317 protein-coding genes, 2 tRNA genes and 2 pseudogenes (1 of these 321 running past the window's edge) are annotated in these 343,583 nt (G+C 62.9%); 174 read left to right on the top strand and 147 right to left on the bottom strand.

The window, feature by feature from the left end; genetic code table 11:
- Window positions 1-165: 165 nt before the first annotated feature.
- The gene (locus CH283_RS26615) at window positions 166-1,308 is read right to left on the bottom strand and encodes an acyl-CoA dehydrogenase family protein (RefSeq protein ID WP_068046915.1); all 1,143 of its coding nucleotides are present in this window, start codon (window positions 1,306-1,308) and stop codon (window positions 166-168) included.
- A gap of 95 nt (window positions 1,309-1,403) precedes the next feature.
- On the opposite strand from CH283_RS26615, the gene CH283_RS26610 reads away from it, so the two are divergent.
- The 6 genes from CH283_RS26610 (at window position 1,404) to CH283_RS26585 (ending at window position 4,843) form a co-directional block, all read left to right on the top strand.
- A complete protein-coding gene (locus CH283_RS26610) occupies window positions 1,404-1,985 on the top strand; it encodes a TetR/AcrR family transcriptional regulator (RefSeq protein ID WP_230074079.1) in 582 nt (193 codons plus the stop codon).
- A 79-nt stretch (window positions 1,986-2,064) separates the two neighbouring features.
- Window positions 2,065-3,084: an LLM class flavin-dependent oxidoreductase gene (locus CH283_RS26605; RefSeq protein ID WP_068046912.1), complete on the top strand. Its 1,020-nt coding sequence runs from the start codon at window positions 2,065-2,067 to the stop codon at window positions 3,082-3,084.
- Between the two features lie 83 nt (window positions 3,085-3,167).
- A complete protein-coding gene (locus CH283_RS26600) occupies window positions 3,168-3,974 on the top strand; it encodes a transglutaminase-like domain-containing protein (RefSeq protein ID WP_068283468.1) in 807 nt (268 codons plus the stop codon).
- Window positions 3,975-4,091: 117 nt separating this feature from the next.
- Window positions 4,092-4,262, top strand: a complete 171-nt coding sequence (locus CH283_RS26595) for a CsbD family protein (protein WP_008718579.1) — start codon at window positions 4,092-4,094, stop codon at window positions 4,260-4,262.
- A gap of 96 nt (window positions 4,263-4,358) precedes the next feature.
- Complete coding sequence (locus CH283_RS26590; protein ID WP_068046905.1) at window positions 4,359-4,619, top strand: lipopolysaccharide assembly protein LapA domain-containing protein; 261 nt, start codon at window positions 4,359-4,361, stop codon at window positions 4,617-4,619.
- Entirely contained in the window at window positions 4,616-4,843 is a 228-nt protein-coding gene (locus CH283_RS26585; protein WP_094639779.1) for a hypothetical protein, read from the top strand. Before CH283_RS26590 ends, CH283_RS26585 begins: the two co-directional genes overlap by 4 nt.
- A gap of 50 nt (window positions 4,844-4,893) precedes the next feature.
- Here the strand turns inward: CH283_RS26585 and CH283_RS26580 are convergent, their stop codons facing one another.
- Entirely contained in the window at window positions 4,894-5,199 is a 306-nt protein-coding gene (locus CH283_RS26580) for a hypothetical protein (RefSeq protein ID WP_094639778.1), read from the bottom strand.
- Between the two features lie 103 nt (window positions 5,200-5,302).
- Window positions 5,303-6,094, bottom strand: coding sequence for a bifunctional hydroxymethylpyrimidine kinase/phosphomethylpyrimidine kinase (thiD, locus tag CH283_RS26575; protein ID WP_094639777.1), 792 nt, complete (start codon window positions 6,092-6,094; stop codon window positions 5,303-5,305).
- A gap of 210 nt (window positions 6,095-6,304) precedes the next feature.
- On the opposite strand from thiD, the gene CH283_RS26570 reads away from it, so the two are divergent.
- From CH283_RS26570 to CH283_RS26535, 8 genes are all read left to right on the top strand, one after another.
- Window positions 6,305-6,742, top strand: a complete 438-nt coding sequence (locus tag CH283_RS26570; RefSeq protein WP_094639776.1) for an SRPBCC family protein — start codon at window positions 6,305-6,307, stop codon at window positions 6,740-6,742.
- The gene (locus CH283_RS26565; protein WP_255183355.1) at window positions 6,739-8,058 is read left to right on the top strand and encodes an APC family permease; all 1,320 of its coding nucleotides are present in this window, start codon (window positions 6,739-6,741) and stop codon (window positions 8,056-8,058) included. The genes CH283_RS26570 and CH283_RS26565 overlap by 4 nt, the downstream gene beginning before the upstream one ends.
- Window positions 8,055-9,647 (top strand): phytoene desaturase family protein, encoded by a 1,593-nt coding sequence (locus tag CH283_RS26560; protein WP_094639774.1) that lies wholly within the window; start codon window positions 8,055-8,057, stop codon window positions 9,645-9,647. Before CH283_RS26565 ends, CH283_RS26560 begins: the two co-directional genes overlap by 4 nt.
- A 156-nt stretch (window positions 9,648-9,803) precedes the next feature.
- Window positions 9,804-10,160 carry an STAS domain-containing protein gene (locus tag CH283_RS26555; RefSeq protein WP_094639773.1) on the top strand — a complete coding sequence of 119 codons (357 nt, stop codon included), beginning with the start codon at window positions 9,804-9,806 and terminating at the stop codon, window positions 10,158-10,160.
- Window positions 10,161-10,191: 31 nt separating this feature from the next.
- On the top strand, window positions 10,192-10,581 hold the full coding sequence (locus tag CH283_RS26550; RefSeq protein ID WP_094639772.1) for an STAS domain-containing protein: 390 nt from the start codon (window positions 10,192-10,194) through the stop codon (window positions 10,579-10,581).
- A gap of 28 nt (window positions 10,582-10,609) precedes the next feature.
- Window positions 10,610-11,053, top strand: a complete 444-nt coding sequence (locus tag CH283_RS26545) for an ATP-binding protein (RefSeq protein WP_094639771.1) — start codon at window positions 10,610-10,612, stop codon at window positions 11,051-11,053.
- Window positions 11,054-11,068: 15 nt separating this feature from the next.
- Window positions 11,069-12,328, top strand: a complete 1,260-nt coding sequence (locus CH283_RS26540) for a PP2C family protein-serine/threonine phosphatase (protein WP_082898875.1) — start codon at window positions 11,069-11,071, stop codon at window positions 12,326-12,328.
- Between the two features lie 135 nt (window positions 12,329-12,463).
- The gene (locus tag CH283_RS26535; RefSeq protein WP_068046879.1) at window positions 12,464-12,865 is read left to right on the top strand and encodes a LuxR C-terminal-related transcriptional regulator; all 402 of its coding nucleotides are present in this window, start codon (window positions 12,464-12,466) and stop codon (window positions 12,863-12,865) included.
- Between the two features lie 26 nt (window positions 12,866-12,891).
- Here the strand turns inward: CH283_RS26535 and CH283_RS26530 are convergent, their stop codons facing one another.
- Window positions 12,892-13,827 carry an MBL fold metallo-hydrolase gene (locus CH283_RS26530; protein ID WP_094639770.1) on the bottom strand — a complete coding sequence of 312 codons (936 nt, stop codon included), beginning with the start codon at window positions 13,825-13,827 and terminating at the stop codon, window positions 12,892-12,894.
- A 2-nt stretch (window positions 13,828-13,829) separates the two neighbouring features.
- Window positions 13,830-15,494, bottom strand: a complete 1,665-nt coding sequence (locus tag CH283_RS26525; protein WP_094639769.1) for an FAD-binding dehydrogenase — start codon at window positions 15,492-15,494, stop codon at window positions 13,830-13,832.
- Window positions 15,495-15,592: 98 nt separating this feature from the next.
- Between CH283_RS26525 and CH283_RS26520 the strand changes: the two genes are divergently transcribed.
- Window positions 15,593-16,795, top strand: coding sequence for a helix-turn-helix domain-containing protein (locus tag CH283_RS26520; protein WP_094639768.1), 1,203 nt, complete (start codon window positions 15,593-15,595; stop codon window positions 16,793-16,795).
- Between the two features lie 98 nt (window positions 16,796-16,893).
- Here the strand turns inward: CH283_RS26520 and CH283_RS26515 are convergent, their stop codons facing one another.
- On the bottom strand, window positions 16,894-17,793 hold the full coding sequence (locus tag CH283_RS26515) for a 3-hydroxyacyl-CoA dehydrogenase (RefSeq protein ID WP_082898876.1): 900 nt from the start codon (window positions 17,791-17,793) through the stop codon (window positions 16,894-16,896).
- A 159-nt stretch (window positions 17,794-17,952) separates the two neighbouring features.
- Here CH283_RS26515 and CH283_RS26510 point away from each other — a divergent pair, with 159 nt between their 5' ends.
- A complete protein-coding gene (locus tag CH283_RS26510; protein WP_068046864.1) occupies window positions 17,953-18,318 on the top strand; it encodes a DUF1330 domain-containing protein in 366 nt (121 codons plus the stop codon).
- 42 nt (window positions 18,319-18,360) lie between these two features.
- On the opposite strand, the gene CH283_RS26505 is transcribed toward CH283_RS26510, so the two are convergent.
- Entirely contained in the window at window positions 18,361-19,185 is an 825-nt protein-coding gene (locus CH283_RS26505) for a dienelactone hydrolase family protein (protein ID WP_094639767.1), read from the bottom strand.
- A gap of 110 nt (window positions 19,186-19,295) precedes the next feature.
- Complete coding sequence (locus tag CH283_RS26500; RefSeq protein WP_094639766.1) at window positions 19,296-19,673, bottom strand: hypothetical protein; 378 nt, start codon at window positions 19,671-19,673, stop codon at window positions 19,296-19,298.
- Window positions 19,674-19,742: 69 nt separating this feature from the next.
- On the opposite strand from CH283_RS26500, the gene CH283_RS26495 reads away from it, so the two are divergent.
- Window positions 19,743-20,309: a TetR/AcrR family transcriptional regulator gene (locus CH283_RS26495; protein WP_094639765.1), complete on the top strand. Its 567-nt coding sequence runs from the start codon at window positions 19,743-19,745 to the stop codon at window positions 20,307-20,309.
- Here CH283_RS26495 and CH283_RS26490 read toward each other — a convergent pair.
- The 3 genes and pseudogenes from CH283_RS26490 to CH283_RS26480 all read right to left on the bottom strand — a co-directional run bounded on the left by CH283_RS26490 (window position 20,304) and on the right by CH283_RS26480 (window position 24,079).
- Window positions 20,304-21,098: a MerR family transcriptional regulator gene (locus CH283_RS26490; protein ID WP_094639764.1), complete on the bottom strand. Its 795-nt coding sequence runs from the start codon at window positions 21,096-21,098 to the stop codon at window positions 20,304-20,306. The genes CH283_RS26495 and CH283_RS26490 overlap by 6 nt on opposite strands.
- Before the next feature lie 53 nt (window positions 21,099-21,151).
- Complete coding sequence (locus CH283_RS26485; RefSeq protein ID WP_068046850.1) at window positions 21,152-22,444, bottom strand: MFS transporter; 1,293 nt, start codon at window positions 22,442-22,444, stop codon at window positions 21,152-21,154.
- A pseudogene (locus tag CH283_RS26480) lies at window positions 22,441-24,079 on the bottom strand (class I adenylate-forming enzyme family protein). Before CH283_RS26480 ends, CH283_RS26485 begins: the two are co-directional and overlap by 4 nt.
- A gap of 153 nt (window positions 24,080-24,232) precedes the next feature.
- On the opposite strand from CH283_RS26480, the gene CH283_RS26475 reads away from it, so the two are divergent.
- From CH283_RS26475 to CH283_RS26465, 3 genes are all read left to right on the top strand, one after another.
- Window positions 24,233-24,850, top strand: a complete 618-nt coding sequence (locus CH283_RS26475) for a TetR/AcrR family transcriptional regulator (protein ID WP_068046844.1) — start codon at window positions 24,233-24,235, stop codon at window positions 24,848-24,850.
- 91 nt (window positions 24,851-24,941) lie between these two features.
- The gene (locus tag CH283_RS26470; protein WP_094639763.1) at window positions 24,942-26,153 is read left to right on the top strand and encodes an acyl-CoA dehydrogenase family protein; all 1,212 of its coding nucleotides are present in this window, start codon (window positions 24,942-24,944) and stop codon (window positions 26,151-26,153) included.
- Window positions 26,150-27,175 (top strand): phosphotransferase family protein, encoded by a 1,026-nt coding sequence (locus CH283_RS26465; RefSeq protein WP_094639762.1) that lies wholly within the window; start codon window positions 26,150-26,152, stop codon window positions 27,173-27,175. The genes CH283_RS26470 and CH283_RS26465 overlap by 4 nt, the downstream gene beginning before the upstream one ends.
- Window positions 27,176-27,189: 14 nt before the next feature.
- On the opposite strand, the gene CH283_RS26460 is transcribed toward CH283_RS26465, so the two are convergent.
- Both CH283_RS26460 and CH283_RS26455 read right to left on the bottom strand, forming a co-directional pair.
- The gene (locus CH283_RS26460) at window positions 27,190-28,122 is read right to left on the bottom strand and encodes an arabinofuranosidase (protein ID WP_094639837.1); all 933 of its coding nucleotides are present in this window, start codon (window positions 28,120-28,122) and stop codon (window positions 27,190-27,192) included.
- 113 nt (window positions 28,123-28,235) lie between these two features.
- On the bottom strand, window positions 28,236-29,843 hold the full coding sequence (locus CH283_RS26455; RefSeq protein ID WP_176460576.1) for a sensor domain-containing protein: 1,608 nt from the start codon (window positions 29,841-29,843) through the stop codon (window positions 28,236-28,238).
- A gap of 191 nt (window positions 29,844-30,034) precedes the next feature.
- On the opposite strand from CH283_RS26455, the gene CH283_RS26450 reads away from it, so the two are divergent.
- Window positions 30,035-31,192 (top strand): beta-ketoacyl synthase N-terminal-like domain-containing protein, encoded by a 1,158-nt coding sequence (locus CH283_RS26450; protein ID WP_094639760.1) that lies wholly within the window; start codon window positions 30,035-30,037, stop codon window positions 31,190-31,192.
- A 60-nt stretch (window positions 31,193-31,252) separates the two neighbouring features.
- On the opposite strand, the gene CH283_RS26445 is transcribed toward CH283_RS26450, so the two are convergent.
- Together CH283_RS26445 and fdhA are read right to left on the bottom strand one after the other, a co-directional pair.
- Complete coding sequence (locus tag CH283_RS26445; RefSeq protein WP_068046830.1) at window positions 31,253-31,456, bottom strand: zinc-ribbon domain-containing protein; 204 nt, start codon at window positions 31,454-31,456, stop codon at window positions 31,253-31,255.
- A gap of 26 nt (window positions 31,457-31,482) precedes the next feature.
- Window positions 31,483-32,700 (bottom strand): formaldehyde dehydrogenase, glutathione-independent, encoded by a 1,218-nt coding sequence (gene fdhA, locus CH283_RS26440; protein WP_068046827.1) that lies wholly within the window; start codon window positions 32,698-32,700, stop codon window positions 31,483-31,485.
- A gap of 255 nt (window positions 32,701-32,955) precedes the next feature.
- Here fdhA and araB point away from each other — a divergent pair, with 255 nt between their 5' ends.
- The 3 genes from araB to araA are packed head-to-tail and all read left to right on the top strand — an operon-like array spanning window position 32,956 to window position 36,825.
- On the top strand, window positions 32,956-34,629 hold the full coding sequence (gene araB / locus CH283_RS26435) for a ribulokinase (protein WP_094639759.1): 1,674 nt from the start codon (window positions 32,956-32,958) through the stop codon (window positions 34,627-34,629).
- Window positions 34,626-35,303, top strand: coding sequence for an L-ribulose-5-phosphate 4-epimerase (locus CH283_RS26430; protein ID WP_094639758.1), 678 nt, complete (start codon window positions 34,626-34,628; stop codon window positions 35,301-35,303). Before araB ends, CH283_RS26430 begins: the two co-directional genes overlap by 4 nt.
- A gap of 37 nt (window positions 35,304-35,340) precedes the next feature.
- Window positions 35,341-36,825 (top strand): L-arabinose isomerase, encoded by a 1,485-nt coding sequence (araA, locus tag CH283_RS26425; RefSeq protein ID WP_094639757.1) that lies wholly within the window; start codon window positions 35,341-35,343, stop codon window positions 36,823-36,825.
- A gap of 22 nt (window positions 36,826-36,847) precedes the next feature.
- On the opposite strand, the gene CH283_RS26420 is transcribed toward araA, so the two are convergent.
- From CH283_RS26420 to CH283_RS26405, 4 genes are all read right to left on the bottom strand, one after another.
- Window positions 36,848-37,786: a TAXI family TRAP transporter solute-binding subunit gene (locus CH283_RS26420; protein WP_094639836.1), complete on the bottom strand. Its 939-nt coding sequence runs from the start codon at window positions 37,784-37,786 to the stop codon at window positions 36,848-36,850.
- Window positions 37,787-37,811: 25 nt separating this feature from the next.
- Entirely contained in the window at window positions 37,812-39,176 is a 1,365-nt protein-coding gene (locus CH283_RS26415; protein WP_094639835.1) for an MFS transporter, read from the bottom strand.
- 124 nt (window positions 39,177-39,300) lie between these two features.
- Complete coding sequence (locus CH283_RS26410; protein WP_255183354.1) at window positions 39,301-40,701, bottom strand: sensor histidine kinase; 1,401 nt, start codon at window positions 40,699-40,701, stop codon at window positions 39,301-39,303.
- A gap of 1 nt (window position 40,702) precedes the next feature.
- Entirely contained in the window at window positions 40,703-41,362 is a 660-nt protein-coding gene (locus CH283_RS26405) for a response regulator transcription factor (protein ID WP_094639756.1), read from the bottom strand.
- Window positions 41,363-41,646: 284 nt separating this feature from the next.
- Here CH283_RS26405 and CH283_RS28535 point away from each other — a divergent pair, with 284 nt between their 5' ends.
- Complete coding sequence (locus CH283_RS28535; protein ID WP_176460575.1) at window positions 41,647-41,802, top strand: hypothetical protein; 156 nt, start codon at window positions 41,647-41,649, stop codon at window positions 41,800-41,802.
- A gap of 27 nt (window positions 41,803-41,829) precedes the next feature.
- Window positions 41,830-42,573: a hypothetical protein gene (locus tag CH283_RS26400; protein ID WP_068046808.1), complete on the top strand. Its 744-nt coding sequence runs from the start codon at window positions 41,830-41,832 to the stop codon at window positions 42,571-42,573.
- 55 nt (window positions 42,574-42,628) lie between these two features.
- Here the strand turns inward: CH283_RS26400 and CH283_RS26395 are convergent, their stop codons facing one another.
- Window positions 42,629-43,843 (bottom strand): hypothetical protein, encoded by a 1,215-nt coding sequence (locus CH283_RS26395; RefSeq protein WP_094639755.1) that lies wholly within the window; start codon window positions 43,841-43,843, stop codon window positions 42,629-42,631.
- Window positions 43,844-43,945: 102 nt separating this feature from the next.
- Here CH283_RS26395 and CH283_RS26390 point away from each other — a divergent pair, with 102 nt between their 5' ends.
- Window positions 43,946-44,623: a hypothetical protein gene (locus tag CH283_RS26390; protein WP_094639754.1), complete on the top strand. Its 678-nt coding sequence runs from the start codon at window positions 43,946-43,948 to the stop codon at window positions 44,621-44,623.
- A 199-nt stretch (window positions 44,624-44,822) separates the two neighbouring features.
- Here CH283_RS26390 and CH283_RS26385 read toward each other — a convergent pair whose 3' ends face one another.
- Complete coding sequence (locus tag CH283_RS26385; protein WP_094639753.1) at window positions 44,823-45,230, bottom strand: DoxX family protein; 408 nt, start codon at window positions 45,228-45,230, stop codon at window positions 44,823-44,825.
- Between the two features lie 91 nt (window positions 45,231-45,321).
- Between CH283_RS26385 and CH283_RS26380 the strand changes: the two genes are divergently transcribed.
- The 6 genes from CH283_RS26380 (at window position 45,322) to CH283_RS26355 (ending at window position 49,865) form a co-directional block, all read left to right on the top strand.
- Window positions 45,322-46,608, top strand: coding sequence for a competence/damage-inducible protein A (locus tag CH283_RS26380; protein WP_094639752.1), 1,287 nt, complete (start codon window positions 45,322-45,324; stop codon window positions 46,606-46,608).
- Window positions 46,605-47,165: a TetR/AcrR family transcriptional regulator gene (locus CH283_RS26375; RefSeq protein WP_068046794.1), complete on the top strand. Its 561-nt coding sequence runs from the start codon at window positions 46,605-46,607 to the stop codon at window positions 47,163-47,165. Before CH283_RS26380 ends, CH283_RS26375 begins: the two co-directional genes overlap by 4 nt.
- Window positions 47,166-47,312: 147 nt before the next feature.
- On the top strand, window positions 47,313-47,750 hold the full coding sequence (locus CH283_RS26370; RefSeq protein WP_068046791.1) for a hypothetical protein: 438 nt from the start codon (window positions 47,313-47,315) through the stop codon (window positions 47,748-47,750).
- 26 nt (window positions 47,751-47,776) lie between these two features.
- Complete coding sequence (locus CH283_RS26365) at window positions 47,777-48,448, top strand: DUF4232 domain-containing protein (protein WP_068046788.1); 672 nt, start codon at window positions 47,777-47,779, stop codon at window positions 48,446-48,448.
- 63 nt (window positions 48,449-48,511) lie between these two features.
- Window positions 48,512-49,111: a sulfite oxidase-like oxidoreductase gene (locus CH283_RS26360; protein WP_094639751.1), complete on the top strand. Its 600-nt coding sequence runs from the start codon at window positions 48,512-48,514 to the stop codon at window positions 49,109-49,111.
- A gap of 1 nt (window position 49,112) precedes the next feature.
- Window positions 49,113-49,865 carry a ferredoxin reductase gene (locus CH283_RS26355; protein ID WP_094639750.1) on the top strand — a complete coding sequence of 251 codons (753 nt, stop codon included), beginning with the start codon at window positions 49,113-49,115 and terminating at the stop codon, window positions 49,863-49,865.
- A gap of 11 nt (window positions 49,866-49,876) precedes the next feature.
- Here the strand turns inward: CH283_RS26355 and CH283_RS26350 are convergent, their stop codons facing one another.
- Together CH283_RS26350 and CH283_RS26345 are read right to left on the bottom strand one after the other, a co-directional pair.
- Window positions 49,877-51,211: an alpha/beta hydrolase gene (locus CH283_RS26350; RefSeq protein ID WP_176460574.1), complete on the bottom strand. Its 1,335-nt coding sequence runs from the start codon at window positions 51,209-51,211 to the stop codon at window positions 49,877-49,879.
- Window positions 51,212-51,269: 58 nt separating this feature from the next.
- The gene (locus CH283_RS26345; RefSeq protein ID WP_094639748.1) at window positions 51,270-51,758 is read right to left on the bottom strand and encodes a nucleoside deaminase; all 489 of its coding nucleotides are present in this window, start codon (window positions 51,756-51,758) and stop codon (window positions 51,270-51,272) included.
- Between the two features lie 107 nt (window positions 51,759-51,865).
- On the opposite strand from CH283_RS26345, the gene CH283_RS26340 reads away from it, so the two are divergent.
- Window positions 51,866-52,441: a GNAT family N-acetyltransferase gene (locus CH283_RS26340; RefSeq protein WP_094639747.1), complete on the top strand. Its 576-nt coding sequence runs from the start codon at window positions 51,866-51,868 to the stop codon at window positions 52,439-52,441.
- A gap of 73 nt (window positions 52,442-52,514) precedes the next feature.
- Here CH283_RS26340 and CH283_RS26335 read toward each other — a convergent pair whose 3' ends face one another.
- From CH283_RS26335 to CH283_RS26315, 6 genes are all read right to left on the bottom strand, one after another.
- Window positions 52,515-53,438 (bottom strand): vWA domain-containing protein, encoded by a 924-nt coding sequence (locus tag CH283_RS26335; RefSeq protein ID WP_094639746.1) that lies wholly within the window; start codon window positions 53,436-53,438, stop codon window positions 52,515-52,517.
- A gap of 69 nt (window positions 53,439-53,507) precedes the next feature.
- A complete protein-coding gene (locus CH283_RS26330; protein WP_068046766.1) occupies window positions 53,508-54,443 on the bottom strand; it encodes an AAA family ATPase in 936 nt (311 codons plus the stop codon).
- The gene (locus CH283_RS26325) at window positions 54,440-55,273 is read right to left on the bottom strand and encodes a mycofactocin-coupled SDR family oxidoreductase (protein ID WP_094639745.1); all 834 of its coding nucleotides are present in this window, start codon (window positions 55,271-55,273) and stop codon (window positions 54,440-54,442) included. Before CH283_RS26325 ends, CH283_RS26330 begins: the two co-directional genes overlap by 4 nt.
- 9 nt (window positions 55,274-55,282) lie before the next feature.
- Complete coding sequence (locus CH283_RS26320) at window positions 55,283-56,104, bottom strand: mycofactocin-coupled SDR family oxidoreductase (RefSeq protein ID WP_094639744.1); 822 nt, start codon at window positions 56,102-56,104, stop codon at window positions 55,283-55,285.
- Window positions 56,080-56,205, bottom strand: coding sequence for a hypothetical protein (locus CH283_RS28940; RefSeq protein ID WP_255183353.1), 126 nt, complete (start codon window positions 56,203-56,205; stop codon window positions 56,080-56,082). Before CH283_RS28940 ends, CH283_RS26320 begins: the two co-directional genes overlap by 25 nt.
- A 145-nt stretch (window positions 56,206-56,350) precedes the next feature.
- On the bottom strand, window positions 56,351-56,842 hold the full coding sequence (locus CH283_RS26315; protein ID WP_094639743.1) for a MarR family winged helix-turn-helix transcriptional regulator: 492 nt from the start codon (window positions 56,840-56,842) through the stop codon (window positions 56,351-56,353).
- 65 nt (window positions 56,843-56,907) lie between these two features.
- Here CH283_RS26315 and CH283_RS26310 point away from each other — a divergent pair, with 65 nt between their 5' ends.
- Window positions 56,908-57,435 (top strand): phenolic acid decarboxylase, encoded by a 528-nt coding sequence (locus CH283_RS26310; protein WP_094639742.1) that lies wholly within the window; start codon window positions 56,908-56,910, stop codon window positions 57,433-57,435.
- A 1-nt stretch (window position 57,436) separates the two neighbouring features.
- Window positions 57,437-58,225 (top strand): alpha/beta hydrolase, encoded by a 789-nt coding sequence (locus CH283_RS26305; RefSeq protein ID WP_094639741.1) that lies wholly within the window; start codon window positions 57,437-57,439, stop codon window positions 58,223-58,225.
- Window positions 58,226-58,251: 26 nt separating this feature from the next.
- Here the strand turns inward: CH283_RS26305 and CH283_RS26300 are convergent, their stop codons facing one another.
- From CH283_RS26300 to CH283_RS26280, 5 genes are read right to left on the bottom strand one after another with little or no spacing between them, the layout of a single operon-like run.
- Window positions 58,252-58,974, bottom strand: a complete 723-nt coding sequence (locus tag CH283_RS26300) for a TetR/AcrR family transcriptional regulator (protein ID WP_255183352.1) — start codon at window positions 58,972-58,974, stop codon at window positions 58,252-58,254.
- A 16-nt stretch (window positions 58,975-58,990) separates the two neighbouring features.
- Window positions 58,991-60,529 carry an FAD-dependent monooxygenase gene (locus CH283_RS26295; protein WP_094639739.1) on the bottom strand — a complete coding sequence of 513 codons (1,539 nt, stop codon included), beginning with the start codon at window positions 60,527-60,529 and terminating at the stop codon, window positions 58,991-58,993.
- Window positions 60,526-62,205, bottom strand: coding sequence for a (2,3-dihydroxybenzoyl)adenylate synthase (locus tag CH283_RS26290; protein WP_068046748.1), 1,680 nt, complete (start codon window positions 62,203-62,205; stop codon window positions 60,526-60,528). Before CH283_RS26290 ends, CH283_RS26295 begins: the two co-directional genes overlap by 4 nt.
- Window positions 62,202-64,523 carry a hydantoinase B/oxoprolinase family protein gene (locus tag CH283_RS26285; protein WP_068283571.1) on the bottom strand — a complete coding sequence of 774 codons (2,322 nt, stop codon included), beginning with the start codon at window positions 64,521-64,523 and terminating at the stop codon, window positions 62,202-62,204. The genes CH283_RS26290 and CH283_RS26285 overlap by 4 nt, the downstream gene beginning before the upstream one ends.
- A 19-nt stretch (window positions 64,524-64,542) precedes the next feature.
- Entirely contained in the window at window positions 64,543-66,645 is a 2,103-nt protein-coding gene (locus tag CH283_RS26280) for a hydantoinase/oxoprolinase family protein (RefSeq protein WP_094639738.1), read from the bottom strand.
- Between the two features lie 252 nt (window positions 66,646-66,897).
- Here CH283_RS26280 and CH283_RS26275 point away from each other — a divergent pair, with 252 nt between their 5' ends.
- Genes CH283_RS26275 through CH283_RS26255 form a run of 5 tightly spaced genes read left to right on the top strand, consistent with a single transcriptional unit; the run spans window position 66,898 to window position 71,118 of the window.
- Window positions 66,898-67,650 carry a maleate cis-trans isomerase family protein gene (locus CH283_RS26275; protein ID WP_068046738.1) on the top strand — a complete coding sequence of 251 codons (753 nt, stop codon included), beginning with the start codon at window positions 66,898-66,900 and terminating at the stop codon, window positions 67,648-67,650.
- Window positions 67,651-67,679: 29 nt separating this feature from the next.
- Window positions 67,680-68,315 carry a VOC family protein gene (locus CH283_RS26270; protein ID WP_068046735.1) on the top strand — a complete coding sequence of 212 codons (636 nt, stop codon included), beginning with the start codon at window positions 67,680-67,682 and terminating at the stop codon, window positions 68,313-68,315.
- Entirely contained in the window at window positions 68,312-68,557 is a 246-nt protein-coding gene (locus CH283_RS26265) for a hypothetical protein (protein WP_094639737.1), read from the top strand. Before CH283_RS26270 ends, CH283_RS26265 begins: the two co-directional genes overlap by 4 nt.
- Window positions 68,554-69,783 carry an alpha/beta hydrolase gene (locus CH283_RS26260; protein WP_068046728.1) on the top strand — a complete coding sequence of 410 codons (1,230 nt, stop codon included), beginning with the start codon at window positions 68,554-68,556 and terminating at the stop codon, window positions 69,781-69,783. The genes CH283_RS26265 and CH283_RS26260 overlap by 4 nt, the downstream gene beginning before the upstream one ends.
- Before the next feature lie 21 nt (window positions 69,784-69,804).
- The gene (locus CH283_RS26255; protein WP_094639736.1) at window positions 69,805-71,118 is read left to right on the top strand and encodes an MFS transporter; all 1,314 of its coding nucleotides are present in this window, start codon (window positions 69,805-69,807) and stop codon (window positions 71,116-71,118) included.
- 18 nt (window positions 71,119-71,136) lie between these two features.
- Here the strand turns inward: CH283_RS26255 and CH283_RS26250 are convergent, their stop codons facing one another.
- The 3 genes from CH283_RS26250 to CH283_RS26240 form a co-directional block, all read right to left on the bottom strand.
- Window positions 71,137-71,928 carry an enoyl-CoA hydratase-related protein gene (locus tag CH283_RS26250; RefSeq protein ID WP_094639833.1) on the bottom strand — a complete coding sequence of 264 codons (792 nt, stop codon included), beginning with the start codon at window positions 71,926-71,928 and terminating at the stop codon, window positions 71,137-71,139.
- Window positions 71,929-72,024: 96 nt separating this feature from the next.
- On the bottom strand, window positions 72,025-72,624 hold the full coding sequence (locus tag CH283_RS26245; RefSeq protein ID WP_094639735.1) for a TetR/AcrR family transcriptional regulator: 600 nt from the start codon (window positions 72,622-72,624) through the stop codon (window positions 72,025-72,027).
- 40 nt (window positions 72,625-72,664) lie between these two features.
- A complete protein-coding gene (locus CH283_RS26240; protein ID WP_255183351.1) occupies window positions 72,665-74,173 on the bottom strand; it encodes an acetyl-CoA acetyltransferase in 1,509 nt (502 codons plus the stop codon).
- A 309-nt stretch (window positions 74,174-74,482) separates the two neighbouring features.
- Here CH283_RS26240 and CH283_RS26235 point away from each other — a divergent pair, with 309 nt between their 5' ends.
- The 4 genes from CH283_RS26235 (at window position 74,483) to CH283_RS26220 (ending at window position 79,260) form a co-directional block, all read left to right on the top strand.
- Entirely contained in the window at window positions 74,483-75,523 is a 1,041-nt protein-coding gene (locus CH283_RS26235) for an ABC transporter substrate-binding protein (protein ID WP_094639734.1), read from the top strand.
- 91 nt (window positions 75,524-75,614) lie between these two features.
- Window positions 75,615-76,775 (top strand): ABC transporter ATP-binding protein, encoded by a 1,161-nt coding sequence (locus CH283_RS26230; RefSeq protein WP_068046715.1) that lies wholly within the window; start codon window positions 75,615-75,617, stop codon window positions 76,773-76,775.
- The gene (locus CH283_RS26225; RefSeq protein WP_082898894.1) at window positions 76,775-78,499 is read left to right on the top strand and encodes an ABC transporter permease; all 1,725 of its coding nucleotides are present in this window, start codon (window positions 76,775-76,777) and stop codon (window positions 78,497-78,499) included. The genes CH283_RS26230 and CH283_RS26225 overlap by 1 nt, the downstream gene beginning before the upstream one ends.
- On the top strand, window positions 78,499-79,260 hold the full coding sequence (locus tag CH283_RS26220) for an SDR family NAD(P)-dependent oxidoreductase (protein ID WP_068046713.1): 762 nt from the start codon (window positions 78,499-78,501) through the stop codon (window positions 79,258-79,260). The genes CH283_RS26225 and CH283_RS26220 overlap by 1 nt, the downstream gene beginning before the upstream one ends.
- 29 nt (window positions 79,261-79,289) lie before the next feature.
- On the opposite strand, the gene CH283_RS26215 is transcribed toward CH283_RS26220, so the two are convergent.
- From CH283_RS26215 to CH283_RS26150, 14 genes are all read right to left on the bottom strand, one after another.
- Complete coding sequence (locus tag CH283_RS26215; RefSeq protein ID WP_094639733.1) at window positions 79,290-80,306, bottom strand: MBL fold metallo-hydrolase; 1,017 nt, start codon at window positions 80,304-80,306, stop codon at window positions 79,290-79,292.
- Window positions 80,303-80,638, bottom strand: coding sequence for an EthD family reductase (locus tag CH283_RS26210; RefSeq protein WP_032386456.1), 336 nt, complete (start codon window positions 80,636-80,638; stop codon window positions 80,303-80,305). Before CH283_RS26210 ends, CH283_RS26215 begins: the two co-directional genes overlap by 4 nt.
- Window positions 80,639-80,707: 69 nt before the next feature.
- Window positions 80,708-81,331, bottom strand: coding sequence for a TetR/AcrR family transcriptional regulator (locus CH283_RS26205; RefSeq protein WP_068046703.1), 624 nt, complete (start codon window positions 81,329-81,331; stop codon window positions 80,708-80,710).
- A gap of 42 nt (window positions 81,332-81,373) precedes the next feature.
- Window positions 81,374-82,891, bottom strand: a complete 1,518-nt coding sequence (locus tag CH283_RS26200; protein WP_094639732.1) for a class I adenylate-forming enzyme family protein — start codon at window positions 82,889-82,891, stop codon at window positions 81,374-81,376.
- Window positions 82,888-83,964 (bottom strand): NAD(P)-dependent alcohol dehydrogenase, encoded by a 1,077-nt coding sequence (locus tag CH283_RS26195; RefSeq protein ID WP_094639831.1) that lies wholly within the window; start codon window positions 83,962-83,964, stop codon window positions 82,888-82,890. The genes CH283_RS26200 and CH283_RS26195 overlap by 4 nt, the downstream gene beginning before the upstream one ends.
- Window positions 83,964-84,722, bottom strand: coding sequence for an SDR family NAD(P)-dependent oxidoreductase (locus CH283_RS26190; protein ID WP_068046695.1), 759 nt, complete (start codon window positions 84,720-84,722; stop codon window positions 83,964-83,966). The genes CH283_RS26195 and CH283_RS26190 overlap by 1 nt, the downstream gene beginning before the upstream one ends.
- A 43-nt stretch (window positions 84,723-84,765) precedes the next feature.
- Window positions 84,766-85,524, bottom strand: a complete 759-nt coding sequence (locus CH283_RS26185) for an SDR family NAD(P)-dependent oxidoreductase (RefSeq protein WP_094639731.1) — start codon at window positions 85,522-85,524, stop codon at window positions 84,766-84,768.
- Entirely contained in the window at window positions 85,521-86,723 is a 1,203-nt protein-coding gene (locus tag CH283_RS26180; RefSeq protein WP_068046689.1) for an acyl-CoA dehydrogenase family protein, read from the bottom strand. Before CH283_RS26180 ends, CH283_RS26185 begins: the two co-directional genes overlap by 4 nt.
- A 30-nt stretch (window positions 86,724-86,753) precedes the next feature.
- A complete protein-coding gene (locus CH283_RS26175) occupies window positions 86,754-87,713 on the bottom strand; it encodes a phosphotransferase family protein (protein WP_068046686.1) in 960 nt (319 codons plus the stop codon).
- Window positions 87,710-88,918, bottom strand: a complete 1,209-nt coding sequence (locus CH283_RS26170; RefSeq protein ID WP_255183350.1) for an acyl-CoA dehydrogenase family protein — start codon at window positions 88,916-88,918, stop codon at window positions 87,710-87,712. The genes CH283_RS26175 and CH283_RS26170 overlap by 4 nt, the downstream gene beginning before the upstream one ends.
- 25 nt (window positions 88,919-88,943) lie before the next feature.
- Complete coding sequence (locus tag CH283_RS26165; RefSeq protein WP_094639730.1) at window positions 88,944-90,095, bottom strand: thiolase family protein; 1,152 nt, start codon at window positions 90,093-90,095, stop codon at window positions 88,944-88,946.
- Window positions 90,092-90,481, bottom strand: coding sequence for a Zn-ribbon domain-containing OB-fold protein (locus CH283_RS26160; RefSeq protein WP_094639729.1), 390 nt, complete (start codon window positions 90,479-90,481; stop codon window positions 90,092-90,094). Before CH283_RS26160 ends, CH283_RS26165 begins: the two co-directional genes overlap by 4 nt.
- Window positions 90,482-90,529: 48 nt before the next feature.
- Window positions 90,530-91,318: an enoyl-CoA hydratase/isomerase family protein gene (locus tag CH283_RS26155; protein WP_032366859.1), complete on the bottom strand. Its 789-nt coding sequence runs from the start codon at window positions 91,316-91,318 to the stop codon at window positions 90,530-90,532.
- Window positions 91,319-91,422: 104 nt separating this feature from the next.
- Window positions 91,423-92,556: an acyl-CoA dehydrogenase family protein gene (locus tag CH283_RS26150; RefSeq protein WP_068046675.1), complete on the bottom strand. Its 1,134-nt coding sequence runs from the start codon at window positions 92,554-92,556 to the stop codon at window positions 91,423-91,425.
- Between the two features lie 91 nt (window positions 92,557-92,647).
- Between CH283_RS26150 and CH283_RS26145 the strand changes: the two are divergent.
- From CH283_RS26145 to CH283_RS26120, 6 genes and pseudogenes are all read left to right on the top strand, one after another.
- Window positions 92,648-92,944 (top strand): annotated as a pseudogene (locus CH283_RS26145) (nuclear transport factor 2 family protein); the annotation flags it as partial.
- 69 nt (window positions 92,945-93,013) lie between these two features.
- Window positions 93,014-93,391, top strand: coding sequence for a hypothetical protein (locus tag CH283_RS26140; RefSeq protein WP_068046924.1), 378 nt, complete (start codon window positions 93,014-93,016; stop codon window positions 93,389-93,391).
- A 39-nt stretch (window positions 93,392-93,430) separates the two neighbouring features.
- Window positions 93,431-94,642, top strand: coding sequence for an acetyl-CoA C-acetyltransferase (locus CH283_RS26135; protein WP_068046672.1), 1,212 nt, complete (start codon window positions 93,431-93,433; stop codon window positions 94,640-94,642).
- A gap of 36 nt (window positions 94,643-94,678) precedes the next feature.
- Window positions 94,679-96,871 (top strand): 3-hydroxyacyl-CoA dehydrogenase NAD-binding domain-containing protein, encoded by a 2,193-nt coding sequence (locus CH283_RS26130; protein WP_094639728.1) that lies wholly within the window; start codon window positions 94,679-94,681, stop codon window positions 96,869-96,871.
- 40 nt (window positions 96,872-96,911) lie between these two features.
- Window positions 96,912-97,931: an ABC transporter substrate-binding protein gene (locus CH283_RS26125; RefSeq protein WP_094639829.1), complete on the top strand. Its 1,020-nt coding sequence runs from the start codon at window positions 96,912-96,914 to the stop codon at window positions 97,929-97,931.
- Window positions 97,932-97,963: 32 nt separating this feature from the next.
- A complete protein-coding gene (locus CH283_RS26120; protein WP_094639727.1) occupies window positions 97,964-98,983 on the top strand; it encodes an NADP-dependent oxidoreductase in 1,020 nt (339 codons plus the stop codon).
- A gap of 17 nt (window positions 98,984-99,000) precedes the next feature.
- On the opposite strand, the gene CH283_RS26115 is transcribed toward CH283_RS26120, so the two are convergent.
- Window positions 99,001-100,365, bottom strand: a complete 1,365-nt coding sequence (locus tag CH283_RS26115; RefSeq protein ID WP_176460572.1) for a DUF1254 domain-containing protein — start codon at window positions 100,363-100,365, stop codon at window positions 99,001-99,003.
- 107 nt (window positions 100,366-100,472) lie between these two features.
- Between CH283_RS26115 and CH283_RS26110 the strand changes: the two genes are divergently transcribed.
- On the top strand, window positions 100,473-101,519 hold the full coding sequence (locus CH283_RS26110; protein ID WP_373557642.1) for an ABC transporter substrate-binding protein: 1,047 nt from the start codon (window positions 100,473-100,475) through the stop codon (window positions 101,517-101,519).
- A gap of 69 nt (window positions 101,520-101,588) precedes the next feature.
- On the opposite strand, the gene CH283_RS26105 is transcribed toward CH283_RS26110, so the two are convergent.
- Together CH283_RS26105 and CH283_RS26100 are read right to left on the bottom strand one after the other, a co-directional pair.
- On the bottom strand, window positions 101,589-101,903 hold the full coding sequence (locus tag CH283_RS26105; RefSeq protein ID WP_141215370.1) for a DUF202 domain-containing protein: 315 nt from the start codon (window positions 101,901-101,903) through the stop codon (window positions 101,589-101,591).
- Between the two features lie 65 nt (window positions 101,904-101,968).
- Complete coding sequence (locus tag CH283_RS26100) at window positions 101,969-102,298, bottom strand: YidH family protein (protein ID WP_255183349.1); 330 nt, start codon at window positions 102,296-102,298, stop codon at window positions 101,969-101,971.
- Between the two features lie 161 nt (window positions 102,299-102,459).
- Here CH283_RS26100 and CH283_RS26095 point away from each other — a divergent pair, with 161 nt between their 5' ends.
- Window positions 102,460-103,752: a DUF1214 domain-containing protein gene (locus tag CH283_RS26095; RefSeq protein ID WP_094639723.1), complete on the top strand. Its 1,293-nt coding sequence runs from the start codon at window positions 102,460-102,462 to the stop codon at window positions 103,750-103,752.
- Window positions 103,753-103,848: 96 nt separating this feature from the next.
- Here CH283_RS26095 and CH283_RS26090 read toward each other — a convergent pair whose 3' ends face one another.
- Together CH283_RS26090 and CH283_RS26085 are read right to left on the bottom strand one after the other, a co-directional pair.
- A complete protein-coding gene (locus tag CH283_RS26090) occupies window positions 103,849-105,111 on the bottom strand; it encodes a sensor domain-containing phosphodiesterase (RefSeq protein ID WP_176460571.1) in 1,263 nt (420 codons plus the stop codon).
- A gap of 22 nt (window positions 105,112-105,133) precedes the next feature.
- Window positions 105,134-105,889 carry a GGDEF domain-containing protein gene (locus CH283_RS26085; protein WP_176460570.1) on the bottom strand — a complete coding sequence of 252 codons (756 nt, stop codon included), beginning with the start codon at window positions 105,887-105,889 and terminating at the stop codon, window positions 105,134-105,136.
- A gap of 413 nt (window positions 105,890-106,302) precedes the next feature.
- Here CH283_RS26085 and CH283_RS26080 point away from each other — a divergent pair, with 413 nt between their 5' ends.
- Window positions 106,303-106,581: a hypothetical protein gene (locus CH283_RS26080; protein WP_068046628.1), complete on the top strand. Its 279-nt coding sequence runs from the start codon at window positions 106,303-106,305 to the stop codon at window positions 106,579-106,581.
- Between the two features lie 90 nt (window positions 106,582-106,671).
- On the opposite strand, the gene CH283_RS26075 is transcribed toward CH283_RS26080, so the two are convergent.
- Window positions 106,672-107,901 (bottom strand): hypothetical protein, encoded by a 1,230-nt coding sequence (locus tag CH283_RS26075; RefSeq protein ID WP_094639827.1) that lies wholly within the window; start codon window positions 107,899-107,901, stop codon window positions 106,672-106,674.
- A gap of 106 nt (window positions 107,902-108,007) precedes the next feature.
- Here CH283_RS26075 and CH283_RS26070 point away from each other — a divergent pair, with 106 nt between their 5' ends.
- The 4 genes from CH283_RS26070 (at window position 108,008) to CH283_RS26055 (ending at window position 113,106) form a co-directional block, all read left to right on the top strand.
- Window positions 108,008-108,310: a hypothetical protein gene (locus CH283_RS26070; protein WP_094639720.1), complete on the top strand. Its 303-nt coding sequence runs from the start codon at window positions 108,008-108,010 to the stop codon at window positions 108,308-108,310.
- 103 nt (window positions 108,311-108,413) lie between these two features.
- The gene (locus tag CH283_RS26065; protein ID WP_094639719.1) at window positions 108,414-109,793 is read left to right on the top strand and encodes a hypothetical protein; all 1,380 of its coding nucleotides are present in this window, start codon (window positions 108,414-108,416) and stop codon (window positions 109,791-109,793) included.
- Entirely contained in the window at window positions 109,790-111,106 is a 1,317-nt protein-coding gene (locus CH283_RS26060; RefSeq protein WP_255183348.1) for a PQQ-binding-like beta-propeller repeat protein, read from the top strand. The genes CH283_RS26065 and CH283_RS26060 overlap by 4 nt, the downstream gene beginning before the upstream one ends.
- A gap of 818 nt (window positions 111,107-111,924) precedes the next feature.
- Entirely contained in the window at window positions 111,925-113,106 is a 1,182-nt protein-coding gene (locus CH283_RS26055; RefSeq protein WP_094639717.1) for a lipase family protein, read from the top strand.
- Window positions 113,107-113,647: 541 nt separating this feature from the next.
- Here CH283_RS26055 and CH283_RS26050 read toward each other — a convergent pair.
- Window positions 113,648-114,139 carry a hypothetical protein gene (locus CH283_RS26050; RefSeq protein WP_094639716.1) on the bottom strand — a complete coding sequence of 164 codons (492 nt, stop codon included), beginning with the start codon at window positions 114,137-114,139 and terminating at the stop codon, window positions 113,648-113,650.
- A 405-nt stretch (window positions 114,140-114,544) separates the two neighbouring features.
- Here CH283_RS26050 and CH283_RS26045 point away from each other — a divergent pair, with 405 nt between their 5' ends.
- The 4 genes from CH283_RS26045 (at window position 114,545) to CH283_RS26030 (ending at window position 118,511) form a co-directional block, all read left to right on the top strand.
- Window positions 114,545-115,117 (top strand): hypothetical protein, encoded by a 573-nt coding sequence (locus tag CH283_RS26045; protein ID WP_094639715.1) that lies wholly within the window; start codon window positions 114,545-114,547, stop codon window positions 115,115-115,117.
- On the top strand, window positions 115,114-116,313 hold the full coding sequence (locus CH283_RS26040) for a PrsW family intramembrane metalloprotease (protein WP_094639714.1): 1,200 nt from the start codon (window positions 115,114-115,116) through the stop codon (window positions 116,311-116,313). Before CH283_RS26045 ends, CH283_RS26040 begins: the two co-directional genes overlap by 4 nt.
- An 880-nt stretch (window positions 116,314-117,193) precedes the next feature.
- A complete protein-coding gene (locus CH283_RS26035; RefSeq protein WP_141215369.1) occupies window positions 117,194-117,814 on the top strand; it encodes a hypothetical protein in 621 nt (206 codons plus the stop codon).
- Between the two features lie 154 nt (window positions 117,815-117,968).
- The gene (locus tag CH283_RS26030) at window positions 117,969-118,511 is read left to right on the top strand and encodes a hypothetical protein (protein WP_068046569.1); all 543 of its coding nucleotides are present in this window, start codon (window positions 117,969-117,971) and stop codon (window positions 118,509-118,511) included.
- 33 nt (window positions 118,512-118,544) lie between these two features.
- Here the strand turns inward: CH283_RS26030 and CH283_RS26025 are convergent, their stop codons facing one another.
- The 3 genes from CH283_RS26025 to CH283_RS26015 are packed head-to-tail and all read right to left on the bottom strand — an operon-like array spanning window position 118,545 to window position 121,164.
- Window positions 118,545-120,149 (bottom strand): carboxylesterase/lipase family protein, encoded by a 1,605-nt coding sequence (locus tag CH283_RS26025; protein ID WP_094639712.1) that lies wholly within the window; start codon window positions 120,147-120,149, stop codon window positions 118,545-118,547.
- Complete coding sequence (locus tag CH283_RS26020; RefSeq protein WP_068046563.1) at window positions 120,146-120,736, bottom strand: TetR/AcrR family transcriptional regulator; 591 nt, start codon at window positions 120,734-120,736, stop codon at window positions 120,146-120,148. Before CH283_RS26020 ends, CH283_RS26025 begins: the two co-directional genes overlap by 4 nt.
- Window positions 120,737-120,777: 41 nt before the next feature.
- Window positions 120,778-121,164, bottom strand: a complete 387-nt coding sequence (locus CH283_RS26015; protein WP_094639711.1) for a hypothetical protein — start codon at window positions 121,162-121,164, stop codon at window positions 120,778-120,780.
- Window positions 121,165-121,223: 59 nt separating this feature from the next.
- Between CH283_RS26015 and CH283_RS26010 the strand changes: the two genes are divergently transcribed.
- Window positions 121,224-121,805: a dihydrofolate reductase family protein gene (locus CH283_RS26010; RefSeq protein WP_306437450.1), complete on the top strand. Its 582-nt coding sequence runs from the start codon at window positions 121,224-121,226 to the stop codon at window positions 121,803-121,805.
- A gap of 43 nt (window positions 121,806-121,848) precedes the next feature.
- On the opposite strand, the gene CH283_RS26005 is transcribed toward CH283_RS26010, so the two are convergent.
- Window positions 121,849-122,397 (bottom strand): dihydrofolate reductase family protein, encoded by a 549-nt coding sequence (locus CH283_RS26005; RefSeq protein WP_094639826.1) that lies wholly within the window; start codon window positions 122,395-122,397, stop codon window positions 121,849-121,851.
- A 119-nt stretch (window positions 122,398-122,516) separates the two neighbouring features.
- On the opposite strand from CH283_RS26005, the gene CH283_RS29100 reads away from it, so the two are divergent.
- Both CH283_RS29100 and CH283_RS25995 read left to right on the top strand, forming a co-directional pair.
- Entirely contained in the window at window positions 122,517-123,344 is an 828-nt protein-coding gene (locus tag CH283_RS29100) for a VOC family protein (RefSeq protein ID WP_369597674.1), read from the top strand.
- Entirely contained in the window at window positions 123,341-123,769 is a 429-nt protein-coding gene (locus CH283_RS25995; protein WP_094639709.1) for a hypothetical protein, read from the top strand. The genes CH283_RS29100 and CH283_RS25995 overlap by 4 nt, the downstream gene beginning before the upstream one ends.
- A 34-nt stretch (window positions 123,770-123,803) precedes the next feature.
- Here the strand turns inward: CH283_RS25995 and CH283_RS25990 are convergent, their stop codons facing one another.
- Entirely contained in the window at window positions 123,804-124,445 is a 642-nt protein-coding gene (locus CH283_RS25990) for a TetR/AcrR family transcriptional regulator (protein ID WP_217901141.1), read from the bottom strand.
- A 75-nt stretch (window positions 124,446-124,520) separates the two neighbouring features.
- On the opposite strand from CH283_RS25990, the gene CH283_RS25985 reads away from it, so the two are divergent.
- On the top strand, window positions 124,521-125,162 hold the full coding sequence (locus CH283_RS25985) for a hypothetical protein (protein ID WP_094639708.1): 642 nt from the start codon (window positions 124,521-124,523) through the stop codon (window positions 125,160-125,162).
- 22 nt (window positions 125,163-125,184) lie between these two features.
- The gene (locus CH283_RS25980; protein ID WP_255183347.1) at window positions 125,185-126,774 is read left to right on the top strand and encodes an alpha/beta hydrolase; all 1,590 of its coding nucleotides are present in this window, start codon (window positions 125,185-125,187) and stop codon (window positions 126,772-126,774) included.
- A gap of 922 nt (window positions 126,775-127,696) precedes the next feature.
- Here CH283_RS25980 and CH283_RS25975 read toward each other — a convergent pair.
- From CH283_RS25975 to CH283_RS25960, 4 genes are read right to left on the bottom strand one after another with little or no spacing between them, the layout of a single operon-like run.
- Window positions 127,697-128,074: a PaaI family thioesterase gene (locus CH283_RS25975; RefSeq protein ID WP_255183346.1), complete on the bottom strand. Its 378-nt coding sequence runs from the start codon at window positions 128,072-128,074 to the stop codon at window positions 127,697-127,699.
- Window positions 128,075-128,123: 49 nt separating this feature from the next.
- Complete coding sequence (locus CH283_RS25970; RefSeq protein WP_094639707.1) at window positions 128,124-128,906, bottom strand: citryl-CoA lyase; 783 nt, start codon at window positions 128,904-128,906, stop codon at window positions 128,124-128,126.
- Between the two features lie 16 nt (window positions 128,907-128,922).
- On the bottom strand, window positions 128,923-130,557 hold the full coding sequence (locus tag CH283_RS25965) for an AMP-binding protein (RefSeq protein WP_094639706.1): 1,635 nt from the start codon (window positions 130,555-130,557) through the stop codon (window positions 128,923-128,925).
- A 42-nt stretch (window positions 130,558-130,599) separates the two neighbouring features.
- Entirely contained in the window at window positions 130,600-131,211 is a 612-nt protein-coding gene (locus CH283_RS25960) for a TetR family transcriptional regulator (RefSeq protein ID WP_176460569.1), read from the bottom strand.
- A 239-nt stretch (window positions 131,212-131,450) separates the two neighbouring features.
- Between CH283_RS25960 and CH283_RS25955 the strand changes: the two genes are divergently transcribed.
- From CH283_RS25955 to tcuA, 6 genes are read left to right on the top strand one after another with little or no spacing between them, the layout of a single operon-like run.
- Window positions 131,451-132,332, top strand: coding sequence for a MaoC family dehydratase (locus CH283_RS25955; RefSeq protein WP_094639704.1), 882 nt, complete (start codon window positions 131,451-131,453; stop codon window positions 132,330-132,332).
- The gene (locus CH283_RS25950; protein ID WP_094639703.1) at window positions 132,329-133,204 is read left to right on the top strand and encodes an alpha/beta fold hydrolase; all 876 of its coding nucleotides are present in this window, start codon (window positions 132,329-132,331) and stop codon (window positions 133,202-133,204) included. The genes CH283_RS25955 and CH283_RS25950 overlap by 4 nt, the downstream gene beginning before the upstream one ends.
- Window positions 133,205-133,206: 2 nt before the next feature.
- Window positions 133,207-134,586 carry an MFS transporter gene (locus CH283_RS25945; protein ID WP_094639702.1) on the top strand — a complete coding sequence of 460 codons (1,380 nt, stop codon included), beginning with the start codon at window positions 133,207-133,209 and terminating at the stop codon, window positions 134,584-134,586.
- Window positions 134,583-136,073: an aldehyde dehydrogenase gene (locus CH283_RS25940; RefSeq protein WP_094639701.1), complete on the top strand. Its 1,491-nt coding sequence runs from the start codon at window positions 134,583-134,585 to the stop codon at window positions 136,071-136,073. The genes CH283_RS25945 and CH283_RS25940 overlap by 4 nt, the downstream gene beginning before the upstream one ends.
- A 22-nt stretch (window positions 136,074-136,095) precedes the next feature.
- On the top strand, window positions 136,096-137,265 hold the full coding sequence (locus tag CH283_RS25935) for a zinc-binding dehydrogenase (protein WP_094639700.1): 1,170 nt from the start codon (window positions 136,096-136,098) through the stop codon (window positions 137,263-137,265).
- 28 nt (window positions 137,266-137,293) lie between these two features.
- Window positions 137,294-138,784, top strand: coding sequence for an FAD-dependent tricarballylate dehydrogenase TcuA (gene tcuA / locus CH283_RS25930; RefSeq protein WP_255183345.1), 1,491 nt, complete (start codon window positions 137,294-137,296; stop codon window positions 138,782-138,784).
- Between the two features lie 179 nt (window positions 138,785-138,963).
- Here the strand turns inward: tcuA and CH283_RS25925 are convergent, their stop codons facing one another.
- From CH283_RS25925 to CH283_RS25910, 4 genes are all read right to left on the bottom strand, one after another.
- Window positions 138,964-139,815 carry a cupin domain-containing protein gene (locus CH283_RS25925; protein ID WP_094639698.1) on the bottom strand — a complete coding sequence of 284 codons (852 nt, stop codon included), beginning with the start codon at window positions 139,813-139,815 and terminating at the stop codon, window positions 138,964-138,966.
- A gap of 90 nt (window positions 139,816-139,905) precedes the next feature.
- The gene (locus CH283_RS25920; RefSeq protein WP_094639697.1) at window positions 139,906-141,192 is read right to left on the bottom strand and encodes an SLC13 family permease; all 1,287 of its coding nucleotides are present in this window, start codon (window positions 141,190-141,192) and stop codon (window positions 139,906-139,908) included.
- 30 nt (window positions 141,193-141,222) lie between these two features.
- Complete coding sequence (locus tag CH283_RS25915) at window positions 141,223-142,329, bottom strand: mandelate racemase/muconate lactonizing enzyme family protein (protein ID WP_176460568.1); 1,107 nt, start codon at window positions 142,327-142,329, stop codon at window positions 141,223-141,225.
- Window positions 142,330-142,419: 90 nt separating this feature from the next.
- A complete protein-coding gene (locus CH283_RS25910) occupies window positions 142,420-143,331 on the bottom strand; it encodes a LysR family transcriptional regulator (protein WP_094639695.1) in 912 nt (303 codons plus the stop codon).
- Between the two features lie 100 nt (window positions 143,332-143,431).
- Here CH283_RS25910 and CH283_RS25905 point away from each other — a divergent pair, with 100 nt between their 5' ends.
- The 3 genes from CH283_RS25905 to CH283_RS25895 all read left to right on the top strand — a co-directional run bounded on the left by CH283_RS25905 (window position 143,432) and on the right by CH283_RS25895 (window position 145,874).
- A complete protein-coding gene (locus tag CH283_RS25905; protein ID WP_255183344.1) occupies window positions 143,432-144,115 on the top strand; it encodes an alpha/beta fold hydrolase in 684 nt (227 codons plus the stop codon).
- Between the two features lie 263 nt (window positions 144,116-144,378).
- Window positions 144,379-144,618, top strand: a complete 240-nt coding sequence (locus CH283_RS25900) for a thioesterase family protein (RefSeq protein WP_141215367.1) — start codon at window positions 144,379-144,381, stop codon at window positions 144,616-144,618.
- 149 nt (window positions 144,619-144,767) lie between these two features.
- A complete protein-coding gene (locus CH283_RS25895) occupies window positions 144,768-145,874 on the top strand; it encodes a hypothetical protein (RefSeq protein ID WP_094639693.1) in 1,107 nt (368 codons plus the stop codon).
- Between the two features lie 905 nt (window positions 145,875-146,779).
- Here CH283_RS25895 and CH283_RS25890 read toward each other — a convergent pair.
- The 4 genes from CH283_RS25890 to CH283_RS25875 all read right to left on the bottom strand — a co-directional run bounded on the left by CH283_RS25890 (window position 146,780) and on the right by CH283_RS25875 (window position 152,108).
- The gene (locus CH283_RS25890) at window positions 146,780-147,910 is read right to left on the bottom strand and encodes a DUF4041 domain-containing protein (RefSeq protein ID WP_255183343.1); all 1,131 of its coding nucleotides are present in this window, start codon (window positions 147,908-147,910) and stop codon (window positions 146,780-146,782) included.
- A gap of 136 nt (window positions 147,911-148,046) precedes the next feature.
- Window positions 148,047-149,285, bottom strand: a complete 1,239-nt coding sequence (locus CH283_RS28935; protein ID WP_255183342.1) for a hypothetical protein — start codon at window positions 149,283-149,285, stop codon at window positions 148,047-148,049.
- A gap of 1,517 nt (window positions 149,286-150,802) precedes the next feature.
- A complete protein-coding gene (locus CH283_RS28120; protein WP_141216256.1) occupies window positions 150,803-151,213 on the bottom strand; it encodes a hypothetical protein in 411 nt (136 codons plus the stop codon).
- Between the two features lie 247 nt (window positions 151,214-151,460).
- Entirely contained in the window at window positions 151,461-152,108 is a 648-nt protein-coding gene (locus CH283_RS25875) for a Panacea domain-containing protein (protein ID WP_094639690.1), read from the bottom strand.
- Window positions 152,109-153,666: 1,558 nt separating this feature from the next.
- On the opposite strand from CH283_RS25875, the gene CH283_RS25860 reads away from it, so the two are divergent.
- Complete coding sequence (locus CH283_RS25860) at window positions 153,667-153,936, top strand: hypothetical protein (RefSeq protein WP_094639687.1); 270 nt, start codon at window positions 153,667-153,669, stop codon at window positions 153,934-153,936.
- Window positions 153,937-154,015: 79 nt separating this feature from the next.
- The gene (locus CH283_RS25855; protein ID WP_141215365.1) at window positions 154,016-154,933 is read left to right on the top strand and encodes a hypothetical protein; all 918 of its coding nucleotides are present in this window, start codon (window positions 154,016-154,018) and stop codon (window positions 154,931-154,933) included.
- Between the two features lie 59 nt (window positions 154,934-154,992).
- On the opposite strand, the gene CH283_RS25850 is transcribed toward CH283_RS25855, so the two are convergent.
- Together CH283_RS25850 and CH283_RS25845 are read right to left on the bottom strand one after the other, a co-directional pair.
- Window positions 154,993-155,727, bottom strand: coding sequence for a hypothetical protein (locus CH283_RS25850; protein WP_141215364.1), 735 nt, complete (start codon window positions 155,725-155,727; stop codon window positions 154,993-154,995).
- Between the two features lie 938 nt (window positions 155,728-156,665).
- Complete coding sequence (locus tag CH283_RS25845) at window positions 156,666-157,619, bottom strand: DUF2971 domain-containing protein (protein WP_094639684.1); 954 nt, start codon at window positions 157,617-157,619, stop codon at window positions 156,666-156,668.
- Between the two features lie 1,864 nt (window positions 157,620-159,483).
- On the opposite strand from CH283_RS25845, the gene CH283_RS28115 reads away from it, so the two are divergent.
- A complete protein-coding gene (locus CH283_RS28115; protein WP_141215363.1) occupies window positions 159,484-159,942 on the top strand; it encodes a cupin domain-containing protein in 459 nt (152 codons plus the stop codon).
- A gap of 373 nt (window positions 159,943-160,315) precedes the next feature.
- On the opposite strand, the gene CH283_RS25840 is transcribed toward CH283_RS28115, so the two are convergent.
- Together CH283_RS25840 and CH283_RS25835 are read right to left on the bottom strand one after the other, a co-directional pair.
- Complete coding sequence (locus CH283_RS25840; protein ID WP_094639683.1) at window positions 160,316-161,659, bottom strand: MFS transporter; 1,344 nt, start codon at window positions 161,657-161,659, stop codon at window positions 160,316-160,318.
- Window positions 161,659-162,753: a zinc-dependent alcohol dehydrogenase family protein gene (locus tag CH283_RS25835; protein WP_094639682.1), complete on the bottom strand. Its 1,095-nt coding sequence runs from the start codon at window positions 162,751-162,753 to the stop codon at window positions 161,659-161,661. The genes CH283_RS25840 and CH283_RS25835 overlap by 1 nt, the downstream gene beginning before the upstream one ends.
- Before the next feature lie 774 nt (window positions 162,754-163,527).
- Here CH283_RS25835 and CH283_RS25830 point away from each other — a divergent pair.
- Together CH283_RS25830 and CH283_RS25825 are read left to right on the top strand one after the other, a co-directional pair.
- Complete coding sequence (locus CH283_RS25830) at window positions 163,528-164,352, top strand: ROK family protein (protein ID WP_176460566.1); 825 nt, start codon at window positions 163,528-163,530, stop codon at window positions 164,350-164,352.
- Window positions 164,353-165,485: 1,133 nt separating this feature from the next.
- Window positions 165,486-166,277: a carboxymuconolactone decarboxylase family protein gene (locus CH283_RS25825; protein ID WP_094639680.1), complete on the top strand. Its 792-nt coding sequence runs from the start codon at window positions 165,486-165,488 to the stop codon at window positions 166,275-166,277.
- 153 nt (window positions 166,278-166,430) lie between these two features.
- Here the strand turns inward: CH283_RS25825 and CH283_RS25820 are convergent, their stop codons facing one another.
- Window positions 166,431-167,828: an MFS transporter gene (locus CH283_RS25820; protein ID WP_094639679.1), complete on the bottom strand. Its 1,398-nt coding sequence runs from the start codon at window positions 167,826-167,828 to the stop codon at window positions 166,431-166,433.
- A 119-nt stretch (window positions 167,829-167,947) separates the two neighbouring features.
- Window positions 167,948-169,594, bottom strand: a complete 1,647-nt coding sequence (locus tag CH283_RS25815) for a class I adenylate-forming enzyme family protein (protein WP_094639678.1) — start codon at window positions 169,592-169,594, stop codon at window positions 167,948-167,950.
- Between the two features lie 212 nt (window positions 169,595-169,806).
- On the opposite strand from CH283_RS25815, the gene CH283_RS25810 reads away from it, so the two are divergent.
- From CH283_RS25810 to CH283_RS25790, 5 genes are all read left to right on the top strand, one after another.
- Window positions 169,807-171,783: a flavin-containing monooxygenase gene (locus CH283_RS25810; RefSeq protein ID WP_094639677.1), complete on the top strand. Its 1,977-nt coding sequence runs from the start codon at window positions 169,807-169,809 to the stop codon at window positions 171,781-171,783.
- A 61-nt stretch (window positions 171,784-171,844) separates the two neighbouring features.
- Window positions 171,845-173,173, top strand: coding sequence for a histidinol dehydrogenase (hisD, locus tag CH283_RS25805; protein ID WP_094639676.1), 1,329 nt, complete (start codon window positions 171,845-171,847; stop codon window positions 173,171-173,173).
- Window positions 173,137-173,931 carry an SDR family NAD(P)-dependent oxidoreductase gene (locus CH283_RS25800; RefSeq protein ID WP_255183341.1) on the top strand — a complete coding sequence of 265 codons (795 nt, stop codon included), beginning with the start codon at window positions 173,137-173,139 and terminating at the stop codon, window positions 173,929-173,931. Before hisD ends, CH283_RS25800 begins: the two co-directional genes overlap by 37 nt.
- Before the next feature lie 14 nt (window positions 173,932-173,945).
- A complete protein-coding gene (locus CH283_RS25795; protein ID WP_141215362.1) occupies window positions 173,946-174,836 on the top strand; it encodes an SDR family NAD(P)-dependent oxidoreductase in 891 nt (296 codons plus the stop codon).
- On the top strand, window positions 174,833-175,813 hold the full coding sequence (locus CH283_RS25790; RefSeq protein WP_094639675.1) for an NAD(P)H-dependent flavin oxidoreductase: 981 nt from the start codon (window positions 174,833-174,835) through the stop codon (window positions 175,811-175,813). Before CH283_RS25795 ends, CH283_RS25790 begins: the two co-directional genes overlap by 4 nt.
- A gap of 23 nt (window positions 175,814-175,836) precedes the next feature.
- On the opposite strand, the gene CH283_RS25785 is transcribed toward CH283_RS25790, so the two are convergent.
- On the bottom strand, window positions 175,837-176,484 hold the full coding sequence (locus CH283_RS25785) for a carboxymuconolactone decarboxylase family protein (protein ID WP_094639674.1): 648 nt from the start codon (window positions 176,482-176,484) through the stop codon (window positions 175,837-175,839).
- 157 nt (window positions 176,485-176,641) lie between these two features.
- Between CH283_RS25785 and CH283_RS25780 the strand changes: the two genes are divergently transcribed.
- The 4 genes from CH283_RS25780 to CH283_RS25765 all read left to right on the top strand — a co-directional run bounded on the left by CH283_RS25780 (window position 176,642) and on the right by CH283_RS25765 (window position 179,675).
- Window positions 176,642-177,532 (top strand): enoyl-CoA hydratase-related protein, encoded by an 891-nt coding sequence (locus tag CH283_RS25780; protein ID WP_255183340.1) that lies wholly within the window; start codon window positions 176,642-176,644, stop codon window positions 177,530-177,532.
- A 12-nt stretch (window positions 177,533-177,544) separates the two neighbouring features.
- Entirely contained in the window at window positions 177,545-178,096 is a 552-nt protein-coding gene (locus CH283_RS25775) for a nuclear transport factor 2 family protein (RefSeq protein WP_255183339.1), read from the top strand.
- A gap of 2 nt (window positions 178,097-178,098) precedes the next feature.
- Window positions 178,099-178,875 (top strand): enoyl-CoA hydratase-related protein, encoded by a 777-nt coding sequence (locus CH283_RS25770; protein ID WP_094639672.1) that lies wholly within the window; start codon window positions 178,099-178,101, stop codon window positions 178,873-178,875.
- Window positions 178,876-179,003: 128 nt separating this feature from the next.
- On the top strand, window positions 179,004-179,675 hold the full coding sequence (locus tag CH283_RS25765; RefSeq protein WP_176460565.1) for a TetR/AcrR family transcriptional regulator: 672 nt from the start codon (window positions 179,004-179,006) through the stop codon (window positions 179,673-179,675).
- A gap of 27 nt (window positions 179,676-179,702) precedes the next feature.
- Here CH283_RS25765 and CH283_RS25760 read toward each other — a convergent pair whose 3' ends face one another.
- Window positions 179,703-180,569: a crotonase/enoyl-CoA hydratase family protein gene (locus tag CH283_RS25760; RefSeq protein WP_037189134.1), complete on the bottom strand. Its 867-nt coding sequence runs from the start codon at window positions 180,567-180,569 to the stop codon at window positions 179,703-179,705.
- 659 nt (window positions 180,570-181,228) lie between these two features.
- Between CH283_RS25760 and CH283_RS25755 the strand changes: the two genes are divergently transcribed.
- The 9 genes from CH283_RS25755 (at window position 181,229) to CH283_RS25715 (ending at window position 192,335) form a co-directional block, all read left to right on the top strand.
- Entirely contained in the window at window positions 181,229-182,362 is a 1,134-nt protein-coding gene (locus CH283_RS25755) for a sugar ABC transporter substrate-binding protein (RefSeq protein WP_037189132.1), read from the top strand.
- Window positions 182,359-183,861, top strand: a complete 1,503-nt coding sequence (locus CH283_RS25750) for an ATP-binding cassette domain-containing protein (RefSeq protein ID WP_141215361.1) — start codon at window positions 182,359-182,361, stop codon at window positions 183,859-183,861. The genes CH283_RS25755 and CH283_RS25750 overlap by 4 nt, the downstream gene beginning before the upstream one ends.
- On the top strand, window positions 183,845-184,900 hold the full coding sequence (locus tag CH283_RS25745) for an ABC transporter permease (RefSeq protein ID WP_176460564.1): 1,056 nt from the start codon (window positions 183,845-183,847) through the stop codon (window positions 184,898-184,900). Before CH283_RS25750 ends, CH283_RS25745 begins: the two co-directional genes overlap by 17 nt.
- A 116-nt stretch (window positions 184,901-185,016) precedes the next feature.
- On the top strand, window positions 185,017-185,811 hold the full coding sequence (locus CH283_RS25740) for an MBL fold metallo-hydrolase (protein WP_037189128.1): 795 nt from the start codon (window positions 185,017-185,019) through the stop codon (window positions 185,809-185,811).
- Window positions 185,812-186,204: 393 nt separating this feature from the next.
- On the top strand, window positions 186,205-187,155 hold the full coding sequence (locus CH283_RS25735; protein ID WP_094639668.1) for an aldo/keto reductase: 951 nt from the start codon (window positions 186,205-186,207) through the stop codon (window positions 187,153-187,155).
- A gap of 108 nt (window positions 187,156-187,263) precedes the next feature.
- Window positions 187,264-188,034, top strand: a complete 771-nt coding sequence (locus CH283_RS25730) for an SDR family NAD(P)-dependent oxidoreductase (RefSeq protein ID WP_094639667.1) — start codon at window positions 187,264-187,266, stop codon at window positions 188,032-188,034.
- Between the two features lie 95 nt (window positions 188,035-188,129).
- Complete coding sequence (locus CH283_RS25725; RefSeq protein WP_094639666.1) at window positions 188,130-188,771, top strand: NAD(P)H-binding protein; 642 nt, start codon at window positions 188,130-188,132, stop codon at window positions 188,769-188,771.
- 468 nt (window positions 188,772-189,239) lie between these two features.
- On the top strand, window positions 189,240-190,331 hold the full coding sequence (locus tag CH283_RS25720; protein ID WP_094639665.1) for a PQQ-dependent sugar dehydrogenase: 1,092 nt from the start codon (window positions 189,240-189,242) through the stop codon (window positions 190,329-190,331).
- Between the two features lie 768 nt (window positions 190,332-191,099).
- The gene (locus CH283_RS25715; RefSeq protein ID WP_255183338.1) at window positions 191,100-192,335 is read left to right on the top strand and encodes an MFS transporter; all 1,236 of its coding nucleotides are present in this window, start codon (window positions 191,100-191,102) and stop codon (window positions 192,333-192,335) included.
- 609 nt (window positions 192,336-192,944) lie between these two features.
- On the opposite strand, the gene CH283_RS25705 is transcribed toward CH283_RS25715, so the two are convergent.
- Window positions 192,945-193,649 (bottom strand): serine hydrolase, encoded by a 705-nt coding sequence (locus CH283_RS25705; RefSeq protein WP_176460563.1) that lies wholly within the window; start codon window positions 193,647-193,649, stop codon window positions 192,945-192,947.
- A gap of 498 nt (window positions 193,650-194,147) precedes the next feature.
- On the opposite strand from CH283_RS25705, the gene CH283_RS25700 reads away from it, so the two are divergent.
- Window positions 194,148-194,810 carry an SDR family NAD(P)-dependent oxidoreductase gene (locus CH283_RS25700; protein ID WP_037189116.1) on the top strand — a complete coding sequence of 221 codons (663 nt, stop codon included), beginning with the start codon at window positions 194,148-194,150 and terminating at the stop codon, window positions 194,808-194,810.
- 98 nt (window positions 194,811-194,908) lie between these two features.
- Complete coding sequence (locus tag CH283_RS25695; protein WP_094639818.1) at window positions 194,909-195,955, top strand: NAD(P)-dependent alcohol dehydrogenase; 1,047 nt, start codon at window positions 194,909-194,911, stop codon at window positions 195,953-195,955.
- 126 nt (window positions 195,956-196,081) lie between these two features.
- On the opposite strand, the gene CH283_RS25690 is transcribed toward CH283_RS25695, so the two are convergent.
- A complete protein-coding gene (locus tag CH283_RS25690) occupies window positions 196,082-197,572 on the bottom strand; it encodes an NAD-dependent succinate-semialdehyde dehydrogenase (protein WP_094639661.1) in 1,491 nt (496 codons plus the stop codon).
- 82 nt (window positions 197,573-197,654) lie between these two features.
- Window positions 197,655-198,494, bottom strand: a complete 840-nt coding sequence (locus CH283_RS25685; RefSeq protein WP_037189180.1) for a hypothetical protein — start codon at window positions 198,492-198,494, stop codon at window positions 197,655-197,657.
- Window positions 198,495-198,641: 147 nt separating this feature from the next.
- On the opposite strand from CH283_RS25685, the gene CH283_RS25680 reads away from it, so the two are divergent.
- The 8 genes from CH283_RS25680 (at window position 198,642) to CH283_RS25645 (ending at window position 206,502) form a co-directional block, all read left to right on the top strand.
- The gene (locus tag CH283_RS25680; RefSeq protein ID WP_094639660.1) at window positions 198,642-199,463 is read left to right on the top strand and encodes an SDR family NAD(P)-dependent oxidoreductase; all 822 of its coding nucleotides are present in this window, start codon (window positions 198,642-198,644) and stop codon (window positions 199,461-199,463) included.
- 39 nt (window positions 199,464-199,502) lie between these two features.
- Window positions 199,503-200,957, top strand: coding sequence for an aldehyde dehydrogenase family protein (locus CH283_RS25675; RefSeq protein ID WP_094639659.1), 1,455 nt, complete (start codon window positions 199,503-199,505; stop codon window positions 200,955-200,957).
- Between the two features lie 30 nt (window positions 200,958-200,987).
- Window positions 200,988-201,779, top strand: a complete 792-nt coding sequence (locus CH283_RS25670; protein ID WP_094639658.1) for an HpcH/HpaI aldolase family protein — start codon at window positions 200,988-200,990, stop codon at window positions 201,777-201,779.
- Between the two features lie 23 nt (window positions 201,780-201,802).
- A complete protein-coding gene (locus CH283_RS25665) occupies window positions 201,803-202,792 on the top strand; it encodes a ketopantoate reductase family protein (RefSeq protein ID WP_176460562.1) in 990 nt (329 codons plus the stop codon).
- Between the two features lie 45 nt (window positions 202,793-202,837).
- Window positions 202,838-203,260 (top strand): nuclear transport factor 2 family protein, encoded by a 423-nt coding sequence (locus CH283_RS25660; protein WP_094639656.1) that lies wholly within the window; start codon window positions 202,838-202,840, stop codon window positions 203,258-203,260.
- A 194-nt stretch (window positions 203,261-203,454) separates the two neighbouring features.
- Window positions 203,455-203,787: a cupin domain-containing protein gene (locus CH283_RS28930; protein ID WP_141216753.1), complete on the top strand. Its 333-nt coding sequence runs from the start codon at window positions 203,455-203,457 to the stop codon at window positions 203,785-203,787.
- A gap of 456 nt (window positions 203,788-204,243) precedes the next feature.
- Complete coding sequence (locus tag CH283_RS25650) at window positions 204,244-205,680, top strand: sugar porter family MFS transporter (protein WP_230596198.1); 1,437 nt, start codon at window positions 204,244-204,246, stop codon at window positions 205,678-205,680.
- A 54-nt stretch (window positions 205,681-205,734) separates the two neighbouring features.
- Window positions 205,735-206,502 (top strand): glucose 1-dehydrogenase, encoded by a 768-nt coding sequence (locus tag CH283_RS25645; protein WP_037189109.1) that lies wholly within the window; start codon window positions 205,735-205,737, stop codon window positions 206,500-206,502.
- A gap of 89 nt (window positions 206,503-206,591) precedes the next feature.
- Here the strand turns inward: CH283_RS25645 and CH283_RS25640 are convergent, their stop codons facing one another.
- Complete coding sequence (locus CH283_RS25640; protein WP_176460561.1) at window positions 206,592-207,443, bottom strand: IclR family transcriptional regulator; 852 nt, start codon at window positions 207,441-207,443, stop codon at window positions 206,592-206,594.
- Window positions 207,444-207,651: 208 nt separating this feature from the next.
- Here CH283_RS25640 and CH283_RS25635 point away from each other — a divergent pair, with 208 nt between their 5' ends.
- Window positions 207,652-208,110: a MarR family winged helix-turn-helix transcriptional regulator gene (locus tag CH283_RS25635; RefSeq protein ID WP_052047456.1), complete on the top strand. Its 459-nt coding sequence runs from the start codon at window positions 207,652-207,654 to the stop codon at window positions 208,108-208,110.
- Window positions 208,107-209,501, top strand: a complete 1,395-nt coding sequence (locus CH283_RS25630) for an MFS transporter (protein WP_094639654.1) — start codon at window positions 208,107-208,109, stop codon at window positions 209,499-209,501. The genes CH283_RS25635 and CH283_RS25630 overlap by 4 nt, the downstream gene beginning before the upstream one ends.
- 85 nt (window positions 209,502-209,586) lie before the next feature.
- Here the strand turns inward: CH283_RS25630 and CH283_RS25625 are convergent, their stop codons facing one another.
- Together CH283_RS25625 and CH283_RS25620 are read right to left on the bottom strand one after the other, a co-directional pair.
- On the bottom strand, window positions 209,587-211,086 hold the full coding sequence (locus CH283_RS25625) for an aldehyde dehydrogenase family protein (RefSeq protein WP_094639817.1): 1,500 nt from the start codon (window positions 211,084-211,086) through the stop codon (window positions 209,587-209,589).
- Between the two features lie 239 nt (window positions 211,087-211,325).
- A complete protein-coding gene (locus CH283_RS25620; RefSeq protein WP_373453932.1) occupies window positions 211,326-212,444 on the bottom strand; it encodes a tartrate dehydrogenase in 1,119 nt (372 codons plus the stop codon).
- A 158-nt stretch (window positions 212,445-212,602) separates the two neighbouring features.
- Here CH283_RS25620 and CH283_RS25615 point away from each other — a divergent pair, with 158 nt between their 5' ends.
- The 4 genes from CH283_RS25615 (at window position 212,603) to CH283_RS25600 (ending at window position 216,764) form a co-directional block, all read left to right on the top strand.
- Window positions 212,603-213,496, top strand: a complete 894-nt coding sequence (locus tag CH283_RS25615; RefSeq protein ID WP_094639652.1) for a LysR family transcriptional regulator — start codon at window positions 212,603-212,605, stop codon at window positions 213,494-213,496.
- Window positions 213,497-213,678: 182 nt separating this feature from the next.
- Complete coding sequence (locus tag CH283_RS25610) at window positions 213,679-215,142, top strand: MmgE/PrpD family protein (RefSeq protein ID WP_094639651.1); 1,464 nt, start codon at window positions 213,679-213,681, stop codon at window positions 215,140-215,142.
- Window positions 215,139-216,476 (top strand): TRAP transporter large permease subunit, encoded by a 1,338-nt coding sequence (locus tag CH283_RS25605; protein WP_094639650.1) that lies wholly within the window; start codon window positions 215,139-215,141, stop codon window positions 216,474-216,476. Before CH283_RS25610 ends, CH283_RS25605 begins: the two co-directional genes overlap by 4 nt.
- 18 nt (window positions 216,477-216,494) lie before the next feature.
- Window positions 216,495-216,764 carry a hypothetical protein gene (locus tag CH283_RS25600; protein WP_141215359.1) on the top strand — a complete coding sequence of 90 codons (270 nt, stop codon included), beginning with the start codon at window positions 216,495-216,497 and terminating at the stop codon, window positions 216,762-216,764.
- Between the two features lie 58 nt (window positions 216,765-216,822).
- Here the strand turns inward: CH283_RS25600 and CH283_RS25595 are convergent, their stop codons facing one another.
- Window positions 216,823-217,944, bottom strand: coding sequence for an XdhC family protein (locus CH283_RS25595; protein WP_094639648.1), 1,122 nt, complete (start codon window positions 217,942-217,944; stop codon window positions 216,823-216,825).
- 345 nt (window positions 217,945-218,289) lie between these two features.
- Here CH283_RS25595 and CH283_RS25590 point away from each other — a divergent pair, with 345 nt between their 5' ends.
- From CH283_RS25590 to CH283_RS25580, 3 genes are read left to right on the top strand one after another with little or no spacing between them, the layout of a single operon-like run.
- On the top strand, window positions 218,290-218,871 hold the full coding sequence (locus tag CH283_RS25590) for a (2Fe-2S)-binding protein (RefSeq protein WP_094639647.1): 582 nt from the start codon (window positions 218,290-218,292) through the stop codon (window positions 218,869-218,871).
- Between the two features lie 3 nt (window positions 218,872-218,874).
- Entirely contained in the window at window positions 218,875-219,852 is a 978-nt protein-coding gene (locus CH283_RS25585; protein WP_094639646.1) for an FAD binding domain-containing protein, read from the top strand.
- On the top strand, window positions 219,849-222,014 hold the full coding sequence (locus tag CH283_RS25580) for a xanthine dehydrogenase family protein molybdopterin-binding subunit (protein ID WP_094639645.1): 2,166 nt from the start codon (window positions 219,849-219,851) through the stop codon (window positions 222,012-222,014). The genes CH283_RS25585 and CH283_RS25580 overlap by 4 nt, the downstream gene beginning before the upstream one ends.
- Before the next feature lie 481 nt (window positions 222,015-222,495).
- Here CH283_RS25580 and CH283_RS25570 read toward each other — a convergent pair whose 3' ends face one another.
- Window positions 222,496-223,155: a DedA family protein gene (locus CH283_RS25570; protein ID WP_094639643.1), complete on the bottom strand. Its 660-nt coding sequence runs from the start codon at window positions 223,153-223,155 to the stop codon at window positions 222,496-222,498.
- 286 nt (window positions 223,156-223,441) lie between these two features.
- On the opposite strand from CH283_RS25570, the gene CH283_RS25565 reads away from it, so the two are divergent.
- Complete coding sequence (locus CH283_RS25565) at window positions 223,442-224,311, top strand: helix-turn-helix transcriptional regulator (protein ID WP_094639642.1); 870 nt, start codon at window positions 223,442-223,444, stop codon at window positions 224,309-224,311.
- A gap of 141 nt (window positions 224,312-224,452) precedes the next feature.
- Here the strand turns inward: CH283_RS25565 and CH283_RS25560 are convergent, their stop codons facing one another.
- The 9 genes from CH283_RS25560 to CH283_RS25515 form a co-directional block, all read right to left on the bottom strand.
- Window positions 224,453-225,022 (bottom strand): cyclophilin-like fold protein, encoded by a 570-nt coding sequence (locus CH283_RS25560; protein ID WP_255183337.1) that lies wholly within the window; start codon window positions 225,020-225,022, stop codon window positions 224,453-224,455.
- Window positions 225,019-225,477, bottom strand: a complete 459-nt coding sequence (locus tag CH283_RS25555) for a lipocalin-like domain-containing protein (protein WP_094639641.1) — start codon at window positions 225,475-225,477, stop codon at window positions 225,019-225,021. The genes CH283_RS25560 and CH283_RS25555 overlap by 4 nt, the downstream gene beginning before the upstream one ends.
- Before the next feature lie 399 nt (window positions 225,478-225,876).
- A complete protein-coding gene (locus tag CH283_RS25550) occupies window positions 225,877-226,278 on the bottom strand; it encodes a cupin domain-containing protein (protein ID WP_094639640.1) in 402 nt (133 codons plus the stop codon).
- Window positions 226,279-226,322: 44 nt separating this feature from the next.
- Window positions 226,323-226,670, bottom strand: coding sequence for a carboxymuconolactone decarboxylase family protein (locus tag CH283_RS25545; RefSeq protein ID WP_094639639.1), 348 nt, complete (start codon window positions 226,668-226,670; stop codon window positions 226,323-226,325).
- A 174-nt stretch (window positions 226,671-226,844) separates the two neighbouring features.
- Entirely contained in the window at window positions 226,845-227,873 is a 1,029-nt protein-coding gene (locus tag CH283_RS25540; RefSeq protein WP_094639638.1) for a zinc-dependent alcohol dehydrogenase family protein, read from the bottom strand.
- Window positions 227,874-227,901: 28 nt separating this feature from the next.
- Window positions 227,902-229,341: an MFS transporter gene (locus CH283_RS25535; protein ID WP_094639637.1), complete on the bottom strand. Its 1,440-nt coding sequence runs from the start codon at window positions 229,339-229,341 to the stop codon at window positions 227,902-227,904.
- A 997-nt stretch (window positions 229,342-230,338) separates the two neighbouring features.
- Window positions 230,339-231,190 (bottom strand): class II fructose-bisphosphate aldolase, encoded by an 852-nt coding sequence (locus CH283_RS25525; RefSeq protein WP_094639635.1) that lies wholly within the window; start codon window positions 231,188-231,190, stop codon window positions 230,339-230,341.
- 76 nt (window positions 231,191-231,266) lie between these two features.
- On the bottom strand, window positions 231,267-232,808 hold the full coding sequence (locus CH283_RS25520) for a four-carbon acid sugar kinase family protein (protein ID WP_217901139.1): 1,542 nt from the start codon (window positions 232,806-232,808) through the stop codon (window positions 231,267-231,269).
- Between the two features lie 43 nt (window positions 232,809-232,851).
- Window positions 232,852-233,529: an aspartate/glutamate racemase family protein gene (locus CH283_RS25515; protein WP_094639633.1), complete on the bottom strand. Its 678-nt coding sequence runs from the start codon at window positions 233,527-233,529 to the stop codon at window positions 232,852-232,854.
- A gap of 525 nt (window positions 233,530-234,054) precedes the next feature.
- On the opposite strand from CH283_RS25515, the gene CH283_RS25510 reads away from it, so the two are divergent.
- Window positions 234,055-235,299, top strand: coding sequence for an MFS transporter (locus CH283_RS25510; protein WP_094639632.1), 1,245 nt, complete (start codon window positions 234,055-234,057; stop codon window positions 235,297-235,299).
- Window positions 235,300-235,326: 27 nt separating this feature from the next.
- Here the strand turns inward: CH283_RS25510 and CH283_RS25505 are convergent, their stop codons facing one another.
- Genes CH283_RS25505 through CH283_RS25495 form a run of 3 tightly spaced genes read right to left on the bottom strand, consistent with a single transcriptional unit; the run spans window position 235,327 to window position 238,974 of the window.
- Complete coding sequence (locus CH283_RS25505) at window positions 235,327-236,085, bottom strand: SDR family NAD(P)-dependent oxidoreductase (RefSeq protein WP_217901138.1); 759 nt, start codon at window positions 236,083-236,085, stop codon at window positions 235,327-235,329.
- A 52-nt stretch (window positions 236,086-236,137) separates the two neighbouring features.
- Window positions 236,138-237,619 carry an aldehyde dehydrogenase gene (locus CH283_RS25500; protein ID WP_094639630.1) on the bottom strand — a complete coding sequence of 494 codons (1,482 nt, stop codon included), beginning with the start codon at window positions 237,617-237,619 and terminating at the stop codon, window positions 236,138-236,140.
- A 53-nt stretch (window positions 237,620-237,672) separates the two neighbouring features.
- The gene (locus CH283_RS25495; RefSeq protein WP_176460559.1) at window positions 237,673-238,974 is read right to left on the bottom strand and encodes an MFS transporter; all 1,302 of its coding nucleotides are present in this window, start codon (window positions 238,972-238,974) and stop codon (window positions 237,673-237,675) included.
- A gap of 327 nt (window positions 238,975-239,301) precedes the next feature.
- Between CH283_RS25495 and CH283_RS25490 the strand changes: the two genes are divergently transcribed.
- A complete protein-coding gene (locus CH283_RS25490) occupies window positions 239,302-240,135 on the top strand; it encodes an IclR family transcriptional regulator (RefSeq protein WP_094639628.1) in 834 nt (277 codons plus the stop codon).
- A 33-nt stretch (window positions 240,136-240,168) separates the two neighbouring features.
- Here the strand turns inward: CH283_RS25490 and CH283_RS25485 are convergent, their stop codons facing one another.
- From CH283_RS25485 to CH283_RS25475, 3 genes are all read right to left on the bottom strand, one after another.
- Window positions 240,169-241,515: an MFS transporter gene (locus tag CH283_RS25485; RefSeq protein ID WP_255183335.1), complete on the bottom strand. Its 1,347-nt coding sequence runs from the start codon at window positions 241,513-241,515 to the stop codon at window positions 240,169-240,171.
- Between the two features lie 79 nt (window positions 241,516-241,594).
- Window positions 241,595-242,974, bottom strand: coding sequence for an MmgE/PrpD family protein (locus CH283_RS25480; protein WP_037189052.1), 1,380 nt, complete (start codon window positions 242,972-242,974; stop codon window positions 241,595-241,597).
- 136 nt (window positions 242,975-243,110) lie between these two features.
- Entirely contained in the window at window positions 243,111-243,866 is a 756-nt protein-coding gene (locus CH283_RS25475) for an SDR family NAD(P)-dependent oxidoreductase (protein ID WP_037189051.1), read from the bottom strand.
- Window positions 243,867-244,553: 687 nt separating this feature from the next.
- On the opposite strand from CH283_RS25475, the gene CH283_RS25470 reads away from it, so the two are divergent.
- Both CH283_RS25470 and CH283_RS25465 read left to right on the top strand, forming a co-directional pair.
- On the top strand, window positions 244,554-245,075 hold the full coding sequence (locus CH283_RS25470) for a hypothetical protein (protein ID WP_094639626.1): 522 nt from the start codon (window positions 244,554-244,556) through the stop codon (window positions 245,073-245,075).
- Window positions 245,076-245,257: 182 nt separating this feature from the next.
- Window positions 245,258-245,440 (top strand): hypothetical protein, encoded by a 183-nt coding sequence (locus CH283_RS25465; protein ID WP_141215357.1) that lies wholly within the window; start codon window positions 245,258-245,260, stop codon window positions 245,438-245,440.
- Between the two features lie 127 nt (window positions 245,441-245,567).
- Here the strand turns inward: CH283_RS25465 and CH283_RS25460 are convergent, their stop codons facing one another.
- On the bottom strand, window positions 245,568-246,527 hold the full coding sequence (locus CH283_RS25460; RefSeq protein ID WP_094639624.1) for an alpha/beta hydrolase: 960 nt from the start codon (window positions 246,525-246,527) through the stop codon (window positions 245,568-245,570).
- 898 nt (window positions 246,528-247,425) lie between these two features.
- Complete coding sequence (locus tag CH283_RS25450; protein WP_306437448.1) at window positions 247,426-248,229, bottom strand: exodeoxyribonuclease III; 804 nt, start codon at window positions 248,227-248,229, stop codon at window positions 247,426-247,428.
- 739 nt (window positions 248,230-248,968) lie between these two features.
- On the opposite strand from CH283_RS25450, the gene CH283_RS25445 reads away from it, so the two are divergent.
- The 9 genes from CH283_RS25445 to CH283_RS25410 all read left to right on the top strand — a co-directional run bounded on the left by CH283_RS25445 (window position 248,969) and on the right by CH283_RS25410 (window position 256,966).
- Window positions 248,969-250,420 carry an NAD(P)/FAD-dependent oxidoreductase gene (locus CH283_RS25445; RefSeq protein WP_094639621.1) on the top strand — a complete coding sequence of 484 codons (1,452 nt, stop codon included), beginning with the start codon at window positions 248,969-248,971 and terminating at the stop codon, window positions 250,418-250,420.
- A gap of 133 nt (window positions 250,421-250,553) precedes the next feature.
- A complete protein-coding gene (locus CH283_RS29095; RefSeq protein WP_094639620.1) occupies window positions 250,554-250,793 on the top strand; it encodes a DUF3263 domain-containing protein in 240 nt (79 codons plus the stop codon).
- Between the two features lie 450 nt (window positions 250,794-251,243).
- The gene (locus tag CH283_RS25435; protein WP_094639619.1) at window positions 251,244-252,380 is read left to right on the top strand and encodes a Re/Si-specific NAD(P)(+) transhydrogenase subunit alpha; all 1,137 of its coding nucleotides are present in this window, start codon (window positions 251,244-251,246) and stop codon (window positions 252,378-252,380) included.
- A 1-nt stretch (window position 252,381) separates the two neighbouring features.
- On the top strand, window positions 252,382-252,540 hold the full coding sequence (locus CH283_RS28525; RefSeq protein WP_176460558.1) for a hypothetical protein: 159 nt from the start codon (window positions 252,382-252,384) through the stop codon (window positions 252,538-252,540).
- Complete coding sequence (locus CH283_RS25430; protein WP_094639618.1) at window positions 252,540-252,866, top strand: NAD(P) transhydrogenase subunit alpha; 327 nt, start codon at window positions 252,540-252,542, stop codon at window positions 252,864-252,866. Before CH283_RS28525 ends, CH283_RS25430 begins: the two co-directional genes overlap by 1 nt.
- Window positions 252,866-254,308: an NAD(P)(+) transhydrogenase (Re/Si-specific) subunit beta gene (locus CH283_RS25425; protein ID WP_094639617.1), complete on the top strand. Its 1,443-nt coding sequence runs from the start codon at window positions 252,866-252,868 to the stop codon at window positions 254,306-254,308. The genes CH283_RS25430 and CH283_RS25425 overlap by 1 nt, the downstream gene beginning before the upstream one ends.
- Before the next feature lie 112 nt (window positions 254,309-254,420).
- Complete coding sequence (locus CH283_RS25420; protein WP_037192129.1) at window positions 254,421-254,624, top strand: cold-shock protein; 204 nt, start codon at window positions 254,421-254,423, stop codon at window positions 254,622-254,624.
- Between the two features lie 467 nt (window positions 254,625-255,091).
- Entirely contained in the window at window positions 255,092-255,907 is an 816-nt protein-coding gene (locus CH283_RS25415; protein ID WP_094639616.1) for an SDR family NAD(P)-dependent oxidoreductase, read from the top strand.
- A gap of 54 nt (window positions 255,908-255,961) precedes the next feature.
- Entirely contained in the window at window positions 255,962-256,966 is a 1,005-nt protein-coding gene (locus tag CH283_RS25410; protein WP_094639615.1) for a GAF domain-containing protein, read from the top strand.
- Window positions 256,967-257,061: 95 nt separating this feature from the next.
- Here CH283_RS25410 and CH283_RS25405 read toward each other — a convergent pair whose 3' ends face one another.
- Complete coding sequence (locus CH283_RS25405) at window positions 257,062-257,538, bottom strand: helix-turn-helix transcriptional regulator (RefSeq protein WP_255183334.1); 477 nt, start codon at window positions 257,536-257,538, stop codon at window positions 257,062-257,064.
- A 1,101-nt stretch (window positions 257,539-258,639) separates the two neighbouring features.
- Here CH283_RS25405 and CH283_RS25400 point away from each other — a divergent pair.
- The 16 genes from CH283_RS25400 to CH283_RS25325 all read left to right on the top strand — a co-directional run bounded on the left by CH283_RS25400 (window position 258,640) and on the right by CH283_RS25325 (window position 278,765).
- The gene (locus CH283_RS25400) at window positions 258,640-259,974 is read left to right on the top strand and encodes a hypothetical protein (RefSeq protein WP_255183333.1); all 1,335 of its coding nucleotides are present in this window, start codon (window positions 258,640-258,642) and stop codon (window positions 259,972-259,974) included.
- Between the two features lie 156 nt (window positions 259,975-260,130).
- The gene (locus CH283_RS25395) at window positions 260,131-260,589 is read left to right on the top strand and encodes a hypothetical protein (protein WP_255183332.1); all 459 of its coding nucleotides are present in this window, start codon (window positions 260,131-260,133) and stop codon (window positions 260,587-260,589) included.
- A gap of 74 nt (window positions 260,590-260,663) precedes the next feature.
- Entirely contained in the window at window positions 260,664-261,320 is a 657-nt protein-coding gene (locus tag CH283_RS25390; RefSeq protein ID WP_094639814.1) for a hypothetical protein, read from the top strand.
- Entirely contained in the window at window positions 261,320-262,609 is a 1,290-nt protein-coding gene (locus CH283_RS25385) for a MinD/ParA family ATP-binding protein (RefSeq protein ID WP_094639613.1), read from the top strand. Before CH283_RS25390 ends, CH283_RS25385 begins: the two co-directional genes overlap by 1 nt.
- A gap of 40 nt (window positions 262,610-262,649) precedes the next feature.
- Window positions 262,650-264,788: a cutinase family protein gene (locus tag CH283_RS25380; protein ID WP_094639612.1), complete on the top strand. Its 2,139-nt coding sequence runs from the start codon at window positions 262,650-262,652 to the stop codon at window positions 264,786-264,788.
- A gap of 142 nt (window positions 264,789-264,930) precedes the next feature.
- A complete protein-coding gene (locus CH283_RS25375) occupies window positions 264,931-266,628 on the top strand; it encodes a peptidoglycan DD-metalloendopeptidase family protein (RefSeq protein ID WP_094639611.1) in 1,698 nt (565 codons plus the stop codon).
- Window positions 266,625-267,218 (top strand): hypothetical protein, encoded by a 594-nt coding sequence (locus CH283_RS25370; protein ID WP_094639610.1) that lies wholly within the window; start codon window positions 266,625-266,627, stop codon window positions 267,216-267,218. The genes CH283_RS25375 and CH283_RS25370 overlap by 4 nt, the downstream gene beginning before the upstream one ends.
- Window positions 267,219-267,276: 58 nt before the next feature.
- Window positions 267,277-267,690, top strand: coding sequence for a hypothetical protein (locus CH283_RS25365; protein ID WP_094639609.1), 414 nt, complete (start codon window positions 267,277-267,279; stop codon window positions 267,688-267,690).
- A 70-nt stretch (window positions 267,691-267,760) separates the two neighbouring features.
- On the top strand, window positions 267,761-268,498 hold the full coding sequence (locus CH283_RS25360; RefSeq protein WP_094639608.1) for a hypothetical protein: 738 nt from the start codon (window positions 267,761-267,763) through the stop codon (window positions 268,496-268,498).
- An 8-nt stretch (window positions 268,499-268,506) separates the two neighbouring features.
- Window positions 268,507-270,684, top strand: coding sequence for a hypothetical protein (locus tag CH283_RS25355; protein ID WP_094639607.1), 2,178 nt, complete (start codon window positions 268,507-268,509; stop codon window positions 270,682-270,684).
- Window positions 270,685-270,687: 3 nt separating this feature from the next.
- Window positions 270,688-272,274: an SCO6880 family protein gene (locus tag CH283_RS25350; protein ID WP_094639606.1), complete on the top strand. Its 1,587-nt coding sequence runs from the start codon at window positions 270,688-270,690 to the stop codon at window positions 272,272-272,274.
- A gap of 14 nt (window positions 272,275-272,288) precedes the next feature.
- Complete coding sequence (locus CH283_RS25345) at window positions 272,289-273,773, top strand: ATP-binding protein (protein ID WP_094639605.1); 1,485 nt, start codon at window positions 272,289-272,291, stop codon at window positions 273,771-273,773.
- Window positions 273,770-274,564, top strand: coding sequence for a hypothetical protein (locus tag CH283_RS25340; protein ID WP_094639604.1), 795 nt, complete (start codon window positions 273,770-273,772; stop codon window positions 274,562-274,564). The genes CH283_RS25345 and CH283_RS25340 overlap by 4 nt, the downstream gene beginning before the upstream one ends.
- Window positions 274,561-276,408, top strand: a complete 1,848-nt coding sequence (locus CH283_RS25335) for a type IV secretory system conjugative DNA transfer family protein (protein ID WP_094639603.1) — start codon at window positions 274,561-274,563, stop codon at window positions 276,406-276,408. The genes CH283_RS25340 and CH283_RS25335 overlap by 4 nt, the downstream gene beginning before the upstream one ends.
- Window positions 276,405-277,028, top strand: a complete 624-nt coding sequence (locus tag CH283_RS25330) for a DUF4913 domain-containing protein (RefSeq protein ID WP_094639602.1) — start codon at window positions 276,405-276,407, stop codon at window positions 277,026-277,028. The genes CH283_RS25335 and CH283_RS25330 overlap by 4 nt, the downstream gene beginning before the upstream one ends.
- Window positions 277,029-277,391: 363 nt before the next feature.
- On the top strand, window positions 277,392-278,765 hold the full coding sequence (locus tag CH283_RS25325; protein WP_141215356.1) for an ATP-binding protein: 1,374 nt from the start codon (window positions 277,392-277,394) through the stop codon (window positions 278,763-278,765).
- A 76-nt stretch (window positions 278,766-278,841) separates the two neighbouring features.
- Here the strand turns inward: CH283_RS25325 and mobF are convergent, their stop codons facing one another.
- Window positions 278,842-282,885: a MobF family relaxase gene (gene mobF, locus CH283_RS25320; protein ID WP_094639600.1), complete on the bottom strand. Its 4,044-nt coding sequence runs from the start codon at window positions 282,883-282,885 to the stop codon at window positions 278,842-278,844.
- A gap of 328 nt (window positions 282,886-283,213) precedes the next feature.
- Between mobF and CH283_RS25315 the strand changes: the two genes are divergently transcribed.
- Window positions 283,214-283,741: a hypothetical protein gene (locus CH283_RS25315; protein ID WP_094639813.1), complete on the top strand. Its 528-nt coding sequence runs from the start codon at window positions 283,214-283,216 to the stop codon at window positions 283,739-283,741.
- Between the two features lie 169 nt (window positions 283,742-283,910).
- On the top strand, window positions 283,911-284,126 hold the full coding sequence (locus CH283_RS25310) for a hypothetical protein (RefSeq protein WP_037192103.1): 216 nt from the start codon (window positions 283,911-283,913) through the stop codon (window positions 284,124-284,126).
- A gap of 437 nt (window positions 284,127-284,563) precedes the next feature.
- Here CH283_RS25310 and CH283_RS25305 read toward each other — a convergent pair whose 3' ends face one another.
- From CH283_RS25305 to CH283_RS25285, 5 genes are read right to left on the bottom strand one after another with little or no spacing between them, the layout of a single operon-like run.
- On the bottom strand, window positions 284,564-285,328 hold the full coding sequence (locus CH283_RS25305) for an IclR family transcriptional regulator (RefSeq protein ID WP_037192101.1): 765 nt from the start codon (window positions 285,326-285,328) through the stop codon (window positions 284,564-284,566).
- Between the two features lie 56 nt (window positions 285,329-285,384).
- Entirely contained in the window at window positions 285,385-286,386 is a 1,002-nt protein-coding gene (locus CH283_RS25300) for a cyclase family protein (protein WP_230596314.1), read from the bottom strand.
- Window positions 286,383-286,679 (bottom strand): hypothetical protein, encoded by a 297-nt coding sequence (locus CH283_RS25295; RefSeq protein ID WP_230596313.1) that lies wholly within the window; start codon window positions 286,677-286,679, stop codon window positions 286,383-286,385. The genes CH283_RS25300 and CH283_RS25295 overlap by 4 nt, the downstream gene beginning before the upstream one ends.
- Window positions 286,679-288,019, bottom strand: a complete 1,341-nt coding sequence (locus CH283_RS25290) for a TRAP transporter large permease subunit (protein ID WP_037192097.1) — start codon at window positions 288,017-288,019, stop codon at window positions 286,679-286,681. The genes CH283_RS25295 and CH283_RS25290 overlap by 1 nt, the downstream gene beginning before the upstream one ends.
- Window positions 288,016-289,377, bottom strand: a complete 1,362-nt coding sequence (locus tag CH283_RS25285) for a DUF1932 domain-containing protein (protein WP_094639599.1) — start codon at window positions 289,375-289,377, stop codon at window positions 288,016-288,018. The genes CH283_RS25290 and CH283_RS25285 overlap by 4 nt, the downstream gene beginning before the upstream one ends.
- Before the next feature lie 1,130 nt (window positions 289,378-290,507).
- Between CH283_RS25285 and CH283_RS25275 the strand changes: the two genes are divergently transcribed.
- Entirely contained in the window at window positions 290,508-290,876 is a 369-nt protein-coding gene (locus CH283_RS25275) for a histone-like nucleoid-structuring protein Lsr2 (RefSeq protein ID WP_037192094.1), read from the top strand.
- 213 nt (window positions 290,877-291,089) lie between these two features.
- Here CH283_RS25275 and CH283_RS28520 read toward each other — a convergent pair whose 3' ends face one another.
- From CH283_RS28520 to CH283_RS25225, 11 genes are all read right to left on the bottom strand, one after another.
- Window positions 291,090-291,257 (bottom strand): hypothetical protein, encoded by a 168-nt coding sequence (locus tag CH283_RS28520; protein WP_176460557.1) that lies wholly within the window; start codon window positions 291,255-291,257, stop codon window positions 291,090-291,092.
- Window positions 291,254-291,592 (bottom strand): hypothetical protein, encoded by a 339-nt coding sequence (locus tag CH283_RS25270; protein WP_052047774.1) that lies wholly within the window; start codon window positions 291,590-291,592, stop codon window positions 291,254-291,256. The genes CH283_RS28520 and CH283_RS25270 overlap by 4 nt, the downstream gene beginning before the upstream one ends.
- A 199-nt stretch (window positions 291,593-291,791) precedes the next feature.
- A complete protein-coding gene (locus CH283_RS25265; protein ID WP_037192093.1) occupies window positions 291,792-292,127 on the bottom strand; it encodes a hypothetical protein in 336 nt (111 codons plus the stop codon).
- Between the two features lie 54 nt (window positions 292,128-292,181).
- Complete coding sequence (locus tag CH283_RS25260) at window positions 292,182-292,427, bottom strand: urea amidohydrolase (protein WP_255183331.1); 246 nt, start codon at window positions 292,425-292,427, stop codon at window positions 292,182-292,184.
- A 29-nt stretch (window positions 292,428-292,456) separates the two neighbouring features.
- Window positions 292,457-292,990 (bottom strand): DnaB-like helicase N-terminal domain-containing protein, encoded by a 534-nt coding sequence (locus CH283_RS25255; protein ID WP_094639597.1) that lies wholly within the window; start codon window positions 292,988-292,990, stop codon window positions 292,457-292,459.
- A gap of 109 nt (window positions 292,991-293,099) precedes the next feature.
- Entirely contained in the window at window positions 293,100-293,405 is a 306-nt protein-coding gene (locus CH283_RS25250) for a hypothetical protein (RefSeq protein ID WP_068373134.1), read from the bottom strand.
- Between the two features lie 175 nt (window positions 293,406-293,580).
- Window positions 293,581-294,147 carry a hypothetical protein gene (locus CH283_RS25245; RefSeq protein WP_037192089.1) on the bottom strand — a complete coding sequence of 189 codons (567 nt, stop codon included), beginning with the start codon at window positions 294,145-294,147 and terminating at the stop codon, window positions 293,581-293,583.
- 442 nt (window positions 294,148-294,589) lie between these two features.
- Entirely contained in the window at window positions 294,590-295,465 is an 876-nt protein-coding gene (locus tag CH283_RS25240) for a DUF2637 domain-containing protein (protein WP_094639596.1), read from the bottom strand.
- Window positions 295,462-295,812: a hypothetical protein gene (locus CH283_RS25235; RefSeq protein ID WP_094639595.1), complete on the bottom strand. Its 351-nt coding sequence runs from the start codon at window positions 295,810-295,812 to the stop codon at window positions 295,462-295,464. The genes CH283_RS25240 and CH283_RS25235 overlap by 4 nt, the downstream gene beginning before the upstream one ends.
- Window positions 295,812-296,600 (bottom strand): ParA family protein, encoded by a 789-nt coding sequence (locus CH283_RS25230; protein WP_094639594.1) that lies wholly within the window; start codon window positions 296,598-296,600, stop codon window positions 295,812-295,814. The genes CH283_RS25235 and CH283_RS25230 overlap by 1 nt, the downstream gene beginning before the upstream one ends.
- 1,169 nt (window positions 296,601-297,769) lie before the next feature.
- Entirely contained in the window at window positions 297,770-297,967 is a 198-nt protein-coding gene (locus tag CH283_RS25225; RefSeq protein ID WP_032368532.1) for an excisionase family DNA-binding protein, read from the bottom strand.
- A 139-nt stretch (window positions 297,968-298,106) separates the two neighbouring features.
- On the opposite strand from CH283_RS25225, the gene CH283_RS25220 reads away from it, so the two are divergent.
- Both CH283_RS25220 and CH283_RS25215 read left to right on the top strand, forming a co-directional pair.
- Window positions 298,107-298,742, top strand: coding sequence for a helix-turn-helix domain-containing protein (locus CH283_RS25220; protein WP_094639593.1), 636 nt, complete (start codon window positions 298,107-298,109; stop codon window positions 298,740-298,742).
- A complete protein-coding gene (locus CH283_RS25215; protein WP_094639592.1) occupies window positions 298,735-299,961 on the top strand; it encodes a tyrosine-type recombinase/integrase in 1,227 nt (408 codons plus the stop codon). Before CH283_RS25220 ends, CH283_RS25215 begins: the two co-directional genes overlap by 8 nt.
- Before the next feature lie 75 nt (window positions 299,962-300,036).
- On the opposite strand, the gene CH283_RS25210 is transcribed toward CH283_RS25215, so the two are convergent.
- The 8 genes from CH283_RS25210 to CH283_RS25175 form a co-directional block, all read right to left on the bottom strand.
- Entirely contained in the window at window positions 300,037-301,230 is a 1,194-nt protein-coding gene (locus tag CH283_RS25210; protein ID WP_094639591.1) for a pentapeptide repeat-containing protein, read from the bottom strand.
- A gap of 807 nt (window positions 301,231-302,037) precedes the next feature.
- Window positions 302,038-302,111 (bottom strand) — tRNA-Leu (locus CH283_RS25205).
- Window positions 302,112-302,155: 44 nt separating this feature from the next.
- Window positions 302,156-303,607 (bottom strand): short-chain fatty acid transporter, encoded by a 1,452-nt coding sequence (locus CH283_RS25200; RefSeq protein ID WP_094639590.1) that lies wholly within the window; start codon window positions 303,605-303,607, stop codon window positions 302,156-302,158.
- 116 nt (window positions 303,608-303,723) lie between these two features.
- Entirely contained in the window at window positions 303,724-304,668 is a 945-nt protein-coding gene (locus tag CH283_RS25195; protein WP_094639589.1) for a Ppx/GppA phosphatase family protein, read from the bottom strand.
- Complete coding sequence (locus CH283_RS25190) at window positions 304,665-305,195, bottom strand: DUF501 domain-containing protein (RefSeq protein WP_094639588.1); 531 nt, start codon at window positions 305,193-305,195, stop codon at window positions 304,665-304,667. The genes CH283_RS25195 and CH283_RS25190 overlap by 4 nt, the downstream gene beginning before the upstream one ends.
- Window positions 305,192-305,905 (bottom strand): FtsB family cell division protein, encoded by a 714-nt coding sequence (locus CH283_RS25185; RefSeq protein WP_255183330.1) that lies wholly within the window; start codon window positions 305,903-305,905, stop codon window positions 305,192-305,194. The genes CH283_RS25190 and CH283_RS25185 overlap by 4 nt, the downstream gene beginning before the upstream one ends.
- Before the next feature lie 34 nt (window positions 305,906-305,939).
- Complete coding sequence (eno, locus tag CH283_RS25180; protein WP_094639587.1) at window positions 305,940-307,226, bottom strand: phosphopyruvate hydratase; 1,287 nt, start codon at window positions 307,224-307,226, stop codon at window positions 305,940-305,942.
- An 88-nt stretch (window positions 307,227-307,314) separates the two neighbouring features.
- On the bottom strand, window positions 307,315-308,037 hold the full coding sequence (locus tag CH283_RS25175) for a lytic transglycosylase domain-containing protein (protein ID WP_094639811.1): 723 nt from the start codon (window positions 308,035-308,037) through the stop codon (window positions 307,315-307,317).
- Between the two features lie 177 nt (window positions 308,038-308,214).
- On the opposite strand from CH283_RS25175, the gene efeU reads away from it, so the two are divergent.
- The 4 genes from efeU (at window position 308,215) to CH283_RS25155 (ending at window position 312,333) form a co-directional block, all read left to right on the top strand.
- Window positions 308,215-309,096: an iron uptake transporter permease EfeU gene (gene efeU / locus CH283_RS25170; protein WP_094639586.1), complete on the top strand. Its 882-nt coding sequence runs from the start codon at window positions 308,215-308,217 to the stop codon at window positions 309,094-309,096.
- 14 nt (window positions 309,097-309,110) lie between these two features.
- A complete protein-coding gene (gene efeO / locus CH283_RS25165) occupies window positions 309,111-310,250 on the top strand; it encodes an iron uptake system protein EfeO (protein WP_068046530.1) in 1,140 nt (379 codons plus the stop codon).
- On the top strand, window positions 310,231-311,481 hold the full coding sequence (efeB, locus tag CH283_RS25160) for an iron uptake transporter deferrochelatase/peroxidase subunit (protein ID WP_094639585.1): 1,251 nt from the start codon (window positions 310,231-310,233) through the stop codon (window positions 311,479-311,481). The genes efeO and efeB overlap by 20 nt, the downstream gene beginning before the upstream one ends.
- Window positions 311,482-311,691: 210 nt before the next feature.
- Window positions 311,692-312,333, top strand: a complete 642-nt coding sequence (locus CH283_RS25155) for a dihydrofolate reductase family protein (protein WP_094639584.1) — start codon at window positions 311,692-311,694, stop codon at window positions 312,331-312,333.
- 106 nt (window positions 312,334-312,439) lie between these two features.
- Here CH283_RS25155 and CH283_RS25150 read toward each other — a convergent pair whose 3' ends face one another.
- Together CH283_RS25150 and mfd are read right to left on the bottom strand one after the other, a co-directional pair.
- The gene (locus tag CH283_RS25150) at window positions 312,440-313,354 is read right to left on the bottom strand and encodes a MazG family protein (RefSeq protein WP_094639583.1); all 915 of its coding nucleotides are present in this window, start codon (window positions 313,352-313,354) and stop codon (window positions 312,440-312,442) included.
- Between the two features lie 2 nt (window positions 313,355-313,356).
- On the bottom strand, window positions 313,357-316,935 hold the full coding sequence (gene mfd, locus CH283_RS25145) for a transcription-repair coupling factor (RefSeq protein WP_255183360.1): 3,579 nt from the start codon (window positions 316,933-316,935) through the stop codon (window positions 313,357-313,359).
- Window positions 316,936-317,096: 161 nt separating this feature from the next.
- Between mfd and CH283_RS28515 the strand changes: the two genes are divergently transcribed.
- The gene (locus tag CH283_RS28515) at window positions 317,097-317,261 is read left to right on the top strand and encodes a hypothetical protein (protein WP_176460590.1); all 165 of its coding nucleotides are present in this window, start codon (window positions 317,097-317,099) and stop codon (window positions 317,259-317,261) included.
- Between the two features lies 1 nt (window position 317,262).
- Here CH283_RS28515 and CH283_RS25135 read toward each other — a convergent pair whose 3' ends face one another.
- Together CH283_RS25135 and CH283_RS25130 are read right to left on the bottom strand one after the other, a co-directional pair.
- Window positions 317,263-317,907: a ScbR family autoregulator-binding transcription factor gene (locus tag CH283_RS25135; RefSeq protein WP_068049844.1), complete on the bottom strand. Its 645-nt coding sequence runs from the start codon at window positions 317,905-317,907 to the stop codon at window positions 317,263-317,265.
- A 189-nt stretch (window positions 317,908-318,096) separates the two neighbouring features.
- Window positions 318,097-318,735 (bottom strand): TetR/AcrR family transcriptional regulator, encoded by a 639-nt coding sequence (locus tag CH283_RS25130; RefSeq protein ID WP_068049842.1) that lies wholly within the window; start codon window positions 318,733-318,735, stop codon window positions 318,097-318,099.
- Between the two features lie 287 nt (window positions 318,736-319,022).
- Between CH283_RS25130 and CH283_RS25125 the strand changes: the two genes are divergently transcribed.
- From CH283_RS25125 to CH283_RS25085, 9 genes are all read left to right on the top strand, one after another.
- Window positions 319,023-319,093, top strand: a tRNA-Gln gene (locus CH283_RS25125).
- Window positions 319,094-319,145: 52 nt separating this feature from the next.
- On the top strand, window positions 319,146-320,618 hold the full coding sequence (gene glmU, locus CH283_RS25120) for a bifunctional UDP-N-acetylglucosamine diphosphorylase/glucosamine-1-phosphate N-acetyltransferase GlmU (protein WP_094639581.1): 1,473 nt from the start codon (window positions 319,146-319,148) through the stop codon (window positions 320,616-320,618).
- Window positions 320,615-321,598 carry a ribose-phosphate diphosphokinase gene (locus CH283_RS25115; RefSeq protein WP_082898903.1) on the top strand — a complete coding sequence of 328 codons (984 nt, stop codon included), beginning with the start codon at window positions 320,615-320,617 and terminating at the stop codon, window positions 321,596-321,598. Before glmU ends, CH283_RS25115 begins: the two co-directional genes overlap by 4 nt.
- Before the next feature lie 172 nt (window positions 321,599-321,770).
- The gene (locus CH283_RS25110; protein WP_231893907.1) at window positions 321,771-322,400 is read left to right on the top strand and encodes a hypothetical protein; all 630 of its coding nucleotides are present in this window, start codon (window positions 321,771-321,773) and stop codon (window positions 322,398-322,400) included.
- 18 nt (window positions 322,401-322,418) lie between these two features.
- Entirely contained in the window at window positions 322,419-323,615 is a 1,197-nt protein-coding gene (locus tag CH283_RS25105) for a sensor histidine kinase (protein WP_094639580.1), read from the top strand.
- Window positions 323,615-324,274 (top strand): response regulator, encoded by a 660-nt coding sequence (locus CH283_RS25100; protein ID WP_068049838.1) that lies wholly within the window; start codon window positions 323,615-323,617, stop codon window positions 324,272-324,274. Before CH283_RS25105 ends, CH283_RS25100 begins: the two co-directional genes overlap by 1 nt.
- A 96-nt stretch (window positions 324,275-324,370) precedes the next feature.
- The gene (locus tag CH283_RS25095; protein ID WP_094639579.1) at window positions 324,371-325,123 is read left to right on the top strand and encodes an ABC transporter ATP-binding protein; all 753 of its coding nucleotides are present in this window, start codon (window positions 324,371-324,373) and stop codon (window positions 325,121-325,123) included.
- The gene (locus CH283_RS25090; protein ID WP_094639578.1) at window positions 325,120-326,499 is read left to right on the top strand and encodes an ABC transporter permease; all 1,380 of its coding nucleotides are present in this window, start codon (window positions 325,120-325,122) and stop codon (window positions 326,497-326,499) included. Before CH283_RS25095 ends, CH283_RS25090 begins: the two co-directional genes overlap by 4 nt.
- A gap of 204 nt (window positions 326,500-326,703) precedes the next feature.
- Entirely contained in the window at window positions 326,704-327,561 is an 858-nt protein-coding gene (locus CH283_RS25085) for a DUF559 domain-containing protein (RefSeq protein ID WP_094639577.1), read from the top strand.
- A gap of 104 nt (window positions 327,562-327,665) precedes the next feature.
- On the opposite strand, the gene egtD is transcribed toward CH283_RS25085, so the two are convergent.
- Genes egtD through egtA form a run of 4 tightly spaced genes read right to left on the bottom strand, consistent with a single transcriptional unit; the run spans window position 327,666 to window position 331,942 of the window.
- The gene (gene egtD / locus CH283_RS25080; protein ID WP_094639576.1) at window positions 327,666-328,634 is read right to left on the bottom strand and encodes an L-histidine N(alpha)-methyltransferase; all 969 of its coding nucleotides are present in this window, start codon (window positions 328,632-328,634) and stop codon (window positions 327,666-327,668) included.
- Between the two features lie 9 nt (window positions 328,635-328,643).
- Window positions 328,644-329,384: an ergothioneine biosynthesis protein EgtC gene (gene egtC, locus CH283_RS25075; protein WP_094639575.1), complete on the bottom strand. Its 741-nt coding sequence runs from the start codon at window positions 329,382-329,384 to the stop codon at window positions 328,644-328,646.
- Window positions 329,385-330,689 carry an ergothioneine biosynthesis protein EgtB gene (gene egtB, locus CH283_RS25070; protein WP_176460555.1) on the bottom strand — a complete coding sequence of 435 codons (1,305 nt, stop codon included), beginning with the start codon at window positions 330,687-330,689 and terminating at the stop codon, window positions 329,385-329,387.
- Complete coding sequence (gene egtA, locus CH283_RS25065) at window positions 330,686-331,942, bottom strand: ergothioneine biosynthesis glutamate--cysteine ligase EgtA (RefSeq protein WP_094639573.1); 1,257 nt, start codon at window positions 331,940-331,942, stop codon at window positions 330,686-330,688. Before egtA ends, egtB begins: the two co-directional genes overlap by 4 nt.
- Window positions 331,943-332,089: 147 nt before the next feature.
- Between egtA and CH283_RS25060 the strand changes: the two genes are divergently transcribed.
- Entirely contained in the window at window positions 332,090-333,259 is a 1,170-nt protein-coding gene (locus CH283_RS25060; RefSeq protein WP_094639572.1) for an aminotransferase class V-fold PLP-dependent enzyme, read from the top strand.
- Here the strand turns inward: CH283_RS25060 and CH283_RS25055 are convergent.
- A complete protein-coding gene (locus CH283_RS25055) occupies window positions 333,237-334,169 on the bottom strand; it encodes a DMT family transporter (RefSeq protein ID WP_094639571.1) in 933 nt (310 codons plus the stop codon). The genes CH283_RS25060 and CH283_RS25055 overlap by 23 nt on opposite strands.
- A 73-nt stretch (window positions 334,170-334,242) precedes the next feature.
- Here CH283_RS25055 and CH283_RS25050 point away from each other — a divergent pair, with 73 nt between their 5' ends.
- The 3 genes from CH283_RS25050 to pth all read left to right on the top strand — a co-directional run bounded on the left by CH283_RS25050 (window position 334,243) and on the right by pth (window position 336,434).
- Entirely contained in the window at window positions 334,243-334,821 is a 579-nt protein-coding gene (locus tag CH283_RS25050; RefSeq protein WP_068049811.1) for a TetR/AcrR family transcriptional regulator, read from the top strand.
- Between the two features lie 242 nt (window positions 334,822-335,063).
- The gene (locus CH283_RS25045; RefSeq protein WP_068049809.1) at window positions 335,064-335,741 is read left to right on the top strand and encodes a 50S ribosomal protein L25/general stress protein Ctc; all 678 of its coding nucleotides are present in this window, start codon (window positions 335,064-335,066) and stop codon (window positions 335,739-335,741) included.
- 90 nt (window positions 335,742-335,831) lie between these two features.
- On the top strand, window positions 335,832-336,434 hold the full coding sequence (pth, locus tag CH283_RS25040; protein ID WP_255183329.1) for an aminoacyl-tRNA hydrolase: 603 nt from the start codon (window positions 335,832-335,834) through the stop codon (window positions 336,432-336,434).
- Between the two features lie 94 nt (window positions 336,435-336,528).
- Here the strand turns inward: pth and CH283_RS25035 are convergent, their stop codons facing one another.
- Window positions 336,529-338,163, bottom strand: a complete 1,635-nt coding sequence (locus CH283_RS25035; RefSeq protein WP_094639569.1) for a fatty acyl-AMP ligase — start codon at window positions 338,161-338,163, stop codon at window positions 336,529-336,531.
- A 146-nt stretch (window positions 338,164-338,309) separates the two neighbouring features.
- On the opposite strand from CH283_RS25035, the gene CH283_RS25030 reads away from it, so the two are divergent.
- The 3 genes from CH283_RS25030 to CH283_RS25020 all read left to right on the top strand — a co-directional run bounded on the left by CH283_RS25030 (window position 338,310) and on the right by CH283_RS25020 (window position 341,471).
- Window positions 338,310-340,004 (top strand): peptide chain release factor 3, encoded by a 1,695-nt coding sequence (locus tag CH283_RS25030; RefSeq protein WP_037192020.1) that lies wholly within the window; start codon window positions 338,310-338,312, stop codon window positions 340,002-340,004.
- Window positions 340,005-340,010: 6 nt separating this feature from the next.
- Complete coding sequence (gene pnuC, locus CH283_RS25025; RefSeq protein WP_094639568.1) at window positions 340,011-340,664, top strand: nicotinamide riboside transporter PnuC; 654 nt, start codon at window positions 340,011-340,013, stop codon at window positions 340,662-340,664.
- A gap of 147 nt (window positions 340,665-340,811) precedes the next feature.
- Window positions 340,812-341,471: a hypothetical protein gene (locus tag CH283_RS25020; RefSeq protein WP_068049833.1), complete on the top strand. Its 660-nt coding sequence runs from the start codon at window positions 340,812-340,814 to the stop codon at window positions 341,469-341,471.
- A gap of 10 nt (window positions 341,472-341,481) precedes the next feature.
- On the opposite strand, the gene CH283_RS25015 is transcribed toward CH283_RS25020, so the two are convergent.
- The 3 genes from CH283_RS25015 to CH283_RS25005 all read right to left on the bottom strand — a co-directional run.
- Complete coding sequence (locus CH283_RS25015; RefSeq protein WP_094639567.1) at window positions 341,482-342,480, bottom strand: enoyl-CoA hydratase/isomerase family protein; 999 nt, start codon at window positions 342,478-342,480, stop codon at window positions 341,482-341,484.
- Window positions 342,481-342,525: 45 nt separating this feature from the next.
- Window positions 342,526-343,209 carry a DUF4166 domain-containing protein gene (locus CH283_RS25010; protein ID WP_094639566.1) on the bottom strand — a complete coding sequence of 228 codons (684 nt, stop codon included), beginning with the start codon at window positions 343,207-343,209 and terminating at the stop codon, window positions 342,526-342,528.
- A 113-nt stretch (window positions 343,210-343,322) separates the two neighbouring features.
- Window positions 343,323-343,583: the end of an ABC-F family ATP-binding cassette domain-containing protein gene (locus CH283_RS25005; protein WP_094639565.1), read on the bottom strand. It continues 1,536 nt past the right edge of the window; only the last 261 of its 1,797 coding nucleotides appear in the window; its start codon lies off the right edge, out of view; it ends in the stop codon at window positions 343,323-343,325.

Below are 343,583 nucleotides of genomic sequence, written 5' to 3'. Positions count from 1 at the left end.
GTGGACCTTGTCCACCGCTGCCTCACCGGACGGAATCTCCGCAACCGCGAGACGTTTACGAAGATCGGCCAATTTACCCGCAGTGGTATGGATATCGGGTTCGGTCGTGGTCATGAAGGTGTCCCCTACGGTTGCTTGTTCGGGCGTGTCGAGTGGGTTCTGATGTCAGCTGGTTGCGAGCGATCGGGCGATCACCAGACGCTGAATCTGGTTGGTGCCCTCGAAGATCTGGGTGATCTTGGCGTCGCGCATGTATCGCTCGACGCGGAAGTCGCGGGTGTAGCCGTAGCCGCCGAAGACCTGCACCGCGTCGGTGGTCACCTTCATGGCCGCATCGGTGGCGATCAGCTTTGCCACGGAAGCGTTGCGCGAGTAAGGAAGTCCGGCGTCACGCCGACGGGCGGCGTCGAGGTAGGTGGCGCGAGCGGAGTCCACTGCGGCCGCCATGTCCGCCAATACGAAACCGAGGCCCTGGTGGTCGATGATCTTCTTGCCGAACGCCGTACGCTCCTGGGCGTACTTCACCGCGTCGTCGAGTGCCGCCTGGGCGATTCCCACTGCTACAGCGGCGATTCCGAGCCGTCCGGCGTCGAGCGCGCTGAAGGCGATCTGCAGCCCCTGCCCCTCCGCACCGATTCGCCACTCGGTGGGGACGTGCACGTTGTCGTAGTGCGCCGAGGTCGTCGGGACGGCGTGCAGCCCCATCTTCTCCTCGGGCCTACCGAAGCTCAGGCCGTCGGTTCCGTCCGGAACGAGGAAGCACGAGATTCCCTTGGATCCTTCACCTGTTCGGGCGAACAGGTTGTAGAAGTCCGCCACTCCACCGTGCGTGATCCACGCCTTCGAACCGTTCACCGTGTAGCCGCCCTCGGTCGGGGTGGCCTTGCAACTGAGTGCGGCAGCGTCCGAACCGGCCTGCGCCTCGGACAACGAGTAGGCGCCGATCTGTGCCCCACCGAGCATGTCGGGAAGCTTGTCGGCTTTCTGTCGGTCGGTACCGAAGGCCATCACGGGATAGCAGGCCAGACCGTGCACGCTCACTGCAACGGCCACTGCCGCCCAGCGCGACGCCAGTTCTTCGAGGACCTGGAGGTAGACCTCGTACGGTTGGCCACCACCGCCCCATTCCTCCGCGTACGGCAGGCTCAGCAGTCCTGCCTCCCCCAGGGTGGCGAACACATGGTCCGGGTACGCCTCACGCCGCTCGTGATCGTCGACGATCGGGTCGAGCACCTTGTCTGCCACGTCGCGGGTCAGCGCGATGAGGTCGCGCGCTTCGGCAGTGGGCAACAGACGATCGACGGGCACGTGAAAAACCTCCGGGAAGTTCGGATCAGTACTGCCGGATGATCCGCAGTACTGATGCACAGTACTGCACAAGGCGATGCAGTACCATCCCTGATGTGAACGCACCCGTGACCTCGCATGCCACGGCACGCCGTTCCGAGCTCTTCGACCAGCTCGTGAGCCTGTTTCTGGCAGAGGGCTTCGCCCACCTGACGCTCGACACCATCGCTGCCCGCCTCCGATGCTCCAAGTCCACGCTGTACACACTGGCGTCGAGCAAGGATCAACTCGTCGGCGGCGCCACAGTGCACTACTTCAAGTCCATGACCACCCAGGTCGAGAACGCGGTCGCCGAGGTGGACGGCACCCGCAATCGCATCACCACATATCTCACCGCCGTCGGCGCAGCCCTGGAATCGGCGTCCGAGCAGTTCATGACCGATTTGGCATCTCTCGAATCCGCTCGTTCGGTGTACGAGCGCAATACCGCGATCGCCGCTCGGCGTGTTCAGGAGTTGATCAGCGAGGGCGTGGCCAGCGGTGAAGTACGAGACGTGCACGCCGCATTCGTCGGCGATGTCGCCTCCTCGGTCATGGTGCGCATCCAGACGCGTGAGGTGTTTCGCCTGACGGGGTTGAGCGACGGCGACGCCTATCTCGAATTGGCGAAGCTCTTGACCGCCGGAATCGGTGCCTAGCCGGAGCCGGGAATGAATCCACCTCGACACACGCTGCAGTACAGTGAACTTAGTTGATCCTTCAACGAAAGAGCGCGTGATGAAGAAGATCGGATTCTTGTCCTTCGGACATTGGTCGGCATCCCCACAGTCGCAGACGAGGTCCGCGTCGGACGTGCTGCTGCAGTCCATCGACCTCGCGGTCGCAGCCGAAGAACTCGGTGCCGACGGCGCGTACTACCGCGTCCATCACTTCGCCAACCAACTAGCGTCGCCGTTCCCTCTGCTCGCTGCCGTCGGTGCCAAGACGAGCACCATCGAGATCGGCACCGGCGTCATCGACATGCGCTACGAGAACCCGTTCTACATGGCCGAGGACTCGGGCTCTGCCGACCTCATCTCCGGCGGACGGCTGCAACTCGGCATCAGTCGAGGATCGCCCGAGCAGGTCATCGAGGGTTACCGCTACTTCGGCTACGCACCCACCGATGGCTCGGATCATGCCGATATGGCGCGTGAGCACACCCGCGTCTACCTCGATCTTCTCGAGGGCAGGGGCTTCGCGGAGCCGAATCCACGGCCGATGTTCCCCAACCCACCCGGCCTGCTGCGCCTCGAACCGCACTCTCCCGGTTTGCGTCAGCGCATCTGGTGGGGTGCCGGAACTCGCGAGACCGCCGAGTGGACCGCGCGCCAGGGTATGAACCTGATGAGCTCGACACTGCTGAGCGAAGACACCGGCGTGCCGTTCCATCAACTGCAGGCCGAGCAGATCGAACGTTTCCACAAGACGTGGAGCGATGCCGGCCACGATTTCGCGCCGCGAACGTCCGTGAGCCGCAGCATCTTTCCGATCGTCAGCGATCTCGATCGGGCCTACTTCGGCCGAGAGGGCACCGGCGACGACCAAGTCGGCTACCTCGACGGCGGCAAAGCACGGTTCGGCAAGACCTACGCGGGCGAGCCCGACCGGCTGATCGAGGAACTGGCCACCGACGAAGCGATCGCTGCCGCAGACACTCTGCTGCTCACCGTCCCCAACCAACTGGGCGTCGATTACTGCGCTCACGTGCTCGAGACACTGCTGCGCGACGTCGCTCCCGCCCTTGGGTGGCGTTGATCACCTGCTGAGCAGCGGCGTTTGGCTTCGGTGAACGTGGGTACTGGCAGCAGGTTCACCCACCCCACCTGCCAGGAGTTCCCATGCTCAAACGCGACGTATCCGCGCGCCTCGATGTAGACATCACCGCAGCCACCACGCTCGAATTCCAGATCGCAGTCGCACCGCACCCAGGTACGACGGTCACCGAGTCACTGTCCTTCGTCCTCGACGGTAACCCCATCGAGGCCAAGGAAGTGAGCGGACCGCACGGCAACCGGATCCACGTCATGCCTGCCGACGTCGGCAATCTGCAGGTCTCGTACGACGCCACCATTCTGGGCAACACCACCCCGGCTCCGGTCACCGACTACGACATGTCGCTCTACCTCCGGCCGAGCCGGTACGCCGAAGCAGACAAGTTCTACGGGTTCGCCGCGACCGAATTCGGCGACTACGCGGACTCCGAGGAACTGCTGGCGAAGATCTCCGCATGGGTGGGCGCACGTCTGAATTACGTTCCGGGAAGCAGCGATCCGATCGACGGAGCCGTCGACACACTGCTCGCCGGACAGGGTGTCTGCCGGGACTACTCGCACCTCGTGGTCGCCATGCTGCGTGCGGTCAACGTTCCGGCTCGACTGGTGGCGGTGTACGCACCCGGCTGCGATCCGATGGACTTCCATGCCGTCGCCGAGGCGTTCGTGGGCGGCCAGTGGCGTGTTGTCGATGCCACCTGCCTCGCCCCGCGCTCGACGCTGGTACGAATCTCGGTCGGCCGCGATGCTGCCGACACCGCATTCCTGGACAACCACAAGGGTGCGATCACCCTGAACAGTTCGGTCGTGACCGCCGTGGTCGACGGCGAGCTGCCTCAGGACGACATCACCGAGCTGGTCTCCCTCACCTGATGTTCCGAGCGAACACCGCAGTGATATGAGCTACATCACAGCGGCGTTTGTTTTCGGAGGCGGAAACCGACTAAGTATCCGTTACCAACAATCACAGCCACCTGAAAGGGCAACACCATGAGCTTCATCGACAAGGCCAAGAACGCTGCAGAAGACGCCATCGGCAAGGCCAAGGAGGTTGTGGGCGACGCCACCGACAACAAGGACCTCGAGGCCGAGGGCAAGAAGGACCAGGGTTCGGCAGGCGTGAAGAAGGTCGGCGAGAACATCAAGGACACCTTCAAGTAACCACCCTCCATCACATCGAGTGCCGCCGATCTCGATGATCGGCGGCACTTGCTTTTCACTCCCACTTTTCCTCACACCAGAGAACGGATTCCCCTCATGACCACATCGACAGACACGACCAAGGCCCCCAAGCGACGCGGCGGATTCGCCTCGAAGTTCGCCCTCCTGATCACGCTCGTCCTGGTCGCAGCGCTGGTGATCTTCGTGCTCCAGAACACCGTGCACACCACGATCAACTTCCTGGGTTGGAACTTCGACCTCGGCCAGGGTGTCTCTCTGCTCGGTGCAGCCGTCGTCGGTGCCGTCATCACGCTGACCGCGACCGCAGCGCTCAAGGTTCGACGCGCAGTCCGATGATCCCCCTGCTTGCCCGTAAGTACCTGTACCGCTACCTCGTCGTCGCGATCGGTCTACCCATCCTGGCCCGACTGCTGGCCTTCGCCGGTCAGAGCCTCGAAAAGCGAACAGGAAAGGACAACTTCGTGTCCAGAGGCCTGAAATCGGCCGGCAGATTCGCGCAGAGGCGAGCCGACAAGTCGCAGGGCAAGAAGGCCAGGAACTCCGAGCACGCCCTCCGTTAGGCCGGTCCACGGGTGCGTCGACCAGCTGCGCCGGCCGGCATGGCAAACGGTCAATGACCCGCCGGGTCGGTGAGGGATTTGCCTTCCTTGGCCTTGACACGCTTGCGCTCCAGAAGGACCAGGGCAATCCCGGAGACGAGTAGCACCGGCGCGGCAATGGCCCCGATCCACACCCACCCGGTGAATCCGTAACCTGCCGCGGTGAGAGTGAGACCGAGACTCACCAACGCCACTCCTATACAGATGTACCCGGGCCAGTTGCGCGTGTCGACGATTGCCTCACCCGCATGCCCGCGCGTCGTCCGATCGTCGTCGGTTGCCCCGGCGTCGGATTCGCTCGTGTTCTCGTCTGCCATGTGGATCCTCTCCGGATACGGACCGCTCGTCCCATTCGAGACAAGCGGTTCGTATCGGCTGCCCGCTTGTCACCGGCGGTAAACCTGAGGTCGGATCGGACGATCAGTCGTGCCAACTCACTGCCGCGAACGGAGCGTGGCTGGCGAGTCGGCCGACAATGCCGGCGTGCGCGAAATCCTTGGCCGTCGCGACGGCGTCGAGCACGTCTGCGCCTTTCGCGAGCTCCGCGGTGATGGCTGCGGCGAACACGCAGCCGGCACCCGACACGCGCTCTTCGCCCACCTTGGGGGCGCGCAGCACGGTCAGTTCGGACCCGTCGTAGACGACGTCGACGGCCTCGTCGCCGGGCAGACCTGTGCCACCCTTGACCACCACCAAACGAGGCCCGAGATCGGCGATTCTCTTGGCGGCCTCACCCAGGTCGTGGACGGTGTCGATGGCGTCCATTCCGGACAAGGTCTGCGCCTCGAACAGATTGGGGGTGATCACGGTGGCCAACGGAAGTATCTCGCGCCGCAGGGCATTGTCGGTGTCGAGTGCGGCACCCGGCTCCTGGCCCTTGCAGATCAGGACCGGATCGACGATTACGTGCCGCCACGGCTGCAGGCGCAGCGACGCCGCTACCGTGTCGACGGTGACGGGGGTGCCGAGCATGCCGATCTTGACGACATCGAGATCGTGTGCGGCAGTGGCTACTTCGATCTGATCGGCGATGACCGTGCTGTCGATGGGCACGAATCGGTGCCCCCAGCCCGCCTTCGGATCGAACGAGACGATGCACGTGATCGTGCCGACTCCGTAGACCCCGAGCCGCTCGAATGTCTTGAGATCTGCTTGCAGACCGGCTCCGCCGGTGGCTTCCGAACCAGCGATGACATAGGCGATTGTCGACATGGCCTCAGTATGACAATCGCAGATCGGCACCGACGCGAGTGGTCGCCACGGGATTGGGTCCGGAGGTTTCGGGGCATACGTCGAAGTCGGTGCGTCTCATCGAGCAACCGACGACACCGCGCAGTACATCGACTTCGAGCCCAGGAGTAGCGGAGCACGATCGGAGATCGTGCAATCACGCACAATGACGAGAGTTTCGGAGGCCGAATCGTGCCCACCAGCAGAAATACGTCAGCCACCTGCGAGGACGTCTGGGACGTCCTGGCGAACGGATGGAGTTATGCGACCTGGGTCGTCGGCGCGTCCCGCATCCGCGCTGTCGACGGCAACTGGCCCGCAGTCGGCAGCTCCATTCATCACTCGGTGGGTGCGTGGCCTGCGGTACTCAGTGACGTCACGCGGTCGGTGGGACTCCATGCCGGTCGAGAACTTGTGCTCGAAGCCCGTGCACTGCCGTTCGGAAAGGCCTCGATAACAGTGCGACTGCATCCTCTCGCCTCGGGCTGCCGCATCGAAATCATCGAGCACGCAATCACGGCACCCTTCGATCTGGTCCCGGACCGGGTCCAACATCTTCTGGCGCATCCACGCAACGCCGAGGCGCTGCGCAGGCTTGCACTCTTGGCCGAGCGGTCCACTGCACCGTGAGCAATACCCCACTGCGACAAGCAGTTTCGGGAAAGATGCTGTTCGTTTTCATTCTCGGCGATGTGCTCGGTGCCGGAATCTATGCTCTCGTCGGTGAGATCGCAGGTGAGGTCGGCGGAGCGATCTGGCTCCCCATGCTCGTCGCGCTGCTGATGGCGCTGCTGACCGCGGCGTCGTACGCGGAGTTGGTCACCAAATATCCGAGAGCGGGCGGCGCAGCGGTCTTCGCGCAACAGGCGTACGGCAAACCGATGGTGTCGTTCCTCGTCGGATTCTCCATGCTCGCCGCGGGTGTCACCAGTGCGGCCGGGCTGGCACTCGCCTTTTCGGGCGACTATCTGGGCGTGTTCCTGGACGTGCCTGCCGTACCCGCTGCAGTGGTCTTCCTGCTGTTGATCGGGTTGCTCAACGCGCGCGGCATCACCGAGTCACTCCGCGCCAATCTCGTGATGACGGTGGTCGAGGTGTCCGGGCTGGTCGTCGTCATCGCCCTTGCCGGACTGGTGTTGAGCCGCGGCGACGGTGTGCCCTCTCGCGTCCTCGAATTCACCGACGAGACGACACCGACCTTGGCGGTTCTCGGCGCGGCTCTGCTGGCCTTCTATTCGTTCGTGGGTTTCGAGACGTCCGCGAACATCGCCGAGGAAGTCGAGGACGTGCGCCGGGTCTACCCACGAGCCCTCCTCGGTGCCGTCACCGTGGCCGGTGTGGTGTACGTGCTCGTCGGGCTTGCTGTGTCGACGGTCGTACCTGCCGACACACTGTCGCAGTCCACCGGTCCACTGCTCGAGGTCGTCGCTGCAGCGGATGCCGGCATTCCGCCGTCGGTTTTCGGTCTGATCGCACTCGTCGCTGTCGCCAACGGCGCGTTGCTGACGATGATCATGGCATCGCGGCTGACGTTCGGGATGGCGCGCGACGGTCTGCTCCCCGGAGTGCTCGCCGAGGTTCTGCCGGGTCGCAAGACACCGTGGACTGCCATCGTCGCCACCACAGCTGTCGCGATGGTCCTGGCCACCACCGGTTCTGTTGCGGCACTGGCCGAAACCGTGGTGCTCCTGCTGCTGTTCGTCTTCGTCAGCACCAACGTCGCCGTGCTCGTACTACGCCGAGATCGGGCAGAGACCGACCATTTCCGAACGCCCGCAGCACTTCCCGTCCTGGCGCTGATCACCTGTGCCGTACTGCTGACCCAGCAGTCGGGAGCAACGTGGCTCCGCGCCGGACTGCTTCTTGCGGTAGGCGTAGCGCTGTACTTCGTCGGTACCGTGCTGACCGGCAGGACCAAGACCGAGCAGAGGAGTACATCCCGATGACCACGACCGAAGTAGACGCGATCGTGATCGGCAGTGGCCACAACGGCTTGGTCGCGGCGGCAGCGATGGCAGACGCCGGCTGGGACGTCGTGGTCCTCGAGGCCGCCGAACATCCCGGCGGCGCTGTGCGCAGCGCCGAGCTCGTTCCCGGTTTCACCAGCGACCTCTTCAGCGCGTTCTACCCGCTGGCGCTCGCCTCGCCTGCCATGAAGGCACTCGAGTTGGAAAGCCACGGGCTGCAGTGGTCGCACTCCCCCGCGGTGTACGGCCATGCGCGGTCGCCGCACGACACCGACGCTCCGGTCGTCCACCACGATGTCGAGACCACCGCCGCGCGGCTGTCGGAACACGACGCGCGAGACGGCCGCACCTGGTTGCGACTCTTCGAGCAGTGGGAGCGCATTCGCGAGCCCTTCATGAACTCGCTGTTCGGACCGTTTCCACCAGTAGTCCCCGCGGCCCGCCTCGTCCACGCCTTGGGCGTTCCCGAGACGCTGCGCTTCGCACGATTCGCCGCTCTCCCCGCCCGTGTGATGGCGCACGAACTCTTCCACAGTGAGGCCGCTCGCTGCCTCCTGCTGGGCAACGCCATGCACGGTGACGTCCCGACCGACGCCCCCGTGAGCGGGATGATGGGCTGGCTGCTCACGATGCTGGCCCAGGACGTCGGGTTTCCTACCCCCGTCGGCGGATCCTCTGCGTTGACGTCCGCGTTGATTCGGCGTGGCGCCGCATCGGGTGCGGTGCTGGAGTGCGGTCAGGCGGTCGAGCACATCGAGGTGCGCGGCGGTCGAGCTCGGGCGGTGCACACCGCCGCCGGAGACACGTTTCGGGCGCGCCGAGCGATCGTGGCCGACGTGTCCGCACCGGCGCTCTACGGTTCGCTGCTTCCGTACGACGCCGTGCCGCGCCGTGTGCACGACGACCTGCGCACCTTCGAGTGGGACACCCCTGTGGTCAAGGTCAACTACGCGCTCGATCGTAGAATCCCTTGGAATTCACCGTCTCTGGCCGATGCCGGCACCGTTCATCTCGGTGCGGACGACAACGGTCTCGTGCATTGGGCAGCCGATCTCACGACCGGAGTCCTTCCCGCGAGTCCGTTCATGCTGTTCGGTCAGATGACCACTGCCGATCGGAGCAGATCACCGGAAGGCACCGAAAGCGCTTGGGCCTACACGCATCTGCCGAGAGGCGTCGTCGACGACGCGGCCGCCGACGCCGTGGCTGATCGGGTGGACGAAGTCCTCGACGCCCACGCACCGGGGTTCCTCGATTCGGTCGTCGGGCGGGTCGTACAGCGACCGAGCGATCTGTACGGTGCCGACGCGAATCTGCACGGCGGTGCGGTGAACGGCGGAACCGCACAGCTGCAGCAGCAGTTGATATTTCGACCGACACCGGGTCTGGGTCGATCGGAGACGCCGGTGGAGGGCCTGTTCCTGGGCTCGGCATCGGCGCACCCCGGTGGCGGAGTGCACGGAGCAGCCGGGCTCAATGCCGCCCGGTCAGCGCTCGGCCAGCGAGGTGTCACCGGCTGGGTGAAGAAGAAAGTCACCGGTTCACTCATCGACATGTTGACCCGGTGAACGCCGTTATCGAAGAGAGATCTTTCGTTACCGGTTCGAGACCTTCGCCGGAGTCTTCCGAAATCGGACGCTGACATTGTTGAACCCACAACAACTCAGCGTTTCGTGACCGGAGGGGCACCCGCCGGGAACAATCGCTTCGGGGAAGAGGTAAGCATGTTGACAAGCACCGCAACCATGGAACGCTCCATTCGCGATGACGAGGGCGTATTCCGACTCGAAACTGTCATGGGCTCGAACGGCCACAACACTCTGCGCGCCTTCGGCGAACTGGACATGTCGACTCGAGCCGAATTCGTCCACAGTCTCGACCGGTTGGCCTACGCGTCCGATCAGGTCTCGGTCGATCTGTCGGAGGTGTCGTTCATGTACTCCGGCGTGGCCAACGCGATCATCGACGCCACCTACGTTCATCCCGGCAAGATCGACGTACTCGCACCCGCACGGTCGGTGCGCATGGTCCTGGAGGTACTGGGTGCAGGCGGCCTGTTCGCCGACACGTTTCGATCGTGAATCGGACCGGATAACAGGTAACGTCGAGAACATGCCAGACGAGCCGACCGGAGCAGCCTTCGAGATCGCGGCGGCAGCACACGACGCGACGACCGTCCTCACCGTTCGAGGCGAACTCGATCTCGACACCATCCCGGAACTGTCGGCCGTCGCATTCCCCGCGGCCGACACCGCACGAGGTGGTCTCGTGGTGGACCTAACGGACGTCAGCTTCCTCTCTTCCAGCGCAATCACAGTGCTGGTACGAGTGTGCGATCGACTACCCGATGCCTCGCGCATGGCGCTGGTAGCGGTCGACGGAGTCGTGGTTCGGCCGGTCCAGCTCAGTGGAATCGATCGGGTGATGGCGACCTTCACGACCGTGCCCGACGCGGTTGCCCACGTTCGGTCGGATGCGCTCGATGCAGAGGTCGACCGATGACCGGCCGACACCGAGTCGGGCTTCCGCGATGACCGAAAGCAGTCTCGCTCCCAGTCGTTGGACCCACACCGCGTCGGCCGAACCGGCCGTGGCGACAGCCCTCCGGCGTCGGTTGCACCAGTGGGTCGTCGAACTCGGAGTGAGGAACGATCTGGTGGACGACATCGTCCTCGGGGTCTACGAGGCCCTCGCGAACGTGGTCGAACACGCGTACCACTCGGCGCCCGAGGCCGGGACGATGACGATCACCGCCGCCTACGAACACCGGGCGCTGACGGTGACGATCTCCGACACCGGGACGTGGCGTCCACCGAATCCGACGACCAATCGCAGTCACGGGCTGCAACTCGCAGCCGCGGTGGCCGACGATCTCATGGTCGACCACCGACCCGGTTTCGGCACAATGGTCACTGCTGTATGGACCGACCCGATGACAACCGACCGATCGAGATCCGCCACCCGCTCGTCATGACCGAAGGGAGTCCCCATGTCCGCCACGGCTGCTGATCTACTCGACACTGCACCGTGCGGCGTGTTCTCGGTCGACGTCGCCACCTCGCAAATCCTCTACGCCAACGCGGCCGCCGCGCGGATCACCGCGCGCAGCCGCGAGACGCTCGTCGGAATGTCGGTCACCGATCTGTTCACGGTCGAGTTCGAGCCGATCCTGGCGGCTCTGATGGATGTCGTGTCGACGTCGGAATCGGACTCGCCGGTCGGAGCGGACGCGAAATTGACCGTCGCATCCGATCGACGTGCCGCGATAGCCGTGTCGATCCTGGCCAACAGTCTGCGCACGCCCGAGGGGGCCGTGACGGTGACGATGACGCTGCACAACGAAACCGAACGCCATGTGCGCGAGAAGGATCTGGTCGACGCCCGCCACAACGCGGAGGCCGCCCAGGACGATGCCGAGGCCGCTCTGGACAGATCGCAGGACGCACTGGGGGCCTCGGAAGAAGCACGCAAGCAGGCCGAGGCGGAGAAAACCCAGGTACAGATTCTGGCGTCGACGCTGCAACGCACTCTGCTGCCGCCGATCCTGTCGGCTCCGACGGGCATGAACGTGGCAGCGCACTATCACCCCGCATCCATCGACGAGGTCGGCGGCGACTTCTACGACGTGTTTCCGCTCGACAAACAGACGTGGGGTTTCTTCCTCGGTGACGTGAGCGGTAAGGGCGCGGGCGCCGCCGCCGTGACCTCACTGACCCGGTACACCCTCCGCGCCGCCGCGGTGTTCGACCGCAACCCGATCGCGGTGCTCGACAACCTCAATACCGTTCTGCACCACGAGTTCCACGGAGACGACCCACGTTTCTGCACGGTGGTTTTCGGCACCATCACTCCGGGACCGGACGGCGCAGTGGTGGACCTCGCCAGCGGCGGACATCCGCCGGCACTGCGTATCACGCACGACGCCGTCGTCGACTTCGTCGACACCACAGGTGGCCAGTTGGTCGGAGCGTTGGCCGAGCCGCACTTCGCATCGGCATCGGTGACCCTGCGCCCCGGCGACGTCATGGCGTTCTACACCGACGGATTGACCGAAGCGATCGTCGGACCCGGGCGGACGCGCTTCGACGACGACGGTGGCCTCGAATCCTTCGCTGCGAGAAAGGGTGCTACCACTGCACCGAAGATCGTCGACGATCTCACGTCACTGTTGGCGTCCTTCGGGGACGGCCTGCAGGACGACGTCGCACTGCTCGCCTTCGAGGTACCCCGGCCCGAGGCCGACTCGTAGCAGTTTTACAAGCAAGTAAAGCTTTGTCGACAGCACTCTCCAATACGGTCTTCCACCTCGAACCGCTTGGTGTTGTTTCATGTTTTTCCGCGTGGTCGGATACTCGAAACACCCAAGTCGGACAGTGGGGGATGCATGCGAGAGACGAGTACAGGTCCGTCGACCACGACGAATCAGGCAGCGACCGGTACTGCGATCCACCCGGCGCAGCGATTCGCGCCGCGCCGCACTGCATCGGCCGTACGAGCCAGGACCGCTGCGAACTCGGGCACCGATACGCCTCGGCCACTGCAGGAAGCGCCGAGGTTTGCTGATTCCGGGCTCACCGCGCGTGAAATCGCAGTCCTCGGTGCATGGTTGCGCTGCGACTCCAAACAGGAAGTGTGCGCGGTTCTGCACATCGCGCTCGGCACGGTCAACACCCACCTGTCTCGAATTCGGGCGAAGTATGCCACCGTCGGTCGGGCGGCACCCACCAAGGCCTCACTCGTGGCCCGGGCGCTGCAGGACGGTCTGATCACCCTCGAGGATCTCTGACCGATCTGCACTGAGACGGTCCCGAATCACACTCGGCCTCGGTCGGACCATGGGTCCGCGCGTCGCCACAGGGTCGGCAGTTCGAGGACGATCCCGTCTCGTCGCGCGCAGGCGTCCAGCACATCGATGGAGGCAGACACGTTGTCGAAGGCGTACGCGAGCGCCTGCAGTGGTTCGTCCAGAGACCGAAAGAAGTTGTCCCAGTGCGTCAGTACCACGCGTCGGGCACCGACCGCTGCGACCGTCTCCTGCCAGTACTGCTCGACGAACGCGCGCGGTCGGCGGCCGAGTTGTCCTATCGAGAGGTAGACCACCTCGGCATGGCGACCGTCGAGCATGCCGGACCGGAAACCGGCGCTGCTGTGCACGAGTGCGGTGCGGCCACTCGGAACATGTTCGACGTGCATCGACCATGCCTCCCCGCACCGGTACTCACGCACCCGAGCCGGTTGGGTCAGTGGCCGGTCTATCGTTCCGTGCGCTCGATCCGGATACGAGTGAACCGATTCGACGAACGTGACGGCAAAGCTGCCGTGCGACGTTGTCCCACCGTTCTCGACGACGACGATCCGGTCGTTCGGGAGATCCGAACCCTGCCCGATGAAACCGGTCGAGGAACCGCCGACCAGAACGGCACCGGTGCGCAGCGCTACCGCCGCCGAGTCGAGTGCGTGATCGTAGTGCGAGTGTGCGCACAGCACAGCGTCGAGCGTGGTGATCCCTGCTCTGCGCAGGGCCGCATCGATGCGCCGTATGTCCGACCGCAGCGGTAGGGCAAGGGTTTTCGGAAGCGACGGTCGCGAGAAGAAGCCGTCGGTGAGGATCGCCGATTCGCCGTCGTCGAAGAGCACCGTGCTCACACCGAGGAACGACACCGTCACCGGCGACCGCGGACTCGCCGACGCAGTGGTGGCGATCTCCGTCGGACCCGGCAGCGCGGGACGACCGATTCTCCGGGCCACTCTCACGCTTGCGCAGCGAGCGCTCGTCCGGCCTGCCGACCGCCGAAGATGCACCCACCCAGAAACGTTCCCTCCAACGAGCGGTACCCGTGCACACCGCCGCCACCGAAACCGGCGATCTCACCTGCCGCCCACAAGCCGTCTATCGCCTGTCCGTCGCCGTCGAGGACACGGCCCTGCAGGTCGGTTTGAATGCCGCCCAATGTTTTTCGCGTGATGATGTTCAACCGCACGGCGATCAACGGACCCGATTTGGGATCGAGAATCTTGTGCGGTGAGGCGGTACGCGCGATGCGCTCTCCGCGCGATCGACGCGAATTGTGGATCGCGGAGATCTGCAGGTCCTTGGTGAACGGGTTGTCGACCTCGCGGTCGCGGGCCTCGATCTGCCGCTTCAGATCGGCGAGGTCGATCAGATCGTCGCCGGAGACCCTGTTCATTCCCTGGACGAGTTCGGCGAGTGTGTCGGCGACGACGAAATCCTCTCCGTTCTTCTTGAACGCCTCCACCGGTTCACTGGCACCGGGCAACACCCGGCCGAGAACGAGCTTGAGGTTCTTTCCGGTGATGTCCGGGTTCTGCTCCGATCCCGAGAGTGCGAACTCCTTCTCGATGATCTTCTGCGTCAGGACGAACCAGGAGTACTCGAATCCACTGTCCTGGATGGCTTTCAACGTTCCGAGGGTATCGAATCCCGGAAAGTTCGGAACCGGGAACCGTTGCCCACGCGCGTCGAACCACATGGACGACGGGCCGGGAATGATTCTGATTCCGTGGTTCTTCCAGATCGGATTCCAGTTCTTGATGCCCTCGGTGTAATGCCACATGCGGTCTTTGTTGACCAGACGGCCACCGACTTTCTCGGTGATGCCGAGCATGCGGCCGTCGACGTGTTCGGGGACTCCCGAGATCAGGGACTGCGGAGCTGTTCCCAACCGCGCCGGCCAGTTCTCCCGTACCAGGTCGTGGTTGGCTCCGATGCCGCCCGCCGTGACGAGCACGGCTCCGGCACGCAACTCGAACTCGCCGACCTCGACGCGGCTACTTCCCGAACCTCGCTCCGCGGCACTGGGTTCGAGAAGTGCGCCGCGGACTCCCTCGACTGTGCCGGCACTGACGATGAACTCGTCGACGCGGTGACGAAAACCGAAGCGCACCAACCCTTTGTCGGCGGCCTCACGTACGCGTCGCTCGAACGGCGCAACGACCCCTGGACCGGTACCCCAGGTCAGATGGAACCGCGGAACCGAATTGCCGTGCCCCTCGGCGAGGTAGCCACCACGTTCGGCCCACCCGACGATGGGTACCCACCGCACACCCTGCGCGTGCAGCCAGGACCGTTTCTCCCCCGCCGCGAAATCGAGGTACGCGCGCGCCCACTGGTGCCCCCAGTAATCCTCGCCCGCGGGATCGTCGATGCCGCGGTCGAAGGTCGCGGTTCCGAGCCAGTCCTGCCACGCAAGCTCTGCGGAATCCTTGATGCCCATGCGTCGCTGCTCCGGGGTGTCCACCATGAACAGACCGCCCAACGACCAGAACGCTTGACCGCCCAAGTTCTGCTCGGGCTCCTGGTCGAGGAGCAGCACCCGCTTTCCGGCGTCGGCCAGTTCGGCGGTCGCCACCAGTCCGGCCAAGCCTGCACCCACCACGATCACGTCTGCGTCCATTGCCCCACTGTGCTGTCGTCGGTGCCGGATCTCAAGGAAACTGCCTCAAATGACTATAGGATTTGTCAGATACTGACAAAGAGTGGGGAGGTAGGTCGATGTACCCAGCGCGGGTCGCCGTAGTCGCGAAGATCGAATCTGAGCTGGGCCCCGTCGTCGCATCCGCAGTACACGCGATTCGCGACGCGATCCCGGTCTACCGATCACTGCAGGGTGCGCAGTTGGCCGATGTCGAGGCCATCGCATATTGGTCGCTGAGGCGGTTGATGGCCCTGTGGGCGCATGGCGATCGGACGATCGACGACCGTGACCACAGTAGATTCCGCGCGATAGGTGCCGCGCGCGCAGCGGACGGGCGCCCGCTGGCCGATGTGCTGCGTGCGTATCGAGTCGCGTCGAGCGTGTTCGTTCGGCACGTGACAACCGAGTATCTCGATGTACTCGAACCACCGGACATTGCCGAACTCGGCCTCGGCGTACTCGACGCCATCGACGCAATCTCCGAGGAAATCATCGGCGCGTACGTCATTGCGCGCGAACAGCTCACATCCAACCGTGCGCAGGCGCATGCCGCGCTGCTCGACGACCTGCTTGCTGCCAGACACAACTCACCCGGGACGGTGTCGGATCGTTCGCGCGAACTCGACCTGAAGCTGCCCACGCACCCGAATCTGCTTGTGGTGCAATCGACAGATCCGGGCCGACCCATGTCCGACGACACCGTCGAATCGCTGGTCCTCGCAGTAGGACTCGTTCCGCCGGACCGCACCGCGCCGTCGGGTCAGCGGAGCCACTTGTGCACTCGGCGCGAGCAACGCGCGATCGTGTTGTTGCCACCATCGATCCACCGCGCCGAGGCGGACCTCGCGTGTCGAGATCTGATGCTGCGCGGATGCCTCGTGGAGAGATCCACCATTGCCGGTATCAGCAGTTCGTGGCGACTCGCATCGGAAGCGCTGGACACCGCACCGGATCACGCGTTCGACGACCGGGCACTGCTCGATCAGGGTGACGGTCAGCTGCTGGCACTGCTGACCGCGCGCCCCACCGCGGACACGAGCGAGGTGGTACGTGGCGTGCTCGGTCCGCTGACCGAGGCGGCGAACGAACATATTCTGCAAGGCCTTTCGGCCTTCATCGCCACCGGTACGGCAACGGCTGCCGCCACCCGACTACAGGTACACCCGCAGACTCTGCGCTACCGACTGCGCCGAGCCCAGGAACTGACCGGCCGAGATCCCCGATCTGCGTGGCATCGACTCGCGTTGGACACTGCGATTCAACTCCGGCAACTCGGTTGATCCGGCCTTCGGCAATGCCGGGCACATCGAGAACCCGGACACCCATGCATGGATCCAAACGAGGACTCGTCACCTTCTTGGGACGGTGATCGAGCGATTCAGTTGATGTTCCACGACTCGACAGCATCGAGTCGCCGGCCGTCGGAGTCGTACGTGTAGAAGCCTTCACCGTCCCCGAGACCGGTCTTTCCCGCGTCGATACCCTTTTGCAGTATGTCGGCAAATTTGACCTGATCCTCGCCACCGTGTGCGCGCGCGATGTGTGCAGCGACGTTGAAGCCGACAGTGTCGTATATCTGGAACGGACCGGCGGGTGCCCCGGTGGCTATGCGCCACACGTTGTCGATGTCCGCCGGATTGGCAACCCCGCCGACGTAAAGGTTGGCTCCTGCTTGCAGCAGCGGGATCAGAAGGCTGTTCAGCACGTATCCCGGAATTTCCTTACGGACCGGAACGGGAACGAGACCGATCTCCGACGCAAAGCTCAGTACGATATCGAAGTAGACAGGATCTGTTGCAGCAGTTGCCATCACCTCACCGGTGTTGTACCGCCACACGAGATTGGCGAAGTGCAATGCAAGAAACTTTTCCGGCCGCCCGGTGGCCTCGGCGAAACTGCTGGGCAGTAGTGACGACGAGTTGGTCACGAAGATAGTTTTCGGCGGAGCGGACGCGCCGATATCCGACCAGACCTTCTTCTTCAGGTCGAGATCCTCCGGAACTGCTTCGATCACCAGGTCGGCGTCCGAAACGGCCTCGGCGACGCTGGTGGTGGTCGTGATGGATTCGATGGCCTCGTCGAATCGCTCCTCGTCGAAAGTCTTCAGGTCACGCTTGTAGTATCCGCGCATCCATTCCCAGCGGTCCGGCAGCTTGGCAAGTAATTCGTCGGAAATGTCGTATCCCACAACGGTTTTTCCGTGGTAAGCAGCCTGCATCATGATCTGCGAACCGAGCACTCCGGTTCCGAGTACGGTCACGTTATCGACATCGGTCATGGACGACACACTTCCCTTTATGGAGTCACTGGTTTCCCGCTCTCCAAGTTCTACCGCTGAGCGCGAAGCCATCGTCTCGTGGGGTCCAACAGCGGACGGACTCGACCGACGACGGCGCTTTACACTCCACAGGATCGACGGTTCACGCATACTCGAACGATGGCTGTCGATCCCCGCGGAAGAGACCTGAAGCGCTACCTCGAAGAAGACCCCGGTGGGCCGGTGGTGATGCTCAACCTGCTTCGGTTCGCCGAAGGTGGCCGCGATTCCTACGCGGAATATGCGAAAGCACTGGACGAGACGTTTCTCCCGCGCTACGGCGCGACGGTGCTGTACGCGGGCGACGGTTCGACCGCACTTGCCGCCGAGGACGGACAGGCCTGGGATGCAGTGCTCCTGGTCCAGTACCCGTCACGTAAGGCGTTCAGCGAGATGGTGGCCGATCCCGAGTATCAGACGGTGACGGCGTTACGGACCGCCGCGTTGACAGAGGCGGTCCTGCAGGCCACCATTCCGTGGTCGTGAAGGCGACCCTCGGCTTCGCATCCGTGTTCGCAAAGAGGGACTTCACGGCGTTGCGAGCAACTTACTGCGGAACAGGTCGAGTACCTGGTCCAAAGCCTGCCGTGTCGGCTGCCCTGGTTCGTCGATGAGTCCCTCCGTGACAACGGAATGCGGCGGTCCGAAGGCTTCCGGGTTGAACGAGGAGTCGGGTAGTTCCACCGAGACGAATGCGTCGCCGAGCTGCTCTCGCAGCCATTGGAATCGCACAGGCGGGCACATCTTGTCGCCCTCGAAGCGCATCCCCAGGACCGTGAGCTCCCCTGCTGCACAACGACTTTTCACTTTATCCAGATCGCCCGGGGTGATATCGATGGATCGAGCGCGAGACTTCGATGCCGCGAACGGAAGCGACGGCTGCGAGAGCACCGGTGCGATCAGTCGATCGTCCGCCGCCATAGCGAGAGCGAATCCGCCGGTGAAGCACATTCCGATGGCACCGACGCCCGGTCCGCCGCAGCGCTCGTGCTCCTGCGCCGCCAGAGCCCTCAACCACACCACGATGCGCGACGACTTGCCGGTGGCGAGGATGGTGAATTCGCGACTGATGCACGCCGGCACCATGGCGCGGGACATGGTGGCAACGGTGCCGAGCGCTCCCAGCGGCCCGGTCAGCGGATCCTTGCCGTCGACTCCGAACAGGTGCGGAACGACGGCCGTACAACCGATTCCGGCGACGGTTCTCGCGAAGTCCGCCACCCTGGGAGTGATGCCCGGCATTTCCGACATCACGATCACAGCAGGTCCGGTTCCGATGCGATAGACGGGCGCTGTCCGCCCGTCCGCGGTGAACTCGGTTCGCTCGAAGTCGGCCAGAGTGTCATCGGTCATGGGAGTGCGTCCTTCTGCCAGAGGTCCACCGCGCCGAGCCGACGCTTGCGATCAAAGCTAGATCATCGTGGGTCGACACGACGTCGATAGAACACGTGTCGCTTACGCACTCACCACGAGTTCGTGTCGGCCAGAACGGTCACACCCAGCGCGACGAAAAGCGTGGCACCGGCCGCAACTCCGAACAGACTCGCGGCGGGCGCTCCCGCGCGTCGGCCGAGCACGCTCGCCGCGACATCGAGGGCATCGATCCCGACCCCGGCCGCCACCGCCGCCTTTCGAACGTCCGAGGACGGGTGATGCAAGGCCATTCCGAGTGCCAGATCGCGTACTCCGAAGAGGCGAGTCGCCACCCCGGCGCTTCCGGGTTCACGCATGGGTCCGAGACCGAAGGCGCGCCACGAGTGCGCAGGACTGACCCACGACACCAAACCGGCAGTCGATCGCAGAACCGACAGTGCGAGCAACGGGGTCGACTGTGAACGCATAGCGTCTCCTTCAGATTTTGTAGTGGTTACTACAGAAACGCTACCTGTAGTGCCCACTACAATCAAGGCGTGGCCACCAAACATTCGCGCGAAGAGATGCTGTCCGGCGCGTTGGACGCTGCCCTGGAAGGCGGCCTGAGCCGCTTGACTTTCGGCCGACTCGCGTCGCGTCTGCAGATCAGCGATCGCATGGTCGTCTACTACTTCCCCACGAAGGACAACCTTCTGACGTCCGTTCTGTCGGTGGTGGGAGACCGATTGCAGCACGTGCTGTCCGCGGCGTTCCCGACGCCGATGAACGACCACCGCTCCCTCGTCGCGGCGGCGTGGCCGGTCGTGGCAAAACCTGAATACGATCCGTTGTTCGGTCTGTATTTCGAGGCGATAGGACAAGCCACTGCAGGACTGGAGCCCTACCGGTCGGTGGCCTCACTACTGGTGGAGGGCTGGATCGAGTGGCTCAGCGGCTTTGTCGTCGGTAGTCCGGACCACCGACGGACGGAGGCCACAGCTGCAGTGGCACTGCTCGACGGCCTACTGCTCATGCGTCTGTTGGGAGGCAGCGATCTCGCCGCCACCGCATCGACGTCACTGCTGCACACCGGTGGATCCACGAAGGAACGACCGAGTTCATGACGACGTCGGTTCTTCGATCGGCGTCTGGAACGACCACAGATGTCCCTCGGGATCGCGCACGCTGTATTCACGAACGCCGTAGGGCATGTCGGTGGGCGGGTAGTCGATCGATGCCCCGGTTGCCGCCACGCGAGCGTGGTGGGCATCGACGTCGTCGACGAGGATCGCAAGCGATGCGGTGACCGCGCCGGTGGTCAGTGGCGACACCATCCGGTGTTCGGGGGCTTCGCGGTGCAACCAGACCACACCGTCACCGGCGTAAACCTCGCCGTGGACTGCTCGGTCGCCGTCGTATTCGATCTGTCCGGGAGCCAGCCCCAGTACGTCGACGAGGTAGGAATGGGCTGCTGCGATGTCGCGGTAGACCAGCAACGTGGTGCGGCGAGTGACCGCGGGCTCGTCGGTCGACAGGCCGGAGAGCAGGTCCAGCAAAGCGTCGTCGCCCGGGCGAGCACCGTGAAGAAGTCGGTCCTCCACGGCCCGAACGCGCTCACGCACACGAGCGAGCTCGGCCATCCGTTGGTCCAGGTCGGCCAGATGCTGCCGACTCAGGTGGTGCAGATCCCCTGCCTCCGGATCGACGTCCGCAAGCGGAGTGCCCAATTCTCGGAGCAGGCGAATCCGGTACAGCCGAGCGAGATCCCCGCCGTCGTACCTGCGTCTGCCTCCCCCGTCCCGGTCCGGCGCGAGCAGACCCAGCTCTTCGTAGTAACGCAGGGTCCGCTCGGTGACGCCGGTTCTACGGGCCACGTCACCGATGCCCCATGTGCTGGAATCGCTGCTGTTCATGCAGCAACGGTAGAACCTCACGCCACGTCAGGAGCAAACTCGGCCGGTTCGGATCACACGTCTTCGAGTCGAATTCCCTTGGTTTCCTTCATGAAGAAGCAGGCGACACCGGTCAGAGCGGCCAGGAACATGATGTACACACCGAACACCCAGCCCAAGTCGAGGCCGAGGAAGAGCTGGTTGAGATACGGCGCAGTTCCGCCGAACACCGCTACCGAGAACGAATAGGCGAATCCAATTGCCTGCGTGCGGAGTCGGGTGGGAAAGCTTTCCGAGAGAGTCGAGGAAAGGATGGATGCCGGGACGGCGATGACGAGCAACGCCACCGTCGACGGGAGCAGCAGAGACCACCATTGCGTCGAGATCATCATCGTCAGCGGGATCTGCAGCACGAACATCAGCACGGCGAACGCGGCCAGCATCGGCCGTCGACCGATCGAATCCGAGAGACGACCGAAGAACGGCAGGGACACCAGCGCTATCAACTGAGCGACGACGAGCATCCAGTACGCGGTGTCCGGGTTCATCCCCCGCTGCGTGATGGCGAACGTCGAGACGTAGGAGGTCCAGGTGTAGTGCGCCGCAGTGATTCCCGACGTCATTCCGATCATCAACACGATCGCCTTGACGACGGTCTTGCGTGCGATCGGTGCCTGTTCCACCTTGTTCTGCTCCGAATCGAAGACCTCGCTCTCGTCCATGTTCTTGCGCAGGTAGAGCGCGAACAACGCCAGGAGTGCTCCCAGCAGGAACGGGATACGCCAACCCCACTGGCCGACAGCCGATTCCGACAGCGTCGAGGTGATGACGCCACCGACCGTGTACGCCAGAGCCGACCCGCCGAAGATCGCGACGAACGCGACGCTTCCCCACATGCCCCGACGGTTCGGCGGTGCGATCTCGCCGACGTAGGAGTACGCCGTCGCCGACTCACCGCCGTGCGCGAATCCCTGCATGACGCGTGCGAGCAACAGCAGTACCGAGGCCCAGGCACCGATCGCACCGTAGGTGGGCATGATGCCGATCAGCAGGCTGCCGGTCGCCATCATGAGCATCGTGGTGACGAGAACGAACTTGCGGCCCTTCTTGTCCGCGATCCGGCCGAACACGATGCCGCCGAGGGGCCGCATCAGGAATCCGACGGCGAACACTGCCAACGTCGACAGCAGTGCCGAGACCGGATCTGCCTGACTGAACATCGCCGCCGCGATGAACGGTGCGAACACCGCGTAGGCGCTCCACTCGTACCATTCGAGAACGTTGCCGACGGTGCTGGCGAACAGCGATTTCTTCCGCGAGGAGATATCGGGTGCCGAGCGGGTATCGCGTGATGATCCGACGGTCATGGAGTGTCGCTTTCGGTCGAATGGTTCTGCACTGGAACAGGTTTGAGTGCTGCACGCCGAATCTTCCCGGTCTGGGTCTTGGGAAGTTCGTCGATGATGTGAATGGCCTTCGGGCGTTTGTAGGCCGCCAGTCGGTCGCGTGCGAAATCCACCAGCGCATCCGGCGTCACCGTCTTGCCGTTGCGCAGGGATACGTAGGCCACCACCGATTCGCCCTGGTAGTCGTCGGGCCTGCCCACCACAGCGGCCTCGAACACCGCGGGATGTTCGTAGAGGGTGTCCTCGACCTCTCGGGGCCAGACCTTGTACCCCGACACGTTGATCTGATCCTTGAGCCGGTCGACGAGATACACCCATCCGCCTTCGTCGATGATCGCCACGTCTCCAGTACGAAGACGACCTCCGGGCATCGTCGACGCGGTCGCATCGGGATTGCGCCAGTAGCCCGAGACCACCTGCGGACCCGAGATCTCCAGTTCCCCCGCGATTCCCGCGGCCGTCGGCTCCCCGGAGGAGTCCAACCGTACGCAACGTCACTCGCGGCAACGGCAGCCCGACGGACAGCGACCCACTGGCGGAGTCCACCGGCGCTCGGGTGCCGGGCGGCACCGCGATGACGCCCGCTGTCGTTTCGGTCATGCCGTAAGCGTTGTGGATGTAGCACCCGAATGCGGACTCGAAAGCGGTGACCGTTGCGGGCGGGATGGGTGCGCCGCCGGAGTACAAGGCCTTCACCGACTCGAAGTGGGCACGCGTCGCACCTGCAGTCTCGGAGATCGCGTTGAACACCGTGATCGACCCGATGGTGTACGTGACGCGGTGCTCGACGAAGGCGTCGAGAGTGACTGCCGCATGGAAACGGTGAGCGAAGACGAGCACACAGTCGCGCATCAGAGCAACCGCCGCGTCGAGCATCGCGCCGGTGATGTGAAACAGCGGCGCGACGGCGAACACGACGTCCCCGTCGGCGAGACCGGCCCGTTCCCCGAAATCCAGGGCCGTCGCGAATGCGTTCGCATGCGAGATCTGCGCACCCTTCGGCGGTCCCGTGGTTCCGGACGTGTAGGCCAGGAGTGCGAGATCGTCCGGGTGCGGGGCAAATTCGGGAACGGACCGGCCACGGTACAGATCGATCAGGCCCATGAGATCGTCGTCGGGCCGGGGGGTCACGCGAGACGTCGAAGAGAAGACGCGCGGGTCGTTGCGGGTCTGCAGGTCCAGTCCACTGGTGCTCACGAGCAGCCGAACCGTACTACCCCGCAGCGTCGAACCGAGGGCTTCGAGATCGTGTTCGTCGCAGACGAGCGCGATCGGTTCTGCGTCGTCGATCAGCGTTCGCAGTTCGCGGTTGCGGTACATCGGGTTGAGGATCAACGCGACCGCCCCGATCTTCCACAGCGCGAGAAAGGTCAGGGGGTACTGCGGAATGTTCTGCAGATAGATGCCGACACGGTCGCCGCGCGTCACTCCACGGTCGATCATGGCGGCCGCAAGGGCGTCGGATGCCTCGTCCGCCTCGCGGGCGGTGAGCACGGAGTCGAAGTACGCCAGCGCCGGCCGGTCCGGGGCGTCGGACACTCTCCTGCGCCATCCGTCGAGGACGGTCGCACGCCCGATCGCTCTGTCGAGGGTCATGGACGGCCCTTTCGGTTGACCGGAATCTCGGCCCAGGAGGACCGACCGAACACTCGCTCGGCGATGGTGTTCACAGTGTTACGGATCACAACTTCGGTGTCAACCCGGTGCGTAGCGGCCGGTGACAACCCGGTCGACCTCTACGGTAAGCGCATGACCGCGACCCACATCTGGCGCACGTACGAGGGATCGAACCTCTCCCCAGCATTGGCGTCGGCGTTGAACACGTTCGTCGAGCAGGGGTACCACGGCACATCGGTGCGGCAGATCGCTGCAGGTGCCGGCCTGTCCGTTCCCGGCCTGTACCACCACTTTCCATCGAAGCAGGCGCTGCTGGTCGGCATCATGGACGCGTCGATGGACGAACTGCTGGATCGGACTCGATCGGCCGAGAACGAAGCAGGTCCGTTGCCGAGCGATCGGTTCGACGCGGTCGTGGAGTCCCTGCTGCTGTTCCACATTCACCGACGCGACGCCGCCTTCGTGTGTTCGACGGAGATCCGCAGCCTCGAATCCGCGAATCGCGCCGCGTACATCGCGAAGCGGGACGAGGAACAACGACTGCTCGACGCCATCGTCGTCGACGGTGTCGAGTCCGGCGTCTTCGACACTCCGCACCCGGCGGATGCCAGCCGAGCCGTCACGACGATGTGCGTCGGTGTCGCAACGTGGTATCGACCCGACGGGCCGCTGTCTCCGAGCGAGCTGGTGGCGGTGTATCTCGACATTGCCCGTCGTACGGTCGGAGCCGCGACCGGCGGGCGGGAGTAGCTGCCCCGGAATCCTTGACCCGATCGAGTGATTGTGCCAACCTTCCAGTGACCGAGCGAGTGTTCGGTCGGCACCGGAATGGGAGCGCATCGTGGCCATCGATCTGACATTCGACCCCGACATCGAGAAGTTGATCGAGAGGACGCGCACGTTCACTCGCGAACACGTGCTTCCCATCGAGGACCGATTTCTGGGGAACGTCGCCGATGCCGGCGGCGACCGACTTCGCGTCGAAATGCAGGCAGCCGCCAAGGATGCCGGCGTGTTCGCCCCACATGCCCCCGTCGAATACGGCGGCCACGGTCTGTCCATGAGTGACCGCGCTCCGGTGTTCGAGGAAGCCGGTTACTCACTGTTCGGACCGATCGCTCTCAACCTCGGCGCACCCGACGAGGGCAACGTGCACATGCTCGCCCACATCGCATCGACGACGCAGAAGGAGCAGTTTCTCGCTCCCTTGGCGCGCGGTGACATGCGCTCGGCGTTCGCCATGACCGAACCTGCCCCGGGTGCCGGGTCCGATCCCTCGGCCCTCACCACCGAGGCCGAGCGGGTCGACGGTGGCTGGAAGATCAACGGACACAAGTGGTTCATCACCGGTGCCGATGGTGCAGGTTTCTTCATCATCATGGCCCGTACCTCCGGTAAGCCAGGAGATCGCGGCGGCGCGACGATGTTCCTGGCCCCTGCGGACACCGCGGGGATCACGGTCGGCCGTCACATCGGCACCCTGGACAAAGCCATGATCGGCGGGCACTGCGAGGTGTTCTTCGAGAACGTGTTCGTGCCCGACGACAACGTTCTCGGGGCCGTCGACGAGGGATTCGCCTACGCCCAGGTGCGTTTAGGACCCGCCCGCATGACTCACGTGATGCGGTGGCTCGGAGCTTCCAGGCGGGCCCACGACATCGCCGTGGCGCAGGTCGCTCAGCGCGAGGGATTCGGCGGCAAGCTCGGCGATCTGGGCATGGTGCAGAAGATGGTCGCGGACAACGAGATCGACATCGCGGCCACCCGCGCGCTGCTGATCAAGGCCTGCTTCGAGCTGGATCGGGGTGGGCACGCGAGCAACGAGACCTCCATTGCCAAGACGTTCGCCGCCGAGGCGATCTTCCGCATCGTCGACCGCAGCATTCAGATGTGCGGGGGGCTCGGCGTATCGGACGATCTTCCGCTGGCGAGGCTCTCACGCGAGGTGCGTCCGTTCCGTGTGTACGACGGCCCGTCCGAGGTACACCGCTGGGCCATCGCCAAGCGGACGATCGGTGCAGCCAAGCGCGCAGCACGGGAGGCACAGTCGTGAGCGAACTTCCGGGCATGAATCGCGATGCGCTCGAGCAGTTCCTGCGCGGGAACGGCATCGAGGTCGACGGTGAACTGTCGGTCGAGATGATCAGCGGGGGTCGCTCCAATCTCACCTACAAGGCATTCGACGACTCCTCGACATGGGTTGTTCGCCGCCCTCCCACCAGTGGGCTCACCCCCTCGGCGCACGATATGGCCCGCGAGTGGGCCGTCACGGAAGCCCTTGCATCCACAGACGTTCCGGTCGCCGGGACCATTGCGTTCGATCGGGAGGGTTCGGTGCTCGGTGCACCCATGACCGTCGTCGACTTCGTACCCGGCCGAGTCGTTCGTAGCCGCGAGGATCTTCGCGATCTGACGGACGCTCAGGTCACCGAGAACGCCGCCGAGTTGGTCCGAGTGCTCGCCAGGCTGCATGCCGTCGACCCCGACGCCGTGGGCCTCGGCAGCTTCGGCCGTCCCGACGGGTTCGTCTCGCGACAGGTCGCGACGTGGGCTCGGCAGTGGGGACGAGTCAAGACTCGTGATCTACCCGATGTCGAACGATTGCATCGCGCGCTGGAAGCAGCAATACCGGCGGGATCTGCGTCGTCCATCGTGCACGGTGATTATCGCGTCGACAACACCATTCTCGACGCCCATGACGTCGGTTCCGTTGCCGCGGTGGTGGACTGGGAGATGTCCACGCTCGGCGATCCGCTGACCGACGTGGCTCTGATGTGCATCTACCGCCAACCGGTCTTCGATGCGGTCCTCGGCGCGGACGCTGCCTGGACGAGCGATCGGTACCCCTCCGCGGCAGACCTCGCGCAACACTACGCAGTGGAATCCGGTCGGGAGCTTCATGATTGGGGCTTCTACCTCGCCCTCGCCAATTTCAAACTCGGAGTGATCGGCGAGGGAATCACCTACCGTGCGCTGTCGGGCTCCGACACCGGGGCCGGTGCAGGCAAGGCCGCCGAGGCCACCGGGGAGTTCATCGCGGCCGGGCTGCGAGCACTCGCAGGAACCACCGACTGACGCGAAAACCGCTGTCAGGCAGGTTCTCTCATCACACCGATGTGGCGGACGGTGCCGGACACGCCCGGAAGCTCCTGGGGTTCGGACCAGGTGTTCAGCCCGTCCGTACTGTCGGAGTAGAAGTACTTTCGGTTGGTGTAGTCGTCGTAGTACAAACGCCAGGTGCCGTCGGGCAACTCGATGACTGCCGGGCCCTCTTTCAGTGGTCCGAAATCGCGGGTGGGAACGACGGTGTACGGCCCGATCAACGACGGTGCCGTCCAGTGCTCGATGACCTTGTGGGTCTCGTTCTTGGTGAACGTGTGGTAGGTCGGCCCTACCTTGACCACCGTGGTGTCGATGTGGTCCGCTCCGATGCCCACGAACGGAACCGGGAAGCTCCACATCCTCAGGCCTGGATCCATGGCCGTCATCAGGTACGGCACGAACCCGCCGCCGGTCGACAGCGAGACGATGATGCTGACGCGGTCCCCCTCGACGAACCACTCGGGTGCCCATGCCTTCGTGGTGAACGGAGACAACGACGGTCCGTCCGAGAAGCCGGCCGATCCGCTGAATCCGGAAGGGCTGGCAGATCCGGTACCGGCCCCGGTGCCCGGTAGGAAAGCGCAGCAGAACGGGATCGGGAAGTTCTGCAGGAACGTCCAGTTCACGCGGTCACTGCTGCGCGCGAAGCCGATGTTCGCACCGCCGCCGGTCGTGTACGTCACGTAGTACATCCCGTCGGTGTGCCGGAAGATGCTCGCGTCGCGCACCACTCCGGACGGAGGTCGGTACGCCGATGTCTGCAGTGCTGTGAAATCGGTGCCGTCGCTGGACTGGTAGACATCCATGTCTCGATCGCTGTCGTTGCTGAACGCCACCATCGTGTATCGCCACGAGGAGGGTGCAGCGGCACCTGTTCCTGCGGCGGAGAACAGCAGTCCGGCGACAGTCAGGATCACCATCGGGACGACGAACAAGAACCTGCGTGCGGTGGATGTCACCGAGGAAGTATGTCCGACCCGTACGCATCATGCGTCACTTTGGTAACAGCTCCAACAGATCGTTACCGATGTTGTTATGAATGCGAAATGTACTGAGTCGTGGGCTTGGCCTGGTACATCTCGTGATCGGCATCGTCGAGTATGTCCAGTGCACTTCGAGTGTCGTCGCGGTCGACGGTGACGACACCGATGCTCGCCGTCACCGTCAACACCCGCCCCGCGGCGGTGATGGGAGTGGCCAGTTCGGCGCGAACGTCGTCGGCCTCGGTGCCGATGCACCGCGAAACGACCGCCACGAACTCGTCACCCCCGATGCGACCCACGAAGGCATCGGCCGGGAGAGCGCGTGTCAGTCGGTCTGCCACCACCCCCAGAACGGCGTCGCCGACAGTATGACCGTGTAGATCGTTGATGGTCTTGAAGTTGTCGAGGTCGATGAACAGTACGGCCATGGAGTCCTCGCGATCGGGCATCGCCAGTTGCTCGTCCAGGCGAGCCAGAATCAAGGGCCTGTTCGGCAGGCCGGTCAGGTCGTCGTGCGTCGCCGCATGCTCGAGCTTCATGCTCATCCGGTAGGTGTCGGTGATGTCGACGAACGTCGCCACCACGGAGGGGGTCGGATCGACCGGGGTGAGCATCGTCGCCGTCAAGGACAACCAGAAGTTCCGACCGTCTCGGCGACGTTCGACCCCGATCACCGCCTGGCAGGGCTCACCGGTTTTCCTGGTGACGGCGACCGGATGCTCGAACGGGTGAATCGGCTCTTCGTCGGTGCCGTACACCCGAAACGGAAGAACGGATGCCTGTCCTGCGGTCGCCAACCCGACCTGGATGTCGAGAATGGTCTTCGCAGCCAGGTTTGCCGATTCGATACGGCCGGTGTGATCGAGAACGACGACACCGGCCTCCAGCGATTCCACGACCGCGGTGAAATGATCCTCGACTCTGCGTACTGCGCTCTGGTCGGCGCAGACCAACACATAGCCGTCGGGCATCTGAGCAGCCGACACGATCACCGCAAGCGCCGTCCCGTCGGCATGTCGATGCGAATCGGTCAGTCGGCCGCCGACAGCGAGAATCGCGGCCGGATCGCAGGGCACCCCGACGGCCGCCGAAACGTCACGTCCGAGCACGTCCGCTGCCGGTCGACCGTAGACCGACTCCGCAGCGGGATTCCAGCTCGACACCAGACCGTCGGCGGACACACCGATGATGGCATCGCTGACGTGCTCGACCAGAGCGGCCTGCTTCTTCAGCGCCTTCTGCGCAGCCTTGTGTTCGGTGAGATCGCGAAGAATGACCTGAAACGCCGGCTCACCGTTCCACACCGTGCGCACCGATACCGCTTCCATCGCCAGTGTCGTCCCGTCGAGGGCCAGCACCGTCGCTTCCGACGCGGCGCTGGCGGTGCCGTGTGTGTCGAGGGCGGCGATCCGCGCGAGCATGGGGCCCACCGATTCGGCGGCGATGAACTTCGTGATCGGATGCCCGATGACGTCCGCTGCTGCCTCGGCACGCAGATATCGCATTCCGGCGGGGTTGAGGTAGACGAGGATGCCTCGTCGATGGACACCGATGGCGTCCGGCGAGTGCTCGACGAGAACCCGGTAGCGATCGGCGAGTCCGGGCGACGCGGGACTCGATCGAGGGTCGCCGACGCCATCACGCTCCCCTGGAGCCATGCTCGGTCCTCGCGATCGTAGACGGACGGTCAACACCCGATTGAACCACTTACGAACGTACCGTTGGCGACTCATGTCCGTTTTCGACCTTATGTCCGGTTTCTCGGCTGGACCTGACGCCTGTTTGCGGGGCTAAATCGAGGAGCGAGCCGAATCCGGTTCGCGTAACTCGAAAAGAAACGGATTTCGACGTGAACTCTCTCGGCATCGACATCACCGGTATCGGCGCACTGTCCGGCTACGGCTGGGGCGCAGCCGCCCTCTGGGACGGCCTGTCCACGGGCAAGGCGGCAGCCACGCTGCACCACGACCACACCCGACCGGGGCAAAACCCGGTGTGGCTGGCGAAAGTCCCCGACGGCGGGGACCAGAGCGATGGCACCAGCCGATTCGGGCGGGCACTTCGCGGGGCAGCGCGGGAGGCCATCGACGACGCGATGGCGCGGGGCTGGCAACCCGGTCGGCGAGTGGGTCTCATCCACGCCGTCGTCCTGGGTGAAGTGGACGAGTGGCGTAATTTCTATCTGCACGACGGCGGCCAACGCCGTGTTCGTGACTATCTCACGCTGATGCCGTCCACCCCGGTGTCCCTGTTGATGCAGGAATACGGCTTTCACGGTCCGGCCATGAATGTCTCGGCGATGTGTGCGTCGGGCAATGCAGGTCTGCTGACCGCCAAGATGTGGCTCGATACCGGGTTCGTCGACGACGTGGTGTTCGTGGCCACCGACCTGTCCTTGACTCCGGAGAACATCGACCACTTCGTCGCGCTCGGCGTCGGTGTCGTGGACGTGGAGCCACAGGAAGGCTGCCGCCCCTTCCAGGAAGGCAGCCGCGGGTTCGGAATGGGTGAGGCTGCAACGGCATTCGTACTGTCGACGCGCAGCTCGGCTTCGTACGCGCGGGTGCTGGGCGGTTCGATGACACACGACGCGTTTCATGCCACCTCGATCGACCCTGCGCTCACCCAGGTGCGGGCCTGCTTCGAGCAGGCGTTGGTCGACGCCGACGTCACTGCCCGGCAGGTGCGGTATCTCAACGCTCATGGTCCCGGCACCGCACAGTGCGATGCGGCCGAAACTGCGATGTTGGAGACGGTGCTTCGATCCCACGCACAGGTGTACTCAGTGAAGCCGCTCACGGGCCACTGCCAGGGGGCGGCCTCGGCAATCGAAACCGTATCGGCAGTCATGGGATTCGAGCGCGGACTCGTTCCGGCGGCCCCGCAGGTCTCTGATGCTCATCCCCTGCTGCTCGACGGATTCACCACCGCCGAGGCAGGATTGACCGTGAAATCGTCATTGGGAATGGGCGGTCACAACTCGGTGGTGGTGTTGGCTCCGGCGTGAGCTGCACTCGTCGGTCCGGCAGCCCGCGTGGTCGCGGGCTGCCGGCTCGGCGTGCGGACTTCAGACCTGAGCTGCGTTACCGCAGATTCCGCATTCCTCGAATTCGACGCGCTTCCAGCGTGCGACCGGAACGAAGAACAGCGTGAATTGCTGATACTGCTTCATCCGCGCCCACTGGGTGGTGTTGTGGCACCGCGGACAGTTTCGGGTTGCCCCTGGGCCGATGTGTTTGCGCTTGCTGCCGAAACCGAAGAGAAGAAACATGACACCAGCCTAGGGTTCGGACGGCGTCAGCTCGCGATCATGCCGTGTGGATCGATGACGAACTTCTGCGCGACTCCGCTGTCGAATTCGCGGTAGCCGCGTGGTGCGTCGTCGAGCGAGATGACGGTGGCATTCACTGCCTTGGCGATCGAGACACGTTCCTTCAGAATCGCATTCATCAATTCACGGTGGTAGCTCATCACCGGGCACTGACCGGTGGCGAACGACAGCGATTTCGCCCAACCGGTGCCGAGACTCAACGACAACGCGCCGCGCTGGGCCGCCTCGTCCACGCCACCGGGGTCTCCAGTGACGTACAGCCCGGGGATGCCGATTCCGCCGCCGGCCGTGGTGATGTCCATCAACGAGTTGAGAACCGTCGCAGGCGCTTCACGAGACGAATCGCCGCCGTGGCCACGGGCTTCGAATCCCACCGCATCGACGGCCGCGTCGACCTCGGGGACTCCGAGGATCTGCTCGATCTGGTCCTGCGGAGCTCCCTTGCCCACGTCCACGGTCTCGCAACCGAACGTTCGCGCTTGGGCGAGCCTGTCGGCGTTCATGTCGCCGACGATCACCACCGATGCTCCCAGTAGTTGTGCGCCGACAGCGGCGGCGAGGCCGACCGGGCCCGCACCCGCGATGTACACCGTCGCACCGGGTTTCACCCCTGCGGTCACCGCCCCGTGGAACCCGGTGGGAAAGATGTCCGACAGCATGGTCAGGTCCAGAATCTTCTCCAGAGCCTGGTCACGATCGGGAAACTTGAGCAGATTGAAATCTGCGTACGGTGCCATGACGTATTCGGCTTGGCCGCCGACCCAACCGCCCATGTCCACGTAGCCGAATGCCGAGCCCGGTCGATCGGGGTTGACGTTCAGACAGATTCCGGTCTTGCGCTCCTTGCAGTTTCGACACCGGCCGCAGGCGATGTTGAACGGTACGGAGCAGATGTCACCGACCTTCAGAAACTCGACGTCTCTACCGACCTCGACGATCTCACCGGTGATCTCGTGACCGAGCACCAGCCCCTCGGGTGCAGTGGTTCGCCCGCGAACCATGTGCTGATCACTGCCGCAGATGTTGGTCGAGACAACCTTGAGGATCACTCCGTGCTCGCACTTGCGGCCGATGTTCGCCGGGTTCACTCCAGGGCCGTCGGTCAACTCCAGGCCCGGAAAAGCAATGTCCTGGACCTCCACTTTGCCCGGTCCTGCGTACGTCACTGCGCGGTTGTCTGCCATGAGTTCTCCTCTTCGTCGAGTGAGTTGTGTGCTCATCGAGCCGAGATCATCGACCCGATCGCACCTGTGGCCTGCCTCACACCAGTATGCACAGTTGCGAATAGGTGCGTTGACGAGAAACTCGAATCGGCGCGAGTGAACACTCTCGCCTCGCACTCGATGAACCGATGCATCCCACGCACTTGACTCGACCGATGTTAGCGCTCACACTGTGTTGCACACGTCACAGCGAGTGGCACCGCGAAGGAGTTCTGCATGCCGGTTGACCAGTACACGGTAGGTGTCGATTTCGGCACCCTGTCCGGACGCGCCGTCGTCGTTCGCGTGTCCGACGGTGCCGAAATTGCCTCGGCAGTCCACGATTACCGACACGCGGTGCTCGAGGAGACGCTGCCCGGAGGCACGGTTCGGTTGCCCGACGCGTGGGCACTGCAGGTGCCCGACGACTATCGCGACGTCCTGCGCCGCGCGGTGCCTGCCGCTCTGGCGGCCGCGGGCATCGAACCCGACCAGGTCGTCGGCATCGGTACCGACTTCACCGCGTGCACCATGGTGCCCACCTACGCCGACGGCACTCCGCTGTGTGAGGACCCGCGCTTCGCCGATCGGCCGCACTCGTACGTGAAATTGTGGAAACACCATGCAGCACAGGGGCAGGCGGACCGCATCAACGAACTGGCAGAACAGCGCGGCGAGAGTTGGCTCCCCCGCTACGGCGGACTGATCTCCTCGGAATGGGAGTTCGCCAAGGCGCTGCAGATCCACGAGGAAGACACCGAGATCTACGACGCGATGGACCGATGGGTCGAAGCGGCCGATTGGATCGTCTGGCAGCTCTGCGGACACTACGTGCGCAATGCGTGCACGGCCGGATACAAGGGCATCTATCAGGACGGGCACTACCCGTCCGCAGACTTCCTCGCCGAGCTGGCACCGGGCTTCGGTTCCTTCGTCGCCGACAAACTCGATCAGCCGTTGGGCGAGTTGGGTTCTCGCGCAGGTATGTTGACCGCCGAAGCCGCGCACTGGACCGGGCTGCCCGAGGGCATCGCCGTCGCGGTCGGCAACGTCGACGCGCACGTGACCGCCCCCGCGGCCGGAGCGGTGGAACCGGGCCGGATGGTCGCCATCATGGGGACCTCGACCTGCCACGTGATGAGCTCGACCGTCCTGAAGGAAGTTCCCGGCATGTGCGGGGTGGTGGACGGTGGAATCGTCGCCGGATCCTTCGGCTACGAGGCCGGACAGAGCGGCGTCGGCGACATCTTCGGATGGTTCACCCGGACCTCGGTTCCCGCGTCGTACAGCGAGGCGGCTGAAGCGGCAGGTGAGTCGGTACACGAACACCTGACTCGCCTCGCGCAGACGCAGGACGTGGGTGAGCACGGGCTCGTCGCGCTCGACTGGCACAGCGGAAACCGATCGGTCCTGGTCGATCACGAACTGTCCGGTCTGGTCATCGGAACCACGCTGGCGACGCGACCCGAGGACACCTACCGCGCACTGCTCGAAGCAACGGCGTTCGGAACCCGCGTCATCGTGGAGACGTTCCGCGACAGCGGCGTTCCGGTCGAGGAGTTCGTGGTGGCAGGAGGGTTGGCACGCAACCCGCTCCTGATGCAGATATACGCCGATGTGCTACGAATGCCGTTGTCGGTCATCGCTTCTGCACAGGGACCGGCGCTGGGATCGGCCATCCATGCTGCGGTTGCGGCCGGGTGCTACCCCGATGTACCCGTCGCGGCGAAATCGATGGGCAAGGTACGTCGCGGCGCATTCGTGCCCGACGAATCACGCTCGGCGGCCTACGATTCCCTGTTCGAGATCTACCTGGAGTTACACGATCGATTCGGCCGAGACGTGCCGACCATGCGCCGACTGCGGGCGCTTCGACGTGACGCACTGACTCGAAAGGTGGACGCGTCATGACGGTCGTCGACGATGTGCGCGAGGTCATCGAGGAAGTGCGCCGTGACGTGTGCACGTTGCACTCCGAGTTGGTGCGCTACGGACTGGTGGTCTGGACGGCAGGCAACGTCTCGGCGAGGGTCCCCGGCCGGGACCTCATGGTCATCAAGCCCAGCGGAGTCTCCTACGACGACCTCACGCCCGACAACATGGTGGTGTGCGATCTGCACGGCAGGGTGGTCGAGGGTGACCATGCACCCTCCTCGGACACCGAGGCGCAGGCCTATGTCTACCGGCATCTCGACCACATCGGCGGTGTGGTGCACACACATTCGCCGTACGCGGTGGCGTGGGCGGCCCGAGGAGAACCCATCCCTGTGGTCACCACCATGTGCGCGGACGAGTTCGGCGGAGACATTCCCGTCGGCCCCTTCGCCGTCATAGGCGACGACTCGATCGGACGCGGCATCGTCGATACCCTCGCCGACAGTCGATCTCCGGCGATCCTCATGCAGAACCACGGTGTCTTCGCGGTCGGCCCATCCGCCCGATCTGCAGTGAAAGCCGCGGTCATGTGCGAGGACGTCGCGAGGTCGGTGCACCTGGCATATCAACTGGGACAACCTCTTTCCATTCCGAGCTCGAAGGTCGACGCACTGTACGACCGCTATCAGAACGTCTACGGCCAGCGCTGACCGGCGCGTCCGATCTTCTCTCCACGGAGGTACCCCCATGTCCGAAATATGGTTTCTCACCGGCAGCCAAAGCCTCTACGGCCCCGAGACCCTCGAGCAGGTAGCAGTTCAGTCTCGCGAGATCGCAGACAAACTCGATGCGGCACTGCCCGTCTCGGTGATCTGGAAGCCGGTGCTGCTCGACGCGTCGTCGATCCTGCGCCGTATGCGCGAGGCGAACGCCGCCGACGAATGTGTGGGCGTCGTGACCTGGATGCACACCTTCTCCCCCGCCAAGATGTGGATTGCCGGCCTCGACGCGTTGGACGTCCCGCTGCTGCACCTGCACACACAGGCCGGAATGTCGTTGCCGTGGTCGACCATCGACATGGAGTTCATGAATCTCAACCAGGCCGCCCACGGGGACCGCGAGTTCGGACACGTCGAATCTCGGGTGGGTGTTCTGCGCACGATCGTGGCAGGCCACGTCGACAACCCCGCGGTGATCGAGCGTGCGGAACAGTGGGTACGAGCAGCTCTCGGCCGCGCAGAGTTGAGGTCACTGTGCCTGGCACGTTTCGGCGACAACATGCGCGACGTCGCAGTGACGGAGGGCGACAAGGTCGAAGCCCAACTGCGATTCGGAGTCTCCGTCAACACGTACGGCGTCAACGATCTGGTCGAGGTCGTGGACGGCGTGAGCGATTCGGCCGTGTCCGACCTGATCGACGAATACCGGTCGTCGTACGACATCGCACCGAGTCTCGACAAGGGCGGTGACCGCCACGAATCGCTCCGCTACGGCGCCCGGGTCGAGGCCGGGCTGCGGAAGTTCCTCACCGACGGTGGATTCACGGCCTTCACCACGAACTTCGAGGATCTCGGTGGGCTTCGCCAGTTGCCAGGACTCGCGGTGCAGCGCCTGATGGCCGACGGGTACGGGTTCGGCGGTGAGGGCGACTGGAAGACCTCGATGTTGTTGCGCGCCATGAAGGTGATGGCCGAGGGACTCGACGGTGGAACGTCGTTCATGGAGGACTACACCTACAACCTCGTCCCGGGGGCCGAGAAGATCCTGGGCGCGCACATGCTCGAAGTGTGCCCGTCGATCACGACCTCGCGGCCTACGCTCGAGATCCACCCGCTCTCCATCGGCGGCCGCGAAGACCCGGTGCGCCTGCGGTTCACCGCCGATCCCGGCCACGGCGTTGTCGTCGGACTCTCGGATGTCGGTGAACGATTCCGATTGACGGCCAACGTGATCGACGTCGTCGAGCCCGACGAGGCGCTACCGAATCTGCCGGTGGCCTGCGCTGTGTGGGAACCGCAGCCCTCACTGTCGGTATCGGCCGAGTCGTGGCTGACCGCAGGGGCACCCCACCACACGGTTCTCAGTACCGCGATCGGCTTGCCCGTGCTGGAGGCATTCTCGGACATGATCGGCGTCGAGCTGCTCACCATCGACTCCGAAACCACCACACGAGGATTCCAACAGACACTGCGATGGAACGCGGCATACCACCGACTCGCGGCGAAGCTGTGAGGTCGTTGCTCCGACCGCCGGCTCATCCGTGACGTCTTCGGTATTCCTGTTCGGCTCCGGGGTGGAGGGGAATGCTTCCGGTCATCACCAATGACCGCGCGTCGAGAAATTGACTACCGATCGCCTGACCGGGCACCAGCGCGGACGACTGATCGAGAAGCACACTCACCAGTGCAGCGACCACGCGGTTCGGCACGTCCGGATGTGCCAGCAGAAGATTCGGAATACCGACGGTGGTGACCTCCGGATGCTCGCCGTACACGTTCGGCGGCACCGGCACCGCCTCGTATGCGGTACCGAATTCGCGTCGGAGATCAGTGACGACGGTTCCGAGATCCAGTAGACGAATCGCGGCTCGGGGCTGGGCAAATGCCGGAGTCGGCAACCCGCCCGCCCACATTACGGCGTCGATTTCGTTGCCCGTCAGTGCATCTGCCGCCGAGCTCATCGACAGCTGAACCTGATCGACAGCACCGCCCTCCGCCACACCCGCTGCGCGGAGGACTCGCTGCGACACTTCGGTGGCACCGGATCCCGGGGCACCGATGCTCACCTTTCTCCCTCGCAGACCGTCCATGGACTCGATATCGGAGTCCGCTCGTACAGCCACTTGGAAGTAGTTCTCGTAGACGCACCCGACCGCCGCCATCTCTCCGCTCGGATGGCTGTAGGCAGCGTCCATGAGCGTCAGGGCCAGCTCGGCCTGCCGAGAACCCAAGGCCTCGAGATTGTCGACGGAGCCGGACGACGTGAGCGGAACGATCTGCGCTACATCGGTTTTCGCGGCAGCGTCGGACAGCATTCCGGCGAACTCCCAGAAGAATCCGCCGACCTCGCCTGCTGCGAGCCGCAATTGCGTCGGCGGGTCCGACGCGCATGCACCCACGACGGCAGTGCTCAGGGCCAACAGACCGGCCTGCAGCGCCGTTCTACGCGAGAACGACGCTGCGGGCACGGCCATGTCAGTCACTGTAAGGCGTCGCAGGTCACAGGAACGCTCGACCCTGCTCTCGGTCGAGCACGGTCTCGGACTTGTTGCGCAGTACGAAGATGTACACCAGCAGCGAGATGGCGATCACGACGGTCACGTAGAGGATGAACCAACCCACGTGCCCGCCGTTCTTCGCGGCTTGGTAAATCAGCGGTGCTGTGCCGCCGAAGGCCGAGTTGGCGAGTGCGTACCCCAAGCCCACGCCGAGTGCGCGGACGTGCGAGGGGAACAGCTCCGCTTTGACGATCGCATTGATCGAGGTGTAGCCGGTGAGGATGACGTAACCGACGCACACCAGTGCGAGCGACTGCACCACCGACGTCGCCGTCGGCAGGTACGTGATGAGCACGTAGGTGTACAGCACGCCTCCGATACCGAAGAAGACGAGCAGTGGCTTGCGGCCCACCTTGTCGCTGATCATTCCGCCGATGGGCTGCAGCAGCATGAGGAAGACCAGGCCGGCGAGGTTGATCCAGGTACCGGTCATCCCCCGGTCCTCGTACGCGGTCTTGACCATCGAGGGTGCGTTGACGCTGTAGGTGTAGAACGCAATGGTGCCACCGGCCGTCACCATGAAGCAGATCAGCAACGCCCGCCAGTGGTTGGCGACCAGCTCCTTCAGGGAGCCGGAGGCTTTGTCCGCACCGCTGCGAACGGCGTCGAGTTGATCCTCGGTCAAGGATTCGTCCATGCTGCGGCGCAGCCAGAAGACCACCACTGCCGCGACTCCGCCGATGAAGAAGGCTATGCGCCAACCGAAGTCCTCGATCTGTTCGCGCTCGAGGAACACCTGCATCAGCAGCAGAGTCACCTGTGCGAGTACATGCCCACCGACGAGGGTGACGTATTGGAACGACGAGAAGAATCCCCGACGCTCACGGGTGGCGGCCTCGGACATGTACGTCGCCGACGCACCGTACTCACCGCCGGTGGCGAAGCCCTGAACGAGACGGCACAGGATCAGGATCACGGCGGCCCATACGCCAATGCTCTCCCGTCCCGGAGTGAGCGCGATGACCAGCGAGCACGCCGCCATCATCGAGACGCTGAACGTCAGCGCAGCCCTGCGCCCGTTGCGGTCCGCGTAGCGGCCGAAGAACCACGACCCGACCGGTCGCATCAAGAACGTGACCGCAAAGATCCCGTACACATAGATGGTGGAATTCTTGTCGGCGGAGTCGAAGAACTGATTCTCGAAATACGTCGCGAAGACGGTGTAGACGTACACGTCGTACCACTCGACCAGGTTGCCGGACGAACCCCGCAACGTGTTGAAGACGGCACGGCGGGTGGCAGCGCGCGAGGAGACGGGTGGACTCGGGAGCGTCGAACCGGTGATCGAAGTGGCCTCGTTGGCCATGGTTTGGTCCTTCCACATTCAGCGGGCAAGTGGGCTGCCGGGAAACGATCGGCAACCGAAGCCTCCCTACTGTGACGGCAAGCACAGCCTGGAACCAAGCCGTTTCGGATTTCCTAACACTCCCTTAGGAAACGGCCCTCGGAAGCCGCAGCTCGATCCGAAGCCCCACTGGTCGACCCGCCATGACTCGAAGTGATCCACCGGCTCGCTCGGTCAGGGCGTGGACGATCGACAGACCGAGACCGGTACCGTCTCCGTGCGCACCCGACGCTCGATAGAACCGGTCGACGACCTTGGCGAGCTCGTCTGCGGGCACACCGGGTCCGTTGTCGGACAACCACATCGTGACGTCCGCGTCACCGGTTCGGTAGCCGACCTCGATGCCGGTGCCGGAGCCGGCGTACTTGGTTGCGTTGCTCAGCAGAGCGTCGAGAATTCGAGTCAGGTCGTCCTCGGACATCGCAACGCGACACTGCGTGTCGGCTTTCGGCTCCGAGACGTGCACGGTCATGTCGGCCACGGCTATCGAGGTCGACCAGAATCCGACTCGATCTGCGACAACCGCATCGAGGTCACACCCTGGGAATCGAGTGGTCGTCGGGGTTTCGGCAGCTGCGAGAACGAGCAGGTCTTCCACAACGGAGCTCAGACGATCGACTTCGAGCGTGGTCCTCAGGTGCGCATCGGTTGCCGAATCCGGAACGCGCATTCCCAGAACGTCCATACGAATTCGCAACGCTGCCAGTGGGTTCCGGAGAGCATGGGCGGTATCGGCCACCAATCGGCGTTGCGCAGCGGTGGCGGCCTCGACGTCGTCGGCCATGGCCTCGAAGGCACTGGAGAGCTCACGCACCTCCGGTGGCCCGACGTAGGGTACCGGCTCGAGGCGTTGCGATCCTTCGATCGACGCCTGATCGTGGAACTTGTCGCCGAACGTGTGGACACGCGAGGACAGTGCGGTGAGCGGTCGAACGACCCAGCGCGACAACGCAACAGCGATCACCGCGACCGTCGCGAGAATCAGCATGGCACCGAGGGCGATGACCACCCAGGTGATCGCGACGTCCCTGCGTGCGGAATCGGTGGACGCCTCGAGAACCACTGCTCCGTCCACTTGGGTGCCCCCACCGACCGGTGCAGCAATCAACACCGAGGAATCCGACCACGGCGTCAGACTCGACGGTAGGTCACCGCGCTGATTGCGCAACGCGCCTGCCACTGCCTGCCGGACGTCATCGCGCTGCAGGTCGAGGCCGGACACCGCGCGTGCCTCTCCGGTGCGGTCGACGACCGCAACGCCCTCGTCGTACAGACTGTTGTAGCGCTGCACCGATTCTCGGATACGGGCCACGCCGGATTCGTCTTCTCGTGAGCTGAGTTCGGCAAAGAACGATGCTGCCGCGGCCCTGTTCTCGCCGAACCGTTGGGCCCGTTCGCGACCGACCAGGAGCGCAAGAGGAACCGACAGCGCAAGCACTACGACGGTGGAGTAGATCATCAACACCAACAGGACACGCCGTCGCACGTCAGGTGTCCCAGCGGTAGCCGAAGCCGCGGATGGTGACGATTGCGCCCGGGCGATCGAGCTTGGAACGCAACGCCGTCATGTGGACGTCGAGAGTTCGTGAGATCGCGACATAGGCGTCGCCCCAGATGGCGTCCATCAACTGTTCCCGGCTCACCGCTTCGCCGCGACGCGTCACGAGATGCGCCAACAGGTCGAACTCCTTGGTGGTCAGTGCAACAGCGCGTCCACCGACTTCCACGGCACGCCCGGAGAGATCGACGACGACGTCCCCGAGCGTCAGCCTGTCCGCCGCGGGTCCCGACGCCGAACTCCGACGATGTGCGGCCACCTCGAGTCGGGCGTGTAGTTCACCCAATCGCGCCGGCTTGACGACGTAGTCGTCTGCGCCACCGCGCAGAGCACGTACCACCGAGCGCTCGTCGTCCCGCGCCGTCAGCACCACCACCGGAACCGAACTCAGCGTCCTGAGCTTCCGGAGAACTTCCAGTCCATCCATGTCGGGCAGTCCGAGATCGAGCAGCACGACGTCCATGTCGTGGTAGCCGAGCAGGGCGTCGGCGCCGCGGCGCATACGGACAGGCGTGTGCCCCACCTCGGTCAACGCGTCCACCAACGCGTCGCCGAGTCCGTCGTCGTCTTCCACCACAGCTATTCGCATCGAACTCAAGATAGGCCACCATCGGGGGTGAACGCGGGCATGAGTGTTCACGATCGGGTGTCATGCGCGGAATGCCGCCGATGGGCGACGGTAGTGAACGCTCAGGTGCAGCCCGCGTGAGCACCGAAACCCGTCAGGCAGGGATGCTCGCGCGAAGGCCGGGTGCCCCCAAGCTGGGGCGTGTCGTCCTTCTGGTTTCTCCGGGGTGTAGTCCTGCGCACAGCGGGGCACACCCATGACGTACATCCATCGGCGACCTGTCGCCCCGACTCCGTGGAGATTTCATGACGATGCCGACCGACGCAAGCGATGCAGTCCCCTCGCAGGGCAGCAACGACGGCCCCCGAGAGCACACCCCCGAGACGGACGCGGTCGAGGGTGCCCACGTGGATGAGGACAACGTGCCACACCCTCCTGAGAACGGAAACGTGCAGAACTGAATCGCGGCTCGACGGCATGATCGGTGCATGATCACGAACCCGTCCGTCGAACAGTTCCGTCGGTTGGCGCAATCGTCACCGTGGCTGTGGGAGTCCGTCGAGTTCGAACTCCTACCTACTCGCCACACACTCTCGGTGCACGCATGGATCCGTCGTCCTGGCAACATGCGCGTGGAGGACGCCAACGGCAAGCTCGTCGAAAGAGTCGGCGCTGGAATCCCATTCGCGGGCATGGGGGTGCAGTACTCGAACGGCGCACCTCGCCAGTTGGAGGGGAGGTGGCCGTCGGACACGACACCGACATTCGATTCCGACGGCCTCGTCTCAGCGCTACCGTCCATCGCCGACTCATGGCTCGTGGACTATGACGACCCGTTCTACGAGAACTACCAGTGGATCGCGATGCTCAACCCCATCGAAGTCACCCGCTCCGGGCATGATCATTCATCCACCGAGACAGTCACGGAATTATGCGAGGTGAGGGCCGTCGAGCATCACGGCCGACCGGCGTGGCAGGCGACTGTAGTCACGACGGACCGATACGACGCCCGCTGCGAATGCTGTGCACTGTTGAGCGGGCACTACGACTCCGAGACACGCCACTGGGTCCCGGGACCACCGGTCACCGTCCGACTGGACGTCCAGACCGGCATCTGTGTCTACGTCGGCCCGCCTGTCGACCAACCGACCGCAGAACCGGACCTCGACCTGACGATCATCGCCGTAGACGCTCGGATGAGCGACAGCCTGTTCGTGCATGCTGGCCGTTGACGAGATCTGAACTGACCGTGTCCGCGATAGCGAGTCACCCTTCGATCGCCGGGAGTTACAGGTCCAGTCCTGGAGCCGACGCGAGCTCGACGAGTGAATCGGCGTCGATTTCGTTTCCAAAACTGAACTGCACGAGCGTGTTCGACGGCCTGAGCACGCTGAGCCACTCGCGCGGCTGCCCTTCTCGCGGTGCTTCGACGGATCGGCGCGTCACAACGGTGCCGTCGGGCAGAGTCGATCGGTTCACACCAGAGCTGTCTTGCGCGTCGACGCTTCCCCTCGCAGTGGTGTCACCGATCGATATTTCGACACTCAGTTCCGCGGAACCGGTCGGTGTCGATACGTTCACGATGGTGCACGCACTTCCGTTTCCGGACGACCCGAGCACCAGATCTCCGATGGGGCGATCGGATTGCGCATCAGGGAAGACTACTGCCCACTGCTCGGCCAATGACGCGCCGATGCTTTCGACCCTGTCCTTGGACAGAGGGAGCGTCGGATTCTCGCGGTACGAACCACATTCACGAGGCGGTGTCGGTGTTCCGTCGGGAACCTCTGCGGTGACGCGCAATTGAGGGTTCGCGACAATACCGCGAAGCTCGTCCACCTCCAGCGGGAGCATCGCGTCTCTCCCTTCGTTCGAGGTTCTCGCGTGTACGAGAGTGTCCGCGAAATACGCTACCGCAGTATGGCGATGCGTCGCCCCTCCGTTGAAGTCGGACACCGCATCCAATGTGTCGACAACAGTGCCGTCGGGCATGCGAGTTCGTTCGTCGACCCGCTCTTCGACGCATGGCGGTAGCTCACCGTCCCACTCTTTGACCGATACTCGAAGGGGCGCGCGCGCCTCACCGCGACCGACGACGCCTGAGGCCGTACTGTCACCGCTGATGTCCTCGACCGTGACACCCTCCGCGATCTCCACGCCTTCGGGATAGATATCGATCGGTTGGAATATCAAAGAATTGGAGGGCGCCGCGAACTCCAATTGCACATCGGTGGGCAGAGATTCGACCAGCGCAGTCGACATTGCCGACGCCTTCGTTGCCGTCAGCCACGGATGGTCGGGGTCGTCGTACCGACCCCCGTAAAAACCGATCGAGAAAGAAAAGCCCTCCTCGGCAGGAAGAACGACGTCGCAGCCGGGTATGGCCTCGACGGAGGGCTGCTGATCTTCGAGGACTCCGGCAACCACGGTCCCGACGGTCACAATCGCTACGACCACCACGACGTCCGCCCACACCCCACCGCGTCGCAGATCGGTTCGCATTTGCAGAGCCTAGCTTTCGACTCGGAACGTCTCGGTCATCCGAGGCACCAGCACCGAATCCTTGCCTTGCGCACCTGCGAGCGTTGGTGCAGGGTGGCTTGCGTGAGCAATGAATCCGGCTCGACCCCAGCACCAGTCCGCTTTCAGGGCGTACCGGTCAACGAGATTCCGGCCCTGGTGCCCTTGAGACTCGTACTCGCGCACACCGACACCATCGCGGTATGGCTCACCGGAGCACACATTTACAGTCGCTGCGTGACGTTGTCGGTCGAAGCCGCGGTCCCGACCACGGATCGATTCCTCGGTATGTACGGCTTCGGAAAGCCCGAATCCGGCCATACCCCGCCCATGCTGATCGGCTTCGAGGATGCTCAGGGCAATGTCTCCACCAATCTTCCCGGCCGACCCAGAGGCCTGCAGGCGAACGGTGGCAACGGAAGCGGCATACACGGGCGGATCGGACTCGTGCTCACGGCTGTGCCTGCACCAGGCCCGATGAGCGTCTACTTCGCTTGGCCGTATTTCGGAATAGACGAAACGCAGTACATCATCGATGGCAGCGAATTCGCCGCTGCAGCGGCAGATGTGACGACTTTGTGGGTCGATCCCGATCCCGAAACCGCAACGCAGATCGACATGAACAGACGCGAAATTCCCGAGATCGACATTCCCGACGGTGGTTGGTTCGCCGCTGCTGCCGAACGGCAGAAACCACCGCCGCGCGACCCCAACGCACCGAGGCGAATCAACTTCGCGCATGTCGACAATCGGCCGCTCTGAAGCAGAGCCATCGACCGAAGCGTTGGAAGATGGCACTGACCATCTATCGCAATCCGCATGGCCAGCGTGGCCCGAGTTACATTCGCGGACAGAGAAATCGCGGCAAACGCGCGCGGATTCGTCAGCCGCGAAGAATTCAGGGAGAACTTCGGCTATCCGAACAGTCGAGTAGCGGCTCGAGTTGATCGAACGTCGCCCTCTACGGTCGGCGCAACGGAATGATGCTGCGCACCCGCTCGTCCCGTAGGTACAGCGCTCCCCACGCCGCGATACCCACGTAGATCGCGAAGAACACGGTGCTCAGCAGCGGCTTCTCGACACGCCAGTTGGTCAGCACCGCACCGCCGAGATAGCCGGTCAGCACGATGGCACCCAAGATCGACGTCGCGGGAATCGTGTACAGAATCAAGATGACGACCATGACGGTGCCGGTGATCGGAGCCATGTCGTCGCGCAGGCCGAGGTCGACCGATGCGTCCTTCACCACCTGCAGATTCAGAATGTGACTGATCGCGTCGAACAGGAGGAAAACGATCACGAGGATCTGTAGAACGAGGCCGATCCGCGGGGCGGTCTTCCTCGGCGCGCTGGTGTGGGTGGTGGTCATGGATGTCTCCTCGGTAGCGGTCGATGTCACTTATTGGACCCGAGCCAACCGCAAAAGTCACCGCCCGTGCCCCGGTCAGTAAGGTCTAAGGATGACTGTGCGAGCAGGTGTGGTGGTCACGGGAACCGAGGTTCTGGCCGGTCGGGTCACCGACCGGAACGGCCCGTGGGTGGCTCGACGACTTCTGGAGATGGGCGTCGACGTAGCCCACATCACCGTCTGCGGTGATCGGCCGGACGATCTGACCGCGCAGGTGCGGTTTCTGGCCGATCAACGTGTCGACCTGATCGTCACGACCGGTGGTTTGGGTCCGACCGCCGACGACCTCACCGTTCCGACCGTCGCCGCACTGTACGGCCGCGAATTGACGCTGGACGCCGAGCTCGAAGATCGCATCCACGCGATCGTGCAACGGTGGCGAAGCAGAATGAGTTCCGCAGCCGACTCCGAGCCGCTACGGGCCGGTATCCGAAAGCAGGCGATGGTTCCCCAAGGTGCGCAGTCCATTTCACCGACCGGAACCGCACCCGGGGTCGCGATACCGGCCGACGACTCCAGATCACTGCCCGCCGTCCTCATTCTGCCCGGCCCACCTCGCGAGCTGCAGGCGATGTGGCCGGAGGCTCTCGACAGCGCACCCGTCGCCGAGGTCCTCGCCCGCCGCACGCAGATGCGCCAGGACACCATTCGCGGCTACCGACTGTCCGAGGCCGACCTCGCCGAAACGCTGCGAACGGCAGAGCGCGAGATCACGGGATTCGACGATCTCGAGATCACCACCTGTCTGAGTCTCGGCGAGCTCGAAATGGTGACCCGCTACGCCGAATCGGCGAGACCTGCGTACATGGATCTCGAACGTCTCGTCGGGAAAATCCATGGTGCACGAGTCTTTTCGACCGACGGGTCCACCATCGACGACATCGTCGCAAACCGTCTGTCCGGGCATCGCATCGCCACGGCAGAATCGTGCACCGGAGGGATGATCGCCGCACGCCTGACCGACCGCGCAGGATCGTCGGCGTACGTCATCGGCGCGGTGGTGTCCTACGCCAACGAGGCGAAAACGGGCCTGCTCGACGTCCCCGCCGAGGTCATCGACCAACACGGAGCGGTCAGCGAGCCGGTCGCGGCGCTGATGGCCGAAGGCGCACTGAATCGACTGAACGTCGACATCGCGGTATCGACGAGTGGCGTCGCGGGCCCGGGTGGTGGCACCGAGGCCAAACCGGTCGGGACCGTCTGCTTCGCTATAGCCGTCACGGGCCGACCTCCCGTCACCCACACCCTTCATCTCCCCGGAGACCGGGCAAGTGTCCGTGCACTGTCGACCACCGCGGCAATGCATATGCTCGCCGACGCATTGAAGCCCGACCGATGACCGAAGGCTCCGACAGGGTCACTCCTCGCCGACGATCGCCCAAGGGAGCCGCGCGCAGATCGGCGATCCTCGAAGCCGCCCTGAACGCTTATGCAACCAGCGACAGACTCGGTCCACGCCTACGCGACATCGCCGAAGCGGCCGGAGTAACCGAAGCAGGCGTGCTCCACCATTTCGGCTCGAAGGACGAATTGTTCGTCGCGATACTCCGCCGCCGCGACGAGGACGCCGCGGCGCTGCACGATCTCAGCACAGCAGAGGGGCAGAACGCCTATCTGGCCGAGACGACCATGACTCCGGGGCTGACGAAGCTCTTTGTCGACATGTCCGCTGCAGCAGCCGATCCCGCCCATCCCGCGCACACCTTCATGGCCGAGCATCGCGCCGCTGTGGTGGGCGTGATCGCTCGACTCGCTCCCGATGCCGACATCGCCGCCGTGGAAGCCGTCGCCGCACTCGCCGAAGGCCTGCAACTGCAGTGGATCTCCGATCCCAGCATCGACGTCGCGGGTCTCATGCTGCGGTTCACTGCCGTCTTGCTCGAACTGGATCTTTAGCGCCTCCGCTCTTGTGAACTCGGCTTACGTTCACTAAACCTTGCATGATTCAGTTTTGATCTTATCGTTAGACGAAGTAAGGGTTTGCGTACTCGGTACGCCCAACACACCTCGATCGACCGGGGTACAACTCATCCAGGAGTACATATGGTGCACAAGACCGTTCGACGAGTTTCGACCATTCTCGCGCTGACAGCTGCAGCGGTAACCTCGGTTGCCGTCGGTACCGCATCGGCCGATACAGTTTCCTCACCGTTGACACTCGAGACCTACAGCCTGCCTCAGTCGGGGTTCTGCGCAGCCAAGATCGACGTATCGATTCGACCCGGCGCGGAATCGAACTCATACGTGATCGTCGGACCGGACGTTCAGTACCTCGGCATCGGCCCGTGCAACCTCACCGCCACACTCAGCTGGAAGGAACTGGCCACCGGTAGAACGGGTTCGGACGACATCCCGGTCACCAGCGGACTGGTGAACTACGGGCTGAAAACCTTCTCCGGACACGGTGCCGTCGAATACACGCTGACCACCAACGGGCCCCACACCACCGACCGAGCCACGGGCACAGTCCAGATTCCCTGAGCAGTGCGGACGAGCAGGAGACAACAGTGAACAGAATCGGAACGTTTTCGGCGTTCGGAATAGTCGGTCTGATCGCACTGACTGGATGTACCACGGCGGAAACGGCACCAGCCGACACCGCAACCACCGCGTCGACATCGGCTGCGCCACAGCCTGTTCCAGGAGAAGTCTCCGGTACGGACCCGGCGGGTGGCGCTGACTCCGACGGAGCGCAATCGGATGGGACCGCAACCGGCGGCGGTGACGGTGCAGGCGGCGCCGCCGTCCCGGCGTGCACCGCTGCAGACATCACCCCCGCCCTCGGAGACATCACGCCGAGCGATGTCCAGACAACGGTTCCGTTGCGCTACACCAACTCCGGATCCGTACCGTGCAACGTCACAGGATTTCCCGGAGCAACGCTGCAAGGACCCGACGTCGACGGGTTGGGACCGGACTACGACCTGGCGCGTAGCGAGATCACGCCGTCGACCACCATCACCCTCGAACCCGGGGCGGCCGCAGTTGCCGAACTGACTCTCGGCACGGTGAACAAGAACGACGAGAGAGCGTGGATCCCGTCTGCATTTCTCACCACCGCGCCCGGTGACACGACAGTGATGACACTTCCCTTCCCCGCATCGGTCGGTGTACAGCGTCAAGACGGTGCGACGCGTCCCGCCAGCTACATCGGTGCCTTCAGCGGGCCTGTCTACTGACATCGACATCGTCGCCTCCTCCGACTTGTCAGACTCCCGACCGCGGGAGGACAATTTGCCACCATGGCATTGATCTCGAAGGGCTTCGTGGGTCGGCGACGCGGCGACGACGGGCGTACTCCCCCCGGTCAGTATCTGACCAAGGATTTTCCCGTCCTCGCGATCGGTCCCGCGCCCGTCATCGCGACCGACCAATGGTCGTTCTCGGTCACCACCGAACGCGGCGAGACTCGCAGCTGGACCTGGGACGAATTCGCGGCTCTCCCGCACGAGACTCCGACCGTCGACATCCACTGCGTCACCAAGTGGTCCAAGCTCGACACCACGTGGAGGGGCGTGAGCCTGGACGTTCTGCTGGACGGTCTCGATACCGATGCCGGCTACGTCGTGGTGCACGGCTTCGACGGCTACACGACCAATCTTCCCCTCGAAGATCTCAGGGATGGGAAGGCCTGGCTGGTCACCGAGTTCGACGGCGCTCCCCTGACTCGCGAACACGGTGGTCCCGCACGGCTTCTCGTTCCACATCTGTACTTCTGGAAATCGGCGAAGTGGATCTCGAGCATCGAGCTCACCGTGGAGAACGAGCAAGGCTTCTGGGAACGCGGTGGGTACCACGACTACGGAGATCCGTGGCGCGAGCAGCGATACCAGGGCGACTGACGTGACATCGGCAGCCGGGGCGAAACCCTGGCTCGTTGCCACGGCGGCGACCGTGCGGCGCGAGACACCCACCGCGTCCACCCTCGTTCTCGACGTCGACGGGTGGCCCGGCCATCTCGCCGGACAGCATGTGGACGTCAAGCTCACCGCCGAGGACGGCTACAGCGCACAGCGAAGCTACTCCTTGGCGTCGGCACCCGACGGCACGTCGCGCATCGAGATCACGGTGCAGAACGTCGCCGACGGTGAGGTGTCTCCTTACCTGGTCGAGGCCGTCGAGGTCGGCGATCGCATCGAAATCCGCGGGCCGGTGGGTCGATGGTTCGTCTGGCGGCCGTCCCGGCCCTCCGAGACGCCGTCTCCGCCGATCCTGTTGGTGGGCGGCGGTTCCGGCATCGTCCCGCTCCGCGCGATGGTTCGTGCGCAGGCGTCTGCGGACGGCGGTCGGGTGCCGTTCCGGGTGTTGTACTCCGTGCGCGAACCCACGGAGGTCTACTTCGCGGACGAATGGGCTCGTCCACCGGCCGGTGTGGACGTCACCATGATCCACACGCGGCGTGCTCCTGCCGGCAACGCACGGCCCCTCGGCCGCATCACGGTCGAGGACCTCGACGCACACGGATGGCCGGCGGAGTTCGAGCCGCGTTGCTACATCTGTGGCCCCACGAGTTTCGTGGACACAGTGGCCGACATGCTGGTGCAGCGGGGCCACTCGGCAGCGAACATCCGAACGGAGCGTTTCGGACCGAGCTGAGGAGCAGCAGCTCAGACGGTATCGCCGAGGAACTCGATCTTGAGTCGGGTGTAGTCGTCGGTCCATTCCGAATCCACCGACATGAACGAATGGTCCAGTCTCGCTTCGTTCTTGCTGTACAGGTTCAGGCGGTTGGCGACGCCCGCTCGATCCAGCGCAGCGCTCAGTTCGGCTGCCTGGTCGGGGAAGGTACCGGTGTTGCCGTCGGAGATGAAACTCGGAGGAAAGTCGGCCGTGACATTGTCGATGACGTTCGCCTGCTCCAGCAACGCTCGGTCGGTGGTGTCGAGGTAGCTTCGGGCGGCGATATCGAAGAAGAATCCGTTCGACGGGCTCGGTGATTGCGGTGCGCCCGCTCTAGCGACATCGAGGGCAGCACTCTCGAAAACCAGTGCCTTCAGCGCATTTCGGTCGATGGTGGGCTCGATACCCAGCGCCCGCGCGTAATCGGAATTGGTCTGCACAGCAGCGTAGCTGCCAGCGATGTGCCCACCCGCACTGGTTCCGGCGAGGACGACGCGACTCATGTCGAGTCCGTACCCGTCCGCGTTCGTTTTCAGAAACTGCACGGCCTGGCCCAGTTGGATTGTCTGCGTGGGAAATCGGTAGCTCGGCGCGAACGCGTAGTTCACCGACACCACGTTGTAGCCGGCGTCGAGCATGGGGCCGGCCCACGACGCGCCACCGGAATTGCCGCTGGGCGCACCGTCCGTTTTGTCTCCGACAATCCAGCCACCACCGTGAATCACGATGTATGTGGGCCGGCTGACCGACGGATCGTCGTCGGCGATGTAGATGTCGAGAAACGAATTCGGAAGCGTCGAACCGTATTCGATGTCGTTGGTGAGGCGTGCACCGTCGACCACCGCCGTGGCCGTCTGCGCGTCGGGCTCGAAGGAATTGCTCTGCCCCAACGCATGCAGCGATCGAATCAGTGGTGCCGGACTGGCCGCCGTGCCGACAACCACGACGGAAATCACCAATGCAATCGCTGCAGCGAAGCCCGCCGGGACGGCGGTGGCCACCCCACGAGCGGAGGCCTTCGAACGGCCTGCCCATGCCGACGCGAGCAGATAGAAGCCGAGCGCCATCGACGCAGCCAAGGCCGTGACCCACAGTGCGTGGATATCCGTCACCAGCCATGCCACCTGAGTCACGACGGTGACGGACGCGAGCGAAGTCCCCACGCTTACATGCTTTCCGGCATCGGACGAGACGAGACATGTCGCGACGACTGCCACGGCGATGACCCACAACCCCACCGCGAGCTGCTGACGGATGAGGACGAACTCGAGCCACGCGAGTACGACGCCGGCGATGCCGGTCACCGCGAGCGCAGTCGTCATCGCTCTCGTACGGTGCCCTGCTCCCACTTCGATGTCCGCCTGCACCATCACTGCCCCACTACTGCGCAGAAGTGTGGCGTTGCCTGTGCAGTTCGCGAACGGCCTCGCTGAACTCGGCGACCGGTCCGTCCACCGCGATGCCGGGCACGATCTGCTGGATGGGCGACGGCGTGATCGCGAGGGGTGCAGCACCGAATTCTTCGAGCCACGTGAGCAATTGAGCAGTCGACGTGGCGTAGACGATGCGGCCGAGTCCGACTATGCCGTGGCTCGCAGAGCACATCACACAGTGCTCACCGGAGGTGTAGACCGTAGAGGATCGACGCTGATCGGCGTCCAGGTTGGTCGCAGCCCACCGAGACAGTGCGATCTCGGGATGCTGGGTGGGATCGTCTCGGTCGCCGACCCGGTTCCTGTCCTCGGCCAGCAACTGGCCACTGTCCGACACCAGAATAGAGCCGAACGGATCGTTGCCCGTTCGCGCCGCCTCTGCAGCAAGATCCACAGCACGGGCCAGAAATGCACGGTCGCTCGAAGAGATGCTCACAGTGCACCGGCAGCGACGGTCGAAGTGTTCACGTCTCGACCGTACCGCCTCGAAATCACCGCCTGCCGGACCGGTAATTGGACACCGATCCTCGGTATGGTCGGCGGGTGAGCTTCTCGGTACGGCCTGCCACGTCGTTCGCAGATCTGCGGACGATTCTCGGCCCGAAGAACCCGACGTCCTCGGTCTGTTGGTGTCTGAGTCATCGAATCGATTCCGCGACCAACAGAGCACTCGTCGGCCCGGAACGCGCCGCATACGTCGAGAAGCTGACCCGTCGAGAAGTCGCACCGGGTGTGCTGGCCTACGACGGGGACGAGGTGGTCGGTTGGGCTGCGGTGGCACCACGCGCGGAGCTGCCGTTCGCGCGCTCGAACAAGATTCCGCACGTCGACGACTTACCGGTCTGGACGGCCTGGTGCTTCCGCGTCAAGGCCGGACACCGCAAGCGCGGGATAGCGCACGTGCTCTTGGACGGTGCCGTTCGTTTCGCGGCCGATCACGGTGCTCCGGCCATCGAGGGCTATCCGGTGGACAACAAGGGTGCGAAGGTCGATCTGACGATGGCCTACGTCGGCACCCGCGGACTGTTCGATTCGGCAGGCTTCGAGTTCGCCGCCGAGACGACATCGGTATCGGGCGGAATCCCGCGAGTCATCATGCGAAAAGACCTGCTTACGTGACGTCCGACTCCTGACCCGAGAGGTGCCTGATGCCGATGTCGCAGACGAACACGTGAATCACGACTTTCACACGTCAGTCTCCGAACAGTGAACTCAGTGCCGGTGCGACGTCGCGGTAGGTCTTGATGGTCCGTATACGACCGTGCCCTGTTCGCGCGAGATCCCGTCCGAGGTCGACGTCATGTTCACCCGACGTGTCCAGCAGTACGTCCAGGCGCGCGATCCTGGCTGCGGTCGAGCGTGGATCGGGACCGGCGTTGTGGACGCAGTCCGAGAGCAGAAGAACCCGTGGGTCGGGAGCCGACGCCGTACTCAGTAGCCCGGCCGCGGTCTGGAGCGCGAACTGCACGTTGGTCAATCCCCGCGCCGGAATGCGGAGAACGGTGTCGAGAATATTCAATGGGGTCCGCGAGTCGCCGAATCGAGTGAGTACGGCCGCGTCGGACCAGAACGCGACGACCGCGAGGTTGTCTCGGTTCATCTCACCGGCCAGAGCGCCGACGGTCGCGGCCGCAGTGCGCACCCGTTCGCCCTTCATCGACCCGGAGATGTCGACCACCAGGACGATGGATCGCTTGGTGTGCAAGCGTTCTCGGACGACGATGTCATCGTCTTCCGGTATCGGATTGGCCGCAAACACATCGAGCATGCGGTCCAGGTCGATCTCGTCACTGCCGCCTCGATAGCGCAGAGACGTCAACTCCCCGACGCCACGCCGTGCGCGTGTGTCGATGCGTGGCCGCCGAACTGCAAGACGAGCCGCGATCTTTCGGGCGCGGGCCCGAGTCGCGGCGTCGGCAGTCGACTCGCTTTCGGTCGCGTCGGTCAGGGGAATCACTTCGGCCGACTCCTCGGTGAATCCGGGTGCCGACGGATTGTTCTCGCCGGCAGCCTTACCCGGCTTGCTGCGGCCCTGAGCGATCAGTACCGCACCGCTTCCGCCGCCGGGACGAAACAGCGACGGTGACTCCGTCAGCTGTTTCGGTTTGCGGCGCAACGGCTTCAGAGTTCCTGCCGGCTTACGGGTCCCCGGCCGTGTGATCGGAGATTCGGCCTCGACGGCTCTTCAACCAGGTGCCGCCGCAGCGGGACGCAGCACGAAATGGTCCTGCCATATCGTGTGCAAGACCATTTCTGCTGGTGCGTCGGATGTCTCGTCGATGTGAATGCGCCCGGACAGGGCAACGTACATCGCGTCGAGCATCACCTGCTGGTAGTCCTCGGGCAGGCCTCTCGGTGGATCGATGTCGGTGGCGAGCGGAATCGCCACCTCCCGCAGATCTGCCAATTGTTGAGCGACGAGGGTCAGATCGATTGCCCCGCGCACACTACTGCCCTGGGTGATGTCCTCGTGCTCACGCGTCATCCGGGTGACGGCTACGGCGTCGGCGATCAGTCGAGCGGAGTCGGATTCGCTACGGAGACCCACGATGCCGCGTTCCGCTTCGGCATCCTGGTAACCGATGGCCAGACGACACAGACGGTCGTGGACGCTCGTCGACAGGCGCGTCGTACCGACGTTGTCGTAAGGGTTCATAGATGCCACGAGGCGGAACGTCGGTAACGCGTGCACAGTGCCGACGCGCGGGACCACGATGCGTCGTTCTGCCATCGCGGTGAGAAGCGTGTTCAGGGTGTCCTCGGGTGCGCGATTGAACTCTTCGATGTAGAGGAAACCGCCGGTGCGCATCGCGTCGATCAGCGGTCCCGCTACGAAGTTGTCCTCGCTGTAGTCCTCGCGAAGAACCCGAGCCGGGTTGTGGTGACCGACAATTCGGGCCGGTGTCAGATCGGCGTTGCCCTCGACGAAGAACAGCGGAATGGACCACTCGGATGTGATCGCGCCGAGCAGCGTGCTCTTGCTGGTGCCGGGCGGGCCCTCGAGGAGCAGGTCCCGCCCGGCCGCGACCGCTGCCAACAGGAGGTCGAGTTCACGGTCTCGACCCACGAGGTGCGCAGCAATCCGCCGGCGCACCTCACCGATCGACGCGGTAGCAGTCATTTGACCGTGTACCCCGCATCGACAGGAAGCGTTGCACCCGTGATGTATCGCGCATCGTCGGAGACCAGGAACGCTATCGCGTTGGAGATGTCGATTGCCTCGATCCACGGCACCGGCAGCGTGTTCGTGGTCTGGAAGATCGGTGCCGACTTCTCTCGCGACGGGTTCGGATCGTCGGGAGCGAACAACCCCCACGTCTTGGGATTCTGAATCATGACGGTGTCCACACCGGTCGGATGAACGGTGTTGACGCGAATACTGTGCTGTCCGAATTCGTTTGCGAGAGTGCGCATGATGCCGACGACGCCGTGCTTGGTCGCGGTGTAGTGCACCGTGTTCGGTGTGCCCTTGAGGCCCGCCGTCGAACTCGTCAGCACGATGGAACCACCGCGACCGCCGGCGATCAGATGCGGCAGAGCAACTTTGCACGTGTTCCAGACGCCCGTGAGGTTGACGTCGATCATGTTCTGCCATGCGTCGTCGGTGATATCGAGGGCAGGCGCAATCTCGAACACTCCCGCATTGCCCAGCACGATGTCGAGGCGTCCGAGTTCGGCGACGCCGTCGTCGACGGCCTTTCTCAGCGCGGCAGAATCACGCACGTCGGCCTTGGTGGCGACGATTCGCCTGTCGAGCGCTTCGACCTGCTTCACCGTTTCGGCGAGGTCCGCTTCGGTCGACGGCGGATACATTTCGATGGTGTCGACCGGTCCGCACAGGTCGACTGCGATGATGTCCGCGCCCTCCTGCGCGAGACGTATGGCGTGACTCCGCCCCTGACTGCGAGCGGCCCCGGTGATGAATGCGACTTTGCCTTCCAGCTTGCCCATGTCCGTCTCCTACTTGGCCAGGAAGCCGGCGTCGACGGGCAAGGTGACGCCGGTGACGTACCGCGCATCGTCGGACACCAGCCACGCGATGGCGTTGCTTATATCGATCGCTTCGAGCATCGGCACCGGAAGCAAATTGCCGAGCATGGCTGTGGCGTCGGGGTTTTCGGTGAGGAACTTCTGCATGACGTCGTTGACGACCATCGGCGTGTTCACCCCGGTCGGGTGCACGGTGTTGACGCGTATGGAGTACTGCGCAAGCCAATTGGTGAACGTGCGCATCAACCCCACGACCGCGTGCTTACTGGCCGCGTAGCCGTCTCCGGCACCGGACCCGTTACCGCCCGCACCGGACAGGCCCTGAGTCGAGCTGGTCAACACGATCGACCCGCCCTGGCCCTTGGCGATCATGCTCGGAACCCCGGCCTGAACGGTGTTCCACACACCGAAGAGATTGACCTCCACCACATCGCGGAAGGTCTTCACTTCGTCGGGGTTTTCGGCACCCTGGGGTGCTATTCCGGCATTCGCCAGAATGATGTCGATGGGTCCGAGTTCGGCTGCCGCCGAGTCCACTGCCGCTTTCATCGCGTCGTAATCGCGGACATCGGCTTCCTTGGCGACGATGCGCCGATCGAGCGCCTCGACTTCTTTCACGGTCTGTGCGAGATCTTCCGATGTGGCCATCGGATAGGCGACCGTATCGATCTGTGCGCAGATGTCGACCGCGATGATGTCGGCACCTTCTTGCGCGAGACGAAGCGCATGGCTACGCCCTTGTCCACGTGCTGCACCGGTGATGAAGGCTACTTTCCCGTCGAGCTTTCCCATGATCGAACTTCCTTGATCGTCGGATGAAAACGGTACGAGCGCAGAACGCTTCGACGATTGGCCGGATACGTCCGCGGCAGGATGTCCGATGTGAAGGACATGATTCGACGCTATATGACACCCAGTGCACATGTGGCCGAATTACTTGAATCGTTGTTGATTTACGTTCCGTGGACGCGAGAACCGGACGACCGATTCAGGTGTGCACACGCAGTGAAGTATCGAAGTGAATTGCGCGCCGAGCCGTCACGAACTCTGTCGCCGCTGCAGGCCGTCGCCGTGTTCGAGCGCCTCACGGATTCGGCCGAGCAACGCAGTGGCGTCACGAAGGGTGCGTTGCTCGGCCGGCGTCAGGTCGTCGAGGATATTCACGAGAAGCCCCTCTGCCGCAATGTCGTAGATGCGCAATTGCTCTCGGGCAAGATCGGTGAGGCCGACGCGCATGCTTCGAGCATCCGAGTCGTCGGGTCGGCGAGCGACGAGCCCGTCCGATTCCATCGTTCGGACGAGGTTGCTGATCGTTGGGCGAGCCAACCCCAGCTGACGTCCGATCGCTGTGGGGCCCTCCCACTTGTCCGGAAAGAGTCGCCGCAGGATCTCGATCTGTGCGTCGGGCAGGGCTTTGAGCCCCGCGCGCGAGCGGGAGGCGTTGAGCAGCACGCGCCGGAAGGGGCCAATCTCCTCGCTGAGATGGCGGGCAATATCGGCGAGACCGGGTGCGCTGTCGGAATCGTCCACCGCGCCAGACTACTCAGTCTGAATTTAGGTTTGCAACAAACGCATTTCTGGGTGATCATGGAATCATGAGCATTCACACCAGCGTTGCCGACCCCACTCCCGAACAAGCCCTGGACTCAATCCTCGGCCATCGGTTCATCTATACCTACGCCAACGGGTGGCAGTACGAGATGTACGTCAAGAACGCCACCACCATCGACTACCGGATCCACACCGGAATGGTCGGCGGCCGGTGGGTCAAGGGACAGCAAGTCGATCTCGTCGGACTCGGCCGCGGCGTGTACAAGATCTCGTGGAACGAGCCCACCGGCACGAGCGTCGTCGTCAACGTCGTTCCCGAGGACCGCGTACTGCACGGCACCATCTTCTTCCCTCACTGGGTGGAACTCGACGGGTCCAAAACCGTCCTGTTTCAGAACGACCACCTCGACGAGATGCGTCAGTTCCGCGATCAGGGCCCCACCTATCCGATCTACGTCGTGCCGGAGTTCGCGCACATCACCTTGTTCGAGTACGTCGGTGTCGACGACGACACCGTCATCGACACAGCACCCGCTGACTTACCGGCAGGCTTCGCCGACCGGAGCAACTGAGATGAACATCCATAACCCCGGCGTGGCCACGCTCACGCTCCCCCACCGTGGGCAGGTGATCCGCGGCCACGAGTATCGACCCACGAACTCCGACAGAACAGCGCCGTCCGTTCTGATCGTGCACGGCTTCAGCGACTCGAGCATCGGACCACAGCGTCTCTTCGTGCAGATCGCTCGACGCCTCGTCGAAGCGGGAGCAGTCGTCCGCGCGTACGACCGACTCGGCCACGGCGTCAGCGACGGAGAGTTCGAGGACATCACCCTGCGCGACGAGGTCGAGCAGGTGTCGACCATGATCCGGGAGTTCGCTGCCGATCGATCTGCACCGGTGCACGTTCTCGCCCACAGCCTCGGCGCAGTGGAAGCGGCAATGGCGGCCACGCTCTTGTCCGACCGTGTCGCCAGTCTCACCTTGTGGTCACCTGCAGGCGTTGTCGTCGACGACATCACCGTCAAGCACGAGATCCAGGGCCAGCCCATCGATTCCGTCGCACAGAACGGCGGCTTCGACTTCGGCGGCATGTGGCTCGGACTGGCATTTTTCGACGACATCCGCAATGGCCTCGATGTGTACGAGGCTGCGGCCGGATACGACGGTCCCGTCGACATCGTCCACGGCACGGCAGACCGGATCGTGCCGCTCGAGTACGGACGCCGTTACGCAGAGTTGTTGCCACACGCGACATTCACCGAGGTCACCGGTGCCGACCACACCTGGTCATCGCGTGCGTGGCGAGGCGAACTTCTCACGCGTCTGCTGTCGTTCCTGGGGTTACCGGGCGCTGGGTGAGCAAGGCTCCGGCGCGAGTCCGTCGATCACGATTCCGATCGATCCCGAGCCAGGATGCGTTCGAGGTAATCGAGATCCTCGCGGAGCATCGAGATCGCACGTTCGGGCCCCTCTGGTACGAGAGGCGTTCCGCTGTCCTGGACGACGGTCCGCAATGCCATGTCGGCGAGTTGAGTGGCCACACTCCGATCGGCGTCCGGGTCACCGCTCTGATGCCACCAGGCGACCCAGTTGAGCATGCCGATGATGCCGAGTGCTGCTGTGCGCGGGTCGACAGGCCTGAATTCCCCTGCCCTGACGCCATTTTCGACGACCGTCACGAACTCCTTGAGCACGTGCCTGCGACTCTGCTGGTACGTCCGCGAAATCTCCTCGGGCAGATCGGCTTCCGACCTGATGATGAGCTTGAAGCGGTCGGCGGTTTCGGCCTGGTTCAGGGCGATCGCGGTGGCCATCTTGCGTAGCTTCTCGGTAGGGCCGAGATCGGATCGCGCATTGATCTCGTGCAGAACTGCGGCCGGGGTCTCGGTGCTCTCGCTGATCAGGCGCGAGAGTAGCTCGTCCTTGTTCGCGACATAGTGATACAGCGCCGGGCGGGTCAGACCGGTCGCGTCCGCGATGTCCTGCAGTGTGGTGCTGGCAAAACCCTTCTCGGCGAACAATCGCGTGGCCTGGTCGAGAATTTGCTTCTCGACCAGCTCCCGACGCGGATTGCGCGCCGATCCTCGTGGTGAGTCCTCGCGTGTCATGACCGAAGAATAACCGTCACCGTCGTCGAGAACCGACAAACACGAGGTGGGTACGCGCACTGACCAGACCTGCCACCGCATCGGACAAACACTCCTCCGGCACGTCGACGACGACGAGCGCACCGGTGCTGCGCATCATTCGCTCCGCGACATCGAGTCGGGTCAGGACGTGATCACGCTCGCCGGACCCCGTCAACCACACCGTGGAACTTGCCCTGGACTCGTCGACGATGGCCGTCGCCTTCTCGTTCCACGCAGATTCGACGTCGACGGAGACCACCGTCGTCGTCGGGTCTTCGCGCAGATCGGGCGGGGCGAATCGATCGGAAAACGACCGCCCACCGTGTTCGATGCGCCGCGAGAGGATCCAGCGGGACACATCGGCAGGAACCTCCGAGTCCGCGGGAACCCGCGCGTAGCTCGCGATTCCCTTCCACGCCACCTCGGGAGCAGATTCGAGGAATCGCTCGAGACCGACCTTTCCGGCGCGCGTCATGTACGCCACCATCAGTTGGTCCACGGGCAGATCCATGCGCTGCGGAAAGGACTCCCACCACTGTTCACTTCGCACGGCAATCTGCTGAAGGTGTTCGACCGCGGGGCGACGCACCCGTTCGTACTCGGTGAGGGCATCGCCGACGGTCGCAGCCGACGCCAGTGCCGCATCGAGGGCGATGGCGTCCTCCATCGCCAGCTTCGTTCCCGATCCGATCGAATAGTGCGCAGTGTGCGCGGCGTCTCCGAGAAGAACTATGTTGTCCACCGACCACTTTCGACACTTGACCGTTCGGAACTGCATCCACCGGGTCCGGTTTCCGATGAGGCTGTGATCCTGAAGAGTGAAGGAGAACGCTTTCTCGAGATAGCGCAACGATGCCTCGTCGCTGTGGGCTGCGCCCGTGGCAGTAGTTGTGACGTCGAAGCCCGCCCGGTGCCAGGTATCGAGATCCGTCTCGATCAGGAACGTACTGCGATCCGGCGCATAGGGATACGCGTGGGCAACGAACGTGCCGTGCTCGGTGGTGACGGGTACGAATATGGCGCTCTCTAGTGCGAAATCCGTTCCACACCAAAGGTAGAGGCCTGTTCCGGTGGTGATGTCGGCACCGAATCGACCGTCGGCCGTACGGGTCGCGCTGTTGATTCCGTCCGAGGCGATCACGAGGTCCACATCGAGGTCGGCGGGTTCGCGGCGTTCGCCGAACTCCAGCCGAACTCCTGCATCGCGCGCTTGTTCCTGCAACACGGACAGCAGAGACGTCCGCGCTATCGCGAGAAGATCACCGTGAGCCAAGCGGGCCGTTCTGTTCCCTACCTGCATCGACATCTCGTGTGAGTACGCTTGAGCGACAATCGCATCGAGTGACGCAGCGTCGGCCTGACGGAGATTCCGCTGTGTCCGTGAGGCGAGGCCGACTCCGAACCCGAACGTGGTGTCCGGTGAACTCTGTTCGTAGACGGTGATCTCCGCCTTGGGATTGGACAGTTTCAGCAGCCGTGCGGCGTAGAGGCCGCCGGGGCCCCCGCCGATGACTGCGACGCGGTCGAGTTTCATGGTTGCCTCTCGAGCTTCGCGGCGATGTCCAGCCGCAAACGCTTCTTGTCGATCTTGTTGACGTTGGTTCGAGGAAGCGCGTCGAGCCATTCGAGGCGCTCCGGCCATTTGAACTTGGCCACACCGAGACCCGCGAGATGCTCCTGCACGTCGGCCATCGTCAACGGGTCCCCGTCGGTGACGAGATACGCGCACGTCTTCTCGCCGAGTCGAGGGTCGGGCATCGCGACGACGGCCGCGCCCACGATGGCCGGATGGTCGAGGAGGAGCAGTTCGACCTCCTCGGCATTGATCTTCTCGCCGCCGCGGTTGATGAGGTCCTTGATGCGCCCCTCGATCGTGATGTACCGCTCGCCTTCTACGACGGAGATCGACGCCAGATCGCCGGTCCGGTAGAAGCCGTCCGAGGTGAAGGCAGTCCGATTGTGCTCGGGGGCCCCGAAATACCCGGTGATCGTGTACGGGCCACGGCAACACAATTCGCCGACTTCCCCGTCGGACAGCTCGATCTCCGTGCCGGGATCGAGGATGCGCACCTCGTCCTCGGCGCAGACAGGAGTGCCGACGGTGGTGATTCGAGCGTGGCGAGGGGCGGCTACCGGGGTGACGGTGAGCAGCCCCTCGGACATCCCGAACAGCTGACCCGCCCAATGGTCTCCGCCGTCGTCGACGCGGTCCATCAGCGCCGGTGACACTTTGGCCCCGGACAGGATCACGTGCCGCAGACGCCCACGCACCCGATCGAACTCGGGACTCAGTACGGCCTGGTAATGACCGTGGCCGATCAACACCTCGGTGGCCTCCGCACGCTCCATGAGGTCCAACGCCGATCCGACATCGGCGGTGGAGAGCACGAGACACGCGCCCACCGAATGCGAGGCGTGCAGACCGCAGGCAATGCCTGCGTTGTGCACGATGGGTATCAGATGGGCGACGCGGCTGTCCGACGTCCACTGCAGCCGCTGCGCATACATGAGTGCGTTGTTCCAGTATTCGGCATGGATCCGCGGAATGACCTTGGGTACTCCCGTTGTGCCGCCGGACAATTGGAACGCAACCACATCCTCGGGAGCCGTCTCGGCCTCGATGGCTTCGACGAGAGCTCGGGCCTCGTCGGGGTCGATGTCGCGGCCGATGTCCTCCAACCGCAGTCCGTCACCTTCGTTCGCCCCGACCGTCACCACGTGGCGAACGGTCTCGCTCCCTGCGGCGTGTTCGTGGGCGAACGAGACCAGGTCGAACGACGGCAGACCGGCTTCGACCACGTGCGCGACCGCGCCCACCGCGGCACCGATGTGCGCGATCTCGTGCATTCGGTGCGCGGCCAGTGTGGCGACCGGAACCAGTCCGGCCTTGATGCAGCCGTACCAGGCCAGCACCGTCTCGAGCCGGTTCGTCATCTGGAACAGCACAGGGTCCAGGCGCACCAGTCCCTGTCGAATCAATCCGGCGGCGATGGCATCGGTACGACGATCGAGTTCGGCGAACGTCATCGAGCCCTCGGCGCTGATGATCGCGAGCCTGTCGGGATACCGAAGTGCGATGTCGTGGAACCGGCGACTCGTGGGAAGTGAGCTCCACGAACCACTCCGGCGGTAGCCCTGCGCGCGATCCTCCGGGTATCCCACCAGCCTGCCGTCCCAGTCCGAGTGGGTCGTCTCCGTGGTCACCGTCATCGTTCGGCCACCGCAGGAAGTAGTCGAGAGATCTCCAACGAATGATCGGGATGATCGGCAGGAACGATTCCCGAGTACACGGCAGTCCAGCATCCCGGGCAGCACAGCTGACGGAACACGATGGGTGTGTCGACGTAGATGGAGGGATCCGATGTCACCTGCGGCCCCGCCGCCGAGGACGGCCCCTCGTAGCGAGCCAGATCCAGTACACCACTCGACTTCTCGTCACCGAGGAGCCGGCCGCACTGTGCGCAGGCGATGACCCGAACGTCCCCGACGGTCACCTCGGACAGGTTGTCGTCGAGACGTCTTGCCAGCGAGAGATCCATGGTGGGAGCGTCGGAGTGCTGGGTGGAACGCGTGCGCCGTTCGTCGATCATGTCTCGACGTCGTCGCGCAGTTGCTGCCTCGTCCACCTTTCCCGCGTCGATGACCACGCCGTAAACGACGTTCGCCCCCTCTGCGGTGACCTTGCCCTCGCGTAGGTCCACGACCACAGCCGCCGGATCGCGATGCAACGGATCTCCGTAGCCGCCGCCTCCCTGCCAATGCATGTACAGCACCTCACCGGGAGCGACATAGCTTTCGGCGTAGCACGCGCCGAATTCCTTTCCGCCGCCAAGATCTTCGAGGGCTCCGGGAATCTTTCCCGCTGCGAACTGCTCGATGACGTCGGTACTGCGCGCCAGAATTTCGAGTCCGGTGTTGCCGGGGTACCCGCCGGCCAGGCCGTTGTTCTGCGCCACGGCTTTACCCGCCGAGGCGAGGACGAGGCCCATCGGGAGCGAGGTGCCGTACGGCGTCACAGCGAGCGATGCACTGACGCCACCGCGTTGACGACCGGGTCCACCCGAGTCGGGCTCCTCACGACGCCACAGTGTGAGCAGCGGGTAGAGGAACTCGGTCATTTCCGTATCGGGGATGCGCCCCATCGGAATACAGAAGAGTCCGCCGGTGTCCATGCCGTCGGCGGTCGGTCGTGCGCCGTAACCGCCTGCCATCGGTTCCATCATGATGTTCAGGAACGGAACGGGTTGGTCCCCGCGTTCGTCGAGGCCTGCGATCACCGCGGTGTCCCAGGTACCGCAGCACGCGGCCTGCACGCTCTTGCCGAGGTCGACCGATCGGTCGAGCATCTGCGACAGGCATTCCGCGATGAGGGTTCCGGTCAGCCAAGCGGGTCCGATGGGACCACGGCTGACCGCTGCCGGGAAGCTCGCGTTGTTGATGGTGCCCTCCTCGGACACCAGGTCGAAGCAACGCATCAATCCGCCTGCGGACCAGGGAATGTCACCCGCGAGGATCGGAAGCAACGCGAGCATGACGCCGCCGCGCATCCCAGCGTAGGTGCAGTTGATGACGCCCGTCTGCTTGTCGGTGCCGGTGAAGTCGAACGTGAGATGGTCGTCGGTCTTGCTCATCGCGACGGTGATCTTGTGAACCTCGCGGTCACCGGTGTGCGACTGGTCCTGGTAGCCGGTGGCCTTCCAGGTCCCGTCGGGGAGCGAGGAGAGCTTGCTGCGCAGTCGCCCTTCGGCGTCGGTCATCATGCGCTTCATGACGGCTTTGACGGTGTCGGCACCGTACTGCTCGATGACGGCCAGCATGCGGTTGCGTCCGACGGTGTTCGCCCCGATCTTGGCACGCAGGTCGAGTCCGACCAGCATGGGAACGCGGGAGCGTCGAACCCAGAGGTCTGCGACGTCGCGTTGTAGCTCGTAGTCGCGGACCACCTTGACCGGTGGAGTCGGAAGCGATTCGGAGAAAACATCTTTCGCCGACGGATCGAACGATCCGAGACCGGAACCACCGAGATCGGGTTCGTGGCAGATCGCGCTGGTCCAGGCGAACAGCTTGCCCTCGTGGAAGATGGGTTGGTAGACGATGACATCACTCTGATGTAGTCCCCCGCCGACCCATGGATCGTTGCAGAGGAACATGTCGCCCTCCACGATTCCGGGGTTGGTGGCGCGGTGCTGCAAGGTCCAGTAGATCGCCAGGTCAACGGCTCCGACCAGCATGGTGTTGTAGAGGCCGACCTGAACCTCTTGTCCCAGTTCGTCACTGATCGCGAAGTCGAAATCGTTCGCGTCGGTGACGATGGGTGAGCCGGACATTCGTTTGAGTGCCTCGCCCATCTCGTCGGTGACCGACCAGAGTCGGTGCCGGATGACCTCGTAGGTCAGCGGGTCGAGTTCGTCGATCTGCTGCTGGGTGACGGTGTGCACCGGCAGCGTCGGCGGGAGCGCGCGGGCGAGGGCGTCGGGGTCGACGGGGCGGGACGAGAAGATCTCGGACCCGGGAATCGCTGATGTCATGTTCGGTTCTCCTGTGGTCTCAGCCGGCGACGATGTTGAGGTTGCCGAGGCGGTCGACAGTTCCGGTGGTGCCGTGCGGGACGACGACAGTGGTCGTCGGGACTTCGACGATGGCGGGGCCGGCGAGCACATGCCCGGCGGCGAGCTTGCTGTAGTCGTAGATGTCGGTGTCGACATAGCCGATTCGGCCGTCCAGGTTGACCTTTCGAGTGCCGATGCGAGCGATCGAGGCGTCGGCGGAGTCGGCGGACTTCAGTTCGGGGAGGGTAGGCGAGAACGGCAGGACGCCGGTTGCACGCACGCGATAGGTGATTGCTTGGATACCTGCTTCACGGAATCCGCTGTCCTTGCCGTACAGATCTGCGTAACGCTGCTCGAAGAGATCGGAGGCGTGTGCGACGCTCGCCGAGTCCAGCGAGCCCTCGGGAATGGTTGTTGCAACCTCTGCCAACTGCATCGTGTACCGCATGTCGATATCACGTTCGACCTGGACAGACGTGAAATTGAGCCCTTGTCGACCGAGGGCTTCGCGGACGCGCTTCTCGAGACTGTCGAAATTCGCTTCTGCGCGAGCAGGATCGAGCGGCATCGCTGCCGGGTCGGACAGCTCGGCCGCGAGCACGATGTTCGACGACGCAAGACCGTAGGCCGAGAACGCCGATGCCACCTGCCCGAGCGGAACGATGACCTCCTTGACGCCGACTTCGGCTGCATAGGCGGCGCAATGTGATGGGCCGGCTCCGCCGAACGCGTAGAGAACGAAGTTGCGCGGATCGTGCCCGGCTTCGACGACGGTCTTGCGCAGAAGGTCGCCGGTCTGTGCGTTCTGGACGGCATAGATCGCGGCGGCTGCGTCCTCGACCGACAGACCGAGCGGTTCCGCGATGCGGCGTCGAATGGCCTCGCGCGCACGCTCTTTGTCGAGTGGTTTGCGTCCTCCCAGCAGGCCGCGCTCGGGGAGTATCCCGAGGACGAGATTGGCGTCGGCGTTGGTGGGTTCGGTGCCGCCCTGCCCGTAACAGGCAGGTCCGGGTACCGCCTGGGCGCTGTGCGGACCGATCTGGAGGTTGCCACCCGCATCCACCCACGCTATGGCACCGCCGCCCGAGCCGATGGCGTGCACCTGCAGGGTGGGGACATTGATCGGGTGGTGGTTGATGATGGTGCTCGACGCACGCACCGGCTCACCGTCCACGACGAGGCCGACGAGGAATGTGGTTCCGCCGACGTCGGTGGCGATGATGTTCTTGTGACCGAGCTGCTTTCCGAGTGATACCGCTCCGACCACGCCGCCGGTCAACACGGACCCGACTGTGCTGATGGCGTTCTTCGGGGCCTCGGCTGCGGCAACGGCACCGCCGTTGCTCTGCATCACCAGCAGTGGTCCCGCGAGATCGAGGGCACGTAGCTTCTTTTCCAACGAGCCGAGGTAATCGCGCAACCCTGGGCCGATCTGGGTACTCATGATCGTGGTTGCGTTACGGGCGAACTCGCGGATGCGCGGGCTCACCTCGGAGGACAGCGAGACGAACATGTCGGGGTCGATCTCGTGCACGAGTTCACGAATGCGTTGCTCGTGCACGGGGTTACGGAACGACCAGAGCAGCGAGACCGCGATGCCGGAGACACCGTCGTCGACGAGGCTTCGGATGGCGATACGTGCGGACTCTTCGTCGAGGGCTACGACGACGTTGCCGTCTCGATCGAGGCGTTCGGTGACCTCCAGCGCATGCCGCTTGGGAACGAGACCGTGGGACTTGCTCTGCCCCAACACGTTCTGCAGTTGCTCGGGCGAGCCACCGAGGTACCGGCCCTCGACGTTCATGATGTAGATCGAATCGCGATGCCCCTTGGTGGTCAGGAACCCGACCGGCGGGACGTTACCCATCACCAGAGCGTTGAGCGAGGACGTGGTGCCGTGCGCGATGTGGTGGGTGTTCGCCAGCATTTCCTGCACCGGGCATCCGAGTTGCTCGGCCAACGCTTCGAGAACGTCGATGACGCCCTGTGAATAGTCGGGCGGAGTCGAGGGCGCTTTTGCAGCGACCACGGTCCCGGAACTGTCGTCGAGTACTGCGTCCGTGAACGTTCCGCCGACGTCCACTCCGATCACATAGGTCATGCCGGTGTGCTCCTTAGGTCCGAGTCGAAGACGTCCTGGCGTGTGAGAGCGAAACACCCTCGAACAGTGCTTACGTCTGCGTCGAGTATTCGACGTAGACGACAACATGTCAAGCACGAATGTGAGTGCCGTCACCCTCCTCGATACTGCCCGAACGGACGCATCGATTCGATTTCCCTGGTCCAAGCCGCTTGACGAATCGTCGCAGACGTCGAATACTCGTCATCAGCGTCAATTACCGAAAGGCAGTTCATGAGTATTCATCGTGTGGGCTTGGTCGTACCGAGCTCCAACGTCACCGTGGAAACGGAGATGCCCGCATTGTTGGCGCGACATCGACATGCCCGGTTTTCGTTCCACTCCTCGCGCATGCGCATGCAGGCCGTGTCGCCGGAACAATTGCGGGCCATGAATGCCCAGCGCGAACGGTGCATCCTCGAATTGGGCGATGCCGGAATCGACGCTGTTCTCTATGCGTGCCTCGTCGCCCTCATGGTCGCCGGGCCCGGGGAACACCAACGGGTGGAGGGGCTCGTCGCGGAACAACTCGCCACGGGCGGGTCCGATGCAGCCGTCAGGTCGAGCGCGGGCGCTCTTGTGGAAGGCCTTCGTGCCCTGGACGCCAAGAACATAGTTCTCGTGACGCCGTACATGCGACCACTCGCGGAGAAGGTCGTCGACTACATCGAGGCCGAGGGCATTCGCGTACTCGATTGGCGTGCGCTGGAGGTGTCAGACAACGCCGAAGTCGGCTGCATCCCAGGCGAACGAGTCATGGACGCGGCACGGTCGTTGGATCTCACCGGTGCCGACGCCCTGGTGATTTCCGCGTGCGTACAGATGCCGTCCCTACCGCTCGTCCAGGCTGCCGAGGACGAATTCGGCATCCCCGTTCTGTCGGCCGCGACGGCAGGTGCCTACAGCCTGCTCCGTGCGCTGGACCTACCCGTCGATCTTCCGGACGCCGGCTCACTTCTTCGGGCAGACGCCGTCGTCACGTCCTAGATCGTCACTTTCGTAGAGAGGAAATCTTCATGTCCGACTTGCCACACAAGGTCCGGGGCGTCGACCACGTCGCCTACCCCACGTTCGATCCGGCAGCAACGGTCGAGTTCTACCGTGACGTTCTCGGGTTCCCCGTCGTCCACTCCATCTGCGCAGCAGGATGGGGCCCGGAGAAGCATCCGGACTTCATCCACTTCTTCTTCGACATCGGCAACGACGACCGACTCGCGTTCTTCTACTACTTCGGTCTCGAACCGTTCGACGGAGGACCACAGGGTGATTCGTACTCGCGTTTCGCCGAGGACGTACCGATCTTCTTCATCCGCTCGCGTCATCTCGCGATTCACGTCGACAGCGAAGCGGACCTGATGGAATATCGGCGACGGTTGGACGGCAGTGATTGGCCCGTGGAGATGCAGATCCAACACGAGACGATCGAGTCGATCTACACACACGATCCCAACGGCTACATGATCGAGCTCACCCGCGCGATGCGTCCGGTCACGCCGCAGGAAGATCTCGACGCGAACCTGACGATCGACGCCCTGATCGACATCGTGCGCGGACCCGACCCGAGCATGGCGAACCTGTTGACCCGCAAGGCCGAACTGATCGTCGAACGTGCGGCCGACTGGTCGGCCGAGAACGAGGTGGGAGTGTCGTGACCACGTTGTATGTGCTCGACATACCCGAGAACACCAGTATCGCCTCGGTGGCCGACGTCGACCCAGCCGTACGCGTCGACCACGTCGGCCCGTACTTCCGCATAGTCTCGGACAAGGACATCGTCATCGATCGTCGAGCCACCGGATGCAGGCACGCCGTCTGGTACAGCAGCGTCTCCGGCCTGTCGGAGTCTCGAATCACGCAGTGGGACAGAGACGCCCTGCGCGTCGAGCAGTCATGAATCGGACCCGACTCGGTGCTGGACGCTACCTCGATGCGGCCGAGGCACCGACGAACACCGTCACGTCGACGCACGAGCTGACCACTGCCGATGGCGCCAAGGTCAGTGGAGTGTTGCGAACGGTTCCCGGCGCGGACCTCGTCGTTGCGTTGATGCACCCGCGCCAGGATCTGACGCATCACGTTCTCGTGCCAGAGCTGCTTGCACGCGGATACGCAGTGTGGACCCAGGGCACGCGATCGGTGAACAACGACATCTCGCTGGTGCACGAGCAGGCTTTGCTCGACGCCGCGGCCGGGCAGGTGTTCCTTCGCTCCCGCTCTTTCGATCACGTTGTCACACTCGGACACTCGGGCGGTGGAACGCTGTTCGCGTTCTACTGCGAGCAGGCCGGGCTCACGCCCGAGGAGCGGCTGGCAGCAACGCCGGCCGGCCGGCCGATCGACCTCGCATCCGCGGAGATGCCCGTACCGGACGGTGCGATTTTCATGGCTCCACACCCGGGACAGGGCGCGCTGCTGCTGCGACTGATCGATCCGTCCGTGGTCGACGAATCGGACCCCATGTCCGTCGACCCGGCACTCGATCCTTTCGACAGTGCGAACGGATTCGTCGAGGCACCGGAAAGCTCTCACTATTCCGCCGATTTCGTTCAGAAGTACCGCGCCGCTCAGCTCGAGCGCGTCACTCGCCTCGACGTGATCGCGCGGTCACGGGTCGCCGAAGCATCCGAGGCCCGACGGCGTTTCAAGACAAACGGCAACGCCCACGACCGTCGAGAGGCGTTGGCACCGCGGATATTGACCGTCTATCGCACCGATGCGGACCTGAGATTCACCGACCTGTCGCTCAGTTCCAACGCCCGCCCCTACGGTTCACTGTTCGGCCGGCGGCCCGATCTGACGAACTACGGACTCGTCGGCTTTGCGCGCTTGTCCACGCCGGATGCCTGGCTGTCGACGTGGTCCGGTCTGAGCTCCAATGCCGACTTCGTTCGGTGCGCACCGTCGGTCACGGTCCCGTCGTTGTTCGTCGAATTGACCGGCGATCAGGCGTGTTTCCCGGAGGACGCGTCGAGAATGGTCGAGGCTCTGGGCTCAGTGGACAAGTCTCACGTGGCGATCGAGGGCACCCACTTCGGTGGCCCCATTCACGATGGCGCGCCCACCGGCGCGTCTCTGGCCGCCGCCGATATCGGTGACTGGTTGTCCCAACACTTCATCTGACCCTCTCGCGAGCGGAATATCATGTCACGTAACACTTTTTCTCCCGTCGTTGCGCTGTGCCTGGCGGCCTTGACGTTGGAGGGGTACGACCTTCTGATGTACGGAACGGTGGTGCCGTCGCTCCTGGCGTACGAGCCGTGGGACCTGGATCCGGCGACCGTCGGTGTACTCGGATCCGTGGTGGGAGTCGGCATGCTGGTCGGGGCACTCGCCGCGGGCAGCATCGCGGATCGTTGGGGCAGACGACGCGCCTTGATCGCCGCGGTCGCCCTGTTCTCGGCCGCAATGGGATGCTGCGCAATTGCACCCTCGCCCGAATTGTTCGGAGCAGCGCGATTTGTCGTCGGCGTCGGTGCTGGGGTTCTGATGCCGACCGCGGCGTCGATGCTGATCGAATTTTCCCGCCTCGACACCAGAGCGAGAACGGTCGCACTGGGGTTCGTGGGCACCAGCGTCGGCGGTATCGCAGCGGGGATCCTGTCGCTGTGGCTCGTCCCGGCATTCGGCTTCCGAGCGATGTTCGCAGCTGGGATGATCCCGGCGTTGTTGATTCTGCCGATGATGATCGGATACCTCCCCGAGTCGCCCGCCTTCCTCAACGCGCGGGGTAGGACGGATGCAGCACAAAGGATCTCGACTCGTTACGGACTCGAGGACACAGTCGAGGTTTCCGGTGGTGAGCCGACATCGACAGATCGCGGAATCGCTGCGCTGTTCACCGCGAACCGTGCGCGAGTGACGTTGTCCTTCTGGGTGATGACCCTGCTGTGTCTGCTCGTGTTGTTCGGCGTCGCGACCTGGTTGCCTGCAGTGATGCGATCGGCCGGATACCCGCTCGGTGCCGCACTGTCATTCCTGCTGGTGCTCAACGTCGGCGGTGCAGTGGGCGCGCTCGGCGGCGCTTACCTGGCGGACCGGTTCGGCATCAAGACGGTGACGACCCTCGGATTCCTTTGTGCAGCAGTGTCGTTGGCATTGATCGCGACCACTCCCCCGATCGGGATCGTGTACGTTCTGGTGCTGATCGCAGGAATGGGAACGACCGGGACGCAGATCCTGCTGAACACCTTCATCGGTGGCTACTACCCCGTGTCCTGCCGGACCACAGGACTGGGCGTCGCGCTCGCGGTGGGGCGACTGGGCGCGATCGTGGGTCCTACCTACGGTGGACTGTTCGTCGCCGCGGGTGCGGGAACCAGCACTCAGCTTCTGGCTTTCGCCTTGCCGGCGATCATCGGAGCCGGGGTGACGATTCTGATTCCGGCGGGACGACAGCTGCGTAGCAGCCGAGCCTCTACGTCGGAAGGTCTACACCAGGTACCCGAGGCAAAATGAGTGCATTCACGATCGGATTCACTTTCCGGTCCATATCGGGTCCCGTTTCTGCATGAAGGCCATGATTCCCTCGACAGTGTCCGCCGATCGGCTCAGTGACTCCAGGGCCTGTTCGCTGAGTTCCCAGCTGCGGGCTTCCGTCTCGATCTCGCCGTCATCGATCCCGCGAGCGACGCGCTTGCTCGCCTGAACAGCGAGAGGTGCGTTCGCGGAGATGACGTCTGCGAGGGCAAGAGCAGTGCTCATCACTTCGGCCTGAGGAACGACGCGGTTGACCAATCCCCACCGGAGCGCGTCCTGGGCGCTCATGGCGTTCCCGGTCAGCAGTAGCTCCAGCGCGACAGCACGCGGCAGGGCTGTGGTCAATCTGAAGACCCCTCCCGCTCCGGCGATGAGACCGCGCTTCACTTCGGGAAGTCCGAAGGTCGAATTCTCCGCGGCTACAACAAGATCACCGGTCAATGCGAGTTCCGTGCCACCGCCCAGGGCGCTGCCGTTCACTGCGGAAATCACCGGTTTCGCAATGTGGTGTTTGACGATTCCGGCGAAACCCCAGTGCGCGGTCTCGGGTGGAGTCACTCCCGCGGGCCCGGATGTGCCGAGAGCTTTCAAATCTGCTCCGGCGCAGAAGATTTTGTTGCCTGCGCCCGTCAACACCACAACTCGAATGTCGTCTGTCTCCTGCGCAAGCTCCCATGCAGCGCCCAAACCGCGGTGCACATCGGCGTTGATGCTGTTGGCTGCCTCCGGCCGGTCGATGGTGACGACGAGGGTGTGTCCCCGCACTTCGGTGAGTACCACTTCGGACACGTCGATCCTCATTCCTTCGGGCCGTGAGACCCCACAACACTAATTCAGACAGTCACTGTCTGCAATGGTTCGGCCTGTAGCCCGGTCGTTCAACGGCTAACTCAACGCTCGCAGAACGGTGTCGACGACCACTGTCGAGTGGTCAACGGCAGCAGTGGTTCTCGATCCTGAGTGCGCCTGCGAGAAGAGCGCACGCGCCAACACCGCTCCCGTCACGAGTTCGAGCAGTAACGTCGTCGACGTGCCCTCGGGCAGCTCTCCACGCGCGACAGCCCGGCGGACGATGCGTCGAGCAGTGACGAGGCGGCTCTGGTTGAGAGTGTCGGTGAGATGGGACAACAGGTCCGGATTCACCCTCGCGTCGAGAGTCACCCGTAGCGAGACCAAGCCGGAGAGCTCCCCGTAGCCGACGGCCAATTGTTCCGCGAGTTCGACGAGGTCCCCACGGACCGATCCGGTGTCGATCGGCGTCGACAGCGGCGACCGAGCTTCGAGCGCCTGGACCAGAAGTTCTTCCTTGTCGGCCCAGCGGCGGTAGAGCGCTGCCCGGCCGACCTTGGCCCGCCGCGCGACTGCGTCGAATGTGAATCCGCGCCAACTGGTTTCCCAGTACACCTCGAGCACGGCGGTGTACACGCGGTCCTCCATGTCCGCGTCACGGGGCCTGCCCGGTCCTCGGGGAGAATCTTCAGACATGACTGCATCCTCTCACCGGTCTGCCGGCCGAACGCGACGATCACATGCAGAAATCGACGGCAAGGTTCCCTTCGCTGTCCACCAGGTCTATTCGGCGTCCGACGGCCGACTCGTTCTGCACGGACACGAGGTCGTGAAGCGTCGTTGCGAATTCATGTCCAGCTCGGCCCGCTACCCGCGCCCCATCGTCGGTGGCAGCCACGACAAACGCTTGCTCCGGCAGGCCGCTACGGTCGTACGTGACCGTAGCCGTCTCGATGGTCGCCGTTCCCGAGTAGCCGTGCACGACGCGTGCCGGCGTACCCGACACAGTCACCTGCTCCGGGTCGCCGATGTATCCGTCGCGATGAGCTCTCGTGGACAGCAGCACCACGTGCTGGTACGTCAGATAACCGCCGTTTGCATGAACCAATGCGACTCCGGAATTCTTGCGCAGCAGTCGCGTCGATTCCGCAATGGCATGGAGCGAGTAGCTGCTCAACGGCCCACCGAAGAACGAATGTCCTCCCAGGACAGTGGGAGTCGCCCCCTCGGCCAGGCCGAGCTCGTCGGCCAACAGGTTCGGCACGATCGGAAAGCAGCTGTATGCATCGACGAATGCCAGGTCCTCGCTGGCCACCTCGGCCCTCGACAGTGCCCGCCGCACGGCCGCGCGAAGAGCTGGTGCGTCGTCGAACACCGGGCGCGCCAACACATCCGGATTGTCGACTGCACCCGCACCACCCCACAGGTACACGATTCGATCCTCCGCCACACCGGCCTCACGGGCGGTCGCCAAGGAACAGACCATGGCCGCAGCTGCTTGATCGACGAACGGCATGGCGTTCATCGATAGCGGATAGCAATCGGACACAGACCGATTCGATGAACTGACGGTGCCGATGTCTTCCGGCGTGCGTGCAACAGGGCTCCATGCAACGGGATGTTCGGCCGCAATTGCCGAGAAGCGGGAGTACATGTCGGCCGATTCGCGCATCCCCTGGTCTGGGTTCAGGCCACGGCTGTGGGCACGCGCGTTCTCGAAGAGCGGGTAGATCTGTACCGGTGCCAGGATTCCTGCTCGCTGCATTTCGGCGCTGCCGAGGTCCTCGGGCGAGAACGACGGAGGGCCTCCCGGTACGGTCGTCCAACCCGATTCACCGGGGTCCACACCCGCTTTCGTCATGGCACGGACGGAGGCCTGCGCCTCGCCGCCCACCACCAGTGCTGCAGTAGTGCGTCCTTCGGCGATATCTCGACCGACCTGGTCGAGTAGGCGCGCGGGGTGATGCCCACCGATCGTGCTCGAGGAGCTGGATGTGAGGGTGACGCCCAACCTCTCGGCGACCAGAGCCGGAAGATCGGCGTAGTTCCAGCTCGTGGTGCGAACTGCATGTATCGCATCGAGCTGCGCGCTCAGACCCGGTGCTCCTGTGTCCTCGATCGCCGCATTCACAGCGCGCAGAACGAGATCGAGCGGCTCGATGGCGCTCTGCGCAGTGCCGTCGCCTGTGAACTTCAGGTCACCCACACCCACGATGACCGGGACTCGTTCCGCATTGATGGACATGCACACAGGCTATACGGACACAATTTGTCTGCAATCGATAACCGTCCTGTCAAGAACAGCGACTCACCGAGTGACCGCCGGCCGAATTCGGAGCGTCCGTGCACCCACTCCCCCACCACCCCGACCTGGTGATTGACATCACAGGGACCGGCCGCTATCTTTCAAACTGACATCAGTTCAGTTTGACGAACGTTGCGGCTGGTTCGAGCGCGTACGTGAAGTCTGCGATCGATGTCGCCCGACTCCACGTCAAACGATGGCTCGCCGAGTTCTTGGGAAGTCATCGACGTGCCCGAAAGGAACGCAGGCATGAACAAGTTCAGGACGACGCTCGTTGCCGTGATTGCAACGGCCACGATGGTAGGCCTCACCGCATGCGGAGGCTCGTCTTCCACCGCGTCCGCTCCGGTGGAGGGCGACTGGGATGCCGTGATCGCTGCCGCGAAGGAGGAGGGCAGTGTGATGCTCTACTCCAGCCAGAAGCCGGCCAACCTCGATGCGCTGACAGCGGCTTTCGAGGCGCAGTACCCGGAGATCGACATGGAGTACGTGCGCGGAACCGACTCCGAGATCAATCCCAGGGTAGAAACCGAGAACCGAACGGGGGCAGGGATCGCTGACGTCCACATGACCACCGACGCCTCCTGGATCGAGAATGCCGCCGAATCCGGCCGATTCTCCACCGACCTCATCGGCCCCGACCTGGATGCGCCCGCTTTCGATCCTGCGGACAGCGTCATCAACGATCGGTTCTTCCTCTCCAGCGCAGCGGTGTTCGGACTCGGGTGGAATACCGCAGCGGTGCCGGACGGCGTCGACGCTCCCGAGGACCTGATCGATCCGAAGTTCCAGGGCAAGATCGGCATCGTCAACCCCACCGGGTTCGCGTCGTACGTCGATCTGTACAAGTACTACTCCAAGACCTTCGGAGAGGACTACTGGAACCAGATCGCCGAACTCGCGCCCCGGGTGTACCCCAGCGCACTCGCAGTAGCGCAAGCTCTGACCTCGGGTGAAGTGACTGTCAGTCCCATGGTTCAGCCTCTCGTCACCGAGGTTGCCGCAGGCGCGCCGGTCGACTGGGCATTGCCGGACAGTCCGTGGGGAACACCTTGGTACTCAGAGGTTCTCGGTGCTTCCCAGCATCCCAACGCAGCGCAGGTGCTCGCGAACTTCATGGTGACAGCCGGAGGACAGCAAGCACTGAACGGCGGCTACGCGGCCGTTCTGCCGGATATCGAGGGTGCAGTCGCGCGAGCCCAGGACATCGCATCGCCCGACCTCGCCGAACTGACGCCGGAAAAGGTCGAGCAATACTCACAGGAATGGCAGACCCTGTTCCAAGGCTGACCCTCCACTGTTACCGAGTTCGCCTGGGCGCTCGACCCACGACATGCACTGTGACAGCCACGCACACCGATACTCCGAAAGTGAGTACGCAATGACCTCTCGATTCGCGGTCTCCGGACTGACGAAGAAGTACGGTACGAACGTCGTCGTAGACAGCCTCGACCTCGAGATCGAGCAGGGCGAATTTCTGGTCCTGCTCGGGCCGAGTGGTTGCGGCAAGACCACGACGTTGCGGTGCCTCGCCGGACTGGAGACACCCCAGGGCGGCTCCATATCTTTCGCGGGCCGGACAGTGTTCGATGCGTCGTCGAAACTCCATGTGCCTGCGCACAAGCGGAACATCGGCATGGTGTTCCAGTCGTATGCGCTGTGGCCCCACATGACGGTCGCAGAGAACATTCGGTACCCGTTGACGGTGCGCAAGCTGAAGAAGGCGATTGCCGACGGCGCGGTCGAGACGGCCGCGAACATGGTCGATTGCGGTGCGTTGCTCGACCGGTACCCCTCGCAGCTCAGCGGCGGCCAGCAGCAACGTGTCGCGGTCGCTCGCGGGCTCGTGGCGCAACCGGATCTGGTGTTGTTCGACGAGCCTCTGAGCAATCTCGATGCGCGCCTGCGAGATCAGGTTCGATCGCAGATTCACCAGTTGCACCAACAGCTCGGTTTCACCGCCGTGTTCGTCACTCACGACCAGTCCGAGGCGTTCGCTCTCGGCGACCGTCTCGCGATCATGAAGGCCGGAAAGATCGAGCAGTACGACGAGCCCGAGCACGTCTTCGAGAATCCGGCGTCGGAATACGTCGCCGCGTTCATCGGGATGGGTAATCGGCTCGAACTGATGCGCGGCCACGACGGATGGGTCACGAGCGGCTCGGACGTCATCGACCTTCAGACGGCCACCGTTCGTGAGCGTGCCGACGAGGGCACTCGTGCCGTAGCGCGGTTCCGACCGGACGACGTGCTGTTGCACGACACTGCCGACCAGGTGCCGCCCGGAAACATTGCCCTGCACGCAGAACTCGTGACGTACGAATACGGCGGTCGGTACTTCGACGTGGCAGTCAAGACCGGCGACGAGCAGTTGACGCTGCGAGCCACGGCTACCGAACACAGTGCGGCGCTGCGGCGTAGCAGGCCCGGACAGCCGGTACTCGTCAGCTTCGCGCCGTCGTGTCTGCGGGTGTACGCGCTGCCCGACGCGTCGTCGGCCGCGAGCTCCGAGCTCGTCGGTTCCGCAGGAAAGACCTCGTGATGGCCACGCTCGTCGACGTCGAACGTCCCGAGTCCACCGAGACGACCGGTAAGCGCTCACTGGCGATCTCGCCGAATTGGCGCGCGCGAATCGGGTACGCCGCCGTCCTCGCCGTGTTGGCCTACCTGGTGGTACTCCCCATGGTGCGTCTGCAGATGCTCGCGTTCGAGGACGGAGCTGCCGGATACCGAAGTCAGTACGGCCGCTTCGACATCGGCGTCACCCTTCGAACCACGGTGGCGTTGGCGCTGGGTTCGTTGGTCATCGCGATGGTGCTGGGAACGCTGCTCGCCTTCGCCGCGAGCAGGCTTCCCGCCAAGCTCGGTTGGCTGCGTGTCATTCCCATCCTGCCGATCGTGATGCCGGCGGTGGCAAGCGTGGTGGGGTGGGCATTCCTGCTCTCCCCCGGGCCCGGTTACCTCAATGTGGTGTTGCGCCTGCTGCCGTGGTGGAGCGGATCGGACAGTGGGCCGATCGACGTGTACACCGTCCCGTGGATCATCGTTCTCACCGGCTTCGGTCTGACGTCGTTCGTCTATCTGTTCGTCAGTTCCGGCATGCAGAACATCAGCTCCGAGCACCTCGAAGCAGCTCAGGTCAGCGGATCGTCCACGGTCGGAATCTTTTTCAAGATCGTCCTCCCGCTGCTTCGACCGTCCCTCATCTACGGCGGCGGTATCGCGCTGCTCCTCGGACTCGGCCAGTTCACCGGCCCCCTGCTACTGGGTGCGAACACCGGAGTCAAAGTGCTGACCACCGAGATGTACCGCCGGGTGTCGGAGTCCCCGTCGGACTTCGCCGCGGCAGCGGCCGCCGGGTCTCCGCTGGTGATCTTCGGACTGGTACTCGTGCTGGCGCAGAAGGCGTTGCTGGGCAACCAGACTCGTTTCGTCACGCACGGCGGCAAGGCATTCGCGCCGTCCACCGGTAAAGCCACGTGGGCGACGGTCACCATCGTGGTGTTCGCACTCTTCGCCCTGGTCATCCCGCTGGTCGGTCTGATCATCGTCTCGTTGACGCCGTACTGGTCGGGATCGTTGTCGCTGAGTCTGTTGACGCTGGACAACTTTCGGGCACTGATGGATACGACGGCGGTGGTGGAGTCGGTCCTGACCAGTGTGCTGACCTCACTGGGCGCGGTCGCGATCTGCATTCCGCTCGGATACCTGATGGCAAACCTTCTCGTCCGCGGTCGTCGGTTCAGAATTCTCGCGCTGATCGCAGACCTCATGACCGCACTGCCACTGGGCATCCCGGCCGTGATCTTCGGCGTCGGATTCCTGCTCACGTACACCGAACCGCCGCTGATCCTCTACGGAACCAGAACGGTGATCATCCTCGTGTACATCGTGCTGATGCTGCCGTTCTCGACGAGGATGCAGATGACGGCCATGCTCTCGCTCGGCAACACGTACACCGAGGCGTCGGCCACCAGTGGCGCGTCGCCTTTCGTGACGAATCTACGAATCATGTTGCCGCTGATGCGTCCGACGATCCTCAGTGCCGTCGCGCTCATGTTCATTCTGCTGACCCATGAATTCGCCGCGTCACTTCTCGTGCGAGCGTCCACCACTCAGGTGATGGGCACGCTGCTGTTCGACATGTGGCAGAACGGCTCCTACCCACTCGTGGCTGCAATGGCACTACTGATGACTGCTGTGACCACGATCGGTGTCGCCGCGGCGATGCTCGTCGGTGGGCGCAACGTACTGAGCAAGCTGTGATGGGCGCGCAGTCCCGCCTCCAGGACAAGGTCGTTCTGGTCACCGGGGCAACCGGAGGAATCGGCACCGCGATCGTCGAGCGTCTGGCCTCGGAAGGGGCCGTGATCGTGGTAACCGACGTCGACGGTAACGCGTGCGCAGCCCTCGTGGCGGACCAGGCCGACAGTGAACGCCATCTCCCGATCGCACTCGACATCACCCGGGAAGATCAGTGGCACAGCGCTGTCGAGGCAGTGGCCGCGCAGTACGGTCGGCTCGACGCCGTGGTCAACAACGGTGCCATCGGTAGCCTCGGAACCGTCGTCGACGAGGATCTCGACCGCTACAACCGAGTTGTCGAAGTCAGTCAGACCGGGACGTGGCTCGGAATGAAGCATGCCGGCGCGTATGTCGAGCGCTCCGGCGGAGGATCCATCGTCAACATCTGTTCCATCCTCGGCAGCGTCGGCGGCCTCGGCAACAGCTTCGCCTACGCCGCGGCCAAAGGCGCTGTGCGCACGATGACCAAGAATGCAGCCCTGCACTGGGCCACCAAGGGTGTTCGAGTCAACTCCATCCACCCTGGCTTCATCGGCACAACGCAGTTGCTCGAACGCTACGAGGGCTCCGAACGTCACAGCGCCATGATTGCGCACACTCCGATGGGTCGACTGGGGACCGGGGCCGAAGTGGCTGCCGCCGTCGCCTTTCTGGCCGGGGACGACTCGACGTTCGTCACCGGGACCGAGCTGTACGTCGACGGCGGTTGGACCTGCGACTGACCGCTCGGGTAGGGCTCTCGGAGGATGCTTCAGCAGGTGGTGAAGAAGTCCACCCCGTTGGAGGTCCGCGCCGACAGTCTGCCGCGCTGGACCAGAACGTCCAGGTGCGCCAGCGTCTCGCAGGTCGCCACCATCTGGTTGAAGCTGTCCAGGCTGGCGAACGAGCGATCGTGCCGAGTCCACGTCAGGCCGGACGCCACGTCCAACCCGGTTGCCCGAGCAGCAGATTCGACGACGCTCTCGGTAGCGGCGAGACGGCGATCGTGGTGTTCGAGCAACTGCCGGCAGCGCTCGTGCACGCCGGCACCCGGATGGCCGTGCGACGGCAACATCGCCCGGTCCGGTTCGTCGAGCATCGCGGTCAGCGACGTCAGGTACTTGCCCAATGGAAGGTCCCACTCACCGAGCTCGAACCCGATCGACGGCGTGATCGTGGGCAGAACGTGGTCTCCCGTGTAGCACACGTTCCGGTCGGTGTCGTGAAAAACCATGTGGCCCTTGGTGTGCCCGGGGGTGTGTACAGCGACAACCGCATGGCCGGGAATGTCGACGGGACCGGGTTGCAACCACGCGTCCGGTAGCTCCCAGTCCGAGGCGTCGAAGGGTTCGGCCTTCCCGCTCTCGGAGGCGGTGCGAGCGATCTCGAACGCGCCCGCTCGCTCGAGTTCCCGGATCGAGCTGACCGGCACGTTGCTGCGCAACCGACCGATCGCTTCGATGCCCGGTGCCTCTGCGGCACCGAGATGCACCCGGGTTCCGTATCGACGACGCAGCTCGACGGCGAACGTGTAGTGATCACGATGCACGTGGGTGACGTACACGTCGTGAATTTCGGACGGCCGACGTCCGATGCGACGCAAGGCGTCGACGAGCTCGTCGTGGGTGGAGGCTCGGTGCCAACCGCCGTCGATCAGGACCAGCCCCGTATGAGTCTCCAGCACGTAGACATTGATCGCGCGCAGACCGTCCTGAGGCATCTGCAGAGGAACGCGATGGACGCCGTCTGCCACTGCAAAACAGCCTGGATCGGCCCACGACGAGGTCATCCCGCGTCGCTCGCGAGAGGCACCATCGTCTTCTCGTCGCCATACCACATCATCCGTCGACCACCCATGGTCCCGACGTGGTCGACAGCGGCTTTCCACTCGTCACTGGCCAAGGCGGCCTCGAGCGCGTCGCGCGACTCGAAGCTGAGCACCGACAGCCCGTCCCACCCTTGGGACTTGCTCCCGAATGCTTCGAGTAGTTCGGTGTGCTGCCAACGGAGCAAGCCGGGCAGGGGGTACGTGACATCGGCGTGCTCCCCGCGCCACCACGTGATGAACTGCTCGTGCGTCCACTCTTCCGGACGGGCGGCTACGAGTACCAAATTGTACATTTCTCTCCTAAGTGAATTCTGTTCAGTTTTAAAGAGGGTCAAGGTCCGCTGCAGATACAGCTCGCGCTGTTACTTGCGGACCACTCGGATGGCGGCGTCCGTCACCAGTGCAGTGATGTCGTCGATGGTCAGTCGGCCGTCGGGCCGGTACCACCGCCATACGCTGACCACCAGAGCGAGCACCAAACGCGCAGACATCGTCGGATTCGACTCCGCGAACTGGCCCGCCTCGATCCCCCGCACGATCAATGCGGTCCAGTTCTTTTCGATCCGTTGCACGAGTTCACGGCACTCGACCCGTTCGGCCTCTTCCTTCGCGGACTGGCGTTCGGTCGCCAAGAGGTCCATGTGGTTGTGCAGAATGCGACGGGCCAATGCGTCCTGAGGAGATGCCGCCAACGACGCGGCAATCGCCGCGCGCAGTGCATCCTCGGCATGCGTCACGCCGTCGGTGGCCGCCACGAAACGGGCGGCGGAGTCGGCGAGTTCGATGCGCATGATCGTCAGCAAGCAGTGCGCTTTGGATTCGAAGTAGTGATAGAGCGCGGTCTGACCGATACCGACCTCGTCGGCGATGGACGCCCACTTGGTGTGCTCGTATCCCACTTTGCCGAAGTGGTCTATTGCCGCCGTCAGAATGCGCGTTCGCTTGGACCGCGGGCTCTCGCGCCGAACATCGGTTCCTACGGTCATGACTGCCCCTACTGATAGAACGTACAACCCTCCGGTGGGAGTTTACATTTTTCGATGTGAATTCGAGTCAGTTGCGGCCGCAAGCTGTCGAGCCAGCGCCGTCGCATCGGGCCGGGACAGCTTGCCGACACGATTCTGCGGTAAGTCGGCGACGGTGAAGACGTACTCCGGCCACTTCGACTTGGGGAAGTCGTCGTGTGCCAGCTGCGCCGTGACGTCGTCGAGTCCGAGGTCCTCACCACCGGTGACCACGAGAGCTGCTGCGCGCTCCCCCAGCAGATCGTCGGGCACCGGAACGACACACACCTGCACCACGGACTGCAGCGATGCGATGGCCGACTCGACCTCGTTGATGTCGATGTTGCGTCCGCCGCGGATGATGATCTGCTTCTGCCGACCCATCACACGAATCGAACCGTCCGACGCGACCTCCACGAGATCACCGGTCGGAAGGAATCCGTCGGGCGTCAACTCGGGCGGGACCGGAGTCCCGGCTCGGGCGTACCCGACGAACAGCGACGGGCCCTTGACCTGGGCGGCACCGATATCGTCCGCGGGGAGCGGACGGCTGTCCGAGCCGACGGCCCGCACGGTGGTACCGGGAAACGGCCGACCGTCGCGTCCGAGGCGGATCGACGTCGGGTCGTCGAGAGCAGGTGTGGTGTGCCCCAGGCACTCGGACATTCCGAACACCCGTAGGAACGTGGTCTGCAGCCACTGTTCGGCCTTGGCGAGCGCGCGCTCGTTCATCGGTCCGCCGCCGACCGTCATGGCGCGCATCGTGTCCAGCGCGCCTTCGGAGTTCGGTGCGACCGAGAGCTGCAGCGCCATGGTCGGTACCAGCATCGTCCAGGCAATCCGGTGTTCCTTCGCTGCCCGCAGAGCCGCCTCCGGGGACCACTTCCCGATGGCGACCATCGGACCTCCCAGTAGCGCAGGCAGATACATTCCGAAGCAGAATGCGGCAACCGACGACAGCGGAACGAAGGCACCGATCGCCTCACCCGGGCGGAGGCCGACGGCATCGATTGTGGATCGAGCCGCATACCTGATGGCGTCCTCGGATTGCACCACGCACTTCGGCCGGCCGGTCGAACCCGAAGTCATCGCGATCGCATCACCTCCGTTCCATCGGGCGACGGAGGCGAACGGTGCATTCGATGCCCGCACGCGATAAGGGCCGAAGACGGGCTTCTCCACGGGAAATCGGTCGTCGGGCACACCCCAACGACGCAGGGTCTCGGACGTTCCCACGACGACGTCCGGTCGAATGTCCTCGAGTGCCAGCGCGAACTCCGACTCCGTTGCATGCGGGCTGACCACCGCAACCACACCGCCGGCGAGACCGACTGCGAGCGCAGCCGCGACGGTGCCCCAGGTGTTGTCCGCCTGAATCACCACGGTCGGCGGGCTGGGGTCGATACCGCCGAACACGTCGGCGAGGGATGTCGCCGCCTCGACCACGGTCCGGATCGTGTGACTGCCGTCCTCGTCGACGACTGCGACGGCATCGGGGGTCTGTTCGGCGCGGATGACCATCTCGCGAGCAAGCCGTTTCACTGGTGTGACTCTTTCCTGGTACGTGATGCGCTCATGTCGAGAACTGCACGGCCGGTGACGGATCCATCCCGCAACCGGTCGTATGCCGAGATCGCATCGGTGAAGGGGAAGGTGGTGATTTCAGCGCGCAGCAGGCCGTCCTGCGCAAGTGCAACAACGGCTTCCAAATCGGCACGCGTACCCCAGAACGGCGCATCCACTGTCCATCCCGCGGCCAGACCGACGTCCTTCCCGGCTGTCAGTCGACCGCCGGCACTTCCTACCACCACGAGTGACCCACCTGAACGAAGCAAGTCGGCCGCAGGCGCGGTCGTGGTCGGCGCGCCGACGAAGTCGAGGACGAGATCCGCACCGTTCAGTGATTCGACCCGTTGCGCCGCAGCGGAAACGGAATCGTAGAACTTGTGCGCTCCTGAGGACTCGGCCAGGGCACCGGCCTCGGCCTTGGAATCGATCGCGATGATGTGCGGCACGCGCATGGTGCGCAGGATCTGCAGGGCAAGGTGGCCGAGACCGCCGACTCCGATCACGACCACGTTGCTTCGGTCGTCGATCACGGCGGAGTTGGTGCGAATGGCGTGATACGCGGTCAGTGCCGCGTCCGCCAAAGGCGCGGCACCGAGAGGATCGAGATCACCGATCGGAACCAGTACGCGCTCGGACGGCACCAGCATCAGCTCCGCGATGCCGCCCGGGTACCCCAGACCGTTTCCGATGGGGGCCAGCCGACCGTCGGGACGCCGAGCGAGGCTGCGACAGTAGTTCTCTCTGCCCCGCAGGCAGTTCGGGCACGTTCCGCAGCTCCAGATTCCGTGTACGACAACGGCGCGACCGATCCACGAAGGGTCTGCCGACGGTCCCGCCGAGACGACCGTTCCGGCCACTTCGTGCCCCAGAGTCAGCGGCAGGTCGTAGTCGAAAGTCTCTGCGCTCGAGCTCATCACGTGCAGATCGGATCCGCACAATCCGGCGGCATCCACCCGAAGCAGAAGTTCGTGGCCGGTCGGCACCGGGTTCGGCACCTCCCGGAACTCCGGTGCGCTCCCCCACTCGCGGACCTGCACGGCCAACATCAGCGAGCAGTCCATCCGCCGTCGACCACCAAGGTCTGACCGGTCATGTAGGAGCTGGCGTCCGAGGCCAGAAACAGCACGGCACCGTCGATCTCGCCGTCGACGCCGCCGCGTCCGAGCATGGTGTTTCGCCGCACCCACCCTGCGGACTTGTCGTTGGTGAACAGGCCATCGGTCATCTCGGTATCGAACCACCCCGGCACCACGGCGTTGACGCGAACGCCTCGACGACCCCACTGACCGGCGAGTTCACGGGTGAGGCCGAGCGTGCCGGCTTTCGACGCCGCATAACTTGCACCCCCGATGGGAGCCGTCGACACCAGGCCGATCACCGAGGAGATGTTGATGATCGAGGTCGCGGTACCGCTCGGAATCTTGCTCACCGCGTACGTGGCCAGATGGAAACCGGCGACGAGGTTGACGTCGAGGATGGACTGGAAACCGTCCAATGTCTCGTCCTCGGCGTTGGGAGGGCCGGGCTTTCCGGCATTGTTGATCAAGACATCGAGCCGGCCGGATTCTTCGAAGCAACGGTCGACGAGAGCCTTTCGGTCTCCGTCGTCGGTGACGTCGCACCGAACGGGCACGATGGCCGGGATCTCGGCCGACAACGCTTCGAGGCGGTCGAGCCGTCGCGCGGCGGCGTACACCGTGGCTCCTGCCGCGGCTAGAGCCCGGGCGAAACCGAGGCCGAGCCCCGACGAGGCACCGGTGACCACAGCGACGCGACCGGTCAGCGAGAACATGTCCTGGGTCATGTGTCCACTTCCAAACTGATTGTCGGACAATACGAGTGATCGGTCAGTAGACGGAGGTTCGGCCGCCGTCGACCGGGATGATCGCGCCCGTCGTGTACCCGGCGTCGTCCGAGGCGAGATGGGTGATCAATCCGGCGAGCTCGTCGGGCCGCCCCAGCCGCCCGGCCGGGAGCCGATCGACAATCTTGCCGATGAACTCCTCGTCCCAGTTCTCCGACATGTCGGTGGCGAAACCGCCGGGCATCACACAGTTGACGCGCACGGTGGGCGCGTATTCCTGGGCGAACGCGCGGGTCAGCGCATTGAGCCCGTTCTTGGCTGCTGCATACATCGCCTCGGGTGGGCTTGGTCGCTCGGCACCGATGCTCGAAATATTGATGATGGATCCACCTCCCGCAGCCGCCATCCGGTTCCCGGCCACGGCCATCAACCGGAACGGACCCTTGAGATTGACCTCGATCGTCTTGTCCCACAGTCCTTCGGTAACCGACACGAGGTTCTCGGCCAGCGGCGCGATCCCGGCGTTGTTGACGACGATGTCCAGGCCACCGAATCGCGTGATGATGTCGTCGACGGCCGGTTCGATGCTGTCCCAGTGCCCCACGTGCAGCGCGTACGGATGTGCGCTGCCCGGGCCCGAGTCGCTCAGGCTCGCGACTGCACTCTCGCAGGCGTCTAGCTTGCGGCTCGACACGATGACCGTCGCGCCTGCGTCCTTCAGTCCGCGCGCGATCGCCAGACCGAGGCCACGGCTCGCTCCTGTCACCAAGGCGACCTTGCCGCTCAATTTCGGTGTGCTCATGAGTACCTCTTCACCTCGAGTCGGGCGATGGTCCGCAAATGGACTTCGTTGGGGCCGTCGGCAATCTGCAGAGCTCGGGTGATGGCATACAGCCGAGCGAGAATGGTGTCGTTGCTGACTCCGGCCGCGCCGTAGGTCTGCACCGCTCGGTCGACGACCTTGTGGGCCACCTCCATCGCTGCCACTTTGATGGCAGCCACTTCCGAACGGGCCGAGGCATTTCCGGCGGTATCCATCAACCAGGCCGACTTCAACACCAACAACCGGATCTGGTCGATCTCCATGCGGCTGCGGGCAATCCACTCACGCACCACACCTTGATCGGACAACGGTCCGCCGAATGCCTGCCGAACGAGCGAGCGCCGACACATCATCTCCAGAGCGCGCTCGGCCATGCCGATCGCCCGCATGGCGTAGTGCATGCGGCCGGGGCCGAGTCGCCCCTGTGCGATGGCGAATCCGTCACCCTCCTCGCCCAGCATGTTGGCAGCGGGCACGCGCACGTCGGTGAACTGAACTTCGCCGTGCCCAAGACGATCCTGGAACCCGAACATGGGTAGGTCGCGCACTACCTCTACGCCGGGGGCGTCGGCCGGAACCAGAATCATGCTCTGCCGGCGGTAGGTGGAACTGTCCGGATCCGACTTCCCCATGAAGATCATGAGCTTGCAGTCGGGATCGAGAACGCCGGAGGTGTACCACTTTCGGCCGTTGACGACGTACTCGTCCCCGTCGCGAGTGATGGTCGAGGTGATGTTGGTGGCGTCCGAGCTGGCGACATCGGGTTCGGTCATGGCGAACGCAGAGCGAATGGAGCAGTCCAACAGCGGCTTCAGCCACTGCTCCTTCTGCGCCTCCGTGCCGTACATGGCCAGAATTTCCATGTTGCCGGTATCGGGTGCGGAGCAGTTGATCGCCTCGTTCCCGATGATGGAACGGCCCACGATCTCGGCGAGCGGCGCATATTCGAGATTGGTCAGCCCGGCACCGAGGTCGTCGTGGGTCATGAACAGGTTCCACAGCCCCAGATCGCGAGCGCGTGCCTGCAGATCCCGCATGATCTGCGGTTGCTCGTGCGGATTGTCGTTCGCGGCGATCTGAGCGTCGTAGACACTCTCGGCCGGGTAGACGTGATCGTTCATGAATGTCTCGAGCGTGGCCGACAATTCGGCCGTCCGCTGTGAGTAGGAAAAGTCCACTTCCGTGTGCTCCTGTCGAGTGATGGTGCGTCAGCGCGCGAGCAATGCGGTGCCGGTGTCGATCAACCTGCGGATGGTCGCGGGCAGCTTTTCCTGATCCGGGTCGATGTGCCGCCCCTCGCGGTGCCGACGCAGGTTGTGGCCCATGATCGCCGCCATCTTCAGCCGTCCCAGGGCGTCGAACCAGGTCATGTCCGGCAGCGCCGGACCGCTTCCGGTATAGCAGGCGATCAGTTCGTCGGTACTGGGCAGACCGGGCACGTCGCGGCCGACACCGGGAAAATTGGTGCCGTCGGCGAAGACGAGAAACCATCCCAATTCGACGCGTGGATCACCTGCGCTCCAGATCTCCCAGTCGATCAGAGCCGCCGGCTCGAGACCGTCGGAAATGATGTTTCCCAACCGATAGTCCCCGTGGACGAGTGTGGGTGTGATCGCGGTCGGAATGTCTCGGCGGAGCAGTCGAACCAGCTCGTCGGCACCCTCGACGAGTTCCACCGGAACCGCAGCGAGCGTTTTGGACCATCGGTCCAATTCGTCTGCCGGCGAGAGAGTGTCGCCCGTATCGGGAATGCGCTCGAGCGGCACGGCATGCAATGCCGGCAGCACCTCTGCGGCTCGCCGCATGCGAGCGGCAGCGATGCTCGATTCCACCTCGGGGTCGTCCAGGACCGGTTCGAGTGATTCACCGACGACGAGTTCCATCGCGAACCACGCCGGCTCCTGCTCGTCGACCGCCACGATTGCCGGTACCGGCACGTCTGTGTCGGCGAGCGCACGCAGAATGGATGCCTGCCGGAGCATGTCGTGCCGCCCGACCGAACGCTGACCCTCCGGGACGGCCTTGACGACGAAGTCGCCGTCGGACGTTCCCACTCGATACGTCAATCCGGAATGGCCGCCGAGGAGCGGTTCGAATGTACTGACGGTGACGCCCAATTCGGCATGCAGCGCGGCGGTCACACGAGTGCGCAGTGAGGATTCGGTCACGGTCGTGGCTCTCTCGGCAGACCGAGCACACGCTCGGCGATGATGTTGTGCTGAATCTCGTCGGTACCGCCGGCAATTCGATATCCCGGGGCCCCGAGTAGGTGCTCGGACCACGCGAACGTGCCCCACCCTCCCGAGTCGGACGTCAGTTCACGCCCGAGCAGCAAGCGCGCGACTTCGGAGGTCCTGGCCATCGTGTCGGTGGCCAGCAGCTTTCCCAACGATGCTTCCGGACCTGGATCGTTGCCGGCGATGACGGCACCGGCCACTCTCATGTTGCCGATTCGCTGCACGAAACTACGTGTCACCAGATCGGCCACGGCGTCGCGCTCGATCTCGGTCAGCTCGCGGCCGAGGTTCTGGGCAAGGGCCACAGCGCGATCCGCGTTCGCCAGGCCGAGGTTTCCGCCGTCGAGACGTTCGGCCGCGAGCACTGTCAGTGCGACCTGCCAGCCCTTGCCGACCGGACCCAGCCGGTAGTCGTCGCTCAGGTGCACGCCGTCGAGATACACCTCGTTGAACGAGCTTCCCCCTGTCATCTGACGAATGGGGCGTACGTCCACCCCCGGCGCGTCCATCGGGATCAGGAACATGGTCAGACCGGCGTGCTTGGCGACGGTGGAGTCGCTGCGGCACAGAGCGACTCCGTAGTCCGCGACCCGCGCCCCCGACGTCCACACCTTGTGCCCGTCGATCGTCCATGAGCCGTCGTCGGCCTGCGCCGCTCGTGTCCGTACCGCCGCGAGGTCGGAACCGGCCTCGGTTTCGGAGAACAACTGACATGCAATGACGTCGGCACGAAGCATCGCGCGGACGAACCTCGTCCGCTGCGGTTCGGTGCCCCACTGCGCGATGGTGGGTGCCACCAACTGCTGAGTGACAGAGAACATCTCGGTCCTCTTCGGCACGTCGAACATGTCCTCGACGCGTTTGAATGCCAGTACGTACGACAGTGGCAGATCGCGACCGCCGTACTCGATCGGTGAGTTCAACGCGCCCCACCCGGCATCGAACTTCGACTGCTCGTACGCAGCGATTTCGTCGGTGTGCGCCTGCTCTTCCTCCGCGGTCCAGTTCTCGAACACGGCTACCGTGTCGGGACCGACGCCCCAGATGGAGTCTGTTCGCGGTGCTGCAACGGTTTTCAACCACTCCGTTGCCTGGTCGGTGAATTCACCGATGTCCGAAATCGTTCCTTGTGTCACTGTATTGCCTCGGGTTCGTGTCGTGTCAGACTGTCAGCACGGTGCAGGCGCTGATGCCCGGTGCGCCGTACACGTGGGTGAAGCCCACTCGCGGATTGCCGGGCACCTGGCGTTCGCCGGCCTCGCCACGTAACTGAGTGACGATCTCGTGCACCTGGCGGAGACCGGAGGCCCCGATGGGTTCTCCGTTCGCGATGCATCCACCGTCGGTGTTGATCGGCAGTCGCCCACCGATGTCGGTTTCCCCCGCCGCGATCAGGGCTTCCTGCTCGCCGGGCTCACAGAACCCACATTCGGCCATGTGCATGATTTCGGCACCGCTCTCGGTGTCCTGAAGCTGCGCGACGTCTACGTCCTGCGGGGTGATACCGGCCTGCTCGAAGGCTGCGCGTGCAGCGTCGGCGCTCACACTCGTCGGCTCGCCCTCACCTTGGATGGACGGACTGAACACCTCGAAGGATCCGAACCGGCGGGTCCGGTGGGTGATGGCGGCGAGCTTGATCGGACGACCACCCGCACGCTCGACGTATTCCTCGCTGGCAACGACGATCGCTGCTGCCCCCTCACCCGGCGAGCAGAACATGTAACGGGTGAGCGGATCGTTGACCATGTCGGCTTCGGCGATGGTCGTGGCATCCATTGCTTCCCGACGCCAGGCATTGGGGTTCAGAACTCCGTTGCGGTAGGCCTTTTCGGCGACCAGGGCCAGCGTCCGACTCGAGATGTCGTGTCGCCGCATGTACCTGGAGATCTTGGCACCGAAGAACTGAGTGGTCACCATCAAGCCGGCCTCGCCGTAGCCGTCGGGTAGTCCCCATTCGGCCGGTCGTGGATCGAAAGCGCCGCGCGGATGTTTGTCGAAACCCACCGCCAAGGCGACGTCCGCGGAGCCCGAACGCACCGCGTTGACGGCCGAGAACAACGCGCTTCCGCCTGTTGCGCAACCGTTCTTGACGTTGGTGAACGGGATACCGGTGAACCCGAGTTCGGCGACGAGAGTATCGGCGAGACCCGAGCCGTCGCTACCACCGAACGCGACCTGCACATCCGGCCAGGCCAGACCGGCATCGCGCAACGCGCTGCCGATCGCGGTGACGGCCATCTGACGACCGGACACTCCTGGCTGGCGTCCGAATTTGGACAGACCGGCACCGATGATCGAGACATTCTGTGTCACTGCGTCATTCCTGTCGATTCCGGTCGCGGACCGAGTGTGTCGACCGCGAATCGGGGCACCGGCACGGTGGACGTCAGACGCACCGGTGCCCCATCCAGTTCGTCGAAGCTCTCGCAGTCGATGATCGCTTCGATCTTGATGCCCTCGGGCAGTTCCACGTAGCCGACTGCGAAGGGCACGAACCCTCCGACCGGTGGCACGTAGGGAGGAGACTTGGGCGCGAAACGCTGAATCGTGTAGGCCCACAGTTTGCCTCGCGTACTCAACGTGATGTTCTCCGCAGTGGGTGTGGCGCACCTGCTGCACATCGCACTCGCGGGGAAAGCCACGGTACAGCACACAGTGCACCTGCTGCCCTCGAGTGCGACGGCCGTTGCCTGCTCCATTGATGCTGCCTTTCGGGCTGTTCGGTCAGAACGCGGACGTGGTGCGGATCAGCGCCCGACCCACTTGGGCTCACGCTTCTCGAGGAATGCGGTGACGCCCTCCTTGCCGTCCTCGGACTGCAGAGCATTGCCGACTGCGAGATGCTCCATGACCATGAGCGACTGGATGTCTGCATCCAGACCGCGGTCGATGCACATCTTGGTCAGCTTCATCATGAACGGGCTCTTGTCAGTGAGGTTCCCGATGAACTCGTCGACGGTCTTGTCGAGGTCTTCGGCCGGCGCGGACGCATTGATCAGGTCGAAGTCGACGGCCTCGGTGCCCGAGAGCAGCTTGCCGGTCAGCATGAGTTCCTTGGTCTTCCGGATGCCGATCATGCGGGGCAGGCGGTAGATCGGGCCGGCACCACCGAACAATGCACGGCGGATGTGGAAGTCGCCGATTCTTGCGTCGTCCGCCGCGATAGCGAAGTCGCACGAGATCATCAGTTCGAATCCACCGGCGGTGACGTAACCCTCGAGCACCGCAACGGAGGGAGTGTTCATGGAGTACAGACGATCGCACACCTTCGCCGACAGGACGGCGACGTCCATTGCGGTAGTAGTGCCGATGAAGTCCGACAGCAATTCGTCGAGGTCGAAGCCCGAGCAGAAGGTGTTGTTGACTCCGCGGAGCACGAGAACCTTGAGGTTCGGATCGTTGTCCACCTCGACGATGATCTCGTCCAGACGATGCAGCAGCTCTACTGTGACAGCGTTCTTCTTGTGCGGGCGGTTGAGCCAGACGCGAGCGACGTCGCCGTCCTTCTCCAACAGAATGTGGTCGGTGTCGATCATGTGACAGCCTTTCGAGAGTGTGCAATTTGAACTGGATTCACTTCAGTATTGATCATCGAGGCGATGGCGTCAATAGCCGATCCCCGGCGACCCCAGCAATCGGTCTACACGGCAAGAAAATCGGCGATCCGCGCCCGATGTGCCCGCGAATCCCCCTGCAGCGCTTCGTTTCCCAGAACTCGGCGGAAGTAACTGTGTGCAGCGTGCTCCCACGTGAACCCCACTCCCCCGTGCAGTTGCACAGCCTCGTAGGCCACGTGCACCGCGGCGTCGCCACACACAGCACCCGCGACGGCAATCGCCAGACGGGCCTCGTCGGGATCCTCGTCGTGCACCGCAGCGGCATACCGGGCGGCCGATCTGGCCCGCTCGAGTTCGATCAACATGTCTGCCAACCGGTGTTTGATCGCCTGGAACGAACCGATGGGACGGCCGAACTGATGACGCGTCTCGACGTGATCGAGAGTCATCTGCAGTAGGGCGTCGGCGATACCGGTGTTCTCGCACGCGAGCGCCAGAGTCGCCACGTCCTGTATCCGCGCGATTGCGTCGCCGGCCTTCTCGGCCGGCACCAGAAGCGTCGCCGGGGCGCGGTCGAACGAAACGTCCGCTTGTCGCCTTGTGGAGTCGACGACGCGTCGATCATGCAGCGCGGAAAAGCTTTTCGCAGACACGCCGAAGAGTGCGACGCCGTCCGGGCATCGGGCACTGACGACCACGAGATCGGCTGCTCCACCTCCGACGACGAACCGCACCTGTCCGCTCAGGACCCACCCGTCGTCGGTCCGGTCGGCATCGACGTCGTCGGACTCGGCGGTCAGTGCGCTCACTGCGGCAACCGTGGTGCCGCCGAGAACTCCCTCGAGCAGGTTTGAGTTACCCGCCTCCATCATGGCGCGAACGCCGACGGCCGCATGCTGATAGACGGGTTCGACAACCAGAGCGCGACCACATTCCTCCAGAACGATGCCGAGCTCGACCATGCCGTAGCCGAGTCCACCCGACTCCTCCGGAACAGCCATGGCGGTTACGGACATGTCGTCGACCAGGCGTTTCCACAGTTCGACCGAGTAGCCAGGGGCAGAGTCCGCAGCGGCGCGCACCTGCTCGATCGTCGAGTACTTGGCGAGCACGCCACGGATGGTCTCGCGTATCTCGGCCTGCTCGCTGCCGGGCGTCAGCGCCGGCGGCTCCGAACGAGGCCAGGGGACTTGTGCGTCGCGGTGAGATGAGGTCATGTCGCTCCACTCGAGTTGAATTCAATTCTTGTACGAACTCTAACGGGTGAAACGCTCGACAAACAGGGTTTGCCTGAACTAAGTTCAATTCATGCCATTGGAGATTGTGGAGTATTACGCCACCCTGGACGCCGGGCACCTGGACGAGGCGGTTGCGATGCTCGCCGAGGACGTCGCCTTCTCGATGATCCTGCCGGGCGGGGCCAATCGAAAGACCGGACGGGCCGCCATGCTCGAATACCTGGCGGGTCGGCCTCCCGTCGACCGAAAGCACCGAGTTCTCCGATCGTCCGTCGACCACGACCTGCAATTCGTACACGGCGCGGTGACCGAGGGCGATCGGACCACGGGCTATTTCGTCGGGGTCATGCACATGCGCTCGGACGGCCTGATCGACCGGTACCAGGTCTCGTTCGATGCCGAATTCGCCCTCCTCGATACCGATGAAGGATCGTCGATGAACTCGAACATGCAACCGACGCCGACTCTCCAGCGCTGGTTCGAGTACATGGATTCCGACGACCCGGATCGGGTCCTGACCATGATCTCGGCGGACTTCCGTATGTCCGTGCAGTTTTCCAAGGGACACGGCGAGGCAGCCGAGTTCGTGGGCGACCGCGACGGGCTCGTCGCCTACCTCCAGCAACGCGAGAAGAGCACCCTGATTCATCATCTCGATCGCGGCGCGTCGGTCGACGGCACCGAGATGGTGCTGGGACGGACCACCCGCGACGGAGCCTTCGAGGCGTCGTTCAACGCCTCGGCCCAACTCGACGACAACGGGCACGTCCGACGGTTGCTCATCGCCCGCACGCCGGAATTGGCGTTCGACTAGGAGCCGATCGGCTCGCGAAACAGAGAAGAAAAGAGCGAGATGCCTGAGCAAGCACTGATTTTCGAGGCCATTCGTACCCCGAGAGGCAAGGGGCGCAACGGATCGCTGCACGGCACCAAGCCGGTGGACCTCGTCGCGGGGTTGATCACCGAGCTCCGGGCTCGATTCCCCGATATGGATCCATCCGACATCGACGACGTCATCCTCGGCGTCGTCTCTCCTGTCGGAGAACAGGGCGCGGTCATCTCGCGCGCAGCCGCATTGGTGGCGGGCCTCCCGGAATCGGTCCCCGGCACCCAGATCAATCGTTTTTGCGCGTCCGGGCTCGAAGCGACCAACCTGGCCGCCCAGAAGATCGCGTCCGGCTGGGACGATCTGGTGATCGCCGGCGGCGTCGAGTCGATGTCTCGGGTACCGATGGGCAGCGACGGCGGTGCCCTGTTCACCGACCCGGCCACCGCATACGACCTCTACATCGTTCCGCAGGGAATCGGTGCCGACCTGATCGCTACGGTCGAGGGTTTCTCTCGTCACGACGTCGACACCTACGCGGCGGAGTCCCAACGACGCGCCGAGGCCGCCTGGAGTGCAGGCTATTTCAAGAAGTCCGTCGTTCCGGTCGAGGACTTCAACGGCGTCACCCTGCTCGACCACGACGAGCACCGGCGCCCGGGAACCACCACCGGCAGCCTGGGCACATTGAAGCCGGCCTTCGCCGCGCTGGGCAAAGCCGCGGGTTTCGACGACGTAGCGCTGCAGAAGTACGTCGATGTCGAACGCATCGATCATGTTCACACCGGCGGTAATTCGTCGGGGATCGTCGATGGTGCCGCCCTGGTTCTCATCGGTAGCGACGCGGCCGGAGCACGCGCAGGCCTGGTTCCCCGTGGCCGCATCGTGGCCACCGCTCAGGTCGGCAGCGAACCGACGATCATGCTCACCGGTCCGACCCCGGCCACGGTGGCCGTGTTGAAGCGAGCGGGCCTGACCGTGGACGACATCGACGTGTTCGAGCTGAACGAGGCATTCGCCTCCGTGGTGCTCAAGTGGATGAAGGACCTCGACATCCCGCACGAGAAGACCAACGTCAACGGCGGAGCGATTGCGATGGGCCACCCGCTCGGGGCCACCGGCGCAATTCTGGTGGGCACCGTGCTTGACGAACTGGAACGAACCGGTGGCCGCTACGGCCTGATCACCCTGTGCATCGGCGGCGGCATGGGTGTTGCCACCGTCATCGAACGCCTCTGAACTGCCCATCGTCGACACAGAGAAATACGAGAAACCATGAGCGAGAACATGATCGGATGGGAACGCGGTTCCGACGGCATCGTCGTACTCACGATGGACGACGCAGGCAAGAGCGCGAACACGATGAACGATACGTACATCGCGTCGATGGCCGCCACTGTCGAGCGGCTCGAAGCCGAGAAGGACGACATCACCGGCGTCGTGATCACCTCGGCCAAGAAGTCGTTCTTCGCGGGCGGCGATCTGGGCGACATGACGGCCGACCCCGGCGATGCAGACAAGCGCGACGTCGCACGTGCCTTGACCGAACGGATCGACGGGATCAAGGGCGTTCTGCGACGGCTCGAGACTCTCGGTCGCCCCGTGGTGGCCGCGATCAACGGCGCAGCTCTCGGCGGCGGCTTCGAGATTGCGTTGCACACCCATCACCGCATCGCAGCGGACCTGCCGGGCACCCGAATCGGTCTCCCCGAGGCCACGCTCGGATTGTTGCCCGGGGGCGGCGGGATCGTCAGAACGATCCGGCTGATGGGAATCGATGCCGCCCTGGCGAAGGTATTGACGAAAGGCCAGCAGCACTCGGTGGCCGACGCGACGAAGCTCGGGCTGATCGACGCCACCGTTGCCGGTGTGGACGAGTTGATTCCGGCGGCGAAGGCGTGGATCGCCGAGAACCCGTCGGCTGTGCAGCCGTGGGACGTCAAGGGTTTCGAGATTCCCGGTGGTGGACCGACCGATCCTGCCGTTGCTCAGAATCTGCTGGCCGCAACGGCATTGCTGCGTAAGCAGCTCAAGGGCGCACCCGCCCCGGCACCGAGGGCGATACTCGCCGCCGCAGCGGAGTGCGCGTCGGTCGACGTAGACACCGCGGATCGCATCGAGACCCGCTACTTCGTCTCTCTGATGACCGATCGAGTCGCACAGAACATGATTCGTGCGTTCTTCTTCGACATGCAGACCATCCGACGCGGCACGTCACGCCCGGCCGGCCACGACACGTTCACCGCCCGTACCGTAGCGGTCGTCGGGGCAGGAATGATGGGTGCCGCCATCGCCTACGTGTGCGCCAGGGCCGGTATCGAGGTCGTACTGAAAGACCTCGACCAGGCCGCTGCTGACCGCGGAAAACTCTACGCCGAGAAGCTCGAAGCGAAAGCCCTCGAGCGGGGGTCGACGACGGCCGAGAGGTCGGCGGCACTGCTCGACCGGATCCGGCCGACCGCGGACGCGGCCGACTGCGCCGCAGCCGATCTCGTGATCGAAGCGGCATTCGAATCCGTGGACGTCAAAAATCGGGTGTTCGGGGAGCTCGACGGTATCGTTCCCGCCGATATCGTCCTCGGCTCCAACACCTCCCAGCTTCCCATTTCGATCTTGGCCGACGGCGTCGTCCGACCCGAGAATTTCATCGGAATCCACTTCTTCTCCCCTGCCGACAAGATGCCCCTGGTCGAAATCATCCGTGGCCGAGAGACTTCGGACTCGACAGTGGCCAAGGTCGTCGATTTCGTGTTCCGGATCGGCAAGACCCCCATCGTCGTCAACGACAGTCGTGGGTTCTTCACCTCACGGGTGATCGGCGCGTTCCTCGACGAAGCGATGGCCGCGGTCGGCGAGGGCGTCAACCCGGTATTCATCGAGCAAGCGGGTGCGCAGGCCGGCTACCCCGCCCCACCTCTGCAGTTGATGGACCAAGTGACTTTGTCTCTGTCGCAGAGGATCCGCAAGGAGAACGAACGCGCGCTGGCGAGCGAAGGCAAGCCGCCTCGCCGACACGGCTCGGATGCGGTGATGGACAAGATGGTCGGAGAACTCGATCGTCCCGGGCGTGCCGGCGGCGGCGGTTTCTACAGCTACGACGAATCGGGCACGAGAACCGGGATCTGGCCGGGCGTACGCACGTCTTTCGATTCGGGTTCGACTCGAATTCCTTTCGTGGACATGCAGGAACGGATGCTGTTCGCCGAGGCGATCGAGGCGGTCAAATGCCTCGACGAAGGTGTGTTGACGAGCGTGGCCGATGCGAACATCGGGTCGCTGCTGGGTATCGGATTCCCGTCGTGGACCGGGGGCGTCATCCAGTACATCGATCAATACGACGGCGGGCTGCCCGGCTTCGTCGACCGAGCACGAGAATTGGCCTCGAAGTACGGGGCTCACTTCGAGCCACCCCAGTCTCTGGTGAACAGAGCAACGCGCGGAGAGCGTGTCCATACACTCGCGTCCTGAACGAAGAGAGAATGCTGTGAACGCACTACGTCGATCGGTGATGTCCGTCGGAATTGCCGCAGTGACTCTCGTTGCTGCGGCGTGCGGGCAATCCTCGCAGGAAGCCGAATCCGGACCGGTACAGGGCACATGGGACGACGTTGTGGCCGCGGCCGGTGCCGAAGGGACCGTGCACCTGTACTCCAGTCAGCATCCCGAGAACCTCGCGACACTGGAGACCGCTTTCGAGTCGAAGTATCCCGACATCGATCTCGAGTTCACGCGCGGCAGTGACGTCGAGCTCAACCCGCGGGTGGAGACCGAAGCCCGGACCGGTCGTGGAACGGCCGACGTACACATGTCGACCGATCCCGCGTGGATCGCGACTGCGTCCGAATCGGGCACCTACTCGACAACGATAGTCGGGCCGGCCTTCGACGACTCGGCGTACGCTCGGTCGACCAGCGTGCTGAACGATACGTTCTTCCTCACCAGCGCAGCAATATTTGCGCTCGGGTGGAACACCGATGCAGTTCCTGCCGGGCTTTCCTCCCCGCAGGACCTGTTGGATCCGGCGTTGAAAGGCCGGATCGGCGTCGTGAATCCTGCCGGGTTCGCCGCCGTTGTCGACGAGTACCGATTCTTCGACGAGAACTGGACCGGTGGCGGTTTCCTGGACAAGCTCGCTGCGCAGGAACCTCGGGTCTACCCGGGCGCGCTGGCCGTCGCTCAGGCATTGAGCTCCGGTGAGATCGCCGCATCGCCGATGGTGCCGCCACTGGTCCGGGAGAAGGACGCAGGCGCACCCGTCGAGTGGACACTTCCCGATCCGGCGTGGGGTGCGCCGTACTACTCCCACGTGTTGTCCTCGGCTCCGCATCCCAATGCCGCACAAGTGCTGGCCGACTTCATGGTGTCGGCCGACGGGCAGCGCGCTCTGTCGAAAGGCTACGGCAGCGCCTTGCCCGACATCGAGAACTCGGTCGCGTCGGCCCAGAACATCCCGCAGCCCGATACGGATTCACTGACGCCCGAGAAGGTCTCGCAGTTCCAACAGGAGTGGGAAAGCAAGTTCAACTGAAATCTCGGACTCGAAGGAAGCCCAGCGCGACCATGAACAGCCGAACCCTCTGCCTCACCTCATATCCGAGCGGAAAACTCACGACCGAACAGCTGGAGCTGACGGACATCCCGCTCGCCCCACTGCTCGATGGCGAAGTGCTGGTACGAAATACGTGGCTCTCGATAGATCCGTCGATTCGTCTGCGATTGGGTGAATCGGCACCGTCCGGATATCTCCCACCGCTCCGGATCGGAGACGCGCTGGTGGGGTTGGCACTCGGCATCGTCGTCGAGTCACGGCACGACAATTTTCGGCCCGGAGATTTGGTGTCACACATGCACGGCTACCGCGACTTCGCAGTGGTCTCCGCCGCGGCCGGCGGGCTGGGCGGCGCGGGCACGCTCACCAGAATCGACGCCCTCGACTGGCCACAACAGTGGTTTCTCGGCCCGCTGGGCAGTTCCGGCCTCACGGCCTATGTCGGCCTCTTCGAGGTCATGGACCTTCGACCGTCCGACACCGTCTGGATCTCCGCCGCGGCAGGAGCAGTCGGCAGTATCGCTACCCAACTCGCCGCCCATCACGGGTGCACGGTGATCGCGTCCGCAGGCAGCCGACGCAAGGCCGATCACCTGGTCGATACCCTCGGAGCCTCCCGCTCGTTCGATTACCACGACGGTGACATGGACAGCCTGCTCGCGCGGGCTGCCCCGGACGGGATCGACGCATACTTCGACAACGTAGGCGGTTCTCACTTCACCGCCGCCCTCGACGCGCTCCGACCCCAAGGACGGGTCGCGATGTGCGGCGCAATTTCCACCTACGAGTCATCGAACACGTTGCCGTCGAACCTGTTTCAGATCACCGCCAAGAGCTTGTCGGTACGAGGGTTTCGAGCCGGCTCGTTCGGCCATCTCTACGAGACGATGCGATCCACTGTCGGAAGCCGACTGACCGACGGAACCATGATCTACGAGGAATCGATCTACGACGGCCTCGAGCACGCCTCCGCCGCACTGGTCGATCTACTCAACGGACGAACCAGCGGAAAGACGCTGTGCCGACTGTGAACCTCTGACGCACCGGTTCAGAGCGGTCCGGCGTTCGACTGCACGACGCGCGGCGGCGTCCATCGCTCGCTCAGGGCATCCTCGGCCGGTTGATAGATCCTCAGGACCAGGAAGAACGGATGCTGGGGCGCCGGAAGCCAGGCGTGGTCGGGACGGTCGGTCGTGAGCGGCGATGCGCTCACTGTGATCGTCGACGGTCCCGATGCTCCGTCGCCTCCATTGACCGCTGATCCCACCGAATGCTTCTTCCCGGGTGCGTCGTACAACCAGCCGGTCTTTGCGTCGTAGAGTGTGATGCTCCAAAAGGCCTGTGCCGGAGGTAAAGCGAAAAATTCGATGCGGTATTCATCTCCGCCTTCGCACGACAGTCGTTGTCCATCGTGGTCGACGTAGGTGTTGTACGAGCAGTTCTCCTCGACAACGTTCGCGCCGAGACCGACGTAGTTCATGACCGCACGTGCAAAGAAGTTGTGCCCGTGTGCACCCTTGCCGAGCACCCGCGTCCAGCCGGTTTCGGTACGACGCCCCAGCAGCGATCGAGAGCGGGACAACATCGTCATCGCTGAATCGAAACCCTGTTCCAGGCCTTTCTGTGTGTCCTCATCGAGGTCGTGCACGGAAAAGGTGCCCGTACCCACCCCGAGCTGAAGAAATTGGTGCACGTGGGCTATGTCGGTGAACGGCACTCCGTTCACCGACAGCGACACATCGAGGGCCGTGAAGAACGCCTCCGAGGAGACTTCGACCGCACGAGGATCGACCGCCGGCCACGCGTGTGCCGACGCGGTCGGTGCGTCGATCGTGACCGCATCCTGCAGACCGTGCACGGTCGGCAGGTCCGAATCTCCGAACGCCTGTATCCGCATCAACAACCACATGATCGGTGTGGCGACTCTGAACACCTCCATACCGTCGGGAACCGAACCGGTCCAGTCCGAACACGCCACGAGCAACGCACGCGGCTGTTCGGGGTGCGTACGCCGACTGACATTGCTGGCGTTGCTGTAGGCGTCCAAAAAATTCAGCGTGTAGTACCGACTACCGAAATCGGGAAGTACGACGACGATCGGTCCATCCGAAAGGTCCAGCCAGGCATTGGAATACAGCGTATCGACATTGGGGACCCGGAAGGCCTGGAAATCTGCACCGGCAATCGTACGCTCGTGAACCAGAGCGTTGAGCGCCCAAGGCCCGTCGCTGACGGCCGGGGCACACGCGTCGCACATCCCGGCGTACTGATACACCGATGGCAAGCCGTAGACCACGGCGTGCATCGCCAGTGATTGCGCCCAGTGCTGCCGGTCGATGGCCTCCGACGGGTGTACGTCCGCCGCATCGATCGCAGCGATCTGATCGGCCGAACTCGGGTCGTAAGTGCGCATCGGTGAAAAGCCTCGTCTCGTCGAACGATCACACCGCCCTTGGGAAGTGATTGACATCACGTACCTTACCTGGTGAACTGATCTCAGTTCAAACAGGAGGACAACACATGCGACATTCGGTCCGGACGAAACAGATCGTCATCGCGATGCTCCTCGCCACATCGACCGTCGCGCTCAGCGCGTGCGGATCGTCGGGCGGCGACACTGCATCGGTGGAGGGAAACTGGGAAGACGTCGTGTCGGCGGCCGAAGAGGAAGGCTCGGTGACGCTCTACTCGAGCCAGAACACCACCATCCTCGACAGCGTCAAAGCCGCGTGGAATGCTAAGTACCCGAACATCACTCTCGAGTACGTCCGCGGCACGGACGCAGACCTGAACCCTCGCGTCGAGGTGGAGAACAAGACGAAGAAGGGTATCGCCGACGTCCACGTCGTCACCGATACCGCGTGGATCGCGTCCGCCGCGGATTCCGGGAGTTACTCACAGGAGCTACGCGGCCCGAGTTTCGACAACCCCGAGTACGACCGGGACTCCAGCATCAAGAACAACCGCTTGTTCCTGAACGTCGCGGCCACCTTCGGCATGGGCTGGAACACCGATGCGGTTGCGAACGGCCTGGCCGATCCCCGAGATGTTCTGGCCCCCGAATACAAAGGGCGAGTAGGCGTTGTCAGCCCCGTGGGCATCGCATCGTACGTCGATCTCTACGACTTCTACCGCAAGAATTTCGGCGACGACTACCAGGAACGGCTCGCCGCGCAGGAGCCGAGGATCTATCCCAGCGCCCTCGGAATCGCGCAGGCGTTGACGTCGGGAGAAATAGTCGTAGCACCGATGGTGCAGCCACTGGTTCAAGAGGTGGCGGCCGGTGCGCCGGTGAATTGGGCTCTGCCGAACCCATCGTGGGGAACTCCCTTCTACGGGCATGTCACCGCGGTTGCTCCTCATCCCAATGCGGCTCAGGTCCTCGCGGACTTTCTCGTCAGCACGGAGGGACAAACCGCGCAGGCCATCGGAGTAGCGACGGCACTGCCCGGCATTGCGGGGGCCACCGCCGACGCGCACGAGGTCCAGGCTCCCGACCCCGCGAAATTGACCAAGCAGTACGTCGACCAACAGTCCGCAGAGTGGGAACAGCAGTTCCTGGGGTAGCGCAACCCTTTCGGGATCGAACGCGGGCCGTGACGGGATCACATCGTCACGGCCCGCGCTTCGTCCATTTCACCGTGATAAAGCGGACCAGACGACGAAGGTCAGGGCAATCAGCCCGAGGGTCGGAATCAACGCTGCAATGGCATGGGCACGCAACGGAAACGCCAGGGGCACCGCTGATTCGGACCCGGCCGTCCGTGCGCTCCTCGTTCGCGAGATCCACCCCGAGACCAGCAGCCCCGCCGCGCAGAAGCTGACGAGGACGGCCAGCGCAACCAACGCCGGCTGGCGGGTGTGCGCGCTCAGGCGGATGCCGATCACCGCGCACACTGCAACCGCCGACTCCGTTCGCGCCCAGGCCAACTCGGTTCGCTCGACTTGCAAGCCCCCGTCTCCCAACTGGCCGCCAGGCCGCCTGGCCGGTCGGTCCTGACGGCGTCGCCGGATCGTCACAGGACGGACCACAGCACCAGAACGCCGACCGTTGCGAGAACCGAAGCCAACGGCAGAGCGATACGAGGAGACGGCAGCGCCTCGGAGTTGCGCATGCTCTTCTCGGTTCGTGCCCAACCCCACCACGCATGTAGCGGAACCCCGATCGATGACACGATCAGCATCACCGAAGCGACCACACTCGGCGTGGACCCGCCACCGATGTCGAAGACCTGCAGAGCCACCCCGGCAGCCATCAACGCCAGCGACGTTCGAATCCACGCCAGATAGGTTCGCTCGTTCGCGAGACTGAAGCGTGGATCGGGCTCGACACCAACGGAATACACCGACCGGGGAAATCTGCGACGCGCGCCGTCTTTCACATCGACCTCTCGAACTCCACTGCAATCGCAGCATCGCCGTGTCCAAGTTTTCACGTATTACGACCTTCGATACGTGCTCCAGACTACAGTGGAGGTGAATTCAGTTCATCTCAAGGGGGCCTCCGTTGCTCGACACCGAATCAGAACGTACCGATCTGCGCGACGATGCGTGCGCACTCCAGGTCTGGGGATTCCCCGTGATCTTTGCCCAACGCCTCCGGCTGCGGTTCACCGATCCGTCGAGTCCACACTCCCAGCGGCCTTCCACGTCCGCCGGTGCCCCACTGAATTGTCTGGGCCACCAACGTGAACTCTCGAATCCCACGCTGACGGCCGGTGTCGCCCCGAATGTCGACACGCTCTACTCGTTGGCGTTCGTCGACCTGGCCTCCGGCACCTTCGAGCTACGCCTACCGGACTTCGGAACCCGTTACTACAGCGTGCAGATCGGCGAGGCGGACTCGTCCACCAATATGGTTGTTGGACAGAGGACTCACGGGTCTCGAATCCCTCAGATCACCTTGTTTCGACCGACATCCGCGCCGACCGAGGTTGCGGACGGATGGATCGCCTGTCGGTCGAGATTCGTGATGATCGCCATCCGAATTCTCGTCGATCCATCCCGGGGCGGAGACATGAACACGGTGAACGAGCTACAGAACCACATCGTTCTGTCCGGCCCGCCTACACCGCCGGCTGCGCGTGCCGACCTCGCCCTGAGCAACGTCGACCGTTCCGACGAACTGCGGCGTCCCGTCGAATTCCTCGCTGCCCTCGATCAAGCGATCGGCAACCTTGCCGATTCGGACGTACCGAGCTGGGTAGGCAAGGCGTACCGCCGTCTCGTCGATGCACTCGACCGCGATGCACCGGAGCACGACATCGCCAGCGGCCTACAGACCGGTCTCGGAGACATTGCTGCGCAGGTGAAATCGATGGGCCGCATTGTCAACGGCTGGGCAATCAACGACGCGGGGGCGGACTTCGGCGCAGACGATCTCCTACGGGCCGCCGTTGCTTACTCCCAGATCTACATCAACCCGGCAGCCGAGGCTTCTTACCCTGTATGCGAGCAAGACGAGGAGGGCCGTCAGCTCGACGGCTCGAACAACTACACCATCACTTTCGGGGCCGACCAGTTTCCACCCGCGGACTATTTCTGGTCTCTGACCGTCTACCACGCGCAGGGACTGCTCTACGCCAACGAACTCGACCGGTACGCCATCACCGACCGCACACCGGGCCTGAAACACGACAAGGACGGGTCACTGACCATCGCGGTTCGAACGACCCGTCCGTCCGATGAAACCACGCCCAATTGGCTACCTTGCCCGCCTGGCGAATTCAGACTCATGCTCAGAATTTACGGACCCCGGCCGGGCAGCTGGTCTCCCCCACCAGTGAACCGAGAAGAGTGAGCTGGTTCAGCGTGTTCAGCAAACCATCGATGCCGCTGGCGTATGGCTGGTCCAATTCCGTCTTCGCCGAGCAAGATCCGCATGCGCCCTGCCAAATTATTTCGGCAGGACTCGGCGCATGATGGAACGTGCCGCAGCGACGACGGTCAACCGGTCGTGGGTCAGTAGGAACTCGAACCGACGGTCGTGGTCGGCCCCGTCGTCGCCTAGGTCGCGGGCTATGAGCGCAGCGCAGTAGTGAGATCCGACGATCGTGATAGTCCATTCGCCGACGAACCGTTCATCGGGGTGAAGTTCCGCACCACGCACACCTGCTGCGGGTTCGGTGTCCATCCCGACTCCCAAGGCCGCCACGAACGGGTTGACAGCGGCAAGCCTCGCATAGCGGTCGGCCACCGACTGCGTGAACCACGCCGAGTCTTGAAATGCAGCCTGAATGGTGAGCGGATCGGGCATGTGGCGCGCGTGATCTTCGAGTTGCCGGGTCAACGCCAGCAGCAACGATTTACTACCCACCTGCGCCGACGAAGTTGTCAGAAGGTCCGACGGAACCGAGGGCACCGCTGTGTCCGCTCGCGCGTGCGCACCTGATTTCACGGACAGGATGGGTCGGGCAGAGATGGCACCCGAGTGCTGCCGGTCTCCGAGGGTCGGAAGCGGCGCGGGACGGCCGAGCATCCAGCCTTGTCCGAAAGCGGCTCCGAGCGCGGTCGCACGACGAAGGTGAGCATCTGTTTCGATGCCTTCCGCTACTATTCGTGCCCCACTCGACTCCACGTACGCAGCGACGGCGAGGACGACGGCAGCCTGCTGCGGCGATGGATCCGACTGCGAGAGAGTGTAATCGAGCTTGATGATGTCCGGGGCGACGAATTCCAGCAGAGCGAGCGAGTCGGGATGCGATCCGACATCGTCCAGGGCTATCAGACAACCGCTCTTTCGAGCACGCCGCACCGTTTCGAGTAGCTCGGCGGGGTCGGCCAACAGTGAGCGCTCGGTGAGCTCGACTACGACATTCAACCGGGTCGCAGCCATACCGATGATCTCACGCGCGTACGCGGGAACGATGCGCGAGGAGAGCGGCTCGATATTGATGAACAGCGAAACATCCTCTGACATACCGGCATCGAGTGCGCCGGTCATAGCAGCGCACCGGCAAGCCCAATCGACCTCGTCGATCACTCCGCATTCGGCAGCACTCGAGAACACAACACCGGGGTCCACCGACGGGTGGCCCGGCCACCGTGCAAGAGCTTCGTAGCCGACTACCTTGCCACTGTCGAGTTCGACGATCGGTTGGTAATGCGGGCGAACGGACCGAGGATCCGCGAGGATGCTGCGAACGGCGCTGGAGTTCAAGGTTTCCTCGTGCTCCTCTTCATCATGGTCGGGCCGGTCGGTGACCAGGAATCGCGTCTGCGGCCGTAGGTGCAGCAACTGTGGCCCGGGAGGCACGGCGCTGGCGGTACAGGTCCCTGTCTGCATTTTCGATCACATCGGCGACTGTGTCCCTCTCGCGCGCGAACGCGATGCCGCATGTGATCGCTATGTCATCGCTTGCGCGAAGTCTGGCTTCGATTACATCGGTGGTGTCGTCGATGACGAGAGCAGCCGGACCGAGCACGGAGAAGATGAACTCGTCGCCGCCGTACCGCAACAGGGTGTCGTCGCAGTCCAAACGATCGTCGATGACCTCGGCGACCCGTCGGAGTATGCGATCACCGGCCGGATGTCCGTCGGTGTCGTTGACGGCCTTGAGGCCGTCCACATCGACAAAACAAACGACCATGGCGGTACCCGAGTCGCGGGCGATACTGAGGCTGCGTTCGAGTTGACCGATCCCCGCGTCCCGGCGGTATGCAGAGGTCAGCTCATCGGTGGCCGAAGTACGGCGATCATGCGCTGCTGCGATTCGATCCTGGCGGGACGCGGACCTATCCGCGCCGGCCCGGGCACGGTCACCGGCCGCCGTGAGCCGATGCGCTCGGCCCCGCCTGTGGCACTGATCGTGGGATCGGTCGTCACAATCCAAGCTCAGGGCCACCGCGTCACGGGCATCAGCAGCACGGTCGGCTCGATCGGCTACGGCGTCGCGAGCCGCTGCCGCGACGTCACGATCGTCACCGGCATCCGGCACGGGCCGAACACACGGGGGCGAATGGCTGCATATCCGAGGCACAAGCAACTCCTGACAATTCGAGACCTCACACGCAGTGAACGACTGTCGCGGAAGTAGGCGCGCACGGGCCCCCCGAGCCGGTTACTGAAGCCTACGGCGAGAAACTACGCCGCGCTGACCGACAGCCCAGTTCACGGTCGAAGCCGTCGGGCCGAATCGGTCCCGTGCGCTGTGCGGGCACCGACCTCGCCGACAAGATCCAGACCGGCGAGAGATGTCCCCTCGATGGCACGTGGGCGCGAGATGCAGTGCATCGGTGCCGTCGCCCCTGGGAGCATCGCGAGGGTATGTTTTGGTGTATGAGCTCGCCGTGTCGCGTGAGACCAACGGGCATCGAGTCGCTGCATCAGGACCGCGAAGAGGGAGGCGGCATGGCCGAGGAACATTCCACACGGCCGCTTTTTCGCAACGGCGCCGGCAGCGCCGCACTGATCCTGGGCATCATCGCTCTGGTCTGCGCGTTCGTACCCTTCATCGGGGATTTCGTCGCTATCCCCACAGGTGTCGCCGCGGTGGTGTGCGGGTGGGTCGGCGTCGGTCGGGACGAACAGGGCCACGCGACCAATGGCCGCGAGGCCATGATCGGCGCAGCTCTCGGCGGCGCGGCCATGTTCGTGGTGTTCGTGGCGTACGCGGCCACCGTCGTGTGAGCGATGAGCAGTAATACGAAAACCTCTGTTATCGATTGCTGTGCAATACCTCTCGCACGATTGAGCAGAAGCGACACCTCTTTGGGGGAACTATCCCCGCCGCCTCAACACGACCAGAGCCGCACCTGCCACCAGAACCGACACCACAGAGATGCCTGTCGACATCCACACCCACGTGCTCGGCGAGAACGTGGGGTCGAGCTCGACCAGCGGAGAGTAAGCGGTCCAACCGAATTCGGCAACGACGGGAACCGACATCACGATAGGCGTCGTCACCGACATCACCGCAACAGGGGCGGTTGTCGGCAACAACGATGCATAAACCACGCCCACCCCGAGCGGCAGAACAACGAGAGTCGCAACGATATTGACGGTGTCCAAGGGTGGGCCGGTGAATACTCCCGTAGCTGCGACGACGGCCAGTACTACGAACCCCACCATCGGAGACGGCCGGCGATGGCCGACCACCCCGCCCAGCACCAACATCGCGACGAACACCAGAGCTGTCCCCCACGTCAGGGATCCCACTGTCGGGGCCGATAGGAAGGCGAGTGCCGCGAGCAGGATCGCTCCTGTCACCGCGGGCAGCACGAACGCCGCACCGACAAGTAGCGGTATCACCGCGAGACCCAAGAACCACCGGTTCTGCATTGCACCGCCCGGACCGAGCGAGTTCACCGACCGCTCGAACAGCCAGTACAAGACCAGACCCACGAGAGGAATGACGATCCCCACCGCGAGCACTCGGCCGCGCGACTGCACCGGCGATACTTCCTCGAACACTTTCGCCCACGACGACACCGCCAGCAGCGCCGCGAAGACGACCAGGGCGAGCAGCACTGGCGTCTGCGGTGCCTGCTGGAAGGCGGAACCGGCGTAGTCCACATACTGGCTGGGAACGTTCTGCAACACACTCGATGCCGCAACACCGGCGATAGCGCCGAACAGCAACGCGTGCTGCAGGATTCGACTGAGGGCGGTCACCGCTGCGGCACCACCCAGGATCAAACCAGCTGCCATCGCCCGAAGCTGCAGTTCTGCAGGAATCGGCACCGACAGTAGAACCGACAGGGCCGCGACGCCAACGGCCGCCACAATGAGAGCTGACTGCTTCCGCGTCGCAAATACCGCGGTGACGACGGCAACGATCGCGCCGAGTGACCAGGCGGACGCGCTACTGTCGAGCAGGATATCGAGCCTGTCGCCGCCAGCAACGAACGCAAAATTACGCGGTACCGGCGTCGTCAAAGCCAGGATCGCCGCGAACGCACCGACGAGAACGGTGACGGTCGGAAGTAGTCGTCGTGCAGCGGTATTCATCGCGTCACCCGAGTGGGGACCGCTGGCGTCGACACCCACAGGTTTCTCACGCGTCCACCCTGTCACATCGTCAGCATTCTCAGCGTGTGTAACGGAGCGCTGGGCGATGGCGACCTACCGAGCATCGCCGCCGAAGGTTGCGTTCGCAGTGTCCGAACGCTCGCTCAGCACCGCAGCGGGCCACTGCGTGCAATTGTTCGAAGGCACCACCCTCGGTGTCTACCGGGTGTATCGGACCCAGCCCGTCGAGGGCGGTTGCCTGTTCTTCAAAGAAGGCGGACTGTTGAACTCCATCGGCCTTGCACACTTCCCCGACGGCGCACCGTATATCGGTGAGCCCCAGCACGAGGGCGACATCGGGTACGAGGAGTTCGACGGCGACTGGTTCCAGTTCGAGCAACTGTTCTGATGATTCAGTTGCCCTGGCCCGCAGAGAGACCGGGGATCATTGCGGTTTTGGTCAGCTTTGAACCGTGCGCGGATCGGATGCACATGACAGGTATCTTGACGCGGTGAGCAGACTTGGTCCTCAGCGTGCCGGGATGTGGGCCGATGCGCTCACGATCGTGTCCATCGTCGCCATCGGGGTGTGCGTTGCAGCCCTCGTCGAGCGAGGCGCACCACCAGAGCAGCCCGATAACCGCGCCGAGTCAGTAGCCACGACCACAACGCACTCCATCACTCCCGGCCCTTCCGAACCCGTCGACACCACCTACAGAACGCCCGAGGTGATATTCCCGACGGCTATCTCCGGATGCGAGGTCGTCGAACCTCCGGACGGGACGTCATCGGTGTGGGGACGGATCACCACCAGCGAGGATGCATACGACAACCCTCAGGCCTCGTGGTACTCGGGACCCAGGTCGGTGATGATGACCGACGCCGTCGCCGAAGCCCTTCCGGATGGTGTCGAGGTTCTGTTCGCAAGCCTGCGCGAGTCATTGGTGTTTCAGCCGATCCCCCAAACCTCCAGCGAACCAGGCCAGCCTCAGGAACCCGGTTGGGCAACGGCATCGGCCGAGCTCGGACGCGGCAACACACTCGGCCTGCTGGCAGTATCCGTGGCGCAGGACAACACGGGTGTGCCACCGTGCAGGGCCGGGTCAGTACAGGATCGCACGACATCGGCGGACGGCACCGTGGTCGACACCAACGAATCGTGGTCCGAATTCGGCGGTACGAGAACCAATTACCGCACGGTCACCGCGTATGCACCCGACGGCACGCACGTCACCGCAACCGCATCGGACGCTCAGGGATTTCAGTCGACCAACACCGGGGACCGCGACATCGTTCTCACCATAGATGAGCTGAAAGTTCTTGTGACACTGCCGGAGCTGCGGATATCGGCACCTGTCCCCGCCGACACACCCGAACCCCGCGAAGGATGCGACGACTCCTTCGGCCTCTTCTCCGGCGACACAGCGATCGACGCCGAACTTGCCACCACCATGAACACCACGTTGGAGCACGTCGATGCAGGTGAGCGGTTCGATCCCGGATTGAACACGCTCAGGCTCGCCGACTTCGAGACCGGCGTGGTGTGTACGCACGTCGATGCCGTCGGCACCGGCGCCGACCTGTCCATATCCATACGAGGCGGACAGGAACTCCCCGTGATGCCGGACATCTACGACCCCGCCTACCAGAATCGGCCGACCGACTTCGAGACGCTCGACGGCGGCGCGGTGCTGCGGATCGAAGAGGCACCCTACTCGTACTCGCCTGCACTGCCCGAGGGACCGAACGGCGGGATGCGCCGTACCGTGACCGTCACCTACCCGTCGGGAACCGAGGTCGAAGTCCGATCGCACGCCGAGCGTCCGGACGAACCACTGAGCGCAAACACATTGCGCACCATTGCCACCGCCGACGGATTGGATGTGCTGTGAACCCGTACCGAAGGCTTGCCGTCACTGCTGCGGTGGCTTTCGCAAGCGTCGGCGCGGCCGTCGCGCTGGTGGCAACGGCCCCACATGACGCCGAACCCTTTGCAGCACAGACTCCGACGTCGCCCGGCGCTGTGTGGACGCTCGATGCCACCGACGTGCTCGGCAATCCGTTCGCCACCTTCGATGATCCCGTGGGTGGACGATTCGGCGAGGTCGAGGGCGGCGTCATCGACGCCGACGACATTCTTGTCGCCAAGGCAGGGTTGGTCAATCAGGAGACGGACGAGTTCGAGCAGTCCCAACTGATCGGCTTCGATGCGGCAACCGGTCAGGTGCGGTGGAAGACACCCGCCGACGGGATCGAAAGTTGCTCGTCCCACGTACTCGACACCCTGTTGCTGTGCCGGAGCACCGATCAGATCGTGACGATCGACAGTGCGACCGGAACCGCTACCCGACACGACACCGACTGGAACATATTCTCAATCGGCACCGACGGCGAAGACCTTTACGTGGTCGAGGGCGAGAAAGACGGGTACACCGTCCGGATCCATCGAGGAACGATCGACGACCCCGACGCGTCGTGGTCCCTCACTCTCGACGACACCTGGGTCGACCCGTACAACTCACGAGAAGTCCTCGCGTTCGCAGGCAATGCGGGAGTGGCCCGGTTCTCCTCGGGCACAGCACTGTTCGACCCCAGATCCGGTGACATCACCGACAACATCTCGTCCCCCGACTGCGCGCGCGACCAGTTCGATCGAGGCGATCAGATCTACGTTCTTGCCGGCCGCCGATGCTCTGACCTGTTCGAGTTTCGCACCGACCTGGTCGATTCCACCGGACGAGTTGTCGCGACCACCGACGAAGAGGTCTACCAGCGCACGACGGTCGACGCAGCGAACGACCCCGACGATCCGGTTGTGTTGGGCAGCAGCGCCTTCGACCCTACGACGGGGCAGAAACTATGGACCTCGGACGACGCCGGCACCGGGGGTGACATCGCGATCGTCGGTGAGGTCGTCTTGGGCGTCGGTCCACTCGCACGCAACCTGTTCACCGGGGAGCCGGCGTGGGGTCCCGACGTCGAATCTCTACCTTTCATGCCTACCGCTGTGCGCGAGGGCCTGGCCTACGTCGCCGATTCTCGGGAGATCCTCGTGATCGAGCCCGAAACCGGCGCTCGCCTCGAAACAATCGCGATCGAGGATTTGCTCGGCAATACCGGTGGACGGTCCGAGAGGGTTGCACTGCTTGCCACTGACGGCGGCGTTGTGGCCGTCAACGAGAAGCGCATGAACTTGCTTGGTTGAGCCCCGACTCGAGTCGATCTGCTTCGGCCGAACCGCGACCGTTGCGACATCCGATCCGGCGCTTGGGAAACCAGTCGATCTACGAACGACGTCTCCTTGCTGCAAAACTGGGATTGCTTCGAACGACGCCCACAGGCTGTGAAAATTGTTGCTGTAGAACAATATTTGCATGCTCGTCGTGGCATTGGTCCCGCGGTCGATACTGAACGCAATCACCGATCGTCCGCGCCAACTGGGGTTGGCCCATGAACGGTAGCGTGTACCTACGCACCGTGTTTCCTTGAGCACTCGATACACGGGCTCCCTTTGGAATGCGAGGAGTTGACGATGAATTTTCCGAGCGGGAAGAGGTGGGTCTTCTTCTGGTCGGCGCTGGCGTTGCTGTGGTCCGTTGTTTCGGTGGTTCGAACTCAGGACGGTGAGTCTTCGGTCTGGTCATGGGTGGCTACTTGTTTGCTTGCTGCCGCCGCAATCCTGACCGGACTTCGTACATTTCGCCGCAGGCAATGACGACGGGCACGGACCGATGACCAGGTAGGGAGTTCATTGCTGCATCGCGGGGCGGTCAATTCGACACCCTCGTCGACAGGAGTCCCGGCACAGTCGTTCCTCGGATGGCCTGAGCTGCCCGTTCTCGGTGTGACGCGTCGAGTGGTAGACGTTGTAGGGCGGGAATGACGAATTTTTCGAAAAGCTCTTCGGTTGAACCACAGTGGGGGTGGCCCGCGGGGAGGTCTCTATTTTTGCGTTCACCACCCGCCTCGCGCTGTATGGTGACCGCGGGGATCGGTACGGTTCGGGAAGAATGTCGGGGGATCATGACTCTGTTCGGTGTGCTCGATCGCGTATTGACTCGACAACTACCGCTAGAGCCTCCGGACGATCCCCATGCCGCGATCCTTCCGACCCCGATCGACAACGATGCCTTCTTCCTCACCCCTCCCGGCATCGAGGACCTCGCACCCGGCGCGGTGATCCGGCAGCGCACGACCCGCGGTCTGGTGCCCCGGCCGCGAACCGCCCTGCATCAGTTCATGGTGCGATCGACCGACGCGCGGGGTCTCCCCGCCGGCGTCACCGCCTCGCTGCTGATCCCGAAGCGGCCGTGGACCGGGCGCGGACCGCGGCCCGTCGTCGCCCACAACGTGGCCATCGATTCGCTCGGAGCCAAGAGCACGCCGTCGTACCGGCTCGTACACGGCGTCGGGGCCGACCTCCCGCCGGTGATGCCGCTCTGGCTCGCCCGGGGATACGCCGTCCTCGTCGCCGATCACCAAGGCCCGCGAATGTCGTACTCCGAAGGCACGATGGCCGGCCATGCCGTCCTGGACTCGCTGCGCGGGATGACGGTCGCCGCCCCGGAGCTCGCCGACAGCCCAGTGGTGGCCTACGGCTACAGCGGCGGCGCGATCGCCACCACGTGGACGGCGCAACTGCAGCCGAGGTACGCGCCGTACGTGAGGTTGGTGGGCGCCGTCGCCGGTGGAACGCCCACCGACTTCTCGATGCTGCTGGACACCATGAACGGCACCGTCGCGGCCGGCCTGCTGGGTGCGGCGAGTATGGGTCTCGCGCGTGAGCACCCCGAGATGGTGGAGTTGTTCGGCCCGAAGGCGCTGCTGTTGGCGTCCTGGGTGAAGGACATGTCCGTCCTCCCCCTGGCCCTGGGCGGGTTGGTACGCATGCGAATCGAGGACTTGGCGTCCGAGCCCGACCCGTTCGAGTCCGACATCGCGCGGCGGGTGATCGCCGCGAACCGTCCTGGGGCCGACGCGCCGTCGGCACCGGTCGCGTTCTTCCACGGTTCCGCGAGCAAGTGGATAGGCGATCGCTTCATCCCCGAGGCCGGCGTGACTGCCCTGATCGAGCAGTGGCGCAGCAAGGGTGCCGACGTGCACTACGAGCCCGTTGCAGGCGACCACTTCATCGGTGCCATGACTGGGCTTCCGTTCGTGTTGCGTTGGACCGCAGCGCAATTCGCGGTCAACGGTTCGGGTTGACTCGCCGCCCCTTAAGAAATATGGTGCCACCAGTCGGACCAGAACCGACACTGTGCGGATTTCAAGTCCCTGGAAATGGATCCACATGAACGTCAACGGACCTGATATTTGTTTAATTGCAACGGTTTTCGTGCATCGGCGTCCGAACGAGTCCATGCTCGATCGCACTGACTGTCACACTCTCGTGACACCGAATTGCCGCCAGCATGGGCGCGTGCGGGACAGCCGTTTCTGCTGCGTACAGAGTGTCACTGCGTGCCGGAGATCGACCTCACCCTGACGTTCCTTCGCGCCACACTGTACGACGCGGAACGCACTGCGTCACCACGGTCGAATACGGCCTTTCACACCCGGGACGACATTGATTGAACCCGATCGTGAACGTGTGTGTGCGCGTTCGGAGGTGGCGGTCGGCACCTCCGATGCTCCCGGTTCGCCCACGAAGGTTGCGAGGCCAAGACCCGACTCTGTGCGGCTTGCAATCACGAAAGCGCGCGCTCCCGGCGGTGACACATCAGCGATGTTCGCCCGGGTATGACGGTCAGTCCCCCGGGACGCTCTCGATCGTGTCGAGGAACTTGCGAATACCGAGGTTGCCAACGAGAGCGGCCTCGACGTCGAGGGCGATACCACTGGTTTTATCGGCAAGAGTGATGTGCAGGACGGTTCCGCGCTGTCGATGGGTGATCTCGAGGTGAGTACGCGCGATTTTCACCAATAGCTGTTGGTGACGCCACGATCCGAACAACCCCGATCGCCGCCGACCAAGCGCATACAGAGTCGTCTCCGATACAGCGAGCACCACCGACGGCGGCATCTTCTGCCTGCGGGCAGCACTTCCCCGGCCTACCATCAGACCGCCGACCTCCCACGCCGTGGTCGAAGATCCGCCACCGCCGATCGCTGCACCCAGGCCCATGCCCACAGCGCCAGCGAACGTCGACCCGCGAGGGACCGTCAAAGCGACATCGAGGACTCGATCGTCTCCGACGGCGGCCTGCGCACCTGCACGGGCTTTTGTTTCACGTGACATAGCTCGTTCCTCCGAAAATCGCGTCGAGCAGCGTCGGCCTGAGGGTTCTGTCGCAACAATTGAATACGAGCGATAGGTGAATTCTTTTTTCGTCTTGCGAACGCTACCAAATCGACCTAAACCGGCAGGTGGTTCGAACCGCGGCGAAGTTCTGGCGTCAGAGACTTTTGCACCGCCGAAAGGAAGGGAATTACGCAAGTAAACCGCATTGAGTGCGGAATCGAATACCCAATAAACAGCACCGGAATAGGTCGCACGAATGTCATCCAAGACGCTGAAATGTACTGGCTTCTGTGGAAAAGTTTTCCAGAGCAGAGATGAAGGGGAGACCCCGTGACCTCAACTCGGACCGAACCATATTTAGTCGCAGAAACACATCGCCATCGAATACCAGCCGAGCACCGCGTGCTCGGCCTCGACCGACGAACAATCCCACCCGCCTTGTTCGTCCTCGCGGTGTTCCTCGTCCTGACCGTCATCGTGCCCCGAGTGAATGCCTCCATAGGTTGGGACGACCCGGTGCGCGCCGGTGAACAGCTGGCCCTCACCGACACCGTCGTCTTCACCCCGGCCACTGGATGGAACGTCGAATCCGGCTTCCGCGTCGTCGACGAGCAAGTTCGTTTCGGCGGTGCGACCATCGCCGGTGACGGCGTCACCGTCGAGGTTTACCCCGATTCGTTCGACGGCACCGCCGATCAGTTGCTGGATCAAGTCGAGAAAGTCACCTCCCGCACTGCCGACCCATCGTTCCGGGTCGACGGGAGCCGCAGCACCCTCACCACGACGACGGGCCAGACCGGCATCGTTCAGCCCTACAGCAGCCTGAGCAACGATGGACTGGTCGCTGCCTTCGTCCTCGACGGCACCGGCATCGAGATCACGGCGTACGGTCCGCCCACCCAAATGACCGCAGCGGCGCAGACCATCCGAGACATGATCGCCAGCATCCAGACCATCGACGGGAACAACGCATGAGCACCACCGACACATCGGCAGTGTCCTCCGACGCGCTGCGCCGTCAAAAGGAAGCGATCGAGATCTCCGGCTGGGGAGAGCGCTTTCATTTCGTTCAACCCCATAACCTCTCCTTCTGGTTGTATTTGGCGCTCACAGCAATCGGAGCGTTTCAGGCCTGGGCCTACTACGCACCAGGGGCCGGTTTCTACGCCGGAGGTCTTGCAATAGCGGCAGTGCTGTGCGGCTTGGGTGGTCTCGCCTGGTTCGCCTGGTTCCGGCACATCGACCGGTGGGAGCGTCAACCCGGCCTACTCATCGCGGCCGCACTCTTGTGGGGTGCCATCCCGGCGACGTTCGCATTCGCGATGACCGTCAACACCGCGATGCTCGGCATCTACTCCAAACTCTTCGGTCAGGAATGGAGCGCCAGCTGGGCCGCCGGTGCCACAGCGCCGTTCACCGAAGAAGCCGCCAAACTGTGCGGATTCATCCTGCTGATGAGCCTGGCCCCACGCCTGATCCGCACCGCCAACGACGGCCTCATCGTCGGAGCATTCATCGGACTCGGGTTCGCGGTCTTCGAAGACTTCCTCTACGCCGCCAACTCCGCAGCCGCGACCTTCGGAACCGACCCGGTCGGCAACGCGTCGCAGACGGCCATCGGACGTATTGCCGCCAGTTTCGTCTCCCACCCACTGTTCAGTGCATTGGTGTGTGCCGGTGCCCTCTACCTCATCGGAACTGCCGCGCAGCCCCGCAGAATCGGGCGCGGGCTGGCCTTCATCGTGGCAGGAATGCTCCTGCACTTCACGTGGGACGACGCGACCGGGCTCGGATTCGGCAACCCGTTCGTCATGATCGCAGTCATGTTCGCCTCCGTCGTCATCGGCTTCACGATCCTGAGGATCGCCTTCCGGAAAGCCGCGCCGCGCGAACACCAATTCGTCCGCGACATCCTCGCACCCGAAGTAGAAGCAGGAACCCTCACCGACGCAGAGGTCGACGGAGTGCTGGACCGTAAGGCGCGCAAAGAGTTCCAGAAGTCCGCGCCCAACAGACAAGCACGACGGGCACGTAAACACCTGCGCCGAGCAATCCTCGATCTCGCACACGATATCGCCGACGCAAAGGGCAACGACACCGAGGCCGTCCATCACTCCCGGGCAGAGGTCGAGCGCCTGCGCGCCAGAGACGGAATCAGCCGTCGAGTCTGAAGCGCCCCAGGCAACGTCACTCTCACGCTCGCCATCGAACAATTTGGCGGCGAACGCTTCCCTGGCGCACACCGTGAGAAGGTCCGCGCCGAAGTCTCCAGTTAGAGATCCGGGTCGACTTGGACTCTGGTGCCCCCAGTCGGACTCGAACCGACACTGTGCGGATTTCAAGTCCCTGGAAATAGATTCAACTGAACGTCTCTGGACTCGATTTCTGTTTCTTTACAATATTTTTCGTACGTTACGGTCCGGCTCGGTCCACGTCCGAACGTACCGACTTGTGACACTCTCGTGACACCGAACTACCGCCGGCGCTCCGGCACCGGACAGCCCTGATCGGTGTCGGACAGCCACGGTGCCGGGTGGACGGAGGGTGTCCTGTAACACCGACGTGCTGTGCGGACTCGTGACGACGAGGCTCGTTCGACCGAAGCCACATGCCCCCGGAGTCAGTAGGAAAGTGCGACCACGTGACGAACCAGGCGTCCGCGATCCGCAGACGAATTGTTCCGTACCAAGGGGGTGGGATGATGGGCCGTCCATTACGGCGGTCGGGGTCGACGGACGAATAAACGAAATTGTTGGGCACCGATCGCGTGAGAACCACCGGGTGGGCGAACCTGGTGCGCAGGTAGACGCGACGCGCAGGACCTGAAGACCCGATTGGAGAATTGAAGCTGGACGGCAGCTGAGGGCAGTGAAACCGGAAGTCCCCACGCCGTCGAATCAACAGTGTGGCACCACCTGTCAGGTGCACTGTCACCCTGTGGACGCCACCCTCGCACATGATATTTGTCATGCGCGACCCGTGACGCTGTCATCGCAGACCGTGTCCATGCGCACTGGTGTCGACCCCCACGCGAAGAGCACCCTCGAATACATGACCACGCCACCCGCCCCGCCGAAACGCATGAAACCGTTCCGACAGTGGCAGGTACTGCATCGACACCTGTACACCGTCGATCACACCGGCCCGGAAGGGAACTCGATTCCATACACCCTCGAAATCGATACAGCCAACGGCGACAACGAAGTACAGGTGTACGCCGATGGATGGTTCCAGTCGAAGCACGAACTGCCGGCCTCGATCCCCGTAGTCGGCGGACACATCGAAGCAAACGCCTCGTTGTACGGCGTCACTCGAATGCACCTCGTGACGGCAGACGGTGCCGCGCGGCGGTTGACTCCCGTCGCCGGAACGATCGAGGACCGTCGCCGCGCACTCGATCGTCGCCACCCTACGATCAGCAGAGCCATGAGGTGGGCAGCAATTGCAATCCTCATCGCCAATCTCGTGCTCGCCATACCCTTTGCGATCGAACTGGCGACAGAACTACCCGCAATTCAGCGAAACCTCGGCACGTTCGTCTCACCGATTCAACTACCCGCATGGGCCAACACGTCGCTGATGGTCGCCGGAATACTTGCAGCGACCGAGCGCGTCCTGACTTTGCGTCGCAACAGGATCCTCGATATGGAGACGATCTGGACAGGTCTTTAGGCTTTCCTCGGCAAACAACGAGATTTCGATTCCTGAACGGTCTGGCCCCGAATTGCTGTCGATGGGGTGGTGGAGCAGCCGACGAACTGGCCGCTACCTGCCCGAGTCACGATGGCTGCGATGAGTTCGGCGCCCACCCGAGGTCTCACCGAGTATGGACAACATCGAAACGAAGATCATTGCCCGCACCGGCCGCGGCACCGCCAGCGAAAAGGAAAGCGACGGAGCCGCAGTCTGGTCGGACATTGCAGCGACACTGCGATCCGGAGAGATGACGAGTTGGCTCAACGTCCGTGGTCGTCGAGGCGGTGTCCACACTCGGCCGGTATTCGCGGCGTGGGGCGAGACGTCGTTCTTCTTCGCCACCAAAGCATCAGCGTCGAAAACTGCCCACCTGCAGAACGACAACGAGGTTTCGTTGGCCATCGACCTCGGCGAGGTGCATCTCGTCGTCGACGGTGTTGCCGAACGCCTCACAACGGCGGACGACATGCACCGAGCCTCCGCAGCCATGTTCGACGTCTTCGATTGGCCCACCGAGGTTCGAGGCGACGAACTCGACGCACCGTACGCGGCACCGACGTCCGGTGGGCCACCCTTCCAAGCCTGGGAGCTGCGTCCCACCCGCGCTTACGCATTTCCGACCCGAGACCAGGTCGAGCCGACGAGGTTCGTGTTTCGGGCGGCTGATCGTTGATTCGATGACGCCGAACGATGTACGGCTCGTGCGTCACTCTGGGGTGATCGCGTCCCAGAGTCCGCAGTGGTGCTCCGCGCGATGATCGACGAGGTGCACGCCTGACCCGGTGACCGGATTGTCGAACTGCATGACCGGGGTTTCGATACCGGTGGTGACAGGCCATTCGGCATCGTCGGCCCCACCGGGATTACCGGTGTGGGCGAACGCGGCCCACGCGACCACCATGTCGTCACCGAGCTCGCGTTGTCCGGGTTCGGTGAGCAGACCTTCGCTGCCGAGATCGAACAGGTACGGCAGGTCGGTGGCGTGCGCCGCCCCCTGGGGCACACCCGATGACCCCACGCCGCTCACGTCGTGCGCGCTGCGATCTGCGAATTCGTAGCTGTACACCGGTGTTCCGGCCGCAGCGAGATCGCGTGCACCGCGAGATGTCGTGCAGGCCCACGCCACATCGGTCACCACCGTGGCCCACGCAACGGGAGCCGACTCGTAGTCATCAAGCGGATACGTCGCGCTCACCGCTCCCACGTCGGCCGGGAAGGAGCTTCGAATCAACGACTCGTAATTCTCCGCGGTCACCGCGGTCGGGTCGGTGAGCAAGAGTCCGCCGATGAACGAGCGATGTTCGTCGCGATTGCCGCCGGACAGGACAGGAACCTTCAGCCAATTCCCCTGCTGGACTGCTGTCGACGGTTGCTGCGGAAGCAGTTCGGTCCCGTACGCGATCGGGTTACCGAACAACACGGCTTGCCCCAGTAGGGCATCGACGGGTCGTGCGCGTAAGCACCCCAGCGGGTCGGGGTCGGTACACCCCAGCGCAGCAGCAGCCACCGAACCCTGAGCTTCGCTGTCGGACAACGAAATCAGAGACGACGACGCAGGCAGACCGGGGAACAGCGTGCCGGCGGGCCACGCGAGGCTGCACGAGCCGGAGGAGAAAATGGCCCTGTCGACGAGGCCTACCGCAGCCGGTGATGTCAGCGCGGCGCAGACGGACGTTCCACCGGCCGATTCACCGAACACAGTAATCGAGTCGGGGTCGCCGCCGAACACCTCGGCGTTGTCGTTGGCCCAACGCAGAGCAGCCAATTGGTCTGCGAGACCGAAGTTTCCGGACCCGTCGAGTCCGGGCAGTCCCAGGTAACCGAGCATCCCGAGCCGGTAGTTCGCGGTCACCACGACGACGTCACCCTGATCGGCGAGCCGCTGAGCGTCGTACTGCGAGCCGGCTCCACTGGTGAAACCGCCGCCGTGCCACCACACCATCACCGGGCGCGCTGTCTCGCTCGCTCGGGCGGGCACGGTGACGTTCAGGAACAGGCAATCCTCGTCTGTCGACGAGACGGCCTGCGCAGTCTCTCCCGTTTGTGGACACGGTGACCCCGCGCGGGTGGCATCGAGGACGTCATCGGTATCGGGAACCGGTTCGGGACGGGTCCACCGGCGGTCACCGGTCGGCGGCTGCGCGTACCGAACGCCGAGGAACTGGTGTGTCTCGCCCACGGCGACCCCCTGCAGAGTTCCCGTCGTGGTGTCCACCACCAGATCCGATCCGGTCGCCGCGTCATTGTCCACCGACGAACAGCCAGTGGCGACCAGAACCGTCGCCGCGACGATCGCCAGTACACGCCTCATGACATCACCCGCGTGGCTGCGTCGATGGTGCTGACCAGCTCGTCGGCAAGCACAACCGGGTCGGCTCCCGCTGCGGTCAACCCGACCGCGGTGTCCAGGATGGCGCGGATGGTCAGCGCCATGAGTGTCACGTCGAACTCGCGCATCTGGCCGGCGACCTGACCGTCCCGGAGCAGGCCGGCGGTCGCCATCATTTCGGCTGCATGCTCAGGACGCTCCTCCCGCCGCAGGCTGTCCCCGGTGCGGCTGGTGTAGATCGCGGTGAGGGCCCGGAGGTGACGCGGGTAGTGGGCGTAAAACGCAATGCTCCCCCGAACGAACGACGCCACGCTGTCGCGGGGCGACTGCGCCGACAGCGTGTCCGGCTGCACTTCCCGGCGGCCGAGGTCGTAAACGGCGTCCACAGCTGCCTCGAACAACTCGCGACGTCCCCCGGGAAAGTGGTAGTTCACCACCCCTCGGCTGACACCCGCGCATTCGGCTATCCGGACCAGGGATGCCTGTTCGGCACCCAGGTCGGCCAGAACATCGATCGCAGCATCGACGAGTTGAGCCCGTCGTGCCGATTGGAGGAACGTGTGGTCCATGACGCTAATTTAGCATGCCCTTTCAAATTCTGACACCTATGTCAGATGTTAGATGCAGACTCCGGAATGCGACGCCATGGAGCATCGGGTGTGACCACGAGGGAGTCACCGATGACGAACGAATCGGTCGAGGTGACGATTCGGGCGATCTCGTGGTCGCGATCGTTCGCCGTGTCGTCTGCGGCCACAGCGCTCCAGCTGTGCCAGTTCTCGCTGAACCACCGACTGCCGTAGACGAGGGTGCCGGCCCGGCGCAACAGCTCGAGATTGTGGTCGTTGAACGCGTCCTCGAACGGCATGCTGGACAAATCTTGATCGACGCCTTGGCATTTGCCATCGATAGACGTCAGGACGGACACGACGAGTGTGCGCAGGTTCGGATGCCACCAGCGTTGTGTCGTCGGTGGAATCTTTCTGTGCGATGACATTCTCCTGCCGATGTGGTCGGTACATCGAAAGAAGGTTCGCTACGACGAAGAGGTGCGTGATGGTCGGTTACACGGCAGATATTTTCTCGACGCTCGACGGATTCGCTTCTCCACGACCAGGCACGTGGGGTGGCTACTGGGGTAAGGAGAGCGACGCTTGGCTCACTCATCGCCGCACGCAATTCGCCGAGCCCCAGCGAATGGTGTTGGGAGCCAACACCTACCGGCTGTTTCTCGATTTTCGCCGGTCACTCGGGTCGGATCCAGAGATCGACAAGGCCGGAGATGTCTGGGTAGATCGCATGATGGCGATGCCGACGTCCGTCATATCGTCCACTCTGCAGACCGACCGCACGTCCACCGTCATCGCTACCGGGTCCGCGACCGACGTCGTCTCTCGGTTGAAGACCGAGTCGACGTTGCCGCTGCGATCGCGCGGCAGCATTTCGCTGAATCGAGCACTGATGGCAGCAGGCCTGGTCGATCGTCTGCAGCTGACGATCTTCCCCGTCATCACCGGCACCAACGGAACCCATCCGATCTATCGCGACGGCCCGGACTTCGACTTGGACATGATCGACAGTCGAACCTTCGACGGTGGCATTCAGGAGTTGGTGTACCGCCCTGTCCCGCACACCTAGCCCGAGCAACAGGCTCGTCGACGGAGTCGCGTTCGACCACCCGTCACCGGTCGACCGCGTAACGCATCAAGGACGATCCGGACCGAAACGCTCGGCACTCCAGCAGGCGCAGTTTCTGCGACGGGGTGCCGTCGAAGAGTCGTTCGCCGTGTCCGCGCGCGTACGGATACTGGAAGAACCTGTACTCGTCGACGAGGTCGGCCGCGATCAGATCCCGACACAATCCGATGCTCCCCGTGCAGACGATGTCGCCGCCGTCCAACGCCTTGACCCGCGTGACCTCCTCGATCAGATCTCCCGACAGCACAGTCGAATTCGCCCACCCAGGGTCCTTCATGGTCGAGGACACGACGTACTTCGCGACGCGATTCAAATGCTGAGTCACTCCCGTCGTGTCATCGGTTTTCGGCCCCCAGAAGTCACGCATGCCCTCGAATGTCACCCGCCCCACCAAGAAGCCGTCCGACGCATCGCGTTGCGCGGCCAGCGCCGCGTCGAGTTCGGGGTCGAGCCCTGCTCGGTTGAACCAGTCGTCGGTCGCCTCGATCACGCCGTCGACCGTGATGTTCTGCGTGACAACCAAAGTGCGCATCATCGGAAAATACCACCGCGTCCATCCACTTCTCGTTCGACCTGCGCGATGAGTTTTCGGACTTCGTTCGGTCAGAACCCGTAGCAAGGTTCTCCATCCACCGATGCGAAGGATTCGGTATGCAGATAATTCATACTCTGCCAGTGTTATTCGTCGACGATCACGACACCGCGATCGACTGGTACACCAAGCTGTTCGGCCGCACCTTCGACCGACGGCCGATGGACCCCGACGCCGAATGGGACCTCGGCGACGGGCGCGGAGTACAGATCTACCACGACCCCACACGGTCAGGCGGGCACGATGTCGTCCTCGGAGTCCGGGACCTCGACGACACGCTGTCCGACATCGGCTCTCGCGGCATCGACGCCGAGGCAATCACAGTGCCCTCGGGGCAGTTCAAGCTCGCGGTACTCACCGACCCTGCCGGCAACAACGTGATCCTGTCCCAATCACTGACCGACACAAAGCCCCCGATCGAGCGATTCATCAGTACCCGCACCATCGACGCGGCGGCGTCGGACATCTTCTCGTTCCTGGCCAACCCCGACAATCACCAACACACCGAACCGACCGACTGGGTCCGCGACGCTGTCGACACGTCCCCGATCAGCGGCCCGGGCCACACGTTCGCGGTCAACATGTTCCTCGAGGCGGCCGGTGGACACTACGTGATGCACAACCTCGTCACAGCGTTCGAACGCGACCGCATCATCGCGTGGCTGCCATGTTCGCAGAGCAGCGAAGGGGAACTCCACGCAGGCGGATGGTGGTGGCGATACGACGTGGAATCTCACGACAACGGAACTCGGGTGACCCTTACCTACGATTGGAGCGACACATCCGCAGCAGTGCGAGAGGAGATCGGCGGGATGCCGGCAGTTCCGATGAGCTTCCTCGACGACTCGCTGGCATCACTGGACACCGCGATCCGCACCGGAAAATGAGCGTTTCACTGGCCACCTTGGATCCCGTTCTGGGCCGGTGGCGAACATCGGGCACCGTCGTGGACAGACACGGGAATGTCGAAAGTGAGATCGAGGGAACGGATTCCTACACCGCGCTGCCGGGCGGACAGTGGATTACACACGACGTCGACGTCACGATCGGTGGCCACCGCACCCTTGCCCACGAACTGATCGGCGGTGCACACCCCGACGGGGGCTGGCGCATGTACGCATTCGACGACGCCTACGAGCCCGGGCTCATGCGACTGTCGTTGCACGACAACGACCTTCTCCTCCTGGAGGGCAACGGTATTCGCAGCTGGTTCCACTTCCGAGCCGGGACCCGCCACATGACAACTCGATGGGAACAATTCGACGGCGACGGCTGGACGACGTGGATGTCGATGCGATTCGACAGGATGTGACACCGGGCAATCGAACTCGAGCTCATTGTCGACGTCAGTCCGAGCCGCCCGCCGGCATTGGTGCAGCGGTGTGGAAAAGCAGCGAAATGGTGTGTTGCAGAACGTCCGTTTCCGAGCGGATTCGAGCAGCGTCGGCCGGGAGGGCTCGTGCTACGGACAGGCCGTCGAGTACCACGTTGAGATAGGCGGCTCGCTGGGCGTTGTCGCCCGGCGGCAGGGCACCTTCTTCTTCGAGAACGTCCAGCCAGTGTTCGATGTGCCGGAGTCCGGCCGCACTGAGAGCGTTGTACGTGTCGATGGCATCAGCGTTGAGCTCCGAGCTGAGGTAGGTGCCGAACGTCCGCCGCCATGTATCTCGGGCTTGCTCACCGGTGCCGGTGGCCGACAACACCTGCTGCATACACGCCAACAGTCGCCCCTCGGCAGGCACAGTGGTGTCTTCGATGTCATTTTTGTTCGCCACTAGCCCGGTGATTCCCGCGGCGACTTCGTCCATCAACGCTCGCTGTGTGGGGAAGAAATGACGCAGTGATCCGGTGCTGACACCTGCTCGTGCGGCGACCGCTCGGACGCTGAGCCGGGTTCCCGGATCCTCGGACACCATTGTCGCGGCTGCGATCAGAATCCGATCTCTGGTGCTGGGTTCGCTTTCGCGAGTCTCCACATTGTCCGACACCCCCCAACCCTAATACAGCGTGATACCTTCAAGTCTACTATCACGCTGTACTAATTGAGATCGAGGATCGCGCAGATGGGAATCAAACAGTGGTGCTACCGCCGCATTCGCGCCGGAGCCGGTGAGCCGCTCCGCCGCTACCGCTGGTGGCAGATGTTCGGCAGATCGCTGCGGTCGATCACGCTCACCGCACCCGACGGCACGACGTCGGTCTACGCAGTCGATGTGCGGCACATGGGCGACGCGAAGGACGGTGAGGTGCGCGCCCGCCTCTACGTCGACGGCGCACAGCAGTCGTACGCAAAAATGCCGACCCGCTTCCCCGTCCCCGGTGGGCACATCGAGGTCGCGGCTACCGGATTCGGGCTCAAGCGCTGCCATTACGTGCGTGAGGACGGCACCGAACAGCAGCTGTCTCCCGATCCCGCTTCCGCAGAGGGACGCCGAGCTCGGCTGCACCACCGGCACCCCGGTCCCAGTCGCGTCATCGGTCTCATCTCGATCCTGCTCGTCATCGGCGGCCTCTGCGTGGAGGTGCCGCAGATCATCGCATCCCTCTCTCTCATCCCCCCCATCGCCGACTCGATCGGAACATTCACCTCACCCATCCGACTGCCGCTCCACGTCAACCTGCTCATCGGATTCGCCGCCGTCATCGGGAGCACTGAACGAGCTCTACGAATGCGATCGAGCTGGATAGACGAACTCGCCAGCTGAACCCCACGAAGGGAAAACCACCATGCCTCAGACGATTCCGACCGCTATCCGACGGAAGGACGAGCAACGACGATGGCCGAAGCCGGTGATGGCGGCGGCGGCCGCTGCCTCAGTGCTGCTGCTCGCCGGATGCTCCGGTGCACCACCGAGTGATGACGACAGCGCGAACGGGGTTGGCCTCGAACGGTTCATGGAGCAGGAGCTCGCGTTCGGGGCGTGCGATGCCAGCGTCGTGGACTCCCAGCCGCCCGTTCCCCAAGTGGTCGAGGCGGCAGAGAATGCAGAGTGCGCGATGCTCACTGTCCCGATGGATTACGAGGATCTCGACGGTGAAACCGTCGAGATAGCCGTGTCCCGCATCTCCGCCACCGGCGACAACCCGATCGGCTCTGTCCTGCTGAACCCAGGCGGTCCCGGAGCGGCGGGGACGACGCTCGCCCCGCTGGTGAATGCCCTGTGGACGGGAGGCCCCATCCCCGAACGCTTCGATATCGTCGGCTTCGATCCGCGTGGAGTCGGTCTGAGCAATCCGGCAATCGACTGCTACTCCGATGAGGAGCGCGATGCCGACGCACCCCTGTCGGCTCTCGGCACGTGGACCGAAGAATCCGCGCGCGCCATTGTCGACAAATGCGCCGACGGCTCCGGAAACGAAGAGGTACTCGCCCACCTCGGGACACGGGATGTCGCTCGCGACATGGATGTACTCCGCTCCGCGCTCGGCGATGACAAGCTCACCTATGCAGGAGTCAGCTACGGCACTCGACTCGGTTCGGTGTACGCCGAGATGTTCCCCGAGAACGTTCGTGCGCTCGTTCTCGACGGCGCGGTGGATCCGCTCATGGACACCGCGGATCGCAGGATCCAGCTCAGTGAAGGAGTTCAGGCTTCGTTCCAGCGATTCGCCGACTTCTGCATGACGCAGGCCGCGTGCCCGCTCGGAACCGACCCGGCGCAGGCGACCGCCGCAGCGCAAGAGCTCCTCCAACCTCTCGAGGAGGAGCCGCTGGTGGCCGCCGACGGACGAGAGGTCGGCTTCCTCTCCGCTGGTGAAGGCATTGTCTCCGGCCTGTACTCCGAAGCCAGCTGGCCCGCCATCATCGCGGGGCTGACGGAGCTCGAAGCCGGACGACCCGACGCTCTCCTCGCGATTCGCGACGGGTACTACGGCCGGTCCGACAGTGGGGAGTACACCAATTCGTTCGAGGCGCTCTTCGCCATAAACTGCCTCGACGAGCAACGGTTCACCGAAGAAGAGATGACCCAGCTCGGCCACGATCTCAACGAGGCAGTGCCGTTCCTCGACCCCGGATCCACTCCCCCTGCGCAGGACGGGTGCGAGTTCTGGCCGGTCGAGCCAACACTCGGATACCCCTATGCCACCGACATCGATGGGCTTCCCGAAGTGCTCGTGATCTCGGCCACCGGGGACCCCGTGACGCCTCATGAGGGCGGCATCAGCCTGGCCGACACCCTCGGTGCGCGGTTGCTCACGGTCGACGGCAACCAACACGGGACGATCATCTCCGCCAACGCCTGTGTCGACGGAGCGATCGCCGACTACCTGATAGATCTCGAACTACCGGATGAAGGTGCACGCTGCACCATCTGACCCTGCTGAGCCATCGAGCGGGCTCCGATCCGCTCGATGGCTCAGCCGTCCCGGCAATCAATCGCGAACTGCCGCAATCGCATCGGCGTGGAATACCGCACGCCTCGGCTGCGCGTCATGGATCATTCTCGCTGGGTTCGTGCTTACCGTGGCGGGAACAGTTGCAAATTCTTCGATGAGTGGAGATGAGAGGCCGCGGGTGTCGAGCAGGTTGAACAGGTCAGCCAGGTCCAGTTGTGACAGCCTCGTGACACCGAGCCACACGCGAAGAAAACGGTCCGCCAGGAAACTAGGCCCGAGCTTTACGAATACTAAGTTTTTACGATGGAAAGTGTCAAGAATACGCGGATCTGAAATCCGCTGTCTCGGTTGTCCACTCAGATCCGTGGGAAGCCACCGAAGTCCACGCAACCACCCGAAAGCACTGTCCTGGTCCAGAAATCTGGATCCATATGGAGCCTGGTGCCCCCAGTCGGACTCGAACTGACACTTGACGGATTCCAAGTCCCTGGAAATGGATTCACCCGAACTGAACTGAACGCGATATCTGTTTATTTCCAAGCTTTTTCGTGCACAGACGTCCAGAAAAGTCCATGTCCGAACGTACCGACATGCGACACTCTCGCGACACCGAGCTACCGCCCGCACTCCGGTACCGGACAGTCGTGATCAGCCCCGGACGGCTACGGTTCCTCCATCGTCGATGAGGCAGTAGTCCATGACGTGGAGCGGATCGACGATGTAGCGAGAATTGTGATCGGCCTCGCGAGTGAGACGCGTTCGCATAACGACATTTTCATTGAGCGAAGCGTGATTCCGAAATGTCATTGCAATCGTTTCGAGCAAGGCCGGGAGCCGACTCACTTCTGCAGCGCCGTGCGCTTGGTAGATCGATATAACGAGCAAAATATTTCGCTCGTGGTCAAGGCTGCTGACGTGCCAGTGTGAAGATGCCCGAGGCGCGGGCAACGACAGTCGAGCCGACGGTGAGATCGGTACGCAAGAATTGCAGTGATCTGGTGCCCGGTGCCAGTGCTGGTCGGGCAACGACGACGTCTCCGACCCTGGCGGTCGCGATGAACTGCATGTCCAATTGGACTGTGACACCGACGACCACGCCGCCCAAGCTCTGGGCACCGACCACGAGAGCTCTGTCGGCGAATGTCATCAGCAGTCCTCCGTGTACCACTCCGATGCGGTTGCGGTGCTTGTCCTGGCAGTGCACGGCAATCTCCGCGCCGTCCGCGGTCACCCTGGAGTAGAACGGGCCGATCAGTCCGACGAAGCCGACATCGTCCACCGTCCATGCCGGGTCCGTGAGTGGCGGGACGACTCCTCGTTGCGGGTGCTCACTGTCGGTGATCGGTCGACCTCGCTTCGGCCCAGTTCCACACGGGTTTGGCGAGGGGTTGTTCTCGATCCTCGAGGATGTGCCCCACCAATCCGATGGCACGCGCCATGACACCGAGACCGCGTGCGATGTTCCACGGGACGCCGAGCGTGCTCGAGATCGAGCCGATCGCTCCGGTTGCGTTGATGGGCAACACCTTTCCTGTGGCGTCCTCGGCCCGCGCCCGAATGGCTCGGTAGAGTCGCTCGTTCGCATTGTCGAATCCCTGTTCGCGGGCGATCTCGAACAGGCGCTCTGCACGCGGATCGTTGGGCTTGTGAACGGGGTGGCCGAGACCGGGGATGCTGATCCGGTTTTCTCTCGCATCGTCCACGATGGTCTGTGCGTGCCGTTGCAGAAGATTCTCGTCGTGCTGCCAGCCGTCGTCCGGCAGGGATTGACAAATCTTTGCCGAACCTTCGATCGTGCCGACGAACGTATCGCCCAGCCCGAGTAGCCCGGCAGCGACCGCTCCTTGTAACGACTCCGGCGCACCGAGGGCGGTCAACCGCGAGACGAGAGCGCTCGGCGTGAGACCGTGCTCCACCAGTGCGACGACCAACGCGTTGAACACAATCGATTCTCGTGCATCGGGGAGAGTTTTGAACAGGGAGAGATACGCGATGTCGCCGAGATTGACGGTCCCCAGAATGTCGTTCGGGAGATCGTAGCCGTGAACTACCACCTTGTCCGGTGTTGCCCAGGCAATGTCGGAACGGATCGGATGAGGAGTCGTGCTCATGAGATGTGGGTCCTAGTCAGTTGACGGGTGCAGGAATATCCAGAAGCCACGCAGCTTGCGCGCGTAGCTTGTCCTTACGAATCTTGTCGCCATTGGCGCTTGCAGTCGTCGGGAAGTTGTCGATGATGCGAATCTTGTTCGGTATCTTGAAACTTGCGAGGTTGGCCTTGCAATGCGCCAGCAGCTCACTCTCGGTTGCCTCCATACCTTCGTGGAGCCGGACGAACGCGACGGCGAGATCGTCACCCGACCGATGATCGCGGACACCGACGACCTGAGCTATGGCGGTGGCGGGATACCGCGTGAGGGTCGATTCGATGTCGGCCGGATTGACCAGGTAGCCCTTGAGCCGCATGGAATCACCCAAGCGCGAACGGTATTCGAATGACTTTCCGTCGGGACGAACCGATCCGAGGTCGCCGGTTCTGAACCAGCCGTCGGATGTCCAGGCTTTCGCGGTTGCGTCCGGGTTGGCCAGGTACTCCACGAACAGTGTGTCGCCGGTGAACTGCAGTTCGCCCCATTCTCCCGCTCCGAGCACCACCGACGGATCCTCCACAGATACCGTGCGAACCTGCATGGACCTGTCCACCAGTGTGCCACCGGGTCTCGTACGGGATGTCTCGTCGTCAGCGGGCGAACACTTTCCCGCGAAGGCAAACAGTTCGGAGGAGCCGTAGACGTTGGACGCGGTGATCCCGAGCGTCGCGGACGCTTCGACGATATCCGAAATCGCCGTTCCGGCAGTGACGATGCAGGTGAGAGTTCTCGGTTCGAGGGCACGGAAGGTCTGTTCTGCCAGCAGATCTCGCAGCGGCCCTTCTGCACTGACGAGATAGGAAACGCCGTGTTCGGCGATCGCGCTGACTATTCGCTTCTGGTCGAACGCGGGAAGCAGTACGGCAGTGCTCCCGGCGGCGATGCCTGCCATGAACGGAACGAATCCGAACGTCCCGTTGAGAGCCAGCACGTTGAGCTGGACCGTATCGGGGCTCAGCTTCTCGCGCTCGGCGACCGCTGGTGCGTGCAATGCGACAGTCGAGTGGGTGTGTACCGCGAGTTTCGGTGCGGAGGTGGTGCCGGACGTGCCGAACACGATCAACGGATCGGAGGAACGAGCCGCGGATTCCACCGAATCCTTAGGGGCCGGCAAGGATTCGATCCCGACAGATCGGACGTTACTCGGCAACGGACCGACGACGCCTCCGCCGATCGTGACGAACCATTGGAGTGCGAGCTCGCCGGGGCTTGCCGAGTGGAGAGTCCACACTTCGTCGAGCCGGGTCCCGAAGTCGATTCCCTCGAAAGTCGGAGCCGTGATCAGAACACGGGACTTGCTGGTGCGAAGCAAATGATAGATCTCGTTCGCGCGGTAGCGGGTGTTCAACGGCACGATCAATGCGCCGAGCTTGGCTGCCGCGAAGAAGATGGTCGGCCAGTGGTGACAGTTCGGGAGAAACAGCGCAACGGCATCACCGCGACCGATTCCCAGGCCGGCAAGTCCGCCTGCCATGGTGTCTGCGGCATCGAGCAGGCCCGAGTACGTGATCACCAGCCCTCCGCCGAGTTCCGAATCATCGATCACAGCAGGCGAATCCGGCCACTGTTCTGCGGATCGGACCAACAGGTCGTAGACGGTGAAGTCGGTCATCGTGACACTCCTCAATGTGTGCGCAGTAGCCTGCGCGCTTCTTCAGTCCTGTTCGACCAGTCGGGCTGCGTACCGGGCGAATTGTTCGGATATCTGGTCGCGTGACATCGGCCCGTCCGGGCGGTACCACTCCGCGATTCCTGCGCACATCGTGAGCAGGTTCCGCGACACGTCGTCGGGATACGGGGTTTTGAACTCCCCGAGTCGAATTCCCTCATGGACGATGTTCTCGAATATCGACTGGAGCCGGTCACGAGCGATGACGAGTCGCTTGCGATCGTCCTCGTCGAGATATCGCAGTTCCGTGTGTGCCACAAGAGCTTCCAACGGATGGTCGACGATGTAGTTGACGTATGCGCGGGTTGCCATCTCCAACTTGTCCGTCGGCGAGTCACCTGCTGCGGAGACCGCCCACTCCGTTTCGGTCAGATGGTTGTAGTTCGCTGTCTTGAGCAGCTCGACCAGCAGATGCGACTTCGACGCGGAGTGGTTGTAGAGATTGGACAAGCTCATCCCCGATCTCGTGGCGATGTCCCGCATGGACGCACCGTGGAAGCCGAGTTCGGCGAACGCTTGCAACGCGCTGGCGAACACGATCTCTCGTGAGGCCAGCGCTTGCTTCTGACGCTTGGGATGTGAAGAACGTTCGTTCATGTCGAAATGATGCCGTGCAGCGATACCCATGTCAAGCATGGGCGGGATTCTGGCTTCAACTGGCGATTCTCCTTTGCAAGTTTTGCGTCTTGACGGAAACGACGTGACCCAGCTAACGTTCTCAACGAACGAACGTTCACCACAGTGTCTCGGCACGAGATGGACGACTGGATGTTCGGTTCGACCTTCCCGACGGGCCCCGTTCACTCCCGGGCCATCGACGAAACGGAAACAATGACGTGACTACCTCGACATCCGGTCGACCTCCCGGTACCGGATCGATGCATCTGGAGGACTTCCACCTCGGCATGAGCTTCCGCAGCGACGCCTGGACCGCAGGCGTGGACGACCTCCGCGCCTTCGGTGAGGTCTCCGGCGACATGCATCCCATGCACCACGACCCCGAGTACGCGGCATCTACCGAATACGGCACCCTCGTCGCCCAGGGCCCGTACGGCCTGGCCAGGTACTTTGGGACCCTCCACGACAGCGGCATGTTCGCCGACACGATCATCGGACTCCTCGACACGAAATGGCGATACTCCCTCGCCGTCGTGCCCGATGTGAAGATGCACTACTGCACGACCGTCACCTCGGTCCGGCGAACCAGTGCCGGCGACCGCGGCGTGATCAACCGTCACATCGAGCTACTGGACGAGAACAATCGAGTCCTGCAGTGGGGTACGAGCGCCGCACTGGTGCGGGCGCGCGGCACCGAACCTGCGAGCTCCGAACTCGTCTCGCACCCCATCGGCATCGACTGGGGACGCGAACTGGCCGAGGGCCTGGCATCGGACGACCGATTCGCCGCCAGCACAGCGCTGTTCGATGGATCCATCGGACTGGCGAACGAGAACACCGAGCTCCAGCTGCGGATCTATCGCGGACGAATTCTGGAAGTGACGCGGAGAACGCCCACCGGGCCGACCTTCACGTTGCACGGTTCCGAGTACGCGTGGAGCAATCTGCTGACCGGTGCACGCAACGACTTCGTCGTCCGGACCCATCGTGGCGAATTCTCCACCAGTGGAAACGGTTTCGCCTACCTTCAGATGACGAAGACAGTGCAACTCATCGTCGAGGCGGCCCGTGAGATGACCTCGAAAGGACTCCGCCCATGACGACCCTGTCCACGTCCGAGCCCGGCACCCCGACCGACTCCGCGTCGATCGTCGGCACCGCACGGTATCTGACACTGCACGGCCGACTCGCCTTCGTCGAAACCTACGGTGACGGTCATCCGGTTCTGTGCATCCATTCCGCAGGACAGAGTGGTGTCCAATGGCGCACGGTCGTCGGTGAACTCGCGGAGCTGGGGTACAAGGCCGTGGTGGTCGACCTTCCCGGTCACGGACGATCGGAAATGCTCGACACGGGGCCCGTTACCGAGCTCGAGACCTACTCGCAGTGGTGCATCGAGATCATCGATCGCCTGTCCCTCGACATGCCCTTCGTGGTCGGCTGTTCGATCGGCGGAAAGATCACCCTCGACATCGCAAGCCGTATCCCGTCACGGCTGTCGGGCGTCGTCGCGATGGCCGCCGACGCGAAGAACGACGGTCAGAATGCCGCCGGACTGACCCGCGCCCTCGAAGATTCCGTGTCTCCCAGTCGATCCGACCGCACCTACTACGGAACGATCGCCGCATGTGGGGTGGCCGTGCCCGCGGACCGCACGGAGATCATCGCACGCATGCATCGGCGCGAGGATCCGCTCGTGTCCAACAGTGACCTCATCGGTTGGGCTCGACACGATCTCCGCAGTCGACTCACCGACATCACCTGTCCCTGTCGCGTCGTCGTCGGTGCCGACGACTTCTGGATGGACCCCGAATCGGCACGGTGGACCGCCGAGAACATCCCCGGCGGCACCTTCACACTTCTCGACGGCATCGGCCATTACCCGATGGAAGAAATCCACAACTTCGCCTCTCTGCTCGACGGGTGGCTTCGTAGCCCCGATCGAGCACCACATTCACCTCGGAAGGCTTGACCATGAACCCTGCAATTGACGACCGGGCCGACTCGGCGGAAGTCCGCGGCCGGCGCGCGACGCGTGGTGCCGCAATCGGCTTCGCGATCGACTGCTACGATATCTATCTGCCCGTCATCGCGCTGGCACCAGCACTCCACTTCTTCATGGCCCAGGATGTGTCCGCGGGCACGATCGCATTGATCAACGGCCTGGTGTTCGCCGCCACGCTTCTCGGACGGCCGCTGGGTGCCTTCATCTTCGGCAACATCGCCGATACCGCCGGCCGACGCAAAGCGACTCTGATCGCGATGTACGGCAGCGCCGTGGGTACCTTGCTGCTCGCGTTCGTTCCCGGATACGCGACGATAGGACTCGCCTCGATAGGCACGCTGATCGTGCTGAGATTCGTCACCGGCATCTTCCTCGGAGGTCAGTACACCGGGGCCGTACCACTGGCGATGGAGAGCAGCCCGATCGCCAAGCGTGGCCTGTACGGCGGGTTGATCACGATGGGATTCCCGATCGCGTTCTGCATCGTCTCCCTGTTCACCTACGTGTTGCTGACCGCGACCGGTGGCGCAGGCAACGGTGACGGCACGTCCGTCTACGAGGTGTGGGCATGGCGTATCCCCGTTGTCATCGGTGCGGTCGTGACATTCGCGTTCGCTGTCTACTACGGACGTACGGTCCAGGAATCCCCGGCATTCCTCACCGCGGATGCTCGGACCCCGGCAGTGAAGAAGGAAAACCCCGCCAAGCAACTGTTGCGCGGATCGTCGGCGAAAAGCCTGCGTCAGGTCCTCGTGCTGATGTCCGGAGTCTGGATTCTGTCCAACGCCACGTCCGCGTCGTTCCCGATCACCCTGCGCAGCCTCGACGGCATATCACCGCAACGCGGTACCGCGATCATCGTCGTCGCCCAGCTGTTCCTCATCGCCGCGTACCCCTTGGCAGGTGCCTTGAGCCAGCGCATCGGACGCCGAATCTTCCTCGCGTGGTGCGGTGGCGTCGGAGCCGTCGTCGCGCCGATGTTCTATCTCGCCATCGTCTCGGGTGTCGCAACCTCGTTCATCGGACTCGCAGCCCTGACCACCGGGCTCGTTCTGACCTCGATCTGCTGCTTCGGATGCACGGCCGCGTACATCTCGGAGCGATTCCGCACCGAACTGCGAGCGACCGGATACGGCATCGGCTACAGCTTCGCCATCATCATTCCTGCCTTCTACGCTTTCTACGAGCGTGGTCTCGCAACGTTCATGGATCCCGACCACACGACAGTCGTGCTGTACGTGATCGGTGGACTGCTGCTTCTGGTCGGAGCTCTGTGGGGCCCGGAGACGAAGAACGTCGACCTCTCCCCGGATGCGGCCACGAACAAAGTCGCGGAGGACGTGAAATGACCTCGACCACAACGATTGCCGATTACCCACACCTGTTCGTCGGAGGGCAATGGACAGCCCCCAGCGCAGGCCTGAGCATCGATTCGGTCGATCCTGCCACCGAGGACGTCTGGGCACGGGTACCGCGAGCGACGGAGCCCGATGTCGACCGCGCGGTCGATGCCGCCCGAGCCGCGCTGCACGGCCCGTGGTCCAGGCTCACCGCAACCCAACGGGGACGCCTGATCTACATCCTGGCCGATCTGCTCGAACGGGACGCCGAGCGCCTCGGGCGAATCGAGACCATGGACAACGGAAAACCACTGCGCGACACGGTCGGTGAAGTCAAGCGGTCGGTCGAGTGGCTCCGCTACTACGCCGGTGCAGCGGACAAGGTCGAGGGCACGGTGGTGCCGTACAAGCACGACGCCCATGCGTACACGCGCGTCGAGCCCGTCGGTGTCGTCGCCGCAATCACGCCGTGGAATTCCCCGATCAGTCTGTACTCGTGGAAGCTCGGGCCTGCGCTCGCGATGGGTAACACCGTGGTGCTCAAGCCATCCGAACTGACATCGGTGTCGGCACTGGAGTTCGCACAGCTGTTCTCCGAGGCAGGCTTTCCCGACGGCGTCCTCAACATCGTCCCGGGTTACGGGCACGATGCGGGTGCCCACCTCGTCGCCCATCCGGGCGTGGACAAGGTGTCGTTCACCGGCAGCTACCCCACCGCGCAGGCCATCATGCGCGCGGCCTCGAACGGACTCAAACGCGTCTCCTTCGAGTGCGGTGGAAAATCGCCGCACATCGTGTTTCCCGATTCCGATATCGACCGAGCGGTGTCGGTGGCCACGCACAGCGCATTTCGGTCCACCGGTCAATCGTGTTCGCTGGGCTCGAGACTGTTCCTGCACCGCGACATCTATGCGGACTTCCTCGACGCCCTGGTCCGGCGCACCGAGCGTATTCGCGTGGGCATGCCGCTGGATCCGAGCACGCATATCGGTCCGCACACATCGGCCGAGCAGCTGGCGAAGACCGAGCACTACCTGGATGCGGGCCGCCGAGAGGGAGGACGGGTCGTCACCGGCGGAGGCCGGCCGAGCGGCTTCGACCGGGGATACTTCGTGCAACCCACCATCTTCGACGGTCTGGACAACAGCTCCACTCTGGCCAGCGAGGAAGTGTTCGGGCCGGTGTTGACGGTCATCCCGTTCGAGACCGAGGACGAGGTGATCTCGTTGGCCAACGACACCAGCTACGGGCTCGTGGCCGGGTTGTGGACCAAGGACATCTCGAGGGCGCACCGCGTCGCAGCTCAGCTGCAAGCGGGGTTGGTGTCGGTCAACACCTTTCGCCCCGTGCACTGGACCCTGCCGTACGGCGGATACAAATCGAGCGGCCTCGGTCGCGAGAACGGTCTGGCGGTTCTGCGGGAGTACTGCGAGATCAAGAGTGTCGTGATCGATTTCTCGGCGGACGAGCCCGCCGACCCATTCGCCGACGCGTGATCGACCACCGGAAAGGACGAACATGACCACCACTGCACAACCGGTCCCGGGCTCGCCGAGCCTCGACAGCATGCGAGTGAGCAAGGCGGCCGTCTTCCGCGGCGTGGACGACGGACTGAGCTTCGAGGACGTCTACGTCACCGAACCCACCTCACGAGAAGTGCTGATAGACGTTGCCGCATGCGGAGCGTGTCACAGCGACGTACACAAGCTCGAGGGCCACGGCACCGTCCCGGCACCGAACATCTTCGGTCACGAACTGGCCGGCACGGTCGTTGCCGTCGGATCGGACGTCACGCACGTTCGCCCCGGTGACCGCGTCGCCTGCACTTTTCTCGTGCCGTGCGGTCGGTGCGGCGCGTGCTTGTCCGGCGCCGAGGACAATTGTGGGCCGTTCCGATCGATGATGCAGGCCCGCGGGTTGCGATACGACGGAACGCACCGCTACTACGACCACGACGGACACCCCCTGCGTGCCTCCGGGGTCGGCGGACTCGTCGGGCTGGTCGCGTTGCCGGAGGGCGCGGTGTTCCCTCTGCCGTCCGGTTGGCCGGACGGCATCCCGCTGACCGATGTCGCGGTCCTCGGCTGCGCTGCACTGACCGCGTACGGTGCGGTCAACCGGGCGGCGCGACTGCACACGGGTGCCAACGTCGTCGTACTGGCCGCGGGCGGCGTCGGGCTGTGCACGATCGCGCTGGCGAAACATGCTGGAGCACAAACCATCACCGCCACCGACATGCGCGACGACGCCCTCGTGGCTGCAGAACGGTTCGGTGCCACCGCAACAGTCCGCGCAGACGATCCCGAATTCGCCGCTCGAGTCGCCGCCGCCGCGGGTGACGCGCCGATCGACATCGTCTTCGACACGATCGGCACACCCCGCACGATCTCGCAAGCCCTCGATATCGTCGGCATCGGCGGCAAGGTCGTCGTATCGGGCCTTGCAGGCACATCGGGACCGGGACAGATCGAGAATCTGAATCGGTTCGTACGCAACAAGATCACCCTCGTCGGCTCGTACGCGGCACTGCCCGGTGAGGACATGCCCGCGCTCCTCGAGGCCGTGCGAGACGGGGCACTCGTCCCCTCCGAGCTCATTTCGGCGCGCTTCCCGTTCGAGGATGCCGCGGCGGCGTACTCCGCCGTCGCGTCCGGGCAGGTCATCGGACGAGCTCTCATCGAGTACTGATCGCATCATCGACATATCAGGAGTTCCATTGAGTACCAGCACGTCCACAGGTCAGATCCTGCGTGCCGACGTCATCGTCGTCGGTGGCGGAAACGCAGGATTCACCGCAGCCCACGCAGCACGCGAACGCGGCCGAAGCGTCGTGCTTCTGGAGAAAGCGAACGAACACGAAGCGGGCGGCAACAGCTATTACACCGCGGGTGCCACGCGCATCGCTCACGCCGGCCTGGCCGACATCGCGGACATCGTCGATGCCGACGAGCGCCACGCCGCCACCGAGGTGCCGCCCTACTCGGCCGAGGAATATGCAGCAGATCTGGTCAAGGTCACCGGCGGCAGAAACGACCCCGAGTTGACGCGAGTGTTGGTGCAGGAGAGCCAGAACACGCTCCGGTGGCTCAAACAACGCGGACTCAAGTACCGGTTGATGTACGAGCGGCAGGCATACGAGCGTCCCGACGGCAGCTACCTGTTCTGGGGCGGGCTGCACGTGGGGAACACCGGCGGCGGTGAAGGATTGATCGCCGACCACACCAGGGTCGCGCTCGAAGAAGGAGTCGACATTCGTTACGGGTACGGCGTCGAGTCGTTGATAGTCGAGTCCGATGTCGTTGTCGGCGTGCGGTTCTCCACCGACGACGGGCAGACGGGTGAAGCGCGCGGCGAGACGGTCGTGCTCGCAGCGGGCGGTTTCGAGTCCAGCCCGGAACTGCGTGAGAAGTACTTGGGCACCGGCTGGGGCAATGCCAAGGTTCGCGGCACCCCGTTCAACACCGGACTCGCCCTGGAGGCGGCGCTCGCCATCGGTGCAGGCAAGGGCGGGGACTGGAACACCTGCCACAGTGTTGCGTGGGACGCCCTGACGGCGAACAACGAGAGCAACCGCGAGCTGACCAACCGGCTGACGCGGCAGTCGTATCCACTGGGAATCGTCGTGAACAATCGGGGAACACGTTTTCTCGACGAGGGTGCTGATTTCCGCAACTACACCTACGCCAAGTACGGCCGCGAAATTCTCGCTCAACCGGATTCGATTGCGTACCAGGTCTTCGACACCGAACTCCGGCCGCTGCTACGCACCGAGGAATACGACATGCCTGGCATCTCGGTGTTCGAGGCTCCCACCATCGAGGAACTGGCCGACCGGATGGGCGTGGACCGCGAGACTTTCGCGAAGACGATCGCCGAGTTCAACGCATCGATCGACCGTTCGATCACGCTCGATCCGACCATCAAGGACGGCAGGAAGGCCGACGTCCAACCGCCCAAGAGCAATTGGGCGTCCCCCATCGAGACCGGCCCCTTCTATGCCTACCCGGTGACCTGTGGCATCACGTTCACGTTCGGTGGACTGTCCGCCGACACGGAGGGCCGCGTCCGTACCGAAGACGGAACGGTGATTCCCGGTCTGCTCGTGTGCGGCGAAATGCTCGGAGGACTGTTCAGTGGCAACTATCCCGGTGGATCCGGACTCGCCGCCGGATCTGTGTTCGGGCGGAGGGCCGGAAGCATCGCCTGATCCGTCACGTCGAGGGATCCCCTCGGACGTCTGCCCCATCGACTCCACATCTCGAGTCGACGGGGCACATCCGTCTTCACACCACTCCCAGTGCCACACAGGCATCGATCCGTTGCCTCGCTGATACTGCTCTCGATAACACTGTGCCCGTGAAGTTTTCTTCACGGGCGCAATGTTCTCTAATCGAGATAGACGGTTTTCGAGGAATCGTAGGCGGGGGCGTCGAAACTGACGAACATCGCCGGTTCGCTTCCGTCCACGAAGTACTTGTGGGCCAGACCTGCCGGAATCGACACGTAGCTGCCGACACTCAGTGTCCGCTCCTCGTTCGGCGTCACTACGCGCGCTTTGCCGGACAACAGAACGAGCGAGTGGTCCGCGTCCGGATGCAAGTGACTTCTCAGCTCCGAGCGCATTTCCACCAGGTTGACCCGAAGTTCGTCGCTCTTGGCCAGTGTCCACCCTCGGTCGCTCGGATCGTCCCAACCTGGGACATCGAACACGATGTCGGCCAATGCCCGCACACGCGGCGATGAGTCTGCACCATCCCGTCCCATCGACGGTGCCGCCGAGAAGTCGATTCGAGGAACCTCGAACCCGACCAGGATTGGAGCGTCGACACCGATCGGAGCCAGCGAGTATTCGATTCCGGTCGGGATCTGGATGAAGCCACCGTGTCCGATCGTGGAGCTCCCGTCGGCCAGAGTCACCTCGACTGCGCCCTCGAGAACCACGTGCATTCGCGTCGCAGCGTGCACGGATTTCGTTGTTGCCGAATCGATACGCACCAAGGAGCTTCGTGAGGTCGCCGTCTCGTGCATTGCCCAGATGGACTGTCCAGCCACTTTTTCGGTCGGCTCTTGCCCGACGAGTACGTCCTTCTCGACCAGGAGCAGAGAGGGGTTGGATTTCGCCGACTCGGCATCACTCGCCGATGTGGCGGCGGTGTCCTGGGCTGAACACCCGAACAGCGCCAGGGCAACGACGGGAAGACTGGCAGAGATGAGGAACTCGCGTCGAGAAACTGTCATGGCATGCTCATTTCGGGGTGTGAAGGCTGTTCGCGGTACACGGTTCGGTCCATCGCGCAAGGGTCGAGGTAGCGGCGCGCCGATTCCCGATCAAGCCCAGCCGGGAAGGATGACGAGTCCCCACAACGCGACCGGTGCGACAACCACCACGATGCCCCCGTGAACGAGCAATCGGCGCAGCACGCGACTCCTCACTTCGGACGTCGAATTGGCGACTACAACAGCACCGTTGGCCGAGAACGGGCTGACGTCGACGATGGTGCTCGCGACGACTATCGACCCGATCAGACCGATCGGCCCCAGGCTGGAGCCGGCGAGCAACGGCAGCGAGAGCGGTACGAGTGCTGCGATGACGCCACTCGACGTTGCGAAAGCCGAGACGATCGCGCCGATGAAGCACAGCAGCAGGGTTGCCAATGCGACATTGTCGAGAGCCCCGACCGACTCGCCGATCGAATCGACCGTTCCGATGGTGCCGAGTAGGCCGACGTAGGTGAGGACACCGCTCACCAACAGGACTACCGACCACGGGATCGCCTTGATGGCGACCTCCTGACGCTCCGGCCATCGCAGTCCAAGGACCACGGCGAGGGTAATTCCGAGAAGACCGACGTCGAGGCTCAAAGCGATTGCGCCCGAGACCATCACGGTGATCGCCAGGAGCGTGCATCTGATTTCCGGATCTGCGCGGATCGCAGCAGTGGCCGTGATGACGTCTCCATGCGCCCGGGTGCCGGATCCATCGACTCCAGGCTCATCCGTCTCGGTGAATGACGGCTTCTCCAACATCGATCGTCGCCCGAGAACCGCCGTGACACCGACAGCGGCGATGGCGTTCGCGACGAATCCGAGAGCAAAGATCAACAGCGGTTCGGACGGCAGACCGTTCTGCTCGAGAATGCCGTCGACGAGCACACCGTATACGCTGATCGGCGAGAGTGAGCCGGCCATGCATCCGTGAATCACCATGAGCCCCATATAAGTTTGGGAAATTCGATGCTTCGCCGCGAACGCCAGGGCCACCGGTGCCACGATCGGCACGGCCACTACCGCTCCGATGCCGGAGACGAACGCGGTGACCAAGAACATCACCGTCGGAATGAGCACGACCTTTCCTCGGACGGCTCTCACTGCGACGGCGATCATGTATTCCACTGTCCCGTTCGCGCTGGCGACATTGAACAGGTACGTCACCCCTATCAGGGTGACGACGAGGCTGACCGGAAATCCGGAAAGGATGTCGGCGGTCGGCAGGCCGACGATGAGCGCGCCGACAACGAATGTGCCTGCGAAAGCCAGCGCGCCCAGATTCAGCGGGCGAGTCATCGTGAGAACGAATGCGATGACCAGCACAACGATCGAAATGATATGCAGCATTGGTGTTCCTGTTCGTGGATGGAAACGAAGTCAGCGGCCGTCGATGCGGAATCGACCGAGGAGGTCGTGGTCGATGCGCACCCCGATACCGGACGCCGAGGGCGGAGTCATACAACCGTCGACAACCTCGACGGCCGAATCGATGACGTCACCGTCGAGCCGCAGGGCGTACGCGAGTTCAGCCGGCAACGTGGAGAGTGCGGGATGGGCGGCCGCTATCGCGAGAGCTGCGTAGGCACCGATACCCGAGTCACCTTGACTGCCGAGCACCAATTTCACGCCGCTCGCGGTACCGAGGCCTGCGACGTCCAAGGACCCGAGCACGCCGGAGCGAGCAGGCTTGACGCAGAGCATGTGTGCGTGTCGAGCGGCGAGGGTGCGCGCGCAATCGACTGCTGTCATCGCCGACTCGTCGGCGAGAACAGGTACCGGCGACTCTGCGGCCACGCGGGCCCGTCCGGTGGGGTCGTCGAGGCGCACCGGCTCTTCGGCCCATGCGATATCGGCTGCGTCGTACATCCGTCGGATTGCCTTCAACCCTTCGTGAGCGTAGTAGGCGCAGTTCGCGTCCACGAAGACCGTCGCACCGTCACCCGCGGCCTCGCGGACCGCAACGATGGCCGCAACATCGGCGTCGATCGACCCCGCCGCCTTGACCTTGAAGCAGTCGATCCCGCATTTCTCGCGCATCATGGCTGTCTCGTCCGCGAGCGCGGAGGGATCTCCGAGGCCGAGAGCGTGGCTGACTCGTACCGGGGTGGAGTCACCGCCGAGCAAGCGATGCAACGGAACCTCGAAGATTCGAGCCGCCAGATCATGCAACGCGAGATCGATTGCCGCGCGGGCAGTTGCGTTGGCTGCGGGCCGCGGAAGCGTCGCCATTACCCGGCGAACGGCAACAGGATCGGCACCGGTGATCGATGGACCGAACCATTCCTCGATCGCATGCACTATCGATACGGGCGATTCGCCGTAGAACATGGGGCGGGCCGGTGCCTCGGAAATTCCGACATGGCCAGAGTCGTCGTGTATCTGCACGATGACGTGCTCGGCAGACGTGAGATCACCCGCCGCCATGCGCATCGGCGTGCGATACGGCAGGCGAACGGGGACAGCGTGCACAGCGACGATCGTCATGCGGATCCTCCAAGGCATGGTTGTTCGCACCCGCGGCGGCGGATGATTGCAGGTGAAATATGTTGTACGAGAATCGGTTGCGAAACGATGTCAGCCGGGACGAGCAGTTGCTGCGCTCGTCGAAATGTGATCGCGCAACACGGCGAGAAATTCGTCGACGAGCGGAGAACGCCCCTCGGAACGCCACGCGGCTGCGAGACCGATGGTGGGAACGTCGTCGGCGATGGGCACGAATACGACTCCGTTGACCCGCACGGCCGCAGTGCTTTTCGGCACGACCGCGACGCCGAACCCGGCAGCGACCAGACACAACAGACTGTAGGTGTGCGGAGATTCGTGCACGATGCGCGGCGAGAATCCAGCGCGCGCACATGCCTGGTGCACGTGCGCAACAATCCCTGCTGCCATTCCACCGGGGTAAGCAACGAAATCGCTGTCGTTGAGCTCCACGAGGCCGACCGATTCACGGCCTGACAGCGGGTGATCGTCAGGCAGCACAACAACGAACTCTTCGTGCCACACGACGAAGGTATCGATATCGGGCGCGGTCACCGGTGGTCGGAGTAATCCGACGTCGATGATGTCGTCGTGCAGCGCCGCAACCTGCTCCGCCGACCCCAGTTCTCCGTGCAATTCGAGAGCGACCAGGGGCCGCAATCGGCGGTACGCACGCGCAACCGACGGTAGAAGGTCATGTGTGGCGGAGCCGGTGAAGCCGATGGCAAGGCGACCGCTGAGCCCGACTTGGGCATTGTGCGCGACGCTTCGAGCCCTGGCCGCGGTAGCGAGCAACCTACGGGCCTCGACCAAGAACGCGGCCCCCGCAGGCGTCAACTCGACGTGACGGGTCGATCGGTCGAACAGTCGAGCGCCCAGGTCGCGCTCGAGATGTCGGATCTGCTGGCTGAGCCGCGACGGCGTGATCGTCAGGCGGTCTGCAGCTCTGGCGAAGTTCAGCTCCTCTGCCACGCCGACGAATGCGACGACCGCCCGCAGTTCCATGACCACTTTCCACCTCCGCCGGCGTTCGACATCACGTTCGCGACGTCGACTTCGCACGCTACGGCCCGTTTCGCGTCAGCGGAATGTCGAAATCCGGCACATGAATGTTGCAATCGAGTGTGATGCAGGTCATGGCCCGCGAGCAGTACAGAACAAACTCGAAGGAAATCCCGAAGCCGGCAGTCGACGTCACGGAATCGCGCCTGATCCGTCCATCGGAGACGACGCCTCCGGCCGTTTTGCGGACCGACACGACATCACAGGAGTGATCGCTGCGATCGCGCGCGATGCCGATCGCCGCAGGCGGGCCCTGTCAGGCGCGGTCGGTGGTGTCGCCGACGGTGATGACGCAGATCAAATCTCCGCCCTCGACGTCACTTACTGGGACATCCTGCGTGCAACGCTGACCCGATCGGATCCGAAGGAGTTCTTGTTCTTCAACCGCAATGCCACCGGTAAGCGTGCGGGAAAGGATTTCGTCGAACGGTTGAAGGAGCGAACCACCGACCGCGACAAAGACATCAGCGTCTCCGCGTTCCGCACACAGCTCTCGGCCATCAAGAAGTACGGTCGGTCCCGTCCGTCGGATCTGTCGAAGATCACCCAGCCGACATTGATTGCCAACGGAGACAACGACCGTATGGTGCCCAGCGTCCTGTCCGAAGACATGCACCGACGCATCGCCGGCAGCGAACTCGTCATCTACCCCGACTCCGGACACGGCGGCATCTTTCAGTTCCACGAGCAGTTCGCACCCCGTGTGGTCGAATTCCTCAATCACTGATCGTTTCTCACGGACCGAAGTCTTGCCGCGTCACCATCCCGTCCCTACGCACTGCAAAGAAAGTCCTGGAAGGTGTCTGCGTTCGACCCGCTCGCAGAGCCCAACGCGGCATGCCCTGACTCGCCAGTGCACTTGCGCGCCGTGCAGACCGGTCGCACCTCTCACGCGCCTTGTTGACCCTGTCGCCGTCTGTCCATGTCCTCCACGATGAACACGACATCGAAAGTTTGGGTGAGCGAAGACGACGGGAGATCGAGGTGCTGATGGCGCTGCGATGGGTGCGGGCGATGATCCCGGTGTCGCGCTCCCGCGAGCCGGCGCTCGTCTTGGATTCGATCGACGCGACATTTCGGGTTCTGCCGGGCGACCTCGACATGCTGATGCACACGACGAATGCGCGGTACCTGTCGATTCTCGACGCCGCCCGCATCTCGTACCTGACGCGGACGGGTCTGTGGCGGTGGTGTGGCATCAAGATGACCTGTAAACCGCGCTGCGCGTAGATATCCAGTCGATACCGGATGCGCCGATACCGTCTCCAATCCCACTAAGCAACAATCGAATTCATGGACACGGCAGTGTCCCGCGAGCTCTGTGTACCGCCTGCTGCAGTTCCGCACCCTCAGCCGGTAGACGCGCGTACGCTCACACGATGTCGGCGAACGAACACGATCAAGGGCCACGAGCAGGACCACCTGAAATTGCCGAGGCGGTCTCGGTCCTGCTGATCGCCGACCCCGGCAAACCAACAGCTCTCGCTCACAAGCTCGCAAAAAAGCTGCCGGAACGCCTGCGACACCGAGACCGCAACGAGCGCCGATGGACTGTGTCCGTGCGCAGCGAGCCGTACCTCTCCGATGAGCAGGCCGACTTCGCAGACGCCATCGACGCGGTCGAACCGTCCTCGGAGAACGACGATGTCGTCGTCTACCTCACTGATCTACCGCGGCGCGACGACACCGTGCCGGTGGTCGCCGACGTCAGCGCCGCACATCTGTTCGCGCTCGTCTCCATCGCCGCCGTCGGCGGGATTCGCATCGAGGACCGGGTGCGTGCCGTCGCCGAACTCGCGATCGCGTTCGTCCTCGGTGAACCGACACTCGCGCCGGCCGGTGCGCAGCGGCGATTTCCCTCCCAGCAGATCGACAGCGGTACGCGATATTTCGCTCCCCGGGGTCTGCGACGGCTGCGGTTGCTGTCGGGGATGGTGCGTGCGAACCGGCCGTGGCGACTGGTCACCGGGCTGTCGAAAGTTCTTGTCGGCGCATTCGCCACCGGTGCGTTCGCCTTGGCGACGAACACGATCTGGCAGTTCGCCGACACGATGGGCCCGTGGCGCATGAGCGCAGCAACGTTGCTGTCGATCACGGCCATGGTTCTGTGGCTGGTCCTCGATCACCAGTTGTGGGAGCGGCCCACGTCGCCGGACGCGCGCGAGCGGTCCGTGCTGTACAACACCGCCACCGTCGTCACCCTGGTCATCGGTGTCCTCGTTCTCCACGTCGCCTTGTTCGGGTTGCTTCTGCTCACCGCATCGATCGCGTTACCCCCTCCGCTGCTGTCCAGCACGCTCGGACATGCGGTCAGCTTCTCCGACTACCTCACGCTCGCCTGGCTGCTGGCATCGATCGCCACCATCGGCGGTGCACTCGGTTCAGGACTCGAGGACGACACCGCCGTCACCGACGCCGCCTACGGGATCCGGCAACGACAACGCCTCGACGAGCAGACACAGAAACGCTCGACCAAGGCGCAATGACCGTCCATCGGCGACCATGGCTGTACTGCAGGTAACGCCCCACGCGATACACAAGCATCACCTAGCCCGGGCCGTCTTCACGCCGCGAACGGCACTACCGCACCGTCTTGCTGAATTGACAGAACTGCCGCAAAATGCAATTCGAGCGGGCAACTTTCGAGAATGCTTCGTCAGGGCGTAGCTCTTGGGCACTTGGGCCGACATACATGCGAAACCTGTTTCGCCACAACCGTTTCTATGACCGGCCCGAGATGTCGCAGGTGTCGACGAGGTCTGTCAGATCAAGTTGTGACAGCCTCGTGACATCGAGCCTCACGCGAAGACGACGATTGAACACATAAACCAGCCCTGAACTGCACGTATGCCAAGATTCGGTGCCGAACGAAGAAGGCTTCCGCGCGGATCTGAATCCGCTGCCTCCGTTGTCCACTCAGATCCATGGTCGGCCACTGAGGTCCACGGAACCACCCAAAAACCGCTGTCCCGGGCCAAGATTCTGGATCCATATGGACTCTGGTGCCCCCAGTCGGACTCGAACCGACACTGTGCGGATTTTAAGTCCGGAAAGATGGACTTACCCGGGCCCAGGTGGATCCTCTTTTTATTGTGCAACAGAGCTTTTCGTACATTCGCGTCCAGACCGATCCACCCCCGTATGTACCCAGTTGTGTCACTCTCGTGTCAACGAGACCCTCGGCAAAGACCACGCTGAATCCACCTACATCCTGACGTACCGCGGTGGACAGAACCCCGCCAACTGCGCTAATGCCGTGATGCACATTACCTCCGTAACCCGGCATCCTGTGTCACCGAACGGTCGTCCGCGCGCCCACCGCGAACCCACCTGCGAGCCGAGCCGGCGACCGACTGATTTCGACCGGCCCTTTACCAAGTTCAGTCAAACTTCAGGGTCGAGATGTCACGCTCACCGGCCAACTCCCCCGGCTCTGAAAATACTGTGTCGCTTCGGGTTCCTCTGTGTACTCCAGAAGGTTCCCAACATGCCGGGCCAACACCTTCCGCACCTGACTGGGCTCGGCGAAAAAGAACTCACGCCTGAGGTTCGCGTGATTGAGTCGACGGGTCGCGAAAGCCGCGTGCAGTGCCCCCTCCAACGCAACAGCGTCGTCCGAGAAGTACAACGCGTGCACATCGAATGGGAACGGTACCGATGCGCTCCCCAATTCGCGGACCCGATCCATCGGTTCGAGCCGCCGCGTCATACCGATCTTGACCACATCCGGTCCGAATGCACCGCGGTTGCTGATCACGTACACATAACCGGCGCGAATATTGGCACGCCGATAGTCGTTCTGCGCGATGGCCTGGTCGAGTTCGCCCAACTTGTCTCGAATATGCTGAGATTCCGCATCGGTGCGGCCGGCCAGGGAGTCGAGCACGTTCTGATAATGCGCTCGTTCCTTGTCGAGCTTCTCCCTTTGCGCGGCCAATTCCAGCTCGACCTTGCGTTCCTCTCGGAGACGCTCGCGCTCTTCACGTTGAGCGAGTTTCTCTTCCTGCACCTTCATCATGTAGTCGGCTGTGAGCTGAAGTTCTTCGACCCGAAGCCTGTGATAGGTCTCGGCGACATGCATCTGCATCATGTCTCCGAGCTTGGCGATCGTAGCGGCGGCCTTCTCCAGACGGCTCACGGCAGTCGCTAGGTTTCCCGCCCGGATGGTACGAACACAGATGTCGGCCTCGGCGTTGTAGGCGCGCAGCATGAGCTTCGACAGATCCGACGTCATCTTGCGGCCTTTGGCAAGAGAATTGTTGAAGCTGAACATGTCCGACGCGACTATGGCCTCTCCCCCGATGACCGCAGCCTTGATCTCGTCACGCACCGCGGCCAATCGTTCACGGAATTGCTCGGCGTTCTCCAACGGGTGCTGGTAGGTGTAGATGCCCACCTCCTGCAACACGATCCGGTCGTCGGTCTCCACCACTCCGGCAGGCACCGACCCCGACGTCGGGGGCGCAACCGCGCCCCGTCGCGCAGCTTGCGACAGTGCCTCGTCGCGTTCTTGCTCTACCACTTTGAGCCGATCCAACAAATCGTTCAGCTCACGCTCTTTGGCTACCAGGGTGGTTCGAAGAGCCCGGATAGTGTCTTCTGGGCCTGTCATCGTGTCCTAGACGCTTGAACGCAGACAGGGTTTTTCTTATAGCTGCTCACCCGCGCACTCCCCGTGTGTTGCCCACGGGTACCAGGTCATGGGGATTCTTCGATACACCGGCACTCAAGTGCTCGAGTGTCGCGGCCGCCTGAACGCCGGATAGATTGAGCCGCTCGAAGACGGTCCGGTCCGTCGCCAGTTCAACCAGTGTGATCCGAGTGGGATGACCAGTGGCCGGGTCCACGGTGTCGACCCCGACTGTCATCGACAACGTGCTGACCACACCGTCACGGTCTGCCTCGAAAATTTCGTGGGCAGTGCGGACCGCGACCTCGGCCACTGCGGTTGCATATCGATCCCTACGCGCTTTCAGCGGTAGTGGCGTGCTGGTGATCGTGTCACTTGCCTTGGTGTACTTGAACGACTTCTCGGTCGGCAAGTCCGAGGGCAAGGGGACCGAGACGGTCAGTTCGAGTTCCCGGTCCTGGCCGTGAAAAGAGAAGTCGTATTCGACCTCGAAACACTCCGGGTACACCGAATTCCCGAGCACGATGGAGACATACTCTTCGAGCGCATTCGGCTCACCCTCCTGCAGCCCTACCATCAGCCGTTCCAACGTGACATTCGCCTGCATCACCTGCTTGCGGCGTTCAGCACACTCCGCCTCATATTCGGACTGAGCGACGGAGAGGGCCCGGAGCCGGCTCGCTTCGGCGACACCGTGCGCGCGCTCGTTGGCCTCCTGGGCGTGATTGCGTTGAGCGACAGCCTGTTCCCACCCCTGTCGCTGCTGCCAGTACATTGCCTGCGCTTGCTCCACAGCTGCGATATGGCGTTTACGTCCCCCCAGTAGGGAGCCGAGACCCTCAGGTGCCATTGGTTCGACGTAGACCGGCTCCGGTGGGAGCGGGAGGGGTAGAGGCGGGGTTGTCGGTGTAGTGAGATCCGTTCGGTCGAACGGCGGATGCTCGATCTTCTGCCGTAAAGCATCCAGGTCGACGTAATCGTCCACGTCCAGTGTGGCCGCCAGGATGCCGTCGATCGCCTCGTACTTCTCCGCCAAGGTGGCGTTGCGCGCCTCGACCTCTGCCAGTTTCGCCTCCATGTGCAAGCGGGCGCGTTCTTTGACCGCGGCCGCTGAGGCTTGATTCGCCGCGCGTTCAGCGGACGCGCAAGCGCGCTCCCAATCGCGCCTCGCCTTCTCCGACAACCGGACCGCCCGGGCAGTCGCCTGCGCGTTGGCTCGTGCTTGCTGGCGCTCGCGTTGTTCGCGTAGCCGGTTCTGGTGCTGCATTTCCGCGAAAAATCCTCGACGCTTCGCCACCGGTGACACCTCTGCTCTCATCATTCCGAGTGCCTGCACTGTATCGGCCGACCAAGACAGTTCCGGTATTACGCTCTCACGGGCGGATGCCCATTCATCCGATCGAATGACGAACTTTCGATCGACTTCTCACTCGGCCACTCACGGTGACTGCATCACCGGTGCCAAGTTCATTCCGAACGCCGTAGACGCTGGGGAAACTAACGACTGCGCGCTCACCAGACAGCTCTCAAAGAGAAGGAATGGAGGTGTCGTCATTTCAGGCCGGTTTGTCCTGCGTTCAAATTAACTCTCGGCTTCTGAGGCGGCTGTTCAGTTCTTTTGTGCCAATCTAACTCTCGACAGTTCCACAGTCAGAAATGAATCGTGAGGTACGAACATGAACCGTCGGTTGATACGCCCAGCGCTTGGCGCAACCGCATCAATTTTTGTCGCGGCGCTCGGCTTCGCGATTGGTAGCGGAACGGCCGGGGCCTCGATCGTTGATCCCGGAACAATCACGACAAGTTCAACCTCCAGCACCGTGACCGTAACGTTGAACGAAGTTCGGGCATCAGCCCTGCCGATCGGTTGCGATATCACTACCGTTTCCGCTTTGGGCACGACGGACTTCGGCCGAATTTGGCTCGATGATCAGGGAAATGGGACATACACATCCCCGCCGATCAAAGGTCTAGCGAAGACCACCACTTACTGTTACGACCAAGACATCATTGGTTACGAGTACCCTTACTACGAGGCTGCCTACCCCGGGGGGGAAGTCGTGGAGCCGCAGCCATGCTCAACTGAGCTCGCGAGGTTGCTTCGATTCGCAGGCTCCTCAGAATGCGCCAACGCGAATCCATAAAACCAAGCGGATCAGCCAACCCAGGTGCAGTCCAGGCGCGTCAGTTTTCGCAACGCGGGGGGCGCGCGGGCAAGGAAGGCAGGCGTTTGACGGTATGGGACCGATTGACAATAGCCGTCCGTTGAAACGTGGGCATCCGACCTTGAGGGATGACTAGCCGCGAACGCGCAGATCTGACGGCTAATTAGAAGCTGTGTAAAAACCCGCACCGCATATTATGCATAGTCCCTCGCTGATCCCTTAAGCGATGCGTCCTGTAGTGCGCCGACGGCGATTCCACAATCCCGCACCGATTTAGATCAAGCGGTCCCCGCCGTTCGAATACAGGATTATGGAGGTCGCAACTGATGAGACGTGGTGGAGTGATCGGCGACTGTCACCGGCCGGTCTCCTTTCTCCGTCCGGCTCAGCACAGCCTCGCTGATTCTGCCCCCTTCCGCCGGTTGATCCGAGGGTCAGGCCGGCGCGTCCACGTGCGCGGAGTAGCACTGGGCCGGCCGCAACGTCAGCTCTCGTCACTCGTTTCGCTGTCCATTGCGGCTACTCGTCACCCACGTGATCATGCTGCGGGGAGAGGTGTACACGTGGTTGGCGGCACGCCGACCATCAGAATCGGCAGCGGCTTGCCGTACACCCGAGGTCATTGTGACGCCGGCCCGCCGGGGCGCATACGCCTGACTCCAAGATTTGCTCGCGCCGCGCGCACCAACCCGACGAACTGCGCAGGATGAAGAACCCTCGTGTGGCCGCTGAGCTTGCCCAGCTCGGCCGCTTCCAGGAAAGCGCGGTCACGGGTGACGCAGTACACAGTCGCCAGCGGGTCCTCGCCTGCTAGATATTTACATGCCCCGTAGACCATCCCGTCCTCGTGATCGAGCGGAGGGTTGCCATCGGGTACATCGGTCGGTACGCAACCGCCCGACGAGCGATTACCGACCTCCCACACGAATCCCTCCAAGAGCGCATCCGCATCGCTACGGTTCCACCCCAAACCCTTGAGGTCGCTCCCTGGAGCGGGTACGAGAGGGTGCTGCGCCTTCGAGTGGACCATGTCCTCGATGTGGTCATTGGTGAAAACCTCAACGGTTTCCAAGCCCGCGAAGGTTCCGGACTGGCAAGTCGCTATCGCCCGAAGCGAGTCGTAGTCGCCGCGCGGGTGCGGCACAGGTGCCTGCGCACTTGAAGCGGCAATCGCGTCAAATGACTCCCAAGAGAATGGCGCACCTGTGAGGAACGCAGCGTCAAGGTACACATTCACGTCGAATACAACGAGATGCCGATGGCCCTCCATCATTGGATCAGCAGCGGACCCGATGGGGCCTGCGGGGACGATCACCGCTGCGGGAAGCTACGAGGTTCGCGCCGCCCCACGGGGAGTCGTCCGTCGCGGTGTCATGGTCGTCGAGGACACCGAGCAGCGAGCCAACGTCGATCGCATCGCTGACATTCGGGTCGCGGACGTACACGCCACCCGCGGCGAGATCGGCGGCGGTTCGACCCGCCAGCGATCGATGAGCCCGATAGAAGCGGGCCATCGACTCAGTCGAGAGCGGCGCGTTGCCAGGTGCGCCAGCAGGCAGATCGCCGCGTGCCTCCAGCCATGGCCGCTCCGCGTGGGTGAGTGCGCTGAGTTCCTCAGCGGACATCGACCCGTAGCTCGCGATCACCAGATCCAGCAGATTCGAGCTCAGCTCGTCGAGCTCGATGCCGGTGAGGTCTTGCCCGATGCGCTTGCGGCTGGACTGCTCCAACCGAGTGTGACGCACCTGCGGGACAACCGGTCCGTCCTTGTACGCCTTGAACTGCTCGTCAAATATTGGCTCACCCGTGACGGCCAGATGCCATGCCTGGGCGTAGTAGAGCAGCTTCTGCAGTGACATGGCGTCGGTCCAAGGCTTCACGTTACGAGCGATGATCACGCTCGCGACTTGGTCAGCGGTCAACATGATCCTCCCTTCGCAAGAGCTCGTGTAAGCGCACCAAGTGTTGTAAATGCACCAAGTGTGTCACATCAACACACCTGGCCCGGGTTGCATTCCGGTTACATGTCCTCGCCGCCCGTCGGCGACCTCTCTGGAGACAGTATCGGTGGGTACCGACAGACTGCGCCGACGTGGTCAGGTTATTCGTGTGCCAACACCTTCGGCCAAACGCTCCGCCATCTCCTCGCATCGCGCTCGAAGCGCCTGTTCGCGCGAACCGCGCCCGCCAAATGCTCACCTGGGACACCCGCCTCCAGCAACACGCACTCAGTGAGGACCCACCACACGGACCGGATGATGTACGGCATTCGGGTGAGGTCGGAGCCTCGTCCTCCTGGCGCAGCCCATGCGTCAGCGTGTTTGCTGATCCGTCACCGCGCGCATCCAACTATTGATCCGACCGACACACTCTGGGACCGCCTCCGCCGCCCGGCGCGCCAATGCTTCGATGTGGCTGGGGAGCGACGGCTCGTAAAGGGACTGCCCGACCGCCTGCGTCAGCGCCTTTTCGCACCTCATCGGGAATGTCGGCGGCCGTCAGCCCGGCAGTGACCTCGTCGACGGCGTCCAGTGTCCATCGGCGATCGCCCGGATACAGCAGCTGTTCCGGTTCGCCGACCGTGTCGCGGAGCGCGACGGTGAGGTAGGCGTCGCACACTGTGCGAGTTGATGGTGGTGCGGTCTTCCAGATGCGTACAAGCGTGGGCAACCAGCACTCCGTGCACGGTAAACACTCGGCAGATCGACTCGACCCGGTAGTTCCGCGCACGCATCCGGTCGATGTACTGAATCTGAGGCGGCGAAGGTCTAGCTCCCTCGCGAAGAAAATCGAGGCCGACTTCAGAATCTCGTATGCTTCCTCGACATCTCGGTTCTCGCGTCCGAATCCTCTGATGTGTTGTTGCTCGGCGGTTGTCGCGCTAGGAGCCTTTTCGGAATGGATTTGCGCTCGCATAGTCCACAAGCGGAGCGACTCCGCGCCGACACCGACGCCGACGTTCGGTGCGATTGCCTTACAGGCGCCTTAGACGACGTTGTACTCGCGGAGGTGACCGCGGACCATCTTCACTGCTCGGCCGGGTAATGCTTGGACGTGTGCTTCATCCTTCACGAAGAACGAAGCGGCATCAAACCCGGCACGGCTCACAGTGAAGGTATTTCGGGGCAAATGCACCAAGCCGTCCTTGACCGCCGCAGTGCGCATCGACGGGCTGACCGTCCGCGTCGCCGCGGCCGCCGGTCAACGACGCTGCCCCAAGGCCCTGTGGCGCCACCGACTAACCGCAAGCTCACAACGACGGATCGACCTGCGGCGATAAAATTTCCCCCTACGGGGACAGAGGGGTCGCGTCGCAGGGATGCCCCGGCCTGCCAGAACCCAGGCCAACCCACCATTTATCGAACACAGGAGAAACTACCGGGTGCACGACGTTCAAATTCACCGACAGAGGCGCATAGCCGAGGTGGATGATGTTCGAAGGTGCTCCAGCGCCGACACCACACCAATGGAGGGACGTCTCAGATGAGCAATACAGACGCGGCTACCGAGCTGGCCGAACTCGCACGAGCAGCCACATGGGGCCTGATGAAGGGTGGTGACCTTGACACCTTCGAGGATGGCAGAGCAGCACTGCTCCTCAGGTGGGACATCATCGACGCCGCCGCTCGGGTCGGCATCATCATCGACCGCGAGGGTGCCGGAATTGGGGAAATCTACACACGCACCGAGCTAGAAGGTCTCGTCAGAGATTTCAGGCCACGAGACCCTGACACCGGCCGCATCGTCCACTGAATGGTGAGAGTTCAAGGTATGTGAACGACGATCTGGTCTTTCAGCCATCACGGGTGAGGCCATGGCACCGGGAGGACGTATGGCCGAATGTTTCTACTGCGGTTCCGACAAGAAGATGACGCGGGCACATCTGTTCCAGCAGTTCATACGCGATGCGCTGCAGAACGAGTCGCAAGACATCACGATGGCGCATTCGGGCATCCAGGGACAAGGTCTTGATCTCGATGTGATCTATCGCGGCGACATCCGTGCGAAGCATGTGAAGATTCTGTGTCAAGACTGCAACGGAAAGTGGATGGAACCGATCGAGCAGGCTGCCGCGCCCGTTCTAGCGTCGATCATGCGAGATCGAGGGTTGCCGCCACGATCGGATCTCTTCCAAGTCGCGCATTGGGCGGTGATAGTGAACGCTTTGGCGACACAGACGACGGGTCGCTTCGACATCCCCGTGGAGCACCGCCGCGCAATCAGATATTCCAGAACCGGGCAACCCAAAAATTTTGGGACACACTTTGTGTGGACGTTGGACAACCACCCAAGCGTGACGTTCGACTCCATGCGTTTCGTAGTAGGCGCAGATGCAGAGGGGGATGAGCAATCGGTGACGTGGTTCAGCGCGTTGCACGCTGGTCCGCTCGTCATGATTACCTCAGAGTTCACTCTTAACACGATGATCGCGCGCGAATTGCACCTCTCAGGTATCGAGAGCTACCTCGGAACGGTGGAGAGCAATCTCCTCTGTGTTCCTGATGCGATCAGACGAGGGACGGCGAGCCCCGAAGGCCTCGTCACACCCAGCCACCACGCGGTTCAAGAGCTATATCGGAAGGTTGTCGGGCCCAACGCCGACTACAACACCAGCAGCGCCGGGAACGAGATGGTGTCCATAGACAGGTTGCAGTGCAACCCCACCTACGGATTTGATTACGGCGACACCCTCGTCGACGTGCGCGCGTCGCTGGACCTCAGCTATCTGGACCGCGTGTTCGAGACGTAGCGTGCACCCTCACCACGACCTATCTCCTTACGAACGGCAGAACCCCAACCGCGGACGACTTAGATACGTCTGGGCAGTTCCCTGCACTCGACAATTTCGGTGATCCCGGCCTCGGCTTCCGGGTGCATCTCGATCCAGTAATTTCTCGTCAGATCGTTGTGGCTCGGGTGCGAGACGTAGGGCAGCGTGGGCACGGTGGAGTGCAGGTCTTCACGCTGTCCAGGTCTGGAATGCAGCCACTGCGTGGCATCACCCCAGCCCATCCGATCGAGCAGCGGTTGCCGATCGTCGGTGAGCATCCATGCCAGGGGAGGGAAGAAGACCTCGGCGAACGGCATCACGCTCTCCGGAGTGCCGTCTGGACCATGGTTCGACCACGGACCCTCGAAGAAGAAGCCCCCAGTCATTCCTCCGATTCGAGCTGCCGTACCGCGAGCGAGGCCCAGGCGGAGCCGCAACTCATCCGGCACTACGAGAACGTCGCGTTGCTCAACGAGGCTGGCCGCCAGGTCTGGGAACCTATCGCGCAGCGTCGGTGCTATCCCGAAAGCGCCGACGACGATTGCCCGCGCGACAGAGCCAGGGTCGAAGGTAGCTGCCGGGAGGTCCTCCTGCTTTGCGGTGTAGTCGACCCACAGCAGTCGCCGACGAGTGGGTTTGAGGATCTCGACGAGCTCTTTGTACGCGTCCTCGTATCGAGACCCAAGGTTGTTGCACGACTCGCACAGGCCGTAGACATACAGCCCGCCTTCTGTAGCTCGACCCATCCGCGCTTTGCCGTCGTGAGTCCGCATGTACGAACGAGCGACGAGGTGGTCATTTCCCACGCATTGAGGTGGCACGTGAGTACGCGTCATCTTGCGGTGCAGGCCGCACAGTCCGCAGTCCCGAAGGTCCCCCTTGTGGCGTTGCATCGTCAGATTGCGGGGGGCGCGTTCTGTCTTGGCCGGCTGTGTATTCTCATGCTTCTTTTTCATGACGCCCGGCCTAAGTTGCCGGGGCGTATTCGACCGAGGGGACCACAGTCGATTACACCGTGGGGAGCAAATCGTACGACGCACAACTCGCCGTCGATGTGCATTGCGGTGGATGGATTGCGGTCGCATTCCGTGGCCACATGTCGGGCGAGCCGCATCAAGCCGCCGTCCGAGTCGTCGATTTCAGCAAGGACAGATGGCGGCGGAGTCTGTGTAAGCGGAACCCAAGAAATTCCCTGCCGCTGGTAGCGCTTGGCCGCAAAGTTGGTTCGCGAGGAGAAGGAGGTTCGCAGTGGTGTGTGATCGATGAAAGAGAAGACGTAACCCGTTGTGTGAAGACCAAAAACGGATGCTTTCTGCTCTTGATCGAGGCTGGAAGTGATTGTATGCCAACGCTCCTTCAGAGTCGTGCATGCGGTCGCGAGAATGCTACTAGCGGAAGCGGGTGGAGATTCGGCTACCGAACGCAGCCACGGCTCAACCACTTCGGCGAGTCCAGTGCCGGCAAGGACGTATGCCCCTGATGGGTGAACCCAGAACTTCGAGTGGGGTTCGTCGGTCGACCCGCCCCCCATTGCGTGAGTGTCCATCGCGACAGCGATCTCGCCGTCGCGCATGCTCGAAATCATCAGTGTCATTGGCGCGGTTTAGAACTTTCTCGTAATTGAACGGGTGCGGTCCTACTATGGTGGAATCAGTGGCCGTAAGATTGGCACGCCTTGAGCGCGATTCTCAAATTTCTTCTGGCGCAGTAATCAGCTCTGGTAAGGAAGTTTCGACAGCTCGACATCAGTCTCCAGGTAGCCACGTCGTCGCAGCAGTCGGCGGACAGTAGCCGGAGCGAGCGGGTCGGTCACCGAAGGTCCGAGTACCACTGTCACCAATGCATCCCGCGGCAACGCCAGCTCGATGTAGGGAGTGAACAGCGTGGCGCCGGACGGCCGGAACTTCACATCGAGTGTCGTCATGGGCATGTTCGTGAACGGGCGGAATGACGCTCCAAGGCTGCCGACCGCATGCCGGTGTAGCGGCGTCATTCCACCGAAATGCTCCGACGCGGTAATGCGATGTTCGCGCTCGTCTTCGAAAGCTTCGTGTTTGACCAGCGGTACATGCGGTAGGAGCCCACCTAGCTGATGGATGTAGTTGAAGGCATCGGTGGCGGGATCATCTGTTGCGCCGATCGCGCGCACCATCTCGACGAGACTCGTCACGAGGACGTCGCGTGCCGAGTCGCCGTATTCGACCGGCTGCAGGGAGCATGGCCAGGTGAGCGGCATCTGATTCTGGTCAAGGACAGGCGAGAGCTTCCCGTCTGGATGATGGTGATGGTATTCGGCGCGCAACCCTACGATCTTGTCCGCATCGAAGCCGAGCGCCACACCTTGGCCGTTCGCTCCGTACCGGCTCCACTGACTGACAGCGTCCTTCAGCTCGGTGAAGCACGCGACAAAGATCGACTGGTCGTAATTTCTGAGGTCCTCTGCGTGCAGTCGACGTATTGCGTCAAGCATCGTGTTGTACGCGTGCCGATGACCGTCATCCGGCTCCTTCGAGAGAGCGTAGAGCCGTGACACCAATGCATCCCAAACGTAGGACAGTTCGAGCGAATCGTTGAGGTAGCGGAAGTCGGTTGCGCGGATAGCGCAACTCTCGACAATCCCGGCCAACGCCTGAGTGTCGGTGTACTGAAACAGCATTCTGCGCATCGACTAACGCTACCGCGGACAACCTCGGCCTCAGTGACCCCATGATCAAACACCGCCTCAACCGTGCGGATGTGCGACCTGACGTGCCGGAACCGGAGCCGTCTCCACACTCAGTAACCGTCTTGCAAGCGAGGCTCCAATTCATCTCGCCGACGCCCGCAGAGCTGTCAGGCAAGTTCGGCACACTGACCGCCATGCACCCCTAATTGCCGGCGCCCCCTCTCGATGTGGTCGGCACTATCAGCGCGCTCAATGCGCCCACCTGCGAGTGAAACTGTGCTGAACTGGCGTTTTGATAGAGATAGTGCGGCAAATGCAATTTGCGGGGCCACCGTCATCGGGGTGCGGAAAGACGTCGCCGCCGGCTAAGACCGCGCGTACGCGCATTCAAGGATCGTCGACATCCGTTGTGTCGCAGCTGCTTTGTCAAATTGGCCGCGCTAGTCGAACAAGCTTTGTACCGAGTTGTGTCAGCCTCGTGTCAACGAGCCATCGAGATCTGCCGAATCCGGGCCGAAAACAAGCGCTGACCTGCGCAAACGCGCAAATTGACAAAATCCAGGTTCGACCAATCAGCGTATTTCAGATCCGCTGCCTCACAGGTCCATTGAGAACCGCCACAGATCACTAAAGTCCACGGCACCCGCCGAAGCTTGCTACTCGGGCTAAGTTTTCAATTCCATATGGACTTATGTGCCCCCAATCGGACTCGAACCGACACTTGACGGATTTTAAGTCGCTCCAACTGGATCCACCTGAACGTCGCTGGACTCGATATATTTGTCTATTTGCAAAACCTTTCGTGCACCGTCGCCCGGTCGCGTCCATGTTCGATCGTACCGACTTGTGACACTCTCGCGACACCGAACTGCCGCCGATTCTCCGACGCCGGACAGTCCTGATCGGTGTCGGACAGCCATGGTAACGACTGGACGGAGAGCGTCCTGGCGCACCGCCGCTCTATGCGAACTCGTGACAACGAGACTCGTTCGTCGCGAACCCCTATCGCCTTCGAGTCAGTAAAAAGTGCAACAGCTGACCCCACTATTGGTCCAGCGACTCGTTGGATAAGCGCTACTCCAGGCGACGCGCTAACCATCCGGCGACGACTTTGCGTCAGCGCACTTCCGCACCGTCAGTCGAACGCGCAGGTTTCGTCATCGCCTATGTGCGGCCGACATTTCGCTACCCCTCCGTGATGTCAGCAAAATGGAGAGGCCGGCCGTTTGCTGCGGCGATGATGCTGGGTCCAGAACGAACGAGGAGGCCCTGCGAGTACGTCCACCAGTTTTTGCGTCCGATCCGCGCGGAAAGTCGTGATGTCGCTGCGCAACGGCCGGTTGACCACGACCACGACCACGACCACGACCACGAGAACAATGGCGGCTACCGGAGAAGTGAAGATCTTTGGCACGGCCAAGTCGTCAGGCCGAGCTGACGGAGTTACCGTGCTTTCCAGCGCCGCGAGTCTACGGGCGTCCGGACGGTTCGAGCACCTCGAAAACCCTCTGCTGCTCGGGTCCGGCTCCGCCATTCCTCTAACAGCCCATTCTGAACTTCTCCTGCCTACAACACTCTCAATCAAGACAAGCAATAAGTGTTTTAGGCGTTCCCTATCGAGCTGCCAGACTGCCCGGAATGGTGGCATGTAAATTAGCGACCAACGGCACCATTGAGCCGGAGCCGGACAGAGGGTACGTCTGTCTGTTCTGTCCCCAGCGATGGTGCCGTGCCCTTGGAGACCTTTCGGATTGTTGGTCGGTCGCGCCATTTCCAGGCCTCGGGGGCGGGAGACCGAGCGGCCAAGAAGCCATCGTTACGGTGACTTCGCCCCCAATCAGGAAGTAGAAAAGAGATGACGGACATGAGCAGATCGAAGCGTCGCCGGATCGTCGTAGGCACAGATCCCCAGGGTCGGTCGGTTGTCCTGTCGGACGCGCGGGACATGGCCGAATCCCATCCGGGGAAGGTGTCAATCGAAGAGGTCTGGTGGCAGCCACAGAGTCCATTTCGACCAGAACACGGCCTAGCGAGCCGGGTAGGCGAAGTGGGAATCGAACCACCTTCGAGCGGAGCAGTAGTTCGCTTGCTGTCTGTTCCACCCGTGTCCGTCGGCCATGAGTGGGTACTCGATCTTCACTTCGACGACGCGCTCCATGTCATCACGCTGACCTCTGGGGCGCTCGACATAATCCTCGAAACCGAAGAAGTCAGCCTTGAAGTGGGTGACAGTATCGTTCTACCTGGCAGTGTGCACGATCTACGCAACCTCGGACACGTCCCAGCAACCTTCGTCTACACCTCTTTCCCACTCTCGCGCTGAGAGTTCTTCCGGGAGTCGGAGACCGCGCACCAGCGGAGACAAGATGCAAGGACAGACCCGGACTGACCCACAATCACGCGCAATCATCACGTCATCGCTTACGTCCGTGACGTATAAATCACTCGGCTCAGACCGACGCACATCCGAACGCTTACATCCGTCGACGCAGAAGTGAAAATTGCAAAAATGCTGTTAGGTGCACTGATTACCGGGCAGCTCGCCCTGCAGCTCATCAGCCCGCCCTCACCAGACAGTCCCCTAGGAGCCGTCCAGCGAGGGCGGGATTGGGGCTCAAAGATGCGCCTTCTTCTCTTACGCAGCGATGCGCTGTTCTTCGTTCAACACCTAGCCGTGGGCCTCGTGGCGTTGCGGTCTAGTTGCTGCTTGTGTCGACTGTGGATCGGTCGGACGAATAGATCCTCCCGGTTGGTCCAGTCGACTGCACAGAGGTTCGCAGGTCCGTGTCCTTGGTTTCCGGCGTCATGGCAATGCCGGCCGCACCGAGGGTGAGGATCAACAACATCGCGTAAAACGCAGGGGCAACCGGGCTGTCGAAAGAGCCGACAAGGGCGGTGGCGACGAGCGGCGTGGTCCCTCCGAAGATCGCCGCGGATAGGTTGAACGAGAACCCATGACCGGTGCCGCGCACTGCAGTCGGGAATAGTTCTACAGCGGTGACAAAGTAACCGGCGGCAAAGATGGCGACTCCGATCGCTAGAAGGCTCTGTCCGGCGATTGCACCCAACAGCGTTCCGGATGCGGCGAGCGAGAACGCCGGGTACGCGGTCACCGCTAACCACGACGCGCCCCCGATGAGCAGCGGCTTTCGACCGACACGGTCACCAAGCGAGCCGAAGAACACTGCAACCACCGCGAGGACCAGGATTGCCGCGGCGTTGGAGAACAGAGCCGGCTTTTCATCGAGACCGCCAGTCTTCACGACAAAAGTAAACATGTAGCCGACGAGAAGATACGCTCCTACGGCCTGTGGAACTTGCAGAAGTATCACTCGCAGCATCGATTTCCTCGAAGCAGCTACTTCCCGAATTGTGCTCCGCGCGTCACCTTGATTGGCAACTGCGGCAGTGTATTCCTCCGGATCGTCAAGCGTGCGGCGTATCCAGAACCCTGCCACTGCGATGAGACCGCCGAAAATGAACGGCACTCTCCAACCCCAATCCATATAAGCCTCACTTCCCAGGGCGGCTTGGACGCCGAGGACAAACACTGCGGCGAGCGAAGTCGGGACGTAGATAAAGCACACTGCAAAACCGATCCAACGTCCGCGTTTGCCATCCGGTGCGGATTCCACGATGAAACTGTAGCCGCCCGACGATTCGCCTCCCATCGAAAGTCCTTGCAGGAGCCTGCACAAAACGAGGAGCGCGGGCGCAGCGATACCAATTGTTTCGTACGTGGGAAGCAGCCCTGTGACGACCGTTCCTCCGCCCATCAGCAGAATGGTCAACGACAATATCTTGAGGCGACCGACCCTGTCCGCCATAAAACCGAACAGAACGCCGCCCACGGGTCGCGCGAAGAAGGCCAGCGCGTAGATTGCAAAGGTTCCGAGCAAGGCAGCGGTAGGATTCTCCCGCGAGAAGAAGTGCAGCGCGAGCGCCGGTGCGGCGAGAGCGTAGATCGAGTAGTCGAAGACCTCGCAGACATTGCCAATACAACCTCCGATGAGGCGGCGACGAGGATTTACTGCGTTCATTATCGAACCTCTCCGACAATGGCGAATTCGGCACCGACTCGTTCGACATCCGAATCCACTGCGTCGAAGACAAACACACCTTTACCTGCATTCTGCTTGTCGAACTCTTCGTAAGCTTCGGCAGCCTCGCTCAGATGCCAACGATGACTGAATAATTCGTCGATCGGCAACTTCTCGCGCGCAATGAATTCGGCGCACTGTCGCTGTTGGACGATGGACATCGTCCACGACGTCATGACTGTCACCTGGGTTCGATAGAAATCCGTCACGCGGAATCGTGCCTCACCCGCACCCAAACCGATCAAACAGATTTTTCCCCACGGTCGCAGGGAGTCCATTCCAGCGGAGATCGCAGAAGAGTTTCCGGAGGTTTCCAGTACGAGCGGCACTCCCGCGCCGTCGGTCAAGTTCCGAATCATGTCCGAGGCGTTGCTTTTTACCGGATCGACGGTAGCTACAGCACCGAACCGCTCGGCATGAACCCGGCGGGCCGGTTCTGGATCGACGGCGATGACACGTGCGCCCCTCGCTGTCGCGAGCATCGTCGCCGACAACCCCACCGGACCTTGTCCGAAGACCACCAACGTCGATCCCCCCACGTCGCCGAGACGTTCCAGGCCACCCCATGCCGTGCCGGTGCCACATCCGATGGCCGCGCCCGCCTCGAAGCTCAGCAAGTCGTCGAGAGGCACCAAGGTCGCTGCCGGGACCACAATGTACGGAGCGTGTCCCCCGTGCTCCTGAGTCCCGAACGCACGAAACGGGGTTTTCGTGCACATCTGCGGCCACCCGGACCTGCAACTGTCGCACGTCGTACAACCAATGTAATGGTGGACCATAACGCGGTCGCCCGGCACCGCGAGCTGCTCTCCTACTCCGGGCCCGACACTATGGACTACACCGGCAGGCTCATGGCCTGCAATCGCTTGTCCGACCGTGTCGTCTCCGTCCCGTGCGGCACGGTATACGTGAAGATCGCTTCCGCACATGCCGGACGCTCGTACGGCGACGACTACTTCGCCCGGCCCGGGCTCTCGAACCGGAAAGTTGCGGATTTCCACCCTGCGGTTGCCTGTAAAGACGATGCCTTTCATGGCTTACTTCCTTCTGTCGTTTTCGGCAGCACCGGCATTCTGAGACTCGGATTGATTTCCAACACAGATGGTTTCGATATCTCCTGGTTGGCGGCGGGTCGATGGCGACCGGAGCTTCAATATCGAGGGTGTGCTCTTCGACACTAAGACGGTTCAGGCTTATAAGTCAACGATTGACTAAAAGATTTCTCGGCGTCGATCCGAAGTCCATTCCCGATTTGTCGGAGGCTATTACCGTTATTGGTTTCTGCGTCTTCGACTCATCCGGTCGCGGTGTGAGCCGTGAGCTAACAGCAAGAGAACGCATCGCCAGTACGCTTGGGCACGTGCCCTCGGATTGTGGAATTCAGAACCGCGTGGGCCTCTCTTCCGCCCGGCAGCAGACGTAGCGGACAATACGAATCCATGACAGGTTCTCCCGCACTTTCCTCTGACGTCGGCCGCCACAACTTGTCTCTGGTGATGGCCGCCGCCGCAGAGAACGCGCCATGCGCGCGTATGGAGCTGCGTGAGCGGACCGGCTTGGTCAGCGGGACTGTAACGACCATGGTGGAGGACTTGATTGCGCGGGGATTACTGGTCGAGTCCGGCAACGTCCAAGGACGACGGGGGCGACCACGGAGGCTGTTGATGCCTGCGCCGGATCGTGTCCGCACAGTGGCAGTTCAGCTATTTCCTAGATCGGTTTTCGGCGAAGTCCGAGACATGGCGGGTCAAGTTCTGTGGTCCGCGCACAGAGCCCACACCATCGAGCCAGGCGATGGATCAGGTTTCGTGACGGCGCTGACGGACATTTTCGATTCCGCCATCGAGCACGCAAACCACGCCAGCAACGCGTGGATCGCGAACCCCGTGGCTGTTCTGCCTGCGATCGTTGCACATGACTCGAACATCGTGGCCGCCCTGCCATTGGGCTTACGCGCGTTCGACGTTCGAACACCGCTCCAAGAGGCTCTAGCGCAACCCCGGAGCATCGAAGTGATAAACGAGGGGCGACTGAGCGCCCTAGCCGAATACACAACTTACTCGAGCGATACTCGGCCTCGCGCCATGGCATATATCAGCGCACAACGCGAGGGAGTGGGCGGTGCCTTGGTGATCGAAGGCAATATCTACGGCGGGTCGCATGGACTGGCTGGACTCGTCGGACATGTAGGCGTCGACATGGCGGGTCCGCAGTGCAGCTGTGGGGCCCGAGGATGCCTAGGGTTATATCTCAGCCTCCACGCGCTCTTGGAATGCGCAGGCCTCGACAGTTCGCTCTCTGTTACGGAGCTGATCGATTTGTTGGAGGCCAACAACGCCAACGCGCATGCTGCGTTGGATCGTGGAGGCGAGGCGCTCGCGTCTGCAGTCGGAACAATGAGCAATTACACCGATGTCGACGTCGTCGTACTCGGCGGCATCCTCCCTGCGTTGTTTCCATGGTTGGAGCCGTACCTCAACGGCCTCATCCGCTCACGATCCGAAAGGGTGCCACACTTCAATCCCCAGATCACTCTAGCCACCTACGGACTGGAATCGCCACTGACTGGCGCCTGGCATCACGCGCGCAGAAGCGTGCTGGACAACCCGACAATCGTTCCATACCTATCATGAGACCGGTATCGAGAATCCAGGGGTAGAGCAAGCTCGCCCGCCGTCCTAGGGTGGCCCCATCCATCGCGGCAGCCCATACGCGACAAAATATGAGACGGGCGCTGACCGGTCCCAGTCCAATCGACATGGAATCGCAGAGTCGGACCATTTGCTGTTCTGATGACAGCCTGAGCGCCTCGTCACGGAAATACACATCTCCAATCCGTTGTACGACTTCCGTCGCACCTGAGGCACACTGCGGGCTTGTCGGTGAACAAAAGGAAGGTTCACCGGCTCTGGAACGATGAGAATCCGCAGGTTCAGATCTGCCATCCACGCAGACGCACGGCGTCAACTCCTGCCTGCAGATCGAAGCCGATAGACCGAAACCGGTGTGCGCTATGAAATTCCAGTTCGATTCGACTGTTGATGGTAAGGCGATCAAGATCGCGTCGATGATCGCCACGCACTTCCGCAATCCGTGTTGACCCTCGTGGGGCGGTCGACGCGAAACGACTGACCGGCGAGCTCGACAAGCCATCCGCGCTGTGGGGCGGTCCGCCGCTGATGCGTGGAGCGCACAACGGTACGGAGTCTATTTCGCATGTGCTGCAACAGTTCTGCCGAGATCGTGTCGACATCTCCTACATCCTTCCCTGGACGCGTCGGAAAAACTACCCACCGAGCCTGGAGGCACCTGCCTCTGAGGGATTGACAACCAACTACGGAAGGAGTGCCTGAACCGCAATCACATGACGAATCTGCTCAGCGCGAGGGTGGTGATCGAGGACCTCGGAGTCGGCCGCCACCGTCGCTACGGACGCTCAGATACATCCGACGGCGGAATACGCTGCCCAATGCACCCACCGTCACCAACCGATCGAGGGTTTGGGAGATGGACTGAAATCAACCAGCCCGGGGTTCAAGAACGCGGTGGTCCGACTATCCGGGATCTGCCAAGCCTCAATCCTGGTAGCCAGGATTCCAGCAGTTCAGGTGCCCCGGCAGTACACCCCTCGCCAGTGACTCCCAGCCGGGTGAATTGTCTGGTTTCGTGAAGGACGAGCCCGAAAAATTCGAGCCTTCCAACACCCTGGAAACTTCGTCGCTGGAAACAACCACCAGCTCAAGTAGTACGGAAGAGGTTAATCACCATGAACAGGTTCAAACTGCCGGTCATCGCCGCAGTAATCACCACAATGTCACTTCTGACTGCATGCAGCCAGACAAGCGGCGAATCACAAAACAATTCCGAGGGAACCTCCTCCGGGGGGACGATCGATACAGCTGCGCCTGCCCTTGCCGACTACAACACGGACATAATTGAGAATAACCTTTGGCAACGCACGGAGCTCGCGGCGCGCGACCGTAGTCTGATAACGGTAGCGGCGATGGTCACGAAAAATCAAAGTGGTGAGTTGCCTGACGAGATCGCGAGGGCAATGGACAACGGCTTGGAACCGGCTGCCATATCAGAGACAATTACCCATCTTGCGTTCTACAGCTCCTGGCCGAATGGTCTTGCAGCAGCTCGCGTGGCCGGACCCGTGTTCGAGCAACGCGGCGTCGAAGCCGCAGATCTGCCTAGCGGCGATGTGACCTCACTTGAACAGGATCAGGTGGCAGAAGCGCAACGAGCCGCGGGCGTCCAGCGTGATTATGGTCAAACAGCCCCCGGCGTGGTCGAATTCACGACGGACACTCTCTTCGGGGACCTATGGCTCCGACCGGATCTCACGCCACGAGACCGTAGCGTGGTGACTGTCGCGGCACTCGTAGCGGCCGGCCAGACAGGTCAGATACCGTTTCACCTAGGCCGCGCCTTGGACAACGGCCTCACACCAGCTCAAGCGTCGGAAACACTCACCCACCTAGCGTTCTACGCCGGGTGGCCGAATGTGTTCTCTGCGATGCCCATCTTTCGAGATGTACTGGCTGCCCGCTAAAGACGACGCGGGACCCTATTCGTCAGCGGTACATCTCCATGCAATCCATCGCCGTGGGCGGATAGAGTGTCCCCTGTCGAATGCTCGGCCAAGCAATGGAACGATCCGAGAGGTCCAGGCGTCGCATCGTTTGGGACGGGTACGTGAACCGACTCAATGTCGATACTGAGCAGATCCAGCATTGAAGTCGGGCTTTGTTGTGTTCCCTTCACCGTCGGACACAGAATCTGCGACGGACCGGGACATGGCGGTCGTGAGAACGACGTCCCTGGTCTCCGGCGTGTACCGCAGGACAATCATGCCAACGACTCCCGCGACGACGACCATTGCAGCAGGAGCAGACGGACTAACCGCGTCTATCAGGCTGCCAGCAATTATCGGCGTGAAACCCCCGAACACTACTGTTCCCATTCCGTAGGACAACCCATGCCCTGAGTACCTGCTCGACGTCCGGAAGAGTTCGAGCATCGTCACGATCGACCCGGAAACGAACAGGGACGTAGCAGAGGCGAGCAGCAAGCTGCCGCCGAACGCACCCCAGAACGTGGCGGTATTGACCAAGAACATCGCAGGGAACGCAATAACCGTCATGTAAGCCGCACCTGCCCACATCAACGGCTTTCGGCCGACACGATCTGCCACCCGCCCCAAGACTGGAACCAGAATCGCAATGGACGCACCTGCGAGCGTGTTGGCCAGCAAGGCCGTGTTCGGATTCATGCCAAGGTTCGAGACCATATGGGTGTAGAGGTACGTGATCCCGAGGTAGTACGCGATCAGCGTGGGCGCAAGGAGCACGAACACCCGAAGCAGGGCAGGCCATTCCTCGACAACTGCTGTCTTGAGCGGGTTCTTGCTCGCAGCTACGCGTTCCCTCTTAGCCTTGACGAACTCCTGGGGATCACTGAGTTTCAAGCGGATCCAGAGACCACCACACGCCAGAAGTGCACCGAGGAAGAAAGGTAGACGCCAACCCCAGTCGGTGTACGCGTCGTCACCGATCGCTCCACGCAAGCCGATGATCCCGAAGCCGAGCACCAGGCTCGGCAGAATGGTCACGGCATAGATGATGGCAATCCATGATGCTCGCTTGTCCGACGGTGCCGATTCCAGTACGAAACTCAGTGCCCCGGAATGCTCTCCGCCAGTGGAGAATCCCTGGATCAACCGGAAAATCAAGAGAAGGATGGGGGCGGCAATTCCGATACTGGCATATGTCGGCAACAATCCAATTGCCCCAGTTGCCACGCCCATCAACAAGATCACCGATGCCATGACGCGAATACGACCGTATTTATCGCCGAGATACCCGAACACGACTCCTCCCAATGGGCGGGCAATGAAGCCGACAGCGAAGATCGCGAGCGTCCCCAGCACTGCCGCAGAGGGATTGGACTTTGGAAAGAACAGCAGTGCGAGCGTCGGTGCTGTCACCGCGTAAGTCACGAAGTCGAACCATTCCACGAAAGTTCCGACTGCTCCGCCAAAGAGACGACGTCGGGCCGTGGGTTCTTCGATCAAAGCGACTGCGGGCGTTGATTCCTGAATCATGCAAATTCCTCGGTTCAGAGAAGCGCCGGGCAACTGCCGCAGCGGGGGAATCGATTCGTGGGACCTTCGATGCGATCAACACTAGCGTTGCCGACCGTGACAGGCAACACATTCGTTGATCACGAACTGGTTGCGGCCACCTCGCGGAGGGCCCTCTTGTTCATCTTCGTGGCCGACCTCGGCCACTCTTCGGCGCTCAGAAAGAACACCTGACGTGGGACTTTGAAGCTCGCAATCTGTCCCCTGCAGAACGCAATGATGTCGTCGGCACTTACAGTGGCACCTTCGCGCAATTCGACGAACGCGACGGGCACCTCATCGAGTCGGCGGTCGCGCTTCGCGACGACCTGCGCAAGTACAACATCGGGGTGCGTACACAGATATGACTCGACCTCGATGGCGGGGACGTTCTCACCACCCACCTTGATCATGTCCTTCAGCCGGCCCTCGTAGCGAAGATGCCCACTACTCAACGTGCGGAACAGATCTCCGGTGTGCAGCCAACCTTCCTCGTCGATTGCGGCGGCGGTCTGCTCCGGGTCTCGGTAGTAGCGGGTCATCATTGCGTAGCCCTTCACGTAAAGCTCACCCAGCTCGCCGAGCGGCACAATACCCAACGTCACCGGGTCTACGATCTTGACCTCTACCCCATGTACAGGCATCCCGGAGGTGACCGCCCTCAATTCGACGTCGTCTGTAGGCTTGGACAAGGAAAAGTGACCTGCCATCTCGGACATTCCAGATCCGTTGATGAGCAATGCTTTCGGGAATCGTAATTGGACGAAGCGCATCTCGTCGGCACTGCCAACCGTGATCAACGACGTCGCATCCTCCAAGTCGATTTCCCGGAAGCCCTGTGCGTCCATCAAAGTATCGAAGGCCGACTGGAACATCGGCCACAGCGAGGTCGGACGCCACTTGCGCACCATGTCCAGCGCCCGCCCACCGTCGAGATACACGTCGGTCAGATACGTTGATCCCATTGCTACACAGGCAATCAGGCCCTGCAGTGCCGCGATGTGGAACAGCGGTGCCGGTGACCAGAACACCCTGTTCTCACGCGGCTCAGGGAATGGGACGGCCTGCGCCGTGCGTCCGATGGGCCCTCGTGTCACGGCCTCATGCGACAACACGCAACCCTTGGGTGAAGCAGTGGTTCCCGAGGTGTAAATGATCACGGCGTCGTCGCGCAGTCGCACCCGTTGTCTTCGCACCTCGATGTCGGCCTTCGTCACCGAGTGAGCAAGTTCGTCCACCGCCGATGCACCGACGATCCCGGGTCCCCCTTCACCCTTCAACATGACGATTTCTCGAAGGTGTGGTGCTTCGTGGAGCGCCAGGCCCAGCGAGTCGCTCGTCGCCACTCCTGGAAAAGCTGCAGTCAGTTCCGTTCGGAAGTCCGTGCGGGGTGCGAGTGCGTCCGTGGTAAGCACGACCGAAATCTCGGAATGGGCAATGATGTAACTCAGTTCGCGACTGCGAAGACGTGGGTTGAGCGGCACGAGTACTGCGCCTGCGAGCGCCGTACCGAACGCGGCCTCGACGAATTCGCGTGAGTTGGGCGCAAGCACGCCGACCTTGTCACCGGCCCGCAGCCCGAGGGCGATGAGCAGGCGGCCGATACGGACCGCGCCGGCCGTCATCTCCCGGTACGACAGAGTCTCGTTCGGCAATACGAACGCGGGATGATCGGGAAAACGTTCGCCGGAACGGATGAGCACATCGCCGAGGGGCATGCATTCGCTGAACACGGACTGGTTGTACATGGACCTGATCCTTGCATTCGTAGATCGTCCCAAGTCGATTCTTTTTGGAGACGGGGCTTTACGGGCCGAATCCGAATACTAGGCCGGTCCCGCACGGTCGTCAACGCTCCCGTTAACGGTCACCCGTTTTAACGAAATTGGTTTCAACGCATGTGTTGACGAGTCGTTAACGATCATGTTGACTGAGCGAGAAATCTCGATACGGAGGAACGATGACCAATACGACGACCAAGGTGCATCACAAGACCGAGTCGCACGGCGCACCTGCCTTGACAGAAGACGAGGTTCGCGAGGCGGTCGAAGGAGCCTCGGTACCGGTGTTGCTGATGGTCCTCTACCAGGTGACCGGAGACGAGTCCTGGATAGGACCGCGATTCGCTCCCAGTCATTTCCGCGGAGTCTCACCTCGCCCGACCGGCGATATTGCCGAGGCCGATCAACGCGTCGTCCGCGACGCAGCCGTCGACGCGATCGCGTCTTTGCTAGTGCACCGGCGCCCGGTGCTGGATCTGCACGACGTTCGCGACATGGAGAAGGCCGCAAGCTTTTTCCTCGGTGAACCGATCGACCGGCGATACGCAGCGATTCTGACCGAGGAACTCCGTCGACGCTCCGCCGACAGCGGCGACCTGGACGAATTACCGGACGTCACCCCTCCTGCGGGGACGCGCGCCATCGTCATCGGAATGGGGATCTCCGGGCTTGCCGCCATCCACCTACTGCAGCAACTCGGTATCGAGTTCACCGTGTTCGAGCGGGGTACCGATGCCGGCGGCGTGTGGCATCAGAACCGCTACCCCGGCGCGGGTGTCGACACACCGAGCCACCTCTACTCGTTCTCGTTCGATTACCGAGACTGGGATAGACATTTCGAGCTCCGGGACGAGCTCTACGAATACTTCAACGGCGTGCTCGACTCGTTGGATGCCCGTACCGAGGTCTCGTTCGAGACCGAGGTCGTGAGCGCGGTATACGACGACAACACCGCACTATGGACCGTCACCACCCGAAACCGGGACGGTGATCTGGACACCCATGTCGCGAACATGGTCATCAGTGGGGTGGGTTCGCTGAACCAGCCGAAACTACCGTCGATCGCGTGGCGCGAGAAGTTCGAGGGACTTCAATTCCACTCGAACAGATGGCCGGATGGCCTTGATCTCACCGGCAAACGTGTAGCGATCGTCGGGGCAGGCGCGAGCAGCCAACAGATCTCACCATCGATCGCTCCGATCGTCGAACACCTGGCCATCGTGCAACGGTCACCGCAGTGGGTTGCACCCTTCGACCAGTTCCGCGAGGAAGTGCCTGCTGCTGAACGCACACTCCTGCAACATCTTCCGCTCTACAGGGCGTGGAACTGGATCGGGCTCTTCTATCAGCACGGTGACAAGATCATCGACGCACTCAGGGTGGATCCGTCGTGGCCGCACCCCGAACGATCGGTGAACCGGAGAAACGACCGACAGCGCGAATTCCTGACGGGATACATCGAGTCCGCCTTGGAAGGACGACCCGATCTGATCGAAAAAGCCGTCCCCGATTATCCGCCCTTCGGCAAGCGAATGCTCCTCGACAACGGGTGGTATCGAACTCTCAAGCGCGAGAACGTCGATCTGTTCACGAGCGGTGTCTCGGATGTGACACGGACCGGACTCACATTGTCCACGGGTGAACAACTCGACGTCGATGTCATCATCTGGGCGACAGGATTCGAGGCTGCACGGTTCTTGAGTTCACTCGAGGTACGCGGCGAGGGAGGGCTCGACCTCAGCAAGGCCTGGGACGACGACGACCCCCGCGCCTACCTCGGCGTTTCCATTCCGCATTTCCCCAATTTCTTCATGCTCGGTGGACCGCATTCGCTACCGGGTAGCGGAAGCTTCATGTACTTCATGGAGCTTCAAGCTCGGTACCTCCGTGACCTTCTGGCCGAAATGTTCCGCAAGAACATCACTGCTATCAGCGCTACCGAAGACTCTACGAACCGATACAACGAACTCGTCGATACGATGCACTCCAAGACGGTGTGGACCCATCCAGGATTCGCGACTTACTACCGCAATTCCAAGGGCCGAGTCATTTTCGTCATGCCCTTCCTGAACGTCGAATACTGGGAGATGGTTAGACGCCCCGACCTCGGGGACTTCGACATCCTCGAAGACGCAGCGGTTCAGCAGGCACGGTAGTGCGGTCACCGTCGCATCGGATATTTCCCGACCCCACCAGCACCACAGAAAGGCGGCAATCATGCCCGACACACTTCAGCTGAAGACACCCGCAAAGGTCGACACCGCGACCACCGGTGACCCCTCGGTCGCGGACACCGTATCCACGGTCATCGCCGACATCCGCGACCGCGGTGACGCTGCGGTCCGCGCATATTCCGAGAAATTCGACAGGTGGAGCCCGGAAAGCTTCAGACTGAGCGCAGAGAGGATCGACGAGATCATCTCGACAGTTCCTGCCGAGGTCATCGCCGACATCGAGACCGTTCAGCGTAACGTCCGAGTTTTCGCTCAACATCAGCGCGATTCCTTGCACGACTTCGAGGTCGAGACCTCGCCGGGTGTCCATCTGGGACAACGCAATCTGCCGGTGTCCGCGGCCGGAGCATATGCACCGGGCGGTAGATACCCGTTGGTCGCTTCTGCGCACATGACTACCGTGACGGCGAAGGTCGCAGGCGTTCCACACGTCACGGCGTGCACCCCACCGATCCGAGGCGAAGTCCCTGCAGCAACCGTTGCCGCGTTCCATCTCGCAGGTGCCGATGACATCTACCTACTCGGTGGTGTGCAGGCGGTTGCTGCAATGGCACTCGGCACCGAAAGCATTCGGAAAGTCGACATGCTCGCCGGCCCCGGCAACGCCTTCGTTGCCGAGGCCAAACGCCAACTGTTCGGCCAGGTGGGAATCGACTTGTTCGCCGGGCCAACCGAGGTCTTGATCGTCGCCGACTCGAATGCGGACCCGTTCATTGTCGCAGTGGACCTTCTCAGCCAGGCCGAGCACGGCCCGGATTCGCCTGCCGTTTTGATCACAGATTCCGAAGCCCTCGCTCGCAGCGTTATCGAGCACATCGACGCGATCCTGCCCAACATGCCTACCCGCGACTTCGCAGGTGTCGCATGGCGAGACCACGGACAGGTGATCGTCACCGCCGACATCGAAGCCGCTTACGCCCTCGCCGACACATTTGCGTCCGAGCATGTGCAGATCTTGACCGACACGCCGCGTCGAGCACTAGAAGCTATGAGCAATTACGGTGCACTCTTCCTCGGCGAGAGGACATGTGTTTCGTACGGAGACAAAGTGATCGGCACCAATCACACCTTGCCCACGCGCGGTGCAGCGCGTTACACGGGAGGGCTGTGGGTAGGAAAGTACCTGAAGACCGTGACCTATCAGGAGATCACCTCGGAGTCAGCGAGCGCCGAACTCGGAACCCTCTGCGGAAGAGCTGCGCGGGTGGAGTACTTCGAGGGCCACGCCCGCTCGGGTGATGTGCGTGCAGCGAAGTACGGCGGCGCACCGCTGCCATGGGCTCCAGCCACGCTCTCGGTCCGGCCGCGGTAGACACTGTGCTCACGTTCTCGCTTTCAGGAAAGACTGCTCTGGTCACCGGAGCGAACAGGGGTCTGGGGAAGGCCATCGCAGGAGCGCTCACCGAACTCGGTGCGACAGTCTACGGGACATCGAGAACCGATGCCGGTGTTCGGCAAATCGAATCCGAGCTCGGCACAACGGGTTTCGTTCTCGACCTGGAGGACGTGAGCTCGATTGCGCCCTTCGTCGAGCGTTTCAGTGCACGTCTGCGCGGCACCTCCCTCGACATTCTGGTCAACAACGCGGGGGTCAATCACCCCGCACGGGCACTTGATGTGACGATCGAGCAGTGGAATTCCATTGTCGACACCAATCTGCGAGGTACGTTCTTCCTCACCCGAGCCGTTGCACAGCAATGGGTATCGGCCGGTACCTCTGGTGCTATCGTCAATATCGGGTCTCAAGCAGGCGCGGTGGGGATCGAGGAACGCGCGGTGTACTGCGCGACCAAGGGTGGCCTCGACCAACTCACCAAAGTTCTCGCAATCGAGTGGGCCCCACACAGCATCCGAGTCAACACCGTTGCCCCCACTTTCGTACGGACCGAGTTCACCGCTGACACCCTGTCGCGACCCGGGTGGGGCGAAACTCTGCGCGCTCGGATCCCGTTGGGCCGCTTCGGGGAACCCGAGGATATCGTCGGTGCCGTCGCCTTTCTGGCCGGGGAAGCAGCCGGTCTGATAACCGGCCACACTCTGCTGGTCGACGGCGGTTACACCGCGTGGTGAAAGGTGAGGAACGCATGAACATGACCGGGGCATCGTTGAACAGCGAGTCCGTCGTCGTCATCACCGGTGCCGCGACCGGGATCGGGCGAGCGATGACGCTATCGTTCGTCGCTCGTGGAGCTCGAGTAATCGTCGCCGACATCGACGAAGCGGCTGCCGACGGACTCGTCACCGAGGTGTCCGAGCTCGGCGGAACAGCCTTCGCCGCAAGAGTCGACGTCAGCAATGCAGATTCGGTCGACCTTCTCGCCGATTCGGTCTTCTCTCGGCACGGTCGTGTCGATGTTCTGTGCAACAACGCCGGAGTGTCGATGCGGCCCCACCGCGCATCCTGGAACGCGTCGATCAGAGACTTTGCGTGGGCGATGGAGGTGAACTATTTCGGCGTGGTGCACGGGATCGTGAGCTTCGTGCCCAGAATGCGCGAGCAGCCCGGCCACAAACACCTGGTCAACACATCGTCTGTGACTGCGCTCGACATCGCTCCTGGGCACGCGCCCTACGCGGCCTCCAAAGCCGCAGTCACCGCACTGTCCGACGCATTGCGATACGAACTCGAGGACCATGGCGACGACTTCGGCGTCACCGTGTTGTACCCAGGCCTCGTCCCTACTTCGATCGCGACCAGTGAACGCCTCCGGCCCGGCTCCGATAGATCAGCGGTTCGCAATATTGTGGCCTATGAGCCCGAACGAGCCGCGACGCTCACGTACAACCTTCCCGTAGCAGCAGAGACACTCGGCGAACTCGCCGTCGAGGCCGTGTTGTCAGGCCAGAACGCAGTGCTCACCCACGGCTACCCCGATGCCGAGATCGAGGCGCGCTTGAAAGACCTCCGAGACGGAGCGTCGGACCGGACGCTTCAGCAACTCACTCGCCACCTCAGCAAGGAAGAACCCCGATGATCTCCACCCGATTCACGCAAGAGTTCGATATCGAACATCCGATAGTGTGCGGCGGGATGACCGGAGCCGGGCGAGCTGTCTTGATCGCCGCCGTCGCCAATGCCGGTGCGCTGGGATTTCTTTCGGCCCTGACGCAGCCGACGCCCGCTGCCCTGGACGAAGAAATTCGAAAAACGAAGGCCTTGACGGATAGGCCGTTCGGCGTAAATCTGACAATACTCCCCACGATCGCGCCCGTTCCTTACGACGAGTATCGCCAGGTCATCATCGACAACGGAATCTCGATTGTCGAAACAGCCGGCTCGAGCCCGAAGGACCACCTACCGTCACTCAAGTCCGCCGGTATCAAGGTAATTCACAAGACCGTCGCCGTGCGGCACTCGATCTCCGCGCAGAAACTCGGCGTCGACGCGTTATCCGTGGACGGGTTCGAGTGTGCAGGTCACCCCGGCGAGGATGACGTATCCAGTCTTGTACTCATTCCGGCCGTCGCGGCACGCACAGACCTACCGATCATCGCTTCGGGCGGATTCGCCACCGGCGCAGGCCTCGTCGCGGCTCTCGCGCTCGGCGCGGATGCAATCAATATGGGAACCCGCTTCGTCGCGACTGCGGAAGCTCCTGTGCATCGCAACGTCAAAGATCGGATCGTGGCCAATACCGAACGCGATACCAATCTGATATTTCGTAAATTCCGTAATACCGCGCGAGTTGCCAAGAACGCGGTATCTGACGAGATCCTCGACGTCGAGAAGCGAGAAGGAACGACATTCGAGGACATCGCATCGCTGGCGTCGGGTGCTCGGGGGCGTCAGAACGTTCTCGCTGAAGGCCGGATGGATGACGGACTGTGGTGGGTCGGACAAAGCCAGGCGTTGGTCACCGACATTCTGACCTGCGCGGATGTCGTGAAGCAGATCATCAACGACGCCGAAGAATTGATCGACCGCCGATTGACGGGCCTCGTCGCTTACTAGCGTCGAGTAGGCCGATGCACGCCCTACTCGACGCCGATGAAACTCGGAGATTCGGCACCGAGCCTCAGCGCGTGATCAATAGCTGCACGTCCTGCACCCATCCTGACAGCATTTCGTAGATGCATCCGCATCCCTGGTAGGTATCTGTGCGCTGTCGCTGCATCCGACGCCATGCTGATGAGTTCTTTCGTGATGTTCGGAACCAACTGTGCCCGGAACGGTAGTCCGCAATAGGTAATGAATCCCTCGAACGCTTCGGGAGACATCCGGAGCAGGGACTCCAAGAAGCCTGGAATCTCCTCCTGCATGGTAGTCCAGTACTTCGTGCCACCGATATGTTTGTCCCACAAATGTTGCCGCTGCTCGTCCAGGGGTGGCCAACCACCCTCCGGGCACGCCGCCGATGCCAGGGCACGAGAACTCTCGAAGAATGCATGGACTCCGACGCTGGATTGCAGCGTAACGATCTCGTGCAGCTGGTCGAACGTCGCTCCCGCCGCAATTGCACGTTCCGCCCATCTCCTGCTTCCGAGGGTGTCGAGGGACGAGGAGGTGGCGCGGAGTGCGAATTGGATCAACGCAACTTGGATTTCGGTCAGACCGTCCCCGTCGGGAACCCCTTTCAACAGCCGTGCCGCTTGCGTGTCGACCTGTTGCTGACTGACTGTCACGACTCTCCTCGTCGATCGAAAAACGTTGTCGAGCCGAGCTTATCGACCTCACTGAAGTGTTGGCAACACAAGTGTTGACGACGTGGTACCGGCTGCCTAGTGTGACGAGTACAGAAGCGGCGTCTCGAACCGGACACGTCTCGAATCAAGGAGCCACATGCCCGAACATCCGGCAATGCCCGACTACGTCAACATCCGGGTCGAGCACGATTCACCCGTGTCCTGGATCGTGCTGAATCGACCGGACAAGGCCAATGCACTGTCCAACGAACTGCTCGACGAGTTCTCCGACGCACTTGCGCGGCTGAAACTTTCGGGCGAACCGGTGATCGCCATCCGGGGAGAGGGTAAAGGCTTCAGCGCCGGATACGACCTTGGACAAGTCGCGCCGACCACGGCCGCGGACCCCGTGGCCGACCGCACCCGATTGCAGAGGAATATCGATCGGTATCTCGCCATCTGGGACCACCCCAAGCCGGTTATCGCAGCAATTCACGGATACTGCGTCGCCGGAGCAACGCAGCTGGCCACCTTCACCGATATCACCATCGTTACCGAGAACGCGAAAATCGCCGAAGTCACCATTCCGATCGGGGCCGGTTACGTCTCGCCCGTCTGGGCAACTCTCGTCGGACCGAAACGGGCCAAGGAATTTGCGTTCGTTCCGGGCAACAGCATCGACGGACGAACCGCAGTCGAGTGGGGCTGGGCGAATCACGCCGTCCCGGAAAGCGAACTGATAGCACGCGTGGCCTCGCTCGCACGAAGAATCGCTCAGGTGCCGCCCAGCCTGCTGACCATCAAGAAGGTTTCGATCAATCGCGCGATGGAGGCGATGGGAACTCGTAATGCGCTGGGAGCTATAGCCGATGCGGACGCATTGGCCCACATGACCCCAGAGGTAGCAGCCTTACGTGCCCGCATCGCCGAAGAAGGCCTGAAGTCGGTGATCGAATCGTTCCGCGTCGCACCGACTTCCGATCTCTCAGCACCGACCCAGGCTATTCCCTTCACAGGCAACGGTACCGTTGACGAGCTGTCAACATGACCGTAGACTGACATGAACCATGGAACCGGATTGACACCTGAGAATGAATGGAGCGTCATGACTTCGGTCAACGAAGACAACATTATGGAAGTCCTACAGCGTCTTGTAGACGAAAGGGATATCGAACGAGTCCTTTTCCAGTATGCGTTTCATCTCGACGCAGCCGACCCCCAGTCGATGCTCCCCCTCTTCGTCGAAGACCTGTACGTCGCTTACGGCCCCTCCCACGGTGCCACCGGCGCAGAAAGCTACCTCGATGTGCTTTCGAACGATAAGACTGGAATCGCCGCATTCTTCGCAGGCACGAGTCATCACGTCAGCAACATCGTGATCGACTTCGTGAAGAAGGACACTGCGAAAGTGCGGTCGGTTCTCTACGCGTGGCACAAGTACTACCGAGATCGTCCGGACGGGATCGTGTACGCCCAGTACCACGACGAGTTCACCCGGACCGACGAGGGCTGGAAAATCTCACGTCGCGAACAGAAGACGGCCGGAACCGAGAATTACCACGCGAAGGCCCACGCGCTCGTCCCGACGCCACGCACACAGAAGACGAGCTGACCGTGTCCGACGAACTTCTCTACGAGGTCCGGGACCACGTCGCCTACCTCACCTTGAACCGTCCGAAGGTCCTCAACGCAATCTCGGCCGAAGTCGACGAGCAGTTGGCAAATAGATGGGACGAGATCGAGGACAACCCAGATATCTGGGCTGCCGTGCTCGGAGCAACCGGCGAACGAGCATTTTGCGCAGGTGCCGACATCAGCGGCGGTACGGCTGCGAACCCATCCCGGCGTGCACTCGGAGGCGGCCTGACCGGCGTGGGAGGACCGCTTCGAGTACTGAACAAGCCCCTGATTGCGACTGTCCAAGGCTACGTCCTCGGCGGCGGGTTCGAGCTTGCCATGTGCGCCGACATCATCGTCGCCGCAGACAACACCCAATTCGGCCTTCCGGAGGTCAAAGCCGGAATTATCGGCGAATCCGGCGTTGTTCATCGGGCAATTCGCCATCTCCCGCATCGCATCGCCATGGCACTGATCTTGACCGGTGACCGTATGGGGGCGCAGGACGCCTTGACTCACGGCCTGGTCAACGAAGTGGTCCCGTTCGAGGACCTGGATGCGGCCGGGGTGAGATGGGCGAAGAAGCTCACCACCGCGTCGCCGTTGGCTCAACAGGCGGCCAAACACGCCGTCCTTTCCCGCGCCTCGTACCCGTTGGAAGTGGCACTGTCGACCAAGTTCGAACTGATCGAGGCCTACGCCGCATCGTCCGACGTCCTCGAGGGCCGGAAAGCGTTCGAGGAGAAGCGCAAGCCACAGTGGGCGGGGAAGTGACGCTGTGAGCCCCTCGCAAGAACGGCGCGAGCGAGGCCGGTCAACAGTGGCCTCTCGTAGCGGAATTTGTCGAACCTATACTGGCTGAACCATCCGAGAAGCGACGGTCACGAAGGCGAGGCAGGGCTGTGGCGAAGTCACCAGTCAGCGGAATTGCAAAACGGCGTAAGAGCGCGCTGACCGAAAATTCGGCCGACTATTCTGCAAAGCGAGCTGGGCTCCTCAGGGTCGCCGCAGAAGTGTTTCGCGAAAAAGGTTATGCCGCCGCATCATTGAATGACGTTGCGGCGGCATACGGCACCGACCGAGCTTCGCTCTACTACTATGTCGGCAGCAAAGAAGAACTGTTCCAGGAGTGCATCACGAGCACCGTGGTGACCAACTTGTCACGAGCCGACGAGATCGTGGCCAAGAAGCTACGACCGCGGGAGACGCTCGAAGCTCTCATTGCGATGCTGCTTGCATCTCAGGTGGAGCACTACCCCTACATGTACGTCTATATGCAGGAAGACTGGGGCCGGGTGTCATCGCTCGACTCGAAGTGGGCCCAGGAGATGGTGGACAACACCCACAAGATCGAGAAGTATTTCCTGGACGCCATTGCACTCGGGGTTGCCGACGGTACGTTCCGACCCGATCTGTCGAACACGTTGATAGCAAACAGTATTTTCGGCATGACCCAGTGGACGCATCGGTGGTTCGTGCCCGGCAAGAGCCGGTATTCGGCAGAGGATCTCTCACGCGTGTTCTCGGCAATATTCTTCGACGGAATCATGGCGCAGGGCGCAGCCGAGGACTGACAAAGCAGCCAGTGCGCGAGAGTCCGTTCACCCGAGGTCGGGTACGTCTGCGGCCGTACCCGAGAACCTCGGCTTCCGTTTTTCCAGGAATGCGGCAACGCCTTCCTTTCCGTCACCCATCGAGGCGTGCCACATCGCCAAACTTTCCCGTCGATGCGCCTCCACGGGATGCGCCGACCCCGAACCGGAATAGACCAGTCGACGAGACAGTGCGATGGCTGACGACGAACGCCCGGCGACGAATTTTCGGGCCAGCTCGATTGCCGCAGAAAGCAATTCCTCGGGTGGATGCACCGATCTGAGGAGCCGACCCGCCAGCGCCTGGTCGGCATCGAGAATATCCGCCGAGTAAATCCACTCGAGCGCTGTTTGCAGGCCGACAATCCTCGGCAGGAAGTAGGAAGACGTGGCTTCGGGAACGATGCCGAGTCGACCGAACACGAAGCCGATCTTTGCATCGGTGGAGGCCATGCGAATGTCCATCGCAAGAGTCATCGTCGCGCCGATACCGACCGCCGCACCGTTGATCGCAGCAATGACGGGCTTGTCGCAGGAATGGATGGCAAGCGTGACTTTCCCGCCGGTGTCCCGAACACCGGATTGGAACGGCTCCTCGGCCAGCCGCTCGCGCATGTCCGACACCGTCGGACTCAGCGACTCGTCCAACCCGAAGACATTTCCCTCGACAGCCAGGTCCATGCCGGCACAGAACGCTCGACCAGCACCGGTCACCACGACCGCGCGTATCGCCGGGTCGATGCGCACACGCCGGAATGCGCTCTCCAATTCTTCTGCCATCGTCACCGAGAATGCATTCAGATATTCAGGCCTCGACAGTGTCAGAACAAGAATGCCGACTTCATCGACGGACCAGTCGAGTGTCTCGTAGTTCATTTGCCTCCTTGATTACTTACCACCCTGGTGAACAGGCTCGACCTGGACCTCAGACTGTCCATGCCATCCGTCCAGTCGTTGGCGACGAAGTGCACGCTGAGTGCGTCCCGCGAGGCGGGTGCTAGGAAACTCTTTCCTCAGGGTCGACCATTATCGTCACACTCCCACCACAGCCTGTCAACAGTCGCGTTGCCGACCTCGATTCGGCGCAAGCACGACCCTTGAATACTCGGCCGAAGTCAATGGCCGAACATCAGAACGTGTCGCAGTCGACGACTTACAGGGAACGGCGGAATTTACTCGCGAAGCGCGCGACAGCCCGAATTCCTGCCGAGACGATGCTCAACGTCGAATTGACCCCAACCGTTGCAAACATTGTGCATAGCCGACGGCTATATGCATGATTCAAGATCGGTATTGGACACAGAGACATCCGGGCGCGTTAATAGTCCTGCACGAATGTGACACAGAACACCACTTGTCCCACCGGGCTGTCGATTGGGCAGCGATCGACAAGCTGCCCAATGAATCTTCACGAACACGTGTCGCTGACTGGTTCATGTGCATCTGAACAATTTGCGATCCACGCTGGCTGCATTCCTCAAAGGACCCTCACCTGTCCGGTAGCTCTCCGGACCCATTTCACGAAAGAAGCCTCTGTGAAGATCAAATGGATCGTGCCGGTCGTCGGCCTACTACTATTGACCACCGCGTGCGACTCACAGGCAGCGTCCCAGGACCGGACCTCGACGCAGGACTTATCGTCCTTTCAAGCGGTCGTCGACGACGCGCTGGCACCGGTGACCGACTGGACAGGCCCGACCGAAACACCGACACCACCGACCGACATCTCGATAGCAGTCGTGGTCTGTTCCGGGTCCGTGTCGGGGTGTGTGCGGCAGGCAGACGGGGTGACACAAGCCGGTGAAGCCCTGGGGTGGACAGTTACCCGGTTCGACGGCAAGGGCGATCCGGTCGGACAGAACCAAGCGATGACCCAAGCAATCAATAGTGGCGTCGACGCCATCATCCTCGCCGCGACAGATCCCGTTCCGCTCAGTGGCGCAATCGAACTCGCTGCCTCTCGGGGAATTCCGGTTGGAGCCGCAGGTCTCGGCATTGCCGCAACCGATGGCGTGTTGTTCGACGTCGCTCCGGACTACACGTTGTGGGGTGACCAGCTCGGATCGTGGATTGTCACGGACTCCGGTGGTACGGCGAACTTCTTGCCGACCGTCGACCGAGAGTTTCCGAGTTCCCCGGCGATCGCCGATGCGATGGTCGCAGCAGTAGACCGCTGTGACGAGTGCGTAGTCCAAGACACGCAACAGTTTGTCGTGACCGACATCGGGAACGGCCTCGGCCAGCGAATTGCCAGCGCACTGCAGGCAGAGCCGAGCATCGACTACGTCAGCGGAGCGTTCGATTCGGCAGCAGCCGACATGGTGCCCGCAATGGGCAACACGGGCCTCTCCGATCGTGTCACGCTCGTGTCTTGCGTCGGCGCACCGCAGAACCTTGGGTTCATTCGCGACGGCAACATCCAGGCCGCCGATGTCGTTCAGGACGACGTCTTCCTCGGTTACGGTGCTGTGGATCAGATGATCCGGGTCCTGTCGGGTCAGCCCCTCTGGGAGACACCCGGTGTCACCGATGATCGTTTGCGATACAGCCAGGGCGCGCCATCGCGCCTTTTGACGATCGACAATGTCGACGAGGTCACCGACCAATACTGGGTCGCCGAGAACGGTTACGTCGACCGCTACCTCGAACTGTGGGGTGTCACGCCGTGACCACCCCAGTGCGATTGGCCGTACGGAACCTCACTGTCTCCTATGGTCAACACGAGGTAGTACACGGCATCGACTTCGATGTAGAGCGCGGTTCGATCGTGTCTCTGCTGGGCGCAAACGGGTCGGGTAAATCCACCACGGTCAAAGCATTGACCGGAGTCAATCCGCTGCATGCGAAGTCGCAGGTCACGTTCAACGACAACCCAATTCGCGCCAAAGACCTCACCCCCGTAGCCGCCCGGAAAATCGGAATCCGGGTTGTTCACCAAGAGTCCCCACTGATCGCAAACATGACGGTTGCCGAGATGACCGCGCTGCACACGGGGTTTCCCCTCGTGGGCGCCACCTTTGTCCAGAGGAGGGCATTGGCGCGAAAGACCGAGGGCATACTCCGCGAGTTCGACGTCGCGGTCCACCCGAACACGCTCTGTGCGGACTTGACGGCGGGCGAACGGGCGTTGGTTTCACTGGTGATTTCGATGGCCGGCATCTCTCCCGAACGCGCACTGTTGGTACTGGACGAAACGACTGCTCCGTTGTCCACTCGCGAGGCCGCGCGACTACTCGATCGAGTCAGAGGTGTCGCAGATCGGGGATTGTCAGTATTGATGGTCACCCATCGCCTGCCCGAGGTACGCGAATACAGCGACAGAACGATCGTGCTCCGAGACGGCCATCTCGTCAGCAACATCGGTGCCGACGAATTCTCGGAGGCCGACGTGATCCACGCAATGGTCGGCGGCGCGGGCCACAGCGCTTCCTCGCACGACCACGACCACGACCGCAGCCGCGGTCGCGGTCGTCCTGCACTCGTCGTCGAGAATCTGGCCGGAAACGTCAGCCGTGAGCTGTCCTTGGCAGTCGGCACCGGGGAAATTCTTGGTGTGACGGGGCGATCGGGCGAAGGAGCCTCCGAGCTGCTTCGTCTCATAGGCGGGGTCGAGTCCACACATGTAGGAACAACAAAGATAGACGGCAACGACGCACCGATCACCGGTGCACGGGACGCCATCAGGGCCGGGATTTTCTACCTTTCCCTCGACCGACTCAACGAAGGCGGCATCGCGCTGATGACGGTGCACGACAACGTCGTACTCCCCCGAGTGGAACGTTACGGTGCCAATCGGCGCCGAGCCGCGTCCGACGTCGACCGGATGATTCGCGAACTCGACATCCGTCCGGCCGACCCGACCGTTCCGTACGCAAGCCTGAGCGGCGGCAACCAGCAAAAGGTGCTCCTCGCCAGGTGGCTGCTCTTGGAGCCGCGGATATTGCTTCTCGACGATCCCGCGGTGGGCGTCGACCCAAATACTCGCGAGATCATTTTCGACACCTTGCGCGAACTGGCCGCCCGCGGGACCACCGTCATCATCCGCTCGAGTGAGCCGGAACATCTCGTTCGTCTATGCGACCGCGTCATCGTCGTCAACGGTGGGCGCATCGTCGAAGAACTAACTGATCTCAATCTGGAGGACATCAGCCGTGCAACCTACGCATAGTGACAACGCCGTGGCGGAGAAATCCGAGGACGCGGCCGTTCGTACACCCGGCTCGTCGTCGCCGCGAACCTGGAAAGTCTCGACGCTGTTTCAGAACCACAGCATCTTGGCCCTGATCATCGGACTCACAGCGTTGTTCTCGATCCTGCTTCCCAGGACCTTCCCCACCACTGCCAATCTGCAGGGGCTCGCGTTGGGCCAGGCCGTGAGTGCGCTTCTGGCACTGTCGGTTCTGCTGGTCCTCGTCGTCGGCGAATTCGATCTGTCGGTCGGATATACCTTGGGGCTGTCGGCGGTACTCACGGCGAAGCTCGCCGGTGAGTCCGGGCTTCCGGTGCCGTTGACCGTCACGATTGCCTTGCTCGCCGGTGCATTCGTCGGATTGGCTTCCGGATTGCTGGTGGCTCGCTTGCGGGTCGTCTCGCTCATTGCGACACTGGGCGTCGGCTTGGCTGTCAGCGGTGTCACCGTGGGAGTCAGTGGGGGAATGACACTTTCGCAAAACATTCCCTCGGTTTTCCGAACCTTCGTTCAGACCGAGATCCTCGGAGTTGGTTCTGCAGTGTGGATTGTCGCGCTGATCGCACTGGTCATGTACATAGTTCTGACGAAGACACCATTTGGCAGCAAGGTTTACGCGGTTGGCGGTTCCGAGCAGGTTGCTCGGATGGTCGGTATACGCGTTCGACTCATCAAGTGCGTGATGTTCAGTGCAGCAGGTGCACTGGCAGCCCTCGCCGGAATAATGCAGCTCGGATTGGCAGGCGCGGCGAACCCCAGCTTCGGAGCGAACCTGCTCCTACCTGCCTTCGCGGCAACCTTTTTGGGTGCCACCACCGTTCGTCCCGGATTCTTCAATGTCGCTGGAACGATGCTGGCCGTCGTTCTTCTGGCCGTCGGATTCTCCGGACTGAGCCTGCTCGGGGCACCCTTCTGGTTCCAACCGGTTTTTCAAGGCGCAGCATTGGTAATCGGTGTTGTTCTGTCACAGTCGATTTCGAAGTCCGGACGCAAGGCTCGAGCCAAAAAGCCTGCATAGGTCCAGACCGACACGGAACGGGTCTCCCACCGCACGCGGCCACCGGCCGTGTTCGCGTCCGGGAGACCCGTCGCGCATACGTAGTCCAGCGTCAGGCCCGACCGAAAGAGACCGCTATGAAAGTCGGCACCCACGACATAGTGCCCATCATCGATGGCACCGCACACGAACCGATCGGTAACGCGGTCACCCATCCCGACGGCAAAATCTGGGATTGCGTCGAGCATCCCACCGACGAGACCGGTCGCATCCGTCTGGACATCGGCTCGTTCCTGATTCGAATCAGAGACCGTGTCGTCCTGATCGACGCTGGAGGTGGAGTTCATTCCGGCGCGGACACCACAACTGGAAGCATGCTCGACAATCTTCGAGACGCTGGAGTCGAGCCGTCCGACGTGACGGACGTCTGTTTCACGCACATGCACTGGGATCACATCGGCTGGTCTACCGTCGACGGCCGAATCACGTTCCCGAATGCGACCTTTCGCCTGCACCAGGACGATTGGACGTACTTCATGACCGGTACCACTTCGGACCCCCGGATACGCGAAATCATCGCACCCATCGAGGACCACGTCGAACCGTTCTCCGTCGAACACGAGATCATTCCCGGCCTGATCGCCAGGCCGGCACCGGGGCATACACCGGGCAGCACCATTTACATCGTTCACGACGGCAAAGAACGTGCCCTTCTCCTCGGCGACACCCTCCACACTGTCGGCGAACTCACCGAGCCCGAATGGATCGGCATGTGGGATGTCGACCCCATCGCAGCGGGAATAATGCGCAACCGCATCGCCGACGAGCTCGCCTCCACCGGCGATCCATTCGCTCCCGCACATTTTCCCGAACTCGCCTTCGGCCGCCTGGCCACCCTCGACGGACTCCGTCGATTCACCTGGGCGCAGTGAGCAGCATCGGATTTTCGAGTATCAGAACTGATCGCCGACCCATCCAAGAACTCGTGCGACGGTGAGGCGTGAGGCCATGATTACGGCTTGGCCGCAATCCTCCCGATTCATCGGTGAGGTCGCGGGACGTCGAGCTGAATCCGGACCCCCACATTTATGGCTCTCCGCCGGCAGCTGACCGCCGCCGGTGGCCCGGGGTGCCCTGTCAGGGTATTCCACCCTGCCTGCCGATCGTCCTACGGTGGAAAGCGAAGCCGGCGTAAGCGAACGTGCTTCTCGTCGCGGTGGCGTTTGCGAACACGAGATGGCATGTCGGCAGGCTCAACCGTCCGCAGATCCTTCCCCAACGAGGCGAGGCGGCGGATCACCCTTGACGAGACCTACGGAGGATTTATGCGTACCGTCCGGTTCGGATCGACCGATATCCAGGTGTCCAACATCGTCGCCGGCATGATGCGGATTGCGGGCAGTACCGATGAGGAGATCCGGCAGCTGTACAGGACGGCTCGCGAGGCGGGGATCGACTTCTTCGACCACGCCGATCTTTACGGGTTCAACCACCCCGGCGGTGGTCCGCACCTATGCGAGCGCCGGTTCGCCGAGGCTCTACAGCTGAGTCCGTCGGAGCGCGAGCAGATCACTTTGCAATCAAAGACCAGTATCGTCGCCGATCCGTGGGGATACGACCAGTCCTACGAGCACATCGTGACCTCGGCAGAGAAATCCCTGCAAGCCTTAGGCACCGACTACCTAGATGTGTTGCTGTTGCACCGTCCCGACGCGCTGGTCGAGCCGGAGGAGGTTGCCCGTGCGTTCGATCACCTGGAATCCACCGGGAAGGTTCGCGCGTTCGGAGTTTCCAACCACACACCGCGGCAGATCGACCTCCTCGAGACTGCGGTAACGCAGCGACTCGTCGCAAACCAGGTGCAGCTGTCTTTGACGCACTCCACAATCATTGCTCAGGGCCTGTCTGCGAACATGGCCGGGGAAGCGGACTCCGTGACCCGCGACGGCGGCGGCATCGTCGAATACTGCCGGATCAAAAAAATCACCCTTCAGGCGTGGTCACCCTTTCAAAAGGGCTTTCAGGATGGTGTGTTTCTCGGCTCCGAGGACTATCCCGAGCTGAACGCCGAACTCGAACGGCTCGCAAAGAAGTACGGTGTCACCCCGATTGCGATCGCGACAGCCTGGATCACCCGCCACCCCGCCGGGATCCAGGTCGTCCTTGGAACGACCACGCCGCAACGGGTGTCCGACGCCGCGGCGGGGTCGGACATAGCACTGACTCGCGGAGAGTGGTACGGACTGATTCAGGCTGCCGGCCACAACGTGCCCTGACCACCCCGCGCGACCCCTGAGGCGGCCGAGCAGCCACGGCTACCCGGGGGCATCTCACTCACCTACAGCGGGTCCGAAGATCTACCCCGGAAACACGAAAGGTAAATCATGCCAGTCACTTTCGACTTCACGAACAAGAACGTATTCATCACCGGGGCCGGAAGCGGCATCGGTCGAGCCACGGCGGAAGCCTTCGCAGCCGCGGGTGCCGACGTCGCCGTCACCGACACCACAAAAAAGCCTCTACAGGAGACCGCTGAGCTCGTCGAAGCGCACGGCCGACGCGTGCACATCGCCATCTGCGACGTCACCGACAGCAAGAGTGTCGAGGACGCGGTGAAGTCCTCTGTCGACGCTCTCGGTCCGATCGACATCGGGGTGAACAATGCCGGCATCGAGCAACCGCCGAAGCCCCTTGCCGAGATCGGCGATGAGGAATGGGACCGTCTCATCGCGGTCGACCTGCGTGGGGTGTTCGTCTCCATGAAGCATGAAATCCTCGCCATGACAGAACGAGGCGGCTCGATCGTCAACATCTCTTCAGGTGCCGGGGTTATCGGCATCAAAGGCCAGTCCGCCTACGCGGCTGCGAAGCACGGCATCCTCGGTATGACAAAGTCGGCGGCCCTCGATTACGCGGCGCAGGGCATCCAGATCAACGCGATCTGCCCCGGCATCATCGAGACTCCAATGATGGGCCGGTTCTCTGGTGACACACCGGAGGGGCGAGCGCGGGTCATCGCCCAGGAGCCGATCGGGCGCATGGGCACCCCCGAAGAGATCGCCTCAGCCGTCCTGTGGCTCTGCTCAGATCTCGGAGGTTTCACGATCGGCCATTCCCTGGTCGTGGACGGTGGCCAGACCGTCGGCATCAGCTAGCACCCGTATCCGCCGGCCGGCCCGAGTGTGACCTGGCCCGTGGTGTGGCTTGCCAGTAACGCATCGAACGCGCGCCCGTTCAGAAGGAGTAACCCATGAAGAACGTCGTCATCATCGGAGCGAACGGCCGGTCTGCACGAGAGATCATCTCTCGCCTGGCCCAGCAGAAAGACGTTGCCCTCACGCTGTTCCTGCGCCGGCCGCATCGCCTCGACGGCATCGCGACGGACACCATGACACTGGTGGAAGGTGACGCACACGACCGGGACGCGCTCCGTACAGCGATGATCGACCAGGACATCGTGATCGTCGCCCTCGGCGGCGAAGACCTTGATACCACCACGGCCGCAGTGGTCGACGCTGCGGAGGAGGCCGGCGTTCGACGAATCGTCACTATCAACGCGGGAGGCATCTACGACGAGCTGCCGGAGCCCTTCAACACCTGGGACTACCAGCGCGCCGGGGCGACCCGCCCCAGGAACCGGAAGTCCGCGGATGTCGTCGAGCAGTCATCGCTGGCCCACACCATCCTCCGCCCGGTCTGGCTGACGGACGAGACGGTGACGGATGTGGAACTCACCCGAAAAGGCGAAATCTACAAGGGCACGGAGACCTCGCGCGCAAGCCTCGGAAAGTTCATCGCGGACATCGTCACCGACCCCAACTCGTACGTCGGTGAGAATCTGGGGATCACGCAGCCGGGTACGGACGGGGACAGACCGACGGCGTACCGCTGATACCCGTTACTCGGTTCCGATCATGTGGCGCAGACCAAAGAGAACGTTGTCCAGTGTGTACAGGCATATCACGCGGGCCTCGGGTCGAGAACCCGCAACAGTCGAGTCATTCCCTCTATGCCCTGCCGAGATCGACTCGAGGGTTCACGACATCGCAATCGCGAGCGGGTTCAGCACGAACCGAATCGGAGGAGCTAACTCGGAGCTGGCGTTGGCACCGCAGGACGGTTCGAGTGCTTGGGGATGTCGGTCGTACCGCTCGCCCCTTCGGCGCGATCAATGCAAAGGAGCAATACCCATGCCGCACGACAGTTTGTTCAGCGCACTGGGTCGACCAGGTCGATCAACCGCATCGAGCGCAATACTCGAAGACGCTGGACACTCCACTTCGGCTGCAATGACCGGACCGTTGAGCGCCGCAGAACCGGTATCCAGGACGTCTCGGAGATGTGCGGGACGGAACACCCGATGAGAAGTACGTACCGTGCTGCATTCTGCGCCGCCGCGTCCATCGTCGCCGTCACCCTTTCCTCGTGCGCGTCGCCGTCAGCCGAGGACGAGACGGCACCTGGCGGGTCCGCTGCGTCCGGAGAAGCACCCGCGGCGTCGGACTTCGGTGAGGCTTCAGTCGTGACCGATGGCTTGGATGCACCCTGGGCGATAGCTTTTTTCGAGACCAGCATGCTGATCAGCGAACGCGACACCGGACAGATCATCGAGCTCGGCGCAGACGGCAACCGCAGCACTGCGGGAACAGTTGATGTGGCCCCTGCGGGCGAAGCCGGGCTCTTGGGGCTCGCGGTCCGCGAAGGTGACCTTTACACATTTTCGACGGCCGCAGATGGAAACCGCATCGACCGATTTGACGTCCTCGGCGCACCCGGCTCCCTCACCTTGGGTGAACGAACCACTGTGCTCGACGGCATCCCGGCCGCCAGCTATCACGACGGCGGCCGGTTGGCTTTCGGGCCGGACGGGATGTTGTATGCCACAACCGGGGACGCCGGACAACGTGACCGGGCCCAAGATCTCTCGTCGCTTGCCGGCAAGATCCTGAGAATCACCCCCAAAGGGGCTGTACCACCGGACAATCCCTACCCGGACTCATTCGTGTACAGCTACGGTCACCGCAACCCTCAAGGCATCGCATGGGACGCAAATGGCGTGCTGTACGCAAGCGAGTTCGGTGCCAACACGTGGGACGAACTGAACCGCATCGAGCCCGGAAGCAACTACGGCTGGCCACAGATAGAAGGCATCGGGAATACCGAGGGCTTCGTCGATCCGATCCACCAATGGGCCACGAGTGAGGCCAGTCCGAGTGGCATCGCTATCGATGGTTCCACCCTGTTCATGGCGAATCTCAGGGGCGAACGCATGATCGAGGTGAATCTCGACGACCCCGCCTCGGTAGTCGATCGACTCGTTGGAACATACGGGCGGCTGCGAGACGTCACCGTCGCCCCGGACGGCTCACTATTGATACTGACCAACAACACCGATGGGCGCGGTAACCCAAACGCCGGCGACGACAGGCTTCTCCGCTTCAGCATCCGATGACGTGAATGCGCGCCGATGCCGCAGCTTCGCAGCGGTTGGGAAGAGGAAGTGCGTCGATCCGCAAACGTCGACAAAGGACAAAACATGGACAACGAAAACCGGCGCGGTCAAATACCCGGACCCGCCCCTCAGATGCCCACCGTTGTGCTCTTTGTCGTGCTGATAGTTCTGCTGGGGGTGCTGACTTACCTGGACGCGTGCGGTAGTTGAAATGACCGTGTAGCTCGATAGTTCGGATGACGGCGACCGTTGGAATGTGGTGTAGTGCCAACCACTCCCGTCCCGGCCGATATCAGTCGCGGCTCACCTAAGTTGTTTCCGAATGCAATCGATGTCACTGAATCCTGACATCGAGATCTGTGTCACTTAAGCTTCATTCGAGCGAGCAGCCGCACAACGATTTTGGCAAACCCTACCTCCCGTCAATGATCGATAGATCGTCGAGAATACCGTCCTCGTTCGGTCAAAACCCCTTAGTGCGAGTAGCTTTGGCACGCCCACGATCGCGAACGCATGAGGCGTACTCGAATTTCGGGCATTTCTGTCACAACCGTGCCGTACTCCAGTTCCCGATCGACCCTGATGGGGTTCCCTGTCCGTGCCTTCCACGGATGCTTCGTAGCAAATAGTGTCGAAGACGGACCAGGTCAAGGCATATTCCTGTCCTAGGGGGCAAGTCGGTATCGCCACCCCAGGACCCGACGCCGATCTCGCCCGCGCCTGGTCCGAACTCGACACCTATACGACCCCATCCGAGAGAATTCAGCTGTGTCTATTTCCACCAATAAACGAAAGTCCTTGCCGTTCCTCGTCTACGTCCTCGCAATGGGCACGTTCCTCATGGGCACGTCGGAATTCGTCGTTGCCGGACTCCTGCCCGATATCGCCTCCGACCTCGCAATCGGCATCTCCGAAGCCGGACTGCTGGTCACTGCGTTCGCGATTGGCATGATCGCCACCCCGTTGATCGCGGTGGCGGTACTCAAGATGCCCGAACGGACGACTCTTCTGCTCGCGCTCGCCGTCTACTCCGCCGGACACATCGTGGTTGCACTCACAGACGACCTCTCCATCGTCCTCGTGGCCCGCTTCGTGACCGCGCTCGCAACGGGCGCATTCTGGTCGATCGCTGCATCTGTCGCGTCCCGCGTTGCGGGTCCGGACGCCAGTGCGCGCGCCATCGGCCTGGTCCTCAGTGGCGGCATTCTCGCGACGGTGATCGGCGTGCCCCTTGGCTCTGTCGCCGGCCAGCTGGTGGGTTGGCGCGGTCCGTTCTGGATCCTCGCGGTACTTGCCGTACTCGCATCAGTGCCGATTGCCCGCTTCGTTCCCGGTGGTCGTTCGTCGTCGACGGTCATCCCCCTGCGGTCACAACTCGCATCGATCGCCACCGCGCGACTCTGGGTGGTCATGACAGCATGCGTGCTGATCTCGACTGCCGTCATGTCCACCTACTCGTTCATCGCGCCCCTACTCACAGAACGCTCCGGCCTGTCCGCCGGACTTCTTCCCGTGGGTCTCGCCGTCTTCGGCGTGGGTGCCGTCACCGGCACGCTCTACAGCGGTCGGTTCGCAGACCGCGCGCCCTATGCAACCGCGCTGACCGGTGGCGTCATAGTCGTGATCGCGCTCGGGTCGCTGAGCGTCTTCTCGTCGTTCGCTGCGCCATCGATCGCCCTTCTCGCACTAGCCGGGATGGCCGGTCTGGGCACGAACCCCGTGCTCATGTCGATGGCGGTCCGATTCGCAGAGGGCGCGCCGACTCTGGCCACCTCACTGTGCACATCGATGTTCAACCTCGGAACCGCCGTCGGCACATGGGTAACCGCACAGGCGATCAGCGGATACGGACCCGCCGCGATTCCTGTCGTAGGTGCACTGTTCGCGGTGCTACTCCTCGCTCCGCTGGCGACACTCGTGATCATGGACCGGGCACGTCGGGGTATCCATGGTGCGTCTGCATCGAAGCAGTCGGTGGCCCGTGACGAGGTGTCGGTGTGCTGACCGATCCCGTCGTCAACGCATCGCGGTGCCACGGTCGTTCGGAACGGTGAGCACACCGTCGACGATCCCAATTGTTCAGCGACGTCGGGCGTGGTGTCGAACCACACCCGACGTCGTGTCCCAGAGCGCTCGAGAGCGTTGCATGCCCGCCGCCCACGGCCGAGGCGCGACCATTGCACTGTTCAACTTCACCCCGATCTTCAGCGCGCCTATCGGCAGCGAAATGCGACATCGGCAGGAGCCGAAGTACCCCTCGATTCCAATCCACGGTTCACCGATGGTCGCCGACACAGAAGCACCGAGAGACGTGCAGGCCCGTCGCTTGCGCAGGCTCACCGACGAGAAGACGTATGTCGGTGCACCTACCCGGACGGATCGGCCCGAGACGGCTACGTTCGGATCACCAAAGGAATGGACCCGGCGTTCGAGTTGCTGGTCCTCGAATCGTGGGGCCGATGTTTGAACTCGCCCGATGTCCGGGACTGCCGGTCCTCTTGCCCTCGCTGCGGAGAAGTCCTGAACGCAGTGATCGTCCGCTCCCACAGCCGAGAACTACTCGAAAACGACGAGACCACGCGGAGTTGAACTCAGGGTGTGACCTTGGGGGTTTCAGCGCAGATCGATTCGGCCCGAGGGAAACAGCGCGGACGCCGTCGCGGTCATGGTCCGGCGAGCATGGTCCGCACCGACCGAACCTCCGCCGAACGTGTTCGCGGACTCACGAGAGGCGATTGCGACGACGTAGCGATGGTCTGGACCGACGAACCCGGTCGACAGATGGATCCAGTCACTGCCGACGCAGCACATCCACCCCTGCTTGACCCCGAGCTCGCTCTCATCTGGCAACGCGTCGGGAAGTCCGAAACGCTGGTAGTAGCCGTCCGCACCCAAACGCGTGAAGTTCTCCAAGTTCGAGAGAATCGCAACCGACCGAGAGGGCGAAAGACCACCAGCACCGTCGATCAGTGCGGAGTAGAAGGTGACCACATCGTTCATCGTGGTTCGAGTCCGCCACCATTCGTCGCCCGGCCGCACCGATGTGAAGGGCAACCCATAACGAGCAGCCACGCGCTCGACGATGTCGTTGCGCCCGAACCGGTTCCAGAGTTGCTCGGCCGCGGAGTCGTCCGAGGAGCGCAACATGGCGTCGATTTGCGCCATGTCACTTCCGCTCAGATCGACCTCACCTCGATCGTCACGGAACAGCAGATCGTCCGCGATGAAGAGCTTCGACACCGATGCGGTTTCGATGGGCTCCTCGTTGCCGTTGGTGGCCCGGCTCCCGCTGACACGGTCCATGAAAGCGATAGACACTCGCGCACCGTTCAGCGCCCCGAACTCGGTAGCCGTGCGCATTCGCACTTCGAGGCGAGCCGCGTCGAATCCTGACACTTCGGTGGCCGTCGCGGTAGATGGTCCCGCACTCTCGACAGCGCTCGGAGCAGTAACCAGGTCGGTTGCAGTGCAGTGCATCGGCGCCGATACAGACAATGAGAGGACGACGACTGCAGTCACAGCAGCACGGCCGACTGCAATTCGAGACCCGGCCCGAGCGAACCGCTGGCGCGGCACCTCAGCGCTCTGCACGAGAAGTCCTCATGGAAGGCGTTTGTCGTAGGGGCACGGGGTCGAGTAAACAGCGGGAACGGTGACGGCGGGAGTCCCTGCTGTGGGGTGTACTGACAGGGAACCACTCAGTGGACGAAAGACCAGGTCACCGCCGGCATCGAACTTGCCACTCGGCCGTCGACACGACAGTGTGGGAAGGACAGGAATCGGTACTCACAACCCCAACACGAGGAGTTAAGACAAATGACCACGATCGCAATCATCGGTGCGGGTGAAGGTCTCGGCTCCGCCGTGGCTCGCCGCTTCGGACGCGAAGGACTCGCAGTAGCGCTGATTTCCAGGAACCAGGACAACGTCGACCGCATCGCCGCCCGACTTGTCGACGAAGGGATCACCGCCCGGGGCTTCGCCGCCGATGTACGGGATGCAGAATCGCTTACGGCAGCACTGGATTCAGCAGTCGAGCATTTGGGCCCGATCGAGGTACTGCAATACAGCCCCGTGCCGGCCAAGGAGTTCATGAAGCCCGTCTTGGAAACCAGCGCCGAGGATCTGGCCGGTCCGGTGGAGTTCTCGATCTACGGTCCTGTCACGGCCGTGACACACGTGCTGCCCGGAATGCGCACGCTCGGGCGCGGCACGGTGCTGTTCGTGAACGGGTCGAGCGCTGTTCGCCCCGGAGCCTCCGTCGCGGGCACCTCGATCGCGTTCGCCGGGGAAAGCGCCTACGCGCAACTGTTGCACGATGCCCTCGCACCCGAGGGTCTGCACGTCGGTCAGCTGATCATCCCGCGGGGAATTGGTGCAGGTGAGCCCTCGCACGAGCCGGATGCCCTCGCACAGTCTCTGTGGGAGATCCACACCGAGCGTAAGGAATTCCGGATCTTCGTCGCGCCTCTCGACTGAGCCCAGAGCCGGCGGTCGAGCGTCGACGAAGGGCACCTTGCCGGTACACCCTTTCTCAGAGACTCCCTCGATCGCCGTCCACGGTGTTCGCTGATCACATGACTACTTCCGTGAAGGCCTACGCCGCCACCGCAACCGACCAGCCCCTGTCCCCCATCACGATCGAGCGCCGCGATCTCGGACCACACGACGTCCTTATCGACATCGAGTTCGCCGGCATCTGCCACTCCGACATTCACACCGCACGAGGCGAATGGGGCCCGGTGCCGTACCCGCTGGTCGTCGGCCACGAGATCGCAGGAACGGTAGCCGAGGTCGGATCCGAGGTCACCAAACACTCCGTCGGCGATCGCGTCGGAGTCGGGTGCATGGTCAACTCGTGTGGCGAATGCGCCCAGTGCGTCAAGGGTCTCGAACAGTACTGCCTCGTCGGCAACGTCCAGACCTACGGCGGCACCGACCGCGACGGCACGACCACCCAGGGTGGCTACTCCCAGCAGGTGGTCGTCACCGAGCATTTCGTCGTAAAAATCCCCGCGGGCATCGCACTCGACGCCGCCGCCCCACTGTTGTGCGCCGGCATCACCACCTACTCACCCCTCCGCCACTGGGGTGCCGGACCCGGCAAGAAGGTCGCGGTGGTCGGCATGGGCGGATTGGGCCACATGGCCGTCAAGATCGCCCACGCCATGGGTGCCGAGGTGACGGTTCTGTCGCAGTCGCTGAAGAAGCAGGAGGACGGACTTCGACTGGGAGCAAACCACTACTACGCAACCAGCGACCCGGACACATTCGAGAAGCTCGCGTCCACATTCGATCTGATCATCAACACCGTGAGCGCCTCGATCGATCTGAACGCACACCTGTCTCTACTCGCCGTCGACGGCGCGATGGTCAATGTGGGCGCTCCCGCAGAACCCCTTCCGCTGCAGGTCTTCTCACTCATCCCCCACCGCAGAACGTTCGCAGGATCGGCCATCGGGTCGATCGCCGAAACTCAGGAAATGCTCGACTTCTGCGCCGAACACCACCTCGGAGCCGACATCGAAGTCATCTCCGCCGACAAGATCAACGACGCGTGGGAACGAGTGCTCGCCTCCGACGTTCGCTACCGATTCGTCATCGATACCGCGACATTCGTCTGAGTCCCAATCCGACTATGTGCCGGCCGTCGGTGCAAGCCCGAAAGGTGCTTGCGCCGACGGTCGGTGCCGTCGTCTCCGTGAAGTCGGCACTGCAGGGTCTGCGTGCCGGACGGATTCCGGTGCCGTTCAGGCGCGCGGTATCGCCATGTATTTGTACTCGAGGAACTCGTCGATCCCTACCCGTCCACCCTCGCGCCCCAAACCGGACGCCTTGACGCCGCCGAACGGCGCAGCAGGATTGGACACGATGCCCGTGTTCAGACCTACCATGCCGACCTCGAGGGCATCCCCGACCCGGAAGCTTCGATCGACATCCTGGGTGAACAGGTACGCAGCGAGACCCCACGGGGTGTCGTTGGCGAGACGCACGGCTTCGTCCTCCGAGTCGAACGGAACTATGGCAGCCACGGGCCCGAAGATTTCTTCGGACATGAGGTCCGCGTCGGCAGGCACGTCGGCGAGAACAGTCGGCAAGTAGAAGTAGCCCGGACGGTCCGGCCTCGTACCGCCACAGATCACCTCGGCTCCTCCGCGGACGGCATCGCCGACGAGATCCTCGACTTTCGCCAGGGCATTCGCATCGATGAGAGGGCCGACTTCCGTACCCGCGTCGACGCCGTCCCCGAGCGTGAGCGCGCCCAACCGCGCTGCCAGCCGCCTGGCGAACTCATCTGCGACCGATCGTTGCACGAGAATGCGATTGGCCGCCGTGCACGCCTCGCCCATGTTCCGCATCTTGGCCGCGAACGCGCCTTCCACGGCTCGATCCAGGTTCGCATCCTCGAACACGATCAGCGGAGCGTTGCCGCCGAGCTCCATCGACGACCGCATGACGTGCTGGGACGCCTGCTCGAGAAGCCTGACACCGACCGCCGTCGAGCCTGTGAAGCTGATCTTGCGGGCAATTCCACTGGCCATCCACGGCGACACGACAGCCGAAGCATCGGTCGTGCACACGACGTTGACGACACCCTTGGGCAGGCCGACCCGAACAAGAATGTCCACTAGTGCGAGGGACGCGAGCGGTGCAAGATTCGCGGGTTTGAACACCACGGTGCATCCTGCCGCGATGGCCGGCCCGATCTTGCGCGTAGCCATCGCAAGGGGGAAGTTCCACGGCGTGATGAGAACGCATGGTCCGACAGGTTCACGAGAGACGATGATGCGATTCTTTCCGTCACCCGTCGTTGTGACGTCGCCGCCGATGCGAACGGCTTCCTCCGAGAACCACCGGAAGAACTCGGCTGCGTAGGCGACCTCGTCTCTCGCCTGCTCGATGGGCTTGCCCATCTCGCTGGTGATGATGTGTGCGAGGTCCTCCTGCTCGAGCAGCATCAGTTCGTACGCCCGGCGCAGGAGCTCGCTCCGCTCGCGGGGAGAGGTCCTGGTCCACTCCTTCTGGACGCGGCCCGCGGCCTCGATGGCACGACGCGCGTCCCCCGGCCCTCCGTCCGCTACCGTCGCTATGACGTGCTCATTTGCCGGATTGATGACCTCGAAACGGTCACCGGATGCCGCTTCTCCCCATTCCCCACCGATGAATACACCGGTGGGGACTGCGGCGATAGCCGCCCTTGCTCGTTGGGACGAACGGGAGTCGCCGAGTTGGGTAGTCATGGTGTTCTCAGCCTACTTTCCGGTGATGGAATGTCGTCCCGTCGCCGGCCGTCCAACTCGCGAGCATGCGGCGCATGCAGGCTCAGAAGGTATGCAGTACCGCGCGGAAGAATTCTGTGGGCTCGACAGCTTCGATGGTCACGGGCCCCTCGTTGGCCAGGAACTCGTAACCTGTTTCGGCACCGTACTTTTCGCCGCCGACAAGCACGTTGCCGTCGAGCTGGAAGAGAATCTCGATCGACGAGAATTGTCCGGCCCCGTAGGTCGCCCCTGCGTCCAGGCGGACGAACCCGAGGCGGAGGTTGCGTTCGGTGAAGTTACCGAGCCACTTGTCCCACACGCCCGAGTCACCCTGCTGGATCCAGTCGTACGCCTCTGGGTTCATGGCGATCACGTCGGTGTACCGCGGAGGAGCAAACTCGAGCTTGCGGCCGGTGGCGTGTTCGAAGATCGCCTGCGAACCGTCCGAGGTCTGCTCCACGCCATTCTCATCGGTGTAGTGGTAGAGCCCCTTCTTGAAAACACCCTTTTCGTTCAGCTCGGCGTTGGTCGCCTCACGCTGCGCCACAGAGAGATAGCCGTTGCCGCTGGCTCCACCTGCCTGCAGAACCAGTGTGCGCAAACCTTCTTCACGTTCCTGCGGTCCGTAATGGACACTCTCCGGGAAGTAGCCGACCCAACCCTGTTCCAGGTAGTCGGTCTCCGAGTACGGCAGCCGACCCTCGACGACGTAACGGACCTGATCGAAGTCGTGCCGGTGACGCGGGGTTCTCCACCCACCGCTACCGGTGTAGCCGGTGTTCAGGTCGTAGTTGTTGGGCGAGCCGTCCACACCGAACAGTAGATGCTTCTGTTCGAGCTTTCCCTCACGCATTGTGCCGACGGCTTCCTCACCGGTCTCCGATGCCCTACTCACTCGCATGTTCTGCTCCTTCACCACGTGGATGTTCGATCCGAACTTCGTTGACAATATCCCACAGTTCGGGATATTGTCCAATAAAAGATAGATGCGGGTCACAATCCCGCAGTCACCGAGACACAACACACCGCGACTTCGACAAGGAACGACATGACGACAGCGCTCACACACGCCCCACAGGATTCCGGAGTTCCCGCTTCGGCGCGCGACTTCAGCGTGGAAGATCGGGTGGTCATCGTGACCGGTGCGGGACAAGGCATCGGACGTGAGATCGCACGACAGTTCGCTGCAGCCGGGGCTCTGGCCGTCGTTGCAGATCTCGACGAAGCCAGGGCGAAGTCTGTCGTCGGCGAGATCGAGAACGCAGGCGGCGTCGCGTCGGCCGTGCGGGTCGATGTCGCCGACGAGCAGGCCGTCGGTGCCATGGTGGATACCGTCGTCGCGAAGTGGGGCCGTGTCGACGTACTCATCAACAACGCATCCGTGTTCGCGACCATCGAAAAGGGACCCTTCGACGAAATTCCCGTCGCACAGTGGGAACAAGTATTGCGGGTCAATATCACCGGGACCTACCTCTGCGTCCGGGCAGTGGCGGCTCACATGCGCAAGGCGGGCTTCGGTCGCATCGTCAACATCTCCTCCGATGCGGTGACCCGCGGCACGGTGAACTACCTGCACTACGTGACTTCGAAGTCCGCACTGATCGGTATGACCAACTCGTTGGCACGCGAGCTCGGTCCCCACGGAATCACCGTCAACTGTATTCGTCCCGGGTCGGTCGCCACCGAGGTCGAGCGAGTCATCAACCCCACGGCCGAGGTGCGCCAGCGCGCCCAGTCGCTTCAGTGCATTCCACGCGGAATGGTGCCGACCGATCTCGTCGGAATCATGTTCTTCCTGGCTACACCTGCGTCCGCATTCGTGACGGGGCAGACGATTGCGTGCGATGGGGGCTACACACACAGCAGCTAGGCCACCCGACGTGACATCTACCCCGAGGAAGGCTCGACCATGAGGCAGTACCCGCACCTGTACATCGACGGTCGATGGGTCGAGCCCATCGCACCCAGACAGCTCGAACTGATCGACCCCACGCGCGAGGAACCGTTCGCCACCGTCGCACTCGGTGGCGTTGCAGACGCTGACCTCGCGGTCGAGGCCGCGAGGCGCGCATTCGTTACCTTCTCCGAGACCTCTGTCGAGAGTCGAATCGCGTTGATCGACCGCATAATCGAGGTGTACGAGTCGCGCCTCGACGAATTCTCGGAGCTCATCGCACAGGAGGTCGGCATTCCGGTCTCGAACCGTGCACAGGTCGCAGGACCGGCCGATCATATGAAGGTTGCCCGCGACATCCTGCGCGACTATCCGTTCGAGTCGAGGGTCGGCACAGCGATCGTTCGTCGCGAACCGATCGGCGTGTGCGCGTTGGTCTCGCCGTGGAACTGGCCGGTTCAGACGGGCGTCATCAAAATCATCTACGCCTTGGCGGCCGGGTGTACCGTCGTCGCCAAACCGAGCGTCGAATCCGCTGCCAGCGGCGTACTTTTGGCCGAGGTGCTCCACGAAGCCGGTGTCCCCGCCGGCGTGTTCAACCTGGTGAGTGGTACCGGTCGCGAAGTAGGTGACCGGCTGTCCCATCACCCCGACGTCGACATGATCTCGTTCACCGGATCCACCGGTGCCGGCAAGCTCGTGGGAGCTGCAGCGGCGACAAGCACTGTGAAGCGGGTATGCCTCGAACTGGGCGGCAAGTCTGCGAACATCGTCCTTCCGGACGCCGACCTCGAGAAGGCCGCACGATGGAACATCCAGCGATGCTTCGTCAACACCGGCCAGTCGTGCCACGCCCCCAGCCGAATGCTGGTGCACGAGAGCCAGATCGAGAAAGTCATCCCGTTCCTCCTCGACGAGGCGGAACGCTTCCGCATCGGTGACCCACTGGACAGTTCGACCACCATGGGACCGGTCGTCAGCGCTGCCCAGTTCGCATCCATCCAGGATCTGATCCGGACCGCCATCGACGAGGGCGCCGTGCTGGAAACGGGCGGCGTCGACCGACCGAAGGGCATCGACCGCGGCTACTTCGTGCAACCGACGGTGTTCACCGGAGTCACACCGAAGATGACGATCGCCCGCGAGGAGGTATTCGGACCCGTTCTGGTCGTGCTTCCGTACCGCGACCAGGACGAAGCAGTGAACATTGCCAACGACTCCCCCTACGGCCTCGGTGGCTACGTGTTCGGGGGCGACCTCGTGAACGCCAAGAAGGTGGCGAACCGCATTCGCGCCGGTCGCATCAGTGTCAACGGCGCAGCAACGGACTCCCACACACCGATGGGTGGCTACAAACAATCCGGAATCGGTCGCTCGATGGGCAGGCTCGGCCTCGAGGAATATTTGGAAGTCAAGTCTGTCTACGGGTTCGACGACGAGGCGAGCGACTTGCCCGCCTTGTTCGGCTGAACACACAGATCAAACAGGAGACCACATCACATGAGCGACGAAACCCCAGTTCTACTGCACAATTTCGCCAAAGAGAAGCTCTCCAGAGGCGAACCCGTCTACTCGATGACCGTACGCCTCGTCCGGACAATCGATATCGCGTCGATCGCGTACACCGCGGGTTTCGACACCGTCTACATCGACCTCGAACACAGCAGCTTCTCACTTCAGGATGCAGGCCAGATATGTATGGCGTGCAATCATCTCGGTGTCACCCCTCTGGTCCGCGTTCCCGACCTCGATCCGGCGCTCATCGCACGCGTGATGGACTCCGGCGCAATGGGAATCGTCGTTCCGGGTGTTGCGTCTGCCGACGAGGCGCGGGCCGCTGTTCGAGCCGTCAAGCACGCGCCGCTCGGTGAGCGCTCGCTTGCCGGGGCAGCCCCCCAACTGCATTATCGAACATTTCCCGCTGAACAAGTCGTGCGCGAGTTGGACCAGGCGTCGATGGTCATCGTCATGATCGAATCTCAGGCGGGTCTCGACGCGGCCGAGGACATCGCGGCCGTCGAGGGAGTCGATGTGGTGCTCGTTGGCGCCAACGATCTGAGCGTCGAACTGGGTGTCGCTGGGCAGGTGGATCATCCGAAGATTCACCAGGCGTACCTGCGCGTCATCGCTGCATGCAAGGCCGGCGGAAAGACTGTGGGAATCGGTGGTATGGGCGGTCGTCCGGACCTGATTCGTCAGTACTTGGAAATGGGTGCCGGCTATGTCTCGACCGGCAACGACATTTCGTTCCTCGCCGGTGCCGCCGCACAGAAGCGTCAGCAGTTCTCCTGACGCGAGAAAGCAGCTACATGCCCATGAAAGTATGCATTTACGGAGCCGGAGCCGTCGGGGGACACCTCGCGGGCCGTCTTGCCACAGGCCAGGGCGGACCCGAGGTCTCGGTTATCGCGCGAGGCCCCCATCTCGCAGCGGTGCGCGAACACGGCCTTCGGGTGCAAACTCACGACGGTGAACTGCACTCGCATCCGTTCGCCACCGAGCGCCCGGGCGATCTCGAGCCACAGGACATCGTGTTCGTCACGGTCAAAGCCCCTACGCTTCCGTCGATCGCCGCAGACATCGCGTCGCTGCTGCACGACGACAGCCTCGTCGTGTTCGTCTCCAACGGAATTCCCTGGTGGTACTTCCACTCCCACGGTGGACCTCTGGACGGCACCGACCTGCGACGACTGGATCCCAATGGCTCCCTGTACTCGCTCATCGGTCCCGATCGCACAGTGGGTGCCGTGGCGTACACGGCGGGAACCGTCGTTGCACCAGGCGAAATCGCTGCGGTCAATCCACGCAACAGGCTGATACTCGGCAGGCCCGATGGTCGAGTCGACAGTCGCTTGAATGCCGTTGCGTCGCTGTTCGACTCAAGCGGGCTCGAAGCGACCACTACATCGACGATCCGCGACGCCGTCTGGGCCAAACTGTCGATGAATCTGGTCGGTGGCGCGCTGGGCGTACTGAGTAGCTCCGTGATGAAGGATGTCCTCGACAAACCCTCTATCGCCGCGACCGCGTTGACGATGGCGACGGAAAACAGCGCCATCGCCCGAGCGCTGGGATGCGAACCGGCCGATGCGGAGGACGTTCTACGAAAGCAATCGGCGTCGACTCATCTTCAGAGCGTTGTCCAGGATCTGCAGGCCGGCCGACCCATGGAGATCGACGCCCTGTTTCGAGTCCCTCTCGAGCTGGCCGCACTGGCTCACGTACCGACACCGACGTTGTCTTTCGTGATCGAACTGGTCACTCAACGAGCTCGTGCTTCTGGCCTCTACCGCGACCCGGCTTGAACCGTTGGACGTCACCTACCACTGTCAATTACGGAGATCGCACCCATGCGCGCAACATCCGACACGATCGATCTGCTCACCGAGTACTACACGGCCATGCAGAAAAACGATCCTCGACAATTCGCAAAGTACTACGCAGAGAACATGACTCTGACATTCGGGAACAGCCCAGAGATTGTCGGGCGGGAGAACGTCGTCTCGGCCTTCAGCGCCGCGCTGGACAGGGTCGAATCACTCGCACACGATCTCGTCAACGCTTGGGAAGAGGACGGCGGTGTCGTCTTCTTCGAGTCTCTCGGTCGTTGGACCCTGCGCGGCGGTGAGGTCGTCGAGATCAAGGCCGCCTCGAGGATCACCATTGTCGACGGGAAGTTCGTGGACCAGAGAATCTATGTGGACAATGCACCTGTAGACGAAGCACTACTGCGCGAGTCGGCGACATTCGACAACGCAAGGAAGGGTCGCTGATGACCGGAGAGCACCGCGAGTTTCAGTCTCGCCTGATCGTCACAGGCCTTGACGACGAAGGCCTGTCAACTATCACGAGTGATGGTCCTACGACCGACCGACTGGTAGCCGACGGCTACACCCGGAACCACCTATGGCAGGGAACCGAGGTTCCGACTCCGGTCACGGCTCCGAACGGCCCTCCAAGTGCCGCCGTGATTCCGCCCCCGCCGGCCGGATACAACTACGTCATCACCGCTTTCGCCCCAGACAACGAGTGGGACTACGAAGGCGGCTACGCGCGAATCCTGGCGGAATCGGGCGCAGGAGATGCGATCGACTCGACAGATCCCCCGGGTATGCACACGACGGACACCATCGACATCGTCACCGTCATCTCGGGTGAGGCATGTGTCTTACTCGACACCGGCGAGACGATCATGCGGCCGGGCGACACCATCATTCAGCGTGGAACCAAGCACGCTTGGCGAAACCGGACCAACGAATTCTGCGTGGTCTCCGCAGTGCACATCAGCGCGACTCGCTGACTCCCGCCGACCGAAAATTCCGGTTCCCTTGCCGCACCGGCCGCTGAACCGGAATCTGTTGTCCGTCAACATTACCGAGGTAGTCGCATCCTGGGCCGATGTCCTACACCCTTGATCCTGCTCCTTCAAGAGACGCACGGCGACAGCGCACGACAGTTCTTACCAAACTGTTGACTATTTCCCATATGGCAGGATATCTTCAATTATGTGAGTGCCGTCACTTCGGGCAGCAACTGCACGATGCGGCACTCCATCGATGCGTAGACCACCAGGCAGCGCGGCCACTACCGCCCGCCCCGTGGCCCACGCCGCGCCTTCCACACCATAGAACCTGCCGCTGCCGTGCCAACCACGGATGCACCCACACTGTTGCCGAAGACCGACCGCAAGACCGGACATCGACCGAGACATGCGAACTTCCGCGGCACAGCCCGTTCATCAAGAAGGAGAATTTCTGTGTCCGACAAGTTGGACTCCACGCGGGTCTCGACCGACCAAGGTAGTCGCGAAGACCCCAGAACGTTTCTGTTCCGTCTGACGCTGATCGCCAGTATCGGCGGGTTGCTCTTCGGCCTCGACACCGGCGTGATCGCGGGTGCACTCGTGTATCTGCGCGACGACTTCAATCTCACCGCCGTCAGCGAAGGGTTGGTGGTCACCTCGCTACTGTTCCCCGGCGCGACAGCAGGTGCACTCCTGGGTGGCCCGATCGCGGATCGCTTGGGACGCAGAAAGTCATTGGTCATCGCTGGCTTCATCTTCATTGTCAGCACCATCGTCTGTGCTCTCGCTCCGACAGTCGCAATTCTGGTCGCAGGACGAATTGCCTTGGGTTACGCGGTTGGAGTCGCATCCGTCGTCGTGCCGCTTTATCTCGCCGAGATGGCACCGGCGTCGCAGCGGGGCCGCATCGTCACGATGAATCAGTTGATGATCACCGTCGGGCTGTTCCTTGCCTTCGTACTCAACGCGCTGCTGGCAAACCTTGTCGACAGCTCGGTGGTGTGGCGCTACATGATCGGCATCGCTGCGATCCCTGCCGTCGCCCTGTTCTTCGGCATGCTCGCGTTACCCGACACCCCGCGTTGGTACGCGAGCAAGCAGAGGTGGGACGAAGCGAAAAACGTGCTCCGACGTGCCCATGTGGCGGAACGGGTCGAAGCCGAGTACGAGCAGATTTCTTCGATCGTCGAAGACGATCAGATCAAGGGAAAAGTATCCGTCCTCGCCGTGCTTCGCAACGAACCGTGGATGAAGCGCTTGATCATGGTCGGCATCATTCTGGCGGTTGCTCAGCAGACCACAGGAATCAATGTGGTCATGTATTACGCACCGACAGTCCTGGAAACGTCCGGCCTGACCAGATCCGCCGCTCTGCTCGCATCCGTCACGGTAGGTATTGCGATGATCATCTTCACGATCATCGGAATGTGGATCCTCGGCCTCATGGGACGACGCAAGATGATGATGTTCGGCTTCATCGGTGTCGCGGTGTCACACTTCGGCCTCCTGGTCACGTACATGATGCCCGAGTCCACCGTCCGTTCGTACCTGATCCTGCTGTTCATGCTCTCGGTCACGGGCTTCATGGTGACCTTCCTCGGAACGACGGGCTTCCTGGTGCTGTCGGAACTATTCCCCCTGCCTATCCGTGGGTTTGCCATGGGTGCCTCGCTCGGCGGGCTCTGGATTGCGAACTCACTCATTTCGTTCCTTTTCCCGATCCTCGCGGAGCGGTTCGGGTCCGTGGTGGTGTTCGGCGGATTCATGGTGCTGAACGTTCTTGCCGCACTGTTCGCGTTTCGGTTCATCCCCGAGACCAAAGGCCGAACCCTCGAAGAAGTGGAAATCGAGATGCGAGCTCGCGGCACCGCGTCGGCAGCCGGTTCGTAACCGGACGCAGAGCAGACCTCTCTCACTCACCTAGCAGAATGCGATTACCCGAAAATGACTGAACGCAGATTCGCCGGAAAAGCTGTATTCGTGACCGGAGCCGGCAGCGGAATCGGCCGCGCAACCGCCTTGGCCTTCGCGAGCGAAGGTGCGGACGTGGTTCTGGCTGACATAGATGCCGTCGGAAACGACGAAAGCGCCAGGCTCGCAGCCGAACACGGCGGTCGAGCGGTAGCGATACGCTGCGACGTTTCGTCCTCCAGCGACATTCGTAACGCAATCGAGCGGACCGTCGAGGAATTCGGTCGGCTCGACATCGCGTTCAACAATGCCGGCATCGAACAGCCGGCCGCACCACTGGTCGACATCGAGGAAGACGAGTGGACACGGCTGATCGACATCGATCTGCGAAGCGCTTTCCTCTGCATGAAGTACCAGATTCCCGCGATGCTCAAAAACGGTGGCGGATCCATCGTCAACACGTCGTCGGGAGCAGGTGTCATCGGGATTCGAGGGCAGGCGGCATACGTCGCTGCGAAGCACGGATTGATCGGACTGACCAAGTCTGCCGCGCTCGACTACGCCGACCAGGGTATTCGAGTCAATGCGGTCTGTCCCGGAATCATCGAGACGCCCATGATGGACAGGTTCTCGGGCGGCACTCCCGAAGGCAGGGCTCGTGTGATCGGCCAGGAACCCGTCGGACGCATGGGAACCGCCGCCGAGATCGCGTCTGCGGTTCTGTGGCTCTCGTCAGACCTTGGAAGTTTCGCGACAGGTCATGCAATGGTGATCGACGGAGGTCAGACCGTCGGTCTCTGATCGACCTTCCGGTACCGGACAATCGCCGTCAGACAGTGTGAGAGCACCTGGTCTGGCGGCGATTTGCCTTGTCTGCTTAAAGGATTCGATCACAGGAAACTCGAGACCGGCCCCGCCCCGTCGGCAGCGTCGGCGCGACGTTGGATGTCGGCCACTCCGTCCGAAATCTTCGACGCTGCGAGCTTCACGGCCGTCACTGCCCGCTGCACGTCGACATCGCGCCGCTCGTTCACATCCCACGCCACCCCAACACTTCCCAGTGCCGTCTTCTGTCCGGTCAGAACAGGTGCCGCGACTCCGCAGACGCCAGGGTTGAACTCCCCCACCGTGACGACGAAACCGTCTTTCTTGAATGCACCCAAAGTCGTACGGAAAGCGCTCCACGATTCTCCCAGACCCGCCTGCTGGATCTGCTCACGTTGACGCGGGTACAACGCCTTCAGACGGTGATGCGGAAGGTACGCCAGGATTATTTTGGACACCGCTCCATGAAACAACGGACGCCGTTCGCCGCGAGAAAAACGGTTGGCCGGACTGAGCGGAGCGCGGTACTCACCTACACAGAGGACCGAGTCGCCGAATGGTCGACACAACAACGCGGAGTGACCGATGTTGTCGACAAGATCCTCCAGCACACCGCGGCTGGCCAATAGAAGTGGATCGGTCTCGCGAATCTGGCGATCCATCTCGATGATGCGGGGACCGAGAGTGTATTGCCCGTTACGCACCGCGGCGATCAACCCGGCATCGTTCAACGTCTTGATGTACCGATACCCCGTCGATCGAGACGTATCGAGGTATTCAAGGATCGCGGCGGTGGACCACATCGGCTGGGCTTCGCTGAACAGTTCCAGAATGTGGAGCATCTTCTCCAGGCTGCCGGCCGTGTCCGGGCTTTCCGCCACCTCATCGAGGTCATTCGATGCATGAGACCGTGCCATCGTTCGAGTCCGACCCATTTCTTCCGTCGTTCGCCGCGTGCCACTCATCCTAATGCTCCTGCCCACCATGATGCGTCACACCGCACTGACGCCCGACCGACCGGATATTAGCCAGTGATGCTGGCTACTTATCCGCCATCTTACCCCCGAAAACACGTTTATGGGCGTATGTTGATAAGCAATGCTGGCTATCAATAAGGAGGGTCACGTGGACGATCGGGTCGATGGACTCCGAGAAGACATCGTGCTGTTCAACCGCGCTATTCGAGCGAACGTTGCTGGCCACCTACTGACGCCCACCCAGCTTCAGACCCTTGGGAATCTCGACCGCATCGGCGCAATGAGCGCCCGTGAACTGGCAAATGTGGAGCGGGTGACACCGCAGACCGTGGCTCGGACGGTCACACTCCTGGAAGAGCGCGGACTGGTTACACGCATCCAAGACCCCGATGACGGTCGCGCGCAGATTATTTCGATCACGCAGGAGGGAAAGGCCAAGCTCGGAGCCGACCGCCGCAAGCGCGACGAGTGGCTGGCGAACGCACTGGACACGCATTGCAGTGCGGTGGAACGTGACGTGCTCTTCGCTGCCGGTGCCCTGCTGCGTCGCCTGTCGAGCGCACCCGTCGTCGGCGACAGCGTCGACGATCGAGCGGTGCGCGAATGACGCGGAGTACCGAAACGGAGCCGACGCGAACATCAATTCCCTTCAGCGTCCGAGGAGCCGCTGCCACCGGAACCGTGCTTCAACCGCTCAACTCGTCCATGATCGCTGTGGCCATTGTCGGAATCGCAGCTCAGTTCGGCCCGAGCGCCAACGTCTCGTGGGTCATCTCGGCCATGTACATCACAACCGCCGTCTGCGCGCCCATGGCGGGTCGCTTGGGATCGATGCTCGGCGCGCGCCGAGTGTTTCTGGCAGGTCTGGCTTTCGTGGCACTGGGTTCCGTCTGCGGGGCCTTCGCACCGAACATCGGGACGTTGATCGCGTCGTACGTTGTTCTCGGAATCGGGATCTCGGCGCATATGCCCAACGCCATGACCATGGTGCGCGCATACGGAGAACTCCACGGGCAGCAAACGCGCACTGCGCTCACCACCATCGTGATGTGCGGCCAGTCCGTTGCTGCGCTCGGCCCGACCGTCGGCGGGCTTCTGGTCGGAACGTTCGGCTGGCAGTCGATCCTGTGGGTGAACCTTCCCGTCGTGGCCATCAGCGCAATCGCAGTGTTGTCGGTCGACGTCGGAAACGAAGGTCGGTCCACGGTGTCCGTGCGAGAAGCTCTCGGAGCCATGGACGGAATCGGTATCGCGTTCTTCGTCACCGCAGTGGCGTCCTTGATGGTGTTTCTGGTGTCGATCGGAGACACCGTCCGATGGTGGATACTCCCCGTCTCTTCGGTCGCGTTCGTGCTGTTCGTCGTGTGGGAACGTCGCACGGACCAACCGTTCTTCGACGTGCGCGCTCTCGTCCAGAACCGTGCGCTGGCTGCGACCCTGGGCGGTGCACTCATCACCTACACATGCTTCTACTGCGTGTTCTTCGGCATTCCGCAGTGGCTGCAGGCTTCTCGGGGAATGACACCCATCGAGACCGGCCTGACCATGCTGCCGGTCGCCGGCGTCACCGTCCTGTCGACGGTCATCGGAGCCCGCGTGTACGGCCGGTTCGGCGCGCGACGCACCCTTCTCGCCGGCACGGTCATGATGCTCGTCGGCGGCACCCTGATTGCCACCGTCGAGTCCAGCACCGCCCCGATCTACGTTCTGCTTCTGGTCGCGGCCGTACTCGGAATCCCCAACGGCTTCCACAACATCGGCAATCAAAGCCTCATCAATGCGACGACCTCGGTCGACGATGTCGGCACCGCTATCGGGATGTACCGGACGATCGCCTTCGTCGGAGCAAATCTTGCGGTGGTCGTCTTGCAGATCACCGCAGGCCCGGTCGTCGACGACGACGGCCTGCACCGGACGGGCATGTTCATCATGGTGTGCGCCGCAGTCGTTCTCGCGGGGTTGCTCGCTTACCGTCGAGCGGCGACGTCGCGAGGTTGAGACAAGAAAGTGGGCCCCTTTCGTTGATTGCCCAGTAAGGCAACACAATCGAAGAAGGGGCCCACTTTTCGGGGTCAGCGAGTCGTCACAGCTCCATGTACACGCATTTGGTGTAGAGGTAGTTGTCCATGTGGGCAGCGTTGCCCTTGGCTCCGTATCCGCTCAACTTGGTGCCTCCGAAGCCGACCATGGGATCGATGTATCCGTAGCAGTTCACCCACATCGTGCCCGTGTGCACTCCACGGACCACTCTCATGGCGGTCGACAGACCTTGCGACCACACTGCACCGCCGAGTCCGTAGTCGCTGTCGTTGGCAATGTGAATAGCCTCGTCCACGTCGTCGAAGGGAAGAATCGAGAGCACCGGTCCGAAGATCTCCTCGCGGGCGATACGCATATCGTTCGACACACCGCCGAACACGGTCGGTGCCATGAAGTAGCCGCTGCCGAGATCGCCACCCAACCGCTCGCCGCCACGGAGCAGTTCGGCTCCTTCCTCACGGCCGATGTCGGTGTAGGCCATGACCTTGTCCAACTGGGGCTGCGAGATGATCGGCCCCAGGGTGGCCGCGTCGTCGAGGCTGTGTCCGACCCGGATCTCGTCCATGTACTTCAGGAGTCGCTCGGTGAATTGATCGACGATGGACCGCTGAACCAACACACGCGTTCCGGCGAAGCAGATCTGACCGGAGTTGGCAAACACACCCATGGCTGCTCCTGGTACCGCCTTGTCCAAATCTGCATCGGCGCAAACGATGTCGGCGGATTTGCCACCGAGCTCGAGCTGTAAGCCCTTGATGTTGACAGTCGAGGCCTTGATGATGCTGCGGCCAGTCTGCGTCGATCCGGTGAAAGCAATCCGGTCGACGTCCGGATGACTGGCCAGCGCGTTGCCCGCATCTTTGCCCAAGCCAGTGACCACGTTGACGACGCCGGCGGGAACGCCGGCCTCGTGCAGTATCTCTGCCGTTCTCAGAACGGACAGCGACGCGTCCTCGGAGGGCTTGAGTACGGTGGTACAGCCACTGGCCAAGACCGCACCGATGATCCAGAACTGGCCGCCCAACGGGCCGTTCCACGGGATGATCCCCCCGATGACACCCACCGGAGCTTTCAACGTCATCGTGGCGATGTCGCCAGGGATGCCATTCATCAATGTCTCACCCGAGATGTTCCCCGCTTGCGTCGAGAAGAACGACAACATCTTCATCAAGGCCGCCTTGGAGTTGCGCAACCTCGTGACCGGGGCACCCATGTCCAGTGCTTCGATCTGGATCAGTTCGTCGAAACGGTCGTCCATGATGTGCGCGATACGTGTCAATAGAGCTTGACGTTCGTAGGGAGACCAGGTCCTCCACTGACCGTGGAAGGCGCGGCGGGCCGCGACCACCGCCCGGTCGATGTCGGACTCGCCGCCTGCACCGATCCGGGCGAGAACCTCACCCGTAGACGGATTGACGGTCGTCAGAGTCTCACCGGAATCAACCGGAACACCGCGCCCGTCGACGAAGGGGTGGTGCACCTCCCGCGCCAGGAAACTCTGCGCACTGTCCAAAAGTACAAAATTCTGCAGATCCGTACTCACTTGCATCCTCTCGAAAATTATCGACGACACCGCATCGGTCGGTGGAGCGTCAACCGACTTGACGGTTCTTGTGTTTCAAAGCGCGCTCTACATCCATGAGCCGAAACTGATTCGCGTACAAGGATTTCACACCCGGTGTGCCCTCGGCCCGAACTACGCGCACGCTCGGGTGGAACTTCGTTGGAACCGGTCGGCTCGACAAGGGCCATATCGAGCCGACCGGGGTCTGATGCGCCGGGTCACACTGGCGTGAGCGCGGTCCGTAGCGCGTTGACGATGGCATCGGTGACGGTTTTGGTGTCTGCCGTGCCACCGATGTCGCGGGTGAGGACTCCCCCAGCTGTGGTTGCTCGAATGGCGTCTTCGATCTGCCTGGCCTCGGCGTGGCGTCCGAAGTGATCGAGCATCAGGGCTGCGCTGGCGATCGCGCCGATGGGGTTACTGATGCCTTTGCCTGCGATGTCGGGGGCCGATCCGTGGACAGGCTCGAACATGCTCGGATAACGACGTTCGGGGTTGAGGTTGGCACTAGCTGCGATCCCGAGGCTGCCGGCGAGTGCAGATCCGAGGTCGGAGAGAATGTCGGCGTTCAGGTTCGACGCGACGACAACGGACAGTTCCTCTGGGTGGAGGATGAATTTCGCGCTCATCGCATCGACCAGAACGCTCTCCGTGGCAACGTCGGGATAGTCCGCTGAAACTCGATGGAAGACCTCGTCCCACAGCACCATGCCGTACTGCTGGGCGTTGGACTTGGTGACCGAGGAGACCTTTGCGACAGTGCGAGTGCGCGCCAGATCGAACGCGAAACGCATGATCCGCTCGCAGCCCTTGTCGGTGAACAACGACGTCTGCAGTGCCACCTCGTTGCCAGGGCCGCGTCCGCCGAGGTTGCGTCCACCGAGGCCCGCGTACTCGCCCTCGCTGTTTTCCCTGACGACAACCCAGTCGAGTTCTGTGTCGTCCGCTTTGCGTAACGGGGATTGCACTCCGGGCAGAAACTTCACCGGTCGCACATTCGCCCACTGATCGAAGTTCTGTGTGATGTTCAGGCGCAGACCCCACAGACTGATGTGGTCCGGGACGTTCTCCCACCCCACGGCACCGAAATAGATGGCGTCGTAGGCTCTCAGAATCTCGAGGCCGTCGTCGGCCATCATTTTGCCTGTCCTCGCGTAATATTCGCTACCCCAGGGAAACTCGTCCCATTCGAAGGCGAACGCACCCCCGGAGTGCCCGGCCACGGCGTCCAGTACCCGTCTGCCCGCGTCTACCACCTCTGCCCCGACACCGTCGGCGGGGATCGACGCGATCCGATACGTGGTCGACTGCGAGCCCACTACTACCTCCGATGTCAGACAGATCACGCTTTGAGTCCATCAATTAAGACCTCGCAAGCTCCCCCCCGTCCAATACCAAGTTCCGATGTCACTCATAGGCTCGATCAATAGGAAGGGTTCGGCCGCAGCTAGACTGCATCGAACTCACGACGCTCACAACAAGGAGACAGGTTCGAGTGGATGCACGAAAGCTGAAGTATTTCCTGGCTATTGTCGATGAAGGAAGCATCAATCGCGCGTCCGAGGTGTTGCTCATCGCCCAACCCACTCTCTCTCAGGCCATCGCCGGACTGGAGCGCGAACTGGGGGTGCCCTTGTTTCATCGCATCGGTCGGCGACTCGTACTGAGCGCCGCCGGCGAAACCTTGGTGGGGCCGGCTCGAGTGGTATTGCGCGATCTGGACGACGCGGAAGCAGCCGTGCATGGCCTGAAAGGACTTCGAGGAGGACGCCTCGACCTGATCACGATGCCATCACCTGGGATCGAGCCTCTCACCACTATCCTCACCGCGTTCGGTCGGCTGTTTCCGGCCGTAACCGTCAATGCCCAAGCCGCATTCACCCCCGAGGAGGTCCTCCGAGCGGTTCGCACCGGCGTCAGCGAGATCGGCATTCTCGGCTCACCCCAGGCCGTTCAGGCACCGGACCTGCAGGTGGTGACATTCAAGAGCCAGCCTCTATTGCTGCTGTCGAGCCCCGACGCGGATCTACCCGACCGGCCCGAGATTCAGCGGTCAGAGCTGGCAGGGCTGAGGTTGATAGCTTCTCAACAGGGGTCGCTGATGCGATCGCTGGTGGACGACATTCTCGCCAGCGGGATCCCCGCCACTATCGCTGCCGAGGTCGCACACCGGACGTCCATTCTCCCCATGGTGCTCAGCGGCTTTGGCCACGCAGTCACTCCCTCTGCCTGGGCGGCGTCGGCAGAGCAGGCTGGTGCCCGAGTTCGCCGCATCGTCCCTGAGTCCTACCTGCACGTCGCCGCCGTGTGCCGACTGACACACATGACTCCCCCGGCACGAGTGCTGATGGACGAAGCCCAAAAGTACGCCGGCGAAGTACCGAATTGAGCATCACCGAGATTTTTTCCACATCCGAACATCGGCGTAATCGATAACTTCAATTGGTAAAACGTATTGGACATTTGAGGCTGCGTAACCCCTTAATAGATCGACTCGAACTGTGACCCAAGCGACAACGCGTGTCCGAAGCCGGACGCTGTCATTCGAGGTAAACGCGATAGGGGTTTTATATGCCGACCGAAACCGACGACCTGGTACATCACCTGGCGTACGCAGCTGCCAACACGACGTTCGAGACACTGGCACCGGAGGCGATAGACGCCGCCAAGAAAAGCATCCTGGACACTCTCGGGGTAATCCTTGCCGCCAGTGGCGTCGAACCAGCAGTACGCGCAGCTATCGACCTGGTCCGAGAGGGTGGTGGTACCCCAGAGGCGTCCCTCATGGCTTTCGGGGGCAGAGTCCCGGCCATAGCGGCAGCGTTCGCCAACGGTGCCTTGGCCCACTGCCTCGACTACGACGATCAGACTCCCTGGGGCCAACATGCTTCCAGTTCCATCATCCCCGCCGTTTTCGCAGTCGCCGAGCGCAAGGGCGGAGTCACCGGCCAGGACCTCATCGCGGCGGTTGCGACGGGTCAAGACTTGTTCGCCCGGCTGCGATGCAACGTCGGTTGGCGTAAGGACTGGAACCTGTCGACGGTGGTGGGGGTGTTCGCCGCCACCGCAGCAGCAGGTCGCGTACTCGGCCTTTCCGCCAGTCAGCTCGCCCATGCACTGGGTATCGCGAGCATGCAATCGAGCGGTGTCATGGAGGTAGTGGCTGGAACCGGAAGCGACCTTCGTGGCATGTACGCGGGCTTTTCTGCCCGAGGCGCGGTGACGGCCGTTCTTTTGGCCGAGAAAGGCACCACGGGCGTCGACACCCTGTTCGAGGGCGAATACGGCATCCTGAAAACATACTTCGGCGGCGTATACGACCGCGAGAAGATTCTCGAGGGTCTGGGAACCGATTACCTGGGCAGCGGAACTCTCTACAAGAAGTGGCCGGCCGTCGGTACCGCCCACAGCCACATCCACGCGACCATCGAGCTACTGAAAGAAAACCACCTGACTGCGGACGATCTCAGCGAAATTCGTGTATTCGTCGGCGACTACCACGATCTCATGTGCCGTCCACTCGAAGCACGCCGAACTCCGACGACGCTGGTCGACGCGAAGTTCAGCCTCCCGTTTCTCGTCGCGGTCGGCGCAGTTCATGGGACCGTGAAGATCGCGCACTTCAGCAGTGAATCTCTGAAGGACACATCTGTCCTGGCCGTCGCTCAGAAAATAGTCCCGATAAGTGATGCGTCCCTGGACTGGACTCTCGAGTTACCCCCGGGACGAGTCGAGATCGTCACTCGGGACGGTCGGCGATACGAGAAGACCGGCACCGGGGTACCAGGAAACGACGATGCGCCGCTCTCCTGGAGCGATTTGGCCGAAAAATTTATCGACTGTGCGGCGGTCGCCGTTGTCAGGCATTCGGACGACAGTCTGGACGAGGTCGTGGACTCGATCAAGAAATTGGAATCGCTCGAGGACGCAACAGTGGTACTGGGAATTCTCAGTCCTGCTGCAAGCGATAGTTGTTCACCGGAGTACGAAACATCTTCGCAGACGACGTCGCCGAAAACCGGGGCGCGGTTGTGATCGCCATCTGGGCGCTCGTAGCATTCATTGGCACGATCGTGGTGTGGAATGCAGTGCTCAAACGAAATATCGGCGAGGCGATGCTCGTCGGCTTCGTCGTAGTCGGCGCATTTGCCGGCCGAGATGCGCCGAGGTATATGGCGAACGGCTTCGTCGACGCGATTCAGGCCGAAATTACTTTTGCGGCTCTGGCGTTCATCTTCATGAGTTTCATTCTGGCGAAGACACCGGTGCTCGATCGGCTCATCGATATTCTCAACTCATTCCTCGGGCGAATGAAGGGAGGACCGATTTACACCACGACTCTGGCCGGAGCGATTTTCGGTGCGGTCGCCCACGTCGGCGCATCCATGGCCGCAGTAGTGGGATCGGTGACGGTTCCATGGATGAAACGTTCCGGCGTCAGCGGAGAGTTGTCTGCCACCGTCGTAGCCGGTTCTGCAGGTATGGGTTTGACGTTTCCATTCAGTGCCACGATGTTCATCCTGGTCGGATCGGCCACTGTCAGCGGCATGATGGACGCGGACGAAATCATCGTCCCCCTCGCCATCGCAGGCGTGTGGTGTCTCGTTTACCGACTTGTGCTCAATTTCTATCTGATACGCAAGAACGGCTTGCAGCCGATCGCTGTCGAGGACCGAATCCCTGCCCGACGCAGTCTTCGTGCTGGGTGGACCTCGGGCCTTCTACTCATTCCGCTGCTCATCCCCTTGTTCCTCACCCAGGGGCCGATCGCGAACGCACTCGGTCGATACACCGACTTGGTGATGTCGAGAGCGATAAGCATCATCACCTGGATCCCCGTGCTGATGATTCTGCTCGTCCTTTTTCTCGGACGTCGACACCTGCCCAGAGACGGCAAAGGCTGGTGGAAGATAGTCGGCGAATCGGCACCTCAGTTCGGAATCATCGGCACGACGCTCGTCGCGGCGTTCTCCGCGTCCGCTGTTCTCGGCCAGCTGAGGCTACCCGAGCAATTGACCTCGATGCTCGAGTCATTGGCCGCACCGAAGTGGCTGATGGCAATCCTGGTCGGGATCATCATCGTCGTCATCGCGATCCCCCTGACGGCATCGGCCACCGTCGCAACCGTCGGACCGGTGGCCGTCGCAGCATTGGCCGGTGCCGGCGTCCCTGTACCGATTGCGGCCGCCGCGGTGCTGGTCTTCGCGTCGACTGAGGGAGCGTCACCACCGTCCGGCGCGCCGATCTACATCGCCGCAGGAATAGCAAGAATCGATCCGTCGAAAATCTTTGTGCCGCTGCTCAAGTACTACTGCATTCCAATTCTCGCCATCGGTGTGCTGATCGCGCTCGGCATTCTCCCCGTCTGAATGGATAGGACATCGTTCATGTTCCGCACGGCCGTATCGACACTTTTCCGCCTCAGCACCGTTGTCTTTCTGCTCGGAGGGCTGGTCATCGTCCTCTGCCAGGCGGCCGGACTGATCCTCGGCAGAGGGGAATTCGTTACTCAGACTTTCGCCTTGATGAGCCCTTACGTATTCGGCAGCGCGGGAGTAGCCGGGTTGCTTGCATTCGTGATGTCGTATCTCGGCGATCCCGAGGAAGACTCTGTGACCGAATCCAGCGTTCGTGACGCGGCACCGGATGCAGCATAGACCGCACGGCAATGAAAGTGGCCTGCGGACCCCACCGAGTAAAGCGCAATTGCACCGGCTAGACAACCGCATTCATTGACACGCGCGCGTCAACGCCGACACCCTCGTGCTGTCGATGTATCGGTCCGTCCAACTGCCGCAGCCGCTGTCCCGAAGCGCCACTTCGGTCAGCTATCAGTTGGGCCAGAATCGAGATTGCTGTCTCCTCGGGGGACCGCGCATCGAGGTCCAGTCCGAGGGGTGAGTTCACACGCGCGAGCACATGCTCGGGAAGCCCTGTAGCCCGTAATCGTCCTAGTCGCTCGGAATGCGTCCGACGTGAACCGAGCGCACCCACGAAGGCGAGCTCGTCCAGCTTCAATGCCGCCACCAACATCGGGACATCGAACTTGCTGTCGTGTGTCATCACGCATACGACCGTGCGAGCGTCGAGTCTGCCGGCAGCGTCTTCGGCTTTCAGATATCGGTGCGGCCAGTCGACCACTACCTCGTGCACGTTCGGGAAACGTTCGGTGGTTGCGAAGACAGGTCTGGCGTCGACGACGGTCACCCGATACCCGAGCAGCGTGGCAGACGCACCCAATGCTCGGACGAAGTCATTGGCACCGGCCAGGATCATCCGCGGCGGAGGAGGGAAGGTATGAACAAACACTCGGGCACAGTCCCCCGCGTCTTCGACGATGCCGGTCGATCCCGACTCGTACACAGCAAGGGCACTCACAGGCAATTCTCGCGCCCAACCGTTGTCTAGCGACGCCTTCGGGTCGCCCAGTACGAAACGTCGCGGCTGATCACTCAGCACCGTGACCAGGGCGAACTGTCGTTCCTGGTCCCGGGCCACGATCAACCGATCGATCAATTGTCTGTGCGAGGGGTCGATTCGTTCGATAAAGACCTCGATCTCGCCACCGCACGGTAGTCCGATCTCGATTGCGTCGGGATCGGAGTAGCCGAACAGCTCGCGCGCGGACGTTCCGGTTCTGATGACCTCGACAGCCGTATGGATCACAACTGATTCGACGCATCCTGCCGACAATGAACCCAACGGTTCCCCGTCTGCGGTCACGACCATGCTGGCTCCGACAGCGCGCGGTCCCGCCCCGGACGTTGCCACGACACGTGCCAACGCGACAGGAGAGGTTTCCAGAAGACTACTGATGTCATCGAGCAATTCGTGCATTCAAGGGCCCTTCCCGGATCGCGGCGCGATTGGGCTCTCGGTATACGAGACCGCGTGCGATTCAAAATAGCGAAGTCGCTGATGCCGCTGTGTCGAAGTACGAACAATCAACTTATGATGCGGCGTTGGCTCGACGGTACGCCGCAATGACGGCCCTTGCCGTCAAACGTGCAGGCAGAGGGGTTCCCTGCCAGTACGTGCCTAGCCAGTGCCTGTCCGATCCACGAATTCGCTGCAAGCATGGGCCCAACAGTCGCGTCCCCACGTTCGTACAGTGCCTAGGAGAGTGCAATGGCCCCACAGCACGACACCGATTCGCCCGAAGAAGCTAGCGTTCCACACACCATGACGCGCCGTACCTTCGTAGGTACCTCTATCGCTGCAGGTGGCGCGATTGCGGCCGTTTCTCTGTTGAACGGTTGCTCGAACGACTCAGGTGCCCCGGTCACCCCATCCGAAACGTCGCCGGTGCGATTGACGGTGAACGGTGCCGAACGTGAACTCGCCGTTGATAATCGCACGTCGCTGCTGGACATGTTGCGGGAGCACACGGAGCTGACGGGAACGAAGAAGGGCTGCGACCAAGGCGCGTGTGGGGCCTGCACCGTGCTGTCCGACGGTCAGCGGGTGTTGTCCTGCTTGACTCTTGCCGTTCAAGCAAACGGATCCGAGATAACAACCATCGAAGGTCTGGAGACCAATGGCCAATTGCATCCACTCCAGCAAGCATTCATCGACGAAGACGGCTTCCAGTGCGGATTCTGCACCTCAGGCCAGATTCTCTCGGGAATCGGCTGTATCCGTGAAGGTCACGCCGGCTCTCCCGAAGAGATCCGAGAATCCATGAGCGGCAACATCTGTCGATGCGGTGCGTACACCAACATCGTCACCGCCATCTCCCGCGTGGCCGAACAGGGAGGTGCGTGAACCATGTTTCCTTTTCAGTACGACACGGCTGCCGATGAGGCAGCAGCGCTGGACGCAGCCGACGGCGGTGCCCGTTATCTTGCCGGAGGGACCACCCTCGTCGACCTGATGCGTCAGACCGTCGAACGGCCCACCCGAGTCGTCGATATCAACGCGCTGCCCTACCGCGACATCGAACTCGACTCGAACCGACTGCGCATCGGTGCCCTCGCTCGCATGTCCGAGGTCTCGGCCGATGAACAAGTGCAGGAACAGTTTCCGATGCTCGCCCAGGCGCTGGATCTCAGCGCCTCGGCGCAGCTGCGCAACATGGCTTCCATCGGCGGGAATCTGCTGCAGCGGCCACGTTGCCTGTACTTCCGCGATATCAATGCCAATTGCAACCGTCGCGAGCCCGGATCCGGTTGCGCCGCAATCGATGGTCGCAATCGCACGTTGGCGATCTTCGGAACCAGCACGGAATGCGTTGCAACCCACCCGTCCGATCTCGCCGTCGCGCTGACCGCACTGGACGCCACGATCGTCACCCGAGATCGAGACGGAGAGCGAACGATCCCGATCGCTGACTTTTTCAGGTTACCTGCGGACACACCCGATCGCGAGAACAACCTCGCGCCGGGAGCACTGATCACCGCCGTCGAGATCCCGATCCGCCCTGACACCAGACGATCCGGATACTTGAAGGTGCGTGACCGCTCGTCCTACGAGTTCGCGCTGTGTTCGGCTGCCGTCGCGCTCGACATCAGTGGCGGTACCGTCCGTTCGGCCAGAGTCGCTGCCGGCGGAGTCGGCACGGTGCCGTGGCGTCTGACCGGTGTCGAGGAACGACTCGTCGGTCAGAGGCCGAGCCCCGAGTTGTGGACTACCGCGGCAGACGCTGCGGCGGAAGGCGCGCAACCCCTCTCCGAGAACGGATTCAAGGTGATACTGCTCCAACGCACCGTCCGACGTCAGCTCTCCAGAGTGGCGGCCCTGTCGTGACCACCCCACTGAATGCGAGACTGTCCGGTCAACCCCTCACCCGCGTCGACGGCCGTCGCAAGGTCACGGGAGCTGCGCTCTATGCTGCAGACAACCCCGTACCGGACCATCTGCACGCAGTCCTGGTGTGCAGTACGGTCTCTCGGGCAACCGTCGCGTCGATGGACACCGACGCAGCCAGTGGTCATCCCGACGTGGTCAATGTGATCACAAACTTCCCTGGTATCGAACTCCCCTACGACATCTCTCGGGTCAACTTCTTCGGCCAACCGCTTGCGGTGGTCGTCGCGAATACTTTCGAGGCCGCGACGCACGGTGCGGCTCTGGTGTCCATTCGGTACAACGAGGAACCGCAGAGCACCAATCTCGACGACGCAGCAGAAATGGGCCGCGAACCGAGCAGAATGGGTGCCCCGTACTCCCGCGGAGACGCCGACGCAGCACTCCGCACCGCACCTGTCGTCGTCGACCGCGAGTACTCCATTGCACGCAATTATCACAACCCGATGGAGATCCCCGCGACTATCGCGTCGTGGGACGGCGATCGCCTGACGGTGTGGGACAAGGTGCAAGGAATTCACTACAGCAGGGCCGCATACAGCGGCGCTCTCGGAATTCCTGCCGAGAACATTCGCGTCATATCCCCCTTCGTAGGTGGCGCATTCGGAAGCGCCGGCGAAACCTGGCCACATCAATTCCTCGCAGCAGAGGTGGCGCGCCAGCTTCGCCGTCCGGTGAAGCTGTCACTGACGCGACCTCAGATGTACGCTGCGATCGGCTATCGCCCCACGAGCCGTCAGCGCCTTGCTCTCGGTGCCGATCGTGACGGAAGATTTCTTGCCACCGTGCACGAGAGCGAAGTCGAGGTATCGCGGTACGGCGGCTACGAGGACTTCCCCACGGAAGGGACGAGACTGATGTACACGTCGCCGGCATTCCGGACGGCCGCCAGCGTCGTTCCCCTCGATACCAGCGAGTCAACCTATATGCGAGGACCGGGAGCCGTCACGGGCGCATTCGCGCTCGAATGCGCCATCGACGAAGTCGCGGAGCAACTTCGACTCGATCCGATAGAAATCCGGTCGAGGAACGAGCCCACCGAAGACCAGACCACCGGAGCTCCGTTCTCGACGCGCCGACTTACCGAATGCTTTCAGCAAGGCGCACGGACGTTCGGGTGGTCTCGACGCAACGCGACCCCCGGTGCCGTACGTGACGGCGACCAGCTCATCGGCATGGGTACCGCATCGGCGCTCTACCACACCCTTCGCTCACCGTCTTCGGCGACGGCGCGGGTGAACTCCGATGGGACAGCCGAAATTTTCGCCGCCGCTAGCGATATCGGGCCAGGTACCTACACCGCGATGACTCAGCTGGCTGCCGATGCGCTGGGCTTGCCGCTCGACAGAGTCACATTCTCCCTCGGCGACAGCAACTACCCGGAGGCCGCAACCCAATACGGGTCACAAGGGATGGCGAGCGTCGGATCGAGCATCGAAATCACCGCAAACATGCTGCGTGATCGCATCATCAGAACCGCCGTACTCGATCCCGCATCCCCCCTGAACGGGGCTCGGCCGGACGAGATCGACATCGTCGACGGCCAGATGCAGTTGCGTGGCGACCCGGGCCGAGCAGAGACGTACCGGGACATGTTGCGCCGCCGCGGCGAACCGAGCATCGAAGCGTCCGAGACCTACACTCCTGAGGACGTAAGTGCGCGATTCTCTATGCACGCATATGGAGCCGTGTTTGCCGAGGTGGCAGTGGACGAGCTGCTCGGAACCGTGAGGGTGCGGCGAATGTACGCCGTGTACGACGCCGGCCGAGTCATCAACCCCAGGATGGCGCACAGTCAAGCCCTCGGCGGCATGACTCAAGGCATCGGTATGGCGCTGCTCGAATCTGCAGAAGTCGACTATCGCGATGGACGTCTGGTCAACGCGAACCTGTCCGACTACCTCGTACCGGTGAATGCGGACGTCCCCGTTCTGGACGCTGCGTATCTCGACGCCCGCGACGACATTGCAGATCCGATCGGCGTCAAAGGTCTCGGTGAAGTAGTGATGGTGGGAGTTCCCGCAGCGATTGCCAACGCTGTGTACAACGCCACAGGGCGCAGGGTGAACGATCTTCCCATCACCATCGAGAGCATGCTCTAACCCACGGCACGGAGCAGGTGCGGCCGGTAGCGCGTGCTGTCGGCCGCACCTGCTTTCATTCTCGGACTGTCACCTTTACTACCAATCGGCCGGATCCCCGACAGTGAAGACGCCGATCAGGTCTCCCCATTGGGGATTCGCGACCGATGATCGCGAGGCGGGTAATCCCTCCGCCGTCCCCAACCTTGGCCGAATAGTCCTGTGCTGCAACCATCCGCATCACCTCGACGAATGGTGCCCGCCGGAAAGCGTTGACTGCATTGTCCGTGACGATGCGGCGCTGCGGTCCCCCGTGATCAGCTCCATCGTGAGCCCCTGCTTCGGATTCAAGATGACGATCCTGGAAAAAATGTAGCTGGATCGAAGTACGTGCATGGGCGTGCGGAGCGGCAACGATTGGTCGTCTTCAAACGCGTTCCGCAATACCCCCAGTTACCATGTTGGAGTTCGTTACTGGGTTAGCCAGGAAGCGACGCCCCCGTTAAGGAGACGTCGCTACATCTAAGGTCGGTCCTGTATCTATCTGCCCTGCCGAGGACGTACGTGCCCGGCGCCGTACGAACCCCACGCCGTACGTGATGGACATCAGGCCGACACCGGCAGCGATGAAATACGGTGCGACGTTCGGGTTGGCACCGACGGTGCTACCCACCACCAGCAAAATCGTTACCCACAGCGCCGCGGCAGCAAAATTACACAGCGCGAAAGTCCGGAACGACATCGGGGAGGCCGCCGCCAAACGCGGACCGAAGGTTCTGGTGCCGCCGAACAGATGGCTCGCAATGGAGGCGACAGTGGCGTGGCGATCGAAACCACTCTGTGCCCGCCTGACAAACCTCGCTGAAGACATCTTCTTCGGAGGAATGGGCGTCGAACTCGCTCCGCCGCCACGACGGCGTCGTAGCAAGAAGGCTGTCTGCGCACCCCCGGACGACGCCACGACCATCACCACTGCCGCAATGATCGGATCCACGCGGCCGAGCCCGACGACCGACCCGACGATGAGCACGGTGCTGGTTCCCGGAAGGACGAGCCCCACGAGCAGCGCAGACTCCGCTAACAGGACGACCCCGGCTGCACCGAGAAGATACGGCGCACATACTCCGGCCAGGCAGACGAGAACAAGTCCGATATCGGGCACGGCCCCAACCTTCCTCTTACGTACGAGTAGCGGGTACGAGGCATCGAGCGCTACCTAGCGGCGATGCCGTTTATGAAGGTCACCGCACTGGCCTGTCGGCGCGCTCAGCAAGGACGGCGGACTAAGAGAGTCAATCGAGCCACGTTGCAAGAGCTGAACCGGTCGTATTCGTGATGGGAACAGCATTGCACGCGAAGCCGAAATATGCGACGTTGCGGCAGTGCCCCAACGAAAGGTGTACCGATAGGGCATCGTTCATTATCGCAATTGGCTCTAGGCTCATCTGATGGACAACAAAGCGGAGGTACGCGAGTTCCTGATGACCCGCCGCGCAAAGGTCTCGCCTGAGGATGCAGGGATAACAGGCGGCGGGAACAGGCGCGTGGCCGGTTTGCGACGTAGCGAAGTCGCTGCTCTCGCCGGTCTGTCCGTCGAGTACTACGCCCGCATCGAGCGAGGCGCGATCGGCGGTGCGTCGTCCTCCGTACTCGACGCGCTATCGCGCGCACTGCGACTCGACGATACCGAGCACGCACACCTTCTCGACCTTGCGCGTGCTGCGGATGGCGTCCCCACCTCCGGACGCCCACGCCGAAAGACCGTGCGCGCCGCTGCACCTCGGATAAGCCTCCAGTGGGCACTGGATTCGATCACCGACGGCGTCGCTTTCGTACGCAATCAGCGACAGGATCTTCTCGCCACGAACAATCTGGGCAAAGCGTTCTACGCGCCAATCATCGGAGACGGTGGGCGAGTTCCAAATCTTGCACGTTTCCAATTTTTGGACCCGGTATCCCGCGAGTTCTACCCCGATTGGGATGCATTTGCTCAGATGTGTGTGTCGATCATGCGAGCCGAAGCCGGACGCGATCCACACGATAAGGGCCTGCAAGATCTGGTGGGAGAACTCTCGACACGAGACGAAACATTCCGGACGCTATGGGGCGCACACAACGTTCGCTCGCACGGCGCTGGCAAGAAGCGCTTCAATCACCCCATCGTAGGCGAGGTTCACCTCGCCTACGAGGAACTCGTCATCACCGCTGATCCCGGTTCCATCCTGATGGTCTACACGGCGGAACCAGGTTCTCCGAGCGCCGAACGACTACACCTCCTCGGCTCCTGGGCCGCCGAACACATCCCGAGTAGCAGTTAGTCCTGACACTGCCGATCTAGACCGCTGCCGGTTCGTCTCGTGCTCTGCGTCTTGGAAGGCGAACCGCCGAAAAAGCCACGCGTCGAGCACCCGCCCGCCGACTGGCAGGCGGGTGCACCGAAAAGCCTCACTGTCCGCTAGTCATCGGTCCGATCGAGTAACTGTCACCGTCACGCTGCCATCGATCGCGCCGACGACGTCGGGTCCGATCTCGTCCATGCTCCCCAGGATCACGATTCCCGGGAAGTAGCTTTGGTCGCCGTAGTACAGGACAAGATCATTTCCCGGCGAGTAGTACCCGATGTCCCCCGGATTCGGGTCCGCTCCCGAAGGTGAACCCTCAGTTGTCAATTCAGCAGGTAGCGGTCCGGTCTTCTCGACAGAACCGTGATCGGACAGTGTGATCGTCAGTGGAAGCTGCGCCAACAGGTCGCGACTTGCCGCGCTGTCGTTCAGCGTTCCACTGACCGTTCTGTCGCCTACCTCGATTTCGACGCGCATGCTATCTCCATTCCGTGGTGTAACAATCGGCTCGCCTACCGCACCGGTAGCTGGAGTCAATTGCTCTGCAGCAGCTTCCGATGTAGGTCCATCGGCTGAATCGGCCTCCGCGGAACATGAGGCGAGCGCGAGAACGCACAGCAGTCCAGCCATGGACGACGCCCCAAGCATTTTCAATTGTGTCCAGGCCGTCGTGCCTGTCTCGCTCACGAGCTCGAGTGGCGTTCGTAGGTCACACGAAACCCGTCGGCCGGATCACTCGGCGTCAGGACCAAAGTGTCGCCATCGACCTCGTAGTTTCGATCGAGGGTCTGCCCGATCAAATCGCGCGCCAACGCTGATTCGACTGTGACGGTGAAAGTTCCGGCATCCGGATCTGTGGTCAGGTCGCCGTAGAACGCCTCATATCCCTGCACCGTCAGAGCCGTGTCAGGTGCCTCGGTGTCCGGGTTCATGGCCTGGACGGACACGGTGTCGCTGGTGAAGGTGATCTGTCCCGAGTACGGAACCGGCTGTAGATCACCTTCGGTGCCGACCTCGAGCGAGGTCATGCGCCACTCTCCGGTCAGAGGGTCGCTACCCGCATCGTCCGAGCTCTGGGAACACGCGACGACCGAACCTATCAACCCCAATGTGACGGCCCCGGTGAGTATTTGCTTCTTCATTGTCCTACCTCGAGTGTGAGAAACGTTGTCCCGACAAACGGTAGGTGTACAAATCGGACATTGGGAGTCCCTGCCAGGGCACCTATCGCGATCTTCGGTCCGCTCGCGTACCGACCGATCAGGGGCCGGCGGGGTCGTGTCCGTCAGTAAAGGCCGGCCGACCGGGACATTCGAGCGTCGGTCTCATCGGTCCGGTGCGGTCAATGGATTGATATCTGGCGGCATCGGACCACGGTCGCCGGCACCGGCACCGGCAACCGCCCTATCCGGCAGCCAGATGCCGAACATGCCTTCCGCGCCGATACGTGCAGGATCCAACTAGCGTTCGACGAAAGCACCGGATCGATTACGCTCCGTGGCCACTAAAGCAGTGACCGAGCGATTGATTGCCCAAGTAGCTCAGCGACCCTCGTACTCGTCATCGGTGATGTGTTCGGCCCAGGTCGTCGTAGTGGCGGGATCCTCGCCATTCTGAAGCATGGCGATGTGCTCCATGAACACGCCCGGAGCTGCAGCGTGCCAGTGCTCTTCACCGGGAGGGGTGTACAGAGTCTGCCCGGGGTGCACCTCGATGATGGTGCCGTCGCGGCTTCCGAAACGGGCGATTCCTTGCGTGACGCGCAGGTATTGACCGTTCTCGTGGGAGTGCCATGCCGTGCGAGCTCCTGGGGCGAAACGAACCGTCGCGACGACCATGGTCTGACTCGACTCGTGCGGGAGCGCGATCGGATCCAGCCAGACATCACCGGCGAACTGGGCTGCGGGGTTCTTCGTGGTGGAAACTGGCGGTTCGATATTCACAGTTCTACTTCCTATCGATCGGTTCGGCCGAATACGTTTGCAGTTCAGTTATTTTCGGCACCCGCAGGGTCGTCGAACAGCTTCTTCGCAACACCCATCGCCGCCATCCCCTTGGGCCAGCCCGCGTACAGCATGACGTGCGTGATCGCCTCGATGAGCTCGTCCTGCGTCACGCCGTTCTCGATGGCGCGGCCGAGGTGGAACCCGAGCTGCTCGGTGTCACCGCCGGCGGTGAGCACCGCTACCGTCAGGAGGCTTCGATCACGGGCGGCGAGTTCGGTCCTGTTCCAGACGTCGGCAAAGAGCACGTCGTCGGTGAGTTCGGCGAGCTTCGGGGCGAATTCTCCGAATATCGCCCGCCCACCTCCCATTTGCTTCGGTTGGTCTGTCACGGCAATCCTTCCTGGTCGATGTCACCAGCATGGCGCGAAAGGTCCGAGAAGGGGAGGCACTACCGAAGAGCGCACCGACAGGGAACTGTTCATTGCCGAGACCGAAGAGATACGAGCCCGTCAAGCTCTCGAGCCCTCCGACCAGCGCCCTGCCGCCCGATCCAGACAGCTGCGTCAATCGAAGACGAAAACGCCCTTGCCGATTTCACGTCGATCGAACAGCCGGTATGCACGTTCAGCTTCCGAAATCCGGAACTCGTCTGTGAACAGTGCCTCGATGTCGAGGCCACGCTCCGCCACGAACGCTGCGCACTCCTCTTGGAGGTTCTTGCTGAACGTGAGCGACCCCACGATCGTCTTGTGAAGGTGAATCAGTTCGTCACTGCTTATCTCCAAAGGTCCGAATACACCTACCATGCACGCAGTCCCCCACTGCCGAATAGACAGGACTGCCTGTTGTCGCACGGTCGCGTTGGCGCTGCACTCGATCGACTTGTCTGCACCTTCGCCGTCGCTGGTCAGCGCACGAACGGCGTCCACCGCGTCCACTTCGGCGGAATTGACGGCGAAATCGGCACCGAACCGCTTCGCCATCTCGAGTCGTGCAGGATCGATATCCACAGCAATGACGCGAGCACCGAATGCTTTGGCCAGCAGTGTCGCACTCAACCCGACCGGACCCTGACCGAAGATCGCGACCGTGTCGGTAGCGTTCAAATCGATCCTTTTGATTGCCGCGAATGCGGTACCCGTTCCGCACGAGATTGCAGCTCCGGTCTTGAACGACAACGATTCGGGCAGTTTGATCAGCGTGTGCGCAGGGACCTTCATGAAGTCAGCATGTCCGCCGTCACCGTTGAGACCCCCGTACACGATGCGGCCGTTCGGGCAGTACTGCGTCCAGCCCGAGCGGCAATACCGACATGCGCGGCACCCGTCGTAGTGATGCACCATGACACGATCCCCCACCTGTGCCTCGGTGGGTCGAACCGCATTTCCTACCGACTCGACAACGCCGCTCGGCTCATGACCTTCGATCACCTGTGCGTCAGCGGGCCGCTGCGGGCTGTGCAAGTGATGCAGGTCGCTACCGCACATACCGGAGGCCTTGACCCGAATTACCACTTCGTCCGGACCTGGCACTGGATCCGGTAGGCGACGAACCTCGATCTTGTTCTCGCCCAAAAAAACTACAGCATCCATTTCGTGGCTCCCCTGTGTGGTTTACGGTTCAGTGGCCGGTTCGCGTGCGTACGACCGACACGTCGGTATCCTTTGCCGGCCCAGAGTCGGCTTCTTGACCATCGCCGGACCGAGCCTCCTCGGCTATCTGGCTGAGAGCCTCTCGAGAAGTGTCGACGCGGGCAACGGCGTACATCAGGGTCGCGATCACATACAAGCCAGAAAGAGCCAGGATCACCCCGACGATTCCGAAGTGGGAGTACAACCAAAGAACGATGAACGGGGAGAAGATCAACCCCACACGACCGACGGTCTGAGTCAATCCGCCGCCCCGAAAACGGAAAGCGGTCGGAAAGAACTCAGGCACTGTGCCCAGACACATCGTCAAGAACGATGCAGCCATCGCGACCAGGATGAATCCGATGACAACGATCAGCGCAGGCTGCTGCATGAAGGGATAGATACCGGCGAAAATCGCAGCTAGCGTTCCGAATATCACGATGCTGTTTCGACGACCGATGCGGTCCGCGATCAGAACACACAGCAACGGCCCCACGACATACCCGGACATGATCGCAGCGTTGAAGCCTAGTGATCGAGACACGGTAAGCCCCTGTTCGACGAAGAACGTGGGCATCCAACCCGTGATTACGTTGGAACCGAACAGGCAAATGACAGTGAGGAACAACGCCATTGCCGTCCTCGCGACCACTGGTCGGGAGAACAACACCGTGATCGGCACCCACTCCGCCTTCTCGCTGACCGGGGTCGACGCAGCATCGGAGCTCGACGATGAGTCGGTCAGGGTCTTCGGGGTGCCGTTCTGCTTTTCGATCTCCTGCATGACCGCTTCGGCTTCCTCGTACCGCCCGCGTGACTCCAACCACCGCGGCGACTCCGGCATCGAACGGCGTAGCCACCACGCAACGAGCGCACCGACGCCCCCGATCACGAACATCGCGCGCCACGAGAATGTGGGAATTACCAACCAACCCAAGACAGCGGACACTGTCACCCCCAGTCCGCCGAAGAAACCGAGGATTCCCAAATACCGACCACGACGAGCACGCGGAATGAATTCGGTGATCATGCCGTAGCAGATGACGTATTCGGCACCCATTCCTATACTCATGAGGAAGCGCAGGGCTATGAGAATTTCCATGTTGGGTGCCAATGCGGCGCACAACGCCAACACCGCGAACAGCCCCAGGTTGAACTGAAATGCGAAGCCTCGGCCGACACGGTCACTGAGCCAACCCGCAAACGCTGCTCCGATTGCCAGTCCCGCGAACGTGAACGACAAAAACAGAGAATTCAGTTGCAGCGTCGAAAATCCGGTCGGCAGCATCGAGGCAAGCACTGCAGCCGAAAGCTTGTTGTCGAACGCATCCCAGAACATTCCGAGCCCGACCAGAATGATCATGCGTCGATGAAACTTTCCCATCGGTAGGTTGTCGAGGCGTCTGCCCGCATCCATGCGCGTACTCACTGCCCCGCTCCCCTCAGCACCGGGTCGGTACCGAGACCGAGGAGCCACGCGCCTCGCATGGCTTGATCGACCGGACATGTTCGAAATTGGGTTTCCACAGCAACATACCTTTGGTTGGTGTTTCTATTTGTCGGGCGCAAACCGATCGCCGGGTGTTCCTCGCCAACTCGTTCAGCAGCACCATCCCGCCGACCGAATCCTGTTGCAAAGAGCACCATCGATCGAGAACCTGCAATCTTCCGCGATTCGTTCCTGATCGAACTCCGCTGCAGACGGGTTCGCTGCACAGCACGACCTACGACTACAACCTCTCCGCCGATACGCTCGGCAGAAACCGGCGCGATGTCACACCTGGTCGCGTGCAATGTCATGGTCCTTGATGTTGTACGAATCACTCTGGGCTCGTTGACCATTAAGTCGTCACAGCTCGCTCATGTCCAATACCGAAAGCCGATTTGACATATAGATCAGAGCGATGATTAGCGGTGAACTACTGGTTGAGTGAGGTACCGAACGCAGCGGATGCGCTTCACATCCTCTAATTTCAGGGGGTCATAGCCGCTGATTCGATGGATCTGTCGTATCGACTGCCGACCGAACACAGGGCTCGGCCGGCGATCACCCACACGCGATTCAGCCACTTCCGAGTAAAGAAGCGCGGATTTGCGAGCAGGCGTGCCGACCGGGTCCGCGCCCGACTTCTCGATCACCGGACGATTCACCCGAAGGCAACAGCTTCATTGCGAGGCTAATGCCGCACGTCCGTCTCGCACACGGTGGCATCGACATTGCTCGCTCGGCTGCATAGTGCATCCAGTCGCCATACTCGAGCGAGAACTCCTGCCGGACGTTCCATTGGAATACCGTCGAATTAGGCGTGGATGTACCCGCGTGGCGCCAAGCAAGAAGGATTGCCCCGAAAGATGTTCAGCTGCTGAGCTTTCGAGTTTCGACTGCTGCTATTCGAGAGGCTGCAGCACCGACGCCACTGCAGGACTCAGCGGGTGAGGGTGCCAAGGGTCGCGACGGCGAATGCCTGGGCGGCGTGATCCCACTGCCCCAGCAAACCGAGCAGGTTCTCCCCGTCCGAACGATACGACGGCAACTCACGTTCCAGAACCTCCAGAACGCCAGTTCGCAGCTCCGTGTTGAAGTTGATTTTGCCAACGTTCATCGTTGTCGCCCTGACCAGATCGTCTGCGGGGATTCCCGACGCCCCGTGCAAGACGAGTGGTATCGAGGTGCGAGAAGCGACGTTGCGTAGAACGTCCCATCTCAACTGTGGATCGCCGCTGTATCGGCCGTGAACGTTGCCCACTGCAACGGCGAGTAGCTGAGCACCGGTCCGATCCACGAAGTCCGCGACCAACTCCGGATCAGTGAGTCGGGCATCGGACGCCTCGGTGCCGGACGCGACGTGAGCACGGTCCTCGTCGCCGGCAAGACCACCCAACTCTGCCTCCATCACGATGTTGGGGCCGATGAGCTCGCGTGCCGCTCGAACCAACGCGATGTTGTCCTCGTACGCCAGCGAAGAACCGTCTACAAGAACGGAATCGGCTCCCGCCGCCACGGCGGAGGCGATCATCTCCAAGTCTCCTGCGTGGTCCAACTGTATTGCGACAGGAACGCGTGCTCCGTCTGCGAGACCTCGAAGCGCCGTTATCAGCCGGCGACCGTGCTCGGTCGCTGCCGATTTGGGGGCGACCAACAACGTCGTTCCGCAGCCGGAGGCCTCCGCAGCCGCAACAACGGCGAGCGCCGTCGTGAAGTCGTAACAGGTGAAGGCCGGCACAGCCGACCCGTGCGTCAGGCTTGTGGAAACCAGACTATCGAGTCGCGTACGCATCAGAGGATGCCTTCCCAAGTCTCGGCAATCGAACCCGGTTGTAGACCGACCCGTAATTTCGATCCGCGATACGTGCTCACGCTTGCCCCCCGACTTCTTGGTGGAACTTGCTACTCAGCTTTCGAGTGACATCGACCAGTGACAGATCGTCGCCGACGTTGCCGGGGAAGACGACGTACGGGATACCCCGGCCAGGCCCCTCGGCTGGCTCCCACAACGAGACAATGCCGGGCAGCATCGGCCCACGAACGATCGCGTGGCGGATCTCCATCCCGTGTGCAGCAACGTCGGAAGATGTAATGCCTCCCTTGGCGATGACAAATCGAGGTGGAAAGGCTTCGAGGGTCCGCTTCACCACAGCAACCACCGCCGCCGAGACGGTACGAGCGATTTCCAAACTCGACGACGCGTCGTCGGTCTTGACGAGCGATCGGCAGGTGTGGACGATGACATCGCTGCCGTGCAGGCCATCGACAACATCGGCGACGATAGCGTCCACATAAGGGTTGTCGAGCGATTGGCGACCGGCAAGCAGTAGTTGCTCGACATCGATTTCGATGACACGAGCCGAGCCATGAGCCGCTGTGAGGGCGTTGAGCTGACGTGTGGTGATAGCGACATGCGAGCCCACCACGATCAATCCGCCAGCGTCGGCGGAAGTGTTGCCCGCGTATACATCGTCCGAGACCAGTGCGGAACGAATCTCTTGGCCGATGCGGGCACGGACGAACGGCGGACCGACTCGGTAGAGCAACTTCTTTCCGCGGCGTTCGGCTTCCAGCAGTCCCAACGCCAGCGCTCGAAGGTCGTTCTCGGTGACGACGTCTGCGACGATCGGAGTCGAATTCGTTGCAGGCTCGATTGCATCGGCGATAGCTTTGGCCGAGATGAGTGGGTCCTGCGCTGCCGCACCCGCTCGAATCACATTCAAATCCAGAACGATCACGGACTGTGCGGGAAGTCGACCGTCCGACTTCTCTTCGATGTACTCGGGCAACGACGAGTGGACGAAGCCGAAGCTGGCATCGTTGGCGAACTCCGTCTCCCCTACGGGAATCAGTTTTCCGGTCTCGGTACCCGTAGCGCGCATGTAATGAACTCCACCGATGGTTATCCGCCCTGCGTCGGGAAACGCGGGTACCACCACAACGCCATCGGTGCCATCACCGGTTACTGCGGCCACGGTGGCGGCGATGACGTCGGGCTCGAGCGGAAAATGTCCACGCAGGGTCGAATCACCCCGACTGACGAACGACAGAGTCAAGTCTCCGCCGACGGTGGCCGCTGCTGTCAGCGCGTTTCGTACCGCCTCCTCGTTCCGAGCAGCGGCCTCAGCCGGGCTCAGGCTGCGAGTGTTGGTCAGTACGTAGACGGCGGGCTTGGTTCCCTCGTCTCGAATGCGGTTGAAGGCCCAGTCGAAATCACTCGGTTCCCAGCTAGTGAGTACCGGTACGTCCCACACGGACTGAGTACCTGTGGGGTCATCGTCAAGAACGACCAACACGCGAGCACTATCGCCGTCGTGCGCAATGTTCTCCGACACTGTCGAGGCCGAAATAGCTACCTCGTCGGGAAAAGCTGACAACACTTCATGTTCGAGCAACACTGCGCACCCCATTGTGACGGTTAGTTCGGTTTCCAGACAGACCAACTGGAATCTGTCAGACGGCCAATTGAGAGACACGTTGAGCCAGGTAGCCAACACCCATCCGCGGACTGGACAACACCGTAACGCCGGTCTTCTCCTGCAATACCTCGGCGAGGCGGTTCATGGAAGCTTGCGCCAGGACGATCAAGTCGACCTTCTCGGCGAGGTTCGTCGCCTGCTCGATGATCAGCGCGTCGTGCTTTTCGCGGTCTCCCGCCATCAGAACCGCGAAAGCGCCTTCGCACAACCGCTGCTCGATCTCCACATCGCGGCCGATCTCGACTGCCTTCTTTTCGATCAGATCGGAGGTAGGGCCCAGAGTGGTCGGCACCGTTGCCAGCACGCCGATCCGTCGACCGTCGCTGGCTGCTTGCAATGCCATTGCCTCGTCGATCTTGACTACGGGCGTCCCGACGTTCTGAGCAGCAACGTCCAAAGCCGGGCCGAGCGAAGAGCACGCGGAAAAAATGATGTCGGCACCAGCGGCCTCTGCAGCCTGGGCAAGACGCGTCATTCGCACTTCACTGCTCGGCGAAATTCCCTGTTCACGAACAACTGTGGCCAGAACATCGGAGTCCACGAAATGCATCACCTCTGCACCGGGGATCAACTCGGCGATCAAGTCGTTGATCACAGGCTCGACGGAGACGAAAACGAAACTCGTATGAAGAATTGCAATCTTTTTGGTCACGATATCCTCTTTCTTGGTGGCACCTGATTCTGAATCAGCGCGAAGTGGGCGAACAGTTCGTGGGACGACCAGCCCTATACACAGGTCGCGAGCCCAACACCGTGTCGCCCTCGAGCAGCGGGCCGGCCGTGACCTCGCCAGAAGCGAGATCGGACCGACGGTCGACGCTTTTGCGAAACGACAGGTCCGCGGATACGGGCGACTGTATGGGTGCAGTCCGACCGATGTTCAAGCGCGATGCCACGATTCCCTTCGCCTTGGACGTCTGGTAGGTCCACCACCATTAACAGGCATCGACTATTCGATGTCCAATATCGGTTTGTGATCAGCCGTATAGCCTGCCACTATCGACTCGTGCTCTGTATCACCACACGGGTTCAGTAGGACGGCCGCGCGCGATTGCTCAATTCCCTCGCGTACAACATGTTTGACGATCGACGTAGAGTGTAGTCGACCGCCGGGGCACGGCGCGGTCCCCGATTAGCCTCACCGACGAGTATTCGACGCCCAGAGCAAGGATCGAAATTGGCATCGGCATTACGAGAACGAAATTGGACCATCCGTCTGCTTATCCTCGCCCTATCGGCTTCCATTGCAGTAAGCATCATCTATCTTCCACAGGCGCTCCTGACCGCCATGGCGGAGTCGTTCGGTGTCTCACCGTTGGTCACCGGTGCAGTGGCAACCGCGGTCCAACTCGGATATGCGATCGGAATATTCCTGTTCGTTCCACTTGCCGACCGAGCACATCCGCGTCGACACATTACGATTCAGTCGGCTGCGCTGGGAGTGGCACTGGCAGTTTGCGCCCTGATGCCCAACGTCATTGCGCTCGCGGTCAGCTTCTTCGCGGTTGGGCTGGTGGCAAATATTGCGCAGGTCCTCATTCCGGTGGTCGGTAAATTGGCTCCGGGTGACAGACGATCCAGGGCGACCGGGACCATGGTCGGCGCTCTTCTGGTCGGGGTCTTCGGAGGCCGAATCATCGCCGGCCTGCTGGTCGAATGGATCGGATGGAGGCTCGTCGTCGCCGGTTTCGCTGCGACAATCCTCTGCACCATTCCGCTGACTCGGCGAATTCTGGAGGTGCAGTGGGTAACTCCAGCGCCGGGCAAAAAGTATCGCACGCTTCTGGCAGACACTTTGAGGCTCACCACGCGCAGCCCCGAACTCATCGGGTCCTCGTGCATACAGTTTTTCGCGTTCGCGACGTTCAACATGTTCTGGACTGTCAGCGTGATACACCTGACCTCGGAGACCCACGGCTGGTCTATTGCATCCGCGGGACTATTCGGACTGGTCGGGCTCTCAGCGGTTGTCTTCACCCCGCTGTTCGGTCCAATCATCGACCGATTCGGATCTCTTGCAGTGATCGGAGTGAGCCTACCGATCCTGTTGTGCGCGTGCATATCTGTCGCATTCGACTCCAATCACATCGCACTGTTTGCGGTGTCGCTGTTCGTCGTGACAGCCTGCAACCAATCGCTGCAAGCGGCGAACCAGACGAGGGTGCTCTCTGCAAACGAACAGTACGAAGCGCGCGCCAACACCATGTTCATGGTCGCCGTCTTCGCGGGCGGTTCGACGGGCGCTGTCCTCGCACCTCTTGCGTACGGGCTCGGCCGCATGCCTGCCGTCGCGGTGATCGCAGCGATACTCATCGTGCTCGATATCGCAGTGTGGTCCGCGGTCCGCGCGCGTCACAAGCGACGCACCGCGGGCCCATCGAGCGATCTGGAGCTGGTCGACGAGTCGACCAGCTCCAGATAGTCCAATACAATTGGCAGGCAGCTGATTTCAGTGGAAGGACCGGCCACCATCGGTCGCTAGCGCTGAGCCTGTGACGTATGACGACTCCGAGCTGGTCAAAAAGAGAATCGACCGAGCAATTTCGATCGGCTCAGCCAATCGGCCCAGCGCATAGTTCCCAACGTTGTTTCGGTGTCCATCCGCCATCGCGGTGTCCACCATCCCGGGGCACACACTGTTGACTCGCACTGTCGGTGCAAGCTCGGCGGCAAGAACGCGGGTCAGGTTCAACACTCCGCCCTTGGAGGCGGCGTATGCGGTGTATCCGGGAGCATTGGGTAGCAAACCTTGCGCTGACGCGATGTTCACAATCGTCGCGGCCTCCTCCTTCTGCAGCCAGGGGATACAACTACGCAGAACTATGTACGCACCGGTCAAATTGACCTCCAGCACGTGCCGCCAGTCACCCGCTGTGACATCGGATGCCAAGCCGCGAAACATAATTCCAGCGGCATTGACTACACCGTCGATGCCGCCCAGCGCAGTGGCCGCCCGATCGACTACGTCCGTGACCGCCTCCTCGTCCGTGATGTCGACTGCGTAACCGGTTCCGCCGGTGAGTTCGGCAGACTGCAGTACGCCATGTTCGTCACGATCCAGTAGCGCGAGCGAAGCGCCCTCACTAGCGAAGAGCTGGGCAGCCGATTTTCCGATCCCCGACGCCGCGCCGGTCACAACAATTCTGCGCCCGAGCAGTCGTTGCCCAGGCGTCGTCAGATGAGCTTCCATGGTTTCCGAAGGCGTCATGATGCCGCGTCTCTCTCTTTCGTATTCCGATCTCAACGATCAACAATCCGACTCAGCGCATCACGAAAGCATTGGATGGTGCACCGTCGTCGGTGGAGATAACAATGCTTTTGGTATCGAGATATCCGTCCACGGCTTCGATTCCGTGTTCGCGACCCAAACCGGACTGTTTGGTACCGCCGAATGGAACCATGTAGCTGTACGTACGGTAGGTGTTCACCCACACGGTGCCGACGTCGAGGGCCTTCGACATTCGTAGCGCGCGCCCGACGTTTTCGGTCCACACGCCAGCCACGAGGCCATACGCCACGTCGTTACCGAGGGCGATCGCGTGCTTCTCGTCCTCGAATTCGATGATCGAAAGGATGGGGCCGAACACCTCCTCCTGCGCGATCCGCATGTCGTTGGTGACGTCTGTGTAGATTGTCGGCTCGATGAACTGACCACCGGTCAGATCCGAGCCACTGGCCGGCTTTCCGCCGAGAAGGCAACGAGCTCCTTCGGCGTTTGCAATGTCGATGTAGTCCAGTACTTTTCGATATTGCGGTGGCGTAGCGATGGGGCCGACATTGGTCAGTGGATCGTTCGGATCGCCGAGTCGGATGCTGCGGGCAATCTCCACCAACTTTTCGGTGAACGCGTCCTTGATGGAACTGTGGACGAGCAACCTCGACCCGGCGGAACACATCTGGCCCGAAGCACCGAAAATCCCCGACACCACTCCTGTCGCAGCCTTGTCCAGATCCGCATCCTCGAACACGATGTTCGGTGATTTTCCGCCCAGTTCGAGCGACACGCGCTTCATCGTGCGGGCGGCGCTCTCGTACACCTGCGCCCCGGTCGTATCGGACCCGGTAAAGGTAATCTTCGCGACATCGGGATGTTCCACGAGCGCCGAGCCGACGTCCGGGCCGAGTCCTGTCACGACATTGAACACACCGGCAGGGAACCCGGCCTGCCTGGTCAGCTCGGCGAATTCCAATGTACTGGCAGAAGCGAATTCCGACGGCTTCACGATCACGGTGCACCCGGCGGCCAGAGCCGGTGCACACTTGACCGCCGCGAACCACAGCGGCGAATTCCACGCAGTGAGAGCTGCGACAACCCCGATCGGCTCTCGGTACGTGAAAGCAACCGAATCGGACTTCTCTATGGGAATTGTCGATCCCTGAATTTTGTCAGCAAACCCGGCGTAGTAGTACCAAACCTCAGCAAGCGACGCCAACTGTCCGTTGACTTCAGCGACAAGCTTTCCGTTGTCACGAACCTCGACGGCTGCCAAGTGATCGGCGTTCGCGAGGACGAGATCACCCAACCGGTGCATGATCTTCCCGCGCGCCGATGCCGACATCGACGACCACGGTCCATCGGTCATCGCGCGGCGCGCTGCCGATACCGTCCGTGTGACATCGTTCTGATTACCGAGAGGGATCTGTGCCCACGCTTCACCTCGATAAGGATCGACGGTGTCGGTCCATGTCCCTCCGTCGGGGTCGACCCAATCTCCGTCGACGAACAGCTGATACTTCTTCATAGTCGGTTCCCTTCGTGCGGTTTGTCATGCGAGAAATGCCCATGCGAGTTCGATCACGGCGCAGGTCGAGCTCCGGCTGCACCGTGCACTGTGGCGGCAACTCCGTCGGTCGTGTATTCGGCCAGCTCGATGTGACGGCCCTCGTCGAGATTGGACACCGCGTATACGGATCCGACAATCACTGCCAAGGTGAACACCATCACCAAGCTTGTGCCACCTACGGCGGCGAGAGCTGCTGCAACGAATGGTGCCGGGGCCGAGAAGATCAGGTTGGCGAACGTATGCGACATGGCAGCGCCTGAGAAGCGCACCTCGGTCGGAAACTGCTCCGCGAACAGTGCAGGCTGAGCGCCGCTGAGGAATTGAATGGAACACAAGACCAAGGTCACTATCAAGCCTGTGACGAGTGCGTTCGCGCTGGCAAGGGTGAAGAAGAGCAAGATTCCGGCGAAGCAGCTTGCAAGTCCGATGTAGAAGACTTTTCTACGTCCGACGCGGTCACACACCCATCCACCGGCGATCGAGAAGAGGATGGATACGCCGTTGGCAATCATCAGGATCACGAACGCCGTCTGCGAGGACATCCCCGTCTCACTCGGAAGGTAGCTCAGCCCGTACACCGCGATCAAGTAGAAACTGAGTGACGAGCCGCCCCAGGCCAGAGTCAGCATGAACACCTTGCGGGGGTGCGTCTTCAAGACCGACAGTCCGGCACTGCGGGACTTCTCGATCTTTTGCTCGACAGCACTGTTGACGACGAACGCCGGGGTTTCCTCGAGCTTCGTTCGAATGAAGACGGCTACGACGACGATAAGGATGCTGCCGAGGAACGGCACCCGCCAACCCCACGACTCGAATTGCTCCTGGCTGAGTGTTGCACTGAGAACGACCAAGGCGAGGTTCGCGAGTACCTGACTGACCGGTGAGCCAACGATGATGAACGAGCCCAGTAGTCCTCGCCGGCTCTTGTCGCCGTGCTCCATTGTCATGAGTTGGTTTCCGATGGCTTCGCCGCCCAACGAAAATCCTTGAACGAACCTGAGACCCACGAGCACAGCGGCAATACCGAACCCCTGTCCCGTCGGCAAGAAACCGATCAGGATCGACGAGCCGCCCATGAGAATCAGCGTGGCGAACAAAACGGGCTTACGCCCATGTCGATCACCGAGATGGCCGAATACCACCGCACCTACCGGTCGTGCGACGAACCCGACGCCGAACGTCGCGAACGACGCCAGGAGCGCACCAGTGGACCCCAGACTGTGGAAGAACAGGACCGGGAACAGTGTTGCGGCGAGAGCGCCGTACACGGCAAAATCGAAATACTCCAGAGCAGACCCCAGCGTGCCACTCACGACGGCGCGAGTCTCCATCGTTCTGGGATGCGTACGCGCGGCCGGGATAGGAACCGCCGACTCCGGTTGACTACCTGTGGTCACTTCATTCTCCGAATCTCTCCATTGAGTCGCCAGGCGGTCGCTGCGGGTGGACCGGGGCCTGAACGTCCCGATGCGGAATAGCTGATCAATTTTTGGGTATCGATGTTGCTTCGATCACAACTCCCCTGATCCCATTAACCCCTGTCCGTAGACCCACGTCCAATACCGACATCCGAACACCCAGATAGCCGCTTCCTATTGCTCGCGTATCTTCGCGATGCTTCTTGACCCGACGTTTCATATATGAAACTATTCGGAAATCACGACGACTACCGCGAAAGTTGGGCTAGGGAATTGAGCGCAGAAGCACAGGATCAGAAGTACCGAGCGCCCGCGCTGGCGAAGGGTCTCGACATTCTCGAGCTTCTCGCTTCAACCGAAGACGGTCTTGCTCAGGCCGAAATCGGTAAGCAACTGGGAAGAACGACATCTGAGATCTTCCGAGTTCTGATGGTGCTGCGCGAGCGAGATTACGTCCAGGTCGATGAAGCCGACCGATACCGACTGACGACAAAGTTGTTCGAGATGGCGCACCGCACCCCTACCATTCAGCGTCTCACTGCAATTGCAGGGAGCGAGATGCAAAAGCTTGCCAACCGTATCGGCCAGAGCATTCACCTCTGCATCCTTCATTCTGGTCAATTACTCGTCGTCGCTCAGGTCGATTGCCCCGATACCAACGTGCACACCGTTCGGCTGGGCGCGCTCATTCCGATCGATAATTCCGCATCCGGCCGGGTACTTGCCTCGCAAATGGATCCCGGCGACCTCGACATTTTACTTACCCTTGCCGGGCCCGGTAACAATGACCAACGCACCAGGTTTCTAGCAGATCTCGCCCAGGTACGGGCAGCAGGCTATTGTCAAGGAAGATCCCTTACGATCGAAGGTATCACCAACATTTCTGCACCTGTCTTCGACTTCACCGGCAATGCCGTGGCTGCGATGACCACCCCGTTCATACACCGACTGACGGGAACCGGAAATGTAGATCCAGACCATGCTCGGTCGTTGTTGGTACAGACTTGCGAAAGCCTTTCCCGCAGAATGGGAGCTGGAGCAAGTTGGAAACACTGACCTTGAATCGGATACCGGTTCAACTCAATCGACTCAGCTCCGCTGCGCCTTTTCGATCCGGTTACTACGCGAGGGGTCTCGCTGCGGAACCTTGACGAAAAGCAATAGAATGAAGGCCAAAGATAGTGCAACCAACGGGACGCTCATTCCGACGATGATGTCGCCGGGGGTCGCTATCTTACCGATGAGGAACGGTCCGAAAAACCCGCCTGCGGAGGCGAGCGAGTTGATCACTGCAATACCGACAACGGCCTGGCGCTTGGTCAGAACCTCGCTGATCAAGGCCCAATAGGTCGGAATGTTCCCGATGACGCCGCATGCAAGCAGTATCAATCCGATCATCCCCAGCAGCGGCGAGTCTCGGAAGACACCCGTTGTGACAAGACCTACTATCGCAGTGGCAAAGCAGAGCAGAACAATCGGCTTTCGTCGACCGCTGATATCGGCGTACCGAACCAAGAGCAACATCACGATGGCACCGCAGACGTACGGAATAGCTCCGTAAATTCCGATGCTGGTGGGTGAATATTGCGGATTCAGCTGGGACACAACCTGCGGGAGGAAGAACGTCATGCCGTACGTGGCAACTCCGGCAAGGGCATTGATGAGTCCGAGGTAGAGAACCTTGCGATTCTTCAGTGTCTTGAGCTCGCTTGAGTGCTCCTGATCGTCGTCCGGCATTGCCGCGTACTCGTCCGCAATCGAAGTCTCCAGCCAATTTTTCTCATCGGCGTCGAGCCACTTCGCTTTGTTCGGACGGTCCGCCAACGTCAGCAAGATCCACACTCCGAGCAGGACTGGGGGCAAACCTTGCAGGATGAAGATCCAGCGCCATGAGCTGAGCCCGAACCATTCGACGTGATCGAGAATTAGCCCACCGCTGAGGCTACCGACGATGAGGGCGAACGGCATTGCAAGTGCCATCACACCTATCGCGCGGCCGCGATCGTTGTTGAGGAACCAAAACGTCAAAAACAGAATTAACCCCGGGAACAACCCCGCTTCAGCGATGCCGAGCAAAATTCGTGCTACGTACAGTTGGGTAACGGAGTGTACGAATCCGGTTGCAACAGTGACCAAGCCCCAGGTAATTGCGATACGCGCCAGCCATACCCTCGCACCGACCCGAGCAAGGATGATATTGCTCGGAACTTCCAAGAGCACGTAAGCGAGAAAGAAAATTGCCGCGATTGCACCGTAGGTTGCCACATCGATGCCGAGCTCACTACCCATCGTGAGTTGGGCATAGCTGATCGATGAACGATCCATATAGTTGAACGCATACAGCAGAAAGACAATCGGTAGGATCGTCCTGCGTACTTTTCTGACAACGGCCTTGCCGTCGACCGGCGAACTTACCGGCTGGGGATTTGTAGTCACCGCGCTACCTCCATCTTGATTGGACCAGAATGGTTTGAACAGGAAGTTCGGAAATCAATACTTCTACGACAACGAGCGCTCAGCGAACGAGCTCGATGATTTCGGTCAGGTTGTTGCACTCCTCCAACCCCCAGAGCAGGGTCGTCACGCGGTCGATGTCATCCGTCGGTAATGGCCGAATAGACACACGTGCACAGTCATCGAACTTCTTGGCCAGCTCTTCTACAGTCATCGGTCGCTCCGGCGTGCCAGGAACATCGGAACCCCGGCGGGTAAAGATCTGTCCGTTACGAAGTTGCACCTCAACTTTGCCATCCGGCAATTTCAGATCCCAGTTGAGTTCGGCATCCTGTACCGGAACCACCTTGCTCGCCACCGAAAGGACTTCAGCATCTTTCAAAGTGTCAATAGAGAAGTCGGACAGAAGCATCGATCCCTTCACCAGTGCTACTGCGACTGTGAACGGTAGCGAGAACTTAGCGTCCATCATGGTTTGAGGTGCTTGTCGAGCGTGGAGTGGGAGAGCCATCCGTTCTGCGAAATTGCCCACGTACACTCTGACCTCGGCGATGTCGGCAGCGTCGAAGGGATTTTCGCGTACCAGCTCGATTGCGGCATGAATGTATGTGTGCGCGTTTCCGACCGCTGGCCAGTACTTGTACGTCATGCCTTCGCTCAGGTAGTCCACACCCAGGCCCGCAAGCATTTTCGCACGGTCGAAATTGCCACCGAAGTAGACATTGAAAATTCCGGCCTCCCCCTCGAAGAGGTTCTGCATTCCATGCATACCCTTCCCTGCCAGGAGAGTTGCATTCACACAGCTTTGAGCAATGAATCCCGCGTACAGACCACGGACATCGCTACCGACACCGAATATCTGCTCCATGGTGCCGCCCGCGGTGAGGCTCGAGATGCCCAACGAGTGGGCTATTTGCTCTGCGGTCAGCCCCATCAAGGAGCCACAGGCGGCAGTGCCCGAGTACGTCCCGACGACACTCGACAGATTCCAGTCCATGTTCCATCCGACATTGCAACGGAGCCGGATGAACAACTCTTGCCCGATCGCCACCGCAGTGATGAGGTCCTTGCCGGTCACGGAGCCCTTGCGTTCGGCCAGAGCGAGGAGAGCCGGCACAAGTGAGCTGTCCGGGTGCGCACCCCACGGAGTCTGACTGTCGTAGTCGAGACCGTGTGCGAGAGTGCCGTTCGCGAAGGCCGCGGCCGCGGCGGGGACGCGGCCACCGAAGCCGAGGATGCTTGCTTCTTCCTTACCACCCGCATCGGTGACAAGCTCGACGATCGGTCTGACAGCGGGCTCCATTCCACTTGCGCCCAGAATTACTCCAATTGTGTCGAGAATGCTCTTCTTGGCGGCCTCGACCGCGCCAAGCGGCAAGTCCACATATCGGGTGTTTGCAGCGAACTCTGCAAGGTCCTGAGAGAGGTCACGATTCGTCATCGTCAGTTTTCTCCAATTGAGTGATTGGTGTTTTCGGGTTATCGGGGTGGCCGTTTCGGCGGCAATGCAGATCTCGAAACAGCAGACCGCCGATACAAAGTGTCGGGGGTGGCCAATGACCACCACTTCCGTGCCCCTAGAGGCAAGCGGTCTGTCCGCCGTCCACCGAAACGACTGAGCCCGTCATGAAGCTGGCGTCATCGCTGAGCAGAAAGACGATTGCCGCCGCAATTTCTTCGGGATAACCGATTCGACCAATTGGATGTTTTGCGTTGATCGATGCAGCCTTCACCGGGTCGTTCATCATGTAGTCGGTGAGCGGTGTTCTGGTCATTCCGGGGGCCACCGCATTGACGCGTATCCCTAACGGTCCCAACTCTGGGCACATCGATTTCGTGATTCCGGAGATCGCGAACTTAGACGCGACGTACGAGAGCCGGTTCGGCACACCGAGAATGCCTGCCCCTGAGGAGATATTCACGATCGCCCGCGGTCCCTGGGCGTCCTTCACGGCCAGCACGAAGGCCTGGCACATGTTTATAGTGCCGTCAAGATTCACAGACATGATCTTGCGATGCGCCTCAGGGTCAAGGTCGACGATTGTTCCTGCACCGGTGATCCCGGCGCAATTGACGAGCCCATTGATACCGCCGAGCTTCTGTCGCGTGGTGTCGAGAAGATTCACGGCTGCGGCGTGATCGCAGACATCCAGCACCGCTCCGTGCACGCGGTCTGCGTTGGACACGTTGGCGATTGCCGCGTCGACCGCCTCCTGCGTCACGTCCACGACGACAACTGTCGCACCCTCGTCGATCAACCGAGCCGAGGTCGCAGCACCAATTCCGCTACCCGCGCCTGTCACAACGACAGTCCGGCCTTCAAATCGCAACATCACTCAATCTCCTACTGATCGGCAGAGGCGCTCAAGCTCACACCTGACATTGGATGTGATGAGACGCACTTTCGTACATGAAAGAGCGTTTCATATATAGAGAATGCCGTCAAGGCCCGGAAACCCACCGGCTGGGGCGGTCGCTTCAGATCGAGAACCACGACCAGCGCGAGCAGGTCGACTGGGCAGCGGTTCCGTGCTTGCCCGCGCTGGCGTTGTAGCGCAGCTCGTTTCGGCTAAGCCGTCGGGGTCGACAGCAATCGGCGAGTTCTCTTGGGGTTGGCATAAACCGACTTCGGTCAGGCAACGATGACGAAGCGGTTATGCGCCTGAACCACATCGAGGACCATCGGTGAAGTCCGGTATTCACCCCAGCCCGAGTTACACGGCCTCGCTGACATTTCAAGCTGTCTCTCAACGCGAAGAATCCACAGCACCGACCGGCGACGGCCGCAAAGCCTCGGTCCGGGGTACGCATGCGGGCGAACCGGATCCGTTCTGCCCCCACTCCCCCGGGAACACAGCGCAGCTACGGGCGGACTCGAGCGGCGGGCGCAACGTGCCTGATATCTGCGAATATGCGTGTTGATTCACCCGGGTTTCTCACATCAGGTTCGGATGCCGCTCTGGTCACCGCGTAGCACTGGTGTGCGGCCGCGGTCGACGCCTCGGTCGAGAGGCCGATTCTTGTCGTTCGAGGAACTCGAGTTCATCGCCAACGGCGTCCGGGACGAGTGGACAATGCCCGCCATCGCGCCGCGCCTGGGCCCAGCAGTGCCGATCCTGATTCGAGAATTCGAACAGGACAGCTATTCAGTGGTCCTCACAAGGATCACCGGGCCCAGCGTGCTGCCCGTAAGTCAGTCAACAACCCAAAATCTCGTAGCTGGCATCGACCAGCTGCTTCGGGAACGGGTGCAGGTGCTTCTCGATGGAGAACTCGCCGAGCAGATCTCGGCGACACTGAGGAAGGAAGTTCCGCACTCGGCGAAGGTGCGTGCATCGCACGAAACGATCTACCGAACCCGCTATGGTCAAAGTGAAGCCGGCCGCCCAAGGAGCTGCGCAGGCAATCCCCTGACGGGCGAACCTGTGAAACTTACGCACGTGCGTATCACCGAGCGCGAATCCCGCGGACGCTCAACATCTCCGACCAGCCTGCCGATGTCGCCGATCGAAGCGTTCCCGGCCGCTAGGAGGATGATCTGATCATCGAGACCAAGGGCGGGTCGACGATCTGGACGTTTGGTCGAGCGGACGTTTCAAGTGGTGATGTTTGTGTATTGCCCATCGCTTATTCGGCGTCGTGGGTCAATGATGCGATGAGGGCAAAGATCGGGAACCGCCTGCGAACCTGGACCCTTCGCTTGACAGGGATCAGGGTCGGGGAGATGGCCAGATATGCCGAGATCAAAATCGCCACGGGAGCGCAGATCCAGTTCTGCGATCCGCACTCCCCGTGGCAGAGGGGCACCCACGAGAACACCAACGGTCTGCTCCGTCAGTACGTCAAAAAGGTACAGACCTGTCAGCGCACGACCCCGAGCGATCCGACGTGGTCGCGGTCCTACTGAGCCCCGCACCCGCGCAGCCCTGGGATGGGCTACTCCGTTCGAGGAGCAGGAGACGAGGGCTCGTTGCGACCACCACATGAACGCGTCGCGCTTCCCGCACCAGATCGACGCGCCGGTCGTCAGTGAATTATCGGACAAAGCTTTCGCTGAAGAATTGTGAAATCTTGTCGAACGGGATGAGGTCTGTGCGATCGTAAAAGTCGATGTGTCGAGCGCCAGGGACCACGAGAAGCTCCTTCGGCTCGGCAGCCTGCTCGTAGACTGTGTCACTGAAGTATCGAGAGTGAGCATGCTCGCCTGTGATCAGCAGGATCGGCCGCGGCGAGATGTCCGGCAAATGAGCCAACGCGCCAAAGTTGATGTGCGAGGGACTACTTGTGACAGTGAATCCGCCGATCGATCGAGGGTGGCGACCGCGGTCGGTCACGTAGTACTCGTGGAATTCCGCCGTGACCGGATCGACGGCGTCGGGATTGAACTCGGAGGGAAAGACCGGCGTCAGCGCCGGCTCACCTGAATCTACGTCCAACCAGCGCTGCGCGGCGATGGCTTGCAGTGCTGCCCGACGCTCCTGGTCGGTTTGGGAGTCGAGCCATCCGCCTCGCGCGATGCGGTTGATGTCGTACAACGCGGAGGCTGCAACGGCTTTGATTCGAGGGTCGACCTGGGCTGCGTTCAGCGCGAAGCCTCCACTTCCGCAAATGCCGACAGCACCGATTCGGTTGCGATCGACGTAGCCGAGCGATCCCAGATAGTCGACTCCTGCACTGAAATCCTCAGCAAAGATTTCGGCCGACGACGCGTGCCGTGATTCACCGCCGCTTTCCCCATTGAAGGAGGGATCGAATGCAAGGGCGACGAACCCGCGTCTGGCGAGTTCATTGGCGTACACACCGGGGCTCTGCTCTTTCACTCCACCGTAAGGCGGTCCGATCACGATTGCCGATTGCGGAACCGACCTGTCGACGTCCTTTGGCGTGTACAGGTCGGCGGCGATGACGATCCCGTATCGGTTCTTGTACCGAACGGGAGTTCGCGTGACCTCGGTCGATGGAGAGAACGTGAGATCGCCTTCTTCTTGTGCCATGGCGACTAGAGCTCCTTCTTGATCGGGTTCCGATCAGCCAGGCCCGACTGACCAGCGATAGTGAACGTGCAAGCGTGGTTTCGAGTGGGGAGGCAGGCCTGGACTACGGGGGGGTGCCCGACACGCCCCGCTGATACGAAGCTCGCCGTGTTGTGGACAGGTGGACGAGGTAGAAAACAGATTTGCCGTGCAGAGCTTTCTGACGACACGGCGGGCTCGTTTAGGCTCCGAGGACGTTGACTCCGTGCTGGTGCGGGGCTACGCCGCGACGAGGTCGCAGTCTCGACTGGGGTGAGGATCGAGTGGCAGAGCCGGCTGGAAAGTGCACACATCAACAGTATTTCGGATGAAGCAGATGTCTACCGATCTATGAAGTTGACACCAATATCCCGACAGAATTCCTCGCCGAGGCGGACCGTTATTAGTTCACGGCGTCCGCATCATCCCTGCGGACCGCTCCGGATTGCTTGACATCGATTGTCCACGTTCCAGACGCATACGAACCTACCCGCACATGATCATCGTCCAGGACCAGAATTTCCCCGCCTTGCATTAGGCGAACGAGGTATGTCATCGGGTAGCAGTCTGCTGCCCCATCGCTGATCACGTGGATACAGCTGCGGTTCGAACCCGAGTCGTAACGCCCTGAGACCTGACAGACTTCTGCGATCGCTCCTCTCGTGTACGTGGTCATTCAGCTGCTTTCGAGATCGTGTGAGTATCGGCTGACGGTCGGAGATCGGACTTCCAAAAACGACCTCGGACCAATTTGACAGCTTTCCCAGAGCCAAGTCCAGTATCGAAAGGCAATATGACTTATAGGCAAAGAGAGTAACTTCTCCCTGACGTCGCTCTCCGCGCGGTGCTGCAGGATAGAGTCCGCTCTGCAACGGCAGCCTCACCTTGCGTCCGAAGGGGGTGGGACCATCGGACCGAGGTCTCCATCGGGAGCCACATCCAGGTCCATCAGCACTGGGGCGTGGTCGCTGGGTCGTGATCCTTTTCGGGCACCGCGATCCACCCAGGCCGCACACACGCGTTGTGCCACAGGAGCACCCGACAGGATGATGTCGTAACGCACCCCAAGATTCCTGTGAAACATTCCGGCTCGATAATCCCAATAGGTGAACACGCGCTCGTCAGGCCACCGCTGACGTACCACATCGTGCAACCCCAAAGACGTCAGCCGCAGAGCCACAGCGGCTTCTTCTTCGGTAGCCGCCACGCCGACCTCGAAGGCCTCGGGTCCGTACACATCAAGCAGAGACGGCGAGACATTCAGGTTGCCTGCCAGCACCACCGTATCCGGACCAGTTGCAACCAGTTCGCACAAGGCAGCCAGCCATTCGAGCCTGTAACGTTGATTGGGAGACGCATCGCCAGGCCCACTGGGAACGTACAGAGAATGAAAGCTCACCCCGGCACACGTAGCCATGACGGCCCTCCCTTGCGAACCCGCCAATCCGGATGCAACGTCATCGAGTCCGACACGAGAGAGGAGCGCTACGCCGTTCCGCCCACCCTCCCCTGTATGCGAGTACTCGTATCCACGTTCGGACAAATCGACGTCGAGCAAATTTGCAAAGTCAGTATCCGAGACCTTGGTTTCCTGCAAACAAACTACATCGGGTCGCCGCAAATCGAGCCAATCGACGAACTGCGTTCGTCGTTGCCTGATGGAATTGACGTTCCATGTGCTCACACGAATTTCTGTTCACCTCACCAAAGTTGCATTGCCGTCTTCTCTTCGAGTTGATGGGTGAACCCTAGTGCACTTTCGCATCCGACAATTGATCCATCACCGAGCGGACTGCCCAGATTCATTCGACACACGTCGTACCGCGACGAGAATCGTGGTCGGTACCGATCCGAGGGCCGAACCGTCCACGACTGAAACCCAGGCGGATAGCTGCCCGATGCCGCCGAACACAGCCTTCGCAACGCTGCACGTCGTTGTCGACGGCACCAAACCGACCACCGGCACTCGTTACACGTACGCCTAGACGCAACTATCTTCTGCTCCGTCATGGTCTTGACCCGAGACGGCATACCCGTATTAGCTGATTCCAGCTCGAGTCCCCAGTCCACGCTAAGCGATGCGTTTCGCTACGGCGTCTGGCCATTGGAACACGAAGTACAGGGCACCCCGCGCCAGGGCTGGTTGGACGCGTGGGACAGTCTCTGTCATCGAGTACCAGCTCGAGATCTCGAGGCACCGTGGTCGCGGGCAAGAGCTTCTGCATCAGTCTGAATTGCTGAGATCAATAAGCGGTATCGAGTTTCGATATTGGACTTGACTCGCCGGATGGTGGATAAAGAAGGCGTATCTGTGACAGCACCTACCACTGCAGCGGATGCGCACAGTAGAGACCTCGACGGTTTCCTGATTCGGCGAATGCTCGACAGCCGTATCCCCGTCCCGGATATGAAAGGACACCACAATTCTCGCATCTGACACGCCCGAGCTCACCCCTGCTCTCGCGCAGCGCATCCACAGACACCACGTCGTCATCATCGGCTCCGGGTTCGGTGGATTGTTCGCGGCGAAACAGTTGCGTAAGGCCAATGTGGACGTCACTCTCATCGCGAAGACCACCCACCACCTTTTTCAGCCCCTGCTCTATCAGGTGGCCACCGGCATCCTCTCGGAGGGCGAGATCGCTCCATCGACACGGCTGATCCTCAAGAACCAGCACAACGCGTCGGTCGTCCTCGGCGACGTCACCACCATCGACATCAAGAACAAGGCCGTCACCTCACGCTTCCTCGAGCGGACTACCGTCACCGAGTACGACAGCATCATCGTCGCCGCGGGCGCGGGCCAGTCTTACTTCGGCAACGACCACTTCGCCGAGTACGCACCCGGAATGAAGACCATCGACGACGCCCTCGAACTACGCGGACGCATCCTCGGCGCATTCGATCAAGCCGAAGCCGCCACCGATCCAGCCGAGATCGAAAGGCTGCTCACCTTCGTCGTCGTCGGTGCCGGACCTACCGGAGTCGAAATGGCAGGCCAGATCGCCGAACTCGCACACAAGACCCTCGACGGCACCTACCGCCACATCGACAGCCGCAACGCGCGCATCATTCTGCTCGACGCGGCCCCGAAGGTGTTGCCGCCGTTCGCCGATTCCCTCGGTCAGGCCGCCGCGAAGCGGCTGTCCAAGATGGGCGTGGACATTCAGCTCGGGGCGATGGTCGTCGATGTCGACGCCGACGGTCTGTCCGTCAAGGACGCCGACGGAACGATCCGACGCATCTCGGCGCGCACCAAGGTGTGGTCTGCCGGTGTTGCCGCCAGCCCCCTCGGCAAGCAACTCGCCGATCAGTCTGGAGCCGAGGTCGACCGTGCCGGGCGCGTGCTGGTGGGCAAGGACCTCACGCTTCCCGGTCATCCAGAGGTGTTCGTGGTCGGCGACATGATGAGTCTCGACAAGCTCCCCGGTGTCGCGCAGGTTGCTATTCAGGGCGGACGTTATGCTGCACGGGTCATCGAAGATGGCGTCGAAGCTGTACGGGCGGGCCGAAAAGTGCCTGCGCGCAGTGACTTCAAGTACTTCGACAAGGGCTCGATGGCCACGGTGTCTCGTTTCAGCGCCGTCGCGCAAGTCGGTCCGATCAAGATCACCGGGTTCATCGCCTGGGTCATGTGGCTTCTCGTCCACTTGCTTTACATCGTCGGCTTCCGCAGCCGACTGACCACCGTGATCTCCTGGCTGACGGCGTTCTTCTCCAAGGGGCGAGGTCAGCTCGCAGTGACCGAACAGCAGGTCGAGGCGAGGGCAGCAATGGTCTACTTCAACGCGCCGAATACGAGCGATGCAGGCATCGCAGTTACTGCACCGGAACCAGCGCTCGCCGCGCACACACTGCAAGCGACCCGCGCGTAACCAATAGAAACACGCACGATTCCGCCGAATGCAGTACTGCAAGCTCTAGGAAGAGGTAAAGCATTCGCCTTGATCGGTCGGACTTCGCACATTTCTGATCGATTTTATGAAACTATGACCCGAAAGAGTAAACATGCTCCTGAAATCAGACAGAGCTATTTTGGATTTCGCTTTAAAGTGGCTCCCGTGGGGAGGGGGGTCTGACGAAGACATTATGGTCGGATTCGGACTATCGGCTGTGCAATTCTACTCACGCTTGCAGGCGTTTCTTGATTCCGGAGCGCGTCCGCAAGATTTGAACGAGACAAACGTGGTCGAATTATATCGACTGTGCAATTCACATCTTGCACAGGTTCGACGCCTGCGAAAGTAAGTCGATTCAGCACTCACCAGATCTCGCACAATATTTCACAGTGGGCTCTTTGCCTCCTTGCACACACTACATGCGTTGCGTCGGAACGTGCCCTCGTCGGTTTTTCTCGAACGGCAGCTTGGACGACACGGCCAATAACATCTTAGTCAATTCCGTGGGTACCAGATTTTTTGACCGTCCGCCCCTCGCGAACAAAGATCCGGCCAAGCTCGATGCTGCGGCTGCAATCCAGCCGCTAGGTCGATTGGCTCGATCAATGGCGACAGCATCCATGATCGCCTTCCTGTGCATTTCAGCGGTGGCCTTGGCAACCTGGGGCACATGTTCCCGTCGACGGTGATACCTGCACCGCTGACTTCATTGCGGACATATGCCGGCCTAAATGAACTCGCTCAAACAATATTTCGTTCCTACATTTCTACAAACTCGCTCTACTCAGAAAGCAACCCTATGACCGCTGATCCAAGAATTACCAGACACACCAAAGTCGGCGTCCTCCGCGAATCATCGGACGGTGAACGCCGTGTGGCTCTGGTTCCCAAGATTGTTGGCTCCTTGATCGGCAGGGGTGTGGCGGTTGTTGTCGAGTCGGGGGCCGGCCTGTCCGCCCTCATTCCGGATCAGTTGTACGTCGAAGCAGGAGCCGAGATCGGCGACCCGTGGTCTGCCGACGTGGTGGTGAAAGTTGCCCCTCCCACCGACGCCGAAATAGCGAAATTGTCGCCGGGTACGACGTTGATCGGCTTCCTCGCACCTCGTAACGCCGACAACAAGATCGAGGCGCTCGCCGCAGCAGGAGTGCAGGCATTCGCCATCGAGGCAATTCCGCGTATCTCTCGCGCCCAGGTGATGGACGCGTTGTCCTCGCAAGCGAACGTCGCGGGTTACAAGTCCGTGATTCTGGCGGCGTCGGAGTCCACTCGGTTCTTCCCGATGCTCACCACTGCCGCGGGCACGGTGAAGCCGGCGACAGTTCTCGTACTCGGCGTCGGTGTCGCCGGTCTGCAGGCGCTGGCCACGGCGAAGCGTCTCGGAGGTCGACCGACCGGGTACGACGTACGTCCCGAGGTCGCCGATCAGGTGCGTTCGGTGGGTGCTCAGTGGCTCGATCTCGGCATCGATGCCGCTGGCGAAGGGGGATATGCGCGTGAACTCACCGAAGACGAGCGCGCCCAGCAGCAGAAAGCGCTCGAAGAGGCCATCAAGGGCTTCGATGTCGTCATCACCACCGCATTGGTGCCGGGTCGTCCCGCCCCTCGTCTGGTCACTGCCGCAGCTGTCGAGGGCATGAAGCCCGGCAGCGTGGTCGTCGACCTCGCAGGTGAAACCGGCGGCAACTGCGAGCTGACCGAACCGGGCCAGACCGTCGTCAAGCACGACGTCACGATCGCCTCGCCGCTGAACCTGCCCTCAACGATGCCCGAGCACGCAAGCGAGCTGTACTCGAAGAACGTATCTGCACTGCTCGAGTTGCTGCTCGACGAGAACGGTGCCCTCGCACCCGACTTCTCCGACGAGGTCATAGCACAGTCCTGTGTGACCAGAGCGGAACCGGACGAGCAAAGCGAGACCGCAAATGCTGGGTGAAGTGACTTCTCTCGGACGTCCCGCGAACGCAATGGCCGACCGGTTGACGTCACTTGTCGGCCACCTCGTTTCTGCCCTCAGCAAGCCCCTCGAAGCTCGGCATCTCAGCCTCGAATTGGACGCGGCATCGCGTTCCCTGATTCCGGACAGTGAGTATTGATGTACACCCCTCTTCTCGCGAACATCGCGATTCTTGTGCTGGCCGGCTTCGTCGGCTTCGCGGTCATCTCCAAAGTTCCCAACACTCTGCACACGCCGTTGATGTCGGGCACCAACGCCATTCACGGCATCGTCGTGCTCGGCGCGCTCATCGTCCTCGGTCGCTTGCCGGAGGACGCGTCGTGGGGCGTGCGCATCATTGCGTTCGTCGCGCTGATCTTCGGCACGCTCAACGTCGTCGGCGGGTTCCTGGTCACCGATCGGATGCTCAGCATGTTCAAGTCCAAGCCTTTGTCCGTCAAAGCAGCGAAGGGTGCCGACTCCTGATGAACAACCTTGTCAACATTCTCTACGTGGTCGCCTTCGGCATGTTCATCTACGGCCTGATGGGTCTGACCGGTCCGAAGACCGCCGTGCGCGGCAACTGGATCGCCGCCGTCGGTATGGGAACCGCTGTGATCGCAACGCTGATCGAGGTGCGCGACGCCGCCGCGATCAACTGGATCCTCATCGCCGCGGGCCTGGCGATCGGTGTGCTCCTCGGAGTTCCACCGGCCAAGCGCACCAAGATGACGGCAATGCCGCAGCTAGTGGCACTGTTCAACGGTGTCGGCGGCGGTACAGTGGCGTTGATCGCGTGGGCCGAGTTCATCGAGACCGACGGATTCTCGGCATTCCAGCACGGTGAAGAACCGACGGTCCACATCGTCGTCGGATCTTTGTTCGCTGCCGTGATCGGTTCGGTGTCGTTCTGGGGCTCGCTGGTGGCGTTCCTCAAGTTGCAGGAACTGCTCAACAAGAACGTGGAAAAGGCGTTCGTCAAGAACGCACGAACCTTCCAGCTGACCAACATCGTCCTGCTGATACTCGCCGTGGCGGTCGCGATCTACATAGGAATCGAATCCACCCCGGGTCATGGCACCTCGGTCCTGTTCATCGTGCTGCTGCTCGTCGCTGCCGGTCTGATGGGCCTGTTCGTGGTCTTTCCGATCGGCGGCGCCGATATGCCAGTGGTGATCTCGCTGCTCAACGCTCTGACAGGTCTCTCCGCTGCGGCTGCCGGTCTCGCACTCGACAACACAGCGATGATCGTGGCAGGCATGATCGTCGGTGCCTCGGGCTCGATCCTGACCAACCTGATGGCAACAGCAATGAACCGGTCCATTCCGGCGATCGTGTTCGGATCGTTTGGAGGCGGCGGTGCCGACGCCGCTATCGGAGCAGACGCATCCGGCGGCGTCGTCAAAGCAACGTCAGCAGCGGATGCAGCGATCCAGATGGCCTACGCCTCGCAGGTCATCGTCGTCCCCGGTTACGGCCTTGCCGTCGCGCAGGCCCAGCACGCAGTCAAGGACATGGCGGCAATCCTCGAAAGCAAGGGCGTTGAGGTGAAATACGCCATCCACCCCGTAGCGGGCCGTATGCCAGGGCACATGAACGTGCTCTTGGCCGAAGCCGACGTCGACTACGACGCGATGAAAGAAATGGACGACATCAACGGCGAGTTCTCACGCACCGACGTCACCATGGTGATCGGTGCCAACGACGTCACCAACCCGGCCGCGCGCAACGACCCGTCCAGCCCGATCCATGGCATGCCAATCCTGAACGTCGACGAGTCGCGCTCGGTGATTGTGCTCAAGCGCTCGATGAGCTCCGGCTACGCGGGCATCGACAACCCGCTGTTCACCGCCGACCGCACCTCCATGCTGTTCGGCGACGCCAAGAAGTCGGTCAACTCTGTCATCGAGGAGCTCAAAGCGCTCTAAACACCATTGCTGTAAGTGAATGCGGACCGGCTATCTCTTCGAGGTGCTAGACCACTCCGCAGAGATACCCGAAAGGTGATGACGCGACTTTGAGCACGAAGGGTAAGTGGTTATGGCGAACGGCACCGTGAAGTGGTTCAACGGGGAGAGGGGCTTCGGCGTCATCGAGCAGGAGGGTGGCGGATCCGATGTGTTCGTCCATTACTCCGAGATCGAGGGGCAAGGTTTTCGCAACCTGGATGAAGGTCAGCGCGTGGAGTTCGAGATCGGTCAGGGCATCAAACGCCCGCAAGCAACTGGCGTTCGCAGCCTCTAATAACGCGGAACACGCACGAGGGCAACCGCATCGAATGATTGGGCACGCACGTGGCCGCACCCAATCCGTCCTGAGCGGCAGCACCATGGCGGCTGTCAGATCGTTACCAACGGGCAACTCCTGCAGACACTCGCATTCCCGTGTAAGCCACTCGCGCGTCACTGTCTCTTTCGTTTCCGGGTGTGTGAACACATCAGCATGCCACGGCGGGCGGTAACCGCAGGTAGTGATCTCGCATGGCTTGTCGGCAGAGTCGAAGGCGAGCAGGTCGATCGAGGCAACAGTGGCGCTGAACTGGTGTTCGGTCCCTCCTCGGGCTTCTTGCGCTGGCTGCCGAGGCGATTACAGAGCCGGTCCGATACTGGATACAGACCGTTATACAGACCAGCTGGTTGCTAGCGCGGCTGCGGACAGTTCGTTACTGTGCCTAGTTACCAAGGGCAGCGAGGTGCGGGAGGCGCGGTTAGATGCCAGGGGAATGGAGAGCAGCGGTCACCGGCGCAAGTTCTGGGGTCGGCCGCGAAATTGCGTTGCAGCTCGCAAGCCGGAACTGGTCTCTTTCCCTCGCAGACAAGAACTTCGACGCCCTCCTGGACGTCCAGTCACAGTGTGCGGCTACCACCAACGTCACACACGTGACCCGTCTAGACGTCGCCGACCGGTCTGAAATCGACTCGTGGGCAGCGTCTTCACGCTCCGCCTTAGGCGATATCGATGCGGTCTTCAACGTCGCGGGCATCCTTTACAGCGGCGACGTGATCGACACTCCCCCAGCTGACTTCGATCTCGTGATGGCAACCAACTTCGAGAGCGTGGTGAACAGCTCTCGCGCCTTTCTGCCGGATATTATGAAGTCACGTCGAGGTCGAATCATCAACGTGTCGTCCGCCTTCGGTGTCATGTCTGCACCCGGCTACTCGGCGTATAACTCATCCAAATTTGCCGTACGAGGTTTCACCGAGGCCCTCAACCAAGAGCTGCGGCTCGCATCACGAACAGCCCGTGCGACATGTGTCATCCCTGGTGGACTCAAGACGTCGATCGCGCGGACGGGACGGGCGGCACCCGGAGTTGATCAGGCGCGGACTGCCGAACTATTCGATAACCACGTAGCTCGAACCACTCCTGAAGTGGCCGCCCGCAAGATTATCGCAGGTGCGTGGAAGGGAAAATCGCAGGTGACAATTGGGAATGACGCTCGCCTCATCGACGTGACCACGCGCGCGCTCGGCCCTCATTACCAACACCTGCTACCTGCGCTCCAAGCACTGCGGCGGCTCTGACAATCCGACACCAATAGCCAATCCATTCACCAGACCTGCGGGGGTCGGTCAACTATGTCGAATAGCTGGATCCTGATAGAGACGTTCGGAAACGAAGGGCCGTCGGTCATCGGAGTTGGGTCTTCGCCCAAGTCCTTTGTCTCACCTCGCAATGTTCTACGCAGCTCCGCCAGCCGCAACGAGGCAATGGCCGCGGTAGCGGAGGCGCTTTCCACAGGGGCCGTGGTGGATCGGCTGTCCAAAGAACGATTCAGGCGAGTACTGGCCGAACCACTACAAACGTTTGCCGGCCGTACACATGGTGCGTGGGTGTGGCTCGGCCCGCGCGACGAGACTCCACCCCAACGAGACGCCGCCGGGGCGTGGCAATTCAACCTCACCAAGAGCACCGCAAGTGGTAGCGACGACCTGCTCGATCTCTACCGCGTTCCGCAAGACGAGCGCGAAACCCAGCGTGCACTCGCCGGAGCGTTCACCCGACTTGTCACCAACCGTGACGAGAGCGAAGCAATGGCCAAGATCGTGCAATCAGCGCCGGGCACCACTCACCAAGCGGTCTGGACAGTCAGGCGGGACGACGGTGAACTCCGCGCCGCGCACTTCTCGTGCCGGATGATTGCCGAAGACGGGGTTTCGGGCACCGAAGTGATCCTGAGGGGTATCACCCACGACATCGGCCCCGCAGGGGAAATCAGTATCGCTCCCCCACCTACGATTCTCGAGCATCGCGTTCTGGAGGCTTCCACCAAGGAGGGCGAGTACCGCGCACTGGTCAACCTCAGAACTCTCAACCTGTTGCGCTGGTACAACTCTGACCCCGCACCGAATATCTGCTGGGAGAACCTTCCGGATGAACCGTTACCGGCGATTCATCCGGACGACGTACCAATTGCGAAGCAAATGTCGAACGCACTCGCACGCGAACGCACCAACGGCGTGCTTCGCTTCAGGACTCTCGACGGAAATTGGAAGCCAATGACAGTCGACGCGGTTTTGGTCTCGCTCGATCAGCACACCACAGCCGCGCTCGTCACTCTGACCGAATTGTCCGAGGAGTAAATAAGTTCGCGGATACGGACGAATCCACATAGCCCGTTTTGGACTCCGAGCGGTCGAAGTACACGCGCATAGATTCAGTTTTATAGTTGCGTCTTTTACAAGGATTGCGCGCGTGTCGTGCGGGCATCGCGGGTTCGACTCCACGCAGCCGCCACCGTCCGAATCGACACCCCATATGCATCGGCGAACAGTTCGATGCGCTCCTCGTTCTCGGGCTTGCGCCCACGTTCGATGTCAGCGAGAACGGTAGTCGACATCCCAAGCAGCTGCGCAGCGTCGCCTTGAGACAGCGCCGCGTGCACCCTCAAGTCGGACAGTTTGAGCTGGGACTCCGGGATCGGAACCAGCGCCGCGACCGACGTATGCAGGGCGTTCGCGATCCGGCCAAGCGTCGCAGGCGGTGGCGTCGAGCGCCCCGTCTCCCAGGTCGATACCGCCTGCCTCGTTGCACCCACTTTCGCCGCGAGGTCGTCAGCACTGAACCCCGCCCGTACCCTTAGCTCACGCAACCGGTCGGCGCGAAACCCACGAACTCCGCTTCGCGGCACTGTCCCCAACTCCCTGTCGATCATTCAAGACGGTCCCATCTTCCTCGATCCGGCGTGACCTTGAACTCTTGTGCGTTTTATAGTTGCGCGTTACAGTTGCTACCATGCACCCATTCGATTTCGGTTCTACGAAGCTGAACCAATTGCGCGGTGCACCGAACCTGTTCTACAGTCCTGATGCGCGCCCAAAAGGGATTCCTCGGTGCTTGTCCATCTCGGCACTGCTTGTAGCGCGGGACATCAGGTCGGTCTGTTCACAGAATCCGTCCAATCATTCCTGTCGGGAGTTCCACATGTTCGCGTCGCTCGCCCTTGCCGCATCGCAGTTGCCGTCGACGGCTGAGACCAGCAATTACCATCGTCGAACTTCAGCGCTGGGCCATGACGGACGAGGTGCGACGGCAGGTGCATTCAGCCGACATTGCCGCTTTCGCCGAAGTTACGGGGACGAATCAAAGTGAGTGCCGCACGGGATGCGATGGTGCCAAATCTTCTCTCACTGAGTGAGTTCTGCGCATCAATTGTCGTAAATCGGACACACGGCGACCTGATTGCATGCTCGCTCGACCATGGGCATTCCGGTCGCCATCAATACATCGGTGACGACGGAGCCCTGCTAGCCGAGTGGGGTCCATCCGCATCATGCAATAAGCGGTCCACTCCTACCCCTAAGCCGTAGACCTGGCAGCTCGGACTGCAACCCGACCCGAGTGGGCTTTCGCTGATAGTCCCACTCGTGAGCTACAGGAGCTCCCCCGCGCCCTGTAGCTCGACCGGTGGACCGGCGCGAGGGTCGCGCAGCGAGCGCATTTCATCATGTTCAGCGCTGCGCGGCCCCGCCGGGACATCACCCCTCGAACTCACACCTGTTCGCACAGAAAGGATTCCGATACCCGATGTGGATTTTTCAGCAGCCGTGGTTCTGGTCGGTGGTCTTCGGCTGGCTCTGAGCCTCTAGCACGTGATGGGTGCGTGCGACTGGCCCACAACCTATGGATCGCACGCACCCATCCACTTCTCTCGACCGACTTACCTAAAACCAAGTGTCGCCAGAACGGTTGCTCCGCAATCGCATTCACCAGCACGACCCGATCGCCGGGTCGCACCAGGAAGGGATCGACACCAATGCCAGCATCACAGGGCACCGGACACCACCGCCCATCGAAGAAGCGAGGGCGGGTGATCAAATCGCTGCCCGCCGTGGCCGCGGTGACGATCGCCGGCCTGACCATGCAGGCCGCTCCCGCGCAGGCTGCACCATCTCAGCCGGGAGTTACCAGTCCTCGAGGATCACAACCGGGGGTCACGAGCACACCGCAGACGGCACCGGTCACCCCGCCGCCGCCAGCTCCGAAACCGCGTGAGTACTTGGACGGCTACCAGCCCTCACCACAGGTGCAGCAAACCCCGTCGCGTAGCTACGACGACTACCTGGCCGGTAACCAGCAGTCCTCGAACTACCAGAACACCTACTACGAAGCCCCCGCTTCGCAGGCTGCCCCGAGCGAAGCACCCCCGGCGCTACAGGCGACTCCGCCGCCACCGCCGCCGGTCCCGACGGTGCAGCGCAAGGTCATCGCCCCGATCGAGGCCCCGCCCGGAACCTTCATCGCCGGCGGCACGTTGGTGCCGGTCGATACCAACATCGTCGACCAGAACCTGCTCACACGTACCAACAACACGTTGCAGGCGATACAAGCCGATGGCGGAAACTGGCTCGTGGACAACGGTTTCGCCGACGCGCCCCGCGCCGACCGGATCGCAGCGGGTACCGCGACCGGTGTCATCACCGGTGGCGCTGTCGGCCTCGCGGCATCGGTGGTCCCGGCCGCGGTGATCACCGGCACCGCTGCTGCTATCGGCGGCGGACTCGGATTGGCTGCGACGACCGCGGCTACACCCGCGGTCATCTGGGCCGGGCCGGTGGGGTACATCTTCGTTCCCGGCGCGGCTGCACTTGCCGGTGCCGGCGTCGGTGCTGCCCTGTCGGCACCGATCGTGCTGGGCCTGACCGGCACCGGCGCTGTCATCGGCGGCATCCTCGGTGCCACCGTCCTCGGCGGCGAGCAGCAGATCATCGAAGAGCCGGCCCCCGCCCCGGCGGTTGTTCCCCCGGCCGTCGACAGCGTCCCGGCGATTCCGCCGGCCGCGACAGTCGATCTCCCCGGACCCGTCGGGCAGGTTCGCGACACTCTCGCTGCCGACCCAAACGGCCGCCAGGTTCTCGCGGCGGCCGACACCGCAGTCCAGAACGCGGCTTCGATCGTCGACAAAGCCGTCAACGATGCGTCGGTGTGGACCGCACCGGCGGCCTCGGCAGTGCAGGGCTTCACCTCGAAGGCCCTCGAACAGCCGCAGGTGGCTCAGACCGTCGAGACGGTGCAGTCGGCTGCAGCTCCTCTGGTCGATCAGGCCACTGCCGCTCTCGGCGGCTTGCAGGCGGCGTTCGCACCCGCCTGATTCGCCCTACAGCCAGCTAGTTGAACAAGCCAGGAAGGACAACATCCAGATGATCCGCCGTTCGACGACATCTCCGATTGCCAGTGCCACCGGCCCCGCCCGGTCAGGGGTGCCGTCGAGCTCGCCCCGTGTGCCGCCGGGGCTGCTGTGGTGTTCGTGGCCGTCGCCGCCGCTGTGTTGTTCAGCGGTGGCGACTCCGAGCCGGACACGACAGCCACCGACACCATCGCCTCTTCCTCGGTCGCGCCGACAACCGTTGCGGTCGGGCCGGATTGCTCGATGCCGGCCGGTGATCAGAACAGCGGCCCAGGGGTCATCGCCGCGTTCGAGCACGCCTACTACGTCCAGCGATCGGGCGCGGCCGCGCACGTTCTGGTTTCACCGAACGCCCCGGCGAGTGCCCCGTTCTCCGTCGAAGCCAACCTCGACGCAGGTATCGCCACCGTCCCGGTCGGCACCACCTACTGCCTCGACATCGACCCGCTGCACACCGGTTCCTACACCCTCACTCTCACCGAGAGCGGCCCGAACGGGCCTGGGACGCAGTACCGCCAACGGATCACCACCGACCAGGTCGACGGTCGCTACGTCATCGCCGCCATCGAGCAAGCGTGATCACCCACCGCCGCCACAGCGCGAGATCGCCGCAGCACCGCGGCGAACAGCCACCACGAAAGGAACGCCAGGACATGAGCGATGCAGCGAGCGAATGGGCCGAGGCCGCCACCGCAGTACGACAGGCACGCGAGACCCTCGAGGCGTCGACCGCGAGCGAGATCCGCGCATGGGCCGAAAAGTCCAGGCTGACCGACTGGTCGATGTGGCAGAAGATCAAACGCGAGCTCTACAAGCAGCTCGACCTCGACTACGACGGATTGCGCGCCAGCGAAGCCGAGCAGGTCACCGACGCGGTCGCCTCCGCGGCGTCGGCCGCACCGGTGGTCGAGCTCTACGCCGCAGGCGATGAGCGCGGCAGCTTCGCCGTGGTCGGAGACGGTGACGAAACAGCCTGGTACGGAACATTTCACGCCAAGGACGCGGTGTTCCGGCAGGGCGATCAGACCTCGGCCGACGACTCGGCGGCCGGCAAGGCAGCCTTTCTCGCCGGCAAGCTACGCGAAGAGCTCGACGCCCCCGCGATCCGGCTGATACTGCACATCTCCAACCCTCACCTCGACGGCACACGGCTCGCCGCTCTAGCCGCGCGATACGGAGTGCACCTCGAACGCCTCGAGATCGACGACGAGAACCCGGCCACCGTGTGGTGCGAGGTTCCCGGACACCGGCCGTGGCAGGCCATCCGGCTCTCCGATCTACTCGTCGACGATCAAGCCGAGGTCGGCTGATGGCCGAACAGCACCCGCGCCCAGACGACGACAACCCCGTCGCGGGCTACGAAGCCGAGGACACCGTCAACCTCCGAGCTCAACGCCTACGCCGACCCGAATCCGAACCGGACGAACAGCCTGCAGAAGAGCCGGCCGACGACACCGCACCGGACCCGTACGGGGTCGGGCAGGACGCATTGGCAGCGGTCGAGACACCCGATGTCGACCCCGCAGCGTTCTACCGCGCACGACTGTTCGACCGCCAGGAAGAAGACCCGACCGCCGAGCCCGCCGAAGCAGGCCTGAGGGGCCGGATCAACGCCGCCCTGGGAACTCACCTCAAACCCAAGCCCACCTCTGCCGAAGTCAGACTGCGTCAGTCGATTCGCGTTGTGCAACAACCCCTTCCCGGATGCTCGGTGGTCTCGGTCATCAATCCCAAGGGCGGAGCCGGCAAAACTCCGACATCGGTCATGCTCGGTTCGACGTTCGGCAAGCACCGTGGCCACGGGGTGACGGTCTTCGACGCCAGCGAATCACTCGGCAGTCTCGGCGATCGCGCCGCCCGCACCACCGATCCGGAGCTCACGGTGTGGGATCTGCTCGACCATGCACACGAGCTGGCGTCCTCGTCGGCGGTGTCGGGATCGCTCAATGCGTTCCTGCGGCGTCAACCGACGATGGAAGACATTCTCGCTGCGGACAATTCGGCCGACCGTGAGCGCAACCTGGGGTGGGACGAATGCGCCGCGGTGATGGCAGTGCTGCGCCGACACCGGGACCTGATCGTCATCGACACCGCAGCCAATCCCTTGGCCGAGAGTTGGCAGTGGGCCGTGCAGCATTCCGATGCCCTGGTCGTTCCGCTCCCGCTACGCCTCGACATCGCCCGGCAGGTCTACCAGATGCTCGAGGGCATCATTGCCCGCGGCTACGGGCACCTGCTGGCGTCGACGATCGTCGTGACCTGTGCAACACCCGATTCCAACCCGCAGTTGGCGTCGGCGGTCTTCGAGGACCTGCGCAATCTCGGTGTCCAGGAAAGCAATTTCATTCAGGCCCCGTACGAATCAGCTCTCGCCCGCGGCGATCAGATCGTCTACAAGGACCTCCCCCCGGACACGATCGAGGCCTACACCAATGTCACCGCCCTGGTCGCCGACAACGTCGCCGCGGCACGAGCCGGCGCGGCCTATCAGTTCACCGATCCGTATTCCCCGCAGCCGGCGAACCGACAGCCCGACAGCGCACCACCCCCACAGCTCTCGCAGTGGGAGCGGCGCAGCCGCGACCGTCGCGGAGCCTGACCCGTCCCCACCCCCGCTCGACGCACACGAGGAGAACACCATGACCGGCCAGAGAACGCACACCACCCCGCGGCGACGACAACGCCGGACACTGTCGGCGCTGACCGTCGTCGTCTCCGCGGTGGTCCTGGCCGCGGGCACCGTCCCCGCATACGCCGCACCGGCAGCGACGGCGGCGACCTCGTGCGCGAAGTACGTCGCGATCATGGCCCCGGGAACGTGGGAAACCAACGCCGCCGCGAATCCCACCACCCCGGTCGGGATGCTCGCCACCGTCGGCAACGCACTGAAACAGAAGTACGGCAACGACATCGAGGTCTACTACCCCGCGTACGCGGCGTCGGCGTTCGACAAGGGCCGCACCTACGCCGACAGCAAGGAAGCCGGCAAGAGCGCCATCAACAACATCCTCACCTCCGCGTGCGCCACATCGAAGTTCCTGCTCTCGGGCTACTCCCAAGGCGCGGACGCCGCCGGCGACGTCGCCGCCGAGATCGGCAACGGACGCGGCGTCGTGCCGGCAGCGCGCATCCTCGGCGTCGGTCTGGTCGCCGATCCGCACCAGGGCACCGCGGGCGGCACCGTCGTCGGGCCGAAGGTCGACGGCCAGGGCATCGGCGGGGTCCGGCCCGAAGGCTTCGGTTCCTTGGCCCCGGTGGTCAAGCAGCTCTGCAATCCCACGGACCTGTACTGCTCGACGAACGCGGGCAAGGACGGTCTGCTCGCGGGTCTCGGCAAAGTCTTGGCGAACAAGCCCGTCGACCCGGCCATCACCGGCGGGCAAACCGGAAGCGGATCGACCGCAGCAGCGTCGACGACCGCTGCACCGTCGAGTACCGCAGTGCCGTCGAGTACCGCAGTGCCGTCGAGTACCGCAGTGCCGTCGACGACCGCGCAGGGAGGCGTCACGGGTGCCGGGACACAGCCCGGGACGATCCCGGCACGGTCGGCTTCGGTCAGCGATTTTGCGTCGTCGCTGGTCTCGGACTTCTCCCGCGTCGATCTGGCCGGTGCCGCGAACACCGCATCGACCCTCGGCGAGCGGGTGGCCACCCTGCCCGACTCGGTGGGAACCAACCGCACTCAGTCGCAGGTCGCCAGCGTCGGTGCCTCGGCGACATCGCTGCTCAACACCCTCGAACCGGTCGCCGATGTTCAGTCGGTGATCGCCGCGAACCCCGGCATCCGCTCCACTCTCGACACCGCACCGGAAGGATCCCCGGAGGCCAAGACCTCCACGGTTCTCGACGCACTCGACCAGATCGACATCCCCGCAGTCCTGAGCACAGCGACCTCGATCGCCGACACCGCCTCGTCGGTACTCGGCGGAACCGGCACCACCGCGGGCCTGACCGATACGGCCGCAACGCTCACCGGGCAGGTCGCACCGTTGCAATCCGTGTCCCCGGATGCGCTGACCTCGGCAACTCAGGTGCTCTCGCTGCTCAAGCCGAAGACAGTGGTCAACCAGGTCGTCAACGTCGCGACCGGCTTCACGAGCCTGGACTACCAAGGCATCGTCGACAACCTGATCGCGCTGCCGCAGAAGGTCGCCGCTCTCGACGTCGCGGGATCGCACAAGATCGCCGGGGACCTCAACAACCAGTTCGCACCGATCGTGAAAATGACTGCGGGAGTGGACCTCCACACCCTGGCGGCGTTGGTGGCGATGATCCCCGACCCCAGCGGATCGGCGCAGATCGCCTCCCTGGTGCTGAGCTTGCTCGGCAACGTCGACGTGATCCGCCTGGCCAACGATGTCGGCGCGATTCAGGAAGTCGCGTGGAAGATCCTCGAAACCGGCAACCTCGCAGCCGCCGCCGAGCTGCTCCCGATCGGGCTCGACCTCGCCTCGGTCGCGGTCGGAGTCCTGACCGGCTCGGCTGCCAAGACCAACCCCGACCAACTCGGCGCTCAGACCCAGGTCACCGGTCAGTCGGCAGCGATCGGTCAGCAAGCCTCCAGCGGCGATTTCGCCGGTCTGGCAGGCAGTCTCGTCTCACTGGCCTCCTCACCAGGCGCAGGGGACGCGGCCGAGCTGGTCGGGGCGGGTATCGACGCCGCGACTTTCTTCGCCTCCGGTGCGCACCAGTCCTACGGGGACTTCACCGTCGACTCCACCGGCCGCAGCGCTCTGCAATGGCTCATCGACTTCTTCACCCAGAAGATCGGGGGCTGACCAGCCGTCGAGCAGGCTCTGCAGCCGGGCGGGCATGACGCAGAGCAATCGAAAACTACAGCACCACAACCGAACTACACGTACCACCACAGGTGTCCGGGCGGGCACTGATCATCTCTTCGATTGGTGAGGACATGCACCGATGGCAGCATCACAGCAAGGCAGCAAGGGCAGCGCGGGCGCACTGAGCCTGCTGCTGATCGCCGCCGTTGCCGCGATCGGCCTGTTCGCGGTCCTGTCGGGCGATCGCACACCGCCCGTCGACGAAGGCACGTGCCTGCCTGCCGGATCGGCCGTGGTGGCTCCGCATTCGGGCACGGTGGTGATGCCGCTGCGTGAAGGCACATACCAAGCCACGAGCGGTTTCGGTGCCCGCACCAATCCGGTCACCGGCGAGGCCGAGGGACACCAGGGCCAGGACTACTCCGCCCCGATCGGGACCCCGATCTATGCGGCCACCGACGGCACGGTCGTCAAGGCCGAACACGCCAGCGGGTTCGGCAACTGGATCATCATCGACACCACCGTCGACGGCCAGTCGCTCTCGACGGTCTACGGCCACATGAACGACGACGGCGTCGGGGTGACCGCGGGCCAGACCGTCAAAGCCGGTGACCCGATCGGAGCCGTCGGCAACGCCGGTCAATCCACCGGCCCGCACCTGCACTTCGAGGTCTGGCCCGGAACGCGCCTCGCATCCGGATCGAGCCCGGTCGATCCCGTGGCCTGGCTCGCCGCCGCCGGTGCCACCGCACCGACCGCCACCGCGGACGTGCTCGCCGCAGGACCGGCCGGCCCCTCCGCCGCAACGCCGACCACCGGTGCCGCGGCGCAGGGCGTATCGAGTCGATCGGCCACGCTCGCCGCCGCGATCAAACCCGGCTGCGGTGTCCCGGCCGGGTCGACCGGACTGCGCCCGGGGTCGGTGCCGGCGGACTTCGAGCCGTGGATCGTCAAAGCCGGCACCGTCTGCCCCGAGGTCACCGCCCCGGTCGTCGCCGCGCAGCTCGAACAAGAGGGCGGTTTCGACGTCAACGCCCACAACGCAGGATCGGGCGCGGACGGGCCTGCGCAGTTCATGCCCGCCACCTGGGCCGCGAAAGGCGTCGACGGTGATGGAGACGGCCGCAAGGACACCCGCAGCATCGCCGATGCGGTGATGAGTCAAGCCGCCTACGACTGCGAGCTGGCGGGCATCGCCAAGGACTCCCTCGCCGCCGGCAAGCTCAGCGGCGACCTGACCGAGCTGTACCTGTCGATGTACAACTGCGGGCCCGGTGCGACTCTCTCGCAGGGCCGGGTGTGCCAGAACGCCGAAACCCTCGACTACGTCACGAAGATTCCCCGCCGCGCAGCAGAAGCGTTCTCCGTCGCCGTCCCCCAGGCCACACCGGGCATCGTCCCCGGTGGCCCGTTCGGTCAGAACGTCGTCGCGGCCGCAATGCGCTGGCTCGGCACCACCTACGCCTGGGGCGGAGGCGACCGGAACGGACCCACCCGCGGGGTCAGCGACGGCGGCGGCCGCGCGGACATGATCGGCGACTTCGACAAGGTCGGCTTCGACTGCTCCGGACTGGTCCTCTACGCCGTCGCACAAGCGTCCGGCGGCGCGATCGTGCTCCCCCACCAGGACTCGGCGCAGATCGCCGACAGCCGCGGCCGCGTCATCGCCACCCCCGGCGAGCTCGCTCCCGGCGACATCGTCCAACCCCACTCGGGCCACATCTCCATCTGGCTCGGCGGAAACAAGGTCGTCGAGGCACCGCAGTCCGGCGACGTCGTGAAGGTATCGGACTGGACCCCGCCCGCGAGCGGCCTGACAGCACGGAGATTCGGATGAGAACCACCCGCACCGCCCTGACCGGATTGCTCATCGCTGCAACGGTTCTCACCGCCTGCGGTGGTGAAAGCACCAACAACGGCAGCGATGCCCCGTCGATCCCGGCGCAGCAGTGGACACCGGGTACGCCCCCGCCGAGCGGCAGCGATCCCACCCGCACCCCGCCGCCGGCCGCGACCACGCTGCCCGACATCGCGGCAGGGGTGGACCGCCAGGACCCGGACTCGGTGGCCACCGCGGCGCTGACGGTCTGGTTCACCTGGAACACCGCCGTCGACGCCGGACCCAACGATGCCGCCGCCCGCACCGCACCGCTGCTCACCTCCGACTACGCGCGCGAAATCACCTCCACCACAGCGCAATCGAGCCCCGGCGCGCAATGGCTGGACTGGGCCGCGCGCGGCGCGGTCCTGACCCCCGACCTCGTCGCCGACGACGAACCCGTTCCCCCGCAGACCGATTCGACGGCATACCGGTCCTACCACCTCACCCAACGCATCGACGGTGCACCGGTGAGCGAGCGGGTCGTCGCGATGATCCTGCGGCGCGGGTCCGGCGGCTGGGAGGTGAGCCGCATTCAAGACAAATAACCCCGCCTCGTAGATCCACTGGCACTGCAGAACACCATGTTTCGGAAAGGAACCCCCGATGGACACAGAATCCGTCACCACCCCCACCACCCGCACCTCGCACCGGGCACGCCGCGTACTCAGCGTCCTCGCGCTCACTGCCGCGCTGACCGTCCTGGCCGGCGGAGTCGCCGCCGCACAGGCGGTCAACCCGTACGACGGGGTCAACCCGGACATCAGCTTGTTCGGCCCCGCCCTGAACCAGACATGGAAGCGCCTGCTCGCGGCGATCTGGGGAGCCAGCATCGCCCTCGCGGGCCTGTGGGTGCTGACCTCGTTCCTCAGCTCCAGGAAGGCCCGTAAACGCAACATGTCCAGCGATCTGAGCGAGGCGGGCGAGGATCTCAAGCTCTCCCTCATCATCTTGGGCGGTGTGGCCGCTGTCTCGCCGATCGTCGGCGCGATCCTGCTCCTCGTCCAGCCCGGCGCATAGCCGATCGCGGATCTGACCACCACTCCCCTCCTCCCCGACGCGGCACCGGCCGCAGAAACGAGCACCCATCATGGCCATCGACTACCGCAACGTCGGTTCCGAACCCCCCAGCTCGCCCAACACCGGCACTGTCTCCGGTGATCAGCACTCCGACAGGAAGTCCGGGTCCAAGCGCTGGATCATTCTCGGGGCCGTCGCCCTGGCGATTCTCGCCGTCGTCTCGGTGATCGTGGTCGGTCTGTCGGGAGGCTCCGACAACTCCGGCGGTGGCTCCGATGCCATCCGCGCAGTACACGGACCCACGACAGTGAACAACGGCGTCCCCAGCGGATACACCCGCGACACCCGAGGCGCATCAACGGCCGCGGTGAACGTGCTCCAGGCGTTCGATCAGGCCAGCCAGGGCCGCATCGACATGAACGATGTCCGCTCGACGATGATCGCTGCCGACCCCGGTGCCGAACTGGCCCGCGAGATCGAACTCGGCAGCAACCGCGACGAGAGCGGCGACGTGATGAACACCTTGCCGGCTGCGGTGCACGTGTCCTCGTTCAGCGCCGATGCCGCGCAGATCTCGGTGTGGTCGATGACCACCACCCAGTCCGACATCAACAACACCGGCACCGTCGCTGTGAGCACTCTGTGGGCGACCACCGACATCTCGTTGGTATGGCAGGACGGGGACTGGAAAGCCAAGGACTGGTCCTACCGCCAGGGCCCGCGACCGGAGGACGCGTCCTACCCGGCCGCTGATTCCGCGCTCGGCGGTCAACTGACCGCCGGGTACTACACCTTCTACATCGACTAGGAGAGAACATGATTCGCCGTCTCGTTCTCATCGCGGTCACCGCCGCACTGGTGGCACTGTTCGGATCATCCGCTGTTGCGCTCGCCCAGCCTTCCGCCGTTCCCGCTCCCGCACCGGGCGCGGTCACCGCCCAGCAACCGGCATCGAGGCTGCCCGCGCACTTCCCGGACGATCTCAAGAAATTCATCGGCGGTACCGAGGAATTTCGGAGCGGGCCCTGGTTCACGGGGAACTGCGCAGACCACGGCGGCGACCTGGGAACCTATATCTCCCAAGCACTCACGAACGAAAACCGGCTCCTGTACTGGACGGCATCGGACGAGAACAAGGCCGTCATGCTCGGCGGTGCGAGCGCGGTCGGCAGCGATGCGCAGACCCTCGCCACGGCCGAGATCACCCGTCAGGCCGTCGCCGACGGGACCGAACCACCGGCCGACGCTCTGCCGACGGTGTTTCCGGCCGGGGACACCAGCTTTCACCCACCGACGGGAACCTGCGCCGAGGACCTCGCCCGGTGGGGAACCAAGGAATGGGGCACGTGGGGCTTCGCCTGGGCGCAAAGCCCGGACGCGGGCTCGCTGACGGCAATCAAGGCGCTGCCCGGTGCCGACAAGGTGCCCGACGCCGCCTGGTCGGACCCGTGCTCGCAGGGTTCGGGCGATCAGTACTGCATGCACGCGTTCTTCGTCGACTGCTCGAAAGCCGAACGGGCAGATGCCAGCCGCTGCCAGGACTGGAATCTGTCGATCGGACGATTGTTCGCCGGCACCGCGAACTGGATCGACAAGAACACCTCGTTCACCGAGCGCCTCGAGGACACCCTCGGCAAGGTCATCGCGGCCACCCCGCAGTACAAGCTCGGCAAGGCCTACCTACAGGCATTCTCCTGGATCTCGGGGGCAGCGAACGACGTCGTCGACTTCGTCACCCATCCGACCACCGTCATCGACGACTGGGTCAACGCCACCAAGAGCGGGGCACTCTCCCTCACCGACGCCGTGCTGCGTGGGTTGACCTCGACCGGCGACTTCGATCCCACCCAGCAGTGGTTCGTGACCTATTACGCCGGATCGACGGGTCTGGGAATCATGGTCATGTCGCTGGCGGTCCTGCTGGCGATCATGCGATCACGGAACAAGGGCTCACCATCGGAGCTGGTGGCCAACGTCTTCGGCTACATGCCCGCCGGGGTGGTGATGATGCTGTTCTCCTTAGCCCTGGCTCAACTGGTGATCGAGTTCGCGTCAGTGCTCACCGAGGGCATCGCCAGTTTCAGCGGATCCACGATCACCGAGATGGTGCAGAACATCTACGCCACGATGGGCACGCTGAACAAGGACACCGTCGTCGGCGGCTCGATCGTCGGCCTGGTCTTCTTCGGGATCCTGCTGCTCGGTGCGATGTCGGTCTACCTGGGTCTGCTCATGCACCAGATCGGGCTTCCGCTGACCGCGTGCGTCGCCGGAATCGGCTACGGCATGTGGGTGCACCCGACGTGGCGGACCAAAGCGCTGCGGCCACTGTTCACGTTCGTCGGCATCGTGCTCAGCAAGCCGATGCTGTTCCTGCTCATCGCGATCGTGCTCGCCGGGGCCAACAACGCTCTGCTCTCGGGCGGCGGCGGCTCGGGAGATCTGACCTCGCTCGGCGCTCTCGTGCTCGTCGGGGCCTCGATGGTCGTCGTCGGCCTGGCACCGTGGGCGATGCTCAAGTGGGCACCGATCCTGCCGACCAAGGCCGACTCCGAAGGGTTCGGCGGCGGCGGTGGCTCCGTCGCCGGTGGTGTGATCGGAGGCGTAGGCAGCTCGGCCCTGTTCCGCAGCCGCAGCGGCGGAGGTGGTGGCGGAGGCGGGTCGACCGTCACACCGCGCTCGACCCGCTCCGGCGACGACGTCGACAAGGCCACCCGATCCGCGCATTCGACGCCGTCGACCAATTCCACCCCCGGCCACACCACCGGGGCCGCCCACAGCGGCGGCACCGACAAGGGCGGGGCGTCGACACCGAAGCGCTCGACCATGGGAATGGCCGGCCGACTCGGCGGAAAGCTCGCGATGGGGTCGGCCGCGACGGTCGCCTCGGCCGGGGCAGCGGCGGTGCCGATCGCCGCGCAGTCCGCAGCGGCGGCGATGAACAAAGCCAAATCCAGTGCCGAGTCAGCACCGTCCGAAGCCGAAGGCAGGTAAGCGATGTCGACCGAGACCGTCGAGCACGACAGCGAGCAGAGAACTTCCATCCTGGGCGGTGAGATCGCGCGCCGCGGCATGACCGGGATCTCGGCACCGGTGCTCATCACCTGGACCGCGGCCTTGATCATCGGCGTCGTGTACTACTTCGCGGCCGGCGGCGGCGCGATGACCGTCGGGCTCGTGGCCGTGTTCTACGTCGGGGTGTTCGCCTCGACATACGAATTCGGAGACGCTTCCCTGGCAGCGCGGCAGATGCATCGGTTGCGGAACTGGTCGCGGATGCGGCGCGGGGAGCACGTCTATCGCAACGCCGACGACCCTGCCTACGGGGTAGCCGATCTCGACCCCGGCTGGGAGTATCCGGTGCCGCTCGGGCGGACCGCCCCGCTCGACGTCGCCGGCACCGGCCTGGACGAGATGTTCATCGTCCGCACCGCGAACCCCGGCGAGCGGGCCTATTACACGGTCGTCCTGTCCGTGCAGGGCCTGGCAGGGGGGCTGCGCACCGACGCGGCCTGGGCGACGACATCGGAGAAGTTCGGTCTGTTCAGCGCCTCGGTGGCCCGCAAGACCTCGCTCATCCGCGGAGTGCAGCTGATCCACCGCTCCATTCCCGCGGATCTGACCATGCACGAGGACTGGGTCGAGCGGGAGGTCGAAAAGCTCGGCGACATGCGTCTGCGGTCACCGGTGGAGTCCTACGGCGACCTCATCGACACCATCCGGCCGCACTCGGAAGAGCACCGGGCGTACGTGGTGCTCAAGTTCCCCCAGACCGACCAGTTCGAGGCCGAAGCAGCGCGAGCGGCGGGCGGGAAAGGTGCCCGATTCGAAGGCGGTGTCGCCCAGGTGATCCGCGACGAGACGATGCGTGCGGTGAGCAAACTCGTCGCCGCCGGCATGGGCCGTGTCCAGGTCCTCGGTGAGCAGCGCACCTGCGCGTTGATCCGCGCGTTCGTCGACCCGTCGAACCCACTCGATCGCCACCAAGGGGCGCGGTGGTCGAACTGCTGGCCCTCCTACGTCGGTGGCCAGGACTCGGTGGTGGTGTCGCGGCGCTGGCACACCCGTGTCGGGTTCCTCCCGCCGGCGAGCATCGAACCCATTCCGCTGGGCCCGCTGTGGCTCGCGCCGCTGCTGACCGGGGTCGCCCCCGACATCGGCGACGACGAGAACCCGCCGTCCCCGACGATCCGAACAGTCAGTGTCCGAGTCGATTTCGTACCCGACGCCGTGGCTCGGGAAGCGGCCAGTCAGGACTTCACCCAGGACCGGGCCTCGCAGGAAAGTGCCGCACGCAAAGGCATCACCGGCGACGGCTCGGCCGAAGTGATGGCCACCGCGTCCGGGCGTCGACGCACCGATCTGATGCCGGGCTCGGGCCATCACGGCACCATCTACTCGCTCGCCGTGGCAGTCACCGGCCGCGACGAAGACGACCTCGAGCGGGCCTGCATGCGCGTAGAGGAAGCCGCCGACGAATCAGCGATCAAAACCATCACCTGGCAGGACGACACGCACGACGTCGCACTGTTCACCACCCTGCCCTTCGCTCGCGGTCTCGCCGTGACGCGCTACACCAAGTAGCCCAGGAGATTTCGATGCCGCAACACACCACCCGTCGTCCGTCTACCCGACCGGCCGCGACCGAGCAGCCGGCCCGATCGGCACGCCGCCGCCTGCTCGGCGGCGACACCGCCGTCCTCGAGGCCGCGGAGGCGATCCCCGCCAAGATCGCCCGACGTAAGCCACCTCGGCGGTTCGCGATTCTCGACCGCTACGGCTGGTACGAACCCCGCTCCGAAGGCGCGTGGAGTACGACCAGGCAGTCCGAAGCGCTGAACCTGGCCATCAGCCGCCGCAGTGCCCGCCACCAGGGAGCGGTGACGGGCCTGAACCGGATCTCCCAGGATCTGGTGATCACCGATCCGTTCGAGCTCTACGGCACCGACATCTCCAACATCAACGTCTGCGTCGTCGGGGACATCGGCAAGGGCAAGTCCTCGATGATCAAGACCGCATTTCTGTGGCGGCAGATCATCTTCGGCCGACAGGTGGTAGTCATCGACAAGAAACGCCAGTGCAGCGAAGGCGAGTACTCCATCTTCGCCCGCACCCTCGAGGTGGAATCGGTTCGGTTCAAAACCGGTGGCGGCGGCGCCAGACTGAACCTGCTCGACCCGGCGATCACCACCGGCGGTGAACATGCCGGCGGTCTCGACGGCGTCACCCCGGCCGGTCAGGAAGCCCTCGTCCTCGCCGTCCTCGCCGACACGATGGAACGCCCCCTGACCACCCCGGAAAAGAGCGCCGTCGGCCGAGCGTTGGAGCTGGTCAACGCCGACGCCGCCGCGACCGGTCGCGCACCGGTACTCAAGGATCTCGCCCGCCGCCTCGTCGAACCGTCCACCGACGACGGCACCTATTTCGGTGACCGCTGGTCCGAGCGTTCCCTCGAATGGGGCTACGAACCGGGCCTGGCCCTGCTGCGTCTGGTCGACCGGGACCTCAAAGGCCTCGTCGACGCCGAGACCTCCCCGGAGGTCCGGGACGCGCTCGAGCACCCGTTCGCGCACTTCGACGTCTCCGCGCTGCCGACCGAAGGGCCCGCGCTGCGGGTGGTGATGACCGTGATCAACACCTGGCTGGCGAACCTGCTCGCGGCACGCTCGTCGGTGTCCAAGCAGACCATCCTCATCGTCGAGGAAGGCTGGCACGTCGCCGAAGGATCGACCGGCGCGGTGTTCCGGTCGAACATGAAACTCTCACGCGGACTGGGCCTGTCGACCGTCTCGGCCTTCCACCACCCCTCGGACATGTCCCACGACTCCCCCGCCCGGGCGCTCATGCAGGAAGCGGGAATCGTGTTCCTGTTCGCGCAGGAACGCTTCGACGATGCCCGCGAGACCGCGGAGATGTATCACCTGCCGCCCGGGTCCATCGACATCATCATGGGCCTGGGACAGGGCGAATGCCTGGTCAAGATCGGCTCGTCCGACCCGATCCTGATGGAACACGTCCGCTCCCCGCAGGAAATCGCCCTCACCGACACCGACGCCGCGGTCAAAGGGGTCAAGCCAGCATGAGCACCTCATCGCCCACCTCGTCAGCGGCCCGGCGTTTCCGCACCATCGACGTGCGCGTGAGCTCGCCGGCCCCGATCGGGTACGACGACGACACCTTCGCGAGCGGGGAGAGGCGGTTCGCGTCCCCCTCGGCCGCAGCACGATTCGCCGTCAGCCATGCCGCCGGCCTCGACTGGCCCGACATCACCGTCACCATCACGCACACTCCAGTCTCCGACGGTGCCGACGACGTCTGTGTGTCCGGTACTGCCGGCGAGATCGCCTGCGCGCTCGCCGCCATCCCGATCTACAGCGCCGGCGTCCGCACAGCGCGGATACCGGCACCGGCCTACCTGCGTGCCGCCGTCGATGAGGTCGCCCTGCCGATCCAGTGGCAGGGCAGCGTCGGCCCCGATGGCCGTGTGAGTGCGGAGGCCGGCGTCGATGTGCGTGTGCTCTCGACTCGGCCCGACCCGCTACCGAACTCGACGCTCCCGCTCGGACAGTGGCCACCGGACCTCGCGCACGACCTCGCCCGCTCGATCACCGAGCGCAGTGGTCAACCCAGCCCGGCCACCGTGACCTATCTCCCCGACCAGGGGCGATTCGAGATCATCCATCCCGTCCCGATCTCCGATACCGACGCCGCCGCGGTGGCCCGGTACATCCGGATCACGCAGCTGCGAGCCAACCTCGCCGCCCTCGACCTGGTCGCCGACGCGGACTGCGCTGTCGGTCTCGCCGCCGAGCTGCATGTGCTCGAAAGCTATTCCCGCCGTGTCTCTTCCACCGACGATAGGACCGTTCGATGAGTGCGATGCAATCCCCTCCCCATAGGCCCAGTGGGCCGTTCGTTCCGTCCGAGGTCTGGGTCGGTGCCGCTCTGATCGTGGGGCTGGTGTTTGCTGTCGCCGGCGGCGGCATGGTCTCCTCGCTGGTGTCGGGCAAGGTGATCGCGATGCCCACCAGCTTCGGTGAGCTGTTCTCGATCTTCCGCGGGTTGGTCACGAATCCGTCGGACCCCGCGGCCGCGTGGCCGGCGACCGCGCAGCCGGGCCCGGCGTGGGTGACCTGGGTGTGCATTCTGGTGCTCGGTGCGCTGTATACCGCTGTGGCCCTGTGGATCAGCTCCGAGATCGACGACTGGCAGCACCACCGCGGTCAGGCGCAACGCGGCTTCGCCGGCCGACGTGAGCTCGCCCGGGCGGGTATCGACGAGAAGAGTGTTCGCACCGCTGCCGTCGCCACCCGTTCGTCGTTGAAAGGCACGCGGGCCTCGAAGCTGGACGCGAGCGAGGTCGCGATCGCGTTGGGCCGCAACATGGTCGACCCCGACAGGGTCGTCTACATCAAGCAGAACGACTGCATGCTCGTCGAGGGCGTCACCGGCTCGGGTAAGACCTGGCGCGTGGCGTATCGGCGCTGCATGGACGCACCGGGAACCCTGCTCGTGACGTCAACGAAAGTGGATCTGATCTCGGCAACGTACGAGCACCGCGCCGCGCTCGGACGGGTGTCGATCTTCGATCCGGACAACATCACCGGATGGCCCGACCCGATCCGCTGGTCGATCCTCTCCGGATGCAAGGATCCGGACGTGGCGATCCGCCGCGCGCAGAGCTTGGTTTCGGCAATGCCGATGGGAGACACGAAGAACGGCGGCTACTGGGAGGACAAGGCAGTAATACTGCTGCGCTGCTACCTGCACGCGGCCGCGATCAGCGGCGCGGACCTGGCCACGCTGCGCGTATGGGTGAACTCCCGCAAAGGCCGCGAACCACGCGAGATCCTGATGCGGACGATGCCCGGCTGGGAAGCCGAACTCGGCCAGATCCTCGACTCCGGATCGGACTCCTCCGACGACATGATCGGCGCGGCCAGCAGACTCCTCGCCCCGCTCGCCTCCCCCGCACTGCTCAAGGCCGTCGATGTCCCGATGCGCGAGTCGTTCGACATCGACGAGTTCATTCGATCCGGCACGGACACACTGTATCTGGTCTCGAAAGGCAAGGACAATTCTGCGGCACCATTCATCGCGGCCCTGGCCAGCGAAGTGCACTACCTCGCCGACCGGCATTCGCAGTCCCTGCCCGGTGGCCGATTCGATCCCCCGATCCGGTTCGAACTCGACGAAGTCAACAACGTTGCCCCGATCCCCGGCCTGCCGGATCTGATGTCGGACTCGGGCGGCCGGGGCATCACCATCCACGCCTACGCCCACAACGAAGAGCAGAACAAGCTCCGCTGGGGCGCGGTCGCGGGCAAGATGTTTGCCGACAACTCCCCCGCCCGCCTGATCCTTCCCGGCCTCAAAGGCGACGAGCTGCAGGCGATCTCGAAGATGCTCGGCGACCGGTACGAGTGGCAGCCGTCGGGCAACGCCCAGTCCGGCCCGACGCTGCGAGAGGTTCCGGTGATGTCGCCGGCGCAGATCCGTCAGATGGACCCCGACCAGGGTCTGCTGATCTACCGGACCGCGCCGCCGATCCTGGTGCATCTGCCGACGGTGTGGGACGAGAAGGAATCACGTGCCGCGGTGCTGCAGTCGCAGAAGATGTTCGACGAGATCGTGGCATCGGGCACCGCGCCACGTACCGAGGTGCAGTCCGGTTCGGTAGTGCTCGACAAGGTCAGTGACGGGACGACACTGTCGTGACCGCCCCCGGCGGGGAGCAGGAAGAGTTGGTGCCGTCGCGGTTCACCTGGCGCTACCTCGACGCCGAACAGGCTCGGGGCCTGTGGTCGGAGCTGATCGACTGGACCACCTGGCTGCGCGAGCGCTACGAGCTCGGCACCAAGATCCCGCCGTGCTGGTACCGCCACGATCCCGTCGTCGAGGAGCTGAGCGCCCTGATGGCGGCGTGGACCGATGCCTACTACCGCGGTGACGAGTACCGGGACGACCTCACCGCCTGGCACACCCAGTGGTTCCGGCCGCTCATGGCGCGCATCCGCGACATCTCGGACTTCGACAGCTGCACCCACGATCGGTGTGCGCACCGCGCGATGCCGCCGACCACGCTCGCCGGTATCGAGGAGTTCGTCGATGCCGACATCGACGCGCGCCCCGAACCGGCACCGGCCCCGCCTTCAGCGGGCGTCGATGTCACCGCGGCCGAGGAAGTGTGCACCATCTCGGCCGACGACATGAACATGGCCATCGACTCCGGCCTCGCCGAACCGCTCGATCCCGCGGACCCCGACAGTCCCGTGATCTTCGAGGGCATCGGATGGACTTTCAACGCTCGTATGGGTGCCTGGGTTCCTTCCACCTGACCTCATTCCCACTCCCTGAGCTGCGGACCTGTACAGCTCGAGCGTGGCCGCGACGCCGTACATCCCGCCCGGATACGGACCGCACGGCCGCCCGGAGAGCAGGTCCGCCGAACCGGTATCGGCCGCGCGTCCCCGCCCTGACGACGGCCGATACCGGGACGTTTCTGGGAGGCAGAGTCGCAGCGGACCCAGAACGACGAAGACGGCTCGAACTCAGCGACCGACTCCGAAAATCTACAAGCTTGGATCCCATGTGATCAGCCATTGAGCAAGCTTCCCGGTTACCGTTGGAGAGTCATTTCCCCAACGACCCAGCAACCAGTACCGCCTCTTAGAGACGTGGCGGCGGAGGTAGACGACGGCATGTCCGCACTTCATATGGATCGACTGCCCACGGGAACTCACCACTGGCGCACACTGGTCGAGGAACTGCTGGCGGTTGGGGACGATCGCCACGAGGGGCACCACCTAGAGCTCAAATCAGAGGTCGACTTGTCGACCAAAACAGGCAGGGCAAAGATTGCGAAATTCATCCTCGCAACGGCCAACCGCTCGCCGGATTTCGCTGCGCCTCGTTTCGGCGGTCACGCAGTGATGCTCGTCGGCCTGGACTACAGCTCGACGCCACCAGCAATTGGCGGTGCGGGCAGATTCGACGACAAAGACCTGCGTCGGGAGGTGACGAACTTCGTTGGCGATCCCGGACCGGCATGGGATTACCAGCGCATCGATATCGACGGCAGCGAGGTCGTCGCCATCATCGTCGATCCTCCCAAGCAAGCAGCAATATGGCCGTGCCAGCGTGACGGGGAGAATGTTCGGAACGGTCTGATCTATCTACGACCGGGGGCCGAGTCCAGACCGGCCAACGGCCCTGAGGTGACAGCGATGCTCAACCGGGTTCGTCACGCGCAGCCTGCTGTCGAAGTCGACGTACAGATCCTGGGGTCGGTCTGGGCAGTGGGCTTCGACCCCTCAGCCGCTATCGCGCACATTCACGATGCGGTCAGTGATTTGCGGTCCTCCTGCCCGAGCCCACCGACGTCCACCACGACCGGCGGGACCGGAATTGGCTTCGCGTCCGGCGCACTGTCGAGTTTGGCGATGTCCGGGTTCGCCGGCCGAAACGACTCGAGGAGTCGGAACGAATTTCAAGCTGAGGTCGACAACTACGAGGCAGCGTCGATAGCAGCCGTGGACGATGTACGCGGCGCGGTCGTGACCACGGCGCCGGGATTCTCTGTGCGGGTGATCAACAAGACGAAGCGGTCGCTTGACGACGTGGAAGTCGTCATTCACCTCGATCCACCATTCGACGTAGTCGACCACGACGACGAAATTGCTACAGACCTGCTTCCCATGCAGCCGCGTAAGTGGGGGCCGGAGCCATTGATTATTCCCAGGATGTTGGAGCCGTTCTACCCCGCGCCCGCGAACCCCGCGATCGACGGGTGGATTCGAGTCGAGCAGCGCACGGATGGCGGCCTCGACCTCGTAGTCGATGTTGGACATCTGCGGCCGATGAAGACGGTTGAGACCGACGACCTCGAGTTGGTGCTGATGGTGCCCGTGGAAGAGGCTCAAACCGTTATGCGGGCGCGCTGGTCAATGACCGCGCGCGATGTCCACGACGAGTTCACCGGTGAGGTTGCCCCGGTGCCGGTCAGCGGACGCGATGTCAGCGAGGCTGTCGCGCAGCATGTGGCGATGGAGATTCGGAACGGCCGCGCCCACTAGCTAGGACGTGCTGCGGGCGTGGTGATGCTTCTGGCTCGGTACCGCTAATGGCGGCGGAAGGTGCGTGTGGCCGGTCTCAGATGCGTGGTCCGCGGGTCGGCCCGGATCGTCGGGCCTGTTGCTGGCGCAGTTGTTCGCGACGTTCGGCTTTACGTTGCTCGGCGAGACGGCGTTGTTCGGCGGCGCGTTGCTCTGCGGCTTCTCGTCGCGTCCGGTCTGTATCGACGATCGGATCGGGCGTCGCGGGTTGCGGGGCCGGTGCCGACTGCTGTCCGGTGCCTGCGTGTTCGGGCACCGGTGCGGGCGCGGTGACTGTTTTGATGCGGGCGTTCACCTGATCCCATGCTCGGGCCGCTTCGCCGTGTTCGGGTCGGTCTCCTATGAGCGTGCGGTCGGTGTCGATGCCGAATTGTTCTCGGTAGGCCCCGACTTGGCCGGCGGTGATCTGCCAGCGCAGTCGGGCACCGCCGGAGTCGGGAACCTCGCCGAGGTGGCGGGTCCATGCGGGCTGTTCGTCGATGGCGTGCTGTCCGAGTTCGCGGGTGCGTTCGGCGATCTCGGTGTATCGGCGGCGGGTCCAGGCGACGAGTTCAGGGTCGATTCCCTCCCGGTTCTGCATCGGTGGCAGCACCCAGCTCGGGGCACTGTGGTCGCGTGCTTCTCGGCCGAGGGGCCAGCGTCGTTCGGCGTCGTCGAGCAGATCCGCTGCACTCGGGTCGGGTTCGGTGACACCACGGCGCAGTTCCACGATCGCCGCGTGGGGGTCTTTGCCGGCGCGTTCGGCATTGCGTAGGTGCGCGGCGAGGTCGGGCCACGCCGCGTCGTCGGCGAGGATGGTCTCGGCGTGCTCACCGAACTGGGTGCGCAGTGTCGGTTCGATGCTCTGCGCCCAGGCGTGCATCTCGTCGGCACCGTTCTCGATGTGCTTTTCGAGTCGCCAATGCATCACTGCGGAGACGGAGTCGGCGCTCGCGAGTTCGCGCTCCGAGCGGGCGGCGGCGAGGGTGGGGGCGGCGTCGAGGCCGAGCTGCTCGGCGCGGCGGTACTGGTGGACGAAGGTGTCCCATTCGGCTTCGGCGATCATCGTGTTCACCAACTCCGGACCCATGTTCTGGCGCACGATCGCTTCGATACGGTGCGCGTCGATGAGCTCTCCCGCGTACTCGTATCCGCCGACGTTGTAGTCGAGCTTGCGGTGCGCGACGGCGGCGTCGCGTTGCTGTTCGGTCGCCGAGACGGCCGAGCCGTCGCGGCCGATGATGGTCCGCACGACTTCGTCGGCGATCTTCTTGTCCGGGTGCACGTGGATCAGGTGCGGGTCGACGATCCGGTCGATGGGCACGTACAGATGGCTTCTCTCGCGGCCGCGCGTGAGGGCGACGTAGAGGGCTTGCCGGTTCATGGTGTCGTCGACGAGGACATGAACCTGGTCGACGGTCATCCCTTGGGAGCGGTGGATGGTGGCGGCGTAACCGAGCTCGCAGTGATCTTTGACGTAGTCGGCCGGCAGCCGGATACGCCCGCCGTGTTCGAGGTGGCGCACGGTCAGCGATCCGTCGCGGTGCGCAGTCTTGACCGTCCACAAGTCACCGTTGCAGACTCGTTCGCCCCGGGTACCGGTGACTCGCAGGCTCGTGTCGTTGCGGCGGGTGACGATGAGATCCCCTGCGCTGGCGCGCAGTCCGTCGGACAGGTCGTTGCCGCCTTTCTTGACCAGTCCCTTGGCGAGTCGATCGGTGCGGGCACGGTCGTTAAGGTCGCGGACGGCGTGGTTGCTGTTGGCGATCATCAGCGACGTCGTCTCGGTCTCCGAGGTCTCCGCCCAGGCGGTGAAGACTTTCTCGGCGAGGTCGTCGGCCATGCCGTGCTGCACGCGGTCTTTCGCGGCGTACCAGGCGGCGACGGAGGTGTCGCCGTCGCGCAGTCGCAAGGAGATCTCGGCCTCTTCCTTGTCGCGGAAACGGTGGACGTCGACCAGCTCCGGTGCAGCGCTCGATCGGGCGACCAGTCGCAGTGCGCCGCCCGTATCGACGGCCGCGAGCTGCTGGGGGTCACCGAGTAGCCGGACCACTGCGCCGTGCTCGGCGGCGATGTGAGTCAGCCGGTCCAAATTGTGTGTCGACGCCATGCCTGCTTCGTCGACGAGAATCATCGCCCCCGGGGTGATGCCGGTATCGAGTTCGTTCTCGTATCGGGTGAGCACGTCGTCGATGGTGCGGCCGGTGACACCCAGCTCGGTGCCCAGGACGTCGGCAGCTTTCGCGGACGGTCCGAGGGCGATCACGTCGTATCCGGTACTGCGCCACGCATCGACGACGACGCGCATGGCGGTGGTCTTGCCGGTGCCGGCCGGACCGACACCGGCAGCCAGCAGCGCACCCGAGAACAGGAAGTGCTCGACGAGTGCCTTCTTGTCCGCGCCGAGATCCCAGCGTTTGCGTTGGGTGTGCGCGGCGAGGGCCGCGGTGTAGGCGTGGGCAGGTGCCATCACCGCTGTCGGGGTGTGGGCGGCTCCCACGAGGCGGTGTTCAGCGGCGAGGATCGCTGCGCTGGTGTAGGTCTCGTTGCCGTGCACGGTCAGAATCGACGCCCCGTCGCTGCGCTGCAGCGCCTTGGGTGTCGCGTCGACCTGGCGAGTCAACCGGATGGACTCTGCGCCGAGCGCGGCTTCGGTGACCGTCTCGGCGACCCCGTCACGCTCGGCCGCGGTCGCGAACACCAGTGGCCGTAGTTGTCGTTGAACCTCGGCTTGGATGTGCCAGCGGTTCCAACTCGAGCGCTGCTGTGCGATGCGGGCGACTGTGGTGCGGGCGATCTCGCGGTGGTCGATCGAGGCGGCATCGGTAACGGTGATCGTGTTCCCGATGCTCTTCTTCAAGGCTGACTTCAGGGCACGTCGGCCGACGACGTCGAGCGCGCGTTCGCGCCATTCCACGCGTTGTGCACCGAGCGATTTCGGGGGTGCTTTCTCGTTGCGGGTTTCCAGGGTCGCTTGGTCGGCGAGGCGCATCTGCATCGCGGTCGAGGGGTCTTTGCCGTGGGTCTTGCGGTAGTCCGAGACGAGTCTTTCCAGTCGTGACTCGATGGCGTCACGGCGGGAGAACTCGCTAAGCAATGCGGTGGGGATGCCCTCGATCTCTCGGACGGCGCGCTTGTTGATTCCGGTGCCCGGTCGGTCGGCGAACACGGTGCCGAGCTCGCGGGTGACGTACTCCTCGATGAGGGTGTTGTAGCGCTCGGATGCGGCGACGGCGAGCTTGTGCAGCACGCGCCCGTCCAGGCTGCGCCACTTGCCGTCGACGCCTTGCACTTTGGTGGAGATCGCGACGTGGGTGTGCAGGTTCGGGTCACCGTTGCGGTTGTCGCGGTGATCGAACCGGGTGTACATCAGGCCGGTCGATTCGATCTGTCCGACACCGGCTTTGCCGACGCGGGTGTAGGAGGCGTTGTCCTCGACCCAGCTGATGGCATCGGTCACCGCGGCGCTGTGTGCGCGCTCGATCGCGACGCGGGTGTCGTCGTCGCCCAGGCCCCAGAGAACCGACACCGACTTCTGTGGCGTAAAAACGCAGTCGTAGCCGGCGACGGGTTGACGTTCGCGGCGTTGCTGCGAGGCGATGTAGCGGACGAGTTCTGCTTCGCTGGCCGGTGATCGGCCGACTTCGTGGTGGAACTCGTCTGCTCCGACGCGGTAGCGGATCTGCTGGCACTGCTCGGCGGTGAGCGACTTTCCGCCGGCGGCGCGGTCGTTGTCGATCTCGGCGCGGATGCGCTTCATCAGCGGCACCTCGTTGCGGAAGCTCGCGAACTTGCGGCCCAGCCGCACGCTCTCGATCGCGGCGTTCGCTTTCGTACCGTCGAGGACGGCGGCCTCGATCAACGCCTGGGCTTCGGGGTGCAGACCTTCGCCGAACAGGGCTTTCATCTGGTCCTCGCGGACGTACCCGGACACGCCGAGTTCGGCCGAGGCCCGCCCTCCCCAGATGCCCGGTTCGGTGCCTTCGGCGGCGTAGTAGTCGGTGAGGTCTTGGCCGCGTTCGCGGCGAATGTCGTCACTGGCGACCTCGCGGGTGAGGTAGGTGTAGCCGTCGCCGGCGTGCAGCGCGTGCACGGTCATCATCGCGGGCACCGCCGCCGACGAGCGGGTATGCGACGAGATCTCACGAGTCGATCTCCCTCGAAATCTGCTTCTGAATCGCGCGGCACGGTCGCGATAGTACGCAGATTCCGCCCATGGACACTAATAGTGCAAGAGGTGTGTGGCGTTTAGTTTGGCATTTTTCGAAGTAATACACGAAACCTGAAGTCGATAGTATCTAGATTTCGGACGAATTAGAACGTGCATGGACAATGAGGGACGAAAGTTGTAGCAGGACAGATCAATCAGGGCGACCGTGGGAGCGTATGGCCCTTTCGCCGGCCAGCCTGTTGGCGGTAGCCTGTCCGACATGACTCCCTCAAACGGTGGACCGATCAGCGCTCGGGAACGGGCTCGGCGGGCGAATGCGCAGCGATTGTCGGACGCACAGGTGCGTTTGAAGAATCAGGAGCAGGATTTGATCTCGTATTTCGATGCGACCCGCGACGAACAAAAAATCAACGACGATGTGACCACGAGGATCGAGCGCTTGCGGCGGGACGCGGAAACCAAACTTGAAGCGGCGTATGAGAGACGCGCAAGAGCACTGGCCGAGCTCAAGAAACGCGGTGAAACATACGCCAGCATCGCTGCCTTGGTGGATCTCTCAGTGCCCGAAGCGACGCGGTTGGTCAAGTCGACGATGACGGCACGTACGACCCTCAGGCCCGATATCGGTCCGGCTGCAGAGAATGACGCGGGTGGCACGAGTAGCACGGATGAAAGTTTCGAGAGCCCTGGGGATTCCGCATCAACTGCGTCTGCAGAGCCTTGGATAGATGAAGACGCGGGGGCGGATGAAGAGGGCGCGCGCAGCATCGCCTGGCAAACGAGTTGAGCTAGCGCCGCAGGCTTCACGCCCGCACACACCGAAGGTTCGAACTCAGTGCAACACAACGGTATTTCGCGAACGCAATGGGAACGCACGCCCACTGCACATAGCCAAGGCGAGGCGTTATGTCGTTGACTTGGTGTTGAATCCGGCTTGAGGTCTGAGGTGAACGATCGTGATCGCCCTTGTTGCCATCGGCTTGATCGTCGTAGGAGCGCTGTGGCGCGCCGGGAAATCCGGGTCAGGTTGGTGGTTCGCTCCTCTGCGGGCAACGGAAATCATCGCTGGGGGCGTGTTTCGCATCTGCGTGATTGTTGCGTCAATCGTGTTTGCATTCGTCGTCGCTGCCGTCGTCGGCGCGTTGCGCAGCACCTTCCGCCCTGGCCAGTGACACCCGCATCTTCATGCCCTCGGGCGCATCAGCGGATGCCTGGACAAACCCAAAACGGTACGACCCGCCGGTTGATGCGTGTGTGCTATCAGTCGGCGCAGCTCAGCACCCGATCATCCGAATCAGAAACCTATTACCCACGATAGCGGACCGGAGGAAACGTCACACCCGAGCAGTCATTGGCCTGGCCCGCGCCGAGCAAATGTCCTGTGGGCAATGCTTCGTGACGAAGACAGTACGTGTCGGCCTCTGGTTCTGAGAAGGTGACTGCTGCGTAGAGAACCTCAAGTTCATCATTGCGGGTCGACGCTCGGCAAATTCGGTGTTGAATTTCGGGCCTCAACTACGTCGCTATTAGACGAAGCGGCCGAAGCTGGGGTGGATGGCGTAGATGCGCCGCCGATTAAAGCTCTCTTGACGTCGGTGCGCCGCTGTCGTCATCGGCTGGTTGGGACGCGTGCTCCCAATATTGCTGCTGCTCGGCGAACTTCGGCCACGACCTTGGTGCGGGTGCCCTCGCCGAACGACTCCGCGGGACCCGTCACACCGAGAACGGCGGCCAGGGTGCCGTCCTGAGCGTGCACCGGAGCGGTAACCGATGCAATCCCGAACAGTCGTTCGCTGATCGAGAAGGCGTATCCATCTTGGTGGATCTGCTCGAGTTGACCCCGAAAGTCGGCTTTGGTCAGGACGCTCCCGTCGGCATGCGCGATCTCGGCGACCCCGGCCATGGCGTCGTCTATCTCGGAACCACTCATTTCTGCGAGGATCGTCTTGCCCGCCCCGCCGAGATGAAGCGGGAGTCGCTCGCCGACTGGGAGGACGTAGCTCAGCGGATGATCGCTCTCCACACGTGCGATGAGCACCCGACTGTGCTCGACACGCACATAAATCGACGCGGTGAACCCGGTATTGGCGGCGAGCTGTTGCAGGATCGGCTGGGCGAGCACGCTCAGCGGGTTGGTCACCATGAACGCGTGTGCCACGGCTAGGGCGGCGGGACCAGCGGTGTACCCATCTGCCGATCGTGCTGCAAAGCCTCGCTCCATCAACACCCCGAGGATGCGTTGCACCGTGGCGACATGCAGATCGGCAAGACGCGCGAGTTCGCTCAGCCGAAGGGGTTGCTTGGCCGACTGAAGAACCGTGAGGACATCGAATGCGCGGTCGAGAGACCGCATGTTGCCTGCTGGCGCTGCCATAGTCGTCCTCTCGAAAAATCGCTCAAGAGAACTTATCACTGTGCGATAAACAAACGTCAGCGCAGTGCAGTCGCGTTGCACGGTGAGCCGACACCGCCGACGATCGGCAGCGGTTTGACAGTGAGCATGGCCTCCCATGTTCCGGTGGCGCGGCTATCTGCCACCAGATCGGTGAGGTTCCACAATTCGCCCAATGGAACACCGAGTTTCCCGATCAACTCCTGATGCATCATTCCTTTGTCCTCAGGTGCCGAATGCAGGAACGGGCTGCCCTCAAGCACCGGTAGAACCTCCACCGCGAACGTGTCGGTGGCGAACAGTGCGATCTTGTTGTCCCACAACCACTCGAGCAACGCCGGGTGTTGCGCGAAACCGGTCGCGCGCCGTCCCTCTCTGACGGAATTCTGCTCGTCACTCGTCGCATTCAGATACCACCGAGCCCAGCCGGTATGGACGAGAATCAAGTCGCCCGGTCTGACATCGACCTGCTGTCCCCGAACGGCGTCGTCGAGCGTGTCCGCGTCCAGTGCCGGTCCGTCGAGGTGGTCGAGAGGGGTGCCGTTCTCGACCATCATCCCTTCGATGTCGAGAACCAATCCGCGCCCGACGATCGGTGCATCCGCCCACGCTTGCACACCCAGGCGTGGTGCACCGACCACGATGGCAGCGTCGTCGACCCCGTCGTAGAAGCCGTGACCGGAGACCCTGCGGTGACGAAGACCGTCGAGGTGGCTGCTCGTCTGCAGAAAGAAGTGGTCCAGCAGATCGTCTCGCGATTGTTCGTGGGCGCTGACGATGGTGTGCGTCGGGGCGGACCGTGAACGCGCCATCGGCGGATCGAACGCTCCAACCGCGTAATCGAGACTGAAACAGTCTCCGCGAGTGACGATCCGGGCCGCCTCCACAATGTGCTGAGGACCGGCGAAATTGGCGGTGCCCCGGTCGGGATCCTCGAACAAACCCCAGCTTGATCCGGCCGGTGCAGCGTCGGTGCGCATCACCAGGTCTGCATACGGGGACCCCATATGCAAACCCGGTGCCACGTGTCGATCGGTCATGCGTGTTCCGCAGTTGCCGTGCGAGCGGGATCCTCCGTCGACGACGATTCGTCGTCGGGTCGGTGAAAGTACGACAGTGCGAAAGCGAGCAGCCCGGCAACGCCGGCGGACCCGTATGCCCATGGGGCGAGCAATTCTTCCATGTGCGTGACGAACTCGCCGTTACCGGCAATGAGTCCGCCGCCCTGAAGGACGACGATGGCCAGTCCCCCGAGCAGGAAGGCCACCACGCTGACCCTGAAGATCGTCGAGATGCATTTTTCGAGCATGGACTTTCCTTTCGTAGTGGTCATCAGCTGACTGGCAGGAGGCCGAGAGCGATGAGAACTCCAACGCCGAGAATCGGGATGCAGTAGTACTTCAACAACGGGACGAACATCTTTGCCGGGTCGACGCGTGCGATACCTGCGGCAACGTAGATCGGGGCTCCAGACGGGGGCGACGCGCCCTCGGTGGATGCGAAGACCAGGACGGCTGCGGCCGCAACCGGTGCGGGTATCCCGACTCCGACCAGTGCAGCGACGGCGACGCCGCCGACGGCAGCCATCGTGGCCGATGCGGTGAGCGGGATGGCGATGACGACGATGATGACGCCGACCAGAATGGCCATCAGCCAAGCGGGTGCGCTGAGGTTGGCCAGCATGGTGGTCAGCTGCTCGGGAAGCCCGAGATCGCCGAGGACGTTCGAGGCGGAGAACGCCGCCACGATCGTGACACCGATGACGCCGAACTGAGGTGCTGTGTCGCCGAGAATCTTCCACCATCCTCGGCCGGTCTTCGGCAGATGACGACGGCCGAGGAAGAACACCAGAAGAATCATCAGGACCGGGATCCAGGTGATGAGGCTGAGCGCGCTGGACATCACGAGGTCGGTGTACTCGGCGATGGGAACCGCAATCGGACCGCGGGTGAGCAGCAACGGAATGATGATCGGAACGAAGAGCAGCAGTGACGTCCATCCGGCCCGCAGACTCTTGCGAGCGGGAATGCGGTCTTCCTCGGCGATGGGCTGCAGACCGTTCTTGCGGACCAGATAGTAGTTCAGTGCCAATCGGTAACCGAGGCACCACAATCCGGCAAGAGCAAGGGGAAGGATGATCTCATCGGGTTCCATCAAACCGGTGACGGTGGTGGAGCCGACGAGGATGAACATGGTCGCGCTGAAAGGGAAGGTCACACCCATTCCTGCGCAGCCTGCAACGACGGTGGCGGACAGTTCGCCACTGACGCCGGATCGCTTCATCCACGGCACCGTGACGGATCCGACTGCAGCAGTGACGGACGCCCCGACGTGCGCGATGGCACCGAACATGCCACCCGCCACCGTCGAGGTATAAATCGGTCCGCCGCGCAGGCGGCCGAAGAAGGTGTTCAGAATGTCGATGAGGCGGTCGAGGACAGGCGTCTTGGCCAGTACGAAGCTCATGAAGATGAAGGCCAGTCCGGCGAAGGTGACCTCTTCCTGCATCGAGTCGAGGAATCCGTGCCACATGTATTCGGGTGCGCTCCGGCCGGCGAACGCACCGACCACAAGGAACCCGACGATCATCGCCTCGCCGATGTTTCGTTTGAGCACCGCGTTCCAGAAGATGATGGCGACGATGAACGACACCAGCGCCCAGATGGCGATCATGACGCGGCCCTGGCTGCGATGATTGCTGCGCGGCGTTGCGCTTCGTCGGCCTCGACGGCACGGCCACCGGCCAGGCTGCCGAAGGCTTCTGCAGCGGGGACGATGATGACGCCGTCGTCATCGGCGACGACGAGATCACCCGGGTTGCAGACGACTCCTCCGACCGCGACGGGGATGTCGTTGTAGCCGGGGCCGTCCTTGTACGGGCCCGCCGGATTGACCGCCCGGGCCCAAACTCCGAAGCCGATTTCCTCAAGTACATCGATGTCGCGCGCAGCGCCGTCGATGACCATGCCGACACATCCACGGGACCGGGCGCGCTCGGCGAGCAGTTCTCCCATCAGGGCACGGTTGAGGTCGCCATGTCCGTTGATGACGATCACCTCACCGGGGAGCACCTTCGCCACCGCCGCTTGCAGGGCCTTGTTGTCTCCCGCTCGCGTCCACACCGTACGCGCTCGCCCGACGGTACGAGCACCTTTCCACATCGCATGAATTCCCGAGTCGACCATTCCCATTCGTTTGCGTGCATCGCCGATGTTCGCGACAGGTAGCCCCGAGTAGGCGTCGGCGAGTTCGCCGGTATCGCGTCCGTCGGCGTCGGCCAACGAGGCGTGTAGTTCGGCGGCGGCCGCGGCGAGAACCGGACGAACACCGAGCTCGTCGAGCAATTCCACCGATGCTGCGGCTTCCACCGCGCGACGGGCGGCGTGCTTGCGGGTTCCGTCGCGCAGTCGATCGAGGGCATCGAAGCCATCCGACAGTTCGGCGGCGATCTGGCCGCGTACCCACTGTTCGGCACCGGCCGCAGCACCGGCTTCGGTGGATTCGACGATCAGCGCTCCGAGGCCCTTCATGAAGCTGCTACGCAACAACTTTCGCCGTGACGCATCGCCGGGCGCACCGCCGATGTCTTCGACCGAAGCACCCAACGCGCGAAAGTGCTCTGCCGCGGTGCCAGAGCCCGAACCGCTGACGACCAGTGCAGTGCGGGCCCCGTGCGCCGGGACGGAACCGACCACGGCGACGTCGGCGAACGCGACGCCGACGGCGGTCGATACCGCTGCGGCCACGTCATTCTTCACGGCAGCGGACGCGGAGTTCATGTCCGCGTACGTCGTTCCCGCGCTCAGGTGCGGGGCCGCGGCCGTCGCAGCCTGCACGGCCACCTTCGAGCTGGTCAGGCTCAGAACCAGGTCTGCACCGGCCACCGCGTCCGATACGTCGTCGAAACGAACGACGTCCGACGGTGCGGCGGTATCGGCGGGATCGAAACCTGTTACCTCCCAACCTACTGCCGCAAAGCCCGACGAGTAGAGGGTGCCCGCTTCACCGAGTCCCAGGATCGCAACTTTCATTTCTTCCTCTCATAGAGTGATAACTGCTATCACTTGATGCTGTAATGGTGGTCACAGCAGAGGGCTGATGTCAAGTAGGTCGCATAGACGGCTCACACGATGCAGGGCGCTACTCGTCCAATTCATCGCGCTCCGGATAAGTGACCTTGGACGCGAGGGGCCGTTGCGGATAGGTGGCTCATCGGCCGACGTTGCAAACTTCACGAAAATGAAGTCCGGACCAAAATGCGTCGCCAGCTGGCGACATGAAAAGCACCGGCACGCGGCGGTTCGGCAACAATCATTCGACCGAAGGACTGAAACGAGAATTCGGCGACGCCATTGACTGCGCAGGCCAGTGCGTATTTCACACGAAGCCGGGCCGCGAATCTTTGGTGCGCGGCCCTCTTCGAGGTCTGGTGACGGGATTCATCAACGAGCCTGTCGGCAGGTGGCCGCCTCGCAGCGGCTGACGGTTGACACCCGGGGTGTCGGGATCGAACGCCGTGCAGTCGTAAAACGACAGTGCTGCCGGTTGCACCACCTGCGGGTGTTGTCGTGCGCGATGAGTCCGAGTACACCCTCGGCTTCCTCGATGAGCATTGGAAGCTCTCCTGCGGTGGCGAGCGCGAGACCTTGCGTGGCCTAACGCTTCGCGTGAGGATGTCCAGCGGCGGCATTCGCGGCCGCGCCTATGAGATTCTGATGGCCTGGTAATAGTTCACGACAGGGGTAGCTTCCAAAGGATCGGACCAGACGCCCCCGCTCAACATGACGAAGGTGGTCTGTCAACCCCGAAGAGGGGCCGGCGACCGCGGGTGGATTGGTCGGGGTCCCCTGCATGTCAAACTCGGAGGACTCGTACGACCAACACGATAACCGTAGGGGTGGCTCAGAAGGGGACGTGCGAGCGTGGTCATGCGGTCGAATACCGTTGCAAGGCAATGATTATGATCTGTTCGACAACTTCGCGATGCGACGGAGGCGGCACTGCCGCGGCACGTGTCAGGTCGAGTGCGGAGCATCGAATCCGAACGTGCGGCGGCTCGATTGATTGTGTCGATGACGAATGCAGGTATTGGCGCTGGTTACGCTCATGGGTACGGATGCGGTTGCGCATTGCAAATGTATCAACGAAAGGTTCTCCGACTGTGGCCAAAAAAGTGACAACCCAATTGGTGGACGATATCGACGGGACGGTTATCGACGACGAATCCGGCGAGACGATCGAATTCGCAATCAACGGCGTCGAGTACTCGATCGACCTGAAGGTGAAGAACGCGAACGAGTTTCACAAGAAGCTCGACTACTACGTCGGACACGCGACGCGAGTCGGTGGCCGCAAGCGCAAGCCCACCCCCGCTGCCGCGTCGGCCACGACAGCGGTCGGCGGATCGGGCAAGCGTGATCCCGAGCAGACGCGGGCGATCCGGCAGTGGGCGTTCGACCAGGGCTACGAAATCAGCGAACGCGGCCGCATCCCGGCCGACATCGAAGAGGCGTACAACGCCGCACACTGACAGGCGGCGAGCCGCCGGCGTCCGCGCGAGCGGCGGCTTCATGTTCTCTCTGCTGTCCGGGCCGTGGCAGGACGGAGCGCAGTGGAGTTCCATTTGCCTGCCGCACGCATGGCGGCAACTCGTTCTGCATAGTCGACGGCATCGATTCCCGACGTGCGTGGCACGACAAAGGCCCGTCCCTTGGGGGCGGGCCTTGTCGGGTTGGTGGGGTGGTCAGTCAGTCGGCGGCCTAATGTCTTTGCCTGCGGCAACGTCGCGTAGCCACTGCGGAACCGGATCGTTGTCGTACTCGCGGAGCTTGATCGAGGCTCCTGCGGCTGCCGCGCGGACCTTCCGGCGTTGCTCGGGAGTCCAGGCCCGGCGTGGTTCGGTGGTGGTCATGGGCGCTCCTCGCGGGGTGTTGTAGGTCCATTGTCGCTGTTGTCGTCGGTTTCCGCTAGGTCGTCGCTGCTGGGCGCAATATCTCGGTCGGCAATTGCTCGGAGTGTGCGGCGGTCGGTCTTGGCGATGAAGGGAGTTGCGGCGACGGTGCCGAACACTGTCCAGCCGAGTGCAACTTCGTCGGGGTTGTCGCTGACGGTGCGTTCGAGGCACCAGGTGATTCGTTGCCAGGATTGGGAGCGGTTGTCCGCTCGGGTGCGTTGGTTGACGGTTCCGGCGACGCCGACGACGGCGAAGACGCCGACTATGAGGGTGATCCAGGCTTGTGCTGGCACGGGCCGGGTTCCTTTCGTGTGGTGGGTCGGAGTGCGGCGCGCTGCGCAGCACCTTCTAACAACTCGTCGAAGTGTCGTCACGTGGCGGGCTCGTGACGTGGGCCGAACGTCGCTCAGTGCACGGAAGCGCTCCGCGTCAATGCCGTCGCGCGGGAGCAAGTTCGCTTTCGATCTGTACCGGTCGATCTACACCGTGAATTCAGACCAGCAGGTCATACGCCCACTCATACACCCAGCGAGGCAACTTGGGTGCATCGAACGGTGCGGTAGCGAAACTCGATCCGAAGCGCATTGCGCACTCGGGGATCGCGTCGACGGTCCGGGAGCCGAAGGACCTGGCTGCGACAATCCACTGTCCGCGGTAATGCACTCGGATTGCAGTCGACACTGTGCATCGCCCACCGGAGTATCCGGCGGTCAGCTGGTGGCATTCCCATTCGACGTGCTGGTTCTGTCCGAAAAAGTGCGTCAGCGTCCCGGCGAAGGACGGCCCGTAGAGGGTCCCTCGGTCGGTGTCGATGCGGGTGAAGTTCATGGTGTTGGCCTTTTCGGGTCATGGCGGCAATGCGAGGTGTGCGTTGAATGTTGCTCAGAACAGGGGAATTTGGTTGCGCGCCGCGAGACTCTCGCGGAGCTCTCGGAACTTGCCCAGAAGGTCTGAGGCGACGGCCTCGGTGTACCCGATGGACCGCGCAACCTCACTGAGCGTGTTGCCGTCGGACAGAGCATCATGGATCTCACGACCGACAGCGAGGTCCTCGACTTCGTCCGTATCGAGACGCGCGACATCTGCGGCGGCCAACCGGACAGAAGCGAGGGCAGCTCGACGCCGCACATCGCCCGACTCTGTCTCTCCCCGCGCCGTCACAGTGTGCTACCGCTGCGGAAGGCGTTCAGGCGGTTCGTCGCTTCACGTTGCGCCCTTCCAATTTCGACGAGCTGGTCGAACAGAAAGTCTTCCGGCGCTTCCTCGGCGATCTGCTGAATTCTGATCCCTGCGTCGAAGAAGCTACGTCGGTAACTTTCCGACAGGACCATGCCGGCGTAGTCGGTTGCCGATGCTCCGCATGCGTTCGCTGCGGTGACGTCGGTCAGTGTTCGACGCAGCCGTGCACCGCGGTGTCCACTGGCACCTGACCGGACAAGAACGCCCAGAACACTCGCGGGGTCGTGTGGGAGGTTGTCGATGATCAGCCCCTGCACGATGCCGTACAGCTCGCGATAAACGGGATCGTGGAAATCGTTGGCCTGCAATGACGCTGCAATGCGGGCGGCCTCGTTGGTGTCCTGCAACCACATCAGTGCGCAGATGACCAGTGCTTCCGGTGCCGTCTCCGGATGGTCCGTCAGATCAGCGTGATCGTCGTCGGTGGGTTCGACTGCTCTCAACGGGGTCATCTGTTCGCCTCGTTTCTATGTGCGGGTCTGTTGCGGGAGAACTGGCTTCGGTACTCCGGTTGCGCTTTGCTTGGTTATGCCGCGTTCGTAGTCATTGCGGAGGTGTGGGTCAGATGTAGAGAAGGTTCGGTGGTGCGGTGCCGTCGAACTGCTCGAGGCTGTCGAGGACGGCGTTGTAGTTCTCGGGCCTGCAGCTTCCGAGTCCGATGATGAGGGCACAGGTTCCGTCGAGTGTGACGAGGTAGGACGGCGGGGTTCCGTTGTCGGACGATGCGTGCTCGCGTGCGTCGAGGAGGGCGATACGGACGGCATCGGCGGCGGCCAGTTTCGCGCATTCGAGATTGGGCTCTGCTCCGGTTGCGGTCAGAATTTCGGGGTTGTCCTCAGGGTGTGTGGTGACGGTCCAGGTGATCATCGTTGGTTCCTTGTCGCTCGTGCCGGCCAGCTGCTTCTAATCGAGCGTCACACGAGGTCCATAACAAAGCGTTCGCTGCGGAGACAGATCAGGCGAGGGTGTGGATAACTGTGGTGTCGAGTCAGCCTGTGGATAAACGACGTTCGGCCCCGGGGTTGGGGCCGAACGTGTGGTACTAGACGTCGTCGAAGACATCGAGGAGTTTGGCGGGGTCGCGGCGGTAGCGGCTGCCGTCGAGAAATACTCCGACGGCAGCGCGGTGAACGCGTCGGAGTTCGGCCATCAGGGTGTCGTACCCGATGCGGTCGGTGATGCGCCAGGTGACAGGTCCCATGTGCAGGTCTACCCAGTGGATGGTGCGGCGTTGTTCGGAGCTGTAGCGGTGATGCGGCACTGCGGTGTGTTCGGGGCTATCGAGCCACAGGACAGAGATCGCGGCGGCCCCGAATTCTGCGCCTGGTTGCGCGGGGTGGGGGGCTTGTCCATCGGCTCCGGCGAGTGCGGCCCGGACGGTGGCAAATCCGGTGATGACTGCGGATACTGTTTCGGCGCTGCGGAAGGTCATCATGACGTGACCTAGTGCGACGATCATCTGCGCTTCGTCGGTGGCTGCGGCGGTAGCGGTGATAGTGGCCTGTTGGGGTCCGGAGACCAGAACGGTTGTGTGGGTGACGATTCCGGTGGTCCGGGCGTTGTGTGCGGCCGTGGTCCGTCGTCCTGTGCTGGAAGTATTCTGCGGCATGTCGGGCTCTCTTTCTGTTGCGGAACCGGCTCCCCCGGCCCTTTCGCTCTGCCAATTTCTTTCGCCGTCATCTGGCTCGAAGGAGAGAAGGCGGCGCACTGGACCGGCGTCCTGGCCCTGATCCGGAAAGTTTTCAGCCGCAGGCGCTTTGAAAAGTTTTCGGAGCCCATCGGGCCGGAGCAACGCGGAGTCAGGGATGGGTAAGACGGGTCAGGGTGTTGCATGCTCGATCGGAGCCAGATGTGCGAAGGAAATTGTTCTTTCTGCTGTGCGGAGCGCAGCGGAGCTCAAATCCGGAGACCGCCGGAGGTGGTCCCAGGGCAGCGCGCGCCTCGACGCAGACTGAGCCAACCGGGCGCGACCACCTCACAGCCATCAACAGCCTGGGGTGATTGCGCGGGAGCGACGGAAAGCAACCAGGCTCGTTGTCGCGGTAGCACTTCTATCCTGCGGACATGCGGTCACGCTCGGTGGCTAGCTTGTCATCAAACTTGGATTGCCCGTTCTGGTGGCCATCGACGATCCCTGCGGTGACTTCTTCCCACTTCCGATATCGGCGCATCGCGGTCGATGCAACGGAGCCGTCCGTTTCTCTACCGATTCGTGCCCACGACCATTCGCGGTGGGCGTGTCGGAGCCGCGCTGTTTCCGCAACTTCCGGCGTTAGGTCGTCTACTTGCAGTCGAGGCGAGTCCGCCGTCTCGACGTGTTCTCCCCGAGTGCCGTCTTCGCCCTCTGAATCATCCCGGCTCGGGCTGGGGCCTTCTTGGCTGACCTCGGTGTCTGCCCAGTCCGGCTCCTCTGTGGCAGCACTTGGAGCGAATTCCACTCTGACGGCTCCGCGGGGCGCACGAAGTATGACGGCCAGCACTTCGGTCATCGCGAGGAGCGCAATAGGTGCAATGGTGGCAATACCCGCCGAGACTACGGCCGGAAGCAAGGTCGCACTCAACACTGCGTGGTACGAGTTACCCGCAATCGACGCCGATGCGGCAACACGCAAGATCGTGACGACGAAGCGACGGCCGTTGATCGTGCGGTTGTCCGTGTGATTCGACAGCGCAATAGCTGTCACTGTTGTCGAGACAATTGCACCGTCCAACACCACTGGAATCACCCACGCTTCGCCGGGACCTATCCCAGCCATCACCGCGAGATCACGCAACACAGCGAAACTGAGCCAGAAGGACGCCCCGGCAATGCCTACTGTCAGCGCAACGGCCGTTGCGAGGGCCCACTGCAAGATCGCTGGATGAAGCGCAACGACGTCTGACGGCTTCGTTGTCAACGGGGTAGCTGTGGAGTGCGATCGGCTCATCGGATTCTCGGTCCTCGTGCGAGAGGGCCCGTTCGTTGCGGAAACGGCACACCGTCGTTGAACCTGTTGCGCAACAACTCCAAATACTCTTCGATCGCCGCATTGACGAGATCCGACGGGCCCCGCGGCGCGCCAGGTGTTGCGGACAACGCTTCGGCTGCGTTGAGAAGATCGTCGACGGTGGACTGGTACAAGTAGTACGACCGCTTCTGTTTCGCGTTGTCCGGTGACGCTTGCGCAACGGTCTCAGCCGACGAAAGAGTGTCGGGTGGCTGCTGCGCGTGCTCCGGCGGATCGACCGGGCTCGAACGTGCGAGGGCGCTCTTCATACGTTCGGGGCGGGCCATCACAGGTGTCCCTTCGTGAGCAGCGCAAGAGTGTCCCGATAGATCGTCGACAGGCTGCGAGATTGCGTTGTCCCCCAGTCGACCAGACTGGTTTGGGCCTCCATCGAGTCTTTGATGACAACCCGCTTCGGAACGGCATCGCCGAGAACGTTGATGCTCGCGGCGATCTCGATCAATTGTTCTCGACCGCTGATCGTCGCGATCTCGTGAAGGTTGACGATCGCACCGAGCATGTCGAGGCCCGGGTTGTAGCTGCGCTTGACTGCATCGATGGTGCGCAGCAATCGCGCGAGTCCATTGGCCGAGAACAGCGCGGACTGAGTCACGACGATGGCGGCGCGCGCTGCAACAAGGGCGTTGATAGTCAGCAGATCGAGACTAGGTGGGCAATCGATGAGGATCACGTCGTACACCCCTCGTACGACGTCGATTGCGTCGCGAAGCCGCCGTTCGCGGCCGGCACCGGCGACGACCAATTGATCGCGGACATAGGCCAGGGACTCGTTTCCCGGCACCGTGGGTACCAGGTCTACGCCAGGCCAGATGGTGGGGACGACAGCATCGGCGATTGTCGCCTTCGACGACTCGGCGAGTACGTCGGCAACACCGACATCGTCGCTCTCGAGCTCAGTCTTGGTCAGGACTGTGCTGGCGTTGCCTTGCGGATCCACGTCGATAACGAGTGCTCGCTTTCCCGCTTGGGCGACGGCATGTGCGAGGTGAAAGACGGTGGTGGTCTTGCCCACCCCACCCTTCTGGTTGCAGAACGCAAAGATGTCAGCGGGCATGGTGGGTCTCACTTTCCATGGATGAACGGGACGAACTGGCGGTATAGCGGGAATCGGATGTCATGCACGCCTTGGAACCGAGGGATGAGTCGCACCCTGTAGAAGCGTTGGGTGAATTACAGGTAAGGGGCGCGATGCGTGAGTCGCGTCCCAAAGGTGACAGACATGCCATAGTGGTAAGAGAAGCGTTTACTACCAATGCATCCCGGGTGTGAGTGACATCCCTTGTGTGCATGGGAGGTGTGACCACCGCAGGACGTATGACATCCGTCGCCAGCGAGTCATCTGAAGCACTCTTTGCGGGTAATTCAGGTATGGGACTTGCAGGGAACGCCCCCGTACCGCTAGCGGGATCGGCCTGCACCGGCGGGCTGATGCGCTCGTGTCGAAGCAACCAAGTGTGTTGCCCTGGTTGCATGTTCGAGGATTTTGCGTACACAACGGATACGAGCAAGAGCGCGGCAAGGACTGAAAAGTCGAGGTCTGAATGACGGTTCGCCATGCCAGGAAACTCTGTGATGTCAGCAATGCAGATCGGTCGAGAACTCAACTGGTACCTCCGTAGTGGTGACGTATGAAAGACAAGGGACTTCGTTCGTTCCCTCCGGACCCCCCATGGCCCCTGAGCCAATTTCCGCACCCACGTTGTCCGCTCCACGCCCGATAGCCCCGCGCCTCGATGGGCGCGCGGCTAATCGGTATCGCCACCCGTTCGATGATCAGTCGAGCTGGTGGTGCCTCGGGGCCGGTCTCCGAGGATTTACAAAGGGTGCACAGGCCGGCGGCAGGCTGGTATTACGTCGGGCTCTGCCAGAAAACGACGCTGCGACAGCGACTGCGGCAGACTTCAGCGGGACACGGCACCCACGCAGGAGTGCGGCGCGACGCAGACAATCGCGTAAACAGTGTGTACGCAGATGGATTCACCGACACATGGGTAAATCCAGCCTCCACTCAGCCGCGCTTCAAGTCGACAACATCTCGACACAGAGCGAGGGCATGAGTGCGGCAAAACGCCTTGTGAGACGCGTCAGGACCGATTAGCATCCGAGGGCGAAGCTCCTTCCTGCAAGGTGGGGATTTCGAGGACGCCCTCGGCACCGGTGCTCGTAACACCGGAACTCGCCGGGGGCGTCTCTAGTTCGTAGGGGTCTGCGGTGAGAGGCATGTCAGGCAACGCCCGAGCTCACGCGTGCCGCCTCCTCCAGTCCGACGATGTATTCATCAATGGCCGTGTCGGGAATCAGTCGGCGCTTACCGACCTTGACGCTGCGAATCTCACCGGCCGCAAGCTTGTTGAACAGGTTGGAGCGTCCGAGACCTGTCCGAGCCATCGCTTCCTGGACCGAATACAACCGTCGAGACATGGTGTTTCCTCTCCGCATATTGTGTAGTTTCACCACAATCGCGCACTCGATCGAGCACCGTCCATGTGGTTCCACCACAAGATAGCAATTCAGTAGCGCTGCCACAACACATACGGGAAATCGGCTAGACTGCGTGCTTATGACACAGTCTTGGGCTGAACAGCTAGTGGCCCGCGTCGCCGGTGAAGTTCGGCGGCTCCGAGGTAAGGAGCACTCGGCACTCTCAGCGGCGAAGCTTGCAGATCGCACCGTAGAGATCGGATATGGGATCTCGCGGTCGGTGGTCGCCGATCTGGAGACAGGGCGAAAGAAGACCATTGACGTGCCCGAGCTCCTCGTTCTTGCTGCAGCTCTTGGAGTTTCGCCGGCCCAGCTCGTCTTCCCAGATCTCCCCAGAGGCAAAGTCGAGGTGCTTCCTGGCCTGGAGCAGGAATCACACGGTGCTTTGCAGTGGTTCAGCGGCGAGGCAGGCTTGATGAAACCGTCCGCCGACTGGACCGATGCGGAGACAGAACAGCCCGTCGAAATATGGGCGCGGGAACAGTTCGATCCGAACAACGACAGAGTTGGTGTCACGCGCGAGTGGCTTCAGGCCCTTCACACGATGCGGCGCGCACGTGTACAGCTGCGAACTGGTTTGTCGGCGCGGGAGTCAACGGAGCACATCGAGACCATGCAGATGGCCTACGAGGACGCGCGCAGACGCGCAGAAGAGCTGTTTCACCGGATGACAGATCTACAGATGGCAATGGGCGAGGACGACAACGATGGCTAGAACTCAGCTGCCGCCACAGATTCGCAAGCTGACGATCACAGACCGCAAGACAGGTCGTGCAATCGTGCGGTACGAGGTCAGAGTCGACACCGGTAGCAGAACTACAACGCGCAAGAACCCCGACGGAACGACGACACAGATCGTCAATCGAACGCAGAGCAAGCGCAGATTTGCAACCGAGCAGGCAGCCCGCCAAGCACTCGCCGAGACTACGAACAAGGTTTCCAACGGCACGTTCATTCATTCGTCCGAGCTCACTCTTGCTCACGCCTGCGAGCGGTGGCTGGATTCGAAGCACAAGCTCAAGGAGTCGTCACTTCGGGGACATAGGGTCAACCTGCAGCCCGTGATCTCCGAGATTGGCGGCATCCCCGTACAGAAGCTGACCAAGACTGACATCGACAGCCTGGTCAAAAAACTCCGAGCGGGTGGCCTTGCCTTGCCGAACGGTCGAGCTCGAAAGCCCTGGTCCGCACGAACGGTCAACTACATGCTGAGCTTGCTGACGGCGATCCTCGACGATCAACTCAAGCAGGGCAGCATAATCCGAAACGTCGCCGCGATGGTCGATCGATTGCCGACCGAGGCCGTCGAAATGGAAACACTGTCGCAGGTAGAGGCGGAACGCCTACTGAAGTATGTCGACAGAGATCCAATGGCTCACGCTTGGCATCTTGCGCTTTCCGGGTTGAGACGCGGTGAGATCGCAGGCCTTCGTTGGTCCGACGTCGACTTCAAGAAGAACACCGTCTCTATTGCGAACAGCAGAGTTGCAGTCGGCTCTCGCATAGTCGAAGGCACACCGAAGAGCCGTCGCTCCAAACGACGACTCCCACTCCCGAAACCTCTGGCCGCAGCGCTGAAAGCCGCGAAAGCTCAGCAGGCGGAGGACAAACTCTTGCTGGGCGTCGACTACACCGACTCGATATACGTAGTTCGCCTTCCATCGGGTGAGGCCGTGCATCCGAACCTCCTGACCTTTCGCTGGAAGAAGGTCCTTAAAGCAGCGGGCCTGAAGTCCGTCCGTCTGCACGACGCCCGACATACTTGCGCGACTCTCATGCATCTGCAGGGTGTGCCGATCGCTGTCATCGCAGCGTGGTTGGGCCATGCGTCCGCAGCATTCACCCTGAGCGTCTACGCACATTCGCAGGAAGATGCTCTGTTGGAGGCTGCAAACAGCTTCAATTCTGGCAACCACAAACGGCACAAAAATTAGCAGGTCACTTCGCAGCTCCACATTTTCGACGCGTACCAGCTCAGAATTTTTGCCTCACTTTATATAACCGAGACCCTAGAATGGCGCAGAGTCATCGCGACTGGGTGGCGGTACGAAATCTTTAGGCCATTTCGTCTCATCCGTGTACCAGATACTATCGAGACACGCTTCGGAGAATCTGCACATGCTAAGATCTGCCGCCTCCAAGTTCGCCCATGACAGATCTGCGCCCGTAAAATTGGACCGACCGAGTCGGGTTCCCGCCATGTCGGCGTATTGCAAATTCGCATTCTGGAAGTTCGAGTTCCATAGAATCGCCCCATCGAGACTCGCGTACTCAAGATTTGACGAAAGGAATACTGCCGAACCCATGTGGCCTCGTATCTTGACAAATTTCATAGTTGATCCACTGAAATCAACAGCACGGAGCCCTCTGCTACCTGAGAATTTCGCACTCGTCAAATTACAATTGCGGAATACTGCACCGGCGACAACGGCATATTTCGCGTCCATTTGAGTCAAGTCACACCGGTCGAAAATAGCATCACCGAGCTTTGATCCGGCGAACTTGGCCGATTCCAGGTCGAGGCCGTGAAACTCAGTACTGCCGAAATCAAGTAGACGTAAATCTGCACGAGCGAGAGCCACGTTGACTTGCGACCATGAGGTGGGGTCAGTATCGGGAAGGCCCGCTCTATCCGTAATAATTCGGAAGATGGTTTGGCGAACCTCGGTATCAGGCTCAACGTCAAGCAGCTCACCCTGTTCGGTTACAACGTTAGGCCGCTCGCCCACTCCCGCGCGCAGATACGCGCGCAGGACGTCGACACAGACCTGGCGCTCAAGCAAGTTAGGAGGTTCGATCTGCAACCAATCATCGGCGAGCGACACCATTGCATAAACCCCCGCGAGACGAATGACAGGAGACGAGGAGGACAATTGCTCGGCAGCCAGTGCGAACCTGCTACGTAGATCTCGCACAACTTCTCGACGGTGGACCTCATGTCGCGCAGCAACTTGTTCAGTCATAAGAACGTCTGAGTGCCTGACAGCTTGAGCGGCCGCCGCCTTCGCATGCTCTAACTGCTGATGCGCAACAACATCGGCCGCTGTCGCGATCCTTTCATCGCTCAATCGCTTCTGATGACTGCTCCAATATGCGAGGCCACCGCCGACCAAGACACCAATGCCACCAAGAACGGTTCCTTGCCCTGGCTGAATCGGGATGCTTATCACCAGCGAAACAAGCGCCAGCGAGCCGCCCGACACGCCACAGACTATTGCAAACTTGGATAGTGCGCTGCGGTTCGACAGACGAGGAGCGAGATTTCGAGGCACGGTTGGCCAGCCTATCGGTCGAGCCGAAATGGATCGAACTCAACGTTCGATCGCAAGGAGCATGGGGCGCTCGTCTTCGACGCCCCAGCAATGATCTCCGATCGCGCTTCTTTCGCCGGCACGTTGCTGAATACCTAGCCGCGTGGGTTGATTAACAGCGGCCGGTGCAGCTGCGCTCCCTCAGGATGTTCGTAGTGATCCCATCCGAACGCGTGCTAGGAACGCTCCGTATCTTCACTGTAGGCAATGAACCGATTGTGAGGATGTCCCTCCGCCAAGACTTGTACGGCGTGGGTGCCGATGCCCAGTCCTCGTGAACCAGCAACGACCTCGCTGAGCTCAACTACGAGCCGCTCGCGACCAATCGTCTGTGCGTCGGAGCATCTACTATTGACTTCGAAGCATCGACCACGAGCCCAATACGTGCGACCTCGGCTTCATCCTCAGGGCCCCGAGCAGACTAGGGATCGCTGACGTAGTGGGCACTCCGTCCCACCTTGTCCTAGGGATCTCTTCCTTAGCCAGAATAGGCTGACAGTAAAGCGTTACGGGGTCCTCGAGCGGTGTCAGCTCTGCCCGAATCGAGTGGCCTGACGAGGTATCGTCCATGTGGTCGCATATAGATCTGACACCGTCCGGGACACTCAGTTTTTCTGAGATGTGTCAATATGTGTCACTCTCACGAGCGTTCGAACGTCCATGCACGTCCTAAACCGCCCCTGACCTGCGGAACAGTCGTGCCCCCAGTCGGACTCGAACCGACACTGTGCGGATTTTAAGTCCGCTGCCTCTGCCAATTGGGCTATAGGGGCCACCGCTGGACTCTGGCTCCAGCGGTGACGATCATATCGGGCTGCTACTGCGCCGGGATGACCGGCGGCACGAAGTCGAAGGTCATACCGAGAAGCCACACGAGCAGCAGGACCACCGGGAAGTGAAAGATGAACTGCAGGAACGTGAATCCGATCAGATCACGTGCTCGCAGACCCAGAACCGCCAGCAAGGGCAGCATGAAGAACGGGTTGATCAAGTTCGGCAGCGCCTCGGCCACGTTGTAGATCTGGACGGTCCAGCCGAGGTTCATCTGCACGTCGGTCGCCGACTGCATCACGTACGGGGCTTCGACGAGCCACTTGCCACCGCCCGAGGGAACGAAGAGTCCGAGTACAACGGTGTAGATCGCGATGACCACGGCGAAGCCTCCGCCGGATCCGATCTCGGTGAAGAAGGTCGCCAGATGCTCGGAGATCGTGACGCCTCCCCGTCCCTCCGCCTCGGTGAGCATGGCCGCCATCGCCGCGTACAAGGGAAACTGCACCAGGATCCCGGCCGTCGCGGGGACCGCTTTACTCACTGCATCGAGGAATCGCCGCGGGGTTCCGTGCAGCACCAGCCCGAGCATCAGGAACACCAAGAGATACCCGTTGAGGCTGCTGACCACCGACAGCACCGGCAGCGTCAACAACTGGGAGACAAGCCATCCCAGTGTCATGGCTCCCGCGAACAAGGGCAGAATTCGACTGTATTCGAGCCACTCACCCGGCCTCGAACGCGGAGCGGGCTCAGCGACGGTGTCGTCGAGATCGACCTCCATGTCTGCGGCAGTCTTGATCGCGGCACCCTTGGGAGCGGAGACGTGTGCGATGACGACCGTCAACACGATGATGATCACGCACATCAGCAACGACTGCCACGTGAAGATGGTCTTACCGAAGTCCAACACACCCGTCACCGAAAGCAGTGTGGCCGGAAGCGAACTCGCCGTCGCCTGCAGCTGCGCAGCCGAGGACGACATTCCCAGCGCCCACACCGCCCCGAGCCCCATGAACGCAGCCGCGCCCAGCGCTCGGTAGTCCACGCGGAGATCGTCACGCCGCGCGATGGCACGGGCCAGCAGTCCTGCGAAAACCAGCGATAGCCCCCAGTTGAGGAACGAGACCGAGCAGGACAGAAGAGCCACGAAACTGACTGCGCTACTGGAACTCTTGGGCACCTGCGCCAATCGGGTGATCAATCTGGCGACCGGCGGAGATGTAGCCACGACGTAGCCGGTGAGTACGACCATCGCCATCTGCAGGGTGAAGGCGGTCAGATCCCAGAAGCCGTTTCCAAACGCGTCGACGACGTTCTGCGGAGACGACCCGTTGGCAAAGGCAGCGACAGCAACGACCACCACGCCGACGAGAGCGAAGATGTAGGCGTCGGGAAACCACTTCTCGGTTCCCCTGGCGAGCATCTGCGCGACGCGCGCCAAACCTTTCTCGGCCGGCGCCTGATCGGCCGGAATCTGCTCGGCGGGTGACGTCATCGGTGGTCCTCACCTCGAAGGGAGCCGTGACGTGGGCCACAGCACCAGTAAGGTTTCACCGAATCATGCAGTGATGCAACCTACATCGCCGCAGACCGCATCTGCAGAATTGCAGATCAGATCTTGATGGACATCGCGATGCCGTCGAGGATGTCGTGCTCACTGACCGTCAACGAGCTCACGGCACCGCGTCGCTCGAACTCCTCGGCCAACACACTGCACACAATCGCTCCGCCGCCGATGACGTCGACCCGTCCGGGATGCATGGGGCCCAACGCACTTCGCTGCGTGTGGGTCATGCCGATGAGTCGCTCGCACACCTCGAAGAGCTGATCGAACGGCACTCGCGAAAGGTGCACGGCATCTGCGTCGTACTCGGGTAGTTCTTTGGCGATGGCGGCGATGGTGGTCATCGTGCCGGCAACCCCCACCCAGCTCGACGCGTCGCCGATCGACACTTCCTCGAACGCCTCCGCCAACTTCTCGCGGGCGTACTCACGCGCACCGTTGATCTCGTCCGCGGTGGGCGGGTCGGAATGCAGGAAACGCTCGGTCAGACGAACGCAGCCGATGTTGGCCGAGAACGCCGCCTTCACTCCTTTGGAGTCGCCCAGTACGAGCTCGGTGGAACCGCCGCCCAGATCGACAACCAGGAAAGGTCCTGCAGCAGAGTCGAGTTCACCGACAGCACCGGCGAAGGACAACCGAGCCTCCTCGTCGCCGGTGATCACCTCGGCTTCGGCACCGGGGATGACTTTGCCGAGTACCTCGCGCACCATCGAGAAGAAATCCTCGCGATTGGACGCATCACGTGTGGCCGAGGTGGCGACCATGCGCACTGCGGTGGCCCCGGTCTTGCGAATGATCTCGGCGTATTCGACCAACGCCACCCGGGTGCGCTCGATGGCCTCGGGAACGAATGCTCCGGTGGCGTCGACTCCCTGGCCGAGTCGCACGATGCGCATCTCACGAGCGACGTCGGCGAGGGATTTGCCGTTGTTGTCGGCGACGAGCAGGCGGATCGAGTTGGTGCCGCAATCTATTGCTGCAACCCTGGTCATGATTTCTCCGCACGTAGTTCTTCGATGGTCGGCCAGTCGGCCGGAATAGCTTTGCCGCGCAACGAATTCTCGGCGGCCAACGCAACCGACTCATCACCCAGCGGGTTGACGCCCGGGCCCTTGGCCAACGAGTGCGCGATCAGCACATGGAGGCACTTGACCCGATCGGGCATGCCACCACCGGTGAAATCGGTTCCGAGAGATTCGATCTCGTCACGCTCGGCCAGATAGGACTGATGGGCGCGCATGTATGCCGCAGCCAATTCCGGGTCGGTACCGAGACGTTCGGTCATCTCGCGCATCACGCCGGCCGATTCCTGCCGGCTCGCCTCGGCCGTCAGCCGCGGGTCCGTCAAGTAGAACAGGGTGGGAAAAGGCGTGCCGTCGGGCAGCTTCGGGGCGGTTTTCACCACACCAGGCCTGCCGTCCGGAGATCGGTACGCGATCTCGAGTACGCCACGCGGTTCACGTCCGAGCTGCGATGCGACCGCATCGAGATCTTCCTGCGAGACTGCCGAGGAATTCACCCGACCGGTCCTCCTTCTGGTTCTGGCACCGGCGGCACGGCCGGCGCGGGTTCTGGCTGTACGAGAGGCATCGGTGCGGACGTCGGCTCCGGGGGCTCGTCCGATCCCTGTGGCTGGACCGCGGTGTTCCACAATTCCGTGTACCACGGTCCCTTCGGAGTGTTGTCCACTGCGAGGTCCTCGGAGCTCGGCGAGTAGTCGCCGGGCAGCTGCACCTGATAGGGCGTCTCTCCCGGCATGACGAAACGCAGACGTTCGCGAGCGTCGGCCGCAATGCGGGACGGCTCGTCGAGTTGAGACTTCTGAACCTGCAGGCGGCTGACGTCGTCTTGCAGCGCCTGCCGTTCGGCCAGCACGGATTCGAGCTCACTGCGTTGCGAAAAGTAGGTACGCAGCGGTACTGCCAGCGTCAGTGCCAGCGCACACACCACGACACCGAGAATGACGGCTCGTCCGGTGGACAGTCCGAAGAACGTTCGCTCGGGCATCTTGGGCCGGCGAACTCCGACGTGTCGGGGCGCGGCCTTGCCACCGACCACCGCGTCGCGCACCTGCTCGGAGGGTTCCGGCGGGGTGGCCTGCCGGCCGGAGGCGTTCGCGTCACGCGAGACGCCCCCGGCCTTGGACCGACTCGAAGAGGAGGAACGGCCACGGGGTCGGGGATCACGTCCACCTGGACTGGTCCCGGACCTGCCGCGCCGTGCCATCATTCACTCTCCACTTCGTGTCATACGAGCCTGTTCGCTATCCCTCGTAATTGAACCGGGGGAAAGACAACTCGCCGGCGTAACGCGCCGCGTCGCCCAGAGCTTCTTCGATACGCAGCAACTGGTTGTACTTGGCCACGCGCTCGCTTCGAGCCGGAGCACCGGTCTTGATCTGGCCGCTGCCGACGGCAACTGCCAGGTCAGCGATGGTGGTGTCCTCGGTCTCGCCGGACCGGTGGCTCATCATCGTCTTGTAGCCGTTGCGGTGCGCGAGATCGACTGCGTCGAGGGTCTCGGTGAGCGTGCCGATCTGGTTGACCTTGACCAGCAGTGCGTTGGCCGCACCCTTGACGATGCCGTCTTCGAGACGCTCGGGGTTGGTGACGAAGAGATCGTCGCCGACGATCTGCACCTTGTCGCCGATGGCCTCGGTGAGCGCAACCCAGCCGTCCCAGTCGTTCTCGTCGAGCGGATCCTCGATGGAAACGAGCGGGTAGGCGTCGACGAGCTCGCCGTAGAACGCCGACATCTCCTCGGCGGACTTGGTCTCACGCTCGAAGGCGTAGCCGGTGCCTGCGGTGTAGAACTCGGTGGCCGCCACGTCGAGAGCGAGCGCAACGTCCTGACCGGGCTTGAGGCCGGTCTTGCCGATGGCCTCGAGGATGAGATCGAGGGCAGCCTTGGTGCCGGCGAGGTCGGGAGCGAAGCCGCCCTCGTCGCCGAGGCCGGTGCCCAGGCCCTTGGCCTTGAGCACGGACTTGAGTGCGTGGTAGACCTCCGCACCCCAGCGCAGCGACTCTTTGAAGGTCGGTGCGCCGATGGGGGCGATCATGAATTCCTGCACGTCGACGCCACTGTCGGCGTGCGCGCCACCGTTGATGATGTTCATCATCGGAACGGGGAGGATGTGCGCGTTGGGGCCACCGAGGTAGCGGAAGAGTTCGAGTCCGGTGGACTCGGCAGCGGACTTCGCGACCGCGAGCGAAACACCGAGCAGGGCGTTCGCGCCGAGGCGAGACTTGTCGGGCGTGCCGTCCAGGTCCAACAGAGCCTGGTCGACGGTGCGCTGCTCGATGGCGTCCAGGCCGATGACCGCGGGAGCGATCTCGTCCAGCACTGCATTGACGGCCTTCTCGACACCCTTGCCGCCGTAGCGGTCTCCGCCGTCACGAAGCTCGACGGCCTCGTGCTCGCCGGTGGATGCACCGGAGGGAACGGCGGCGCGACTCAACGTCCCGTCGTCCAATGCGACCTCGACCTCGATCGTGGGGTTGCCACGAGAATCGAGGATTTCGCGCGCTCCGACCTGCTCAATGATGGCCACGAATGCTTCTCCTATAAACGGGTACCGACGGACTGTGCCGGGTGCAAGACTAACCGCTCCCCTGTGATGTCCGCGATGCATGGAGGTCCTACGGCCTGGTGCCCACCGAGTACGCGGCCGCACGATCGCGCACATCCCGCAGATACTGACCCGACAGGTTGTAGGCCATCAACGCCGTCTCCCAGCCCTGCGCGGTCCGCAGATCACCGCCACGCGCACACAGGTATCGAGCCGCGGTCAGCGCAGCGTCGTCGATGTTGTCGGGATCGGCGACGCCATCGCCGTTGGCGTCGACACCCCATTTCTTCCACGTCTCGGGAATGAACTGCATGGGGCCCATGGCCCGGTCGAACTCGGTGTCACCGTCCATGACGCCGCCGTCGGTGTCCGGAATTTCGGCGACGCCCGGTCCGCCGTCGAGAGGAATTCCGCGGATCGGCGGTGCGACGAGGCCGTCGGGCGCGACCGACGAACCCTGGTAGGTGCCGTGCCGACTTTCGATGTAGCCGATTCCGGCGAGCGTCGTCCACGCGATTCCGCAATCGGCATCCGTCTCGGTCATGATCGCCGCCGCGTGCCCGTACGACGCCAACGCGGTCACCGAAATGCCCAACGCTTCGGTCTGCGGTTCGGCCCAGGCGAGCAACAGATCGGCCGTCCGCCCGGGCGCGTTGAAATCGATGGCCGGTACTTCGGTGCCGGGGCCGGGCGGGATGCCCTCGGGAATCTCGCGCTCGGGTTCGCCGGTGCCGCACGCCGTCAACGCGAGAAGGACCGACGCTGTGGCGAGCACGCAGATACGGGAGATCACCACTCCATCCTGCACACGCAAGGTAATAGAAAGCTAAAGACCGAGATAACCCCTGGTCAACGCGCATTCGGGCCGGGTTGCAGGGTGTATGTTCTGGTCAGCCCTCACGCATGAGGGTCGCCTACCCTTTGCGAGGGAAGGCGTACCAATGTTCGACGCACCGCAGGAGCCTGATTCATGCCAGTTCTCGCCGCCGCAGGCTCAGCGCCGTCGATTGCCACCCAGATGTTCGGCAGTGGCTTGATCGGACTGCGCGAAGGGCTCGAGACCGGCATCGTCGTGATGATCCTCGTCGCGTTCCTCGTCAAAGCCGATCGCCGCGACGCGCTCAAGTGGGTCTGGCTGGGAGTAGGCCTTGCCGTCGCCATGGTCGCCGCCATCTTCTTCGTGATCCACTACGGCACGTCCACCGTCACCGGGCTGACCGCCGAGATCATTGCCGGAGCGGCGTCACTCGTCGCTGTGGTGATCGTGACGGCGATGGTGCTGTGGATGCGCACCGCCGCGAAGAACATCTCCGGAGAACTGCGGGCGAACATGGAGAAGGCGCTGACAGTCGGGCCCGCTGCCGTCCTGACGCTGGCGTTCTTCGCCGTCGGCCGCGAAGGCGTCGAAACCGCGTTGCTCATGGTCGGCTACGCCGAGAACACCAACGGCAGCCTGTGGCCACTGCTGGGGCTGCTGCTCGGAATCGTCGTCGCCGCCGTGCTGACGGTATTCCTCTACTTCGGTGCCGTGCGCGTCAACTTCGCGGTGTTCTTCGAGTACACCGGCATCTTCCTGATCGTCGTCGCCGCCGGAATCCTCGCCTACGGCATCCGCGCACTGCAGATCGGTGGAGTCCTGCCCGGCGGCAGCACCGTCGCCTTCGACATCACCGCACACTTCGACGCCTCGAGCTGGTACGGCACCGTGCTCGCCGGCATCTTCAACTTCCGGCCCGAACCCACTGTGTTCCAAGCGATCGCGTGGGTGCTCTACATCGTGATCGTCCTCTACCTCTTCCTCCGCCCGGTCCGCGTTCCCGCGACACCCGAGCCAGCACTGCAATCCTCCTGAAAGGCACCACCACCATGCGTCGTACCACCTACGCTCTGGCCGCCGTCGCGGTTCTGCCGATGGCTCTGGCCGGATGCACCGAGAAGTCCTCCACCGAGGCCGCGTCGGGCGATATTGTTGTCACCGCGACCGACTCCTCGTGCGACGTCGGCGCTTCCGAGGGCACCACCGGAAACTCGACGTTCCAAATCACCAACAACGGCAGCAAGGTCACCGAGTTCTACGTCTACGGCCAGGGTGACCGCGTCATGGGTGAGGTGGAGAACATCGGACCCGGCCTGACGCGTCAGCTCATCGTCGCCCTGCCCGATCCCGGCACGTACCAAACCGCCTGCAAGGCAGGGATGGTGGGCGACGGCATCCGCGCCGATTACGTCGTCACCGGCGACTCGGTCCGCACCGCGGACGAGGACGGACTCCTCACCGAGGCCGCAGCCGGGTACAAGCGGTACGTCGTCAGCCAGATCGATGCCTTGCAGGACACTACTGCCTCGTTCGTCACCGCTGTCAAGAGCGGAGACGTCGACGCGGCCAAGACCCAATTCCCCATCACGCGTAGCTATTACGAGCGTATCGAGCCCGTCGCCGAGAGCTTCCCCGACGACCTCGACCCCCGCATCGATCTGCGTGAACCCGACGTGGAGCCCGGGGCCGAATGGACCGGCTTCCACCGCATCGAGAAGGACCTGTGGACGCAGGGTTTGCAGCCCGACACCAACGCGATGGCCGATCAGTTGCAGGCAGACATCACCGAACTGGCCGACAAGATCAAGGCCGAAGACTTCACCATCGACCCGATCCAGGTGGCAGGCGGCGCACAGGGATTGCTCGACGAGGTCGCCAAGACCAAGATCAGCGGCGAAGAGGACTTCTTCTCGCACACCGACCTGTGGGACTTCCAGGCCAACGTCGACGGCTCGCAGGCCGCCATCGCCGCCGTCCGCCCCATCCTCGACGAGCGCAACGCCGAGCTGGGCACCGCGATCGACGCACGCTTCGCCGAACTCGATGCCGAACTCGCCAAGTACCGCAACGGCGACGGCTTCGTCTTCTACGACACCGTGACCGAGCCGCAGCGCCAGGAACTGTCCAACAAGATCGACGCATTGTCCGCCGAAGTGAGCCAGGTGCAGGGTGTCGTTGCCGGACAATAAGACTGGAACCTTCTCCCGGCGGCGCCTCTTCGGTGCCGTCGGGACCGGTGCTGCACTCGTCGGAGTCGGCGCACTCGCGGGACACGCAACGGCGTCGGGTGCCGAGGTGCCGACATCGGACGTCGTCGAATTCCGCGGAGAGCACCAGGCCGGAATCGTCACCCCGGCACAGGATCGCATGCACTTCGTCGCCTTCGACATCACCACCGACTCCCGCAACGAATTCGTTGCGCTGCTGAAGAAGTGGACGCTGATGGCCGAGCGTCTCACTCGCGGCGAGGAGACGTTCGACGGCGGCGCGGTCGACGGCGGGCAGTACAACCCACCCACCGATACGGGCGAAGCTCTCGGTCTGACGGCGTCGTCGCTGACGTTGACCATCGGTTTCGGTCCGAGCATGTTCGATCGCTTCGACCTAGCGTCGAAAAGGCCAGCGTCCCTTGCCGATCTGCAGCACTTCCCTGCCGACAACCTCGATCCCGCACGCTCCGGCGGAGACCTGTGCATCCAGGCCTGCGCCGACGACCCCCAGGTGGCCGTCCACGCCATCCGCAACCTCGCTCGCGTCGGCTTCGGCACCGTGTCGGTCAAGTGGTCGCAACTCGGGTTCGGTCGCACCTCGTCCACCTCGACCACCCAGGCGACCCCTCGAAACCTGTTCGGCTTCAAGGACGGAACGGCCAACCTCAAGGCCGAGGACCCGACACTGCTGAACGACAACGTGTGGGTTGCTGCCGACGACGATCAGGAATGGATGGCCGGCGGCTCCTACCTCGTGGCGCGTCGAATCCGCATGCTCATCGAATCCTGGGATCGCACCACCCTGAAAGAACAAGAGCGAGTGATCGGACGCAGCAAGGGAACCGGTGCGCCGCTGGGACAGAAGGACGAATTCGACGCCCTCGACTTCGAATCCCAAGGTCCTGAGGGCACCTTCATCGACAAGACCGCGCACGTGCGCTTGGCGTCGAAGGAAAACCTCGGTGGCGTCCAACTCCTGCGTCGGGGATACAACTTCACCGACGGATCCGACGGCTTCGGCCATCTCGACGCCGGCCTGTTCTTCATCGCCTACTGCCGCGACCCACTGACCCAATTCGTCCCGATGCAACTGGCACTCTCGCGCAAGGACGCACTGAACGAATACATCCAACACGTCGGGTCTGCGGTATTCGCCTGCCCACCCGGCGTCGAAGAATCCGAGTACTGGGGTTCGACGCTGTTCGAGTAGGCGGGCCCCGCCACCCCCGTCCGCGTCAATGGACCCTTGCATACGTCTGACCTCTGCAAGGGTTCATTCACGCGAAAACCCGGTCCACGTGGATGGCACACTGCATACGTCTGGGCGCTGCAGTGGTCCATTGACGCGGTCGAGCGGTGAGTTTGTACAGTCGGCTCGGTCCATACGTCGTACGTTCTATCATCGACTTCGGGAGCACACATGGGACAGCTTGTTCGGGTACAGAACTTCACCGTGTCGAGCGACGGAATCGCTGCGGGGGTCGAACAGAGCTTCGAGAGCCCGTTCGGACTCGACCATCTGGCCCTGATGGGGTGGTACTTCGGCACCGCCAGCTTCCCTGGAAACGCCGGTTCGGGTGATAGTCGCGGACTCGACGACTACTTCGCCCGCGACTTCGCGAACAACATCGGTGCCGAGATCATGGGCCGGCACAAGTTCGGACCCCAACGCGGACCGTGGACCGACCACGAATGGCAGGGCTGGTGGGGTGACGAGCCGCCGTTCCACACTCCAGTCTTTGTGCTCACCCACCACGAGCGACCCTCGATCACGCTCTCCGACACAACGTTTCACTTTGTCGACGGGGAGCCCTCCGAAGTACTGAAGCAAGCAAAGGAGGCGGCCGACGGTAGGGACGTGCGACTCGGCGGCGGCGTCACCAGTATTCGGGAATTCCTCGACGCCGATCTCGTCGACACCATGCACATCGTCGTCTCGCCCATCGAATTCGGCTCGGGCCTGAAGCTGTGGGATTCACCCGACGAGTTGAACGACAGATTCGAGCACGAGGTCGTACCCAGTAGCAGCGGCATCACTCATCACTTGTTCTGGCGCAAGTAGTGGGTGAATCAATGCGGCTTTGTTGCACTCTGACCGACTGAACCCCACATTGATCCCAACCCGAGGGACGAGGGTACGGAGAGAGGGCGGGCGGCGGCGGGGAATGTCAGCCCCGCAGACCCCAGTGTTCGATCCAGTCGAGTGCGGACATCTCCCCCGGCCCGATGCCTGCGTTGCGGGCCGAGGCTTCGGCATTACGGATCAACGCAGCGAAATCCAGTACCCGACGCCTCAGCAGGTCCTCGGCACTGTCTCCTCCGTGTGAGTGGTCGATCCCGATGTGTACGACGCGTAGGCCGTCGGGGATCAGCTCGTCGGGCAGGCCTGCCTTGGTGGCCCGTCCGATCACTTTCTGTGCCAGGGCGAGTGACGGCTGAGACAGGGCGATTCCGTCGACGCAGGATCCGCGTGCCTTCTCCGACGCCTTCTTCTCTTCCCAGGCTCGCTCTTGTTCGGCGATGTCGATGGGGCCATTACCCGTTCGACCGAGGTGCGGGCTGCGATGGGTGAGTTTGGCGACCAGTCCTGCGGCGACGTCGTCGACATCGAACGCGTTCTCGGCGGCATCCTGCGCAATTCTGGAATGGAACAGCACCTGCAGCAACAGGTCTCCGAGTTCTTCGCGCAAGTCCACCAGGTTGCCCGCGGCGATCGCGTCGAGCAGCTCGTACGTTTCTTCCAGCAGGTAGCCGCGCAACGACTCGTGGGTCTGCTGCGCTTCCCATCCGCCGAGGGTGCGCAGCCGATCCATGAGCCGGACCGCCGCGATGAGGTCGTCACCGGGCAGCTTCTCGCCGGCGATGACCCGTTCTCCGCGTGCAATCCGTTCCTGGACGTCGGGGTTGGCGGGATCGGTGCTCACCAGCACCGCGTCGACGGCGTCGGGCGCAGCGGTTCCCGAGAACAGCCACCGCACTCGCACCGGCACTTCTTCGGTGAATTGCACTGCACCGCCGAGGAATTCGACAGCATCAACCGGCACTTGCGTGGGCCGAACAGGGTCGAGCAGAACTACCGTCACCGCTACACCCCCACTGTTTGCTCCAACAACACCGACCGAGATGGCTTACCGTCCAAGGATAGGATGAGATCGGCGATGAACTGCACCAATTCGACGTCGCGTACGCGCGCCGCCCCCACTCCGCCGCCTTCGACGCGCGGCAGCGGCAACTGCACCACACCGGTCGTCGCCCGGTAGGCAGCGCTCGGGTAGAGCCGCTTGAGGCGGATCTGCTTGGAATCGGGTAGGTCCATCGGAGCCAGCTTCACCTGCGTTCCGGCAACATTGACGTCGGTCAGGCCGTATTCCTTGGCGATCAGCCGCAGCTTGGCGATGGAGACCAGTCGACCCACCTCCTCGGGCAGCGGACCGTACCGGTCGACGAGTTCTTCGATGACCGCGTCGATGCCCTCGGAATCGGCTGCCGCAGCGAGCTTTCGGTAACCCTCGAGGCGCAACCGATCGCTGGTGACGTAGTCGGGTGGAATGTTGGCGTCGACGGGCAGGTCGATGCGCACTTCCTTGGGAGCTTCGTCGGTGGTGATGGGCTTTCCGTCGGCGGCCGCGCGGTACGCCTCGACTGCTTCACCGACGAGCCGCACGTACAGGTCGAATCCGACGCCTGCGACGTGGCCGGACTGCTCGGCTCCCAGAACGTTTCCGGCACCGCGGATTTCGAGGTCCTTCATCGCCACGGCCATACCGGCTCCGAGGTCGGAGTTCTGCGAGATGGTCGCAAGTCGGTCGTAGGCGGTTTCGGTGAGCGGCTTCTCGGGCGGGTACAGGAAGTACGCGTAACCACGCTCGCGGCTACGGCCCACTCGGCCACGCAGCTGGTGCAACTGCGACAGGCCGAGCGAATCGGACCGCTCCACGATCAGGGTGTTGGCGTTGGAGATGTCGAGGCCCGTCTCGATGATGGTGGTACACACCAGGACGTCGGTCTCGCGCTGCCAGAACCCTTGCACGGTGCGCTCGAGTGTTTCCTCGTTCATCTGACCGTGCGCCGTCGCCACCCTGGCCTCCGGCACCAGATCGCGAATCTTCTTGGCGGCCTTGTCGATCGAGCTGACTCGGTTGTGCACGAAGAACACCTGGCCGTCACGCAGCAGCTCACGCCTGATGGCCGCGGCGACCTGCTTGTCGTTGTACGCACCCACGTAGGTGAGCACCGGGTGCCGCTCCTCGGGCGGAGTGAGAATGGTCGACATCTCGCGGATGCCGGCCAGGCTCATCTCGAGCGTTCGCGGGATCGGAGTCGCAGACATCGTCAGGACGTCGACGTGGGTTCGAAGCGACTTGATGTGCTCCTTGTGCTCGACGCCGAAGCGCTGCTCCTCGTCGACGATGACCAATCCGAGGTCCTTCCAAGCGACACCGGTCTGCAACAACCGGTGCGTACCGACGACGATGTCGACCGTACCGTCGGCCAGCCCGGCCATGACCTCTTTGGATTCGGAACCGTGAGTGAAGCGCGAGAGCCCCTTGACGGTCACCGGGAACGACGCCATACGGGCAGTGAAAGTCTGCAGATGCTGTTGCGCCAGAAGCGTTGTCGGCACCAGCACGGCGACCTGCTTCCCGTCCTGCACCGCCTTGAATGCGGCGCGAACCGCGATCTCGGTCTTGCCGTAGCCGACGTCACCGAGAATGACGCGGTCCATCGGAACCGCCTTCTCCATGTCGGCCTTGACGTCGGTGATGGCCGTCATCTGGTCGACCGTCTCGGTGAATCCGAACGCATCTTCCATCTCGAGCTGCCACGGGGTGTCGGGTCCGAAGGCGTGCCCAGGAGCGGCCTGACGAGCCGCGTACAGCTGCACCAGCTCGCCGGCGATCTCGCGAACTGCCTTGCGCGCCTTGCGTTTGGTGTTGGCCCAGTCGGATCCACCGAGCTTGCTCAGAGACGGGAGCTCGCCGCCGACGTAACGCGAGAGCTGATCGAGCGAGTCCATCGGGACGAAGAGTCGGTCTCCGGGATGGCCACGCTTGCTGGGTGCGTACTCGACGACCAGGTATTCGCGTCGGGCACCACCGATGGTGCGTTCGACCATCTCGACGAATCGGCCGATGCCGTGCTGATCGTGCACGACACTGTCGCCGGCGACGAGGGCGAGCGGATCGACCTGATTACGACGCTTCGCCGGGAGCTTGCGTCCCTCGCCCGCTGCGGCCACGCGGTTGCCGGTCAGGTCGCTCTCGGTGACGACCACGAGTTTCGCGTCGGGAAACACCAGACCGTCGTGCAACGATCCGCACAGGACGTTCACGACGTCGACGACCGGGACCGCACCGGAATCGAGATGTGCTGCAGGCACTTCGGCCTCGGCGAGGCGTTCGATGATGCGGGTGGCGGTGCCAGCGCCCGCGACGGAGATGACCGCGCGACCACCGGTGGCGATGTGCGCCCGCAGGGTGGCGAACAGGGCCGTCAGTGCCTCCTCGGACCCACGGACCTCAGGGACCGAATCGACGGCGAGCTCGACTTCTTCGCCATTGCCGGACGCCAGCGGGCTGATGGTCCACCACGGCCGGCCGTGCACCTGCGCGGACTCGCGAACCTGTCGAAGCGAACGGTAGGCCGAGGCACCGAGATCGAGTGACGCCCCTTCGAGGCTGGAGGTGTCGAGTGTCGAGGTATCGAGCGGCGCAGCTCCACCGATCGATGCTGCCGTCCAGGATGCTTCGAGGAACTCCTGGCCCGTGCGCACCAGATCGGTTGCGCGCGTGCGGATTCGCTCGGGGTCGCAGAGCAACACGTGTGTTCCCGCGGGAAGGGTATCGGCGAGCAACTGCAATTCACCCGGCTGCAGCAGCGGCAGCAACGCCTCCATGCCCTCGACCGGGACGCCGGCGGACAGCTTGTCGAGCATCTCGACCAACGCGGTGTCGCCGGCATTGTCGGCTGCGAGAACCGCGGCACGGTCGCGAACTTCCTGCGTGAGAAGCAGTTCGCGGCACGGCGGAGCGATGACGAGATCGACCTCGTGATCGGGCAACGAACGCTGATCGGAGACCGCGAACGCTCGGAGCTCGGTGATCTCGTCGCCCCAGAATTCCACGCGCACCGGGTGATCTGCCGTCGGCGAGAAGAGGTCGAGGATGCCGCCGCGGACGGCGAACTCGCCGCGCTTGCCGACCATGTCCACGCGTAGGTAGCCGAACTCGACGAGTCGGTGGATCAAGCCGTCGAAGTCGATGTCCAGCCCGACCTTCAGGGTGATGGGTTCGATCTCGCCGAGACCGGGTGCCATGGGCTGCACCAGCGAACGGACGGTGGTGACGATGACGCGCAGAGGATCGCCGTAATCGGTGTCGCCGGGGCGGGCCAGCCGGCGGAGTACGTCCAGTCGCTTGCCGACCGTGTCGGCGCTCGGTGAGAGTCGCTCGTGCGGAAGCGTCTCCCACGACGGGAACATGACAACTCCGCCGCCGAGGATCTGACGCAGTTCGTCGGTGAGATCGTCCGCTTCACGCCCGGTGGCGGTGACGATCAACAACTGCGTGTGCTGAGCGATCGCGGCGGCGACGAACGGGCGAACCGAGTGCGGTCCGATGAGCGTGTGCTCGGCGGTTCCGATCGCATCGGCGACGGCCACCATGGACGAATCCGTCAGCGCGACGCTGGCCAGACCCGAGAGTTGCAGCGCCGCGTCGGGAACGATCGGGGCCGGCCCGGATGGAGAAATGGCAGGCAGAGAATCGGAAGACAACAGCAATGCTCCTAGAAGCGATTCGAGGCGACGGCTGCATACGCACAGTCGTGACCGAGTCTATGGGAGCACACCGACAGCTCGGCAGGCGGGAGACGCCGGGCTCGTCGACGGCAAGGCCCTACCTCTATCCCGACGCCTCACATGCGATCAACGGTGAATACCCGGATCGACTGTGCGACGACGTAGCGGCTTTCGTTGCGAAGAACTCGTGAGTTACGGGCCGAAGCGGATGACTCGACGCGCCGCGAATTCGCGGAAGTAGTCCAGCTTGTTGGCGGGAACCAGAGCCGGCAGGAGGTAGTACCAGAGACGCTCCATGCGCGACGGCAGTTCCTCGGTGGTGGAGGTGGCAACCGCAACCATGTGCACGCCGGCCAGGATCTCGAGTACGAGCGAACCGATGGTGCGCGAGTCCGAGTTGGGGTCGATGTCGCCCTGCGCGATGGCCTTGGCGGCGAGCTTGTCGAACGAATCGCTCCACCCGGCCATGACATTGCCTTCGGTGCCGCGGTAATCGCCGATCTGATGGCTCAGCCGGAGCATGGCCGAGACCATGGGGTCACTGACCGAAAGGTCGACGACGATGTAGGAGATGCCGATCGCCGCCTCGAGTGCGGGGATGCGACCGTCGTTGAACTGCATGCACGCAGTGGTCAGCCGAGCGTTGCCCTCGTCGATGACCGCACGTGCGAGCTCTTCCTTGGAACCGAAGTGGAAGTACAGAGCGCCTTTGGTGACCTGGGACTGAGAGATGATCTCGCTGAGACTCGCGTTCGCGTACCCCAGGCGCAGAAATACGTTCGCTGCGCCCGCGAGCACGGTGTCGCGGGTTATTTCAGCGCGGGCCTGCCTGACCATGGGATCCGCCTTCGCAATTCTGAACTGCCACTGCGCAAATTACGCCCGAACGGTACCACTGACTTGCTTTACGTCTCGTGCCAACATGCATCGGTCCGATCGAGCCTTACGCCGTCTGTGACACAGCTCTCATGGCCGACAAAGGGGACGATACCCCCTCTTTAACCGCGAAGAGACGAAACCGAGTTCTCATTCCTCGGTCAATCGAGGGTCGGCCTCCAGATTCGTCAGCCCGTTCCAGCACAGGTTGACCACATGCGCCGCAACCACTTCTTTCGACGGTGTTCGCACGTCGAGCCACCACTGTGCCGTCATCGACACCATTCCGACCAGCGCCTGGGCGTACATCGGCGCGAACTCGGGATCGAGTCCGCGGCGTGAGAAATCCCCGGCCAGCATGTGCCCGACGCGACCGATGGCCTCGTTGAGCAACGACGAGTACTTGCCGTCCTCGGCAGCCGCAGGGGAATCGCGCACGAGAATGCGGAAACCGTCGGTGCGGTCCTCGATGTAGGTGAGTAGTGCAAGTGCGACACGTTCGACGCGAATCCGCGAGCGATTGAGGTCGAGTGATTTGGTGATCATGCCGAGAAGCGTCGACATCTCCCGATCGACGATGACGGCGTAGAGACCTTCCTTACCGCCGAAGTGCTCGTAGACGACCGGCTTGGACACGTTCGCGCGCCCGGCGATCTCCTCGACCGACGCGGCCTCGTACCCGCGTTCGGCGAACAGCGTGCGCCCCACCTCGATCAACTGCTCGCGCCGTTGCGTTCCTGTCATTCGGACTCGAGGTGTGCGTTCCTGCTCCGAGGCTGCGCCTGTCATCGAAAACCGCTCCCGTTACCGACCCTGCATTTTCGACGCCGGACTCGACGCCTCCCCCACACTAACGATGTCCGATCCATCCGTTTGGCCCTGCGGGAGTGGAGCCTGCAGGAACGACCCGGAGGGCGGGAGTGGAGCCTGCAGGAACGACCCGGAGGGCGGAATCTTCATCGCGGTTCGACTCACCACCACCTCGCGTGCGAGGATCGTTGCGCTCAGTGGGAGCGCAGCGGCAAACGAATGAGTCGTTCGATTCGTCGGCCACTGGCGAAACCGCTGGCCGTTTATCCGCCGTGGTGTAATGGCAGCACCTCTGATTTTGGTTCAGATAGTTCAGGTTCGAGTCCTGGCGGCGGAGCGAGCAACATCATTCGTGCATACCGTCTTCGCGTTACCGCCTGAGGAGCTCAATGCCTGTGCAGACCGCCGTGGTCGTTCTCGCTGCGGGTGCAGGTACCCGAATGCGGTCGAAGACTCCAAAGGTTCTGCATCCCCTCGCCGGCCGCACCATGCTCGCGCATGCCCTCCACGCGGCCGCCGACCTGGGTCCCGACCACCTGGTGACCGTCGTCGGACATGATCGCGAACGAGTGACCGAGGCCGTCCAGGACCTCGCGGCCACCTTCGGGCGCACGATTCACACCGCAGTCCAGGATCGTCAGCTCGGCACCGGACATGCCGTGCAGTGCGGCCTGGCCGCACTGCCCGACGATTTCGAGGGCACGATCCTCGTCACCGCCGCCGACGTGCCCCTGCTCGACGGCCACACTCTCAAAGCTCTGCTCGACGAGCACCTGAGCGCCCCCAGGCCCGCTGCCGCCACGGTGCTGACCTTCGTCCCGGACGATGCGAACGGCTACGGCCGTATCGTCCGCACCGACGACGGCGAGGTGGCCGAGATCGTCGAGCACGCCGACGCCACCCCAGCCCAGGTGCTGATCGGTGAGGTCAACTCCGGCGTCTACGCGTTCGACGCCGTGGCGCTGCGTACCGCCCTGGGCAAACTCAGCACCGCGAACGCCCAGCACGAGCTGTATCTGACCGACGTCGTCAAGATCAGCAAGGCCGACGGCAAAGCCGTCTACGGCACCCAGCTCGCCGATCCCGATCTGGTGGTGGGCGTCAACGACCGCGTCCAGCTGGCGCACGTCACCTCCGTGTTGAACCGTCACATCGTCGAACGACACATGCGGGCAGGCGTCACCGTCGTCGATCCATCGACCACCTGGATCGACATCGACGTCACCCTCGGCGCGGACGTCCGCATCGAACCCGGCGTCCAGCTCCACGGCAAGACCCACATCGCCGACGACGCGGTCGTCGGACCGGACTCGACCCTGCGTGACGTCGAGATCGGCGAGCGCGCGTCGGTCGTGCGCACCCACGCCGAGCAGGCCGTGATCGGACCGGATGCCACCGTCGGACCGTTCACCTACCTGCGTCCCGGCACGGTCCTGGGCGAGAGCGGCAAACTCGGTGCCTACGTCGAGACCAAGAACGCGACGATCGGCCGCAACACCAAGGTCCCGCACCTCACCTACGTCGGCGATGCCACGATCGGCGACCACAGCAACATCGGCTGCTCCAACGTCTTCGCCAACTACGACGGCGTCAACAAGAGCCGCACGGAAATCGGATCCCATGTGCGGACCGGTTCCGACTCGACGTTCGTCGCTCCCGTTCATGTGGGCGACGGCGCTTACACCGGTGCAGGAACAGTGGTTCGGGACGATGTTCCTCCCGGCGCGCTGGCCGTCTCCGGTGGCAAGCAACGCAATATCGAAGGCTGGGTCATCGACAACAGGCCCGGAACCGAAGCTGCGAAAGCAGCGGCGCTCGCAGATCGTGATCGGCAAGAACAAAAGGACGGCGAAGAGCAGTGACCACCCCTAATTGGATCGACAACCAGAAGAACCTGATGTTGTTTTCTGGTCGAGCACATCCGGAGTTGGCCGAGCAGGTCGCCAAGGAACTCGGGATCGACGTCACCCCGCAGACCGCGCGTGACTTCGCCAACGGCGAGATCTTCGTTCGCTTCGAGGAGTCGGTCCGCGGATCGGACGCCTTCGTGCTGCAGTCGCATCCGTTCCCGCTCAACACGTGGCTGATGGAACAGCTCATCATGATCGACGCGCTCAAGCGCGGATCGGCCAAGCGAATCACCGCGATCCTGCCGTTCTACCCGTACGCGCGTCAGGACAAGAAGCACCGGGGACGCGAGCCCATCTCCGCTCGTCTGGTCGCTGACCTGCTCAAGACCGCCGGTGCCGACCGCATCATCACCGTCGACCTGCACACCGATCAGATCCAGGGCTTCTTCGACGGACCCGTCGATCACATGCACGCACACAGCCAGCTCGCCGATCACATCCGGGCGACCTACAGCCTCGAGCACATCACCGTCGTCTCCCCCGACTCCGGCCGCGTACGCGTCGCCGAGAAGTGGGCCGACTCGTTCGACGGTGCGCCGCTGGCGTTCATCCACAAGACGCGTGACCCGTTGGTGCCCAACCAGGTCAAGTCCAACCGCGTCGTCGGTGACGTCGAAGGCCGCACCTGCATCCTCATCGACGACATGATCGACACCGGCGGCACCATCGCCGGTGCCGTGAAGGTGCTCAAAGAAGCCGGAGCCGGTGACGTCGTCATCGCCGCCACCCACGGAGTTCTGTCCCACCCGGCCGCCGAGCGGCTCGCGAACTGCGGTGCCAAGGAAGTCGTCGTCACCAACACCCTGCCGATCAGTGACGAGAAGCGCTTCGAAACGCTGACCGAGCTCTCGATCGCGCCGCTGCTGGCTCGCACCATCCGCGAGGTCTTCGAAAACGGCTCCGTCACAAGCTTGTTCAACGGCAGCGCATAGCCTTTTCGGGTCACTCCGCAGGCTCCACTCCCGACCTTCAGGTCTGTTTCACCCCGCCCCGCCCGCTCTCCGTCCGCTCTGCATGAACTACGTCACGTCCGTGACCGGAACCTGCAGCTCGCGAGACGGGGGTGTGCGGGGCGGGTTTCGTTGTCACCTAAGATGACTCGTCGTGATCGACGCAGACTCTCCCCACGGCCCGGCTGGAACTACTACGGTCAGAATTGCCCGATGGACGCCGGGCGGGTGCGTCTGGTGCGGTAGCACCGACAGCGTCGAGGACTTCCGAAACGAGCCGCGCTGTGGTCTGTGCCGCGAGAAGGAAGCCGTCATCGACGAGGCCAAGCACTTCATCGGGATGTACGGCCTGCGGCCCCTGGGCGGGACGCTGGCGTCCGAGGACGAGGAGGAGCGCGAGTACCGCGTCACCGCTCGGGATGCGCGTGAGGTGCTCAACCGCATTCGGCTCGAGAAGCTGCCCGATCCGGCCGCCGTCCGCAAAGCCTTGCGCCCCAGGGCCGCTGCCGCGGGCAACGCACCGGCCTCCACGACGTCCGGAACGCCTGCGAAGGCACCGACGAAGAAGTCGCAGGCCGGCGTCACCGGGATCGATGCGATCGAACTGCAGTCCCGTGTGCAGAAGTTGCTCGGCCAGCTCACCTCCGTCGACGAGCAGATCAGCGCGCTCGACGGCGTGCAGGGCCTGCCGGCACGTGCGCGCATGAAGGATCTCGAACGGCAGCGCACCACGGTCCTGTCGACTCTGGCCGCGCTCGAGAAGGCTCGTCGCCGCACCAACTGATCCACGTAGGCTGATCGAGTGCTGCGCAAGCGTTCGATCTCACGGCAGGTGCTCGACGTCGCCTACGCCGTCGTCTTCGTTCTGCTCATGACGTCGTCCACGCTGTACGGTCCCTACGGTTCCGCCGGCTTCGGCGTCCTGGTCGGTTTCGGCGTCGCGCTGGCGGTTCGGCGACGGTCACCGCTACTGTCGTTGGCACTGGCCTGGGTGCTGGCCGTCGTGCAGATGGTCAGCGGGGTACTCCCCCTCTCTGCAGACATCGCAATCTTCGCGATTCTGTACTGCTCGGCCGCGTACGGCGACAACGTGCTTCGACGCCTCGGGCTCGCGTCGGCCGTCGCCGGTGGCGTGATAGCGGCTCTGTACCTGGCGTTCGTGGACGGCAATCCGTTCGGCCCGGCCACGGAGGAGGGCTACCAGGAACCCCGACTCCTACAGTTCGCCTTCCTCCTCGTCGGCCTGTGGGCGATGCTCGGGTTGTCCTGGGCCCTGGGTCGCTTGGCCTATGCCCGGCGCACCGCCATCGAATCCGCACACGCGCGCGAGCTCGCGGAAGTACATCAGGCCCGCGCCGAACACGAAGTGGCAATCGAGCAGGAGCGCAACAGAATTGCCCGCGACATGCACGACATCGTGGCGCATTCGCTCGCCGTGGTGATCGCGCAGGCCGACGGTGCACGCTATGTCCGCGCCGTCGACCCCGCTGCCGTCGACACTGCCCTGACGACCATCTCCGACACCGCGCGCGAGGCGCTGTCCGACGTTCGGGTGTTGCTCGGACAGCTGCGCCACAGTCAGGGCGATCTCCCGAACCCCACACCCGACGATCTCGAGCGTCTGTTCGACCAAGTGCGCGCCACCGGCCTGACCATCGACTCGTCGATCGACACCGATTCGGTGTCGTTGGGTGCCGGTGCGCACCTGGCGCTCTACCGGATCGCGCAGGAATCGCTGACCAATGCCCTACGTCACGGCGACCCCGACAAGCCGGTCACCGTCACCATCGAATCCGACTCTGCCGGCATCGAACTGACGGTGCGCAACAGCGTGCCCTCGGCGCGTTCGACGTCCGAATCAGGCGGCCACGGAATCGCCGGTATGAAAGAACGCGCCAGCCTCGCCGGTGGCATGTGCACCGCGTCCGGCGACGGGTCGTCGTGGACAGTGACAGCCTGGCTTCCTGCGGCCGGCTCGTCCACGAAGGGAATCAGCTGATGTCCGATCGAATCAAGGTAGCGCTGGTCGACGATCAGCAGTTGTTCCGCGCGGGCATTCGCATGCTCATCTCCTCGCAGCCCGATCTGGAGTTCGTCGGTGAGGCGGGCAACGGGAAGGAAGCCGTCGAGCTCGCCGCGTCGGCACGTCCCGACGTGATGCTCATGGACGTTCGGATGCCTGTGCTCGACGGTATCGCCGCGACCGAGCAGATCGTGGCCGGATCCGATACTCCCCCACGGATTCTGGTCCTGACGACGTTCGACCTCGACGAGAGTGCGGCGCGAGCGATTCGTTCGGGCGCAAGTGGATTCGTACTCAAGGATGCGGACCCGGAATTTCTGCTGGCTGCGATCCGGACGGTTCATGCAGGCAACTCGGTGATCGCCGCGTCGGCGACGACGGGTCTGCTGGCGCATTTCACGCCGACACCGGTGGTGCCGAAGGTGCCGGCCGAGTTCGCCACCCTCACGGCGCGGGAGAAGGAACTCTTCCGACTGACCGCCCGCGGGCTGAGCAACTCCGAGATCGCCGAGATGGAATTCCTCAGCGAGGCGACGGTGAAAACGCACATCAGTCGCATCTTCGCCAAGCTGCACCTGCGTGACAGAGTGCAGTTGGTGGTCTACGCATTCGAGCACGGACTCAACTCGCCTTGACCTGCTTGGGACTGACACCGAAGTCATCCTGTAGATGTACGACGCAGAGACTCGCGCCTGATTACTCGGGGCCGCTGAGTTCATAGCGTTGTGGGCATGACGATCACAGCAGGCCCTGTTGCCCGGGCATTCCAAGTCAGCAAACATTTCGGCGACTCGACCAATCCGGTGAGCGCCCTCGACAACGTCTCTCTCGACATTCACGGTGGCCAGTTCACCGCCATCATGGGACCGTCCGGTTCCGGCAAATCGACCCTCATGCACGTCATGGCGGGATTGGACAACGCCAGCTCGGGTCATCTGATGCTGGCCGGTGCAGACATCACCTCGGCCAACGACGACGCACTGACCACGCTGCGGCGCAAGCAGGTCGGCTTCATCTTCCAGTCCTTCAATCTCGTTCCCACCCTCGATGTTCGGGGCAACATCCTGCTGCCGTTCGAGCTCGACGGCCGCGCACCCACCGCCGAGGAGGCGGCCTGGATCGAGCAGCTCATCGACACTCTGGGGTTGCAGTCGCGGGTGAACCACCGACCGCATCAGCTCTCGGGTGGGCAGCAGCAGCGCGTCGCGATCGCCCGCGCGCTGGGGACCCGTCCACATCTGATCTTCGCAGACGAACCCACCGGCAACCTCGATTCCCGCACCGGCCGTGAGGTTCTCGGCCTACTCGCCGCGGCGGTGCGCGAGTACGGCCAGTCGATCGTGATGGTCACCCACGACCCCATCGCGGCCAGCTACGCCGATCGCATCGTCTTCCTGGCCGACGGTCACATCGTCAACGAACTGGGACGTTCGAGTGCAGAACAGATTTCGAGCTACATGCTGGGAATGGAGAGCGTCCGATGAGTGGGTTGACGTCGGCTCAGGCTTCGAAGGAACACGGCGCCAGTCTGCTGGTGACCTCGCTCGCGTCGTTCTTCGGTGTGGTCTTGATTCAGGCAACTGCCTTTCTGGTCGATATCTTCGGGGATACCGACGGTGCTGCCGTCACTGCGCTGTACAGCGTGGCGCTGGTATTCATCGGTCTGGCACTGTATGTCGCGGCGGTGGTCACCTCGAACACGTTCGCGACGATCGTCGCGGGCCGCACCCGCACCATCGCTCTTCTGCGCTTACTGGGTGCACGGGCGCGTGACCTGCGTCGATCGGTGGCCAGGGAAGGCTTTCTCGTCGGATTGTTCGGTGGTGCAGTCGGTTCGGTTCTCGGTGTCGGAGCCAGTCATCTGGCCCGGGCCGTTGCGGTCTCGGCCGGTCAGCTGCCGGACGTGCAGTACACGTCCGTCCAACCGCTGGTGATTCTGCCGGTGGTCATCGTGGTACTGACGACGACCCTCGCGTCCTACGTCGGGTCTCGAAAGGTGCTGGACGTGACTCCTGTTCAGGCAACCGGGGGTGCCGTGGACACGGGAGTGGAGGCTCCGCGGTCGCGTCGAATCAGGACGGGCATGTCAATCGTGCTGATCGCCGGCGGAGTGGCACTGCTCGGGCTCGGAATCCTGATCGGGATGGTGAACCCGACGGGTGTGCTGGTCGCGTTCCTCGGCGGTGTCGCATCATTCACCGGCATCATGGTCGGCGCCTATCGAATTCTGCCCGCGACGCTGAGGCTGGTCGGGAAACTGTTCGGACGCGGACCTGCAGCAAAATTGGCCTCGGCCAACGCAATTCGCTATCCGGATCGCAGCACCCGCACCGCGGTGGGATTGCTGATCGGGGTGACGCTGGTGACCACGTTCGCGGTCGCGATGTACAGCTACCGGGCGATGCTCGTCAACGAGTTCGACGAAGCCTCCGTCGACCAGGTCCTCACCGTGACAGTGGGAATCATGACCGGACTCATCGGCTTCTCGGCTGTGATCGCGGCAGTCGGGATGGTGAACAACCTGCTGCTGAGCATTCTGCAGCGCACCCGAGAGATCGGTCTGTTGCGTGCACTCGGATTCACCCGCAGGCAGATTCGGTCGATGATCGTCTCGGAGAGCAGCCAGATGGTGGTCGCCTCGATGGGCTTCGGGCTGATCCTCGGCATCGGATACGGCTGGGCCGCAGCACAATCGCTGCTCGGCTCACTGGATTCACGCGGACTCACGGCCCCCACTCTGCCGTGGGCCGTCATCGCCGGAACCGTGCTGTGCGGTGGCCTCCTCGCACTCGGGGCCTCACTGACTCCGGCACGACGGGCGAATCGAATTTCGCCGGTGGTCGCGTTGGCGGATGCCTGAACCCGATGTCGCCATTGCTGGGCGACGACGGCCGAGCAGGGTTGCACACTACCGACGCCGATCGACGGGATTCCATCGATCGGCGTCCGTAGCGTGCACTGGTGCCCACTCTGCCGGGCACTGCCTGTGGATAACGTCATCGAGTTATCCACAATTGCGAGATTGCCACTGTTGCACGGGCTCCCCAGCCGCAACGGTGTACCAATGGGGGTTTACACGGTGCAGCAGTTGATGGCGCAAGGGCTCAGTACGAGCGCCATTTCGAGACGATCGCAGTCGGGAGAGCTCGTGTGCCTACTGCCGAAGGTCTACGCGACGGAGAAACCGGACTACCTCGGACTGTGCACCGGTGCGCTTCTGTGGAAACCGGACGCCGTGCTGAGCCACGACAGTGCGGCCTGGTTGTGGGGACTGATCGACTACGAACCGCGACTCGTCTCCGTCACGGTGGCCCCGAACGTCCAGTCGAGATCGGTGCCGTGGGTTCGAGTTCATCGCCGACGCCTCGTCGAGGTCCAGCTCCACCGAGGCCTGCGAGTGGTGTCGCTGGAGCAGACATTCGTCGACGTCGCGACCTCGTTGTCGACGCCCGATCTCGAGAAATTCTTCGACGACGCCATCGACCATCATCTGCCGTGGCGACGGGTTGCCGCACTGTGTGACACGTCGAAGGGAATGCACGGGATGGCTTCCGTCCGGAAGCAGCTTCGAACGTGCTGCCCGAGAACACGATCAGAGCCGGAGCGCGTAGTAGCGCGGGCGTTGACAGCCCGCAACTTCACGATGGAGATCAATGCGCGCGTCGGGAAGTTCTACGGCGACTTGGTCGACTTTTCCGCACGAGTCATCGTCGAAATCGATGGCCGAGAGTTCCACACGGATCCCGCCACGTTCAACAACGATCGTCGACGCCAGAACGAGTTGGTGCTCGATGGATGGTTGGTGCTGCGCTACTCGGCGGCCACAGCGCTTGCCGACCTCGATCGCGTCGTGGACGAAATCATCACCGTGGTGCGGTGTCGCCGGAAGTCGATCGCAGCGACCGACCGTCGACTCCCGTGAATACGCGGCTGCAGCGGGCAGGGTTGCACCCTATCGACGCCGATCGACGGGATTCCGTCGATCGGCGATCGTTGTGTGCACTGGTGCCCACTCCGGTGGATCCGCTACCCGTCCTTCCGCGCAAGAATGAGTGCGAAGCGGGAATCGGCGTCGGACCAGAGATGGTCGACGCCGAATCCCGCCGCCGCGAGTTCCTCGGTGATGCCCTCCGGCCGGAATTTCGCCGAGATCTCGGTGCGGAGGTCCTCACCGGCGTCGAAGTGCACCTGCAGATCGAGGTCGGCGAGGTACACCTCCTGCGGCGCGTTTGCGCGTAGCCGCATCTCGATCCACTCCTGCTCGGCATTCCACAGCGCGACATGCTCGAAGGCATCGGGATCGAAGTTGCCGCCCAGGCGAGAGTTGATCACCGACAACACGTTTCGGTTGAACTTCGCAGTCACGCCGGCGGCGTCGTCGTAGGCCGGAACGAGAACCTTCGGATCGATCACCAGACCGACACCGAGCAACAGATACTCGCCCGGATCCAGGGCGTCGGCGATGGCTCCGAGAAACTCCCGGCGTTCCTCGGGGATCAGGTTGCCGAGCGTTCCGCCCAGGAATGCGATCGTCCGTGCCTGGCCGCTGGGCAGATTGTGCAGCGTGTCGGTGAAATCGCTGACGATGCCGCGCACCTCGAGCGCCGGGAACTCGTGCGAGATCTGCTCGATGGCACCCTCGAGGGCCGTGACGGATACATCCTGCGGTACATAGGTTTCGAGCGATCCATGCTTCACCCCGGCGGAGAGCAGGATTTTCGTTTTCTCCGACGAGCCGGAGCCCAGCTCGATCAACATCGTCGATCCGGTTGCTTCGGCGACGTCCAGGGCGTGCTCCTCGAGGAGGGCGCGCTCGGTACGCGTCGGGTAGTACTCCGGCAGCACCGTGATCTGCTCGAAGAGCTCGCTGCCCAGCGCGTCGTAGAAGTACTTGGGCGAGAGCCACTTCGGGTCGGCAGTGAGACCGTCCCGCACGTCCTTACGCAACTCGTCGAGCAATGCTGTGTCGGCCAGATGTACGTCCACCGTGCTCATGACGCTCCTTTATGATTCCAGGCTGGAAATGGTGAGATCGGTTGTCGTGGCGACGACCATGCGTCGGTCGTCGATGAAAATCCAGTCGGGTCGATCGTCGAGGGGTTCGGAGGCGATCGTCACCGAATCCTCGGTCCGCAGAACCGACAGCGAATGATGCACCGCCGTGGCGTACATGCTCTGGCCGTCCGACAGCAGAAAATTCAAGCGCGCCTTGGACGAGGTTGCGAGAACCCTGCGGACCAGCATGCGCAGTGCCGACTCGGGATCGTGGGTGCGCAGCAGGTTCTGCAGCACGACCCACAGAGCGGCGGCATCGGTCGGCGCAGGTAATGCGAGCGCGTCGACGGGCGGCACCTCCGACCACAGGTCGGCCATCGACTGCGGCCAACCGAACACCACACCGTTGTGGCTGAACGCCCAACGGCCGTCGGTGAAGGGAGCGCAGGCGGTGCGCTCCACCGGCATTCCCACGGTCCCCGATCGCACCGCCGCGATCACCGACGTCGAATCGATCTGCGGCAGAACATCGTCCACCGCCGGATCGGTCCAGATGGGCATGGGATTGCGGTAGCTGTGCGCGGCTGCGTCGCCGTCCCACCACGCGACACCGAATCCGTCGGCATTGATGGTGCCGCCGCCGCGCATGTCGCTGGGGGCATACGCCTGCACACGCAGACTGTGCTCACCGTCTGTGAGCACTCCCCCGACGGACGTGCGGGGGCCGAGATACCCGAGATGACGGCACATTCAGCTGGGCTCGACGTCTCGGGCCAACCGGAACCCACTGAAGATCTGGCGGCGGATCGGGTGGTCCCAGTTACGGAACGTGCCCCGGCACGCCACCTCGTCGGTGCCGAACGACCCGCCGCGCAACACCTTGTAGTCGCCACGGAGAAACACCTCGGAGTACTCGGCGTACGGGAAGGCCTCGAAGCCGGGGTACGGCTCGAAATCGGAGGAGGTCCACTCCCACACGTCACCGATGAGTTGGTGCACGCCTGCTGCAGAGGCACCGTCGGGATACGCGCCGACGTCTGCCGGTTCCAGATGCCGTTGATTCAAATTGGCATGTACCGCAGTGGGTTCGGCGTCGCCCCACGGGTAGGCGTTGCTGGTGCGGGTCTCGGCGTCGAATCGCGCAGCTTTCTCCCACTCCGCCTCCGTCGGCAGACGCTTGCCTGCCCACCGCGCGTAGGCGTCGGCTTCGAACCAGCACACGTGCACGACGGGCTGATGCGGTCGCACCGGACGGCGCACTCCGAAACTCCGACGCCACCAGGTGCCGTCGGAGTCGGACTCCCAGAACTGCGGCGCGGTCAGGTTCGCGTCGACGCGATGCTGCCACCCCTTGTCGGTCCACAGCTCGCGGCGTTCGTAACCGCCGTCGGCAATGAAGTCCATGAACTGCGCGTTGGTGATCGGGGCTCGGTCGATGGCGAACGTCGGCACGTGCACCGTGTGGGCCGGTCGCTCGTTGTCGAGAGCCCACGGATCGAGCGAGGTCCCCATCGAGAACGATCCACCGGCGATGACGGCCTCGCCCGACACCGGTGTGGCCGAACTGGGAGGCGCAGGAGCGGTCAGAACCGCAGGTCCCGAACGCAGTTGATGGGTCGCGAGCATGGTCTCGTCGTGTTGCTGCTCGTGCTGGGCGATCATGCCGAACGCGAAGCCATGTTTCTCGACCGGCCTACCCTCGAAAGTGCTGTGGTCGAGTACATCCCAGGCCTTGTCACGGACGGTCTGGACGTAGACGCGCGCCTCGTCCGGAGTGAGCAGCGGAAGCGACGTACGCGAGGAACGAGAGTGCTTGAAGGCGTCGTACAGCTCGTCGATGTCGGGACGCACCGGATCCCGTCCACCGACATCGCGGACGAGCCAGAGCTCTTCCTGGCTACCGATATGGGCGAGATCCCAGACCAGCGGGCTCATCAACGGCGAATGCTGCGACATCAATTCGGTCTCGTCCACGCAATCGGTGAGCGCCGCACTGCGGGCTCGGCTGCGCGTGAGTACGGTTTCTATCCTGTTCCTGAGTTGTTCGGCGCTCACACCGATTCCTTTCGAGTCCGAAGTTCCCGTGCCGCCGTGTCGAGTTCGCTGGGCGGCTCGCCGGCACTGCATCGTCGAGACGCTGCCGACAGGTGGTCGGAGAACTCGCCACCGACCTCCGCTGCGAGATCGAGCAATTCGGTTGCGGCTGTGCGGAGCTCGCGATCTGCCAGCCCGACGCGGGCCGCGTCGAGCCACCGTCCCGCCGTACCGCCGCCGATCTCGGTGGCTCGGGCCACAAGTTCGGATGTGGACAGCAGCGCCTCGAACGCCGCCGCCGGAACCACCCACTGCCCGTCCGGCTGCGCGTCGAGATAGCGAATCTCGAAGTGCCCGCAGGCGCGCACCTGAGGGAACAGGGTGGTCAGGTGATAGTCCAGATCGCTGTAGGTCGGCGGGCGTCCGACGATGCCGGGATCGTCCACCCATTGCGCGAACGTGGTGCCGGGCGGCGCTTCCCAGTTCTGCGTGACGCCCTGGATGCAGAGCAACGGAACGTCGAGCGCCCACCGTGCGTAGTCGGTGATCGGGTCGCCGGTGTTGGGCGCCGACGTTCTGCTCGAATCCGTTCTGCTGGAATCGAGTTCGAGCCAGGTCCGCATCCGCTGGGATGCCCAGCGTCCCGCGGGTGCACCGGAAAGTTCGGGAGATCGAGCGAACGCAGCCACGAAGGCAGGACCGATGACGTGGAGCATGTGCCAGCGCGCGGCGACCTCGGCACGATCACGACCCGCGTCGACGCTCACTTGAGCCGCTGCGGTGTTGCACATCATCAGCTTTCCGAAGGGGCCGATGGTGGTGAACCGATTCTCCATCGCGCAGTACCGCGGTAGCACGAGGAGACGTTCGGGTGCCCGAGCAGTATCGGCCGGAACGGACGCGATATCGATGCCGGCCTTACCGAGAATGTCCCGTAGCAACCGCGCATCGGCGTCGAGCATCGGTGCGAGTTGGGAAACGGATAGATAAGGCGAACTGGACAATTCGACCTGACCGCCGGGTTCGACGGTGACGATGCTGCCACCCGGCAACGACAGGGCGGGTGACTCGGGATCGATACTGCGCGGGGAGTGAACACCGAGCGCAGCGGCCAGAGCTGGGAGGGTCGGACGCGTTCCGTCCTCGAGGGCGGTGAGCCACTCGAGTTCGGCACCGATGAGAGCCGGTGGCCCCAGCTTGAAACACACCTTCGATACATATGCCTCTGCTGCTGGGCGCGAGCTCAGCCCGAGAGACTTCTCGTTGGACGACACTCATTCCTTCTTTCCGCACTCAACACGTTCTCCGCTCGGAGTACGTACCCAGCCGCGGGGATCGAAAACGCCGCGATCCCTCGTCTGATCGAGGCTACCGATTGTGGAACTCTGGTGCCCGAGAGTTCGCTATCGAAAGGACGACCGATGCTCGATCACGACCGCATTCGACGCGACACCCCCGGTGCGTCGGGCCGGGTCTTTCTCGACAGCGCCGGATCGTCTCTACCTCCGACCGTCGTCCTCGATACCGCGATCGAACACCTGCGCCGGGAAGCGGAAATCGGTGGGTACCGGGCCGCGAACGAACGACTCGACGATCTCGCCGCGGTCAAGACCTCGATCGGAACCTTGATCGGAGCCCCGGCAGCGAGCATCGCACTGAGCGATTCTGCGACCAGGGCCTGGACAGACTTCTTCTACTCGGTGCCGCTGTCCCCCGGTGATCGAATACTGCTGGGCGAGGCCGAGTACGCCAGCAACGCGATCTCCGCCCTCCACCGCGCCGAGGTCACCGGCGCAACGGTGGAGATCGTCCCGAGTGACGAATCGGGACGCATCGACGTGCACGCACTCGAATCGATGCTCGACGACCGGGTGAAACTGGTCTCGGTGGTGCACGCCCCCACCAACGGCGGTCTGATCAATCCTGCCCGTGCTGTCGCCGATCTCGCGCACCGCCACGGCGCACTGGTCCTGCTCGACGCCTGCCAGTCCATCGGGCAGATGCGCATCGACGTCGAGAAATTGGGAGTCGATGCTCTCTCGGCCACCGGCCGCAAATGGCTGCGCGGCCCCCGCGGAACCGGCTTCCTCTACCTGCGACCGGGATTGGCGTCGACACTGCATCCGCCGGCCCTCGACCTGCACAGCGCTCAATGGGTCGACCGACAGACGTACCGAATGGCCGACGATGCCACGCGATTCGAGTTCTGGGAATGCGACATCGCGGCCAGGCTCGCGCTCGGGGCGGCCGTCGACTATCTCCTCGAGCTCGGCGTCGACCAGGTCGAGGAGGCCGTTGTCGAACGTGCCGAATACCTGCGGGCCGGGCTCCGGAAGATCCCCGGAGTGACCGTGCACGACCTCGGTGACCGCAAGAACGGCATCGTCTCGTTCACCGTGGACGGCGAAGATCCCGTGGCCGTGCGCGACCGACTCGGGGAGCGCGGGGTGACCGTGACCGTCAGCCATCGCAGCTCGACCCGCCTGGACATGACCGGCCGGGGGCTCGACGCGGTCGTTCGTGCATCTCCCCACTATTTCGTCACATTCGCCGAATTGGACACGATGCTCACTGCGCTCGCAGGTGCGTGACCGGTTTTTGGTCGTTCCGCAGGCTCCATTCCGGGCTCGTAGCAGGGGTTGACGTTCCGCTCACATAGGCGGCCACACCGACTGCGGAGATCACCAGCCCACCGAGTCCGAGCCAGGTGATCGCGTCGCCGAACATGATCCAGGCCCACACCATCGTCGTCGGCGGGGTCAGGTAGAGCAACACGCTGGCGCGGGTGGGCCCGTTGCGACGCACCACGAACAGGTACGCGCCGTACGCACCGAAGGTCGAGAGCACGACCGTCCACGCCACGGCCGCCCAGAAGCCCGTCGTCATGGGCGGTGCGACATCACCGGCCAACGCGCTCCACGTCATGAAACCGACTGCACTGATGGAACATTGGATGGCCATCGACAGTGCGATCGGTTCCTTCGGTGCCAGCACTCGTTGACCGATCGTGCCCATCGACAGAGCCAGCATCCCGGCCGCCGGTAGTAGGTAGACGGGCCAGGCGAGGTCGGCACCGGACATATCCCCCAGCACCACCAGCGAGACACCCGCGATGCCGACGACGAGCCCCAGACTCTGCCGCCCTCCGACTCGTTCGCCGAAGATCCGGCTCGATGCCGTCGCGACGACCAGCGGCTGAAGTGCGGCGATCAATGCGGCGACTCCCGGTGGCACACCCATACCGATCCCGGTGATCGTGGCACCGAGGTAGAGGAACTGACAGAACAGGCCGAGGACCGCGTGGATTCGGATGGCATGCCAGGTGGGGGTCAGCCTGCGATATCGGCACCAGGCGATCAGTAGCACCGCAGCCGCGACATAACGCCAGGCCAGCAGAGTGTGCGCGGGGGCTTCGGCTGTACCGAGTTCGGCTCCGATGAAGCCCGAACTCCACAGCACCACCAGGGCCGTACCTGCGACGGCGTCTACATTCGCTTTCATGCTGCGATGTAAACATACAGGTCTGTATACTTGCAGTGCACCTGCTTCTCACCAGCGCTTTCGGAAGGCAACCATGCTCGACAAGCCCCTCACCCCCGCCGGAGAACGCATCCTGACCGTCGCGAGCGAGCTGTTCTACGCGCGCGGCATCCGAGCCGTCGGAGTCGACCTGATCGCTGAGGAGGCCGGCACCACGAAGAAGACCCTGTACGACCGATTCGGCTCCAAGGACGGCCTGGTGCAGCGATACCTCACCCGTCGATACGCTCTGTGGTGCGATCACGTGACGGAATTCGTCGATGCCCTCGAACCCGGTGACACCCGGATCCTCGGGGTGTACGACGCCCTGGACGTCTGGATGCGCGACAACCATCGCGGCTGCGGATTCGTCAACGCCTTCGCCGAGTTCGGCGGCACCGACAGCCCGGTGCTCGCGATCATCGAGTCCGAGAAAGCCTGGACCAGATCGTTGTTCGCGCGACTGGCCACCGAAGCCGGATACCCCGACGCCGAACAGCTGGGAACCCGACTGTCGGTGCTGCACGAGGGTGCAGTGGTCATGGGGACGGCGGGAGCTCGCGATGACGCCATCGTGGTGGCGCGGGGCATCGCGTCGGATCTGCTCGCTGCGCTCGCAGGTGCACGGCAGTAACTGCGGTCGTTACGCCGGCTCCACTCCGGGCTCGTAGCAGGGGTCGAGCTTCCACGCACAAGACGTGGTCGTGTATTGTTTCCCAGGTTGTCTCGGCGAGGGTAGATCCGAATCGTTCCGGATCCACCGTTATCGACGCGGCTCGGCCCCGTTGGCCGCGCTCGTTCGTGTCCGCCCCGACGAGCTTGACCGCCCGACGAAGTACGCCGCACGAACCACAGTTATCAGGAGCATGTAGCACCATGGCATCGAAGGTAAACAATCTCACTGCGCAGGTCCGCACCGAATTCGGCAAGGGCGCAGCTCGCCGCGCACGTCGCGACGGCCTCGTTCCCGCCGTTCTGTACGGACACGCCACCGACCCCCAGCACCTCGCGCTGGACGCTCGCGCGTTCGCAGCTGTGCTGCGTAACGACGGCACCAACGCCGTGCTCACCCTCGACATCGACGGCAAGTCGCAGCTGGCGCTGACCAAGTCGATCGTCGTGCACCCGATCCGTCGCAGCATCGAGCACGCCGACCTCCTCGTCCTCAAGAAGGGCGAGCGCGTCACCGTCGAGGTCAACATCATCGTCGAAGGCGATGCCGCGCCCGGCACCCTGGTGGTCACCGACTCCACCTACATCGAGATCGAGGCCGACGCCCTGGAGATCCCGGAGAACTTCGTCATCTCCGTCGAGGACAACCCGATCGATACGCAGTACTACGCAAAGGACGTCGAGCTGCCCGAGGGCGTCACCCTGACGTCCGACCCCGAGCAGCTGCTCGTCAACGTCACCGAGGCACCGTCCGAGGAAGAGCTCGAAGCCGACGGCGAAGGCACCGAGCCGATCTCCGAGGAGGGCGAGGCCGAAACTCAGGAAGAGGCCGAGAGCCACGAGGATTCGGCCGACGAGGAGAGCAAGGACAGCGACAGCTGATCTCGCTCCACCGACCGCGTACGACGCGCTGCTCCCACACCGGGAACAGCGCGTCGTTCGTTTCGAAGGCGTGATGCGACAATGACGAGCGTGAGTGTTGACCCCGTGAGTGCCGAAAGTACAGCGCCTGCCCTGATCGTCGGCCTCGGCAATCCCGGCCCGCAGTACGAAAAGACCCGCCACAACGTCGGTTTCATGGTCGCCGACGCCCTTGCCGGACGCATCGGCGGGGCGTTCTCCTCGCACAAGAAGTCCAACTCCGACGTCGTCCAGGCCCGTCTCGGCGCTCGCTCGCTGATCATCGCCAAGCCGCGGACGTTCATGAATCTCTCGGGCCAGCCGGTGGCTGCGTTGGCGCGATTCTTCTCGATCGAGCCGGCGAACATCGTGGTGGTGCACGACGAGCTGGACATCGACTTCGGTGCTCTGCGACTCAAACTCGGCGGCGGCGAAGGCGGCCACAACGGACTCCGCTCGATCTCCCAGCACCTGAGCACCAAGGACTACCTACGGGTTCGCGTCGGCGTCGGGAGGCCACCGGGGCGGATGGATCCGGCGTCGTTCGTGCTCAAGCCGTTCTCCGCTGCCGAACGCAAGGATCTCGGCGTCGTCGTCGAGGAAGCCGCGGACGCCGCGGAACTGCTGCTCTCTGCCGGACTGGAAGCGGCGCAGAATCGGGTGCACCCGCGCTGAACCTCACACCCCTGTTGTGAGGCGCGCGCCTGTTCTCGCGTCCGAACGCAGGCGCGCACCCCGCAGAAAGGGTGTGAAGTCCCCGCCGTTCGCGTCAGTTCAGCAGCGACACCGAATTCGCCCGTCGCAGTTTGCCGCTCGACGTCTTCGGAATGCTGCCCGGCCCCAACACCGCAACGGTTCGCGGTCGCACACCCACCTCCGAGTGCACCGCGTGGATCACTTCACGTTCGATGCGCTTGACCTCGTCCGGCTTGTCGATGTCGTTGGTTTCCACTGCCACAGCGAAGCTTTCGCGCTTGTCGCCGGCATCGAGCCGGATGGCGACGGCATTGCCCGGCCGCACACCGGCAACAGTGCCCGCGGCCCGTTCGATATCGGTGGGATAGATGTTGCGACCACCCATGATGATGACGTCCTTGATCCGTCCGCAGACGACCACCAGTTCGTCCTCGGTGATGTAGCCGACGTCGCCGGTATCGAGCCAGCCGTCCGCGTCGAGCGTCGACACCGGTCCTTCGACGGTGATGTAGCCGGGGGTGACGGCCTTGCCCCGCACCTCGATGATGCCCACGCCGCGAGCGGTGAGCACCTGTCCCTCCTTGTCGACGACGCGTCCCTCCAATCCGGGAACGAACTTGCCGAGCGTCGCGAGCGAACGGGTGTTGCCACGGGTCGACGGGACGGCGCGACCGAGGGTCTCGAGCAGGTCCGCGTCGACCACATCGATCACCTGCCCCTGATCGGGATCCGGAATCGACACTGCGAGAGTCGTTTCCGCCATTCCGTAGACCGGGGCCAGAGCGAGTGGGTTGAGCTTGTACGGGGCCCCGGCCTCGGCGAGCGCGGTCATGGTGTCCGGGTCGACCGGCTCGGCTCCGTTCCAGGCATAGCGCAGAGTGGACAGATCGAGATCCAGATCGTCCTCGGCCTGACGCAGCCGCCGCGCCAGCAGCGAGTACGCGAAGTTCGGTGCTGCGGTGACGGTTCCGCGGTACTTGTGAATCAGCTTGGCCCACAACAGCGGTGAACGCAGGAAGTCCAGTGGAGTGATGCTGACGACCTCGGCACCGACCTGCATCGGCACCGACAGAAAGCCCACCATCCCCATGTCGTGGAACAGTGGCAGCCAGCTGACCATCACATCGGAATCGACATCGAATTCGATGCGATCGATCATGGCGTAGGCATTGACGTAGAAGTTCTCGTGCGTGATCCGCACGGCCTTCGGCGAACCGGTCGAGCCGGACGTCAGTTGCTGCAGTGCGATGTCGGACTCGGCCGTCGGCACCGGATCGATATCGCGACCGGTCTTCATGTCCTCGATCTTCAGCACGGTGATTCCGCGCTCCTCGAGCACCGGTGCGGCGATGTCGAACGGTGCCCCGAGAATCACGGCCTTGGCCTCGATCATTCGCACGACGGTCTCGGTGTCCTCGCCCCAGACGGCGAGGTCGGTCCGCGGAGTGGGCTGGTGCAGCATCGTCACCGATCCCCCGCGCATCCACGTCGCCTGGCACGCAGGCGCTATGTCCACCGGCTGACCGGCCAGAATCCCGATCGCGTCCCCGTGTTCGACGCCTGCGTCGGCCAGAGCCCCGGCCATTCGCCGCGCCTGCTCGTGGATCTCACCCCAGGACTGCCGAAGCGCCTCGTCGGGCTCGCCGGTCACCAGACCGTGCTTGCTGGTGCTCGCGGTCTCGAACATCTCTTCGGTGAACTTGCTCAACGCACGTCTCCTCGTGAGGGATCTCCCGGCCTACCGTTCACAGTAGGCACTCCCGCCCCGACCGAGGGGAACAACGGGCCGCGTATCCTTTGATTTTGCCCCGGCCACTCTTTCGGTGCCGCCCTTGCTACGAGAATGAGGTCTTCGTGAGTACCCCGTCCAGCACCCCCGACGTCGACGCAACGCTCGAAGGGTCCGGACCGGCTGCGCTCGACGAGTCCGGGACCACCCGAGGCCAGGCCAAAGAGCTCGAGACCGAGGTCGCGAGGCGTCGAACATTCGCGGTGATCTCGCACCCCGACGCCGGTAAGTCGACGCTCACCGAGGCCCTCGCCCTGCACGCACGTGTCATCTCCGAGGCCGGTGCCATCCACGGCAAGGCCGGCCGCCGCTCCACCGTCTCCGACTGGATGGAGATGGAGAAGGCCCGCGGTATCTCGGTGAGTTCGACTGCGCTGCAGTTCAATTACCAGACCTCCCCCGACGCCGAGATCACCAACGTCATCAACCTCGTCGACACGCCCGGCCACGCCGACTTCTCCGAGGACACCTACCGCGTGCTGACCGCCGTCGACGCGGCCGTCATGCTGATCGACGCCGCCAAGGGCCTCGAGCCGCAGACCCTCAAGCTGTTCCAGGTGTGCCGCCAGTTCGGCATCCCGGTCATCACCGTCATCAACAAGTGGGACCGCCCGGGCCAGTCGCCGCTCGAGCTGCTCGACGAGATCGAGTCGCGAATCGGCCTGACGCCGACGCCTCTCTACTGGCCCGTCGGGATCGCCGGTGACTTCCGCGGCCTGCTCGACGTGCAGGACGGCAGCTACATACGCTTCACCCGCACCGCCGGTGGCGCGACCATCGCTCCCGAGGAATTCATGACGGCCGAGGCCGCCGCCGAACGTGAGGGTGTCGACTGGGACACCGCCGTCGAGGAGAGCGATCTGCTGATCTCGAGCGGTCAACAGCACGATCAGGAGATGTTCCTGGCCGGCCAGACGTCGCCGGTGATCTTCGGCTCCGCGATGCTCAACTTCGGCGTTCGGCAGATTCTCGACACCCTCGTGGCCCTCGCGCCGTCACCCGGCCCGCGTGACGACGTCTCCGGCGGCGTACGCGAGGTCACCGACCCGTTCAGCGCCGTCGTGTTCAAGGTGCAGGCGGGCATGGACACCGCGCACCGCGACCGACTGGCGTTCATGCGCGTGGTGTCCGGAGTGTTCGAGCGCGGCATGGTCGTCACCCACTCGCAAACCAAGAAGCCGTTCACCACCAAGTACGCGTTGACGGTGTTCGGTCGCGATCGTACGACCGTCGAGAACGCCTACCCGGGAGACATCGTCGGCCTCGTCAACGCGACCGCGCTCGCCCCGGGTCACACGCTCTACACCGACAAGAAGGTCGAGTTCCCGCCCATTCCGTCGTTCGCACCCGAGCACTTCTCGGCACTGCGCGTCGACAGCGCCGACAAGTACAAGAAGTTCCGCCGCGCCGTCGAGCAACTCGATTCCGAGGGCGTCGTTCAGGTGCTGCGCAACGACATTCGCGGCGACGCGTCCCCCGTGCTCGCCGCCGTCGGACCCATGCAGTTCGAGGTGGTCACCGCACGCATGAAGACCGAGTTCGGCGTCGACGCTCGAATGGAACCGCTCGGATACTCCCTTGCTCGACGCACCGATGCAGCCTCGGCCGTCGAACTGGGTCGCCAACGCGGTGTCGAGGTCTTCACTCGCACCGACGGCGCGCTGTTGGCACTGGTGAGCGACAAGTGGCGTCTGCAGTACATCCAGAAGGAGATGCCCGAGCTCACCCTCGAACCGCTCGTCGCCGCGGGTGATCAGTAGCAACCCGTGCTGATCGATCTGCTCGACGCAGAATTCTCCGTTCTGGGGCACCCGATTCTGTGGCGTGAGGTGGTCGGCAACGGTTTCGGCTTGCTCTCGGCGATCGGGGGAATGCGACGCGTCGTGTGGGCGTGGCTGGTCGGGATCATCGGAAATGCACTGCTGTTCACCGTTTTTCTCGGCGGCGTGTTCCATACTCCGCAGGCACTCGATCTGTACGGCCAGGCCGGGCGACAGCTGATGTTCATCGCCGTGAGCGTCTACGGGTTGATGCGCTGGCTGCGCGATTCGAAGCGGTCCGGGGCCGCGGTTCTGCCGCGATGGGGCACGGCGCGGGAGCGGACGGCGATGCTCGTCGTCGCGATCGTCGGCACGGTGGTGTTCGCGCAACTGTTCGGCTACCTCGGTTCGTTCGGCAAGTGGGCCGACGCGTGGATCTTCACCGGATCCATGCTGGCGACCTTCGGAATGGCCCGTGGGCTCACCGAGTTCTGGCTGATCTGGATAGCGGTGGACATCGTGGGTGTTCCGCTGCTGATCGTCGCCGGGTTCTATCCGTCCGCGGTTCTCTACCTCGTGTACGCCGCGTTCGTGGCCTGGGGATTCGCTGTGTGGTTCAGGATCCAGAACAAGAACTTCGGTCAAAAAATAGCGTCGTAAACAATCGTGATGCTACTCTCAGCCTGTCCGAACAAACTTCGAGTACGTTTCTGCGTGCTCGACGCCGAGTAGCCCGTCCTGATCGATACCCGATCGTGACATCTCGGCGCGGAACCACCTGGGAATCACGATGAAGTGGAAAACGACATGACAAAGGGATCGAACTACCCACTGGCCGGGATCAAGGTCGGTGGCGCTCCCGCGCATCGTTTGGCGACGCCGCCGAAGTCCGACTCCGCTTCACCCGCCGGTGGCCGCACCGATTCTTCGGCGGCAGCGCCCGCCGAGAAGGCGGTCGAGACCCCGTCCACCGAGAAGTCGGAGGCAGTGGTCACGTCCACCGAGAAGGCGTCCGCAACAACGCCTGCACCAGCAACGTCGTCCGACACGGATTCAACGACCCCCCGCGCGGATCGACGTCGTCCAGAGAAGCCCGCCACGGAATCGAACGAGGTTGAAGTGACTACAAGCGATCAGATCTCAGAACACGGCCTGCCCACCAACGGCCGCTCCACGTCTCACGGCTCCACCGCCTCGCCGTCGCTCGGTCGTGGCCAGGGACCCGACCGTCGCACCGCCATGGGTGTCGCCTCGGTACGCATCGCGGGACGCTTGACCCAGAACGAGCTCGGCAGCCGCACCGGCGACATCCGCACCCCCGACACCTCCGTCGGCCCCGACGAGCTGCTCCAGCTCCTCGGCGAATACCTCGTCTCGGGTGGCCTGCAGAACCCCGAGATCCACGTGCGCTCCAACGGCCAGACCATCGTGCTGGACCTGCAGAACCCCGCCAAGGGCTACCGCTGACCCGTACCGGTCACAGCAGCTGCTGGAATGCCTCTGGTCGCACCATCTCGAGCACCAGAGGCTTCCATTGCGGCGCTCGGTCCTTGTCGACCAACACTGCACGAACACCCTCGGCGAAGTCCTGTTCGGTGATGATCCACGTCGCCATCCGCAACTCCCGATCGAGGCATTCACGCAACGTGCTGTCTGCTCCGCGTGCGATCAGCGCGTCGGTGGCCATCAGAGATGTCGGCGACAGCGTCGCCAACTGGGTCTTCGTCGTCCGCGACCACGGTGTGTCGCACACCAGTGCGTCGATGATGTCGACGAGCGATTCCTTTTCGAACACCGCTGCCACCGCCTCCGCGTCGAACGACAGCTCGGTCGTCGACGGCGCAGTGGTGTATCGATTCAACACCTCGTCGACGGCAACGCCGGCGAGTATGTCTGTTTTCAGGCTCTCCACCGAGTCACTGGGGCAGAAGTGCGTCGCCAATCCCAGTGCGAGCGCATCGGATCCGGAGATACGAGTTCCCGTCAGCGCCAGGTAGCGTCCGACATGGCCCGGCAGGCGCGACAGAAAGTAGCTCGACCCGACATCGGGCACGAACCCGATCGCCGTCTCCGGCATGGCCAACACGGCGTTCTCGGTGACGATGCGGATGTTGCCGTGAATCGAAATGCCCAATCCACCGCCGAAAGCCGCGGCTTCGATCACGGCGATGTACGGCTTGGGGTAGTTCGCGATCAGTTCGTCGAGGTCGTACTCCGCCGCGAAATACGCCGGGCCGGCCTCGTTGTCACCGTCGACGACGGCCTGCCGAATCGCCTTGATGTCCCCGCCTGCACAGAATGCCCTGGGTGAACTGCTCGTCACCAGAACGGACGTGACCGCATCGTCGTCTCGCCACGCGTCGAGTGCGGTGCGGATGCCCTCGATCATCGCACCGTTCAACGAGTTCAGAGCCTCCGGCCGGTTCAGGACAATATGCCCTACTCCGCCCACGATCTCGGCTTCGACAACGGCCACTGTTGACTCCTTCACACGCAGATCGTTCGACGCGTAACAGTAGCGCTATTCGCGAGACTCGACCGACCGCGGACGCGCGTCATCGGGAATGTCGGCGGCGAGACAGGGCCGCTCTTCCGCAGTGAACCACCCTCGATAGAGAAACAGCTGTCCGAGCACCGGACTCTTCACCTCGATCTCGATGCGATGCCGTTCCTCGGCCGCATCCCACCACTCCCGACCGATCGTCACTGCCGACGCCACCTTGGGCAACTTCGGTGCCAGCGGGCCGAGCAGGAATCGCGGCACCTCGCTCTCGAGGATCAGCCCGCCATCGGCATCGACCTCACACCTGGTGTGCACCACCATGTCCGAGGAGAAACCCAGATAGTCCAGGGCATATGCGTCGGACTCGGCGGAGGACACCATCACCGAGTTCATCCCCTGCGGGCGACCCGCGAAAGCGAAGCGACGCACGAAAGACATTGTCTCGCGGCCCAATTCGTCGACATACGCATAGTTGGCAATGGTGAACGGCACGTCCTTGCCGACACCGGCGGGAAAGAGACCGCGCTTGCGTCCGGCCCACAGCAACGGCGGCGGCACCAGCCGAGAATGCGTCATCTCCTCCATCACGCCCACTCCGAACTGAGCGAGATCGTCCGAGGACTGCAATCCGAAGCGCCACTGAACCTTGGGATGCAGACGGGCAAAATCCGAACCGAGTACTTCCGCGACGACCGATGTCATGACCCCAGTATGCGCTGCGCGCACGTGCACGAAACTTCGTAGCAGGCTACGAGCCAGGAGTGGAGCCTGCGGAACGACCCGTTACTCAGCTAGTCACATGCGGCTCCGCCGCACTACTCCAACTCGGCGGCCAGTTCCATCCATCGTTCCTCGGCGACATCCTTGTCGGCGAGGACCTGCTTGAGTTCGGTGTCGAGGGCGACGAGCTTGCCCTGCTCGGTGGACGCGTCGACGAGTTCGGCGTGCAGTTCGACCTCACGCTTGGAGAGCCGGAGGACGAGCTTCTCGAGCTTGCTGAGTTCCTTACGGGCAGCGCGCTCGGAGGCCGCATCACGGGTGGCTTTGCGCGGCGCACTTCCGGTGGTCAGCGAGTC

This window comes from Rhodococcus sp. 05-2254-2 (genome assembly GCF_002259095.1).
Taxonomy (GTDB): Bacteria; Actinomycetota; Actinomycetes; order Mycobacteriales; family Mycobacteriaceae; genus Rhodococcoides.
The sequence above is the reverse complement of the archived record's forward strand: the minus strand, read 5'-3'. Positions and strand labels throughout refer to the sequence as shown.

Bases quoted from the DNA above. Each gene is read 5' to 3' on its own strand.
- CH283_RS26525 (WP_094639769.1), bottom strand. From the start codon at position 15,494: ATGGACGCAGACGTGATCGTGGTGGGTGCAGGCTTGGCCGGACTGGTG.
- CH283_RS25555 (WP_094639641.1), bottom strand. From the start codon at position 225,477: ATGAAGAAGCAAATACTCACCGGGGCCGTCACATTGGGGTTGATAGGT.
- CH283_RS26185 (WP_094639731.1), bottom strand. From the start codon at position 85,524: ATGAGCACACCGAAATTGAGCGGCAAGGTCGCCTTGGTGACAGGAGCG.
- CH283_RS26380 (WP_094639752.1), top strand. From the start codon at position 45,322: ATGACTGTGCGAGCAGGTGTGGTGGTCACGGGAACCGAGGTTCTGGCC.
- CH283_RS26415 (WP_094639835.1), bottom strand. From the start codon at position 39,176: ATGGCCAACGAGGCCACTTCGATCACCGGTTCGACGCTCCCGAGTCCA.
- CH283_RS25645 (WP_037189109.1), top strand. From the start codon at position 205,735: ATGACTGAACGCAGATTCGCCGGAAAAGCTGTATTCGTGACCGGAGCC.
- CH283_RS25420 (WP_037192129.1), top strand. From the start codon at position 254,421: ATGGCGAACGGCACCGTGAAGTGGTTCAACGGGGAGAGGGGCTTCGGC.
- CH283_RS26115 (WP_176460572.1), bottom strand. From the start codon at position 100,365: ATGCGCACTTACGACCCGAGTTCGGCCGATCAGATCGCTGCGATCGAT.
- CH283_RS25100 (WP_068049838.1), top strand. From the start codon at position 323,615: ATGTCCGATCGAATCAAGGTAGCGCTGGTCGACGATCAGCAGTTGTTC.
- CH283_RS25790 (WP_094639675.1), top strand. From the start codon at position 174,833: ATGATCTCCACCCGATTCACGCAAGAGTTCGATATCGAACATCCGATA.
- CH283_RS25860 (WP_094639687.1), top strand. From the start codon at position 153,667: ATGAGCAATACAGACGCGGCTACCGAGCTGGCCGAACTCGCACGAGCA.
- CH283_RS25800 (WP_255183341.1), top strand. From the start codon at position 173,137: ATGGGCTCCAGCCACGCTCTCGGTCCGGCCGCGGTAGACACTGTGCTC.
- CH283_RS25235 (WP_094639595.1), bottom strand. From the start codon at position 295,812: ATGGCCCGCCCCGAACGTATGAAGAGCGCCCTCGCACGTTCGAGCCCG.
- CH283_RS25265 (WP_037192093.1), bottom strand. From the start codon at position 292,127: ATGAACTTCACCCGCATCGACACCGACCGAGGGACCCTCTACGGGCCG.
- CH283_RS26555 (WP_094639773.1), top strand. From the start codon at position 9,804: ATGTTGACAAGCACCGCAACCATGGAACGCTCCATTCGCGATGACGAG.
- CH283_RS26055 (WP_094639717.1), top strand. From the start codon at position 111,925: ATGACTCTGTTCGGTGTGCTCGATCGCGTATTGACTCGACAACTACCG.
- CH283_RS26220 (WP_068046713.1), top strand. From the start codon at position 78,499: ATGGGCGCGCAGTCCCGCCTCCAGGACAAGGTCGTTCTGGTCACCGGG.
- CH283_RS26070 (WP_094639720.1), top strand. From the start codon at position 108,008: ATGGCGACCTACCGAGCATCGCCGCCGAAGGTTGCGTTCGCAGTGTCC.
- CH283_RS25840 (WP_094639683.1), bottom strand. From the start codon at position 161,659: ATGAACGCAGTAAATCCTCGTCGCCGCCTCATCGGAGGTTGTATTGGC.
- CH283_RS25970 (WP_094639707.1), bottom strand. From the start codon at position 128,906: ATGAGCACGACTCCTCATCCGATCCGTTCCGACATTGCCTGGGCAACA.
- CH283_RS25335 (WP_094639603.1), top strand. From the start codon at position 274,561: ATGAGTGCGATGCAATCCCCTCCCCATAGGCCCAGTGGGCCGTTCGTT.
- fdhA (WP_068046827.1), bottom strand. From the start codon at position 32,700: ATGGCAGACAACCGCGCAGTGACGTACGCAGGACCGGGCAAAGTGGAG.
- CH283_RS25845 (WP_094639684.1), bottom strand. From the start codon at position 157,619: ATGCGCAGAATGCTGTTTCAGTACACCGACACTCAGGCGTTGGCCGGG.
- CH283_RS26035 (WP_141215369.1), top strand. From the start codon at position 117,194: ATGACCACGCCACCCGCCCCGCCGAAACGCATGAAACCGTTCCGACAG.
- CH283_RS26585 (WP_094639779.1), top strand. From the start codon at position 4,616: ATGATCCCCCTGCTTGCCCGTAAGTACCTGTACCGCTACCTCGTCGTC.
- CH283_RS26135 (WP_068046672.1), top strand. From the start codon at position 93,431: ATGCCTGAGCAAGCACTGATTTTCGAGGCCATTCGTACCCCGAGAGGC.
- CH283_RS25810 (WP_094639677.1), top strand. From the start codon at position 169,807: ATGACCAATACGACGACCAAGGTGCATCACAAGACCGAGTCGCACGGC.
- CH283_RS25525 (WP_094639635.1), bottom strand. From the start codon at position 231,190: ATGCGTACGCGACTCGATAGTCTGGTTTCCACAAGCCTGACGCACGGG.
- hisD (WP_094639676.1), top strand. From the start codon at position 171,845: ATGCCCGACACACTTCAGCTGAAGACACCCGCAAAGGTCGACACCGCG.
- CH283_RS25540 (WP_094639638.1), bottom strand. From the start codon at position 227,873: ATGGATGCTGTAGTTTTTTTGGGCGAGAACAAGATCGAGGTTCGTCGC.
- CH283_RS25305 (WP_037192101.1), bottom strand. From the start codon at position 285,328: ATGGCAGCGCCAGCAGGCAACATGCGGTCTCTCGACCGCGCATTCGAT.
- CH283_RS26010 (WP_306437450.1), top strand. From the start codon at position 121,224: ATGGTCGGTTACACGGCAGATATTTTCTCGACGCTCGACGGATTCGCT.
- CH283_RS26540 (WP_082898875.1), top strand. From the start codon at position 11,069: ATGTCCGCCACGGCTGCTGATCTACTCGACACTGCACCGTGCGGCGTG.
- CH283_RS25720 (WP_094639665.1), top strand. From the start codon at position 189,240: ATGAGAAGTACGTACCGTGCTGCATTCTGCGCCGCCGCGTCCATCGTC.
- CH283_RS25480 (WP_037189052.1), bottom strand. From the start codon at position 242,974: ATGACGAATCGTGACCTCTCTCAGGACCTTGCAGAGTTCGCTGCAAAC.
- CH283_RS26375 (WP_068046794.1), top strand. From the start codon at position 46,605: ATGACCGAAGGCTCCGACAGGGTCACTCCTCGCCGACGATCGCCCAAG.
- CH283_RS28535 (WP_176460575.1), top strand. From the start codon at position 41,647: ATGACGATGCCGACCGACGCAAGCGATGCAGTCCCCTCGCAGGGCAGC.
- CH283_RS26285 (WP_068283571.1), bottom strand. From the start codon at position 64,523: ATGACATCAGCGATTCCCGGGTCCGAGATCTTCTCGTCCCGCCCCGTC.
- CH283_RS25940 (WP_094639701.1), top strand. From the start codon at position 134,583: ATGACCTCGACCACAACGATTGCCGATTACCCACACCTGTTCGTCGGA.
- CH283_RS26475 (WP_068046844.1), top strand. From the start codon at position 24,233: ATGACCGCGACCCACATCTGGCGCACGTACGAGGGATCGAACCTCTCC.
- CH283_RS25980 (WP_255183347.1), top strand. From the start codon at position 125,185: ATGCCTCAGACGATTCCGACCGCTATCCGACGGAAGGACGAGCAACGA.
- glmU (WP_094639581.1), top strand. From the start codon at position 319,146: ATGCCTGTGCAGACCGCCGTGGTCGTTCTCGCTGCGGGTGCAGGTACC.
- CH283_RS26235 (WP_094639734.1), top strand. From the start codon at position 74,483: ATGAACAAGTTCAGGACGACGCTCGTTGCCGTGATTGCAACGGCCACG.
- CH283_RS26460 (WP_094639837.1), bottom strand. From the start codon at position 28,122: ATGGTGATCCTGACTGTCGCCGGACTGCTGTTCTCCGCCGCAGGAACA.
- CH283_RS25355 (WP_094639607.1), top strand. From the start codon at position 268,507: ATGATTCGCCGTCTCGTTCTCATCGCGGTCACCGCCGCACTGGTGGCA.
- CH283_RS25090 (WP_094639578.1), top strand. From the start codon at position 325,120: ATGAGTGGGTTGACGTCGGCTCAGGCTTCGAAGGAACACGGCGCCAGT.
- CH283_RS26260 (WP_068046728.1), top strand. From the start codon at position 68,554: ATGAATCGGACCCGACTCGGTGCTGGACGCTACCTCGATGCGGCCGAG.
- CH283_RS25405 (WP_255183334.1), bottom strand. From the start codon at position 257,538: ATGATCGACAGGGAGTTGGGGACAGTGCCGCGAAGCGGAGTTCGTGGG.
- CH283_RS25590 (WP_094639647.1), top strand. From the start codon at position 218,290: ATGACGCGCCGTACCTTCGTAGGTACCTCTATCGCTGCAGGTGGCGCG.
- CH283_RS25385 (WP_094639613.1), top strand. From the start codon at position 261,320: ATGGCCGAACAGCACCCGCGCCCAGACGACGACAACCCCGTCGCGGGC.
- CH283_RS25735 (WP_094639668.1), top strand. From the start codon at position 186,205: ATGCGTACCGTCCGGTTCGGATCGACCGATATCCAGGTGTCCAACATC.
- araB (WP_094639759.1), top strand. From the start codon at position 32,956: ATGCCGGTTGACCAGTACACGGTAGGTGTCGATTTCGGCACCCTGTCC.
- CH283_RS25050 (WP_068049811.1), top strand. From the start codon at position 334,243: ATGCTCGACAAGCCCCTCACCCCCGCCGGAGAACGCATCCTGACCGTC.
- CH283_RS25415 (WP_094639616.1), top strand. From the start codon at position 255,092: ATGCCAGGGGAATGGAGAGCAGCGGTCACCGGCGCAAGTTCTGGGGTC.
- CH283_RS26310 (WP_094639742.1), top strand. From the start codon at position 56,908: ATGAGCATTCACACCAGCGTTGCCGACCCCACTCCCGAACAAGCCCTG.
- CH283_RS26455 (WP_176460576.1), bottom strand. From the start codon at position 29,843: ATGGCTCCAGGGGAGCGTGATGGCGTCGGCGACCCTCGATCGAGTCCC.
- CH283_RS26330 (WP_068046766.1), bottom strand. From the start codon at position 54,443: ATGACTGCTACCGCGTCGATCGGTGAGGTGCGCCGGCGGATTGCTGCG.
- CH283_RS26325 (WP_094639745.1), bottom strand. From the start codon at position 55,273: ATGGGCAAGCTGGAAGGCAAAGTCGCATTCATCACCGGGGCCGCTCGC.
- CH283_RS25085 (WP_094639577.1), top strand. From the start codon at position 326,704: ATGGGGGTTTACACGGTGCAGCAGTTGATGGCGCAAGGGCTCAGTACG.
- CH283_RS25230 (WP_094639594.1), bottom strand. From the start codon at position 296,600: ATGCCCGCTGACATCTTTGCGTTCTGCAACCAGAAGGGTGGGGTGGGC.
- CH283_RS25855 (WP_141215365.1), top strand. From the start codon at position 154,016: ATGGCCGAATGTTTCTACTGCGGTTCCGACAAGAAGATGACGCGGGCA.
- CH283_RS25475 (WP_037189051.1), bottom strand. From the start codon at position 243,866: ATGTTGCGATTTGAAGGCCGGACTGTCGTTGTGACAGGCGCGGGTAGC.
- CH283_RS25380 (WP_094639612.1), top strand. From the start codon at position 262,650: ATGACCGGCCAGAGAACGCACACCACCCCGCGGCGACGACAACGCCGG.
- CH283_RS25775 (WP_255183339.1), top strand. From the start codon at position 177,545: ATGAACCATGGAACCGGATTGACACCTGAGAATGAATGGAGCGTCATG.
- CH283_RS25505 (WP_217901138.1), bottom strand. From the start codon at position 236,085: ATGACGCCTTCGGAAACCATGGAAGCTCATCTGACGACGCCTGGGCAA.
- CH283_RS26155 (WP_032366859.1), bottom strand. From the start codon at position 91,318: ATGATCGACACCGACCACATTCTGTTGGAGAAGGACGGCGACGTCGCT.
- CH283_RS26320 (WP_094639744.1), bottom strand. From the start codon at position 56,104: ATGGGAAAGCTCGACGGGAAAGTAGCCTTCATCACCGGTGCAGCACGT.
- CH283_RS25465 (WP_141215357.1), top strand. From the start codon at position 245,258: ATGGCCAGATATGCCGAGATCAAAATCGCCACGGGAGCGCAGATCCAG.
- CH283_RS25995 (WP_094639709.1), top strand. From the start codon at position 123,341: ATGAGCGTTTCACTGGCCACCTTGGATCCCGTTCTGGGCCGGTGGCGA.
- CH283_RS26195 (WP_094639831.1), bottom strand. From the start codon at position 83,964: ATGTTGGCCGTGCAGGTCCGCGAGTGGGGGAGCGCACCGGAGTTCCGG.
- CH283_RS26150 (WP_068046675.1), bottom strand. From the start codon at position 92,556: ATGACCTCATCTCACCGCGACGCACAAGTCCCCTGGCCTCGTTCGGAG.
- egtD (WP_094639576.1), bottom strand. From the start codon at position 328,634: ATGAGCACGGTGGACGTACATCTGGCCGACACAGCATTGCTCGACGAG.
- CH283_RS26130 (WP_094639728.1), top strand. From the start codon at position 94,679: ATGAGCGAGAACATGATCGGATGGGAACGCGGTTCCGACGGCATCGTC.
- CH283_RS26190 (WP_068046695.1), bottom strand. From the start codon at position 84,722: ATGACCCAGGACATGTTCTCGCTGACCGGTCGCGTCGCTGTGGTCACC.
- CH283_RS25665 (WP_176460562.1), top strand. From the start codon at position 201,803: ATGAAAGTATGCATTTACGGAGCCGGAGCCGTCGGGGGACACCTCGCG.
- CH283_RS25410 (WP_094639615.1), top strand. From the start codon at position 255,962: ATGTCGAATAGCTGGATCCTGATAGAGACGTTCGGAAACGAAGGGCCG.
- CH283_RS25900 (WP_141215367.1), top strand. From the start codon at position 144,379: ATGGCGCTGCGATGGGTGCGGGCGATGATCCCGGTGTCGCGCTCCCGC.
- CH283_RS25375 (WP_094639611.1), top strand. From the start codon at position 264,931: ATGGCAGCATCACAGCAAGGCAGCAAGGGCAGCGCGGGCGCACTGAGC.
- CH283_RS26005 (WP_094639826.1), bottom strand. From the start codon at position 122,397: ATGCGCACTTTGGTTGTCACGCAGAACATCACGGTCGACGGCGTGATC.
- CH283_RS26295 (WP_094639739.1), bottom strand. From the start codon at position 60,529: ATGAAACTCGACCGCGTCGCAGTCATCGGCGGGGGCCCCGGCGGCCTC.
- CH283_RS25130 (WP_068049842.1), bottom strand. From the start codon at position 318,735: ATGACAGGCGCAGCCTCGGAGCAGGAACGCACACCTCGAGTCCGAATG.
- CH283_RS25700 (WP_037189116.1), top strand. From the start codon at position 194,148: ATGACCACGATCGCAATCATCGGTGCGGGTGAAGGTCTCGGCTCCGCC.
- CH283_RS25915 (WP_176460568.1), bottom strand. From the start codon at position 142,329: ATGACGATCGTCGCTGTGCACGCTGTCCCCGTTCGCCTGCCGTATCGC.
- CH283_RS26040 (WP_094639714.1), top strand. From the start codon at position 115,114: ATGAGCACCACCGACACATCGGCAGTGTCCTCCGACGCGCTGCGCCGT.
- CH283_RS25185 (WP_255183330.1), bottom strand. From the start codon at position 305,905: ATGATGGCACGGCGCGGCAGGTCCGGGACCAGTCCAGGTGGACGTGAT.
- CH283_RS25300 (WP_230596314.1), bottom strand. From the start codon at position 286,386: ATGACCGATCGACACGTGGCACCGGGTTTGCATATGGGGTCCCCGTAT.
- CH283_RS25490 (WP_094639628.1), top strand. From the start codon at position 239,302: ATGAAACTATTCGGAAATCACGACGACTACCGCGAAAGTTGGGCTAGG.
- CH283_RS26075 (WP_094639827.1), bottom strand. From the start codon at position 107,901: ATGAATACCGCTGCACGACGACTACTTCCGACCGTCACCGTTCTCGTC.
- CH283_RS25690 (WP_094639661.1), bottom strand. From the start codon at position 197,572: ATGACTACCCAACTCGGCGACTCCCGTTCGTCCCAACGAGCAAGGGCG.
- CH283_RS26275 (WP_068046738.1), top strand. From the start codon at position 66,898: ATGAGTATTCATCGTGTGGGCTTGGTCGTACCGAGCTCCAACGTCACC.
- CH283_RS26030 (WP_068046569.1), top strand. From the start codon at position 117,969: ATGGACAACATCGAAACGAAGATCATTGCCCGCACCGGCCGCGGCACC.
- CH283_RS25010 (WP_094639566.1), bottom strand. From the start codon at position 343,209: ATGACATCGGTCGTCGCGGAAGTACTCGGTTCGGATTTTGCCCGTCTG.
- CH283_RS25630 (WP_094639654.1), top strand. From the start codon at position 208,107: ATGACGCGGAGTACCGAAACGGAGCCGACGCGAACATCAATTCCCTTC.
- CH283_RS25730 (WP_094639667.1), top strand. From the start codon at position 187,264: ATGCCAGTCACTTTCGACTTCACGAACAAGAACGTATTCATCACCGGG.
- CH283_RS26605 (WP_068046912.1), top strand. From the start codon at position 2,065: ATGAAGAAGATCGGATTCTTGTCCTTCGGACATTGGTCGGCATCCCCA.
- CH283_RS25460 (WP_094639624.1), bottom strand. From the start codon at position 246,527: ATGGCACAAGAAGAAGGCGATCTCACGTTCTCTCCATCGACCGAGGTC.
- CH283_RS25095 (WP_094639579.1), top strand. From the start codon at position 324,371: ATGACGATCACAGCAGGCCCTGTTGCCCGGGCATTCCAAGTCAGCAAA.
- CH283_RS29095 (WP_094639620.1), top strand. From the start codon at position 250,554: ATGCTCCTGAAATCAGACAGAGCTATTTTGGATTTCGCTTTAAAGTGG.
- CH283_RS26225 (WP_082898894.1), top strand. From the start codon at position 76,775: ATGGCCACGCTCGTCGACGTCGAACGTCCCGAGTCCACCGAGACGACC.
- CH283_RS25795 (WP_141215362.1), top strand. From the start codon at position 173,946: ATGAACATGACCGGGGCATCGTTGAACAGCGAGTCCGTCGTCGTCATC.
- mfd (WP_255183360.1), bottom strand. From the start codon at position 316,935: ATGGTGGCCGTCGCCGATGCGATCGGAACCGCCGAGCACACGCTCATC.
- CH283_RS25155 (WP_094639584.1), top strand. From the start codon at position 311,692: ATGGGACAGCTTGTTCGGGTACAGAACTTCACCGTGTCGAGCGACGGA.
- CH283_RS25370 (WP_094639610.1), top strand. From the start codon at position 266,625: ATGAGAACCACCCGCACCGCCCTGACCGGATTGCTCATCGCTGCAACG.
- CH283_RS28940 (WP_255183353.1), bottom strand. From the start codon at position 56,205: ATGTCCTTCACATCGGACATCCTGCCGCGGACGTATCCGGCCAATCGT.
- CH283_RS26445 (WP_068046830.1), bottom strand. From the start codon at position 31,456: ATGTTTCTTCTCTTCGGTTTCGGCAGCAAGCGCAAACACATCGGCCCA.
- CH283_RS26255 (WP_094639736.1), top strand. From the start codon at position 69,805: ATGTCACGTAACACTTTTTCTCCCGTCGTTGCGCTGTGCCTGGCGGCC.
- thiD (WP_094639777.1), bottom strand. From the start codon at position 6,094: ATGTCGACAATCGCCTATGTCATCGCTGGTTCGGAAGCCACCGGCGGA.
- CH283_RS25365 (WP_094639609.1), top strand. From the start codon at position 267,277: ATGGACACAGAATCCGTCACCACCCCCACCACCCGCACCTCGCACCGG.
- CH283_RS25905 (WP_255183344.1), top strand. From the start codon at position 143,432: ATGAATGTTGCAATCGAGTGTGATGCAGGTCATGGCCCGCGAGCAGTA.
- CH283_RS25850 (WP_141215364.1), bottom strand. From the start codon at position 155,727: ATGCGGACTCACGACGGCAAAGCGCGGATGGGTCGAGCTACAGAAGGC.
- CH283_RS25435 (WP_094639619.1), top strand. From the start codon at position 251,244: ATGACCGCTGATCCAAGAATTACCAGACACACCAAAGTCGGCGTCCTC.
- CH283_RS26515 (WP_082898876.1), bottom strand. From the start codon at position 17,793: ATGACCGATGTCGATAACGTGACCGTACTCGGAACCGGAGTGCTCGGT.
- CH283_RS26015 (WP_094639711.1), bottom strand. From the start codon at position 121,164: ATGTCATCGCACAGAAAGATTCCACCGACGACACAACGCTGGTGGCAT.
- CH283_RS26215 (WP_094639733.1), bottom strand. From the start codon at position 80,306: ATGACCTCGTCGTGGGCCGATCCAGGCTGTTTTGCAGTGGCAGACGGC.
- CH283_RS25055 (WP_094639571.1), bottom strand. From the start codon at position 334,169: ATGAAAGCGAATGTAGACGCCGTCGCAGGTACGGCCCTGGTGGTGCTG.
- CH283_RS25340 (WP_094639604.1), top strand. From the start codon at position 273,770: ATGAGCACCTCATCGCCCACCTCGTCAGCGGCCCGGCGTTTCCGCACC.
- CH283_RS26590 (WP_068046905.1), top strand. From the start codon at position 4,359: ATGACCACATCGACAGACACGACCAAGGCCCCCAAGCGACGCGGCGGA.
- CH283_RS25215 (WP_094639592.1), top strand. From the start codon at position 298,735: ATGGCTAGAACTCAGCTGCCGCCACAGATTCGCAAGCTGACGATCACA.
- CH283_RS26290 (WP_068046748.1), bottom strand. From the start codon at position 62,205: ATGACGGTGACCACGGAGACGACCCACTCGGACTGGGACGGCAGGCTG.
- CH283_RS25925 (WP_094639698.1), bottom strand. From the start codon at position 139,815: ATGACAGTTTCTCGACGCGAGTTCCTCATCTCTGCCAGTCTTCCCGTC.
- CH283_RS25245 (WP_037192089.1), bottom strand. From the start codon at position 294,147: ATGCCGCAGAATACTTCCAGCACAGGACGACGGACCACGGCCGCACAC.
- CH283_RS26405 (WP_094639756.1), bottom strand. From the start codon at position 41,362: ATGCGAATAGCTGTGGTGGAAGACGACGACGGACTCGGCGACGCGTTG.
- CH283_RS25610 (WP_094639651.1), top strand. From the start codon at position 213,679: ATGCCGACCGAAACCGACGACCTGGTACATCACCTGGCGTACGCAGCT.
- CH283_RS26395 (WP_094639755.1), bottom strand. From the start codon at position 43,843: ATGCGAACCGATCTGCGACGCGGTGGGGTGTGGGCGGACGTCGTGGTG.
- CH283_RS26360 (WP_094639751.1), top strand. From the start codon at position 48,512: ATGGCATTGATCTCGAAGGGCTTCGTGGGTCGGCGACGCGGCGACGAC.
- CH283_RS25195 (WP_094639589.1), bottom strand. From the start codon at position 304,668: ATGACCAGGGTTGCAGCAATAGATTGCGGCACCAACTCGATCCGCCTG.
- CH283_RS26210 (WP_032386456.1), bottom strand. From the start codon at position 80,638: ATGTACAATTTGGTACTCGTAGCCGCCCGTCCGGAAGAGTGGACGCAC.
- CH283_RS25595 (WP_094639648.1), bottom strand. From the start codon at position 217,944: ATGCACGAATTGCTCGATGACATCAGTAGTCTTCTGGAAACCTCTCCT.
- CH283_RS25360 (WP_094639608.1), top strand. From the start codon at position 267,761: ATGGCCATCGACTACCGCAACGTCGGTTCCGAACCCCCCAGCTCGCCC.
- CH283_RS28115 (WP_141215363.1), top strand. From the start codon at position 159,484: ATGAGCAGATCGAAGCGTCGCCGGATCGTCGTAGGCACAGATCCCCAG.
- CH283_RS29100 (WP_369597674.1), top strand. From the start codon at position 122,517: ATGCAGATAATTCATACTCTGCCAGTGTTATTCGTCGACGATCACGAC.
- CH283_RS25250 (WP_068373134.1), bottom strand. From the start codon at position 293,405: ATGATCACCTGGACCGTCACCACACACCCTGAGGACAACCCCGAAATT.
- CH283_RS25960 (WP_176460569.1), bottom strand. From the start codon at position 131,211: ATGAACGAACGTTCTTCACATCCCAAGCGTCAGAAGCAAGCGCTGGCC.
- CH283_RS26370 (WP_068046791.1), top strand. From the start codon at position 47,313: ATGGTGCACAAGACCGTTCGACGAGTTTCGACCATTCTCGCGCTGACA.
- CH283_RS26140 (WP_068046924.1), top strand. From the start codon at position 93,014: ATGAACTCGAACATGCAACCGACGCCGACTCTCCAGCGCTGGTTCGAG.
- CH283_RS26300 (WP_255183352.1), bottom strand. From the start codon at position 58,974: ATGACACGCGAGGACTCACCACGAGGATCGGCGCGCAATCCGCGTCGG.
- CH283_RS26400 (WP_068046808.1), top strand. From the start codon at position 41,830: ATGATCACGAACCCGTCCGTCGAACAGTTCCGTCGGTTGGCGCAATCG.
- CH283_RS25255 (WP_094639597.1), bottom strand. From the start codon at position 292,990: ATGACCCCGTTGAGAGCAGTCGAACCCACCGACGACGATCACGCTGAT.
- CH283_RS26535 (WP_068046879.1), top strand. From the start codon at position 12,464: ATGCGAGAGACGAGTACAGGTCCGTCGACCACGACGAATCAGGCAGCG.
- CH283_RS25965 (WP_094639706.1), bottom strand. From the start codon at position 130,557: ATGACCGACTTCACCGTCTACGACCTGTTGGTCCGATCCGCAGAACAG.
- CH283_RS25500 (WP_094639630.1), bottom strand. From the start codon at position 237,619: ATGAAGAAGTATCAGCTGTTCGTCGACGGAGATTGGGTCGACCCCGAC.
- CH283_RS25325 (WP_141215356.1), top strand. From the start codon at position 277,392: ATGTCCGCACTTCATATGGATCGACTGCCCACGGGAACTCACCACTGG.
- CH283_RS26350 (WP_176460574.1), bottom strand. From the start codon at position 51,211: ATGACGACTGCGCTCGCGGTGACCGGCATCGCCGGCGTCGTACTCGCG.
- CH283_RS28120 (WP_141216256.1), bottom strand. From the start codon at position 151,213: ATGGTCCACTCGAAGGCGCAGCACCCTCTCGTACCCGCTCCAGGGAGC.
- CH283_RS25520 (WP_217901139.1), bottom strand. From the start codon at position 232,808: ATGGGGTGCGCAGTGTTGCTCGAACATGAAGTGTTGTCAGCTTTTCCC.
- CH283_RS25315 (WP_094639813.1), top strand. From the start codon at position 283,214: ATGACTCCCTCAAACGGTGGACCGATCAGCGCTCGGGAACGGGCTCGG.
- CH283_RS25295 (WP_230596313.1), bottom strand. From the start codon at position 286,679: ATGACCACTACGAAAGGAAAGTCCATGCTCGAAAAATGCATCTCGACG.
- CH283_RS25565 (WP_094639642.1), top strand. From the start codon at position 223,442: ATGGACAACAAAGCGGAGGTACGCGAGTTCCTGATGACCCGCCGCGCA.
- CH283_RS26230 (WP_068046715.1), top strand. From the start codon at position 75,615: ATGACCTCTCGATTCGCGGTCTCCGGACTGACGAAGAAGTACGGTACG.
- CH283_RS25290 (WP_037192097.1), bottom strand. From the start codon at position 288,019: ATGATCGCCATCTGGGCGCTGGTGTCGTTCATCGTCGCCATCATCTTC.
- CH283_RS26580 (WP_094639778.1), bottom strand. From the start codon at position 5,199: ATGGCAGACGAGAACACGAGCGAATCCGACGCCGGGGCAACCGACGAC.
- CH283_RS25985 (WP_094639708.1), top strand. From the start codon at position 124,521: ATGGGAATCAAACAGTGGTGCTACCGCCGCATTCGCGCCGGAGCCGGT.
- CH283_RS25135 (WP_068049844.1), bottom strand. From the start codon at position 317,907: ATGGTCAGGCAGGCCCGCGCTGAAATAACCCGCGACACCGTGCTCGCG.
- CH283_RS25815 (WP_094639678.1), bottom strand. From the start codon at position 169,594: ATGTACAACCAGTCCGTGTTCAGCGAATGCATGCCCCTCGGCGATGTG.
- efeU (WP_094639586.1), top strand. From the start codon at position 308,215: ATGCCAGTTCTCGCCGCCGCAGGCTCAGCGCCGTCGATTGCCACCCAG.
- CH283_RS25350 (WP_094639606.1), top strand. From the start codon at position 270,688: ATGTCGACCGAGACCGTCGAGCACGACAGCGAGCAGAGAACTTCCATC.
- CH283_RS26545 (WP_094639771.1), top strand. From the start codon at position 10,610: ATGACCGAAAGCAGTCTCGCTCCCAGTCGTTGGACCCACACCGCGTCG.
- CH283_RS26420 (WP_094639836.1), bottom strand. From the start codon at position 37,786: ATGGCCGTGCCCGCAGCGTCGTTCTCGCGTAGAACGGCGCTGCAGGCC.
- CH283_RS26205 (WP_068046703.1), bottom strand. From the start codon at position 81,331: ATGACCGTAGGAACCGATGTTCGGCGCGAGAGCCCGCGGTCCAAGCGA.
- CH283_RS26110 (WP_373557642.1), top strand. From the start codon at position 100,473: ATGCGACATTCGGTCCGGACGAAACAGATCGTCATCGCGATGCTCCTC.
- CH283_RS26305 (WP_094639741.1), top strand. From the start codon at position 57,437: ATGAACATCCATAACCCCGGCGTGGCCACGCTCACGCTCCCCCACCGT.
- CH283_RS25400 (WP_255183333.1), top strand. From the start codon at position 258,640: ATGCCAGCATCACAGGGCACCGGACACCACCGCCCATCGAAGAAGCGA.
- CH283_RS26550 (WP_094639772.1), top strand. From the start codon at position 10,192: ATGCCAGACGAGCCGACCGGAGCAGCCTTCGAGATCGCGGCGGCAGCA.
- CH283_RS26245 (WP_094639735.1), bottom strand. From the start codon at position 72,624: ATGTCTGAAGATTCTCCCCGAGGACCGGGCAGGCCCCGTGACGCGGAC.
- CH283_RS26510 (WP_068046864.1), top strand. From the start codon at position 17,953: ATGGCTGTCGATCCCCGCGGAAGAGACCTGAAGCGCTACCTCGAAGAA.
- CH283_RS26600 (WP_068283468.1), top strand. From the start codon at position 3,168: ATGCTCAAACGCGACGTATCCGCGCGCCTCGATGTAGACATCACCGCA.
- CH283_RS26560 (WP_094639774.1), top strand. From the start codon at position 8,055: ATGACCACGACCGAAGTAGACGCGATCGTGATCGGCAGTGGCCACAAC.
- CH283_RS26050 (WP_094639716.1), bottom strand. From the start codon at position 114,139: ATGTCACGTGAAACAAAAGCCCGTGCAGGTGCGCAGGCCGCCGTCGGA.
- CH283_RS25835 (WP_094639682.1), bottom strand. From the start codon at position 162,753: ATGAAAGGCATCGTCTTTACAGGCAACCGCAGGGTGGAAATCCGCAAC.
- CH283_RS25725 (WP_094639666.1), top strand. From the start codon at position 188,130: ATGAAGAACGTCGTCATCATCGGAGCGAACGGCCGGTCTGCACGAGAG.
- araA (WP_094639757.1), top strand. From the start codon at position 35,341: ATGTCCGAAATATGGTTTCTCACCGGCAGCCAAAGCCTCTACGGCCCC.
- CH283_RS26240 (WP_255183351.1), bottom strand. From the start codon at position 74,173: ATGTCCATCAATGCGGAACGAGTCCCGGTCATCGTGGGTGTGGGTGAC.
- CH283_RS25675 (WP_094639659.1), top strand. From the start codon at position 199,503: ATGAGGCAGTACCCGCACCTGTACATCGACGGTCGATGGGTCGAGCCC.
- CH283_RS25780 (WP_255183340.1), top strand. From the start codon at position 176,642: ATGCCCGAACATCCGGCAATGCCCGACTACGTCAACATCCGGGTCGAG.
- CH283_RS25430 (WP_094639618.1), top strand. From the start codon at position 252,540: ATGTACACCCCTCTTCTCGCGAACATCGCGATTCTTGTGCTGGCCGGC.
- CH283_RS25390 (WP_094639814.1), top strand. From the start codon at position 260,664: ATGAGCGATGCAGCGAGCGAATGGGCCGAGGCCGCCACCGCAGTACGA.
- CH283_RS26270 (WP_068046735.1), top strand. From the start codon at position 67,680: ATGTCCGACTTGCCACACAAGGTCCGGGGCGTCGACCACGTCGCCTAC.
- CH283_RS25640 (WP_176460561.1), bottom strand. From the start codon at position 207,443: ATGGCACGGTCTCATGCATCGAATGACCTCGATGAGGTGGCGGAAAGC.
- CH283_RS25060 (WP_094639572.1), top strand. From the start codon at position 332,090: ATGCTCGATCACGACCGCATTCGACGCGACACCCCCGGTGCGTCGGGC.
- CH283_RS25920 (WP_094639697.1), bottom strand. From the start codon at position 141,192: ATGCTGCATATCATTTCGATCGTTGTGCTGGTCATCGCATTCGTTCTC.
- CH283_RS26520 (WP_094639768.1), top strand. From the start codon at position 15,593: ATGTACCCAGCGCGGGTCGCCGTAGTCGCGAAGATCGAATCTGAGCTG.
- CH283_RS26080 (WP_068046628.1), top strand. From the start codon at position 106,303: ATGGCCGAGGAACATTCCACACGGCCGCTTTTTCGCAACGGCGCCGGC.
- CH283_RS25740 (WP_037189128.1), top strand. From the start codon at position 185,017: ATGAAAGTCGGCACCCACGACATAGTGCCCATCATCGATGGCACCGCA.
- CH283_RS25585 (WP_094639646.1), top strand. From the start codon at position 218,875: ATGTTTCCTTTTCAGTACGACACGGCTGCCGATGAGGCAGCAGCGCTG.
- CH283_RS26160 (WP_094639729.1), bottom strand. From the start codon at position 90,481: ATGGAGCAGGCAACGGCCGTCGCACTCGAGGGCAGCAGGTGCACTGTG.
- CH283_RS25200 (WP_094639590.1), bottom strand. From the start codon at position 303,607: ATGACGTCACCCGCCGAGCAGATTCCGGCCGATCAGGCGCCGGCCGAG.
- CH283_RS26500 (WP_094639766.1), bottom strand. From the start codon at position 19,673: ATGCGTTCACAGTCGACCCCGTTGCTCGCACTGTCGGTTCTGCGATCG.
- CH283_RS25945 (WP_094639702.1), top strand. From the start codon at position 133,207: ATGAACCCTGCAATTGACGACCGGGCCGACTCGGCGGAAGTCCGCGGC.
- CH283_RS25935 (WP_094639700.1), top strand. From the start codon at position 136,096: ATGACCACCACTGCACAACCGGTCCCGGGCTCGCCGAGCCTCGACAGC.
- CH283_RS26430 (WP_094639758.1), top strand. From the start codon at position 34,626: ATGACGGTCGTCGACGATGTGCGCGAGGTCATCGAGGAAGTGCGCCGT.
- CH283_RS28520 (WP_176460557.1), bottom strand. From the start codon at position 291,257: ATGACCACCACCGAACCACGCCGGGCCTGGACTCCCGAGCAACGCCGG.
- CH283_RS25680 (WP_094639660.1), top strand. From the start codon at position 198,642: ATGACGACAGCGCTCACACACGCCCCACAGGATTCCGGAGTTCCCGCT.
- CH283_RS26595 (WP_008718579.1), top strand. From the start codon at position 4,092: ATGAGCTTCATCGACAAGGCCAAGAACGCTGCAGAAGACGCCATCGGC.
- CH283_RS25225 (WP_032368532.1), bottom strand. From the start codon at position 297,967: ATGTCTCGACGGTTGTATTCGGTCCAGGAAGCGATGGCTCGGACAGGT.
- CH283_RS25685 (WP_037189180.1), bottom strand. From the start codon at position 198,494: ATGCGAGTGAGTAGGGCATCGGAGACCGGTGAGGAAGCCGTCGGCACA.
- CH283_RS25820 (WP_094639679.1), bottom strand. From the start codon at position 167,828: ATGATTCAGGAATCAACGCCCGCAGTCGCTTTGATCGAAGAACCCACG.
- CH283_RS25345 (WP_094639605.1), top strand. From the start codon at position 272,289: ATGCCGCAACACACCACCCGTCGTCCGTCTACCCGACCGGCCGCGACC.
- CH283_RS26125 (WP_094639829.1), top strand. From the start codon at position 96,912: ATGTCCGTCGGAATTGCCGCAGTGACTCTCGTTGCTGCGGCGTGCGGG.
- efeO (WP_068046530.1), top strand. From the start codon at position 309,111: ATGCGTCGTACCACCTACGCTCTGGCCGCCGTCGCGGTTCTGCCGATG.
- CH283_RS25240 (WP_094639596.1), bottom strand. From the start codon at position 295,465: ATGAGCCGATCGCACTCCACAGCTACCCCGTTGACAACGAAGCCGTCA.
- CH283_RS25670 (WP_094639658.1), top strand. From the start codon at position 200,988: ATGAGCGACGAAACCCCAGTTCTACTGCACAATTTCGCCAAAGAGAAG.
- CH283_RS25045 (WP_068049809.1), top strand. From the start codon at position 335,064: ATGGCATCGAAGGTAAACAATCTCACTGCGCAGGTCCGCACCGAATTC.
- egtC (WP_094639575.1), bottom strand. From the start codon at position 329,384: ATGTGCCGTCATCTCGGGTATCTCGGCCCCCGCACGTCCGTCGGGGGA.
- CH283_RS25760 (WP_037189134.1), bottom strand. From the start codon at position 180,569: ATGAACTACGAGACACTCGACTGGTCCGTCGATGAAGTCGGCATTCTT.
- CH283_RS26020 (WP_068046563.1), bottom strand. From the start codon at position 120,736: ATGGACCACACGTTCCTCCAATCGGCACGACGGGCTCAACTCGTCGAT.
- CH283_RS25285 (WP_094639599.1), bottom strand. From the start codon at position 289,377: ATGAAAGTTGCGATCCTGGGACTCGGTGAAGCGGGCACCCTCTACTCG.
- CH283_RS26385 (WP_094639753.1), bottom strand. From the start codon at position 45,230: ATGACCACCACCCACACCAGCGCGCCGAGGAAGACCGCCCCGCGGATC.
- CH283_RS25875 (WP_094639690.1), bottom strand. From the start codon at position 152,108: ATGTTGACCGCTGACCAAGTCGCGAGCGTGATCATCGCTCGTAACGTG.
- CH283_RS26025 (WP_094639712.1), bottom strand. From the start codon at position 120,149: ATGAGGCGTGTACTGGCGATCGTCGCGGCGACGGTTCTGGTCGCCACT.
- CH283_RS25020 (WP_068049833.1), top strand. From the start codon at position 340,812: ATGACAAAGGGATCGAACTACCCACTGGCCGGGATCAAGGTCGGTGGC.
- CH283_RS25660 (WP_094639656.1), top strand. From the start codon at position 202,838: ATGCGCGCAACATCCGACACGATCGATCTGCTCACCGAGTACTACACG.
- CH283_RS26120 (WP_094639727.1), top strand. From the start codon at position 97,964: ATGAACAGCCGAACCCTCTGCCTCACCTCATATCCGAGCGGAAAACTC.
- CH283_RS26280 (WP_094639738.1), bottom strand. From the start codon at position 66,645: ATGACCTATGTGATCGGAGTGGACGTCGGCGGAACGTTCACGGACGCA.
- CH283_RS25600 (WP_141215359.1), top strand. From the start codon at position 216,495: ATGTTCCGCACGGCCGTATCGACACTTTTCCGCCTCAGCACCGTTGTC.
- CH283_RS25950 (WP_094639703.1), top strand. From the start codon at position 132,329: ATGACGACCCTGTCCACGTCCGAGCCCGGCACCCCGACCGACTCCGCG.
- CH283_RS25220 (WP_094639593.1), top strand. From the start codon at position 298,107: ATGACACAGTCTTGGGCTGAACAGCTAGTGGCCCGCGTCGCCGGTGAA.
- CH283_RS25695 (WP_094639818.1), top strand. From the start codon at position 194,909: ATGACTACTTCCGTGAAGGCCTACGCCGCCACCGCAACCGACCAGCCC.
- CH283_RS25825 (WP_094639680.1), top strand. From the start codon at position 165,486: ATGAACAGGTTCAAACTGCCGGTCATCGCCGCAGTAATCACCACAATG.
- CH283_RS28935 (WP_255183342.1), bottom strand. From the start codon at position 149,285: ATGCAGCACCAGAACCGGCTACGCGAACAACGCGAGCGCCAGCAAGCA.
- CH283_RS25910 (WP_094639695.1), bottom strand. From the start codon at position 143,331: ATGGAACTGCGGGCGGTCGTCGCATTCGTCGGCGTGGCAGAGGAGCTG.
- CH283_RS26490 (WP_094639764.1), bottom strand. From the start codon at position 21,098: ATGAACAGCAGCGATTCCAGCACATGGGGCATCGGTGACGTGGCCCGT.
- CH283_RS26505 (WP_094639767.1), bottom strand. From the start codon at position 19,185: ATGACCGATGACACTCTGGCCGACTTCGAGCGAACCGAGTTCACCGCG.
- CH283_RS25895 (WP_094639693.1), top strand. From the start codon at position 144,768: ATGTCGGCGAACGAACACGATCAAGGGCCACGAGCAGGACCACCTGAA.
- CH283_RS25425 (WP_094639617.1), top strand. From the start codon at position 252,866: ATGAACAACCTTGTCAACATTCTCTACGTGGTCGCCTTCGGCATGTTC.
- mobF (WP_094639600.1), bottom strand. From the start codon at position 282,885: ATGATGACCGTGCACGCGCTGCACGCCGGCGACGGCTACACCTACCTC.
- CH283_RS26485 (WP_068046850.1), bottom strand. From the start codon at position 22,444: ATGACCGTCGGATCATCACGCGATACCCGCTCGGCACCCGATATCTCC.